The sequence below is a fragment of the Chryseolinea sp. T2 genome, from assembly GCF_037203685.1.
GTDB lineage: Bacteria > Bacteroidota > Bacteroidia > Cytophagales > Cyclobacteriaceae > Chryseolinea.
In genome coordinates this window covers 115,343-576,715 of sequence record NZ_JBBCAU010000001.1, presented here as the reverse complement: position 1 = coordinate 576,715, position 461,373 = coordinate 115,343, and the positions used below count along the sequence as shown (strand labels likewise).

The 461,373-nt window shown below is 47.0% G+C and carries 401 protein-coding genes, 4 tRNA genes and 1 riboswitch (2 of these 406 only partly in view); of the genes, 233 read left to right on the top strand and 172 right to left on the bottom strand.

Features of this window, described 5'->3' with window-relative positions:
- A protein-coding gene (locus tag WBG78_RS02495; protein ID WP_337324781.1) for an exonuclease domain-containing protein crosses the window boundary here: on the bottom strand, positions 1–1,101 show its 5' portion. Its footprint begins 276 nt before the window's first position; only the first 1,101 of its 1,377 coding nucleotides appear in the window; the start codon lies at positions 1,099–1,101; the stop codon falls past the left edge of the window.
- Between the two features lie 63 nt (positions 1,102–1,164).
- Here WBG78_RS02495 and WBG78_RS02490 point away from each other — a divergent pair, with 63 nt between their 5' ends.
- Positions 1,165–1,503 carry a phage holin family protein gene (locus WBG78_RS02490; protein ID WP_337324780.1) on the top strand — a complete coding sequence of 113 codons (339 nt, stop codon included), beginning with the start codon at positions 1,165–1,167 and terminating at the stop codon, positions 1,501–1,503.
- A 91-nt stretch (positions 1,504–1,594) separates the two neighbouring features.
- On the opposite strand, the gene WBG78_RS02485 is transcribed toward WBG78_RS02490, so the two are convergent.
- The 5 genes from WBG78_RS02485 to WBG78_RS02465 all read right to left on the bottom strand — a co-directional run bounded on the left by WBG78_RS02485 (position 1,595) and on the right by WBG78_RS02465 (position 4,687).
- Positions 1,595–2,011, bottom strand: a complete 417-nt coding sequence (locus WBG78_RS02485) for a response regulator (protein ID WP_337324779.1) — start codon at positions 2,009–2,011, stop codon at positions 1,595–1,597.
- Positions 2,012–2,229: 218 nt separating this feature from the next.
- On the bottom strand, positions 2,230–2,889 hold the full coding sequence (locus tag WBG78_RS02480; RefSeq protein WP_337324778.1) for a response regulator transcription factor: 660 nt from the start codon (positions 2,887–2,889) through the stop codon (positions 2,230–2,232).
- Entirely contained in the window at positions 2,886–3,668 is a 783-nt protein-coding gene (locus WBG78_RS02475; protein WP_337324777.1) for a sensor histidine kinase, read from the bottom strand. Before WBG78_RS02475 ends, WBG78_RS02480 begins: the two co-directional genes overlap by 4 nt.
- A complete protein-coding gene (locus WBG78_RS02470) occupies positions 3,614–4,282 on the bottom strand; it encodes a hypothetical protein (RefSeq protein WP_337324776.1) in 669 nt (222 codons plus the stop codon). The genes WBG78_RS02475 and WBG78_RS02470 overlap by 55 nt, the downstream gene beginning before the upstream one ends.
- A 48-nt stretch (positions 4,283–4,330) precedes the next feature.
- Positions 4,331–4,687, bottom strand: coding sequence for a hypothetical protein (locus WBG78_RS02465; RefSeq protein WP_337324775.1), 357 nt, complete (start codon positions 4,685–4,687; stop codon positions 4,331–4,333).
- 149 nt (positions 4,688–4,836) lie between these two features.
- Here WBG78_RS02465 and WBG78_RS02460 point away from each other — a divergent pair, with 149 nt between their 5' ends.
- Positions 4,837–5,295, top strand: a complete 459-nt coding sequence (locus WBG78_RS02460) for a GNAT family N-acetyltransferase (RefSeq protein ID WP_337324774.1) — start codon at positions 4,837–4,839, stop codon at positions 5,293–5,295.
- 15 nt (positions 5,296–5,310) lie between these two features.
- Here WBG78_RS02460 and WBG78_RS02455 read toward each other — a convergent pair whose 3' ends face one another.
- Positions 5,311–5,892 (bottom strand): RidA family protein, encoded by a 582-nt coding sequence (locus tag WBG78_RS02455; protein WP_337324773.1) that lies wholly within the window; start codon positions 5,890–5,892, stop codon positions 5,311–5,313.
- Positions 5,893–6,017: 125 nt separating this feature from the next.
- Between WBG78_RS02455 and WBG78_RS02450 the strand changes: the two genes are divergently transcribed.
- On the top strand, positions 6,018–6,632 hold the full coding sequence (locus tag WBG78_RS02450) for a DNA-3-methyladenine glycosylase I (protein WP_337324772.1): 615 nt from the start codon (positions 6,018–6,020) through the stop codon (positions 6,630–6,632).
- Positions 6,633–6,647: 15 nt separating this feature from the next.
- Here WBG78_RS02450 and WBG78_RS02445 read toward each other — a convergent pair whose 3' ends face one another.
- On the bottom strand, positions 6,648–7,235 hold the full coding sequence (locus WBG78_RS02445) for a hypothetical protein (RefSeq protein ID WP_337324771.1): 588 nt from the start codon (positions 7,233–7,235) through the stop codon (positions 6,648–6,650).
- A gap of 159 nt (positions 7,236–7,394) precedes the next feature.
- Between WBG78_RS02445 and prfA the strand changes: the two genes are divergently transcribed.
- From prfA to WBG78_RS02430, 3 genes are all read left to right on the top strand, one after another.
- Positions 7,395–8,468, top strand: coding sequence for a peptide chain release factor 1 (gene prfA, locus WBG78_RS02440; protein ID WP_337324770.1), 1,074 nt, complete (start codon positions 7,395–7,397; stop codon positions 8,466–8,468).
- A 55-nt stretch (positions 8,469–8,523) separates the two neighbouring features.
- The gene (locus tag WBG78_RS02435) at positions 8,524–9,102 is read left to right on the top strand and encodes a LemA family protein (RefSeq protein WP_337324769.1); all 579 of its coding nucleotides are present in this window, start codon (positions 8,524–8,526) and stop codon (positions 9,100–9,102) included.
- A 251-nt stretch (positions 9,103–9,353) separates the two neighbouring features.
- Positions 9,354–10,127 carry an NUDIX hydrolase gene (locus WBG78_RS02430; RefSeq protein WP_337324768.1) on the top strand — a complete coding sequence of 258 codons (774 nt, stop codon included), beginning with the start codon at positions 9,354–9,356 and terminating at the stop codon, positions 10,125–10,127.
- A gap of 117 nt (positions 10,128–10,244) precedes the next feature.
- Here the strand turns inward: WBG78_RS02430 and infB are convergent, their stop codons facing one another.
- The 6 genes from infB to WBG78_RS02400 form a co-directional block, all read right to left on the bottom strand.
- Positions 10,245–13,037 carry a translation initiation factor IF-2 gene (infB, locus tag WBG78_RS02425; protein WP_337324767.1) on the bottom strand — a complete coding sequence of 931 codons (2,793 nt, stop codon included), beginning with the start codon at positions 13,035–13,037 and terminating at the stop codon, positions 10,245–10,247.
- Positions 13,038–13,180: 143 nt separating this feature from the next.
- On the bottom strand, positions 13,181–14,425 hold the full coding sequence (nusA, locus tag WBG78_RS02420; RefSeq protein ID WP_337324766.1) for a transcription termination factor NusA: 1,245 nt from the start codon (positions 14,423–14,425) through the stop codon (positions 13,181–13,183).
- Between the two features lie 7 nt (positions 14,426–14,432).
- On the bottom strand, positions 14,433–14,894 hold the full coding sequence (gene rimP / locus WBG78_RS02415; protein WP_337324765.1) for a ribosome maturation factor RimP: 462 nt from the start codon (positions 14,892–14,894) through the stop codon (positions 14,433–14,435).
- A gap of 216 nt (positions 14,895–15,110) precedes the next feature.
- Positions 15,111–16,169 carry a dTDP-glucose 4,6-dehydratase gene (rfbB, locus tag WBG78_RS02410; RefSeq protein ID WP_337324764.1) on the bottom strand — a complete coding sequence of 353 codons (1,059 nt, stop codon included), beginning with the start codon at positions 16,167–16,169 and terminating at the stop codon, positions 15,111–15,113.
- A gap of 165 nt (positions 16,170–16,334) precedes the next feature.
- Positions 16,335–17,324: a UDP-glucuronic acid decarboxylase family protein gene (locus tag WBG78_RS02405; RefSeq protein ID WP_337324763.1), complete on the bottom strand. Its 990-nt coding sequence runs from the start codon at positions 17,322–17,324 to the stop codon at positions 16,335–16,337.
- Positions 17,321–18,631, bottom strand: coding sequence for a UDP-glucose dehydrogenase family protein (locus WBG78_RS02400; RefSeq protein WP_337324762.1), 1,311 nt, complete (start codon positions 18,629–18,631; stop codon positions 17,321–17,323). Before WBG78_RS02400 ends, WBG78_RS02405 begins: the two co-directional genes overlap by 4 nt.
- 146 nt (positions 18,632–18,777) lie before the next feature.
- Between WBG78_RS02400 and WBG78_RS02395 the strand changes: the two genes are divergently transcribed.
- The 7 genes from WBG78_RS02395 (at position 18,778) to WBG78_RS02365 (ending at position 26,741) form a co-directional block, all read left to right on the top strand.
- On the top strand, positions 18,778–19,938 hold the full coding sequence (locus WBG78_RS02395) for an acyl-CoA dehydrogenase family protein (RefSeq protein ID WP_443092759.1): 1,161 nt from the start codon (positions 18,778–18,780) through the stop codon (positions 19,936–19,938).
- Positions 19,939–19,990: 52 nt separating this feature from the next.
- Positions 19,991–20,188, top strand: a complete 198-nt coding sequence (rpsU, locus tag WBG78_RS02390; RefSeq protein WP_337324761.1) for a 30S ribosomal protein S21 — start codon at positions 19,991–19,993, stop codon at positions 20,186–20,188.
- A 146-nt stretch (positions 20,189–20,334) separates the two neighbouring features.
- Positions 20,335–21,207 (top strand): tyrosine-type recombinase/integrase, encoded by an 873-nt coding sequence (locus tag WBG78_RS02385; RefSeq protein WP_337324760.1) that lies wholly within the window; start codon positions 20,335–20,337, stop codon positions 21,205–21,207.
- Between the two features lie 83 nt (positions 21,208–21,290).
- A complete protein-coding gene (hpf, locus tag WBG78_RS02380; protein WP_337324759.1) occupies positions 21,291–21,581 on the top strand; it encodes a ribosome hibernation-promoting factor, HPF/YfiA family in 291 nt (96 codons plus the stop codon).
- A 395-nt stretch (positions 21,582–21,976) separates the two neighbouring features.
- On the top strand, positions 21,977–22,663 hold the full coding sequence (locus WBG78_RS02375; protein WP_337324758.1) for a polysaccharide biosynthesis/export family protein: 687 nt from the start codon (positions 21,977–21,979) through the stop codon (positions 22,661–22,663).
- Between the two features lie 60 nt (positions 22,664–22,723).
- Positions 22,724–25,063 (top strand): GumC family protein, encoded by a 2,340-nt coding sequence (locus WBG78_RS02370; protein ID WP_337324757.1) that lies wholly within the window; start codon positions 22,724–22,726, stop codon positions 25,061–25,063.
- Positions 25,064–25,181: 118 nt separating this feature from the next.
- A complete protein-coding gene (locus tag WBG78_RS02365) occupies positions 25,182–26,741 on the top strand; it encodes a lipopolysaccharide biosynthesis protein (RefSeq protein WP_337324756.1) in 1,560 nt (519 codons plus the stop codon).
- A 102-nt stretch (positions 26,742–26,843) separates the two neighbouring features.
- Here the strand turns inward: WBG78_RS02365 and WBG78_RS02360 are convergent, their stop codons facing one another.
- A complete protein-coding gene (locus WBG78_RS02360) occupies positions 26,844–30,512 on the bottom strand; it encodes an Ig-like domain-containing protein (RefSeq protein WP_337324755.1) in 3,669 nt (1,222 codons plus the stop codon).
- 561 nt (positions 30,513–31,073) lie between these two features.
- Here WBG78_RS02360 and WBG78_RS02355 point away from each other — a divergent pair.
- Positions 31,074–32,732 carry a hypothetical protein gene (locus tag WBG78_RS02355; protein ID WP_337324754.1) on the top strand — a complete coding sequence of 553 codons (1,659 nt, stop codon included), beginning with the start codon at positions 31,074–31,076 and terminating at the stop codon, positions 32,730–32,732.
- Positions 32,733–32,783: 51 nt separating this feature from the next.
- Here WBG78_RS02355 and WBG78_RS02350 read toward each other — a convergent pair whose 3' ends face one another.
- Positions 32,784–33,869, bottom strand: a complete 1,086-nt coding sequence (locus tag WBG78_RS02350) for a glycosyltransferase family 4 protein (RefSeq protein WP_337324753.1) — start codon at positions 33,867–33,869, stop codon at positions 32,784–32,786.
- A 200-nt stretch (positions 33,870–34,069) separates the two neighbouring features.
- The gene (locus WBG78_RS02345) at positions 34,070–34,243 is read right to left on the bottom strand and encodes a hypothetical protein (protein ID WP_337324752.1); all 174 of its coding nucleotides are present in this window, start codon (positions 34,241–34,243) and stop codon (positions 34,070–34,072) included.
- A gap of 289 nt (positions 34,244–34,532) precedes the next feature.
- On the opposite strand from WBG78_RS02345, the gene WBG78_RS02340 reads away from it, so the two are divergent.
- The 4 genes from WBG78_RS02340 to WBG78_RS02325 all read left to right on the top strand — a co-directional run bounded on the left by WBG78_RS02340 (position 34,533) and on the right by WBG78_RS02325 (position 38,530).
- The gene (locus tag WBG78_RS02340) at positions 34,533–35,519 is read left to right on the top strand and encodes a glycosyltransferase family 2 protein (RefSeq protein WP_337324751.1); all 987 of its coding nucleotides are present in this window, start codon (positions 34,533–34,535) and stop codon (positions 35,517–35,519) included.
- Between the two features lie 136 nt (positions 35,520–35,655).
- On the top strand, positions 35,656–36,828 hold the full coding sequence (locus WBG78_RS02335; protein ID WP_337324750.1) for a glycosyltransferase: 1,173 nt from the start codon (positions 35,656–35,658) through the stop codon (positions 36,826–36,828).
- Between the two features lie 15 nt (positions 36,829–36,843).
- Complete coding sequence (locus WBG78_RS02330) at positions 36,844–37,395, top strand: WcaF family extracellular polysaccharide biosynthesis acetyltransferase (RefSeq protein ID WP_337324749.1); 552 nt, start codon at positions 36,844–36,846, stop codon at positions 37,393–37,395.
- A gap of 64 nt (positions 37,396–37,459) precedes the next feature.
- Positions 37,460–38,530 carry a glycosyltransferase family 4 protein gene (locus WBG78_RS02325; protein WP_337324748.1) on the top strand — a complete coding sequence of 357 codons (1,071 nt, stop codon included), beginning with the start codon at positions 37,460–37,462 and terminating at the stop codon, positions 38,528–38,530.
- A gap of 14 nt (positions 38,531–38,544) precedes the next feature.
- Here WBG78_RS02325 and WBG78_RS02320 read toward each other — a convergent pair whose 3' ends face one another.
- The 3 genes from WBG78_RS02320 to WBG78_RS02310 all read right to left on the bottom strand — a co-directional run bounded on the left by WBG78_RS02320 (position 38,545) and on the right by WBG78_RS02310 (position 41,616).
- Positions 38,545–39,756 carry a 4-hydroxy-3-methylbut-2-enyl diphosphate reductase gene (locus WBG78_RS02320; RefSeq protein ID WP_337325282.1) on the bottom strand — a complete coding sequence of 404 codons (1,212 nt, stop codon included), beginning with the start codon at positions 39,754–39,756 and terminating at the stop codon, positions 38,545–38,547.
- 185 nt (positions 39,757–39,941) lie between these two features.
- Positions 39,942–40,115 (bottom strand): hypothetical protein, encoded by a 174-nt coding sequence (locus WBG78_RS02315; RefSeq protein WP_337324747.1) that lies wholly within the window; start codon positions 40,113–40,115, stop codon positions 39,942–39,944.
- A 16-nt stretch (positions 40,116–40,131) separates the two neighbouring features.
- Positions 40,132–41,616: a Do family serine endopeptidase gene (locus WBG78_RS02310; protein WP_337324746.1), complete on the bottom strand. Its 1,485-nt coding sequence runs from the start codon at positions 41,614–41,616 to the stop codon at positions 40,132–40,134.
- Between the two features lie 314 nt (positions 41,617–41,930).
- Here WBG78_RS02310 and WBG78_RS02305 point away from each other — a divergent pair, with 314 nt between their 5' ends.
- Positions 41,931–43,118 carry a class I SAM-dependent rRNA methyltransferase gene (locus tag WBG78_RS02305; protein WP_337324745.1) on the top strand — a complete coding sequence of 396 codons (1,188 nt, stop codon included), beginning with the start codon at positions 41,931–41,933 and terminating at the stop codon, positions 43,116–43,118.
- Between the two features lie 11 nt (positions 43,119–43,129).
- On the opposite strand, the gene WBG78_RS02300 is transcribed toward WBG78_RS02305, so the two are convergent.
- The 3 genes from WBG78_RS02300 to WBG78_RS02290 form a co-directional block, all read right to left on the bottom strand.
- Positions 43,130–44,299 carry a glycosyltransferase gene (locus WBG78_RS02300; RefSeq protein WP_337324744.1) on the bottom strand — a complete coding sequence of 390 codons (1,170 nt, stop codon included), beginning with the start codon at positions 44,297–44,299 and terminating at the stop codon, positions 43,130–43,132.
- Positions 44,300–44,432: 133 nt separating this feature from the next.
- Positions 44,433–45,887 carry an amidohydrolase gene (locus WBG78_RS02295; RefSeq protein ID WP_337324743.1) on the bottom strand — a complete coding sequence of 485 codons (1,455 nt, stop codon included), beginning with the start codon at positions 45,885–45,887 and terminating at the stop codon, positions 44,433–44,435.
- A 101-nt stretch (positions 45,888–45,988) separates the two neighbouring features.
- Positions 45,989–46,993 (bottom strand): DUF3500 domain-containing protein, encoded by a 1,005-nt coding sequence (locus WBG78_RS02290; RefSeq protein WP_337324742.1) that lies wholly within the window; start codon positions 46,991–46,993, stop codon positions 45,989–45,991.
- 241 nt (positions 46,994–47,234) lie between these two features.
- Between WBG78_RS02290 and WBG78_RS02285 the strand changes: the two genes are divergently transcribed.
- The 3 genes from WBG78_RS02285 to WBG78_RS02275 are packed head-to-tail and all read left to right on the top strand — an operon-like array spanning position 47,235 to position 52,618.
- On the top strand, positions 47,235–47,744 hold the full coding sequence (locus tag WBG78_RS02285) for a hypothetical protein (protein WP_337324741.1): 510 nt from the start codon (positions 47,235–47,237) through the stop codon (positions 47,742–47,744).
- Between the two features lie 6 nt (positions 47,745–47,750).
- A complete protein-coding gene (locus WBG78_RS02280) occupies positions 47,751–48,800 on the top strand; it encodes a hypothetical protein (RefSeq protein WP_337324740.1) in 1,050 nt (349 codons plus the stop codon).
- The gene (locus tag WBG78_RS02275; protein WP_337324739.1) at positions 48,797–52,618 is read left to right on the top strand and encodes a hydantoinase B/oxoprolinase family protein; all 3,822 of its coding nucleotides are present in this window, start codon (positions 48,797–48,799) and stop codon (positions 52,616–52,618) included. Before WBG78_RS02280 ends, WBG78_RS02275 begins: the two co-directional genes overlap by 4 nt.
- Positions 52,619–52,702: 84 nt before the next feature.
- Here the strand turns inward: WBG78_RS02275 and WBG78_RS02270 are convergent, their stop codons facing one another.
- Entirely contained in the window at positions 52,703–53,695 is a 993-nt protein-coding gene (locus WBG78_RS02270; protein ID WP_337324738.1) for an aspartate-semialdehyde dehydrogenase, read from the bottom strand.
- Positions 53,696–53,744: 49 nt separating this feature from the next.
- On the opposite strand from WBG78_RS02270, the gene WBG78_RS02265 reads away from it, so the two are divergent.
- The 4 genes from WBG78_RS02265 (at position 53,745) to WBG78_RS02250 (ending at position 58,995) form a co-directional block, all read left to right on the top strand.
- Positions 53,745–55,493, top strand: a complete 1,749-nt coding sequence (locus tag WBG78_RS02265; protein WP_337324737.1) for a lamin tail domain-containing protein — start codon at positions 53,745–53,747, stop codon at positions 55,491–55,493.
- A gap of 594 nt (positions 55,494–56,087) precedes the next feature.
- Complete coding sequence (locus tag WBG78_RS02260) at positions 56,088–56,504, top strand: TraR/DksA family transcriptional regulator (protein ID WP_337325281.1); 417 nt, start codon at positions 56,088–56,090, stop codon at positions 56,502–56,504.
- Between the two features lie 66 nt (positions 56,505–56,570).
- On the top strand, positions 56,571–57,482 hold the full coding sequence (scpB, locus tag WBG78_RS02255; protein ID WP_337324736.1) for an SMC-Scp complex subunit ScpB: 912 nt from the start codon (positions 56,571–56,573) through the stop codon (positions 57,480–57,482).
- Positions 57,469–58,995, top strand: coding sequence for a pseudouridine synthase (locus WBG78_RS02250; protein WP_337324735.1), 1,527 nt, complete (start codon positions 57,469–57,471; stop codon positions 58,993–58,995). Before scpB ends, WBG78_RS02250 begins: the two co-directional genes overlap by 14 nt.
- A gap of 72 nt (positions 58,996–59,067) precedes the next feature.
- Here the strand turns inward: WBG78_RS02250 and WBG78_RS02245 are convergent, their stop codons facing one another.
- A complete protein-coding gene (locus WBG78_RS02245) occupies positions 59,068–60,450 on the bottom strand; it encodes a sensor histidine kinase (protein ID WP_337324734.1) in 1,383 nt (460 codons plus the stop codon).
- Between the two features lie 108 nt (positions 60,451–60,558).
- Positions 60,559–60,631, bottom strand: a tRNA-Phe gene (locus WBG78_RS02240).
- Positions 60,632–60,736: 105 nt separating this feature from the next.
- On the opposite strand from WBG78_RS02240, the gene WBG78_RS02235 reads away from it, so the two are divergent.
- Genes WBG78_RS02235 through WBG78_RS02220 form a run of 4 tightly spaced genes read left to right on the top strand, consistent with a single transcriptional unit; the run spans position 60,737 to position 65,392 of the window.
- Positions 60,737–62,038, top strand: a complete 1,302-nt coding sequence (locus WBG78_RS02235; protein WP_337324733.1) for a (Fe-S)-binding protein — start codon at positions 60,737–60,739, stop codon at positions 62,036–62,038.
- A gap of 3 nt (positions 62,039–62,041) precedes the next feature.
- Positions 62,042–62,833 carry a (Fe-S)-binding protein gene (locus WBG78_RS02230; protein ID WP_337324732.1) on the top strand — a complete coding sequence of 264 codons (792 nt, stop codon included), beginning with the start codon at positions 62,042–62,044 and terminating at the stop codon, positions 62,831–62,833.
- A gap of 23 nt (positions 62,834–62,856) precedes the next feature.
- Positions 62,857–63,360 carry a helix-turn-helix domain-containing protein gene (locus tag WBG78_RS02225; RefSeq protein ID WP_337324731.1) on the top strand — a complete coding sequence of 168 codons (504 nt, stop codon included), beginning with the start codon at positions 62,857–62,859 and terminating at the stop codon, positions 63,358–63,360.
- A gap of 34 nt (positions 63,361–63,394) precedes the next feature.
- On the top strand, positions 63,395–65,392 hold the full coding sequence (locus tag WBG78_RS02220) for an OmpA family protein (protein WP_337324730.1): 1,998 nt from the start codon (positions 63,395–63,397) through the stop codon (positions 65,390–65,392).
- A gap of 559 nt (positions 65,393–65,951) precedes the next feature.
- Here the strand turns inward: WBG78_RS02220 and WBG78_RS02215 are convergent.
- Entirely contained in the window at positions 65,952–66,728 is a 777-nt protein-coding gene (locus tag WBG78_RS02215; RefSeq protein WP_337324729.1) for an acyl-CoA desaturase, read from the bottom strand.
- A gap of 107 nt (positions 66,729–66,835) precedes the next feature.
- Positions 66,836–67,432 (bottom strand): sigma-70 family RNA polymerase sigma factor, encoded by a 597-nt coding sequence (locus WBG78_RS02210; RefSeq protein ID WP_337324728.1) that lies wholly within the window; start codon positions 67,430–67,432, stop codon positions 66,836–66,838.
- A 244-nt stretch (positions 67,433–67,676) separates the two neighbouring features.
- Between WBG78_RS02210 and WBG78_RS02205 the strand changes: the two genes are divergently transcribed.
- A complete protein-coding gene (locus WBG78_RS02205) occupies positions 67,677–68,636 on the top strand; it encodes an acyl-CoA desaturase (RefSeq protein WP_337324727.1) in 960 nt (319 codons plus the stop codon).
- A 43-nt stretch (positions 68,637–68,679) separates the two neighbouring features.
- Positions 68,680–69,960, top strand: a complete 1,281-nt coding sequence (locus WBG78_RS02200; RefSeq protein ID WP_337324726.1) for a DEAD/DEAH box helicase — start codon at positions 68,680–68,682, stop codon at positions 69,958–69,960.
- Here the strand turns inward: WBG78_RS02200 and mutS are convergent, their stop codons facing one another.
- Complete coding sequence (gene mutS, locus WBG78_RS02195) at positions 69,961–72,567, bottom strand: DNA mismatch repair protein MutS (protein WP_337324725.1); 2,607 nt, start codon at positions 72,565–72,567, stop codon at positions 69,961–69,963.
- A 93-nt stretch (positions 72,568–72,660) separates the two neighbouring features.
- Entirely contained in the window at positions 72,661–73,347 is a 687-nt protein-coding gene (locus WBG78_RS02190; protein WP_337324724.1) for a class I SAM-dependent methyltransferase, read from the bottom strand.
- 88 nt (positions 73,348–73,435) lie between these two features.
- On the opposite strand from WBG78_RS02190, the gene WBG78_RS02185 reads away from it, so the two are divergent.
- Both WBG78_RS02185 and WBG78_RS02180 read left to right on the top strand, forming a co-directional pair.
- Positions 73,436–73,975 carry an RNA methyltransferase gene (locus WBG78_RS02185; RefSeq protein ID WP_337324723.1) on the top strand — a complete coding sequence of 180 codons (540 nt, stop codon included), beginning with the start codon at positions 73,436–73,438 and terminating at the stop codon, positions 73,973–73,975.
- 59 nt (positions 73,976–74,034) lie between these two features.
- Positions 74,035–75,207 (top strand): AIR synthase related protein, encoded by a 1,173-nt coding sequence (locus WBG78_RS02180; RefSeq protein WP_337325280.1) that lies wholly within the window; start codon positions 74,035–74,037, stop codon positions 75,205–75,207.
- Positions 75,208–75,438: 231 nt separating this feature from the next.
- Here WBG78_RS02180 and WBG78_RS02175 read toward each other — a convergent pair whose 3' ends face one another.
- The 4 genes from WBG78_RS02175 to WBG78_RS02160 all read right to left on the bottom strand — a co-directional run bounded on the left by WBG78_RS02175 (position 75,439) and on the right by WBG78_RS02160 (position 80,758).
- Complete coding sequence (locus WBG78_RS02175) at positions 75,439–76,575, bottom strand: acyl-CoA dehydrogenase (RefSeq protein WP_337324722.1); 1,137 nt, start codon at positions 76,573–76,575, stop codon at positions 75,439–75,441.
- Positions 76,576–76,663: 88 nt separating this feature from the next.
- The gene (locus WBG78_RS02170) at positions 76,664–77,221 is read right to left on the bottom strand and encodes an RNA 2'-phosphotransferase (protein WP_337324721.1); all 558 of its coding nucleotides are present in this window, start codon (positions 77,219–77,221) and stop codon (positions 76,664–76,666) included.
- Between the two features lie 95 nt (positions 77,222–77,316).
- Positions 77,317–78,018: a zinc metallopeptidase gene (locus WBG78_RS02165; protein WP_337324720.1), complete on the bottom strand. Its 702-nt coding sequence runs from the start codon at positions 78,016–78,018 to the stop codon at positions 77,317–77,319.
- 379 nt (positions 78,019–78,397) lie between these two features.
- Positions 78,398–80,758, bottom strand: coding sequence for a TonB-dependent receptor (locus tag WBG78_RS02160; protein WP_337324719.1), 2,361 nt, complete (start codon positions 80,756–80,758; stop codon positions 78,398–78,400).
- Positions 80,759–80,807: 49 nt separating this feature from the next.
- Positions 80,808–80,904, bottom strand: a riboswitch (TPP riboswitch).
- A gap of 136 nt (positions 80,905–81,040) precedes the next feature.
- Here WBG78_RS02160 and WBG78_RS02155 point away from each other — a divergent pair.
- The 3 genes from WBG78_RS02155 to frr are packed head-to-tail and all read left to right on the top strand — an operon-like array spanning position 81,041 to position 82,866.
- Entirely contained in the window at positions 81,041–81,538 is a 498-nt protein-coding gene (locus tag WBG78_RS02155; protein WP_337324718.1) for a biotin/lipoyl-containing protein, read from the top strand.
- Between the two features lie 29 nt (positions 81,539–81,567).
- The gene (gene pyrH, locus WBG78_RS02150) at positions 81,568–82,275 is read left to right on the top strand and encodes a UMP kinase (protein ID WP_337324717.1); all 708 of its coding nucleotides are present in this window, start codon (positions 81,568–81,570) and stop codon (positions 82,273–82,275) included.
- A gap of 36 nt (positions 82,276–82,311) precedes the next feature.
- Positions 82,312–82,866 carry a ribosome recycling factor gene (gene frr, locus WBG78_RS02145; protein ID WP_337324716.1) on the top strand — a complete coding sequence of 185 codons (555 nt, stop codon included), beginning with the start codon at positions 82,312–82,314 and terminating at the stop codon, positions 82,864–82,866.
- A 46-nt stretch (positions 82,867–82,912) separates the two neighbouring features.
- On the opposite strand, the gene WBG78_RS02140 is transcribed toward frr, so the two are convergent.
- The gene (locus tag WBG78_RS02140) at positions 82,913–83,356 is read right to left on the bottom strand and encodes a pyridoxamine 5'-phosphate oxidase family protein (protein ID WP_337324715.1); all 444 of its coding nucleotides are present in this window, start codon (positions 83,354–83,356) and stop codon (positions 82,913–82,915) included.
- Positions 83,357–83,507: 151 nt separating this feature from the next.
- Between WBG78_RS02140 and WBG78_RS02135 the strand changes: the two genes are divergently transcribed.
- Positions 83,508–84,152 (top strand): TVP38/TMEM64 family protein, encoded by a 645-nt coding sequence (locus tag WBG78_RS02135; protein ID WP_337324714.1) that lies wholly within the window; start codon positions 83,508–83,510, stop codon positions 84,150–84,152.
- A 387-nt stretch (positions 84,153–84,539) separates the two neighbouring features.
- Here WBG78_RS02135 and WBG78_RS02130 read toward each other — a convergent pair whose 3' ends face one another.
- From WBG78_RS02130 to WBG78_RS02115, 4 genes are read right to left on the bottom strand one after another with little or no spacing between them, the layout of a single operon-like run.
- Positions 84,540–86,093, bottom strand: coding sequence for an Rne/Rng family ribonuclease (locus WBG78_RS02130; RefSeq protein WP_337324713.1), 1,554 nt, complete (start codon positions 86,091–86,093; stop codon positions 84,540–84,542).
- Between the two features lie 5 nt (positions 86,094–86,098).
- The gene (locus tag WBG78_RS02125) at positions 86,099–86,293 is read right to left on the bottom strand and encodes a hypothetical protein (protein ID WP_337325285.1); all 195 of its coding nucleotides are present in this window, start codon (positions 86,291–86,293) and stop codon (positions 86,099–86,101) included.
- 24 nt (positions 86,294–86,317) lie between these two features.
- Complete coding sequence (locus WBG78_RS02120; RefSeq protein WP_337324712.1) at positions 86,318–87,133, bottom strand: tetratricopeptide repeat protein; 816 nt, start codon at positions 87,131–87,133, stop codon at positions 86,318–86,320.
- A gap of 53 nt (positions 87,134–87,186) precedes the next feature.
- Positions 87,187–87,498, bottom strand: a complete 312-nt coding sequence (locus WBG78_RS02115; RefSeq protein WP_337324711.1) for an HU family DNA-binding protein — start codon at positions 87,496–87,498, stop codon at positions 87,187–87,189.
- 99 nt (positions 87,499–87,597) lie between these two features.
- Here WBG78_RS02115 and mutY point away from each other — a divergent pair, with 99 nt between their 5' ends.
- The 6 genes from mutY (at position 87,598) to WBG78_RS02085 (ending at position 94,220) form a co-directional block, all read left to right on the top strand.
- Positions 87,598–88,659 carry an A/G-specific adenine glycosylase gene (gene mutY, locus WBG78_RS02110; protein WP_337324710.1) on the top strand — a complete coding sequence of 354 codons (1,062 nt, stop codon included), beginning with the start codon at positions 87,598–87,600 and terminating at the stop codon, positions 88,657–88,659.
- A 69-nt stretch (positions 88,660–88,728) separates the two neighbouring features.
- Positions 88,729–89,187, top strand: coding sequence for a single-stranded DNA-binding protein (locus WBG78_RS02105; RefSeq protein WP_337324709.1), 459 nt, complete (start codon positions 88,729–88,731; stop codon positions 89,185–89,187).
- A gap of 21 nt (positions 89,188–89,208) precedes the next feature.
- Positions 89,209–90,504 carry a transporter associated domain-containing protein gene (locus WBG78_RS02100; RefSeq protein ID WP_337324708.1) on the top strand — a complete coding sequence of 432 codons (1,296 nt, stop codon included), beginning with the start codon at positions 89,209–89,211 and terminating at the stop codon, positions 90,502–90,504.
- Positions 90,491–91,105, top strand: a complete 615-nt coding sequence (gene gldD / locus WBG78_RS02095) for a gliding motility lipoprotein GldD (protein ID WP_337324707.1) — start codon at positions 90,491–90,493, stop codon at positions 91,103–91,105. The genes WBG78_RS02100 and gldD overlap by 14 nt, the downstream gene beginning before the upstream one ends.
- A gap of 189 nt (positions 91,106–91,294) precedes the next feature.
- Positions 91,295–92,650, top strand: a complete 1,356-nt coding sequence (locus WBG78_RS02090; RefSeq protein WP_337324706.1) for a dipeptidase — start codon at positions 91,295–91,297, stop codon at positions 92,648–92,650.
- Positions 92,651–93,167: 517 nt separating this feature from the next.
- Positions 93,168–94,220 carry a PA0069 family radical SAM protein gene (locus tag WBG78_RS02085; RefSeq protein ID WP_337324705.1) on the top strand — a complete coding sequence of 351 codons (1,053 nt, stop codon included), beginning with the start codon at positions 93,168–93,170 and terminating at the stop codon, positions 94,218–94,220.
- A gap of 59 nt (positions 94,221–94,279) precedes the next feature.
- Here the strand turns inward: WBG78_RS02085 and WBG78_RS02080 are convergent, their stop codons facing one another.
- Positions 94,280–96,637 carry an ABC transporter permease gene (locus WBG78_RS02080; protein ID WP_337324704.1) on the bottom strand — a complete coding sequence of 786 codons (2,358 nt, stop codon included), beginning with the start codon at positions 96,635–96,637 and terminating at the stop codon, positions 94,280–94,282.
- A gap of 255 nt (positions 96,638–96,892) precedes the next feature.
- On the opposite strand from WBG78_RS02080, the gene WBG78_RS02075 reads away from it, so the two are divergent.
- Positions 96,893–97,756, top strand: coding sequence for a 1-aminocyclopropane-1-carboxylate deaminase/D-cysteine desulfhydrase (locus WBG78_RS02075; RefSeq protein WP_337324703.1), 864 nt, complete (start codon positions 96,893–96,895; stop codon positions 97,754–97,756).
- Between the two features lie 5 nt (positions 97,757–97,761).
- On the opposite strand, the gene WBG78_RS02070 is transcribed toward WBG78_RS02075, so the two are convergent.
- Positions 97,762–98,343: a 2'-5' RNA ligase family protein gene (locus WBG78_RS02070; protein WP_337324702.1), complete on the bottom strand. Its 582-nt coding sequence runs from the start codon at positions 98,341–98,343 to the stop codon at positions 97,762–97,764.
- A gap of 138 nt (positions 98,344–98,481) precedes the next feature.
- Between WBG78_RS02070 and fumC the strand changes: the two genes are divergently transcribed.
- The 6 genes from fumC to WBG78_RS02040 all read left to right on the top strand — a co-directional run bounded on the left by fumC (position 98,482) and on the right by WBG78_RS02040 (position 105,536).
- The gene (fumC, locus tag WBG78_RS02065) at positions 98,482–99,876 is read left to right on the top strand and encodes a class II fumarate hydratase (RefSeq protein WP_337324701.1); all 1,395 of its coding nucleotides are present in this window, start codon (positions 98,482–98,484) and stop codon (positions 99,874–99,876) included.
- A 59-nt stretch (positions 99,877–99,935) separates the two neighbouring features.
- Positions 99,936–100,571 (top strand): Ezrin/radixin/moesin family protein, encoded by a 636-nt coding sequence (locus WBG78_RS02060; RefSeq protein ID WP_337324700.1) that lies wholly within the window; start codon positions 99,936–99,938, stop codon positions 100,569–100,571.
- A 90-nt stretch (positions 100,572–100,661) separates the two neighbouring features.
- Positions 100,662–101,441: a hypothetical protein gene (locus WBG78_RS02055; RefSeq protein ID WP_337324699.1), complete on the top strand. Its 780-nt coding sequence runs from the start codon at positions 100,662–100,664 to the stop codon at positions 101,439–101,441.
- Between the two features lies 1 nt (position 101,442).
- Complete coding sequence (recJ, locus tag WBG78_RS02050; RefSeq protein ID WP_337324698.1) at positions 101,443–103,137, top strand: single-stranded-DNA-specific exonuclease RecJ; 1,695 nt, start codon at positions 101,443–101,445, stop codon at positions 103,135–103,137.
- A gap of 3 nt (positions 103,138–103,140) precedes the next feature.
- The gene (gene lptB, locus WBG78_RS02045; RefSeq protein ID WP_337324697.1) at positions 103,141–103,917 is read left to right on the top strand and encodes an LPS export ABC transporter ATP-binding protein; all 777 of its coding nucleotides are present in this window, start codon (positions 103,141–103,143) and stop codon (positions 103,915–103,917) included.
- A gap of 86 nt (positions 103,918–104,003) precedes the next feature.
- Entirely contained in the window at positions 104,004–105,536 is a 1,533-nt protein-coding gene (locus WBG78_RS02040) for a GH3 auxin-responsive promoter family protein (RefSeq protein WP_337324696.1), read from the top strand.
- 11 nt (positions 105,537–105,547) lie between these two features.
- On the opposite strand, the gene WBG78_RS02035 is transcribed toward WBG78_RS02040, so the two are convergent.
- From WBG78_RS02035 to radA, 3 genes are read right to left on the bottom strand one after another with little or no spacing between them, the layout of a single operon-like run.
- On the bottom strand, positions 105,548–106,468 hold the full coding sequence (locus tag WBG78_RS02035) for a DUF6263 family protein (protein WP_337324695.1): 921 nt from the start codon (positions 106,466–106,468) through the stop codon (positions 105,548–105,550).
- Positions 106,469–106,494: 26 nt separating this feature from the next.
- Positions 106,495–107,103 carry a DUF2179 domain-containing protein gene (locus tag WBG78_RS02030; protein ID WP_337324694.1) on the bottom strand — a complete coding sequence of 203 codons (609 nt, stop codon included), beginning with the start codon at positions 107,101–107,103 and terminating at the stop codon, positions 106,495–106,497.
- A gap of 30 nt (positions 107,104–107,133) precedes the next feature.
- Positions 107,134–108,507: a DNA repair protein RadA gene (radA, locus tag WBG78_RS02025; RefSeq protein ID WP_337324693.1), complete on the bottom strand. Its 1,374-nt coding sequence runs from the start codon at positions 108,505–108,507 to the stop codon at positions 107,134–107,136.
- Between the two features lie 107 nt (positions 108,508–108,614).
- On the opposite strand from radA, the gene WBG78_RS02020 reads away from it, so the two are divergent.
- Both WBG78_RS02020 and WBG78_RS02015 read left to right on the top strand, forming a co-directional pair.
- Positions 108,615–110,612 carry a DUF3857 domain-containing protein gene (locus WBG78_RS02020; RefSeq protein WP_337324692.1) on the top strand — a complete coding sequence of 666 codons (1,998 nt, stop codon included), beginning with the start codon at positions 108,615–108,617 and terminating at the stop codon, positions 110,610–110,612.
- A 5-nt stretch (positions 110,613–110,617) separates the two neighbouring features.
- On the top strand, positions 110,618–112,522 hold the full coding sequence (locus tag WBG78_RS02015; protein WP_337324691.1) for a DUF3857 domain-containing transglutaminase family protein: 1,905 nt from the start codon (positions 110,618–110,620) through the stop codon (positions 112,520–112,522).
- 98 nt (positions 112,523–112,620) lie between these two features.
- Here the strand turns inward: WBG78_RS02015 and WBG78_RS02010 are convergent, their stop codons facing one another.
- Positions 112,621–113,424: an SDR family oxidoreductase gene (locus WBG78_RS02010; protein WP_337324690.1), complete on the bottom strand. Its 804-nt coding sequence runs from the start codon at positions 113,422–113,424 to the stop codon at positions 112,621–112,623.
- A gap of 192 nt (positions 113,425–113,616) precedes the next feature.
- On the opposite strand from WBG78_RS02010, the gene WBG78_RS02005 reads away from it, so the two are divergent.
- Together WBG78_RS02005 and WBG78_RS02000 are read left to right on the top strand one after the other, a co-directional pair.
- Complete coding sequence (locus tag WBG78_RS02005; protein ID WP_337324689.1) at positions 113,617–114,489, top strand: lysophospholipid acyltransferase family protein; 873 nt, start codon at positions 113,617–113,619, stop codon at positions 114,487–114,489.
- Between the two features lie 128 nt (positions 114,490–114,617).
- A complete protein-coding gene (locus WBG78_RS02000) occupies positions 114,618–115,532 on the top strand; it encodes a TolB family protein (protein ID WP_337324688.1) in 915 nt (304 codons plus the stop codon).
- Between the two features lie 91 nt (positions 115,533–115,623).
- Here the strand turns inward: WBG78_RS02000 and WBG78_RS01995 are convergent, their stop codons facing one another.
- The 3 genes from WBG78_RS01995 to rbfA form a co-directional block, all read right to left on the bottom strand.
- Entirely contained in the window at positions 115,624–118,566 is a 2,943-nt protein-coding gene (locus WBG78_RS01995) for a DEAD/DEAH box helicase (protein ID WP_337324687.1), read from the bottom strand.
- Positions 118,567–118,664: 98 nt separating this feature from the next.
- Positions 118,665–119,888, bottom strand: a complete 1,224-nt coding sequence (locus WBG78_RS01990) for an ABC transporter permease (RefSeq protein WP_337324686.1) — start codon at positions 119,886–119,888, stop codon at positions 118,665–118,667.
- Positions 119,889–119,928: 40 nt separating this feature from the next.
- Positions 119,929–120,309, bottom strand: a complete 381-nt coding sequence (rbfA, locus tag WBG78_RS01985; protein ID WP_337324685.1) for a 30S ribosome-binding factor RbfA — start codon at positions 120,307–120,309, stop codon at positions 119,929–119,931.
- Positions 120,310–120,384: 75 nt separating this feature from the next.
- Here rbfA and WBG78_RS01980 point away from each other — a divergent pair, with 75 nt between their 5' ends.
- On the top strand, positions 120,385–121,779 hold the full coding sequence (locus WBG78_RS01980) for a hypothetical protein (RefSeq protein WP_337324684.1): 1,395 nt from the start codon (positions 120,385–120,387) through the stop codon (positions 121,777–121,779).
- A 58-nt stretch (positions 121,780–121,837) separates the two neighbouring features.
- Here the strand turns inward: WBG78_RS01980 and rpiB are convergent, their stop codons facing one another.
- The 7 genes from rpiB to WBG78_RS01945 form a co-directional block, all read right to left on the bottom strand.
- Entirely contained in the window at positions 121,838–122,266 is a 429-nt protein-coding gene (rpiB, locus tag WBG78_RS01975) for a ribose 5-phosphate isomerase B (protein WP_337324683.1), read from the bottom strand.
- A 67-nt stretch (positions 122,267–122,333) separates the two neighbouring features.
- Positions 122,334–123,215 (bottom strand): twin-arginine translocase subunit TatC, encoded by an 882-nt coding sequence (gene tatC / locus WBG78_RS01970; protein WP_337324682.1) that lies wholly within the window; start codon positions 123,213–123,215, stop codon positions 122,334–122,336.
- A 39-nt stretch (positions 123,216–123,254) separates the two neighbouring features.
- Complete coding sequence (gene glyA / locus WBG78_RS01965) at positions 123,255–124,529, bottom strand: serine hydroxymethyltransferase (protein WP_337324681.1); 1,275 nt, start codon at positions 124,527–124,529, stop codon at positions 123,255–123,257.
- 216 nt (positions 124,530–124,745) lie between these two features.
- Positions 124,746–125,705 carry a TPM domain-containing protein gene (locus WBG78_RS01960; RefSeq protein ID WP_337324680.1) on the bottom strand — a complete coding sequence of 320 codons (960 nt, stop codon included), beginning with the start codon at positions 125,703–125,705 and terminating at the stop codon, positions 124,746–124,748.
- A 56-nt stretch (positions 125,706–125,761) separates the two neighbouring features.
- The gene (locus tag WBG78_RS01955; protein WP_337324679.1) at positions 125,762–126,487 is read right to left on the bottom strand and encodes a TPM domain-containing protein; all 726 of its coding nucleotides are present in this window, start codon (positions 126,485–126,487) and stop codon (positions 125,762–125,764) included.
- Positions 126,488–126,531: 44 nt separating this feature from the next.
- The gene (locus WBG78_RS01950) at positions 126,532–127,194 is read right to left on the bottom strand and encodes a TPM domain-containing protein (RefSeq protein WP_337324678.1); all 663 of its coding nucleotides are present in this window, start codon (positions 127,192–127,194) and stop codon (positions 126,532–126,534) included.
- A gap of 89 nt (positions 127,195–127,283) precedes the next feature.
- Positions 127,284–128,000 carry a pyridoxine 5'-phosphate synthase gene (locus WBG78_RS01945; RefSeq protein ID WP_337324677.1) on the bottom strand — a complete coding sequence of 239 codons (717 nt, stop codon included), beginning with the start codon at positions 127,998–128,000 and terminating at the stop codon, positions 127,284–127,286.
- Positions 128,001–128,075: 75 nt separating this feature from the next.
- Between WBG78_RS01945 and WBG78_RS01940 the strand changes: the two genes are divergently transcribed.
- From WBG78_RS01940 to WBG78_RS01880, 13 genes are all read left to right on the top strand, one after another.
- Positions 128,076–128,528, top strand: coding sequence for a GatB/YqeY domain-containing protein (locus WBG78_RS01940; protein ID WP_337324676.1), 453 nt, complete (start codon positions 128,076–128,078; stop codon positions 128,526–128,528).
- Positions 128,525–129,022: a CvpA family protein gene (locus WBG78_RS01935; RefSeq protein WP_337324675.1), complete on the top strand. Its 498-nt coding sequence runs from the start codon at positions 128,525–128,527 to the stop codon at positions 129,020–129,022. The genes WBG78_RS01940 and WBG78_RS01935 overlap by 4 nt, the downstream gene beginning before the upstream one ends.
- 64 nt (positions 129,023–129,086) lie before the next feature.
- The gene (locus WBG78_RS01930; RefSeq protein WP_337324674.1) at positions 129,087–129,836 is read left to right on the top strand and encodes an alpha/beta fold hydrolase; all 750 of its coding nucleotides are present in this window, start codon (positions 129,087–129,089) and stop codon (positions 129,834–129,836) included.
- Between the two features lie 62 nt (positions 129,837–129,898).
- A complete protein-coding gene (locus tag WBG78_RS01925) occupies positions 129,899–130,564 on the top strand; it encodes a CBS domain-containing protein (RefSeq protein ID WP_337324673.1) in 666 nt (221 codons plus the stop codon).
- 27 nt (positions 130,565–130,591) lie between these two features.
- Positions 130,592–130,984, top strand: a complete 393-nt coding sequence (locus tag WBG78_RS01920) for an energy transducer TonB (protein WP_337324672.1) — start codon at positions 130,592–130,594, stop codon at positions 130,982–130,984.
- A gap of 181 nt (positions 130,985–131,165) precedes the next feature.
- Positions 131,166–132,038: an NAD kinase gene (locus tag WBG78_RS01915; RefSeq protein ID WP_337324671.1), complete on the top strand. Its 873-nt coding sequence runs from the start codon at positions 131,166–131,168 to the stop codon at positions 132,036–132,038.
- 45 nt (positions 132,039–132,083) lie between these two features.
- Positions 132,084–133,139, top strand: a complete 1,056-nt coding sequence (locus WBG78_RS01910) for a DUF6089 family protein (protein ID WP_337324670.1) — start codon at positions 132,084–132,086, stop codon at positions 133,137–133,139.
- A complete protein-coding gene (gene porG, locus WBG78_RS01905) occupies positions 133,139–133,828 on the top strand; it encodes a type IX secretion system protein PorG (protein ID WP_337324669.1) in 690 nt (229 codons plus the stop codon). The genes WBG78_RS01910 and porG overlap by 1 nt, the downstream gene beginning before the upstream one ends.
- 184 nt (positions 133,829–134,012) lie before the next feature.
- Entirely contained in the window at positions 134,013–134,765 is a 753-nt protein-coding gene (locus tag WBG78_RS01900; RefSeq protein WP_337324668.1) for an isoprenyl transferase, read from the top strand.
- Entirely contained in the window at positions 134,766–137,453 is a 2,688-nt protein-coding gene (locus WBG78_RS01895) for a BamA/OMP85 family outer membrane protein (RefSeq protein ID WP_337324667.1), read from the top strand. It begins immediately after the preceding gene.
- A 2-nt stretch (positions 137,454–137,455) separates the two neighbouring features.
- Positions 137,456–137,992, top strand: coding sequence for an OmpH family outer membrane protein (locus WBG78_RS01890; RefSeq protein WP_337324666.1), 537 nt, complete (start codon positions 137,456–137,458; stop codon positions 137,990–137,992).
- 10 nt (positions 137,993–138,002) lie between these two features.
- Positions 138,003–138,563: an OmpH family outer membrane protein gene (locus WBG78_RS01885; RefSeq protein ID WP_337324665.1), complete on the top strand. Its 561-nt coding sequence runs from the start codon at positions 138,003–138,005 to the stop codon at positions 138,561–138,563.
- Between the two features lie 135 nt (positions 138,564–138,698).
- Positions 138,699–139,601, top strand: coding sequence for a S66 peptidase family protein (locus tag WBG78_RS01880; protein ID WP_337324664.1), 903 nt, complete (start codon positions 138,699–138,701; stop codon positions 139,599–139,601).
- Between the two features lie 84 nt (positions 139,602–139,685).
- On the opposite strand, the gene WBG78_RS01875 is transcribed toward WBG78_RS01880, so the two are convergent.
- The gene (locus WBG78_RS01875) at positions 139,686–140,903 is read right to left on the bottom strand and encodes an NAD(P)/FAD-dependent oxidoreductase (protein WP_337324663.1); all 1,218 of its coding nucleotides are present in this window, start codon (positions 140,901–140,903) and stop codon (positions 139,686–139,688) included.
- Positions 140,904–140,944: 41 nt separating this feature from the next.
- Here WBG78_RS01875 and WBG78_RS01870 point away from each other — a divergent pair, with 41 nt between their 5' ends.
- Both WBG78_RS01870 and WBG78_RS01865 read left to right on the top strand, forming a co-directional pair.
- Positions 140,945–141,616 carry a lipid-A-disaccharide synthase N-terminal domain-containing protein gene (locus WBG78_RS01870; RefSeq protein WP_337324662.1) on the top strand — a complete coding sequence of 224 codons (672 nt, stop codon included), beginning with the start codon at positions 140,945–140,947 and terminating at the stop codon, positions 141,614–141,616.
- Positions 141,613–142,821: a THUMP-like domain-containing protein gene (locus WBG78_RS01865; protein WP_337324661.1), complete on the top strand. Its 1,209-nt coding sequence runs from the start codon at positions 141,613–141,615 to the stop codon at positions 142,819–142,821. Before WBG78_RS01870 ends, WBG78_RS01865 begins: the two co-directional genes overlap by 4 nt.
- A gap of 44 nt (positions 142,822–142,865) precedes the next feature.
- Here WBG78_RS01865 and WBG78_RS01860 read toward each other — a convergent pair whose 3' ends face one another.
- Both WBG78_RS01860 and WBG78_RS01855 read right to left on the bottom strand, forming a co-directional pair.
- Positions 142,866–143,372 carry a peroxiredoxin family protein gene (locus WBG78_RS01860; RefSeq protein WP_337324660.1) on the bottom strand — a complete coding sequence of 169 codons (507 nt, stop codon included), beginning with the start codon at positions 143,370–143,372 and terminating at the stop codon, positions 142,866–142,868.
- On the bottom strand, positions 143,369–143,557 hold the full coding sequence (locus WBG78_RS01855; RefSeq protein ID WP_337324659.1) for a hypothetical protein: 189 nt from the start codon (positions 143,555–143,557) through the stop codon (positions 143,369–143,371). Before WBG78_RS01855 ends, WBG78_RS01860 begins: the two co-directional genes overlap by 4 nt.
- A 170-nt stretch (positions 143,558–143,727) precedes the next feature.
- Here WBG78_RS01855 and mfd point away from each other — a divergent pair, with 170 nt between their 5' ends.
- Positions 143,728–147,105 carry a transcription-repair coupling factor gene (gene mfd, locus WBG78_RS01850; protein WP_337324658.1) on the top strand — a complete coding sequence of 1,126 codons (3,378 nt, stop codon included), beginning with the start codon at positions 143,728–143,730 and terminating at the stop codon, positions 147,103–147,105.
- Here the strand turns inward: mfd and WBG78_RS01845 are convergent.
- Entirely contained in the window at positions 147,063–147,317 is a 255-nt protein-coding gene (locus tag WBG78_RS01845; protein ID WP_337324657.1) for a hypothetical protein, read from the bottom strand. The two genes, mfd and WBG78_RS01845, sit on opposite strands and share 43 nt — an antisense overlap.
- Positions 147,318–147,607: 290 nt before the next feature.
- Between WBG78_RS01845 and gldJ the strand changes: the two genes are divergently transcribed.
- Both gldJ and WBG78_RS01835 read left to right on the top strand, forming a co-directional pair.
- Positions 147,608–148,840: a gliding motility lipoprotein GldJ gene (gene gldJ / locus WBG78_RS01840; protein ID WP_337324656.1), complete on the top strand. Its 1,233-nt coding sequence runs from the start codon at positions 147,608–147,610 to the stop codon at positions 148,838–148,840.
- A gap of 114 nt (positions 148,841–148,954) precedes the next feature.
- A complete protein-coding gene (locus tag WBG78_RS01835; protein ID WP_337324655.1) occupies positions 148,955–149,233 on the top strand; it encodes a hypothetical protein in 279 nt (92 codons plus the stop codon).
- A gap of 1 nt (position 149,234) precedes the next feature.
- Here the strand turns inward: WBG78_RS01835 and WBG78_RS01830 are convergent, their stop codons facing one another.
- The gene (locus WBG78_RS01830; protein WP_337324654.1) at positions 149,235–149,810 is read right to left on the bottom strand and encodes a ComF family protein; all 576 of its coding nucleotides are present in this window, start codon (positions 149,808–149,810) and stop codon (positions 149,235–149,237) included.
- 317 nt (positions 149,811–150,127) lie between these two features.
- On the opposite strand from WBG78_RS01830, the gene WBG78_RS01825 reads away from it, so the two are divergent.
- From WBG78_RS01825 to WBG78_RS01785, 9 genes are all read left to right on the top strand, one after another.
- Positions 150,128–150,469: a carboxymuconolactone decarboxylase family protein gene (locus tag WBG78_RS01825; protein WP_337324653.1), complete on the top strand. Its 342-nt coding sequence runs from the start codon at positions 150,128–150,130 to the stop codon at positions 150,467–150,469.
- Positions 150,462–150,839: a hypothetical protein gene (locus WBG78_RS01820; protein ID WP_337324652.1), complete on the top strand. Its 378-nt coding sequence runs from the start codon at positions 150,462–150,464 to the stop codon at positions 150,837–150,839. Before WBG78_RS01825 ends, WBG78_RS01820 begins: the two co-directional genes overlap by 8 nt.
- Positions 150,840–150,974: 135 nt before the next feature.
- Positions 150,975–154,457, top strand: coding sequence for a DUF4175 family protein (locus tag WBG78_RS01815; RefSeq protein ID WP_337324651.1), 3,483 nt, complete (start codon positions 150,975–150,977; stop codon positions 154,455–154,457).
- Positions 154,458–154,484: 27 nt separating this feature from the next.
- Entirely contained in the window at positions 154,485–154,889 is a 405-nt protein-coding gene (locus tag WBG78_RS01810) for an ATP-binding protein (RefSeq protein WP_337324650.1), read from the top strand.
- Between the two features lie 6 nt (positions 154,890–154,895).
- Positions 154,896–155,315: an rRNA maturation RNase YbeY gene (gene ybeY / locus WBG78_RS01805; protein WP_337324649.1), complete on the top strand. Its 420-nt coding sequence runs from the start codon at positions 154,896–154,898 to the stop codon at positions 155,313–155,315.
- A 1,020-nt stretch (positions 155,316–156,335) separates the two neighbouring features.
- Positions 156,336–158,198: a tRNA uridine-5-carboxymethylaminomethyl(34) synthesis enzyme MnmG gene (mnmG, locus tag WBG78_RS01800; RefSeq protein WP_337324648.1), complete on the top strand. Its 1,863-nt coding sequence runs from the start codon at positions 156,336–156,338 to the stop codon at positions 158,196–158,198.
- Entirely contained in the window at positions 158,195–159,082 is an 888-nt protein-coding gene (locus WBG78_RS01795) for a class I SAM-dependent methyltransferase (protein ID WP_337324647.1), read from the top strand. Before mnmG ends, WBG78_RS01795 begins: the two co-directional genes overlap by 4 nt.
- Complete coding sequence (locus WBG78_RS01790) at positions 159,079–160,806, top strand: Ig-like domain-containing protein (protein WP_337324646.1); 1,728 nt, start codon at positions 159,079–159,081, stop codon at positions 160,804–160,806. The genes WBG78_RS01795 and WBG78_RS01790 overlap by 4 nt, the downstream gene beginning before the upstream one ends.
- 256 nt (positions 160,807–161,062) lie before the next feature.
- Entirely contained in the window at positions 161,063–162,973 is a 1,911-nt protein-coding gene (locus tag WBG78_RS01785) for a tetratricopeptide repeat protein (RefSeq protein WP_337324645.1), read from the top strand.
- Between the two features lie 39 nt (positions 162,974–163,012).
- Here the strand turns inward: WBG78_RS01785 and WBG78_RS01780 are convergent, their stop codons facing one another.
- Positions 163,013–165,472 (bottom strand): ABC transporter permease, encoded by a 2,460-nt coding sequence (locus tag WBG78_RS01780; RefSeq protein ID WP_337324644.1) that lies wholly within the window; start codon positions 165,470–165,472, stop codon positions 163,013–163,015.
- Between the two features lie 104 nt (positions 165,473–165,576).
- Complete coding sequence (locus WBG78_RS01775; RefSeq protein ID WP_337324643.1) at positions 165,577–167,754, bottom strand: DUF5916 domain-containing protein; 2,178 nt, start codon at positions 167,752–167,754, stop codon at positions 165,577–165,579.
- Positions 167,755–167,906: 152 nt separating this feature from the next.
- On the opposite strand from WBG78_RS01775, the gene WBG78_RS01770 reads away from it, so the two are divergent.
- The 5 genes from WBG78_RS01770 (at position 167,907) to WBG78_RS01750 (ending at position 174,304) form a co-directional block, all read left to right on the top strand.
- On the top strand, positions 167,907–168,368 hold the full coding sequence (locus WBG78_RS01770) for a MarR family winged helix-turn-helix transcriptional regulator (protein ID WP_337324642.1): 462 nt from the start codon (positions 167,907–167,909) through the stop codon (positions 168,366–168,368).
- A 35-nt stretch (positions 168,369–168,403) separates the two neighbouring features.
- On the top strand, positions 168,404–170,803 hold the full coding sequence (locus tag WBG78_RS01765) for a 3-hydroxyacyl-CoA dehydrogenase/enoyl-CoA hydratase family protein (protein WP_337324641.1): 2,400 nt from the start codon (positions 168,404–168,406) through the stop codon (positions 170,801–170,803).
- Positions 170,804–170,807: 4 nt separating this feature from the next.
- The gene (locus WBG78_RS01760; protein WP_337324640.1) at positions 170,808–171,980 is read left to right on the top strand and encodes a thiolase family protein; all 1,173 of its coding nucleotides are present in this window, start codon (positions 170,808–170,810) and stop codon (positions 171,978–171,980) included.
- Between the two features lie 106 nt (positions 171,981–172,086).
- Positions 172,087–173,889 carry an acyl-CoA dehydrogenase family protein gene (locus WBG78_RS01755; protein ID WP_337324639.1) on the top strand — a complete coding sequence of 601 codons (1,803 nt, stop codon included), beginning with the start codon at positions 172,087–172,089 and terminating at the stop codon, positions 173,887–173,889.
- Between the two features lie 145 nt (positions 173,890–174,034).
- Positions 174,035–174,304: a hypothetical protein gene (locus WBG78_RS01750; protein ID WP_337324638.1), complete on the top strand. Its 270-nt coding sequence runs from the start codon at positions 174,035–174,037 to the stop codon at positions 174,302–174,304.
- Between the two features lie 86 nt (positions 174,305–174,390).
- Here WBG78_RS01750 and WBG78_RS01745 read toward each other — a convergent pair whose 3' ends face one another.
- The 3 genes from WBG78_RS01745 to WBG78_RS01735 form a co-directional block, all read right to left on the bottom strand.
- The gene (locus WBG78_RS01745; RefSeq protein ID WP_337324637.1) at positions 174,391–174,774 is read right to left on the bottom strand and encodes a hypothetical protein; all 384 of its coding nucleotides are present in this window, start codon (positions 174,772–174,774) and stop codon (positions 174,391–174,393) included.
- A 228-nt stretch (positions 174,775–175,002) separates the two neighbouring features.
- Positions 175,003–175,614, bottom strand: a complete 612-nt coding sequence (locus tag WBG78_RS01740) for a thioredoxin family protein (protein WP_337324636.1) — start codon at positions 175,612–175,614, stop codon at positions 175,003–175,005.
- Positions 175,615–175,626: 12 nt separating this feature from the next.
- Positions 175,627–176,100, bottom strand: a complete 474-nt coding sequence (locus WBG78_RS01735) for a TlpA disulfide reductase family protein (RefSeq protein ID WP_337324635.1) — start codon at positions 176,098–176,100, stop codon at positions 175,627–175,629.
- A 361-nt stretch (positions 176,101–176,461) separates the two neighbouring features.
- Between WBG78_RS01735 and WBG78_RS01730 the strand changes: the two genes are divergently transcribed.
- Positions 176,462–177,412: an NAD(P)H-dependent flavin oxidoreductase gene (locus tag WBG78_RS01730; protein ID WP_337324634.1), complete on the top strand. Its 951-nt coding sequence runs from the start codon at positions 176,462–176,464 to the stop codon at positions 177,410–177,412.
- Here the strand turns inward: WBG78_RS01730 and WBG78_RS01725 are convergent.
- A complete protein-coding gene (locus WBG78_RS01725; RefSeq protein ID WP_337324633.1) occupies positions 177,409–177,681 on the bottom strand; it encodes a hypothetical protein in 273 nt (90 codons plus the stop codon). The two genes, WBG78_RS01730 and WBG78_RS01725, sit on opposite strands and share 4 nt — an antisense overlap.
- A gap of 137 nt (positions 177,682–177,818) precedes the next feature.
- Here WBG78_RS01725 and recG point away from each other — a divergent pair, with 137 nt between their 5' ends.
- The 6 genes from recG to hutF all read left to right on the top strand — a co-directional run bounded on the left by recG (position 177,819) and on the right by hutF (position 185,275).
- Complete coding sequence (recG, locus tag WBG78_RS01720; protein WP_337324632.1) at positions 177,819–179,912, top strand: ATP-dependent DNA helicase RecG; 2,094 nt, start codon at positions 177,819–177,821, stop codon at positions 179,910–179,912.
- Positions 179,913–179,937: 25 nt separating this feature from the next.
- Positions 179,938–180,456 carry a DinB family protein gene (locus tag WBG78_RS01715; RefSeq protein ID WP_337324631.1) on the top strand — a complete coding sequence of 173 codons (519 nt, stop codon included), beginning with the start codon at positions 179,938–179,940 and terminating at the stop codon, positions 180,454–180,456.
- Positions 180,453–181,736, top strand: coding sequence for a D-alanyl-D-alanine carboxypeptidase/D-alanyl-D-alanine-endopeptidase (locus WBG78_RS01710; protein ID WP_337324630.1), 1,284 nt, complete (start codon positions 180,453–180,455; stop codon positions 181,734–181,736). Before WBG78_RS01715 ends, WBG78_RS01710 begins: the two co-directional genes overlap by 4 nt.
- A complete protein-coding gene (locus WBG78_RS01705) occupies positions 181,723–182,988 on the top strand; it encodes a glycoside hydrolase family 3 protein (RefSeq protein ID WP_337324629.1) in 1,266 nt (421 codons plus the stop codon). Before WBG78_RS01710 ends, WBG78_RS01705 begins: the two co-directional genes overlap by 14 nt.
- A 46-nt stretch (positions 182,989–183,034) precedes the next feature.
- Positions 183,035–183,835, top strand: a complete 801-nt coding sequence (locus WBG78_RS01700) for an N-formylglutamate amidohydrolase (protein WP_337324628.1) — start codon at positions 183,035–183,037, stop codon at positions 183,833–183,835.
- Between the two features lie 66 nt (positions 183,836–183,901).
- The gene (gene hutF, locus WBG78_RS01695; RefSeq protein WP_337324627.1) at positions 183,902–185,275 is read left to right on the top strand and encodes a formimidoylglutamate deiminase; all 1,374 of its coding nucleotides are present in this window, start codon (positions 183,902–183,904) and stop codon (positions 185,273–185,275) included.
- 49 nt (positions 185,276–185,324) lie between these two features.
- Here the strand turns inward: hutF and WBG78_RS01690 are convergent, their stop codons facing one another.
- The 3 genes from WBG78_RS01690 to WBG78_RS01680 all read right to left on the bottom strand — a co-directional run bounded on the left by WBG78_RS01690 (position 185,325) and on the right by WBG78_RS01680 (position 190,451).
- Positions 185,325–187,682: a prolyl oligopeptidase family serine peptidase gene (locus WBG78_RS01690; RefSeq protein WP_337324626.1), complete on the bottom strand. Its 2,358-nt coding sequence runs from the start codon at positions 187,680–187,682 to the stop codon at positions 185,325–185,327.
- An 88-nt stretch (positions 187,683–187,770) separates the two neighbouring features.
- Positions 187,771–189,084, bottom strand: coding sequence for an amidohydrolase (locus WBG78_RS01685; protein ID WP_337325279.1), 1,314 nt, complete (start codon positions 189,082–189,084; stop codon positions 187,771–187,773).
- A gap of 65 nt (positions 189,085–189,149) precedes the next feature.
- Complete coding sequence (locus WBG78_RS01680) at positions 189,150–190,451, bottom strand: amidohydrolase (protein ID WP_337324625.1); 1,302 nt, start codon at positions 190,449–190,451, stop codon at positions 189,150–189,152.
- Positions 190,452–190,515: 64 nt separating this feature from the next.
- On the opposite strand from WBG78_RS01680, the gene WBG78_RS01675 reads away from it, so the two are divergent.
- A complete protein-coding gene (locus WBG78_RS01675; protein WP_337324624.1) occupies positions 190,516–190,836 on the top strand; it encodes a Rieske (2Fe-2S) protein in 321 nt (106 codons plus the stop codon).
- A 36-nt stretch (positions 190,837–190,872) separates the two neighbouring features.
- Positions 190,873–191,868 carry a hypothetical protein gene (locus WBG78_RS01670; RefSeq protein ID WP_337324623.1) on the top strand — a complete coding sequence of 332 codons (996 nt, stop codon included), beginning with the start codon at positions 190,873–190,875 and terminating at the stop codon, positions 191,866–191,868.
- Between the two features lie 108 nt (positions 191,869–191,976).
- Here the strand turns inward: WBG78_RS01670 and WBG78_RS01665 are convergent, their stop codons facing one another.
- From WBG78_RS01665 to WBG78_RS01620, 10 genes are all read right to left on the bottom strand, one after another.
- Entirely contained in the window at positions 191,977–193,332 is a 1,356-nt protein-coding gene (locus tag WBG78_RS01665) for an acyl-CoA dehydrogenase family protein (RefSeq protein ID WP_337324622.1), read from the bottom strand.
- 62 nt (positions 193,333–193,394) lie between these two features.
- On the bottom strand, positions 193,395–195,254 hold the full coding sequence (locus tag WBG78_RS01660) for a M1 family metallopeptidase (RefSeq protein WP_337324621.1): 1,860 nt from the start codon (positions 195,252–195,254) through the stop codon (positions 193,395–193,397).
- Between the two features lie 460 nt (positions 195,255–195,714).
- Complete coding sequence (locus tag WBG78_RS01655) at positions 195,715–196,530, bottom strand: J domain-containing protein (protein ID WP_337324620.1); 816 nt, start codon at positions 196,528–196,530, stop codon at positions 195,715–195,717.
- Positions 196,531–196,589: 59 nt separating this feature from the next.
- Entirely contained in the window at positions 196,590–197,246 is a 657-nt protein-coding gene (locus WBG78_RS01650; RefSeq protein WP_337324619.1) for a hypothetical protein, read from the bottom strand.
- Positions 197,243–197,566 carry a T9SS type A sorting domain-containing protein gene (locus WBG78_RS01645; RefSeq protein ID WP_337324618.1) on the bottom strand — a complete coding sequence of 108 codons (324 nt, stop codon included), beginning with the start codon at positions 197,564–197,566 and terminating at the stop codon, positions 197,243–197,245. Before WBG78_RS01645 ends, WBG78_RS01650 begins: the two co-directional genes overlap by 4 nt.
- 89 nt (positions 197,567–197,655) lie before the next feature.
- Positions 197,656–198,417, bottom strand: coding sequence for a geranylgeranylglyceryl/heptaprenylglyceryl phosphate synthase (locus WBG78_RS01640; protein ID WP_337324617.1), 762 nt, complete (start codon positions 198,415–198,417; stop codon positions 197,656–197,658).
- On the bottom strand, positions 198,404–198,820 hold the full coding sequence (locus WBG78_RS01635; RefSeq protein ID WP_337324616.1) for a hypothetical protein: 417 nt from the start codon (positions 198,818–198,820) through the stop codon (positions 198,404–198,406). Before WBG78_RS01635 ends, WBG78_RS01640 begins: the two co-directional genes overlap by 14 nt.
- Before the next feature lie 2 nt (positions 198,821–198,822).
- Entirely contained in the window at positions 198,823–199,182 is a 360-nt protein-coding gene (locus WBG78_RS01630) for a phage holin family protein (RefSeq protein WP_337324615.1), read from the bottom strand.
- Positions 199,183–199,232: 50 nt separating this feature from the next.
- Positions 199,233–200,831 (bottom strand): Na/Pi symporter, encoded by a 1,599-nt coding sequence (locus WBG78_RS01625; RefSeq protein WP_337324614.1) that lies wholly within the window; start codon positions 200,829–200,831, stop codon positions 199,233–199,235.
- 150 nt (positions 200,832–200,981) lie between these two features.
- Complete coding sequence (locus tag WBG78_RS01620) at positions 200,982–201,650, bottom strand: 3-hydroxyacyl-CoA dehydrogenase family protein (protein WP_337324613.1); 669 nt, start codon at positions 201,648–201,650, stop codon at positions 200,982–200,984.
- 70 nt (positions 201,651–201,720) lie between these two features.
- Between WBG78_RS01620 and WBG78_RS01615 the strand changes: the two genes are divergently transcribed.
- The 4 genes from WBG78_RS01615 to WBG78_RS01600 all read left to right on the top strand — a co-directional run bounded on the left by WBG78_RS01615 (position 201,721) and on the right by WBG78_RS01600 (position 203,067).
- The gene (locus WBG78_RS01615) at positions 201,721–202,104 is read left to right on the top strand and encodes a RidA family protein (RefSeq protein WP_337324612.1); all 384 of its coding nucleotides are present in this window, start codon (positions 201,721–201,723) and stop codon (positions 202,102–202,104) included.
- A 220-nt stretch (positions 202,105–202,324) separates the two neighbouring features.
- A tRNA-Gly gene (locus tag WBG78_RS01610) sits at positions 202,325–202,397 on the top strand.
- A gap of 184 nt (positions 202,398–202,581) precedes the next feature.
- Positions 202,582–202,974 carry a four helix bundle protein gene (locus WBG78_RS01605; RefSeq protein ID WP_337324611.1) on the top strand — a complete coding sequence of 131 codons (393 nt, stop codon included), beginning with the start codon at positions 202,582–202,584 and terminating at the stop codon, positions 202,972–202,974.
- Positions 202,975–202,978: 4 nt separating this feature from the next.
- Positions 202,979–203,067: transfer RNA gene (locus WBG78_RS01600), tRNA-Leu, on the top strand.
- Between the two features lie 60 nt (positions 203,068–203,127).
- On the opposite strand, the gene WBG78_RS01595 is transcribed toward WBG78_RS01600, so the two are convergent.
- The gene (locus WBG78_RS01595) at positions 203,128–203,826 is read right to left on the bottom strand and encodes a Bax inhibitor-1/YccA family protein (RefSeq protein WP_337324610.1); all 699 of its coding nucleotides are present in this window, start codon (positions 203,824–203,826) and stop codon (positions 203,128–203,130) included.
- Between the two features lie 254 nt (positions 203,827–204,080).
- On the opposite strand from WBG78_RS01595, the gene WBG78_RS01590 reads away from it, so the two are divergent.
- From WBG78_RS01590 to WBG78_RS01580, 3 genes are all read left to right on the top strand, one after another.
- A complete protein-coding gene (locus WBG78_RS01590) occupies positions 204,081–204,443 on the top strand; it encodes a PadR family transcriptional regulator (RefSeq protein ID WP_337324609.1) in 363 nt (120 codons plus the stop codon).
- A gap of 86 nt (positions 204,444–204,529) precedes the next feature.
- The gene (locus WBG78_RS01585; protein WP_337324608.1) at positions 204,530–207,235 is read left to right on the top strand and encodes an ABC transporter permease; all 2,706 of its coding nucleotides are present in this window, start codon (positions 204,530–204,532) and stop codon (positions 207,233–207,235) included.
- A gap of 67 nt (positions 207,236–207,302) precedes the next feature.
- A complete protein-coding gene (locus tag WBG78_RS01580; RefSeq protein ID WP_337324607.1) occupies positions 207,303–207,791 on the top strand; it encodes a GNAT family N-acetyltransferase in 489 nt (162 codons plus the stop codon).
- Between the two features lie 111 nt (positions 207,792–207,902).
- On the opposite strand, the gene WBG78_RS01575 is transcribed toward WBG78_RS01580, so the two are convergent.
- Positions 207,903–208,220, bottom strand: a complete 318-nt coding sequence (locus WBG78_RS01575) for a DUF4286 family protein (RefSeq protein WP_337324606.1) — start codon at positions 208,218–208,220, stop codon at positions 207,903–207,905.
- Positions 208,221–208,343: 123 nt separating this feature from the next.
- Here WBG78_RS01575 and WBG78_RS01570 point away from each other — a divergent pair, with 123 nt between their 5' ends.
- The 3 genes from WBG78_RS01570 (at position 208,344) to WBG78_RS01560 (ending at position 210,523) form a co-directional block, all read left to right on the top strand.
- The gene (locus WBG78_RS01570) at positions 208,344–209,060 is read left to right on the top strand and encodes a hypothetical protein (RefSeq protein ID WP_337324605.1); all 717 of its coding nucleotides are present in this window, start codon (positions 208,344–208,346) and stop codon (positions 209,058–209,060) included.
- A 123-nt stretch (positions 209,061–209,183) separates the two neighbouring features.
- A complete protein-coding gene (locus tag WBG78_RS01565) occupies positions 209,184–209,873 on the top strand; it encodes a hypothetical protein (RefSeq protein ID WP_337324604.1) in 690 nt (229 codons plus the stop codon).
- On the top strand, positions 209,870–210,523 hold the full coding sequence (locus WBG78_RS01560) for a hypothetical protein (protein WP_337324603.1): 654 nt from the start codon (positions 209,870–209,872) through the stop codon (positions 210,521–210,523). The genes WBG78_RS01565 and WBG78_RS01560 overlap by 4 nt, the downstream gene beginning before the upstream one ends.
- Before the next feature lie 120 nt (positions 210,524–210,643).
- Here the strand turns inward: WBG78_RS01560 and trhA are convergent, their stop codons facing one another.
- Positions 210,644–211,342: a PAQR family membrane homeostasis protein TrhA gene (gene trhA / locus WBG78_RS01555; protein ID WP_337324602.1), complete on the bottom strand. Its 699-nt coding sequence runs from the start codon at positions 211,340–211,342 to the stop codon at positions 210,644–210,646.
- A 92-nt stretch (positions 211,343–211,434) separates the two neighbouring features.
- On the opposite strand from trhA, the gene WBG78_RS01550 reads away from it, so the two are divergent.
- Positions 211,435–211,848, top strand: coding sequence for a hypothetical protein (locus WBG78_RS01550; protein WP_337324601.1), 414 nt, complete (start codon positions 211,435–211,437; stop codon positions 211,846–211,848).
- A gap of 38 nt (positions 211,849–211,886) precedes the next feature.
- On the opposite strand, the gene WBG78_RS01545 is transcribed toward WBG78_RS01550, so the two are convergent.
- The 4 genes from WBG78_RS01545 to gltX form a co-directional block, all read right to left on the bottom strand.
- Positions 211,887–213,104 (bottom strand): NAD(P)-dependent oxidoreductase, encoded by a 1,218-nt coding sequence (locus WBG78_RS01545; RefSeq protein WP_337324600.1) that lies wholly within the window; start codon positions 213,102–213,104, stop codon positions 211,887–211,889.
- A 3-nt stretch (positions 213,105–213,107) separates the two neighbouring features.
- Positions 213,108–213,881: a TIGR00266 family protein gene (locus tag WBG78_RS01540; protein WP_337324599.1), complete on the bottom strand. Its 774-nt coding sequence runs from the start codon at positions 213,879–213,881 to the stop codon at positions 213,108–213,110.
- Positions 213,882–214,386: 505 nt separating this feature from the next.
- Positions 214,387–214,611 (bottom strand): hypothetical protein, encoded by a 225-nt coding sequence (locus WBG78_RS01535; protein WP_337324598.1) that lies wholly within the window; start codon positions 214,609–214,611, stop codon positions 214,387–214,389.
- A gap of 38 nt (positions 214,612–214,649) precedes the next feature.
- The gene (gene gltX / locus WBG78_RS01530; RefSeq protein WP_337324597.1) at positions 214,650–216,185 is read right to left on the bottom strand and encodes a glutamate--tRNA ligase; all 1,536 of its coding nucleotides are present in this window, start codon (positions 216,183–216,185) and stop codon (positions 214,650–214,652) included.
- 108 nt (positions 216,186–216,293) lie between these two features.
- Here gltX and WBG78_RS01525 point away from each other — a divergent pair, with 108 nt between their 5' ends.
- The gene (locus tag WBG78_RS01525) at positions 216,294–217,277 is read left to right on the top strand and encodes a YpdA family putative bacillithiol disulfide reductase (RefSeq protein WP_337324596.1); all 984 of its coding nucleotides are present in this window, start codon (positions 216,294–216,296) and stop codon (positions 217,275–217,277) included.
- A gap of 175 nt (positions 217,278–217,452) precedes the next feature.
- Here WBG78_RS01525 and WBG78_RS01520 read toward each other — a convergent pair whose 3' ends face one another.
- The 4 genes from WBG78_RS01520 to WBG78_RS01505 all read right to left on the bottom strand — a co-directional run bounded on the left by WBG78_RS01520 (position 217,453) and on the right by WBG78_RS01505 (position 222,903).
- Positions 217,453–218,343 (bottom strand): fructosamine kinase family protein, encoded by an 891-nt coding sequence (locus tag WBG78_RS01520; RefSeq protein WP_337324595.1) that lies wholly within the window; start codon positions 218,341–218,343, stop codon positions 217,453–217,455.
- Between the two features lie 7 nt (positions 218,344–218,350).
- Entirely contained in the window at positions 218,351–220,426 is a 2,076-nt protein-coding gene (locus tag WBG78_RS01515) for a TonB-dependent receptor family protein (protein WP_337324594.1), read from the bottom strand.
- Between the two features lie 318 nt (positions 220,427–220,744).
- Entirely contained in the window at positions 220,745–222,001 is a 1,257-nt protein-coding gene (gene metK / locus WBG78_RS01510; RefSeq protein WP_337324593.1) for a methionine adenosyltransferase, read from the bottom strand.
- 191 nt (positions 222,002–222,192) lie between these two features.
- Positions 222,193–222,903, bottom strand: a complete 711-nt coding sequence (locus WBG78_RS01505; protein ID WP_337324592.1) for an SAM-dependent methyltransferase — start codon at positions 222,901–222,903, stop codon at positions 222,193–222,195.
- A 41-nt stretch (positions 222,904–222,944) separates the two neighbouring features.
- Here WBG78_RS01505 and WBG78_RS01500 point away from each other — a divergent pair, with 41 nt between their 5' ends.
- From WBG78_RS01500 to WBG78_RS01490, 3 genes are all read left to right on the top strand, one after another.
- Complete coding sequence (locus WBG78_RS01500) at positions 222,945–223,157, top strand: DUF2905 domain-containing protein (RefSeq protein WP_337324591.1); 213 nt, start codon at positions 222,945–222,947, stop codon at positions 223,155–223,157.
- Between the two features lie 14 nt (positions 223,158–223,171).
- Positions 223,172–224,098, top strand: coding sequence for a DMT family transporter (locus WBG78_RS01495; protein ID WP_337324590.1), 927 nt, complete (start codon positions 223,172–223,174; stop codon positions 224,096–224,098).
- A 185-nt stretch (positions 224,099–224,283) separates the two neighbouring features.
- A complete protein-coding gene (locus WBG78_RS01490; RefSeq protein ID WP_337324589.1) occupies positions 224,284–224,937 on the top strand; it encodes a YciI family protein in 654 nt (217 codons plus the stop codon).
- A gap of 57 nt (positions 224,938–224,994) precedes the next feature.
- On the opposite strand, the gene WBG78_RS01485 is transcribed toward WBG78_RS01490, so the two are convergent.
- The 3 genes from WBG78_RS01485 to WBG78_RS01475 are packed head-to-tail and all read right to left on the bottom strand — an operon-like array spanning position 224,995 to position 227,147.
- A complete protein-coding gene (locus WBG78_RS01485; RefSeq protein ID WP_337324588.1) occupies positions 224,995–225,594 on the bottom strand; it encodes a hypothetical protein in 600 nt (199 codons plus the stop codon).
- Positions 225,595–225,647: 53 nt separating this feature from the next.
- The gene (locus WBG78_RS01480) at positions 225,648–226,280 is read right to left on the bottom strand and encodes a deoxynucleoside kinase (RefSeq protein WP_337324587.1); all 633 of its coding nucleotides are present in this window, start codon (positions 226,278–226,280) and stop codon (positions 225,648–225,650) included.
- A gap of 3 nt (positions 226,281–226,283) precedes the next feature.
- Complete coding sequence (locus WBG78_RS01475; RefSeq protein ID WP_337324586.1) at positions 226,284–227,147, bottom strand: TolB family protein; 864 nt, start codon at positions 227,145–227,147, stop codon at positions 226,284–226,286.
- 120 nt (positions 227,148–227,267) lie between these two features.
- Between WBG78_RS01475 and WBG78_RS01470 the strand changes: the two genes are divergently transcribed.
- On the top strand, positions 227,268–228,536 hold the full coding sequence (locus tag WBG78_RS01470; RefSeq protein WP_337324585.1) for a metal-dependent hydrolase family protein: 1,269 nt from the start codon (positions 227,268–227,270) through the stop codon (positions 228,534–228,536).
- Here WBG78_RS01470 and corA read toward each other — a convergent pair.
- The 4 genes from corA to WBG78_RS01450 form a co-directional block, all read right to left on the bottom strand.
- Positions 228,533–229,486 (bottom strand): magnesium/cobalt transporter CorA, encoded by a 954-nt coding sequence (gene corA, locus WBG78_RS01465; protein WP_337324584.1) that lies wholly within the window; start codon positions 229,484–229,486, stop codon positions 228,533–228,535. The two genes, WBG78_RS01470 and corA, sit on opposite strands and share 4 nt — an antisense overlap.
- A 108-nt stretch (positions 229,487–229,594) precedes the next feature.
- On the bottom strand, positions 229,595–230,140 hold the full coding sequence (locus WBG78_RS01460) for a hypothetical protein (protein ID WP_337324583.1): 546 nt from the start codon (positions 230,138–230,140) through the stop codon (positions 229,595–229,597).
- Positions 230,141–230,261: 121 nt separating this feature from the next.
- Positions 230,262–230,966, bottom strand: a complete 705-nt coding sequence (locus tag WBG78_RS01455; protein ID WP_337324582.1) for a methyltransferase domain-containing protein — start codon at positions 230,964–230,966, stop codon at positions 230,262–230,264.
- A 2-nt stretch (positions 230,967–230,968) separates the two neighbouring features.
- A complete protein-coding gene (locus WBG78_RS01450; RefSeq protein WP_337324581.1) occupies positions 230,969–232,072 on the bottom strand; it encodes a type III polyketide synthase in 1,104 nt (367 codons plus the stop codon).
- Positions 232,073–232,142: 70 nt separating this feature from the next.
- On the opposite strand from WBG78_RS01450, the gene WBG78_RS01445 reads away from it, so the two are divergent.
- On the top strand, positions 232,143–233,039 hold the full coding sequence (locus WBG78_RS01445; RefSeq protein ID WP_337324580.1) for a UbiA family prenyltransferase: 897 nt from the start codon (positions 232,143–232,145) through the stop codon (positions 233,037–233,039).
- Positions 233,040–233,107: 68 nt separating this feature from the next.
- Here the strand turns inward: WBG78_RS01445 and WBG78_RS01440 are convergent, their stop codons facing one another.
- A complete protein-coding gene (locus WBG78_RS01440; protein WP_337324579.1) occupies positions 233,108–234,379 on the bottom strand; it encodes an MFS transporter in 1,272 nt (423 codons plus the stop codon).
- A gap of 218 nt (positions 234,380–234,597) precedes the next feature.
- A complete protein-coding gene (locus WBG78_RS01435; protein ID WP_337324578.1) occupies positions 234,598–235,707 on the bottom strand; it encodes an NAD(P)/FAD-dependent oxidoreductase in 1,110 nt (369 codons plus the stop codon).
- Between the two features lie 149 nt (positions 235,708–235,856).
- On the opposite strand from WBG78_RS01435, the gene WBG78_RS01430 reads away from it, so the two are divergent.
- A complete protein-coding gene (locus tag WBG78_RS01430) occupies positions 235,857–236,330 on the top strand; it encodes a hypothetical protein (RefSeq protein ID WP_337324577.1) in 474 nt (157 codons plus the stop codon).
- Here WBG78_RS01430 and WBG78_RS01425 read toward each other — a convergent pair.
- Positions 236,323–237,555 carry an aspartyl protease family protein gene (locus WBG78_RS01425; RefSeq protein WP_337324576.1) on the bottom strand — a complete coding sequence of 411 codons (1,233 nt, stop codon included), beginning with the start codon at positions 237,553–237,555 and terminating at the stop codon, positions 236,323–236,325. The genes WBG78_RS01430 and WBG78_RS01425 overlap by 8 nt on opposite strands.
- A 56-nt stretch (positions 237,556–237,611) precedes the next feature.
- The gene (locus WBG78_RS01420) at positions 237,612–238,151 is read right to left on the bottom strand and encodes a TIGR00730 family Rossman fold protein (RefSeq protein ID WP_337324575.1); all 540 of its coding nucleotides are present in this window, start codon (positions 238,149–238,151) and stop codon (positions 237,612–237,614) included.
- A gap of 263 nt (positions 238,152–238,414) precedes the next feature.
- On the opposite strand from WBG78_RS01420, the gene WBG78_RS01415 reads away from it, so the two are divergent.
- The gene (locus tag WBG78_RS01415) at positions 238,415–238,975 is read left to right on the top strand and encodes a DUF2911 domain-containing protein (RefSeq protein WP_337324574.1); all 561 of its coding nucleotides are present in this window, start codon (positions 238,415–238,417) and stop codon (positions 238,973–238,975) included.
- Between the two features lie 84 nt (positions 238,976–239,059).
- Here the strand turns inward: WBG78_RS01415 and WBG78_RS01410 are convergent, their stop codons facing one another.
- On the bottom strand, positions 239,060–240,658 hold the full coding sequence (locus WBG78_RS01410; protein ID WP_337324573.1) for a hypothetical protein: 1,599 nt from the start codon (positions 240,656–240,658) through the stop codon (positions 239,060–239,062).
- 285 nt (positions 240,659–240,943) lie between these two features.
- Between WBG78_RS01410 and WBG78_RS01405 the strand changes: the two genes are divergently transcribed.
- Complete coding sequence (locus WBG78_RS01405) at positions 240,944–241,684, top strand: 1-(5-phosphoribosyl)-5-[(5-phosphoribosylamino)methylideneamino]imidazole-4-carboxamide isomerase (RefSeq protein WP_337324572.1); 741 nt, start codon at positions 240,944–240,946, stop codon at positions 241,682–241,684.
- A 195-nt stretch (positions 241,685–241,879) separates the two neighbouring features.
- Here WBG78_RS01405 and WBG78_RS01400 read toward each other — a convergent pair whose 3' ends face one another.
- Positions 241,880–242,242, bottom strand: a complete 363-nt coding sequence (locus tag WBG78_RS01400) for a hypothetical protein (RefSeq protein ID WP_337324571.1) — start codon at positions 242,240–242,242, stop codon at positions 241,880–241,882.
- Positions 242,243–242,394: 152 nt separating this feature from the next.
- On the opposite strand from WBG78_RS01400, the gene WBG78_RS01395 reads away from it, so the two are divergent.
- Both WBG78_RS01395 and WBG78_RS01390 read left to right on the top strand, forming a co-directional pair.
- Complete coding sequence (locus tag WBG78_RS01395) at positions 242,395–242,742, top strand: tRNA-binding protein (protein WP_337324570.1); 348 nt, start codon at positions 242,395–242,397, stop codon at positions 242,740–242,742.
- Positions 242,742–245,174: a bifunctional UDP-N-acetylmuramoyl-tripeptide:D-alanyl-D-alanine ligase/alanine racemase gene (locus WBG78_RS01390; RefSeq protein ID WP_337324569.1), complete on the top strand. Its 2,433-nt coding sequence runs from the start codon at positions 242,742–242,744 to the stop codon at positions 245,172–245,174. Before WBG78_RS01395 ends, WBG78_RS01390 begins: the two co-directional genes overlap by 1 nt.
- Here WBG78_RS01390 and WBG78_RS01385 read toward each other — a convergent pair.
- Positions 245,171–245,413 (bottom strand): hypothetical protein, encoded by a 243-nt coding sequence (locus WBG78_RS01385; RefSeq protein ID WP_337324568.1) that lies wholly within the window; start codon positions 245,411–245,413, stop codon positions 245,171–245,173. The two genes, WBG78_RS01390 and WBG78_RS01385, sit on opposite strands and share 4 nt — an antisense overlap.
- A gap of 237 nt (positions 245,414–245,650) precedes the next feature.
- Between WBG78_RS01385 and WBG78_RS01380 the strand changes: the two genes are divergently transcribed.
- From WBG78_RS01380 to WBG78_RS01350, 7 genes are all read left to right on the top strand, one after another.
- Entirely contained in the window at positions 245,651–245,875 is a 225-nt protein-coding gene (locus WBG78_RS01380) for a FeoA family protein (RefSeq protein WP_337324567.1), read from the top strand.
- 16 nt (positions 245,876–245,891) lie between these two features.
- On the top strand, positions 245,892–248,015 hold the full coding sequence (feoB, locus tag WBG78_RS01375; protein ID WP_337324566.1) for a ferrous iron transport protein B: 2,124 nt from the start codon (positions 245,892–245,894) through the stop codon (positions 248,013–248,015).
- Positions 248,016–248,058: 43 nt separating this feature from the next.
- Positions 248,059–248,439, top strand: coding sequence for a hypothetical protein (locus tag WBG78_RS01370; RefSeq protein WP_337324565.1), 381 nt, complete (start codon positions 248,059–248,061; stop codon positions 248,437–248,439).
- Positions 248,439–250,346, top strand: a complete 1,908-nt coding sequence (locus tag WBG78_RS01365) for a peptidylprolyl isomerase (RefSeq protein ID WP_337324564.1) — start codon at positions 248,439–248,441, stop codon at positions 250,344–250,346. The genes WBG78_RS01370 and WBG78_RS01365 overlap by 1 nt, the downstream gene beginning before the upstream one ends.
- Before the next feature lie 48 nt (positions 250,347–250,394).
- Positions 250,395–251,534: a 5-(carboxyamino)imidazole ribonucleotide synthase gene (locus tag WBG78_RS01360; RefSeq protein WP_337324563.1), complete on the top strand. Its 1,140-nt coding sequence runs from the start codon at positions 250,395–250,397 to the stop codon at positions 251,532–251,534.
- Positions 251,534–252,046 (top strand): 5-(carboxyamino)imidazole ribonucleotide mutase, encoded by a 513-nt coding sequence (gene purE, locus WBG78_RS01355; RefSeq protein ID WP_337324562.1) that lies wholly within the window; start codon positions 251,534–251,536, stop codon positions 252,044–252,046. Before WBG78_RS01360 ends, purE begins: the two co-directional genes overlap by 1 nt.
- 75 nt (positions 252,047–252,121) lie before the next feature.
- Positions 252,122–253,387, top strand: a complete 1,266-nt coding sequence (locus WBG78_RS01350; protein ID WP_337324561.1) for a tellurite resistance TerB family protein — start codon at positions 252,122–252,124, stop codon at positions 253,385–253,387.
- A 33-nt stretch (positions 253,388–253,420) separates the two neighbouring features.
- Here the strand turns inward: WBG78_RS01350 and WBG78_RS01345 are convergent, their stop codons facing one another.
- From WBG78_RS01345 to gpmI, 5 genes are all read right to left on the bottom strand, one after another.
- Positions 253,421–254,392: a TerC/Alx family metal homeostasis membrane protein gene (locus tag WBG78_RS01345; protein WP_337324560.1), complete on the bottom strand. Its 972-nt coding sequence runs from the start codon at positions 254,390–254,392 to the stop codon at positions 253,421–253,423.
- Positions 254,393–254,557: 165 nt separating this feature from the next.
- A complete protein-coding gene (locus WBG78_RS01340) occupies positions 254,558–254,980 on the bottom strand; it encodes a Fur family transcriptional regulator (protein ID WP_337324559.1) in 423 nt (140 codons plus the stop codon).
- A 24-nt stretch (positions 254,981–255,004) separates the two neighbouring features.
- Complete coding sequence (locus tag WBG78_RS01335) at positions 255,005–256,852, bottom strand: ABC transporter ATP-binding protein (protein WP_337324558.1); 1,848 nt, start codon at positions 256,850–256,852, stop codon at positions 255,005–255,007.
- Positions 256,853–256,858: 6 nt separating this feature from the next.
- Positions 256,859–257,500 (bottom strand): hypothetical protein, encoded by a 642-nt coding sequence (locus tag WBG78_RS01330; protein ID WP_337324557.1) that lies wholly within the window; start codon positions 257,498–257,500, stop codon positions 256,859–256,861.
- Entirely contained in the window at positions 257,481–259,007 is a 1,527-nt protein-coding gene (gene gpmI, locus WBG78_RS01325; RefSeq protein WP_337324556.1) for a 2,3-bisphosphoglycerate-independent phosphoglycerate mutase, read from the bottom strand. Before gpmI ends, WBG78_RS01330 begins: the two co-directional genes overlap by 20 nt.
- Positions 259,008–259,196: 189 nt before the next feature.
- Here gpmI and WBG78_RS01320 point away from each other — a divergent pair, with 189 nt between their 5' ends.
- From WBG78_RS01320 to WBG78_RS01295, 6 genes are all read left to right on the top strand, one after another.
- Entirely contained in the window at positions 259,197–259,592 is a 396-nt protein-coding gene (locus WBG78_RS01320) for a DUF4783 domain-containing protein (protein ID WP_337324555.1), read from the top strand.
- A 90-nt stretch (positions 259,593–259,682) separates the two neighbouring features.
- On the top strand, positions 259,683–260,540 hold the full coding sequence (nadC, locus tag WBG78_RS01315; protein WP_337324554.1) for a carboxylating nicotinate-nucleotide diphosphorylase: 858 nt from the start codon (positions 259,683–259,685) through the stop codon (positions 260,538–260,540).
- 26 nt (positions 260,541–260,566) lie between these two features.
- Positions 260,567–261,049, top strand: a complete 483-nt coding sequence (locus tag WBG78_RS01310; protein WP_337324553.1) for a YcxB family protein — start codon at positions 260,567–260,569, stop codon at positions 261,047–261,049.
- A gap of 111 nt (positions 261,050–261,160) precedes the next feature.
- Entirely contained in the window at positions 261,161–261,643 is a 483-nt protein-coding gene (locus tag WBG78_RS01305; RefSeq protein ID WP_337324552.1) for a regulatory protein RecX, read from the top strand.
- Positions 261,644–261,757: 114 nt separating this feature from the next.
- Positions 261,758–261,919, top strand: a complete 162-nt coding sequence (locus tag WBG78_RS01300) for a hypothetical protein (protein ID WP_337324551.1) — start codon at positions 261,758–261,760, stop codon at positions 261,917–261,919.
- Between the two features lie 6 nt (positions 261,920–261,925).
- Positions 261,926–262,669: a hypothetical protein gene (locus WBG78_RS01295; RefSeq protein WP_337324550.1), complete on the top strand. Its 744-nt coding sequence runs from the start codon at positions 261,926–261,928 to the stop codon at positions 262,667–262,669.
- Here the strand turns inward: WBG78_RS01295 and WBG78_RS01290 are convergent, their stop codons facing one another.
- Positions 262,670–265,207 (bottom strand): M14 metallopeptidase family protein, encoded by a 2,538-nt coding sequence (locus WBG78_RS01290; RefSeq protein ID WP_337324549.1) that lies wholly within the window; start codon positions 265,205–265,207, stop codon positions 262,670–262,672.
- A gap of 162 nt (positions 265,208–265,369) precedes the next feature.
- Here WBG78_RS01290 and WBG78_RS01285 point away from each other — a divergent pair, with 162 nt between their 5' ends.
- Entirely contained in the window at positions 265,370–265,624 is a 255-nt protein-coding gene (locus WBG78_RS01285) for a hypothetical protein (protein ID WP_337324548.1), read from the top strand.
- 33 nt (positions 265,625–265,657) lie between these two features.
- Here the strand turns inward: WBG78_RS01285 and WBG78_RS01280 are convergent, their stop codons facing one another.
- Positions 265,658–266,767 (bottom strand): tetratricopeptide repeat protein, encoded by a 1,110-nt coding sequence (locus WBG78_RS01280; protein ID WP_337324547.1) that lies wholly within the window; start codon positions 266,765–266,767, stop codon positions 265,658–265,660.
- A gap of 203 nt (positions 266,768–266,970) precedes the next feature.
- On the opposite strand from WBG78_RS01280, the gene WBG78_RS01275 reads away from it, so the two are divergent.
- The 5 genes from WBG78_RS01275 to WBG78_RS01255 all read left to right on the top strand — a co-directional run bounded on the left by WBG78_RS01275 (position 266,971) and on the right by WBG78_RS01255 (position 272,600).
- A complete protein-coding gene (locus WBG78_RS01275) occupies positions 266,971–268,077 on the top strand; it encodes an amidohydrolase family protein (protein WP_337324546.1) in 1,107 nt (368 codons plus the stop codon).
- 98 nt (positions 268,078–268,175) lie between these two features.
- Entirely contained in the window at positions 268,176–270,539 is a 2,364-nt protein-coding gene (locus tag WBG78_RS01270) for an ABC transporter permease (RefSeq protein ID WP_337324545.1), read from the top strand.
- Positions 270,540–270,589: 50 nt separating this feature from the next.
- Positions 270,590–271,177: a nitroreductase family protein gene (locus tag WBG78_RS01265; protein ID WP_337324544.1), complete on the top strand. Its 588-nt coding sequence runs from the start codon at positions 270,590–270,592 to the stop codon at positions 271,175–271,177.
- 128 nt (positions 271,178–271,305) lie between these two features.
- Positions 271,306–271,842 carry a hypothetical protein gene (locus WBG78_RS01260; protein ID WP_337324543.1) on the top strand — a complete coding sequence of 179 codons (537 nt, stop codon included), beginning with the start codon at positions 271,306–271,308 and terminating at the stop codon, positions 271,840–271,842.
- A gap of 65 nt (positions 271,843–271,907) precedes the next feature.
- A complete protein-coding gene (locus tag WBG78_RS01255; protein ID WP_337324542.1) occupies positions 271,908–272,600 on the top strand; it encodes a PrsW family intramembrane metalloprotease in 693 nt (230 codons plus the stop codon).
- An 82-nt stretch (positions 272,601–272,682) separates the two neighbouring features.
- On the opposite strand, the gene WBG78_RS01250 is transcribed toward WBG78_RS01255, so the two are convergent.
- On the bottom strand, positions 272,683–275,055 hold the full coding sequence (locus WBG78_RS01250; protein ID WP_337324541.1) for a GAF domain-containing protein: 2,373 nt from the start codon (positions 275,053–275,055) through the stop codon (positions 272,683–272,685).
- A gap of 201 nt (positions 275,056–275,256) precedes the next feature.
- Here WBG78_RS01250 and WBG78_RS01245 point away from each other — a divergent pair, with 201 nt between their 5' ends.
- The gene (locus tag WBG78_RS01245; protein ID WP_337324540.1) at positions 275,257–276,057 is read left to right on the top strand and encodes a hypothetical protein; all 801 of its coding nucleotides are present in this window, start codon (positions 275,257–275,259) and stop codon (positions 276,055–276,057) included.
- Between the two features lie 18 nt (positions 276,058–276,075).
- Here WBG78_RS01245 and WBG78_RS01240 read toward each other — a convergent pair whose 3' ends face one another.
- Both WBG78_RS01240 and WBG78_RS01235 read right to left on the bottom strand, forming a co-directional pair.
- The gene (locus tag WBG78_RS01240) at positions 276,076–277,650 is read right to left on the bottom strand and encodes a CHASE3 domain-containing protein (protein WP_337324539.1); all 1,575 of its coding nucleotides are present in this window, start codon (positions 277,648–277,650) and stop codon (positions 276,076–276,078) included.
- 246 nt (positions 277,651–277,896) lie between these two features.
- Positions 277,897–279,630 (bottom strand): alpha/beta hydrolase-fold protein, encoded by a 1,734-nt coding sequence (locus tag WBG78_RS01235; RefSeq protein ID WP_337324538.1) that lies wholly within the window; start codon positions 279,628–279,630, stop codon positions 277,897–277,899.
- 94 nt (positions 279,631–279,724) lie between these two features.
- Between WBG78_RS01235 and WBG78_RS01230 the strand changes: the two genes are divergently transcribed.
- The gene (locus WBG78_RS01230) at positions 279,725–280,684 is read left to right on the top strand and encodes a hypothetical protein (RefSeq protein WP_337324537.1); all 960 of its coding nucleotides are present in this window, start codon (positions 279,725–279,727) and stop codon (positions 280,682–280,684) included.
- Between the two features lie 155 nt (positions 280,685–280,839).
- On the opposite strand, the gene WBG78_RS01225 is transcribed toward WBG78_RS01230, so the two are convergent.
- From WBG78_RS01225 to WBG78_RS01215, 3 genes are read right to left on the bottom strand one after another with little or no spacing between them, the layout of a single operon-like run.
- Entirely contained in the window at positions 280,840–282,183 is a 1,344-nt protein-coding gene (locus WBG78_RS01225; RefSeq protein WP_337324536.1) for an MATE family efflux transporter, read from the bottom strand.
- A gap of 59 nt (positions 282,184–282,242) precedes the next feature.
- Positions 282,243–282,653 (bottom strand): DUF6691 family protein, encoded by a 411-nt coding sequence (locus WBG78_RS01220; protein ID WP_337324535.1) that lies wholly within the window; start codon positions 282,651–282,653, stop codon positions 282,243–282,245.
- Complete coding sequence (locus WBG78_RS01215) at positions 282,650–283,195, bottom strand: YeeE/YedE family protein (protein ID WP_337325278.1); 546 nt, start codon at positions 283,193–283,195, stop codon at positions 282,650–282,652. The genes WBG78_RS01220 and WBG78_RS01215 overlap by 4 nt, the downstream gene beginning before the upstream one ends.
- Before the next feature lie 113 nt (positions 283,196–283,308).
- Here WBG78_RS01215 and proC point away from each other — a divergent pair, with 113 nt between their 5' ends.
- The 5 genes from proC (at position 283,309) to WBG78_RS01190 (ending at position 289,575) form a co-directional block, all read left to right on the top strand.
- On the top strand, positions 283,309–284,106 hold the full coding sequence (gene proC, locus WBG78_RS01210; protein WP_337324534.1) for a pyrroline-5-carboxylate reductase: 798 nt from the start codon (positions 283,309–283,311) through the stop codon (positions 284,104–284,106).
- A 39-nt stretch (positions 284,107–284,145) separates the two neighbouring features.
- Positions 284,146–285,459 (top strand): sensor histidine kinase, encoded by a 1,314-nt coding sequence (locus tag WBG78_RS01205; RefSeq protein WP_337324533.1) that lies wholly within the window; start codon positions 284,146–284,148, stop codon positions 285,457–285,459.
- 165 nt (positions 285,460–285,624) lie between these two features.
- Entirely contained in the window at positions 285,625–285,993 is a 369-nt protein-coding gene (locus WBG78_RS01200) for a response regulator (RefSeq protein WP_337324532.1), read from the top strand.
- 177 nt (positions 285,994–286,170) lie between these two features.
- Positions 286,171–287,436 (top strand): replication-associated recombination protein A, encoded by a 1,266-nt coding sequence (locus WBG78_RS01195; protein WP_337325277.1) that lies wholly within the window; start codon positions 286,171–286,173, stop codon positions 287,434–287,436.
- Between the two features lie 54 nt (positions 287,437–287,490).
- Positions 287,491–289,575 carry a VWA domain-containing protein gene (locus tag WBG78_RS01190; protein ID WP_337324531.1) on the top strand — a complete coding sequence of 695 codons (2,085 nt, stop codon included), beginning with the start codon at positions 287,491–287,493 and terminating at the stop codon, positions 289,573–289,575.
- 145 nt (positions 289,576–289,720) lie between these two features.
- On the opposite strand, the gene WBG78_RS01185 is transcribed toward WBG78_RS01190, so the two are convergent.
- From WBG78_RS01185 to WBG78_RS01170, 4 genes are all read right to left on the bottom strand, one after another.
- Entirely contained in the window at positions 289,721–289,891 is a 171-nt protein-coding gene (locus tag WBG78_RS01185; RefSeq protein WP_337324530.1) for a hypothetical protein, read from the bottom strand.
- Between the two features lie 133 nt (positions 289,892–290,024).
- The gene (locus WBG78_RS01180; protein ID WP_337324529.1) at positions 290,025–292,565 is read right to left on the bottom strand and encodes an ATP-dependent Clp protease ATP-binding subunit; all 2,541 of its coding nucleotides are present in this window, start codon (positions 292,563–292,565) and stop codon (positions 290,025–290,027) included.
- A gap of 100 nt (positions 292,566–292,665) precedes the next feature.
- Complete coding sequence (locus WBG78_RS01175) at positions 292,666–293,304, bottom strand: WbqC family protein (RefSeq protein ID WP_337324528.1); 639 nt, start codon at positions 293,302–293,304, stop codon at positions 292,666–292,668.
- Positions 293,305–293,307: 3 nt separating this feature from the next.
- On the bottom strand, positions 293,308–293,937 hold the full coding sequence (locus WBG78_RS01170) for an L-threonylcarbamoyladenylate synthase (RefSeq protein ID WP_337324527.1): 630 nt from the start codon (positions 293,935–293,937) through the stop codon (positions 293,308–293,310).
- An 80-nt stretch (positions 293,938–294,017) separates the two neighbouring features.
- On the opposite strand from WBG78_RS01170, the gene mltG reads away from it, so the two are divergent.
- The 3 genes from mltG to WBG78_RS01155 are packed head-to-tail and all read left to right on the top strand — an operon-like array spanning position 294,018 to position 296,480.
- Positions 294,018–295,076 carry an endolytic transglycosylase MltG gene (gene mltG, locus WBG78_RS01165; protein ID WP_337324526.1) on the top strand — a complete coding sequence of 353 codons (1,059 nt, stop codon included), beginning with the start codon at positions 294,018–294,020 and terminating at the stop codon, positions 295,074–295,076.
- A 1-nt stretch (position 295,077) separates the two neighbouring features.
- Positions 295,078–295,485: an acyl-CoA thioesterase gene (locus tag WBG78_RS01160; protein ID WP_337324525.1), complete on the top strand. Its 408-nt coding sequence runs from the start codon at positions 295,078–295,080 to the stop codon at positions 295,483–295,485.
- Positions 295,482–296,480 (top strand): YihY/virulence factor BrkB family protein, encoded by a 999-nt coding sequence (locus tag WBG78_RS01155; protein WP_337324524.1) that lies wholly within the window; start codon positions 295,482–295,484, stop codon positions 296,478–296,480. The genes WBG78_RS01160 and WBG78_RS01155 overlap by 4 nt, the downstream gene beginning before the upstream one ends.
- 33 nt (positions 296,481–296,513) lie before the next feature.
- On the opposite strand, the gene WBG78_RS01150 is transcribed toward WBG78_RS01155, so the two are convergent.
- Positions 296,514–296,987 (bottom strand): LEA type 2 family protein, encoded by a 474-nt coding sequence (locus tag WBG78_RS01150; protein ID WP_337324523.1) that lies wholly within the window; start codon positions 296,985–296,987, stop codon positions 296,514–296,516.
- Positions 296,988–297,036: 49 nt separating this feature from the next.
- Between WBG78_RS01150 and WBG78_RS01145 the strand changes: the two genes are divergently transcribed.
- The 3 genes from WBG78_RS01145 (at position 297,037) to WBG78_RS01135 (ending at position 299,224) form a co-directional block, all read left to right on the top strand.
- Positions 297,037–297,648, top strand: a complete 612-nt coding sequence (locus tag WBG78_RS01145) for a 2OG-Fe(II) oxygenase (protein ID WP_337324522.1) — start codon at positions 297,037–297,039, stop codon at positions 297,646–297,648.
- A 71-nt stretch (positions 297,649–297,719) separates the two neighbouring features.
- Positions 297,720–298,190 (top strand): DinB family protein, encoded by a 471-nt coding sequence (locus tag WBG78_RS01140; RefSeq protein WP_337324521.1) that lies wholly within the window; start codon positions 297,720–297,722, stop codon positions 298,188–298,190.
- 221 nt (positions 298,191–298,411) lie between these two features.
- Positions 298,412–299,224, top strand: coding sequence for a hypothetical protein (locus WBG78_RS01135; protein WP_337324520.1), 813 nt, complete (start codon positions 298,412–298,414; stop codon positions 299,222–299,224).
- A 128-nt stretch (positions 299,225–299,352) separates the two neighbouring features.
- Here WBG78_RS01135 and WBG78_RS01130 read toward each other — a convergent pair whose 3' ends face one another.
- A complete protein-coding gene (locus WBG78_RS01130; RefSeq protein ID WP_337324519.1) occupies positions 299,353–300,942 on the bottom strand; it encodes a M20/M25/M40 family metallo-hydrolase in 1,590 nt (529 codons plus the stop codon).
- Between the two features lie 199 nt (positions 300,943–301,141).
- Between WBG78_RS01130 and polA the strand changes: the two genes are divergently transcribed.
- Positions 301,142–303,868, top strand: coding sequence for a DNA polymerase I (gene polA / locus WBG78_RS01125; RefSeq protein WP_337324518.1), 2,727 nt, complete (start codon positions 301,142–301,144; stop codon positions 303,866–303,868).
- A 413-nt stretch (positions 303,869–304,281) separates the two neighbouring features.
- Here the strand turns inward: polA and WBG78_RS01120 are convergent, their stop codons facing one another.
- Both WBG78_RS01120 and WBG78_RS01115 read right to left on the bottom strand, forming a co-directional pair.
- Positions 304,282–304,632: a YraN family protein gene (locus tag WBG78_RS01120; protein ID WP_337324517.1), complete on the bottom strand. Its 351-nt coding sequence runs from the start codon at positions 304,630–304,632 to the stop codon at positions 304,282–304,284.
- 13 nt (positions 304,633–304,645) lie between these two features.
- On the bottom strand, positions 304,646–304,888 hold the full coding sequence (locus WBG78_RS01115; protein WP_337324516.1) for a hypothetical protein: 243 nt from the start codon (positions 304,886–304,888) through the stop codon (positions 304,646–304,648).
- 293 nt (positions 304,889–305,181) lie between these two features.
- Here WBG78_RS01115 and lipB point away from each other — a divergent pair, with 293 nt between their 5' ends.
- From lipB to WBG78_RS01085, 6 genes are all read left to right on the top strand, one after another.
- A complete protein-coding gene (lipB, locus tag WBG78_RS01110; protein WP_337324515.1) occupies positions 305,182–305,919 on the top strand; it encodes a lipoyl(octanoyl) transferase LipB in 738 nt (245 codons plus the stop codon).
- 56 nt (positions 305,920–305,975) lie between these two features.
- Positions 305,976–306,419 carry a hypothetical protein gene (locus WBG78_RS01105; RefSeq protein ID WP_337324514.1) on the top strand — a complete coding sequence of 148 codons (444 nt, stop codon included), beginning with the start codon at positions 305,976–305,978 and terminating at the stop codon, positions 306,417–306,419.
- A 30-nt stretch (positions 306,420–306,449) separates the two neighbouring features.
- Positions 306,450–307,199, top strand: coding sequence for a 3'-5' exonuclease (locus tag WBG78_RS01100; RefSeq protein ID WP_337324513.1), 750 nt, complete (start codon positions 306,450–306,452; stop codon positions 307,197–307,199).
- A 198-nt stretch (positions 307,200–307,397) separates the two neighbouring features.
- Positions 307,398–309,590, top strand: coding sequence for a ribonuclease R (rnr, locus tag WBG78_RS01095; RefSeq protein ID WP_337324512.1), 2,193 nt, complete (start codon positions 307,398–307,400; stop codon positions 309,588–309,590).
- Positions 309,584–310,561 (top strand): polyprenyl synthetase family protein, encoded by a 978-nt coding sequence (locus tag WBG78_RS01090; protein ID WP_337324511.1) that lies wholly within the window; start codon positions 309,584–309,586, stop codon positions 310,559–310,561. The genes rnr and WBG78_RS01090 overlap by 7 nt, the downstream gene beginning before the upstream one ends.
- Before the next feature lie 125 nt (positions 310,562–310,686).
- Positions 310,687–311,202 (top strand): hypothetical protein, encoded by a 516-nt coding sequence (locus WBG78_RS01085; protein ID WP_337324510.1) that lies wholly within the window; start codon positions 310,687–310,689, stop codon positions 311,200–311,202.
- Positions 311,203–311,295: 93 nt separating this feature from the next.
- Here WBG78_RS01085 and uvrA read toward each other — a convergent pair whose 3' ends face one another.
- Both uvrA and WBG78_RS01075 read right to left on the bottom strand, forming a co-directional pair.
- Positions 311,296–314,136, bottom strand: a complete 2,841-nt coding sequence (gene uvrA, locus WBG78_RS01080; protein ID WP_337324509.1) for an excinuclease ABC subunit UvrA — start codon at positions 314,134–314,136, stop codon at positions 311,296–311,298.
- Between the two features lie 138 nt (positions 314,137–314,274).
- A complete protein-coding gene (locus WBG78_RS01075; protein WP_337324508.1) occupies positions 314,275–314,658 on the bottom strand; it encodes a hypothetical protein in 384 nt (127 codons plus the stop codon).
- A 199-nt stretch (positions 314,659–314,857) separates the two neighbouring features.
- Here WBG78_RS01075 and WBG78_RS01070 point away from each other — a divergent pair, with 199 nt between their 5' ends.
- The gene (locus WBG78_RS01070; protein ID WP_337324507.1) at positions 314,858–315,508 is read left to right on the top strand and encodes an RNA polymerase sigma factor; all 651 of its coding nucleotides are present in this window, start codon (positions 314,858–314,860) and stop codon (positions 315,506–315,508) included.
- A gap of 446 nt (positions 315,509–315,954) precedes the next feature.
- On the opposite strand, the gene WBG78_RS01065 is transcribed toward WBG78_RS01070, so the two are convergent.
- From WBG78_RS01065 to WBG78_RS01055, 3 genes are all read right to left on the bottom strand, one after another.
- Positions 315,955–316,545, bottom strand: coding sequence for a 3-keto-disaccharide hydrolase (locus tag WBG78_RS01065; protein ID WP_337324506.1), 591 nt, complete (start codon positions 316,543–316,545; stop codon positions 315,955–315,957).
- A gap of 182 nt (positions 316,546–316,727) precedes the next feature.
- Positions 316,728–317,654 (bottom strand): bestrophin family protein, encoded by a 927-nt coding sequence (locus WBG78_RS01060; protein WP_337324505.1) that lies wholly within the window; start codon positions 317,652–317,654, stop codon positions 316,728–316,730.
- Between the two features lie 283 nt (positions 317,655–317,937).
- Entirely contained in the window at positions 317,938–319,518 is a 1,581-nt protein-coding gene (locus tag WBG78_RS01055; protein ID WP_337324504.1) for an ABC-F family ATP-binding cassette domain-containing protein, read from the bottom strand.
- Between the two features lie 363 nt (positions 319,519–319,881).
- Here WBG78_RS01055 and WBG78_RS01050 point away from each other — a divergent pair, with 363 nt between their 5' ends.
- Positions 319,882–321,735 (top strand): alkaline phosphatase, encoded by a 1,854-nt coding sequence (locus tag WBG78_RS01050; RefSeq protein WP_337324503.1) that lies wholly within the window; start codon positions 319,882–319,884, stop codon positions 321,733–321,735.
- A gap of 117 nt (positions 321,736–321,852) precedes the next feature.
- Here the strand turns inward: WBG78_RS01050 and WBG78_RS01045 are convergent, their stop codons facing one another.
- Positions 321,853–322,296, bottom strand: a complete 444-nt coding sequence (locus WBG78_RS01045; protein WP_337324502.1) for a DMT family transporter — start codon at positions 322,294–322,296, stop codon at positions 321,853–321,855.
- Positions 322,297–322,404: 108 nt separating this feature from the next.
- The gene (locus tag WBG78_RS01040) at positions 322,405–322,998 is read right to left on the bottom strand and encodes a putative glycolipid-binding domain-containing protein (protein WP_337324501.1); all 594 of its coding nucleotides are present in this window, start codon (positions 322,996–322,998) and stop codon (positions 322,405–322,407) included.
- A gap of 123 nt (positions 322,999–323,121) precedes the next feature.
- Between WBG78_RS01040 and WBG78_RS01035 the strand changes: the two genes are divergently transcribed.
- Complete coding sequence (locus WBG78_RS01035; RefSeq protein ID WP_337324500.1) at positions 323,122–324,348, top strand: glycosyltransferase family 4 protein; 1,227 nt, start codon at positions 323,122–323,124, stop codon at positions 324,346–324,348.
- Here WBG78_RS01035 and WBG78_RS01030 read toward each other — a convergent pair.
- From WBG78_RS01030 to WBG78_RS01005, 6 genes are all read right to left on the bottom strand, one after another.
- Complete coding sequence (locus tag WBG78_RS01030) at positions 324,345–325,535, bottom strand: Gfo/Idh/MocA family protein (RefSeq protein ID WP_337324499.1); 1,191 nt, start codon at positions 325,533–325,535, stop codon at positions 324,345–324,347. The genes WBG78_RS01035 and WBG78_RS01030 overlap by 4 nt on opposite strands.
- A 50-nt stretch (positions 325,536–325,585) precedes the next feature.
- Positions 325,586–326,785 carry a nucleoside permease gene (locus WBG78_RS01025; RefSeq protein ID WP_337324498.1) on the bottom strand — a complete coding sequence of 400 codons (1,200 nt, stop codon included), beginning with the start codon at positions 326,783–326,785 and terminating at the stop codon, positions 325,586–325,588.
- Between the two features lie 201 nt (positions 326,786–326,986).
- Positions 326,987–327,880, bottom strand: coding sequence for a 50S ribosomal protein L11 methyltransferase (prmA, locus tag WBG78_RS01020; protein ID WP_337324497.1), 894 nt, complete (start codon positions 327,878–327,880; stop codon positions 326,987–326,989).
- Between the two features lie 182 nt (positions 327,881–328,062).
- The gene (gene tpiA / locus WBG78_RS01015; RefSeq protein ID WP_337324496.1) at positions 328,063–328,824 is read right to left on the bottom strand and encodes a triose-phosphate isomerase; all 762 of its coding nucleotides are present in this window, start codon (positions 328,822–328,824) and stop codon (positions 328,063–328,065) included.
- A 78-nt stretch (positions 328,825–328,902) separates the two neighbouring features.
- Positions 328,903–329,922, bottom strand: a complete 1,020-nt coding sequence (gene gldB / locus WBG78_RS01010; protein WP_337324495.1) for a gliding motility lipoprotein GldB — start codon at positions 329,920–329,922, stop codon at positions 328,903–328,905.
- Positions 329,923–329,957: 35 nt separating this feature from the next.
- Entirely contained in the window at positions 329,958–330,458 is a 501-nt protein-coding gene (locus tag WBG78_RS01005) for a DUF6702 family protein (protein WP_337324494.1), read from the bottom strand.
- Between the two features lie 242 nt (positions 330,459–330,700).
- On the opposite strand from WBG78_RS01005, the gene WBG78_RS01000 reads away from it, so the two are divergent.
- The 3 genes from WBG78_RS01000 to WBG78_RS00990 all read left to right on the top strand — a co-directional run bounded on the left by WBG78_RS01000 (position 330,701) and on the right by WBG78_RS00990 (position 335,963).
- Positions 330,701–331,297 (top strand): HupE/UreJ family protein, encoded by a 597-nt coding sequence (locus WBG78_RS01000; protein WP_337324493.1) that lies wholly within the window; start codon positions 330,701–330,703, stop codon positions 331,295–331,297.
- Positions 331,298–331,441: 144 nt separating this feature from the next.
- Entirely contained in the window at positions 331,442–333,661 is a 2,220-nt protein-coding gene (locus tag WBG78_RS00995) for a M1 family metallopeptidase (RefSeq protein WP_337324492.1), read from the top strand.
- A 76-nt stretch (positions 333,662–333,737) separates the two neighbouring features.
- Positions 333,738–335,963: a M1 family metallopeptidase gene (locus WBG78_RS00990; protein ID WP_337324491.1), complete on the top strand. Its 2,226-nt coding sequence runs from the start codon at positions 333,738–333,740 to the stop codon at positions 335,961–335,963.
- Positions 335,964–336,369: 406 nt separating this feature from the next.
- On the opposite strand, the gene WBG78_RS00985 is transcribed toward WBG78_RS00990, so the two are convergent.
- The 4 genes from WBG78_RS00985 to WBG78_RS00970 all read right to left on the bottom strand — a co-directional run bounded on the left by WBG78_RS00985 (position 336,370) and on the right by WBG78_RS00970 (position 341,339).
- A complete protein-coding gene (locus WBG78_RS00985; RefSeq protein WP_443092762.1) occupies positions 336,370–337,362 on the bottom strand; it encodes a pyridoxal-phosphate dependent enzyme in 993 nt (330 codons plus the stop codon).
- A gap of 83 nt (positions 337,363–337,445) precedes the next feature.
- Positions 337,446–338,270 (bottom strand): toxin-antitoxin system YwqK family antitoxin, encoded by an 825-nt coding sequence (locus WBG78_RS00980; RefSeq protein ID WP_337324490.1) that lies wholly within the window; start codon positions 338,268–338,270, stop codon positions 337,446–337,448.
- A gap of 99 nt (positions 338,271–338,369) precedes the next feature.
- The gene (gene htpG, locus WBG78_RS00975) at positions 338,370–340,271 is read right to left on the bottom strand and encodes a molecular chaperone HtpG (RefSeq protein ID WP_337324489.1); all 1,902 of its coding nucleotides are present in this window, start codon (positions 340,269–340,271) and stop codon (positions 338,370–338,372) included.
- A 588-nt stretch (positions 340,272–340,859) separates the two neighbouring features.
- Positions 340,860–341,339: a DUF4293 domain-containing protein gene (locus tag WBG78_RS00970; RefSeq protein ID WP_337324488.1), complete on the bottom strand. Its 480-nt coding sequence runs from the start codon at positions 341,337–341,339 to the stop codon at positions 340,860–340,862.
- Positions 341,340–341,377: 38 nt separating this feature from the next.
- Between WBG78_RS00970 and truA the strand changes: the two genes are divergently transcribed.
- From truA to WBG78_RS00950, 4 genes are all read left to right on the top strand, one after another.
- Positions 341,378–342,136, top strand: a complete 759-nt coding sequence (gene truA / locus WBG78_RS00965; RefSeq protein ID WP_337324487.1) for a tRNA pseudouridine(38-40) synthase TruA — start codon at positions 341,378–341,380, stop codon at positions 342,134–342,136.
- Between the two features lie 60 nt (positions 342,137–342,196).
- A complete protein-coding gene (locus WBG78_RS00960) occupies positions 342,197–343,969 on the top strand; it encodes an ABC transporter ATP-binding protein (RefSeq protein WP_337324486.1) in 1,773 nt (590 codons plus the stop codon).
- A 171-nt stretch (positions 343,970–344,140) separates the two neighbouring features.
- Positions 344,141–344,782, top strand: coding sequence for a hypothetical protein (locus WBG78_RS00955; protein WP_337324485.1), 642 nt, complete (start codon positions 344,141–344,143; stop codon positions 344,780–344,782).
- A gap of 165 nt (positions 344,783–344,947) precedes the next feature.
- Positions 344,948–345,535, top strand: a complete 588-nt coding sequence (locus tag WBG78_RS00950) for a hypothetical protein (RefSeq protein WP_337324484.1) — start codon at positions 344,948–344,950, stop codon at positions 345,533–345,535.
- A gap of 34 nt (positions 345,536–345,569) precedes the next feature.
- On the opposite strand, the gene WBG78_RS00945 is transcribed toward WBG78_RS00950, so the two are convergent.
- Complete coding sequence (locus tag WBG78_RS00945; protein WP_337324483.1) at positions 345,570–347,438, bottom strand: ABC transporter ATP-binding protein; 1,869 nt, start codon at positions 347,436–347,438, stop codon at positions 345,570–345,572.
- Positions 347,439–347,745: 307 nt separating this feature from the next.
- Between WBG78_RS00945 and nusB the strand changes: the two genes are divergently transcribed.
- From nusB to WBG78_RS00900, 9 genes are all read left to right on the top strand, one after another.
- Positions 347,746–348,885 carry a transcription antitermination factor NusB gene (gene nusB / locus WBG78_RS00940; protein ID WP_337324482.1) on the top strand — a complete coding sequence of 380 codons (1,140 nt, stop codon included), beginning with the start codon at positions 347,746–347,748 and terminating at the stop codon, positions 348,883–348,885.
- A 79-nt stretch (positions 348,886–348,964) separates the two neighbouring features.
- Positions 348,965–349,273, top strand: coding sequence for a YtxH domain-containing protein (locus WBG78_RS00935; protein ID WP_337324481.1), 309 nt, complete (start codon positions 348,965–348,967; stop codon positions 349,271–349,273).
- A gap of 30 nt (positions 349,274–349,303) precedes the next feature.
- Positions 349,304–349,834 (top strand): DUF1573 domain-containing protein, encoded by a 531-nt coding sequence (locus tag WBG78_RS00930; protein ID WP_337324480.1) that lies wholly within the window; start codon positions 349,304–349,306, stop codon positions 349,832–349,834.
- A gap of 103 nt (positions 349,835–349,937) precedes the next feature.
- Entirely contained in the window at positions 349,938–350,240 is a 303-nt protein-coding gene (gene yajC, locus WBG78_RS00925; RefSeq protein WP_337324479.1) for a preprotein translocase subunit YajC, read from the top strand.
- Between the two features lie 134 nt (positions 350,241–350,374).
- Positions 350,375–351,232 carry a hypothetical protein gene (locus WBG78_RS00920; protein ID WP_337324478.1) on the top strand — a complete coding sequence of 286 codons (858 nt, stop codon included), beginning with the start codon at positions 350,375–350,377 and terminating at the stop codon, positions 351,230–351,232.
- Positions 351,233–351,838, top strand: a complete 606-nt coding sequence (gene coaE, locus WBG78_RS00915; RefSeq protein ID WP_337324477.1) for a dephospho-CoA kinase — start codon at positions 351,233–351,235, stop codon at positions 351,836–351,838.
- Positions 351,839–351,921: 83 nt separating this feature from the next.
- Positions 351,922–352,944: an efflux RND transporter periplasmic adaptor subunit gene (locus tag WBG78_RS00910; RefSeq protein ID WP_337324476.1), complete on the top strand. Its 1,023-nt coding sequence runs from the start codon at positions 351,922–351,924 to the stop codon at positions 352,942–352,944.
- 22 nt (positions 352,945–352,966) lie between these two features.
- The gene (locus WBG78_RS00905) at positions 352,967–356,071 is read left to right on the top strand and encodes an efflux RND transporter permease subunit (RefSeq protein ID WP_337324475.1); all 3,105 of its coding nucleotides are present in this window, start codon (positions 352,967–352,969) and stop codon (positions 356,069–356,071) included.
- Positions 356,061–357,389 (top strand): TolC family protein, encoded by a 1,329-nt coding sequence (locus WBG78_RS00900; RefSeq protein ID WP_337324474.1) that lies wholly within the window; start codon positions 356,061–356,063, stop codon positions 357,387–357,389. The genes WBG78_RS00905 and WBG78_RS00900 overlap by 11 nt, the downstream gene beginning before the upstream one ends.
- A 1-nt stretch (position 357,390) precedes the next feature.
- Here the strand turns inward: WBG78_RS00900 and WBG78_RS00895 are convergent, their stop codons facing one another.
- Entirely contained in the window at positions 357,391–359,814 is a 2,424-nt protein-coding gene (locus tag WBG78_RS00895; RefSeq protein ID WP_337324473.1) for an ABC transporter permease, read from the bottom strand.
- A gap of 6 nt (positions 359,815–359,820) precedes the next feature.
- Positions 359,821–360,171 carry a DUF6249 domain-containing protein gene (locus WBG78_RS00890; protein ID WP_337324472.1) on the bottom strand — a complete coding sequence of 117 codons (351 nt, stop codon included), beginning with the start codon at positions 360,169–360,171 and terminating at the stop codon, positions 359,821–359,823.
- A gap of 196 nt (positions 360,172–360,367) precedes the next feature.
- Here WBG78_RS00890 and WBG78_RS00885 point away from each other — a divergent pair, with 196 nt between their 5' ends.
- The 3 genes from WBG78_RS00885 (at position 360,368) to WBG78_RS00875 (ending at position 363,567) form a co-directional block, all read left to right on the top strand.
- The gene (locus tag WBG78_RS00885) at positions 360,368–360,910 is read left to right on the top strand and encodes an RNA polymerase sigma factor (protein ID WP_337324471.1); all 543 of its coding nucleotides are present in this window, start codon (positions 360,368–360,370) and stop codon (positions 360,908–360,910) included.
- A gap of 89 nt (positions 360,911–360,999) precedes the next feature.
- Positions 361,000–361,392, top strand: a complete 393-nt coding sequence (locus WBG78_RS00880; RefSeq protein WP_337324470.1) for a hypothetical protein — start codon at positions 361,000–361,002, stop codon at positions 361,390–361,392.
- A gap of 54 nt (positions 361,393–361,446) precedes the next feature.
- The gene (locus WBG78_RS00875; RefSeq protein ID WP_337324469.1) at positions 361,447–363,567 is read left to right on the top strand and encodes an alpha-amylase family protein; all 2,121 of its coding nucleotides are present in this window, start codon (positions 361,447–361,449) and stop codon (positions 363,565–363,567) included.
- Positions 363,568–363,796: 229 nt separating this feature from the next.
- On the opposite strand, the gene WBG78_RS00870 is transcribed toward WBG78_RS00875, so the two are convergent.
- A complete protein-coding gene (locus WBG78_RS00870) occupies positions 363,797–364,222 on the bottom strand; it encodes a hypothetical protein (RefSeq protein ID WP_337324468.1) in 426 nt (141 codons plus the stop codon).
- Between the two features lie 396 nt (positions 364,223–364,618).
- Here WBG78_RS00870 and WBG78_RS00865 point away from each other — a divergent pair, with 396 nt between their 5' ends.
- The 3 genes from WBG78_RS00865 (at position 364,619) to WBG78_RS00855 (ending at position 368,313) form a co-directional block, all read left to right on the top strand.
- Entirely contained in the window at positions 364,619–366,310 is a 1,692-nt protein-coding gene (locus WBG78_RS00865; protein ID WP_337324467.1) for a polysaccharide biosynthesis tyrosine autokinase, read from the top strand.
- Positions 366,311–366,351: 41 nt separating this feature from the next.
- The gene (locus tag WBG78_RS00860; protein WP_337324466.1) at positions 366,352–367,425 is read left to right on the top strand and encodes an AI-2E family transporter; all 1,074 of its coding nucleotides are present in this window, start codon (positions 366,352–366,354) and stop codon (positions 367,423–367,425) included.
- 78 nt (positions 367,426–367,503) lie between these two features.
- Positions 367,504–368,313, top strand: coding sequence for a S1 family peptidase (locus WBG78_RS00855; RefSeq protein ID WP_337324465.1), 810 nt, complete (start codon positions 367,504–367,506; stop codon positions 368,311–368,313).
- Positions 368,314–368,368: 55 nt separating this feature from the next.
- Here WBG78_RS00855 and WBG78_RS00850 read toward each other — a convergent pair whose 3' ends face one another.
- On the bottom strand, positions 368,369–370,723 hold the full coding sequence (locus WBG78_RS00850) for an outer membrane protein assembly factor BamB family protein (RefSeq protein ID WP_337324464.1): 2,355 nt from the start codon (positions 370,721–370,723) through the stop codon (positions 368,369–368,371).
- Positions 370,724–370,855: 132 nt separating this feature from the next.
- The gene (locus tag WBG78_RS00845) at positions 370,856–371,329 is read right to left on the bottom strand and encodes a hypothetical protein (protein ID WP_337324463.1); all 474 of its coding nucleotides are present in this window, start codon (positions 371,327–371,329) and stop codon (positions 370,856–370,858) included.
- A 606-nt stretch (positions 371,330–371,935) separates the two neighbouring features.
- Between WBG78_RS00845 and WBG78_RS00840 the strand changes: the two genes are divergently transcribed.
- The 3 genes from WBG78_RS00840 (at position 371,936) to WBG78_RS00830 (ending at position 376,229) form a co-directional block, all read left to right on the top strand.
- Entirely contained in the window at positions 371,936–373,270 is a 1,335-nt protein-coding gene (locus tag WBG78_RS00840; RefSeq protein ID WP_337324462.1) for an efflux RND transporter periplasmic adaptor subunit, read from the top strand.
- The gene (locus WBG78_RS00835) at positions 373,270–374,637 is read left to right on the top strand and encodes an ABC transporter permease (protein WP_337324461.1); all 1,368 of its coding nucleotides are present in this window, start codon (positions 373,270–373,272) and stop codon (positions 374,635–374,637) included. The genes WBG78_RS00840 and WBG78_RS00835 overlap by 1 nt, the downstream gene beginning before the upstream one ends.
- A gap of 131 nt (positions 374,638–374,768) precedes the next feature.
- Entirely contained in the window at positions 374,769–376,229 is a 1,461-nt protein-coding gene (locus tag WBG78_RS00830) for a TolC family protein (RefSeq protein WP_337324460.1), read from the top strand.
- Between the two features lie 21 nt (positions 376,230–376,250).
- On the opposite strand, the gene WBG78_RS00825 is transcribed toward WBG78_RS00830, so the two are convergent.
- Entirely contained in the window at positions 376,251–377,618 is a 1,368-nt protein-coding gene (locus WBG78_RS00825; protein ID WP_337324459.1) for a serine hydrolase, read from the bottom strand.
- A 239-nt stretch (positions 377,619–377,857) separates the two neighbouring features.
- On the opposite strand from WBG78_RS00825, the gene WBG78_RS00820 reads away from it, so the two are divergent.
- The 5 genes from WBG78_RS00820 to WBG78_RS00800 all read left to right on the top strand — a co-directional run bounded on the left by WBG78_RS00820 (position 377,858) and on the right by WBG78_RS00800 (position 387,042).
- Positions 377,858–378,190, top strand: coding sequence for a PadR family transcriptional regulator (locus WBG78_RS00820; protein ID WP_337324458.1), 333 nt, complete (start codon positions 377,858–377,860; stop codon positions 378,188–378,190).
- Complete coding sequence (locus WBG78_RS00815) at positions 378,187–380,865, top strand: ABC transporter permease (RefSeq protein WP_337324457.1); 2,679 nt, start codon at positions 378,187–378,189, stop codon at positions 380,863–380,865. The genes WBG78_RS00820 and WBG78_RS00815 overlap by 4 nt, the downstream gene beginning before the upstream one ends.
- A 137-nt stretch (positions 380,866–381,002) precedes the next feature.
- The gene (locus tag WBG78_RS00810) at positions 381,003–384,206 is read left to right on the top strand and encodes a DUF1553 domain-containing protein (RefSeq protein WP_337325275.1); all 3,204 of its coding nucleotides are present in this window, start codon (positions 381,003–381,005) and stop codon (positions 384,204–384,206) included.
- 5 nt (positions 384,207–384,211) lie between these two features.
- Complete coding sequence (locus WBG78_RS00805; RefSeq protein WP_337324456.1) at positions 384,212–385,726, top strand: DUF1501 domain-containing protein; 1,515 nt, start codon at positions 384,212–384,214, stop codon at positions 385,724–385,726.
- Positions 385,727–385,734: 8 nt separating this feature from the next.
- A complete protein-coding gene (locus tag WBG78_RS00800) occupies positions 385,735–387,042 on the top strand; it encodes a DUF2231 domain-containing protein (protein ID WP_337324455.1) in 1,308 nt (435 codons plus the stop codon).
- A gap of 75 nt (positions 387,043–387,117) precedes the next feature.
- On the opposite strand, the gene WBG78_RS00795 is transcribed toward WBG78_RS00800, so the two are convergent.
- Complete coding sequence (locus tag WBG78_RS00795) at positions 387,118–388,242, bottom strand: cellulase family glycosylhydrolase (protein ID WP_337324454.1); 1,125 nt, start codon at positions 388,240–388,242, stop codon at positions 387,118–387,120.
- Positions 388,243–388,562: 320 nt separating this feature from the next.
- On the opposite strand from WBG78_RS00795, the gene WBG78_RS00790 reads away from it, so the two are divergent.
- Both WBG78_RS00790 and WBG78_RS00785 read left to right on the top strand, forming a co-directional pair.
- Positions 388,563–388,943 carry a VOC family protein gene (locus tag WBG78_RS00790; RefSeq protein WP_337324453.1) on the top strand — a complete coding sequence of 127 codons (381 nt, stop codon included), beginning with the start codon at positions 388,563–388,565 and terminating at the stop codon, positions 388,941–388,943.
- 168 nt (positions 388,944–389,111) lie between these two features.
- Positions 389,112–389,184 (top strand) — tRNA-Met (locus WBG78_RS00785).
- Between the two features lie 83 nt (positions 389,185–389,267).
- Here WBG78_RS00785 and WBG78_RS00780 read toward each other — a convergent pair.
- A complete protein-coding gene (locus tag WBG78_RS00780) occupies positions 389,268–392,561 on the bottom strand; it encodes a T9SS type A sorting domain-containing protein (RefSeq protein ID WP_337324452.1) in 3,294 nt (1,097 codons plus the stop codon).
- A 393-nt stretch (positions 392,562–392,954) separates the two neighbouring features.
- Here WBG78_RS00780 and WBG78_RS00775 point away from each other — a divergent pair, with 393 nt between their 5' ends.
- Together WBG78_RS00775 and WBG78_RS00770 are read left to right on the top strand one after the other, a co-directional pair.
- The gene (locus WBG78_RS00775; protein WP_337324451.1) at positions 392,955–394,184 is read left to right on the top strand and encodes a hypothetical protein; all 1,230 of its coding nucleotides are present in this window, start codon (positions 392,955–392,957) and stop codon (positions 394,182–394,184) included.
- A 238-nt stretch (positions 394,185–394,422) separates the two neighbouring features.
- Entirely contained in the window at positions 394,423–395,145 is a 723-nt protein-coding gene (locus WBG78_RS00770; protein WP_337324450.1) for a hypothetical protein, read from the top strand.
- A gap of 22 nt (positions 395,146–395,167) precedes the next feature.
- Here the strand turns inward: WBG78_RS00770 and WBG78_RS00765 are convergent, their stop codons facing one another.
- The 3 genes from WBG78_RS00765 to WBG78_RS00755 all read right to left on the bottom strand — a co-directional run bounded on the left by WBG78_RS00765 (position 395,168) and on the right by WBG78_RS00755 (position 399,778).
- Positions 395,168–397,522 carry an ABC transporter permease gene (locus WBG78_RS00765; protein WP_337324449.1) on the bottom strand — a complete coding sequence of 785 codons (2,355 nt, stop codon included), beginning with the start codon at positions 397,520–397,522 and terminating at the stop codon, positions 395,168–395,170.
- Between the two features lie 49 nt (positions 397,523–397,571).
- Positions 397,572–398,462, bottom strand: coding sequence for a class A beta-lactamase (gene bla, locus WBG78_RS00760; protein WP_337324448.1), 891 nt, complete (start codon positions 398,460–398,462; stop codon positions 397,572–397,574).
- Between the two features lie 152 nt (positions 398,463–398,614).
- Positions 398,615–399,778, bottom strand: a complete 1,164-nt coding sequence (locus WBG78_RS00755; RefSeq protein WP_337325274.1) for a glycosyltransferase — start codon at positions 399,776–399,778, stop codon at positions 398,615–398,617.
- Positions 399,779–400,237: 459 nt separating this feature from the next.
- On the opposite strand from WBG78_RS00755, the gene era reads away from it, so the two are divergent.
- From era to WBG78_RS00735, 4 genes are all read left to right on the top strand, one after another.
- Complete coding sequence (gene era / locus WBG78_RS00750) at positions 400,238–401,125, top strand: GTPase Era (RefSeq protein WP_337324447.1); 888 nt, start codon at positions 400,238–400,240, stop codon at positions 401,123–401,125.
- A 7-nt stretch (positions 401,126–401,132) separates the two neighbouring features.
- Positions 401,133–402,440: a ribosome biogenesis GTPase Der gene (der, locus tag WBG78_RS00745; protein ID WP_337324446.1), complete on the top strand. Its 1,308-nt coding sequence runs from the start codon at positions 401,133–401,135 to the stop codon at positions 402,438–402,440.
- A 74-nt stretch (positions 402,441–402,514) separates the two neighbouring features.
- A complete protein-coding gene (locus WBG78_RS00740; RefSeq protein ID WP_337324445.1) occupies positions 402,515–402,697 on the top strand; it encodes a hypothetical protein in 183 nt (60 codons plus the stop codon).
- A 118-nt stretch (positions 402,698–402,815) separates the two neighbouring features.
- Positions 402,816–403,436 carry a transcription elongation protein SprT gene (locus tag WBG78_RS00735; protein WP_337324444.1) on the top strand — a complete coding sequence of 207 codons (621 nt, stop codon included), beginning with the start codon at positions 402,816–402,818 and terminating at the stop codon, positions 403,434–403,436.
- Here WBG78_RS00735 and WBG78_RS00730 read toward each other — a convergent pair.
- The 5 genes from WBG78_RS00730 to WBG78_RS00710 all read right to left on the bottom strand — a co-directional run bounded on the left by WBG78_RS00730 (position 403,418) and on the right by WBG78_RS00710 (position 406,681).
- A complete protein-coding gene (locus WBG78_RS00730; RefSeq protein ID WP_337324443.1) occupies positions 403,418–403,984 on the bottom strand; it encodes a hypothetical protein in 567 nt (188 codons plus the stop codon). The genes WBG78_RS00735 and WBG78_RS00730 overlap by 19 nt on opposite strands.
- Positions 403,971–404,783: an N-acetylmuramic acid 6-phosphate etherase gene (gene murQ / locus WBG78_RS00725; RefSeq protein ID WP_337324442.1), complete on the bottom strand. Its 813-nt coding sequence runs from the start codon at positions 404,781–404,783 to the stop codon at positions 403,971–403,973. The genes WBG78_RS00730 and murQ overlap by 14 nt, the downstream gene beginning before the upstream one ends.
- Positions 404,780–405,625 carry an N-acetylglucosamine kinase gene (locus tag WBG78_RS00720; protein WP_337324441.1) on the bottom strand — a complete coding sequence of 282 codons (846 nt, stop codon included), beginning with the start codon at positions 405,623–405,625 and terminating at the stop codon, positions 404,780–404,782. Before WBG78_RS00720 ends, murQ begins: the two co-directional genes overlap by 4 nt.
- Positions 405,626–405,722: 97 nt before the next feature.
- Positions 405,723–405,968: a cytochrome b5 domain-containing protein gene (locus WBG78_RS00715; RefSeq protein ID WP_337324440.1), complete on the bottom strand. Its 246-nt coding sequence runs from the start codon at positions 405,966–405,968 to the stop codon at positions 405,723–405,725.
- A complete protein-coding gene (locus tag WBG78_RS00710; protein WP_337324439.1) occupies positions 405,965–406,681 on the bottom strand; it encodes an RDD family protein in 717 nt (238 codons plus the stop codon). Before WBG78_RS00710 ends, WBG78_RS00715 begins: the two co-directional genes overlap by 4 nt.
- Before the next feature lie 43 nt (positions 406,682–406,724).
- Between WBG78_RS00710 and WBG78_RS00705 the strand changes: the two genes are divergently transcribed.
- The 8 genes from WBG78_RS00705 to WBG78_RS00670 all read left to right on the top strand — a co-directional run bounded on the left by WBG78_RS00705 (position 406,725) and on the right by WBG78_RS00670 (position 417,288).
- The gene (locus WBG78_RS00705) at positions 406,725–407,327 is read left to right on the top strand and encodes a hypothetical protein (protein ID WP_337324438.1); all 603 of its coding nucleotides are present in this window, start codon (positions 406,725–406,727) and stop codon (positions 407,325–407,327) included.
- A gap of 5 nt (positions 407,328–407,332) precedes the next feature.
- The gene (locus tag WBG78_RS00700) at positions 407,333–408,313 is read left to right on the top strand and encodes a stage II sporulation protein M (RefSeq protein WP_337324437.1); all 981 of its coding nucleotides are present in this window, start codon (positions 407,333–407,335) and stop codon (positions 408,311–408,313) included.
- The gene (locus WBG78_RS00695) at positions 408,273–409,256 is read left to right on the top strand and encodes a hypothetical protein (RefSeq protein WP_337324436.1); all 984 of its coding nucleotides are present in this window, start codon (positions 408,273–408,275) and stop codon (positions 409,254–409,256) included. The genes WBG78_RS00700 and WBG78_RS00695 overlap by 41 nt, the downstream gene beginning before the upstream one ends.
- A gap of 10 nt (positions 409,257–409,266) precedes the next feature.
- Positions 409,267–410,058, top strand: coding sequence for a hypothetical protein (locus tag WBG78_RS00690; RefSeq protein WP_337324435.1), 792 nt, complete (start codon positions 409,267–409,269; stop codon positions 410,056–410,058).
- 70 nt (positions 410,059–410,128) lie between these two features.
- Positions 410,129–411,226 carry a DUF4350 domain-containing protein gene (locus tag WBG78_RS00685; RefSeq protein WP_337324434.1) on the top strand — a complete coding sequence of 366 codons (1,098 nt, stop codon included), beginning with the start codon at positions 410,129–410,131 and terminating at the stop codon, positions 411,224–411,226.
- 13 nt (positions 411,227–411,239) lie between these two features.
- Complete coding sequence (locus tag WBG78_RS00680; RefSeq protein WP_337324433.1) at positions 411,240–412,217, top strand: AAA family ATPase; 978 nt, start codon at positions 411,240–411,242, stop codon at positions 412,215–412,217.
- A gap of 75 nt (positions 412,218–412,292) precedes the next feature.
- Positions 412,293–413,624 carry a DUF58 domain-containing protein gene (locus tag WBG78_RS00675; RefSeq protein WP_337324432.1) on the top strand — a complete coding sequence of 444 codons (1,332 nt, stop codon included), beginning with the start codon at positions 412,293–412,295 and terminating at the stop codon, positions 413,622–413,624.
- 277 nt (positions 413,625–413,901) lie between these two features.
- A complete protein-coding gene (locus WBG78_RS00670; protein WP_337324431.1) occupies positions 413,902–417,288 on the top strand; it encodes a S8 family serine peptidase in 3,387 nt (1,128 codons plus the stop codon).
- Positions 417,289–417,403: 115 nt separating this feature from the next.
- Here WBG78_RS00670 and WBG78_RS00665 read toward each other — a convergent pair whose 3' ends face one another.
- Positions 417,404–419,098, bottom strand: a complete 1,695-nt coding sequence (locus WBG78_RS00665) for a GMC family oxidoreductase (protein WP_337324430.1) — start codon at positions 419,096–419,098, stop codon at positions 417,404–417,406.
- Positions 419,099–419,347: 249 nt separating this feature from the next.
- Between WBG78_RS00665 and carB the strand changes: the two genes are divergently transcribed.
- The 7 genes from carB (at position 419,348) to WBG78_RS00630 (ending at position 430,169) form a co-directional block, all read left to right on the top strand.
- Positions 419,348–422,164 carry a carbamoyl-phosphate synthase large subunit gene (gene carB, locus WBG78_RS00660; protein WP_337324429.1) on the top strand — a complete coding sequence of 939 codons (2,817 nt, stop codon included), beginning with the start codon at positions 419,348–419,350 and terminating at the stop codon, positions 422,162–422,164.
- 61 nt (positions 422,165–422,225) lie between these two features.
- Complete coding sequence (locus tag WBG78_RS00655; protein ID WP_337324428.1) at positions 422,226–423,401, top strand: glycosyltransferase family 61 protein; 1,176 nt, start codon at positions 422,226–422,228, stop codon at positions 423,399–423,401.
- 195 nt (positions 423,402–423,596) lie between these two features.
- Complete coding sequence (locus tag WBG78_RS00650) at positions 423,597–424,772, top strand: glycosyltransferase family 61 protein (protein WP_337324427.1); 1,176 nt, start codon at positions 423,597–423,599, stop codon at positions 424,770–424,772.
- 216 nt (positions 424,773–424,988) lie between these two features.
- Positions 424,989–425,189 (top strand): hypothetical protein, encoded by a 201-nt coding sequence (locus WBG78_RS00645; protein ID WP_337324426.1) that lies wholly within the window; start codon positions 424,989–424,991, stop codon positions 425,187–425,189.
- Between the two features lie 96 nt (positions 425,190–425,285).
- The gene (dapF, locus tag WBG78_RS00640) at positions 425,286–426,080 is read left to right on the top strand and encodes a diaminopimelate epimerase (RefSeq protein ID WP_337324425.1); all 795 of its coding nucleotides are present in this window, start codon (positions 425,286–425,288) and stop codon (positions 426,078–426,080) included.
- A 178-nt stretch (positions 426,081–426,258) separates the two neighbouring features.
- Positions 426,259–429,630 carry a preprotein translocase subunit SecA gene (gene secA / locus WBG78_RS00635; RefSeq protein WP_337324424.1) on the top strand — a complete coding sequence of 1,124 codons (3,372 nt, stop codon included), beginning with the start codon at positions 426,259–426,261 and terminating at the stop codon, positions 429,628–429,630.
- 2 nt (positions 429,631–429,632) lie between these two features.
- On the top strand, positions 429,633–430,169 hold the full coding sequence (locus tag WBG78_RS00630) for an SPOR domain-containing protein (protein ID WP_337324423.1): 537 nt from the start codon (positions 429,633–429,635) through the stop codon (positions 430,167–430,169).
- A gap of 14 nt (positions 430,170–430,183) precedes the next feature.
- On the opposite strand, the gene WBG78_RS00625 is transcribed toward WBG78_RS00630, so the two are convergent.
- Positions 430,184–431,383 (bottom strand): hypothetical protein, encoded by a 1,200-nt coding sequence (locus WBG78_RS00625; RefSeq protein ID WP_337324422.1) that lies wholly within the window; start codon positions 431,381–431,383, stop codon positions 430,184–430,186.
- A 123-nt stretch (positions 431,384–431,506) separates the two neighbouring features.
- Between WBG78_RS00625 and WBG78_RS00620 the strand changes: the two genes are divergently transcribed.
- Both WBG78_RS00620 and WBG78_RS00615 read left to right on the top strand, forming a co-directional pair.
- Positions 431,507–432,466, top strand: a complete 960-nt coding sequence (locus tag WBG78_RS00620) for a hypothetical protein (RefSeq protein WP_337324421.1) — start codon at positions 431,507–431,509, stop codon at positions 432,464–432,466.
- Positions 432,467–432,597: 131 nt separating this feature from the next.
- Entirely contained in the window at positions 432,598–433,926 is a 1,329-nt protein-coding gene (locus tag WBG78_RS00615; RefSeq protein ID WP_337324420.1) for a polysaccharide deacetylase family protein, read from the top strand.
- 88 nt (positions 433,927–434,014) lie between these two features.
- Here WBG78_RS00615 and WBG78_RS00610 read toward each other — a convergent pair whose 3' ends face one another.
- Positions 434,015–434,782, bottom strand: coding sequence for a nuclear transport factor 2 family protein (locus tag WBG78_RS00610; RefSeq protein WP_337324419.1), 768 nt, complete (start codon positions 434,780–434,782; stop codon positions 434,015–434,017).
- A 36-nt stretch (positions 434,783–434,818) separates the two neighbouring features.
- Positions 434,819–435,157: a DUF6249 domain-containing protein gene (locus WBG78_RS00605; protein WP_337324418.1), complete on the bottom strand. Its 339-nt coding sequence runs from the start codon at positions 435,155–435,157 to the stop codon at positions 434,819–434,821.
- 136 nt (positions 435,158–435,293) lie between these two features.
- On the opposite strand from WBG78_RS00605, the gene WBG78_RS00600 reads away from it, so the two are divergent.
- Both WBG78_RS00600 and WBG78_RS00595 read left to right on the top strand, forming a co-directional pair.
- Complete coding sequence (locus tag WBG78_RS00600; RefSeq protein ID WP_337324417.1) at positions 435,294–435,851, top strand: RNA polymerase sigma factor; 558 nt, start codon at positions 435,294–435,296, stop codon at positions 435,849–435,851.
- An 11-nt stretch (positions 435,852–435,862) separates the two neighbouring features.
- Positions 435,863–436,357 (top strand): hypothetical protein, encoded by a 495-nt coding sequence (locus WBG78_RS00595; RefSeq protein WP_337324416.1) that lies wholly within the window; start codon positions 435,863–435,865, stop codon positions 436,355–436,357.
- 731 nt (positions 436,358–437,088) lie between these two features.
- On the opposite strand, the gene WBG78_RS00590 is transcribed toward WBG78_RS00595, so the two are convergent.
- From WBG78_RS00590 to WBG78_RS00580, 3 genes are read right to left on the bottom strand one after another with little or no spacing between them, the layout of a single operon-like run.
- A complete protein-coding gene (locus WBG78_RS00590) occupies positions 437,089–439,020 on the bottom strand; it encodes a DUF7133 domain-containing protein (RefSeq protein ID WP_337324415.1) in 1,932 nt (643 codons plus the stop codon).
- A gap of 28 nt (positions 439,021–439,048) precedes the next feature.
- Positions 439,049–439,261 (bottom strand): hypothetical protein, encoded by a 213-nt coding sequence (locus WBG78_RS00585; protein ID WP_337324414.1) that lies wholly within the window; start codon positions 439,259–439,261, stop codon positions 439,049–439,051.
- Positions 439,262–439,309: 48 nt separating this feature from the next.
- Positions 439,310–440,971, bottom strand: coding sequence for a family 16 glycoside hydrolase (locus WBG78_RS00580; RefSeq protein WP_337324413.1), 1,662 nt, complete (start codon positions 440,969–440,971; stop codon positions 439,310–439,312).
- A gap of 202 nt (positions 440,972–441,173) precedes the next feature.
- Here WBG78_RS00580 and WBG78_RS00575 point away from each other — a divergent pair, with 202 nt between their 5' ends.
- Together WBG78_RS00575 and WBG78_RS00570 are read left to right on the top strand one after the other, a co-directional pair.
- Positions 441,174–442,367, top strand: a complete 1,194-nt coding sequence (locus WBG78_RS00575; protein ID WP_337324412.1) for a M20 metallopeptidase family protein — start codon at positions 441,174–441,176, stop codon at positions 442,365–442,367.
- Positions 442,368–442,512: 145 nt separating this feature from the next.
- Positions 442,513–443,220 carry a hypothetical protein gene (locus WBG78_RS00570; RefSeq protein ID WP_337324411.1) on the top strand — a complete coding sequence of 236 codons (708 nt, stop codon included), beginning with the start codon at positions 442,513–442,515 and terminating at the stop codon, positions 443,218–443,220.
- Between the two features lie 128 nt (positions 443,221–443,348).
- On the opposite strand, the gene WBG78_RS00565 is transcribed toward WBG78_RS00570, so the two are convergent.
- The 5 genes from WBG78_RS00565 to WBG78_RS00545 form a co-directional block, all read right to left on the bottom strand.
- Entirely contained in the window at positions 443,349–444,158 is an 810-nt protein-coding gene (locus WBG78_RS00565) for a mechanosensitive ion channel family protein (RefSeq protein WP_337324410.1), read from the bottom strand.
- Between the two features lie 109 nt (positions 444,159–444,267).
- Positions 444,268–445,077, bottom strand: a complete 810-nt coding sequence (locus tag WBG78_RS00560) for a hypothetical protein (protein ID WP_337324409.1) — start codon at positions 445,075–445,077, stop codon at positions 444,268–444,270.
- Between the two features lie 122 nt (positions 445,078–445,199).
- Positions 445,200–447,035: a glutamine--fructose-6-phosphate transaminase (isomerizing) gene (glmS, locus tag WBG78_RS00555; RefSeq protein WP_337324408.1), complete on the bottom strand. Its 1,836-nt coding sequence runs from the start codon at positions 447,033–447,035 to the stop codon at positions 445,200–445,202.
- 27 nt (positions 447,036–447,062) lie between these two features.
- Positions 447,063–448,391: a DUF4270 family protein gene (locus tag WBG78_RS00550; RefSeq protein WP_443092758.1), complete on the bottom strand. Its 1,329-nt coding sequence runs from the start codon at positions 448,389–448,391 to the stop codon at positions 447,063–447,065.
- A 142-nt stretch (positions 448,392–448,533) separates the two neighbouring features.
- Complete coding sequence (locus tag WBG78_RS00545) at positions 448,534–449,337, bottom strand: glycogen/starch synthase (protein ID WP_337324406.1); 804 nt, start codon at positions 449,335–449,337, stop codon at positions 448,534–448,536.
- A 120-nt stretch (positions 449,338–449,457) separates the two neighbouring features.
- On the opposite strand from WBG78_RS00545, the gene panC reads away from it, so the two are divergent.
- From panC to WBG78_RS00510, 7 genes are all read left to right on the top strand, one after another.
- Positions 449,458–450,303 (top strand): pantoate--beta-alanine ligase, encoded by an 846-nt coding sequence (panC, locus tag WBG78_RS00540; protein ID WP_337324405.1) that lies wholly within the window; start codon positions 449,458–449,460, stop codon positions 450,301–450,303.
- A gap of 55 nt (positions 450,304–450,358) precedes the next feature.
- The gene (gene panD, locus WBG78_RS00535; protein WP_337324404.1) at positions 450,359–450,706 is read left to right on the top strand and encodes an aspartate 1-decarboxylase; all 348 of its coding nucleotides are present in this window, start codon (positions 450,359–450,361) and stop codon (positions 450,704–450,706) included.
- Between the two features lie 23 nt (positions 450,707–450,729).
- Complete coding sequence (locus tag WBG78_RS00530) at positions 450,730–451,740, top strand: lysylphosphatidylglycerol synthase transmembrane domain-containing protein (RefSeq protein WP_337324403.1); 1,011 nt, start codon at positions 450,730–450,732, stop codon at positions 451,738–451,740.
- A gap of 119 nt (positions 451,741–451,859) precedes the next feature.
- On the top strand, positions 451,860–452,702 hold the full coding sequence (locus tag WBG78_RS00525) for a hypothetical protein (protein WP_337324402.1): 843 nt from the start codon (positions 451,860–451,862) through the stop codon (positions 452,700–452,702).
- A gap of 137 nt (positions 452,703–452,839) precedes the next feature.
- Positions 452,840–453,697, top strand: coding sequence for a geranylgeranylglycerol-phosphate geranylgeranyltransferase (locus tag WBG78_RS00520; protein WP_337324401.1), 858 nt, complete (start codon positions 452,840–452,842; stop codon positions 453,695–453,697).
- A gap of 40 nt (positions 453,698–453,737) precedes the next feature.
- Entirely contained in the window at positions 453,738–454,307 is a 570-nt protein-coding gene (gene purN, locus WBG78_RS00515) for a phosphoribosylglycinamide formyltransferase (protein WP_337324400.1), read from the top strand.
- A 164-nt stretch (positions 454,308–454,471) separates the two neighbouring features.
- Positions 454,472–455,674 carry an acyltransferase family protein gene (locus WBG78_RS00510; protein WP_337324399.1) on the top strand — a complete coding sequence of 401 codons (1,203 nt, stop codon included), beginning with the start codon at positions 454,472–454,474 and terminating at the stop codon, positions 455,672–455,674.
- Here the strand turns inward: WBG78_RS00510 and WBG78_RS00505 are convergent.
- The gene (locus WBG78_RS00505) at positions 455,655–457,274 is read right to left on the bottom strand and encodes a S41 family peptidase (protein WP_337324398.1); all 1,620 of its coding nucleotides are present in this window, start codon (positions 457,272–457,274) and stop codon (positions 455,655–455,657) included. The genes WBG78_RS00510 and WBG78_RS00505 overlap by 20 nt on opposite strands.
- Positions 457,275–457,513: 239 nt before the next feature.
- Here WBG78_RS00505 and WBG78_RS00500 point away from each other — a divergent pair, with 239 nt between their 5' ends.
- The 6 genes from WBG78_RS00500 to WBG78_RS00475 form a co-directional block, all read left to right on the top strand.
- Positions 457,514–458,269, top strand: a complete 756-nt coding sequence (locus WBG78_RS00500) for an iron-sulfur cluster repair di-iron protein (protein ID WP_337324397.1) — start codon at positions 457,514–457,516, stop codon at positions 458,267–458,269.
- A 129-nt stretch (positions 458,270–458,398) separates the two neighbouring features.
- The gene (locus WBG78_RS00495; protein WP_337324396.1) at positions 458,399–458,914 is read left to right on the top strand and encodes a dihydrofolate reductase family protein; all 516 of its coding nucleotides are present in this window, start codon (positions 458,399–458,401) and stop codon (positions 458,912–458,914) included.
- A gap of 21 nt (positions 458,915–458,935) precedes the next feature.
- Positions 458,936–459,364, top strand: a complete 429-nt coding sequence (ruvX, locus tag WBG78_RS00490; RefSeq protein WP_337324395.1) for a Holliday junction resolvase RuvX — start codon at positions 458,936–458,938, stop codon at positions 459,362–459,364.
- 38 nt (positions 459,365–459,402) lie between these two features.
- Complete coding sequence (def, locus tag WBG78_RS00485; RefSeq protein ID WP_337324394.1) at positions 459,403–459,957, top strand: peptide deformylase; 555 nt, start codon at positions 459,403–459,405, stop codon at positions 459,955–459,957.
- Positions 459,958–459,982: 25 nt separating this feature from the next.
- A complete protein-coding gene (locus WBG78_RS00480) occupies positions 459,983–461,122 on the top strand; it encodes a methionine aminotransferase (protein ID WP_337324393.1) in 1,140 nt (379 codons plus the stop codon).
- 74 nt (positions 461,123–461,196) lie between these two features.
- A protein-coding gene (locus WBG78_RS00475) for an amidohydrolase (RefSeq protein WP_337324392.1) crosses the window boundary here: on the top strand, positions 461,197–461,373 show its start. Its footprint extends 651 nt past the window's final position; only the first 177 of its 828 coding nucleotides appear in the window; it begins with the start codon at positions 461,197–461,199; the stop codon falls past the right edge of the window.

Below are 461,373 nucleotides of genomic sequence, written 5' to 3'. Positions count from 1 at the left end.
GTTATATTCCTCAACATGCTCCACGCCCATACAGGCACCGTGGCAACCGCCGGATTGATAATCGAAGCACAAGCCCTTCGCGATCTGAAGTCCGCATAACTTGGGACATAGTTCATGCGCCCGGACTTTCTCCCACAGGAAATTCCAGGCTTCGCCTTTGGTACTGAATCGAATCAAAGGTTTTGATCCACGCGCGACGGTATTAACAGAAAAGCGCAGATATCCGTTACGATCTTCGTAATCGAATATCCCCCACTCCTCGACACGAAACTTCTGGGCCTGATTGTACTTGGGCCACAGTCGTCGGATCTCCTGTGCTTCGAGAATGAGTGCAATGAGTTCGTTGCCGGTGAGTTCGAAGGTGACGTGATGTATTTCGTTTCTGATCTTGGACCGGCTCCATTCGCGCGCTTCACCCGTGAAGTGACCTGCGATGCGTTTCTTGATATTGATGGCTTTGCCGACGTAAATCACATTGCCACGGTCGTTGAGGAAATAATAGACGCCGGGCAATGCAGGTAGCCGATCGAACTCTTCCTTAGCCAGGTTGGGCGGCAGGACGGTTTCGCCAGAATTACGTTTGAGTGATTTGAGAATGTATCCGTCGTGGTCCCGTCTGAGAAGCTGATCAAATATTTTCGCGGTAGCTGCCGCATCGCCACCTGCGCGATGGCGGTTTGTGATTTGAATGCCGAGGCTTTCGGCAAGACTGCCCAGACTATAGGAACGCAAACCCGGAATGATCTTTCTGCTGAGGCGCACCGTGCAGAGCTTCTTTGACTGAAGGTTCATTCCAACCTGTTCAAATTCCTTTTTCAGGAAGGCATAGTCAAAGTGAGCGTTGTGGGCTACAAAGACTTTTCCCTGGAGGCGCTTTAAAATTTCATCGGCGATCTCTTCGAATGCAGGTGCATGAAACACCATTTCGGTGGTGATGCCGGTAAGGCCCGTAATGAACTGCGGAATGTTTCTGCCCGGATTTACCAGTGTGTGATAGGCATCGGTGATCTGGAGTCCATCGTGGTGATAGATTGCCACCTCGGTGATCCGATGCTTTTCAGCGTAGCCTCCCGTCGTCTCAATGTCCACAATGGCGTACATGGCCGTAAGTTAGAATTTGACATTTGATCCTAAAAACAGAAATTGATTCAAATTTCTGTTGACATGATTCTACGATTTCTTTTGTCAGGTCTGGCGGTATTGCTGACCGGCTACCTTCTTCCTGGCGTTTATGTGGAGCATTTTGGATACGCGTTGCTTGTAGCGATCGTGCTTTCCATTGTAAACGTACTTGTGAAGCCGATTCTGGTGATCTTCACTATACCTATTACGATTCTTACGCTCGGCTTGTTTCTTTTGGTGATCAATGCGCTCATGATCATGCTGGTAGATGCGTTGACTCCGGGCTTTCGGGTTGATGGCTTCTGGTGGGCGCTGGCGTTCAGTCTTATCCTTTCATTGATCAACGGGATCTTTGGCGGGCTTGTGGACGAGAAAAAATAACACCGCCCCGGTATTGGCGAGGCGGTGCTGTGATTAAGCCAACTATTGATTGACCGGATATCCGGAACGGGCTATCCGATTCATTCAAGTCTTAGTAGTAGAGAGAGCGAACCGGCGTAGAAAGCGGTTCCCATACCTGATCGGGTTTGCTGGCCACTTTGTTCATCACAATTGGAGCCAGTTCCGAACTAATGGAACTCTCGTCGAGTACTGCCAAAGCGCCTAATGCTCTGCAGAGGTGCAGCATAGGTTCATTAGCATCATTTGCCAGAAAGATTACAGGGGTCTCCCTATTGATAGAATTGGTCCTGAGGGACCTTATCATCTCAAAGCCTGTGACCACAGGCAGGTCAGTGCCGCAGATTATCAGATCGAAATGTTCGATTCGCGAGGTTAGGAGCCCATCCAAACCAGACTCAGTATGAAGCACAACGGGGTTGACACTGCAAAGCACCGACCTTATTGCCTCAACGGTTTGTTTTCGCCTGTGAGCCACAAGTATTTTCATCTTCTTTGATGGCGGTGGTGTTGAAGACGACTTGTTTATCGTCTACGGGCGTTAAGATCGGATAATTGCGAGACTGTGAAAGTGCATAAAGATGGAAAGGTTGTTAGCACAACGATTGAAAACACGGATTCTGAGGAAAAATCCCACAGTGTGCGCCAACGGAAGTTTAGACACTTATTAAAAAATAGTACAATTATACTATGCGGGTTTTTGAGCAACTACGAAACTATGCCGGCCTCATAGGCAAACTTGACGAGCCCTACGATGTTGTTTACCCCTACTTTATCCATGATGTTAACACGATGATTGCGCACCGTGTTTTCACTAAGAAACAGTCGTTGCCCGATTTCCTTCATAGTCATTTCCTGACAGATGAGAAGCAGTATTTCCTTTTCTCTTTCGGTTAGCTCTCCTTGCTGAAATAACGGTTTATTACGAGGTAGTTTTTCTCTATCTCTCACGTTCTTCCTCAAAACACTTGCAACGAGATCGTTGTGATAAAAGTCCTTCTCGATTACGGAGTACAATGCTTTTTCGAGTTCTTCCGGTTCGACGTTCTTAAGCAGGAAGGCATGCACGCCCATCTCCATCATATGGAGAATGAACTTGTTGCTATCATGCATGGTGAGAATGATCAGTTTAACGTCGGGATACTTTGCAATCAAATGTTCACATGTTGCAGATCCATCCATAATGGGCATTTCGAGATCTACAATTACTACATCCGGAGTTTCGGATTTGACAAGGTTGATCAGCTCTCTGCCATTTTCAGCATCCTTCACTACAGCCACGCGATCGAATGTCTGCAGCAAGGTGACCATGGCCTTTCTGAAAAGTGTGTGATCGTCGGCGATATAAACTTTGTAGCCACTCTTCATAAAGGCGCAGTTAGTATAATACGCGTTCCGTGGCTGTTGAATTGGGTGTATTCCATTTTAGCACCCAGGAGGTGTACGCGATTCTCGATGTTGAACAGACCCAGCCCGCGGCCGGGTGTATGTTTCAGTGATTCCGGATCGAAGCCGATGCCGTTGTCTTCTACTTTAAGTACCAATTGGTCTGTAATGTCTAAATGCATTTGAATAGCTGTGGCTCTTGCATGTTTCACAGCGTTCGTTACTAACTCCTGGGCTATGCGAAATATCATTAGCTGTCTGCCCGGTAATATGTTGTCGACTTCGCCGTGGGCGTGAAAGTTCACCGGCAGCAGCGAGGTTGTATGTACCTGGTCGCAAAGTTCACGCAAGGCATGTACCAATCCAAATCGTTCAAGTGTGGAAGGCATCAGCTCACGGCTGATAGCGCGCACCGAGCCGATGGTGTCGTCGAGCATTTTCTTCTGCGGCTCAAAGGCGAGGGGATCGGGAAGCTGGCGGCTCATGGTGGTAATGCCCATCCGAATGGCTGAGAGCATTCCGCCGATGCTGTCGTGCAGATCGGCGGCTACTCTCTTTCGCTCGAGTTCCTGCGATTCGAGCACGGCTTCCATTACTTTGGTTTGATGTTCCAGTTCAACACGTTGCCGGTTTACCTGCTCCTGGAGCATCTTTTTCTGATAGAATATCATGAAAGAGATAATGGCAACAGTCAGAAATACCATTCCTACCGTGCCGATGGCAACGAGGAGTGCGACCTGATATTCCGGAGATCCTGCCATAATCCCACGATGATAAGGATAAACTGTGCAATCCTCAAAACATTACCAATAGACCAGTATAACAGCAGCGAATCACGAAAGACTTCAACGACATAGGCAGCAAAGATGAATAGCGAACCTCCAAAGCAGGTAAGGTATCCTGCGTTGAACCAGAACATCGGCAGCTTATCCAGTCGCTGCACGGGCAAATCTGCCAGCAGGTAGTAATAGAACAGTACACAATGAATCATGATGAACACTCCACCGAAGACCATCGTATTGCTATTGAAATTTGCCCCCTGTCCATACAGGAAGTTCCAGGCAGCAAATGCACAGAACAAAACGGAGCTGGCAACAGTGACTTTTCGATAACGACCATTCCAGGCGAAATCGAACATCAGCAGGTTCAGAAGTATCATCGGCATGATGTACATGTTCTGAGGAATGTTGATTGGCGGACCGGAAACGCCGCTGATAATGATGTACAGTGCCACGGCAGTTGATAGCAGGAAATTAAGACCCTGTATTTTAATCTCCGGGCTTCGTTGTGGGAATTTGTAAAGGCAGAGGAGCAGCGCAACAGCGGTCAATATTGACGCCACGTAATTAATCCTGGAATATAACTCGAGAGTCACTTTTCAATTGTTTTTTTATTGCCAACGGTTGATATAGGCGCAGGTTAATTATTTCGCGCAGTATGGAGGGCACGGAGTACCAACGTCATAAGCTCCTGCGTCGCTGTCGTTAAGAGCTGTAGTTGACGTTTTGTCCCAAAGGAGAGTACCGTCTTCGGTGGTGGGCACCAATATCAGGTTTACAACTTCTTTCTTTACAATGTCGCTGTACTTCACACCAAGAAAGATGGTGATACCGGCGCTTTTGCCAACGAGCAATTTTGCTACTACATCTTTACCAAAGAAGATTGCCTTGGTATCGGTCTCTTTGTCTTTACGGTAGAGGGCATCATACTTGTCGATCCAGCCTTTAGCGTCTTCTTTGGATACACCTGTTCCGGATTTGGGGTTAAATTCATTTGGCATAACTATATGGGGGTTTAGTTTTCCTGGTAATCTATTAATTTTTTCTCAACCGTTCGGTCAGTATGGGTTGTGCAATGAGGGTGTTGGCTTTCGAAACTCGTCCGGCGAGACTATTTTAAGGCTCCGATTTAACACGGTAACAAAAAGGCATGTCTATACTAATACAGAAAGCGAACCACGAGCATCTGCACGTACTTGTCGAAATGCAGCAACGATTGGCAAGTGAAACGGAGCACGTGTACCTCCCCACAGAAACCGTAACCAAAGGAATGACCGCCTTGTTTGATGATCCGGGGAAGGGGGAATATTATGTAGCCAGCGACGGGAAGGAGGCCGTTGGATGTTTTTTGATCACCTACGAATGGAGCGACTGGCGCAACGGAATGGTTTGGTGGCTTCAATCAGTTTACGTGCACGAGTCGGCGAGGAAGTCCGGAGTATTCAAGAAGATGTTTGAATACGTTATGACTGCCATCGAACAAAATCCGGGCATTATTGGTCTGCGGCTTTACGTGGACAAGACAAATGAACGGGCTATGAAAGTGTATGAAGCCATGGGTATGGATGGCTCGCACTATACGGTTTATGAGAAGATGAAGGTTCTCTAAAAACGAGTGGAGGGCCTACTCGACCTCCACGACCATTTCTATTTCGACTGCCTGGTTAAATGGCAATGAGCCTGCGCCCATGGCAGCCCGTGCGTGCTTTCCTATCTTCTCACCGAATACTGCGACCATCAAATCGGAGCATCCGTTGATTACTTTAGGTTGATCACCGAATTCGGGAGGGCAATTCACCCAGCCGTTTACTTTGACAATTCGCTTGACTCGGTTCAGGTCGCCTAACTCGATCTTCATTGTCGCCAGGAGTCCTTCGGCCGTAAGTTTTGCAGCGGCATAACCTTGTTCTATTGTAAGATCAGCGCCCACCTTACCTATCGTTCTGCTTCCATCGGAGTGGTCCGGCCCATGGCCTGAAAGGAAGAGCAGATTGCCGACGCGTACCGCCTTAACGTAGTTGGCTACAGGTTTGGACGGTGTCGGAAGTTGTATACCAAGGTCTTTTAACTTCTTATCATAATCTACTTTTTGTGCTGAGCACGAAAATGCGAGTAACAAGTATACTACAGATACGTAGACTGTTCTGTTGTGCAATTTAGCAGTGTGTTGATAGCAGGCAGTGGGCATGGATGATATGGTGTTCATGTCAAAATCTTGTCAGGTTAATTGTCCGCGTAATTGAATAACAGCGTGGTTTTAATTCGATAGTTTTATTGCGCTGACGACTCAAACAAATTCCGCACAACAAGATAAACAAAGACATCATCGATATGGCAACAAAAGCTGGAGGTAAGGAAAAAATCAGGTGCTCCTGGTGTCTGAAGTTCGACGAATACATTGACTATCATGATAAAGAATGGGGGGTTCCTGTTCACGATGACCAGGTGCATTTCGAGTTTCTGATACTCGAGGGGGCTCAGGCGGGCCTTAGCTGGTCGACGATCTTGAAGAAGCGGGAGGGCTATCGAAAAGCGTTTGCCGGCTTCGACGCGAAGAAGGTATCGCGTTTTACTGAAGAGCGCGTCGAAAAGATCTTGCAGGACCCAGGCATTGTCAGAAATCGACTTAAGGTTAATGCCGCGGTAAATAATGCGAAAAGGTTTCTTGAGGTGCAGAAGGAGTTTGGGTCATTCGATAAGTATATCTGGAGTTTTGTTGGGGGTAAACCGAAGGTGAACGCGTGGAAGGAGCTTGGAAATGTTCCGCCGACGTCAGCAGAATCTGATGCATTGAGTAAGGACTTAATTAAAAGGGGATTTAAGTTTGTGGGTAGCACGGTTATCTATGCCCATATGCAGGCATGCGGTCTGATTAACGATCATCTTGTGGATTGCTGGAGGTATGAAGCAGTGAATGGTTCCAAAAAGCGTGTAGCCAAAGCGTGATGTCTTACGGTTTGGTTATTTTTTGCTGAGGCCACGAACGATTTCGCGTTTTGCCAGGTAGATGTTCCATACGCCATTAACGTTCACTGATCCGTCGGGCATCGACGTAACGATGGGATGAGAATACAGGAGGGTATCATAGTCCTGGAGGCTGGTTGCTGCACCTGACCTAAGCTTTTGAATGTTGTCCTGAGTAGCGCCAGTAACGGACCCTACGATGTAGGCCTGAATGATCTGGTTTTCGACTTCGAGCGCATCGCCCTTTCCAGGGGTGATATATCTGACTTTGACTTTTTTATCGTGGGCAATTTGCTTTTGCGCACTGGCGTCGAAGTTTGATTTCTCCAATGTCTCGAAAACGCGCCGGCCTTCGTCCATGCCGGCCGTTACAATCTCTGCGTCGGAGACCTGAGCGATTTTTGTGTCATCAATTCCCTGACGGAGCTTCTTTCGCTGCTCATCCGAGAGTGATGATCCTCCACAGGAGGCGATGAGGAGGAGCAAAATTAACGGTGCTATACCCCTGAGGGGTGTCAGTATCCTGAGACTGCCGGCAAGGCGAGTAGAAAGCTTTGATGAAAATCCGATATACCCCCGGCGCATGCGTAATCTCGTTTTTGTAGTTAATACTGATGTCAAAATTCGGACGCATCTGATCCAATTCCAAGTGAAAGTGAGTTGATCGCTGTTGGTTTTTCGGTCATTGTTGCAGATATCGGCTCTGGCATCTTTTTAGTTACCTTTGCCGCCTGAACAAGGGTTATGCTTGAAAAACTGGAAGAACTGAAACTACGCTTCGAAGAGGTGGGTCTATTGCTGGCTCAGCCGGACACGATGAAGGACATGAAGAAGTTCTCACAACTCAGTAAGGAATACCGGGATCTTGAAAAGATCGTCGTTAAATACAAGGAACTGAAAGACAGCACCAACCACCTTCAACAGGCTAAGGAGGTGCTCCAAAAGGAGAAGGACGAAGAGTTGCGTGAGCTGGCGAAGCTGGAAATCGATGAGCTTGGCCCACGCATAGAAAAAGTTGAGGCCGACATAAAGGAACTGTTGATTCCAAAGGATCCGAACGATGACAAGAACGTGATGCTTGAAATCAGGGCCGGCACTGGCGGTGACGAGGCTGCCATTTTTGCAGGAGACCTTTGGCGCATGTATCAGCGTTTCTGCGAGCGCCGGGGGTTAAAAATGTCAGTTCTGGATGTTACTGAGGGAACTGCCGGCGGCTATAAGGAAGTGATATGTAGTGTAACGGGAGAGGCCGTATACGGATTGCTGAAGTTTGAGTCGGGTGTGCACCGGGTGCAGCGGGTACCTGCTACGGAGCAGATGGGGCGTGTTCACACGTCGGCGGCATCTGTGGTGGTAATGCCGGAAGTGGAAGATGTTTCAATCGAAATCAACCCGGCCGATCTCGAGTATCAGACGGCGCGATCGAGCGGTGCGGGTGGCCAGAACGTTAACAAGGTTGAAACGAAAGTTCAGCTTACGCACAAGCCATCGGGTATCGTGATCACCTGCCAGATCGAAAGGTCGCAGCATGCAAACCGTGAACGTGCACTTCAAATGTTGAAGACGAAGCTTTACGAAATCGAGTTGGAGAAGCAGCAAAGTGAGATTGGAGCGACCCGGAAATCGATCGTACGAACCGGCGACCGGTCGGAAAAAATAAGGACTTACAATTATCCGCAGAGCAGGGTAACTGATCATCGTATTGGTTTTACTCAACACAATTTGCCTGCCGTCATGAACGGCGACCTTGATGCATTCGTCGAACAATTGCGACTTGCCGATAGTGCTGAGCGCATGATGGAGAATGCAACTGAATGACTTTTCTAAAAGAATCGAAGTGTTTTATTTATAAATTAGGAACAAAAGACAAATTATGAGCAAAGGACTTGTCACCATTCTTATCATCGTAGGCGTGGTTGTAGTTTCTGTTTTCGCATTTATTTCGTGGGGTGGCAGCAAATATGATAGTGCAGTCGCCGAGCAGGAGAAAGTGAATGAGCAATGGGGCGCTGTTCAGGCGGCGTATCAGCGCAGAGCTGACCTCGTGCCCAATCTTGTGGCCACAGTAAAAGGTGCCGCAGAAAATGAGAAGGAGATCCTTGTGAAAGTAACACAGGCTCGCGCTGGTATAGTAAATGCCAAGACCCCAGAGGATCTTGAACTGGCCGGCCGGGAAATTAATACGGCGATCAACCTCGCTTTTGAGGCTTATCCTCAGATCCGGTCAACAGAAAATTTCCAGGATCTTCAGTCACAACTGGAGGGAACTGAAAACCGCATCAATGTTGCGCGTGATCGTTACAATGAGGCTGTTAGAACATATAACACCTATGTGAGAGGTTTCTTCACCCGAATTGCATTGAACTGGTTCGGAGGAGGTGAAGACTTTAGCGTGAGAAAAAGCTTCTCTGCGGCCGAGGGTTCTGATAAGGCGCCTGAGGTTAAATTCTAAAATCCGCTCTCTGCTTGCTTGAGTGGGGCCACGCATGTCGCGTGGCTTTTTTTGTTTATGAGGAGGCGCATATCCGCAGCGTTGCCATCCGCATCTTCACTTCTTAATTGCTGACTCAGCAATGAGTCGTCAGTAGTAAAATGAATTCATCAATCGTGCGACCTTGAGCGAGACCGGTGTGCGATCAATTCGACATCGGTGCAACAACACGCGGTAAAGTCCAAACCGCGCTTTAGTTGTTATATTGCGCAATGGCAAAGAAGGCAGTTTCGCTCAGCGAGCGCGAATTAATGGAGAAGGGTCACTTGTACTATCTGCGACACCTGTCCATAGACAACGTGATATTCGGATTTCACGACAATGAGTTGAAGGTCCTTTTGTTGCAATGGAAGGAAAGTGGCCGTTGGTGTTTGCCGGGTGGTTTCATCCTACATGATGAATCAGTTGAGGACGCTGCTATACGAATTCTACAGTCGCGAACGGGATTACGAGACATCTACCTGAATCAGTTTCATACTTTTGGCGATCCTCAACGCGATCGTGGCAATCACGGTATTCAGCAACCTAAATGGATGAAAACCAAAAGCTGGTTTATGGAGCGGTTCATTACCATTGGCTATTGGGCTCTTGTTGACTTCTCCCAGGTGGTACCGAAGCCGGATGAGTTCTCTTCAAACTGTACCTGGTGGGACGTAGAGAAAGTACCGGAACTTATACTAGATCACAATGCTATTCTCACCAGGGCACTTCAATCACTTCGAAGTAATTTGAATGAATACCCGGTAGGCAAGGATCTGCTGCCGCAGAAATTCACGATGCCAGAGCTTCAGCGGCTGTATGAGACGATTCTTGGAAAGCCGCTTGACCGCAGGAATTTTCAAAAGAAGATCTTGTCAATGGATCTGGTTGATCGGCTTGCTGAGAGAAAGACAGGAGGAGCCCATAAGGCTCCCTATCTTTATAGATTTAATCAGCGCAAATATGAGCGCGCAATGAAACAAGGTTTGAAGTTCGGTCTTGATTAGAACCTGTGATGTTAACTCCCGACCAATTCCGCCCGGGAGTTTTCACGTAATGTAAAGGCTTCAATCTACCGGTCACACTGCGTGACCACGCAATCAATCCAAATGGTGCCAGATTGATTATAGCGTGCGCTTCACTTCGCGCTGTTCGTAGCTTTCAATTACGTCGCCTACCTGCATGTCGTTGAATCCATCGATACCAATACCGCAGTCGAATCCGCTCTTCACTTCGCTCGCATCGTCTTTATGACGCTTCAGTGAGCCAAGCTTACCGGCGTAAACAACGATACCATCGCGGATCAGGCGGATAGGATTACTTCTCTTGACAGACCCATCGGTTATCATACAGCCAGCGATTGTTCCTACCTTAGAAATTTTGAACACTTCGCGAACTTCGGCATTACCCACGATGACTTCTTCAGTTTCAGGTGCGAGCATACCTTCCATAGCGGCGCGCACATCGTTGATAGCATCGTAGATTATTGAATAGAGACGGATTTCGATTTCTTCGTTCTCTGCAACTTTCCGCGCAGCGGCAGATGGTCGCACCTGGAAGCCGAGGATGATCGCATCGGATGCCGACGCCAACAACACGTCGGATTCTGAAATCTGTCCAACGCCTTTGTGAATGATTGCCACCTGAATCTCCTGTGTAGACTGTTTCAGGAGCGAGTCGGTCAAAGCTTCAACCGAACCATCCACGTCGCCTTTCACGATAACGTTAAGTTGCTTGAAGTTACCGATCGCCAGACGACGTCCGATTTCATCAAGCGTAATGTGCTTCTTCGTGCGGATGCTCTGCTCGCGCATGATCTGACCACGCTTCGTTGCAATTTCGCGCGCTTCGCGATCGGTATCCAGTACCATTACTTTTTCACCTGCCTGTGCAGCGCCATCAAGGCCAAGCACAACGACAGGGGTAGACGGTCCTGCATCAGATACACGTTTGCCGGTATCGTCGAACATCGCTTTTACGCGACCATAGTTGGCACCTGCCAGCATGATATCACCAACGTGAAGGGTACCGGTTTGTACCATGATCGTTGAAACATATCCGCGACCTTTGTCAAGTGAAGCTTCGATTACAGAACCCACCGCATTGCGGTTTGGATTCGCGCGAAGGTTCAACAATTCTGCTTCGAGCAGTACCTTCTCGAGGAGCTCGTCAATACCTTTTCCGGTCTTGGCAGAGATCTCAGAGCTTTGATATTTACCACCCCATTCTTCAACGAGGATGTTGTTCTTTGAAAGCGACTCACGAATCTTATCCGGATTCGCTGATGGTTTATCAATCTTGTTGATAGCGATAACGATCGGTACACCGGCAACCTGTGCGTGGTTGATAGCTTCCTTCGTTTGTGGCATCACATCATCGTCGGCTGCGACCACGATAATCGCGATGTCGGTAAGTTTAGCACCACGTGCACGCATCGCAGTAAATGCTTCGTGACCTGGTGTATCGAGGAACGCAATCTTATGACCGCTCTTGGTAGTAACATCGTAAGCACCGATGTGCTGAGTGATACCGCCGGCCTCTGACGCTGTCACCTTTGTATTGCGGATATAGTCAAGCAAAGAGGTCTTACCGTGGTCAACGTGACCCATGATCGTTACGATCGGGGCACGCGGCTGCAGATCTTCTTCTGCATCCACTTCTTCCTCCATTTCGAGTTCGTCTTCTGCAGACGTGAACTGAACTGCATAGCCAAACTCATCGGCGATGACCGTGATGGCTTCTGCATCGAGGCGCTGGTTGATCGAAACGAACATACCCAAACTCAAGCAGGTAGAGATGACATCGTTGACCGACACGTTCATCATTGACGAGAGGTCGTTTGCCGAAATGAACTCGGTAACCTTAAGTGTCTTTGATGCTTCCTGATCCTGAAGCATCTGCTGCTCCTGGGCATCGAAATTTGCCTGACGTTTTTCGCGACGATACTTGGCGCCTGAAGTTTTTTTGTTACCGCTTCCGGAGAGCTTCGCGAGTGTAGCTTTGATCTGATCCTGAATTTCCTTTTCGGTAGGTTCAGCCTTTTGAATGCGTGGTGGCGGCGGGCCATGTGGTCCGCGACCGCGTTGCTGCTGGCCTCCGCCGTGCATTGGACGGCGTGGATCGTTCTGCGGCGGCGCCTGACCTCCACCCTGAGGCTGGTCGGTTGCAATGCGCTTGCGCGGACGTTTTGCTTTCGCATCCTTTTGTGTATCTGAAGATGCTACCGGAGCATCCTTCTTCTTTTCCGGAAGTTGAATCCGGTCCAGTACTTTCAATCCCTGCAGTTTGTCTGCTCTGCCTTTGATGAGCTCCTGCTCAGGCTTTTCTTCCACAACCGGAGGCTTGGCTACAACCACAGGAGTAGGAGGTGGTACTACAACTTCTGGCTTCTTCTCAACTACCTTTTCTTCCTTCGGTGGTGGAGGCGCCACTACTACTACTGGCGGCGGCTCTGGCGCTTTTACCTCGACAACCTTCTCCTCTTCCTTAACAACCGGCTTTTTCTCTAATTCTATTTTACCGAGAACCTTGATACCTTCCAGCTTTGCTTTTTCAACTTCAACCTTCTGTGGCTTGGGCTCTTCTTTCGCCTTGAGATCTTTCGATCCAAGGTTCTTGATCATTATGCTGCTCTCTTCTTCTTCCACCCGCTTCTTTACAGGGCTTTCTTTTTCTTTTTCGACCTGTGTGGCATCAATGTGCTTAACGCCGATTGACAATCCGGAAGCTTCGAGTTTTTCGGTGGCAGAAGAGGCAAATTCTTTGGACAATAAGGCAACTTGCTCAGGCGTAAGCTTAGCATTGGGGTTATTCTCTACCTCAAATCCCTTCTTTGACAGAAAGTCGAGAATCGTATTGTGACCTACGTTCAACTTCCTTGCTGCCTGACTCAACCTTATCAATTTTTCCTCTGCCATGCTCAAATATAATAATAGTCGTTCGTCTTTAGTCCTTGGTATTTAGTATTTGACCCGGGAACGATTGCTCCAAGATCTTAAAGTCCAAGCCCTTAACTGCTCGAGTCAGGACCCAGGACTAGGACTCAATACTCAGGACTATTTTATTCAAATTCCTTCTTCAGAATTGTAAGAACTCCATCAACGGTTTCTTCTTCAAGATCCGTGCGTCTTACTAATTCTTCCTTCGATAATGCCAATACGCTCTTGGCGGTATCGAGGCCGATGCGGTTCAGTTCGTCGATTACCCATCCTTCGATTTCGTCGCCAAACTCGTTGAGATCCACATCCTCCTCCGACTGACCTTCTGCCAATTCGCGGAACACATCAATTTCATAACCCACCAATCTGCTGGCCAGTTTGATGTTCAAGCCACCCTTACCGATTGCCAGTGAAACCTGATCGGGTTTCAGATACACCGAAACACGTCCGTTGTCTTTGTCAATTTTGATGGAGACGATCTTGGCAGGACTCAACGCACGTTGAATGAAAAGCTCAAGGTTCTCCGTAAAGTTGATCACATCGATGTTCTCGTTTTGCAGTTCACGTACGATCGCGTGGATGCGTGAACCCTTCATACCTACGCAGGCACCTACCGGATCGATGCGATCGTCGTAAGATTCTACGGCAACTTTGGCACGCTCACCAGGCTCGCGAACGACCTTCTTGATGGTGATCAGTCCGTCGTAAACTTCGGGTACTTCCTGTTCGAACAAACGCTCGAGGAATACGGGAGAGGTACGCGAAAGAATGATCTTTGGATTGCCATTGACCATGTCCACTTTGTGTACAATAGCCCGCACGTTTTCTCCCTTACGATAGCGATCTTTAGGGATCTGTTCGCTGCGTGGTATAGCCACCTCGTTGCCTTCTGCGTCGGTGAGCAATACTTCTCTGCTCAGTACCTGATAGACTTCGCCGGCAATAATTTCACCAACGAGGTCTTTATATTTCTGGAAGAGGATATCCTTTTCCAGGTCTTTCACTTTTTGAATTAATGTCTGCCGCGCTGTAGTCACAGCGCGTCTGCCGAAATCGTCGATGAATATCTGTTCAGATACTTCTTCACCCACTTCAAAGTCAGGCTCGATCTTGTGTGCATCGGACAAGCTTATCTTGTCGAAATCCCAAATGTCTTCAGAATCGTCATCGACAATTTCCCGGAAGCGATATATTTCAAGGTCACCTTTGTCGGCGTTGACGATGATGTCGAACTTCTCATCAGAGCCGAACCTTTTCTTGATCATGTTGCGAAATACATCCTCGAGGATTCTGATCATCGTCGGGCGATCGATGTTCTTTTGTTTCGCGAATTCAGCGAACGATGAAATTAATTCATGTGCATCCATTGGTACTCTATTTGAAACTTACTAACACAAATGATTTTTCGATATCTGAAAACTTAATGTCTATAACCTTTACTTCTTTCTTCTTGCCCGAACCCGTTGCCTGCTCGAGTGTGATTCCATCGCCCGAAACATTTACGAGCTTTCCTTCAATCGATTGATCGCGAAGCACAACTTTCAATGTTCTGCCCACGTGCTTTCCGTATTGCCGGTCAAATTTCAGGGGATAATCAACCCCCGGCGTCGAGACTTCCAGCACGTAACTATCGTTGAGTCCTGGAAGCCGGTCCAACTCTTCAGACATTGCCCGACTCAAATCAGCGCAATGGTCGATAGTGATTCCCTGGTCTCCATCAACAAAAACGAGAACTTTGTGCTTGCCGCGAAGTGAAACCACGACATCAACCACGAAGTGGCCAGGATCCGCGAGCTTGCTTTCTGCGATTTTTACTATCTCATCTCTGATTTCCATACGGAAATACGCTAAAACAAAGAGGGGACTAAACTGTCCCCTCATTTTAAATTTCCAAGAAACTTCGCAAAAGTAAAGCTTTTTTATTTCAAAGCAATAGGGCAAGCCTCATCTTGAAGGGACAGTCGCGACAGTCAGGCGTTCCGCGAAATCAGCAACAGAAAATTAATAAAGTTTGTTCAAATATCCCGCTAACAGGCGTCGACTCAATGGGTCTCAGCGGTTCTGATACATGCCTGTATAATACTTCATGTACTCTCCGGAAGTGACATTGTTGAGCCACTGGCGATTAGCCAGGTACCAATCCACTGTCTTTTCGAGGCCTTCTTCAAAGGTGACGCTTGGGCGCCATCCTGTTTCCGCAATTAGTTTCGAAGCATCGATAGCATACCGAAGGTCGTGGCCGGGCCTGTCCTTCACATAAGTGATCAGATTTGCGCTTGTTCCTTCCTCGCGGCCCAGTTTCTTGTCCATGAGATAACACAGGAACTTTACAAGGTCGATGTTCTTCCACTCGTTGTTACCGCCGATATTATATACCTCACCATCTTTCCCTTTGTGAAAGATCTCATCGATAGCACGGGCGTGGTCGACAACAAACAACCAATCCCGGATGTTTTCTCCTTTCCCATAAACCGGAAGCGGTTTGTTGTTGATGATGTTATTAATCATCAAAGGAATGAGCTTTTCCGGGAAATGGTATGGTCCATAATTATTAGAGCACCTGCTGATTCTTACCGGCAATTTGTAACTGTTGCCAAATGCCTTCACGAAGTGATCGCTTCCTGCCTTCGACGCCGAGTAAGGAGACATCGGATCGATATGGGTTTCTTCTGTAAAGAAGGATCCGTTTTCGGCTGAGCCGTAAACTTCGTCAGTAGAGATGTGATAAAATAACTTTCCCTGGAAGTCGTTGTTCCAAATCGTTTGGGCGACGTTCAACAAATGAAGTGTGCCGATGATGTTGGTAGTTGCAAATTCCGCCGGGTTGTGAAGTGATCGGTCCACATGAGACTCCGCGGCGAGGTGGATGACACCATCGATCGAGTATTTTTTGAAAACGCTGGCTAAAAATTCGACATCAAGGATATCGCCTTTTTCGAAGTGATAGTTTGGTTTTGAGTCAACATCCTTGAGGTTCTCAAGGTTGCCGGCATAAGTCAACTTGTCCAGGTTGACTATTGTGTAATCCGGGTACTTGTTAACGAATAAGCGGACAACGTGGGATCCTATGAATCCTGCACCACCGGTTATAAGCAGACTTCGTCTTGACATTCTGTTTTTTGTGTGATCGGGGGCAAACTTACACAATTATTGTCATCGCCCCCGATCCACAGAAAACATCCTGTAGTATGTAGTAGTAATTCCGGCTGCCTGCAATGGGGTCCGTTTGGGTTAAAGAGGCATACTATGACCCGTAACGGCGCCCGATGCTATGCTCTAGCGCTTGTACTTTTCGAAATCCTTGTGTTCGCGCTGGTACAACAACTCAGTAGGCAAGGATTTAAAGTACTCATAAGTTCTCTTCAAACCTTCGCTGCGGGAGATCTTGGGCTCCCAGCCCAGGATCTGCCGGGCCTTTGTGATGTCCGGCTGACGTTGCTTTGGATCGTCCTTCGGCAGAGGTTGATAGATAACCTTTTGTTTTGTCCCGGTGAGTTTTACGATCTCTTCTGCAAAGTCTCTGATAGTAATCTCATTCGGGTTACCAATGTTCATCGGAAGTGTATAGTCCGACATCAGTAAGCGGAAGATGCCCTCTACTTCATCATCGACATAACAGAAAGAACGGGTTTGAGAACCGTCGCCAAATACTGTCAGGTCTTCACCTCGCAAAGCCTGTCCGATGAAAGCTGGAAGTACTCTTCCGTCGTTCAATCGCATGCGGGGACCATAGGTATTGAATATCCGGATTATGCGTGTATCCAGGCCGTGATAAGTATGGTAGGCCATGGTTATTGCTTCCTGAAAACGCTTTGCTTCGTCGTATACACCACGAGGTCCAACCGCATTCACGTTGCCGTAATATTCTTCGACCTGAGGGTGCACCAAGGGATCGCCATAGATTTCAGACGTTGAGGCAACGAGGATCCTTGCCTTTTTTGCTCTGGCCAATCCTAACAGGTTGTGTGTACCCAGCGAACTTACCTTAAGTGTTTGAATAGGAATCTTAAGGTAGTCTATTGGACTTGCCGGTGAAGCAAAATGCAGAATGTAATGCAATTCGCCGGGGATGTGCACGTAAGTAGAAACATCCTGGTGATAGAATTCAAAATCAGGATGTTTGAATAGATGCTCGATGTTACGAAGGTCACCAGTTATCAGGTTGTCCATCGCAATTACGTGGAATCCCTCGCCGATAAAACGGTCACAAAGATGAGACCCCAGAAATCCGGCGCCGCCGGTGATCAATATGCGTTTCTTACTCATTGAATTGCCTCCCTTCCGATGCTGTGATATACAAATCCAAGTTCTTTCATGATATTAAGGTCATATAGGTTTCTGCCGTCGAAAATAACTTTGCTCTTTACGATCGAGGACAATTTCTCAAAGTCAGGTGTTCTGAACTCTGGCCACTCCGTTGCAATGAATATTGCATCAGCATCCTGAGCGGCATCGTAAGGGTTATCGAAGTATTGAATTTTGTCCTTGAGGATCCTCTTAACGTTTGGCATTGCCTCAGGGTCATGTGCCTTGATCGTAACGCCTTCGTTCAGCAATTCTTCTATGTTATAAAGCGCTGGAGCTTCGCGAATGTCGTCCGTATGAGGTTTGAAAGACAATCCCCAGAAGGCGATTGTTTTACCTTTAAGATCGCCGTTGAAGAACGCTTTGATCTTCGGCAGCAACCGAAGCTTTTGCGTTTGGTTTACTTCCATTACGGCATTGAGGATTTTGAAATCGTACTTCACGTCGAGTGACGATTTGGCGAGAGCCTGTACGTCTTTCGGGAAACAACTTCCGCCATATCCGATACCAGGAAAGAGGAAGCGTTTTCCGATGCGGCTGTCCGTGCCAACACCTTTCCTGACTGCATCAACATCAGCACCTACCAGTTCGCAGAGGTTGGCTATTTCATTCATAAACGAAATCTTGGTAGCCAGGAATGAGTTGGCGGCGTACTTAGTCAGTTCGGCAGAGCGCTCGTCCATGAATATAAGAGGATTGCCCTGTCTGAGGAACGGACCGTATAGCGTTTCCATTACGTGCTTTGCCTTGGGAGATGTTGTACCCAGGACGACACGATCAGGCTTCATGAAGTCTTCTACGGCTACGCCTTCGCGGAGGAATTCAGGATTAGAAACGACATCAAATTCGACCTTTGCGTTTTTGGCAATGCGTTCCCTTACCTTGTCGGCAGTCCCTACTGGCACGGTACTCTTGTCAATAATCACAGTATATGCATTGAGCAAAGGTCCAAGGTCGTCAGCAACCTTAAGGATATATTTCAGGTCGGCAGATCCGTCCTCACCGGGAGGGGTTGGTAAAGCCAGGAAGATGATTTTTGCATCTTTGATTCCTTCCTGAAGGTCGGTAGTAAAGTGAAGGCGGTTTTGTTTGATGTTTCTTTCAAAAAGAACCTCAAGGCCTGGTTCATAGATCGTGATGACGCCACTTTGAAGCTTTTTGACCTTTTCTTTATCGATATCAATACAGGTTACAGTATTTCCAGTTTCAGCAAAACAGGTCCCTGTTACCAGACCCACATATCCCGTTCCGACTACAGCTATTTTCATGATGCTAGTTTTTCGAGGGGCAAAATAACGGTACTTACGGTTTAATCTTAATGATGAATATTCTGAATTCGCAAAAGTTTAGTCATGCGCTGCTATTGCGCCTAACATCTGTTTGTTAGTTCCCGTATGAAGGGTAACTTTGGGGCATGACAAATGAATCAATGCCTCTAAAGATCGCAGAAAGTGAGAATGTGTTGTTAATCCGGAGCATGGTTCGGCAGTTTTGCGAGCGTGAGATCGTTCCCGACATGATGAAATGGGATGAAACACAGGAGTTTCCGGCTGAAGTTTTTAAAAAGCTGGGGGGCCTTGGTCTCATGGGGGTTCTGGTTCCCGAGCAATATGGCGGTTCTGGCTTCGGCTATGCTGAGTATATAACGGCGATAGTAGAGATTTCGAAGACTGATGGGTCTATTGGTCTTTCACTTGCCGCCCATAATTCGTTGTGTACCAACCATATTCTGCTGTTTGGGAGTGAAGAGCAAAAGCGCAACTACCTTCCGAGGCTTGCCAGCGGAGAGTGGCTGGGGGCGTGGGGCCTGACAGAATCAAATACCGGATCTGACTCGGGGAACATGCGTACGACGGCGGTACGTGATGGCTCATACTATATATTAAACGGAGCCAAGAATTTCATTACCCATGGCCGGTCGGGGGATGTTGCCGTGGTTTTGGCCAGGACAGGGCCTGTTGGTGTTTCAGGCAACATTTCTGCCTTCATAGTTGATCGTGGAACACCTGGTTTCACGGCCGGAAAGAAGGAGAATAAGCTTGGTATGAGGGCGTCGGAGACTGCAGAGATTATCTTCAATGAGTGTCGTATTCCTGAAAGTCAGTTGATAGGGAAAGAGGGAGATGGGTTTAAGCAGGCCATGAAAGTCCTAGACGGAGGCCGGATTTCGATTGCTTCGCTTGCCCTTGGGATAGCGACAGGAGCCTATGAGGCAGCCCTGAAGTATTCCAAAGAGCGGCACCAATTCAATCAACCAATATCCAGTTTCCAGGGGATATCCTTTAAGCTGGCGGACATGGCTACCAAGATAGAAGCCGCCCGCCTTCTTACGTATCGTGCTGGTGATCTGAAGGATAGAGGATGTGAGGTGACACGCGAATCTGCAATGGCAAAGCTGTTTGCCTCTGAAACTGCTGTTGAGGTTGCCAACGACGGGGTGCAGATTTTTGGAGGTTACGGATACACGAAGGACTTTCCGGCGGAGAAGTATTATAGGGACGCCAAGCTTTGCACTATCGGTGAAGGTACGTCCGAGATCCAGAAGCTGGTAATTTCGAGGTCAATTTTAAAGTAGGTTGTTGTCGGCTAATACTTTTTCTCTATATTTGCAGCCCTAAGTTTAAAATATGCTCATAGTAAACGTTAAGGAAAACGAATCTATCGATAAGGCCCTGAAGCGCTTTAAGAAGAAGTTTGAGAAGACAGGTGTGTTGAAGGAATTGCGTTCGCGTACGTCTTTTACGAAGCCTTCAGTTGCTCGCAGAGCTGAGATCATTCGCGCCGCTTATCGCGAGCGCATGCGCATGGCGGAGACCAAAGTATAGCGTTCATAAGATAATCTATACGGCTTTTGTTGACAACTTAAACAGTTATCAACAAACGGCAGTCATTTTATCAACATGTCCCCTTTTGATTTTTCAAGAGGGGACTTTTTTTTATATTAGGCGTTGATCACAGGTATTCGACGCGTATGACGGAGACATTTTTTAAGTACCTGCAATTCGAAAAACGGCTCAGCAGGAACACTCTTTCCGCCTATAGAAACGATATTGTTCAATTTGCGACGTTTCTTAGCACCTCATTTGAAGAAAGTGACCCCGGGCGGGCAACTTATCCCATGATCCGTTCGTGGATAATCAGCCTTACCGAGGAGGGCATCCAGCCTGTGTCCATCAATCGAAAAATTGCCACACTGCGTGCTTTCTACAAGTTCCTGATGATACAGGGGTCAATAACTGTTGATCCTTCATTTAAGATTACTGTGCTGAAGACCTCAAAACGCCTTCCCTCCTTTATCAGGGAGCAGGAGGTTGATGCAATGTTTAGTGCACCATTCCCCGACGATTTTGAGGGCACCCGCGACCGGCTTATACTCGAACTGTTTTATGGTACAGGAATGCGCCTGTCGGAACTTCTTGGACTTACCGATTCAGCTTTCAACCTGGCTGACAGGAACGTAAAAGTTCTAGGCAAGCGCTCCAAAGAGCGAGTCATTCCATTTGGAAAATCGTTGGTGGCAATGATTCAGGAATATTTAGCCAGGAGAAGAGAGATCATCGAAACGAACGAAGGGCCATTTTTCGTTACGTCATCAGGCGAGTCATGTTATCCGATGATGGTTTACCGCATAGTGAAGAGGCATATGCTCAGTACGACTTCAGAACGAAAAAGCCCGCACATACTGCGACACACCTATGCCACGCATTTGCTGGACAGGGGGGCGGAAATAAGCGCTGTAAAGGATCTTTTAGGACACAGCAGCCTGGCTGCAACGCAGGTATACACGCACAATTCCATTGACAAAATAAAGAGAGTATTTAACCAGGCGCACCCCAAGGCATAAGCCAGGTTATCAACAAGTAACGGCAACGGCCTCCGGTTAATGGCCGACAGTTTTTTTATTTCATCACATAAATCTTTTGACGTATGAAGGTGCAAGTTCATTCCATCCATTTCGATGCTGACATCAAGCTCATCAATTTTATCCAGAAGAAGCTAGACAAATTGGAGACGTTTTATGATCGAATGGTGGACGGAGAGGTTTTTCTAAGGCTCAACAACGAAGGCAAGGAAAACAAGACGGTCGAAATTAAGCTCCGGGTTCCAGGCAACAACCTGTTTGCTGTGGAAAAAGCACGATCATTTGAAGAGGCAACGGACCTTGCGACCGACGCGTTAAGGGCGCAGCTCACCAAGTTCAAGGACAAAGCAGCATAATATTCAATCAAAAAACACCACAGAAAGGGGGCCGAAAGGCCCTATTTTCATTGAAATCGTTAACTATCAGCCCATCCGGGTACCGATGATAATAATCACAGCCCTGCTAGACTGTTGTCATTTGGTGGTCCAGCCGGCCCGGGTAATTTTAGTCTCCCATTTAGGATGGCTTAACAAATTGATTTACATATCCCGCAGCGCGCGATGATTAAATAAATATTTCACATTAATATTGGAGTACTCTCGGCGACTTTCGCCCTAATCTCCGGACTTTCAAAATCAAACTCTGTCACATGTATCTATTTAGGAATCTATGCAGGTCAGTTTTCTCGTTGATGGTAGTCATCTGCCTGTTATCAGCTTGCAGTAAAAGGAACCTGGTTTACTTCAGCGACATGTCAAATTCTGACGCTGGTGTACCGATTAAAAACTACGCCTCGCCAAAAATTCAACCCGACGACATTCTTGCGATTACGGTGTCGAGTTTGAGTGCGGAATCGAACGTTATTTATAACAATGTGCTCTTGCCCGCCAACGGCAACGTGGGAACACTGGCAGAGAAGATTAACGAGGGGTACCTGGTGGACAAGAATGGCTTCATCAATTTTCCTGTAATCGGAAAAGTTGCTTTAGCCGGCCTGACTAAAGAAGAGGCTATTGAAAAGATGACTGACCTTATTAAGACGCAGGTCAAGAATCCCATAGTTAATGTGCGCTTCATCAATTTTAAGGTCACGGTAATCGGAGAAGTTACAAAGCCCGCGACATTTGTTGTGGAGACGGAAAAGATCAACGTGCTTGAAGCGCTGGGGCTTGCGGGTGATATGACCGAGTTTGGCCGCAGAGAGAACGTATTGATCATTCGTGAAAAAGATGGGATACGGACTTCAGCAAGGTTGAATCTCAACAATAAAGCTGTGCTCACGTCGCCATTCTATTATTTACAGCAAAACGATATCGTATACGTGGAACCCGACAACAAAGTTAAAACAGCCCAAACTGCTCCAGGCAATAGACTTATTGGAATCTGGAGTGCTTTGATAACAACGGCTGGATTTGTTCTCATCACTATTTACAACTAGGACCAGACAACTAGGCATAGAATCATAAACGACTAACACCAAACAACTAAACAAAGCGTCATGAGTCTGAGAGAAAAGTTAGGAACGGAAGAGAACGTAGACCTTCGTCAGATTATATCCAGGTACGGCAAGTACTGGTATGTATTTGTTTTGAGTCTCGTTGTGTGCGTTGGGTTGGCATTTGGCTACCTCTATCAGGCCACGCCTCAATACAAGATATCGAGTTCAATTCTATTGAAGAATGAGGAAGCAGACGCCGCTGCGCTTGGTAACGGTAATCAGTCACTTGGTGAAATCAACTTCTTCAGTACCAAACAGCGTATTGATAACGAAATTGAGGTACTGCGTGCAAACAGTCTTATGCATCGTGTCTTCAATGATTTGGGATTGAATGCGACGTACTATATAAATGGCAGGTTTAAGAAGAAGGAAATATACGGAAGCGAATTGCCCATAAGGTTAAGCATTACTAAGCTTCACCCGACGGCTTATGGAAAGGTGATCACCGTTACCCGCAAAACCTCAACAACGTTTGAGCTAAGCGACGACGAAGGCGATGTGAGCAGCCACAAGTTTGGTGAAGAAGTGAGTAAGCCATATGGTATCTTCACTGTGATTGCTGCAGCTGGAACACGGTCGTCAGAGCCAATCGACATTTTATTTCACGACATTAATAAACTAGCTAACAGTTACAATGAGGTCCTCAAGGTTGAAGCAATCAACAAGAAGGCAAGTGTAATTACGATCAGTCTGATTGAATCAGTTCCTCAAAAAGGAAAGGATATCATCAACAAACTGCTTGAACTTTATCGTGAGGAGGCGTTGGAAGACCGTAATCTTGTGGCTAAAACGACAATTTCATTTATTGATGATCGTTTAAAGTTCCTCACTTCAGAGATAACAGACGTAGAGAAAAATGTTGAACAGTTCAAGCAGGCAAATGAGGTAACAGATGTCGCTTCAAATGCTGGTCAATATCTCACAGAGGCGTCCGAATCCAATCGTCAACTTTCGGAGATTGGAATTCAGATAGACGTTTTGGAGTCAATTGAAAACTACATTAACAATAAGTCAGGCAAATTGGAAATGGTGCCGAGCAATCTCAGCATCGAAGATCCAACACTTGCTCAGTTGATTACAAAGTTCAATGAACTGCAGTTAGAGCGTGAGCGTATGCTGAGGACGACACTTCCCGGCAACCCGCTTGTTCAGGATTTGAACGAGCAGTTAGGCAGCCTGCAGCTGAATATTCTCGAAAACCTTCACAACATCAAGAGTGGATTGCTGATTACCCAAAAGAGATTGCAAAGCAATTCCGGCAGGTACCGTTCGCAAATACAGAAGGTTCCATCGATAGAAAGAAATCTTCTTGAGATCAGCAGACAACAAGGTATCAAAGGAAATCTGTACCTCTATTTGTTGCAGAAGCGCGAAGAGTCAGCGCTGGCACTTGAAGTTACTGTTCCAAAGACGCGCACGCTGGATCCTGCCATAGAGCTTGACAGGCCTGTTAGTCCGAAGCCGGCACTGGTTTACTTAATGGCTATCGTACTTGGAATTGGAATTCCTTTCTCTGGAATTTACGTAAAGGGAATGTTGAATGACAAGATTGAAACAAAACGCGATGTTCGTCAACTTACCGAAACTCCTATCCTCGGAGAAATTTCACATAACAATTCAGGCCGCAGCCTAATTGTAACAGAAGATACTGGTAGCTCAATTGCCGAGCTGTTCCGATTGATCAGATCGAATCTCCAGTTTGCTACGGCTGGAAAAGAGAATAAGGTGGTCATGATTACTTCGAGCGCCAGCGGTGAGGGCAAGACATTCTTCAGTATCAACCTCGCGGCAAGTCTTACGCTGGTAGGAAAGAAAGTTGCGTTGCTTGAACTTGATCTCAGGATGCCAAGTCTTTCAAAACAACTGGGACGTGCGCCAGGCATGGGTATCTCCGATTACCTGGTGGGCGCGAAGAAGATTTCAATTGAAGACATTATCCGGCCGCATAATACTGTACCTGGGTTATATATCGCCAGCGCAGGATCGTTGCCTCCTAATCCAGCTGAATTGATGACATCTCCTAACCTGGCCTATCTGATAAATTCTCTTAAGGCGAGCTTTGATTACGTCATCATTGACACAGCACCTGTGGGCAAGGTTGCAGATGCTTTCAGTCTTGGACCGCTGATTGATTCGACGATCTATATTATCAGATCGAACTATACGACAAAAGCGAGCACAGAGATTATAGACGATATCTACACGAACAACAAGCTTGCCCACCCGATGATCGTCGTGAACGATACTCAGGAGAATTCTAAGCAATCGTACGGCTACGGATATAGCTATGGATCACAAAAGAAGAAGAAGAAAGACGCGAAGGAATTCAGTATTTCTTAATCTTCAATAACTACTTACAGGGAAAGACAATTTCAGACTGCAATGGTGTTGCGACTTTGGATGGTCGTGGGGTCGCAGGATTATTTCACATGAACTTTTTAACCGTACGTATTGACCAATGTCGACCGCTGGCCGATTGATCTCAGGAACCGCTGCCGCCTGGACGAGGATCATCATAACGATGATCTTTCAGGTGGTACTGGTTCCGATCTATCTTACTTACTGGAGTCCTGAAATTTATGGGGTTTGGATAGCGATCCAGTCTCTGATTATTATGCTGACGCTGCTTGACCTGGGTCATCACACCTACGTCGGATACGAGCTGCTGCGATTAGCAAGGATTGATATGGTAACCTTTTGCCGCTACCTTTGGTCAGCCCTTCTTATCGGTCTTTTTGTTGCTGCATTTGAATTGCTGCTCATACAAATCCTGATTCAATTTGCATTTGTACCGTTCCTTATTGGAGAATCGAACAGTATTAATTCTTCACTGATTTCTGATGCCAATAAGGTTCTGTTTCTCGTCGGCGTCAATTGGGTTGGTACGTCTGCATTTACCGGTTTTTTCGTGCGGTCTCTTGAGGCGTTTGGTCAGTATGCACGACTTGCCTGGTGGGGTGTACTTCACCTGATATTTTCACAGTCTTTGCCAGCAATCGCAGTAATACTTGGAGCAGATTTTCTTCAGGCGGGTGCTATCTATGCAATAGGCTCGATTATTTTCTACGTGCCTATCTATTATGATATGTTCAGGCTGATGAAGCGTGAACGGATTGCGTTCATCAAGCCTTCGTGGAAAGTAGGTTTGACAAACTTTGCAAAGTCAACGGCAATAACCGGAAAGATCATTCTGGAGAATCTGCGGCAACAAGGTGTCCGTCTGGTTCTGGCGCCGGTTGCCGGAGCTGTTGGACTGGCGGCTTTCTCCACTATGAGAACGGGTGCGAATGTTGCTTTGCAGGGATTAAATTCGATTACAAATCCTCTTATGCCAGATCTCATGCGCTTTCTGCATGAGCGCGACCAGGTTCGAATTGAGGCTGGTTTTAGCACCATCTGGATTGTCGTTGTCGGTCTGATATCTCCTGGAGTGATTGTCTTGCAGGCGATGATTGCGCCCTTGTTTGAGTTATGGACGCATGGCAGGATACAGTTTGATCCGCTTCTGTTTGCATTCCTCTCATTGTCGGTGCTCATTTTTGCCATCGCTCAACCGGCAATTGCCGTGGTGACGGGTAACAATTTGATGAGACCGCAGCTTGTAATGTCTTGTTTATCCGCTGTTATCGTCGTGGGCCTGGTTGTAGGCCTGGTTCCAATATTCGGATTGCCAGGAGCGGGACTGGCTATTGTGGCTTCTGAGACCGCAGCTGTTGTTGGATATGTTATTATAGCCAGAACATGGCTCGTGAGTAAAGAATTGCGCTGGCCGGCACGCTCGTTCAACAAGGCCACGATTTCTATAATAGTCTCGGCTGCGACCATGATCGCCATCGCGTTATTCCCCAAGTTTACCTATTTGCTCGCTTTCATTGGCATTATGCTCTGCATGGGAAACTTCTACTCGTATTACAAATCGTTACCTCCGGACGTGAGGACAAGATTCAGACAGGTGGTCTTTAATCTTATCAGGAAAGGAAAAGGAATGTTGTCCACTGTGACCGGGAGAAAAAAATAAGAGATAGGTCTTGTGAACCTATCTCTTATTTTTCAGAAGCCCGCGTTGCGCTTAATGATTCTCGTGACGCATTAAGTAAACTCGGTTAGATCGTGACATTTGCTATCGAACAATTCTTACTGCGCCTTTAAGAACCGCACCATTGGTTAGCTGGGCGATGTAGTAGTAATCTCCATCCTGCAGTGAACGTCCGTCTGTTGAGTTGCCGCTCCACGAATTTGCGTATGACGGCGCTTCATATACTTTCTGGCCTGAGCGGTTATAGACCTGCAGTGCAGCGTTTGTGTAGGCTGGGTTTTCAGCCCATGCCCAAACGTCACCCGTTCCATCGTTGTTCGGTGAAAAATATCTGGGTATTCCAGCCTGAAGATCAGTTGCAGCAATGTCAGGTGTTTCCGCTGCGTTCACCGTGACGGTGACAGGAGCTGATGTTGCTGTTGCACCCTTTGCGTCTGATGCCACTGCTGTCAGTACGTAGGTTCCTGATGCAGCTCCGGTCCAGCTGTAAGTGTATGGTGCATCGAGGTCCTCGCCAAGCTTGGTATCTCCTTCAAAGAACTCAACCTTGCTGATTGAACCACTGCTTATCTCAGCACTTGCAGTGATGTTTATAGCCGCGCCTATCGCACTGGTCGAATTATTTGACGGTGATGTTATAGAAACCGTCAGTCCTACGGGAGATTCAACGACAACGGAGACACCCGATGATGTTGTGCTCTTGTTGGAACTGTCAGTTGCCTTTGCTGTCAGAACGTGTGTGCCTGCAGACGGGCTAGCCCACGTGAAGGCGTAAGGGCTTGTCGTATCCTCGCCTAATTTCACACTACCTGCAAAGAACTCAACCTTTGAGACAGTACCACTTACAGCTGCGGCTGTTGCCGTTATATCTATGCTCGCTCCCGAAGCAAAAGATGCATTGTTAGCAGGCGAAGTAATCGCTACAGTTGGTCCGTTGGCAGCAGCTACCGTGACAGTTACCTGCGCGGAAGTCGTGACTTTGTTGGAATTGTCGGTGGCTTTTGCCGTTAGAACATGTGTTCCGGCTGCCGGGCTTGCCCAGGTGAAGGCGTAGGGGCTTGTTGTATCCTCGCCAAGTTTAGTAGCACCGTCAAAAAATTCAACTTTTGAAACTGTTCCACTAGTGGCTGCGGCTGTTGCTGTTATGCTTATGCTCGATCCGAAAGTGAAAGATGCATTGTTAGCAGGTGAAGTTATTGAAACAGTTGGTCCGCCTGCGGGTGCAACTACGGTGATCGTTACCGCTGTTGAAGTGGTGACATTGTTTGAATTGTCAGTAGCTTTAACCGTAAGAACGTGTGTGCCTGCTGACGGGCTTGCCCAATTGAAAGTGTAAGGGCTTGAAATATCCTCACCGAGTTTAGTAGCACCGTCAAAAAATTCAACTTTCGTTACTGTGCCGTCTGTATCTGTAGCTGTGGCTGTAATGTTTATTGCAGTTCCGGCTTGAGATTGCGAATTGGCCAGCGGTGACGTCAGTGTAATAGTTGGTTTTGCGTTGGCTGCAGCAGTCACTGTAATTGTTATTGGAGCTGATGTTGTAGTAGCAGCTGCATTGTCTGTTGCTTTTGCAGTGAGCGTGTGTGTTCCCGCAGTCGCGCCATTCCATGCAAACGAGTAAGGGCTTGTAGTATCTTCGCCAAGTTTGGTTGTGCCATCAAAGAACTCCACCTTAGTTACAGAACCATTGTCTGAAGCGTTGGCCGTGATATTAATCGTTGTGCCGGGAGCAACTGAAGTATTATTTGTCGGAGCGGTAATAGCGACTGTAGGCGGCGTGTTTGGCGTAACAGAGACTGATACCGGCTTATAACCTGGAACCCACTCGGTCCCGCCGAATTCATAAGCTCCGATATCGGGAGCTCCGACACTGCCATCTGTAATTCCATTGATCGTCGTACCAGCGTTAATGGCTGGAGAACCAGCGTTCAACCTGAAAACAAGACCTGAATTGCCGCTGCCCACAAAGTTCGGAGATACACCGGAAAGAAGGGCGTTCGCCACGTTACCAGGGCTGGCTCCCCAATTGATCAGGATGCCCATCCGATAGATATTGTTTCGCTGAACATCGTGGGGAGAGGTATCATATGTTGCATATGAGAAGGCCGTACCCTTGTTGACAGATGCGAAAGTGTTGTTATATACGAGAGTTCCCGTTGCAGTTCTTCCCTCGTAGGTAATGTCGTTGTAAAAATCAGCGCCATCGTCCATTCCATTCCAAAAAACGTTATGATCAAGCGTCACCGGACCTGCAGCCTGATCCAGGTAAACTCCATTCACCTGAATACCTGCCTGCTTTCCTGTTCCCATCTCATCATATCCACCATCATTGTGGAACCAGTTGTGATGTATACGGGTACCTGTCATATCAAGGCCGCGTGAACTATAAATACATCCACCGTCAACGTTCAGCATGTTGAAATAGCTGAAGTCATTGTAGGCGATTTCTATATTCAAGTTGCTTGCTGAGTTTTCCGGAGTGAATTCAATTGCCCCGCGTCCGGACTTCGTGAACGTGTTGTTAAGGATCTTAATATTGCCAGCGCCCCAGATTGGTTTGATAAATCCGGAATACTGACCAGTATACGAACCGTTGTAGAAGTAGTTATTTTCTATTGTGGTATTGCTTCCGGCCCATATACCCATGCCGGCCATGTGCCTGAACTCACTGTTTCTTACAACGCTTCCAGAACCAAGTAACTTCAATCCTGTTTGAACAGCGCTGTCATGGTAGCCATCGGCGCCACCTTTGGTTTCCAATACCGAGTGGTTAGTATACTTAGCTTTGATGTTGTCAATGATAGTGTTAACCGATGCAGCATTAGTTGTCACAGGTTCGCAGGCGAAAAACTGTAAACCTTTGATAGTAATGTTTGATTTGTTTTTAAGGTCGAAGCCCCAGTTACGTTGCTTAAATTCAACATTAGTGGGCGTGCCACCTCCTGCCTGATATAAATACAAAGTGTTAGATGCATCATCCCAGTACCACTCTCTTTCGGCGGTCAACAGATTGAGTTTACCGAACACGCGGTAGAATCTGCTGAATTGAATATCGGCATCCGTAGTATTGAAATTGATAGTCGTGCCGCTGTGGCTGTTAATGGTTCGCGTGTATGAAAGGAACCAACCGTTCACCCATACGTAAGCTCCATTAAGGTCGCCCAAAGTACTGAGTGCCGCGTCGTTGATAGAGTTTTGTGTGAATGAATTTGTTTTGTTTTTACCGCGACTGGTTTCGCGCTCGATCAATCCGTCAGGCGATGATACCTTGGGCCACTGGGCAAGGAATTGCATCTCACCATTTTGAAATATTTGCTGAGCCAGCATTTCCGAATTGTTGTAGTCAAATTTTTCATTGTTAAACCCGGTCATGAACTCATCGAAAAGTGGTTCACCTAAGTCAAACGTTGTTTTATAAATATTACCTGAGTGTACGCTCCATGAAGAAGTGACAGGATCTGCACCGCTGATGATTACTGTTGCGCCTGATTCTGCCTGATATGTGATTGGGCTTCCAGCCGCACCCGAATTTGCCGGGGTGATGGTTTCACGATAAGTGCCTGATCTTACATTCACCACATCGCCTGCTTTCGCTACTGAAGCCGCTTTTTGAATGGTTGCGAACGGCTGCGAAGCTGTTCCGGGATTACTATCTGATGCGCCTGCGCCACCGACATAATAGTCAACGGCAAATAGCACATTGGACCAGCTGAACAAAACAATGGAGAATACTAACCTCATCACTAACCTCATCACAATACAATTTAGGGTTTAACTAAGTTTTTAACCTGGAAAGCATTTATGGGACTAACTACGTCGCCTGATCAACAGATTTCTGAAGAATCTGAATGCTCTTCCGCTGAATACGTACCGTATTGGGAACAAATATCACTCACTTCCCCCCTTTTGGGAAGCGAAGATCGATGAGATACCGGTAACCACCTAATTTCAGTTTTTTTTGCCGACGCGCAGCATTTACGCCGGTGCCCTGTGAGGATTTAAAATTCCAGCGATAAAAAGGGAGCTTTCAGCGAACGCTTTGATGGGTACCAGTAGTATTTTTGTGAGGTAGTATTTTTTATATCCACGCTGGGGCTAGATTCCAAACGATTGAACCTACTGCGTTGTTGCTGTGAGCAATATCACCTTTTTCAAAGATATCGATCATTTCCTGTTTTGGGTTGATTTAGGCAACTTTGGACAAATGAAACCTGCCTGTCAGGGCCGGCGTCTCTTTTTTGATGAACCGTGTTTCGAGTATCTTGCTATGTTGGTAGCGCGTTGAAATCGGCTCTTAACTAATTTCCTTTAGCCATGGAACCAAATAGAATTGAGGTTAAGACCACACTGACGGAGGAAGCGAACAGTCAATATTTTATTGGCCGGGTTCGCCAGGGATCCTGGATCGTGTACTTCATTCTGGCAGCAATTCAGACGATCTTTTTCCCCGAGGTTACGAACCTGGCTATCGTCGTTTTTATCGGCCTGGGCTGGCTATTGTATTCTACAGCTTTCATGCGCCCAAATCTGATGCGCACTTACTTGTTTTCGTCGTTCATCATTTTCGGGTACGCTTCCACTTCCTTTTTGTTTCCGCTGTTGTTCACAACTCTCGAAGGTAAACCTGTAGTATTTAACCTTGAATATCCCGAACATGTATTTCTGCATGCTCTCGCGGGGATGGCAGTGCTTTTAGTCGCGCATGCCATTTACAGATTTCTAATGAGGAGTACGTCCGATCGATCCGTTTCTGTCATGAAAGTGCTGGGCTTCTACACCCCGCCAACCGATATGCAGTTGTGGATTATGGGATTCGTTGGATTGGTTTCAATGTACTACGTGTACTTTATGAACCCGGATTTGGGACGAGATCCTACAGGTCAGCCGCTCGATAAATTGGTCCAGTCACTGTCGACATTTACATACGCACCATACGTTATAATATGCGGAGCCTTATACGGCCGTAAGTCCAAGACTATCGGTTCAAACCTTATACCGCTGGGAGTATTCACGCTCGTTTTATTTGCTTTAGCAATCGGACGAAATAGTACTGGTGCTTTCATGTTTGGGTTTACGACGATTGCATTTGCTTATCTCGTTGCTTGCTTCATAGGAGTGTTCAAGCCAAAGTTTTTTACGCTGCGGAATGTTATTATCGGAGCTCTGGGCCTGTGGTTGCTTGTTGGTCCATTGGCTGACCTTAGAACAGCGATGGTTATCGTGCGCGGCGAAAGGACAGAAATTTCGGCCGAGACTCTTTTACTGAGGACGCTCGAAGCATATGATGATAAGGAGGCAATCCGTGAAAGGCGTATTAATGACCTCGGCGCAGAACTAATAGATCCCGATTGGGACGAACTATATGTGGATAACGTGTTTGCCAACCGTTTTTCTAACGTAAAGTTTGCAGATTTGAGTTTGGAACGTGCTGACATGCTGGGAGAATACGATCCAGATATGCTCGACTTTGCATATGCCTATCTTATTGGATCGGTGCCAGATCCAGTTATCAAATTTTTCGGGTTTGATATTGACAAAGAGTTGGCCTATTCCAATTCACACGGAGATATGATCTATCTGGCTTCCGGAGGTCAGGGAACAGGTGGTGGTTTCAGGGTTGGCCATTTCGCTGGCTTGGGAATGGCGACATTTGGATGGTGGTATCTCGGGCTACTTGGTGCAGGCATGATCATCGTCTTTTATCTTGTCGATAAGTTTCAGGAACAGAAGAAGACATTGACAAATGATGAATCAGCGTCGGAACATCACTCAACAAGATTCAGTTTCTGCGGACTGCTTGCGCTCACAACGTTTTTTCAGTTTCTGCAGCTGGAGAGTGTAACCCAGATCGGTTCGTTCCTGATTCGGGGATGGCTTCAAATGGCCCTTTTATACGTGGTTATTTTCCACTTATCGCGAGTAGTTAGTGGCGTGCCTTTTAAGCGATTGAAATGGAGTTCAGCGCCAAACTAACCGAACAAGGATAGTTGTTAAGCTTCAAATGCCGAATGTTGGCTCATGCAGTTACTGCCCTGCCAACTTGTTTACCTCTGTGGCAAACAGTTCGCCATAGCGATCCCAGCCGCTAATACTTTTGACACGTTCCATGCCGGCTTCGGACATCCTTCGCTGAAGATCAGCATCATCAGCAAGGTTTTGCAAAGCGTCAGTAATCGCCTGCGACGATCTGATATCTATGATGAAGCCTTGCTTTCCATGTTCAAAAAGATCAGATGCACCGGTGTTTGTGCTGGCTATCACGGGACAGCCACACGCAAGTGCCTCGCCCATTACCATTGCTAATCCTTCTTCAACACTGGGCAATACGAATGCGTTTGCTTCGCTATATTTTTTTGACAAGAGAGTGTTCGGAACAGTACCAAGAAAGTTAACTCCTGTGAGGTCTTGTTTCTTAACCAGTTCAGCAATCTCAGCGCTTAACTGTCCGATTACATTAAATTCCTTATTTGGATGTTTGAATTTTTGAAAGGCTTCAAGGGCATACATGAAACCCTTTCTAAGAATGACTTGTCCCACCCACAAAACCGTAAACTTATTTGGATCAGGATTCGCCACCTTCTTAAACCTGTGGAGGTTCGCGCCATAGGGAATTTTTAAAATCTTTCGTTCATCAACTCCCATTTTGATGAAGCTAGATTTCGTAAATTCAGAAGGCATGCTGACTTTGTCTGCTGTAGCATATTCTTCCTCTTCACGAGCAATAGCTCTGTCATCCATTTTAAAATCATAGCCCCAGCGCTTGTGCTCCTCAACGAGTATATCACGCTGAAATCTTATATGACTATTTGGACGATCACAAATATATTTTCCTCCGAGCTGTTGAATCCTTTTTCCGGAGACCAGTCCGGAATTGGCCAGAGCTATCAATACTTCCGGGGAGTCGAGTGAAGAGGCAACATGCTTATCTAAAGCTTCACAACTGGCTTGGGCCCACGCAGAATCCAGCCACGGCCAACTAGTGAGAGCAAACTTGCCTCTTGCCACCATGTAGGGAACCTGGAGCCAGGGAAACGTTTTGATCTTATCAAAAGGAATGCCTTCTTCATCTTTGAGCTTAAACTTCGGATATCCAGTCCAGATGCTCTTCAACAATTTTCTTTTTTCGAATTGTCGGGCTAAGTGAAAATGATGAAACCTCCCGACGCATGTCTGTACAACCTGCATTTAAACTCAATTTTCATAAAAGTAATGATTCCTTGTAAATCGGGGAGCCTTTTAGAATCCGTTTTTTTACATGCCTTTTCGAATGATTCATTACTGAGTACTGAGAACATAAAGTGTTACCGATCTCAGAATTTCTCCCAAACCGATACACTCACATCTAATATATCTTTGATGGCCACAACCCGAAGAAATAGAGAATAAGGTTGTGCATCGTTATTGATCAGAACCTGCAATCTCCGATCGAAATCGACAGGTACAAACGGTTGCTTTGTACGTGATTCAAGGCTGGTGAGTTTCACTCTGGATCGATTGAAATCGGCCCAGCACACCTTATTTGCTACTATCTGAGCAATAAGTACTTGTAATGAGAAATATCACAACATTCAAAAATATTGATCATTGGCCACGGATGCGGGGTTTGGCTACTTTTGATAGTAGAAATTACCAAAATTCAACCTCATTCGAAGGCAAATGATAACAGCTGGAACCTATGTTCTCGCCGGCGGCCTTCAGAAAAGAACAGATTGGGTATGTTCGGTTTGCTTGGGAGCGGATCAAGTTTATCGTAGTCAAAGTATATAAATAGTTATGCAAACAAAGAAGCCTGCCATTTCAGTACTAACTCCTGTTTGGAACGGTATGCCATATGTAAAAGAGGCAGTCGATTCAGTCTTGAGTCAGGATTTCGAAGATTGGGAACTGGTTATCAGCGACAATGGATCAACCGATGGCACTCGTGAATATTTGGATTCTCTGAAGGATCCTCGTATCCGTGTATATAAACAAGAGAAGAACCTCGGCATTGACGGTAATCTCAACTTTCTGTATACGACTCCTAAATCAGATATTGCGTATTGTCTTTGTGCAGACGATTACTTCAATCCGGGTGCGCTTCGCGCGGTTGTTGAAGAATGGTCCAAAAGTACAGATGATGTTGCCTACATTGTTTTTAACTGGAAGGATATACTTCAACTTAGCGTCAAAGGTCAGTACATTTATGACCTGTTACCGCGTAAGGTTGCTCCCTCTCTTTCGCAACTGGCGTTTTTTCTCTTCGGAAATTTCCCTGGTAATCTCTCAAACATATCCACGCGTGTGAAAGATGTGTTGGATAGCGGAGGATTCGACGAAAATTATAAGATGGCAGGGGATTTTGAAATCTGGGCACGAATAGCCAGAACACGTTCAGTTGTACTCAGTGACTTCCAGGCAACCTATGTACGGCGCCATGAAAACACTGCGACCAATTACATGAACAAGCAGGGCACCTTGTTCAGGGAGCAAACAACAATTTACGAGAAATTAATTGATCAGCTGTCTGGTAATTATGACCGCAGCCATCTTGTAGATTACTTCAATATCGATCTTTGCTCTTACCATTTCCGCCAATCTATTCGCAACCTACTTTACAACGGAAAGCCACAATATTTGTGGTCGTATATATCGGCTGAATCGCGAGTGTTTTGGCCTAAATGGAAGCGTATCGTCGTGTCATTCCCTTATGCCTTTAATGAAAAGGGGAGGATGAGCCTTCTGGTTAAAATGGCCGGCAAAATGATAGTCGCAAACAAATGAGGACAAGTCGTAAGTAATTTTTCATCTTACCAGATTCGTAAGTGGTACCGTTTTTGGACGGCTGGAATTGAAAGCTGTCACCACTGACTCGTTTTCAATTCGATTTATCTGACCGAACGATAAGAGCGCACTAACTATGCAGTTGATATTTCTTGCCCATCCCGAATACCTTGGCAACAAAAGCATGATTCGTTTTGCCAGGCTGCTTGCTGAGGGTATGGCAAGACGCGGTCATCAAGTTGAAACCTGGACGCCAAAGTCTAAGCTGGCAAAATTAAGCACACATCCATTCATTCAGAAATGGCTTAGTTATGTGGATCACTACATCTTGTTTTCGGGCGAATTGAAGCGACGTGTTCGCAGGCAGCCCGCTGACACGCTCTTCGTTTTAACCGATCAGTCTCTTGGCCTGTGGGTCAAGCCAATTGCGTCTAGAGCACACGTTATACACTGCCACGATTTTCTTGCGCTGAAATCGGCACTTGGTGAGATCCCTGAGAATCCGATAAACTGGAGCGGCAGAAAATATCAGACAATGATCCGAAAGGGATTTTCACGCGGTAAGTATTTTATTTCAGTTTCATTAAAGACTAAAGAAGAACTGGATGAACTCGTGCTCCAGCAACCTGAGATTTCAGAAGTTGTTTACAACGGGCTTCATCAAAAATTCGCGCAGCTTGATACCAGAACTGCCCGTACATCTTTTGGCAAGGAGGCAGGGATCGATCTTACACGTGGTTATATTCTGCATGTTGGAGGGAATGCCTGGTATAAGAACAGGCTTGGTGTGATCATGATTTACGATGCATGGAGAAGAATGACTGCTAACCCATTACCATTGTTGCTGGTCGGAGCTGAGCTTACAACAGAGTTACAATCGAGAGTTGACAAGTCACAATATCGACCTGACATTTATTGCCTCACGAACATCAACGATGATCAAATAATTTTGGCGTATGCGGGGGCGTCGTTGTTTTTGTTTCCTTCACTGGGTGAAGGTTTCGGATGGCCCATTGCCGAAGCAATGGCTTCTGGAACAATAGTGATTACGACGGGAGAAGCACCGATGAGCGAAGTGGCAGGCGATGCAGCATACCTTATTCCAAGGCAACCACTTGAAGCAACTGCTTCAGAACGATGGGCAGAGAAATCAGCAGTGATCGTCGAGGAAGTCGTTACATTATCTCCCCAGGCAAGGTCAGAGGCAATCTCGCGCGGGATTGTCAATGCACGAAGATTTGAGACCGAGGGTTCTCTGGATCGGATTGAAGCGATCTATAAGCGAGTAGTTAGGATCCCCGTGAAATGATTAGACACTCCCATTATGATAACTACCGATCTTTCTAAGTTCAGCACTGGCGAATACAGGGCCGGTTCGAAGGTAAAAGTTCTGCTGTGGTATTTCGTGAACTACTTCATCTTTAACAGTTCACTGCCCTGGCCATACGGGTTCAAACGAGGGCTACTTAAGCTCTTTGGCGCGCGTGTAGGTGAAGGCCTTGTTATAAAAACGCGTGTGAGAATTAAGAACCCATGGAGGCTTGTTATTGGAAAGCATTGCTGGATCGGAGAGGATGTTTGGATCGATAACCTCGAGGATGTCACCATCGGCGACCATGTGAGCATTTCACAGGGCGCGATGCTTCTTACCGGAAACCACGACTACACGTATAGCGATTTCCGCTATCGTCTCGGGAAGATAGTTTTAGAGAATGGTACCTGGGTCGGCGCAAGATCAGTGGTTTGTCCAGGTGTGACGTGCAAATCGCATGCGATTCTCACGGTGAATTCTGTGGCTGCCAAAGACCTCGAACCGTGGAAAATATATACCGGTAACCCGGCCACTTTTCAAAGAGATCGCAAGATGAAAGGATGAAGCACAGCATGGATTTCCAGGTGCTTCAACATGATTGATTGATTATCGTACGAGAGATATCGCTATGAAAATTGTATTTGACTCGCTTGTTTTTGCCCTCCATAAATTTGGTGGTGTCACCACTTACTGGAATGAATTTATCCGTCGCTTTAAGCAGGATCATTCCGACTTAACTATTCTGACTGTTCCTGCCGGTAAGTACTTGAATGATGAATTCATCCAGATACATAGTGGTGGCATAAAGCTACTACCTGAAAAGAACTGGCCCCTGCAGTTATTGAGAAACACCTCGGCACCAGTCGCAGGTTTAACAGCGAAGTTCATATTTCATTCGACGTACCTTAGGACATCCAGTAACAAGAATGCAATTAACGTAGTTACGATTCACGACTTTACACACCAGTTCTTTGTCAAGGGACTGAAACAGCTGTTAAATTATCGTCAAAAGAAAGACGCTATTAAGAACGCCCATGGAATAGTCTGCATTAGCCAGAATACGTTAAAAGATCTGTATCGCTTTTTTCCTGAGGCCAAAGAAAAGCTTGTTACTGTAATCTACAATGGATGCAGCGACACTTACACTAGTGATGTTCAAACTCCTCCTGTTGTTAAGACTCCGGAGCCTTACTTGTTATTTGTAGGGGCAAGAGGCAACTACAAAAATTTTCAGTTTGTTGTAAACGTCTTACGGAAATCAAGCTATCATCTTGTTGTTGCCGGATCCAAATTCACGGAAGAAGAAACAAAAATGATGTCAGAGTTTGGTGAAAGAGTAACCTTGTTAAACGACTTGAGCGATGAAAAATTGAGGTCGCTCTATCAGCATGCTCATGCGTTTATATATCCCTCTTTGTACGAAGGTTTCGGGATTCCACTTCTTGAGGCCATGCATTGCGGATGTCCCGTGATCGCATTTAATAACTCGTGTATCCCTGAGATTATGCAAGACAGTCCGTTGCTGCTTGAAAATGATAACCTTGGAGGGGCATTGGATGTGTTAACCAAGCTTGAAACAACAAAGTATCGGGAGGATGTTATTGCAAGCCAACGGGCGAACGCAAAACGATTTTCCTGGGATAAGGCGCACCATGAGATGAAGGAGTTCTATCAGCGGTGTATGGATCGCACAGCTTAAAAGATCTCCTAAAGTTATTCAGACTCAAACGCAGCCATAACAGACTGGACATTGTGTGATTCTGGAAAATACTCCAGGATCTTTAGCATAACCTGGTCAACGACAGTATCCGGACAAGAGGCACCGCTCGTCAATATGACTTTCACGGGATTGTGTCTGGGAAGATATCCATGCGACTCCTTTAACTTTTTCGTGGTATAGTCGAAGTGTTGAATAACGTCCTTAGATAGGATCGAAGCGGCTGAATTAATGAAATACGTTGGGAACTTCTTTTCACAAAGCTCGACTATATGCGAGGTGTTTGAACTATTGTATCCACCGACAACAATGGCAATATCAGCGTCCGTTTTGAGCAATTCGTAAGTAGAGTCCTGGTTATCGTTTGTTGCGTAACAAAGGGTATCGCGGGTGTCAGCAATATGGAATGCAGCATTCTCCAGACCGTATCGTGTAACCAACTGTGATCTGATGTAATCCGCGATGGCCTGAGTTTCTGTTGCCAGCATCGTGGTTTGGTTTACCACGCCAACACGATTCAAATGAACAGCCGGATCAAAGCCGGGTGTAAACCTGCCTTTGAAATCCTCCAGAAAGTCCTCGCCACTACGTTCACCACGAATGTAAGAGCCCAGGAGTTCTGCCTCCTTCATATCCCTGATTACCATAGCGTGACCTCCCTGAGCACTATGTGAAAATGTGGCGCGGGTCTCTTCGTGACGCGGCTTTCCATGAATAACGGTCGTGTAACCGCCTTGAGCCAACTTCTCGGATCTATTCCAAACCTTCTCGACAAAGGGGCAGGTTGTATTGTATTTTTCAACTGCGATCCCGCGATCTGAAAGCAGATTCTCGATTTCAACAGTGGTACCAAAGGCCGGCACAATAACCACGTCGTCCTGACGGAGTTGATCCCAGGGAATAAACTGCGTGCCATCAGTGTCCATAATAAACCTAATGCCTCTGTCTTCAAGGTCACGATTCACCTCCTGATTGTGGATCATTTGGCTAAGAAGGAAAACGCGTCGTTCGGAATTTTCTTCAAGTGCGCGATAACTGATTTCGATGGCGTTTTCGACACCATAGCAAAAGCCGAAATGTCTGGCGATGTAGAATTTTACTGGCCCGAAATCGAGAGTGGCAGGGGAAAAATCGCGTTTACGTAAGTCGCGCTTCCTGCGTACCTCCTTCACCTTACCCGTAATGGATGAGCGATAGTAGGCGGGTATGTCAAATTTTTTGATGGCAGTATCCTATTAGACTAACAGCAAAGTTAGCGCTTTCAATGGCAGCGACAAGGAGGTCGCCGGCCGGAAGGTCTTTCATCAGTTCAAAGTGAATCGTTATCGGGAGAAAAATGCTCGCTCCCGATAACGACTACTAAAGCAGATCCCGTCCCTAAGTGGACGATATCTTATGCTGCTTTCGAAAGTTTGTCTTCTTTGACAGTGTTGATCCGAACTTCTTTTGATTCGAGATCAAACCATTGCACTTCAACAAAATTGTTCTTGATGTACTTCAACACTTCCATCACCTTTCCATCGATCTTGCTGCGAACACGTTCGCCCTTTCTAAACAGTCTCCTCATAAATATTTTAACACTGTTACTTTCTAAATGCGTAGTTAAACTCACGCGGAAAATCTTCGTATGTGCCCGAAAGAATCACCAGGTCGCCCGCCTTCTTCTTTGTAATCACATCCGTAAATTCCTTAACGGAATGGATGGGTTGATCGTTGACCTTAGTTACAATGAATCCTTCGCGCATCTCTGTATACTTCGAAACCTTTCCTGCACCCAACGATTTTACTTTTACACCGCTGCTCAGTTCGAGTCTCTTCAATACTTTGGCATCGAGTTCTTCCATCTGAACGCCCAGGGCAGCTACAGCATCCGGTTCTTCGCGAGAAACCGTTGTTGTCTTGCCATCTCTGTTCTTGAGTACTACCGGGATATCGATGACATTACCTTTGCGGTTAACGACCATTGTTACTTTATCTCCCGGACGGTGACGACCAATATACTCAATAAGAGCCGTACTTGATTTAATTGGAGTCTCGTCGATACGAACGACAACGTCTCCTTCCTTCATGCCCGACTCTTTGGCAGAGCTCTTCTCAGCAAAGCCTGTAACAAAAGCGCCTTCGTTGATAGACAGATCCTTTTCTTTGGCCAGGTAGCTGTCAATACTCTGCACTGTTACTCCAAGCCATCCGCGTTGAACAGTTCCGAATTTAATAAGATCCTCGACGATTTTACTCACAATATTCGACGGGACAGCAAATCCGTAGCCAGAATATGAGCCTGTGGGGCTGGCTATTGCTGTATTGATGCCGAGTAATCCACCATTCAGATCTACAAGGGCACCACCGCTGTTACCCGGATTAATTGCGGCATCGGTTTGAATAAATGACTCAATAGCAGTGCTTCCTTCGCCATTGTTGCGTCTCAGAATATTGATATTTCTTCCCTTAGCGCTGATGATCCCTGCCGTTACAGTCGACGTCAGGTTGTAGGGATTGCCGACGGCAAGCACCCATTCGCCAACCTTAGCTTTGTCGGAATCAACAAACGAAAGGTGGGGAAGCCCCTCCTGGTTTACCTTAATCAGGGCGAGGTCTGTATCCGGATCTGTGCCAACCACCTCGGCCTTAATGGTACGATTGTCATACAGCGTTACTTCTATCAGATCAGCATCCTGCACGACGTGATTGTTTGTTACAATGTATCCTGCCTCATTGACGATGACACCGGATCCAGAACTTTGCGTTGGACCGCGTTGTGTTCTGGGTCCAAAGAATTCGCGGAACGGATCTTCACTGGATTCTTCACCACCACCACGTGTTGCGCCGCCTTGTTGCGTTGATCTGATGAAAACAACTCCTGGCATTACCTGCTCTGCAGCTGCTGTGAAATCAAGTGGTATAGCTTTGCCATTCTCGTCAACCTTATAAGCCACTTTTGATGTGGGTACCGTGGCTGAGTAATCCAGTTTGGCTGGCGACTTCTCATTCACGAACCATTGATACGATGCCACTGTGCACACACTTCCAAGGACAGCAGCGAGAAAAAGAGAACCGAATCTTTTCATACTTCTTAATAATCTATTGTCTTAAAAAAATCTTTGTTATCAGGAACATCACCAGGGAGTGACAATCAAAAATCAGGCAAACACTGAATGCCCGCTATTTTGTCAGTTTGGCCTGTCCTAGCCTTCTAACTGTCAACACCTTGCCAACAATCGTATCATAAATACGAAAGTTTTCGGATTTGAGTTCAGGCTTGGCCCGACAAATGCTCAATAATTTTCAAATTATACATGAACGGGAGAAAAACTATTCTCCGGGTGGCTGCTGACTATTTTTAAATACTTTTGCCTCCCTGCAGAGTATCTGCGGTATTACAATGACTGTTTCCGGAAACATCACACTCAAGAAGGGAAAGGAGATCTCAATGGAGCGGCGGCATCCCTGGGTGTTCTCGGGTGCCATTCACCATATGGATCCAGGCATAAGCGACGGTAGCTGGGTCCGAGTCCTGGATGCCAAAGGCAACGTGCTGGCTATGGGCCATTATCAGCATGGCAGCATTGCCGTACGTATACTTTCCTTTGGAAAGAGTCCGTTGGAGGAAAGCTTTTGGGAGCAGCGTCTGTTTGAGGCTCTGGCGGTACGTTCAGCCGTAAACGTGCGACGGCCTGATACCAACTGCTTCAGACTTATCCACGGCGAGGGTGACGGTCTTCCTGGATTGATTATAGACTACTACGACGGCGTGGCAGTGGTGCAGGCACATTCAGTAGGGATGCACCTTGATCGGGAGCGGATCGCGGCAGCGCTGGACAAGGTATTTGACGATTCTCTTCGGGCAATATATTATAAAAGTCATTCAACGCTGCCCGGTCGCATCGACAATGCTTCGGCTACCGGATATCTCAAGGGCATGGGAGGAGTGCCACACATCGTAGTGGAGAATGGATGCAAGTTTTACGTTGACTGGGAGGAAGGTCAAAAGACCGGCTTCTTCCTCGATCAACGAGATAACCGTTCCCTTTTGATGAACTATGTGAATGGCAAAAGGGTGTTGAATACATTCTGCTACACTGGTGGCTTTTCGATTTATGCCATCAATGGCGGCGCATCATTGGTGCATTCCGTTGACGTTTCCGAGCGCGCAATAGGCACCGCCCGAAACAACATTGCGTTGAATCACTTCGATGTACATCACCACGCTTGTTTCGCATCTGATACTTTCGAATTCATGAAGAACAGGAAAGACGAGTACGATGTTATCGTTCTCGATCCGCCTGCATTTGCCAAACATCGCGATGCGCGTCATCAGGCCGTGAAGGGTTACCAGCGTCTCAACGCTGACGCGATGCGCGTTATACGTCCTGGTGGAATTCTATTTACTTTTTCGTGCTCACAGGTAGTCGACAAGAAACTATTTTATGACACCGTTGTATCGGCTGGCATCACTGCTGGTCGTCAAATCAAAGTACTTCATCACCTCACGCAAGGGGCGGATCATCCGGTGTCACTATTTCACCCGGAAGGCGAGTATCTTAAGGGACTCGTGCTGTATGTAGAGTAAGGAAACGCTATCTAGAATGCGTTTATGAACGCATCGGATGTTTGCTTAACAGAATAAGTCTCAAGTCCGGCAAGAGCCCAGTCGTAATTGCGTTCAAATTTTGCAAGCGACACTACTGCGTCCGCGAGCGCTTTTGGATCACCATCCTTAAACACTCTGAATTGCTTCCAGTTCCCAAAGTCAGCAGAGCTACCCACTGAATCACTGGCAATAACGCCTGCTCCGCTTTGCATTGCTTCATTTGTCACCAGTCCCCAGGTCTCTCCCATTTTTCTTGAGGGGAGTACCATTAGATCCATTGCCAGGTAATGGCCGGCAAGCTGCGACTGATTGACGAACCCACTGAAAAAAGCTTTTGACCCATACTTACGTTCAGCCTCCACTGTTAACGCGCGCAGGTCTTTCTCCAGTTCACCGCTGCCCATAAAATACAGGTGAATCCGGGAGCGCAATTCCGCAGGAAGATATTCCTGCATCTCATATAAAATCTTTGGGTTCTTCTTCTCGATCAATTTTCCCGAAAAGCCTATAACAAAGGCGTTCTCTGCAATGCCGGCCTTCTCTCGCTGAGTCTTTCTCAGTGACGACTTTTCCTCTTTGCTCAATTCAGCAAAGCGATCTACTGTGAAGTACCTTGCAGGGGTTAGCTTACTTTCAGGAACGCCGTGGTTGAGGTAATGCTGCTTATTTAATTCACCAATGTAGAATATCTTGTCGATCCCCTTGTAAAGCGTGGTGTAGAGCAAAGACCGAACGATGCTTTTTGCCTTTGAACGGGGGAAGCAATGATCCTGTGTTTCGCATCTCAGCCATAACGGAATGCCCATACGCTTCGCATTCATATAAACAACTGCATCATAGCGATAGTTAAAACCACCGAGCAGTATGGCATCGGGCTTGTGCAGTTCGATTTGTTCCCTTACGCCTTCGCCGGTGAGTGTACCCCAACCTGCAAGAGGTGTTCCTTTTTCACAATTTAATACGGTGTGTTCATAGCCGGCCATCATCGGAACGTCCCATGAAAATGCAATCCCAAATTCCTTGTCCACCCTTCCCCGCACGGAACAATCCGACGCATACACTACGTGTACTGAACCTGGCATATCGACTGACATTTGCTGCCAGATCGGCACTCTATATTGAACCGGATGTGTATCAAACACAAGAAGCTTATGCCCCATATAATGAATTTTGAAGCAGCAAGTTAAGTGGGTCTTTTAACTTGCAAAATGATCAGAATCATCACAGGCGGCTGATAAAAGTTTTGTGATGAATTGCGGGTATATAGAAAGCCCGAAAACAATCGTGTGAAGCCTATTTCTTGCCCGGCAGTGGCGGCGGACCATCCGGTATATAGGCCTTGTGTATGTGGCCGTTGCGCCTCTTCTCGAACTCGTCGCGAATGTTATTTCTCAATTGCTCGTTTTCGAATAGGTCAACCATAGTTGTTCCTAACGCTTTGCCGGCATATAACATTCCCTTGTGGCCAATAGACATTCCTCCACAGGCGACCACTGCCCACGAATGCCATGGTGCTTTAATAGGGGCGGTTGTTACATTAATTGTGATTTCAGGTACAATCCAGCTGATATCACCTACATCAGTTGAGCCTCCCTCGGGGTCATCTTTGGTTTTTTGAAGCGGATGAACGGATCCATCGAGTCCGGTTTGATCAACTTCACTCACCTCCTGTATCTTTTTAGCGAAGGCTATCTCTTCTGGCGTGTACGTAATAGGACCAAGCGCTTCAATGTTTTTCTGAAGTGCTTCAGCTCCATGTTGATTAATGAGAATTTCATAATCGCCGGATTGGACTCTTACACTGCTTTCGACGCCTGCCATCAGGCCTGCACCTTTAGCTATTTCTTTTACGCGCGTAAATACAGATTCAACGCCTGATCGCTTAGAGTCACGGACCCACATCCATATCGCAGCATGTTCGGGAACAACGTTTGGTACATCACCGCCATCTTTGATCACATAGTGCATGCGCACACTAGGCTGAACATGCTCTCTCAACATGTTCACGCCATCAAGAAACAGCTCTACACCATCAAGAGCACTGCGGCCATTCCATGGATCGGCAGCGGCATGTGCAGCTTTGCCTTTAAACTCAACTACAAAATCCACCATTGCCTGAGAGCTTTGGATGTTTGCCGCAATCTCTTCCGCCGGATGCCAGTCAAGGCACACATCGAGGTCTTTGAACAGGCCCTCACGAGCCATATAGATCTTCCCTCCAACAGCTTCTTCTGCCGGTGTTCCATAAAATCTTACTGTGCCTTTGAGTTTGCCGGAAGCCAATAACTCTTTTATTGATACAGCAGCAGCAAGACTGCCGACTCCAAAGAGATTGTGTCCGCAGCCATGGCCGGCACCACCAATCTGAAGGGGTTCCTTTACTGGTTGTGCTTTTTGCGAAATACCCGGAAGTGCATCGTACTCTCCCATTATTCCAATGATCGGTTTGCCGTTGCCGTATTCTGCTATGAAGGCAGTTGGCATCGAGGCCACTCCGCGACGAACAGCGAAGCCCTGTGCCTCGGCGTAGTCAGCAAGTGCCTGTGCAGACTTTGTTTCGCGAAGGGCCGTCTCGGCATTTGCCCATATTTCATCGCTGATCCTGATCAGATCCGCAGATCGTTTATCGATTGAAGAGATCACCGCGGCCTTGTTGGCGTTGACTTTTTTAGACTGCGCACTGGCATCAATAGCAGCAGTAAACAACAGCAACATGCTGCTGATGAAAGCAAGTTTGTAAGTATGCATAGAATGGTGAACCACCTGTCCGGTGTCGTAAATGGGAATGATACGAAACAATATAGTTGTTATCGCGAAAAGAACATCGTCTCGTCTACAAATTCAGCCGGTCATTTAGGGTTGTGTTCCTTTTGATAGTGCTCTTTTAAAATATCGTCGGCAAAGTCATTTGTGAGATCGCGAACGACAGAGTGGACGTGATTCGCATTGTTTTGAGTATTGTCGAGTTCGATTAACAACATTGGTCCCTGAATACGATAGTAATAGGCTGCTCCTTCCTTAGTGCTTCCGGCCCACGCGAATGACAGGTTATCAACTCCGGCCTTTTGAATCTTCGCCATCAGTTTCTTTGAAAATCCAAGGGTATAATTGTTTACATAAACGTCGAGCAATGTCAACAACATCTTTTGTTGTTTATCACTTAGTTCGCGGTATGAGATGCCGGCGGGAGTTACAGGCTCCGCCTTCCTTGAATTAAATGAAACGATGTCAGGAAGTGCCTGTTCTGCAATCATGGCCTTCTTTAATTGATCCGGATCGAGAGCGTTTATCAGATCAAATCCGCGATTACTTTCTTCCGATAAAATTTGTTTTCCGCGCTCCGGACCGTTTTTTACGATGGCAGGGTTTGAACCAAAAAACGAGGGCGTGGAAGATTCAAGCCGATCATTTATGGTTGTAAAATTCAGAGCAACATGATGTCCCTCGAAACGCCAGGCCCAGACGCCGCTTGCCCCAGGCTGACCAAAGACGGTTACATAGTAGTTTAGAGGATCACGATAACGATCATCACTGTTTCGTCCCTCGACTTCCCTCAGTATGTTTTCATGATCGACGATGCTCGTTGCTTTTCTGTAGCCTTGCTCACTCAGACTAACCTTCAGCAACCCGAACACTGCTGTCCGCTGGTCGGCGCTGAGATCACGCAATGAAACACCATTTCTCGAGCGGGGGACGAAATGCCAGTTGAATCGCTCCGCATCATCGAATTTATACTGAGCCTTTTCCCTTAGGGCCGGTGATAAGTGTTGAACAAATTGCCCAGTTCTGTTGGTAATATCGGCTTGCTGACCAAAGGCCGAGCCTGTAATGAATAACAAAATCCATGGCTTCATATAATGGTATGCTATTTGGATAAAGATAGCAATTTGAATTCTGGCCATCCGAATTCTTAGTTACATATTATACTATAAGCAGTACATTCTTCGCACGATGGTAATCCAAATTCGTTTGTAGTTCGTATATACACAATGATGCCCGACGGCCACAGGGACTTGGTGCACAGGAATGTTTTGGATTTATGAGTTTTTAATTGTGGTCGCTTTTCGTTTAACTTCGAAAAATTTTGTTGCCCACATGGAGCTTACCCTGGCCTGTACAAACATACTAAAGCAGCTTACCGACTTACTGCGAGTGATGCGCGATGAGGATTTCACGCGTCCTGCGACGACGTTGAGTAATTCAACCGTTGGTCAGCACGTTCGGCATACGCTCGAATTCTTTCTATGCCTTGAAAAGGGAATTGAAGGAGGAGTTGTCAACTATGACAAGCGTTTACACGACAGGCTTATTGAAAACGATAAGCTCGTTGCTCTGTCAACTATAGAACGTATCAGAAGGGTCGTGGAAAGTATGTGTGAGAAACCCCTCCTGCTGGAGGTCGGGTACGATGTAGCCAACGACAATTTCGTGACAGTCGAAACAACCGCGATGCGCGAATTGGTTTACAATATCGAACATGCAGTCCATCATATGGCGATCATTAAGATCGGTGTTCGTGAAATTGCAAATTATCTTGAGCTGCCAGCCGATTTTGGTATCGCTGCATCCACCATCCGCTATCAGGAATCCGTGTCTTCACATTGACGTTCGATGTCGAATTCATTGCGCGATAAGGTCTTGAGAAGCAATTTCTTCATCAAGCTGAGAAGTTGGGAGTATTGGCCATTCGGGATTGTTCAGTTTCCAGTCTTTATCTATTTCGCATGGTTGTCGCTTCGTGCGAGGTCATTGGTGTTCTTCTCAGCCTCTAATCCGGGCATAACGATGGGGGGCATGTTTGGGGAATCCAAATATGATGTCCTGCAAAAGGTTCCAGCGCAGTATATACCCGTAACCATACTGGTAAACTTGCCGGCATCTGTCGAAACCATACTCAACGACATGGCAGATCGACACTTGAAATTCCCGGTTATCGTTAAACCCGACATCGGCGAGCGTGGATTCATGGTTAAGAAAATTGAAAGCGAGGATGACATGATAAAATATCTTGGCCATCAGCAATTCAACTTTCTCATTCAGGAATATGTTGATCTTCCTCTTGAATTCGGGATATTCTATACGCGGTTTCCGAACTCGAAAAAGGGCCACGTTACCTCTGTGGTAATGAAAGAAATGCTGGCTATTACCGGCGACGGATCCAGTACACTGAGGCAACTTATTCTGAACCTCGACCGCGCCAAGCTTCAATGGGATTCGCTAAGCACTGCCTTTCGTGAAAGCCTTGATTTGGTTGTTCCCCAAGGCCAACGTATCGAACTTGTATCGATTGGCAATCATTGCCTGGGCACCAAGTTTCTCGATGGCACTCACCTGATGAATTCAAAGCTCGACCATGCGTTTGATGTGATCAGCCAGCAAATTCCTGAATTCTATTTCGGCCGGTTTGATCTTCGGTGCGCAAGTATTGCAGACCTGTACACCGGGCAGATAAAAATCATGGAACTCAACGGATGTGGTGCTGAGCCTGCACACATCTATCATCCCGGTTATTCATTGAGGAAAGCGTTCGGTGTGTTGTTCAGGCACTGGCACAACATTTTCGTGATTGCGCAGCAAAATGAACGGCGCGGGGTGTCTTATACGACGCTTAGGGAGGCCGTTGCGCACTATAAGCGCTTCAAAGAAGCTACCGCATCATGAGCGTAAATGCCTGGAGGATCTGGATCGATACTGGAGGTACTTTTACCGACTGCATTTCAACAGATCCATCCGGCAAGATCTTACGTCTTAAGGTACTAAGCAGCAGTTTGCTCAGGGTTCCCATCATCTCGGTGAATGCGACTGTCATCAGGATTCAACTGCCGCTATCGCTTCATCAAAACACGCTCAGGGGATACAAGGTGCGTATAGGAAAATCTGTTCGTTTAGTAACGTCCAGCGAAGCGGATGGGAATTTGATAAACGTTGATCGTCCTGTTACAGGGGCCAGCAATGTAACAACTCTGGATCTGTTCACCGAAGAGGAAGTGCCCGTATTTGCAGCGCGTTTGCTTACACAAACACCGATCGGTACTGCTTTTCCTGCACTGGAAATGAAGCTAGGTTCAACGCGCGGCACGAACGCCTTGCTGGAAAAGAAAGGCGCACGCACGGCGCTGCTCGTAACAAAAGGTTTTAAGGATTTGCTTGTAATCGGAAATCAGCAACGACCCGATCTCTTTAGTCTTTCAATCAAAAAGCCCGACAACGTATATCAGGTTGTTCTTGAAATCAACGAACGCATAACAGGCAAAGGAGAAGTACTTACACCACTGATTGAGGATTCTGTTTCTGAAATTGTGAAGAAATTGCGTCGGAACAGGGTTGAATCAGTAGCCGTTGCGTTGCTGAACAGCTATGCTAATCCTGTTCACGAATTATTGTTGGGACGATTGCTGGCCGCCGCGGGTTTCAATTACGTATCGCTTTCCCACGAGTTGTCGGGACAGCTCAAGATTCTCCCCCGGGCGCAAACTTCAGTGGTCAACGCCTATCTTGATCCTGTTGTTCGCCAGTATCTGAATCGCATCAGGAAAGAGTTGAATAGTGCCTCCATTAAAGTCATGTCCAGCGCAGGAGGTCTTCTGGAACTCGACAACTTTCAACCAAAGGACAGCCTATTGAGCGGACCCGCCGGAGGTGTCGTCGGTGCACTTGAAAAGGCCCGGTTGTCGGGGGAGAACAATATTATAACGTTCGACATGGGCGGCACCAGCACGGATGTTTCGCGATGTGCAAACAAACTGGACTACCAGTTCGAATGCGTGGTTGGTGGCCAGCGAATATTGTCGCCATCACTTGCTATTGAAACCATCGCCACTGGCGGTGGATCCATTTGTTCATTCGATGGATATCAGCTGCTTGTTGGTCCGCAAAGTGCGGGAGCAAATCCTGGCCCTGCCTGTTATGGCAAGGGAGGACCTTTAACCGTCACTGATATAAACCTGCTGCTGGCAAGAGTTTCAGCGGCTTACTTTGCTATTCCCATCGACGTCATTGCATCTGATAAAGCAGCTGATGCGTTGCACGCTAATATAATCTCTAAGGGGAAACGCATGAGCAAACGGGAAATGATGCTCTCGCTTATCGAGATCGCTAATGAGAAAATGGCCGAAGCCATTCGAAAAATATCGGTTCAAAAAGGTCATGATCCCGGCGAATACAGCCTGTTATGTTTTGGTGGCGCAGGGGGACAACACGCCTGCGCACTGGCCACGTTGCTTGAAATGAAAAAGATCATTGTTCCTTACGATGCAGGTTTGCTAAGTGCGTTTGGAATTGGCGCCGCCCGAATGGAGCACATGCGCGAAAAGCTCCTGATCACTCCCCTTGATAAAATTCTTCCGGAGCTTGAAGATCACTTTAGCTCGCTCGTTCGTGAAACTGATGGCTTGTTGCCCCAATCCAATCCGATCGAGATAGAGCGGTTGATTTTTCTCCGGTTGGGAGGACAGGAAACATCCTTGGAGGTAACGGTAACCGATCCTAAACTTATCGTCGGTCAATTCAAGAGGAGATACAAGGAGGTTTACGGACATTACCTGCCACATAGACCAATTGAAGTTGAATCTATCCGGGTATTAGTAAGGGAAGGCCGGCAAACCGGTCGACGTCAGGTTGGGCAACTTAAGCGGTACTCGCCGAAGGAATCGGAAAAGACTTCTTCGCGAAGCTTAAAAGGATCGCGGCAAGCCGTTTACATCTGGGAATCGCTTAAACCCGGAGCATACGTAAAAGGTCCTGCATTAGTCATAAGCCGAAATTCTACTACCTATGTTGAGAAAGATTGGTCGTTTGAGCTTGACAGGAACAACAATGGATTGCTCCTTCCATTGAAGGCTCAGAATAAGAGTGATCGAAAGGCGCATGTCGCAACCGCCGCGAATCTCACCTTGTTCACCAACCGGTTTACTTCACTCGTTGAAGACATGGGCAGTCTGCTACAGCGAAGTTCGTTTTCGGTAAACGTTAAGGAACGCCTTGACTTCTCGTGCGCTTTGCTGGATGCCGACGGATATCTCATTGTCAATGCGCCTCACATTCCTGTACACCTTGGAAGCCTGGGTGTATGTGTGAGGGAAGTGAAGAAAGTTGTTAGTATGCAGGAAGGCGACGTGATCATAACCAACCATCCCGCATTCGGCGGATCGCATCTTCCGGACATAACTTTGATTAAGCCCGTTTATTTCAAAGGTGCGCTTATAGGATACGTTGTAAACCGGGCCCATCATGCTGAGATTGGGGGAAAGAAGCCCGGATCAATGCCAGCAGATGCGAAAGTTCTTGAAGAAGAAGGGGTGATCATTCATCCTACCCATCTTGTTCGAAGAGGCGTGCCTCAATGGGGCAGCATTGAAAGACTTTTAAAAGATGCCCTTTACCCCTCGCGCTCCCCTGATGAGAACCTCGCGGATTTGAACGGTGGACTTGCCGCATTGATGCTCGGTGCTTCCGGACTGGAGCAGTTGTGTCGCAATCACACGCGTGGGCAGGTTACACGTTATATGCGTGAGATCAGATTGCATGCCGCCTCGCTAATGCATAGGAAAATTTTGCTACTCAGGTCACGGTATCAGTCCACTGAATTCCTCGACGATGGAAGTAAACTTCAAGTGTCGATCAGTAAACGCAATGGCACATTGCTCATTGATTTTACCGGAACCGGCAAAGTTCATCCGGGAAACCTCAACGCAACGGTAGCTATAGTTAACAGCGTAGTTCTCTATGTTCTCCGCTTGCTGGTCGGCGAGGTGATGCCACTTAATGAAGGTCTGTTCGAGCATGTAAGGCTTCTGATACCAATGGGAATGTTAAACCCTGACTTTTCAACTGGACTGAATAGATCACCCATTACTAAGTCACGTAAGCCAAACGCTGTTCAACATAGCGATCACCAACAGCGCACCATTCGTACGAATGAAGGACCCGCTGTTGTTGGTGGCAATACCGAAGTCAGTCAGCGTCTAACCGATACATTATTAAAAGCCTTTGGTCTTGTTGCCTGCAGTCAGGGTACCATGAACAATCTCTTGTTTGGTAACGAGCGATTCGGTTATTATGAAACCATCTGTGGTGGTGCTGGTGCCACCAGCTATGCCGATGGTGCAGACGCTGTTCATACACACATGACCAACACGCGGATCACTGATCCTGAAATTCTTGAATTAAAGTATCCCGTGCGACTCGAAGAATTCAGCGTACGCAAAAACTCCGGAGGCAAAGGGAAACGGAAAGGTGGCAATGGTGTAAAACGAGTATTCCTCTTCAACGATGCGCTTGAGGTAAACATATTGTCGCAGCATAGAAATGAAGTGCCATATGGTGTTGCTGGCGGACATGCTGGAAGTCCAGGAAGGCAACAGCTCGTAAGCAATGGTGAGGTGAGAAGACTAAAAGGCACAACAGGATTCTCCGTGAAACCGGGAGACAAGCTCATCATCGAGACTCCGGGCGGCGGTGGCTGGGGCAAGCCCGGATAAGTTTTTCAAAAACAAAAGAGGCCACCTCTTCAGGCAGCCTCTTTATTATGATTTCGTCGCATTGGCGACGATGTTCAGTTCAGATTAGTACACCAGACTTTTCTCCATCATGAACTCGGCGATCTGAACAGCGTTGGTTGCAGCTCCCTTGCGCAGGTTGTCGGCAACGATCCAAAGATTCAGTGTGTTCGGCTGTGACTCATCGCGACGGATACGACCTACGAATACTTCATCGCGGTTATGCGATGTGATAGGCATAGGGTATACGTTGTTCTTAGGATCATCCTGTACAATCACACCAGGTGTAGTGGAAAGGATCGAGCGAACTTCGCTGAGGTTGAAATCCTCTTCGAATTCAACGTTCACTGCTTCAGAGTGACCACCAATTGCCGGTATACGAACCGTTGTAGAGGTAACGCCGATCTTGTTATCGCTAAGGATCTTTCGTGTTTCATTCACCATCTTCATTTCCTCCTTGGTGTAACCATTGTCAAGGAAAGAGTCGATATGAGGCAATGCGTTCATATCGATCTGGTGAGGATAAACCTTAGGTCCATTTACGCCTTTGCGCTCGTCCATCATTTGCTGAACGGCATCTTTGCCAGTACCAGTTACGGACTGATAGGTAGAAACAACGATACGCTTCAGTTTGTATTTTACATGGAGTGGAGCAAGCACCAACACCATCTGGATTGTCGAACAGTTAGGGTTAGCGATGATACGGTCATCGATGGAAAGCTGATGTCCATTGATTTCAGGAACGATCAACTTCTTCGTAGGGTCCATTCTCCATGCTGACGAGTTGTCGATAACGATCGTACCAGCTTCAGCATACTTCGGTGCCCACTCAAGTGAGGTTCCACCGCCAGCTGAGAAAATAGCAATGTCAGCTCCCAGCTTAGCGCCTTCTTCAATCCCCTTTACCGTGTACTCCTTACCCTTGAACTTCATTTTTTGTCCAACAGACTTTGGCGATGCGATAAGATAAAGCTCATCAAAAGGAAAGCTCCTTTCCTCTAAAACTTTCAGGATTTCCTGGCCCACTAAACCAGTGGCGCCTACTACTGCTAATTTCATTTTTGGTTAATTTTAAGGGCTACAAAAATAATATAATCCCGTTGTGCTTATGAAAAATACCCCACAATTAATTGGGGTTAGTGCATTGCTCACGTTTGCTGTTTCAGTAATGCCAACCCAACAAATGTTCGCTCACCTGTATTTGGTGACCTGTGAGTCATCAACAAGTTATGCTTTCGACTACTCCTGGAAAACAATCATCATTACAGAGATCATGGCCGACCCATCACCTCCTCAGGGATTACCCGAGGTTGAATATGTCGAACTGTTTAATCGCGCTGCTGTTTCCGTGTCCCTGGAAGGATGGAAACTTTCGGATGCTTCCAGCACAGTTGTTCTAAATGCTATAACGTTAGATCCAGGACAATATGTTGCTATCGCATCAAAACCAATAGCAGTTGCCACAAACATGATGATTGTTTCAGGTTTGCCGTCGCTGAACAATGCTGGCGATTCGCTGATGCTGACCGACGCCGGTAACAATGTCATAGATGTCGTTAACTATTCGGACGACTGGTACCGCGATGAACAACGTAGTAAGGGTGGATGGTCGCTCGAACTAATTGACGTAAACAACACGTGTGAGCTTGCCGGCAACTGGACCGTCGCTGACGATTCAATGGGTGGAACGCCGGGCAAAGAAAATTCTGTGATGGCATCCAACCCTGATGTAACCGGGCCACTGTTGGCATCCGTCGACATAGTTGACGAACGGAATCTGCGAATCAATTTCAATGAAAGGCTTTCCCAGGCGACACTTCAGTCCACGAAATGGGCAATCATACCTTCTGTAGAGCTTACAAAGCTCACATTCATCGACAGCTCGCGTATGGCGATAGCGCTGGTGCTGGACCAACCTTTGCAGGGTGGCCAGTTGTATTCTCTCACAATGGGACAGGTTTACGATTGTGCCGGCAATCCATTACAGCCGGGTGGCAAAACTACTTTTGCACTCCCTGAAGCAGCTGCCTCAGGCGATGTTGTGATCAATGAAATTCTGTTTAACCCACGTCCTGATGGGGTTGATTTTGTAGAGCTTTTCAATGCGTCCGGAAAGTATATCAGCCTTAACGGATGGGCTATTGGCTCAGTGAATGACGATGGCTATTCAGAACGTGCAATCATCAATGCCATCGTTACATTGCATCCGAAGCAGTACATGGCTTTTACGGCTGATGCATCGGTTTTGGAAGCACAATATCTGTGTGCTGATTCCAGCATCACGCAACTCAAACTTCCATCTTACGCCGATGAAAAAGGGATCGTCTATATTTCCAATGAAGTCGATTCGACGATAGATCTCTTCGAATACAACGCTGCGATGCACAACGCATTTGTCAATGATTCAGAGGGCATATCATTGGAACGCATATCAAGCAGTGCCCCTTCAAACGACGGATCGAACTGGACTTCTGCGAGTTCATCTGCGGGATTTGCCACACCTGGCTCTGGAAACAGCGCCGAGCGCCGGGAGCGGACAACAGAGAAGGCCGTTACTGTGGCGCCTTCGGTGTTTACGCCGATAACCGGTCAGCCTAACTTCGCAGAAATTTCCTATCAGTTTGAGCAACCAGGATGTGTTGCAACGGTAAACATATACGACAGCAGAGGGATGATTGTGCGTCACATTGCTGATAACATATTGTTGTCCACAGAAGGCAAGTTGCGGTGGGACGGAGACAAGGACAATGGATCGAAAGCTCTATCGGGCTATTATGTGGTATGGTTTCAGGTTTATGCTGACGATGGGACGTCGAGGTTGTTTCGGGAGGCTGTTGCAATCTCATCCCGGTATTGATTCCCAGATTTAAGTGTCTAAACCGCGATAAGAACGGTTGTCGAAGCGCCTGCGAGCATCAAATGGCACGGGTTAAATCGCCGATTTTTTATCGGCGGGAATTTATTGACTAATATTTTTTGTTTTCGTGCATGACCGCATAATTTTGCGCATCTTTTACCAAACGGAGAATTTCTTATGGCTAAGAACAAGAAGGTAGTATCGAAGGCAACGAAGAAGGCGCCTGCAAAGGTTAAGCCTGCACCAAAGAAAAAGGTTGCCACAAAGGCCAAGAGTGCTCCGGCAAAGAAGGCAGCGCCCAAAAAGGTAGTTAAGCCTGCCGCTAAGAAGCCTGTTGTCGCCAAGAAAGCCGCTGCTCCAAAGAAAGTTCTGACCCCTAAGAAAGTTGAGAAGCCAGTTGAAAAACCGATCGAAAAGGCGGTTGTAGCTCCGAAAGTTGAAAAGGTAGAACCCCAGATTGAGAAGGCCGCTCCGGTGGTGAAGAAAGAGAAAGAAAAAGTTGAAAAGCCGGTGACGGTAAAACCAGCAGCGCCTGCGCCAAGCAAGCCTGCGCCTCCACAATTAACCATTTTCCCTGTGCCAAATCAGAGACCTATTGCCCATAAATCAGCAAAACCTGTTTCTTCTGGTGATGAAAGAACGAGGTATTCTGAAGACGAGTTAAACGAGTTTGCCGCGCTTATCCACAAGAAACTGGACAAAGCGAAAGACGAGTACAAGATTCTGAAGGAAACCCTGAATCGCAACAACGACGAGGGTACAGATGCCACATCAGGTGGAAATACTAAAGTATTGGAAGACGGAGCAGAAACTGCTGAAAAGGAGAACCTCAGTCAGCTTGCTGCCCGCCAGCAGAAATATATTATGAACCTCGAAAATGCCCTTATCCGCATCAAAAACGGAACTTATGGCATTTGTTCGGTCACTGGCAAATTGATCCCTAAGGAGCGTCTGATTGCCGTGCCACACACAACGCAATCTATCGAAGCGAAGATGATGCAGCAAGACTAAGCGTCTGCTCCCCCATTTTCTTATAACTTTGCATTTTAGTTTACCACTACAACTAAACTGTTTCGTTTGGACTTCTTACAAAATCACATTGAGGCGTTGATCTTTTGCAGCCCTACTCCGATTCGGATTGCTGAGATAAAATCGTGCCTTTCAGAAATGTTCAACGCCGAAGTTCCTGAAGAGGACATTCTCGGTGCTTTGCAACGCCTTGAAGAAAAATTTCAGGCTGAAGAATTTTCTTTTCAACTATACAAAGCAGCTGGCGGCTATCAGTTTTTGACGAAGCCTGCTTATCAGACCAGCATCGGCATCATGCTGAAGCAGCAATCCAAAAAGCGTCTCTCTACGAGCGCAATGGAAACGCTGTCGATCATTGCATACAAGCAACCGATCTCCAAAACAGAGATTGAGAACATACGAGGCGTGAACTGCGACTATGCCGTTCAAAAATTGCTTGACAAGAGCCTGATTGAAATAACTGGCAAGGCCGATACCATTGGGCGCCCGATGCTTTACGGGACAACTCCAAAATTCATGGAGTACTTTGGTATCAACGACCTTAGTGAACTTCCTGTTCCTAAAGAGGCAACTGCCGAAATCAACACCATCGGACAAAACGCGGAGTCGCCAGAGCTCGAATTTGCAGCTGATGAAGTCGTCGTGGAGACAGAGGGCAACGAGGTTGTAAATGCAGTTGATGCTTTGGAATCTATTGAGGCTTCAGAAAGCATTGAAGGGACTGAGCCCGAACTGGCGATTGAGTCTGCCGAAGGCATTGAAACTACGGAGGCAATTGAAAACGTTGAGTCAACGGAAGCAATTACCGAAAATGATATCACCAATGAGCAGGATTCATCCTCTGAAACAGAAGAGGATATAGAATATACTGCTACTGCGGAAGAAGGCGACGGTGAGCCTGATAACGAATCACCTGACCAACCGGAAGAACCGGAAAAACAAACAGATGCCCAGGCCTAATTCATCAGGACCGCGCCGTTCAGGAGGTAAACGCCAGGGCGCACGTTCAGGAGATCGTACACGTGAAAATCGCAGCGATTCTTCGGGACCTCGTCGTTCACCAAAGAAAACTTCACGTCCTGATTCAGACCAGGGACGCGGATCACGTGGCGACAGCAAAGGATTCGGTCGTCCAAAGTCAGCGTCAAAAGGCGAAAGAGATACTCCTCCTAAACGCTCATATCAAAAGGGCAGTTCGTTCGGGAAACGTGCTCCGCGTGCCGAAGGAGAAGGAGACAAGCCGAGAAAGTTTGGAAAGCCAGGCTTCGGTTCATCCGATCGTCCAAACAGGTCATTCGGAAAGCGTCCACCTCGAGCAGAGGGGAAAGACCAGGGGGGTGAACAACCACGCAAATTTGGTCGTCCAAAATTCGGCTTCTCTAAGCCTTCATTTCAGAAAGACAAACCATTCGGAAAGCGTCCTCCACGTGCAGAAGGCGAAGATCAGGGCGGCGAGCAGCCACGCAAATTTGGTCGTTCAAGATCCGACTCTGCCAAGCCTTCATTTAAGACCGACGACTCTTTCCAGAAGCGTTCTCCACGTTCTAAGACCGGAGACGGAGATACCGATAAGCCTCGTAAGTTCGATCGTTCGAAGTTTGACAATGATGAACCGCGTCGCGAAAGAAGCAGATCTTTTGGCAAGAACGATCACGGCCATCAGGCCGAGGGTAACAGGCCATTCAAGAAGTTTGATCGTGGTAACGTAAAGCGCGGAGGTCAGTCTATAAGACAGGAGCCAGAAATGCCAGCACAGGAATCAGGTGGTCCTGTCAGATTAAATAAATTCATTGCCAACAGCGGCGTTTGTTCCAGACGGGAAGCGGATGAACTAATCACGATGGGTCTCATCTCCGTAAATGGAAAAGTAGTGACGACCCTTGGTCATAAGGTTAATCCTGGTGATGAAGTACGCCACGAGAACAAGGTGCTTCGCGCTGAGAAGCCAGTATACATTCTCATGAACAAACCCAAAGGATTTCTCACGACGACTTCAGACCCTGAGGAAAGAAGCACGGTGATGCATATCGTGGCGAACGTCATCAAGGAAAGAATTTATCCTGTTGGCAGACTGGATAGGAACACAACGGGCCTGCTGGTGCTCACTAACGATGGAGATCTTGCCGAGAAGCTGATGCACCCTTCTCATAATGTTAAGAAGATATATCGCGTTGAGCTCGATCGCCCCCTCACCAGGGCCGATGCGCAGAAGATCATAGATGGTGTTCAGCTGGAAGAAGGACGGGCAATTGTTGATGACCTCGCTTATGTGGACGAAGGCAAGAATGTAGTAGGTCTTGAGATTCACATTGGCTGGAACCGCGTTGTTCGCCGGATCTTCGAATCACTCGAATACCAGGTTGTGAAACTCGATCGCACCATGTACGCCGGCCTGACCAAAAGGGATCTTCCCCGCGGCGAATGGCGCTTCCTTACCCGTGAAGAAGTTGTGTTGCTGAAACATTACAAGTGAGAGGATGAAAGCATTCTAAATTAACGAAGCCCCGTCAAGGGGCTTTTTTAATTCTCAAGTCCATTTGTCGGGCTACGCGTTTTCCAGCACCACTTTAAAAGTGCTTCCCTTCCCAAGCTCCGACTCAACCGTAATGATCCCATTGATTTTGGTCAGTGCTTCTTCAACAATGTACAGACCCAGTCCTGTTCCGTCCGTCGTGGGCGACGCACGATAAAACATGTCAAAGATCTTTGGAATGTTCTCTTTTGCTATACCCTGTCCGTTGTCTTCAATTGCAATCTCGACATCACCCCTGTTGCGCTTGAACGTAACCTTGATATATGGATTAGGCTGATTGAGATTGTGATACTTTACAGCGTTCGACATCAGATTGTTAAGGATGATCTTGATCTGATTATAATCAGACTTGAACTTATCACTCGGTCCTTCCTGATAGTCGAGTTGTATTGCCGATACTCCTTTGTTGAAGCGAATGTCGGCGATCGTCTCGTCCAGCAATTTTGAAAAATCAAGCTGTTCGAATTTCAAATCGACTTTCTTGCTGCGCGAAAGACTGAGGATATCGCTGATGATGAGGTCGAGTTTTCGAATGCGCTCTTCGATCATATTCATGAACGAACGTGCTTTCTCTTCCTGCAGCTCAATCTTTCCGAGATATGTTAGGCCGAGGATGGACGCAATAGGAGTACGAAGATCGTGGGAGGTGCTTGAAAGGAAACTGTCGAGCTCCTTGTTTTCGCGGTTAAGATTCTCGCGTTCGTCTTCGAGAAACCACATTACCATGCTCATGCCCATCAGCGACACCAGTAACAGGTCGACGGATCCAAAGAGTTCAAGCCCCGAGACTTCAGTGCCCAGTAATTTTAGCAGTCGCAGCGTGAAGTCGTACAGCTGATAGATGCTGAAAGAAATGAGTGAGCTTGAAAGCAGTTGCTGACCAAATCCCTTGGTGAACTTTTTGTTCGTCCACACCACCATTCCAGCCACCAGAAAACCAATTCCGGTAATAACGGCACGGCTACCGAAACTCACCAGATACCTCGAGAAAGGTCCTGCCTGTCCAAAGACAATTACAGATAATATGGCAAACAAGAGTGTTACGGTGAAGATGATTCGGAACTTTTTGCGGGAGAATGCCTTATCATAAATGAGCTCGTATGTCCCGCGAAGGATCATGATAATTTGAAGAAAGCAAGCAACCTGCGCTGCAATTCCAAACGAATCGCGCAGGAAGCCCTGCTGCTCAATCAGAAAGATCTGGACGACGCCTGATGTGAGTGCATAAACGGCGTACGCCAGCCAGCTCAGGGCCCAGGTGATGAGAAACCGACGCCGGTAAAGCGCTCCAAAATGCCGAAAGATGAAAACGAAGATGAGCCCTAACGTGATTTCAGACAGATACACATAGAACAAACGGGTCGTTGCTTCGGGAGGAAGATTAAAGATGCCCATTCGTCTGTCGTTATTTCACCGGTAAAGTTAGAAGCAGCAAAGTCTAAATTACGAGAAATTCGTGGCGCTCAAAAAACAAAAAACCCCGTTGTTAGCGGGGCTTTGAGGTGGTGACGGAGGGAATTGAACCCCCGACACAAGGATTTTCAGTCCTTTGCTCTACCAACTGAGCTACGTCACCGGAAATGAGGCCACAAAAGTATGTATTTTTAGGTACCACGCAAAAAAGCCCGACTATTTCTTAACCACCCGAAATACCGCTTTATTAGTACTTTTAGATCAAGGTATGATTCAACAAATCGCTTTCATAGGGGTCCTTGCCGGTACTATTTACCTGGTGTGGAAACGGGTAGCCTTTATAAGGAGGAATATTAACCTGGGTAAATCAAAGGAAGTGGTTTCTTCACCCGACAGGGTCCGCAACATGGTGCTGGTGGCTTTCGGCCAACAGAAGATGTTCAAGCGACCGATTCCTGCCCTACTTCACCTTTTCATATACGTGGGCTTCCTGGTAATTAACCTGGAAGTGCTTGAATTTCTGATAGATGGCGTTGCCGGAACGCACAGAATCTTCGCTGACATTCCTTTCTATGGAATCCTCATGAATCTGTTCGAATTTCTTGCTGTAGCGGTGCTTGTTTCCTGTCTTATCATGCTTTTCCGTCGCAATGTTTTAAAGGTGAGGAGATTGAACATGACTGAACTCAACGGGTGGCCCAGGCTTGATGCCAACGTGATCCTCATCACCGAGGTGGCCCTCATGTGCGCCATCCTGCTGATGAATGCTTCTGATCAGCTGTTGCAGGAGGTCTCACCGCACTATGCCAAAACCGGAACTCTGTTTTTCAGTTCCTTCGTGATGTCCATTCTCAAAGGGCAATCGATACCTGGGTTAACAATTATTGAAAGGGCAGCCTGGTGGTTTCACATTATTGGCATCCTTGCGTTCGCGGTTTACATCACCTATTCCAAGCACCTCCACATTGCCCTGGCGTTCCCGAATACCTACTTCGCCAACGTAGCTCCCAAAGGCGAAATGCAAAACATGCCTGTCGTCACCAACGAAGTAAAGATCATGCTGGGGCTAAGTGCTGCGGACAGCGCGCCGGCAGCTACTCCCGGCAGGTTTGGAGCAAAGGATGTCAATGATCTCACCTGGAATAATCTGCTCGGTGCCTATTCGTGTACCGAATGTGGTCGCTGCACAGCTGAGTGCCCTGCTAATCTTACCGGGAAGAAATTATCGCCCCGAAAGATCATGATGGACACTCGTGATCGCATGGAAGAGGTTGGAAAGAGCCTTGATAGCGGGGGAGCTGGTCTTGCCGATGGTAAGTCGCTGCTCGATAACTACATCACCCGTGAAGAAATCAACGCCTGTACCAGCTGCAATGCCTGCGTCGAAGCTTGCCCTGTGATGATCAATCCTCTTGAGATCATACTTGAACTGCGTCGTTACGTTGCCATGGAAGAATCAGGTGCGCCAGCATCATGGAACTCAATGTTTCAAAATATTGAGACCAGCTTTGCCCCCTGGAAGTTTTCACCTGGCGATCGTTTCAATTGGGCTAATGAACTGAAAAAATAGTGTATGGATACCGTTGTAACAATGGCAGAATGGGAATCAAAGGGAGAGCTTCCTGAGATTCTGTTCTGGGTTGGATGTGCAGGTTCGTTTGATGAGCGATATAAAAGAGTGACGCGTGCTTTCGTCACCATTCTGCAGACAACAAAGACCAGCTTTGGTGTGTTGGGTCCGGAGGAAACGTGTACAGGTGATCCTGCGCGCCGGGCAGGAAACGAGTTCCTGTTTCAGATGCAGGCAATGTCCAACATTCAGACACTGGACCGCTACAAGGTTAAGAAGATCGTTACTGCGTGTCCTCATTGTTTCAATACACTGAAGAATGAGTACCCCGCTCTGGGTGGTGCCTACGAGGTCATACATCATTCTACTTTTCTGCAGCAGCTCATCAACGACGGAAAAATCAAGGTCACCGAAGGTGGAGTGTTCAAGGGTAAGAAGATCACTTATCACGACTCCTGCTATCTTGGAAGGGCAAACAACGTATATGAAGCACCTCGTGCCGTTCTGGAGGCACTGGATGCCGACCTGGTCGAAATGAAACGCTGCCGCACTACAGGCTTATGTTGTGGTGCTGGCGGTGCGCAGATGTTCAAAGAGCCGGAAAAGGGTAAGAAGGACATCAATGTGGAGCGTAGTGATGAGGCGTTGGCTACCGGCGCAACTACAGTAGCAGTCGCTTGCCCGTTCTGCATGACGATGATGAGTGATGGCGTGAAAGCGAGGGAAAAGGAAGCAGAGGTTTCGGTAAAAGATCTCTCAGAACTTATTGCCGAAGCACAGGGTTTAAAGTTTTAAAGAGTTCTTAAATACAAGGGATTATGCTAGTTGATTTCGCGTCGTTGAAACCCCATTCAAGAGTCTGGATCTACCATTCAAAAAGAAAATTCACTCCAGACGAAAAGGAGATAATTTACGAGTCGCTGTCGTCGTTTACCAATGACTGGTCGGCTCATGGCGTACCCCTGGTCTCTTCATTCGACATCAAACTTGATTCTTTCATTATACTCGCTGTTGACGAAGAAGCGCATGGAGCAAGTGGTTGCTCGATTGATGGTTCTACCCGGGCTATGAAAGCGCTGGAGGAAAGGTTGGGACTGCCGTTGTTCGATCGTGCGCAAGCCTCATTCGTACGCGGCAACGAACTGTTCACCTTTCCGGTTAGCAAACTCAGGGAGGCGGCATCGACTGGTGAATGGAATTCCGAAACGCTTTGCGTGAATACGCTGGTGGCAACGAAGGGAGAATTGGAATCTGGTTTCGTGATACCTGCAGGAGCAACATGGCTTAAACGTTATTTACCGGCAGCACCTATAACCGGTTAAAAGGAATTTGTAGATTTATCAAAAGTTTGTCCGAATGATGAGGCTGATATTTTTTACTGGTGTTGTCTTACTGTGCGTCACCTCCTGCAGCACCGAAAAGAAAGCGTTGAAGGCTTTCAAATATGGCAAGTATCAAACCTCCATTGATTTATACGCAAAGGTCCTGAAGGGCAGCCCTAACAATGCCCGTGCTAATTATTTCGTCGGCGAGTCTTACAGACTTTCAAACCGCATGAAAGAGGCAGAAGCTTATTATGCGAAGGGTACCAATGCGAAAGGCATCGACAAGGATACAGCACAGTTCTATTACGCTCAGGCGCTGAAGGCAAATGCCAAGTATGCTGAGGCCAAGAAGGTGCTGGAGGCGATTGAAAAGAATCCAGAAAACGAGAAGTTCAAGAATCGGGTTGATGCTGAAGTGAAGGCAATCGACCAGCTTGCCGCTATTAATGAAAAGCCTAGCTATCACCGTGTAAAGAACCTGGAGACACTTAACACTGCCTCATCAGAATATTCACCTGTGTTCCTGAATAACGAGTTATACTTTACCAGCTCTCGCGGTAAGGACAAACTCTATGAGGCTACTGGCACTCCGTTCACCGATATCTTTAAAGTATCGAGCCGCGGTGCAAATGTTGACCTTGCAACGGTCGCGCCACTGCCCGGAGGAATCAACTCTGCAAGCATCAATGATGGATGCATTACATTTTCGCCGGACGGTAAGACAATGGTGTTCTCAAAATGTAATTCCGGCAAGAAAAAAGGTGGTTCTGATTGCGACCTATATCTGTCCCGTTACAGAAACAACGCATGGACAGAACCGGTGATGGTTAACATTAATCAACCGGAAACATGGGAATCTACTCCTGCTTTCAGTGCCGACGGACGGACATTGTATTTTGCTTCTAACCGTAAAGGCGGATACGGAGGAACAGACATTTATTCAGCGCAGATGGACACCCGCGGTCGTTTCTCGCGCGTAAAGAACCTCGGTCCCGATATCAACACACCTGGTAACGAAAACTTCCCTTATGTTGCCGACGATGGAAAGCTCTACTTCTCTTCTGATGAGCATCCCGGCTATGGCGGACTCGATCTGTTCGTGGTTAAGCGGTCAAATGGAAGAACGCTGGTCGAAAATCTTGGCCAGCCGATGAACTCGGTCGGCGATGACTTTGGAATATTCCTCTTCAGACCTGACAGAGGCTTCTTCACTTCAAATCGTGAGGGGGGCAAAGGCGACGATGACATTTATACGTTCATCAATGAAGATCCGAATCTGAAAGTGGTGAATTACTACCTGCAGGGTATTACTTACACGAAGGATAAGGAAGACAAGATGCAAATCCTTCCGAATGCGAAAGTGAGTTTGCTCGATGAGCGGGGAGAATTGATGCAGGACTTTGTAACCGGAAATGACGGCAAGTTCCTGTTCCGCGTTTATGAGAATGAGAACTACAACATGGTAGGTGAATCTGATGGATACCTTGTGAAGCGTCAGTTGTATACTACGCGCGGGCGATCAGTTGATCCTGCGACGCTGAAGGATCTCGTTACCAATGTTACGTTCGATACGCTGCTCGTACTTGACAAGATTGAGCTGAACAAGATCTTCGTACTTGACAACATTTACTACAACTATAACAAAGCCGACATTCGGGAGGACGCTGCCAAGGAACTGGACAAACTGGTCCAACTGCTGGCCGACAACCCGGAGATCAGAATTGAGCTGGGTTCACATACTGACAGCGTCGATGATAACGCTTACAACATGAACCTCTCACAGCGCCGCGCTGAATCGGCCGTCAAATATATTGTTCAACACGGCATCGCCCCCGACCGCCTTGTCGCGAAGGGATATGGCGAAGAGCATCCTATTGCCCGTAACACCAATCCTGACGGAACCGACAACCCTGTTGGTCGTCAGAAGAACCGCCGCACGGAGTTCAAGATCCTGGAGGTAGGTGTAGTGCCCAAGAAGCTTGAGACCGACGAGGTCTTCGATGAGGACAAGTACTTCAAAGAGAATTAGCGATGGCCAGGGGGTGAGTGCGTCAATTGCATTCAACTGCTGTCAAGTGCCGTTTAGTAATCCTTATTTAGGTTTTGGTTAGGCTCGTGTCAGGCTTTTATACTGTTTTGTGGCCGCTTCGCTTAGGCTAGGCGTCCGTTAGGCGTACGCTTCAGTTTGGCTTTGCTTAGGCTTTCATTAGGCTCTGGTTAGGCTTTGGTTAGGATCTCATTAGACTCTGCTTAGGCTTCCATCAGGCTTGGTTGGACTTTGCCTATGCTTCCGACCTCCCCTGTGCGCAGTTCCTCACTCTCACACTGTTCCTCACTCTGACTCAGTTCCTCACTCTGACTCCCGAGCCCGCCCTGCTGCTCATTTCAGGGATGGCTAAGTCGCGAATGAAGAAGGGTGAGGAACAGTGTGAGAGTGAGGAACTGAGTCAGAGTGAGGAACAGTGTGAGAGTGAAGAACAGCGACACCCCCTTTATAACGAAAGAGAGGCTGAACATCTCTGCCCAGCCTCTCTTCCCCGCGACGAGCCGAGGCCCGTCAAATTATTGCCTTAAAATAATCCGGTGTCTTACGCAGCGCGCTGCTTCTGAATGTCGTCTATAGTCATTTGCTTGTGCTTGGCGATCTGGATTATTCCCAGTCTGTTCAGCACTCTAATAACCTGATAAGTTGGATCGATCTCGTGCCAGCGGATACCGCCGAAGTTTGGGCGGTTGCCGAACTTGTGGTGATTGTTATGATAGCTCTCGCCCATCATCAGGAAGTCGAATGGAAGGAAGTTCATTGAAGTATCCTTGACCTCGAAATTCCTGTATCCGTACTTGTGAGCAAACCAGTTGATGATAGCACCGTGGATCGGGCTCATCAGGAAGTGGACCGGCAAAAGGAGCCACAACCACCAGTATTGAGCGTACACAGCGTATATCGTAATATAGATGCCTGCCCAGAAGATTCTCGACGGCCATGAGCGCGCGAATTTGTCGAATGCTTCCCATTGGGGAACGCCTTCGGTGAAGCGACTATCAGGTATGAGTTTGCGGTTAGCGATATCGGAATAGATGGTCTTCGTCTTCCACATCATGTTCCAGATGGTCTCATCATATTTTGGCGAGTGTGGATCGTCTTCCGTATCGGCGAAAGCGTGGTGCATGCGGTGCATGACGCCATAGCCATAGGGGCTCAGGTAGTTTGAGCCTTCGAAGATCCAGGTGAGTACGAAGAATACTTTCTCCCAGAATTTATTCATCGTAAATGCCTTATGCGAAGCGTAGCGATGAAGAAAGAATGTCTGGAAGAATAGCGACAGATACCAGTGCGCTACAAAGAAGATAAGAATTACTGCCATGAAGGTTGTTAAGTTTAGTGGGTCCTCACCGAGGGGTCAGCCAGAACCGAATTATTTCTGTAAGACCGGAATGTGATTGACTTGTGACAAAAAATAGAAAAAAAATTTCACCTTTCTCCAACTGAGATGGCAACCTCTTGTTTCAGGCCCGAAATGAGGTCGGTGATGTGCCCGAGGTCGCAGGCCTTTTTGAAGTTGGCTCTGAAGTTGGACGTGTCGGGCATTTCAAAATGGATCTTCGACGTCTCTTCGCTGAGCTTCTTCTTGGCGCGACACAATAGCTGCCGGCAATGTTCTTTCTTCTTATCGAACGTTTCCTGCAGCGTATCGTAATCAAAATCAAAAACCTCTTTTAACACGAAAATCGCACGTTCCAGGGGCTCAAGCTTTGCCTGCAGCGTTTTCAGCGCTTTTTGCAAGTCGATGTCCAGGTCGAGATGTGCGAGATTCGATTCTTTGAAAAGCTTGAGGGCTTCGGCAAGGTTGTGCTGTCCGAGAAGCTCTTCCTTTTTGTTCTTCAGCGTTTCAATGTGCTTGAGGCAATTATTCCGAACCGCAGAGATGAGATACGCCTTGGTGTTCTCGATCTTCTTCGGACCGGCAGAGAGCCATTTCAATGCTGTCTCCTGCACGATATCCTGAGCATCAGCTTTGCAGCGAACCATGTTAAAGGCAATTGCCTCCAACATCGGTTGATAGCGCATAAAGTGTTGTTCAGGACTCATAAGGACTACAAAGATACGCCCTGAAAATGAGAACTGTAACCTCAGTTTACAAAGTTTCGGCAGTTTTACTTACATGCCATTTTCCACAACCGATCAGTCGTTCGCAGAGATAGTTTTAAACAGCACTATAACGTTCAGGATGAAAGCATTACCTTTGCGTTTGTCTTTAGAAATTAGTTGCCCGTTCGCCGCACTACTTTCCACATTTTTTGGTTTACGAATTATGACAAAAATTGACCTCACTCCAGAAGTCCGGAGGAAACCTGTACTGGTCCAGGAGATTGCTTTTGCAGCTATTCACCTGGCGCCGCTTGGGGCTCTTTACACAGGAGCGACAATGTTCGATTGGATCGTTTGCGCGGTTCTTTACTTCTCCCGCATGTTTTGGGTAACGGGGGGCTATCACCGCTATTTTGCTCATAAGTCATATAAAACATCGCGTTGGTTCCAGTTCGTGATTGCCTTTATGTCACAAACGACTGCACAGAAAGGAGCACTCTGGTGGGCTGCCCATCACCGCCATCACCATCGTCACAGCGACACGCCCGCAGATCCACATTCGATGAAGATTTACGGATTCTGGTATTCTCACATTGGCTGGATCGTTGGTCCTGACTTCAAAGAGACCGACTACAAAGTGATTGGTGACTACGCCAAGTATCCGGAGCTCGTATGGCTTAACAAACATTACCTCGTACCTCCAACAATCCTGGCCTTTGTGGTTATGGCATTGGGCGGTATCGTGAATGGCAATGGAATTACTGACATGTTCACAACGGCTGGATTCTCATCCTTATTCGTTGGATTCTTTTTGAGCACGATAATACTTTATCATGCTACGTTTTCCATCAACTCAATCATGCACAAGGTCGGGTCGCAGCGCTACGAGTCTAACGACGAGTCGCGTAACAGCATCTGGCTTGCGCTGGTAACAATGGGTGAGGGCTGGCATAATAACCACCACTACTATGAAGTGGCGGCACGTCAGGGCTTCTTCTGGTGGGAGATCGACATCACTTATTATATATTGAAAAGTTTTGCAGCTGTTGGCTTAATATGGGATCTGAAAGGAGTTCCAAAACACATTCTGCATTCGAAGAACAAACAGGAAGCTGCTCAACTGCGGAAGAAGTACGAAGCAGAAAAGCAACCTGAAAAACAGTTGGAATCGGAACATGCTTAGCAGCGGTTCTGAAAATGGAAGTTCGGTTTGTAAATCTTAGTCCTTGACATTCGCTGATTTTAATTTTGATGAAAAACTCCTGGATGGTCTTACCTCCATGGGTTTCAATACTCCCACCCCCATTCAACAGCAGGCGATTCCTGTTGTCCTTGAGAACAAGGATCTGATCGCCTGCGCGCAAACTGGTACCGGGAAGACTGGCGCTTACCTGCTTCCGATCATGGACAAGATAGTTCGTGCTGAAAAGCGACATCTCAATACTTTGATTATAGCTCCTACACGCGAGCTGGCTCAACAGATCGATCAGCAGATTGAAGGCATTGGGTACTTCCTCGGGGTAAGTTCAATACCAGTTTACGGTGGTGGGGACGGAGCCACATGGGATCAGCAACGCAAGGCAATGGAAGAAGGCGCTGACATCGTCATCGCTACACCCGGACGACTTATCGCATTGCTGGCAACGGGCAAGATTGTGCTGGATCATCTTGAGCATCTTGTTTTGGACGAAGCCGATCGCATGCTCGACATGGGCTTTTACGACGACATCGTAAAGATCATCACCTATCTTCCCAAGGAGCGTCAGACGGTGTTGTTCTCAGCAACGATGCCACCGAAGATCAGAACGCTGGCAAATAAGATTCTCAGGAATCCGACCGAGATAAATATCGCAATTGCAAAACCTGCTGACGGAATTCTTCAACAGGCTTATGTCGTATTCGATGCGCAGAAGCCGGCGTTGATTAAGCACGTGCTAAAGAGCACCGAATGGAGCAGTGCCATCATTTTTGCATCCACAAAGGAGACTGTTAAGAAGCTCGATCAGGCTTTTCAACGTGCAGGAATGCCCGCTAAAGCATTTCATTCTGATCTCGACCAACCGGAACGCGAGTCGATCCTTCGCGAGTTCAAGAACAAGCAGGTGAACATGCTGATCGGCACCGATGTACTATCCAGAGGTATCGATGTGGAAGGAATAAGCCTGGTAATCAACTTCGATGTCCCTCCGGACCCTGAAGACTATGTACACCGCGTGGGACGGACAGCACGAGCCGACACAACGGGTACAGCGATTACATTTATTAACGAGCGCGATCAGAATCGTTTCTACAGCATTGAAAGCCTTATCGGAAATGAGGTAGCCAAGTTGCCGCTTCCGCAGGCAATAGGCGAAGGTCCTGCGTACCAGCCACGCGTAAAGAAGAACCACAACGGGCACAACGGTAGCAATGGCTCACCTCGTAAGAAGCCCAAATTCTTTCGTCGCGGTAAAGGAGGTAACGGCGGTAAAGGTGGCGGTAAGGGACCCGGCGCTCCTAAGAAGTAATCACTTCTTCTTCATCACTGATAATACTTCATTCAACTTGAGCAATGCTTCGACAGGACTCATCGTGTTGATGTCGACGGTGCCCAGTATATTCTGAATTTCACTAAAGCGAGGATCCGGTGCGAACAAACTTAGCTGTTGTATCGGCGGAGGCAAGTCTTTCAGAGGTGCGGCCTGATTCTTATGCTTGTCTTTCTCGAGAAAGTGCAATATCTCATTGGCGCGCAGCACAACTCTATTCGGCATGCCCGCCAGCTGTGCAACGTGAATTCCAAAGCTGTGTTCACTACCGCCTTCCTTCAGCTTTCGCATGAAGATTATCTTATCGCCAACTTCCTTCACGGATACATTGAAGTTCCTCACACGGACCAGATCTTCTTCAAGCTGATTCAATTCGTGATAGTGAGTGGCAAATAATGTTTTTGCTTTAAAGTCTTTGTGATTGTGAAGGTATTCAACGATTGCCCAGGCGATTGATACCCCGTCGTATGTACTTGTTCCGCGTCCGATCTCATCCATGAGAATGAGGCTGCGATCACTGAGGTTGTTGAGGATGCTGGCCGTCTCCGTCATTTCAACCATGAATGTTGATTCACCTTTTGAAAGGTTATCTGCCGCACCCACGCGAGTAAAGACCTTATCAACGATACCGAGCGTGGCGGCGTCGGCAGGAACATAGCTGCCGATCTGTGCCATCAAAACAATAAGTGCTGTCTGTCGAAGCAAGGCCGATTTACCCGCCATGTTCGGACCGGTAATGATCAGCAGTTGTTGCTTTTCGCTGTCGAGGAAAATATCATTCGGAACATACGACTCGCCCGTACGCAGTTTTCTTTCAATAACGGGATGCCTGCCTGCCTTGATGTCCAGCGTGAGGGACTCATCAACAAAGGGTTTCACGTAACGATTGATCTTAGCTGCCTGTGCAAAGCTGAAAAGGCAGTCCAACTGGGCAACTACACGCGCATTCTGTTGTATCTGGGCAATATATCCCGCTGCCATTGTTACCAGAGCATTGAATATTCTCTGTTCAATAACAACAAGCTTATCTTCAGCATGAAGGATCTTCTCTTCGTACGTCTTCAGTTCCTCGGTGATATAGCGCTCGGCATTCACCAATGTCTGTTTACGGATCCAATCAGATGGAACCTTGTCTTTATTGGCGTTGCTTACTTCGAGGTAATAACCGAATACTTTGTTGTAAGAGATCTTCAGAGAATTGATGCCCGTGCGCGTCACCTCCCGCTTTTGTATCTGCAGAAGGTAATCTTTCCCCGAGAAAGCTATCTGCTGAAGTTCATCCAGTTCGCTATCGACACCTGGCTTGATCACGCCTCCCTGGTGCGAAGCAATTGGAGCATCGTCGCGTACTTCAAGCGATATCTTGTTCGCCAGGTATTCACAACCGTCAAGTTGGTCACCGAGCTTTTGAAGCACTGGCGCCGCATGCTGTGCCAGTTGCTGCCTGATTGGTTCGATGCAACGCAATGCGCGCATCAACTGCAACAACTCCCGCGGATTAATCCTATTGACAGCCACCTTCGATATCAAACGCTCCAGATCACCAATTTGAGCAAGTGAGGTCTTCAGCTGTTCATGAAGTCCCGCGTCTGATAAAATCGTTTCAACTGTGTTCAACCTTTCATCGATCAACGTCTTCTCCTTGAGTGGAAGGATCATCCACTTCCTGAGCAATCGTCCGCCCATTGGAGTAAGTGTATGATCAAGGATCTCGATAAGTGGAGTACCACCATCCTGTTGGGCACCTACCAGTTCCAGATTTCTGATGGTAAATTTATCGAGCCACACGAACCTGTCCTGATCGAGTCGCGAGATCGTTGTTATATGCGACGTATCTCTATGTTCGGTCTCGTCGAGGTAATGAAGAATGGCACCTGCGGCGATGATTGCTTCACCCATGCCTTCGATACCGAATCCTTTCAGCGAGGCAGTCTTGAACTGATTAATCAGCTTTTCGTGACCGAAGTCAAAACCGAATACCCATTCGTCGAGACAGAATGTATTGTATTCGCTTGAGAACAGCGCTTCGAAATGAGTGCGTGATTGTCGGTTGAAAATGATCTCTGCCGGAGCAAAACTCTGGATCGTTTTGAGGACGTAACGCTCGTCTCCCTGCGTTGCGTAAAACTCTCCGGTTGATATGTCGAGGAAGGCAGCTCCGTAAATATTCTTTGTTGCAAATACGGCAGCAAGGAAATTGTTCTGCTTTGTGTTTAAGACATTGTCGTTGTACGATAGCCCTGGCGTTACAAGCTCCGTTACACCTCTCTTTACTATTCCCTTGACAGTTTTTGGATCCTCCAACTGATCGCAGATCGCCACGCGATGTCCGGCGCGAACAAGCTTTGGCAGGTATGAGTCGAGGGAATGATGTGGAAAGCCAGCGAGTTCAATTTCTGAAGACGAACCAGCACCGCGTTTGGTGAGAACGATGTCGAGTACTTTGCTGGCTGTAACAGCGTCTTGTCCGAAAGTCTCGTAAAAATCGCCGACTCTGAATAACAACAGCGCACCGGGGTGCTTCGCTTTGATGGCATTGTATTGCTTCATCAAAGGGGTTTCTGTTGCTGTGGTTGCCGTTGACATAGCCGGCAATTTATGATTTCACCCGAAGAATTCTTGCCTCTTTAAATGATTTAGGCTTAAAATCCTGACTGTCCTTTTGTACGGTTATTCTAACTATTTCTTTTCAGCTACCAACATCCACATAACATCGCCCTTAATCGTGGTGCGATCAGCGAATGGGTCCTGTTTTTTCACAATGGTGAATCCGGCAATGGTGAGGTCTTCCTCTACGAACTTCATGGAAATCTCGTGTTTCGTCGCCTGTTCTGATCGGCTCAGGTCGCGTCGCGATTCTGCAATGGGTTCGCAAATCACCAGACGTCCGCCTTTCTTCAACGCAGCTTTAATATGGATCAGGATCTTCTTATAATCACTCATCTCATGGTAAGTATCGAGGATGATGACGCCATCCAGTTGGTCCGTTGGCAACTTCGGATCGTCGTATTCACCCTTTACAGTCGTGACATTTGTGATGCCTCGTTCCGCAAGATGTTTATTCAACAGTTCAAGCTTGGGAGCATCTACGTCGACGGCATACACACGCCCTGATGGTTTAACGACATCGGCCAGTTTTACTGTCATATACCCCTCATGGCATCCGATGTCGGCAACTGTGCTGCCGCTTTTGAGACGTAATTGTTTGATCAGTTCAGGCGCCCGTTGCCATTCGTCGCGTTCTTTCCAGGCACTTTCACGATAGATATTCGTCCATTGGTCCTGTCCGTTTGTCAATTGCGTACTCATCACAATGACCAGGAACATGAATGAAATGATTCGGAATACTTTACGGGCTTCTGACATCACCACAATTTAAGAATTCATGATTATACAGATGGCAGGTTGAGGGTAGTGCGTTGTCTATGCTACGAAAAACGCTCTATTTTGCGTCATGAAAAAGTTGTCGCTAGAGGAGCTTGACCGTATCAGCGCTGCCGAATACCAGGAGGCACCAAAAACTCCGTTCTGCATCGTACTCGACAACATCAGAAGTCTTCACAACGTAGGTTCTGCCTTTCGCACTGCCGATGCCTTCCGACTTGAGAAGATCTTTCTAACCGGAATTACGGGCACGCCTCCGCATCGGGAAATTGAAAAAACTGCCCTCGGCGCGACCACTTCGGTACCCTGGGAGTTTGTAGAAAAGCCTGAAGACGCCGTTGCACGGCTCAAGGCCGAAGGCTACACGATCATTGTTGTGGAACAAACCACTGAAAGCGTGGCCCTTAATTGGTTTGTCCCAAAAGCTGACGCCCGATACTGCCTGGTGTTTGGAAACGAGGTGCATGGCGTAAGCGAACCCGTTGTTGGCCTCTGCGACATGGCTTTGGAGATTCCTCAATCGGGTACGAAACACTCGCTGAACATCTCTGTTTGCCTGGGGATTGTGGTCTGGGATCTTCATCAGAAACGCGGGACGCTCAATCCTTAATCAGCCGCTTTACGCATAGCAGTTTAATTTGCACTTTTGCGCTACCAATGAGCTCGACAGTGAAAGACAGATATTCTCAACGCGGCGTTTCAGCATCGAAAGAAGATGTGCATCAGGCAATTTCCAAACTCGATAAGGGTTTGTTTCCAAAAGCCTTTTGCAAGATTGTTCCCGACTTTCTCGCCGGTGACGACGAGTGGTGTACGGTGATGCATGCCGATGGTGCAGGAACGAAATCATCATTGGCGTACCTGTATTGGAAAGAAACCGGCGACCTGTCGGTGTGGAAGGGTATCGCACAGGATGCTATTGTGATGAACATCGATGATCTGTTGTGTGTAGGTGCGACAGGTAACATTTTGTTGTCATCAACTATCGGCCGAAATAAACATCTTATTCCAGGCGAAGTAGTATCGGCAATTATTAATGGTACTGAAGAGGTGCTCGCGATGCTTCGTGATCATGGACTCAACCTTATCAGTACGGGCGGCGAAACTGCTGATGTCGGCGATCTCGTAAGAACGATCATTGTTGACAGCACTGTTACCACAAGAATGCGAAGATCAGACGTAATTGATAACGCCAGAATTCAGGAAGGTGATGTGATCATTGGCCTTGCGTCGTATGGCCAGTCCGTTTACGAAGACTCTTATAATGGTGGTATGGGCAGCAATGGATTAACATCTGCCCGTCACGACGTGTTTCACAAGGATTACAGCAGCAAGTATTCGGAGTCGTTTGATCCGGCCGTAGACAGATCACTTGTTTATAGTGGGAAGTATCACCTGACCGATACAGTTGAGGGATCACCAGTGGATGTTGGAAAGCTCGTGTTGTCTCCAACGAGGACTTATGCTCCTATCGTTATTAAAGTGCTGGAATCACTGCGGAAAGAAATTCACGGAATTGTTCATTGCAGTGGCGGCGCACAAACGAAGGTGCTTCACTTTCTGAATGAAGGGCTGCACGTGGTGAAAGATGACCTCTTCGATGTCCCTGTGCTTTTCAGACTAATACAGGAAGAAAGCAAAACAGACTGGAAGGAAATGTATAAAGTTTTCAACATGGGCCATCGGATGGAATTTTATGTTGCTGCCTCTCATGCACAAACTATAATAGACATCTCAAAGAGCTTTGGCGTCGATGCCCGAAAGATTGGCTACGTTGAACGTTCGAAAGAAAAAAGCAGTGTCACGATAAAGAGTGAAAACGGAACTTTCAGCTATCCCTGAATATCCTGCTCGTCGCTTCGAAAATATCAATGCTCTGAAGCCGATCGATCCTTCTCATAAGGAGTTCTGAGTCTTTAGTCTTGAGTCCTTAGTTTGGTCATTAGTTGGAGAGTATTGAGCAAGCTGCGTAGCCTGTCATAGCTATTAATACTCTTCTGCTGCTAACCAAACTCAGGAAAGCCGCCCATGTGGCGGCTCCTAAATTGTCAATTATCAATTATAAATTGTCAATTACTTCAGGATCGATCTCGAAATAACCATCTTCTGAATCTCTGTCGTTCCCTCATAGATCTGCGTAATCTTCGCATCTCTCATGAGTCGCTCAACATGATATTCCTTGACGTATCCGTATCCACCGTGAATCTGTACAGCTTCTGTTGTAACATCCTGTGCTACCTGTGAGGCGAACAGTTTTGCCATTGCTGCGGCACGAACGAAATCCTCTCCCTGATCTTTAAGCCATGCCGCCTGGTGTACGAGCAGTCGCGCAGCATCAATTTGTGTTGCCATGTCTGCGAGCTTAAATTGTATTGCCTGATGTTCGGACAACGCCTTTCCAAATGCCTTGCGCTCCTTCGAGTATTTCAGAGCAAGCTCATATGCACCTGCAGCAATTCCAAGTGCCTGGGAAGCGATTCCAATTCTTCCGCCGTTTAATGTTGTCATGGCGAATTGAAAACCGAATCCGTCCTCACCAATACGATTTTGCTTTGGAACTTTCACGTCGCTGAACATAAGCGAGTGGGTGTCCGATCCGCGAATACCCATCTTATCTTCCTTCTTTCCAACGGTAAATCCTTGCATTCCTTTCTCGACGATCAGAGCGTTGATACCTTTGTGTTTTTTCGACGCATCCGTTTGGGCGATGACGATGTATACACTTGCAGTGTTGCCGTTCGTGATCCAGTTCTTTGTGCCATTGAGAAGATAGTGGTCGCCCATATCTATTGCCGTAGTGCGCTGACTGGTTGCATCCGATCCGGCTTCGGGTTCTGATAAACAGAAAGCGCCTATGCCATGCGTTGCGAGCGGCTTGAGATACTTTTCCTTTTGCCCGGGTGATCCGAACTTTTCAAGCCCCCAGCAAACCAGCGAGTTATTAACAGACATACAGACCGACGCCGAGGCATCTACTTTGGAAATCTCCTCCATTGCCAACACATAGGAGATTGTGTCCATGCCTCCACCATTGTAGGCAGGGTCAACCATCATTCCGAGAAATCCCAACTCGCCCATCTTCCTGATTTGCTCTACGGGAAATCGTTGATGTGTATCGCGCTCGATCACGCCTGGCAACAGCTCAGTTTGGGCAAATTCCCGTGCCGCGTCACGAACGGCAAGTTGTTCTTCGGTAAGTTGAAAGTTCATATCCGAAATTTATTGGATTCGATGTAATCACAAGGCAGGCCGGGCGAAAATCATCACCTTAATACCGTCAATCGTAGCTGAAATTTCTTCAAGGATTCGAGCTCGTGACAATATAATCCGGCGGAACGCTGTCTGTGAGCCAGACTCCATTGTCTGATCGGCAAAAGGCAAATCCGTCGAGCACCATTCGTGCCGCATCTATTTCGAGGACAACAGGTTTGCCGTGGCGTTGGCCCACCTTGACCGCTGTATCTTTCTCCGAGCTGAGATGAACGTGATGGCGTTCGCGCTTCACGAGGCCCGTGGCAAATATTGAATCCAGGTTTTTAAGGGCCGTACCGTGGTAGAGGAACTGTGGAGGAGACGCTGCAGCATATCCAAGTTCAACATCGACTGAGTGTCCCTGATTTGCACGGATCGACTCGAAAGAATCATTGAAGGCGAATCGTTTCTTCGCATTCGTGTCGACGATGTGTTTTAACGTATCGAAGTTGAACGCTTTTTCAGACTGCTGTATTTTGTCAATGAGGATCTTTACGTCTGTCCAGCCATGTTCATCGAGGGAGATGCCAATGGCTTCAGGCTGGTGACGAAGTACGAGACTCAGCAATTTAGAGAGTCGTGTGGTTTCCTTCTCTGAAATCATTAGCTAACTGGGACTACGTAATGAACGAATAAAGGCAAGATAAAAAAGAAGGCCCGCAATCTCTTGCAGGCCTTCTGGTATTCAATTGCAGATGCTTAATCCCGTCTTCCGAGAAACAGCATCACATAATAAGCTAACATAGTGATCGCACCTATTGCGGCAACAACATAGGTCATGGCTGCCCACTTAAGAGCGTCTTTTGCCATATCGTGTTCCTGTTTGTTCACAATGCCGCGGGCTTCGATCCAAACCAGTGCCCGACGACTAGCATCGAACTCAACAGGAAGTGTGATCAAAGCGAACAGTGCGAATACAGCATAACATACAATGATCACCAAAAGAGCAGTGTCCACTGTAAACAATCCGCGTATGGTGAAAGCACCAAACATCATCGCCAGGAATACGATGTTAATCACCTTCGCACTGATGTTCTGAATGGGAACCAAAGCCGATCTGAGTTCAAGCATGCTGTATGCCTTTGCGTGCTGAACTGCGTGACCGCATTCGTGCGCAGCAACCGCCGTAGCGGCCGCGTTGCGACCATAGTAAACGTCGTGGCTCAGATTAACGGTTTTGTTTGCCGGATTATAGTGGTCTGAAAGCTGACCTTCAACTGACATGACTTCTACATCATGAATACCATTATCCGCAAGCATGAGCCTTGCAACGTCTGCACCTGTCAAATCCTTCGTGAGATGTATTTGTGAATAACGCTGGAACTTGCCTTTCAGACGCGAACTCACGATCCATCCAATAAGCATAAACACTCCAGTAATCACCAATCCTCCAATACCCATAGTACTTTTAAGTGTTTTAACTAGTGTCCAAATATGCAAGCTTTGATCCAAAAATGAAAGGACTGCCAAAACGGCATCAAACCGTCATTTTCGCTGATTGGAACCGTTTTGAACGATTTCTAGCCCATTCAAATAGCGACTAACCTCGACTGGCTCATCTCTGGTCAAAGACTAGTCTCAGGCGCCTGCCAAGTCACTATAACCTCACTATAACCTCACTGTAAGGTCACTGTAAAGGTTTAGTAATCAAAACTTGCGTGCCATCGCAACTCACAGTTCGCTACAGGATTGATGAATCCAAACACTGCCCGGTGAAATAACAACCTATCCCACAAACATTTTTCCTATGTATAACATTCTGTCGGAACAAACTTTCTCGTCAGAGCCTGAGCGTCACCATTCCGAGAAAGTTGATTCCCGCCTGGGGATAGAAATAGGGAACGCCGTCGTATCCATATCCATTCGAAGCATATTCAACATCGAACACGTTGTTGATCAGCAATCCAAATTCGAGTTGCCCGAGCGCCTTTCCCGAAAGTCGATATGACAACCTGATGTCGTTGATGAAGTAGGGATCGAGCGCCACTTTGCTGTTGTCGGTATTGTCGAGATATTGCTTACCGACATACTTGCTGAGTAGCGACGCTTCGAATGCCGGAATGGGAGACCATGCCAGCTGACTACCAACAATCCATGAGGGAGACATTATGATAGTTGTGTTTCTCACGACATTGTTTCCATTAACATCGGTGAAAGCATAGTCCTGGTTCTTGTTGACACTCCAGGTTGCATTGGCATTAATTGTCACCTGTTTTGAGATCCTGCCCATGCCCGATACTTCAATGCCTGTTCTGTAGCTACGGCCGATGTTTGCGCGGATAGGACTACCGACATCGTTGATCTGTCCGGTAAGCACAAGTTGATTGTGATAATTCATGAGATAGTAGTTGGCCTGCAGCGCGTAGTTCGTGCCCTGCTTCTTCCATCCTGCTTCAAGGTTGCCAAGACGTTCGGATTCCGGTTTCTCATCGCCGTCGAGATAGTCAGACCGGTTCGGTTCTCTGTGCGCGATGGCATAGGAGGCATAGAGCGCGCTGCTCTCATTCAGCGTGTAAGTAAGGCCACCCTTTGGATTAAAGAACGAGAAGTGGTCGTCGATGCTATATTCGCTTTGATCGTCTTCGATACCTCCCGCTGTATAGTCAACACCGCGATATTGCAGGTCGAGAAAAGTAGACAGCTTTGGAGTAACCTTATAAGTCCATTTAGCATAGATGTTGAAGTCTGATTTCTCCGACGAGCCGTCGTAGTATACATGCCGGATGTCAGCGTCAGTAGCGATCTCTGCCCAGATGATTTCACCGAAGTGACGCGCTCTATCGTAGCGGCTATACGCGCCACCTATCGTTATGTCCATGTCATCGAGATCCTGGTTGAGCGAGAACGTACCACCATAGTAGTGGTTATCGAGCCATCGCCGAACAATAGCGTCCGTCGATGTGATCGTCTCGTTGCCTATTGTTACGTCGGGCAAGCCCAGATCAGCAAATGATTCATCCTGCTTGTATTGCTCGAAAAAGCCGCGACCGTATGTATAATGGAGGGAGACGTTTGCGCTCCAGTTGTTGTTTAACTGTTGAGCTATGTGTAATTGGTAATGGTCCTGGCGATAATCATCGATCTCGTTGTCGTAGTATCGCGAAATGTTTCCTTCATCATCGTAGATCGCGCCAGAATAGTTGAAGCGACGATCGATGGCCATCGTCTCAGAGTCCACACCATTCCACGCCTGATATGTTTGTTCATGACCACCAAAGGTTATTGCCTTCACGATGGTTTTATCACCGTAATATCCACCGCTGACATAATAGGAGTTAAGATCGGATGTGGCCCTCTCTATATATCCATCGGATTTGATGTTTGATATTCTGGCATCAAATGCCCAGCGATTGTTGAGCAGGCCTGTTCCCGCCTTAAATGTGTAACGCTGAGAGCGAAAAGATCCCGCTGATGCCGTTGCTTCAGCATAGGGTTTGGCTGCAAGAGCATCGGTTTGAACACTAACGGTCGCGCCAAACGCACCAGCGCCGTTTGTTGAAGTTCCAACGCCACGCTGGATCTGCAGGCTTTGAACGGATGAGGCAAGATCGGGCGTGTTCACCCAAAATACACCCTGCGATTCACTGTCATTAAGCGCGATCCCATTTATTGTTACGTTGATGCGGGTTGCGTCGCTGCCTCTGATGCGGAGTCCGGTGTATCCGATTCCTGCTCCCGCATCTGAAGTTGTAACGACAGATGGAGTCCAGTTGAGGATCATTGGGAGGTCCTGACCATAGTTTTGCTTTTGTACCGTCTGCTTGCTGACGTTGGTGAATGTAGTCGGCACTTTGTCATTTGCGCGAGTTGCATAAATAACAACTTCGTCAGTTAGTACAGGCGATTCTTCCAGATCGAAGTTCTGGTTTTGATCTCCCTGAACGTTAACCTTGAGATCGATTGTGGTGAAACCAAGAAACCGTGCACTCAAAGTGTACTCACCGCTTGCAAGTTTTGCAAACTGGTAGTTGCCGAATTCATCGGCAACGACGTGACGACCGAGCTCCTTGATTTCAAGCGTTGCGCCAGGCAGCGACTGATGGTTGTCGGCTCGCTTTACCTGACCATAGATCGAGTACAACTGCGAGTACGCGACCGCTGACCACAGCAGCGCTGCGGTCGTGAGAAATGATTTGAACATTGAAAATAAAATTGGTTAAACCTGCAGCGCACAGGGGAATGCACCCGCGTGTTTTTAACCTTGCCTTCCCTTCGGCCGCATTACCGGCATCAGGTTCATTGGGTATAATCTCAGCCCGTTATTTTAAGGCACCCCTTGTCTTTTGGACGGTACAAAGGTTACGTCAGGATCTGAGAGTCACAAACTTTTCGGCGCATTTCTTAGCTTCAGCGACGAAAAGTTGGAGAACTGTCATTTTGGTCAGCCTTCACTTTCAATGGATTTTATGCATTTTTACATAATATGCTTTCAGCAAAAATCAACGGGCATCAATCGCTCGAAATAGACGTAACATCGTCGTCTATAGCCATAAATGGCAAAACGGTTCCTGTTGACATAGCTCCGCTTGGGCCAGACAGGTTTCATATCATCCGGGATAACAAGAGTTACAATGCGGAAATACTCGATGTCAATAAGCAGACGAAGACGGTAACGATCAGGATAAACGGCGCTACACATTCAGTACAATTAAAAGACAAGTTCGATTTGCTGTTGGAAAAGTTGGGTATGACCAACGGAAGCAGTGGACGTCTGAACAATATCAAAGCACCAATGCCTGGCCTTATCATAGACCTGCGTGTGGGTGCCGGTCAGACGATTCAGCAGGGTGACTCTTTGTTGATTCTTGAGGCCATGAAAATGGAAAATATCATCAAGGCGTCGGGAGAAGGAACCGTAAAACGGGTGTTGGTGAAAAAGGGTGATTCAGTCGAAAAGGGTCAGGTTCTGATCGAGTTTTAATATATTGCGGCGGTTTTATTGAACACTGAATGAAATATAAACGCATCCTCCTCAAACTCAGCGGTGAAGCGCTTCAGGGACGTCAGAAGAACACCAACATCGATACCAATATCCTTGAACAGTATTGTGATGAGATCAAGGCATTACGGGAACAGGGCGTAGAAATCGCCATCGTAATCGGAGGCGGAAATATATTCAGAGGCGGGCAGGCTGAAGCGCTTGGGATCGATCGGGTTCAGGGCGACTACATGGGCATGCTGGCAACGGTGATTAATGCCATGGCCTTGCAAAGCGCACTTGAGCGTCACGGCATGTATACACGCTTAATGGCGGGTATAAAGATGGAACAGGTGTGTGAACCATTCATCCGTCGCAGGGCGATTCGCCATCTGGAAAAAGGTCGGATTGTGATATTCGGTGCCGGCATTGGTAATCCTTATTTCACGACGGATTCAACAGCAAGCCTTCGCGCGATTGAAGTGCAGGCAGACGTTGTTCTTAAAGGAACGCGTGTTGATGGCGTTTATACCAAAGATCCGGAGAAGTACCCTGATGCCGTTAAGTACAATACCCTTTCGTTCCAGGAAGCGTATGAAAAGAATCTGAACATCATGGACATGACGGCATTCACATTGTGCATGGAAAACAAGCTGCCGATCATCGTGTTCGACATGAATCAAAAAGGAAACTTGCTGAAAATTGCAAAGGGTGAAAATGCCGGAACGCTGATCAGTTAACGAAAAGCCTATACGCACACCAGAAATATTTTTTCAATGGAAGAAATTGAATTGTACCTCGAAGAAGCGAAAGACCTGATGACGAAAGCGGTAACGCACGTTGGTTCAGAGCTTACCAAGATCCGTGCAGGAAAAGCTAATCCTGCGATGCTCGATGGTATTGTTGTGTCTTACTATGGAGCGACAACTCCGCTCAATCAGGTGTCGTCGCTTACAACTCCAGATGCACGTACGATTTTCATCAAACCGTGGGAAAAAGGTATGATCGTGGAGATTGAAAAATCAATCCGCGACGCAAACCTCGGCCTCAATCCGCAAAACGACGGGCAACAGGTAATCATCAACGTTCCGATGCTTACTGAAGAACGTCGTAAGCAACTGGTTAAACAGGTTGGCCAGGAATGCGAACATGGCAAGGTGAGCATACGTACCGTACGAAAAGAAACGAACGAACAACTCAAGAAAATTAAGGGCGCATCGGAAGATGATGTCAAGAATGCAGAGGAAGAGGTTCAGACGATGACAAATGATTTCATCGCCAGGATCGATGCTTTGATGAAGAAGAAAGAGGTTGAGATCATGACCGTGTAGGTCCTGTTCAACCAACCTAATATTTCATTAGGTTGCTGGCGCTTCGTTATACTGGTACTTCATAATATTCCAGCGCCCACTCGAGCATGAATCTTACGCGTGCTGGGTTTACTTTATACACAATCAATTGTGGATTGTCGATCGAGCCGAGGTAATGCTGCAGTAAACGATTAGCATTCCATATTTCCTCAAGAATTTTTCTATCACTCACAACTTCTGCTTTACCGGTGATGCGCACCTGGTTGTGATCTTCATCGAGGTAGCAGAGTTCAACTTTTGGATTGATCTCTATCTCAGCAGTCTTTCCGTAGCTTTTCAGATTGGCAACGTAAATAACAAAGCCATCAGTACGCACGGGAGATACAGGCCGCACCCTGGGTTGGTCGCCATCCATAGTTGAAAGCATTGGAAAACGAACTTTCTTAACTATCTCACCGGCTAACTTAGGAACGTCTGCGGGATCAATTGTACGTGGTGCTGGTTTGCTCATCGCTTTAAGTACGGAGAATCATCCGTTCTCCATCAGAAAGATAATTCTACTTTCAAAGTTCTCCAATGCTTCCTGATCAGGTAATTGACGCAAACGGCTTGTGCATTGGTCCATACCTCGATATATTGAGATAAGTTTATTTTTCGGCCAAATGCGGTTGCTTCTTCTCTTTCTCGTACTGGCTTCTCTTGTGCTGATATCCTTTTTCATCTGGGGCGACGGAATTACTAATATCTTTTCTCAGGAGGGTGCCATCAATTGGCTGCATACCTATGGTGAATGGTCATGGGCAGCAGCGATAGTGTTGTTACTGGCAGATCTGGTATTACCTGTACCCGGTACACTGGTGATGGCCGCATTGGGTTACATCTATGGTGTTCTGATCGGGGGATTGATTGCTGCTGCCGGGTCGTTCCTATCAGGCTCTGTGGGTTATTGGCTTTGTCGTCTTATTGGTGAGAGGGCGGCAGTTCGATTGCTCGGACAAAAGGATTTCGAGCGAGGCAGGAAGCTATCAAGTGGAATTGGCGGATGGATCGTTGCCCTATCGCGATGGCTACCCGTCTTTCCTGAAGTGATCGCATGCATGGCGGGTCTTACGCGCATGCCTCCGTTATATTTTCATGCCGCTTTATTATCAGGATCACTTCCCCTTGGATTTGCATACGCATACATTGGTTACACGGGCATTAATCACCCCTGGTTGGCTATCGCTTTGAGCGCTGGGCTTCCGCCCTTGATATGGTTTGTGGTGAGCAGGATCTTTAGCTCCAGATTCAAAGGAACCGCTTCATGAGATGATAAGTGAACAATCAGGTACGAGTTGATATGACAGTGGGCCGGTTCGGTCCATTTGTTTTTTCGCCAGTGTCACAAAACAGGTGGATGAGTAATAGAAGTCAGCTATTTCAGAACATACCATGTTAAAAAGTGTGGCGGGTATAGAGAAGTATAGAGAAGTATAGAGCAGGTATAGAAAAGTATAGAGCGGATATAGAGAAAGTATAGAGCAGCTATAGAAGCACTATAGAAGATCTATAGAGAAAGTCCAGCACGGTTTAACACGTGTCTGATGCACAGTTATCGAACGTAAAACAGCGTTTAGACATGCAACGCCGCCATCCAGAAAACAAAGGGGCCCAAAAAAAGGGCCCCTCCAAAATTATCAATTGTAAATTATCAATTAGGTCAACTGTATTTCCTCTCCCTCACGATTCAGGAACTTGTATTCCATTATCGCCATCGACGTGTCTTTAACAATGTTGACCCAACGCCGGTAGTTAAAGTACCAGCGCAGGCGTCGTGATATGAGGCCGTGCGTGAAGTACGCGTGAAGGTAGGGGTGAACTGCAAGCACGAGGTCTTTCTCGTTTTGTTTCACCAGCAAATGTTCAATGTTCTTTTCGATCAGGTCTGATACCAGGATAGAAGCTGTGATCTTACCCGTGCCGTTGCAGGTAGGACATACTTCTTTGGTGGCGATGTTCATCTGAGGACGAACACGTTCACGTGTGATCTGCATCAACCCGAACTTGGACAACGGCAACACGGTAGACTTCGCTTTGTCTTCCGCCATTGCGTCCCGCATTATCTTGTAGATGGTCTTTTTGTTTTCGGGATTTTTCATGTCGATAAAATCGATCACGATGATTCCTCCCATATCGCGCAGGCGTAGCTGACGGGCAATTTCGCGTGCGGCTTCTGAGTTCACGGATAATGCTGTTGTTTCCTGGTTCTCTTCACGGTTTGACTTGTTGCCGCTGTTCACGTCGATGACGTGAAGGGCTTCAGTATGTTCGATGATCAGGTAACCTCCGGCGCGCAGGCTAACAGTTTGGCCAAACGCAGATTTAATCTGCCGTTCGATGCCATAGTGTTCAAATATCTTAGCCTTCCCGTTGTAAAGTTTTACTATCTTTTCTTTGTCGGGAGCTATGGTATGGATGTATGTCTTTACATCCTCAAATATCTTTTTGTCGTCGATATGGATATTATCAAACGACTCGTTCAGCATGTCGCGCAGCAGCGACGATGTCTTGTCCAGTTCGCCAATGATCTTCTCATTCGGATTGATTGAAACAAATCGTGACATGCCGTCCTCCCAGGTCTTAACCATGGAGCGCAGGTCGCGATCTAATTCAGCAACCTCCTTGCCCTCGGCAACGGTGCGAATGATCACACCGAAGTTTTCGGGTTTGATAGATTGAATAAGACGCAGCAGTCGCTTGCGTTCGTCGCTGCTGGTAATTTTTTTGGAAACCGAAACGGCGTTAGAGAACGGAACCAGTACGAGGTACCGTCCTGCAAGTGATAACTCACACGATAGTCGTGGGCCCTTAGTAGAGATAGGCTCTTTGACAATTTGCACTGGAATAACCTGACCCTTTGACAACTGTTGGGTTATCTTCCCATGTTTGTCAATGTCAGGTTCCAGTTTAAACTTGTCCAACTTGGTACCGTTGTACTTCTTTCCGCGAACGAGCTTCGTAAACTTTTGAAGCGAGCTGAATTGCGGACCTAAGTCAAGGTAATGTAGGAAGGCATCCTTATCGTAACCAACGTCAATGAATGCGGCGTTCAATCCCTGAACAACCTTTTTGACGGTGCCCAGATATATATCGCCTACGGTAAATTTGCTTTCTTCCTCTTCGTTGTGAAATTCTACAAGCGTTTTGTCTTTGAGAAGGGCTATACGACATCCGTCCTGAGTGGCACTAATAATTAGTTCATTACTCAAAACCTTTAGTTATTAAAGTAAAAAGATGTGTACAGTAAAAAGCAAAGCAGTATGGCAACTACTTCGACTACTTCTTCTTGTGCCTGTTCTTGCGAAGTCTCTTCTTGCGCTTGTGGGTCGCCATTTTGTGCTTCTTTCTCTTTTTTCCGCTTGGCATATGTAATCTTAAATTTTTTTGCTCCGATGACGGTTGAGGTCATGTTTGATTGGAGCGGTTCAACAAATTATTTTAAGTCCTGCAGATACGAATCCACTGTTGCCTGAACAGCCGGGTCCTTATCCATGTTTTTTACTTTGACGAATTCTTCTCTTGCCTTCACCTTCTCGCCGGTATTCATCAATGCGATACCGAGAAGCAGATGTCCCTGCGTATGGTTAGGGTTAACTTTGAGAAGGTCATTCAATCGTTCAACAGCGCGTTCGTACTGGCCGGATTGTATGGACAACATGCCCATATTAAACAGAGCCGGTTCGTGACGCGGATTTTCAGCTATTACTTCCCGAAGCATAGCAATACCCTGCATGGGACTGCCTGATCCGAGATAAGTCATTGCTTTGTTTGTCTTTACATCCAGATCATGCGGATTGGCTGCCAACACCTTGTCGTAACTTTCTCTTGCCTTCTCCGCGAACGACTGCTGACGTGCCTGATCAACCGCGAAAGAATATGCCTGATAGTACTGGTCTCCGGCCTGCTTCCAGCTTTCTGTTGTGTTAAAGAACTTCGCTGCTACTTCAGCAAACCATGCGGAACTATCGTATTTTCCGGCAGTTACGTACAGTTTTGCCAAAGAGTCGGCAAAGATAGCATTTTTTTCATTTGATGCTGACGCCAGGAACTGACGTCTGAAATCAGAGATCTTAAGCTGAACGGCGCGAGGTACCGCTGCGTGGTTTTCATCAGGCGACGGAGCCGCAGATGAATCGGATGCAGTGGTGCGCAATGGCGCATCGTTTTCAACAACTACCTTGGGCAAAAGAAACAGCAACCAAATGATCGCGGCGCTGCCTATTATGAGGAAAATTCTGGTCCTGAGCATATCAATTAGGTAGTAAAATCATGCCACCAACAATGCCCGGGACGACAGAAACCTTAAGCTGATTTTTCCTGCAATTGCTTAACCTTATCACTATTCTTGATCTTGTTTACGAAGATCTTCGCAGGCTTGAAGCTAGGTACGAAGTGTTCATCTATCACGAGCGCGGTGTTTCTGGAAATGTTACGCGCAATTTTTTTCTTCCGCTTCTTGTTGATGAAGCTTCCAAACCCGCGGATATAGATGTTATTTCCGTTCGACATTGAACTTTTCACTACACTGAAGAATGCTTCTACCGATGCTGTAACATCAGCCTTGTCTACACCTGTCTTTTCAGCGATTTCGTTAATAATGTCTGCCTTTGTCACAGTGTTATATTTTAGAGTCGAAAATTTTTCGGGAGGGCAAATTTAAATGCTACCCCCAGATTTAAAAATGAATATTGAAAAAATCTGATAATCAGATAGATGGACAAACGATATTTCTCCAATAAACTCGCCAAATGGTATGAAACGAATAAACGGCAGCTGCCCTGGCGGGAAACTTCGGATCCATACCGCATCTGGCTGTCGGAGGTTATCCTTCAACAAACGCGGGTTGTACAGGGTCTGCCGTACTATCTGAGGTTCGTGGAGCGGTTTGCGGATGTGGGGAAGCTGGCCGCCGCCTCCGAGCAGGAGGTGTTGCGCCTCTGGCAGGGTTTAGGGTACTACAGCCGCGCCAGAAATCTTCATAGATGCGCCAAAGAGGTTGTTCAAAATTATGGTTCCAGATTTCCGGAAACCTTTTCTGAGCTTCGGAAGCTAAGGGGCATTGGTGACTACACTGCTGCCGCCATCGCCTCAATCTCGTTCGGGCAGCCAGTTGCCGTGGTGGATGGCAATGTATATAGAGTGCTGTCGCGGGTATTTGGATTGGACCAAGATATTGCTTCCCCATCAGGAAAACTGTTATTCTCACAGCTGGCAAACGAATTGATCCCGATTGATCAGCCGGCAATCCATAACCAGGCGGTTATGGAGTTTGGCGCGCTGCATTGCACACCCCGAAATCCAAAATGCGACACATGCATTTTTGCAACCGAGTGTTTCGCTGCCACCCGTGGTCTTCAGTCATCACTTCCGGTTAAGTCGAAATTGAAGCGAACCAGAAACCGATACTTTTACTATGCTGTGGTCAGGAAAGGTTCATCGCTGCTAATGGGCCAGCGATCCGAAAAGGACATCTGGCAGGGGCTTTATGATTTCGCTCTGATAGAAACACCAAAGCGATTGGGTGAGGCGAACATTATCGCCGCTGTCAATAGTCGGTTCGACATGAATATTGAACCGGAAGAAGTGACCATTTCGCAACTCTATAAGCATATCCTGACACACCAGCGCATATTTTCCAGATTTATTGTATTCGACGCGAAGAGCAGCTTTGGTGTCTCAGAGGGATCACTTAAATTTTATTCGCCAAAGAAAATTGCTGCATTACCAAAGCCGGCGTTAATCAGCCGTTTTCTAGACGACTACAACATTCTTTAGATTGTTGTAACTTTAACCTTTTCCGGGCGATTTGAAAGGTCGTCCACAACCACTAAACATTTCAAAGTTATGTCAGGAGTAAACAAAGTCATTCTCGTGGGTCGTTTGGGAAAAGACCCTGAAGTGAGAAATCTCGACAACGGAGCTGCTGTTGCCAACTTTACATTGGCAACCTCAGAAAGCTATAAAGACAAGACCACTGGTGAAAAGAAAGAAATAACTGAATGGCACAATGTTGTGCTATGGAGGGGACTCGCAGAAATTTCACAGCGTTATCTCCACAAAGGAGACATGGTTTACATTGAAGGAAAGCTCCGTACCCGTTCATGGGAGAAGGAAGGCGTAACGCGATATACTACTGAAATTGTTGCTGATAATATGACCATGCTGTCTTCGAAGGGTTCCGGAGGCGGACAGTCGGGTGGTTCTTACGCTCCTGCCAACTCCTATGCGCCTGCAGAAGCAGGCAGTTCAGACAATTACAGAGCGTCGAGTCCTGTTGATTCCAGTGACGATCTGCCGTTCTGATTTTTCACCAAATGCTGATTTGTGGACGATCCTCCGGGTGACTTTCTAATTGTGCCGCTTGCCAGCATGTTTGCTGCATTCGGTTCGGTGTTTGCCCTGGTGATTGCGGCAATGGTATTAGCTGCTGCGCTAGCGGCAGCGCGTACTGCTTTATATTTCGCAGGTCTTGCCGGTAGAGAACATATCGCATGGACCTCTACTGGAGTGAATGTTCGCGTCAGGGCGGAGCGTCTGCTAAATGATTCGCGACTGCTGACGGTTGCCATCCATTTTTATCATACCATTACGAGGGTACTTGCGGTCGTCGGGCTGAGTGCATTGACACTAATTGCCGGGAACAGGAATGTATTTTTTGGTGTGATCGTGCCTGCCGTGATCACCATTGTTTTAAGCGAGGCATTTGCACGATTATTCGCGAGAAAATATCCCGTGAAGACGTTGTCTATGTTATATCCGCTGATCGCGCTGGTAAACAAAACGATGTTGCCAACGGTACGGCTGCTTGACGGATTTAATGTTAAGTGGCACGCGACCTTTGGCAATCGAAGAACTGCAGAAGAAGCGCTGGCCCAGGTAATCGAGCTGGCAGCCGCTGCAGAGTCCGAGTCTGAAAAGGAAGTTGTAAAAGGAATTGTCAACTTCGGTGTGCTGCGAGTCCGCGACGTTATGCGACATCGCGACACAATAGGTTGTATCAGCACGAGCTCAAATTTTGATGAAGTCATTGCTACTGTCAATGCCTGCGGGTACTCGAGGATACCGGTGTTCAAGGGGACTATAGATCAAATCGAGGGAGTGCTCTACATTAAAGATCTGCTGCCTTTTTTTGAACATGGCAAAGCCTTTCCATGGGTAAATATCATAAGGCCCGGATACTTCGTTTCGGCGAATAGAAAGATCGAGGCACTGCTGAAGGATTTCCAGGAGAAACGTGTGCACATTGCAATAGTGCGTGACGAACAGGGAAAGACTGTTGGCCTTATTACGCTGGAGGACCTGATTGAGCTTGTTATCCGCGAAATCAATGAGGAAACAGACCAGGTAGAACGTCGGGGCTACGAGCGAATCGACAATCAGACCTTCGTATTCAATGGCAAAACTCCTGTTCGCGAGGTATTCAGATTGATGGATATTGAGCACCCAATGCTTCGCGAGCCAACGGAATTTGAATCTCTGGAAGATTTCATCGTTGAAATCAACGACGAGCTGCCGGAAGCAGGAGAGGAACTTAGCTATGATCAGTTTACCTTTGTAGTTGAGGCTGTAGAAAACAAAAGAATTAAAAGAGTCAGGGTAAATGTTCATGCGCAGGCATAAGAATGTTCTTTCAATCGCTCGTATCGTTACGACGTTCAGTCTTTTAGTCTTTATCGGTCTGCTCACGGCCGGATGCCAGCGCGAGCATCTGCCTAAGCCGCTTGGATATAATCGTCTGTTGCTCCCGGCTCATGACTACCTGCCATTGCCAGATACGTTCCCGTATAAGTTCGAATATTCGAAGCATGCCCGATTATTAAGAGACACATCGCGAATCAGCGAACGCTACTGGGTAGAGATCTATTACCCGCAGTTGAAATCAAACATTCACATCACCTATAAAAGTATTAAGAGCGAAAAAGTATTGCGTGAGTTTCTGGATGACTCCTATACGCTTACCGCAAAGCATCAGATTAAGGCCTATGCGATAAATGAGGTTATCAGCAAGACTCCCAGCGGGAAGACGGCAGTCATTGCTGAACTCGAGGGAGAGGTGCCAAGTCAGTTTCAATTCACAATCACGGATTCTTCAAAGAACTTCATGCGTGGTGCGTTGTATTTTAATACTCAGGTAGCGAATGATTCACTGGCGCCAGCCATTGAATTCATGAAGCGTGATATGATGCAGATCATCAACACGCTTGAATGGAAGAAGATCTGAAAACCCAGGCCGATAAGTTTGAAGGAAAGAAGATTCTGAATTGAGTGTAAGCTACCATTATATTTGCCGTAGATAGCGGAGGATACTTCGACTGCATTACGGAGCTGAAAGACACAGCATAACATGTAGGTGACAGATATCGCGATCGTTCGAACGTATTAAGACTGAAGCTCAAGAATCAAACATATTATGATCAAAGAATACATCACCACCAATAATAAGCGCTTCCTGGATGAGCTGTTTGACTGGCTGAGGATTCCATCTATCAGTGCTGACAGCAAGTACAAGCCAGATGTGCGACGCGCAGCAGAGTACCTGCACAATAAGTTACGTGAGGCCGGTGTGGATAAGGTGGAAATCTGCGAGACGAAGGGACATCCTATTGTTTATGGTGAAAAGATAATCGATCCGGGAAAACCGACTGTGCTGGTATATGGACACTACGATGTTCAGCCACCCGATCCGTTAGCACTGTGGACAACGCCTCCGTTTGAACCTCAGGTGCGCGATGAAAAGATCTTTGCCCGTGGCTCGTGCGACGACAAGGGCCAGGTTTATATGCATGTGAAGGCATTTGAGATCATGAGCAAACTCAACCTTCTTACCTGCAATGTAAAGTTCATGGTTGAAGGCGAAGAAGAAGTCGGCTCTGATAATCTTGCGGAATTCGTAAAAGCCAACAAGCAAAAGCTGAAGGCTGATGTCATTCTCATCTCTGACACAGCCCTTATTTCACTGGAACATCCTTCGATAACGACTGGTCTACGCGGCCTTAGTTATATGGAGGTGGAAGTAACAGGACCGAACCGCGATCTTCATTCAGGGGTATATGGCGGAGCAGTTGCCAATCCTGTTAACGTGCTATGTGAAATGATTGCCTCGCTGCATGACGCTGATGGACGAGTTACTATTCCTGGCTTCTACGACAAAGTAGCTTCGTTGTCGGCGGCAGAACGCACTGCTTTAAACGCTGCGCCGTTCGACTTGAACGATTACAAGCGTGATCTTGACATTGCCGAGATAAAAGGAGAGAAGGGATTCACTACACTGGAACGCACGGGTGTTCGACCTACACTGGACGTAAACGGAATCTGGGGTGGATACATTGGGGAAGGAGCAAAGACAGTATTGCCATCGAAGGCATCGGCAAAGATTTCTATGCGTCTGGTACCTAATCAGATTAGCTCTGAAATAACGAAGTTGTTCACTGATCATATCAAATCAATTGCCCCGTCCACGGTAAAAGTAAAGGTAACGCCTCATCACGGAGGTGAGCCGGCCGTTACATCAACTGATTCACAGCCATTCCGGGCGGCAGCTGCCGCATTTCGCGATGTGTTTGGAAAAGAACCTATTCCAACCAGAGATGGCGGAAGCATTCCAATCGTCGCACTTTTTAAAAAGGAACTTGGCCTTGATACCGTACTAATGGGCTTTGGCTTTGACAGCGATGCAATCCATTCTCCCAATGAGCATTTCGGAGTTAAGAACTTTAATCTGGGAATTGAGACGATAGTTGCATTCTACAAGCACTTCTCCAGGTAAAGACCATGAGTGCTTTCCAGGTTATCTTGCAACTCTTCAACTAAGACCATCAGTTCAAGAACCTGATACAACCGGTGATACCATGGTGTAGTTGCGTTCAGCCGACGATCTCCGGAGTAAAAAACTTGTGCATGAACTCCAGGAGCAGAAGCCGGATCTCGTCATGATGAGCCTTGAGATGGCCGGTTACAGGCCACCTAAAGGCCAGCCAGAGGCCACACAGAGGCCGGAAAGCTTAAGCAACGACCCTGTTCGACCAGCATAACTGCGACTAACTGTAACGAAGCGCAACGAACTCGAAAGTGCGTTTTGCCGATGTTTTATGTTTGCATCGGCAGCAGCTGAAGCTCGGAATAATTGCACCGAATTTATGAGGAGCCTGTTGGCGAGGATTTGTTATAGCAGCCTCGGATTCTATCGCGTCATCTTTGGCAGAAAAGATGTAAAGACTGAGGGTGAAGCGTTTTAATTTCTTCACTAATATACTTAGTTTAGCAACTAACATAATTAGCGTCGTATGGAGGAGGAGTATTTTAAGGGTCGGGGGGCGCAGATCAAGACGCCAAACAAATTTTTGAAAGCGCAGTATGTCGCTGAGCACGTCGAGGGTCTGGATGAGCCGATGTTCTCAGCTCCTCATACGCAGGTGTTCTATGAGCAGGCTAAAAAGGTTGTCAACAAGGTAACGAGCCCCGATCTGAGCATGATGTATTCGATCAATCCATATCAGGGTTGTGAGCATGGATGCATTTATTGCTACGCGCGGAATACTCATGAATACTGGGGCTTCAATGCCGGACTGGATTTCGAATCTAAGATTATCGTAAAGCAGAATGCTGCCGATCTCGTCGAGAAATTCATCATGCATCCAGATTGGTCTCCCACTCCACTTAGCGTGAGCGGGAACACAGACTGCTATCAGCCCCTGGAACGAAAGCTTGAGATCACCAGAAGTATCCTGAAGGTTCTTGGGAAGTATAGGCATCCCGTTGGAATGATAACAAAGAACTCTCTTGTAACGCGCGACATTGATATTCTGAGTGATCTGGCCACCGACAACCTCGTTCATGTTTACGTTTCTATAACCACGTTGAACGAAGACCTCCGCAGGGTAATGGAGCCAAGAACTGCCAGCGGAATTAAAAGACTCCAAACGCTGGAGCAACTTGCAAAAGCCGGTGTGCCGGTTGGCATCATGTGCGCTCCAATTATACCAGGTCTAAATCAACATGAGATCCCAGCCATCATTAAAGCAGCTGCTGATCACGGCGCGCTAACGGCGGGAATGACGATTGTAAGATTGAACGGGTCGATCGGGAACATCTTTGAAGATTGGCTGCGAAAGAATTTTCCAGACCGCTTTGAAAAAGTCTGGAACCAGATCTGTGAAATGCACGGTGGTAATGTTAACGATTCACAGTTTGGAAGAAGGATGAGTGGCGAGGGCGTATTTGCCGATGCAGTTCATAAACTCTTCAAAACTTCTAAACGAAGGTTTTTTGGAGACAAATCAATGCCAGCCTATAACCTCACGAAATTCAGGAAGAACGGAAATCTCAGCCTTTTCTAAGATTTGATTTTGCGAGGACGTGCATACCGTTTTGACGCGGATTGTAAGAGTATTTGGGACTATTCGTCCCGGAGACATTTTGTAGGACTAACTCTGGCCGCCCGGAAGGCCTGAGTTCCAACGGTCAGCCATGCAATGACCAGCGCTGACAATCCGGAAACCAGGAAAAACCACCAATGAATTCCTATTCGAAAGGCGAATCCTTCGAGCCACCAGGCGGAAAGAACATATGCGGCCGGTAGTGCGAAGACGTTTGCCACTAAAACAATTTTGGTGAACTCGGAGGACAGCAGGTAAATGATTCCAAATTCACTTGAGCCAAGAACCTTGCGGATACCTATTTCCTTTAATCTTCTTTCGGCTGTGAAGGCCGCCAGACCAAACAGACCAAGACATGATATCAGGATTGCAAGTCCGGCAAAATATTTAGAAAGCGTTGCAACGCGTTGCTCAGCGACATACTGTGATTGATAGTTTTCGTCGAGGAACTGGTATTCGAAAACAAAGCCGGGCGCAAACTTCTCGTACACCTTTTTTATCTCTGCGATGGCGCTTTGTTCTTTCCCCCTTTCGAGTTTTGCAAGAATCATCCTTGTGTTCTCAGGTTCCAGTCGTAGAAATACAGGTTTGAAACCTTCATGCAATGATTCATAATTAAAGTCTTTCGATATACCGATGATCTCATGTTGCTGTCCCCATATTGAAACCGTTTTTCCGATTGGGTTTTTCAATCCCATGAATTTAATTGCTGCCTCACTGAAAATGACTCTGGCCGTATCGGGAAAAAAGCTCTTCGAATAAGCCCTGCCTTCCGCCATTTCTATTCCAAGCATTTCGATCGTACCGTAGTTAACGCGAACTACTTCGAATTCAGTCTTGTCCTGCGGATCCTTGCCATCCCAGAAGACCCCCGACGTTCCACTATTGTGTCCGCTCATGGTGTGTCCGTGGCTCGAAGCGCTCACAACGCCTGGTATACTCTTTAACTCGTTTAAGAACGTATCAAGATTGGTCCACGCGCTGCCTTCACGCGGCAATGAAATGACATTTTCACGGTCGTAACCGAGACCTTTAGACTGAAGGTATTCAATCTGTTTATATACGACGATCACACACACTATGAATGTTACCGACAACGCAAACTGAAAAACAACAAGACCTTTGCGAGCCCACAATTCACCAAAAGACGTAGTAAACCTTCCCTTCAATACCGTCGCGGGACTGAATGACGAGAGATATAATGCAGGATAACTGCCAGCCATGATTCCGGTAATTGATAATCCCAGAAGTGCTGCAAGTGTGAGATTCAAATTAAAACTCAACTCCAGACTCTTCCCTGTAATCTCATTGAACAGAGGAAGTATTAAGTCAGTTAGCAGGATTGCTATTACGAGCGAGGCGAAGCTCATGAAAAGTGATTCGCCAAGATATTGCAAGATGAGCGCCTTACGGTTTGCGCCTATCGCTTTCTTAATTCCAACTTCTTTTATTCTCCGTGAGGCCTTGGCCGTCGAAAGGTTCATGAAGTTGATGCACGCAATAACCAGAATAAACACAGCGATGATCGAGAACAGTTTTACGTACGTAATGCGACCACCAACCAGTACGCCATTTTCATACTGCCCATAGAGGTAATACTCATTATACTTCTTGAGAAACATTGTTCGATGTGTCACTTCGCCGTTGGTTCTTCGTTTCACATGATCTGAGATCTTTTTTTCGAAAGCGGTAACATTCACTCCAGGCTTCAGCATGATCGCGGTAATGCATGAAGTATTACCGTTGGATTGGAGCCATGTCCGTTTCTCGAGAATAAATTCCCAGGTGCCAACAAAATCAAACCGGTCGGAAGAGTTGAATCCCACATCTTTAAACACTCCGGATACTATTAAGTCGGACTGCTGATCAACCCGAATTGTCTTCCCAATGCTTTGCTCAGGAGACTCGAAGAACTTTTTTGACAGTGATTCGCTGATTACAACACTATTCTTTTCGGCCAGTACCTGATTGGGATCACCATATAACAATCCGTAGGAAAACATGTTAAAGAACTTTTTGCTGGCATAAAGGCCGGGGCTTTTGAGAACTTTTTCACCCACAGAAAGCGTCTGAGAACCGATCCAGGTTTCAGATAATGAATATTCAATCTCCGGGTACTGTGCTGTCATTTCTTCGGCCAGTGGCCCAGACGTTGCAGGCGATGTCCAAATGCCATCTGCTTTCACGCGATGTTCCATAATCCTGTAAAGACGATCTCCATTCACGTGAAATTGATCCATTTGCAGTTCATCACTAACCCACAAATAGATCAGCAACACGCAGGTCAATCCGGTTGACAGACCAACCAGATTAATGAAGAACACGCTCTTAAAGCGTTTGAAATTGCGAAATATGAGAAGGACGATGTGTCGGATCATTTATTAGGATTTGGAATGCTCGCCAGCAAATGTTGGCTACCAGGCACGTCATCATCCATGATCAATGCCAAAACAAAAGACTTCTTTTTCATTCGGAATTGGCCATTTTCCGTGATGGTACAACGGTATATGCCCATTTACAGAAAACACACTGTTCATTTATGGGCATTAAAAGGTCTATTCCTTTGCATATAGATAACAAAAGTTAAAACGTCTTACTTACTTTGAAACGCACACTAACCTATTCCGCAACCCTTGACAGAGCTCAGCTACCATGATACTCCAATAGTACCAATAGGTGACAAGATCGCAGCCGCGGCCGGCGTTTCACTCCAAGTAAAGCGTGAAGACCTGAATCACCCTTACGTGTCGGGTAACAAATGGTGGAAATTGAAACTCAACATAGCCCGGGCTTTGGAAGAGGGGCATGATTCAGTGCTTACGTTCGGCGGTGCACACTCAAACCATATCTATGCAACAGCAGCCGCAGCCAGGTCAATGTCATTAAAGTGTATTGGAGTCATTCGCGGGGAAGAGCCGGCGATTCTCAGTTCCACACTGTCTTTTGCGCGCAAGGCTGGTATGAAGCTTGAATTTGTTTCGCGGGCAGACTACAAAGAGAAGAACAGCGACGCTTTTTTTGTACGACTGAGAGAGGCCTACGGAAAATTCTATTTGATCCCCGAGGGGGGAAGTAATGAATTGGGTGTAGCAGGAGTAGCTGAATTCAGTGCACTGCTTCCTAATGAGTTCGACTACATCTGTTGCCCCATAGGTACCGGTGCGACCATGGCAGGATTGATACGAGGTTCAGCGGGACGCGGCTTCGTAGTAGGGTTTCCTGTTTTAAAAGGCGGAGACTCCTGGCGACATGAAGTGGCGCAATTTGAGCCTGGCTTTAACAATTGGGATATCATTTCAGATTATCATTTTGGTGGATATGGTAAATCGAACGATGAGCTGGAAAAGTTTATGAAGGCGTTTACACTGGCGCATAACGTACCTGTTGAACATGTATATTCAGGCAAAATGTTTTACGGCATATTGGATATGATTTGTAAGGGCTACTTCAAAAAGGAATCACGCATTCTTGCCATTCATACCGGTGGAATCCGTTGATTCAGCTAACCGAATGTGGTGCCTGACTTAGCGTTCGATTTCAGTGGAAATTGGTGGTAGCTGTTCCATTTAGTGCCGTCATGCTTTAGCAAATGATATTCGCGAGCATGAAATGTGTGTTCAAATCGCTCACTCTTAATATTATTCCAAAGCGCATGAAACATGTCCTTTTTTAGGTCTCTGAAAGCGAGTGTTATGTGGGGATGAAACGGCTTGTCCCTGTAATTGGCATTGAACAGATTAAGGTTTGTCTTGCAATGGCGAAATAATTGAAGTTGCAGGTCGCGAAGTGGTTGGTTATCGACAACATCTATAAATACAACCCGAGGGGGAAAGCTATTAAATCCATTGAGGCTTATTGTGAGGACTTCGCTCATGAAAGAAAAGTCGCGCAGTTTGGCCATCAGCTTTTCCTCCTTTGCCTCGTTCCATTCAAATGGCATATGTAACGTGATATGTGGAGGAGAGCGCATTGCTCCTTTGGTATGGTAATCGACTGCTATTTTTTCCTTCAACGCAGTGATCTCTTCATACAAAGGCTCCGGTGGAACTATCGCAATGAAGTATTTTTGTTCCCCTGTAGCCATTCAATTGGCAATTTACATCGACGGACAGCACAGTCAGCGCTATATCGCTACGGAAATTTCGGCAGTTGATTCGAGCCAGAGCTCTGCAATTATGCTATTTGTTCTAATTTTGACGCCCATAAGAACAATTTCAACGCAATGAGCTACAGAATTGAAAAAGATACCATGGGCGAGGTGAAGGTTCCGTCCGACAAGTACTGGGGTGCGCAAACTGAGCGTTCCAGGAATAACTTTCGCATAGGCCCTGAAGGCAGTATGCCAAAAGAAATCGTATACGCGTTCGCATATCTTAAGAAGGCAGCGGCTGAAGCCAATTTTGATTTGGGTGTTCTAACTGCCGATAAGAAAGATCTGATCAGCAAAGCATGTGATGAGATCCTCGCTGGAAAACTTGAAGGTGAGTTTCCTTTGGTGATCTGGCAGACCGGCTCAGGCACTCAAAGCAACATGAACGTGAACGAAGTCATTGCTTATCGTGCTCACGTTCTCAATGGCGGAAAGCTTGAGGATGAAAAGAAGGTGCTTCACCCGAATGACGACGTTAACAAATCGCAATCTTCAAACGACACGTTCCCAACAGCTATGCACATAGCGGCATACAAGCTGGTGTCCGAGAACACTCTCGAAGGATTGAAAAAACTCAGGACGACTTTAGACAGTAAATCGAAGTCGTTCAAGAATATTGTAAAGACCGGGAGAACGCACTTCATGGATGCTACCCCTCTCACTCTTGGTCAGGAGTTCTCTGGCTATGTTCAGCAAATCGATAACAGCATCCGTGCCATCAAGAATGCTCTTGAGGTGGTACGTGAACTTGCTCTTGGTGGCACAGCTGTTGGAACCGGACTCAATACTCCTAAGGGATATGATGTGCTGGTTGCCCAAAAGATCGCCGCACTTACTGGTTATCCTTTTATAACTGCCCCGAACAAATTTGAAGCGCTTGCTGCCCATGATGCAATGGTTGAATTGAGCGGTGCTTTGAAGCGCGCGGCCGTTTCCCTGATGAAGATTGCCAACGATGTTCGTATGCTTAGCTCGGGACCTCGCTCAGGAATAGGTGAGATTATTATCCCTGATAACGAACCTGGTTCGTCTATCATGCCTGGTAAAGTTAACCCTACTCAGCCAGAGGCAATGACCATGGTTTGTGCCCAGGTGATTGGCAACGATGTGGCTGTCTCGATTGGAGGAAGCACCGGACATTTTGAGCTAAATGTTTTCAAGCCGGTTATTGCAGCTAACGTGTTGCAAAGTGCAAGGCTTATCGGTGATGCCTGCGTTTCTTTCAACGACAAATGTGCTGAAGGCATTACGCCTAACGAGGCCGTTATCAAGCAGCATCTTGAGAATTCACTGATGCTTGTGACCGCGCTGAACACACACATTGGTTATGAGAACGCGGCGAAAATTGCCAAGAAGGCTCACAAGGAAAACAAGACGCTGCGTGAGGCTGCCGTTGAGTTGGGATTGCTCACATCAGCTCAGTTTGATGAGTGGGTAAGACCTGAGAAAATGGTTGGCAGCCTGTAACAAATAATTTGATTAACAAAATATTTGTACATTAGAGGTAATTTTTTAACCAACCTAGAATGAAACGAGGTATATTTTTATTTTTCTGCCTTACGTTGATGATCGCATCGACGGAATCTTTTGCCCAGCTTTCCAAGAAGGAAAAGAAAGAATGGAAGAAAAAGGCCAAAGAGTTCAAGAAGAACCCGGCGAGTCTGAAACAGTTGACTGAAGACAAGCAAGTTGCTGACAACACAGTAACCACACAGACGACTACCATTTCTCAACTTAACTCCACCATTAGTCAGAAGGACGCCAAGATCGCGCAGCTTGAAGACGAGCTGGCACAACTTAGAAGTCAGTTGGCATCAGCAAAGGCCGAACTGGAGCAGCTGAAGGCGGCACCCGTTAATTCGATGGATTTTTCCAAAGGTGTGGTATTCAAGGTTCAGATCGGGGCATTTAAGAATAAGAACCTCGCGAAATATTTTGATAACAACCCTAACTTCGGCGGCGAAGCCCGGGACAAGGAACCTCAAAAATTGACAATCGGTATATTCAGAGATTATTGGGAAGCTGATACTTTTAAGAAATATATGCGTGAAATGGGCGTTAAAGATGCCTGGATTGTGCCTTACCGTGATGGTCAACGAGTTGAAATTAAAGACGTTTTGGAAGGCGTTGTGGGTGACAAGCCAACAGAGAGCGCGAATTAATTCCCTAACAATATCTTGTGAGGAAAGCAGTGCTGTAAGGCATTGCTTTCTTTGTTTATGGCCGTAACCCAAAATCATTATTTTTGTCTCATGTGGCGAAAAGTGACTTTCTTCTTGTTGCTTGCTGGTTGTGCCCATGCGCAAGTCAGAGTATCTAAGCTTGTCATCAAGGCGAAGGAAACTTATGTTCTCGAGAATTCTGATATCCTTGTTGCAGATACATTGATCATGATGGATTCGTCACGACTCGTAATGAACAAACTGAAGCCCGAAAACTACCTTCGGGTGAGAGTTGCCCGCTTTGGAAAGGATTGTGTGATCGATGCCAAAGGAGTGAACGGGCAGCCGGGTAGAAATGGCGGCAACGGTGCGACGCCGACGGGACCCTGCATGAACGGAAGTCCCGGGAAAACCGGCACCAGAGGACTTGACGGAACAAAGGCAATAAAGCTATTTGTGTACCTCGACCGGGTAACGATACGGGGACAACTTACCATTGATGTTTCGGGTGGGGACGGAGGTCGCGGCGGTCACGGTGGTGCCGGAGGTGGTGGCAGCTCCGGGACCATGCACTGCAATGGTGGCAATGGTGCAAACGGAGGTATGGCCGGACCTGGGGGTAACGGTGGGGATGGTGGAACGCTGGAGATTGTTGTTCCGAAACCTCAGGTGTTCAAGGATCTGATCCTTTCAAAGAAGATTGTTGCAAAAGTAACCGGTGGAGCTGCCGGCCCATCAGGACGTGGCGGCTACCATGGTGGAGCAGGCCTGGGTCCAAATAAGAAAAATGGAAAGGACGGCGAACCTGGTCCTTACAATAAGCCCGGTACATCCGGCGAGCAGGGAGCATTGGTAATCAAGGGAAGCTGATATGATCAAGCGCTGGTCGATCAAGCAGATGCCTGCGGAAGAGCAGGTCGCAGGGTTGTCGAAATCCATTAACGTGAATCGATACCTGGCATCAATACTTGTGCAGCGTGGCATCACAGATTTTGAGACAGCCAGAAGCTTCTTCCGGCCATCACTCGAGTCACTTCATAGTCCATTCGAGATGAAAGGAATGAATGACGCCGTAGAACGGCTGCAAAGCGCTATCGAGTTAAATGAAAAGCTACTGATCTTTGGTGACTATGATGTTGATGGCACCACAGCCGTGGCACTTGTCTCCAGCTATCTAAGAAGGTTTTATTCATGTGAAGTCTATATTCCCGATCGCAATGTCGAAGGCTATGGGATCTCAAAGGCGGGAATAGATTGGGCAGCAGACAACCATTGCACTTTGATTATTGCTCTCGACTGCGGAATAAAATCAGCGTCGTTGGTTGAGTATGCGAAGTCAAAGGGGATTGATTTTATCATCTGCGATCATCACCTGCCAGATCATGATATACCCGAAGCTATAGCGGTACTTGATCCTAAACAGGAAGATTGTCCTTATCCTTACAAGGAGCTTAGCGGATGTGGCATTGGCTTCAAGTTCATGCAGGCATATGCTCAGCGGTATCGCGATCCCTCTGAAGTTCTGGACTTTCTTGATCTCGTTGCTGTCAGCATCGCGTCAGACATAGTTCCTCTCACGGGCGAAAATAGAGTGCTTGCTTACTATGGTCTTCGGAAACTGAATACCAACCCGGTGCCTGGGCTAAAGGCACTGAAAGATATCGCGGACCTTCGCACAGAGCTCGACGTAACGGGAATTGTTTTTAGCCTGGGTCCCCGCATTAACGCGGCAGGAAGAATCGCCCATGGCAGTGCGGCCGTGAGCCTTCTAAATGCACATACCGAAGAGGAGGCAAACAACCTGGCTACGACACTCAATCTTCGAAACGAAGAACGAAAGGAATACGATCACAGCATTACCGGCGAAGCGATCGCCATGATAGAAGGCAGCGAATCGCTCAGGTCAGCAAAATCGACCGTTCTATTCAAGAACACCTGGCACAAGGGAGTAATTGGCATAGTTGCTGCTCGTTGTGTGGAAAAGTATTACAGGCCTACCGTGATCCTTACCGAGTCAAATAACAAGATTACCGGATCAGCCCGGAGCGTGAATGGCTTTGACCTGTACAACGCAATTCTGGAGTGCAGCGATCTTTTGGAGAAATTTGGTGGCCATAAATATGCTGCCGGATTAACCCTTGACATCAGCAATCTCGAGTTGTTCCAGCAGAAATTTGAACAGGTGGTCTCTTCTACCATCACTGAAGAAATGCTGACGCCTCTTGTGGAGATGGATGTGTCGATACCTTTCGACATCATCACTCCGAAGTTCATGTCCATATTGAAACAGATGTCGCCATTTGGGCCCGAGAATGCCAAGCCTGTATTTGAGGCAAGCAATGTATACGTCTTTAATTCGCTCTCATCGTTCAAAGACAGACACATCAAATTTCTGGCGGGCCAGGACAACAGCAACAATGTTTTTCAAGCAGTAGGGTTTGACCTGGGGCAGCACTATGAGAAGCTGGCTGAGGCCGATCGCTTCCGAATGGCTTTCACGTTGGAGGAAAATGTTTACAATGGTGTGACGACGATTCAGTTGAGAATAAAAGATATTAAATTTTGATGCATGATTTTACGAGCAGAACATCTCGTTAAAAGATATAAGACGCGCACGGTAGTAAATGATGTGTCTGTAAAGGTAAGTCAGGGGGAGATCGTGGGTTTGCTGGGACCGAACGGCGCTGGTAAGACCACATCATTCTATATGATCGTTGGTCTGATTAAACCAAATGAGGGGAAGATCTTTATGGATGACGATGAGATCACTCCGCTTCCTCTATATCAAAGAGCGCGTCGCGGTATCGGATACCTCGCACAGGAGGCCTCAGTTTTCAGAAAGCTCACCGTTGAAGAAAATATTCTCTCCGTAATGGAGATGCACAACACCACAAAGCAGCAGCGCAAGGATAAGATGGATGAATTGATTAATGAATTCAGCCTTCATAAAGTGAGAAAAAACTATGGCATGTCGTTGTCGGGAGGTGAAAGACGACGCACAGAAATCGCGCGCGCACTGGCGGTTGATCCAAAGTTTGTATTGCTTGATGAGCCGTTCGCAGGTGTTGATCCAATCGCAGTAGAAGAAATTCAATCCATTATCGCAAGGCTCAGGAGCAAAAACATTGGTATCCTTATTACAGATCACAACGTTGATGAAACGCTTTCCATTACGGATCGCGCTTACCTGATGGTAGATGGAAAACTTTTCAAGGATGGTACCGCCGAGGAGCTGGCAAGCGATCCTCAGGTTAGAAAGGTATATCTCGGACAGAATTTCGAATTGCGACGATCCAAGATTGTCACGCGTGGCGACAACTGGAAAGGTCCGTCAGAAGCAATCTGATCTTCGGTTAAAATCGTTGGTTTGACACAGACATTGCTTTGTCACATCCGGGACTTTGCTACTTTTGAAATATTCATTGGTATAACATGGGAATCATAAACTCTATTCTGACCTGGGTAATGCAAAAGCGCATTCATCAGATTGAGCTTTTCATGAAATATCCCAATGAGGTGCAGGATGAACTGTTCCGCAAACTTATTGTCACTGCGAAGTCAACTGAATTTGGCCTTAACTATGACTTTGCAAGCATTACCTCGTACGATCAATATAAAGAACGAGTGCCGGTTCAGACTTATGAGAAAATCTATCCGCACATAGAGCGCATGATGCGCGGGGAACAGAATATTCTTTGGCCGTCGGAAATAAAATGGTTTTCCAAGTCTTCTGGCACTACCAATGCACGCAGCAAATTTATTCCTGTCTCACAGGAAGCCCTGGAAGATTGCCATTTCAAAGGCGGGAAAGACTTGCTTTCCATCTATTTAAATAGCTGTCCTGACTCCAGGCTTTTCGATGGAAAGGGTGTTGCTGTTGGTGGCAGTCATCAGATCAATGAGCTTGATCCAACAGCGTCATCATATTATGGTGATGTATCCGCTGTGATCATGCAGAATCTTCCACCATGGGCCCAGTTCATCAGAACCCCGCGGCTCGAAACGGCCCTCATGGACAATTGGGAAGAGAAACTGGAGAAGCTTGCCAGAGAAACTGCCAGAGAAAATGTCACCAATATCGCGGGTGTGCCTACGTGGACTATACTATTGATCCAGAAGATCGTAGAGTTAGAAAACAAAAGGAACATCCTGGAAGTATGGCCTAATCTCGAAGTCTTTTTTCACGGCGCAGTTTCGTTTGCTCCATATCGGGCAGTATTTCAATCTTTGATTCCCTCAGACAAGATGTTGTATTGGGAAACCTACAATGCCAGTGAGGGTTTCTTTGGAATTCAGGATCAGAAGAACTCTGATGAGTTGTTGCTCATGCTCGATTATGGCATCTTCTATGAGTTCATTCCGACAGAAGACATTGCTTCAGACAACCCGCGCACTGTGTGCCTTCGGGATGTGGAGCTTGACCGAAACTATGCGATGGTGATTACCACCAACTCTGGACTTTGGCGATACAACATCGGCGACACTATTAAGTTCACGTCAAAACTTCCTTATCGCATTAAGATCTCAGGGCGTACGAAGCATTTTATCAACGCATTTGGTGAGGAGGTGATCGTGGAAAATGCTGAGATGGCTATCACAAAAGCGTGCGACCATACCGGGGCAGTGATTGATAACTTTACCGCAGGACCAGTCTATTTTGATGAAGGGAGGAAGGGCAGTCACGAATGGGTTATCGAATTTAAAACTCCACCTGGCGACCTGCACGAGTTTACTCACATCCTTGACAGTACGTTACGGGAAATCAATTCTGACTACGATGCAAAACGCTCTCACAATCTTGCACTTATCGCTCCACGCGTGCATTGTGTTGAAGAGGGCACCTTCTATCGATGGATGAAAAAAAGAGGAAAGCTGGGAGGACAAAACAAAGTACCACGGCTTTCCAATTCACGTGAGTACATCGAGGACATTCTGAAAATGGTCCAGGAGACCCAGACCACCTGAGGCCATTGGTTTCACTTCTGTGCAAAGGTATAGTCCGTATGAGTTTCGATGGTGATGGGCACCTCCACGTCCATTGGCAGGAGGCCTCCGGCGAGCAGGAGTATAGTGCCTGAAAGTTTTGCGTCTACCACAACCTTTTCAGGAAGTCCCGAGCGCGTTGCTGTTGTTGCGTTTACTTTCTGGTCACCACCGAGGTTTACCTTTGCTTTCATGTCGCCCGGCAACGTGACTACTTTGTCCTTATCAGTTGTTCTAAATACGCCATTTCCCTTTACAACGGCATGGCTGGACGTTGCATTGTCAAGCGACCAACTCACGTCCGCAACTACGGGAAAGTCTGCAGGAATACCATTTTGTGAATTCCAGGTGTCGCCAGGTTGAACGGACTTCGTGGCATAAGGTACAAAGGCCTGACCAAGTCCATTCCTAAATGACGATTCATTGATCATCTGCCCGATCGACGCCTTTACCTTCTCTTTTTCTTCGTCCGACACATCAACATTGTCGATGCCTGCCCAGAGATTTTCTACATTTTCTACTTTCTCAACCGTACCGGTCTTTGAGATGGTTACGAAGAACGCCCTGTTCATCATTGCGCGAATGATCTTATTTGAAGGTTCGCTTACATCACCGTCGCTGTCGACCTTAGTTTCATTGAGGAAGTTTTTCATGTGACTCTTCAGGTGCGTCATTTTGGCCTCCATCCGGATCTGATTGTTTGCCACAGAAACGACGCGCATCTCAATTGTTCCATCGTATGTGTTGTTTCCCGTCTGGTCCATGCCCATGATCCTCTGAATTATCTTCTGATCCGTCTTTTGCTTCAGCTCGAACCGATCGCCCACTTTCATATTGTAAGTAAGGGTAATAGCCTTTCCAACTGGAATGCTCAGATGCAAAGCAATAATCAGGGAGACAACAGAGTTGAGCATAGGCGAAAGTATCTTTAAATGGAGTGTTATTGTCTTATAACGCTTCGAAGCCACGTTGTGATACTCCAGCGTGAAGTTTCTTCCGATAATGTACCAACTTCCGTTGCCCGGTTAACTTTCTCGACTGTATAGAATGCAGTGGGCAGAATGTCTTTCAGTTTATAAAGCATTAGTTCCAACCGTTCCCGTTCAAGCACAGTGAAGACGAGGTTCTCGGGGCCGTCGGGTCCCTGAGCATCCACTTTGGTATAACGGAACTGATTGGCGTTCAGGTATTGGATCAGTTGAGAAACGTCTTTGCGGGTAATAATTCGCACGATGACTTTGCCATAGGCTATGCGCTCTTCGATGATCATACCTACAAAAATCCCAGAGGCAAATCCAGCCGGGTAGGCGACATAGCAGATCCAGTTATCGAGATGCTCAAAGATCTGCCGGATTGCCATCAGCCAAATGAATGATTCAAAGAATCCAAGAAGGGTAGCCGTTACACGCCTGCCTCCTAAAACGTAGATGATTCTTATGGTATTGATTGATACATCACCAATACGGGCGATGAAAATGAGAAGCGGCAACAGAACATAGCTGAATATCTCAGGTGAAATGCCGAGCGTTTCAATGAAGAATTTATCCATCTTTTCGAACTATGATTGAATCGGCATAAGTTATCCAAAAAGATCACTAAAGACATCTGCAAGTCGTGCAAAAGGTTTTACGACAAGCTTTGAACGTTTCACATCCAGACCCTTTTGATTGAACTTGGAAATATAGATCTCTTCGAATCCCAGTTTTTCGGCCTCGCTGATACGTTGCTCGATCTTGTTTACTGCTCTCAGTTCGCCACCAAGACCCACTTCGGCTGCAAAGCAAACTTTATCTGAAACCGGAATTTCTTCCATCGAAGAAACAATGGATATGCACACTGCAAGATCGATTGCCGGATCCTCAACCTTTATACCGCCGGCCATGTTCAGAAACACATCCTGCGTTCCCATTCTGAATCCGCATCTCTTTTCCAGCACTGCCAGTAGCATGTTCAGTCTTTTTTGGTCAAACCCTGTTGGAGTGCGTTGAGGCGTGCCGTAAGAAGCAGGACTGACCAGTGATTGTATCTCTATTAACAGAGGTCTGTTACCCTCAATGGTTGCACCGATCGTGGCGCCACTAAGTTTGCCTTCCTTTTGTGAAATAAGGATTTCAGAAGGGTTGCTTACTTCGCGAAGACCAGTTCCTAACATCTCGTAGATTCCGATCTCTGATGTTGAGCCAAATCTGTTCTTTGTAGTTCTGAGTATCCGATAAGCCAGATGGCGATCGCCTTCAAACTGCAACACAGTGTCGACCATGTGTTCGAGCACCTTGGGACCTGCCAGCATTCCGTCTTTGGTGATGTGGCCGATAAGAAAAACGGGCGTGTTTGTTTCCTTGCCGAACTTCATCAGTTCTGCAGCACATTGCCTGACCTGGCCAATGCTCCCTGCAGCCGAATCGAGCTGGGCGGAATACAGTGTTTGAATAGAATCAATAATAAGAACATCAGGATCTAACGTTTCGACCGCTGCGAAGATGCTCTTGGTGTTGGTTTCAGTAAGAATATAAAACTGTGAACCGTCGCGCCCTATTCGCTGGGCGCGCATCTTGATTTGCTGCTCGCTCTCCTCTCCCGACACATAAAGCACCCGTTGCGACTGCAGATGAAGGCCAACCTGCAGCATGAGTGTTGACTTCCCAATCCCTGGTTCTCCACCAATTAAAACCAATGATCCTGGAACAATACCTCCTCCGAGTACGCGATCCAACTCTTCGTCGCCTGTGGCAATTCTGATGTCTTCGGTCGTCTCAACTTCCTGTAATGTTTTCGGTCTGGATTTTCGGGCCTTGCCTCCATCCTGCCGCCAGTCTGTTTTATCTCCTTCTACCTTCGCAACAATCTCTTCTGCGAATGTATTCCATGATCCGCATGACGGACACTTGCCTAACCACTTAGCGGATTCATATCCGCATGATTGACAAAAAAATGTACTTTTACCCTTAGCCAAAATCGTTGAAATCAGATAGTAAAGGTTACGCTTCCAGAGCTAACCGTATTTAGTCCCAAAGTTGTAAACAATTATCAGTACACGTTCCCCCAAATCCAAGCCGTTAAATGAAGATTTTACTTACAATCTTATGCATTGTCATAAGCTGTCACTCGTTTGCTCAAAAAGACCCTATTAAGTTTGGCGATATCCCAATGGAGGATATCAAGATGGTTCAATATGAATTGGACTCGTCCGCATCAGCAGTCGTACTTGCCGATTACGGCCAATCGGCACTGAAGTACAATCAAAGCACCGGGTTCGTCCTTCAGTTTGAACGAAATCTGCGAATCAAGGTGCTTTCTAAGGAAGGCCTTGATTGGGCTACGATTTCAATCCCTCTCTATCATGACGGAAGTGATGATGAACAGATCACACAGTTAAAGGCATCGACCTACAATCTTGAGAATGGCAAGATTGTGGAAACAAAGATGAAAAGCGATGCCACCTTCAAAGAGGTCGTGAACGAGAACCTCATTAATACCAAGTTCACTTTACCCAACGTGCGTCAGGGTTCTGTCATTGATATCATGTATAAAGTAACGTCGGACTTTGTATTCAACTTTCAGGACTGGGACTTCCAGCGTACCATTCCAACAAGGTGGAGCGAGTATCGCACGATTGTGCCCGAATATTATTATTACGAAAAATATCTTCAGGGGTATGTCAGGATGGATATCGTCGAGAACACCTCGCAAGCGGCCACGTTAACTTTTGCCAACACCAACAGGAATTCATCCCAATCCGGCATTGATCAACTTACTTTCGTCGAACAAAAGGACCGATGGGTTGCCAAGAATGTCCCGGCATTCAAACCCGAGCCGTATATGACAACCTATAGAGATTACGTTTCGCGGATGAACTTTGAGTTGTCGTACCAGAAATTTCCCAACCAACCTATGAAGAAGTACATGGGAACCTGGGGGGATATCAACAAACTGTATTACGAGAGCAGCCATTTTGGCAATGAAATTACCGCGAATGGCTTCCTGAAAAGGATTGTGGAAGAGATTACCGCAGGTAAGACAACGCCTGAAGCGAAGATCAACGCCATCGATAACTACGTGAAGAACAACGTTGAATGGAATGAGCGCTCACTGAAGTATACTGACAAGTCACTGAAGTCAGTTCTGGAAGAAAAGAAAGGTTCGTCAGCAGAAATAAACCTTCTCCTCGCTTCTATGATTGAGAAGGCCGGGCTCGAAGTATACGGTGTATTGATAAGTACCCGGGACCATGGATTTGTCAGGGAGACGACACCAGTATCCTCGCAGTTCAATTATGTAGTTTGCATGGTTCGTCTTGGCGACAAAAGTATACTTCTTGATGCGACTGACCCTTTTCTCGCCACCGGCGTATTGCCGGAACGTTGTCTTAATGGCAAAGGTTTGGTTATTTCAAAAACAGCCCATAGCTGGATATCGCTCACACCGACGGCAAAATCGCGCAACGTTTATAATGCCGACGTGGCCATCAATAACGAAGGTGAGTTGACGGGCAAGTTGAAGCTCGATCGTTCAGGATACTTTGCGTCGACCTCGCGAAAGAGTTATGTTACCAAAGGGGAAACAGAGTACATAAAGAATTTTGCATCACGCCATTCATGGAGTTTGGAAAAAAGTGAGTTCGTGAATGCTAAAGAAGTGTCGGAGAATTTTAAGGAGCTTCACGAAATCAAAATCACCGATCATGTTGCGGGCGGAACAGACATCATCTATTTGAATCCCTTCCTCGCAATGCAGGAGAAGGAGAATCCGTTCAAGAGTCCAACGCGTTTGTATCCCGTTGACTTTGGCAGCCCGGTTGAAAACCTTTATATGTGTAAATTCACAATCCCCGATGGTTTTGATGTGGATGAAATGCCAAAACCCCTCATTTTAAAGTTAGGACAGAATTCAGGGAAGTATACGTATAACATTACGCGATCGGGAAATGTTTTTAATCTCCTTAGTCAACTTTCCATCAATAATAGTTTGTTCACCCAGGACGAATATGCAGACCTTAGAGAATTCTATGATGTAGTAGTGGCCAAGCAGGCTGAGCAAATTGTTCTAAAGAAAAAATAATTGTGATGAAAGCCTTTCTTTGCGGAGCACTGATCTCGATTGCTGTTTCTCTTCAGGCGGCCGATATAAAATATCCCGTAGCAGAAATACCCGATGCCCTTAAGAAAAACGTTGGTGCGGTCGTTCGGCATGATGACCGTTCCATCACAATTGCCAATCAACGAAGTCTGGTTTTTTATGGTCATTGCGCGACAACAATCCTTAGTGGCGCAGGAAACGAACACGCTTCAATTGTTGTAGGATACGACAAACTCACCAAGATTTCCAACCTTCGGGCAGCTGTTTACGATGCCTCGGGGAAATTAATCAAGAAGGTAAAGGCCAGTGACTTTAATGACGCAAGTAGCTTTGAAGGTCTGTACAGTGATGATCGCGTGAAATACATCGATCTTTCACAGGGTACTTTTCCCTACACTGTCGAATACGAATATGAGATCGTCTACAAATTTCTTTTCTTCATTCCCGGCATGGAATTCATCCCGGATGAAAACACGTCTGTACAGACAGCGTCGTACACGGTCGCCTATGCGAATGGAGTCAAACCGAGATTCTACTCTCATCTAATCTCTCAGAATCCGGTTGAGTCCACATTAACAAACGGTCTCGCGCAGCTTTCCTGGAAGATGAATGATCTCATGCCACCAGTCAAAGAATCATATGGGCCGGTATACAATGAGCTGACACCATACATACTGGCATCGCCTTCAAATTTTGAGTACGAAGGTTATGTGGGTTCGATGGAAACCTGGAATGGGTTCGGCAAGTGGACCGCCTCGCTGCTTGCTGATCGAAACAACTTGCCGGAATACACAAAAGCTAAGGCAAGGGAGCTCACTGCGAAAGCAACTACTATAGAGGAGAAGACGCGCATTCTTTATTCATATATGCAAAACAGGACGCGCTACGTTAGTGTTCAACTTGGCATTGGAGGCTTTCAGCCATTCGATGCCGCGACTGTTGATAAGGTTGGCTATGGTGATTGTAAGGCATTGTCCAATTATATGATATCGTTACTGGAGGCAGTTGGAGTAAAGTCTCACTATGTAAAGATCTATGGTGGCACAAATCCTCCACCCGTTAAACTTGATTTTCCAAGTCAGCAGTTTAATCACGTTGTTGTAGCGGTACCCAACGGGAAAGATACCGTCTGGCTTGAATGCACGAGTCAGACCAATCCGTTTGGATATTCAGGAACGTTCACAGGGAACCGAAAAGCTATCCTGGTAACCGACGACGGCGCGAAGGTTGCCCAGACACCACGGTATGATGAAAAGGTAAACACGCAAGTGAGGCACGCGAATGTTCAGGTGCAGGACAACGGTAACGCTACTGCAAAAGTTTCAACAACATATAATGGTCTTCAATATGAAAATGGAGGCCTTGACAACGTTATGGAGATGGAGTCGGACGATAGGAAGAAGTGGGTTCAGAAATACACGCAGATACCATCGTTCGAAGTACAGCAATTCTCTATGACGAATAATAAAGATCGACTACCGAGCGCCAAGGTCGATATTGATCTTACGTTGAATCGTTTCGCCAGCGTTACCGGAAAGCGCATGTTTGTTACGGCTAATCTTATGAATCGTTTTACCTCTGTACCTGAGAAGCTGACTGAACGTAAGAATCGCGTGTTTTTGCGTACCTCATATACCGACATCGATACTGTCGAATACACGCTATCTGAAAGTTTATATCCCGAATTCGTGCCTGACCCAATCAAGCATAAATCAAGATTTGGCGAATACGAAGCTTCTGTTCACCTGAGTGCGGGTAAGGTCATCTATGTTCGAAAGTTTATTCTTCGCGAGGGAGAATTTCCGGCGGAGAGCTATTCCGAACTGGTAGAATTTTTCAGAAGCGTTAGTCGTGCCGACAATATGAAGTTGGTATTTCTTAGCAAAACCTAAATCATCTTTGAAAAGCCCGCAAGGCGAAAGCAAATTAACCGATACAACGTTTGGGGTGAGCGTCGATGGGCTGCGCCTGGTTTGACAAGATAATGAATCTAAAAGGGTGAGTTTGCTTCCTTAGACATGATGTTGAACACGACTCTGTCGACAAGGCCGGGCAGCCATTTGTTCATAAACACGGTAAGCTTTCCCTGCGTGGTTAGTATAAGAGTGCGCTTGCGTTTTACCGTGGCCGCATAGATATAATGAGCACATGCTTCCGCGCTCATCATATGATTTTCTTCCCGCGGTGATTGTCCTTGTGTCGCACCGTTTTTGGTAAGTGCTGCGACCCGGATATTCGTTGATGTAAATCCAGGACATGCCGTTAAAACATGAGTGCCTTTTGGCGCGAGTTCAAGCCGGAGGGCTTCCAGGAATCCGTTAAGGGCAAACTTAGAAGCTGAATAACCGGTTCGTCCGGGGAGACCGCGAAATCCGGCCACAGAAGAAACTCCAATGATGGAGCCTTTATTCCGAATGATCTCCGGCATGCAATACTTGGTCGCGTAAACCATGCCCCAGAAATTCGTGTCCATCACTCTTCGAACAACATCAAGGTCGGCCTCTTCGAAAAGGGCACGCATACTTATGCCAGCGTTGTTGATGAGAATGTCTATTGTTCCAAACTTCTCAATAGCCAGTTCAGCCATACGACGGTTGTCGTCTTCAACGCCAACATCTCCCCGAAAAGGAATTACTTCAACACCCTTGGCCGACAATTCGTTAGCTGCCTTTTCAAGATTATAGCCATTCCTGCCCGTGATCATCACGCGGGCACCGCGCAGGCCGAATTCTGCAGCGAGCGCCTTTCCAATACCCGAAGAGCCTCCCGTGATAATTACTACTTTACCCCTCATTGATCTGCTGGTTAAACAAGAAGTATCATTCAGTTACTCCTCAGCAATAATCAGACTAATGTCTGTTGCCCCGTACAAAGTTCCTGAACACCTCCGGCCCATCCGGAATTTTTGAGAAGGGCCTGTCTGTTGTACACTGCGGCCTCAAAAATAACAATACTTGCTTAACTTGGCTGCATTTTAGGCATCGATATGATCCTCGTCCGACTGCTGTCAAAATTGCCACTTTGGATTCTTTACCTCGTTTCCGACTTCCTTTTCGGGTTGAGCTTTTACGTTGTCCGTTACCGGCGACGGTTGGTTTGGAAGAACCTCAAAAATGCTTTCCCCGAAAAGTCGGATCATGAACTCAGGACCATTGAGCGTCAGTTTTATAAAAACCTTTGCGACTATGGCGTGGAAATGCTCAAGCTTGTCACTATAAGTCGTGAAGAACTTGACCGCCGGGTTACATTTAAGAATCCCGAAAAAGCCAATCACTATCTTGAACAGGGTCTGTCTACGTTGAATCTTGCTGCTCACACTTTTAACTGGGAATGGATGCTGACAGCTGGCTCATTCAAACTGAAAGGCGCCATGGATTTTGTATACCAGCCTGTTCATAGCAAGTTCTTCAATGATCTTTCACTTTTGTCGCGTACCCGATTCGGAGCTCATCCTATTCGCCGCGACTCGGTGGCGAGAGAAATCGTCAAGCGAAAAGCAATTGTCAGAAATGTAGCCATCGTCGGTGACCAGTATCCGGGATATAATCACGATAAGAAGTTTCCTATAGTATTTATGAATCAGGAAACGGTGTTCTTCTATGGCTCGGTTCAACTTGCAGTACTCACTCAATATCCGGTGTTCTATTACAGCATGCGCAAGGTACGCCGCGGATATTATGAGGTATCAATCATTGAGCTGGGTGTTCCTCCTTATCAATCTAACGATCAGCAAATCATTAAGCGATATGTTGAGGCGCTGGAGGAACTCATTCGCGAGCGGCCTTCCGAATGGCTATGGTCTCACGACAGGTGGAAGACGCGTCACCTTGATCATCAGGAATCCATCATCAAAGCTTGATCAACTGAATGGGCTGGAGTCAGCTGGCAAATGCACCAATAGCCATCCGGTTGACAATAAATACCCCCACCCAGGGCTTTTTACAGAAATGCTCCGATGGTAGTTTCACTAGTCTTAACTTCCATTGTATGTTAAAGTATATTCTGATTCTGACAATCCTCGTTTTATACTCCGCAGTACAAGCCCAAACTCCCGTGCTATTCATGAACGGGCTCGTGAGTACTAATCTTAATGAACGGGATATGGCAATCTCGCCGGATGGAAATGAAATGTACTACACCATTCAATCGAGCCATGGCATTTTGTCGACTATTGTGCGCCGAAAGAAACTTGCAAACGGATGGTCTGATCCTGAAGTGGCGCCATTCTCAGGCCTATTCAATGATCTCGAACCTGCATTTAGTCCTGACGGAAAAAAGCTTTTCTTTTGTTCCAATCGACCGCTTTCAGGTAACAAAACAAAAGATTACGACATCTGGGTAACAGAGCGGACTACGAGTGGATGGTCGGAACCGATGAACATTGGTCCTTCCATCAATACCACGGCAAATGAATTTTATCCGTCAGTAGCTCTCAATGGAAATTTGTATTTCACGGCAGAAAGAGAAGGGGCGATTGGCAACGAAGACATCTTCATAAGTACTTTCGCAAACGGAAAATACAATACTCCTCATCCACTGGACACTGCTGTGAATTCAAAACTTTGGGAGTTTAACGCCTTCGTCGCTCCGGATGAATCATACATCATCTTTACTTCCTACGGGAGAAACGATGACGCTGGAGGCGGCGACTTATATATAAGCGTTCGACAAAACAAGAAGTGGCTACCCGCAAGAAATCTCAAGTCCGTCAACTCAAATACGATTGACTATTGCCCGTTTGTATTCGACAATACATTGTACTTCACCAGCGGAAAGCACAATGTAACTACTACAAGGGATCAGCAAATGGACTACCGTTCGCTTATGAAATGGTATGAGCAATCTACTAATGGCGGTGAGAACATTTACTCCGTGAGCTTTCTCCCACTGCTTAAAGAGTAATGTATTGTTGTGAAAACCCGTCTGTACAAATGAACTCAGGCAAGGTCACGTGATCACTAGCAACGCATTAATCAAGATTTTAATCTGATCGTTACAACAGCATCTGCTCGATGTCATCCCTGGTAAGTTGCTTCATAAAGCTTTCTTCCGTGGTGATGAGCTCTGTGGTTAACTTCAGTTTACGCTGCTGCAGTGTGAGTATCTTTTCCTCCACGCTATTCCGAGTGATGAACTTGTAAGTGAATACTTTTTTCTTTTGACCAATGCGGTGTGCCCGGTCAACAGCTTGCGCCTCAACCGCAGGATTCCACCAGGGATCAAGGATAAAGACATAGTCTGCTTCTGTAAGGTTAAGACCCAAACCACCTGCCTTGATGGATATAAGAAATACTTTCAGTGTATTGTCGCGGTTGAATCGGTCGACCTGTTCTTTACGGTCTGTGCTTGATCCATCCAGGTAAGCATAGTCGATCTTATTCGTCTTCAGATACTGACGAACCAGTTCAAGGTGCTTAACGTATTGACTGAACACCAATACCTTGTGACCTTCAGCTATGGCGTTCTCGAGCATGTGGGTGATATCTTCCATCTTACCGGAATCACCTGTATAGCCTTGCTCAACCATTCGCGGATGGTTTGCCAGTTGTCTCAATTTCGTCAAACCCTCAAGGATCATGAACCGGCTGTTGCCGAGTCCCTCCTGTTCAATGAGCTTGAATATCTTCTCCCTGTAATGTGTCTTAACCTCTTCGTAACGACGCTCCTGTTCAGGTGTCATGGAACTGTATTGAATGTTCTCGACCTTTTCGGGAAGTTCAGTGGCCACCTGTGATTTATGACGGCGCAGTATAAATGGTTTTATGACGGCGTGCAGTTTGCGTGAACGTGTCTCATCGTTCTTCTTCTCAATAGGATTCTGGAATTCATTTCTGAAATACGTCTGAGATCCCAGTATGCCTGGATTGATGAACGACATCTGTGACCAAAGGTCCATTGTCGTGTTTTCAATCGGAGTACCTGTCAATACAAGTTTATGTCGTGATTTCAATTCACGAACTGCCTTGGCAATGTTTGAGGTCGGGTTCTTAATAACCTGCGACTCATCGAGAATTACATAGTTAAAGTAGAACTGATTCAACAACTCAATATCAAGGCGTGTGATGCCGTAAGAAGTGAGGATCAGATCGTACTTCTCGAATCGCTTTACGTCTTTGTTACGAAGCGTGCCTGTGTAATTCAGGATTTTAAGGTCAGGAACAAACTTGCTTGCCTCCATCTCCCAATTGTATATGAGTGACGTTGGCATAACGAGCAGTGATGTTCCAGACCCAGCTTCCTTTTCAGCCTGCATCGTGGTGAGTGTCTGCACCGTTTTACCGAGACCCATGTCGTCGGCAAGGCATCCTCCCAATCGATACTCATTCAGGAACCGAAGCCAATTGTAACCAGCCTTCTGATAAGGACGAAGTTCACCCTTAAATCCTGCCGGCAACGGATAATTCTTAATACCGCTGAACGAATTCAGTGAACGGAGTTTTTCACTGAGATGCACCTTCGCGAGATTACCCTCTTCCAGCTCCTTTACAAGGTTGAGATGGTGCTTCCGGAGTACTGGCTTTTCATTATCACCGTCTGTTTCACTGAGCGCAAACAGGTCAGAATACTTTGTAAGCCATGCTTCAGGGATAATGGCGATTTCGCCATTGGGCAACTTAAATTCTACTTTGCGGCGAAGGATGAGCTTTCTTAGCTCTTTAAAAGGTATCTCAAATTCGCCGAACTTGATGCGGGCATGGATATCGAACCAGTCAATATTCTCCTTGACTTCGACTTCGATTACTGCCTTACCAACAAAGTATTTCTTGTCACGGCTTTCTGGTTGACTAACCTCAAAACCGAGGTTTAGCAAGTTCACGCGATTTTCGTTCAGCCAGGAGAACGCCTCCGACTTCGGTATGGCAACCCGAAATCCTTTCATCGGTAAACCAAGCTTCTGCAGTGTGTGAAGAAAGTTCTTTTCTTCATCGTTCCGTCGCGTGACACGATGAAAAATGTAACCGTCTCCCTGCTTGTCCAACGTTACGCTTACTGGCCCGATGTTATCACCTCTGAAACGGTGCTTACCGTATCGAAATGACAAGTCAAAGACAATTTTACCAGCCTCGTCTGCACCATCATCCTGAGGCTGATGATCGTCGAATAGTGATGCCGTTGTAGATGACTGTGCCGTATGAAGTTCAGATAATGTCAGCACGGGATGTGGATCGTATGTGCTCTTGTTTATCTCGAACCCGCTTGCTTCTACATCGTCGAAGGTGGCGATGAGTGGAGCGACGAATTTATTATAGTATGTCTCCTCAACGTTTCGCGGGATGACAACAAACTTCTTCGTGAAGAAGGGAATTAGTTTTTTTCCGTCAACGTGCTTTTCGAAACCGTATAGCTTGCCATTCAAAACCATCCATGCTGGATTCTTACAGATAAGATATGCAGAGGCGTTAGGCAATTCTATCTTCTTTCCCTGATAGGTGATGGTGGGATAGTAATTGGTATGGTCATGCGTGCGCATGAAATGGAATTGTATCGTTGCCCGCTTGTCGAGGACTTCGATTTTTCGCCATGTTGGCTCGCCGTCGTTTCCCATTTCAAACAGCACCTTACCCTTCATCTTTTCAAGGATTTTGGAACGGCGCTTTTCCATGTAGTCCTCAATCTGTTCCTGAACGATCTCGCTTCCCTTCACCTTGTCGTAGATCTTGGTGAAGAATTCTTCGGGCTTCATGAACTTGACTGAAAACTTCTTCACAATCGCTTCCTGTGACATCGAATCCATTAACTCGATTAATTCGAAGTCGCGATCATCCAGTCCTTTAGAAAATTCGCGTGCGTTTTTTGAAGAAATATTTTGGTGCTGGTAGGTAAGCTTTCCTTTGTCGTCCAGGTGAACTATATACGACTCAAATACAAACCCCAGATATTCGTGCTGGTACAGCGAATAAATGATCTGAAATGGTTGTGAAGCGGAGACTTTCATCCAGATACCAGTCGTTTGATGAAAACGGAATCTGAAAATTAAGCATAAATAAGCTGATTTGGTCCCTTTTTCCAAAAAAATGGTACACAAAACTTACATCAAAGGTGCTGCACGGAAGCAAACCGAGCTGCAATCGTCGCAGGTCTCGACGAGACTAAAATGGTTACAACTGTCATTACAACGAACACATAGGCAAAATCTGCAAACCTCATTTTGACAGGATAGCCGTCAACGATCGCGCTTTGCATGCCCATGCTCACCAGGCCAAACTTCTGTTGAAGGAATACTATCAGCGCTCCGGCAGCTAGTCCGCTCAGGGTCCCGATCGCCGCGATCAGCATTCCCTCCGTCAGAAAGATCCTTTTCAGCAGGCTTCCATCCGCCCCAAGGGCTGAAAGCAGTGTAATATCCCTTTTCTTATCAAGGGCGAGCATCATAAGGCTGAAGTATATGTTTATAGAACCGATCAACAGCAATAGTATTGCGGCAATAGAGGCGAACAGTTTCTCCAGCTTGATAACCCGGTAAACGTCTTCATGCTGTTCCTCAGAATTCAGGATTTTGAATGACTCACCCAGAGACTGTTGCAGCGCAGTTTCCACGGAGGCGACATTTGCCGCAGGGTGAAGCTTGAGTTCAAGAGAAGTCCTGCGGTCCGAATAGTTGAATAGCTCCTGGGCAAACGACAGGGGAACGATCACATAATTTTCATCAAAGTTTTGCACGATCATGAAAACGCCCCCCGGATAGATATTCCGTTGAGTATACAACTTCGAAGCATCCACGGTACCTGATTTGGCACGAACATAGAACAATTGAAGTGGGTAAAAGTCCTGGTCGAGGGCAATTGACAATGTGCTTTTGACACCGTAACCCACCAGGGCACGGGGCGTCTTACCTCGTTTCAGTGCCAGCTCGCCCTCAACGACACTGCTTTTTGGAATTCGGTTCTGCTCAATGAAATTGTCACTAACACCTTTAACAGTGACTACCTGGTCCGCGTTGTTGTAGCGGGCATAAGCAAAGTCTTCGATTACCTCTGTGATCAGATCAACTCCCTCAACCGCCTTAATCTTCTTTAGCAGTGCTGAATTAACCACGAATGACTTTCCCTTTGCGGCCTCGATTTTAATCTCAGGATCGAAAGAGTTGTTTACAGAATGCAGCAGATCGCCCAATCCATTAAAAATAGACAGCACGATAATAATAGCTGCTGAAATCAAGGCCACTGCCACCACCGAGATAATGGAAATGATATTGATGAAATTCTTTTTTCGTCGGGAGAAGAGATACCGCCGGGCAATGAATAGTGACAGGTTCACGTTTAACGGAGGTTACAGCTTGAATGAGTAATGGAAACGCTCACTTCTCGGGCGGAATGTTGAGATTTTTGATGAGTTCATCCATACGCGAGGCGTTCTCTTCAACTTCGTCGCGATAAAATATGAGCTCGGGAACGATCCGGACCTGTTTGCCAATCTTATCCCCAAGGGCACGGCGCAATTCGCTTTTATGCCGGTTTATGTTGTCGAGTACTTTTTCCTTTTCCTTAGCCAACAACATGCTGATGTACACCTTAGCTACGCTCAGGTCCGCATTAACCTTGACGTCGGCTATCGTTATGAATGCATTCTCCAATATTCCACGCTTGTCGCGTTGGAAAATCTCGCTCAGTTCCTTTTGAATGAGCCTCCCGTACTTCTGCTGCCTCGTCGATCCACTCATGAGACAAATATGACTCATGTATCAACAATTAGCAATCAACCATTGGCAATTATAAAAACCTCCTCTATTTTGTGATTTTTAAGCTCATTTTACTTGTTACAGTATTTTCGAATAAACGATCCGTACCGATTGCTGGGTTTACTGGTGATCTTTCTCATTATATCGTTGCCATTTTTCATCGATACGCCAGAGCTTACTTACCCCGAGCTTAAGGCCTTTGTCATCGGTGAAAAGTTGCATGAAGGGTCCTCCCTTTATACATCAATAGTTGATTCATCCGGGCCGCTGGCGGGCTGGGTCAATGCACTGCTTGATGTCGTCTTCGGCCGTTCTATACTGGCACGTCACATCATCAGCTTTGTGCTGATTTTTTTCCAGGCGGCATATATTGGAATTGTATTCTCGAATCAAAAGGCATTTGCTGAACAGACGTACATTCCATCACTGATATACGTCGTCGCCTTTTGTTTTTCGTACGACACGCTTTCACTCACACCAGAACTCATGGGTGCAGGCGCCCTGTTACCTGCTCTCAGCAGTCTTTTCAAAGAAATAGAATTTCGGGAACAGCGTTCAGAATCCATCTTCGGTCTTGGCTTATACATTAGTATCGCTTCCCTGTTCTCATTTTCGTATAGTGTACTTCTGATCGGATCTTTCATTACGCTCGCGGTGTTTACGAGAAGCAACTTCCGTAAATATCTGTTACTCATCGTTGGTTTTGCGTTGCCTCACCTGCTACTACTGGCCATCTATTATTTGAAGGATGGACTATCTGCTGTCTGGCAATTCTATTACGTTGCAAACTTGACAGTGCACTCTGTGCGTTACATTTCCACAGGCGGATTGTGGACGTTGGTCACGTTGCCCCTGATATATCTTGTTGTGTCCATTGTGCTGATGAATCGTGAAGCACGGCTCTCGAAGTATCAGACTCAGCTGGTACAGGCAATGTTCTTCTGGACGCTGTTTGCTTTAATACAGGTATATGTATCACGAGACTTCCGACCGCAGAATTTTGTAAGCGTTATACCCGGACTTTGCTTCTTCGTCACGCACTTCCTGTTGATTATGCCGAAAAGAAAATTCGCTGAGATCGCAATATGGGTGTTCCTCGGAGGTACGGTTTTGATCGCCAACCTGGCCCGATACGGAGCTTTTGGAAGTGTGAATTACCGGGAGCTGATTGTTCGCAAGGATGATTCACCATATACCGGCAAACGGCTTCTGGTTTTAGACGAGGGGTGGGAGATATATTCGAAGAACAGGTTGGCGACGCCGTTCCTGGACTGGACCTTGAGTCGTTCGATATTTACTCAGCCGGAATATTACGAGAACGTGATCCTGGTGTCGAACGGATTCAAGAATGATCCACCTGAAGTCATCCGCGACAAGCACAATATGCTTCAGCCTTACCTGGAACGACTTCCTGAATTGAAAAAGCAATACAAACGGCAGGGTGACTACTACGTGCTGACCAAACAGTAAGAAACGCCTCACCCTCAATATTCATATTGACGGCGGACTTATAAGAGCAATCAAAAGATTAACAAGCAATTTTGCCCACACGGCGTGCGTGTCTTCCGCCTTCAAAGGCAGTAGTAAGGAAGAGATCAACAATAGTTCTTGCATCTGCTTCGCTGATGAAGCGTGCAGGGATGCATACTACATTCGCATCGTTGTGTGCACGTGCCAGTGAGGCAAGTTCCGGAGTCCAGCAGATCGCAGCGCGGATACCTGCATGTTTGTTTGCCGTAATGGCCACACCGTTGGCACTACCACAAACCAGCACACCAAACTTCGCCTCCGCGGATTCTACTGAGTTAGCAACCGGGTGGGCGAAGTCGGCATAGTCCGATGATTCATCAGAGTAAGCTCCAAAATCCTTTACCTCGTTGCCCTGTGCCTCCAATGCTTTACGCAGCATTTCCTTATAGTGGAATCCTGCGTGATCGCTGCCGATGGCTATTTTCATCTTTGTGTTTTTACGGTTGTCGTTTGATGTTCCCGCACCGTTGATTGGTGCCCTGAACATTAAAGCGTTAGTCCTGGGTTATGTCTGTGGGGTGGACGCTTGACTGCTGCTCACGCAATAATTCTTCGGCCTCCTCCTTTGCTTTCCGCTTAGCCACACCTGACGAAATCAGAATACTGATCTCAAACAGCAGATACAGTGGTATGGTAATCAGCATCTGGCTCAATGGGTCCGGAGGCGTAACGATAGCTGCGACTATCAGAATAATAATAATCGAGTGCTTGCGGTATTTGCGCAGGAACTCTGGTGATACGATGCCGATCTTAGTAAGGAAGTAAATGACTACTGGCAATTGAAAGAGCAGACCCGATCCGAACACGAGAAGCACAACGGTCGAGACATACGACGTGATGTCAAATTCATTCACAACCATGTCGCTGATGCTGTAGTTCGCCAGGAAGTACACCATCCAGGGAGCGATAACATAAAATCCAAAAGATATCCCCAGGAAAAACAGCACCGACACTGCGGCAACAGCACCCCTTGAATATTTGCGCTCATTGCGTTGGAGCCCCGGTTTCACGAACCTCCATATCTCCCAGCATACATAGGGAAATGCGACGACTAGCCCAATAATAAACGAGGCCATAATGTGCATCGTGAACTGGCCGGTCATGTTTCTGCTCTGAACCTTGAACGGTATGTCCGTGATGCACAGGCCTTCCTGATTCAACAGGTCGGCTAATCTGCACAGCGCTTTGAAGGTTGGGAATTCGGGACGTGCCGGCGCAAAGATGATGTTTTCAAATATCCATTTGGCACTTAGGAAGGCGCCAATAGTAAATACGCAAATAGCAATCAGCGAACGGATCAGATGCCAGCGCAATTCCTCGAGGTGGTCGAGGAAACTCATCTCCTTCTCTTCATTCAACTCTTGATCCAATGGCATGCTCTTTCTTATTTAGTCGGTGATTGCTCACCATGTTTATTATGCTTCGTACAGCGGGAACTTCGTCATCAAACGATTTACCTTCTTGCGTACGCTCTTCAAATGCTTCTCATCATCGGTCTTCTGAAGTGCCTCGTCGATAAGTTCAACAATCTTAACAACATCCTTCTCTTTCAATCCGCGAGTGGTTATTGCCGGCGTTCCGATACGCATACCAGATGTTACCATTGGCGATTGTGTGTCGAAGGGAACCATGTTCTTGTTAATCGTAATATCTGCCTGGATAAGCGCTTCTTCCGCCTTCTTGCCTGTAAGATTTTTTGAACGAAGGTCGATCAGCATCAGGTGATTGTCTGTGCCTCCTGAGATGATCTTGTAACCGAGGTCTACGAATGCCTGTGCCATAGCCTTGGCGTTGCGAGCAACCTGAACGATATAGTCCATGTACTCATCTGAAAGCGCTTCTTTAAAGCTTACTGCCTTTGCGGCGATAACGTGTTCCAGTGGTCCACCTTGTGTTCCCGGGAATACGCCTGAGTCGAGAACTGACGTGATCTTTCTCAGTTCACCTTTAGGTGTCTTGAGACCCCAGGGGTTGTCGAAGTTCTTACCCACCAGAATCATGCCTCCTCTAGGACCGCGAAGAGTCTTGTGTGTAGTGGTTGTAACGATATGGCAATGTTCCATCGGATCAGCCAGAAGACCACGTGCGATCAGTCCGGCAGGGTGAGAAATGTCGGCCATAAGCAATGCACCCACGCTGTCAGCAGCTTCACGCAGCTTCTTGTAGTCCCAATCGCGGCTGTAGGCAGAAGCACCGCATATGATCAATTTCGGTTTCTCTCGTTGTGCTGTCTCAATAACTTTATCGAAGTCGATAAGGCCCGTGGCTTCCTCTACACCATAGAATGTTGGCTGATAAAGTTTGCCTGAAAAATTTACGGGTGAACCGTGAGTAAGGTGGCCGCCGTGCGACAGGTCAAAGCCAAGAATTTTATCACCCGGCTTAAGACAAGCAAGCATTACTGCGGCGTTTGCTTGTGCGCCCGAATGCGGCTGAACATTTGCCCATTCCGCGCCAAACAATTCTTTCGCGCGATCAATTGCCAGTTGTTCAACTTCGTCGACAACTTCGCAACCGCCATAATAGCGTTTGCCTGGCAGCCCTTCCGCATACTTGTTTGTAAGCACTGAGCCTTGCGCTTTCATCACCTGTGGTGAGGTGAAGTTCTCGGAAGCAATAAGTTCGATTCCTTCCTCCTGACGTTGCCGTTCCTTTTCGATCAATTCGAAGATAGCCTTGTCGCGTTTCATGTTTGCAGATGGGTATTTAAAAGAAGGGTCAAAAATAAGGTTGTCGGCCGACATCGCAAATATTTGTTTTCCCTGTATTCTGAACGGCCGTTTTCAGATGCGCCCGCAGGCAAAAGCATGTACGAGGTTCTGGCTAATTAAAGATTTTGATGCCCAGGGAACATTAAAGTCACTTTGCAGGACGCTATTTTTTTCTGGTTGGGATCGGCCAAAGGGCTACCATGAACCGCTGCTGCCACCGCCGCCAAAGGATCCACCGCCCCCAGAAAATCCACCACCACCACTGCTTCCGCCTCCACCTGATCCGCTTGACCAGCCTCCCCAGCCCGATCCACCAGACCATCGGCCACCCCGCGATTTTCCAGAACTTGACAGCTTTTTCGTAAGGCGCCCTCCCCAGGCTGTTTTTGGCAGAAGAAACTTTAACAATGGAAAAACGATGAGATAAGTGATTAGGATTGCAAGTCCGCCGCCCGTTCCAACGATCATCATTGGAAACAAGGCGTAAAAGGGAATCAGAAAGGCGTAAAGAAACCACCCTGCGCATCCTGGTGCTAGTATACCGATGACGGTAAAAATACCCAGCACAACGAAGAGAAAAAGTCCTATAAGAACCTTCTCCTTCAGGGTGAAGTCCGCATTGCCGTCGGCGTCTGCATCAGCGGCTGTGTACTCGCCGCCAATTGCTGAAATCATAGCATTGATACCGGCGGTTATGCCGTCATCATAGTTACTCTGTCTGAAGGGTGGAGCGATCTCATTTCTGATAATTCGACTGCACACAGCGTCAGTCAATGGGCCTTCAAGACCCTGACCTACCTCTATACGCATCTTGCGATCGTTCAACGCAATCAGTAGCAAAGCGCCGTTGTCTTTGTCTGATTGGCCCAGCCTCCACGCCTCGGCTACACGCAATGAATATTGCTCCAAAACATCACCATCCAGTGAAGGTATGATGAGTACAGCTATTTGATTTGATGTTGAATCTTCATAGACGTCAAGCTGGTGTTCCAGGCGATCGATCGCCTCAGTAGACAACACATGAGATTCGTCATGAACATGCAGTCCCCACAATTCCGGAACGGCGCGCTGAGCGTAAGCAGCAGATACGCCGGCAACTAAGACCAAACACAACAGGTACCGAACCCGCATTTGGGTAGCTTTTATTGATTTCATCGGAGTAGGTCTTTAATCACTTAATCATCTTTGATTGAAACACGAGTCACGGAGTTTTACCAGGAATCGCTTGAGCCGCCGCCTCCAAAACTACCGCCCCCTCCAAAGTCGCCGCCACCGCCTCCCCAGGAGCCGCCACTGTCTCCGCCTCTGCCAAAGCCGCCCATAGGGCCCATCCATCCTCCTGTTGACCAATAGCCACCGCCACGTCGGCCGCGTCCTCCATTATTCCTGCTTATCGCTATAAGAATAATGATGATGATAACGATAGTTGAAACCGGGATACCACGGCCTTTCCTTTTCTGCTGAACGGGTTGATCGTTGACATATTCGCCGTGTATCGTTTTTATTATCGCTGCAACTCCTGCTATTACTCCTCCCTCGTAGTCGCCATTCCTAAAACGAGGAACTATTTCATTCCTGTTTATGCGACTCGACATGGCATCGGTCAGAACACCCTCCAGTCCCTGTCCCACTTCAATCCTTACCTGTCTTTCCTTTATTACAACGAGCAACAAAACTCCGTTGTCGTTCTTCTCAGTACCGAGACGCCACGCGGTGGCTACACGTATTGAATAGTCCTCAATTGGTTCGCCCTGAAGAGAAGGAATAATTAGCACCGCGATCTGATTGCTGGTTGAATCGCGGTCTGCTTTTAGCAGCGATTCAAGCTGTGTACGTGTTCCCTGCGAAAGAATGTTCGCCTCATCGTGGACCCAATATCCACCATTTTCCGGAATAGCGAGTTGAGCAAGGGCTGCCGTATGGATTAATGCAGCCATTATAAGTAAGAGGTAAAAGTATGTTTTGAAACGCAATCGCCTCATCACTGTAGTCTGAGGTCATCGCGAAGTTCGTTTGTATCGTCTTCGCTTTTTGTAAAACCTTTTTCAAATAGGATTGAGCCGCATCGGGCGACAGCCTTCTCAAGGCCATTAACTACATCCCCTTGTCTGATATTGCCAATGAGATCTGATACGATTTCATCCCAACGGGATTTATCTACAACCTTGCTGATGCCCGTGTCTGCCATGACAATAACTTCGTGTTCAAAAAACGAAATGAAGATCATGATACCAGTGCGTTGACGGGTGTTGAAAACTTCCTCTTCGAGAAACGCATTCTCTGCGCGCTGTCGGGCGGCAGTGTCAAGATTCGTCCGACCTGCAAGCAGTCGTTTTAACGGATCTGAATAGCTTGTTGCCAGGCCCCCGGCGAATCCTGCCGCGGCGACGATGAGAAAAATGAATACCGGATCATAAAATAGTGCATTGCTCGAGGTCGAGAATACGTATCGGTCAAAAACGATCATGGTAAGAAAGGCAAAGCTGGCAGCGAGAATTGCTCCCTTATAGTTTGCACTTGTGTAACGACCACTACGCTCGACCATGACAGGCACGATCTCTCCCGATATGTTGCCTTCGGCTTTGGCAACGGCGTCCTTGATCCGTTGCAGGTCAGGCTCACTGAACATTTCGCGAATCTTCATGTATGATGTTGGTTAATGCTGGTGACCAAATGTGGTACCGTTTAGCGTCTTAAGATAGTGAGGCGATTATTAAAAACCCTTGTTGACCCTTAGCGCTTGCACGCGCGAAGGTATAGTTGAATAGTATTTTCAAGTCCAAGATAAAGGGCATCGCTTATTAGTGCGTGGCCAATCGACACCTCATCGAGATGTGGAAGTTGAGTTACCAGGTAATTGAGGTTATTCAGGTCGAGGTCGTGCCCTGCATTTACGCCTAAGCCCGCGCCGTGAGCAATACGTGCACTTTCAATATAGGGCTTAACAGCGACCGTCTTATCAACATTGAATTCGTGAGCGTATGGCTCTGTATACAATTCGATTCTGTCGGCTCCACAAGCCGCCGCTCCTTCAACCATACGCGGAACAGGGTCGACAAAAATTGAAACACGCACGTTTGACGCCTTCAATTCTTTTACGATGTCCCTTAGTAGTGACGCGTGCCTGAGAGTATCCCATCCTGCATTCGAAGTGATCGCATCAGGCGCATCAGGCACAAGTGTTGCCTGCGCCGGACGTACTTCGGCAACAAGCTTCATATAACGCGGGTCAGGATAACCCTCGATGTTAAACTCCGTCTTGACTACTTTCTTAAGTGCGAGAACATCCGAATAACGAATATGTCGTTCGTCTGGTCTTGGGTGAACGGTAATTCCTTGCGCACCGAATCGTTCACAATCTATTGCCGCTTTTACGACATCGGGATTATTTCCACCCCTTGCGTTTCGGAGTGTGGCAATTTTATTAATATTGACGCTCAGTCTGGTCATAATTGAGATTGTAAAACAACGTAATAAACTCAATAACCTAAGAATTCGTTTCGTAAAATATTATTGAAGGAAAGTATGAGTCTTAAACAGCAGATCGACGCCGACATCAAGAAGGCGATGCTTGCCAAGAACAAGGAAGAGTTGGAAGCATTGAGGAGCATCAAGTCGCTTATCCTGCTTGCTGAAACAGATAAGGGAGCGAGCGAAGAGATTTCCGCCGACAAGGAAAACAAATTGCTCGTAAAGGCAGCCAAACAACGAAAGGAATCCGCCGATATCTTCACGCAACAAAGCAGACAGGATCTGGCCGACAAAGAGTTGTTTCAGCTAAATGTAATTAACCGGTATTTGCCAAAACAGATGTCGCAGGACGAGTTGGAGTCTACGTTAAAGAATATCATTGAACAAACGGGTGCCAAAGGACCTTCCGACCTCGGTAAGGTCATGGGGATTGCAACCAAATCGCTTGCTGGTCAAGCCGATGGCAAAGTGATTTCTGAGACGGTAAAAAGACTGCTTGGCGCTTGAAAGCTATTGATTTTATCATCTTGATCATCGTCCTGTTGGGGGCCGTTCAGGGGTTCAGGTCGGGTTTTATAGTTGAATTGTTTTCACTTCTAGGTGTGTTTCTTGGTGTGCTCGGTGGCTTTAAGCTGATGGGCCTTGCAATGGTCATGCTGAACAATCGATTCAACATTGACGAAAAGGTTCTGCCCTACGCCGCCTTTGCCGTTGTTTTTCTGGTGATTGTCATAGTCGTAGGCTTGCTTGGTAAGATGATCAAGGAGTCTGTCCGACAAACACTATTGGGTGGGGCGGATCAGATCGCTGGCGCCATACTGGGCGTCGTGCGGTCGGCATTTATGTTGAGCATTATGATATGGATCGCCGACGCTTTGCACTTTAAAGCGCTTGAACAATGGTCGGAAGGCTCAACTTTTTATCCAATTTTTGCCAGTTTTGCACCCAAAGTCACTGATTGGGTGGGCGACCTGATTCCATTCTTCAGGGACGTGCTGTAAGCGAACAGCACCTTATTTTTTTTCTGATCAATTTTTTATTTACTTATCCGAATTAATTCTCAGCATGGCTTTATCAGTTAAGGAAGAGAATGGTTACAAATACGTAGAGGAGGGGCAAGGGCCTATACTGTTGCTATTGCACGGACTTTTTGGCGCCCTGAGTAACTGGGAAGCGGTAGTAGGAGGCTTTTCTGATCGCTATCGTGTGGTGATTCCAATGCTTCCTATTTATGAAATGCCGATCCGCGAGGCGGGCCTAGAAGGCTTGAGCCGATTCCTGAAAGAGTTTGTTGACTTCAAAGGCCTGGACAACATGATCCTTATTGGGAATAGCCTCGGGGGTCACGTTGGTTTGCTGTACACGCTAAATAATCAGGAGAAAGTCAAAAAGCTGATTCTGACCGGAAGTTCCGGCCTGTTTGAAGACTCAATGGGTGGCTCCTATCCCAAGAGGGGAAACTATGACTATATCAGAGAACGGGTTGCCTATACTTTTTATGATCCCAAAGTCGCTACAAAAGACCTGATCGACGAAGTTTTCGATATTACTAATAGTATTCCCAAGTGCCTGCGGATTGTTGCGATTGCCAAATCGGCTCAACGAAACAATCTGGCCGACGAGATCCCAAATATTAAAGTACCGACACTTTTGGTATGGGGTTTGAATGATACCATCACACCACCACTGGTCGCACACGAATTCAATAGATTGATTCCCAATTCGGAGTTACGGTTTATAGATAAGTGTTGTCATGCTCCAATGATGGAGCATCCGGAAAAATTTAACGAGATCGTTAGCGAATTTTTGGGGTAACCTTACCGTTATCTCATCCAGTAGGCCGTTTCATTACGTATATTAGGCTGGCTTTAATTACCATGATTGCAGAAGATCTGATTAATCACATGATCCCTCCGCTGAAAGCATCGGACGATGCACACAAGGCGATCGTGTGGATGGAAGAATTTCGTTGCAATTTCATGCCCGTTGTCGATGACGGAAAACTTCTTGGATTTATATCAGAAGAGATCATCCTGGAGACAAACGAAGTCGACCGTCCTGTTCGCGACTTCAACCTGGTTGGACAGAATTGCTACGTTCATCTCGACACTCACTTCTACGATATTTTGAAAGTCGCCGCTGAGAACAAACTCCAGGTGGTTGCTGTTCTGAATGAAGAACAAATTTATTGTGGTCTTATCACGGTTCAGGATACTTTAACAAGTTTTGCGCAGACAGCTGCAGTTCAGTTGCCGGGTGGAATACTTGTTTTGTCTATGACCCACGTTGATTATTCGTTGTCAGAAATTAGCCGACTCATTGAAGAAAATCACGCAAAGGTACTAAGCAGCATCGTGAAGGAGGATCCTCTGGATCCTTCCAAGCTAAGGCTGACTTTGAAGATTAACCAGATCGATCTGCATCGTATCGTTGCAACACTGGAAAGATTTGGTTATCGGGTCATTGGGCGATATCAGGAAACGAAGCCCACAGGAGATGGCAAAGAGCGTATTGACATGCTTTTACGTTATCTCGACATTTAATCGATCTACGTATTATTTTGTTTCTTCATGAAACCGCAGGGTGGATCAAGTTCCACAATGCGCTATGTACAATCCAATAGCACAATAGCATTGACGGAAGATTCTATCTATATACGGGTGGACGAACAAGCGCAGTTTCCTGGCGGCATGGAAGGCCTGATCCAGTTTCTCGGCAAGAATGTCAAATACCCGGCGGCGGCTCGAAAGGCCAGAGCTGAAGGCACTGTGTTTCTTGCTTTCGTGGTCTACAAGGATGGCAGTGTAGGCGACGCTTCAGTTATTAAAGGAGTATCGCCCGAACTGGACGGTGAGGCATTGAGGATAGTTCGCCTTTTTCCTGCCTGGATTCCGGGAACTGTTAAGGGCAACGCTGTTAGTTCCAGATTTGTGCTTCCCATCAAATACAAGCTTGGTATTTGACGCAGGGAATATCATTAGCTTCTCAGTGTGATGTTTCTTTTCAACCGACGGACATCGCGTCCTTCTTCTAACTCCTTCTGAATTTAGTTGATCTATTTGAATGGCGACCTTTGTCCATTTCGGAGGCGTTCCTATCTTTATTTCGAGTTGTTTACTTGCTACTAAACTTAAACCGCGACTAATGAAAATTGCCGTGCACGGGAAAGAGTTCAATCGCGTATCGGCACCGTTCATCGCTCGCATTTTTGAAATCTTCTCCGCATCGAAAGCTGACGTTCTGGTCTCAGCAAAGTTTAGCCTGTATCTCAAGAAAGCTAAGATCCAAAACCGATTCAAAACTTATCAGAGCAGTAAGGAACTATCGCGCGTGCAGCTGTTTATCAGTATTGGCGGAGACGGTACGCTGCTTGAGTCAATCACTCACATTGGTAAACTGGAAATACCGGTGTTAGGGATTAACACCGGCAGGCTTGGTTTCCTTGCCAACATCAGCAAGGAAGAAACAGAACATGCGCTTAGAAGTGTACTCGATGGTGCCTACAGTTTGGACACCCGTGCGTTGTTGAAACTTGCTACCAACAAAAGCATCTTTGGTTCGCTCAACTTTGCCCTCAATGATTTTACGGTTGTAAAAAAGGATTCTTCGTCAATGATCACTATTCACACATATGTGGATGGTGAGTTTCTAAATTCGTATTGGGCGGATGGTCTCATCATTTCCACCCCAACTGGTTCTACCGGGTATTCTCTCAGTTGCGGAGGTCCCTTAATATTTCCACGGTCTCAGAATTTCGTAATTACGCCTGTTAGCCCCCATAATTTGACGGTGCGACCGATTGTGGTGCCTGAAACTGCTCATATCACTGTAAAGGTCGAGGGCAGGAGTCGCAAGTACTTGGTTTCACTCGATTCCAGGATGGCCTCAGTAGATTCTTCGATAGAACTACAAATTAGCAAGGCAGATTTCAACGTCCATTTAGTGCAACTTGAAGTAAATAACTACTTCAAAACGCTGAGGCAAAAGCTCAACTGGGGACTTGACGCCAGGAATTGATTTTTTGTTAACTTTGTACTCTGCACATCTTGACTTTTTTTAAGGATGAGGAGATTTTTTCAGGTAGTCGTCGCAGTCCTTTTTGTTTCACTGGTTTTTGATGCGGAGGCTCAGGTCAACCGCAGGACGATCAAAAAGAATAACCACAAAATGGCCACATACCGGGGCCGAAAGTCCTGGTTTGGCAAAGAGAAGCGCTATGATATGCTTGGAATCGGCATTAGCGCGCTGAACTATTACGGTGACCTTTCACCCAAGCCGGGAATCTTCAGCACTGACATCACATTTACAAAACCTGCCATAGCTTTATCTTATTCTCATCGTTTCGGTCCTCGATACGCAATTTCCGCATCATTCATGTACGGAGCGTTAAAAGGCTCGGACAAGGAATCCGCTGACCCTGGTGATGCAGAAAACGGCACATACCGATATACCCGTAACCTCTCGTTCCGAAATAGAATTAAGGAACTGTCCGTTGTTGCCAGTATCGACTTGTTCGACAACTCTATGACGTACATCAGCCGAGTGGACTGGACACCTTACGTTTTTGCTGGTGCATCTGTTTTCATGCACAATCCACAGGCCCAGGCGCCGGCAACGGATCTGAATGGCAATCCCCTTCCGGAAGCTGGTCAATGGATCGACCTCAGGGATTTAGGTACCGAGGGTCAGCACTCTCAGCTGCTCGAAACTGACGTTAATTATGGCATCAAACCTTATAAAAACATTCAGTTGGCTATACCAATGGGCATTGGAGCTCGTTTTAAGCTGAACGAAGTAATGGATTTATCAGTTGAATGGGGCTTTAGATATCTATTCACTGATTATATTGATGATGTGAGTCGACACTACGTCGATCTGGGCGTATTCGGAGGCAATGAACTTGCTAAAGCAATGTCTTATCGCTCAAACGAAGTAGCTACGCCGACTTACACTTATGTGGGCCGCGACGGTAAAAGCTACTCTGTTGTGCCTGGATATGGAAGTGAGTTTAAAGACAACAACCGCGGTAGCAAGAACGACAGGGACATATTCATGGTGACTACCTTTAAGCTCACCTATGTACTTGGTAAGTCTATGCATCGTGCTAAATTCAGATAATGTCGAAACTGTTGCGCACATTCTTTACAGCATTATCCATTGCACTCCTGTTTGCAGAGAATGTCACAGCTCAAAGTTCTGAAGTCGGTTTTGGCCTGGGTACATTCAACTATACCGGCGACCTGGTTCAGTTTTATAACTTCAAATACTCCAAGCCTGCCGCTACGGTTTTCTATCGCTCAAACCTGAGCAACGTGGTCAGTCTCAGGGCCGCCATCACCGCCGGTTTGATCGGGGCAAGTGAAGTCCCTACTGACGCTTTTGCTACCCAACGAAACGCTTCTTTCAAGCATTTTCTCTTTGAGGCATCGACAGTGGCCGAGTATCACTTCCTGAACTGGCGTGATTCGAAGCGATTTGTAAGATTCACACCTTATCTTTTTGGCGGCGTTGCCCTTTTTGGTTTTTCGGGTGATGTCGATCGCAGCCAGGCGTATAGTACGGTCCAGATGGCCATTCCCTTTGGTGGAGGCGTTAAATACGTGCTAAATCCGAAGTGGTACCTGTCGTTGGAGTTTGGTATGCGAAAAACATTCTTCGACTATCTTGATAATGTTTCCGGAGGTGACTTCCGAAACAAGAATTATCAGTATGGCAACGACAGCAACAACGACCACTACTACTTTTTGGGATTCAGCATTACCCGCACGTTCTATACTATCCCCTGCCCAACCAATCCATACAGGTAGTATTGAGTCCTGAGTATTTAGTCCTTAGTTAAAATTCAAGTAAACAAGAGCCTTACGGTGAGGCTAACCTGAAAGGGCTGGCCAGGACCTACTGGGTCAATTTGAAAGGAACTTTATAAATACTCAAGACTAAGGACTCAGGACTAAGTACTTACGACTGATTTTTTACTACTTTTGCACCCTTGTGGCTTTTACAAAGGAACATATAGATCCAAACAAGTTACCGCAGCACATCGCGGTGATCATGGATGGTAATGGGCGCTGGGCAAAGAAGAAAGGCGCGCTACGGATATTTGGTCACCGCAATGCAGTGGATGCTGTACGCGAAGTGACCGAAGGCTGCGGTGAACTCGGCATTAAATACCTGACGCTCTATGCGTTTTCTACAGAAAACTGGAGCCGGCCGAAAGCTGAAGTTGATGGTCTGATGGAGTTGCTCGTCAATACCCTGAAACAGGAGATCAAGCGATTGAACGAGAATGGGGTAAAGCTTAAGACGATCGGAGACATTACCCAGCTGCCTAAAAACTGCCAGGAAAATCTTAGCTGGGCGATTGACAAAACAAAGGATAATAAGGGGCTGACCCTCATTTTAGCCCTTAGCTACAGTGGCAGGTGGGAAATCACCGAAGCTGTACGTGAGATTGCGAATAAGGTCAAGGCGGGAAATCTACAACCCGATGCGATAAATGAGCAGACCATAGAAAACTATTTGAAGACTTCGGGCATCCCAGATCCGGAGCTCCTTATCCGCACCAGTGGCGAATTGCGTGTCAGCAATTTTCTGCTGTGGCAGATAGCGTATACGGAGCTCTTCATTACGCCAACGCTGTGGCCTGACTTCAGAAAAGAAACGCTATACGAAGCAATCTTGTCCTATCAGCAACGAGAACGACGATTTGGAAAAACAAGTGAACAATTGAATCCGGTGAGTTGAATGAAACGCGTCTTATTAATTGCTATTCTCTTTTTCGTTGTTGGTGAGACCTGGGCTCAGTTCAGAAAAAACCGTGGTGACAGACCTTCTGCCGCTCCTTCTGAAAGCACTTTAAACTATAATAACCCGATTGAATATACGATCGGGGGTATTGAAGTGACCGGTTTGAATGTGCTGGACAAGAACGCCATGATATCAATCTCCGGCTTGAAGGTCGGGGATAAAATCAAAATACCGGGCGACGGCATCACTGACGCAATCCGCAAAATCTGGAAGTACGGGCTTGTTGGTGATATCTCCATCAATGTCGACAGGATAGAAGGCAATAACGTATTCCTCAGCATTGCCCTTGCAGAGAGACCCCGCCTCACCGGCTTCTATTTTACTGGTATCGGTAAAGGTCAGGAAAGCGGTCTTAAGGACGATCTAAAGCTTATTCGCGGTAAAATCGTGACTGATGCCATGATCCGTAACACCGAATCCGCAGTGAAAAAATATTTCGTCAAGAAGGGCTATCTCAATACAGAAGTGAAGATCCTTCAACAGAAGGACACACTGAACCGGGATGGAATTCGTTTAAAGATAGCCGTAAATCCGAAGTCCAAAGTTAAGATCAACAACATCTCGTTTGTGGGTAATGACGCTATTCCTGATTCGAAGTTGAAGAGCAAAATGAAGAAGACGCACGAGCGTGCCCGACTCTCAATACACAGGACGATCCTCAATCACGTTTTCCATATCAATCCGGCAACTTATTTTGATACAAGCGTTGTGGCCGGAAAGAAAGAGTTGCTTGAATTCGTACACGACAACTTCAAGCCTAATGTCTTTGCGAGCTCCAAGTTCATCCGCGCAGATTACGAAGAAGACAAAAAGAAAGTCCTCGCATTCTACAACACCCAGGGGTACCGTGATGCCGAGATTGTATCCGATACTATTGTCAATCATGATGAGAAATCTATTGACATCAACTTCGTGGTCTCTGAAGGTCCGAAGTATTACTTCAGAAACATCTTTTGGACCGGTAACTACATCTACACCGACAAACAACTGGCGGCCGTACTAGGTATCAACAAGGGGGACGTTTACAACAAAGAGGCCATTTCCAAAAAGCTGCAGTTCAATCCGAAAGGAATGGACATCAGTGGTCTTTATATGGATGATGGTTATTTGTTCTTCAGAATCAATGACGTTGAGGTTGCTGTTGCCGGTGACTCAATTGATGTGGAGATGCGAATATTCGAAGGCGAGCAGGCAACAATCAATGAGGTTACCATCGCTGGTAACGAGCGCACCAGCGATCACGTGATCCGTCGCGAACTGAGTACCATTCCCGGACAGAAATTCCGTCGCTCTGATATTATCAGAACACAACAACGTCTGGGTCAGTTGGGCTTCTTCAACCCTGCGACTATTGGTCAGCAACTCACACCTAATCAACAAAAAGGAACTGTTGATATTGAATGGCAGGTAGAAGAACAATCCAATGACCAGGTTGAATTGTCTGGTGGTTGGGGTGGTTATTATGGATTCGTGGGAACGTTGGGTCTTACATTCAATAACTTCTCTATCAAAAACATTCCTCACCTGAAGAACTGGAAACCGCTGCCAACAGGTGATGGCCAGAAACTGTCGTTGCGTGTGCAGGCCAACGGTCGCTCATTCCAGAGCTATAGTTTCTCATTCACTGAACCATGGCTTGGCGGTCGCAAGCCGCACTCCTTCAGCGTAAGTTATGTGCGTTCGATGTCCCGCTATGCAGGTCAGGGCGCTTCAAGTTACAACGATTTGAATTCGATGCTTCGCGCGGATAACTTCTCCATCGGCCTTGGTCGTATGCTCGAGTGGCCTGATAACTACTTCACGCTGACCAACTCCCTGGGTTTCGCGGTATATACGCTGCAGAATATCGACTACGGAATTGGATGTACAGACTGTTCTTCAAACGCGATCACGTTCAACACCACAATATCGCGTAACAGCATCGATAATCAGATGTACCCTTCTCAGGGCTCTACCATTTCGCTTAGCCTTGCTTTGACTCCTCCATACTCCGCATTTAATGGAATGGATTATTCAACAGCGACAGCAGCCGAGAAGAACAAATGGCAGGAATATCACAAGTGGATGTTCGATGCACGCTACTACCTGCCTTTGGATAGCAAGAAGAAGCTTGTGCTGGAAGCGAAGGTTCACTTCGGTTTCATCGGAGCATACAATAAGGAGAAAACAGGTATCGGTCCATTTGAGCGTTTTGTGCTAGGTGGTAGTGGTCTTGCTGGTGGATTCAACTCCTTCGTTCTTGGAAAAGAAATCATTGGATTGCGCGGATATCAGGACAATCAGATCACTCCTCCAAAGTATCAGACCGGCAACAGCACTCAGCAGCTTGGAGGTATAGTTTATGAAAAGATGGGTATTGAGTTGCGTTATCCTGTAACGACTGGAAACGCAGCGACCATTTACGGTTTGATCTTTACTGAGGCAGGAAATAACTGGGGCGACTATGCTGATTTCAATCCATTCAGCATGTACAAGGCGGCCGGCGTTGGTGCCAGGATTTTCATGCCGGCATTTGGTTTGATTGGTTTGAACTGGGCCTACGGATTTGATCCCGTACCGCTCGGTAGTGGCAGGGACGTTAGTGGATCGCAATTCCACTTTACTATTGGTCAGCAAATCAGATAATTATGCGGCCTTATATTATTACAGTTTTTTTTCTCATTTTCGGCCTGAATTTTGTCCACGCACAGCGGTTCGGGTACATCGACACGGATTTTATCCTTGGGAAGATGCCGGAATACAAAAAGGCGCAGGATGAGATAAATCAGCTTTCCGAGGCTTGGGAGAAGGAGATAAAGGAGAGTCAAAAGAAAATTGACGGAATGTATAGCGCCCTTCAGGCCGAACAGGTCCTGCTCACAGAAGCGATGAGGAAGGAGCGTACGGAAGCAATCCAAAAAAAGGAAACAGAGCTGAAAGACTATCAGAAAAAAGTGTTCGGTTTCAACGGACTCTTCTTTCTGAAAAAACAGGAATTAATTAAACCCATACAGGATAAGGTGTGGGACGCGGTGGAGAAGGTTTGCAAGGAAAACAACCTCGCAATAATGTTCGACAAATCCGCGGAACTCGTTATGATCTATACGGACCCCCGGCATGATTATACGGACTTTGTACTTGATCAATTGGGTTACGGAGACCCTAACGATAAGATAAAAAACTAAAACAACTGTAATGAGAAAATTTGTTCTACTTCTGGCGTTGGGAATTGGGGCTTTGACAACTTACGCACAAACAGCAGCCCCAAAAATCGGCTATGCAGACGTTGATTACATCTTTAGCCAAATGCCAGAGTCAAAGGCAATTGATGCCGAATTGAAATCAACCCAGGCCCAGCTCAAAAACCAGATAGATACCAAGTATCAGGAGTTCCAGAAAAAGGTTCAGGATTACCAGGCCAATCTGAACACCATGCTTGAAGCTGTGCGTCAAAACACTGAACGCGAATTGCAGCAAATGCAACAAAACCTTGAAAAGCTTCAGACTGATGCTCAGACAACAATTGAAACCAAGCGCGCTCAGCTGATGGATCCTGTTTACAAAAAAGTAGGCAAGGGCATCGAAGACGTAGCTAAAGAAAATGGCTTCACATTTGTCTTCAGCCAGCAGATCGGTGGTTTGGATGTAATCCTGTACGGTGACGAAAAAATGGATGTTTCCGACCTCGTATTGAAGAAGCTCGGCGTAACACCTAAGCCAGCTACAGCAACTGCTCCGGCGCAGCCTAAGAAATAATAAGCTCATAGCTTAATAAACTAAACCCCTTCTGGCGCAGAAGGGGTTTTTCTTTTTTAGTACGTTACGTAGAATTAGCATCAGCTGCATTAGTGAATCCTGAAGACCTCGATGATCTCACCATTTAAATCAAAGATGATCACACCAGCACTACTCAAACCCGGAGACAAGGTCGCTATAGTAGCACCCGCGAAAAAACTGAGTCCGGCAGAATTGGATGCCGCTGTCGGGGTTATAAGATCATGGGGGTTGACTGTTTCCACAGGCCAGTATGTTCACACGGAAGATCACAGCTATCTCTCTGCCACAGACGAAAGGAGACTTGCCGATATTCAGGAAGCTATCAACGATGAAGAAATACGCGCAATCTTTTGCGTGCGTGGCGGATATGGAAGCACTCGCATCATCGACCAGATCGACTTTACAAATCTTCGGGATTCACCAAAGTGGCTGGTTGGCTTCAGCGACATCACAGCCGTATTACTGGCTGCCTACAATTTCGGAGTGCGTTGTATTCATGGGACCATGCCCGTTCAGTTTGGAAAAGATAACTGGAAGCCTTCTGTGGAAAATCTCAGGAAAACCCTGTTCGAAGGAGCGATGGAAATGACCTCACCGCCTCACCCAGCGAACAGACCCGGAAGCGGCGAAGGCATTCTTATCGGTGGAAACCTGTCAATCATTGCGGACTCACTTGCAACTTCTTCAGAGATCAACACACGTGGTAGCATTCTGCTTCTTGAAGAGATCGACGAAGATCTTTATCGGCTTGACCGAATGCTAACTCATTTGAAACGAACCGGGAAGTTTGATAATCTGGCAGGACTTGCAATCGGACATATGAGTGACCTTCGCGATACATCTAATTATAAGGAAGGGTTCGAGAGCATGATAAGGGATAAAATTCTGAACACCAGCTACCCCGTTGGATGGGGACTTCCTTTTGGTCACGAGAATTATAACCAGGCCTGGGTGGTGGGTCAGCCTACGAAAATCATGGTCGATGCCAAAGGGACTACATTATCACCAACGACATAAATACTGCAGTACATCCCGCACGCATCATAGCTAAGAAAATTCCGAGCCAGGGAAATAATCGGACTGCGCTCGCCAGGTAATGAATCACGCATCTGCAATACTTCTCGCGGCAAGGTAAGCGGTCGTCCATGCTGCCTGAAAATTGAATCCTCCCGTCTCGCCATCGATGTTAAGTACCTCACCTGCGAAATACAAACCTGGCACCTTCTTGCTTTCAAGTGTGGTTGAATCTATTTCATTTAATTCCACCCCCCCACAAGTGACAAATTCCTCCTTGAACGTAGTCTTACCAGATACATGCATTACCGTATTGACGAGATGCTCTGTTAGCTTATTCAACTCCCTGTTGGAGACTTCGCCCCACACACGAGAGACTTCAATGTCCGAAAGTTCACACAACCTTACCCATAGACGCTGCGGGATGCTGAACATAGGATGACCATGAATCTTTTGCTTTGACCGGGATATTTTCGCCTCGGTAAATGTCTCCCGACATTTACCATCCGACTCACCTGTCCAATTGATACGAACGTCAAAGACGTAGCGCTGCTCATGCAAATAGGTCGCTGCCCATGCCGACAATTTGATGACGGCTGGTCCGCTAAGGCCCCAGTGAGTGATGAGTATCGGACCACGCTCGGCAAACTTTGTAGAAGCTATTTTTACTTCCCCCGCCGGCACTGCAATACCCATTAGGTCTTGAAACCGCCGCTCTTTATCGTTGAATGTAAACAGCGAAGGTATTGGCGGTACAACGGTGTGACCAAGCGCACGTATCCAGTTATAGGGCTCAGTGTTGTTGTGCCCTCCTATGGCTATAAGCAGATGTTTCGATTGCCATGATCTACCATCAGCTGACGCTATCGTGAAAACAGTGCCCCTCACAACGCTGATGATCGCCGCGCCACGTTGAATATCAATGTTGAGTCGCGTTGCCTCGGTTAAAAAGCAATCGATGATAGTTTGCGAGTCATCCGTCACGGGGAACATTCTTCCATCTCCTTCGGTCTTCAATTCTATGCCTCGCGATTTGAACCATTGAACTACATCGTCAGCATGGTACTCTTTAAAAGATTGCTTCAGCATTTTCTCGCCACGGGGATAATGCCGTGCAAGTTCAAACGGGTTATGACAGGCATGCGTCACGTTGCATCTGCCTCCTCCGGACACCTTAACTTTTGTCAACAGTTTCTGCGTCTTCTCAAGGACTGCAATTCGAAGTCCTGGGCGCGTTGCAGCAGCCTGAATGGCCCCAAAGAATCCGGCAGCTCCGCCACCAATCACAATCAGATCAAATTGCATGGTGTCAAAATAAAAGAAACCTTCTCACAAATAGCCGTATTTTGCAGCATTTTCAAATGGAGTTGCTCATACCAAAATGGAACTGGATCTACTTAGTCGGCTTCGGGGGCCAAAGTTTGTTCGGTGTGAGAATACTCGTTCAATGGTTTTACTCTGAACGTGAAGGCAGACCGGTATCCCCTGTCTTGTACTGGCAGGTTAGTCTCATTGCATCCTTTATTGTGCTTGTGTATGGAGTACTCAGAAAGGATCCAATCATCATCCTGGGTCAGATTTTATCCTACTACATATACATTCGGAATCTGCAACTAAAACAAAGGTGGACATCCATCATAGCACCAATACGATACTTCCTGTTGATTTTGCCAATGGTGTTCCTTGGCATTGTACTTTTTTCAGTACACAATCTGATTGGTGATCTGTATCAAAATGTTGAACCGATGAAACCAATCTTCATCATCGGCGCCATAGGGCAATTGATGTTAAACCTGCGCTTTATTTATCAATGGTACTATTCTGAACGACGAAAGATTTCTATACTTCCACTGGGCTTCTGGATCATTAGTCTTTCTGCGTCAGTCCTCGTGGTGATTTATGGTCTGAACCGTAGAGATCCAGTGTTGATTATATCACAGGGTCTTGGCATGGTTGCTTACGTTCGAAACATCTGGTTCTATTCGAAACGAGGATTATTAGCGACAGATAAGTCATGATCGATCCAGCTGCGTTGTCGCCTGAAGTAAGACAATTCGTTATGGCGAACGAGCATGCCGATGTCCCTTCACTTCTGTTAAAGTACAAATCAATCGACAACGTTCCCATCTCAGCTATTGCAGATCAGATTATTGGTAGACGGAAAGCGAAGTCAAAATTGCCGACATACTACAGTAACGAAGACATACTGTATCCCCCGGTTCTCAATCTCGAACAGACTTCTTCAGAAAAAACGGCACAGTTTAAAGCCAGTCTGATCCGCTCATATTTGTCATCAGAAATTTTCCCACCAGACACTTTGGTGGATCTTACCGGGGGCTTTGGAATTGATTCATTTGCCTTCTCCAAGTTCTTCAAAAGCGTTGTTCATGTTGAACCAGATGAAAGGTTGCAACGACTCGCCCAGCATAATCATTTGCTACTGGGTTCTGATAACATTGTGTACGCGACTCATACTGCCGAAGAGTTTCTTAAAACTATGGTTGACGTGTCAGCTGTATATATAGATCCATCCCGTCGCAGCGGTTCCCGAAAGGTTTATAGCCTTCACGATTGTCAACCGGACATTACCGAATTGCAGGACCAAATACTCCGGCATTCACGCATACTGATGACAAAGGCATCACCGATGCTTGATATTCAACTGGCACTCGGCGAACTACGACAGGTGAAGAAGGTCTTCGTTGTCGCCGTGGATAACGAGGTACGTGAGCTTTTGTTTATTGCCGAATGTGGTTTTTCAGGAGAAGCAAGGGTCGTCGCCATTAACGAGTCTGATGGCTCACTTTCCTCGCTGGAGTTTTCCATCTCAGAGGAGCAATTTGCAGTAGCTACAGTCTCCGATGTGATGGATTATTTATATGAGCCCAATGCAGCACTGTTGAAAGCGGGTGCATTCAAACTTCCATCGGTGCGATACAATCTGAACAAGCTCCATGTCAATACTCACTTGTATACCGGCGACACTTTGAAGGAAAGTTTTCCAGGCAGGATCTTTCGTGTAGTCTCTACGTTGAAGGCCGACAGCCGAAAGTTACACGATCACTTTCCGGAGGGAAAAGCCAATATCATCACTCGGAACTATCCCTCAACACCTGAGGCACTAAAGAAGAAACTGAAGCTGGGTGACGGTGGTGATCGCTACCTTTTAGCGTTTACATCTACGAAAGGTCCGGAGCTGGCAGCGGTCGAAAGGTTAAAATAAGCTTCAGCTTTTCGCTTAAGACTGCGTTAAGCAACTTCCCGAAATTACTTCGTCGCCGCGATGATTCTTTCGATTGGCGTTTCGCCGTTAAATCCTTTCACCAGTTTATGATCTTCCGAATAAACATATATCGATGGGGCTGAGATCGGCCCGTAATTGTTGAGAACATTTAATGCCGGCGTAAATGCAAAGTGAACATTGGGACGACCACTTAATTTATACGTATCGGCAAACGCCTTGATTTCTTCCATCGGACCGGATGTTATAAAGTACAATGTTGTACCTCCAAAGGCGTCCAGGTTCCGCTCAAACTCCTGAGCTTCGCGCTGGCAGTGATCACAATCAGGTTGAAAGAATATCAATGCGTTTTTGCCTGTCAGGTCTTTGACATTTACCTGGGTGTTGTCGAGCAGGGTGATAATGAAAGATGGCTGTTCATTGATTGCTCCTCCAGGAGCATCCAATGCTGATTCTGCTCCAGTTTCCTTTTTGGAGCACGACTGCACAACAAGCATTGTCAATACGACGAGCGAAAGAACGAACTTATTCATGTGTAAATTTTCAGCAGCCAATATACGAAGTAACCGATGGCCGCGCCGCCTCCATATAACTTAATCACATCCAGGCGCGTTTGAGTAGCACGCCACCAGAGCATCAGCCACGGCTTATACAATCCACCGAGCATCAGGCACGCCATAATGATGCTAAATACCCACATCGTTTGCATCAGTCTCATCGTGACGTCGTCGTATTAGTTGATTTTAATTATGATCCGAGTGAACTCAGAGAAAGCAATTTGACGTTTGAAGTTACGCAGAAATAACCTTTTAAGGCTGGTTTGCGTATGACAGGGGCATTATCTTTGCAACCTTGTTGTGTTGCACACATCAATAACAGATACTCGAATTGAGGGCGCTTGATTTTCTTAGCATTTACAAGGCAGATGGTTTCATCCACACCGTTGCTGCAGGGATCAAAGCGTCTAAGCGTGAAACGATTCACCTCAAAGGCCTGGCGGGGAGCCTCGACGCTATAGTAATGGCAGCGGCGTTCCGGCTACATCCTCAGGATTATGTCGTTGTGCTACACGACAAAGACGAGGCCGGATATTTTCAGAACGATTTACAAACACTGCTGGGCAGGGAAGTGCTCATTTTCCCAATGTCTTACAAACGTCCCTATGAGTTTGATGAGGTTGACAATGCCAACATTCTCATGCGGACGGAGGTGCTGAACCGCTTGGCCAGCAAGAACAGCGCAGATATCATCGTTACATATCCGGAGGCTCTTGCCGACAAGGTGATCAACAAACGATCGCTGTCGACCAACACGTTCCCCATAAGCTTAGGCGACAAGCTCGACGTAGCTTTCCTCGAAGAGTTTCTTCATTCATACGATTTCGATAAAACTGACTTCGTTTACGAGGCGGGTCAATTTGCCATACGCGGAGGTATCATTGACATATTTTCATTTGCCTATGACCTCCCTTATCGCATTGAGCTTTTTGGCGACGATGTGGATAGCATCCGGACATTCGATCCGGGTTCACAGCTGTCAGTTGATACCCTTGACAAGGTGAACATCCTCCCCAACCTTCAGACAAAACTGGTTCAGGAGGAAAGGCAATCCTTCTTTGAGTTCATATCAAAGGACACGCGCGTCTGGATAAAAGATTACGAACTGACTGCCGAGGTGATCCAGAAAAGTTTCGACAAAGTTGAAGCGACTTTCAATAAGATCATTTCGAACAGGGGGGCTCACGTTGTGTCGAGCCCGTCGGCCTTGTTTGATGATCGCGAAGCCTTCGAAAGGCAAATGGACAACTTCGCCTGCGTGTTATTTGGCTCGCGCTTTAGCAAAGCGGCAAAACAACAGTTCGAATTCAAATCATCCTCTCAAACATCGTTCAATAAGAACTTTGAATTGCTGGCGCAGGATCTTTACGAGCACGAGCTGCAGGGATACAGCAATTTCATTACGGCTGATGTCCCCCGACAGATTGAAAGATTAAAAGGCATCTTCGAAGAGATAAATGCACAGTTGCATTTTCAACCCCTCGAATTCACGCTGCGCCAGGGATTTGTTGATGGACTACAGAAGCTTCTTTGCTATACCGACCATCAGATTTTCGAACGTTATCACCGCTATCGTTCGAAGGAAAAATACTCAAAGTCAAAGGCACTTACTCTTCGCGAGCTGCAGACACTTCAACCTGGTGACTTCGTCACGCATATCGATTATGGCATTGCCAAGTTCGCCGGTCTTGAAAAGAAAGACGTAAATGGTCATGAGCAGGAAGCGATCCGACTCGTTTTTCGCGATGACGATTTGCTGTATGTCAGCATCCACTCCCTGCACAAGATTTCCAAGTACTCGGGTAAGGACGGGGCATTGCCTGTCATAAGTAAGCTTGGTACTCAGGAGTGGGAAAATAAGAAATCAAAAGCTAAGAAGCGGGTTAAGGATATTGCGAAGGAGCTTATTTCGCTGTACGCGAAAAGAAAATCTTCGCCCGGCTATGCGTATCAACCAGATGGATTCCTGCAGGCAGAACTTGAATCTTCATTCATGTATGAGGATACAGCTGACCAGGCCAGGGCAACCGAAGATGTGAAGCGCGACATGCAGCAGCCTCACCCGATGGACAGACTTGTATGCGGTGATGTAGGATTCGGAAAAACCGAGGTGGCAATACGTGCTGCTTTTAAGGCGGCCACAGAGGGAAAACAGGTTGCTGTTTTAGTACCTACAACCATCCTGGCCATGCAACATCATCGTACGTTTGCCGAACGCCTTTCTCAATTTCCCGTAAAGATTGAACACGTTTCGCGGTTCAAAACGGAGAAGGAGATCAAGGAGATCGTCAAGGAAGTTGGCGAAGGCAAGATCAACATTCTCATTGGCACGCATCGTATCGTGAGCCAGGATGTGAAGTTCAAAGAACTCGGCTTGCTCATCATTGACGAGGAACAGAAGTTCGGCGTCAAGGTGAAAGATCGTCTGAAGGAAATGCGTGTAAATGTTGATGTGCTTACGCTAACAGCTACACCCATACCCCGCACGTTGCACTTCTCATTGATGGGGGCGCGTGACCTTAGTATCATATCAACACCACCGCCGAACCGGCAGCCCGTAACCACTGAGCTGCATGCGTATAACGAAGAGATTATACGCGATGCCGTAAGTCACGAATTGCGTCGCGGCGGCCAGGTATTTTTCGTTCACAATCGCGTGAGCGATATCGTTGAAATTGCCAATGTGATTTACCGGCTTGTTCCTGATTCCCGCATCGGCATTGCCCATGGACAGATGGAAGGCGACAAGCTTGAAAAGGCCATGGCGAAATTTATTGATGGTGAGTACGACGTACTCGTATCCACAAACATCATCGAATCGGGCCTTGACATTCCGAACGCCAATACGATCATCATTAACCAGGCGCATATGTTTGGTTTATCTGACCTTCATCAGATGCGTGGACGGGTGGGGCGTTCAAACAAAAAGGCATTTTGTTTTCTGTTAACTCCACCGGTTTCCGTGCTTACTGCTGATTCACGTAAGAGGCTTGCAGCGCTCGAAGAATTCTCCGAGCTAGGCGACGGCTTCAAAGTGGCAATGCGCGACCTCGATATCCGGGGCGCTGGAAACCTTCTTGGCGGCGAACAAAGCGGCTTCATTACGGATTTAGGATTCGATACTTATCATAAAATTCTCGACGATGCCATCCAGGAGCTGAAGGAAACAGACTTCAAAGAATTGTTTTCTTCCGAGCTTGCTGAAAAGGCAAAACTCATCGTTCAGGATTGCGTCATAGAAACGGATTTGGAGATCCTGATTCCGGATCGTTATGTAAATAACATCAGTGAACGTTTGCAGCTGTATTCGCGGTTGGACAACATTAAGAACGAAGACGAACTTCAGTTATTTGCAAACGAGGTGAAGGATCGATTCGGTCCGCTACCTCCTGCAACGGAAGAGCTGGTGAACACAGTACGATTGCGCTGGTTGGGTGAAAGGCTGGGCTTCGAAAGACTCAGCATCAAGAGTGAAAAGATGCGGGCCTACTTCATCAGCAGTAACGATAACTATTTCAAGTCAGACGTTTTTGGTCAGATCTTGTCGTTTGTTCAGAAACATCCGAAGCAGTGCAAGATCAAGGATTCGGCAGGCAAGGCGATGCTGCTTATCGAAAACATCAAGACGGTTGATTCGGCAATTGCGTTCTTGCAGCAAATGGCAGGTCAGGCTACTACTAAGTCGGCGAGCGAGATTTTGTCGAGGTAAGGATTGAGGCCGATGGTCTTCTCAAAGGCAGTGATCATAAGAACCTTCTTGAATTCGGGAGAATAGAAGACTTCGATGAAGAAACCGTCGGTGAAGTACAGGAAAACCTTACAATCAGCAAGGTTACGCTGAGCGAGGTAGTTTCCGTTAAAAGTGATCACGTCGCATTTTTTGTCGAAGGGCATGATCCGGAAATCTTGTAAAGTCATCATAGGAGGTGGCGTTTTTTGACTGGCATGTCAAAATTCTGTGCCACTGGTCCACGATTGTGAATTTGAGGTCTGAAGGGGGTTTCGGCCCAAAAGTCTTCCCAAAACTGGAGGGTGTGTTTCCCAGTTCAGTAAGGCAAGTGAAAAGTGTATCAAAAGCAATAAGAATCTCCCAAAAGTCGTTCAAAGAAGGTAAGATCACTTTATCCGCTGATTCTCCTTTAAACTTGCATCAAGTTGGAAAACATGGCCTTAAGCGTTTAATTAGCATATTGTTTAAACTCAAAACCAAAATGAAGTATTCTTTCAGGGTTCTAATGTATGTGATAGGCGGTTCCGTCATACTGTCGTCCTGCTCCTTGTTTGGTGGAAAAAATAGGAAGCCAAACGCGTCAAACCCGGGACAGGTCAGCACAGCCACGGGATTGGCCTACAATGACGAAGACCAGGGTGGATTCATGGTGAATCCTTACGAAGGTCAGCCCGACGCACCAAACATGGTGTTTATTGAAGGTGGCCGCGCTGTAATGGGCTCGTTCGAGGAAGATGTTATGTCTTACCGCGATAACATCGAAAGAACCGTGTCCGTGGCTTCATTTTACATGGACGAAACTGAAATCGCCAACGTACACTGGCTGGAATACATGCACTACCTGGCGAAGGACTCTTCACAGGAAGTATATCAGGCTGCTCTCCCTGACACAACTGTTTGGGTTGGTAAGCTCGCCTTCAACGATCCTTATGTAGAGCACTACTTGAGATATCCTGGCTTCCGTTATTTCCCTGTTGTGGGAGTTACCTGGAATCAGGCCAGCAAGTTTGCTGTGTGGAGAACCCGCGCTGTAAACATCAAACTGGCAGAAGATGCTGGTGAAGAATATGCAGAAAGCGATGGCCGTATTCCTTTGGAATCTGGTATCGTAGTTCCGGCTTATCGCCTCCCAACAGAAGCAGAATGGGAATACGCAGCACAGGCCCTTATCGGAACACAGTGGCTCGAAGAACTTCAAACTCACCAGCGTATTTATCCTTGGGACGGCCACGCAGTTCGTAACCCTTACGGAAAGCAGATGGGTTATATGCTTGCTAACTTCAAGCGCGGTCGTGGTGACTATGCCGGTATCGCAGGTCGTCTGAACGATGGAGCACTTATCACCTCTTATATATATGAGTATCCTCCGAACGACTACGGTCTGTACAACATGGCCGGTAACGTAAGCGAGTGGGTACAGGATATTTATCGCCCGATGTCATTCCAGGATTTCGACGATCTGAACCCAATCCGTCGCGATGGTTTCCTCGACCCTGCTTCTGGAACAAACTCTGGCTACAACAGCGATCATGAAAAGAACCCTGAATCTTTCACTTCATTGATCACTGACCGTGCAAGAGTTTACAAAGGCGGTTCATGGAAAGACGTTGCATACTGGATGTCACCTGGTACAAGAAGATACCTCGATCAGGATTCAGCAACTGCAACTATCGGTTTCCGTTGCGCAATGATCCGCGCCGGTTCTAACTACTAAGAATACTTTACTTCATATAAAAGAGCTCCAGACCCGGAGCTCTTTTTTTTGTCTTTAATGGTTCCCTGTACAGGGTAAATCGTCATTAATGCCTAGAACGATTGCATTGAAGATATGAACAGAAGCAGAGTAAGAACAATTGCAATATCCATCGCCTTAGTTTACGTGCTGGTATCCTATCAGGTGCTCCACGACAGCGTCATATCTGTAAACGAGAATAGCATCTTCCACACTCATAGCGGGGTCTTTATGCCTGGATATGCACTGGGCATGTTGCTCGGACTCCTCGGAGGAACAGGCTGGGTCCTGGTTGGACAGGCAATAACATTCGCCGGCTTATATGTTGTTCTCGACGGTATCCTGAAGACACTTCCATATAAGAAAGAGCAGTAGTTCACGCCTCAGCAATGCATGCCACACTGATGTCGCGGGGTCCGGCCGACAACAGCGCCTGAACGCATGCCTCCAACGTTGAGCCTGTAGTAATCACATCGTCCACCAGCAGGATGCTCCTGTCCTTCACTATTTCGGGCAGGGCTATTCTAAAGGCGTTTGCAATATTCTCCCAACGCGTAACCCGTGATTTCTTGGTTTGTGTTTCCGTCTTGTGCATCCGAACCAGCGCCTCATCTGCTTGTGGTATCATCAATTCTTTGGACAACCCCTCTCCAAACTTTGCGGCCTGATTGTAACCCCTTTTACGCAGCCGGGAAGTGTGCAATGGGACAGGCACAACCAGGTCAAAGTTGTATATCCCGACTGTGCGAAGCTTGTCCCCATATGCAACTCCCAGCCTGACCCCTATTTCTGGTTGATTCTTATATTTCAGCTGATGCAACAGATGTTGAATTCTTCCATTCTTGGTGAAGTGGTAGCACGCCATCCCATAGCGAAGCGGCATCCTGTAAGAAAGCCTGTGCAGCAACGCGTTCTGTTCACGACAGTGATAGTCCGTTTCTGGCAACTCCAACAAACAGCTTGTGCAGAGTGTGTCCTCTCCTTTTAGAAGACTTTCACTACAAGCCAAACAAGGCCTGGGAAAGAAGAGAGAAACGAAGTCACTCAAAATTTCACGTCGTCGCGAATCCGCCATGGGAATTATATTTGTACCCGCCGATGTTCCACATGAAATCGCCGTTACAAGTAGTCACTAGACAGGTTACTTCCGCAGCGATTCAATAAGTCATTGACCAAGGGCAGATCAACGACCGAAATTAATGACTACAGTATCTGGTTCTTCGGAAACGTACTTCTATTAACCTGACAAAAAACGACCAAGAAAACATTATGGGTCTACCTGAAGATTTCAATGCATATCGCTCTAAAATGAATGAGAAGATCATGGCCTCAGATAGCCTGATCATCAAACGCATTTTCAATCTCGACACCAATGCTTACCAGGAAGGCAGCCTCGACCTTCGTACTAAGGAGATGATCGGACTTACCTGTTCCCTCGTCCTCCGCTGTGATGATTGTGTTAAATATCATTTGGGAAAATGCAAGGAAGTCGGGTTTACGACTGAAGAAGTTAATGAAGCAATGGGCGTGGCGACCCTCATTGGTGGCACTATAGTTATCCCTCATCTCAGGAGGGCATTTGAGTATTGGGAATCTTTGCAAAATGTTTAAGCGCGACCTGGATTTCGATCGCACCTGGGCTGCCCTGTTAAATAGCCTGGAGCAGATCATTGGAAAAAAGCCCAAAGATCTGAATGCAGTTTTGTTCCTGATTGGCGTTCAGGAATTAGGCAAGGGCCAAAAAGTGTTCAGCAAGGAAGAGAAGCAGGATCTCATGCACATTGGAATCTGTAAAGTCCTTAGTCTTTCCGGATACTATTCGCTTGAGGGGTCAGATGCCGATGGCTGGCCGCATTGGAAGATGGAGAAAAAACTTCCTAACGTCACTCTAGCCGAACAGGAACGCCTCCTGAAGATGCACGTCATTGAGTATTTCGAACGCGAGTACGACTGGTTGGCACCTGATCAAACGGCAGGATAGCTTAGCGTCCCGCTGCTGACGGGATGTAATGATTTCTCCATCGCCAGGTTATTTTGTCGGGTAACTAATAGCCCTTATCTTTAGTTACTCAACCTTGTTGTTCGTGTTTCGTTTTTCCAAGTAAAGGGACTGGTTATGGGAGCTGGAGTAGAACACATTCAGGAAAAAATCAGGGCGTTCAGAAAGAAGTATTACATCAATATCTTTCTGAAGGGTTTTCTGTTGTCGCTTTCCATTCTCGTATCGTACTTCATCCTGGCTGCTGTACTTGAATACAACCTATGGCTCGGTCCGTGGGTACGGTTTCTCATCTTCTTTACGTTCTTTGGCATTGCCGCCTATTGTTTGTTTCGGTTTCTCATGGAACCCATGGGCTACTGGTTGGCCCGCCGAGGACTATCGGAAGAACAAAGCGCAAAGGTTATTGGTCAATACGTTCCAGGCGTTAAGGACCGCTTGCTCAATCTCATTCAACTCAATTCCAACAGAAAGGATTCCGCTCTGGCCTATGCGAGCATTGAACAAAAGTCAATGGAGTTTGAGTCGGTGTCCTTTGACCGTTTCATCGATCTTAGTCAAAACCGCCGGTATCTGAAATATCTTTTAGTGCCCGTGCTGGTGATCGTTGCCATTCTCGTGATCAATCATGGCATACTCACACAAAGTACTTCGCGGATAATGCACTTCACTCAGCAGTATTCACCTGAGGCGCCATTTAAATTCATCGTAGACCAGGAAAGCCTGAACGCTTTTTACAACGAGAACCTTGTCCTGAAAGTGCGTCTCGATGGAGATGCTCTTCCTGCCGATGCTTATCTCGTAAAAGATGACCGCCGGTTCAAACTCGATGGGGGAACGGGTGGCGAATTCACCTATACTCTGGACAACATTCGAGAGTCTTTTGCATTTCAGATTGAAGCGGCTGGATTTTATTCGGATGCCTTTGAAGTAACAGTTGCCAACCGGCCCGAGCTGAACAAATTCAACGTTGAATTGAACTTCCCTGCTTATCTGCATCGAAAAAGCGAAGCCCTGACAAATGCCGGCAATTTGGAAATTCCCGAGGGAACCAGGGTACGTTGGAAGCTCTCGACATTGAACGCAAGCAAAGCGCATATTCAGTTTTCGGGTGAGGAAAGCCCCGTGGATTTTCAACGCGTCGATGAACAGGGGTTCTCTATTGAAAAGGTGGTTAAGTCACCGGCCAGTTACGAGATCCAGCTCGAGAACAACAAGAGTCGTAATAAAGAGCGCATTGCATACTTCATTAACGTTATCAAAGACGAATACCCGAAGATTGAACTGAACAATTTCAAGGATTCAGTTTTGTTCAAGACGGTTGTGTTGAGCGGCATGCTCAGCGACGATTATGGAATCAACAAACTCGCACTTCATTATTCGGTAAAGGATGAAAACCGAAAGGAGATTCTTGAGCGCACTCAGTACATTGGAGTTAATAAGGAACAACCTCAGCAAAGTTTCTTCCATCCCTGGAAGCTGGATTCACTAAAGCTAAGTCCCGGAAGCACGCTTGAATATTATCTGCAGGTGTGGGACAACGATGGCGTAAATGGCAGCAAGTCAACGAAGACTTCGACGTATAGCTTTGCCGTTCCAACTGAAGATCATTTGGTTGCCGAGATCAATAGTTCACAAACAAAAGCGCAGCAAAAAATTGATCAAAGTGTAGGAAAGGCAAATAAGCTTCAGCAGCAGGTTGAACAGGCCAATCAAAAGTTAAAGGGAAAGCAGAGCCTCGATTGGCAGGATAAAAAGATGCTGGAAGACATCATCGATCAAAAACAAAATCTTGATAAGATGGTGAATGAGCTGAAAGATCAGAACCAATTGCTCGAACAACAGAAGGACGCATTCACGGATCAGAACGAGCGAATCAAAGAAAAAGCAGAGCAGATTCAAAAGTTGATGAATGAATTGCTCGATGATGAAACCAAGAAGTTGTTTGAGGAATTACAAAAGTTGCTGAAGGAGAACACCGATGTTTCACAGATCCAAAAAATCCTCGATAAACTAAATCAGAATACAGCAAATCTTGAAAAAGAACTCGAGCGAACCCTTGAGTTGTTCAAGCAGCTTCAATACGATTATAAGCTTGATCAGACAATTCAAAATCTTAAGGAACAGTTAAAAGAGCAGGAAGCTCTGCTTGAAGAGACAAAGGCTCGCGAACAGGAAGAGGCAGATCAGTCAAAGTCGGACAAGAAAGGCTCCAAGGCCGACAAGAAGAAGGACGCCAAAGGCGAAAAGAGCGAGAAGGGCAAGAGTGACAAGGAAAAGAATTCAGACGAGAATAAGGAAGAAGGTAAGGATCAGAACGGAAAGGAAAATCCAGGGGACCAAGACCAGAATGGTGAGCAAAGTCAGACCAAAGAAGAGAATGAAAAGCTCGCTCAGGAGCAGCAGAAACTGAAGGAAGACTTCTCGAAAACCATGGAAGAGCTGAAGGAACTTGAAAAGTTGGGTGAGGAGCTCGATAAGAATGATGATGAAATTCCGTCAGAAGAGGATTCGAAAGAAGTGCAGGATGAGCAGGAGCAGAGCAAGGAAATGTTAAAGCAGAACAGCCCTTCAAAATCCAAGGCGCCGCAGCAGAAGGCAATCCAGAAGATGCAACAGATGAAGGAGAAAATGGAAGGTGCTCAGAGTGCTATGTCGATGGAAATTGATATGGAGAATCTGGAGTCACTGAGGCAGATACTTCACGGACTTGTAAAGTTATCGTTCGACCAGGAAGCCATCATGAAGAATTTTAGTGAACTCAGCCAGAATGATCCAGCCTTCAATGGAATAGCTCAGCGGCAGTTAAAGTTAAAAGACGATGCTAATGTATTGGAAGACAGTTTGTTAGCTCTTGGTAAGCGCGATCCTTTCATGGGGTCTGTCGTGACTAAAGAGATTGGAGACTTAAATGATCATCTCGATAAAGTGATTGAGGCGAATAAGGAGCGTCGTCGGCCTCAGGCGTCAGGGGAGATGCAGATGACAATGACTTCCATTAACAATCTTGCACTGATGCTGGACGACCATTTCGACATGATGATGGAGATGATGGCGAACGCTCAACCGTCGATGGGAAAATCGAAAAAGAAGGGTAAGAACCAGAGTCTCAGCCAGATGCAGCAACAGTTGAATCAGCGTATTCAGGATCTGAAGGGCAGTGGCAAGTCGGGCAGGGAATTGTCTGAGGAGTTGGCAGAGATGGCGGCTGAACAGGAGAGGATAAGAAGAGCGCTGCAGGAGATGCAGGAAAAGATGAAGGAAGGGGGAAAAATGCCGGGTGGTGATTTGCCTGGTAAGATGGAGCAGACTGAAATGGATCTGGTGAACAAACAATTAACGGAGCAGATGATGCAACGGCAGCAGGATATTGTGACGAGATTACTGGAAGCAGAGAAGTCGGCGCGTGAGCAGGATATGGATGATGAGAGAAAAGGTGAGACAGCCAAGGACTATGACAAGGAAATACCGAAGGCGTTTGAGGAATATTTGCGACTCAAGGAAAAAGAAGTAGAATTGCTGAAAACTGTACCGCCAAAGCTTTACCCGTACTACAAGAAAGAGGTTAGTGAATACTTCAAAAGGACGGGTGATCAATAGGTATTAACTAGTGGGAAAAAACAGGGCATGAACACTATTAGCATCCAGGTTCCGTCGATAACGGAGAACATCAGAATGATTGAAAGCTTTATTGACAATGCCAAAGAGCGTTTTCACCTGGATGATGATATGTATGGCAATATTATGATTGCCGTGACCGAGGCGGTAAACAATGCCATTAAACACGGCAACTCTAACGACAAGTCAAAAAACGTGTTCCTTAGCCTGTCGCTGGACGAGAGTATGCTTCGGTTTGTAATAAAGGATGAGGGAAATGGATTCAACTTTGAGAATCTTCCTGATCCGACTGCGCCAGAGAACATTGAAAAGCTCGGAGGTCGTGGCATCTTTCTGATGAAGCACCTTTCTGATGAGGTCGATTTCAAAGACAATGGCCGTGTTGTTGAGCTAAGTTTCTACATGAATTCCTGATACTGAATGCCGGGTAGCATTCAATTCTTCAACAAGGGGACAACGTTCAAGCTCCCGAGCCCCAGAAAAACATCAAACTGGATCCATAAGATTGCTCAAACTGAGGGCTACGGGATTGGCGAGCTGAATTACATTTTCTGCAGCGATAAATTTTTGCTGGGTATCAACCAGCAATACCTCGATCACGACACTTTCACGGATATCATAACCTTCGACTTGAGTGAAGGCGACTTTATTGAAGGCGAGATCTACATCAGTATTCCGCGTGTGCGGGAGAACAGCCGCATCCAAAAGGTGTCGTTCCATGATGAGCTTGACCGGGTGATTATCCATGGATTGCTTCATCTGCTGGGCTATTCGGATAAGGGCCCCAGAAAAAAGGCACTGATGCGAAAAAAGGAAGACGCGTGCCTAGCCTTGCGGTAGAGCGACAAGTCCTTCGTTTGCCTAAGTCTTTCAAGGTCCAGGTAAGCTCGCGACCAGTGAAACTATCGATCTCTGCCCGTGCGCGAATCAACTTCGAATCTGTTCCTTCACTTTTAAGAATTGTGGGATCGGAATCACAACTGCACGATTGACAACCCCGCCACGTTTTCCCTGAAGTCACCCAAATATGAAACCCCGATTCCCTGTTGCTTGGTTTAACCAATATTGGTTAGTTGACCAATCAGGAGCCACACACAGAAAGGCGCTACAATAGACAATAGCTAGGAGCGCTGAACCAGGCTTTTGGGTTAGATACAGACGTTGCCCTCGAAGACTCAATTATAGTTGTGATTGGACATGGCCGGCCTATCTAGGACCGGTTTAGGCTTTGACAACCTGGTCAAACTTTCCCATGGCCTTCGCGAGCTTTCAGATTGTAAAGGCAAGGGAAGGCAGGGAAGCCAGGGCAACCTTGCATATCCAGTCAAATCGGCTTTATATCGGCTTTGCATCGACTATGCATCGACTATGCATCGGATAAGATCCTAAGCCCGTCAAGCTTGATTTGACTGGCAGGACTCATCTGGCATCTCAAATCAATCGCATTTGTCTCATATAGACCTGGTCAACTTGAGGCTTCCTACCAGACACGCATTTTGGTTGTTTCGTAGTCGGGTGCCTAGTTGGCGATGTTCCCGCGTTGAGCTGTATCTTGGCGCCGAGCGAAGAAATTGCTCTCAGGTTGTAAGAACCCAGCCACCTTCCCGGGGATCTTTTCCTATTGTTTGCTGTTGTACCACCCACGGTCGTTCCTCACACGGGCTCGAAACGCCTTTGTGCGCAAAAGATATTCGGCTTATATATCTTTGTGGAAGTGAAGGACTGGGCGAGGTTCCACGTGGAACAAGTCACTATCCGGCAAATGCCGGATGTTGCGGTTCGCAATTGTGGAAATGTTGAAAGAATTGTGGGTAAGTCAGGTCAGAAAAGCGTTCCACGTGGAACATAAAGAGAAACTACATGTTTAAGGAGTACGATGTCATAGTTGTTGGTGCCGGACATGCCGGTTGCGAGGCGGCGGCGGCCGCAGCCAAGATGGGCTCATCGGTGCTGCTCGTAACTATGAACATGAATACCATCGCCCAAATGTCCTGCAATCCTGCAATGGGTGGAGTGGCAAAGGGTCAGATCGTTCGGGAGATTGACGCATTAGGAGGAATGTCTGGAATTGTCTCAGACAAATCCATGATCCAGTTCCGGATGCTAAACATGTCAAAGGGTCCTGCGATGTGGAGCCCAAGAACTCAGAACGACCGAATGCGCTTCTCGGAAGAATGGAGACAAGCCCTCGAACAAACTAAGAACCTGGACTTCTGGCAGGAAATGGTTTCCGGCCTCTTGGTCAAGGATCGGAGTGTAGTCGGAGTCCGCACAAGTCTCGGCATCGAAATACTCGCAAAGGCAATCGTTCTAACAAACGGCACATTTCTAAACGGGAAGATCCACATTGGCGAAAAACAATTCGGTGGTGGACGAACTGCCGAAAAAGCAGCGACAGGTCTAACAGAACAATTGGTGCAACTCGGCTTCGAAGCAGGCCGCATGAAAACGGGGACACCTCCCCGCATAGACGGACGCAGCCTCGACTACACAAAAATGGAAGAACAACCGGGAGACGAAAATCCTGGCAAATTCTCATACACCGACACAAAACCGCTTACAACTCAAAGAAGCTGTTGGATCACATATACCAACGACGACGTACATGGCGAGCTGAAAAAAGGATTTGATAAGTCGCCCATGTTCCAAGGAAGAATCAAAGGCCTGGGCCCACGATACTGTCCATCTATTGAAGACAAGATCAACCGATTCGCAGAACGGGAACGACACCAAATATTTGTAGAACCCGAGGGCTGGAATACGATCGAGATCTACGTAAACGGATTCTCGACATCACTCCCGGAAGACATCCAATTTCAGGCACTAAGAAAAATACCGGGCTTCGAAAACGCCAGAATGTTCAGGCCGGGCTACGCCATTGAATACGACTTCTTTCCACCAACTCAGTTGAAAACAACATTAGAGACACAACTAGTTGATAATCTGTACTTTGCAGGGCAAATCAATGGCACAACCGGCTATGAGGAAGCAGCCTGTCAGGGGCTCATGGCCGGAATTAACGCCCATAATAAGGTACACGAAAAGGATCCCATCATCCTCAAAAGATCAGAAGCCTATATCGGTGTACTCATAGACGACCTCGTCAACAAGGGCACACAGGAACCTTATAGAATGTTCACTTCCCGCGCGGAATACAGAATTCTGCTCCGCCAGGACAACGCCGATATCCGCCTCACAGAAATCGGTCACAAAATCGGACTAGCCGACGATGTCCGGTATTCGACGATGATAGAAAGAAAGCACCAAACCGCGACCGCCATCACAGAACTAAATAAAATTCGTGTTACCGCTGACGAAGTTAATACCGGACTAGCCGCCCTCGAAACATCACCCATAACAGAGAAGACTTCGCTCTCCCAATTATTAAAGAGACCACAAATCAACATACACGACCTCATCTCCCTCAACTCAGGTATCAAAGACACCTTCAGCAAATACACAACCGAAGTATTGCAGCAGGCAGAAGTAAACATTAAGTACGAAAGTTACATTGCTCGAGAACAGGAACTCGTAGAAAAACTTGGCAGCCTCGAAAACTACAAGATACGCCCCGACTTCAACTACGATCTCGTAAAAGCATTGTCATCAGAATCTCGAGAGAAACTTAAAAAGATCCGACCAGAAACTGTCGGCCAGGCATCGCGTATCAGCGGCGTATCACCAGCCGACGTTTCTGTTCTCACAATCTATATGGGGAAATGACACAACAGCTCACTTGCCCAATCTGCCACGCCAACTCATTTACACCCTTTCTCAAAGTAAAGGACCACACTGTTTCACAGGAAACATTTGAAGTACTCAAATGCAACAAATGCTCGTTTCTCCTAACGCATCCTATACCCGCAGATCTCGGAAAATATTACGAATCGGTCAATTACATCTCACACTCAAATCAAACCACCACTATCACAGACGCACTTTATAAGATCGCCCGTGGCATAACGCTCAAATGGAAAACAAACCTCATCACCGAATACAATAGTCTTCCAACAAAGACACTCCTCGACTACGGGTGCGGAACAGGTGCCTTCCTCACACATGCAAAAAAATACGGATGGGATATTAATGGAGTAGAGCCGGCACATCAGCCGAGGGAAATCGCAACTAGCTCTACGAAAGTAAAAATCACACCCTCGATTCAAGAGCTTCCTTCAAAACAATATAGCGTCATCACCTTGTGGCATGTAATCGAACATGTCCATCAACTCCATGAAACATTGAATGAGCTCACCTCAAGACTCGAGAACAATGGCACAATATTTATTGCTGTACCAAACCATAGCTCAAAAGACGCGCAGAAATATCGTGAACACTGGGCTGCCTATGATACACCCCGCCACCTATGGCACTTCTCAAAATCAACCATGTTAGATCTCCTGAAACAACACGGACTAACGCCTTACAAAATCGTACCCATGAAACTTGACGCTCTCTATGTAAGCATCCTCAGCGAACAATACAAAGCCTCCAGGAAATCAGCTGGAGTGCGCGAGCTCATTCGCGGCATCATTTCGGGCCTCCAATCAAATCTTGCCGCTATCCGTAATAAGGAATACTCAAGCCTCATCTACATCGCACGGAAATGAAACCCGTTCACTATCTACACCTCACAATTATCGTTGCTACTTTCTTCGCCCTCTCCTGTGCGAGACAAACTTCACCCACTGGCGGACCCAAGGATTCCATACCCCCAACACTTGTACGGACCATACCCGACGACCAGCAAATCAATTTCAAGGGAAAACAAATAGAAGCAACGTTCGATGAAAACGTCCAACTCAACAATCCCAAAGACCAGATTATCATTACACCCGGCGTTGGTAAAGAATTTCAAGCCACCGTCAAGAAAAGTACTGTAGTAATCACTCTCACCAATCCGTTACAGGCCAACACAACATATACAGTTAACCTCCGCGATGCCGTTCAGGATATCACGGAAAAGAATCCCGCTCAAAATGTTCACATCGCCTTCAGTACAGGCACGTACATTGACTCATTGCACCTGATGGGCAATGCCTATGACATCCTCATGGGCAAACCTGGAAAAGACGCAACGGTAGCACTGTATGAACAAGATACTTTCAACATATTCCGACATAAACCAGCATACTTCACAAAGGCAGATGCAAACGGCGACTTCCACATCGACAACTTAAAACCTGGCAACTATCACGTCTACGCCTGGATCGATAACAATAAAAATCTCATTGTAGACAGCAAATCAGAAGAGTACGGATTCATACCGGAAGTAATCAAACCACAAGACTCGATTGGCGCGTTGCAAATACCCATGGTGCATCTGGACGCACGACCACTCAAACTCACGAGCGCAAGACCCAATCAGACTTACTTCAATATCAAGACATCAAAGAGCACTGACCAATACACTGTACACTCCAACGAGCATGATATCTACTCCTCATACGGTGCCGACCGTGAAAACATCCAGATCTATAACACCATGCACCTGCAGGCAGATGACAGCATCTCCCTCCACTTCATGGCCAAAGACAGCCTTCTCCAATCCATCGATACAACACTCTACCTGAAATTCTCACAGCGCGCTATCAAGCCACAACCCTTCACATTAAAGCTTGATCAATTCTCAGTAAGCGCCGTGACCGGACAAATCAATGGACAAATAACGTTTAATAAACCTGTTCTCCGGATGAACTTCGACAGCATCTTCTACCGGATAGACAGTGCACAAACAATTCCAATTGCTCCACAAGACATTACGTTCGATAGTACTCACACAACAGCAACCATTCACAAGCCAATAGCCAAAGCACTTCTTCTCCCAAAACCAGCATCAGCAACCACGGCTACGAAGACAACTCCCACTCCACGAACACAACCATCTACTAAAAACTCCAAAGAGTCCAATGCCCCCAAGAAGCACGTATTAAACAACAATGAGTTTTACATAGCGGCTGGGACATTTATCAGTGCCGAACAAGACACCAGCAAAAGCAACTCCCTGGGTATCAAACCAACTACTATGGAAACCACAGGGGTCATTATCATCCAAATAAAAACAACGCAGAGCCCACTACTTGTTCAGCTATTATCAAAAGACAAAGTCATAGCACAACAACCAGGCAAAGCCAAAACAATGTTCCAGGACCTCCAACCCGGAGACTATACACTACGCGTTATAGTTGATGAAGACTCTAACAACCGATGGACACCAGGCAACATACTTCGCAAACAGCCACCCGAACCAGTCCACTACTACATCTCAGAGGACGGAAAACAGACAATCACACTCAAAGCAAACTGGGAGCGAGAACTGTTGATAACCTTCTAAAAGCTGTTCACAACTTGAGCATACCTGTTTGCGCAAACATCAAACTTGCAATCGCAAACGAAAATCATATTCTCTCTGTTTACAACCTAGAGCCTGTCAACAACGGCTATGGCTAACTTACTGCACATCAGAACTATCAACAGTTGAAAACGATGTTGAAAACACTGTAACTATTTGAATAATAAGGAAATGAAGATTCGTAAAATCTACATATATTCCACATGAAAGAGGCGTACCAGGCAATCCACATATCCACATGGCTAACTATATTAATAAATATATATATATAGTAAAAATAATAAGCGGACGCACGCTGAGCATAACCGTCGGATTACTGCTCTTTGTCTTCGCTGGCTTTCAAGCTAATGCGCAATCTCAGGAACAAATCCAGCTCGCTAATGAATACGCCTTAAAGGGCGATAAAAAAAAGGCGCTCGAATTATACAGAGAGGTGGCGCGCGATGTGGATGACGTCAGCCTTTTTTATAATAACTATATCAACCTGCTAATCGACATGCAGCTCGGAGACGAGGCCCAGGCCTTTCTCAAAAAACTTTCCAAGAGGGATCCACAAAACATTCAATATAAGCTCGATCTCGGTCTCGTATACATGCGATCGGGCGACATGGGCAAAGCAGACAAGCATTTTAAAGAACTCATTGCAGAGAACAAGAACAACGTCCAGCGGGTCAAGGTAATTTCCGACTACTTCCTTTCCCATACCCTGCCGGATTACGGGATCCTTGCGTTGACAGAAAGCCGTCAGGCGATGGCAAATCCCTACTTGTTCTGTCTGGACCTTGCGATGCTGTACAGAATAAAAGGCAACCAGGACAAAATGGTCCAGGAATACCTGAGTTATGTCACCCAGAGCTCCGCAAATATTCAATACGTCAAAAATGTCCTCCAGGCCCTTCTCACTAAGCCCGACGAGCTTGAAAGCCTCGAACGACTTCTTTACGATAAAGTGCAGCAGTATCCTGACGTGGAAGTGTATGCCGACCTGCTGATCTGGGTGACGATGCAGCAAAAGAATTTCTATGCATCATTTATCCAGGCACGGGCTTACGACAAAAGGTATAAACGCGAGGGCGAAAAATGCATGGAAGTAGCGCGGGTAGCACTCGACAACGACGATTACGACAACGCCACAAAAATCTACCGGTACCTGATCAAGGAGTATCCGAACTCTCAAAATTATCTGCTGGCCCGACTTGGACTTATCCGCACGCGCGAGGAAAGAGTCAAAAAAACGTTCCCGGTAAAAACGGACTCTGTCCGGATGCTTATTAACGACTACCGAACTTTCATCAAGCAATATCCGGACAATCTGAACTCTCTCGAGGCGGCGAAGAGCGAAGCAATGTTATACGCAACGTATCTGGATCAAAAAGATTCTGCCATTCATTTGTTGAATCGTTTGATTGCAAATCCGAAAGCGTCACAATTTCTGAAAGCGAAGGCGAAGTTGGAGTTGGGTGACATCTATATGCTGAAAGGCGAGCCCTGGGAATCAACGTTATTATATAGCCAGGTGGAAAAAACGCAAAAAGAAAATGTCGTCGGATATGACGCTAAACTTCGGAACGCTAAACTTTCTTATTACAAAGGGGACTTTCGGCTGGCGCAGGAGCATCTCGATATTCTCAAACAGGCAACTACAAGAGAAATCGCTAACGACGCATTGGAGCTAGGCATGCGAATAAAGGAAAATATCGCATTCGATTCTACCGGAGCGGCGTTAAAAGATTATGCCTCAGTTGAACTGTTACTCTATCAAAACAAAACGGATGAAGCTCTGGCGCGAATCGAAAAATTGAAAACCGGCGTATCTGATTCTGGTCAAACCATCTCTAATCGAACGATTCTCGATGACGTCTATTGGCTTGAGGCAAACATCCGAATGCAACGAGGCGAGTTCGATAAGTCATTATCCCTGCTACAAAAAATCATCACCGAGTATGGCGAAGATATTCTTGCCGATGATGCTTACTTCCTCCAGGGAGAAATCTATGAACGCCAACTCCACAATCGCGAAAAGGCAATGGAGATTTACCGCGAATTTTTAACGAAGTACGCTGGAAGTGTTTATGCCGCAGAGGCACGTAAAAGATACCGACAACTCAGAGGAGATTTTAATCCAACGCCACCGGCACAGCCTCAATAAACTCGAGCATCACCACTCACTATTCTCAAGGATCACCACTCACTCACTCTTGAGCGCTTTCGCCGGACTTGCTGATGCCGCGCGTATCGACTGAAAGCTCATCGTTAGCCATGCGATAGTCAGAGATACGAGCCCAGCCAACACATAAACGGATACTCCGATCTCCACCTTATATGTATATCCTTCGAGCCATTTCTGAACCCCGAACCATGCCGCCGGCGCCGCGATAACAAAGGCAATGATGATCAGCTTACCAAACTCCGTCGACAACAAAACGACAATACTTCCCACTGAGGCGCCCAATACTTTTCGAATACCAATTTCTTTCGTGCGCTGCTCGGCAGTAAATGAAGTAAGTGCAAATAAACCGAGGCAGGCAATGACAATTGCAAGAGCGGCAAAGATCACGAATGTTCGACCAAGTCGCTGCTCTCCCGAGTACATGTGTCCAAAATCTTCATCAAGGAAACTGTATTGAAAGGGTTGATCGGATGCAATGTTCTTCCAAACATGTTCAAGATCTGAGATAACCTGCTTTGTGTCTTTCGCATCAAATCGAAAAGCAATCAATCCCGTACTTCTTTGAAGGAAGAAGGCGAGAGGCGTAATGTTCTGCTTCAACGATTCAAAATGGAAATCTTCAACGACACCAATTACCTCAAAAGTCTTTAGTGAATTTGGATCTGGCGTACCGTCATGATTGGTTTCGCCAAAAGTTGCTATTCTTTTTCCAAGCGGATCACTGCCCAGGTCAAACTTCTGCGCCGCAGATTGATTGATGACAATCGCGCCCGAGTCAGAGGGAAATTCTTCCGAAAAGAACCGGCCTTGCAGAACAGTCATGCCGAAAGTTTTCAGGTAATCATGGTCCACGCGCCAGGTTTGCATGCCAACAAGATTCTCTTGAGTTGGCTGCTTGCCTTCCGGCCAATAAGTATTGTCCGACCGGTTCGAACCAGTCACAGGAAGAAACCCGGAAAGTGTTGCCGAAGTAATGTAATTCAATTTTCTTCCTTCGTCCATGAACGACTTAATGCGATCACCTAACGCATAGGCGTCTTTGATAATGATCACCTGGTCTTTTTGAAATCCAATCTTCTTTTCCTGTATATAATTAAGTTGTCTTTGTACAGTGAGCGTCGCGATCACCAGTAATATTGAAATCGTAAACTGAAACACAACGAGACTGCTGCGTATCAAACCACTTTTCATTCCCGCAGCCATTTTCCCTTTTAACACATCAACGGGTTTGAATGCCGACAAAAACATCGATGGATATATTCCAGATAAAAATCCAACCACAAGAGCACCTGCAAAAAGCAGAATATAGAAAATCGGTCTGTCAAATGGAATTGAAAGCGACTTTTGAGATAGGTCGTTGAACAACGGTAAGGCTAGATAGGCCAGCGCAACAGCAATAGAAAATCCTCCGATACAAACCAATATTGATTCTGTGAGGAACTGACGAACCAAATGTGCCCGCATCGAACCCATCACTTTGCGAACACCAACTTCTTTGGCCCGATTCGCAGAGCGCGCAGTGGAGAGGTTCATAAAATTGATGCACGCGATGATAAGGATAAAGAGCGCAACCGCGGTGAAGAGATAGACGTAAGTGATGTCACCGTTCGGAGCGAGTTCAGCCGTCCTGTCAGAGTGGAGATGTATATCAGTTAACGGCATCAACGTGTATTCGAGAATATTTCCAGATGCTTTAAATTTCTCCAGAGTAAAGTCGCTGCCCAGAACGCTCACCAGCTGCGGGCCGAAGTGCTTTGCAACAAATTGAGGGAACTTCGCCTGCAGACCATCGGCGCTGCTACCGGGCCTGAGCAAGACATATGTATTGAAATTGTTGCTTAGGAAATTTGTTTCCCTTGATTCCGCCCATCCGGTCATGGATATAAGAATGTCAAACTTGAAATGACCATTGTCAGGCATGTCGCGATAAACGGCAGTCACTTTGCAAAGCTCTTTGTTGTCAAGGATCAGCGTCTGACCGATCGGATTGCCGCTTGGAAAATACTTCCTAGCTATAGACTGACTTATCGCCACACTGTTGTGATTATTAAGGGCGGTGTTTGGATCCCCCTCGATAATCGGTGTAGAGAACACTTTGAAATAAGTGCTGTCGGCATATACAACATCATCTTCTTTGATGTTCGTATCGGTCTCTTTTGCCTTCACCAGAAATGAGCCCTGATCACGAAAGCGAACATAAGTCTCGATTTCCGGAAAATCTGTCGCGAGGGCTTCGCCGAATGGAGCCGATGCAACAGCCAACCGATAATGATTTACTCCGAACTTAATCTCACCATTAACACGATAAATTCTCGAGGCCTTATCGTGATATTTATCATAACCTAATTCGTAGGCAACAAACAAAACGATCACAAGGCAGGAGGCGATGCCAATTGCGAGACCGAAGATGTTGATGAATGTATAGAAGCGCTGCTTCAGCAGATTGCGAAGCGCAATGGTGAGATAATTTCGAAACATGGCCGGCGGGTTTGTTCTGATATGACGCCAGTACGCCTCTTCACGTTGCATTAAAAACGAGACTTTCTTTGCGTAGGAGAATTTTGAATTCGTCGGTGCGGCAATTAGATGTTCCACCAGTAGGTGAACTTCAGCACGATCGAACGATTCTTCACCCCGAAACTCTCAGGAAGGTAGTTGTCGGTGTAAACAATGAACAGATCGGATGCAGGCTTGTACCTCCATTGAAATCTCGTGTTCAGATTCACATTGTTTTGCTGTTCGTTGTATTGGGCGAACGCTGTGAAGAAAAGTTTGTTGGTCATCGTGACGTCCAGCCGGGGTCCGACTAACCAGAAAGTGTTTCGACCCCACGGCTCAGGCAATACAATGTCATTGTAGCTGACGCCAACATTCAAACTGAGGAACGGCTGCAGACGATATCCGAGTTCGCCGGATAAATTAAGACGAGTGCCGTCGGCATAGTATCCACCATACCGCGTCGACACAAGATACGTGAACACGCTCTGAGGCTTTGACGTGAAGTCGAAGCCAAATGAATTCCAGTGATGTTCGGACCCGGTGGCCAGCGTATCCTTACCACTATTCGTTGGATCGAACGGCCGCAATAACTTCACATAATCATTAGCAACCCACGGAGTGAAAACCGCCTGAGTGCGTAACGTTACACCATACGAAAGGACGGTCGTATTGTCCGTATGATTGAAGTCGGTGTCGAAGAAGTATGATGTCTGAAGTTTTGGACCATGACTGAGAACCTTCTTTCCTTTTGAAAAGAATAGATATCCAACCAGTGGACTCACGCGTATATAATTTACGCGCGGAACATATCCGACCTCGGCATTGTAATTTGTCCCCACATATTCATGCTGCCAGGATACCGTCAATCGCCGGGTAGCATATTGAAGATTGGCAGCATGCGTAACGTCCTTATCCGACACATCCGGGCTGAAAGATTTTAATACAATCGCCTTTCCAGTCCATAAATTATTCGACGACGCTAAGTTGTATTCAAGTCCAATGTTTCTGTTGTATTGTGAATAGGTGGGCACCTCCGGATCTTCTGTCGGCGTATAATTAAGCGACTGCTTATTGATGAATATCACTCCCACGTTAGATCGTGCAAACACTTTTCGTTGAAGCGCCAACACTGCAAAATTCTGTCTCGGCAAATAATCTTCTTCTACTTTTCCAGTTTGGATATCCATCGCGCCGATGCGCCAGTTCTTATCGAGCTTTCCGCTTATACGCGCGCCGAACTCTATCGGCGTCCCGAGTCCGATGCGACGCGAGAAGAATGGTCTGATGGTAGCATAACCGAAGTTCGCAAACAAGTCTCCGTTCTCAAGAAAGAATTGACGACGCTCGGGAAAGAAGAGTTCGTAACGATCGAGGTTTGTAACCTGCCGGTCCACATCCACCTGCGAGAAATCGGGATTAACAGTAAGGTCGAGATTGATAGACGATGTGATCGCGACCTTCGCGTCTACACCAATTTCTTTCTTGTATGTAGTTGGCTTTTCGTTTTCATAATCTTTGGACGCCCCACCCAATACGTATGGAATAATGGAAACATTCGCTCCTGGATCCGGCGGAGGCTGGTCCCATACAAGTACACCACTATATGCAAGCGAGGCTGTTGGAAACTGTCTTGGTACTGGTGCCCAGCTCGACTTTTCCGTCGTCCGGAGATCCAAACGGCTGAAGTTTATACCCCATCGGGTAATGCCTTTCTTATATCGAATCGACTTGAAGGGAATTGCGGCCTCGAAAACCCACTTCTCCTGGTCGTAACTCACCGATGACGTCCACTTGTTATCCCAACTCAAGTCGACCTTACCGCCTTCGTACATCGTGCCGTCCCACTGAGCACCCGCGGCATTAGCTCCAAATGAGAAACCATTGGTCTGATCATCGAATGGATCCATGAACAGAAGGAAGTTGTCGTTCTTTCCGAAAGTAAAATCACGCCTTAACGACTCAACGAAATACCGGTTACCCTGAGCGGGAAGGTAGCAGACAGCCATCAGATATAGATGGTGGGCGTCGTAGGTCATCCGCACATCGGTGCGCACGCGGGCATTGCTGGTGTCCATCGGCAGCACCATATAAAAGTTAGTGGCCACCTCGGCATCAAGCCAGGCCTGTTCATCCATAACGCCATCGATGAGAAGAGGTGATGAAGCCTGCTTCATATGAAGCTGATACTTCTCGTTGATTTTTTGCGCCATGCCAGACAGACAACACAGTACCAGCAGCAAGGCAGGGGGAAAACCTTTCATTAAGGACAAGTTTCGGCAAACATTTACTGAAAATCGCGGGAATTCGGATGAGAGGCTTTTAATCTTTCCTGGCCCTGGACAGGTAGTTTAAGTTTTCGTTAAATAGTATGCATGCATAATACTTTTTTGCTACATTGGCTGTCCTGTAACGTATGCGGAAGGAAGAGACGGTCGATCATTGTATTAAAACTGCGTGGCATGCAATCTCGCGAATGTACAACCAGCAGGCGTGGAAACACGACCTCACGACGGCAATTGGTTTTGTGCTGCTGAACATCCATTCGGACCATGGAACGCCAGCAACCAAGATCGCGCCGCTCATGGGCATGGAAGCCCGAAGTCTCACCCGCACCCTAAAGACCATGGAGGAAAAGGGCTTGATAAGCCGTGTGCCGGACGCCGTAGATAAAAGATCGGTTCGCATCTTCCTCACAGAGCTGGGTAAGCAGAAGAAGGAGGTTTCGCGTGAAACGGTTCTCAACTTCAACAACCGCGTTCGCGACCAGATCGCCCCGCAAAAACTGAAGACGTTCTTCAGCGTAATGAATGAAATCAACACTCTTGCCCTCCAGGGTTTAACTGAAGGCGAGGATGTTGAAAGTACCATATATTAACCATCGATGGCGCCTCGCGCCACAAACAGAGTAAAATGAAACGATCGATTCGCAAGGTTGCTGTTCTGGGCTCGGGCGTAATGGGCTCGGCGATTGCCTGTCACTTCGCCAACATTGGTTGTCAGGTTCTGCTTCTTGACATTGCTCCCGGAGAGCTCACTCCTGAAGAGCAGGCCAAGGGACTTACACTCGACTCCAAGGTTGTCAAAAATCGGGTGGTTCAATCATCATTTGATCGCTCCATTAAATCCAGTCCCGGTCCCATCTACAGCAAGCGCTTTTTGAATCGCATAGCGCTGGGCAACTTCACCGACGATATGGCAAAAATTAAAGATTACGATTGGACCATTGAGGTGGTCGTCGAAAATCTTGACATCAAAAAGAAAGTCTATGAAGAGGTTGAAAAGTACCGTCGCCCCGGTACGTTGATTACTTCCAATACGTCAGGCATCCCTATTCACCTGATGGCCGAAGGCAGAAGTGATGATTTCAAAAAGAACTTCTGCGGCACGCACTTCTTCAATCCTCCAAGGTATCTCAAGCTGCTGGAGATAATTCCGACCCCGCACACCAGCCCGGACGTTGTGGACTTCCTCATGTACTACGGCGACCTCTTCCTGGGCAAGACCACGGTACTTTGTAAAGACACGCCAGCGTTCATTGCAAACCGCGTTGGCGTTTTCTCAATTATGAAAGTATTGGAGGTCATGAAGAAACACGACCTCAACATCGACGAAGTTGATAAGCTGACAGGTCCCGTGATAGGCCGTCCGAAGTCAGCGACATTCCGTACTTCCGACATCGTTGGACTCGACACGATGATCAAAGTGTCGACCAATCTTTATCAGGCTCTTCCTAACGATGAAAGCCGCGACACCTTCAAACTTCCGGAGGTCGCCCTTCAAATGGAGAAGAACAAATGGCTTGGTGACAAAACAGGCCAGGGCTTCTATAAGAAAGTGAAGGGGCCCAAACGAGAATCGGAAATTTTAACGCTCGACCTGAATACGCTTGAATACAAAGAGAAAGCAAAAGCAAAGTTTAGCACACTTGAGACTACTAAGACCATTGATAATCTTCGCGAGAGATTTAAAGTCCTATTAGCGGGGAAAGACAAAGCAGGAGCATTCTACCGCGATTCATTCTATTCGTTATTTCAATACGCATCGAATCGCATCCCGGAAATTGCCGACGAACTCTATAAAATTGATGATGCTATCTGCGCTGGTTTTGGTTGGGAACTCGGCCCCTTCGAAACATGGGACGCCTTAGGCGTTGAGAAGACAATCAAAGAAATGGAAGCAGCTGGTAGCAAGCCGGCGCAGTGGGTTTACGATATGATTGCTGGCGGCAAGAAGAGCTTTTACTCCGTGGCCGATGGTGCCAAACTCTATTATGACATTCCATCAAAATCCTATAAGCCAGTTCCTGGTAAAGAGTCTTTCATCATTCTGGAGAACCTGAAGGACAAGATTGTGTGGAAGAACGCGGAATCGCTGGTAACAGATCTGGGAGATGGAATCGTGAACTTTGCGTGGCACAGCAAGAGTTATACACTAGGAAGTTCCGTCATCGAAGGACTCAACAAAGCAATAGAGATCGCTGAAAAAGATTATAAGGGATTGGTGATCGGACATCAGGGAGCCGACTTCTCGCTCGGCGCAAATCTCGGATTGGTGTTCATGTATGCTATCGAACAGGATTACGATGAGATCGAATTCATGGTGCGACAGTTTCAGCAATCGGTCATGCGCATCAGATACTCATCGGTGCCGGTGGTCGTGTGTCCTCAGGGCAGAACTCTCGGCGGCGGTTGTGAAATGACACTTCATGCCGACATCGCTCAGGCTGCAGCTGAAACCTATATCGGACTTGTTGAAGTGGGTGTCGGCCTCATCCCAGGCGGTGGTGGAACGAAAGAGTTTACCAAACGCGTGAGCGAAAGTCTGGAAGAAGGAGATGTTGAATTGAATGCACTTCAGAATGCGTTCATGAATATCGCTACAGCAAAAGTTGCTCTCTCAGCAGAAGACGCCCGCGACATGGGAATCCTTAGAAGCAAAGATCGCATCAGCGTAAATAAGGATCGCCAGCTGCTCGACGCAAAAGCTGCTGCCCTGGAACTGTATGATGCTGGTTACACGATGCCCGTGCCATCAAAGAACATAAAAGTACAGGGACGCTCGGGACTTGCATTGTTCCATGCCGGAGTATTCGGTATGCGAATGGGTAACTATATATCCGACCACGACAAAAAGATCGCCCTCAAGATTGCAAACGTCATGTGCGGAGGTGATCTGACTTCACCACAGGAAGTAAGTGAACAGTACCTATTGGATCTGGAGCGTGAGGCTTTTGTATCGCTCACAGGTGAAAAGAAAACACTGGAACGTATTCAGTCTATTTTAACAGGCGGAAAGCCATTAAGAAATTAAGTATATGGATGCATATGTTGTAGCTGCAAAGCGAACTGCCAACACGCGCGCGAAGAAAGGTGGATTGCGTTTCACCCGTCCCGATGATTTCGCGACGGACTTGATCAAGGCCCTTGTTCAATCCGTACCTGGATTGGAAAACAAAATGGTGGACGATCTGATAGTTGGAAATGCCGTTCAGGAGGCGGAACAAGGCATGCAGATGGGACGCATGATCGCACTCACGGCCCTCGGCATTGACAACGCTGGGATGGTAATCAATCGATACTGCGGATCAGGAGTCGAAGCGATTCATATAGCCTCGGCAAAGATTCAGGCCGGCATGGCTGACTGTATCATAGCCGGTGGGGCAGAGTCAATGTCGTTGGTTCCAGTGATGGGATGGAAGACGGCACTCAATTATACAATAGCAAAAGATCACCCTACCTATTATACAAGTATGGGTCTTACCGCTGAAGAGATTGCAAAGCAGTACAAGGTCACCCGCGAAGACCAGGACAAGTTTGCATTTGAATCTCATCAGAAGGCATTAAAGGCACAGGCAGAAGGAAAGTTCAAAGATGAAATTCATCCAATAAAAACAGAAGAAGTCTTTGTCGATGAGTCTGGAAAACGGAAGACAAAAGAAGCTGTGGTTGATACCGACGAAGGCCCACGTGCCGATACATCAATGGATGCATTGGCAAAGCTGAAGCCAGTATTTGCTCTCGGCGGATCCGTTACTGCCGGAAACTCTTCACCAACTAATGATGGTGCTGCGTTCGCCGTGGTGATGTCCGAAAGGCTTATCAAGCAACTCAACCTTAAGCCGATTGCAAGAATGGTGAGCTATTCTGTTGCAGGTGTCGATCCGCGTATCATGGGTATAGGTCCGGTGGCTGCTGTTCCAAAAGCATTGAAGATCGCTGGCCTGAAAATGCAGGACCTGGATCTCATCGAGTTGAACGAAGCCTTTGCCGCGCAGTCATTGGCAGTCGTTCGCGAACTGGGAATTGACCCAACGAAATTGAATGTCAACGGCGGGGCTATTGCGCTCGGTCACCCGCTGGGAAGTTCTGGTGCGCGCCTCTCACTCACCCTCTTAAATGAATTGAAGAGACGTAATCAGAAATATGGACTTGTAACAGCCTGCGTTGGTGGTGGACAAGGCGTCGCCGGCATTTATGAGATGGTGTAACCATTTCAACGGTGATGTAGCAATTCGTTTTAAAGACTCCTGACAACAAATAGAATTAAGTAAAACGCATGTCTCCATGCGACACCGATAATTAAAAGATTTCATTATGGCAGCAACATCAACATCGCGCGATCGCGCAATCAAAGGAGGAGAATTTCTCATTCGGGAAACACCGGCAGCAGACGTGTTCATTCCGGAGGATTTTAATGAGGAGCAGCGCATGATCGAACAGCAGTGCAATGACTTCCTGCAAAAGGAAATCCTTGGACGCCTCGATGAAATCGATTCAATGAAAGATCCAAAGCTGATGCCGTCTCTGCTTGACAAGGCCGGCGAGCTGGGCCTCCTCGGCACATCCGTGCCTGCTGAATACGGAGGCTTCGGCATGGACTTCAACACAACAATGCTCGTGGCAGAGGTAATTGGCGGCGGTCATTCAATAGCCGTAGCGTTGTCTGCGCACACAGGTATCGGAACGCTACCTATCGTATATTATGGAAACGACGATCAAAAGAAAAAGTACCTTCCGAAACTCGCCACCGGCGAATACAAAGCTGCATACTGCCTGACAGAGCCAGATTCAGGTTCAGATGCAAACTCTGGAAAAACAAAAGCCGCACTTACGCCGGATGGTAAACACTACCTGATCAATGGCCAGAAGATGTGGATCACTAATGGAGGATTCGCGGATATCTTCATCGTGTTTGCCAAGATCGATGCAGACAAGAATCTCACCGCATTTATTGTCGAGAAAGGATTTGGTGGAATCACCATGAATGAAGAGGAACACAAGATGGGTATCAAGGGTTCTTCTACGCGTCAGATCTTCTTCAACGATTGTAAGGTGCCGGTTGAAAACATGCTCTCAGAAAGAGAGAATGGTTTTAAGATCGCGGTAAACATCCTCAACATAGGCCGTATCAAACTTGGAGTGGCTGCGATTGGTGGTTCCAAACGTACACTCAGTCTTGCGACAAACTATGCTAAGGAGAGAAAGCAATTCAGTACAGCTATTGCAAACTTCGGAGCTATCAAACATAAGCTTGCTGAAATGACGGTGAGAATATTCGCCAGCGAGTCCGCATGCTATCGCGCAGGTCAGAATATCGACGATGCATATACGGCGCTCGTTGCAGAGGGAATGGATGCTTCAAAAGCAAAACTGAAGTCACTCGAAGAGTTTGCTATAGAATGCGCTATTCTGAAAGTCCACGGCTCGGAAGTTCTCGATTTTGTAGTTGATGAAGGCGTGCAGATTTATGGTGGTATGGGATTCTCCGCCGAAGGTCCAATGGATCGCGCATATCGCGATGCCCGTATCAATCGGATCTTCGAAGGCACCAACGAAATAAACCGCATTCTCACCATCGACATGTTGATAAAGCGTGCGATGAAGGGATCCATCGACCTGATGACGCCAGCAATGGCTGTTCAGAAGGAGCTCATGGCAATTCCGGATTTTGGCGCCAGCGACGAAGGCCTGTTTGCCGCCGAAAAGAAAGCGTTGAGAAATCTCAAGAAAGCAGGACTCATGGTAGCAGGTGCTGCCGTCCAGAAATTCATGATGAAGCTTGGCGAAGAGCAGGAAGTGCTGATGAATCTTGCAGACATGCTTATCGAGGGTTATGTAGCCGAATCGGCTTTGCTAAGGGTGGAGAAGCTGATCGGACAACGCGGCGAAGCCGCTTGTGAAATTGAAAAGGAGATAGCCATAGTCTATCTTCATCACGCTGTCGACAAAGCGGCGGCTTGTGGGCGAGAGGCGATCAATGCCTTCGCAACCGGCGACGAACTTCGCCTGATGTTGCTTGGCCTTAAAAGATTCACCAAGATAGATCCGTATAATCTGAAACAAGCCAGACGCAAGATCGCCGACACAGTGATTGCCAAAGGTGGTTATCCGTTTTAAGCGCTGTACATTATTGCAAAAATGGCTGTTCACTATTCAACAGTGAACAGCTTCACCATCGTACAAAAGGGCATTTCTGCACTAATTTCGAGGATGTAATCGACTCGCACGCTTTTTGAAATACTATTTTCAAAAGCATTCTACTATGCAGTCACGAAGCACAACAACAGCAATATTGCTGATCATTCTGATGGTACTCGCCTTTCCTATGATCATAGGTATCATTGGAGGTGTCTTTGGAATTATTGCAGGTGTACTAGGTGCCGTGTTTGGAGCCGTCTTTGGAATCCTGGGTGGACTATTCGGTTGGATGTTCCATTGGCACTGGCCCTTTCACTTCTTCCATTGGAACGCCTTCACCATAATCGTCATCGCACTTATTGTAGTGTTGGTAGCGAAGTCAAGAAGGATCTAGCGCTTTACCATTAGCTATAAACAACGGAGGCTGCCCAATGTGTGCAGCCTCTGTCTTTATGCAAAACACCATTCTTCACTTTTTACTCAGGCGATAGGGTGTCGGTTATATAAGTTCGGATACAGATAGTACTTTGAATAAACCGGATACCTCTTGATTTCTCTCAGCTCAGGCCACGTGCGGTTGACGAACACAATCTTATATTGAAATTCGAAACCCTTATCTACCCGTACGTCCTTCTTAACGACATACCAGTTTTGGTTCCACGGGTTTAGCACTTTTACTTCCAGGTGAAACAAGCCCGGCGTGCTACGCGTTCGCACGTAGTGCCCTGACTGTTTGCTGATAAGTTTTCCGTTAACATAAACTCGCATCGTTGTACTCTTGTCTGTGAGTACTGCAATTCCAGAATCGTAGGCCATAGCAGCCGAACTGCCGGCCAGCAACATCATCAACAAAAAGGCTCTCATGGCGGGAAGTGTTTGACCTCATATAAACAACTTCAATGCCATCGTTTGCTGTGTCGCGAAAATTTTTCGTTCGAGGTTTAGGAAACAAAAAACCCGGCTTAACGTTGAGCCGGGTTTTCCAGTATCACTCCTAATTTGACCTGTAATCAGCTTTCGCTGACCGGCGACGCTCGGTATATCCGGTTTCGTCGATAACGGATCACGTCGCGAACCCGATCACAAAATCGATTAGCTGTTCTTCCATTTTATTCCGCAGCCGATAGCCTTCGTTTTGCTGGTAGTTACTTCCTTATTTGCAAGGAGCTCATTTACAGCGTCCTCCACATACTTTTTAGTAGCAGCACTGCCGTCACGCGAGTTGTTATCAATCGTTCCTATATAGACAACCTTGAAGTTGCCACCCTCATTGCGCAGTACAAAAACATGGGGGGTATTAGTTGCTCCGAATGTCCTGGCAACCTTTTGTGTTTCATCAACCAGATAAGGGAAATCATAGCGCTTTTCCTTTGCCTGCGTCACCATAGCCTGGAAGGAATCACCGGGCGAAATCTCCGGATTATTGGCGTTGATGGTAATTACGGGGTATCCCTTTGACGCATAGTTCTTGTTGAGCTGTACGATCCGATCATTATAAGCCTGCGAATACGGACAGGTATTACAGTCGAATATGACAATTACCCCCTTCGACGATTTATAATCTGAAAGTGATATCATTTTTCCGTCGACATTTTTCAATGTGAAGTCTGAAACAGCATCTCCAACCTGATAAGCTGGACCAACCATAGCTGACAACAGCACCACAGCGCCGAACAGCGAGAGAATGATAGTCTTATTTTTCATTGTGGGTAAGATTTAGTTTGATGATTTTACCTCTTTTATGAACGCTTCAAGTTCACCCTCCTCCAACTCTCCGTCGACAAATTTTCTTTGGCCCGTCGTGGTATTGATAAAGAGCGTGCCCGGAATAGCTCCTCCCCATGACGGATCAACCTTATCTATCCAGGAGTTGTAGTCTATCTCATCGAGAAGCAGAACCGTCGAAGTGATCTTATTCTTTTTTATAAACGCATTAACCTTGTACAACTTGTCTGCATAATCCAAATTGATCAGCGTGATCTCCACTTCAGGATCTCTCTTTTCCTCAAGCTTCTGGAAGTACGGAAGTTCATGAACACAAGGAGCGCACCATGTCGCCCAAAAATTTATGACCTGAATCTTTTCGGACTTAGTTGTGATGATCCTCTCCAGCCGATTAAACTTAATCACCTTAGCTTCCTGTGCCAGCGCACTCGTACATAGGAGTAGTAAAAACAGGACTCGTAACATTTGATGAAGTTCGTTAGTTTTTCAACAAAAATCGTGAACGATGGCCGGACAAAACCAATCAGCGCGCCTGCCGTCTGTCGACAAAGGCATTATATTTCAAACACTTATGAACCTATAAAAAACGCATCAAAAAGATTTCCACAAATTTTGCCACTTGTCCACATTACCTTGGTGTTATCAGTTAACCTTCAGTAAATCAGCGCGTTAAGGCAAAAAATATCAATCAACTGTTTGTGGACAACTCAGAGGGGCTAAAATCTTGCGAGGTAAGTGTGATCTGAATATAATTTTCAGAGTTTCAGAATGCTAGAAAAAACTTGCACTTTTTGCCAAATAAGTTGCAGACAAAAGATTCTAATAAATGAAAGCAGACACCCACCGAATTACTTCACTTTTTCAAATCAGTTATCCAATTATCCAGGCCGGAATGGTCTGGTGTAGTGGATGGAAGTTGGCGTCAGCTGTGAGCAATGCAGGTGGTCTCGGAATTATCGGGTCAGGATCTATGTCGCCCGATCTGCTTCGTGAGCATATCATTAAATGCAAGTCGGCTACTACAAAACCATTTGCCGTAAACCTGCCGCTCCTCTATTCCGGAATCGACAAGTTGATCGACGTTGTCGTTGGGGAAGGCGTTAGGATAGTCTTTACATCGGCCGGCAATCCTGCTACCTGGACATCTCACCTGAAGTCAAAAGGCATTTCTGTTGTTCACGTTGTCTCCAGCTCCAAGTTTGCCCGCAAAGCAGAAGCCAGCGGAGTAGATGCAGTGGTAGCCGAAGGCTTTGAAGCCGGTGGACACAATGGTCGGGAAGAAACTACAACGTTCGTCCTCGTTCCCCTCGTAAAGGCCTCTGTAAATATTCCTGTTATTGCCGCGGGTGGCATAGGAAGTGGAAGTGCTATGCTCGCCGCCGAAGCACTGGGAGCCGACGGCTTTCAAATAGGAAGTTTGTTTGCTGCCAGCCAGGAATCATCGTCACATGAGAACTTCAAGGAGCGAATTACGAATTCTGAAGAAGGTGATACGGTTCTAACTCTTAAACAACTTACGCCGGTGAGGTTGATAAGGAATGCCTTTTATCAGCGCGTTGCAGAGGCAGAACTTAGGGGCGCCTCTAAGGATGAGCTCGCTACTTTACTCGGAAAGCGCAGATCAAAACTAGGTATCTTCGACGGCGACCTTGACGAAGGTGAACTGGAGATCGGACAGATTGCGGCAGCCATTAAAGCGATAAAGCCAGCAAAGCAAATCGTTGAAGAGCTGTGGCAGGAATACAGAACTGCTAAAGAGAGATTAGCGTCAGTCTAGATTGACGACCCTGGCGCAAGCGGCACTAATTCAGCTTCAGACTGTGCTGTTTCAGACCTCTCATTCGCGCCAACCGGCCTGTAAACGCTTTCGAACCACCATTCGTAGTCTTTAAACTGAAGGCAGTTGCCAATGATTTTACCGTCGACGAGTATCTTGATGAATAATTCTTTATTGATAGTGCCAAGCAACCGTTCGCGTTGCTCGACTGGTAAGGTGCTGACTTGCACGTATTGAATGCCCTTGTAAACAGATGAACTTACCTTCATATCTCCCGGCCTCGTTTGAAAAGCACGTGACAGAACGTCAACCGCTGTTCGTACTGTAAAGGTAACGTAGAAAATTTGCGAATGAACATGTATCCGTTTTTTAATTTTGGTTTTTATATGCGTGAACAATACTGTCAATGACCGGCTTTTTTGAGACATCCGTCGAATTTCTTAAGGGAGTTGGTCCACAACGTGCAGCATTGCTCAATAAGCAATTGAACATTGTCACGTTTGCAGACCTGCTGCAGCATTATCCTTATCGCTATGAGGATCGATCAAAGTTCTATAACATCAAAGACATCGATGAATCATATCAATACGTTCAGGTCAAAGGCATAATCAAACGAAAAGAACTGAATGGTGCTGGCTTCAAGAAACGCCTCGTTGCATACATGAACGATGGAACTGGTGAGATTGAACTCGTCTGGTTTCAGGGCATCAACTGGGTAAATGAGAAGATCAAATCAGGAATCGAATACGTTGCATTTGGTAAACCGAATAGATTCGGTAGCAAGTTCAGCATTGCCCATCCGGAACTCGATCCGGTAATGAACGATGCACCGCCTAAATTCTTCCTGCAACCAGTCTATTCTCTTACTGAAAAACTACGCACAGGAAGTTTCGACAACAAAGCGCTCTCTCGTGTAATGCGCACGTTGGTGGACTTGTCTATTAGTAAGGTGCGCGAAACACTTCCAGTTGGATTGATGAACTCAATGCACCTGATCTCCAAGAAAGAAGCACTGGTTAACATTCACTTTCCACAAAGCAATGAGTGGCTTGAAAAAGCAAAGCACAGACTGAAGTTCGAGGAATTGTTTTACATACAGCTGCGCCTGCTTAAGATGAAATTCGTGCGACAGACTGTATCACCAGGCATGGTTCTTCACAATGTCTCACTCCTGACCACCTTCTACAATGAGCATCTTCCTTTCCCTCTCACAGATGCTCAAAAGAAAGTGATCAGAGAAATTTATACCGACCTGAAATCAGGGAAGCAAATGAATCGGCTTCTTCAGGGTGATGTCGGCAGCGGAAAAACGATCGTTGGCTTTATCTGCATGCTGATCGCTATTGGAAGTGATACACAATGTGCATTGATGGCGCCCACCGAGATTCTCGCTCAGCAGCACTTCATCAACCTCCAGCGCTATGCGCAGAGGATGAATATCACCATAGCTCTTCTTACAGGTTCAACGAAGAAGTCGGAACGCACCATCATACACGACACCCTGAAAACAGGGGTATTGAAAATACTTATTGGCACACATGCGTTGCTGGAAGAAGAAGTTCAATTCAACAATCTTGGGTTGTCAGTTATTGATGAACAGCATCGCTTTGGAGTCGCTCAGCGATCAAGGCTATGGCAGAAGAACAAATCAATTCCACCACATGTTCTGGTAATGACGGCCACGCCCATACCCCGCACGTTGGCTATGACACTATATGGAGACCTGGATGTTTCAGTAATTGATCAACTGCCCGCTGGACGAAAACCCATCAAAACAGTTCATCAGTTTGATTCACACCGACTGCAGGTCTTTGAATTCCTTAGAACTCAAATCGCTCTGGGTCGCCAGGTCTATGTCGTTTATCCGCTTATTGAAGAATCAGAAAAACTGGACCTTAAACACCTCATGGATGGATATGAAAGCGTCTCGCGTGCCTTTCCGGAGATGCCGATAAGTATACTTCATGGAAAAATGAAGTCCGACGCCAAAGATTATGAGATGGCCCGCTTCAAGAAAGGTGAGACGAAGATTATGGTGGCAACGACCGTGATCGAAGTGGGTGTCGATGTGCCCAATGCTTCCGTGATGGTGATCGAAAATGCAGAGCGTTTTGGATTATCTCAATTGCATCAGCTCCGGGGTCGCGTCGGCAGAGGAGCCGACCAATCCTATTGCATTTTGATGACAGACTACAAACTTGGTGCAGATTCAAAAACACGCATCAATACCATGGTTAGAACCAACAATGGTTTCGAAATAGCCGAAGCGGATCTTACACTTCGGGGACCGGGTGACCTGATGGGAACACAACAAAGCGGCGTGCTCGACCTGATGATCGCCGACCTCGGTCAGGATGGCGAGCTATTGAAAACAGCGCGTTCCAAGGCAACCGAACTTATTGAATCCGACCCCGACCTCTTGAGCCCGGAGAATAGTGTGATTCGTGTTCAGGTGGAATCCATGAAGAAGTCAGTGGTTAACTGGAGCAAGATCAGCTAGTGAAGTTTTCTCCCTATTTTTGAATATGATACAACCCGACCTCACTACAGTACCCCCGTTCTATCAGGGTTATGTAAATCTGGTTAAGAACAAGGACCTGTTTGACAACCTCGAACAGTCAGCCAGGATCACCCAACAATTGCTCAGCACCATATCCGAAAGCAGGGGTACCTATGCCTATGCCCCCGGCAAATGGACGATAAAGGAAGTGCTGTGTCACATGATCGACACAGAGAGGATCTTTGCCTATCGTGCCATGCGCTTTGCAAGAAACGACAAGACGCCTTTGCCAGGCTTCGAAGAGAACGACTACGCACCAGAGGCCAATGCGCCTAACAGGACCGTTGTCGACATAGCGGCCGAAATGGGAAGGCTAAGGCAAACTACAATTGATCTCTATAGAAGCTTTTCTACGGAAATGCTTCAACGAACCGGTACAGCGAACAATTCAGCGATGTCCGTTTTGAACTTGGGCTTCGTCATCTCAGGACACGAAACCCATCACCGTAATGTGCTGAGCGAACGCTACGGAGTTAAGTCATGAGTCGTTGGATTGTTTACGTGGCGGTAGGAGTTGCTATGTCGTCCTGCTCGCCGATTTCGCAGCGCGCTCTGACCAGGGAGTTCAGAGAAACGGAGAAGCTATTTCACGATCATACTGGCTTTGCGCTGTATGATGTTTCCAACAATAAGTCTGTCTTCGAATACAACAGCGACAGCTACTTCACGCCTGCCTCCAACACAAAGATATTTACATTCTATAGTTCTCTTAAACTATTGGGCGACTCAATTCCTGCTTTCAAATACCTGGAGCGTAACGACTCGTTAATACTATGGGGAACGGGTGATCCATCCTTCCTGAACCGAAATGTTTATTCTCCGACAAGTGCCTTTAGCTTCCTACAGTCCAGCCATTCAAAATTGTTCCTCTCGACGTCCACGTTTCAAACAACAGCATTCGGCAGCGGATGGGCTTGGGATGATTACAATGACTACTATTCTGCTGAGCGCTCAGCCTTTCCTGTCTATGGCAATACAATCCTGGTACAATCCAACGGAGCAAATGTTTCCGTCTCGCCAAAGTACTTTAGTCAATTCGTTTCCTACGTAGATGATGAATCCCAGGGTGTTGTTCGTAATGTGGATAGCAACATCTTAACGGTACACAGACCGATCAGTCAAAGATTGAAAAAGGAGATACCTGCTCGTGTTACGCCTGACCTGACTGCTAAGTTACTTTCTGATACTTTGGGACTGCCCGCTAGCACAATCGCAGCACCTCCAAAGCGGGAAGCCAAAATATTCTACAACACACCAGCAGACAGTGTTTACAAGGTGATGATGCAGGAAAGTGACAACTTCATTGCAGAACAATTGCTTTTGGTTTGTGCCGCTACTCTTGGCGATACACTGAAACCCGAGGTCACCATCGAACATATGAAGAAAAACTATTTCACCGACTTCCCTGACGAGCCAGCTTGGGTTGATGGCTCGGGTCTGTCGAGGTATAATCTCTTCACGCCTCGCACCATTGTTGCGTTATGGAAAAAGATTTATGCCGAGGTACCGCGTGAAAGACTGTTCCAGTTGCTGGCCATCGGAGGAAAAGCAGGAACGATAAAGAACTATTATAAGGCACCACAGCCGTATATCTTTGGAAAGACAGGGTCCCTCAGCAATAATCATTGTCTTAGCGGATACCTCGTCACTCGAAGCGGCAAGACTCTGATATTCTCCTTTATGAACAGTAACTTTACTACTTCGACGGCCGAAGTCCGTAAGAACATGCAACGAATCCTGAATCTCATTTATGAAAAGTACTAGTATGCGGCTGCTTGCACTGGCAGCAATTTTTTCGCTGGGAGGAATGAACTCCACTGTACAGGCGCAAAAGCTGGACAGCCTGGGCATTAAGATCGGTCAGATGCTACTGATAGGCTTTCCCGGACCGTCGGTTGACGCTGCTGTGCTGCAGGAAATTCGCGATGGCAAAATTGGCTCGATTATTCTTTTTGAAAAGAACATTCCGCCGCAGAACTCTTTCATTGCATTGAAGAAGATCATCTGGACATATCAGCATGCAGCACCCCAAACGTTGCTGGTAGGCATCGACCAGGAAGGTGGCCGCGTAAACCGGTTGAAAGACAAGTACGGCTTTCCCCGTTCCATTACCGCGAGGGCTATGGGCCAGGCTAAGACCCTTGATTCTGTACGCTTCTATGGTGAGTCAACCGCAGCGACGTTAGCAGGACTCGGCTTCAATATAAACTTCGCGCCTGTTGTCGATCTCGCCTCAAATCCCGACAACCCAATCATCGCCAAACATGGTCGCGCATTCTCTGCGAACGAAGACAGCGTGGCGCTTCTTGCCAGGGAATTTATCAAAGCTCATCGTAAATACAATGTATTGACATCATTGAAGCACTTTCCAGGTCACGGCAGCTCGAAAGATGATACTCACCTCGGCATCGCCGACGTTACCAACACCTGGGAGCAACGAGAGTTGAAGCCATATCAACTATTGATTGATTCTGGCTATGCAGATGCCATCATGACTTCTCATATAGTAAATCGCCAGCTCGATAAAGCGGGAAATCCCGGTACATTGTCCACCGATATACTCAGCGGTATTCTTCGTCAACGCCTGCACTTCGATGGCGTTGTATTCACAGACGACATGCAAATGCAGGCAATCACAAAACACTATGGATTAAAGGATGCTATCCGCATGGCCATCATCGGCGGCGTGGATATCATGACGTTCTCCAACAACCTGCCAGATCGCGAGAACCGCATCGTCGATATTGCACATGATCTGATTCGAAAGATGGTTGCCAGCGGCGAAATCAGCGAGGCGAGAATCGATCAAAGCTACCGTCGCATCATGACCATGAAGAAACGCCTGACAGCTCCCGGCGATTTGACAGCTATGAAAAAGGAGCTAGCTATGAAGGAAATAGAGTTGGAGAAAGCTCAAAGCGAAGTAGTGTCATTAACCGCTCAGCTGTCGCAAAAGGCAACACCGCCGCCGGCAACAGAAGAGCCGTCCAAAAAGAAAAAACGCAAGAAAAAGTGATCTGAAAACCTGGATACACCAGGCGCAATCACAAACCATCTCACGAATGGAAAGCTTTCGGGTTATAACGCCAACATTCACGCGCGTTCCTGTTCTGGTAAGCGTGCCGCACTGCGGTATCGCATTTCCCGACGAGCTTGTCAATGAATTCGATAGCGACCTGATCAACAGCCCTGACGACACCGATTGGTTCGTCGATCGCCTTTATGATTTCGCGCCTTCGCTGGGGATGACAATGATTACTGCTGTGTATAGCAGATGGGTCATTGATCTGAATCGTGACCCTACTGATAAACCTCTGTATAGCGATGGGCGGATAATCACAGGGTTGTGTCCCGTAACTGACTTCACGGGACGACCTCTCTACAAGGACGCCCGGAAGAAAGTCGACGATGACGAAATCATCAGACGACGTAAAATGTATTATGCTCCCTACCATGATCAGCTCAAACTTCTTCTTTCCGAATTGAAATCAAACTTTGGCAAAGTTCTGCTCTGGGATTGTCATTCTATCCGACAATATGTAAAGACGATTTACAACGATAAGTTTCCCGATCTGATTTTAGGCGATGCAGATGGTGCATCTGCCGGCAGTGGACTCATCGAACTGGCATATGACAATCTCAGGAACTCAAATTATTCTGTGAGCCACAACTTTCCTTTTAAAGGCGGGTACATTACGCGTGCTTATGGGACACCTGATGTCAATCAGCACGCACTGCAGCTGGAGATGGCAAAGGTCAATTACATGGACGATGCAGAGATTGATTACGATGATTCACGTGCAAACAAAATGAGAGCATTGTTGAGCTTCACACTGAAGTCGCTGGCCGAAGAGTTGAAATAGGATGGTAAGTTCCGGCGGCTTGTCGCGCAATTCCGACGGCATCAATAGACTAACATAGTATTACATATGCGACACTACAAATTCAGCGGACTACGACTCGCAGAACGATGGATTGCACCCGCCTACGTTGGTGTTGACGAACAAGGTCTCATTCAATACCTGTCATCAGATTCACCGGATGCTACTGGCGCCAAACCCGACATCGAAGTAGTGGACGGTTACGCACTACCCGGTTTCCGCAATGCTCATTCTCATGCATTCCAGTATGCCATGGCCGGCAAAGCAGAAAGACATGCTCCTGGAGCAAGCGATGATTTCTGGACCTGGAGGGAAGCCATGTATGGATGCGCGCTCGCCATGCGTCCGGATGCCATGGAAGCCATTGCCACCATGCTGTACGCCGAAATGCTACGCAATGGCTACACGCACGTTGTCGAGTTTCACTACCTGCATCACGATGAACGGGGAAGGCACTATGCTCACCTTGCTGAAATGGGTGAACGACTGGTCGCTGCCGCTGCCGCAACAGGAATAAAGATTACTCTCGTACCCGTTTGGTATCAGCTCGGAGATTTTGGAACACCGCCGTTTCCCCGACAGCGGCGCTTCATCTGCGAATCAAGAGATCATTATTTCAAATTGCTGGATGCAACGAGGAACTTCGTTAAACATAATGCCAATGCGCGACTGGGATTCGGCGTGCATTCACTGCGCGCCGTCGAAGCCGCCGAAGTTATCGCAACCTTCAATGAGGGACCAAAAGATCTTCCATTCCATCTGCACGTTTCGGAACAACTCAAGGAGGTTGAAACTTCTTTGATGTTTCAGCACGCCCGGCCTGTCGAATGGTTACTTGAACATCTGCCCGTAGATTCAAGGTTCCATCTTGTGCACTGCACTCACCTCACAGATATGGAGGTAAATAAACTCGCCCGTTCAGGCGCTCATGTCGTGCTCTGTCCCGGAACAGAAGGCAATCTTGGTGACGGCATCTTTCGCCTCAGCGACTTCGCGAGGGCAGGAGGAAAATGGTCGATTGGCACGGACAGTCAAATCAGTTTAAATCCCCTTGAAGACCTCCGTTGGCTTGATTACGTTCAACGTCTCATCACCCACCGCCGTAATACCTTCGACGATGGCGCGCAAAATCTGATTCACACAGTTTGGCATTCCGGCAATCGCGCACTCGCCAATGTCGTACAAAGTGACTACTTCAATATCGGTCAACCGCTCGACGCCGTAGTGTATGATGCATCGGCTCCCTTGATTTCAGCTGGGCACGCCAACCAGCGCCTATCATCTATTCTTTACACCTCCGATTCATCAGCCGTTCTGGGTACCATAGTCAATGGCAAATGGGTCGTGGAAAACGGAAAGGCGCTCAATACCGACAAAATCCGCTACGACTACGAGAAGGCTATGCGCAGCATGGTTTGGTAAGTAACCCTCGTTCAATACATCTTGACGGACCTCAAGATTCAAGACCGATCTACTTCAATGGAGCTGCTTTCAGGTTTGTCTCAAAGAGCTTAAGAATACGCTTATACTCGTCGGTCCAGCTGCTGGGCTCTACAAAAGCATGGTCTTCCATTGGATAGGCAGCAAGCTCCCAGTTGTCCTTGCCCAATTCTATCAAACGTTGAGTCAGACGTACGGCATCCTGAAAGTGCACATTCACATCGACCATCCCGTGACAAATTAAAAGCGCCCCTTTAAGTCCTTCTGCATGATAAATGGGTGAGCTTTTCGCGTATGATAAACTATCCAGGTAAGGAGTATTTAGAATAGCCCCCGTGTAGGGATGATTGTAATGCGCCCAGTCCGTTACCGGCCTTAACGCTGCTCCTGCGGCGAACACATCGGGCGCTGTAAACATAGCCATCAGCGTTATGAATCCACCATATGACCCACCATAAACTCCAACGCGTTTAGGGTCTACGTTGTACTTTGATACCAACAGCGCGGCACCATCAAGATTATCAGTCAGATCTTTTCCACCCATAAATCGATAGATGCCTGTGCGCCAGTCTCTGCCGTATCCGGCACTTGCGCGATAATCAATATCAAGTACTGTGTAACCAAGGTCCGTCAATAGATTGTGAAACATGTATTCACGAAAGTAGGAGCTCCACCACTTGTGAGCATTCTGCAGATAGCCAGCTCCATGAACAAACACTACGCCAGCACCGTTTGGATTTGCTGGCTTATAGAGTCGCGCATAAACTTTGGCCTTGTCGCGCGCCTCGAACGTAACCACCTCCGGATCGCGCCATGGATATGATTTGAATTCTGTCGTCAACGAATTGGTGATCTGGACAGGTTTGGCGTTAGGCTTGTTCTCCAGCACCTGCAATTCCCACGGCTTGTTACTATAGGAATAACGCAACGCTATGAACTTCTCATCGGGCGAAAGCTCAAACTCGTAAGCACCAGACATTGGAGTGAGCCGAGTCCTCCCACTGCCTTCAACTGATAACCTGTAAAGTTGCTTCTCTCCTGGATTAGACTCATTGGTTATCACATAAAACTGCTGCCGCGCCCTGTTCAATACTACTTTTTGTATCTCGAAATTGCCGGACGTCAACTGACGCTGTTCCTTAGTCTCGACGTTTATCGTGTATAAATGAGCATATCCGGTTTCCTCTGAAATAAACCAAAGCCGTTTGTTGTCGCCAAGCCAGCCCATGTTGTCATTTCCAAAGAAGTCGCTAACAGGACTATCGACCCAGGCATCATCATGTTCACGATGTATCAGCGACAGTTTCCTCGTCGCCGGATCAAGTTCCATAAGCCATGAATCTTTAAAGTCAAGCGCAGAGACAGAAAGAACACAATGCTTTCCATCAGGCGACCACTCGACTGATGATACCTCTGCATCACGCTGCTTCAGCTTCTTGCGCTTTGCGGCGGGATAGTCATTAGCATAAGACAATGAATCGGAGATACCAGGAATGTCGCTTAGCTTGATCAGATACGTCGTGTCACCGGCAATGTCGTAGAGATAAAAATCACCTGGACTAGGAGCGACTCCAACCTTAGTACGCGCCGATATATCTTCCGTAAAGCCAGACGCAGTCACGTAGTTAGGAACTATAGTTGTCTTCGAGGAGGTCTTCTTCGACAATCTGTACGTAACATATTTCTGATCGGGACTTAATCGTGTCAACTCAACGCTCTTTTCATCGACATAAATCTCCTTTGGATGTTTAGGTATTTCCTTCTTTAACTGTTTCTTCCGTTGTTCAGATTTCGCATTGCGTTCATTCAACACCTTGAAATACATTAGCTGGTCCGCCTTAAGCCACGACTCCTGGTCCGACGTGCTCTTGCCTGGTTTGCTTCCTGTTTTAAAATCTGTAAGCTGAACAAATGTGCCGCTCGCGATCGTCCACCGGTAAAGATTCATGCCTGACGAAAAAATGACCGACTTATCATCGCCCGAAAACTGAGGCCCAAACTCATTACCCGTGGTGTTCGTAACCTGAATAGTCTTATTCCCTACAAGGTCAACCATGAAAATGTCACCATTCTTTTCGTACACAGCTCTGGTGAAGTTGCTGTTGTATTGAACCACACGCGATGTTGACGAGGATCGCTCAGCTGCTGTCGCCTTTCTTATGGATTTTGAACTTACACCGTATGTGTAAAGCGAATCAGAAAGTGCGGCTTCCGGATTCCAATTGAAATAAAGTGTCTTGCTGTCAGGTGACCAATAAGGTGATGTTGGCGCAACCCCAATCCATTTCGGATCGCGCATGATTTTTTCAACAGTCAACTTTTCAAGCACCTGGGCCTGAACACCTGCGGAAACGAAAGTGAGAATTGCAATAAAACGGGAAACGGTCATGAGTGAGAATGAAAATTAAACTAAGCAGTTCTGGAATGTAAGCAGGCTGACGTTCAAAACATGGGTTGCCTGCCAACGGAAAACCTGACTACTTTTTCGGAACATTATTCAGATACATGTAGTCAACAGTTACGTTGAGCATCGCCTTCAAGCCGATGAGCATACCGCTTTCATCGATCATAAAATCGGGCGTATGATGCGCGGGTACCTTGGAAGGATCCTGATCCTTTGGCATCGCACCCACAAAGAAAAACAATCCAGGTACCGCCTGTTCAAAGAATCCAAAGTCTTCGGAACCTGTTACCGCATTGATCTGCATTACATTGTCTTTGCCAGCAGCCTTCTGAAGACTCGGCACCATCTTCTCAGTAACATTCACGTCGTTGTAAGTTACCGGCGTTTTGTTTTCAATGGTCACCTCTGCTGTCGCACCCGCGCTCTCAGCGATCTTCGTGGCCGTGAGTTTTATCTTTTCATGAATGATCTTTTGCATATCCATATCAAGCGTACGGATCGTGCCGGCCATAGTGACCTCTTCCGGAATGATGTTCTCCCGAACCCCACCCTGTATTCTTCCTACAGTAATAACGGCCGCCTCTTTCGTCAACTCCGTCTGACGACTCACGATCGTCTGGAGACCAGTGATGATTTGCGCACTAACCACTATCGGATCAATGCCCATCCACGGCGCCGCTCCATGCGACTGACGACCCTTGACTTTAATTGTGAACCAGTCAGATGCCGCCATCATGCCGGCAGGCTTATAAGAGATCGTTCCGAGCTTTGATATTGATTGAATGTGCATCCCAAAAATGACATCGACTTTCGGATTGTCCAGCACGCCTTCCTTTACCATAAGGCCGGCTCCACCTTCCTCACCTTTCGGTGGTCCTTCTTCTGCAGGCTGGAAGATAAACTTAACAGTTCCTTTCAGATCAGCCTTGTTCTTCGCCAGTATCTCAGCAACTGCCATCAATATGGCAACGTGAGTATCGTGTCCACAGGCATGCATAACTCCTGTTTCCTGATCGTTAAAAACAGTCTTTACTTTTGACGCAAACGGAAGACTATTGCGCTCGGTAACAGGAAGTGCATCCATATCCGCACGCAAAGCAATCACGGGTCCCGGCTTGCCCGTTTTCAGCAGACCAACAACACCCGTTTTTGCAACTCCGGTTTGAATCTCAATGCCAAGCGACTTGAGATGCTCAGCAACTTTTGCGGCAGTGTTCACCTCGCGATTCGAAAGTTCAGGATGCTCATGAAAGTATCGCCTCCATTCAATAACGCGCACTTCAATCGCATTCGCCTGCTGGTCCAGTTTCGCCTGAACCTTTGCGTTCATCTGTGCATGTAGCCCACCAGTGATAAGTGATAACCCAACGCAAAGCAATTTTCTCATCTTCATAGCTCTTAGTTAATCGACGTGTTTATATATCACAGAACCTTCTGAACAACAATGCCAAGCTACTTCTTTTTCGATTCCATATAATCGATTGCCAGCGTACTAAGCGCCTTAACACCTGTGATCAATACCTTTTCGTTGATCATAAAATCAGGCGTGTGATGAACAGGAGGCTTTTCAGGCTTTCCCTCAGGATATACCCCGAGAAAAAAGAAGAAGCCCGGCACCTTTTGCTGAAAGAAGGAAAAGTCTTCAGCCATAGTTACTGCGGGAGTGATACGAACATTGGCAGCACCTGCGGCACGTGTTAGTGATGGTCCTGCCCATGCAGCAAGCTCCGCATTGTTTACAACTGCAGGATACGTTTTGTGGATGACAACGTCCGCACTTCCACCACCGCTTTCAGCAACTTTCATTGCTGTGCGTTCAATGCGTTGATGCATCTCCAGTTGCATAGTTGAATCAAATGTGCGAATCGTTCCCTCCATCACCGCAGTTTCAGGAATGATATTGCTTCTTATGCCGGCATGCATTGTGCCGATCGTCAGAACAGCACCCGCCCGCGTAAGATCCAACTGCCGGCTGACAATTGTTTGTAGCGAGCTTACAATTTGTCCCGACAACACAATTGGATCAACACCATCCCAGGGTGACGCGCCGTGAGCCCCTCTGCCTTTCACGGTAATAGTCAAGCCATCAACCGCAGCCATGAAGCTCCCTGATTTGTAATTTATCTGACCCGCTGGTACGAGCGCCTGAACGTGCAATCCAAAAATCGCATCAACTTTCGGGTTTTCGAGCACGCCCTCTTTAATCATCAACCGTGCTCCACCTTCTTCGCCCGACGGCGCCCCTTCTTCGGCTGGCTGAAAGATAAACTTAACTGTGCCATTTAATGAGGCTTTCATATTAGAAAGCACCTGAGCAACACCGAGGAGGATCGCCATATGTGCATCATGACCACACGCATGCATTACTCCGGTTTCACGTCCCGAGAATGTTGTAGTTACTTTTGATGCAAATGGCAATGCGTTCCGTTCCGTAATTGGAAGTGCATCAATGTCCGACCGTAGCGCAACGACAGGTCCCGGCTTTCCTCCTTTAAGCAGGGCCACCACACCAGTTTTCGCTACAGGATATTGAACCTGAAGTCCGAATGACTTCAGGATCTCGGCGATGCGGGCGCCGGTGTTTATTTCGCGATTTGATAATTCAGGATGCTCATGAAACCATCGCCGCCATTCAATCACGCGCGCTTCGACCTGAGCGGCCTGCTGATCAATCCTCGACTGAAGGGCACCCTGAGATTGTGCAAACGTTGCAAAGGTTGCCATCACCATCACGATGGTTGGAGATAATTTCATAGGTTTAGGCCAGGTTCAAAAAAACAAGATATAGATTAAGTCGTACGCCGCAAACCCGAATTGAATGGAGTGGTTGAAAATATTTGGAAGTGAAGAAGAAGCCCGACAACGCATCAGAGAACATAAACCTCAGCTCATTGCCGTGCGCAATAAAAGAATCTGCCTGGTCATGCACGACAATCAATTCTATGCTATCCAGGACTCTTGTTCACATCAGGGAGAGTCCCTTAGCAAAGGAAAAGTGAACGGCCTCGGAGAGATCGTCTGCCCATGGCACTATTATCGCTTTGAAGTCGCTACCGGCAGACCAATGGATTCTTCCTGTCCCGATCTCGCTACTTATCCATTAAAGCTCACCGACGAAGGTCTTTTTATTGGGGTGTGAAAATAGATTATTGTTAATTTCGTTTTGTATTTCATCATGACTGTACGCATAATCGGATTGATCCTCGCTGTTATCTCCTGCACATTGGCGAATGCACAATTTGTAACTGAGGAAACGCAATGGGTAGATCAACTTGAACTCACCGGAGGCCTGCCTGAAAAGTTGTTAAGTACGCGCACGGCCGTGTTCTACGATTACGCCCTTTCAGCAAAAGAGTTGAATGACCTTCAGGACTACTTCCAGCGAACAGGTATCGATGCCGTAGTATACTTTGAACTCGATATGCTCGTCGGAGGCAAAGATGTGACGCGAGCGTTTGCTGACTATCTGGTGAAAAGAGAAGTAGCTAATCTTTTCTTCGTAGAAAAGAATGACGCTGACTATCGCATAACCTGCACACTCTTCAATGGAAAAGAATCTGTCGTCGACAAATCACAAAAAGCCTGGTCAATCAGAAATCCGATATTTCTCGAGTTGGTGAAGAATGTTTATCGCCAGGCATCTTCACTGCAGCGAAATAACCTTTTAATAAATCCCGAACCCGAAACCGGTTTGTCCGTCAATCCGATTTCCGGTAAGCGAAATGAGTTCTACGCGATCGATGCTAAAGTCGATCCATTGGCTGTACCAATGACAGGAGATCCTGCTGTAGATGCTGAACTCGAAAAGATCTTTGCCGAAAACTATTCTCTCAAATATAAACTGACTCCCGCAGGCACCAGTGAAAAGGATCTGCGCAAGCAAGGACTGTTGTATGTTATCTGCGTCGTACGAACACGCAACGCAGTGGCTAAGGAACTGTTGGGCTATGAGACTAAAGGAACAGAAACGGAGTTCACTTCCACATCCTTTCCCGACGCCTTACCTCAGGCTAAAAATATTCCCGCAAACACGACGGTCTATAAGTTTTACTTCAAACACATAGACTCACAAAACACCTTCCTCGGAACCAAGTGGGACGCAGACGAAACCTGGCAGCAAGCCTTACTCAACCAACTGCGTGGAATGAAAGCCGAGCTGAGACTGAATTAATTAAGAATTAAGAGTTAAGAATCATGAATTAGCGACCAGCCTGATGGCTGCGACACGACCGTAGGTCGTGGTAGCTAATTCTTAACTCTTAATTCTTAACTCTTAATTTTATACGAACGCACTCTGCCCCGTAATCGCCCTCCCCACTATGAGCGTGTTAATCTCCTTTGTTCCCTCATAACTATAGATGGCTTCTGCATCGGCAACGAACCTCGCAATGTCGTGCTCAATAAGAATGCCGTTACCACCGAATAACTCACGCGCATGACTAACAATGTCTCTGGTACGCAACGTGCAGAATACTTTTGCAAGCGAGGCCTGTTCATCAGTTAGCTTACCGGCGTCCTGCAATTGAGAGAGTCTGCATACCATGGTTTGCATAGCCGTAAGGTTGCTTAGCATCATCACCAGTAAGTCCTGTACCATCTGGAAGCTGCTGATTGTACGACCAAACTGTTTGCGTTCGTTGGTATAGCGCAGTGCACTTTCATAGGCACCGCGCGCGCAGCCGACAGCCTGCCATGCAACGCCTGCTCTCGTCATTCGAAGTACCTGAGCCGTATCCTTGAATGAGTTGGCGGCCTGAAGCCTGCTCGATTCAGGAACCTCGCAGTTCGTTAATGTGATCAACGCATTCTGAACAATGCGTAACGCCATCTTCCCTTTAATCTTTTCAGCCTTGAATCCTGCAAAGTGCTTTTCTACAATGAAGCCTTTTACATTTCCATCATCAAGGTCACGAGCCCAGATGATAACCAGGTCAGCGAATGTTGCGTTGCCAATCCACTTCTTCTGACCATTAAGTATCCACGTGTCACCATTGCGCTTGCAGGTACAGGTAAGTCCGCCGGCCACACCCGATCCGACTTCCGGTTCCGTCAATCCGAATGCGCCGATCTTTTCCATTCGTTGCATCGACGGAAGCCACTGCTGCTTCTGTTCCTCTGATCCGCAGTGGTAGATCGATCCCATGGCGAGGCCACTCTGCACACCAAAGAACGTTGACATGGAACAATCAATGCGAGCCATCTCCATGGCGATGAAACCCTCAAGTAAAGAAGACTTTCCCGGGCAACCGTATCCCTGATAAGTAAGCCCGCAGATGTTAAGTTTTGCAAACTCCGGAATCACTTCAAATGGAAATTCGTCTTTGAGCCAGTAGGTATTCACTATGGGCTTGATGGTCGTCTCCATAAATGCGCGCACCTTGAGCTGGATCTCGCGCTCCTCAGGAGTAAGTATCTGAAACAGATCGTAAAAGTCACCATCCACGGGTGGGAACTCGTGCTTTCGCTTTCCTCCTTCCATGAACTTGATGAGCTTCTGAAGATCTTCGTCTTTCATACTGCTCACGAGGCCTACCATTTTATTGAGGTCTACTTTGGCAGCAAGCTTTCCGATCTTTTCAAGGTCAAGACTCTGTGCTACCGCAAGAGTGGATTTCAGTTTTTTAAAGAGCGACATGAGCGTGGGTTAAATGGTCAATGCAATTAAGGAGCGATCCTTTTAAGGTTTGAATTGGAATGTTAGCGCACAGTAGCATCAAATGTGCTGGTCGCGACGTAATGATAGTTGGGACGCGCTTTGCTATAAATGGCTATGGCGCGTTCACGTCCTTCAGGCGTCTTCATCAACGCATTGTAAAGCGGACTCAGGAATTTTCGTCTTCCCGTGTTGATAAGGAACTGCTCGAGTTTCCCATACGCCGGGGTGTAATCGTTCTTAATTGCGATCACCAGCCATGCCGTTAGAATCTCAGCATTTCCCGACGCGGTGAGTTTTCCAAACTTGTCTAACGCCTTCAGCTGCTCCACAGTTAACTTCTCTGGAAGGTTCTTGATAAAGTGTAGCCATTCCTGGGTGCCCCATTGAACCTTGGAAGGAAGGGTGCGACCGTCATTCTTATACGCGGCAAGGGCCGCGTCGATCGATCCAAACTTTGTCGCTACAGGTACCGGGCAATCTGCCGGAAGACCGGTTGTGAAAATCCAGGAGTTGAATAACGTATCGGGCAGGGTTGTAGCATGCTTCGTAGAATAGTATTCCTTGATCGTGCTCATGAAGGAATCGGTATTCATCGACTGAAAACTGTGGCCCGAAAAGTAGTCTCTCAAAAATGCATCGAACTTATCGCGGCCATATTTCTCCTCTATGCTGCGAAGAAAGAAGTAACCCTTATTGTATGCAATATCGGTCACCGCGTCATCTGGGTTCCGGCCTTTAAGATCAAGTTTGAGACGTGTGTCATCGACATGATTGGATGACGTAAGATCAGTGATTGTTTCTTTAAGGTCCTGCAAAGCCAACAGCGCATGCATCTCTGCATCATCGCGGCTATACAAAGCTTCGATAATGCGATGTTCGAAATAAACGGTGAATCCTTCATTAAGCCAGAAATCGTTCCAGGTACCATTGGTGACCAGGTTACCGGACCAGCTATGCGCAAGTTCATGCGCAATGACCGAAGTAAGCGATCGGTCACCGGCCAGCAGGGTGGGCGTTGCGAATGTAAGGCGTGGGTTCTCCATGCCTCCAAAGGGAAAGCTTGGCGGAAGAACAATAACATCGTAACGGTCCCAGGCGTACTTTCCATACAGTGCCTCAGCACCCGAGATCATCTTCTCAAGATCTGCAAATTCCCAGGCCGCTGCTTCAACCACACTCGGTTCAGCATAAACCCCACTTCTCGCGCTCACAGACTTGAAAGCTATATCTCCAACTGACAACGCGAGGAGGTAAGACGGAATAGGCTGCCGCATCTCAAAGTTGTAAGTGCCGTTGTCATTCCGCTGCTGCGGATTCGATGCGCTCATCAGGGCAAGCAATTCTTTGGGCACATGAACTTCGGCATCGTAGGTAAAGCGGATGGCAGGAGAGTCCTGGCAGGGTACCCAGCTTCGCGCAAGAATAGCCTGCGATTGTGTAAATAAAAACGGATGCTTCTTTCCTGCCGTCTGTTCAGGAGATAACCATTGCAGAGCTTCCGCTCCGGGAGTAGTCTGATATTCAATGATTACCTTCTTCGTGTCTTTCGAGATAAGAACAGCCAGTGCCTGACCAAGCAGCGAATCTCTTTGCGCTAACCGAAACTCCAGCGGCGTACCACTATCTGAAGTTACTTTCTTTATTTCAAGGCCTTTCGAATCGAAGATGATGAGATCTGCATCTGACTTGTGTTCTATGTCCCAGCTAGCAACGGCCCGAATGACTTTGCCATTAAAATCAACAGTCGCATTCCAGCTTAAGTGTTTCACTCGCGCATCATCTGGAATGGAAAATGAATGCGGGTCCGCAGGCGGTGGTAATTCGGTTTGTTCCTTTTTCACGTCAGTGCATTGATTGAAGAGCAGTACGAGAATAATAAGTGACCAGCTGAGTTTAGCCATAGTCAGTTTAATTGTTCCACTAAAATAGGGAACCTGTATCAAATGATCCTCTTTGCAGACGTATTGATTTGACAGACGGCCTTCGATCACAACGGCACACTCATCGATTTCAGGAGACCTGCATTTATATCAGGAGTTACGAACGTAAACCTGTTTTGAAATCACTCCCTCTTGCTGCCATCACCTTCCGCAGGTTCGCGGCGTGCAGTCGCGTTTACCCTCACGGGTCGCTAATATTCTGGTTGTATCCTATTTTGTTTCGCTCGTAATCATTGCTGCTGCACTTTATCTAAATCGGGAAATTGTCCTTTGGGTTGCCATGGCAGCAGCCACCTTAAGTCAGCTGGTGTTAACAGGAATAGCTCTGACGTCCGGCGGAAACAGAGGGAAGTAGATTCCTGGCTACGGATACAGCTTTGTGTGATCTGAAAGCAGCCTGTACTACGCATACGGCATTGCGCTACGAATACACAATTTTCATCAGAAGGATAAATGCTATGAACAAATGAAGAAGGCAGAATGGATAGCGATTAGCGCTGTATTCGTTCTTAACAATATAGATCATAGATATGACAAGTATTATGTAAGGCATTGCAAAGAAGAAATGTGCATAAGGTGACGCAGGTGCGTTCCATGCTTTTGAATACTCCTCGTGTTTGATGCCGACCTGTTTGAGTGATTGCAGGATAGGAGTGACTTCAATAAAGATCGGTTCTTCCCCGGCACGCAGGCTATAAATCTGATACATTTCGCGAGGAACCTCGACATAATAACTTGCCGTTCTTATGAAAGACTCTGTTGACGTACCCCGCACAATTTTTTCGTAGCCGGCGATGGGCATATCATACCTGACATTTGGGGGGAGAAAGAAGTCCAGAATGACAATCAATGCAAACAATGCCGATGGGAACGAAGAAAGCCATCCCAGTTTATAAATGCTTTTCTCGAACCGGATGCGCGCCTCCTTTTTCGCTTTTGCTTCCCTGAATTTTCTTGCTTTGTAATTCCGTTTATATACCTCCGTCGGATCCTCCGGTGTTGCATATTCAGGTGTGGCCGTCTGCTGACTATAAGTAGGCGTTTGTTGGTTATGATTTAGCGACCAGTGATTACTCGTTATAAGGTCGTATGCCTGATTGATCAATGCAGTCATCTGAGCTGCATCCGGACTTGAATTAATATCGGGGTGATACTTCTTCACAAGCTTTCTATAGGCAGCTCTGATTGTCTCGGAAGAATCGTTTCTGCTTACACCCAATATCTGATACGGATCCATCAGTGAATTTACGATACTACAGTTGGGCTATCAAAGCGCGAAGGTCGCCCTGAACCGTCCTAACGAATGCGGTACCCCACTTCTATAAACAGCGCACTGTAAGTGTCCTTTTCGTATTCCGCTATTGAAGACTTTAACCTGTTAATGAGTGCATGCTGATAGCGCAGATTAATTAATACTCTTTTGATTGGCACCGATAACTCAAGCGGGATCAAAGGTACAAAAGGGCGATAGTAGGAATTTCGAACCACCTCATTGTCAATGAACTTTTCCGGTAGCCTGCTGTACGAATACACCAGCCCGTCAAATCCAACTCCGGTTCCGATGGAAAGGCTTTTGCCAATCTTATAATGAATAGCCCCCGTCACATTAGTAACAACGTCAACGCCTTTGCATACTGCCCCCCCGATGGGTAGGCCAGTTACGTCATTGAACAACATGACTTCATCCCAATATGCCCTCCTTGACGTATTGATTTGTGCACGCCAAAAGATGTGATTCCTGACATCCTGCTCTATCATGAATCCAAGGCCAAAGCCACCGACCAGCAACTTTGGATCTGCATCGCCATCGTAAGCTAAAATAGGATAGATCTGCTTGCCAGAATTTCGTGGCAGGTAATAATTCGCATTCGCGGTCACAAGCATCCGCAGCGGGTTTTGTGCGCCTGCGTAAGTCGAAACTATACACAAGGCAACGATCAACAGCCTCATCATAACTTGACAAATTCTCTAACAATCGTTTCGCTCGCGTTGATGAAAACAACATGGTACACTCCCGATGGATGATTGCTAAGGTTAACGTTAATATGCTCGGGTCCGCTCACTTTAGTGCGTAGTACGTAATCGCCATTGCTGTCAATTACTTCGAGAGATGTCTCACCGGAATGTCCAGGGACTAAATTGACGTACTCGGTAACCGGATTGGGGTAGATGTAAACATTGAACCAGTTTTGCACCTCAACATCCGGCTCGGTATTACAGCCCACCAGGACAAATAAAGCTGCCAACAGGCTTTGGAGTTTTATAGATTTCATTGTAACGGTTTTGAATACTTGCAACATCTCCCTTACCGACGCAACCAGCCAGTGTCAGCGGTGACGCCTGATGACTTCAACGGATTTCTTTAAGTCTTTCCAACCTTGTGGTTCCACTCATAGATCTTGTCGGCGATCTCGGTAAGCAATTTTGGATTCTTCTCCAGCGCATTTCCAACGATGATCATATCCGCACCGGCTTCCAGGGCCGTGATCGCCTTCTGACTGGTATTGATTCCGCCACCGACCATCAGGGGCACCGTTATGGCCTTTCTTACCGTGGCAATCATGCGCGCGCTGATTTCCCTTTCCGCACCGCTGCCGGCGTCAATATATATGGAGCGCAAGCCAAGCATCTCACCAGCCATAGCAGTGCAGGCCGCGAGGGAATATTTATCGTCCGGAATCGGCGTGGTGTTGCTGATGTAAGCAACGCTCGTTGTTCTTCCCGAATTGATAAGAATGTAGCCGGTAGGAATAACTTCTAACCTGGTGTTTCGAATGATCGGCGCCGCAATTACATGTTGCCCGATCAGCAGCTCTGGGTTACGACCTGAGATTAATGACAAAAACAAAAGCGCATCTGCCGTTGGCTCGATCTGCATCGAGTTGCCCGGAAACAACACAACAGGTATGGTAACATTTTCCTTTATCGTCTTTACTACGTTGGCAAGATTGGTAGTCGTTATAAGACTACCGCCAACAAAGAAGTAATCAATGCAATTCTCGTTCGCAAGATTGATAAGCTGACGCAGTTTCGCCGGATCCTCAACTTTGTCGGGATCGACGAGCACAGCTATGGACTTCTTTCCCGACCGGGAGGCGGCCGTGAGTGCGTTAAGGACGCTCATCTTCTGCGTTCGCTTGCTTATTCGCCGGACCCTGCAGGTATTCAGCCAGTTTCTCCTTAGCTAAACCCAACAGGAATACAGTTGCCTGACTTGCCAATGCCGTTCCGATCTGCGAAACGATTCCAGGTGAATGATCTTCTTCCACTTCGGGTTCCGCTTTCGCCATGGCCGGAAGTACAGTAACTGCTTTGGTACGTACCTTCTTTGTCTTGCGTGACTTGCCCGTAAACTGCCGCACAATAAAATATGAAGCAGCAAGGGTACCACCAATGATGAGCGCATTGGTAAGTATGGTTTCTGTCCTTGAAGAGAGCAAACGCACTTCGTTCTCCAAATCTTCCCGATGCTTGGCCGATCGCTTCAACAAATCCATCTTGATATCGTCCGAATTTTCGAGTTCCATATTTATTTCTTCTTCTTCTTTCGCTTCATGATTTCCTCCAGCTTGCCTTCAACCTTTTCAGATATCTGCGTACGGAATGCCAGGATAACGACGCCAATGAGCAAATAGAACCCACCGACAATGGCAAACCCACCGAAGTTTCCAAGACGTTCACCAATCTTGTACGAAATAGCCATGCTAAACAGCAGTACGAATAAGGTGAGCACAGAAGAAATCACTATGAACACCAGCGCGCGCGATAATACGCGCGAAATTTCTTCCTGCACCTCGACCTTCATCAGCTCGATGCGGGTTTCGACAAATCCTGTGAGATGTTCAATCAGGCTGTCGAGCTTTAAGAATTTGAGGATCGTATCTTTCAACACCGTTATCGTTCAACGCAATATAGATATTCGCCGGGAATTTAACTGCGTTACTCCCTCTCGATACCAACCAACTGCTCGCGAAGGAGCATCCCTTCCGGTCCACTGATTTCCTGAAGCAATATAACCTTCTCCCGTGCCGTCATCATCACTCTGTGCACTCGCGATTGCGCATACTGCCGATGATACACATACACTGAATCAAAAGTCTGGCCTGCAGCCGAATAACGCCGCTCAATCTTTTCAATGCACGACCTGTACTTCCCGTTTTCGTCTTCCCCATCCCAGCAAAAACCGGGTCGCGTAAACTGAAACATTTGCTTGCCTACAAAGAGGGCCGCATTCCGACCCGATACTGGATATATCAACGCCGGTTCAATGTCTGCCCCATGCTCCATGCCCGGATAGTACGACCACTCACCCGAAGACGTCCGCGTGTTAATGCGACTCACCAGTGTAAACGATTCGTCATGTCCACCTCCATCCGTACGACGATAGGTGAGCGTCAGCGTTTCAACAGCATCTTGATTGAAGTAGATCAGCGAAAAGGGCAGAAAGAAAAATGCGACAAGAAGATATACGAAACCAGCAAGACGATATTTCAGCGTGAGCTTACCAAGACGTTCAGCCAGTTCAAGTGGAAGCTTACGCAGCACCGGGATCGGCATGAATAACAACACACCTATAAAATTGAAAAGGAAGTGTACAATAGCGATGCTGACAGCCGCCGATGTATTGGTCTGTAACAGGGCAGCAATGAAAGCCGTGATGGTAGTTCCGACGTTCGCCCCCATGATAAACGGAGCGGCCTGCTTGAGGCTCACAATCTTATTCGCCACAATGGGCACTACTACTGAGGTAGTGATCGAACTTGATCTTATCGCTGCCGTCGTAAGTAGCCCCCATGAGAATGATTTAAACGGACTCTTGAAAAAGAAACGACTAAACGCCTCCGGACTTTTCGCCTTAAGCAGATCAGATATCAGCCTGCGGAATATAAGGATCGACGCGAACAGCAATACAATTGCAACAACGACAAGAAGAAACGGACTGTTAAGTACACCGAGCAGCCAGTTGGTTAAAAACGAAAATCCTGACCAGCTGTGCGTGCTGGTTTCTTCCGCCGGCGCCTTACCTGTTGAAAACAAATGGGTGATCCACAGCGACACGGTTGAAAGAAATCCATAGTAGTATTCAAGAGGAAACAAGACAATCGCCGTCAGCAGATTGAAGAAGTAGTGATAGGTGCCAGCGGACACCGCCCTTCGAAACTCTTTCTTCTTACTGATGAAGCCCAGCGATACTATAGCGGCTGTAATGGTAGTACCAATGTTCGCCCCCATAATGATCGGGATAGCGCTTTCAAGTGTAAGCGCTCCGGAGGCAACCAGTGCCACTACCAGCGATGTTGTGGTTGAGCTGCTTTGCAACATTGCCGTTATCACAAGACCAATAAAGAGTCCTGTAAACGGATTCGACGTCGCCAGCAGGATAGTTTCAGACACATTGCGCTTAAGGTGCTGAAGCGCCGACGTCATCAAATCCAGAGCAAACAGAAACAGAACGAAAGCCAAAACGATATAGGCAATCGTCCTTACATTATTCCACGGAGATGGCTCTGGCGTTATGGTCTCTTGCTGTGGTTCCAAATTGAATATTCCGCGAAAATAGGATTATTCAGTGCGAAGCGTTGATATTAACAATAACTTAATTCACTTCGGTGCAGGTGGGCAAAATTTTTTAGTCCAGCATTCAAGCACGACACCAGACTAACAACCTCAGGCGAACTTGTTCCTCACTCAGGACGAGATATTCAGGTACTCATTCTTGAGCAACGGACAAATCTTATATCGCTCGTCACGGGTATCATCATAGAGGGCCTCTATCAATTCATAAACGTGTCTGATACCAATACGCTGAGCCCATTCAAATGGCCCATATGGATAATTTGTTCCAAGTTTCATGGCCAGGTCAATATCAGTCCGTGTTGCCGTGCCTTCCTGTGCCGCATAATAAGCTTCATTGATAATCATGCAAACAATACGCGGCGTTACCAGACCGACACGGTCCTCGACTACCTGATACGCCGTCTTCAGCTGGTCACAAAGATTGTGAAGCAGCGTCAGGTCCTCAGCCCGATGAACAGAAACTTCCAGTACCTCGCGATTAAATAGGGTAGGCATACCGTTAAAGCCAAAGATCCTGCTGCTCGCCTGTTGGCCCGCCAGGTGAACAAGTTCACCCAGACTAATCTTGCATGTGTTAATAAAGACTGTAGCAGGATGATCAAAATAGATCTCGAACTGATGTGGCTCTTCGTCAATGATAAAGTCGAACACAACCTCGTTGCTGAGCAAATACTTTTCTGCATCGCGATGTTCGTTCACCCACGAGTATTCGTGCTTGTCTCCGAACTTCTGCCTCAGTTCCTGCAGATTGATTTGATCGCCGATAACTAAAATATTCATCTGCCGCCTTTAATAATTGAACGATGATTACTTTTGGTTGCTGCTAAATTAGTTTTTAAACCCTACAATCATGTCAAAATCTGTCGTTTATTCCGAGCATGCACCCGAACCCATTGGCCCATACAGCCAGGCAATTCAGTCGGGCAACATGCTGTTTGTTAGTGGCCAGATTGCGCTATCGCGATCAACCGGTGCCATGATCACTACCAATATCGAAGAAGAAACGAAGCAGGTGATGGCCAACGTGAAGGCAGTCCTCGCCGCCGCAGGAATGGACTTTTCCAACGTTGTGAAGACATCAATATTCCTGAAGGACATGAACAACTTCCCCACCGTAAATCAGATTTACGGAACGTTCTTCCAGAGCACGCCCCCCGCCCGTGAAACCGTCGAAGTGAGCCGCCTGCCGAAGGACGCCAACGTGGAGATTTCCTGCATCGCCGTCAAGTCGTAAATTAACGATGCACCTCGTGGTTATCGTAACTCGGCTACCTCTGGCGACTTCCACTTGCTAAAAAGACCTTTCCCGTTCGTACCATGCGGTGTATGACGCTGCTCTCGAACCAGGGAGCTGCACATAAGCACCACACTGTCAATGCAATACACTATTTATTCTGCATATTTGGAAAATCAGTAATCAAGACTAAATTTGCACTCCCAAGTTAAAGGGACCCGCGGGAGTAGCTCAGTTGGTAGAGCACGACCTTGCCAAGGTCGGGGTCGCGAGTTCGAGTCTCGTTTCCCGCTCAGATTCATTTGGAGATTTATTGATTGGGTGATTTGGAGATTTTGAATACCGGCGAAGCCGGGATTTGATTTCTGCAAATCACTCAATGCTTTAGGGGTATTGGATTCAAACCTGAACGTATTTCGTCAGGTTTTGTGGTCTTTGAAATGTTGATTGAGTAAGGTCGGACAATTACGTTCGTGCATGAGCTCAGACGAATTGAAAGAACGATGCAAAGCCTTTGGCCTGGCGGTGATCACAATGTTCAAGATGTTCCCAAAGGCATCTGAGGCACAGATTTTAGGGAAGCAACTGCTCCGTTCGGCGATATCAGTTGCAGCTAACTATCGAGCTGCATGCAGAGCACGCTCCAGGGAGGAGTTCTTGTCCAAATTGTCAATTGTCGTCGAAGAAGCTGATGAAACCGTCTTGTGGCTTGAATTGATTAATGACTCGAATACTTTCAAAGTAGATCCGAGTCTCATAGAGGAATCAAAACAACTTCTCTACATTATGTCGTCAGATCGCAAAACCACAAAAACCAACCTCCAAAGAACCAAAATCTCCAAATCAATAAATCAACAAATCTCCAAATGAATCTGCCCGGGTGGTGAAATTGGTAGACACGCAGGACTTAAAATCCTGTGGATAGTAATATCTGTGCGGGTTCGACTCCCGCCCCGGGCACCAGCCATTTGTCGATTTGGTGATATGTTGATTTGTTGATTTAATGCCGGCGCTTTCGCGCCTCTACTTTCTGCGGCCGAAAATTCGAAGAAGCTTCAGGAACAGGTTGATGAAATCCAGGTACAGTGTCAGTGCGCCCATCACCGCCGCCTTACTTTCTTCCTCGCTGTCAACACCACCAACGCCTGCCGTCTCCTTTATCTTCTGCGTATCGTAAGCGGTAAGACCCACAAATATCAGAACACCCACATAAGTCGTTATCCAGTACAGAGTAGAACTCTGCATGAAAATGTTGGCGATCGATGCAATGATCAATCCAATCAATCCCATAAACAGAATGTTGCCCCACTTCGTTAGATCGGCCTTTGTCGTATAGCCGTAGATGCTCATCACAGCAAATGTTCCCGCAGTTATAAAGAAGGTCGAGGCTATCGATCCCGTTGTATAAATCAAAAAGATGAACGACATCGTAACACCATTAAGAACAGCATACAGCAAAAACACCAGGGCAGCCGTTGACGCACTCATGTTTCTCACCCAGATGGCGAGATAGCCAACGAGCACCAGCTCGAGGATGATCAAACCATAGAAGATAACCTTGCTACCGAAAACAAACTCCAGCATCGCTTTCGAAGAAACGACGAGCAGTGATACAAATCCGGTAACCATAAGGGCGAGGGCCATCCAGCCGTAAACTTTTACCATGAATCGCTGAATGGCGAGCGAGCGCTGAGCATCGTGAGAGAAGTCCAATTGGTTCATACAGAAAACGTTTTAATTAACTAAAAATACGCAATCCGGTGAGTTGGTAACCGCCACTCGCCGATTCCCGGGAACGCCCTTCCCCGGGCCCTCAATGCCTCCGTGCTCGCAACAACAAAACAAATCGGGTCCGCCTTGGTATCCGAATGAGAGCTCATTCGAACTTAATGCATCGGCCCTGTAACGGCTTATTGCAAAAAAGCGTCTAAATACATAACTTTCCTATGCATTTGAGTTTTATGCAACCGCAAGCCATGGCAACCGAAACCAACGACCAGCATTCATCCGAGCTCCTGAAGGGCACTCTTCAGATCATCATTCTCAAACTTCTGTCTGACAACAACAGCATGTACGGGTATGAAATCACGCAGCGCGTTAGAGAACTCTCTGACGACACCATCGTGCTGACAGAAGGATCGCTCTACCCAACGCTCCACAGGCTTGAGGCCGAAGGTTTGTTGAAAACAGAAACTGTTCAAATGGGAAAACGAATTCGCAAGTACTATAGCCTCACGCGTCAGGGAAAGAAATCAGCAACAACAAAGGTCGACGAGTTCGCTTCGTTTGTCCGAACGATGAGTCAGGTGCTCAACATCAAAGTGGCATCGGCAACATGAAAGTCATCAATCACGAAGGAGAAGATGATACCGTACCAATTGCAATATATTAAACAGACTGGCAGCGGCCCATACCATCGATGAGTATGATCACCGATGAACATATCGCCTACATCAGCCGGGATCTGCACTACCGCGGCATCGTGGAGGAACACATCCAGCACGAAATGCTCGATCATCTGTGCGAACAGGTAGACGCAAACATGACGAAAGGACAGCGCTTCATCGATGCCTACGAAGCCGCTCTCATCTCACTGGGCTATTCCGAAGGCCTCTTGAAAACCCAATCGCTGATCATCAAATCAGAACATTCAAATTCCCTCACCATGCTGCACAACTATGTAACTGTAGCGCTGCGAAATCTCAGCAGACAAAAGATCTATACGCTCATCAACGTCTTTGGTCTCGCCGTCGGACTTGCTGCCTGCCTTGTAATCGGACTCTATATAGTTCAGGAATTTCAGTTCGATAGTCATCACGAATACGCCGACCGGATCTATCGCATCGACGCACATGCAAAAATTGGTGTCAATGAATTTGACATGACCTATCGCAGCGCTGTGGAGGCAAAAGACCTGCAGGAAACTTTTGAGGAGATTGAAGCCACCGTGCGCTTCAGGCAGATGGGTAGCTATCTCGTTAAGACTGCCGAAGGAAACGACAACGTAAAAGAATCAAATGTCATCTGGAGCGAAGGCACATTCTTTAAAGTCTTTTCGGTTCCTGTGCTCGAAGGAAACGCTGCTACCGCCCTGTCACAACCCCATGGTGTTGCCATCAGCAAACGAATGGCTGATAAATATTATTCCGGCAAAAGCGCCGTAGGGCAACCAATCATTCTCGACAACGCCAGGTATGGAATTGTATCAGCTGTATTTGAAGACATGCCAGCGACTTCTCATTTTCACTTCGACATAATAATTGCCTTCAATGGCGATTGGCCAATAGCGAGAGAAGCGGCGAGCACTGACTATCTCACAGAGAACTTCATCACTTACATTCTGCTGAAGCCCGGCGCAGATGCCAGAGCTCTCGGAGAGAAGCTACCGAGGTTTATCAAACAACACGTCGGCGACGCACTTGCCCGTGCCATGGGTGGCGATTTCTCCTTCGACAAGTTTCTGGAACAGGGCAATCGATATAGCATTACACTTCGTCCGTTGCGCGACATCCATCTTCATTCAAATCTCAAAGGCGAGTTCGAACCAAATGGAAGCATCAGCTATGTTTACGTAATTGCCGCAGTCGGTATCGTTATCCTATTAATTGCCTGTATTAATTTTGTAAACCTGAGCACAGCACGTGCGAATACGCGCGCCAGGGAGGTGGGCATAAGAAAGGCAATGGGCTCTCTGCGTATTCATCTTATCCGTCAGTTTCTAACGGAGTCGCTACTGGTATCAAGCGCAGGCTTTCTGATCGCTCTCATCATGGCGTGGCTTTTCCTTCCCTGGTTCAACCACCTCGCTCAACGTGATTTGAACATTCCCTGGGCAAGTGCCACGTTTATCGTCATCATTTTGATGTCGACAATCAGCGTCGGCGTTGTAGCAGGACTTTATCCTGCCTTCGTACTCTCGGCATTTAACCCGGCGAAGGTGCTAAAAGGTGAACGAATCCGCACCTCAGGAATCAGTGCTTTCCGAAATGCGCTGGTTGTCGGCCAGCTTGGCTTGACTGTATTGTTTACCGTCGTTACACTGGCGATCATGCAGCAGCTCCGGTTCATGCAGCATAAAAATCTCGGATACGAAAAAGATCACGTGATCATCATTCACGACACCTATGCACTTCGTCCCAACAATGTAAATCCATTCAAGAATGAGGTCCTGAACCTCCAGGGCGTTAGCACTGGCACAGTATCAGGATACGTTCCGGTAGAAATTGAAAACGCCGGACGAAACAATAACACTTTCTGGGAGGAGGGAAAGGAACCAACAGGTGAGAACCTTGTCACCTTTCAGCGATGGAGCGGCGATCACGATTATATCAAAACCTTCGGAATGAAGTTGTTGGCAGGTCGTGATTTCTCGAAAGACATCAAAACGGATGACCAGGCCGTCATCATCAACGAATCCGCCGCGCGTCAATTTGGAATGAAGGATCCGGTCGGGCAGCGCATTGTTAAGTTCGACGTCGGCACTCAAGGGCAGGAGCAGCAACAAAAGTGGACCATCATCGGAGTCATCAGCGACTTTCACTTTACGACAATGAAGGAAGCGATTCTTCCACTGGGAATCTTCCTCGGCAACACTGACGGAAGTGTCAGCTTCAGATACAAAACAGACAACCCAAAAGAATTAATTGCTCAGATGGAGAACGTATGGAAGCGGCTGGCACCCAATCAACCATTCAATTATTCGTTCATGGAGAATGACTTTGCGAACATGTATCAGGCCGAAGAAAGGTTAGTAAAGATCTTCACATTGTTTTCGGCAATGGCAATCATCATTGCCTGTCTCGGTCTGTTTGCATTGGCATCATTCGTGGCACAGCAGCGCACCAGGGAAATCGGGATCCGCAAGGCACTAGGTGCAACGGTAGAAAGTATACTCCTGCTGCTCTTAAAAGACTTTGGTAAGTTGGTGCTGGTTGCATTCATTGTATTCAGCCCCGTCGCGTACTTCGCGGTGAGCAGCTGGCTTTCATCCTATGCTTACAATCCAGGCATAGGGCCATCGTTGTATGTGATACCGGCAATAATTATATCGACGATCGCCGCGGCAGCTGTGCTCGTTCAAAGTATCCGGGCGGCAACTGCTAATCCCGTAGCGTCGCTGCGTAATGAGTGACGATAATGTATATAAATTTTGATAAGAAGTCGTTACATTTTTTCGAAATTGCCGCGAAAGAAACGGCATGTCGAAAGCAGCAATAAGGGAAGGACGTAAATCCGATCTCCCTCGGGTATTCGAGCTCGTGAAAGAACTGGCAACCTTTGAAAAGGCGCCTCACGAAGTAACGAACACAATCGCCATGATGGAGGAGGATGGCTTCGGCCCTCGTCCGGTTTATGGATTCTTCGTTGCCGAAAATGAATCAGGCATCGTCGGCCTTTCATTATTCTACTGGCGTTATTCAACGTGGAAAGGCAAACGCCTTTATCTGGAAGACATCATTGTCACAGAAAACGTCCGTGGCCAGGGTATCGGCAAAATGCTATTCGACCGCACCATGCAGCATTGCCTTGATCAAAAGTGTACTGGAATGATGTGGCAGGTACTCGACTGGAATGAACCGGCAATAAACTTTTATAAGAAGTACGGCTCAAAACTCGATGGCGAATGGATCAATTGCCACCTCGACGACAATCAAATAGTCGACTACTTCAAAAACAAGAAAGATTGAGCGTGCCCAAACTCACCTCCAAATCCGTCCTATTTGGTATAAAGTAATTGCTTACACTGAGCACAGAAGGTCCACAATTCTTAATTCTTAACTCTTAATTCTTAATTTTCTCTACACCTGTTCCAGCAGTGTCATAAACGCCACATGCTTATTATGATAACGTGTTCTGTGCTCATCAATAAGTGCCGGGTACTTTTCAAAGTATGAGGTTACATCGTTGAGCGTGTTCGCGAAGTACTGAACACAGTAGGATACTGACTCTTCGTTCTCGTCGTGCAGAACCTTATAAAGTTTGTAGTCCACGAACAATTGAGTGCGCATTACTTTCGGAATGTATTCCGCCTTCATCCAACGCAGCCATTCGTGCTCGATGTCTTTGTCGACACCTACCGTTATGTTGTAAAGAAACATAGCTGCAAAGGTGCACATAATTTGCCCCTGGTCTACTACGTTTCGGCCATTTGCACGTCCTAAAAGAAATTATTTTTCCGCTCGCGCTTTTGTAACTTTCTACAACAATTCACACATTGGATATAACAAGACCCCACTGTTATGAGAATCAGGATCCTCTCCCTGACGCTGGCAGCAAGTGCCTTCGTCACCCTTACAACATCTGCACAAACATTGTTGGTAGAAAAGCGTCCCGTTAAGACTGAAGAGTCGTCGGAAGTTGAGTCCTGGACAGCAAAGTTTGATCAGGATCAAAGCTATTGCCAGGATGTTTATGGCGACTTTATCAAAGAACTGGTGAAAACAAAAGTGGAGAAGCGCGGTAAGAACGTTCTCGTTGCCGTGAAGACGCAGTTCCCCGAACTGTCGTCACTCCGGATTGATCAGCGAGCCATCTTTACCCCCGAGTCGGCGGGTACATCAGTGTCATTTACTTTTAGCCCTGGATATGATGTTCACTTTACTTCAGAAACTTATAAGGACGAATTTGCCAAGGCGGAAGCATTTGTGAAGAATTACGTCCAGTATCACTATAAGAAGTACTACAACACTCTGATCACAACGCTGCAAGGTAAGATGAAGGGCCTTCAGAGTGACATCGAGTCGAACGGCAAGAAGATGGATAAGAATAACAAGGCAATAACTGCCAACATCGCCGATGGAGAGACGGAAAAAACAAAGACTAAAAACGACAAGATGAACAAAGAGAACGATCAGCTTGCCGCAGAGACAGACACGAAACGGAAAGAATTGGCGGACATTGAGGACCAGCTTGCCAAAGCAAACGATAGCCTTCACAAAGTGCTGCAATTCAAGTAATGGCTTTTCACTGATAAGCACCTGTCCGCTCCCGCAAAAGAGAACATGTTGAAGAGATCAAAGCGTTGATTACAAACTTAAGTTGTTGGGGATCTATGTTCGCTACCATTAGCCATTTCGCACATGCGTTCCCGCGGTAAGATGCTTCCGAAGGATTTTTGGTATCGGCGCATGTCCAATAGCGACGTGCTGAACCCGGTTGACCGGATCTCCGGAATACTTTATGGCCTTATCATAGTGCTGTCGTTTACCGGTACCGTTAGTGTGTTCACGGCGAAACAGGAGATCAAACAATTGCTATGGGCAGCGTTGGGTTGCAACATCGCCTGGGGTATCGTCGACGCTACTATGTTCCTGATGGACACATTGATCAATCGCGGACATATCCGCTCAATCATTAGTCGTGTGAAGGCTTCGAGCGATGAAGACGCCACAAGAAACATGCTGGCTGAAGAACTAGATCCCCTGGTGATTCATGTGCTGCATAATGACGAAGTCGATCGCATTGTTAAAAGACTTAGGGAGTTACCCTCTCTATCCTCGAACTCACTTTTGATATGGCCCGATGTCGTTAAGGCGTTGAAAATTTTCCTCCTGGTATTCATCGGCACCCTACCCGTAGCGTTGCCTTTCGCCTTTTTCAATGATGTGTCTGTTGCCATGCGGGTATCGAATGCCATCGCGATTGTGTTGCTGTTTATCGGCGGATACTTCGTTGCCGGGTATGCCGGATTCCGACGCATCATTACCGCATTCACCTATGTTGCGATCGGAGTACTGCTTGTGTTCATCACCATAGCGCTCGGCGGATGAAAAGGGCATCTTTGACAAAAGCTAAGTCGAAAATCGCTGCGTTTCTATGCTGCATTTGCGTCGCCGCGACAGCTCAATATAAAACAGACAATTCAGCACCTGAGTCTTCGTCAGATTGGAGTATCGTTCCCACCCTCAATTTCTACTTCATCCCCGATGACTTCTTTATCCTCCCAACCATCACCGCCGACAAAAACAAACTGCATCTCGAAGCCCGTTACAACTATGAAGATCGCGAGACCTTTTCGGTCTGGGCAGGCTATAACTTTGAAGGAGGCAGCAAACTTACCTACACGATCACGCCTATGGCCGGCGGCGTGTTTGGTCTTTCAAACGGACTTGCTCCAGGGCTGAGATTTGAATTGAATTATAGCCGCCTGACATTGGCCAGCGAAAGTGAGTACTTTTTCGACCTCGATGAAAAGCAAAACAACTTCTACTATAACTGGAGTGATCTCAGCTATTCGATTACAGATTGGCTTTGGTCAGGCGTGAGCGTGCAGCGTACGCGCGCATACTCCACATCGCTTGATCTCCAGTATGGATTGCTTATAGGCGGAGGTTATAAACGTTGGGAACTGAATACATACGTCTACAACATCGGCAACGTAGAGACATTTTTGATGGTATCGATTTCGGCGGAATTTTGATCGCAGTTTGTGACTTGATTCGCAGATACCTCACATGCTTAACCACGCATGTATTAAGTCACGCAGACGACGTTGATAACTTGCTTGCTATTGATAGTCAACACCTGAAAATTTACTTTCCTATTGAGGAGGCAACAGAGTAAGCACCGAAAAGAAGTGAAACACGCTGCCCCCAATAACAAACAAATGCCAGATCGAATGACTGTATTTCATTCTCTCCAGGAGAAAGAAAATCACACCTATTGAATAGGCAGCACCTCCAAGGAGCAGCCATGTAAATCCGATCGAAGACATCCCGTCATACACGGGCTTGATGAAAATCACAACTGCCCATCCCATGATTAAGTAGAGAATGGTAGAGAGGACTTCAGCACGGCCGGTATGAATGGCCTTGAATACAATTCCCAGCACAGCGCAACCCCACATCGTTCCGAATACACTCCAGCCGATCCATCCGTTGAGCAAAGTCAGGCAAAACGGAGTATATGTGCCAGCTATAAGAAGGTATATCGACATATGATCAAACTTCCGGAACGTGCGCTTCACACCCGGATGGACGAATGAATGATACAAAGTTGAAGCAGCATATAGGATCACCATCGACGATCCGAATATAGTAAAGCTCGTTACATGCCACGCGTTGCCATGTATGGCAGCCTGTACTACTAACAATACAAGTCCGGCAATAGCCAACGCAGTGCCTATGCCATGGCTAACGGCATTGGCGATCTCCTCTCCGTTTACTGATCTCTTATTTGAACTAAGTGCTTCTGTAACACTAACCTGATCGGCTGTGTTCGGTAACCTTTCCGCCTCCATGATCTTAACCTTCCGGGTGTTTAACCCGATAACAACGAAATCTAGGACGATTTTATTGAGAATCCACGCAAGTTTTGTTACCTTCCTTACGTATGCATCAAGTGACCCGAATCATATTGTCACTTTTGTTGGCTGTTAGCAGCGTTTTGCCTGCACTTGCTCAAATAAAAGCATCCAGGAAAACGGTCGCGCTGGAGTTCGCGGAACCGGAACCACTTCAGGTCGGGTGGCGCCGCTTCCTGCCTGGCCTGACTCCCGATGCCGATCGAATCACCAAACCATCTGTTCCATACCTGGCGCTGCCGGTGAACACCACGGCGTTGCTGGGCGAATTCTACTGGATGGGATCAACAACACGTCAGTCGTATAACGACGGCAAAATCGGACGAACTTATTACTGGGACGCGCAGGGAAACCTACGTGGGTCCATGCTTTTTATAGATATCGCAGGTAAGGGCAAACGGGGAATTAAACTCGCCTTCAGCAGGCACCGTTCGGTGTTCTGATTCATCAAGATTCTCATCACCTCAGAGCAAAGCTGACCTTACTCCTCACCGCGAACGTAGTTATCAAGATACCGGAAGCGTGGCATCAGCGCTCCCTTTTGAGCAATAGTGCCGCGCTCAATGATCGTATCGGGATCTTCACCAAACAACGGTTTCAATATGCGATCGATGAGGTCGCGCCCGAATTCTTCAGACGCACTGCGTGGAAGCTCACACGGAAGATTATCTATCGCCATTACCGTAATGTAAGCGTCGTTCGAAAACCCCGGATGCGTTTGCCCGGTAGCAGGATCAAAATCATATACGGGATCAGCAATACTTGTTGCCCGAACAGTGCTCGGCACAGAGCCATTGATGTCGCAAGTGATGTCAGCAATAACCTTGATCCTGAAACTAGGATCCTGCATCGCCTCGCGGGTAAAAAGTACGGGTGCACCAGGATTCCAGAATGCCCCGGCCATCAGCACATCAGCTACCCGCGTGAATTCGTAAAAGCGGCTCTTGTAACGGTCGGGATACTGGTGAAATTCTCCGCGGTTAAAAGGTCCTCCCTCTGTCCGGTCGTGATAGTCGCTGCTGTGAAGCTGCACATACACGGGTTCATTGAATTGCCGGTGTAGAAAATCAAACGGACTCACCTTCCGGATGCCCGCAGTATCTAGCGTTTCCATAGCACCTTTACCTACTCTCCCGGAGCCGGTTAGAATGATCTTAATAGAAGGCAGCGCCACCTTGCGCAGCTCAAGCTTAAGATCGTTCACATCAAAACACTCATGTGCCCGCTTCAATTGGAATTTACCATAGCGTCGGCCGTAAGTCCACAAACCGTTATACGCCCCCACGATACCCGCGTATCGTCCAAAGGCAACGAGACGATTGTCCTGATTATCTTTTAAAGCCTCATAGTCGATCAACCGGATCTGCTTCCCCAGCACGGATTGCAGCAGACCGCGGTTGTAAGGTTGCTTCTTGATAGTGTGCGAAAAGAAAAGGTAGGTCTTACCCGACAGCAGATTGGCAACGGGCACTTCTTTGATTCCCATCAACACGTCGCACTGCGATATGTCCTCAACGACCCCAACACCAACGGCCGCGTACTCGTCGTCAGAAAAGCAGCGTATGCTGCTCGACTGACAATAAACTTTTACCCAGGGGAACCGTTGCATCAGTTCCTGTACCTGAAGTGGTGTAAATGGTACGCGCTTGTCGGGCGGGACCTTGCCCTCACGAATCAGCCCCAGCTTAATTGAATCCATCCATTAGCTCTCAAACAGACCACCGAGCAAAGAACTTGCTTCCTTACCGGAATTACGTCCATAAGGTGCCAGCGCCTGAACCAGTTTTCGAATCGGCATTGATTGCAACCATACTCTACCGGTACCCCTAAGCGTAGCCAGAAATATCCCTTCACCACCGAACACCATCGAACGAAGTCCGCCGGCCATCTGCACATCAAAATCTATTTGCGACTCAAAAGCCACAACGCACCCGGTATCCACGCGAAGCGTTTCATTGTTGAGCGTGCGCTCTATTACTGTTCCGCCAGCGTGAACGAAAACTTTTCCATCGCCCTGAAGCTTCTGCAAGATGAAACCTTCGCCACCCACAAGGCCTGAGCCGAGCTTACGATTAAAAGCAATCGACAACTTTGTTCCATATGCCGCGCATAGAAAACCATCCTTCTGTACAATGATTTCATTCCCCGGCAGCTCCGACAACTGGATCGGTATAACAGTACCAGGATATGGCGCGGAAAATCCAGCCTTAGCTTTGCGCGAGCCACGGTTTGTGAAGTGCGTCATGAAAAGGGATTCGCCGGTCAGCATTCGCGAACCAGCCGACAATAACTTATCAAACAGACCCTGGTTCGGATTGGAGCCATCGCCCATCTTGGTCTCGAACTGAATGCCATCCTCCATAAACAACATCGCCCCCGCTTCGGCGATAACGGTCTCTTGTGGATCGAGCTCAACTTCAACGATCTGGATACTCTCTCCTTTAATCTGATAGTCAATTTCGTGCGATCTGTTCATGGATATTTTTGGTTAAAGATAGGAATGCTAACGTATGTGGCCCGCTACATGTTGTCAATAAAGCTGGATCCCGCCTCTTACGATCAGGTAAGGTTTTTCTCGAAGACTGGATTAGAACAAGTTGCCTTTTGGCTTCAACAATTATGGAAGGAAGTGAGGATGATATAGGCCGCCGCTACCCGGCATCTACTTGTAGTCGCCAAGTCCGGTTCGTACACACACTATCCAAAGTTTGTTCAACGTTTGTCCGAACCCTCTGACCAAAAAATGTGAAATTGAAGAGGAAAACGGGTTGCGGAGCTCAAATATTCAGAAATCAGGCTAAAAAACGGCTTTTGGATTTCTTCGGCATAACGGCCGGCAATCTGTAACCCGCTGAAAATCAATCGAAAGTACTTTTTGAAAGTATACCAAGCCCGCGACGTACCCTTGCCCTACAAGGGCATCTCTGATCCCTTAAGATACGAAAAACGGGCAGCAGATGGTTGAAGAAGATGTTTGAAAGCTACTTCCCCTTTTTGGGCTTATCACCCTTCTTCATATCCTCGTAATCATCGCGCTCCGCCAGCTTCTTATCATCCACATTCTTGTCGAGGAACTCATTCAGCTTTTCGATATCCATGTTCGCCTTGATCTCTCCGAACTGATCAATCGTAATATCAAGTCCCTGCAATTCCTTGTGAACCTTTGGTTGGGGCTTCGTTTCGGACTTCTTATTCTTCTTGCTCATAGCGATTATTTCTCCGATCCATTGCCATTAGAACTTCGTCAGGCAACCTTCAGCTTTAGATGCTCAATGGCATAAGCAATGCGGGCCGCCACTTCTTCCTTGCCGATCACTTCCATGATCACCATTAAGTCAGGTCCTCCGCCCATGCCCGTAATTGACAGGCGCACCGCCTGAAGAATCTTGCCGGTACCTATGCCAAGCTCCTGAGTAACGCGCTCCAGTGTTGCCTTAAACATATTGGCATCAGGCGATTCTAATGTCAACACCGACTCGCGAAACTTTACCAATACCTTCACAGCGTCCTCGTTCCACTTCTTCGAAGCGACCGATTCATCGAACGTAGTTGGAGCATAGAAGAAGAACTTGCCCTGTTCCCAAAAGTCTTTCGGAAACACAACGCGTTCTTTCATCACACCAACAATCTTAAGAGCTTTTTCTCTGTCGCACTTTATTCCCTCCTGGGTAAGCGATGCCATCAGATACGCAGCGAGGTCATCATTAGATCTTCCCCTAAGATATTGCTGATTGAACCACTGTGCTTTATGTATATCAAATTTTGTTCCGGCCTTACCGATCCGCTCCACGCTGAATGCATCAATGAGCTCCTGCATAGTGAACAACTCCTGCGTAGTGCCCGGATTCCATCCCAGGAACGCCAGGAAGTTCACCAGTGCGTCTGGCAGATAGCCTGCTTCGCGGAAACCCATCGCTTTTTCTCCCGTGTTTGGATCAACCCAATCAAGAGGGAATATAGGAAAGCCCATCTGATCCGCATCGCGCTTGCTCAGCTTACCATCTCCCGTGGGCTTCAATAGCAGAGGAAGGTGCGCAAACTGCGGCATGTCTTCCTCCCAACCGAGAAACTTATACAACAGAACGTGTAGCGGTGCCGATGGAAGCCACTCCTCTCCGCGGATCACGTGCGAGATCTTCATGAGATAATCGTCAACAACGTTCGCGAGGTGATAGGTAGGCATACCGTCGCTTTTCATCAACACCTTGTCATCAATCTGCGACGAATGAACCATTACCCATCCACGAATAAGATCGTTCAGCCTTATCTCTTCCTTTCGCGGAACCTTCAATCGGATCACGTGAGGAACGCCATCATTTAGAAGTGCTTTAACTTCGCCTTCGGTAAGCGTCAGAGAATTTCTCATCTGCATGCGCGAGATACTATTGTATTGTGGTAACGCAGCGCCCGCATTCTTCAAACGTTCGCGCATTGCCTCCAGTTCTTCTTCTGTATCGAATGCGTAATAGGCATGCCCGTCAGCAACTAGCTTCTCTGCATATTGCTTATACATCGGCTTGCGCTCCGACTGTCTGTAGGGAGCATGTGGTCCACCCACACCTTGTCCTTCATCGATTTCGATTCCAACCCACTTCAACGCCTGTACGATGTACTCTTCGGCACCCGGCACGTAACGGTTCTGGTCCGTATCTTCTATACGAAGCAACATCTTTCCACCGTGTTTGCGCGCCAGCAGATAATTATAAAGCGCAGTGCGAACACCACCAATGTGGAGCGCGCCTGTGGGGCTGGGTGCAAATCTTACCCGAACTTCTCTCATCCTCAAATTCCTATTTTGGACTGCAAAGGTAAAGTGAATTTTGAAGAACCATCCTAATTAGTTCTATTTTTGAGAGTACTGAAGGCGTACACAACGGGTTGAAACTGAATGGAAAGCAAATTGGACTATGATGTAATCATCGTGGGTGGTGGCCCTATCGGGCTCGCTTGCGGAATCGAAGCGCGCAAGGCCGGACTTCGCTATGTCATTCTTGAAAAAGGATGCCTGGTGAATTCGCTTTATCATTATCCCCTTAACATGACCTTCTTTTCAACTTCAGAACGCCTGGAGATTGGAAACGTACCATTCATTTCCCACGGCCCGAAACCAAATCGTGTTGAGTCGCTCGAATACTACCGACGCGTATGTCAGTCGTGGGAACTCAACGTGCGTCTCTACGAGAAAGTAGAAGCAATCCGCCATCACAGCGGCAAACACGAAGTGATCACACCAAAAGGAAGCTACGTTGCAACTAACGTCATCCTTGCTCTTGGTTTTTATGATCTGCCGTATCTTTTAAATGTACCAGGCGAAGGACTTCCCAAAGTACTTCACTATTACGATGAACCTCATCCTTACTTTAAACAACGTGTCGTTGTGGTAGGCGCATCAAATTCCGCTGTCGATGTAGCCCTGGAAACATTTCGCAAAGGGGCCGAAGTTACGATGGTCGTTCGCGACGAAGCGATCGGTGAAAGCGTGAAATACTGGGTACGACCTGATATCGAAAACAGAATTAAGGAATCATCCATCAAAGCTTACTTCAATTCACGCGTAACGAAGATCACCGATACAACGGTTGAAATCGTAACTCCGAATGGTCCTTTGATTCTGGATAACGACTTCGTTCTGGCAATGACGGGATACCAACCACCCTTCGAATTTCTTACTGAATGCGGAATAACTTTTCATGATGACGCCTTTCACACTCCGGTTTACGATGAAGAAAACATGGAGACCAATGTCCCTGGAATATTTCTCGCGGGCGTTGTATGCGGAGGACTAAAGACGAACAAGTGGTTCATTGAGAACTCACGCATTCATGCGAAGCAGATTGTGGATCATCTGTCGATGGTTAAGCAAACGCGGTGAGATAATCCTTAGTCCTGAATCCTTAGTCCTGAATCCTTAGTCCTGAGTCCTTAGTCTTGAGTCCTTAGTCTTGAGTCCTTAGTTTGGTTATTAGCAGAAGAGTATCAATAGCTGTGGCAGGTTAAGCGTCTCACTTCAATACTCTCCAACTACTAACCAAACTCAGGACTAACGACTAACGACTCAGGACTACTTCCAACGTCGACTGAATCGGCGCAACGTACGTTGCTCCGAAAAGTAACAGGTGCACAAGCAATGGATACAGGTTATAGATTTCAAATCGTTCGGCCGAGCCGGGCAGCAACGGATATTCCTCGTTGTATGCAGCGTAAAAAGACCTGTCGAAGTCACCAAAGAGTTTTGTCATCGCCAGGTCCACTTCGCGATGGCCGTAATAAACGGCAGGGTCGATCAGGCACGGTGCGCCTAATGTATTAACGATAACGTTACCCTGCCACAGATCGCCATGGACCAACGATGCAGGTTCTTCCGGCAAAAGTCCATCAAATCTTTTAAACAGCAGCTCAAACCTTTCATTCCACCTCGATGGTGCGAGGCCCTTTCGAATGGCCAGATCGAGAAGCGGTTTCAGGCGACGGTTCTGAAAGAACTCGCGCCACGAGGAAAGAGGTTCATTGGATTGTGGAATCGATCCGATATAGTTGTTGTGATCAAGTCCATAATGTGAATGCTGCGAGCGGTGCAGTTTAGCCAGCTGCCTTCCCAGCGTTTCCCAATAGTCACCTCGTTGTGATTCTGCTGCTATATTTTCGAGTAACAGATATTGATACTTCCCTGTGTGGCCGGTTGACACAACTTCGGGAACGTGTATGGCGCGCGTTGCACGCAGGAGCTGCAAGCCCCTGGCCTCGCTTTCGAACATTCCGTTAAGCCGAGATGCTTCATTCCACTTCAGGAAGAAGTCGCCATTTGTGGTATGAATCGTTCCTCCATGATTGATGCATCCGCCATGGGCTGCCGTGAAGCTGGTTATCGCACCTGGCGCCGCGCGACTGACAATTGTCGTTATTGCTTCGGAGATCTCTATGGGAATAAGATGCTCCATTCAAGTTCTACTTCCGTAATGTCGGCCGAAGGGTAATACCAGCATAGTAATTTCGGGGCGGTGCAGCATTGTAGTACCTTCCGCCTATAGCGTTGAGGTCGTTACCAAGGCTGTACTTTTTATCGAGCGCGTTATCAATGCCTGTGAATACTTCAAACGGAAGATGCTTGCCAAACGAACCTTTAAATCCAATGCGCCCTCCGACGAGAACATATTCGTCGGCATAGTCGGTGTTGGCGTCATTCAAAGGAATCGCATCAACGTAAGACACGGTTGCATTGGCATAAAAACGCCAGATGGTTGCATCCAGCCCCAGCGTTGCCACGGTAGGCGCAACACCGGTAAGGCGATTGCCTGAGTAATTCACTCCATCCTGCACGTACTCGGTAAACCGGAAGTGACTGTAAGCATAGCTCACCCACGCATTGAATTGCGAGAACGTCCTGCCTTTTCTTGTCTCATTCCAGTTCAGACGTGCTTCGATACCCCGCTGGTCGGTCTTGCCGGCGTTAACAAAATACTCTGCACCGTCGTCAGCACGTTGAATGACGATCGTTTCATCCAGCTTAAAGATGAAGAAGGCCGCATCAAATGATAAATGATTAAGTAGTGAACCACGCAGACCCGCCTCATAATTCAAACCATGCTCCGGATTCAACAGATTGTTATAGGCGCCGGTGGAAGGGCGAACTTCTGCCAGCGACGGAGGACTAAACCCACTGCTTACACTTCCATAAACAGAAAGATCATCACCGAACTTCTTAAGCAAAGCCACACGCGGCGACAGCTGAGGCGTAAAACTCCGATGTTGATCGATCTCCGGCGAAACCGACTTGGCAAGAAAGTCATAAGTGAGCTTGTTGTAGCTTAGCCCAAGCGTTAGGAAGAACTCGGAGGGCAGTTCAAGGTCAGCCTGGCTAAACAGCAATAGCTGCTTTGATCTGAGTTCATCATCCGACTGTAAAACACCAGCTGAACCACCATCATTCGTCGAGATCTTTACCGGCGAGAAAAAGTACTGATACTCAACACCCATCGTGATCTTGCCCTTGACCCTCCCGGGAAGTGCATACTGTGTCTGGTGACGTACACCTACGTTGGTCTCGTCACGCGATTCATAGTTTCTGATGGTTGGATTGTCGAAGGCAGTTAACGAACCATATAAACCCGTGGTAGATGTCCATTGAGAATCCCAGTCGATATCGTGTGTCACTCCAACGTAACCCGTCTTGTTTCTGACACCGGCATTGGCCTGAACGGCGCCGGGTTGAGCGGGAGGTGTCGTTTTTGGCGGCCGCGCTTGCTGAGGATTTTCATCGTATTGTGCCTTTGTCAAACCCCCAGGCGTACCGTAGTAAAGGTCCGTATAGAAAACCGATGCCGAAAGCGTGTTGCGTTCACCAAGACGGGTGCTGACATCCGCGTTGAGTGCATCACGTCGCATGCTTGTTTGTTCGCGATACCCGTCAGACTCATGATGTACAAATCGAAGCGTCAGTTTTCCCTTTTCATTTCCATCTTCCAGTTGCAAACGATAACGTTGATTTCCATAGGTACCAAAAACTCCTGATGCAACAAGCGAAGGTTGAACAGGTGCCGCATTTCTTAGAAGGAGAACGCCGCCTGTGCCTGCACCATATAAACTACCACCTGGACCTTTAATTACTTCCGCCGAAGTAAGAGCATCAAAATCAAAGAGGTTGAGATAAGTGTTTCCTCCACCATCAGTGAGCGGCAACCCGTTCCAGTACACCTTCACGTTTCGAACCCCAAAAGGTGACCTGAGCAGACTACCCCGAACCGAAAACCGATAGCTCCCGGGAGAACGCTCTTCCATCCGCACGCCGGGTATCGTATTCATAACCGGCACAAGCGAGTTGTTGCCGAAGCGCTCGAGATCTGTTTTGCGCACGATGCCAACGGCAGCCGGTACTTCATTGAGTGGCCGGTCATACGCATATCCACGAACCACGATCTCGTCAAGAACTTTGGTACTGTCAGCAACTTTTAGTGTGTCCTGACTAAATGCCGAAATGGACAATAACGTTAGGCCAGCTACGGCGTAAATGCTTTTGAAGCGCATGGGTTGTCAATAAGGATGAAAAGATAGCCAACGATTCTGACTTGTAAGCATCTCAGGTTATGATCGGCTCCAGACAACCGGGATCGCCCCACTGATGCTATCCATTGGTACCGTCAGTGTAACTAACAAGGCTGAATGTTGCTGCTAAATGAAGCTGAATGCTGGTCTAAATGAGTCTGGATACTACTAAAAGAGATTGAAAGCTGCTGTAAAAGAAGATTGAAAGTTGCTGCTAAAGGAGACTAAATATGCTAAATAAAAAAGCCCCCGATAAGGGGGCTCCAAAATTATCAATTGTCAATTATAAATTATCAATTCTCATCCGAGCTTGAAAGCCTTCTTCACCTGTGGCACAAAATCCAACTGCTCCCATGGAAACAAGGTAACCTTCACCTTCTTCTCGCTCTTCTTACCGGCATTGAATACCTTCTCCACAGTCTTAGGCTCGCGACCCATGTGGCCATAAGCTGCCGTTTCCGCATAGATAGGAGTGCGAAGCTTAAAGCGCTGCTCAATGAAGTAAGGGCGCATATCAAAGATCTTGGCAATCTTGCTGGAGATCTCTCCATCGCTAAGATTCACTTTCGCTGTGCCATATGTGTTAACATAAAGTCCTACAGGCCGAGCTACGCCAATGGCATAAGCAACCTGAACGAGAACCTCATCACAAACACCTGCAGCAACCAGGTTCTTCGCAATGTGACGCGTAGCATAGGCTGCCGAACGGTCTACTTTGGAAGGATCTTTTCCTGAGAAAGCACCACCACCGTGAGCTCCTTTACCACCGTAGGTATCAACGATGATCTTACGACCAGTGAGGCCTGTGTCACCGTGGGGACCGCCAATTACAAACTTACCAGTAGGGTTTACGTGGTAAATTATATCTTCACCGAAGAGATTCTGAACACGCTTCGGAAGTTTCTTCTTGATACGGGGAACAACTATGTTGATAACGTCCTCCTTGATGCGCGCAAGCATCTTGGCATCCTTATCGAAGTCGTCGTGCTGCGTAGAGATTACGATGGTATCGATACGAACAGGCTTGTTATCGTCAGAGTATTCTATAGTAACCTGCGACTTGGCATCTGGACGAAGATAAGTCATCACTTTTCCCTCGCGACGGATAGCCGCCATCTCGCGCAACAACAAATGCGCAATCTCGAGAGGCAGTGGCATGTAGCTGTCAGTTTCGTTTGTAGCGTAGCCGAACATCATACCCTGGTCACCAGCGCCCTGATCTTCCTTCTTGCGACGCTCTACACCCTGATTGATATCAGGAGACTGCTCATGGATCGCTGATACGATACCACAAGAGTTCGCTTCGAACATGTATTCACTCTTGGTATAACCAATCTTGCGGATCACCTCGCGAGCAATGTCCTGTACATCAAGATATGCCTCAGATTTGACCTCGCCTGCAAGCACTACCTGGCCTGTCGTAACGAGCGTTTCACACGCAACTTTCGAATTAGGGTCATAGGCAAGAAAGTAATCGATCAAAGCATCAGATATTTGGTCAGCTACTTTGTCGGGATGTCCTTCAGATACAGACTCTGAGGTGAATAGATAAGGCATAAAGTGTTATATTTTTTTGATTTATTACTTGAGGACCTGCAAAAATAAAAGGTGGACTTGAAAAAACCACAATTTAAATACATTATACAAGCATGAGGTGCATAATAATCTTAAGATGTCATCTATAGACTGCTCTTTTTTCACTCGATTGTGCGCGATATCCAAAATGGCAGACCTCCGGGTGCATTTAATCACGTCGAAAGCAATGAAAACACAGCCGGAACTTTACCTAATTTCCTTGGCTGCGATTTCCACTTCGCTACCGTTGAAGTCAAGATGAATTCGTTTGCTGACGTTAAGTCAGAAGACACACTCAACAACGTACCACCCTGTAATACCTGCACAAGAGCGGCCAGCGTCGCATCCGTTCGATACGGTGTTTCTATAAAAATCTGAGTTTGATTCAGCTTCCTCGACTCCTTTTCCAGTTCCCGAACAACTTTAGAAAATTCGTGTTTGTCAATAGGAAGGTAGCCATGAAAAGCAAAACGCTGACCATTCAATCCCGAACCCATTAACGCAAGCAAAAGTGACGACGGTCCAACGAGAGGCATCACGCGTATGCCGTGATCGTGTGCAAACTTTACCGCCAATGATCCCGGATCCGCAATACCGGGACATCCTGCTTCTGAAATGATTCCAATATCATTACCCTCAAATACAGGCGCCAGCAATGAATGCAAAGTGTTAGGATCGGTGTCCTTGTTAAGGATCTCGAACTGCAATGCTTCAATGGAGGGAAATAACTTCAGGCTGCTAAAGTATCGTCTTGCCGTACGGACATCTTCAGCAAGAAAGTGTTTGATCCCAGAAAGAGCCGAAAGTACATGTGCCGGGATCACCTGCTCCTGAGTGCCGTCAGCAATAACGTTTGGGATTAAATATACCTTTCCATTACTCATTACACGGGCGATTCTCCTGAATTATGGATTAACTTTGGCGCATGGGCAAGTTGTTGATAATAGTGGGAATTATTTGCATCGTCGTCGGAGTTTTCATGACGTATGGACCCAAAATGCCGTTCCTGGGTAAATTGCCAGGTGACATTTCGGTAGAAAAGGAAAACTTTAAATTCTACTTCCCGATAACATCAAGCATAATAGTAAGCATCCTCATTTCTCTTCTGATGCTGTTGATTAATCGTTTTAAGAACTAGTCGCTTTAATCTAAATGGAGCTTGCCACCAATGTTAATGAGAAACGAAGATCACAATTCGTTGGAGGGATAATTATCGGCGTACTGGGATCAATATGCTTTTCAACGAAGGCAATATTTGTAAAGCTTGCCTATCGCGAAGCACCTGTCGATGCCATCACGCTGCTCGCCCTTCGCATGTTGATTTCATTGCCCTTCTTCGTCATATCAGCAATCTATAGTTCTTCAAAAGGCGACAACAAACGCTTCTCAAACCGACAGTGGCTTTACGTTGCCGGTGTGGGGTGCCTCGGTTACTATGTCAGCAGCTATCTCGACTTTCAGGGATTGAAGTTTATTTCTGCAGGTATCGAACGATTGGTATTGTTCATATATCCAACGATCGTACTGCTGATCTCTGCGCTGTATCTTCGTAAACGCGTCACCCGGATCCAATGGCTGGCAGTTGCCGCGACATACGCGGGCCTGCTGCTGGCCTTCTACGGCGAAGCACGTTTCCAGGCTGTTGATTCGGGATTTGTGATTGGCAGTGCCCTCATCTTCGGTTGCGCCATAACCTACGCGCTCTATATTGTATTCAGCGGACAATTGATTCCATCCATTGGCCCTGCTAAGTTTAATAGTTATGCAATGACCTTCGCTGCGGCAGCCGTATTGCTTCACTTCTTCATCTCCTCGTCAGGCAACCTTTTCGGGCAAACACCGATGGTATATGTTTATAGCGCTCTGATGGCGATCGTAAGCACAGTCATTCCATCTTATCTTGTTGCAGAGTCGATACGGAGAATCGGGTCCGGAAACACAGCAATTGTTGCCAGCATAGGACCGGTATCGACGATCATTCAGGCGTACTTTTTTCTCCAGGAGCCTATCCATCTTACGCAAATTCTGGGAACGATGCTCATCATAGGTGGCGTACTGCTGATCGGTCAGAACAAGTAACCTGCACCTGGCTGAAACTGACCGCGACATCCGGTAAGGTTCGACATTGGCGATCTCAGATTCGAAAGCACTTGACGATCGTTGGCGACTGGGACAGCTTTTAAGCCGTTTCAATCAATGGGTATATCATGGTATTCTGATCACACGAACTTTTGTGATAATTTGGAAGACACAATTCCATTCGCATGTTTCGATGCCTTGCCATTTGCCTTCTGTACTTGTTGCTTAATGCACCATTACTTGCCCAGAACAACGGATTCACGTTTATACTCTTGAACAAGAAGACCAATGCAGCGCAGCTATCAAAAGAAGAATCTGATAAGTTAATGCAGGGCCACATGGCGAACATTAACCGGTTGGCGCAGGAGAAGAAACTTGTTTCAGCGGGACCATTTGATGGTGGAGGCGGTATGTTCATCTTCAACACTTCTTCCGTTCAAACTGCAACTGAATGGCTAGGCACTGACCCGGCAGTAAAGGCAAACAGATGGGATGTTGAAATCTATCCGTATAGTCCCCGCGTTGGATCAGTCTGTCTCGTACAGGAGCCATATCAAATGGTGACCTACTCGTTCGTAAGGTTCAAAGTCGATATTACCAAGTCTACTGTAAACAGCGCCGGCATCTTCTTTTCACACGACGAGTATCTTAAAGAACTGAAGGGCAAACTAAATGTAATCGCCGAGGGAACATTCGGCGACCGCGACGGGGGAGTCCTCATTCTGAAGGATGAACCGTCGGTGCAATTGCTGGAAGCAGATCCTGGTGTTCAGCAGGGAATGCTCGAGCTCGACCTTCGAAAACTCTGGATCGCGAAAGGTGCATTCTGTGAGAATTGATCAGGTTTCGGGCCGTTGAAACCCTGGTGAATCTCCGCAAACAATCGCGGATATCATCTAAACCACTTTCGCTCTGCTGAAAGCTACGCCGGTAAGTCCTGCCTTTTCTATTGCCTGTTTTACGGAGGTTGCTATATAAACGGCAGGAGGAATTCGCCAATTGTCTCCAAACGATGGCTTATTGAAAACTTTGTAGTTCCGTATTTTCTTTTGAGCGAATACTGGTTTGATAATGTGATCGGTCCCTTTCACAAACGTTGTCTCTTCTATATTCAATACATCAAGCGGTTTGTCAAAACGCAGTACGTTATAGGTCACTACTTCACCAGCGTGCCCTATCCCGCATGTGAGCCAGTCTATTGATTCCTCTCCGGACAATTGACTATCGATAACCTTCCGCATTTTTGATGACATGAGCAACCAAGTAAATTCGTTGGGCATGTAATCTGTCCAGATGTTGCCGATGTCCGAGAAATCATCGCTATGAACCAGCCTGTCGTTCTTCAGGTGTCCGGCTCTCAATGTTAGATCGAAAGGCACAGCAATCGCATCTTTCAGATCCGGAATTAGTTCGAAGCTGAGTTTATCGATGCCAAGAGCATAAGCAATGGCTGCCGGAAGTGAATCCTCTCCTGTGAATAAGTAATATTCATCCATTCTAACTATCAGTAAAAGCTAACAGGTCATGCATCGATACCTTATGTTGTGGATTAACCAAACAAACTGTTCACTTCCAGATCAATTCTCCCCACAATACTCGAGAAGTCATCTGTGTTACCCACAAAATCAATCTTGTTAACATCAATCACCAGCAACTTCCCAAGCTTATAACTACTGATCCATTCTTCATAACGGGCATTAAGGCTCATCAGGTAGTCGATGCGAATGGCATACTCAAAGTCACGACCTCGCTTCTCAATCTGTGAAACAAGTTTTGGAATGTCGGCCTTAAGATAGATCAGGAGATCAGGAGGCTGAACAAACTGCATCATCGACTCGAAGATATCCTTATAACTTTCATAGTCACGTTCCGACATAAAACCATTCTGCCGGAGGTTTGCCGCAAAGATGTAAGCATCTTCATAAATCGTTCTGTCCTGAATAGTCGGGCGCCGGGTTTCACGGATCTGATTTACTTGCTTGAAGCGACTGTTCAGGAAAAATATCTGCAAGTGAAACGACCACTTGCTCATATCCTGATAAAAGTCCCTGAGATACGGATTGTGTTCTACCGATTCAAACAATGCAGTCCATCCGTAATGCTTCGACAATTTCTCAGCTAATGTAGTTTTACCCGAACCTATATTTCCACAAATCGCTATGTGCTGTAACTGATTACTCATTTCTCACTCTTCTATTACCAAAGCCAACTTCGTGCCGTCTGCGCTTACTGCTAATCGCGAAACGCTCTTCAAAAAGACGGGTGACGAAATGGATATTTCCTTCCATGTAGTCTTGCCAGGACGCATTGCCAATAACGTCTTTCCGTCGCTGATTATTATGTGGCCATTCGGAGTCCAGGCAACATCTTCTCTGCCGCGCAACGCATCACCTATTAACGATATGTTGCCTTGCCGATCTATACGATTGATTGTCCAATGATCATCGTTCGTTTTTTGAATAAAGCTTACGGCATCGGAACCGGGTATCCTATGCAGCGAGCGACCAATGTTGGTTGCGCGTACGGTATCCTTCTTTGAAACAAGATCATATTGACGAAGTGTGATTGGCTCACCCAGAACAAACATAAACAGCGTTTGATTATCTACCCACGCATGGTAGCCGACTGTTAAATGATTCAGGATTACAACAGCATCGCCACCATCAATAGGATACTTACCCAGGTCTTGTGCTCCATTGTCCCGTTGAATGATGCACGACACGTACTTTTTGTCTGGCGTTACCGTTGGCGAGTATTCACGTTCCGGGGTTTGTCTGAGGTACGAAGTCTGCCTGGTGTTAAGGTCATAAACTTTGATGTCCGTGTGCCCATTTTCATCAGCTGAGGCGTAATACAATAAACTCTTTTCCGGATGGAAGAAGGGTTGATTGTCGTAAGCCCCAGGATGTCGTGTGATGTTTGAACCGTTGGTAGCGGTAATGTTATCACCAGAGATCTTTAAGTCAAATAACATAATTTCCGTCGATGGCTGGGCAGACACCTGAGCAACCTGAATGACCAGCAGAATAGACAGTAGAAATTGTTTCATTACTTTATTAAAGTGCATGGAAGAATTCATAATCTTTATAGTATCGCGAGACAACGGAAATCCTGTCAAGCCCAAAGCACGAGGCATGTCGCGGCAAAGAACGTCACCTTTTAATTGAATATGAAATCCCTCCGGAATAAATTGATGTGGCTACTGATGTTATCCGTGACATCTCTCACGGCCTGGTCACAGCAAGTACTTGCCATTCGTGCGGCCCGCGTGTTTGACGGACAGGAAATTCATACCAATTGGACGGTGGTGGTTGAAGGCGATCACATTGTATTCGCGGGCCCGTCAACAGATGCTAAAGAAGCTCGCAACGCGATAGTTAAGGAATATCCAAATGGAACATTGATTCCCGGAATGATCGAAGGTCACGCCCATTTGCTGCTACATCCTTACAACGAAACGCCCTGGGATGAACAGGTAATGAAAGAGTCGGATGCGCTGCGTGTAGCGCGGGCAACGGTGCATGCGCGTAAATCACTGGAGGCCGGGTTCACTACGGTACGCGACCTGGGCTCTGAAGGTGCCGGATATGCCGATGTGGGTTTAAAGAATGCAATTGATCAGGGCATAATTCCAGGCCCGCGCCTATTGGTTGCCGGTCGTGCTATCGTTGCCACGGGAAGCTATGGTCCGAAGGGTTTCGATACAGACTTCGACGTAATGCTTGGCGCGGAGGCTGCCGATGGCAATGACCTTATTAAAGTTACACGGGATCAGATCGGCAAGGGAGCTGACATTGTAAAGATCTACGCCGACTACCGATGGGGACGCAACGATACGGCTATGCCGACGTTTTCGACTGAGGAAATTAAACTTGCCGTTGAAACAGCGCGTAGCAGTGGCCGTCCCGTTGTGGCTCATGCCGTCACCGCCGATGCGATGACGAGGGCAGTAAATGCCGGAGTCGAAACCATCGAACATGGCGACTTTGGAGATGACGCGGTTTTTGCCCTAATGAAATCCCGAGGCGTTGCTCTTTGTCCTACACTCGCAGCAGGCGATGCGATAAGCCGGTATAAGGGATGGAAGCCAGGCATGCCCGAACCCGAGCGCATCCGCACAAAACGCGAAAGTTTCCGAAGAGCTCTGGCCAGCGGTGTTACAATATGTGCAGGGGGAGATGTCGGCGTATTTGCCCACGGTGAAAACGCCCGCGAATTGGAATTGATGGTCGAATATGGCATGAAACCCATCGATGTCCTTCGCTCGGTTACGTCAACAAACGCACGCGTGTTTCACCTGGATGATCAGGTTGGAACAATAGCTGTAAAGAAACTCGCCGACCTCGTTGTTGTTGAGGGTGATCCGTCTCAAAACATTGCTCAATTGAGAAAGGTTGTTGCTGTATTCAAGAGTGGGATGGAGGTAGCTAAGAACTAAAGCCACTTCTTGCGTTTGAAATACCACAGAAATGCCATTGATGAAAGCACCATCAGCAGAATCGCGAACGGATAACCGCCCAGCCACTTCAACTCGGGCATATGAGCGAAATTCATTCCATAGATACTCGCGATGAGCGTCGGAGGCATGAACACAACAGTCACAACGGTGAAAATCTTGATAACGGTGTTCTGCTCAATATTAACGAGACCGAGGAAGGTATTCTGCAAGTACTCAAGACGCTCCGAGCTGAACTGAGAATGCTGCAAAAGTGATGCAATATCCTTTAGAATGATTTTCAAACGTTCATTCTCAATCTTGTTGAACTCCGGTATCCTGATAAGTGAACTAACCACCCGTTGTTTTTCTGTGATCGTCTCGTGAAGCAGCATCACGTTCTCCTGCAGCTGCGTGATCTCGAGAAGAAGATCTTCCTTAAGGCTGCGTCGCGCGATTAGCTCCTTACTGATACCATTTAGCCTCCGGTTGCCAGCCTCTATAAGATCGGCATCGCCATCAATCCGCGTTTCAAGTATGGTAAGAAATACGTGCAGCCCATGCTCAGGCTTTTCAAGCGAACTACTCGACTTCAGGCGACGAACAGTCTCAGCAAAAATCTTCAGATCACCTAGCCGGTACGTGAAAAGAATGTTCTCTTTCAGGATGAAGGTCATGCTCTGCACCGATAGCTCACCCTCGCTCAATACAAAACCAAGGTTTATTTCGACGGTCTCATCAGTCTCGAGGAATCGCGAACTGCTCTCAATCTCCTGAAGTTCCTGCGAGGTAAAGAACTCAATCTTGTACGTCTTCTCTATGAATTCTTTCTCCTCAGTAGTGGGAGATTGCAAGTCGATCCAGATGAGATTCTCCAGCTCAGCAATCTCCTTGAATGTAGGATTCTTGAACTGGTTAATCCTTCCTCTTGTGATGGTGTAAGCGCGGATCATGTATTGCTTGTGGATGCAATTTAACGGCAATAATGAAATGATCGCTATAGAATGAAAAAGACCTGCCAGGATTTCCCCGACAGGTCTGATTCTCCCGTAAACTAATCTTTAATTTCCTTCAGCGTCAGCCTCGTCAGCCTTCTTTATTTCTTCATCAAGAATCTTCTCAATCAAATCACGCTGGCGTTCGTCAATTGTGTTATCAACCTTCGCCTGTTTCTTCATGAAGCGAAACATAGCATTCTTTTTTATTTCATACGCAATGAAGACAGAGTATTCCTTCGATTTATCGTTATAATACTTTTTCTCTCCGATCTTCCGCAGATCGGCCATGTTCGTGTTCATCACCTGGCGAACAAGACTTTGAAACTTGTCGGCCACATCGGCGCCCTTCTCGTTCTCAGCCTGACCAAGGTATTGATCGGCAACCTGCTTCATGGTTGTGTTCACCTGACCACCGAGCAGCGCTTTCGCTTCAATGTCTGCCTTGCCACGCGCAATGTTGTCCTGTGAACTAACACCCTTTCCGGTTCCTCTAAAGAACCGGTTGTTCGATTCGTAGGCATTACCTTGAAAAGGTTCTTTAACCTTCTTACCGAGAACAGACACACATCCAAGCAATACAAGGAGGGGAAGTATTCGAAGTAGTCTCATACCTTAGTCTCTGGGGTGACCAGGCCAAAAGTAATAAAAATTGTGCCAGCCTTTCGAAATTATGTGCCAAAATGAGCCTGTCGCAAAATATTCTTTAGCGATGTCGCAATCAATCCAAAGCTCAGGAAGTAAAAACGCAAATCTGCCATCGAAATGCCCATCTCCATCGGAGACTGTACTGTGTACAGCCCGCACGAATAAGAATATTTTCCAACTCACTCCTTTTGAATGCCCTTCGCACAGACAATGGTGCATCGAACTTCACCATGTCGGATTTTGAAAACATCTGAGTAAGCACCTTTATGGAATAGTAAGCAAGTGGATGCCGATGTATGTCATTAATAATGAAGCCAATCCTGCACTGATTGCGCAGCCGCGAAAAGAATGAGATCAGCTCCTCATCAGTGAAATGGTGATAAAATAAGGTGCCAATAACAATGTCATAATGAAGTCCTTCGAACTCTTTCGACAAAATGTTAATGGCCTTTAGCTTAACCGTGGGGTCATTCAGATTTTTTCGCGCCGCTTCAATAATATAAGGGTTGGCATCAATACCTGTAAGCGAAGCTCCGATCTTCCGCCGGCGCGACCAGCGTTGAATGTGTCGAAGCATATCTCCACGCCCACATCCCAGGTCAGCGATGTCGAGATCTTTACCGGGCCTGCCTTCTACCAGCCGGCCCAAAGCCTGAAGCGTAACATCATTGCCGCCCAGCCATGTGTTAATGACTTCAAGCTCCTTTAGCGTTTGATCCATCATGCTGCCCGCATATTGCAGATCATCCATGATCTCTGACTCAGTGGATCGCTTCGCGAAAGTGGGCATGGTCAGGCGACTTCCACGTGAAATAACATGCTTTCTAATGTAAGACCGGGACCAAAAGCGAAACTCAACACGGTTTCGTCTTTGTCATCTTTTGATAGCTTTTCCATTACCCGACCGAGCACAAATAGAACTGTCGGTGAAGACATGTTGCCGAAGTTTCTGAGCACATAATAGGCTTCCTCATTTAATTCAGGACTTATACCCAACTCCTGCTCAATGCTTTCGAGGATTTTCTTACCTCCAGGATGAATAGCAAAGAAGCGAATGTCGCCAATCTCTTTACCGCTGTTTTCAAGGACGGAACTTACCAACGATGAAATGCCTCCCTTGATAAGTGAAGGCACATAAGTTGACAGGCGCATTTGAAATCCAAGATCTCCGATCGCCCAGGCCATGTCATCATCGTCGGCTTCGACTAACGCACTTCGAAAAGCGGCTGGCTTGAGACTTATGCCTGACGGAGTTTTGCCCTGAACGATTACAGCCGCCGATCCATCTGAAAAGAGTGCATTCGATATAAGGTTATCATCAGAGGCATTCTTTTGAAAATGAAGACTGCATAACTCTGTGCACACAACCAATACAACAGCGTCATTATTCTGAGCGCAAAAAGCATCGGCAACTTTTAATGCATTAAAAGCAGCATAACATCCCATGAAGTTGATTCCCGTCCGTTGAACACTCGTCGGGAGGCCAAGACGACGCACTAACTCAATATCCAACCCTGGCGCATAAAGGCCGGTGCATGATACATTAATGACATGCGTAATTGATCCCAGATCAAAGTCAGGGAGCTTTGTCAACATATTCTTTACAGCAGCCACGCTAAGGTCAAGCGCGTGTTGCTGAAATAGATTCAAGCGCTTTGATGTACTGGGAAATGGTTCGAAGTCGGGCGTGTTAGGAAAAAACTGAAAATTGTTCTGACGACCGTAATCTTCAATAACAGAATGCCGAAAGTCTATTCCACTTGCATGAAATATTGTCCTGAGTTTTCTGCTTTCCTGATCGTTCAGCTGCATTGCCCTGATCATAAAGTCGGCTATCTCACTTTGTCTGAACCGATGTGGAGGATTGGCATAGCCAATCGCAGTAACATAACTCATGCATTTCAATATATTTTAAAAAACTATAATTTGGATAGCCGTGTTCCTTCACGGCATAAAATTATTTATCATGTTCTCCATTTCATCCTGGCTTCACCTTAGAATACCGTTCTCATATTTCCTGTTGCCAGTCTGCCTGTTTGCACTGGCGATATCACCAAACCCCACAAATAGTGCCGTTCTGTGGACTTTTCTGGTTATACATATCTTTTTGTATCCTGCCAGCAATGGGTATAACAGTTATTTTGATAAGGACGAAAAAAGCATTGGTGGATTGAAAAACCCTCCACCGGTAAACAAGGGGCTCTATTATCTGTCCCTTCTGTTTGATGCAGCTGCCCTGATACTAGGGACGATAATGATCAACTTTACGTTTGCTGTCATGCTATTTATTTATGGGCTGGCATCGAAAGCATACAGCCACCCTGCCGTCCGTTTGAAAAAATATCCCGTTGCAGGCTGGCTCGTCGCCGGCTTTTTTCAGGGCTTCTTTACGTTGTTGATGAGCTATGTCGGCATCAACAAGTACGAACTGGAGAATCTGTTCCAGCCTGAAATATTATATGCAGGAGCTCTTAGTAGTTTAATGCTTTGGGGCAGCTATCCCATGACGCAGATTTATCAGCATGAGGAAGATGGCGAGCGCGGCGATGAGACCTTAAGCAGAATGCTGGGAATAAAAGGAACGTTCTATTTTGTTGGCATCGTATTTACTGCGGTCACTGCCGCATTTGTCTGGTACTTTTTTGAATACATGGGAGCAGAATGGGCACTTGCTTATGCAGGCGCGATGGCTCCGGTAGTTCTGTATTTCAGCTATTGGTTTCTGCTTGTGTACAAAAAGGAATCGGCCGCAGATTATTCACACACGATGTGGTTAAATTTCATCTCAGCGACATGCCTGAATTTGTTCTTCCTGTCGTTGTTTGTAATCAGGTCGAGCTACTATAACCTGCTCTTTGATTAAAAGCTGAACAGCACAGCTGCACGTGTTGTAAAGAGTGCGATCAAAGATTGAGGCACTCTTTTAATGAGTTATGCAACGGCCGGTTCCTGTGTCGCCGCCTTCTGTGTCTTTGCCTTTACCTGCTTATCAATAAAGTACATCATAATAATGGTGATCAATATAGCAGCATCAACAGTGTAACCCAGCAGATCATATCGTTCAAGATGACCCGATGTTGTTTGCACAACAATCAATCCGGCTAATATGGAGGCGAACCCTCCTGATATCTGCTGCACAGAAGAATTGATGCTCATGAATGAGCCACGATCCTTTGCCTCTGGTATTGCTGTCATCAGCGCTGATGCAGAAATCATCCGCGACGATATCCCAACAAACAGAAACACATTTAGTAAGATGATGATATGGAGTGGAGTGACACCCAGGTTACAATAGATGGCAACCATCACCATCGAAAGAAGTGAACCCATTACAAAGATCCGGTACTTGCCAATGGCATCACTGTACTTTCCAACCAACGGTCCGGCTATCATAGAGCAGATACCGGTGATCATATACAACATGGGAAGGTCTTCTTTTACATCTATGCCGAGGTTGTAAACACCGAATGTGCTTCCAAACGGCATCAGCATGAATCCGCCAGTGGCCAGCAATGTAGTTGCAGCAAATGCCTTGAGGTAGTTGGGATTCGAAATAGTATGAGCCAAATGCAGAAATGCACCTTTATCACTTCGCAGTTGCAGATGACTTGTGACCGGCTTGAAATAAACGACGATCGCCACGCCAATAAGTACACACATTGCTGCGATCATCCAAAATGGCGCATGCCAACCCATTAGTCCCGCGAGATATAATCCTATCGGAAGACCTAATACCTGGCTCGATGCAAATGCCATTTGAACAAAACCCATCACCCGACCACGCACCTCCATCTTAAACAGGTCCGTAATGATGGCAAAGCTTATACTTCCTATTACGCCGCCGAATAACCCTGTAATGATCCGGGCCATTAACATAAACTCATAAGTGTCGGCCATTGCACAGAGCGCTGTCCCTAAGGTGAAGCCGACATAAAAGAAGAGTAATAATTTCTTTCGATCGAACTTGTCGGCAAATCCCGCGGTCAAAAGGCCGGCAGCTCCTGCACTAAAGGCGTATGCAGACACCACCCAACCGAATTGTTTTGTGGTGATGTGTAATTCGTCGAGGAGGTAGGGGCCCAGTGGCGATAACACCATAAAGTCCAGCACTATTGTGAACTGGAGTATGGCAAGGATGGCAATTACGAACACCTGATAACGGGTGAATACCTTCGGTTTTGGTTCGGTAGATTGTTCTTTCATAGGTTTACAACTCTTGGCCTGCACGACGGGAAGGCTTTCACCCTGCTGCTCGCTCCTGGCATCTGTTAAATGAATAATGATATTAATGATCCCGCATTCCTGCGCGATGGGTTATTGAATTCTCAGTACCAGGTACTAAAACAACTCCTGACCAGCTACTCAGGACTAAATACTCAGGACTGCTTACTCTTCTGTGGGTTCAAATAAGATATCAAGCTCTAGAATGGTCGACCGTGGGTATTTCTAATTATCGACCTTGCCAGAGGAGGAATGCTCATCACCAATGATACGGCAATTCGTGAAGTAAGTTCCCTTCCAAACAATTTTTGTATCTGACGTCCCCGCCATAATCTTGAGGAAAACTCGTCATTCCATTGCTTCCGGTACCTGCTCTCCATCTCTTCACGCCTTATCTCACCACGAACAAATGGTATCGCCTCACGGGTTAATATCCGGGCCGACTGTATTGCCATAGCCATCCCATTTCCACAAAGCGGCGCGATCATGCCTGCCGCATCTCCTGCCATGAGCACGTGACCATCGACCGGCGACTTCGTCTCAAACGAAACTTCGTTTATTACTTCCGGTTTATCAAACAGGAATTCAGATTCGTTAAAAATTGTTTTCAGCAAAGGATTTCGCCACAGCACATTCTTCTCCATCTCTCCAATGCTTCTGTACCGCTTTACATTCGACACATGAGTCAGATAACAGAGCGTTGACTTACCTCCTTCGATGTTGCTGATGCCACAATACCCGCCTGGAAAATTGTGAAGGGCAATCAATTCATTTGGATGCTCGGTACGCACATGGTATTTGACGCCTACATATGGCGAACGCCGGCGCAAAAAAGATCGGTTCATCACCCTATCCATGCGCGATCGCTTTCCAAATGATCCTATCACCAGGTCCGTCTTCCATTCATCATGATCAGTCTTAACCCGAAACGCCCCTTGCTCAAAATCGACTGACGTAACTTCGGTATTAAGACAGAACTCCACGTTATGGCTAAGCGCACGCTCGTACAAGAAATTGTCGTACGTGTAGCGGCTGATGCCAAACCCGCCAAGGTCCAATGGCATGATCTTACTGTCCCCATCAATGGTCGAAAGCTGGAACTCTTTTATTGCAGGAGGATTATAAGATTCCGGAAATAAATTCCTGCTGTTCAAATATGGAACAACCTCATTGGAAATATATTCTCCGCAAACGCGATGAAATGGATAGGCCTTTCGTTCGACCAGGATGGCATGAATTCCTGCATGCGCTAATTCAATCGCGGCAATCAGCCCCGCAAGTCCTCCACCAATGATAGTAACCCTTTTCAAAGAATATTTTTTCAGGAATATTTTATCCAGGAATGAGAAAGATATTCAAAAAAAGGGGCGGCAGGCAGGTTCCGAAAAGATTTCCGGTTGGAACAGATCTTGCGGGGCAACCTTTTTCGTTAATATCCTGTATATACTACGTTGGCTTTATGGAAACAAGAATTGACACTGTGAGACGCGGAGACACAATGAACGTGCTCCTCGTGGGTAATAATCCCATTGAATTGAGCGGCGTGCTCGAAAAACTCAGGCAGGTACGCGGTCAGCGAATCGCAACCGAGATCGCTTTTGATGTAAAAAGCATTCTTCAAAGACTCCTGCGCTTCCAGCCAAATTTCATTCTCATCGACGACAACATCGGCAGGAGCGAATTGCTTGAAACTGTAAATGCCCTGTCTGCAAATCGCACTACCAAAGATATCCCGATTACTGTTTTAAAGAATTCGAACTATAGCGAATCGCTGGGTTCCGCAAGCATCCTCGACTATCTGTTGAAACAGAACCTCTCGCCCGATGATCTCTATAAGACGTTGAAGAACACGCTTCGATTCCGCACAACACAACGGTATCTCTATCAGGCGTATCAAAAACGTCGCGGACAATTGCTGCAGGCGATCAGATAGGATCCCGCAGCTCGAAATCCATCTTTAGCCTTTCACCATTCCGGCTTAACTCAACACGTACGCGTTTGCCTGGCTTACTGTTCAGCAGACCATTCATCATGTTGAGATCCAGACTCTGTGCCGGTATTCCATTCAGCGTAAGTATGATATCGCCAGGAAGTATACCGCTCGCCTTAGAGGGAGATTTGTCACGTACCTCCATTACTTCGAACGTAGTCAGTTGCGAGCCCTTTGCTTTTAACGTGATACCACTGAGATTATAATAGAAGTTCTTTTTGTACGCCGAATTCTTCTTTAGGTACACCCGCTCCGAAGGAAAGTTGAAGACTACGACAAAGCGGCTCAGGATCTCACCACCAATGGCCCCGTTCCTGAAAACATTACCTACCTTGATACTATCAGAGTAACTATTGGGATCTGGAAAATTCGCGATTGCCTTTTCAAGCTTGAAGTTCCCGACGCTGATCGATTCAATACGTCCAACCTTCCCGACAATTTCACCGCCGAGACCACGGCCTATAAGACTGCTCACTGCATTAGCAGGAACCTGTATGTTTGAATCGGATGAAGGCTCAAGCATCAATCCATGACTTGCACCTGAATCCATCAGTAATTTAGCCTTCAGCGTCTTCCCGTTCTGAAACACAACCGTGGCATTTACATAAGGCTTCGTGTCTTCAATCGTAATGGGGATCGATTGGTACTTCCTGCTCTTGTGAAATTTTTCAGGCAGCATCAGAGTAAGCATCCTCTTCTCATAGTCGATTTGAATGATGAATCTGCTGAAGAGTTCATAGCCCAGAATTCCATGGACGTCGGTACCGAGATAATTTCTCAGCTCCAGATAATCCTGTCCGAGCACAAGCATGGCGTGACCTCTGCCGGAAACCCCAGGCAACTCAAGAGAGACGTTGTTGGTTACATAAGCATCAACAAGATTCACCCCTCCGGGGCCGGAGATGGTATACTTTCTAGAATAAGGCAGATTGAGGATGTCAGTGAAAGTCTTCTGTGTCAATATGGTCGTCCGAACGCCCGTATCAAGAATGAACTTGAGAGGAAGAGCGTCATTCAGAACGACAGGGACAACAACCAGGTTGTTGTGTATCTCAATGGGTATATGAACTTTCTTTTTTCCGCCGGCAAGCTGAAAGCCCAGGTTCTGCCCTCGTAGACCAGCGAACGACAAAACAGCAAGGAACAAAATCAGAATAGACCTGATCATAAATCGGAGCCCGATGGTCGAATATAGAATAAATTTGATACAGACTTTGCGCGAAGTCAGACGAGTGAGCTAAATCTACCCACGAGTTCTGCAGGAGATTTTTCTACCACCAATAATTCCAGATTGCCCAACTTCAGAAATCCCTCTTCAACCATTTTACGCATTTGATCGAGAAGTGGACTAAAAAAATCCTTCACATTCAAAATTCCAATGGGCTGTGTAACCAGACCGAGCTGACGCCAGGTGAGTATCTCTGCAAGTTCATCCAGTGTGCCCCATCCTCCAGGCAGCGCGACAAACGCATTCGACAATTCAGCCATGCGCTGTTTACGCAGGTGCATCGTGTCAACAACCTCCAGTGTCGTCAGCCCCAGGTGGGCTACTTCCCTGCGCATCAGAAAATCCGGGATAACCCCTATCACTTTTCCGCCATGTTCTAAAACGGCATCGGCAACTATTCCCATCAAGCCAACGTTACCTCCACCATAGACCAAAGTGTGTCCCTCTTTGGCCATTTGGATGCCAAATGCCTTCGCAGCCTCCGCATAAATGGGGTCATTTCCGGATGCCGAGCCGCAAAAAACACAGATGTTCATGAATTGGCGCGCCTCAAGAGGCGGTCAGAACTTGTTGTCGTGCTTGTTCTTGCTAACCTTGTTATTTGGAAATATCCAGGGTGATACGATTGCAAGAATAAAAAGTGCGATCACGACGTAAAATGGCCACCAGTCTAAATTCATAACTCAATAGTTTATGAAGGGGTAAAAATAGCCCGAATGGAGCTATTTTTTGGAACATTGCGTCAAAATTTATTTAGTTTAAAATCCTTTGAACGAGGAGCCCGTTCAAGCCACTAGTCATGAAGAGGTTTTTGATAATTACCGGAGTCGCCGTAGCCGCATTGATAGTTCTGGCTGGAGTGACGAAATTTTTGGTTAACAAGCACGAGAAGTCGTTTAGCCCCGAAGACAACATCTCTTTTAAGCAGGATAACCTCAGTATTCACGTATTCTACAACCGCCCCTTCAAGAAAGGAAGGGAGATTTTCGGTAGTCTCGTGCCCTACGGCGAGGTCTGGCGTACGGGTGCCAACGAAGCAACCACCTTCGAAACCAATCAGGACCTGCTGATCGAAGGCAGAACCCTGCGGAAAGGTAAATACACGATTTGGACCATTCCCAATACCGAAACCTGGACCGTCATCTTCAACTCCGAATATGGCCAGTGGGGCATCGGTCCCGATGGCAATGCAAATCGCGACCCTAACCGCGACGTCCTCTCAATCGAAGTACACTCTGTTCAAAGCGAACGCGAATTCGAGGAATTCACCATCTCATTCGAAAAGGTCGGAGAAGACCTCGAAATGGTGCTTATCTGGGATAAAACACTGGTTGCTATTCCTATCAGCTTCAAGAAATAACCAATCGGCGGTTATGTAGTCGGCCACCGCGCCTGCTTATTAATCAGATAGTTCATTCAGCCAATGGACCCCCCGTAACAAGTGTTACGGACGTTTAGCAACCGCTTTCACCAAAAATTTCTTCTCCCCTGGAGTCGATGCTGGCAAAGCCGCAGTCTTATATGTGAATCGCTGCGCATCTCCACCCTGACTTGTAATGAACGTCATGATCTGCTGCGCAATAGCAGGGGTTCGGTCATTGTGATATACCGTCCGGAACTTCAAACTGTCCTGTGGAGCAACGGTTGAATCACCCGTCACACTTTGAAGCTTAATGGTATCCATGCGAACCTCCGTGAGATCCGGGTTGGTGCGTACGGAATCTTCTGCATAACCAGTCATCGAAACCTGGATCTCAAAGCTCAACTGAGCATTGGCTTTCGAAACCCTGACGAGCCGTTTAAGTTCATCCGAAGCAGCGACATCCAGTGTACCACCGGTGCCCGCTCGTAAACTGACCATATCCAATGGAATTTCGTCATCTGCAACGGGCTGCCTAAGCGTAATATTTACGCGCTCGCGTTGAGCGATCTTATCGCTGGTTGTGAGATCAAATGCTTTCGAGAAAAATGTCCAGTTGCTTTGCTCGGGATCCACATCAAACTCATACACACTACCTTCAGGAATGTAGAACAGGTAACTTCCATCAGCTGCAGGCCGTCCTCTGTAAATCCGCTTGTTTGAAGTTCGGTCAACTACAGAAATGTAAGAAGGAACTATTCCATTTGATGGATCTTTAACAAATCCCTCCACCTTCATAACACTCTTCGGTTTGATGCTAGCAGGGAGAAGAAATTCAACAAGCTCATTGTTGTTGCGGGAACCGGGAACATCACGAAGCAGGTAGCGACCCAAAGCGGCCACACTAACAAACTGATCGTCGCGCGAAGTGTTAGTGAAGTCTAAAGCCACAGGCGCACTCCATGTTCCATTGACCAGCTTGCTCACATATAGATCCATGCCACCTTTGTTTCCCGGCATCTTATCCGACGAAAAGATGAGCGTTTCATTGTCAGCCATAATGCGCGGTGTCTGTGAGTTTCCGGTATTAATAGAGGCCGGCAACTCAATAGGCTCCTCCCATTGACCGTTACCCTTCTTTTTCGATGAGAAAAGCTTGCATCCGCTTGCAGACTTCTGATCCATCTTGTCGCAGCGCATAAAATAAATGGCGGATTCGTCCGTGGTGAATGACGGACATCCCTCGTTCGACTTCGAATTGATAGGCATCAGAAAATTCTGTGCCTCGCCCCACGTCGAGCCTTTCAACTCTGAATACATAATGTCGTAACCACCAATTACCGGGGCCTTCGCCGCTGAGAAATACATTTTCTTTCCGCCGGCATTAAGTGCAAAGCCAGGAAGATAGATGAGCCGGTGACTGAGATGCTTGGGCAGCGGAACAGGTTGTACCCAATCCGTTTCCCGGGAAGTATAAGAAACGATCAGCGAGCCATCCTCTCCATCATTCGAGATGAATAGTAACGCATTGCCATCGAAAGAAATAAAAGGGGCGTATAAACTGAACGATGGGTGGTTAATAATACCTGGAAGTTTGCGCGACTGAACCTGTGCATCGGAAAAGAAGGATACTGACAGCGCCAACAGTACGAGCGCAAAGGAGCGCAACCTGCGATTGTTCATAGCTCTAAAATATGTAAATGTACTGCAATCCGCCTATCCGGATACGACCAACTACTTTCCGTTCCTGCGATTGACTTTCAAACGTCGGTAGATCATAGCTATTGCCTTCGTTAACAGCCCTTTCCAGGCAGCTCTATTAAATCCACCGCCAGTTCTATCTCCGCATAAATCATTAGTGAAGTCTGCAACTCTGGCCAGGGGAAACAACGCGCAGATTTTGGATATGACCGACACATTTTTGAATGCGGAATTGTAATTTTATATCTTGGAAAGCGCTCCATACTCATGATACAAGTTATCCCATCAATTGCTATTCGCCGAGGTAAGGTCGTTAAAATGCGAAAGGGCGACCCTGCAAGTGAAAAGGCCTATGATGAAAATCCACTCGATCTTGCCAAGCGCTTTCAAGACCACGGCATTGAGGTAATCCATCTCGTAGATCTTGATGGCGCAGAACGCGGGAGCCCCACTAACTGGCATGTACTTGAAGCAATTTCAGGGTACACAGATCTTAAAGTTGACTTCACCGGCGGCATTTCAAGCGATGGCGATATCAGCAAAGCATACGAATATGGCGCGGATTATATCACCGCGGCAAGCGTCGCAGTGACTGATCCGGAGCTGTTTGCCTCCTGGATTATTTCCTATGGTCGCGAGAAAATGACACTTGGTGCCGATGTTGTCGATCGCAAGACAAAAGAGCTTCTCTATAGAGGTTGGCGGACTAAATCAAAAGTGACGCTGTTTGACCACCTCGAATATTTCTTTTCACGAGGCCTTAAGTATGTTAAGTCTACTGACGTATCGCGCGATGGCGTGATGGAAGGTCCGGCATTTGATTTTTATCAGGAAATAATCGAAGCCTTTCCAGAGATGTGCGTACTGGCCAGCGGAGGAGTTCGTGGCATGGATGACATCAAGAGACTGAACGACATGGGCGTGTTCGCCGTAATCTTTGGTAAGGCTTATTACGAAGGCATTCTCGACCTGAAGGACGTCGAATCATTCCTGGTCAACAAGGGTTAGATTCTTTTCTGTCTGATGTACACGTAACGCGCGGCATAGGCGCACGATTCGCTTTTGTACATATTAAATTGACGATGTTGCTGGAGCCAGGCAATTACATTGACTTGTGTTGGTGACAACACTGAGGGGAGCAAAGAAATACCGGGAAGTAGTCTTTGAAGCAGTCTTTAAGGAATGATGTAAAGCTAACCGCCACTAATCCACAACGTCCTGCATCTTATACTTTTCGAAGATGTAGTAAAGGAAGTTAAACGAAAGTATAGAATCGTCTTCCTGTGATGCTGGCTTAGCCGTCGGCTTAGGGGCGTCAGCCTTCACCGTTTTGGCAGGTTTGACTATAGAAGAATCGCGTGAGGAAACAGCAACATGAATCTTGTTGTTAACCATCGGATCACCCTCGCCGCCATAAATAACCCGTTCACGGGCATGCTCCGATTCGGAATCGACAGTTTCTACAGCTGGGTAACTTGCATCCTGGGCTCGAGCTGACTGAACAACGACGCACATCAGCATGGCGAAAAAAATCGTGAGAAGAAGTAGTTGACCTTTGATCTTCATGATTCGATTTGCGTGTTCAGCCGCCCCCGAATTCTTCGGGTTCTGAAAAGTACAAAATATTAATGGTTCCACCAGCCCGACCGCCTGTGTAATGTTCGGCAATGTGCCTTTTCTGCCCAATTTTGACGAATTTGCTTTCAAAAACTGACGAAATGACGTTTGCACCCACCATAAATTGGGCCGATTTCGAGAAGGTAGATCTTCGCGCTGGTACAATAATTAAAGCCGAGCCTTTTCCGGAAGCCCGCAAGCCAGCATACAAAATCTGGCTTGACATCGGACCCGACCTAGGTATCCGAAAATCAAGCGCCCAGATAACTCACCATTATCAAATTCATGAGTTAATTGGACGACAGGTGATCTGCGTTATAAATTTCCCACCAAAGCAGGTGGCCAACTTCATTTCGGAAGTTCTGGTAACAGGATTCGCCGATGAAAATGGTGCCATAGTATTATCCGGTATCGACAAGAAAGTGCCGAACGGCGCACGATTGATATAATGATCAGGTTCTCAGAACTTCCTCAACTCCTCAACGGTAAACTACTTCAGTTTTCAGAAGAAGTAGCCATTGAGACGATAAGCATCGATAGCCGCAAGACAGGCACGGCCAGTGATACATTATTTATCGCAATAGCCGGGGAACGTCACAACGGTCACGACTACCTGCAGCCACTCTACGACGCTGGACTAAGAAACTTTATTGTCGAGCGGAATGTCCCCACCGAGGCATTTCCAAGTGCAAATGTCCTGCTCGTTAGTTCCTCCGTTACTGCATTGCAGCGATTGGCGGAAGTGCATCGGCATCAGTTTACCATTCCAGTTATCGGCATTACAGGAAGCAATGGCAAAACAATCATCAAGGAGTGGCTGGGACAGATGCTTTCGCCCGATTACGTAGTAGTAAAAAATCCTGGTAGTTATAACAGCCAGGTAGGCGTGCCGTTGTCGGTGTGGCTGATGAAACCCTATCACCAGATCGGCATCTTCGAAGCCGGAATTTCAAAGCCCGGCGAAATGAAAAAGCTGGCGCAAATCATAGATCCCACTATCGGGATATTTTCAAATATAGGATCAGCGCACGACGAGGGATTCGCCAACCGGAACGAAAAGATCTCGGAAAAACTCAAGCTTTTTTCTCAGGCCAGGGTGCTCATCTATTGCCGTGATCATGAAGAACTCCATGAACTGATCGCGCATACTCCACTTGCAACTTTCACCTGGGGTGCTGATCCAAACTCAGACGTCCACATCTTGTACAATACGAATGGCGTAGAGGTGGCCTACAAAGGCTCATCAATAACCATTAACACTTCAGACCTTGACAAAGCTTCAATCGAGAACACGCTTCATTGCATAGCCACTCTGTTGTGGCTCGACTATGACATCGCCAGGATTCAAAAACGGCTCACGGGCTTGCGGGTGGTTCCTATGCGCCTCGAACTGAAGGAAGGCATCAACAACTGTCAGATTATTGATGATACTTACAACAACGACCTGGGAAGTCTTGAAATAGGTCTGCAGTTTCTTTCCAGTCTTCAGCAAAAGCGAAAGCGAAGAGCCATCCTTTCTGACATTCAGGAATCAGGGCTTGATGAAAAGAACCTGGCCAGCTCAATCGGGGAGATCGTTCGACGATACAACATCCACAACCTTGTTTGTATTGGACCTGCATTGCTTCGTCATCGCGAAAGCTTCCCTGAAGGCACACTTTTCTTTAACGAGACGAAAGACTTCCTTAACCAATTTGACTTCTCTTCACTCGATAATGAAGTGGTCCTTGTAAAGGGTGCCCGGAAGTTTGCTTTTGAACGCATCGTTGCCCGTCTTCAACGCAAAGTTCATGGAACCGTAGTCGAGATAGACTTCGGTGCACTTGTGCATAATCTTAATTACTTCAAATCATTGCTAAGTCCAACGACGAAAGTGATGGTAATGGTAAAAGCGTTTGCCTATGGAAGCGGCAGCACTGAGATCGCCAATCTGCTCCAGTATCACCAGGCCGATTATCTTGGCGTTGCTTATGCAGACGAGGGAATCGACCTTCGGAAGAACAACATCACTTTACCCATAATGGTGATGAATCCGTCCGAAGAGAGTTTCGATGCAATGCTCAAGTTTAATCTCGAGCCGGAGGTTTACACTATTCGAATACTGCGTTCGCTCGCTGCTTATCTGAACGGAGCAAGCTGCAAGGTGCATGTGAAGATCGACACGGGAATGAGACGTCTTGGCTTCAGCCCCGACGAGGTGCCCGAACTCCTTGAGGTGTTGGAAGCCCATCGTAATATTCGCGTGGCATCGATATTCAGTCATCTCGCTGGTGCAGATGAAGAAATACACGACGCTTTTTCACAACAACAGTTCGACACTTTTGTGGAAGCATCAACAAGGATCATAACGCGGATCGGATATCAACCCCTTCGGCACATCCTTAATACGTCGGGAATACTTCGCCTTTCGCGCTTTCAACTCGACATGGTGCGCTTAGGCATCGGGTTGTACGGAGTGGATCCGACAGCAGAACAGCATGGATTAAAGACAGTCGTGACACTGAAGACAATCATCTCCCAGATCAAGCATGTGCATAAGGGCGAAACGGTAGGCTACGGCAGAAGAGGAATTACCGATCGCGACATAACGACCGGAACCATTGCCATTGGCTATGCCGACGGATACAGTCGCGCGTTTAGCCGGGGAGTTGGAAAGGTTTTAGTCAATGGCCAGCTGGCACCTGTCATTGGAAATGTTTGTATGGATATGACGATGATCGATCTCTCAGGAATTGAAGCTGGTGAAGGCGATGAAGTCATCATTTTCGGTAAAGACCTTCCCGTTCAGGACCTCGCGGACAGCATCAAAAGTATTCCTTACGAAATCCTCACGAGCACTAGCGAGCGCGTACGCCGTGTGTTCGTCACCGACACGATCTAACCACAGCCCAGGTTCTTTTTCAGATTTCGGTTTGGCAGACCACCGAAGTCAAACGGCTTTGAATCATCATCAGAACTTTGGTCGGTTGTCGTTTTTGCATCGTTTTCTTTTTCAGAACCTGATGATTGCTTTTGCTGCTCGTCAACCTTCCCGTCCTCTGAGCCAGAACCGTTTTTCGTCATATTAGCCCCAACCGTGCCAGCATCTCCGTTGGTTTTTATTTCCTCGCGATTCGCCATAGTCAATCATACTTTTAGAGACATCAAAGAATGACATTGTCACTTTGCAAAACAAGATATCTGAAAAGCACGTTCCAGCATTCGTTTGAAAGGTCCGGGATAACGACATAATATGACGATACCCTCCACCACTCTTCACAAACACCGTCCGCAACGGCCAAAACTGCCATAAATCATTGCACACGACTCTAAGCCCATCTATATTTGCCTTGTTTAAAATTAATCTAAATAGTATCCATGTCTCAAACTGTGGCGCAGATGCGCCCGGGCGAAATTGCGGTGATTTCTGGCTTTTCTGACGATGAATTGTCTGTAAAGCTCATGGAAATGGGATGCCTTCCAGGCGGCTCTATACGCTTTAATTTTGCCGCGCCTTTCGGCGATCCGGTATGCGTTAGCGTGGCAGGATATGATCTTTCACTTCGACTCGAGGAGGCCGCATCCATCTCGATCCTGAACTAACGACCCAACCCACGTAATGACATCAACCCGGCGGTCCAGAATTGTACTTGTAGGAAATCCAAACTCCGGGAAGTCCTCGCTATTCAATTTCCTCACGGGACTCAACCAGAAAATCGGAAACTTCCCCGGCGTCACAGTTGACAAACGCGCCGGTTCAACTTCACTTCCCGATGGTACTGTCGCCGAAGTGGTCGATCTTCCAGGTATCTACAGCATTTATCCCCGCAGCCTCGACGAAAGAATTGTTGCTGAGGTATTGCTCGATCATCATTCGCCCGCAGCACCAGATAAGGTTGTTATCATCGTTGATGGCTCCAATCTTAAACGCGGCCTACTCCTGGCAACACAGGTGATTGATCTCGGAGTACCAGCCATCGTTGCTATGAACATGATGGACCTGGCCTCAAAGGCGGGCATCAGCTACGACTTCAAAAAACTATCTGAACGACTGGGCGTTCCGGTATTAGGAATCAATGCGCGCAAGGGTATCGGACTGGAGGACCTTAAGAAACAACTCATATCCAAAAACGGCGCAGCTCCAATCAAACAGGTCTTTGCCATGCCCCAGGAGGCAGTAGCTCCGGTGGCAGAACTAAGAGGACAGCTTGGGGTCGACAACGACTATGAAGCTTATCAGTTTCTGGAGCAACCAAACTCGCTGACATTTCTCAGCAACGAGCGATCAGGAGCAGTAGAAGTTATTCGAAAGCGCCATGGATTCTTTCCGGGTAAATTTCAAGGTGCCGAGACGATCAATCGCTATTCATATATCCAGCAATTGCTTGATGAGGTGGTCATAAAACCATCGAATGAAAGCTGGAGAGACCGTTCGAGAATGCTCGATAGGATCCTCCTTCATAAGGTGTGGGGATATGTTATCTTCTTCGGTATACTGCTCCTCATCTTTCAATCGATATTTGCCTGGGCCACGGTGTTACAGGATTTCATCGATGCCACGTTTGCCGAGATCAGCAGCTGGCTGGGAAACAATCTGCCTGCGGGCACGCTAACAGATCTTTTGTCCGAAGGAATCATTCCGGGCATTGGTGGCATCGTCATCTTCGTTCCCCAGATCGCCATCCTTTTTGCATTCATTTCGATGCTCGAGGAATCGGGCTATATGGCCCGTGTGGTGTTTCTCATGGATAAGATCATGCGAAAATTTGGTCTCAATGGGAAAAGTGTAGTACCCCTAATTTCGGGCGTCGCATGTGCTATCCCTGCCGTCATGGCGACGAGAACCATCGACAATTGGAAAGAACGCATTACGACAATACTCGTCACGCCGCTGATGAGTTGCTCCGCCCGATTGCCCGTATTCACCATTCTTATCGCACTGGTAGTGCCGGAGAAAACAGTACTGGGCGTATTCAACCTGCAAGGTCTCGCGCTAATGGGACTCTACCTATTGGGTTTTGGCGCAGCGCTGATATCCGCTTTAGTCGTGAGCTGGCTTATCCGCGTTAAGGAGCGCAGCTATCTGATCATGGAGTTGCCCATGTACCGCGTTCCAAAATGGTCAAATGTAGGGTACACAATTGTAGAAAAGACCAGGACTTTTGTTTGGGAAGCTGGCAAGGTCATCCTCGCCATCTCCATCGTTCTATGGGTGCTTGCAAGCTATGGACCAGGGGATGAGATGGCCCGCGCCGAAGAAGCAGTATTAGATCAGAATGCCAATGCAAGACTAACGGAACAAGGCCTGGCCGACAGAGTCGAGGCGTACAAACTTGAACACTCGTATGCCGGCATAATCGGAAAGAGCATTGAACCGCTCATCAAACCTTTAGGCTATGACTGGAAGATAGGAATCGCCCTGATAACCTCGTTCGCAGCACGGGAAGTTTTCGTTGGTACAATTGCCACGATTTATAGCATTGGAAGCGTTGACGAGGACGATTCCGGCACCATTAAGGAACGCCTTCGCGAAGAAGTTAATCCCGAGACCGGTGGCCCCCGCTTTACCCCGGCCGTTGGCTTCTCACTCCTCGTGTTTTATACGTTTGCAATGCAATGTATGAGCACATTGGCGGTCGTATATCGTGAGACAAAAGGTTGGAAATGGCCCATGATCCAGCTGGGCTACATGACAACGCTGGCCTACCTGTCCGCCCTGTTTGTTTATCAAATAATGTCGTAAGGCCGAGCATTTTATCTGTACCTTTGCAGAAATGGCTGCAACTATGGAGAAACACTATCACCTTGGGCTGCTGTGCTTTGTTCACCTGCTGATAAAAGCTGATGGAGTAACAGATCAGACCGAGCTCGAAGCCCTTGAGAAAATAAAGGAAGCCGAGCACATTCCTTCAGACATGGTTGCTGAATTCGAACGATGGGTTGCAGACAAAGCGGAACCTGAAATCTATCGTTACGGCCTGAGTCAGTTGCGGGAATGCACCGAAACGGAAAAGCTCCGTGTCTTTGCCATTCTTTATAAACTTTCAGAAATTGACGGCAGAGTCCACACGCAAGAATTGAGGATGTTGCTTTACTCTGTGAAAACCGCAGGCGTTGCCTTTAACGAAGTGGTCGATTTTGCCAGATCACAGCCTCGTATGTTTTGATGTACAAAGTGAACCCTCGTTGTTCCTTACTCTTATTTTCGCTCGCTTTATTTCTCGGTTGCTCCAGTAACCCGACTGAATCACATATCAACAGATATGACGATTCGACTTATGTCCGCATCGGAGACTTTCAGGATCGACGACTAGCTGACAGCCTGATTGTATTCCTGAGGCACAGTAATCATTCATACCGACAGCAGGCCCTCATAGCATTGGGATCAGTTCAGGACTCCACAGTTGTAGACGAAATTGGATCTTTATTAAGTGACTCCAACGATTCAATAAGAATGGCGGCTGCGTTTGCTCTCGGCCAGATCCGAAGTAAAAGCAGCGCTGCATTATTACGAGAGGCACTCGATACTGAAAAAGATCCACGCCTGGTTGCCAGGTTGTTTGAATCATACGGTAGGGCTACTTCAAAATGGGACCTTTGGGAGATACCCAAGGACACAGTTGCCGCAGCTGGATTCGCCTGGGGATTATTCAGAACATCCGGCGACAGTTTATTGAATCCACTTGCAGCGAAATTGCTAAGCAGTCCATCTACCACGGTAAGGTTAGGCGCTGCGTTTTACTTTGCCCGCAAAGCTCCCAAACCCAATCCGGCTGGAGCAGCTTTGATAACGCTGGCGCGATCCGACAAAAACGAAGTAGTGCGCATGGCCGCTACGTTGGCGCTCAAAAAGATAAACACAGAAAAAGTCTTTCAAACGCTCAGAGAGCTCATAACTAAAGATCAGTCATATCGCGTGCGGGTTAACGCCGCAGCGTCCCTTCTTACATTCTCTACTTCCGCAAGACCAATTCTGGTCACTGCTCTCAAAGACCAGAATGTAAATGTGGCCGTTAAGGCAGCGGAGGTAATCAGCAGCCTTAATGCAGATTACTCTACATGGCAAGAAACCGTAACGCTGGCACGGGCGGCCACAAACTATCGCGTGAAAGCACTGCTATATCAATATGCAGTAATATGCAATGAAAAGGATCAGAACCTGTATAAAGAGATAAGGTCATTATACTCAATAGCCGCTGACCCTTATGCCAAAGCCGCCCTTCTCGCAGCAATGGGAAAAACACTGATGTCATTTTCCTTTGTCCTTGATGAGTTGAAAAAGGCTGACACCGCAGTGGTGAGAACAGCTGCTGCCTTAGCGCTTGTTGACTTGAATTACAACAAGCTGTTTCTTCCTTCTCTCAACCCGGATTTCGCAAACGCCTACCGTGACGCCATTCTTCTTAAAGATGTCGCCGTTACCAGCGTGATATGTGGCACGTTGTCCGATCCGGAACTCAACTATAAGTCAGTCGTAAAGGACTGGAGCTTTCTGTACGATGTGAAGAAAAGTCTTAAACTTCCGGAAGACAATGAAACGCTGCAAAGCGTTGAACGCGCCATCGCGTATTTCGAAGACAAAGAATTCACACCACCACGCAATGATTTCAATCACCCCATCAACTGGCAACTTGTTCGATCCATTAAGCAGGACCAACTCGCAGTCATAGCTACAACAAAAGGGGTAATTACTATTCAGTTGTTCGTGAATGAGGCACCAGGATCAGTAGCAAATTTCATTCAGCTTGTGAAAGACAAAGACTACAACGATAAGTTCTTTCACCGCGTAGTTCCAAACTTCGTTGCTCAGGGAGGATGTCCCAGGGGAGATGGATTTGGAAGCGAAAACTATTCAATTCGATCCGAGTTCTCATTGCGCCGCTACAAAACCGGAAGTGTGGGCCTGGCATCTTCCGGGAAGGATACGGAATCCGTTCAATGGTTCATCACGCATTCGCCCACTCCTCATCTCGATGGCGCCTATACAATCTTCGCCGAGGTCGTCGATGGCATGGATATCGTACATCAGCTCGAGGTTGGGGACAAAATCTTGAATATTGAGTTGCCGCAGTAGATATTGCAGGCAACATCACGCTATCTTCGCAGGCAAATAATAGCAATATTGAGTACCACTTATCAATCCACCAACAAGGTCGGCATTCTCGGAGGCGGACAACTGGGCAGAATGCTCATCCAATCTGGTATTGATTTTAACGTTCCTTTCAAGGTACTGGATCCAGACAAACATGCACCTTGCTCTTCAATTGCTGAATTCGTTCATGGAAAACTTAAAGACCTCGATACGGTCCTGGATTTCGGTAAGGATTGTGACGTGATCACTATCGAAATAGAACACGTAAATACCGAAGCCCTAAAGACACTTGAATCGCAGGGTAAGCGCGTATATCCGCAACCTTCCGTCATCGAACTCATTCAGGATAAGCGAAAACAAAAACAATTTTATTCAGCTTCAGGAATACCGACTGCACCCTTTACTCTTGTTGATAATCTGGAGGATGTAAAACGTAAAGTCACCACTTTCCCAATTGTAAACAAGCTTGGCAAAGAAGGATACGACGGCCGCGGAGTACAGATACTTCGTTCATCCGCCGACTTGCAAAAGGCATTTGATGCACCAGGTCTTCTCGAGGAACTCATAGACTTCGATAAGGAAATTGCTGTAATCGTTGCACGAACCAGTAGCGGAGAGATAAAGAGTTTTCCCGCGGTTGAGATGGTATTTCATCCCGAGCAAAACCTCGTTGAATATTTGTTTTCACCCGCTCAGATTAGTGATCATGTTCGGAACGAGGCGGAGCGCATAGCCCATACGGTAATTCAGAAACTCAACATGGTCGGACTATTGGCCGTGGAAATGTTTGTAACAAAAACCGGCGAAGTACTGGTGAATGAAATCGCGCCACGGCCTCATAACAGTGGACATCAGACAATCGAGGCCAATGTTACTTCTCAATATGAGCAGCACCTCCGTGCAATATTGGGGCTGCCGTTAGGTGACACGTCCATAACGCGACCAAGTGCCATGGTGAATTTGTTGGGCGAACCAGGACATGAAGGGATAGCCAGGTATGAAGGATTTGCCGATGTGCTTGCATTGTCCGGCGTACATGTTCATTTGTATGGTAAGCAACTCACAAAGCCATTCCGGAAGATGGGCCACGTCACAATTGCCGATCCTGATCCAATCGAACTTAAACGTAAAGTACAGCTAGTAAAGAATACCCTTAAAGTAGTATCCTGATGAGCAAACCAGTTATCGGTATCATAATGGGCAGCCAGTCTGATCTTCGAATTATGAAAGAGGCCGCTGAAATCCTCGAAGAACTTAAGATAGCCCACGAAGTGACGGTGGTGTCCGCACATCGAACACCAAATCGCCTTGTTGATTATGCCACAACGGCCCGAACGAAGGGATTGAAAGCCGTCATTGCAGGTGCCGGCGGCGCAGCCCATCTTCCGGGAATGATTGCCTCTTTAACATCGCTTCCGGTGATCGGCGTTCCTATTAAGTCGTCGAACTCAATTGATGGATGGGATTCTGTTTTGTCTATACTACAAATGCCCGCAGGGGTGCCCGTTGCCACTGTAGCTCTAGACGGCGCACGCAATGCCGGAATATTGGCCGCCCAGATCCTGGGCTCTTCTGACAAGGCCATCGCCAGGCGTCTCGATGCATTTAAGAAGTCACTTCAGCAGAAAGTCGAAAGCGTAGCCCGCAAGATGGAGAGCACAGGCTGGCGCGATTTAGTCTAGATCATTGCCAATTGCCACTCGTGGCACCGCAAATTGAATGAAAAGCTGTAAATTTCATTCATTAAAATCCGACCTATGAAGACAGGGACCAAAGGTTGGCTTAAAGATTATTTGTCCGTCCGTCGGGAGCGGGCCATGAACGATTTCCTGGAATCGCGAAAACGCGCGTCCCACCCTGAACATTCCCTTTATCGCGTCATTCAGCCAACGGGTCTCATGTACGGCCTTTCCGTCAGTGATGAGGAACTGCTCAATCATCCGGAGGAACAAAAGGACCGGCTTAAGATCCTCTTGGCCGAAAGTCTTATCAGCAGCTCTATAGTTTCGTACGATAAGCCGATCACAACCGATTCGGATCTTGAAGAACTCGTTCGCATCACGCTGGAAAAGATCGCCACGTTCTACAACAACATCTTTCCCGAAGTAGCTACCTCTACCAAAACCCTGCTCGGCAGAAAGAAGTCACCCTATGAAGTTGCCGAACAGCTCATCGACAGGCGCATAGAATACACAACGAAGTTTGCGAATAACTTCTGGTCATTTTTCTTTCACAATAGCCTTCTCTTTCTGGATGTTTTCATTTTCGGGCAGTGGATTCATACCAACGCTGATCGCATTGTCGCCGACTTCTTTCGATATGAAAGAGACGAACTGAGATTCTCCGTCGTGAAAGTCATTGCTGCTGCTGCACATGCCAATCGCGAAATCTCTTTCGAAGAACGCAGGTTCTATGATCTTTTTATTGAAAGCGCAGAATTATCATCAGAGCGCCGAAAGGAAACGCTGAAGATCTTTGAAGAAGGATTTGCTGTCGAAGACATCAACCTACCTACTGAGCATTCGTGGATACTCAAAAAATTCTTTCTTGAAATCTCCATACTGACCATCTGGGCTGATAAAAAAGTCGAACAGGAGGAGCTCGATTTTCTTAAACGCTTTTGTCATTATCTCCAGCTTTCAGATGAAGATCTTGAAAGCAGCATGATCGCCATCGAGGGATTTATTCTCGATCACTGGAGCGCACTCGACCGCCTTCAGGACAAACGCGAATTCGGCCATGTCAGCGACCAATTTATACACCGGGTATCACGAATGGCAGAAAAGAACAAGTCGAGGCTGTCTAAATACCTTAACGAGAATGAGGAATTAAGCAGGCTTGCCAAGAAAGCACGAGGGCAGGAGCTGTCTGATGATGAAAAAGATCAGCTGCGCAATTCGTTAATCACTATGCTTCGATCCCTTCCATCTTTTTCGGTTATCCCCTTACCCCAGGCGTTTCTTTCCTTGCCTGTGTTGCTTAAGATACTTCCCCGCAACCTGTTTGTGGAAGGCATAAGGTAGTGGTGCAGGCTAATTAATAGAGGTTCCGTTTCCCTATTCTTCGTCAGCGGGCTTGCGCGGCACGATCACCGAGAATACGATTGATAGAGTGAGCGTGGCAATAATAACGGAGAACGAAGTATAGACACCCACACTGATTTCAAAGATCTCAAGAAGCATCTTGGCGCCGATGAAGAAGAGGATGATCGACAACCCCTTTTGTAGCAGATAGAATTTGTCGATGATGCCCGCCAGCAGGAAGAACATCGCCCGCAATCCCATTACGGCAAAAATGTTTGAAGTATAAACCAGGAATTCGTTTTGAGTGATCGCGAAAGCTGCGGGAATGGAATCAACAGCAAAAAGCAAGTCTGTCGTTTCAATCAATATGATGACGAGAAACAATGGCGTAAACATGAGTTTGCCGTTTTCACGAACCATGAATGCTGCTCCACGGTCACCATCAGTGAAAGGCAAATAGCGGCGGCTAAGCTTTAGGATCGGATTCTTCTCCGGCTCAATAGTCTGATCACCATCTTCAAAATAGATCCTGATGCCTGAATAGATCAGCAATACACCAAAGATGTACAGCACTACGTGAAAATGATGGATGATTATTGCCCCGACGAAGATGAAAACTCCTCTGAATACGATGGCACCAAAGATCCCCCAGAACAATGTCTTGTGGTAATATTCCTCCTTAACCTTGAAGTATTTCAGAATAAGGAGGATGACAAATATGTTATCGACCGATAGGGCGTATTCGGTGAGATAAGCAGAGAAGTACTCAACAGCATGGTCGGCACCATCGTACTTATATATGAAGAAGCCAAAGAGCGTAGATATAAGTACCCAGAAAATTGACTGATAAAGAGCAGACTTGGTTGTTACCCTGTGCGCCGTTCTGTGGAAAATGCCGAGATCCAGGACCAGAAAGAGGAGGATGATCACGGCAAAAACGCCGAAAAGAATCATCTCCCGTTCATTCATGTTCTTGAAAAGGGATATAACTAGTATGTCGACCACGGAACTCAAGGTGCTGTTTTGGATTAGGGATTAACTAAAGAGGTTAAAAAAGGCACTTTGTTGTGTCGGGTGGTCTTGTCAACTTTCAAATATATATAAATCCGGCATTTCATAGGTTCGATTTATCCTACTGGCGGTAAAAATGAAACCCGACAAAATGAATATTTATTCGTCGCATCGCGTGCAGATACCCTGTATAAGAACATTTACCTCCTGAGCATGATATCCGTCGGGTAACTTGATGACCGGCACATTGATTTCCAGGCAATTTGTCTGTCCGCAACGAAGACACTTAAAATGCACGTGATCATGGTGGTGTACCGGCGCCTGGCAGGCCTCATTGCACAACGCATATTTCAAGCTGCCCTCATCATCCAGTACTTTGTGGATAAGTCCGCGATCGAGAAAGGTTTTTAGTGTACGATATACAGTTACACGGTCCAGATGGTTGTGGACCTCCTTTTCGATGTCGCCCTGAGAAAGCGCGTAATTCTTAATAAGAAAGAGTTCGAGAATGTCCTGCCGGTTGGGCGTTGATCTCAACTTGAAGTTTCTAAGAAGCGTCTCGGACCGGGTGTGATCAATCATGATCGCAAAAAGATTGCGTCCAGTTTATGTCAGTTGGAGCTTGAGCAAGTTACTATAAATACCATTGTCCACTTGCGTGAGCTCGGCATGTGAGCCCATTTCGGCGAGTCGCCCTTCCTGAATCACAAAGATTCGATCCACTTTCTTAATGGTACTCAGGCGATGAGCAATGATGATGCTTGTTCTTCCTTCCATAAGTTTCTCTAGCGCCTGCTGAACAAGTACTTCAGAGTGGACGTCTAGCGAACTCGTTGCTTCATCGAGAATCAGAACTGCAGGATCTTTAAGGATGGCTCGCGCTATGGCTATGCGCTGCCGCTGCCCGCCAGATAACTTCACACCTCTTTCTCCAACCAGAGTGTCAAACTTATCAGGGAAGGTTTCAATAAACTCTAGGGCATTTGCCTGACGTGCAGCCTCCTGAACTTCTTCCAACGTCGCCCCCGGCTTTGCGTAGGCAATATTGTCCCGGATGCTTCCTCCAAAGAGGATCACTTCCTGAGGTACAATACCAACATTGCGCCTATAACCAGCCAGGTTAATATCAGCTATAGCAATGTCGTCAGCATAAATTCCACCGCTGTCGGGTTCATAAAACCGCATGAGCAAGTTGATGATCGTTGACTTGCCCGAACCACTGCGCCCTACAAGCGCTACCTTTTCCCCTGGAGCGATGGAGAAATCAAGTTCTTTCAGAACCTCAACGTCTTTTCTCGTGGGATAAGAAAAGCTGACCTTTCGAAAATCAATTTTACCATTGACCCTGAACGCAGGTTTAAACGAGGTGGGCTTTACCACTCCTTTATTCAGGACACTGCCATTAGCGGAAAGCACCGCTTCATCAAACTCAGTGGGCTCATTCAAAATTTCGCGAAGCCTTTCTGACGCGCCGATCGCCCGTTGTAGTTGCGTATAATTATCGCCCAGTCCGGCAATTGAAGCACCTATAAAAGAGGTGTAGAAAACAAATGAAAACAATTCACCAACAGTAATGGAATGCGATGCAACTAATGACGCACCATACCACCCCACAGCAACAATGCCGCCGAACAGTGCGAATATGATAAACGAAATGAACAACCCCCTGAAGCGCGCCGTTTTAATCGAGACATTCACGACCTCTTCAAGTGCCTTGCCATAACGATTTGTTTCGAATTCTTCATTCGTAAAGGCTTTGACAACTGTAATTGACTGCAGCGATTCTTCAACGACTACATTAGCCTCCGCCAGTTTGTCCTGCGACTTTCGCGACATTTTCCGAATGAACTTTCCAAATACTAATGCAATCAACACCAGTACCGGAAAGGTTAACAGCATGAATCCGGTAAGTCTTGGGGCGAGTACAAGTATGATGGCCGATCCGAATATTAATGTTGCAAACTGCCTGAGTAATTCGGCAAGAGTCAAACCGAATGTTTCTGCAAGAGTACCTACGTCGGAAGTAATACGGCTCATCAGTTCGCCAATTCGATGGTTGTCGAAAAATGTAAGAGACAACCGCACAAGCTTTTCGTACACAGCCTTCCGTAAGTCGGCCAGTGACCTTTCCGTTACAAGGGCGAACGTATATACACGGGTAAACGAAAAGATACCCTGCAGAAACAAAACACCGATCAACGCGAGGGCTACTTGTGCAATAGAATTAAAGTAAGGCACAGGAACGCCATTGGCAACATCAAGCAGCTCGCCTGCGAGATATGGAAAAGCAAGCATGGTGCCGCTCGAAAATAGCAGAGCGATCAATCCAAATATAAACCAACCCTTATATGGAAGGGCAAATCGAAAAATCGCCATCATCTGAGAGATGGTTTCCCGATTCACAGGCCGCTTCTCCTCTTCCCTTAATCCCTCCCTAATGTTTCGTTTTGCCATCTTTAATCAATTTCCAATAGTCACACGCCCTTTAATATCATAGCGGACGGTATCGTCCATAAACATCTTTTGTCCACCCGAAATAGAATAGGAAGTCATAACAGGTAGGCCATTAACATTATCAAACTCCATGGACAGCAAACGGCTTGTCCTGTATAATCCGTTTGTTTCAGAATACGCTGCCTCGATCTTTCGGATCTTCGAAGGCTTTTCGTAGTAGTAGAGATTTACGTACGGAACAGGTAGATCGGCGGCAGTGCTGATTGACCGGATGCGCAGGTTGCTGCGCTTATCTTTCGACTCTTCAATCTTATACTGTTCGCGATTTACCGGCTTATTAATAGACTCCATCACCGTAAATATCTCAAGCTCGCGTAACCAGGTGACGGTGTCATTCGGAACTGTTGAAATCTCTTCAGTGCTCCCACCGAGTACAACCTGTTTATCAAGCGTAGCATGCATTCTTGTAAGCTGATTTGCCTGTGCATGCAGGAGGCTGTCAACGGCAAACATTCCCTGACCCTTCTTTGAAGGAGGAGTGCACATCGTCAAAAGCAGAACCAGGCACAGCGAAAAAAAGCGTGCTATGCCAGAAAGCGGGTAGCCCTTCCGATATCTACCGGTATCCTTATTTCTCAACCAGTACATTTCCGGTCATCTGCGAAGGCACGGGTATACCCATTAGCGTAAGAATGGTCGGAGCGAGGTCGCCAAGCTTGCCATCCTTTATCTTTCCCTTGTAATTGTCATCTACTAAAATACAGGGCACAAGATTAGTAGTGTGTGCCGTATTCGGAGACCCGTCCTCGTTTCGCATGAGCTCAGCATTTCCGTGATCAGCGATGATGATGGTAGCGTATCCATTCTTGAGCGCTGCACCAACAACGGCCTGCGCACACGCATCAACGGTTTCACATGCCTTCACTGCTGCTTCAAATACTCCGGTATGCCCCACCATGTCGGGATTCGCAAAGTTGAGACAGATGAAATCCGGCTCTTTCTTGTTCAGTTCAACGATTATCTTGTCCTTGATCTCATTGGCACTCATCTCGGGAGCAAGATCATAAGTCGCCACTTTAGGCGACGGGCAAAGAATTCTCGTCTCTCCCGGGAAGGGTTCTTCGCGGCCTCCGGAGAAGAAGAAAGTCACGTGAGGATACTTTTCAGTCTCCGCTATTCGGATTTGCTTCTTGCCCGCATCTGAGACAACTTCTCCCAGCGTCTTGTCAAGGTTGTCTTTGGTGAAGATAACTTTTACGCCGGCAAACGACTCGTCGTATATGGTGAGCGTTATATAATAGAGCGAAAGCTTCTTCATATCATGGTCGGGGAAGTCCTGCTGTGTGAGTACCTGCGTTATCTCACGACCACGGTCCGTTCTGAAATTGAAGCAGAGGACAACGTCACCTTCACCTATGGTGGCGAGCGGCTGACCCGACGCATTGGTAATGACAATTGGCTTGATAAACTCGTCAGTTACATTACTGTCGTAGGCGGCCTGAACGGCGCCCAGAGGGTCCGTTGTTTTCTGGCCTACTCCTTTTACCAGCAGATCATATGCAAGTTTCACACGCTCCCATCGCTTATCGCGGTCCATTGAGTAATAGCGACCAATAACACTGGCAAGTTTGCCAGTAGTTTTCGACATGTGTTGCGTGAGGTCTTTGAGAAATCCCAGTCCACTTTTGGGATCCGTGTCACGACCGTCAGTAAATGCGTGCACGAAAAGATTTGAAACCTGCTTGCTGTGAGCTATTGTCAAAAGGCCCTTCAGATGTTCAATGTGCGAATGCACGCCACCATCGGACACCAGACCAATTAAATGTACGTTCTTATTATTCTTTTTCGCATAAGCGAACGCATCCAGCAGAACAGGATTACTGTCAAGTTCCTTATCCTCAATTGCCTTGTTGATGCGAACCAGATCCTGGTACACAACCCGCCCGGCACCTATGTTCATATGTCCCACCTCTGAGTTACCCATCTGACCATCCGGCAATCCAACGGCTAAACCCGATGCCTGGAGTTTACTATTGGTATATTTTGGGTATAATGAGTTAATGAATGGAGTCTTCGCTTGGTCTACGGCGGAAACTGCTTTGTTTTTTGCGATACCCCAGCCGTCTAGGATCATCAGAAGCACTTTTTTATTCATGGCCACAGAGAATTGGTAGTGGATAAAGATTTTATGTTCGAATCAGGCCGCAAATATAGTTGATTGCATGATTGAATGGTTTTGCAACAAGATTGCAGCAAACGATTGCAGGATCCCGGATGTGAATTATTCGCTATCTTGCGACAGTGGCATAATTTTCGCCGATGTTTACTTACCTCATCCATGAAAATGAACAAGTACCTATTAGCAACCGTTTGGGCTGCTACTTTCTTGGCAACAACTATTTCATTTGCGCAGGGCGACGTAATCGCCCAGGTCAAGGAAACAATTAAGGCTGGTAGCGCAAAAGAACTGTCGCGATACCTGAATCAAACCGTTGATGTCACCCTCGAAGACGGAGCGCAATCATATAGCAAAGCACAGGCTGAATTTGTCTTCCGCGATTTCTTCAAACAGCACCCTCCCGTCGAGTTCAATATCATCCACCAGGGTACCTCTAAAGGTGGTCAAACATTCGGTATCGGCCAGTATAAGACCGATTCAGAGACCTATCGGGTATATATGAAGGTTAAAACTGTTGATAACCAGCAACTTGTACACGAAATCTCATTTGCAAAAGAGTAGGCGGCTCAGGCTTCCCTGACAAAGGGTATCAAGGAAATTTTATTAACTACCTAAACAGGTTGCCCGGCAAATCAGCATACTTTTGCACCCGTGCGACCTGATTACATTACCACGGATTATCTCGATAGCTTCGTCAGATCGGCATTTGCCGAGGACCTGGGTTCCGGAGATCACTCCAGCCTCGCCGCTGTTTCACAAGACGCAAAATCTCGTGCCCGTCTCCTTGTTAAGGACCATGGCATACTCGCAGGTATCGAACTGGCTCAACATGTCTATAAAAAATTCGATCCTACCCTTCAGGTAAACATTCTGAAGTGCGACAGCGATGAAATAGCCGAAGGCGACATAGCATTCACCGTAGAAGGCTCGTCACGGTCTATCCTCGCGACTGAACGCCTCGTGCTCAACTGCATGCAAAGAATGAGCGGCATTGCTACGCGTGCTCATACTCTCGTACAACTTATTCAGGGCACTAACGCGAAACTCCTGGATACCAGAAAGACCACTCCAAATTTTCGCCTGCTCGAAAAATGGGCCGTCCTTATTGGCGGTGCCTTTAATCACCGCATTGGTCTCTTCGATATGATCATGCTAAAAGATAATCATATCGACATGGCAGGAGGCATACGCAATGCCATCATACGCACAAACGACTATCTTCGCGCCGGAAACCTTAAGCTGCGGATCGAAGTTGAGACAAGAAACCTTGCCGAAGTGAAAGAAGTGCTCGAGGTGGGCGGAGTCGATATAATCATGCTCGATAATATGAGTCCTGCCGACATGCGTGAAGCCGTTGCGCTGGTCGATGGGCAATATAAAACCGAGGCCAGTGGAAATATTAACGAGACGACTATACGCGCAGTGGCCGAAACAGGAGTGGACTTTATTTCGGTCGGAGCCCTTACGCACTCTGTCAGAAGTCTGGATCTAAGTCTTAAGGCATTCTAATTTGAATTAGCGAATTATCACATTCTATGATCGTAAAAACGAAAAATTACAAGCTGGAAAAGAAGGTATACATCAATCTGGCATTGAAGAGCATTCTGAAGAAGCAGGGCTGGATGGCATTGCTGGGAGCCGTTGTTCTTTGCCTCGGCTACTTCATTCCGGGAGCCAATTCAATTTGGTGGTTCATTGGCGCAGTAATAGGCGTTGGCTTGTACGTACTCTTCTGGTGGATACAATTCTACGGCGTAACTCAGCTGGAGCAGGGCCAGGCACTTTTTGAAAAGTTCTCTTACGAAATCAGCAGCCAGCAGATACTCATGAAAAAGAACCCACGCGAAGGCATGCCGCTCAAATGGGATCAGATAGAAAAGGCAGAAGTCGGCCCCGACTACTTCGCGCTCTTCGTTAACAAAGCACAGATCATCTATTGGCCCTATAAAATCTTCAATACAGATAACGAGCGGAAGTTTGTCGCAAGCGTTATGAAGAACAAGGGATTGGTGAAGTGATCATTAAGCCCGACAAGCTTGGTGAGTAACGTGCAGTTCAGGTTTGCGTTCATTTTGACTTGCCTCAATGGTCCTGAACGACGGACATCCGTTGATTCACACTGATAAACTATGGAGCGCGCACGAAAAAGATTTTCACCCGAAGAAGCCAAACCGAAGCTATTCGCCTATTGCGCATACCAGGAGCGCTCGCATCAGGAAGTGCGAAGAAAGCTTGACTCACTGGGTGTTTACGGCACCCCTGCGGAGGAAATAATTGCAGAGCTAATCACGGCGGGATACCTTAACGAAGAGAGGTTTGCAAAAGCCTTCGCAGGAGGAAAGTTCCGGATAAAGGGATGGGGAAGAGTGCGCATCCAACGCGAACTCGAAACACACGGCATTACCAACAACTGTATCCGTTCCGGAATGAAGGAGATCGACGACGAGGATTATCGTAAGGCACTGGAAAAACTCATCCGCAAGAAAGCGGCATCGCTTTCCAACGATTCCCCTATTGTGCGGCGGGATAAAGCAGGCCGTTATGCCATCGGAAAAGGCTACGAGTCAGACCTGGTGTGGAGGGTCGTTAACGAAGTTCTCACCGACGATTAGCATCAAGGCTCTTCCCATCAGCCCAGATGTCATCTTTTTTTGGTATTTTGCGTTAAGTAAGATATAGGAACTATCACTTTGAAGATCAGTTATTAAATTAAAGAGATGGACCAGATGAAATCACGGCTCGAAAACAAAGTGAACTGGGTTTCCGGCAAGGCGACCAAGAGTCGCGAACTGGTCTACAAGCTCATCGATATCAACAAAGAGATCGATAGCAATGGTAAGACCTTCCGCGTTGGTGATAAGGTCTATTTTGTAAGAGAGCTTGGTTAACAACACGTGGCGTTAGCGCTTTCAACCCTTTCCCTGTTCCTGTTCTTTCTGCCTGGCATCGCCTTCAAGCGGGCATATCTTTCATCCGTTTTTTCAAGAAAAGTAAAATTCTCAGGACTTGTTGATGAGGTGTTCTGGGCCGTGTTTCCTTCGATCATTATGCACTTCGTTGCATTCGGAGTCCTGTCGTTAGCAGCGGTAATTTTCAACTTTGAATTCAATGCCGATCAATTGTTCAGCGTTTTGATCGGTAATACAAATGATCAATCGAGCGTTGCAGGCTTCCTATACTATTGTGTTTCTGTTATCGGCGTTGCTTACGTTGCTGGTCATGTTTCCAGGCGCGTGGTTCGTATACTAAAACTCGACCGGCGTTTCAGACTATTCCGCTTCTCCAACGATTGGCATTATCTGTTAAGCGGCGAGTTTCTCGATTTCCCCGAAGTACCGGACCATCCCGAAGAAGTGAGCTTCAAACTCGTGAACGTGTTGACGCAGTCAGGTGGAGAAACGATGATCTATATCGGAGAACTTATTCACTTCACTCTCTCAGACGAAGGCGGACTTGATACTATAGTTCTGAAAGATGCCAAACGCAGATTCCTTAAAGATGACCTCGTCGAAAACAGATACTACGAAATTCCAGGCCGATACATCACCATCCCCTACAAAACAATTCTGAACATCAACATTCGCTACTTCTACCTGGAAGAAATAACCGGTGTTGCAGATAGTGATGACCTGCTGTAATTACTTTTGGCCAACCATAAACACTGCATTGGCAAAAAGCATCTTCCCGTTTTCCCAGAATTCTCTGAACAGCGGATTGTCAATCAAATAAATTACGTTGCCCTGGCCTTTTTGCTCTACCCCTATCGTGAGGCTGTTCTCGAGTCGCGGGTTGATGCGCGCTCCCGCAAAGCCCTGGACCGGTTTCGCTTTCCCCTTTATCACTCCAACATTCCATCCATATTCAAGATAGCCAAAGCGAAGTTCGTTGGTCTTCAATGAGTAATAGGTATTGCCGAGACCAAACGACAACGGATGGGTTGGATCAAGAGATACTTTATATATCGCACCCGATATCGCTTCTGAAACCTGACGTCGTTCGATGTCGCCATACGAATTCAGAATTCCTTTTTCACGGGTGTCGGTTTCTTTCTTTTCGGCATCCGCCTTTTCGGTATCCTTCAAATAGTTTTTTAAAGCAAAGTTCTTCTTTTCAGCAAAGGCATTTATTGCATTGGCAATCACAATCAAACGACCTCCGCCATTAATCCACGTCGAAAGTTGCTCTAGTGCCGCCTCGTCGAAAAGTCGATAGTTCCCCTCGGGCACAACGAGAACGTCAAAGGGCTTCAGATCCACTGTCTTGAAATAGTCAGTACCGATCTGCGTAATAGGATAGTGAACCTGCTGCTCAAAGAAATGCCATACTTCTCCCGCCGACAAAGAATAGGCCTGCTCACCAATGAGAACTGCCACCTTCGGAGCTTTGAGATACTTCACCTCCGACGATCCAAAATCATAACCTTTGTCAACGAAGCCGGTCATTGTCGTATTGATCTTCCGCCCTGCTTCGTTGGCCAGACGTTTCACAAGTCCATCAAAGTCGTCAAGGTTCTCATTGTTCCTGCGAGTTACGATAAGTGTTCCCGCTTCATAAGACACACCTCCGACGATAAACGGTTTTGCTGCTGTCCGAACTTTCACATTTGCTTTAAGCAGCGCGCCAAGAAACTCTACGTCTTTTAAAGATTGATAGGCAAACAGGTAGGCATAAGGCTTTACAGCGACCTGCCCGTTATCCACTACTTTGGGAGCAAAAGGTTTTGCAGGATTAATCCGTTCAGTCAACGCGTAGGCTTTAAGGTTATAAGCATACATGAGATTCCATGCGGTGATATCGTACGTTAAAGAGTCCGATAGTTTTGACTGCGGCTCGAATACGGTTGTAATGAATCTCGACTTGGGCTGATAGATGTTTACCACCAGGTCTTCCGTTGTAACATTTACGTTTCCGGTAATCTGTGTCTGATAGTCAAACCCGCGACTTGATTTTCCCGCCTGCGGATAACCAAAGCGAATGGAATGCGACTCCATCCACTTTGCCAGACTTGCCAGCTTGTCGGGATTGTTGTCACCTTTGATTATGTACGTTTTGTAAGTTGCAGCAGGAGAGTTGAGATTTTCTTTGAAGTACTTTTCATACTCGTCGATCACACGGGTCGCATTCAGAGCGGTGATCTCAATTGTCGATAATCCTGTTGTGTGATGATGAGTAAGTCTGTCCTTTAATGTGAGCGGATCACCTTCCTCAGTCGTAATGCTTAATCCGGCGTAACCACTTCCGGCTTGTTCATAAGTCATACCAATAGCACCACTGTACGTGGGATATGTATCACCATAACTTGGGTAGTAAAGATCGAATACCTCTTTCGTGAAGTAAAGCCAACCTTGCTCATCGAAGTATTTGGCGTTATTCCTTCCAATCATCTTTTGAAACTCGCGCTGCCAGTTTGAGATTACGTCGTGATAAGGTTCAGCGGCAGGAGCGAAGTAGTACGGATTGTTTGGAGCCTGCTCGTGAAAATCGACATGCACCTGCGGCATCCATTGGTTATACACTTTCAGACGTTGCTGTGATTCAACCTGCGTCTGCCATGCCCAGTCTCGGTTGAGGTCAAACATGTAGTGATTTGAACGACCACCAGGCCACGGCTCACGATGTTCTTTTGCAGTGCCCGAACTGTTCGGAACAACATTTCCAAATTGATTATAGAAGTTGGCATATCGGTCACGGCCGTCCGGATTGATGCATGGATCCATAATGACAACTACGTCCTTCAACCATGCCTGCGTTTTAGTATTGGACGGATTTGCAAGCTCATACAACGTGAGCATAGACGCCTCCAGAGAACTCGCTTCATTTCCATGCACGTTATAACTTAACCAGACAACAGGTTTCTTGTCGGCAGTGGGAGTGCCTTCGCTCAATCCGGCACGGCGCAGATTATTCAGTCTGATCTCCTCGCGGTTGTTAAAATTTTCTGGCGATGAAATGATCGTGTAAATCAAAGGTCGGCCTTCGTACGTTTGGCCGTATTGAACAACCTCCACATTTGGAAGAGCGTCCGCTACATAGCGGAAATACTCTACGACGCGATGATGACGTGTAAATTTATCCCCCAGCTTATAGCCGAGAAATTTCTCCGGACTTTGAAGCTCCTGGGCAAATACCTGAACGGCGGAAATAAGAATGAAAATCGAAAAGAGAGTGCGGCGCATAGCGGCTTAGGTGTTTGCGCGTAAGATGATGAAAAGTAGTCGGAGTTGCCAGCAATTAGCGCGACGCGTTTGATTTAACCTGAACAACGGTACCTCCACAGGCGGTACATATCACTCAAATTGCCTATCTTAGACTAACACTCCAACCATTAAATAAGTACTATGGAAAACCAAACACAGGCGCAGGTCATGTCCACTAAAGATTGGATGATCACGCTATTGATCTCATTTCTCCCATTAGTTGGCTTCGTTATGCTCTTTGTATGGGCATTTGGTTCCAACGAAAATCCGAACAAAGCGAACTGGGCAAAAGCCGCGCTTATCTGGGCCGCTATTTGGTGTGTGCTGGTATTTGTGTTGTGGGGTTCGATAATGGCCGCATTCCTCGCCGGAGGATCCCGCGGTTTCGACGCTTAGCTATCAGAGCGGTAGCGCGTTCACGCGCGCTACCTACTTGCAGCTCTTTTTGATCGCCGCTCTCGCATCAGCAGAGCCAAGTTCTTCAGCATGCTTCAGGTCGAGACAGGCGTCGTAGTTATTGTTCATCTGCAGTTTTACCAACGCGCGCTGGTAGTAAGTCTCTCCATCACCAGGATACAATTCAATCGATGACGTATAGTCCTCAACAGCTCCGGCGAGATCACCTTTCTCCGTTCTGCTCAATGCTCTATTATCAAAGTAAACGGGGTTCGTTTCATCAAGCGATATCGCCTTGGTATAGTCAGCAATTGCGCCTTCGTGATCATTGAGCTTGTACTTGGTTACGCCTCTCAGGTTAAGGGTTTCCGGCTCATCGGGATTTAGTTCTATGGCCTTGTTGTAGTCATCCAACGCCTCCTTGAAGTTCTCCTTTTCTCCCTTTGCCAAAGCCCTGTTCTCGTAAGTCTGCGCATTCTTGGGATCGAGCTTGATGGACTCGTTATAATCAGCAATGGCAGGATCCATGTTACCCGTATTGTAATAGGCAACACCGCGATATAAATACAAATCAGGATCCTTTGCATCAAGCTGAATCGCCTTGGTGTAATCATCGATGGCGCTGATGAACTCTCCAAGCTCGGCCTTTGTTACGCCGCGATTAAAATACTTGTCGGCATCTGGAGGGCCCAACTCCAAAGCCTTCGAAAAATCAAAGTATGCGCCCTGAAAGTCTTCTACATTATATTTCGCAAGTCCCCGGTTGGTATACGCCGCCGTATACTTCGCATTAAACCGGATCGCCTTGTCGAAGTCGGCCAGCGCTCCTTCGTCGTCGCCGAGGGCCATCTTCGATTCGCCACGATAGTTAAGTGCTTCCGATAATGTTGAATCAGCCTCAAGCGCAGAATTGAAGTCTCCGATTGCTCCGTAAAAGTCTGTCAAACCAGCCTTTGCCTGTCCCCGAAGGATGAATGCTGACTTGTTTTTGGGATTTGCCTGAATGATCGCAGTGAGGGCAGCTTTTGCTCCGGCAAAATCACCCGCCTCAAGTTTCTTTTTAGCAGCGTCAAGCTGAACATCCTGAGCACTGACGCAAACCGCCATCAGAACGAGCAGAAAAAATAATGGACCTCTTTTCATGTTATAACAGGCCGGCGTTACCAAACGAAGTCACTACGCCAAACCTTGTTGCAAGGTAGGAATAAAATGAAGCTTCGGGCAAGATTCGACCGACAGGCTAACCGCTACACCTTCAAACAATCTAAACACTGTTTAACCCGCCTGGAAAAAATATCTATTAGATTGTTTCATTCACTGTATCTTAAAGCACATTTTGTCTAGGTATGAGATTACTTCTTTTGGCCACTGTTGCCTCCCTTATGGTTCATACTGCCTGCGCGCAGGAAAAACCATTGGATATGAAAATGGACTTCGAAGAGTATGATCCCCCGTCTTCGCTCGTCGTTCCCGAGCATAAGCTGACGCGGGCAAAGTTTCCTTTCATCGATGTGCATAACCATCAATGGAGCATGGCACAGGCTGATCTCGCCAACCTCATCAAAGACATGGATAAGCTCAACATGGCTGTGATGGTGAACCTCAGTGGCCGTGGTCGGGGCAGCGGTGAACAACTCAACAATTCGCTGGAAAGTATTAAGCAGAATTATCCGAAGCGCTTTATCGTATTTACCAATATCGAGTTTGGCGCTATCGATGATCCTCAATGGACCGAGCGCACCGTCAAACAACTTGAAGAAGACGTTAAGCGCGGAGCTAATGGATTAAAGATCTACAAGAACCTCGGCATGAGCGCCAAAGATTCAAAGGGCAATCGTATTCATGTAGACGATCCACGTATCGATGCCGTGTGGGACAAATGCGGAGAGCTCGGCATCCCGGTGCTCATTCACTCAGCCGATCCAAAACAATTCTGGGAGCCCATCGATAACAAGAACGAACGCTGGCTTGAATTGAAACTTCATCCCGGCAGAAGGCACGACGACGATCCGGTGAAGTGGGAAACAATTATAGAAGAGCAACATAACATGTTCCGTAAGCATCCTAAGACAAAGTTCATCAATGCTCACCTTGGATGGTACGGAAGTGATCTGGCTAAGCTTGGAAAACTCCTCGACGAACTCCCCAACATGTATACTGAAATTGGAGCTGTGATCGCAGAACTCGGCCGTCAGCCGCGCGCAGCAAAAGCATTCCTTACAAAATATCAGGATCGCGTCATGTTTGGAAAAGACTCGTGGGTTGTAGATGAGTATTCAACATATTTCCGGGTGCTGGAGACCGCCGATGAATACTTCCCATACCACAAGCGTTATCATGCCTTCTGGCGAATGTATGGCCTGGAACTGCCCGATGATGTTTTAAAGAAGATATATTATAAGAATGCATTAAAGGTTATCCCGCACATTGACGCGAGCCAGTTCCCGAAATAGACATTCTAAAACTTTAATGATGAAAAGCCGTCCGTAACCGGACGGCTTTTTTGTTTTTTGTGGAGAGCCGGCGTAAATTTTTACAACAATCCGATGCTATGCTAAAACATAATCTACTCGCCATCTTTCGTGGACTACGTCGCTCCAAAACCACACTCGTCATCAACCTCCTGGGGCTCTCGTGTAGCCTTACAGTTGCACTGCTCATCTATCTATGGGCGAACGACGAACTCATGCATGACAAAGTTTACACGGATCATGAGCGTATCTACCAGGTACTGGAGAATAAGTTAGAAGGAGGCGCCACGAACACCACGTCAAATACTCCTGAATTTCTGGCAGCAGCTCTGCTGGATGAGATGCCGGAAATAGACCTGGCGTCAGTCGCAACGCCCGCTAATTTCTTCCCTGCATTTACGATTTCCGATAGTAAGCATCATGTGAAGGCCAATGGCAAATTTGCCGATCCGGACTTCATCCAGATTTTCGGATTCCCGCTGCTTGAAGGGTCCGCGCACGAGGTGTTAAAAGAGCGAAACGCGATCGTGATTACGGAATCATTGGCGAGAAAGGTTTTTGGTCATAGCCCGGCCGTTGGCAAGATTCTGGAATGGGATGTTATGGGGACGAAACGCAGTGTCACCGTGACCGGCGTACTTAAAGATCATCCTTCAAACATCTCGGAGCCGTTCGATTTTCTGACAACGTTCGATTCCTTCAGAGAGATTATGGGCATGCAAAATAGCGTAAGGAATTGGGACAACACTGCTCCTTTTGCAACGTATCTGAAGATCGGCGGCGAAACCAACGTCGACAACCTCAATAAGAAGGTGCAGGCACTGCTTGCCTCAAAAACAAAGAATTCGCCAAATCGGACCTTCTTCCTGAATGCATACGCCGACAAATATCTGCACGGCCGTTTTGAAAATGGAGTACAAAACGGTGGAAGGATTAGCTATGTGATCTCATTCATCGGCATTGCTTTCTTTATTCTTTTAATTGCCTGTATCAATTTCACTAACCTTGCCACCGCGAAGGCGATGACCCGGGCGAAGTCTTCGGGCATCAGGAAAGTTATCGGAGCTCGTAAGATCAATTTGATGAGCTTGCATTTCCTGGAAGCAATGCTGATCACATTCATCTCAATCATCATAGGTTTGGTATTCGTACAGCTTCTTCTTCCGCAATTCAATATTATCGCTGAAAAGCAACTGAAACTGGTATTTGATCAGAGACTCGTGCTCGGCATTGTAATAATCTTCATTGTTACTTCTGTCATGGCGGGAGCCTATCCGGCATTTCACCTTTCAGGCTTCAACCCCGTTCGCGTGCTCAAAGGACAATTCAGCACCTCAAGGAGCGGGTTGTATGCGAAAAAGGGCCTTGTTGTTTTTCAATTTGTGATGACAATGGCATTTATTCTTGGTGTCGTAATCGTACATAAACAAATTCAGTTCATATCAACAAAAGACCTCGGCTACAATAAAGAGCATGTTATCCATTTTGAAGCGGATGGATTAGTGTCTCAAAAGGTGGAGTCGTTCCTCTCCGAGGTAAGAAATATACCAGGTGTAGTTTCTGCATCAGGAATGCTTGCGAGCATGTTGAGCGGCGACGGAGTGTCAGGTAGTGCTGACGCGGCAACCTGGGAAGGCAAAGTCGTACCATGGACAAACCTGACCGTTAATCATGACTTGCTGGAGTTACTTGATATTAAACTCCTGCAAGGCCGTTCGTTTTCCAGAAACTTCAACGATAATGACAAGATCATTTTGAACAAATCAGCAGTAGACGCACTGGGCATGTCAGATCCAATCGGAAAAGTAATAGGAGGAAAGGAAATCATTGGCGTTGTCAGAAACTTTCACTTTCAATCAATGCATGAAGAAGTAAAACCATTGTCGTTTCGTCTTGAGCCCGGAGCAACAACCACGATCATGATCAGGTATGAGGCGAATGATGAGCAAAAAACCATCGACCGCATCAAGACTTTCTATTCGACATTCAATCCTGGATATACATTCACCTATAGTCATCTTGAGGATGATGTTCAGGCGCAGCATGCGGCCGAAAACAAGGTCAGCATCATGTCCCGTTATGCAGCGCTGCTGGCCATTGTAATTTCCTGCCTTGGATTGTTTGGACTGGTTTCATTTACAACAGCTACACGTAGCAAAGAGATCAGCATTCGAAAAATACTTGGTTCGGATGAACTCGGCATAGTTATGTTGCTCTCCGGCGACTTTATCAAAACAGTTTTGATAGCCGTCATCATTGCGACTCCTGTTAGCTATCTGATCGCTCAGAACTGGCTGAACTCCTTCGCTTATAAAATTGAGCTGAAGTATTCGTACCTGTTCATTGCCGCCGTCACCACCATTATAATTGCAATGCTCACGGTATCAGTGCAGGCCATGAAATCTGCTGTAGCAAACCCCGCTGCGAACCTGAAATCCGAATAGCGGCGTTACATTTGATCAACGCGGTGTTACATTTGATCAAAAAAGTAGACATGACAGTGGATCCAGAATTGATCAATAAACTTATCGCCGACAGAAGGTCAGTATTTCAAGGGCAGTATACAGGTGAGAAAGTAGACGATAGAATCGTCCGGCAAATGCTGGAAAATGCCAACTGGGCGCCTACACATAAACTCACGGAACCGTGGAGGTTCGTCGTATTCACGGGTGATGGTATAAATAAACTGGCGGAGTTTCAATCATCGTTATACAAAGAGGTATCAACGGCCAAAGGCACATATAAGGAAGACGTGTTTTTAAAGCTCCTTGAAAAGCCCGCGTTGTCTTCACACATCATCTCGGTTGGAATGGCCCGCGATCCAAAAAAATCCTTGCCCGAGGTTGAAGAAATCGGTGCTGTTTTCTGTGCTGTAGAGAACATATACCTCACCGCAAGTGCCTATGGGGTCGGATGTTATCTCAGCACCGGTGGCGTAACTTTTTACGAAGAAGCAAAGCCGTTTTTTGGACTCGGCACAGATGACAAATTGCTCGGTTTTATACATCTGGGTATGCCAAAAGGCCCCGTCCCAGCAGGAAAACGCAGGTCCATCGAGGAAAAGGTAAAGTGGGTGTCTTAACACCAACTGCATCATTATTGCTGTTTATCCCCCAGTTCATCCGGTTAACTCTTAATATGTGCGCATCCCGCATGTTAAGGAGCGTCGCGCATGAATTTTGTTACCTTGATCGATAAATCAACAAACGAATGAAAACCTTATTGCTGGTATTGTTGGCGAGCGTCGCGATAACATCGAATGCTCAGGTGGTTGGAAAAATGTTTCCTTCAATGGAGGCAGAAACAGTTGAAGATAAGAAGGTGATCCTTCCTGATGCTGCGAAAGGCAAATTCACTTTAGTTGGTCTCGCGTATTCCAAAAAATCCGAAGATGAATTGAACTCGTGGTTTCAACCTGTATTCGAGAAATTTATCCAGAAGACGAGTGGCGTGCTTGCGGGCTTCAGCTACGACGTAAACGTTTACTTCGTTCCGATGTTTACGGGTGTCAACGCTGCCGCTACTGGTACGGCCAAGAGAAAAGCCATAAAGAACATCGATCCGCAGCTTCTTCCTTACGTGTTGTTTTATCGCGGTGAACTTAAGCCGTACAAGGAAGCCCTGGATTTTGAAAAGAAAGACATTCCTTACTTCTTCGTCCTTGACGAAACTGGTAAAATAGTCTTCGCCACTTCCGGCAAATACACGCCTGCAAAAATGTCGCAGGTGGAGGATGTTATCGAGTAGCTGAATCGTGATACAAAGTTCAACATGAATGGCGGATACGTGCTATCTTAAAGCGATTTTTGGGTATGCACGTATTCGCCCTGTTGTCACTTGCTTTCGCTCCTGGAATCGCCATAGCCCTATACGTCTACCTGCACGACCGGCATGAGCGTGAACCGCTTTGGCTGCTTACACTAAGCTTTGCCTATGGAGCGTTCAGCACATTATTAACACTGGTTTTCAGAGCGCCGGTTTCGCTGCTCATCGACTACCTCGGCAATGTAGGTGTTCGCGATTTTGTCGGCGCGTATTTTAAAATTGCGCTCATCGAAGAGTTCAGCAAATTCATCCTGCTACGCTTTGTGCTTTACTACAATCGTAACTTCAATGAATCCTTCGATGGGATCGTTTATGCCATCATGGTAGGCATGGGATTCGCCACAGCTGAAAATCTCGTTTACGTTTATCAGTACGGGTTACCTACAGGTGTTGTGCGCATGTTCACCGCTGTTCCTGCCCACGCAGTTTTCGCCGTGTTGATGGGATATTTCCTTGGCAAGGCAAAGTTCACACACCGTCACACCATGACGTATAGCGTCCTCGCTCTGTTTTCAGCAGCACTTTTCCACGGGTCTTACGATTATTTCTGGTTCATATCGTTTATCCCTGGTATCTGGATCGGCGCTCTTGTCTCACTGATACTCACTTTTGTCCTCGGACGAAAAGCAATGCGGATGCATGATCAGTCTCGCGTGTTCATTGATAATGAGAATAAATAGTCCGTTATTCTGTAACGAGCGCCAATGAAAAAGGCGATGCACCTGCACCGCCTCTTCGTAGTTTATTCTGTTTAAGCGTTTGTCAATTAATACGCAACGCCTCTTCAATATCCTTCATCAGGTTCACATGCTCTTCTGCGTCAACGTTCGGTGACTTGGCAATCTGAATACGCAGCGCACGAAGACCACTCACACCCGGCAATTCTTCAAGCTCAACATCTTCTACAGTAGGCAGAATTAACTTGCGACCAGCGAGATATTGGAAGTAGCGCTTATACTCGTCAGCAACCTTGGAAGTGTAATACACAATAGCAATCTTTCCGGGTTGTGTTAGCCTTTCTCCGGTGCTCTTGATGTTCGCCTTATCAATGCGCTTCTTCACAATCTCATAACGGATGTCATAGGCGCCATCAACATCAAACCGCTTCTCATCCGGACGGAACCTTACCGAAATGGGCTGATCATGAACAAGAATCAACTGCGTGATATCAAGCGCATTTTTCAACTTCGGCTTCAGCCCATCCATCCGATGATCAATCTCTATCATCGTCATCAGCTGCCACAAATGAAAGTTCTTCAGATAGAAGGCATCAAACTTCTTCTCCCTTACCAGCGAATTCCCTACGTATAAAGTGAACTCAACACCATCCGTCCTGAACTTTTCAAAATAGTGCGGAAACATTTCCTGTGCTCTTTCTTCTGCTTCATCAAGATAAGAACCGATCATATTGTTGATCGCCGCGAGACTTTCTTCAAAGGTCTTTCGGCGTTGGTATACTACACCGTAAATCGGATCAAGCTTCGCCTGATAATCCGTAATGTGTTGCGTCAGCGCGGGCTCTGCCTGAAAGTGATCAAGCAACGGCGCGATCTCGAACTTCAAAAACTCCAGCACGTTATTCTCATCGCCGGAAGCAAGTCCGCGACCAAGTTTTCGCATCTGCTCATCTCCCTTCGAAATTACCTCTTCTACAACGGGCAGTTTCTTTATCGCGTGAATCTTCAAAAGCAGCTCTTTTGCCAATCTCAGATTCTCAAGCAAATCTTGTTGTATCGCGTTATTGCGCTCCGCTGATGAATTCCGAACATCAGACAATCCAAACAACGGATACACATCTTTAAAAACAATTTCCTCAAGCATGGCCTTCTCATCCAGCCTGCGACGGTTCATAAGGCTCACGCCAGCTTCCAAAAAGCGCCAGGTGACACTAGGATGAATAGCTGTACACTCTTCCTGTATAAGAGCCCGCACTTCAGTGTACATCTCTTCTTTCACTCTCTTAACAGCGGCCGAAAACATCGGTAACACCTGTTCAACACGATATGAATTCGTGGGATTGATTGCGCCCGGAGTCTCCGCTGCAAGCTCAAGGATACCAATCGTTCCGCTCTCATCTACAAGCGGAGCCAGCAGTATGTTTTTTATCCCACTTTCAATCAGCGCCTGTTCCACTTTTGCGGGATGCTGATACTCTGTAAGATCCTCGATGTTGATGGTTCTCTTGTCCACCCAGCTCCGCTCATAAAGAGATCCGCCATAGTCGTTACAAAGGATGCAGTTGCCACCACCCTCAGCAACGCTTTTCCAGTTCTGCCCATCGTTGCCACTCAGCACGAGATTGTTTCCTGGATCCAGAAATCCAAGCCCAAGCTTTAATCCCGGCACTTCAAACAAAGAGCGAAGCTTGTGTTGAATGCTGGCAAATGTCTCCTTGCGGATAACAGCATTCTTTTCAAGAAGATCATACTTGATAGATGAAAGCATCTCCTGTTCAGTAACATCTATCAGATGCACTACCATGAAACCGTGGAACTCGTAGTCCTCCGGCCTGATATATTGCATCCAGAGATCAAGATCATAAACCTTTTCCAGAAGGAAGTTTACGACATGCTTTTCTATCGGCTTGGGTTCGTTGCGGGTGATAATCTCACAGAACCGTCCGTTAATCACAACTTTGAAAACTTTGTCGAGACCCGTCTTCTTATCATGTATAGTAAAGAGAATCGGCTTCTCGAAATTCATTTGTACACCATAGACCTTTTGCAGGATCATGATGCACGCTTTTGCAGTCTTCCCCAACTCCATGTGGTTGTCGGGAAAGTTTGTAGTGACAGTCTCGTCGAAGAATGCAGTGTTGAGCGTTGATACAAATCCGGGTGTAGCAAGGAAAGGATCGAATTGAAAGGCGGGCATGGCCGCTAACCGGTCCGTGTCGCGTGCTGCCTTTGGAATGATGGCACCCATTAAATATTGTACCAGGTCGCGATGTTTCTCAATCACCGACATATCGGTAATAGGCTCCCGAAGTTCTGGCGCATTGTTAAGTCGCTCCCGAAGTTCCGAAGCGCCCACAACAACCTCTCCTTTTTCAATCGCCTCTTCCCAATACCTGATCAGCGGTCGCAGACTGAGCACCGACCTGAATGGAAATTTCGTGGTAGAGCTCACTTTCATAGTCTGGTGGTTAGTAGTAGTTAGTGTCTATAACGATTTATTGAAATTTTGAGTTTCTTTTCTTAGAGACGCAAGTGGTGTAAATTTAGTGTCACAATTCATTGAACTCAATGTAAAAGCTACCTCTTTGTGGTTTCATTGAGGTAACCATGACGGCCACAAGGCGTTTCTAATACTGAATTCCTGAAATGACGACCCAACATGAGTTCAGCAGATCCCGCGGCGTTTCCAACTTTATGGAAAGAGAATGTGTCTATGGATGACAGAAATCGAAGTATGAAGATGTGCGGAAAGCTTGGAATTGTTGCGATGCTTTTGGTTGGTTTAATGAGCTGTGAGCTGGGCGCGGATGAGGGTGGTATTCTGGTTTTCACGCACAGCTTCGATTTCAGTAAAGAGCAGGGAGACTGGATAGTCGACTTCAGCGATTTCCCGGCCACTAACACCGATTCAATCGATTACGAGCTGAAGACTGCGTATACGGATAGGCCAGATAACCTTGGGGCTAATTTGAAATCCATCATGATCTCCGGCAACAATCATAGCGACGACCTCTTCATGTTCATGAAGAGACGGATCACCGGACTCTCACCCAATACGGATTACGCAATCGTGTTTGAAGTGGAACTGGCCTCCAATGCGCCTAAAGGATCTGTGGGAATCGGGGGCTCACCCGGAGAAAGCGTCTTCTTAAAAGCAGGAGCCATCGGAATGGAGCCTAAAGCGGTAATCGACGATAGTCAGCATGTTCTGAATGTCGATAAGGGCAATCAGGCCAGCTCGGGCGAGTCAGTTGTTACCCTGGGAGACATCGCTGTGGCCCCCTACACCGACCGTTATGCGCTGATCACACGCACAAACTCAGGAAGTCAGTCGCCGTTTATCGCAAGGGCAAACAGTAAAGGTGAACTTTGGTTGATTGTTGGAACAGATTCCGGTTTCGAAGGAGTTACCACGGTCTATTATACGCGCGTGAACGTTATCTTCAGTACGGCCAACTAGCCCATCGTATTGGGAAGGCTAACCGTGCGCAACGGCGCCGTTCCTTGAGTACTCTGATTCTTTTCGTTTCATTTCCTCGTTCGTGGCAGCAAGTTCTTCCATGTTCTGACGCATCTCCTCTTCCTGAGCATGCAACTGCTCCGTTTGCTCCTGCATCTGCGTAAGTAACGTTTTCATCTTCTGCGTCGATCTTACAGACGACAATGCTGCTGCCATATATTCCGTAGCCTTGAAAAGGAAATTGCGTTGATGCTCCGCCCATTCCGTGAAGCCTGCAATCTCCACTACACCTTCCGATTGCTCATTGTATTGCATAGGCACAACAAGCAGACACGATGGTGTCGCTTCGCCCAGACCTGATGTTATGTGAGTATATCCATTTGGAATCGCCTTCAGCATCGTGGGGGTCTTCTCCATGAACGCCTGGCCTACTATTCCCTGCCCGAGCTCAATTCGCTTCTCCACAAACTTCTTCTTGTCAAAGGCATAGCAGGCAGTCAACAGAAGGAATTGTCTGTCGTCTTCCTCCTGCAACAGGAACACAGCACCCTGCTGAGCATTCATGTATTTGCTGATGAATCGTATCGACTGCTCACTAAGTGAAGCCGCATCATCCTGATAATTGCGTATAATCTCTGTGAATTTTGCAAGACCTTCAGTCACCCAGATCCGGTTCTGATCTTCTTCCTTGATTCTGCGCATCTGATCACGCATATCTATAAGCGTACCCGATAAACTCTCTTTATTGAGCTTCGTGGTCTCAGCATTCATTCCTTGCCATTCGGCATCAAACTCACCTTTCGTGATCTTCTTGATGAACGAAGCAGCCTGTTTTAGATTTTCGATCGAGCTTGTCATGATCAAAGAATGATCTTCTGCAAGCTTGGTCCCCGGATCGAATACGTATTTGCGATTGTTAGTCTCCAATCCGAGCAACAGCCCTTGCGTTGCGCGGGTCTCTTTGCGTATCCTGTAAAACACAATGTACAGTGATGGTGCACCCACAAGAATAAGAACAAGAACAATCCAGGTGTTACCATTAACAGCCGATTGATAACGTGCCCTGGCAACCGACTTGACATTGTTCTCATATTCAAACAGCTCAGTCGTAAACGCAGAGTAGGCCTTCCAAAGAGCTAAGCCACGATCTTCCTCGAGCAGCGAAGTAAACTTTACCATACCGCCATCTACGTCTACCAGTGCGATCATCTGACGACACAGCGAGATGTAGTCGTTGTTCAGCACAACATACTTATCTAGCTTGTCCGTAGCAAGCCCCTGGCGCTGCATCACAGTTCTTATTGAATCAATATAAGTGGAATTGACCTTTGCGGCCTGTTTGAAAGGATCTTTCAAACCTTCTTTGTGTGTAAGCGCATAACCGCGTACACCAAGGTCCATCAAATTAATTCCATTCCATAATTCCTTGGCATTGCGCAGCACGACATCTGCCTCGGCAATACGGGAATTGGTTTGTTTCATAACTACCTGATTACGGAAGGCGAAAACGGCTGTCAGCACGATAATGAACGACAGCAACAGGATAAATGCATAGACGGCATTCCCCCGAATCGAAGAAAAAAATTGGCTCATACGATGTTACTTAAGGAGGGCTGGGTACATGTAAAATACCGAAAAAAGCCACGAGTATTCTTTTTGTAATCGTTTGTATGCATTTAGCACCGACGAATGGTGGTTGCGATCCAACCTTTTCAATGTATAGTGTGTCAATAGGAGTTGAGTCCCCCTTATGAAAAGGAAAATACTCCTGATAGCCGGTATTATCGTCGCGATTTTCGCGCTGCTGTATACAAGCGTATTCGGAGTGGCCTTACTGCATTAGTAACGCCAGCTCTTCAGATCTGCGCCTTTAGGTGCACTTTCGGATATGCGTTTCAGAATTTTTGGCAGATACATCGTATTGTAACGAAGCCTCGAGATGTAGTTGGGATTCAGATGATCACCGTTCCAGCAGTGTTCAGCACGGTCGCCATAATCCACTTCTCCGTTATAAAACGGATTACTCGTCTTCTTCAGAAAGTCCTCCATTAAATACACGGCGTTATTCAGGTAATAATTGTCCATATCGCCACAATAGATATGGAGTTTGCCCGCAACTTTAGGCCCAAGCGTTTTCCAGTCACGTTCCAGTATGTAACGCAGGTCGTAGTTTTCTTTCCAATACCGGGCAACGGTTGAATCAATGTCGCCTGTCATCTTGTCAAATATGCGCTTCGGATATCCGTCATCACCCTGCGGCGAAAACACTGCTTCCCAGATGTCCCACTGCCCTCCGGACCTCGATTTTGTTCCAAGCACCAATTCCAAATGGTTGCTTTCTTCCATGGTGATGTGCAGCTGACCTAACCAGTTTCGTTGCGCAGGCCTCGCCATCTTTCGAAATGGTGACTCATACCAGTAAGCATTTTTGTCTTTATAGATGTTGACAAGACTATAAGCCCTGAAGTCTATCGGATCCGGACATGCTGCAAAGCACCCATTGAATTCATCTGGATAAAACAACTGTACGGCTAGAGCTTCCCATCCGCCAGTTGATCCGCCGTAAGTGAATCGTGACCAACCTTCTCCTATTCCCCGAAACTTTTTCTCAATCTCAGGAAGCAATTCCTTCATAATCGCATCGCCGTATGGACCAACGTTAGCCGAATTAACTGCATACGAATCATCATAGTACGGATTGGCATGTTGTATCTCTATGATAAGAAAACGCGGAAAGTCTTTACCGGTCCATTGTTTGTAGAAGTTATAGGCTTCCTGCTGCTGCAGCTTGTTATAACCATATATCCCAAAACGATCTGAATAATCGGTCGTATCCATCTTTGGATCAGGTGGTGTCTCACTGAATCCTCCGAAATCGCTGGGGAAGTGACCATGGAATATCATCACCGGATACTTTGCTTCCGGATGCTCATCGAAGCCTTCCGGCACAAGCACATGAGCGCCGAGATACATGGGGCGCCCCCAAAATTCACTAAGCAACTTACTTTCGATGCGAATGTGCTTAACGTACCGGGTATCGGCCGGCTCAGGTAATGAAGCAACCTTTTGGTCCATGGTCACCTCATGAGTTGCATTGCTGCCAGGATCAAAGGATATTTTGACTGGCTTGCTGTAAAAGTTTCCCGGTTTGCTTGCCCATTGTTGACCTTCTCCCTTATCTGGCGGAAGCTTTACTTCCTGACCAGTCTTGAGATGAAAAGTTTCGTACCGATTGAGGAGTGCTTGCACATAGTAGTCGCCGGGAGGAACATCGGCAAAAGAACGTTTTGGAAATCCGAACGCTGAATTATCAACAATCATCCTGTCTCCTGGCTTCACGCCTTCAACGTCAACTCCAAATACTAGCTGTGTTTCCAAACTCCCCGTGACCTGGAACCTGGGTTCCGAGCGGTTATTGTTGGCGAGCATCAAAAGCAACCGGCCGTCCTCCGCCTGCTCCGACATTTCTTTTGTGAAGGTGATAACAAACGTTGGAGCACTGCTGCCAGGTTCCTTTTCACATTGGATGATGAACACGCAGGCGACGAACAGGAGAAGCGTTGATTTTTTCATTTCAGGTTTAGTCGAACCTAATCTAACATGAAATTTATTGATGTTCAATCTATCCAGGCACAGACATTGTACATTCATCCCAAAATCTACCAGCATGATGAGGACATTTCTTTTATACTGCAATTTCGCGCTACTGTTACTGATGTCATCTTGCAGCGGCAATAACAACAGCATCACTGAGGATGGGTCATCCATCAAAACAGACGAGGTAAAAGCGCAGAAAGAGACAGACAGTCTGGGCCACTTTTCGAAAGGCAAAGAGCTGGGATTGTTAAAAAGCAAAAAACTGGAGGAGGTGTCCGGCCTGGCAGCAAGTGTCGCGAACCCTGGCATGCTCTGGACGCACAACGATAGTGGTAACGCGGCCGAAGTATATTTGATAGATCAGAACACTAGCATAAAAATGACCTGTGTGCTGCAAGGAGCAAACAACCGCGACTGGGAAGATATTGCCATTGGACCGGGCCCTGAACCTGGCAAGCAGTATATCTACGTTGGAGACATCGGTGATAACCTGGCCACCCACCTGCATAAATTCATCTATCGCTTTGAAGAGCCAGTCTACAGCGCAGATGCGGAAAAGAAAAAGACGATCATCACAAAGGTTGATAAGATTTCATTCTCCCTATCAGATGAACGACGTGATTCTGAGGCTTTCTTCATCGATCCAAAAACGCGCGATATCTATGTTATTTCCAAATGGAAGAGTCCGGTTGATTTATATCAGCTGAAGTACACAGAATCGAAGGGCTATCCCGACGTTGCCCAACATATCGGCACATTACCAATCTCAACGGTTGTGGCATCCGACTTTAGTCGCGATGGTACCGAACTGCTGGTAAAAACTTACAGCAAGGTATTCTATTTTAAAAGATCCGGCGACATGACTGTACAATCAATGCTTAAGCAGCGCAAGGTGGAGTTACCTTATAAACAGGAACCTCAGGGCGAGGCCATAGCCTGGTCCACCGATGGAAAAGGATATTATACATTGAGTGAACAACAAAAGAACGAAGATGTGCACCTGCTGTATTATGAACGTGAATCTAATTGACGCATCGGCGTCCAGGTTCTTTCTCACAATCCTTCATAATTCTGCGTACTCTGCACATTCGCTAAGACGAAGCAATTCGCGCATATTGAAATGAGAAAGAGAACAAGTTTGAATTCCGATCTGACGATAACATGCTGAAGAAAGTCATCGATGCTTCAAATAACCTTATTCCGCCACTTTCCGGATTTCATGTAAAGATATGCCATCGAGAACATACTGATCCAGTACACCCACTCCGACATCCATCCTACCGTCACCGAAAGCCTGTAATGCTCCAGTACTGTGTACACATAGATTGAATAGATAACGACCGTGATAAACTCTATTGTAAGATTGATCACTGTGTTGCCTGTTCCCGTTACGGCATTCAGCCATACCGTTGAAAACGACATCATAATCAACGCGACCGAAACAACTCGCACAATTGGTATGGCTTCAGCAATAAACTCATCCCCCTGACTATACATCGAGAAAAACCATTCGGGCCACAGGTTCAACGCAACGCAAAGGATAATACTCAAAGTAATACTTACCCTGATGATCCGGTGAATCAATGGAATCACTTCTTCCTGTCGCCCCTGGCCAATGATGTTACTAACCATGGAGTTCGTCGTCGATGCAAACGCCCACGAGAACACACCGAATATTCCAAAGATGTTTCGCATCGTATTTGAAACGGCCAGTGCCCTCGATCCATGATGCTCAACCAGAATGTAAAAGAACTCCCAGCTCACGATACTGATACAGTATTGCAGGATCAATGGCGATGATTGTACAAGTATCAACCTGATCTGATCACCGCTTACAGGCGTCCGGTCTTCCTGGAAGAATCCAAATGCGCGGTGTAAGCCACGTAAATGAATTACCGCATAGATTACCAGCAACCCGGTGCCTTCAGCAATGATCGAAGCATACGCCGCACCATTGAACCCCAATTGTGGGAATCCAAAGTGACCATAGATCAGAGTATAATCCAGAAATATGTTAGTCAGGGCTTCCGCCAACGTACCCCATACAAGCAATCGCGTCTGGTTCGTACCCACCAACAAGGCGTTGCGCATAACATAGAGGTAAAGCAGTGGCAATCCCCATATGCGTATCAGGAGGAAGTCTATACATTGACGGGCAATGACCTGATCATGTATCACCGTACGCAAAACATAAGGTGCGAGGATGTACGTGACGGCAATGCCGATAACAGCGATCCCCAACGCAACCCAGATACCATTGACAAACAACTTTCCTATTTCCTTAGGCAGGTTCTGACCAGCACGTCTGGAGATTAAGGCCTGCATGCCATTGTTCAGACCGTTCCCTATGACAGCGAAAATCAGATAGTAAACTCCGGTTATTCCCGCGCTCGCAAGCTCAGTCTCACCCAGCCCTCCAAGAAAAATGTTGTTAGTAATGAAATTGATCTGAGGCACAAGCAATGCCAGGGAGATTGGCAATGCCATCCCCAGTATCTGTTTGTAGCCAGTGTCAAGTCTTAAATCCATACCTGGTGAACATCCCAACGGATAGGGCAAGCGCAGGTTGCCCTTTTTCAAAATAGCAATCAATGCGGCAGATAAGGATCAACCTTTGCGAATACCCATGTGCCTGCCAGGGCCGAAACAAACGTCACTATTGTCACACTGTAACCTGCTCCAATTAGGGCGTAAAGCGGGCCAGGACATGCGCCCGTAAGTGCCCATCCAAATCCGAATATCAAGCCTCCGAGAATTATCCCTTTGTGATACTTCTTCTTTGGAATAATCACCGTCTCTCCGTCCAATGTTTTCAATCCGAACTTCCTTATGATCCAGATGCCAAGTGCACCAACAGGAACGGCTGTCATAAATATGCCATACATGTGAAACGACTGGAAGTAGAACATCTCCTGAATGCGATACCATGAAACGGCTTCACCTTTCGTCAGCGCCAGGCCAAAAGCAATACCGAAAATAAGATAGAGTATATTTCTCATAGCGCGAGTACATATGGAAGAACATAGTGAGACACGATGATGCCGCCAACAAAAAAGCAGATCGTTGCAATCAGGGAAGGCCACTGCAGCGAAGCCAGTCCCATAATGCCATGGCCCGATGTACAACCCTGCGCATATCGCGTTCCGAAACCAATGAGGAAACCTCCTACTACAATCACGATGAATCCCCTGAGAGTTGTAAGCGAATGCCAGTTGAACAAATCCGCTGGGATTAATTCCTTGTCATAAGAAAGGCTTGTAAACGTGTTCATAACATCGCCTGATAGCGCAACACCTTCCGGATTCTTAAACACATAGCCACCTAGGAAACCACCAATCAAAATGCCACCGGCAAAGAAGAGATTCCATTTCTCCTTCTTCCAGTCGTATTGAAGAAATGGAATGCCCGCAGGCACACAAGCAGCACAAACCTGCCGAAGCGTTGATGAGATGCCGAGCTTCTTATTTCCCGCAAGCAAAAGTGCCGGTACTGCCAGACCTATGATCACTCCGGCAACATACCAGGGCCAGGGTTTATACATTAATTCCACTGTCGTTCTTTTTAAGGCTTGAAAGATAAAGTTAATTTTTATTACGTCTTTTGTCGGGTGATACAACAGGTCCCCCACCTGAAGCATTTATAACCATAAAGACCATGACATCAACCAGGATCGCCATACTCGGAGGAGGAAATTTGGGAGCAGCAATTGCCGAAGGACTTATCAAAAGCAGGTTCATTGCACCAGAACAATTAATCGTCACGCGCCGAAATGTTGCAGCGTTGTCGTCGCTTGAACAACAAGGTGTTCGTGTTACAAGCGATAACCGACAGGCTGTACGCGATAGCGATGTCGTTATTGTGGCTCTCAAACCGTACAACGTCCGGGAGGTGCTTGTAGGTCTTGCCGATCTGTTTGAAGCACGAAAGCACTTAATAATCAGCGTCGTAACGGGCGTTTTCCTTAAGGACCTGCTGGGTATCGTTAGCAATGGCGTTCCCATTTTCCGTGCAATGCCCAACACTGCCATCGCTATCCAGGAGTCTGTTACCTGCCTGTGCCATGCCGGCGGGACTGATGAACAGGTAAAGCTCGTGACTTCACTCTTTGATCAACTGGGTATTACGGTTGCTATCGATGAGAAACTGATGGATGCAGCAACGGTACTGGGTGCCTGCGGAATTGCCTATGCACTTCGGTTTATTCGCGCCTCGACGCAGGGCGGGATTGAGATCGGCTTCGATGCCAAAACGGCAAATCTCATTGCCGCTCAGACCGTAAAAGGAGCTGCGGAACTATTGCTGAAGCTCGGAAGACATCCCGAGGAGGAGATCGACAAAGTGACCACTCCCAAGGGCTGCACTATTGCCGGCTTGAACGAGATGGAACATCAGGGTTTCAGCTCTTCACTTATAAAAGGCGTGATAACCTCGTACGAAAAGATCGGCAAATAGTCGAATTGACTATCTTGAGACAGGTTACACCCTGTTGCGATGAGAGGCTTAAGGGAATATTTCATTGGAGCGAATCTTCGTTCCGAACCTGACGTACTTCGCCGGGCCAGCATTGTACTGGTCTATAACATCATGCTGGTCTCGATGTCTACGATGGTGGTCTTTTTCTTCGTATACATTTTCGAAGGCCACTACAGACAGCTCATTAAGACCTTCATTGTAATGAGCCTGTTCGCCAGCGCCCTGTTTTATTTTAAAGCCAGGGGATCGATCGCTATTGTTTGTAATATCCTGTTGCTCATTTCCTGGTCGAATAACATAATCAACATCTATCTATTCGGTGAGTTTAACTTCTTCATCGCACTGCTCAGCTGCGCGAATATCCTCTTTGCCTTCCATACGCTCGGCAACCGGCCAGGTCTCATCTATGCTGCTGCCCATTTCATCCCAATACTCGTACACGAAATGGGAAAGTATTTCGGATGGAACATTTACAACCCAACTCCCCGCCAACTTCCCTTCACCGAAGAATTGACTGCCCTTGTACTGGTCTTCTTCGTAATAGTATATCTGATCTACCATTACCATCAGGCCTACGAACTGGCGAAAGCCGGCCTTCACCAAACCGTTAAGGACCTTCGGGTGGCGAAAGACATGGCGGAGGAAATGAATCGTCTGAAAACAAACTTCCTCTCCAATATGTCACACGAGATCAGAACACCGATCAATGGCATTCTTGGTTTGAGTCAGGTTATCGATATGGAGACCGACAGCACGGACATCAAATCATATGTTAAACTTCAACAACAAAGCGGACAGCGTTTGTTGAATACCATTACCAGCATTCTTGACCTCTCAAGGCTGGAGGCGAAACACAGCCAATTGTCGCTGAAGCAAATTGATGTTTCAAAACTTACACTCGAGTGCATACATTCACTCGGATTGCTCGCGCGTCAAAAAGAACTCACGTTTACGTATCATCCCGCAGACGAACCGTTGCTTTGTCTCGCCGACGAGACCATGCTCTATCAGGTGATCAACAACATAGTCGGTAACGCTATTAAGTTCACCGAAAAGGGCAGCGTTGAAGTTTCCACTTCGTCCCTGAGCAACGTAAGCGCCGTCATCTCCGTTCGTGACACAGGCATCGGAATCTCCGATGAGTTTCTTCCGCGGATCTTCAATTCTTTCGAGCAGGAAAGTTCAGGACGAAGCAGAAGTCACGAAGGATCGGGTCTCGGACTGTCTATATCAAAAAAATATATTGAATTGCTCGGAGGAGAGATCACCATTCAATCAGAGAAGGACAAAGGAAGTACGTTCGAAATCGTCCTGCCATTACATCAACCTTAACATTCGGTTCACTATCCGAACCGTTGAAGAGGTACTTTTCTGTCTGCAGACCATTAATTGCATTTGCCAGTCCTTTTCTTGTCATGCAATTGTTGTGTGACTATTATTGTATAACCTGACCTGTGCGCTCGGGCGTGAATAATCGAACGAATAGAGATAATGACGATGAAAAATATCCTCTACGTTGAAGACGATGCAATCAATGCTCTGGTGATGACCAAGCTGCTCAAGAGCGTGTTCAATGTTGCCCACGTTTTTGACGGAGAAACCTGCATGCACCATGTCGAAGAAAAGCCGTTCGATGCCATATTGATGGACATTAATCTCGGGAAGGGCAAGATGGATGGCGTTCAAACGCTGCACAAACTGAGAGCAATTCCCCGCCTCAATGCCATGCCGGTCATCGCCGTAACTTCCTACGCACTTCCGGAAGACCGCGAGCGATTCCTTCAGGAAGGTTTCGACGCGTACATGTCGAAACCGGTCGACCGCGCGGAATTGATAGCGCTCCTCGCAAGAGTCCTTAGTCTTTAGAATTTAGTCCTGAGTATTTAGTCCTGAGTCCTGAGTGGGTCTTCAGTATTTATAGTATTGGAGTTAACGCTTAAGAACTCAAGTACTTTACAACTAAGGACAACTAAGGACTAAAGACTCAGGACTCAGGACTAAATACTTTTCCTTAATTTAACCTCTTCAAACGAGGGGTATATGATGTTGGAATCGACTCTGCCATTGGCAGAACGAATGCGGCCAACGCGGCTGGACGAACTAGTGGGGCAGGAACACCTCACAGGACCTAACGGCGTTATCCGGAAGGCCATTCAGTATGGTAACATACCCTCTATGATTTTGTGGGGACCTCCCGGTGTGGGAAAGACTACCATAGCCAACATCATTGCCAACGAAGCCAACAAACCCTTCTATATCTTAACTGCCATCAATGCTGGTGTTAAGGACATTCGCGATGTGATCGACAAAGCCAGAGCTGGTGCACGCGCTATCCTCTTCATTGATGAAATTCATCGATTCAATAAGGGCCAGCAGGATGCGCTACTCGGAGCAGTCGAGAAGGGAATCATCACATTAATAGGTGCAACCACCGAAAACCCTTCGTTCGAAGTCAATGCCGCTTTGCTAAGCCGGAGTCAGGTATATGTTCTGAAAGCATTGGGTGAGCCGGAGCTTTTGAAACTCGTGAATCATGCATTGACTCATGATAACGAACTAAAGAAAAGAAACATTCAGGTAAAAGAGCACACCGCTCTTTTCAACATACCGGGTGGTGATGGACGCAAACTGCTAAATCTGGTTGAACTCATTGCCAATGCCGTGAATGGCGACATTGAAATTACAGATAAGCTGGTGATGGAGGTCGCGCAAAAGCATATCGCTATCTATGATAAAAGCGGAGAACAGCATTACGATATCATCTCGGCATTCATCAAATCGATCCGGGGCAGCGATCCAAATGCCGCAGTCTATTACCTGGCCCGAATGATAGAAGGAGGGGAGGATGTCAAATTTATAGCGCGTCGGATGGTGATCCTTGCCTCTGAGGACATCGGCAACGCTAACCCTACTGCCTTGGTCATGGCAACAACTACGTTTCAGGCAGTTACCATGATTGGCTATCCCGAAGCGCGCATCATCCTCTCCCAATGCGCGGTATATCTGGCGACCTCTCCGAAAAGTAATGCCAGCTACATGGCAATAGAAGGTGCCCTTCAGGCCGTTAATACTTCTGGCGACCTCCCGGTTCCTTTGGCAATCCGGAACGCGCCTACCAAACTCATGAAAAACCTCAACTACGGCAAAGACTACCAGTACGCACACAGTCACGAAGGAAACTTTGCGAACATGGAATTCCTCCCTGATGCCCTGAAAGGCACAAAATTCTATGATCCCGGTCAGAATGCGCGGGAGGAGGAACTGCGAAAATTCCTCCGGTCACGCTGGAAAGACAAGTACGGATATTGAGTCTCGCGTATGACGAACATTTCATAAATTACTTCCAACAAAAACCAGTGGCGTTTGAATCAGCAGCGGATCATATTTGACTCCCCCTCAGGATATATCATCCTCTGTGTGGTGATTGCAGCGGGTATCGCTTATCTGCTATATCGCGGGTCCCATCCATGGAGCGACATGTGGAATAAAATACTGCTCGCCGCACGATTCATTTTGCTATTCTTCCTAACCTTCCTCCTGCTCGGACCGATCGTTAAACAAATCACTAACATCTTTGAAAAACCGGTGTTTGTGCTGATGTACGATAACTCGGCCTCTATACGGCAGACAACAGATACCACTACGCGCGTTCAGCTGGAGCAGAAGATCAACGGTCTTTCTGAAACACTCACCGAGGCGGGCTATGATGTTAAGATCTCCGACCTGCAGGGCGCAGCAGTTACTCAGCCGCAATTCAGAGGTTCATATTCTGATCTCGGGGGCGCCCTCAAAAGAATCTCAAGCCAGTACGAAAGCAGCCAGATCGGTGGAGTGCTGCTGGCTTCCGATGGAATCTACAATGAAGGCGTATCACCACTATACAATGTTTACAACTATCCGGTATACACGCTCGGCGTCGGCGACACTACTCAACATCCTGACATTCTTATCCGCGACGTGGCCTATAATAAGATCGTTTATCAGGGAAACAAGTTTCCTGTCCGCGTCGAAGTATTGACCAGAAACCTTGCTGAAGTTCCCGTCAACGTATCCCTTATGCGCCGCGGTAAAGTGCTGGCACAACAAACAAAGAATGCCGCCGGCGATGCACTCTTGTCTTTCGATTTCCAACCACTTGCAGACGAGCAGGGAATGCAGAAGCTCGACATCAAAGTCGACGTAAAGCCGGATGAAGTGAACGTACAGAACAACAAGGCATCTGTGTTTGTTGAGGTCGTGGAGGGAAAGAAAAAGATCCTTGTCGTCGCTTCTTCGCCTCACCCCGACATCAAAGCGCTCCGGGAAGTGGTCGACAAGAATCCAAACTACGAATTCCTGCTGCACATTCCAGGTGTTGAAACGCTCACACCTCAGCAACTCGACCCCCAGCAAATTGACCTCGCTGTCTTTCACCAGGCGCCCGATACAAAAGGTAAAACGCGCGATCTGTTTCGGCAATTTGCCATTAGCAAGACGCCACTGTTTCTGATTGTCGGCTCTCAAACAGATCTCTCTCAGGTGGCGAAACAAAACATGCCCGTCGCCTTCGAGTCAGCCCCACGCGACTACGACGAAGTAATACCGGGTACTAATCCCGGCTTTTCGCAGTTCAGCATCTCCAGCGAATCCAACGCAATCATTCCAAACTATCCTCCGGTGTCCGTTCCCTTTGGGAAAATCAGAACACCAGGATCGGCCACGCCGGTTTTGTTTCAAAAGGTAGGCGCCGTATTAACAGAGAAGCCGCTCTTATACATCGACGATCAGGACCATCGTAAAATCGCCGTTATGCTGGGCGAAGGACTGTGGCGATGGAAACTAAACGAATACGACCGCTTCGAAAACTCCTCGGCCTTCGACGAAGTGTTCAGCAAGTTGATTCAGTATCTAAGCACCGGCGAAGACAAAAGGAAATTCAGATGCTATCCCGTAAAGCAGGAGTTTTCGGATACAGAGCCCGTTGTATTTGAAAGTCAGGTTTACAACGACATCTTCGAACCTGTATATGGAAATGTCATCAACATTGAACTAACCAGCGATACAGGTAAAAAGAGCCGCTACAACTACACCACGAGTGCTGGCAATACCCGTTATCAGATCGGAGGACTATCGGAAGGCGTATACCGCTATGCAGCAACCACAAAACTGGCCGGAAAGGATGAACGTGTAACCGGTGAGTTCGCTGTAATCGCTCGTCAGGCCGAACTGCAGAATCTCACTGCTGACTTCGACCTGCTTAAGAAAATCTCTTCCAATACCGGCGGACAATTCTATCCTCTATCGAAAGCCGACGAGCTGAAAACATCCCTTCAAACAAAGAAGGCGAAGAGCGTCATTCATTCAGAAGAATCGTATAGCTCCCTCGTTAATCTCAAGTGGGTGTTTTTCCTGCTGCTTGCCCTGGTAAGCCTGGAATGGTTCGCCCGAAAATTCTTCGGCAGCTATTGATGCATTTAGGAATTATTGTATTAGATCCCGGAGGGATCTTCTCTCTGTAGCACAAAAGCGATCGTTCAACAATCCGTGCGATCTGAAATTCGTTCAACGAAACACACACGCTCATCGCACGAAACGCACGCACGAATTTATAAGCTTAGGGAGATTCATTCTCCTGCGCTTCATTCGCTTCAATCTTATTCGCTGGATCATCTGCTGTCCTCGTATCTCCATGATAGAAATTATGCATCCCCAACATATAAGCGACAATGAGCGACCAGAGTTGCTTCTTTACCCACAGGAAGACCGATAGCAGACAACGTTTCATTCGGCGTAATTGGTAATTGAGGCTGTCAATCGGCAGGCCACAATTTTCTAACGTGTCAGTATGTCAGCTTGCTAAAAACAAAAACCCCGCCTTTTGAGCGGGGTTTCCAAACAGAACTAAACTAACTATCTTCTTAATCCTTTTTCTCCTTAGATGAGGTTTTTGCCTTCTTAACCTTCAGGGTAAGCGCATCACCTTTGCCATCGTACTCTGCAAGGATCGTAGCACCTTCCTCTACTTCGCCCTTCAGAATTTCTTCGGCGACGGGATCTTCCAGGTATTTCTGGATGGCCCGGTTCAAAGGACGTGCTCCGAATTGCTGATCGTATCCCTTTTCTGCGAGGAAGTCTTTCGCCTTATCCGTCAGCTCTACAGTGTAGCCTAACTGGATGATACGATCGAACAGCTTGCGCAGTGTGATGTCGATGATCTTGTGAATGTGCTCGCGCTGCAGTGAGTTGAACACGATCAGATCATCCAATCGGTTCAGAAATTCAGGGCTGAATGCACGCTTCAACGCATTCTGAATAGTGGTCTTCATGTGCTCCTCATCAGACTCGCGCTTAGCCGCCGATGCGAAACCAATTCCAGATCCGAAATCCTTCAGGTCACGCACGCCTATGTTCGAGGTCATAATGATGATCGTGTTACGGAAGTCAACGCGACGACCGAGACCATCAGTCAGGATACCATCATCCAACACCTGGAGCAGAATATTGAACACATCCGGGTGAGCCTTCTCGATTTCATCCAGCAACACCACAGAGTAAGGCTTACGTCTCACCTTCTCAGTGAGCTGTCCGCCTTCTTCGTATCCAACGTAGCCTGGAGGCGCTCCCACGAGACGAGACACAGAGAACTTCTCCATGTATTCACTCATGTCGATACGCACCAGTGCGTCATCCTTGTCAAACAGGTAGTTCGCGAGAACTTTGGCAAGTTCAGTCTTACCAACACCTGTAGGTCCTAGGAATATGAATGAACCAATAGGCTTCTTAGGATCCTTCAGACCAACCCGCGTACGCTGTATTGCCTTAGTAAGTTTCTTGATCGCCTCTTCCTGTCCGATAACTCTGCCGTTAAGCTCCTCAGCCATGTTAAGGAGCTTATTGCTTTCCTTCTGAGCGATTCGGTTCGTAGGAATGCCCGTCATCATACCAACTACATCAGCAACGTTCTCTTCGTTAACTGTGTACTTCTCTGTACGAGTCTTCTCTTCCCACTTTACCTTAGCGATCTCGAGCTGTTCGATCAGTTTCTTTTCACGATCGCGGAGTTGTGCAGCCTCCTCATACTTCTGGCTCTTCACAACGCGATTCTTTTCCTTCTTCACCTCTTCGATCGCTTCCTCGAACTTCACGATATCCTCTGGAACGTGAATGTTGTTGATGTGAACGCGGGCTCCGGCTTCATCGAGAACATCGATAGCCTTGTCTGGAAGGTACCGGTCGCTGATGTAGCGGTCTGATAACTTCACGCAGGCTTCGATCGCTTCCTTCGTATAGATCACATGGTGGTGATCTTCGTATTTCTCCTTGATGTTCTCAAGGATCTGAATTGTTTCTTCAGGAGTAGTTGAATCAACCATTACCATCTGGAAGCGACGTGCCAGGGCGCCGTCCTTCTCGATGTACTGGCGATACTCGTCAAGCGTGGTTGCACCAATGCATTGGATCTCTCCGCGGGCAAGGGCAGGCTTGAACATGTTGGATGCGTCTAGCGATCCCGATGCGCCACCAGCACCAACAATGGTGTGGAGCTCATCGATAAAGAGAATCACATCCTGCGACTTCTCGAGTTCATTCATTACCGCTTTCATTCTCTCCTCGAACTGTCCGCGGTACTTGGTACCGGCAACAAGTGAAGCGAGGTCAAGCGTAACCACGCGTTTGCCAAAGAGCACACGTGATACCTTCTTTTGAATGATGCGCAGTGCAAGACCTTCGGCAATTGCCGTCTTACCCACACCGGGCTCACCAATAAGAATCGGATTATTTTTCTTGCGTCGCGACAGGATCTGAGCTACACGCTCAATCTCCTTTTCACGACCAACGATGGGATCGAGTTTGTTGTCTTCGGCAAGACGGGTAAGGTCACGTCCAAAGTTGTCAAGCACTGGTGTGCGCGACTTCTCTGTGCCCTTCTTCTCTTTGCCTGATGCCCCGGAGCTTCCAGCACCGAAGATCTTCGAAGAATCGTCATCCTGATCGTCGGTATCCTGCGACGCCATAGGGCCTTCGTTTTGATATTCGAGCATCTCTTTTACGGTCTCGTAATTAACGTCAAACTTATTCAGGATCTGCGTGCCAAGGTTGTCCTGGTCGCGCAATATTGAGAGCAACAGGTGCTCCGTACCTATGAGCTGTGCCTTGAAGATCTTTGCTTCGAGATACGTTATCTTCAACACCTTCTCAGACGCCTTGGTCAATGGTATATTGGCCAGGTTCTTTATCTGATGTGTAGCTGTTCCCTTAGATATCTTTTCAATTTCGTTTCGAAGTTCATCCAGCGGTACGCCAAGTTTCTTCAATACACCAACGGCCACGCCTTCACCTTCACGGACCATACCTAATACCAGGTGTTCCGTTCCGATGTAATCGTGTCCAAGGCGCAACGCTTCCTCCCGACTAAGTGAGATAACTTCCTTGACCCGATTGGAAAATTTAGCTTCCATAAGAAGTTTTAAATGATGGTTAATGTAAATGTAAAGTTTTTTTCCCCTTCAACACTATTGAAATCTGAAGATTTAGCAGGAGTAAAACGTGTCTGGCGTATTATTTGTTCATTTCAGCCGACCATGAATTTTTAACAATTCTGGCGGCACCTGGCCCCACGCAAAAAATCAGATCAATAATACTTCCATTCTCTACAAACGAACTGCCAAATACCTGAGCATATGGTACAGGTGTAAAAATTCCGTTCACGGATGAAGGATTCTTGACGTCAATGGCATTTCGCAGGTCCAAAACACCGTTTTCAGCGACCTTCGAATATGACGCCGTCTCTTCGATGGTTGTCCCAAGTCGCAAAGCTTTAAGACACATTGACAGCAATTGCATATTCAAATCATACAAAAACGCCGGTTTTGAATAAAGTATCCGTTGCAGATCGTCCGCGTAATACTCGAAATACGGCGCCTTGCCATACGCAGATTGCATCGATCGCCAGTGATTGTTAACCCACTTCTGACTATAGTCAATCCTCATCTCCGCTATCATCGTCTTACCTGACCCGTGAACGACCGGGACCGTCAGCGACCTCTGGCCCGATGCATCTACAATCTGACATCGGTTGCGATATGATTGCTTAACATAATGCTCATGCCGCTCTATTGCTAACGTCTTCGCCCCACTCACAGCCGAAAAAAAAGCAACCGACGGCAGATACTGCGTCTCAACCAGGACCTTGTCCATTCATCATTCTATTTGTGATACGTCGCCAAGCCCTCTTCTTAGTACAACAAGTTCACTACCCGTACAGTCGATCACACTCGAGGGAACATTTCCTCCCGCACCACCGTCTATGACCAGGTCAACCTGATGTTTGAAATCTTCATAGATCTCTTCGGGATTAGTCGTGTACTCAAGTATAACATCATCATTCTTTATTGACGACGTAATCAAAGGATTACCTAACTGCCGAACGATCACTCGCGGAATTTCGTGATCCGGGATGCGGATGCCAACAGTCTTTTTGTTCACATCAAGGATCTTGGGAACCCGCGCCGACGACTCCAGAATAAAAGTATATGGCCCGGGCAATAGTTTCTTCAGCATCTTGAACACCGGTGTGTCAATTCGCCGTACGTATTCCGAAATATGACTTAGGTCGTTGCAAATGAACGAAAGGTCCAGTTTTTGAGGTTTGATGTCCAGAATATTACATAACCGCTGAACAGCCTTACGGTTCATGAGGTCGCAACCCACTCCGTAAATGGTGTCCGTCGGGTAAACCACGATCGCTCCTTCAGCCAATAACTTAACGACGTGAGCAATTTTGCGCGGTTCGGGATTCAGTGGATGAATTTTTAAAAATTCTGCCGGCATGCCGAAAGGTAATAATAGCTGGGCGGAACGCGCTCGTTAAACTAAACTGCTTTGACTATTTTAGCGTTCTACTCTTACATATGAAGTCGTATAAACGCCTGATATTGTTCCTGTTGGTCTCGATGCTCGGGATTTCGTTCTCCTTTTATGCATTCCAGATGGTGTACACACCAAATCTGCAGGTAGGCAAGGAAGCACGTATCCTTTTGATACCGGAAGGAGCAACATTCAAAGACCTTCAGAAGGAGTTACACGAAGGCAATTATGTTCAGGATCTGGTATCATTCAGTTTCCTTGCGAAACTGATGGGTTACAATGATCACATCAAACCTGGACGCTACGTCATCGAACAGGACATGAACAACATCCAGGCAATTCGCCTGCTGAGGTCCGGTAAACAGGATCCTGTAAACATCACATTTAATAATGTCCGACTCATCTCTGATCTGTCTGAAAAGATAACTCGCAACCTGAGCATGCCGCCCGCCGAATTCGAAGCCGCGCTAATCAAGTTTGCCATGAGCAATTCCGATGGCTTCACGAAAGACAACGTGATGGCTATGTTCATTCCAAATACTTACGAAGTATTTTACAACGTATCCCCTGATGCTCTGGTCGGGAAGATGCACGACGAATACAAGAAATTCTGGAACGCCGAAAGAACTGCCGAAGCTAAGAAGATCGGATTCACACCTCTCGAAGTTTCCGTTCTCGCTTCCGTAGTCCAGGCCGAATCCATTCGCCCCGATGAAGCACCCATAATTGCCGGACTCTATATTAATCGACTGCGCAAAGGAATTCCTCTGCAGGCAGACCCTACGTTGGTTTTTGCCGTCGGTGATTTCAGTCTCAAGCGGGTACTCAATGAACACAAAGCCATCGACTCGCCCTACAATACATATAAGTATGCCGGCCTGCCACCAGGTCCAATCAATCTTCCCGAAATACGATCGATTGACGCCGTGTTAAACTATTCCCCCAGCGACTACATATATATGTGTGCAAAAGAAGACTTCTCCGGCCGTCATAACTTTACCGCCGACTATCAGGTACACATGAACAATGCCATTCGCTATCAGCGGGCATTGACCATTGAACAGCGCAAAGGCGCCGCATTGAGACGCCAAGCCGGAAACTGACATGTATCAATCAGAAACACGCGTTCGCGTTCGCTACGGTGAAACAGATCAGATGGGATACGTGTACTATGGCATGTATGCCATGTATTATGAAGTCGGACGCGTGGAAAGTCTTCGACAGCTCGGCCTGACGTACCGGTCAATTGAAGAGATGGGTGTCATGATGCCCGTACTCGAAAACAAGTCGAGATATCTTGCGCCTGCGTTGTACGACGAGAACCTGCGTATTGTCACTACGTTGCGGGAGATGCCGAAGGTCAGGATCCGCTTCGAATACGAGATATACAACGAAGCTGGATCATTGCTCAACACGGGTGAAACATTGCTGGCGTTTGTGAACAAGGCGACGGGCCGACCCTGCCGACCCCCCGAAGTAATGACTTCTATATTGGAGCCGTTTTTTAAATGAAGTTCAAGCACAGAAGACTCGTATTCCAGTACAACCCGGGGATCAGACTGATTTCCTGGATGAAACGCATTCGCTTCTCTAACAATGAGAACGTCTCGCTGTACCGGATTGTGAAGATCTTCTTTCAGAACCTTAACGAAGATGAAATCCTGGATCGCGCAAATGGCGTGGCGTTCAACTTCATTCTCGCCATCTTCCCGACGATAATCGTGGTGTTTACCCTTGTGCCCTACATCACAACATTCTTCCCGGAGCTGAACACCGAGACGATCATGGAATTCATCGGCGATGCAATTCCGAAGAGCATGTACGAGGCAATGCGAACGATCATTGAAGAAATCCTCGAACGCAAGCAGGGAGGCCTGTTATCATTTGGTCTTATCTTCGCTTTGTATTTGTCGACGAACGGAATGATGGCGTTGATGCGGGCATTCAATGCCTGCTATCGAACCATAGACAGTCGCGGAGCCTTAAAAACAAGACTCATTGCCACAGCTCTTACACTCACAATGGCTGTCGCTTTGTTCCTTGCCGTCGTTCTGCTGATCGTCGGACAACTCACACTCGAATACATACTGGAACACCTTCCGGAATACAGCTGGCTCGACATCGATTCATTCACAATCTATCTGCTGTTTGCGTCCCGCTTCCTGGCAATATTCCTCGCCTTCTTTCTCTCCATCTCCTGCATCTACTACTTCGGCCCAGCCATTCACTACAACTGGAGATTCTTTTCCATGGGCTCGATCACGGCAACACTGCTGTGCCTCGCAGTGATGTATGGCTTCTCTTTCTACATCACAAACTTCGGTACGTATAACAAGGTATATGGCTCGATAGGAGCGCTCATTGCATTGATGATCTTAATTCAGCTGATCACCATTGTCTTGCTGATCGGATACGAGGTCAACATCAGTATTCACGATGCCATTCGCAAGCAGGCCCTCTGGAACTCGCGTATGCACCGCCTGCGCCGCACGGCACCAAATGCCTGAACCGGAAGGCTGACTTCTTCTTATGCTGAATGCCTAAAAGCGAACTCTGACTTCGTCTTTGTAGTTGATGGGAACACTGAAGGGCACGCCCTTGTAAGATAACTTTAACTTTCCTTCGTAACGCACTTCGAACTTCTTGCCTCCCAATACACCGAGAAGCGTGTCCATGAATCCTAACTCTTTAATATTGAGCTTCACTTCCAACGGTACCGTGAACTCTCCTTTCGCTGGAATTTTTGTGTGAAGCCTTTGATCAACGTGCGCTGCTTTTTTTCCATTCACATAAATCACCACATCGATCTTTTTCAATTTACCATGCATATCGTTTGGATTGAAAAAGACCGCATTGGCCCTTAGCATAGGATCAGTGTTGGCATCAACCACCACATCGCGAATATCCCTGAGAACAATGCGCTCCTTGGGCTTTTCACATGCGGAAAGCACAACACCAAAAACGGCAATCAACACAACCAAACCAATGTTCAGAGATCTCAATCTATTCATCATCTTATAACAGTCGTGGTAAGTATAGACATTCTATTTCTAAATTTGTTACATGGAACAGCACTTTGAGGCGATTGCCGACGGACTCGCGGATCGTGGGTTTGCAATCGTGAACCACTTCCTTACCCCCGCGGAAGTATCGGCCATTCTTCAGCTGGATTCTTTCACAAATCATGCCGCCTCCTTCAGGAAGGCCGCCATTGGAAAGAACCAGGAGAAGCAGATAAACGAAGCGGTCAGGGGTGACTATATACAATGGATCGATAAAAAAACGGCCTCACCGGAATTATTGGTCTATCTAGACAGGCTTCACGAACTGGCCTTATCCCTCAACCGAAGCCTGTTCCTGAGTTTGAAGGATGCCGAAATTCACATGACTGTGTATCCGACAGGAACCTTCTATAAACGTCACCTCGATCAGTTCCGTAAAGACGATCACAGGATCTTGTCTGTTATCTGCTACCTCAACGAAAACTGGACGGAGAACGACGGCGGGCAGCTAAGATTATACCTCGAAAAAGAAACTCTTGACGTGCAGCCCACAGCCGGTACGTTGGTTTGTTTTCGAAGCGATCAGCTTGAACATGAAGTACTTCCCGCGCGCCGGGAACGTTTGAGCCTTACCGGTTGGATGCTTGACCGATACGCCGACCTCACAGGGTGATTTATTGCCCTCCAGTGCGCTCACTTAATGAAAAGCGTGTAACTTCGGCCCCGATTTTATCCATCGTCTGCATGAAAAGGTATTTCCTCAAGCTGTATCAGTACAACGCCTGGTGTAATAAACGCGTATTGAAAGCGCTCACAACTCAGCAGGTCCACGATGAGAAAATACTCACTCTCGTAGGCCACATCGTTGCTGCACAATATCTCTGGCTATACCGGATAAAAGGATTACCGCCAGCACAGGTAAAGTTGTGGGGCGAATATTCGCTTGACCAATTGATTCGCATGGCCGAAGAAATCGGTGCCGAGTGGCTTGAGTTCATTGAAAAAACCGATGACTTCAACCGCGAGCTTACTTATCATAACTATACCGGCGATCCATATATAAATAACGTCGAGATGATCATGATTCACCTCGTCAATCACTCCAGCTACCATCGTGGCCAGATCGCTATGCAGCTTCGTCAAAAGGGATTCGAACCTGTAAATACAGATTTCATCACCTACGACCGCGTAATTACCGGCCAGCTCAGCGAGTAACCTCTATTGTCTTACTGATATTCCGTTGTCTTACTGATATTCCGTACCGCATGGCGTTGAACTGCACGACGGATAGACACGTCCATTTTTGTTTCCACATTCCTTGCTACAAGCGCGTTCAACGTCGAACTTTTTAGTTACTCAGCTGGCAACTCTTTTGTGATTCGTGCCGTCTTGGTCCAGACCCAGGTATTATCAGTTAAAGAACTGGGGTCTCCCATATGAAAAAATACTTGATTCGCTTGTCGGTGCTTGGAGTCATCGCGGCAATGATTCTTAATGCTTGTTCCAGCGACGATCCGGAGTCCGTAGACTGCAGCACATTGGCCGTTTCTATTCCCGATACCGGGAAGAAAAATCCAACCGACTGTGCTTCGACTGACGGCGGCATTACAGCATCAGCAACCGGAGGAAAAGAACAGTATCAATATTCCCTCAATGGCGGATCATTTCAGTCCAATCCAGAATTTGTGAATCTCAGTGCCGGCGAGTATACCGTAACCGTTAGAGATGCTAACAATTGTGAAGTTTCCTCTACCGCAGTTACACTCGCCGTGGCTGGCGTCACCGTCAACTTCACGGCCACATCCACCATTAGCGGATGTAAAGGCGGACAAGGCACTATTACTATAACTGCTACAGGAGGCTCCGGAAATTTCAGCTATCGCATAGGAAGCGGAAGCTTTGTAACGACAAATGTGTTTGACGCTCAAACTGCCGGAGAAAAATCAGTTACCGTAAAAGACAATGGAGATAACTGCACGATTACAAAAAGCGTTCGGGTGCTGACAGGTACAAGCTACAACGATGACATCAAGCCAATCATCGAAACATCATGCGCCGTCTCAGGCTGCCACGTTTCTGGTGGGGCTGCCCCCTTCGCACTTACAACCGTTAAGAGCGTTCAGGATCATGCAAGCTCAATCAAAACAGTAACGGCCAACGGCTCAATGCCCAAAGGAGGCCCTCCTCTTTCACAGGCAGAGAAAGATAAAATAGCTTGCTGGGTTGATGATGGAGCACCAAACAATTAATTAAGAATTAGGAGTTAAGAATTATGAATTAGCAGTCGGCTGAACGCCGGCGAGTTCACGACCGCAGGTCGTGCCCATCAACCTGCCCGCCAGGGTAGCTAATTCATAATTCTTAATATTCTTAATTCTTAATTCTTCCTCGGAAGTTTCGCCTCCCTGTTTGCCGCCTGCCACGCGAAGAACGCCGTGATCACCGCGTTCTGCTTAAGGTCTGCTTCAATCACCTTATCAAACACATCCATCGACGTATGGTGTGTCCTCGATGAATATTCAATGGGGTCCTGAATGAATTGGAAGCCAGGCAAACCAATTGCATCGAATGCCTGATGGTCAGTACCAGTCGTGTTTGAGTAAGTGATTGTTGATGCACCCATATCTGCAAATGGCTTCAGCCACTCGCGGAAAATAGAACGAACATTATCATTTTGCTGCAGATAGATGCCGCGGTACTTGCCCGTTCCGTTGTCCATATTAAAGTATGCTGCAAATTTTTCGGCTGCTGGTTTTAACTGAATGGAATCATAGGGCGCCGACTTATCAAGACGTTCACCAAGGGTTCGCTTGACATAGTTGCGCGAGCCGATGAGCCCCTGCTCTTCTCCACCCCAGAGTCCGATACGGATCGTTCTGCGGGGAGCAGTGCCAAGCGCTTTCAATATTCTCATGGTTTCAATCATCACAGCAGAGCCTGATGCATTGTCAGTCGCGCCGGTTCCAGCATGCCAGGAATCAAGATGTGCACCGATCATTACCACTTCGTCTTTCAAATCAGTTCCGGGTATTTCGGCAATTACGTTGAAGCCCTTTTCAACAGGAGTGAATTCTGTTTCAAGTGTAAGCTCGAGCTTCACAGGTAAACCCCTTTGTATCTGGCGGACCATTCGGTTGTAGTGCTCGTCAGCAACAACAACCTGCGGAAGTATTGTTGGTGCGCTTCCACTTTGTGCTCTGATTCTCTTATCGAAGGGTATGCCCGCGGGCTGAGGTATTGTGGCCGCAGCAACAAGTACAGTTCCATCTTCAAGTCGAATCGCGGGACTTGGTTCGAGAACGGCAATGGCACCTTCCGCTTCAACGAATTTCCATTTTGCATAGGTGAGCTGCTGATTGCCCATCATCGCATTCAATCTGCGCATGTCGAACGGAGGTTCAAATCCGGCGTTTGCCATAGCAAGAAGCGTTGAATCGTTGAACCTTGTCGCATCAGGTTTGAAACCTGGATGCACTGCAACGGGAGCACCGAACAACACGATCTTTCCTTTGAGCTGACCTTTGTACTTTGCCAGATCAGCCTCTGATTTTACATCAAGAAAAACCGCGTCTGCTTTTATAGCTCCTTTCACACCAGGACTCCATGCCTTGGGATAAGCGGTAACCGGAAAGTAAACAGGCCCCAGGTTCTGCAGGCTGAACTTTTTCAAAAACCAGCCTCTTCCAAAATCTTCATCCCATGTGTCGTAGTGAACGTTCGAAAGTCCAAAGCCTTCAAGCTTTTGCTTTGCATAGGCTGCCGCATTCTTATATCCTGGTGAATTAGTGAGTCGCGGACCGTGAACGTCAGTAAGATAACCGATGATGTCCAGTACCTGCGAGCGATCCAAACCCTCCGCCTTTATCTTGCGGAGAATTACAGTGTCAATCTTTTCCGTAGTCTGACCATAACTGATGCCCGTTATGCACAGGGCAAGTGCAATCCAAAAAATGAATAGTCTTCTCATATCAATAAGTATAGGTGGGGAAAGATAATTAAGAATTAAGAATTAAGAATGAAGAATTACCTGGCGGGCTTGCGCCCTCTTCTCGTGAAAGCAGGTCGTGTACCTTTATTCGAGCAGCATGTTTACCTGTAGCCTCAAGCCTGCACTCCCATTCTTAATTCTTAATTCTTAATTCTTAATTTAATTTCTACTTTGCACCATGAGCAAACCAGACAAAAAGCTCTTCCTTTTAGATGCTTACGCGCTGATTTATCGCGCGCACTTCGCTTTTACCAAAACCCCGCGGATAAATTCCAAAGGTATCAATACATCTGTGCCATTTGGGTTCACCAACACGCTGCTGGAAGTTTTGCAAAAGCAACGACCCACGCACATAGCCGTTGCGTTTGATACGCTTGCAAAAACTTTCCGCGATGAAATATTTAAGGAGTACAAAGCCACGCGGCAGGAAACACCGGAAGACATCCGCTACGGAATTCCTATTTGTAAAGACATCATTCGCGGGTTCAATATTCCCATTCTCGAAATGGATGGATACGAAGCCGACGACATCATTGGAACTATCGCATCGCAGGCCTGCAAGAATGGTTTCGAAGTGTTCATGATGACGCCCGACAAAGACTTCGGACAGCTTGTAAACGAATGCGTCTTCCTATATAAGCCTGCCTACATGGGCAACGCTGTCGATGTGTTGGGGCCGAAAGAAGTATGCGAGAAGTGGGACATCGAAAACGTCGATCAAGTTGTCGACATGCTGGGACTTCAGGGCGACACGTCCGATAATATTCCTGGCATTCCGGGTTTTGGTCCTAAGACAGCGGCGGCATTGCTGAAACAGTATGGCAGTGTCGAAAACATTGTGGCCAACGCTGCGGCCTTGAAGGGAAAGCAGAAAGAGCTTGTTACTCAATACGGAGAGCAGGCAATACTATCAAAGAAGCTTGCACGCATCATCACCGATGTTCCTATTGCTTTTGATGAAGAACAACTGAAGTACACGGGACCAAACGCAGATGTGCTGAAGCCAATCTTCAACGAGTTGGAGTTCAAGGCGATCTCGGCACGCGCATTTGGAGAAGTGGCACCGGTGAATGAAGTAGTGCGCGCTCCTCAGCAGGCTCAGCTGTCGATGTTCGGCGACCCCCAGGTACCGGCGGCAGGTGATGGCACTCAGCGTTCATACTCCGCTTCTGCCGTTCAATATACGACGCTGCAGAATGCAGCACAGGTGGCCTCACTTGCCGAGAAGCTTAAAGACCAGACTGTATTTGCTATTGAGTCAATTACAGATGAGGTGGCCAACTTTGATTTTAAACTGACAGGACTTGCCTTCTCCTGCCGGGCAGACGAAGCATTTTATGTTGAACTGCCCGATGCTCAGTCGGCAAGAGAACTACTGCAGCCCCTTAAGTCTGTACTGGAGAACGAAAAGATTGAAAAGACAGGTCACAATATCAAGGCTGCCCTTCTGGCCCTGCTGAAGTTTGAAATTACAGTAGCCGGACCGTTATTCGATCCAATGCTGGCACATTACCTGATCGAACCCGAGGCCTCTCACGACCTTGCCGTGCTGAGCAGCATGTACCTCAACTATACTCTGGCGGCGGGTGGCGTACCCATTGCAATTCGCATGTGCGAGAGAGCCGACGTCGTGATACAGCTGAGAAAAACATTGCAAACAGAGCTCGAGTTGCGTCGCCACGTGAAGTTAATGAGCGATACGGAAATGCCTTTAGTTTCCGTCCTCGCCGCTATGGAGTATGAAGGGGTCAAGATCGACACAAGTGCTCTCACCATCCTTTCTGACGAACTCAGGAAGGAAACCGAACGCGTGCAGCGGGATATCTACGAACTGGCAGGCACCGAGTTTAACATTGGTTCCCCTAAACAACTTGGCGAAGTATTGTTCGACAGGCTCCAGCTCATGGAGAAACCTAAAAAGACACGCACTGGTCAGTATGCCACGGGTGAAGACATCCTCAGTACACTGGCGCCTAAACATGATATAGCGAAAAAGATCCTGGACTACCGCGAGTTCGATAAACTCAGATCAACATATGTCGACGCGCTTCCAAAGATGATCAGCCGCACAGACGGACGCGTGCACACCGATTATCGCCAGGCACTGGCAGTAACGGGAAGGCTAAGCTCAAACAATCCGAACCTTCAGAACATACCGATTCGCACCGCCAAGGGAAGGCAGATCCGCATGGCATTCGTTCCCCGTCCGGATTATCTGCTCATGTCGGCCGATTACTCACAGATCGAGTTGCGTATAGCCGCATCGTTTGCCAACGACACAACGATGATCGATGCATTCCGAAACAAACGCGACATCCACACAACAACGGCAGCAAAAGTTTTCAAGGTAGACCTCGACAAAGTAACTCCCGACATGCGGAGAAAAGCGAAGGAAGTTAACTTCGGTATTCTTTATGGAAGCACTGCCTTTGGCCTGGCCCAAAATCTCGGCATCTCCCGCTCCGAAGCTGCAGAGATCATTCAATCGTACTTCACCGAGTTCGCCGCCATCAAGCGTTACATGGATGACGCCATCAACACCGCGCGTGAGAAAGAGTTCGTAGAAACACTTTTGGGTCGTCGCCGCTATCTTCGCGACATCAACTCACGTAACATGACTACGCGTGGCTTCGCCGAGCGAAACGCCATCAACGCCCCGATCCAGGGAAGCGCCGCGGACATTATCAAGATAGCTATGGTGAACATCCACCGCTGGTTTGCAAAGGAAAAATTGAAGTCACGAATGATCATGCAGGTGCACGATGAACTCGTTTTCGACATTCACAAGGACGAACTCGACATCGTAAAACCCAACGTGATCAAACTCATGAAGCACGCCGTGAACCTGGAAGTCCCTATGGAGGTCGAAGTGGGTGTTGGCAAGAATTGGCTGGAGGCGCATTGACACAATAGTTAACTGAGCGCTAACGCGTCTTGTCTTTTCATCGGCTCATGCAAATGCGTCATCGTGCTGTCACTTGTACATCGTGATGGCTCAAAGCTATCAAAATTATTCACTGCTGCCGCTCGCTGGAGGCAACCATTAAGCTACCTGGCCGCACCCCTATGGCTAATCAGTTAATTTTCCTGCAAATTGAGCTAAAAAACGACTTTGTTACCATAAAAACATTGAAATAAGCCTAAAAAACGCCATTTGACACTTCAAAGGGTGCGAATACAGGGCTTTTTGGAAGCGGTCATCGACCAGCTTCTGAGTTCAGAAGGCTGCGTAGCAAGGCACTTGCGACCCTTATTCGGTCGCCACTGGCATTGGATTGATAATCCCAGATAACATTAAAAGTAACCCGCCCCCAAACTTTAATTTATGGCATCCTCAAAGTGAATAACTTCCGTGTACTCACCGATAGCAACAGAGATAATATCAAACCGGATATGACCTTGCCAGTTCGTCGTAAATATGAACTCCTCAGCCGCCTGCATGATTCGTTTTGATTGCTCAGTTAAAACAAACTCCTCTGGCGTCCCATACTCCAGATTTGATCTTGTCTTCACTTCTATAAACAATAACCAGTCGCCACGCATAGCAATGATGTCTATCTCGTATCGGCGACACTTAAAGTTCCGCCGCAGAATTTCATATCCGTTCCGCTCCAAAAAGTCTACAGCGAGGTCTTCTCCCCTGGTTCCAGTGTTATTGTGCTCACCCATACCGAACCAACTTTCATCGCCAGTTCACTTCGGCCCCCATATACTCTACTCCCCCGGGCGTTATAGTATAAACCAGAACGTCAAAGAATGGATGTGTGTTAAGACACCCCGCCTTCACCAGACCATCGAGGATCTTCCCCAGCACCTCCACCTCAGAATGAAAATTATCATCCGTCAGCTTCGCCTCGATCTGATAATAATTCAGTTCACCACCTCTCTTATAGATGTACCTCAATATTTCGGATTCAATGCTCATAATAACTCTGGTTTGGATTTAACATTATTTCAAACGCGCGATCTTGTTGCATCAAATGAAACTATAAATCCACCGACCGATCGTATTCCGGGAGTACGGAAATCCGAACCATCTTCTGTCAACAAATCCTGAACCCACCGATCTGAAGTAGGGGCTAGTTTTTTGCCCAGGGAACTAACTCCGCCTCACGTTTGTTGCTTTGTCAGTATGTATGTCACAGGAAAATGAAGATCTTTGTGATAATACAGAACGCATCGCCCTCGGAATCAGAGCGATGACAGATATTTTTTAAATTGAATCACGTCCAGAACAAGACCGCCCGCTTTCACGACCTGGGTAACATAGCATACAGCGACGCCTGGGATTATCAGACTTCCCTTTTCGAAAAAACGTTAGAGATAAAAACGCGCAATAGAAATCTTGCGCCCGAAGAACAACAGTTAACAGATAACCATCTGTTGTTTTGCGAACATCCTCACGTCTATACCTTGGGCAAATCGGGTAAAGAGTCAAACCTTTTGTTGAAAGACGACGAGCTCTCTGCAATCCAGGCAACCTATTACCACATCAATCGGGGAGGCGACATCACCTATCACGGCCCCGGACAAATTGTTGGCTATCCTATATTCGACCTCGACAACTTCTTCACCGACATTCACAAATACATGCGTGCACTGGAGGAGATCATCATTAGAACAGTCGACGCATATGGTGTGAAAGCCGGCCGCATCAAAGGTCTTACCGGCGTGTGGGTCGACCATGAAAATGAACGCACCACGCGCAAGATTTGCGCCTTTGGCGTTCGTGCAAGCCGCTGGGTTACGATGCATGGCTTCGCTCTCAACGTAAACACGGACCTGTCGTACTTCGGTCATATCATTCCTTGTGGCATCGTCGACAAGGCTGTAACTTCCTTGCAGCGGGAAACCGGCAAAGTCATTCCGATGGAAGATGTTTCGACTATATTGAGACGCAATTTCGAAGATGTCTTCGGACTGGAGTTGGTAACTTCGGAACGCAGTTTGATCTGAGCGATGAAAAGCCAGCCATTCGAGGCGGGAGTAGTTCAACTGAAAGCTTCGACACATTGCATCGATCAATCAGAACTTATAAAGAGGAACTGGCAATGATTCGCGATATCAATATTCCCGAAGTGAAGAATGTGACACTAGCTGTCGCAAGAAACAAATATCTTGGTCAGGAAGACGAGTGGAAGGTTTACCTGATCAATAACAACGACCATCCTCTGGAGAATACGCTGGTATCAAGCAAGGGCTATGGTGAAAAGAACGGAGAGACTCAGCGTACGTCGATACTGAGGCATTTTCTGGAGACCATTCCGCCGATGAGCACGACGCTGATTGAACCCATAGATCCAGCCGTATTTCACTTGAACAATGAATACTGGCTGAGCTATTATGTGGGAACCCAGATATTCGATAAACGATTCGTGTTTGTTCCGGATTCCATTTGTGAAAAGAACATTTCGTTTATCAGGGAGCTGGAGCTGGAGGGTGTGCTGCACTCGTAGTTTGTAGTAGAAGTTAAAAAGATGAGGACAATGCAACATAGCATTGGCCCGACAAGAAGTATCATGATTCAGGATTTGCGCGACATATTATTTCTCGACATCGAAACGGTTGCCTGCGAAGCGGAGTTCGACAACCTTAGCGAGCGTCTTAAAGTGCAATGGTCGCGAAAGGCAAACTTCCTGAGACGTAACGACAATTCAACAGATGAGGCTCTCTTCAAAGACCGCGCAGGGATTCACGCTGAGTTTGGAAAGATCATCTGCATTGCCGTAGCCCGGTTTGTTGATTCAGAATCTGGCGAACCGGTGCTGAGAACAAAAGTATACGCCGGCCACAACGAGAAGGAACTTTTGATCACCTTCAAGAACATGGTCGAGAAACTCGATCCGAACTCACTCAAGCTGTGCGCGCATAATGGCAAGGAATTCGACTTTCCTTATCTATGCAGACGCATGCTGATTAATGATATCAGTCTTCCCGCCGCACTGAATATTGCCGGCCGAAAGCCCTGGGACATACCACACCTCGACACGATGGAGATGTGGAAATTCGGTGACTTCAAGCACTATACATCACTCGACCTGTTGGCAGCCATCTTTAATATACCAACGAGCAAAACCGACATTGATGGAAGTCAGGTTAATGCAGTGTATTATGATTCGGGCGACCTGGACCGGATCAAGGAATATTGCCAGCGCGATGTCATAGTACTTGCCAAACTGTTTCTGAAGCTAAAGGTCATCCGTTTGAATTCGGAACTGACAGTCCTCATGGCCTGACATCAATTATCAGCACTGATTTAGCTAACTTCGCAACAAGGTTGATAGTATCGAATGCTGGTTCGTTCCTTCAGCTCCGGAACGTCTGCATTTGGTTACAGGTGAACGTACGCAACGGCACGTTTAAACGCCGGGGCAGGGCAAACAGGCTCTGCTGATTAAGGAAGCATCTTATGATGCTTCACAGAATATTTTATTATGAGTAAAAAAAGAAAAGAATTAAAGAATAAGAAGCCAGCGAACCGGAGACCTGATTTCCAGGCATCCATACTGGCATTGCTGGATGGAGGGAACGGAAAAGCCTATTCATTCAAACAGGTAGTGCAGAAGATAGGTCTGAAGAAAAAGGACGATATCAAAGTTGCCGGGCAGGTATTGGATACGTTGTACGATGAAGGACGCATATCACAAACAAGCAGCGGAAGCTATAGAAGCACACGCGGTGAACAGGAATTAACGGGCGTTGTTGACCACGTAAGTTCACGATTCGCCTACGTGCGCATTGGCCAGGACCGCCCCGATATCTATGTAAAGGGTAACGATCTCGGATCTGCAGTAGACGGCGACACCGTAAGTCTCAAACTCCTTCCTGGCCGCCATGGCGAGCACGAAGAGGGACGCGTTACAAAAGTGCTTAAGCGTAACCGCGAGCGTTTTGTAGGTAAGGTAGAGGTGTCAAAGAACTTTGCCTTTGTTGTTCCGGATTTCAGAAAGATGCACACAGACTTCTTTGTGTATCCCGAAAATATCAACAATGCGAAGACGGGTGATAAAGTTGTAATCGAAGTCACCTCATGGGCAACACCTGATAAAAAGCCCGAAGCTAAGATCGTAGAAGTACTGGGTAAAGCAGGGGAGAATGAAGCGGAGATTCACTCGATCATGGCTGAGTTCGATCTGCCCTTCAGATTCCCTGAAGACGTTGCTGCAGCATCTGCAAAGATTCCCGAAGGAATAACTGAAGAGGAGATCGGTCGCCGTCGCGACTTCAGAACAACGACAACTTTTACAATCGACCCTGAAGACGCTAAAGATTTTGATGATGCTATATCATTCAAGAGACTTGAAAACGGAAACTACGAGATCGGCGTTCACATCGCAGACGTAACGCACTATGTGTTGCCTAACACGCCGGTCGAACGTGAAGCCTATGATCGTGCGACTTCAGTTTATCTCGTCGACCGCACTATTCCAATGCTGCCTGAAAGATTGTCGAATGAACTGTGCTCGCTTCGCCCCAATGAAGACAAGCTCACATTCGCTGCTGTGTTTGAACTTGACGAGCATGCTAAGATAAAGAACGAGTGGTTCGGAAGAACGATCATTCACTCCGTGAAGCGCTTTACCTACGAGGAAGCACAGGTCGTGATCGAATCCGGGGAAGGTATTCTTGCCGAAGAGCTCCGTATCCTGAATGACATAGCGAAGAAATTCCGAAAGGAACGGTTCAGAAAAGGTGCCGTGAACTTCGAAACAACGGAAGTAAAATTCAAACTCGATGCACAGGGTAAACCACTGGCCGTTATTCCCAAAGTTCGAAAGGATGCTCACAAGCTGATTGAGGAATACATGCTGTTGGCGAATAAGCAGGTCGCAACGTTCGTCTATAACATCAGGAAAGGAAAAGAGAAGAATACATTCGTCTATCGTACACACGACTTTCCCGATCCTGAAAAAGTAAAAGACTTTTCTGTGTTCGCAAAGCAGTTTGGTCATAAGATGAATGTGGATGAAAACTCTATTTCCAGTTCACTGAATAAGCTGATGACAGAAATAGAAGGCAAGCCTGAACAGAACATCCTGGAACAGCTGGCCATTCGAACCATGGCCAAGGCGAAATACACCACCGATGCCAAAGGTCACTTCGGTCTTGCTTTCGATCATTATTCACACTTCACATCACCGATACGTCGCTATCCCGACATGATGGTGCATCGCCTCCTTCAACATTACCTCGACAATGGGAATCCGGTAAGCAAAGCCGAATATGAGGAGAAGTCAGTGCATTCATCTGAACGTGAAAAGCGCGCAGCTGATGCTGAACGGGCTTCAATCAAATACAAGCAGGTCGAATTCATGGCCTCAGCTGAGAAAAGGGCTTATGAAGGCCTCATCTCCGGAGTTACTGAATGGGGCATCTACGTGGAGATAGTAGAGACAAAATGTGAAGGTATGGTCAGGCTGGCAGACATGACCGACGACTTCTACGAGTTTGATGAAAAGAACTATCGCATCACAGGCCGGAAAACACGGAAGATCTATACGCTGGGAGACAGAGTGCAGGTTCGTGTGAAGAAGACAGACATCGATAAGCGTATCATCGACCTTGTCTTTGCGCAGGATCAAAGAGGTCGCGAACTTGAAGAACAAAACGAGGCTGATTCATGGTAAACGCGACCGCGCAGTACTATCAATGGATTGAACGCGAGATCGCGAAAGGCAAGTACGGCAAATCACCCGAATCACTATACGAACCTATCCGCTACATCATGGGCATCGGAGGCAAACGACTCCGACCCATGTTAACACTCTATGGCTATTCGTTGTTCAAAGACAATGTAAAAGACATTGTAAAGTATGCCGTTGCCGTCGAAGCATTTCACAACTTCACCCTCATGCACGACGACATTATGGACAAGGCACCCCTTCGTCGTGGTCAGCCAACCGTGCATAAGAAATGGAATGTGAACACGGCCATCCTCAGCGGCGACGTAATGCTCGTGAAAGTATATGACATGTTTCTTTCACTCGATCCATTGCTGTTGCCTAAAGTATTGTCAGCGTTCAATCGGTGTGCCTCTGAAGTGTGCGAAGGTCAGCAGTGGGACATGGAATTCGAACAGAAGCAAAAGGTAAGTGAAGCAGACTATATCAACATGATCCGCCTGAAGACATCCGTGCTGATCGGCTTCAGTCTCGAGCTCGGCGGCATTCTGGCAGGCGCAAGTGAATCCGACTGTCGCGCCCTGCGTACATTTGGTACGAACATCGGTATTGGCTTTCAACTGCAGGACGATTACCTGGATGCCTATGCGGATCCATTGAAGTTTGGAAAGCAGGTCGGTGGTGATATTATTGCTAATAAGAAGACGTTTCTTTTGATCAAAGCACTCGAGAAAGCAACTGGAAAAAATAAGAGGGAGCTCTCAGAGTGGCTTACTGCCAGCCGCTTCCGGAAGGAGGAAAAGGTAAATGCAGTAAAGACCATTTTCGACCGGCTGGGCATTGCTATCCTTACAGAACGTAAGACGAATCAATACTTCAAAAAGGGTTTCGGCGACCTGGACAGGTTGAGTTGTGATCAGACTAAGACGCAGGAGCTCCGGGCTTTTGCTGAAAAACTGATCTCGCGGCAGACATAGAATTTAGCTTGCGCCTGACGTTTTGCTGAGAAACTCGGGATCATCGTGGCCAGAATTCTCCTGTATCTTTCAACCAATTCGGGCGTTATGGTGTCTAAGTAATACCGTTGTAACCAACCAAACCTATGCGGCAAAAAATTGTCAAGCTAACCCTGCTCACGATTTTCATAACCATCTTCTCTTCCTGCGAGGAGAAACTCTGCGGCTGCACAGTTGTAGATGCCGATGTCAATCTCATCGTTACGGATAGTGAGAACAGAAATCTTCTCGATCCATCTACCCCAGAACATTTCAAGGAAGACGATATCAGGATCTATTTTTTGCGCAACGGCCAGCGCGAAGAAGCATATGCGGCAAACCTGGATGCTCCTCGATATTTCCGGATCGATCAATCGGGACCCAACGGAGAGTACATGATGCGACTATTCCCGGATCTTGAAACTCACAACAGCGACATCACCACGACGATCATTAGATGGAATGGATCGGATGAAGACACTGTGGCTTGTGAAATACGCAACACCGATAACTCTACCATCATTACCAGGGTGTGGTACAACGATGACCTGGGATATGATCAAAATGATCAGCGCCTGTCCCGCTATAAGCGGGGGCCGAGGTTAATCAATGTCCGGAAGTAATTGGATTTTCAGAGTGTGCGGTTGTTAATCATGATATCGCACAGTTCCGCTAACGTAGCCAGTGACCGGTGTGTTGGGAGCCATCTAAATGATTTACACCTTCAACTTCGCCTTTAAAAACTCCGCCGTATATCCCTTTCCCTTTTTCACCATCTCCTCAGGAGTCCCCTCAAACATTATCGTTCCGCCTTTCTTCTCGCCGCCTTCCGGACCGAGATCAATAATCCAATCGGCTGATTTCACCACTTCGAGATTGTGCTCGATCACGATAACACTGTGCCCACCATCAACAAGCGCGTTCATCGCCTTCAACAGTTTCGATATATCATGAAAGTGCAATCCCGTTGTCGGTTCATCAAAGATGAAAAGGATGTGACCATCAGGTGAATTCTTTCCAAGGAACGATGCCAGCTTAACGCGTTGTGCCTCTCCACCACTCAATGAATTCGATGATTGACCGAGCTTCACATAACCCAATCCAACATCCTGAAGCGGAAGGATCTTGTCATAGATCGATTTCTTTTCGCGGAAGAATTCCAGGCTTTGTTCCACCGTCATGTCGAGGATGTCGGCGATGTTCTTTCCGTCCAGTTCCACCTCGAGTATTTCCTGCTTGAATCGCTTGCCATTACAGCTCTCGCACTTCAGGTAGATGTCGGCCATGAACTGCATCTCGACTTTGATCTCGCCTTCGCCCTGACACGTCTCACAGCGCCCACCCTCTACGTTGAATGAAAAGTGTGACGGCTTATAGGCACGTTGCTTCGACAACGGCAGCTCCGAAAACACCTGACGAATCGTGTCGTATGCTTTAACATAACTCACGGGATTCGAGCGTGATGATTTTCCTATGGGATTCTGATCAACAAATTCAACCTGAGTCACCCGCGCGAAGTCGCCATCCATGCGATCATATTTGCCCGGAGTCTCAGATACTGATCCGCTTAGCCTTCCCACGGCAGGATACAATATCTTCTTGATCAGCGTTGACTTACCCGAACCGCTCACACCGGTTACAACGGTAAGGATACCGAGCGGAAACTTAACGGACAGATTTTTCAGGTTGTTTTCCCTTGCGCCCAGAATGGCAATGCTATCCTTCCATCGTCTGCGTGTTTTTGGAATTACAATCTTCTCACGACCGCTGAGGTAATCCGTTGTGTGCGAATGAATTTTGCCCGTGATGTCATCGACAGATCCCTGAAACACCAGTTCACCTCCATGACTACCGGCGTCGGGACCGATATCAATGATCTGATCGGCGGCACGCATGATCTCTTCTTCGTGCTCAACTACAATAACCGTATTGCCCAGGTCCCTCAGGGACTTTAACACAGTCACCATCCGGTCCGTATCTTTTGGATGCAAACCAATACTAGGTTCATCCAGCACATACATTGACCCAACAAGAGCACTGCCCAGTGAAGTGGCCAGCTTGATCCTCTGATATTCACCGCCGGATAGGCTCGCCGTTAGTCGGTTGAGCGTAAGATATCCCAATCCTACTTTCACCATGTAATCCAATCGCGACCTGATCTCAGTAATAATCCGATCCGATACCTTCCGATCAAAGTCGGGAAGATTAATATCATTGAAGAACGTCACCACATCTTCAATAGGCATCAGTACGATATCGGCGATGCTTACTCCATCGATCTTTACGTATTGTGCGTCTTTACGCAGACGCGTGCCCCGGCAATCAGGACACGTGGTTCTGCCCCTGTATCGCGACAGCAACACGCGATATTGAATCTTGTACGTCTTCGATTCCAGATACTTGAAGAAAGCATGAATGCCTTCGAAATAACTATTGCCATTCCAAAGCAGCTCCTGCTGCTGCTGCGTCAGCTCCATGTAAGGGCGGTGAATGGGAAAATCGAATTTGATCCCATTCTTCACCAGCGGCTTCAGCCACTCGCCCATCGTTTCGCTACGCCAGGGCGCGATGGCACCTTCGTAAACAGAAAGTGACTTATCAGGAATGACCAGGTCCTCGTCAATGCCCAGTACCTTTCCAAATCCTTCACACGTCTGGCAGGCGCCCACCGGATTGTTGAAGCTGAAGAAGTTTATCGAAGGCTCGGTAAATGTGATGCCGTCCAGCTCAAAGCGGTCTGAAAAGTGCATCGGCTTATGCCCTTCAGCATAGATCTTGCAATCGCCTTCTCCTTCGAAGAATGCAGTCTGCACGGAATCCGCTAGTCTGAAGTTCGTATCATCATCTGTTGGATTGGTGGCTGCGCGATCAATCAGTATTTCGACACTTCCATCGATCTTCGGCGCCTTCTTCTTTTTCTCGCCTTCGGCACCGATCAGTTCTTCAATGAACTTCATTTCTCCGTTGATAAGCACGCGGGCGAAACCTTTGCTCAGGAGGAGGTTCAATTCATCAATGAGTTTTCTGCCTTTTCGAACGTGCAACGGACAGGCTACCATTACGCGTGTCTGCTCCGGCAGTTGATTTATGGCATCAACAACCGAAGTCACGGTGTCGCGCTTCACTTCTTTTCCGCTTACGGGCGAATACGTCTTCCCTACGCGTGCAAATAGAAGCTTTAGGTAGTCGTAGATCTCTGTTGTAGTCCCCACCGTCGAGCGCGGATTGCGCGTATTGACTTTCTGTTCGATGGCAATGGCCGGACTTACACCCCTTATGTAGTCCACCTCCGGTTTTTCCATGCGTCCCAGGAACTGCCTCGCATAGGAGCTAAGGCTCTCCACGTACATCCGTTGCCCCTCGGCAAACAGCGTATCGAAAGCAAGCGATGATTTCCCCGAACCCGAAAGACCGGTAATCACCACCAGCTTATTACGCGGGATGGCGACGCTAAGATTCTTCAAGTTGTTTACGCGTGCGCGCTTGATAATGATGAACTCCCTGGCACTCAGGTTGTCTAATTCTGTATCGCTAAATGGTAATATGCCTTTCGTCACGTGTTAGATGTCTTTTCCCACAATTCAATCGTGGATTGTTGCCTCAATGTTAATATGCTCAAATCCGGGAACAGTCCGAAAAACAAAAAAACACCATCCGGGCAGATGGTGTTCAGATTTCTTAAGAATTATGATTGACTAATTGTCAAAATCAGGATCGTAGCTCTGTTCGCGGCCTTTTCTGCCACCACCTTCATCGTCGTAGTCGCTGCTTTCCTCTTCTTCGTCGCCGCCGCCGCTATCGCCGCCACTTTCGAAATTGTCGCCAGGTTCGAAGCCTTCTTCGCCTTTTTCGAACTCTCCACCCTCGCCCTTAGAATCAACGTCGTACTCACCTTCGCTGTTCTTGGTTACCGGAACCTTTACCAAATAGGTCGCATCGTCGGTTTCCAACGGAAACACAAAAATTGGCTCACGCTTTGCGTTAGTAATTCGGGTGATGCTGCTCTCGTACCCGTTTGGGTATTGAGTATGAACAAGTTCAAGCAAATCCTCCGAAAGATTCTCTAGGCTCTTTATCACTTTTTTCTTGCTGACTGCCATACAATGTTTGAAACTGCGTATTTGAAGCAAATAGGGAAAGAAATACTTTGTGAGGCAAGAATTTCCGACAAAATTTTTTGCCTTTGATTAAGGAATTTCTATCTTTTCAAAACCAATTTGTTCAACTAACCCCAACAATATCGAGAGAGACATCTACGTTACCTAAATGTGAGACAGAATGATTGACAGAAGATTAAGTGACAGCGAACTAGTGTCACTGTATCAGACCGGTAACCAAGAAGCTTTCGAGATGCTCTTACACCGACACAAGTCCAGGATCTATACGGCTATTTACCTGATCGTAAAAGATAGGTATACAGCTGAAGACTTGTTGCAAGAGACGTTTATCAAGGCAATCAACACCATTCGTAGCGGCCGCTATAACGAAGAGGGTAAGTTTTTGCCATGGATAAGCCGCATTGCCCATAATCTGGCAATCGATAATTTCAGAAAGAATAAGCGTTACCCAGAAGTCGTGCTTGAAGACGGAAGCAGGGTATTTGATTCCATGCAGTTTGCTGTCGAGTCATCAGAGGACAAACAGGTGTTCAAAGACACCCGTTCAAGACTGAGAGACTTGATTAAAGAACTACCTGTTGAACAAAAACAGGTATTAATCATGCGGCATTACCTGCAGATGAGTTTTCAGGAGATCGCGGAGCGTACGGGAGTGAGCATTAATACAGCATTGGGACGGATGCGTTATGCGCTTATCAACCTGCGTAAACGGATGATGAAAAACAGAGCCTATGATAAGAACATTTACAGAGACGGACTTGATCAGGTATTTGTACCGAGAGACCTCGGAGAAGGAGACGAAGGAGATTGATAATGCCTTGATTTGTGACAGCGAACTGCAAGCCTTGTATGCAGAATTGTGTGCCATGAAACGTAACATGGATGCGGCTCAGGTTGAGCCATCAGCAAAAGCTGTTCTCAATATCTTGAGCTATTCACAAAACATGATGGAAAGCCAGGCCCCAAAGGCCTAGGTTCTCAGTACTCAAAATTACATTCCTGTCGAAACAGTAAGAGCCCGCACATGGCGGGCTCCTGCTGATTTCTTGCCTGCGGTTGCCACTCCCTTGCGACCCGCTGACTAATCTTTATTGTAGAGAAGTTTCAAATACCTTCAGTTACCTGATAGCGGTCTGAATTTCTGCGCCCTATCAAATCGCAATCGGCTTGATCATAGCTTCAATCCGAAAATTCGTCCAGCAGCTTGCTGCTGGCCACAGACTCTCCAAATCCCCCAATCCCCAATTCTCCAAATGTCTACAGTTCCTTGATCTCCACTTTTTTCCAACGCACTTTCACTCCACCACCATCGTGTATCTGCAATGCTATCTTGCCAGTTGCAGCTCCTATCTTCTCATCATCAAGCGTAACCATCTGAGTGCCATTTAACCAGGTAGTCACTTTGTTGCCCTCCATACGGACTTTCATCGTATTCCAATCGCCCTCTTTCAGCAACTGCTCCTTTTCCGTTTCAGGCTTTATCAACCAGCCACGGCCATAAGACTCATAGATGCCGCCCGTGCTGTGATTCAGGGGAGCAACTTCCGCCTGCCAGCCCGCGATCTTGGTTCCTTCAATAGAGCAATGGAAGAACACACCGCTGTTTCCATTCGATTCCTGCTTAAACTCTACAGTAAGTTCAAAGTTCTTGAACGTCTTGTCGGACACCAGATAGCCATATTGCTTGTCGGGGCCGCTTTCGCAAATCAGTTCGCCCTTTTCAACATACCACTTTTCTGTACCTGCAACAGTCCAGCCCTTCAGGTCCTTACCGTTAAATAATTTCTTCTGCGCGAATGAGGCCGTAGCCACAATCGAAAGCAACACTACTGTCAGTGTTAATCTCATAACTTCTATGGTTTTGTACCAAGCTACAAATCCGCGGGGTATTCAGAAATTTTGAACGGGAATAGCGGGTTGGTTTCAGGATGGCCGGCGGGCAGGTGCACTTGTGGCCATGCAGAATGCCTTCGCCTCCGCATGGCACTTAAGCGCATGACGTGCTGTAACCAACACGCCAGCATCAACAATTATAAAACGTAATAATACTTTTCATCAACCTCGACCTTACTTGCATTGGAGGCATAATCAAGTCGCTCGTCGATCATCTCGTTCAGGTCGTATTCGATGTTCCGCGCGATGGTTGTCATTGGCGTATCGGTCGGTTTGTTTTCGAAAGGATCCTGCAGGTGAATGGCCATCTTTTCGATGAACAGGAAACACGCGGAAATAAGAATTATCACAGGCACTAATATTCCTCCCAAATGTTCTGTCAGGCCAAATGGCAACATCAGGATGAACAGATACAATGCAAAGTGAATGTACAGGCTGTAAGTAGTCGGGAACACTGTGTTCTTGATACGCTCGCACTTGCCCATCGCGTCACAAAGACGAGTTAATGTCTTGTCGATTTCTACCTGCTGATATGCGTTTATCCATCCCTGGTCGAAAGCATGTTTCAGATCGCGTGCGTGAAGCTGCAGTAAGGTGTTTGGAATGTGTCGTCGATGTCGCACCAGCTCAGCCTCAGACCGGTTAAGGTACCCATCACTCTGTGACAACGCGTCCTGCCGGCGAAGCATGCGGCCGAGACTGTGCGTCCAATAGATCTGCCGTTGTGTGAAGCGTTCAATGAACTCACGCACATCAATGGAAACGTCCGGATCGGAAATAAAGGACTGTGCCTGGCGGATGAGTGTTCTCGAATCGTTTACAATCGATCCCCAGATAATGCGGGCTTCCCACCAGCGATCATATGCCTGGTTCGATCTGAACGCCAGAAGCAATGATATCACAGTACCGATTATAGCCGGAATTGCCAGTGGTATCGTTATATGATGAAGGTTCAGATCCTGATGCCAGAGTCCGAATGCAGCCGCATAAGCACCGATCACTATAAGATCAAATTTGATCTTACCCAGGATGTAGGTCCACGGAATATTCTTCTTTAGGAGCATATCACAGTTTTGTTAAAAATCATTGTCACATTTAAAAAGCGTACTACAGTGTTTGCACTGTTTCTGATGCACGATAGCAGGATAGGATGATCTCATCTTTTTCTATCAATCGTGGTTTAGTAGTTACAAAGTTCGTGCAGCAAGGGCCATAGAGGCATTAGAATGCCATTAGAATTGACATTAGAAATTGCTAATACGCAACCGCATCCGTTGGAAAGTATATTCCCTGGAACGGGCAATTCCGGATTGGCGTCAAATTAACCGGGCCGGCAATAGTCTCGCGCTATAAAATGATCTCTCGTTCAATCTTTATGGAACGAAGAAAATGCTCATCGTGAGAGATGACCACGATAGTTCCCTGATATGAGTTAATGGCCGATGTAAGGATCTCTGCACTTTGTATGTCGAGATTGTTCGTTGGTTCGTCAAGAACAATCATGTCAGGCGCGTGGTGTGATATATGGAGACAGCACAATGTGAGACGCATCCTTTCGCCACCGCTTAGCGCACCACACTTTCGCAGCCAGGTCTCTTTTGGAAACAGGAATCTGTTCAGCCGGATGTTCACTTCGTGCTCTTCAAGGTTTTGTTTGTTGAATGCCTGCGCCTGCGCTACTACCACCATTTCGTTATCTATGAGCGAATACTCCTGGTCAATGTACAGCGCCTCAAATGGTGATCGTTTCACAATGCCACCATCTGGCAGAAGCTGGCCCAGGATGATTTTCATGAGTGTTGTCTTTCCCGATCCGTTACTCCCTTTTATAGCAATGCGTTCGCCGCTATGGATTTGAAGACTGATACCTGTGCTCCAGATCAGTTCGTCGTATTTGAAGTTAAGATCCTTTGCTTCGAATAGAAGTTTCCCTGTGTGCAGATCAGCATTGTCCAGATTCAGCTTCATCGCGCCTACGTCGGGAACGCTTCCGCGGAGAGATGACAACTCCTTGGCTATGCGCTGGATCTTTGTCGCGTGAACGTCTTTTATTTTGGAGGTACTCCTCTCGGCTGCATTCTTTAGCGCGTGCTGAAGAATGGTGGGCAGCCCCGCCTTTTCCTGCTTGCCCCTTCCACGGCTATTGAGCTTCTGTTGCCGTTGAACAGTTTCCCTTTCCTTCTCCCTGGCTTTGCGTAGCATCTTTTCCTTGCTCTGTACGTCATGAACAAGCGCATTTTGCTCTATCTCGTATTGTTCGCGATAGAAATCGTAGTTGCCGCCGTACAAGGTTGCGCCGTTGCGTGAGAGTTCAATAATGGGATTCACCAGATTCAGCAATACGCGATCATGACTGGTGATCAGCATCGTCTTCGATGCCTTTGAAATGAAGTCATATAGCAATCTCCGTCCGTCCTGATCCAGATGATTGGTCGGCTCATCTAACAGTACAAGTTTCGGATCGTTGATCTTTAAACCTGCAAGAAATACTTTGGTGCGTTGGCCGCCACTCAAATGAGCAAGGCGCACCTCAGGGCTTATCTTTCCCAGTTGCCAGTAGTCGAGAGCTTCGTAAATTCGATCTTCCAGGTTCCAGTCATCACCAACGGTAATAAAGTCGGCTTCACTGGCGTTACCGTCTAGAATGTTCTTCAGCGCCGTAAGCCTCGCATCGACACGCAACGCTTGCCCTATGGTAAGGTGATCGGATTGCCCTGCAAGCTGTGGTATGTAGTAAGGACGCTCCTGAGCAGCAACAGTCCCTTGTGCGTGTATTTCGCCCGTTATAATTCTGAATAGTGTAGACTTGCCAATGCCGTTGTTCCCTATCAGGGCAGCCTTGTCAAGGTTACTTAAAGAGAAAGTAATATGTGAAAAGAGATGCTTCCCATCGGGAAGCGTATAGGATACGCCGTTCAATGTTAACATAAATCATTTTTTGAAAGATGGAGAATGGACGGAAACGAGTTCCGAACACGTTTTAGGCTATTTCAAAAAAGGATTTCTGCTACATGCGGGATTTTTGGATGCACAAAGATAACTAAAATAACCGGTTCCTCTTTATGTGGATAGCCCATCCATAAAGTCAATCAAAATGTTTCAGGCCTTGTTACAGGGTGATACTGACTATATCCTCAGTTTGGGTAAGAAGGAATCCGGCTATCGTGGTGTTATTGTATTAGCAATCCGATCACACAAAAGACGTAATTTGACGATTACTTAACGTGAACTGAAGTGTCTTTTGAAGTTGGCTTTATTTATTTACCACCGATTTATACCGATCCATCACCTATGCGCTTTCATCTTACTGCCCTGATACTTCTGATAAGTTCAACGGCCTTTTGTCAAACCCCCTCGCAGTCTGCACAACCTGTACGCCCGTATGGTACCGGGTCTGTCTTTAGTCACAACGACTACCTCCAGCCCGTTCCATTTTATATGGCATACCTGGCAGGAGTTGGCTACGTGGAAGCGGATGTTTTCCTCCAAAGCAAGAAACTTCTTGTCGCTCATACGAAGGAAGAAATCTCAGAAGCAAATAGCCTGGAGGAACTGTATGTTCGTCCGTTGCAGGCCGTCATTAGACGGAACCGGGGATTTGTTTTCGCAGACACGTCGAAAACTCTCACCTTCATGATCGACTTAAAGTCTGATGCACAATCGACGCTGCCAGCCCTGGTGGCGCTTCTGAAGAACTATAAGGAACTTACAACAGCGAAGTCTCTCCGAATAACAATCAGTGGCAGCATGCCCACGCCGGACAAATGGAAACAGTACCCATCATACATCTACTTTGATGGACGCCCCAACATAACCTATTCCAATGAACAGTTGCTGCGCGTTCCTCTCATCAGCGACAGCTTTACAAACTATTCAGATTGGAAGGGGAATACAGAAATGAGTGAAGATCAACTGTCGAAAATAGCTGCCGTTCGCGACGCAGTACACGCAAAGAATAAGCCCCTTCGTCTGTGGGGTATCCCTGATGGCCCCAACGCCTGGGCTACCTCAATGAAACTCGGCATTGATATTATCAACACCGATCATCCACAGGATGCCGTCAAGTATGTCAGTCGATACGGTAAGGACAATTTTGAACTGGCCGGCAAACAGGCAACCTATCAGCCCACTAAAAAGTTCTCAACTACCGCAGTTCCGAAGAACATCATCCTGCTCATCGGCGATGGTACCGGCCTGGCGCAGATCTATTCTGGCTACACCGCTAATCATGGCTCATTGAATGTTTTCAATATGGGTACCGTTGGATTGTCAATCACCAAATCATCAAACGGCTACATCACCGACTCAGCAGCGGGTGCAACTGCGTTCTCTACAGGAAGGAAGACCAACAACAGATTCATCGGAGTTGACTCAGTAGGCACGCGATTGCCAACTGTAGCCGAGCATCTGAAGCAAAAGGGTTATCACATCTCTATCGCCTCCTGCGGCGACATTACGGATGCGACACCAGCTTCTTTCTATGCACATCAGCGCGATCGTGGAATGAGCGAGCCCATCGCACTGGATTTCATGTCAACGAACTTCGACGTTCTCATCGGCGCCGGAGCAAAATCATTTGTTGAGCGTACCGACAAGCGTAACCTTTTCGATGAACTCCAACGTAAAGGCTATACTGTTTCCGGTCAACTCTCCACGTTGCCAGCTGTTGACAACACACGTTTCGTTATAATCGACGACGCTGCCGGATTGCGCAAAAGCAATGGTCGCGGCAATTTCCTCACCGACAGCTTTAAGAAGGCCAGCGCCATGAGCGTAAAGAGCAAGCAACCGTTCTTCATGATGTTTGAAGGAGCCCAGGTAGACTGGGGTGGACATTCAAATGACCTTCCTTACCTCGCCACAGAATTTCTCGACTTCGATGCGCTCGTCGGCGAAGCGGTAAGGTTTGCTGATCAGGACGGACAAACACTTGTGATCGTTACCGCCGACCACGAAACGGGTGGCCTTTCACTTGTCGGTGGCGACATCGCCTCGGGAAGCGTTCGAAGCAACTTCAGCACCGGCGGACATACCGCGATACCGGTGCCGGTGTTTGCCTTCGGCCCGGGAGCACATCTCTTCACAGGCGTTTATCAGAACACCCAGATCTATTCGAAGATCATGCAGCTGGTGGGCGGCAAGTAAACCAATTAACCAATCAACTTATCGCCAATGGCGAGTACGACCGTAGGTAGCGACAGCGAATTCTTAATTCTTAATTATTCTTAATTCTTAATTTCCTGACCTGGCCACCACACAGCATTAGTACTTCCTTATGATGACAACGCCTGCAATAACAAGGGCGATGCCCAATAACTTCATGTAATTGATGGGAGTGGGATGTGCTACAAGCACATTGAAGTGCTCGAGCATTATAGATACAAGCATTTGCCCCGCAACGACAAGTCCAAACGTTAAACCCGGCCCCAGCTTTGGGAACAGCAGAACTATGGCGGTCACATAAAACGCACCTAGTAGCCCGCCGAGCCACAAATAGCCTGGCGCTTCACGGAGACCGGGTATAGAAGCTGTTTGTCGCGTTAAGAGAATATAAATGATCAGCCCAACAGTCCCGACGATGAAGGAGATAGTTGCTGCGTAAGCGGAATTTTGTGCGGCAATTCCAAGGCGTGCATTAAGTCCGGCTTGTATCGGAAGAACTGCACCAGATAACAAAGCGATGATGACCCAAATCAGCTTATCCATAGTTTGTGTTGACAATGGCGTTAAGCTACGAAATTTGCCAGCATCATTATGCAGCTAATCGAGTAGGTGACATTCGTATCCTCAGTTAGTAACACCGTTATCTACATGCTATAAGATTATCGATCGAAAGTCATAGTTCGATCTGATCGCCGCCTCGCGTTTAAATAGCTGAGGATAGTCTACCACTAAGCCATCGTCATCAACTGTTATCGTGGCTTCGAAGTCGTTTGGAATATTCTCATAGTGATATGAGGTATCCGATATCATTGTATAACGCTGGCGTACGGAATGAATCCTGTTGGAAAGCAGATCACAATAGATAACCTGTATCACTGCCGTCTCCTTTTGGCCGAGGCGCAGTCTCCTGATCGGCAGTGTATTCGTAAATGGCGTTACAGGAATATCGACATCTATGCATCCATTGAACTCAGCCCGCTCCCGGCCGTTGTATTTCCATGTGCCTGAGGCATCCTTCAAAAGCTCATGGCGGACAAGTTGATCATTATGCTGGACATCTATTCGAAGTGAGGTTGTATGACCCCTGGCATCAGTTGACAAAGAATAGTGCACATAGTAGAGTTTATGCTCATAGCGGCCAACAATCGTTGACTGGACCTTTAACACCAGGCCCTCTATATCCACTAAGCAATTCTCGAGTGAATAATATTCGCGTCCCGACCAAAGAAGATTGAGCTGTTTCATTTGTTCCTCCGTCCTTACGTTAACCTAACTTCCGATGCAAGCACAACATTAATGCCATGTAGAAACTCTTGAATGGCCACGCAGGTATTCACACTTGATGATTAATCTGCTTTCTTTGCACCTGTGAAGATACTCATCATCCATCAGCACTTCAGACTTCCGTCGCAGGGTGGGGCCATAAGGTCTTACTATCTGGCGCGGGCGCTGGTTGAGCATGGCATCGATGTGGAGGTGATCACGGCACATGCTGGTAAAAAACAGGAACACCAAAACGTGGATGGCATCAGTATCCATTATCTTCCAGTCGACTACGAAAACAGCTTCGGATTCCGTAAACGAAGTCAGGCCTTCATAAGCTTTGCGTGGCGCGCCGCTGCGCTTGCGGCTCGTTTGCCCGGCATTGATCTTTGCTATGCTATATCCGTACCGTTGACAACCGGCCTCAGTGCCATGTGGTTAAAAGCCACAGAGCGCCTGAACTACCTGTTCGAGGTCGGTGACCTTTGGCCGGACGCACCTATCGAGTTGGGATTTGTTGAGAATGGTGTCTTTAAAGCAGCGCTGTTAAAACTGGAATCGATTACGTACTCCAAAGCGGCAGGCATCGTGGCGCTGTCAGATCCCATCAGGAAGGCTGTTCAAAGAAAGTCACCGGGAAGTCAGGTGTACGTGATTCCCAATATGGCGGATACAGAGTACTTTGGTACATCCGCAGATGGAACCGCTTTCAGAACCCGACACGGCGTCGCGGGTAAGTTTGTAGTGTCGTATATCGGTGCCGTTGGATTCGCCAACGGCCTGGATCATTATATCGAGTGCGCCAGGGCTGCATCACAGGCAAAACTGAATGTTCACTTCTTCATTTGTGGCGACGGCGCATTGCTTCCTCAGCATCAAGCAAACGTAAAACGACTGGATCTTCAGAACCTCACGTTTCTTCCCTTCTCAGATCGTGCAGGTGTAAAGGAACTCATGGATGCCAGCGATGCCATCTTCGTATCCTACAAGCCATATCGTATACTTGAAACAGGATCCCCTAACAAGTACTTTGATGGATTGGCCGCCGGCAAACTTATCGTTGTGAACTTTGAAGGTTGGATACGCGAGGAGATAGAAGGTGAAAGATGCGGTATCTATGTTGACCGCCAACGGCCAGATGCATTTGTTAGCGTGATCACTCCATTTCTGAACGATCGCGCACTGCTTAAGCAATATCAGATTGCGTCGCGCGACCTCGCACTACGCAAGTACTCAAGGATACAGTTAGGAGCACAGTTTGCTGATGTGATAAAGCGGACTGTAAATGCTTGCCAAAACGCCGGACGATCATTTAGATCACCGAAACACTAATTATCCACTCTCTCAAAGATCTTCCCGGTCTTTTTGTTTTTAAGGATGAGCTTCTTTGCACCATAGTGCGTCACTTCCTCCTTCACAAGATAATGCTCTGCATCATATTCTGTGAGATGCTGATGTTTCGTAAGCCCGCTCTTTCCACGCCAAACATCAAGCACGACGGGTTCCCATAGCTTCGATTTCGCCGACTTATACGCCGCATCCAGTACAGCGTTCACAACATATCCATCATAAAAAGTCTCACGGGGCGCGGCACCTTTTTCCATCGAGTTGAACATGTCCATGAACATGTGATTGTATCCAAGTTCGTTCAACTCATCGCCTACTGGAAAAAGCCAGCCTGAATTGCTTTCTGCCTTTTCTGCAATGTAGTCTCCGCCCTTGCCGGTGGTAAACATTTCGAAACCGGTACGGAGGAAGTTGTTGACCCAAATCGTCCCCTCTGTTCCCATAACCTCGTCGCGAAGATCAAGGCCTCCACGAAACGTCCAGCTCACTTCGAATTGTGCCATCGCTCCGTTTTCATATTTGATCAATGCGATTGCGTGATCTTCTGCATCTATTGGCTTCACCTGGGTATCCGCCCAGCACATTACTTCAACGGGTTTAATGTCCTTTCCAATGTAGCTCCTCGTGATCTCAACGCAGTGACAACCCAAATCAAGAATACATCCGCCACCGGCCTGTTCAATATCCCAGAACCAATCGGAGTGAGGACCAGGATGTGTCTCCCGCGACTTCGCCCACAGGATACGTCCAAGTCCACCTTGCTGAACTGTCGACAACGCCTTTATGAACTTTGGCGCATAAACAAGGTCTTCGAGATAGCCATTGAATATCCCGGCCTTTTCAACTGCATCGAGCATACGTCGTGCTTCTGCCGCGTTTCGCCCCAATGGCTTTGTAGTGATCACCGCCTTCTTGTGTTTGCAGCAAAGCAGCACAGCTTCTTCATGAAGATTGTTTGGCAAAGCAATACAAACGACCTCTACTTCCGGCCGCGCGATCGCTTCTTCCATTTGAGTAGTAGCAAATGCTACCTTATAATCCGCAGCAAACTTCTGTGCACTCTCAGACCGCCGCGAGTAAATGGTGACGATCTTGTCTTTGCTTCTATACCCCTGAAGTGAGTCGGCATAAAAGCGTCCGATGAAGCCGGACCCGAGCATTGCTATATTCATGGTCGTGAGATTTAATAAGCTAAATAATATTCATCGAAGGCATGACAGCCCTAGGCAGCTTGCTTAATGTCCCGCTTTTCCTTAAAAAACAACAGGAAGTAAACCAATACGCCTACCGCTACGAACGCCGGAACCCACCAGATACTGGTCCAGTTCTTTACTCCATCAACCGTATAGCGATCAATCACCGAACCGGAAAACTTCGTACCGAAGTACATGCCTAGCCCGTACGTTGCAAACGTAAACAGGCCCTGTGCGGCGTTCTTGATTTTTTCACCCGCCTTCTTTTCAGTGTACATGTATCCAGTCACGAAGAAGAAGTCGTAGCATATTCCATGAAGGACGATGCCGGCATAAAGCATCCACATGTTGTCACCTACATTGCCATAGGCAAAGCATACATAGCGAAGCAACCATGCCGTCATACCAAGAATAAGCATGTTCTTTACTCCAATCCTGTTGAAAAGGAACGGTATGGCGAGAATGAACAACCCCTCTGATACTTGTCCAAGTGTCATCTTGCCGGCAGCGTCCTGCAGACCGACTTCATTCAAAAACAGGTTAGCACCGGAGTAATAGAACGACAATGGTATGCAAACCAACACTGCAGCAATAAAGAAAATCAAATACGGTTTGTCCTTAAACAATACAAATGCGCTGGCACCCAGCGCACCGGACGCACTCGTATCCGCTGCTTTTCCCTTAGGAGGAGTATTAGGCAAAATAAACGAAACGACACCCAGCAATATTGAAGCACCTGCCGCCAGCTGAAAAGTCGATGGTGTCTTTTCGATACCAGTAGCACTGATGATTACACCCGCCAAAATCCATCCCACCGTTCCAAACACACGTATCCATGGAAACTGTTTTCCCGGATCGGTCATCTGAGCGAAGGCAATACTGTTCGTCAACGCAATAGTTGGCATGTACAACAACGAATAAACAAGAATCACCCAATAGAAACCCGAGTTTGAGTCAACCTGCGTAGCCAGATAAAGCAGCACACCGCCAATGATGTGAAACACTCCAAGAATATTCTGCGCTGCGAAAAAACGATCCGCCACCATGCCAATGAAGAACGGGGATATCATCGTTGCCAGTGCCAGTGCGCTGTAAGCATCACCGATATCAGTACCGGTCGACTTCAAAAACTCCGACATGTAAGTTGCCATGGTAACATACCATGCACCCCAGATGAAGTACTCCAGCAACATCATAAAGGACAGCCTGGCGAATACGGACGATTTCATGCGATAAGGATTTAAGTTGAGAAATATACACGTCCGCTATCGGTAAACGAAAGCCACCTGCATAAAAGAAGGATCGAAATCCTCTTCGCAGCAGGTCAACGTGTTACCGCTCAGCAAAGGCGAAGATGACTTGATAATTAACTGTGCACAGGCACGGCTGACGGAAGGCAGCATCGGGCACATGTCACCCGGCATCGCGTATCAGGATCGCGTCAAAAGAAGTGAGGCCCACTTCTCTCTTTCTCCTCTGGAAGTTTCTTTCAAACCAAAAGGTGCTGCTACAGCAAGCAAATCGGGAATATCTTCTGTGTAAAAACCGCTGAGCAGAAGTTCGCTGCCCTTCCCAAGATACTTAGCATAAAGAGGAATCTCGTCCAGCAGCACGTTCTTGTTGATATTGGCAAGGATGATGTCGAATGTACCGTCGAACGAGAGGTCAGCCAGCTTGCCCAGGTAGTGCCTGATGTTCGTGCAGTGATTGAGCTCAATGTTGTCGAAACTGTTGGTAACGCTCCATTCGTCAATGTCAAAGGCATCTACTTCGCGTGCACCAAGCTTCGACGCCATGATGGAAAGAATGGCTGTTCCACATCCGGCGTCCATCACACGTCTGCCACGATGGTTCATTTTCATCTGCGCGCTGATCATCAAATGCGTTGTCTGATGATGGCCCGTTCCGAACGACATCTTGGGAGTGATGATCAGATCATACTCATATTGTTTGTCCGGTTGATGGAACTCCGCGCGAATGATGCACCGATCATCAACAACGATGGGCTCATAACTTTTCTCCCACTGCTCGTTCCAGTTCTGCTTTTCGATCCGGTCAAATGAGTACGACAGCTCCGTCTGACTTGCATACTTTGAGAGTATGGCCTCAACAGCGTCGCGATCATAGGCGTCGCCCTCAGTGTATGCCTCGAATCCATCGTCGTTCTCCATGAACGAATCGAATCCCGCCTCCGACATTTCGGCAATCAACAACTCGTTGAACTCAGGTTGACAAACGACTTTCAGGCAGCTGTAGTACATTGTATTTTCAATACTTGCATTAGGATCCCGTAGGGATCCCAGATCATTAGAGAACGCATTCATCGCATTTAGATCCCATCGGGATCTCAGATTATTAACAACGACGCATTCGGTCATAGCAGCGTGCGACGCACGGGACATTTCTAATGCACCCACTTACATCGCACGCAAAGCAGACATTTAATTTAAAAAGAACGTAATAATCCCGAGATCGCTCTCAAACGCCCTCTGCCGTCAGTTGTATCTTATATCGACTTAACGATCTCCGTAAAATCACGCGACTTCAAAGACGCACCACCAACCAATCCGCCATCTACATCCGGACACGCGAAAAGCTCCTTCGCATTCGCCGCAGTAACACTTCCACCATAAAGTATCGTGATCTCATCTGCAACGGCCTGGCTATACTTAGACGCAAGGTGCTTGCGGATAACAGCGTGCATGTCCTGCGCCTGTTGCGCCGACGCGGTCTTGCCCGTTCCGATTGCCCATACTGGTTCGTAGGCAATCACAAGCTTTTGCAACTGTGCTGCGCTCAAATGAAACAATGCCTCTTCAACCTGACGCTTTACAAGATCTTCATGACCGTTGCTTTCGCGAACCTCGAGCGGTTCGCCGCAGCAGAAGATCGGAGTCAGTCCATGCTTCTGCGCAATGTCAATCTTCTTGGCAAGAAGCTGACCATCCTCACCAAAATACTGACGACGCTCGCTGTGACCCAATATCACACTCTTAACTCCAACAGACGTAAGCATTGATGCAGATACTTCTCCTGTGTATGCACCTGATTCATGCTGGCTGCAGTTCTGCGCCGCTACCGAAATGCGTGTACCCGTACCGATAAGCTTGGTGAGTTGTGCCAGGTAGGGAAACGGCACGCATAAAATCACTTCCACATTGCCCTTCACTTCATCGGCTACCATTCCCTTTACTTCCGTCGCCAGGATATTGGCTTCTTCAAGGGTCTTATTCATTTTCCAGTTGCCGGCTACAATTTTCTTACGCATAGTGTGGTGATGTTGATGGTTTAACTATTAAGTGTTTTTTAAAATGGCTTTAAAGATAAAGAGGATTTTTCAATTCAATCAGTGCGACGGTCGGTAAGCTGATTCTTTGAACAGGCGCTGCGCCTGCCCTTCCTTCATTAAGTCCGGAAGAGAAACATCGGGATGATGATCAGCATACTTATTCACGATCTGCCAACCCACCCATTGACCTATTCGCCCGGGGCACTTCTCGCCAACCTGAATCGTGTTCGGTCGTTCCCCGAGATAGTCCTGCTTCACTTTATGATTTGTCGAATACAGGATCTGGCTGTCAACAAACCGCTTCCAGATAAGATCTTCATTACTTCTCGAGCCCTTGATCTCTTCGGGCGTATACCAGATCAGTACGCTGTCAGGAACACAGGGAAGCATACGCTTGGCGAAGTAAAAAGACTTGCCGTAGGCAACCATGTCGGCCAGTACGGTCTTGTCGCTCAGCTCGCTTTGATTGAAGCGCGGACTGATACCATAGATCAGCATGCATGAAGGTACAATGTCATCCGGATCATACTTGCGCAGCAGGTAATCGTAAACGCGTGGACGATATTTTGCTCCTCTTCCGAGGAAAAAATCAAGTCCGACAATAATCAACGAGTCTGAAACGTAGAGATCGGTATCGAGCCCCGACACGATGGTTTGAATCCGTGGCGGAGTGATGTCTGGATAGTAGTGCTTGAGATTCGTAAATGCCTGCTGAAATTCTGCTTTGAGCCCTTCAACATCTCCGAATACCCTGCGCGTTTCCGCATTCAAAGTGTCAAAGTGCGGGTTGTTGAACTTATGATACAACTCATTGATAAACGTCGAATCATCAGGATACTCCGCACGTCGGAAAACCTCGTCCCGAACGATCGGATATCTCGTAAGAAAACTGACCAGCTTCTTTTTCGAGGGAATACGCAGCAACGAATCCTGCAGCTGCTGAAACTTCATTTCGATCTTTATCCCGCTAACGTCGGGCTGTACTGCGCACTTCTCTTTCTCTTCACCACAACTGTAAAGAAGGGAGGCTAACAAAACAATGGAACAAGTGACGCAAAAGTTAAAGGACTGCTTCATAACCTGGGACAGGCGAAAAAATGGCATTGTAATAACTATTCAGACTCAAAGTTAATGATGTCGCTCGGTTTTGAGCGAGTGAGACGCAGACTGCGAACCGTTTCTCCACGCGTAACGTGCACCAGGTTCGATTGATCGTCGTAGGCTTCGGTGATAATTGAGTTTTGAACCTGTATCGCCTTCCACTTCTTCACTTTGTCAACTTCTACATAGAAGATAAACGCCTCGTGATCCCTTTCATGACCCAGGTATTTAATGACCTGCGTCTTACCATCCAGGGAGACCGAGAACCTCGTCTTCAGATACGTCTGCATGAGCTCATCGAGCGACTGTCCTTTCGGTTCCAGCACGTCCAGCTCCGGCTGGCGGAAGCTTTGCCTCATCGTGGTCTCCAGGTCATCTATGAACACGCGCATCATGATCTCGAGCCTCTTCTCCTTCTCGTCCATTTCGATTTCAGTCACCGACACGTGCATGGGATGCAGCCACGCTGCGAAATGCATGGGAAGAGCGATCAGAAAGGCGTAGAATGTCATCGCAAAAAAATAAGGTGTAAAGATTGAATATTAATGCCGAATCCGAAAATGGTCGTTGCGGGTAACACCGTCTGGCACAGCCATTAGTGTAATCTTTCGAAGGAAAACCTGACAATTTTCGCTCCCAGAACGCGAAAACCTGTCCCTGTTAACAGAAACTCGTTTGCGGACAAAATGGGTGATGGAGAGATGACACAAAAAGCAGTAATATTGCCGGTTGTTTCAAAGGGTTTTGACGAGTTATGTCCGATTTTAGCCTGTACTTTGGCCTTGGGAAAGATCATATACTGGATTATGCAAACGGTTACGATCACATTCTTTTTGTTGTCGCGCTCTGTGCGTTGTACGTCAGCCACGACTGGAAAAGGGTACTCATTCTCGTAACCGCATTCACCATCGGGCATTCGATAACGCTGGCTCTTTCAACATTTAAGATCGTGAACGTGCGATCGGAACTGGTCGAGTTCCTCATCCCGGTCACCATTTTCATAACGGCCGTTTCAAACCTGTTTAAGAACGAAAACAACATTGGAACGAAGCCCATGCAGGCAAACTACTTCTATGCCCTGTTCTTCGGATTGATCCACGGACTTGGCTTTTCGAATTACCTGCGTGCCATTCTGGGTAGAGACAAAACGATCATCACCCAACTCTTTGCTTTCAACGTAGGACTTGAATTCGGACAACTCGTAATTGTATTGCTCTTCATGTCGGTATGCTTCATATTGGTCGATTTGTTTGGTGTGGACAGAAGGGACTGGAAGATGGTGATCTCGTCGGCGATTGCAGGGATGGCGCTCATCCTCATGAAGGAAACAGCGTTCTGGTTAGACAAGTGAGCCTCGCGGTGAATGCTTGCTTAACTATTGCCGGTAAGGTGATGGGCGACAATGGACTTGATGCGATTCGACTGAAGAGGAATCGTATCTTTTGAACAAAGGAATAACTCAATAAGAATAACTCATTCATTAACCTAAATTCATATGAAGCGTTTCTTGATTACGCTGCTATCGGCAGGCGCCATCACCGCCTACGCACAGCAGCCGCAATGGCAGGGCAAGTTTGAGCAGCTTGGTCAGACATTGCCGACACCCAACGAGTACCGGACGGGTTCGGGTGCTCCCGGTGTAAAGTACTGGCAGCAAAAGGCCGACTACGCGATCGACATCGAACTGAACGATCAGAACCAGAGTATCACTGGAAAAGAAACGATCACCTATCACAACAACTCCCCCGACGTACTGAAATATCTCTGGCTTCAACTGGATCAGAATATTCTTTCGAAGGACAATACCCTGTCATCTACCGATATCGGAGCGTTGGTTGACTCCGCAGCAGCTAAGACCTATGCGGCACGCGTATCCGACTTCAAAGGTGGCTTCAATGTGAAAAGCGTTACAACAACTTCAGGGGCACCGTTGCAGCACACCATCAACAACACGATGATGCGCGTTGATCTTCCTCAGCCTCTTAAGCCAGGCGAGAAGTATGCGTTCAACATCGAATGGTCATTCAACATCGTTGACCGCAGCGTTTTCGGTCAGCGTAGCGGCCTCGAATTTTTCCCTGAAGACGGAAACTATATTTACACCATCGCGCAGTTCTTCCCACGCATGTGCGTATACGACGACTACGAAGGATGGCAGAATAAGCAATTCCTCGGAAGAAGCGAGTTCACGCTTCCTTTCGGTGATTATAAAGTGCGTATTACTGTTCCTGCCGACCACATGGTTGGTGCTACAGGTTCTTTGAAGAACCCTAATGACGTGTTGTCTAAGACGGAGATCGATCGCTTCAACTCAGCAAAGACATCGTACGATAAACCTGTGATCATCGTAACCCAGGCGGAGGCAACTCAAAAGGAAAAGACGAAAGCAACTCAGAAGAAGACCTGGGAGTTTCAGGCCGACAATGTTCGCGACTTCGCATTCTGCTCATCACGCAAGTTCATCTGGGACGCTCAGGCAGTGAAGATCGGAGATAAGACTCCGCTGGCGATGTCTTATTATCCTAAAGAGGGAAATCCTCTCTGGGAAAAGGAATCTACTAAAGCAGTAAAGAACACCATTGAAGTTTATTCGAAGTACACTATCGACTATCCTTATCCGGTTGCCATCTCTGTTCACACAGCAAGCATCGGCATGGAGTATCCGATGATCTGCTTCAACTTTGGAAGACCAAACAAGGATGGCAGCTACAGCGCCACAACGCGTCAGGGAATGATCGGTGTGATCGTTCACGAAGTAGGTCACAACTTCTTCCCCATGATCATCAACAGCGACGAACGTCAGACTACGTGGATGGATGAGGGTATCGATACGTTTGTTCAATTGATGACGGAACTGGAACGCTATCCCGACATTCAGTGGTCACGCGGAACACCTGCGGGCCTAGCTCCTTATCTGAAGGGCGACAAGTACAAGCAACGTCCTTTGATGACCAACGGTGACCAGGTAATCGAATTTGGAAACGAGCAATATGCAAAGGCGGCAACAGGGTTGTACATGCTTCGTCAGACCATCATGGGTCCTGAGCTGTTTGATAAAGCCTTCAAGGAATACGCTACGCGCTGGGCCTTCAAACATCCGAAGCCTGCCGACTTCTTCCGTACCATGGAGGATGCTTCGGCTGTAGACCTCGACTGGTTCTGGAAGGGGTGGTTCTACACAACTGATGATTGTGATCAGTCAATCGATCAGGTACGCTGGTTCCAGACCCGCAAGACAGAAACAGATCCTGAGAAGAAGAATCTCAATGTTAAGAAGGGCGACCTGAATGCAAGCGCTAACGAGAAGAAATTTGATGACTTCAGCGGCGGCCCGCAGCCCTTCAGCCTTATTTCAACTGATCCCCGCCTCAACGGCGAGTTCAACAGCCGCGTGGATGATAAAGCAATCATGCAGAAGCTGGACAACAAGAACATCTACGAAGTCACGCTCAGCAACAAAGGTGGCCTGGTGATGCCCGTAATCATCCAGTGGACTTACAAGGACGGATCTAAAGAGATCGAAAGAATTCCTGCTGAAGTATGGCGTGTGAACGAACAGAAGATCTCTAAGGTCTTCATTAAGGATAAAGAGGTTGTTGACATTACCCTCGATCCGCTCAGTGAAATCACAGACGTTAATACGCAGAACAACGTATTCCCTAAGCGCGCTGACGCAGGTACGAAGTTTGACGACTTTAAGAAGAAAAGTAAGTAACACATCGCTGGTGCTATCGCATGAACCAGGAGATTACTTGTTCAGTGGCGATCGATCGGATAAATGAATTAGACAGATGAAATACTCTTTCAAATGGCTGACTTTGCTGCTTACCGCAACAGCCTCTACCGTATACGCACAGCAGTGGAAGGGAAAGTTCGAGCAACTGGACGAGTTGCTGCCCACGCCGAATAGTTACCGGACCGGATCCGGTGCGCCCGGTGAAAACTACTGGCAGCAACGGGCCGACTATGTGATCAGCGCCGAACTGGACGACGCGACTCAGACACTTACCGGTTCAGAGACGATTACCTATTATAATAACTCACCCGACGCCCTCACGTTTCTGTGGTTGCAACTGGATCAGAATCTGTTTGCCAACAACAGCATGACGAACGTAACACGCACCGGGACGGTCCGGGATTCGGTCCCTGCGAGCTTCTTTAAGAACGCGGCGGGAGTTAGCCTTCCCGATAACAAAGGTTATCAGATAAAGTCGGTGAAAGATGCATCGGGAAAGAACCTTCCCTATGTTATCAATAATACGATGATGCGCATCGACCTCCCGGCGTCACTCAAGACAGGAGAGAAGGTAAGCTTTTCGGTTGCATGGACCTTTCACGAAACGGACCGTCAGACCTACGACGGCCGCGGCGGGTTTGAGTATTTTCCGGAAGATGGAAACTACGTTTATACATTTGCTCAATGGTTCCCCCGCATGTGCGTGTACGACGATTACGAGGGCTGGCAAAACAAACAATTCCTCGGACAGGGAGAGTTTGCCCTCGTGTTCGGTAACTATAACGTGAAGCTTACCGTGCCCGCCGATCATATCGTAGGGGCTACTGGCACGATTCAGAATCCGAAGGACGTGCTCACGAAAGAACAGCTGGAAAGATTTGAGCGCGCAAAGAAGACGTACGATGCTCCCGTGCTTATCGTTACTCCTGAGGAGGCTGCGAAAAAGGAAAAGACCAAGTCAACTAAAAAGGCAACATGGTCATTCGCAGCAGAGAATGTTCGCGACTTTGCCTTTGCCACTTCCCGTAAATTCATCTGGGATGCGCAGGCAGTGAAAGTCGGAAGCAAAACACCACTCGCTCAATCACTGTATCCAAAAGAGGGCAATCCGCTTTGGCAAAAAGAATCCACGAAAGCGATACGCAACGCACTGGAGCTTTACTCATCAAGAACATTCGAGTATCCTTATCCCGTGGCATACTCTGTTCATTCTGCTGCACAGGGAATGGAGTATCCAATGATTTGTTTTAACGGCGGGCGTCCCAACAAAGACGGATCGTTCTCCAAGCAAACACTTACGGGAATGGTTTCGGTGATCGTTCACGAAGTAGGACACAATTTCTTTCCCATGATCGTAAACTCCGACGAACGTCAATGGTCGTGGATGGATGAAGGATTAAATACCTTCCTCGAGAAGGAAACAATTCGCGAGCGTTATCCTGAACTCTTTGGAACCCACGGTACCCCTAAGGGCATTGCACCTTTTATGCGCGGCGACAAGAGTCAGCAGCGACCAATCATGACAATGTCTGATAACATTCGTCGCACAGAGTTCGGACCAAACGCCTATTCAAAACCTTCTGCGGCATTAACAGTGCTTCGTGAAACAGTAATGGGTCCCGAACAATTCGATCAGGCATTCAGAGAATATTCGCAGCGATGGGCCTTTAAACATCCCAAACCTGCCGACTTCTTCCGTTCAATGGAAGATGCTTCCGGAACTGATCTCGATTGGTTCTGGCGCGGATGGTTTTATACCACCGACAACGTCGATGTTGACCTCGCTGCGGTGAAGTGGTATAAGTTGAACAATACAAAGTCAGATCCGGAGAAGAAAGGTGTGAAAGCAAAGCAGGGTGATCTTGCAGCATCCACTCAATCCTCAAAAGATGACTTCTCAGGAGGTCCTCAGATGTTTACCATTAACAACACACCTGAGAAACTGAATGCAGAGTTCCGCAGCACGGAAGATGATAATGCAATACGGGCAAAGCTCGACGGCAAGAACATCTACGAGCTGAAGTTCAGAAACGTTGGCGGCCTGATAACACCCCTGGTAATTCAATGGACGTACTCCGATGGCACCACGGAAGTTGAACGTATTCCTGCAGAGGTATGGCGCATGAATGAAACAGAGATCACAAAGGTGTTCATCAAAGATAAACAGGTGACAAACATCGTTCTCGACCCCAACTTCGAACTTGCAGACACGGAGATCAGTAACAACGTATTCCCTAAGCGCAAGGGAGTGTCGAAGTTCGATCAGTTCAGGGCGAAATAGAGAGCAATTGATAATTTACAATTGAAAATTGAGAATTAAGGAGCGGCCTGCCGGCCGCTTTTTTAATGATTTAAATCCCGTAGGGATTTCAGATTAATGGCAAGGGATTTCAGATTAATGGCAAGGGATTTTCTGGATTTAAATCCCATAGGGATTTCAGATTAATAGCAAACGATTCGGAATGTTATCTCGGCGTGTCGACGATGAATTTTCAAAGAAATGCGCACTTCATCCGACACGCAACGCAGGCAAACAAATTTCGATCGTTCATTTCGTACGATGAACATCCGCATTCAATTGAACGCTTGCGGACCGCACGAGCGGAATTAATCATCTCATCCTGCTATTGACTACTTAACAGGATCGGAATACATCCTTCCGATAAAGAATACATCTGAAACGGGACCTAAACGCCCTTAAACATCAACTTAAACGCGCGCTCTAAATCCACATTCCCGCCAGAGAATATAATCCCAACGCGTTTTCCTTTGAGCTTCTCCTTCGCCTTCAATGCCGCCGCCAATGGCACAACACCCGAGGGCTCAACAATAACTTTCAGCCGCTCCCACACCAGTCGCATCGCAGCAACAATTTCATCATCACTCACGGTAACAACTTCCTTCACCCGCTGACGAATTATTGGAAACGTCTTATCTCCTAACGAAGTGAGCAATCCATCGGCGATCGAATTGGATTGAGAGGGCTCAATCTTGCCGGTCTGCATCGAACGAAATGCATCATCTGCGCCTTCGGGTTCTGCAGCAATAACAGTTGTTTCTGGTGAGAAGTATTCAACAGCAAGAGAAACACCACTTAACAATCCACCGCCACCAACGGGCGCGATGATCACATCGAGCTTTCCAACTTCTTCCATCAGTTCCTTGGCCGCCGTTGCTTGTCCGGCTATGACCGCGTAGTTATTAAACGGATGAATTTCGGTGGCCCCTGTTTTACTGATAACATCAGCAAGAGTCGATTCGCGCGCGGTGAGTGTAGGCTCGCACTCAAAGATCTCACCATCGAATCCACGTACTCCGCGCTTCTTTACTTCGGGAGACGTTCGCGGCATAACAATGTATGACTTCGTGTTCATGATCTTTGCGGCCCGCGCGAGCGCCTGAGCATGATTGCCACTCGAATGAGTCGCGACGCCTTTCGATAAGTCGTCGGGTGAAAGCGTGAGCACTGCATTCATCGCACCTCTTGCCTTAAAAGCCCCTATCTTCTGAAGGTTTTCGCACTTGAAGAACACTTGAGCTCCAATCATTTCATCAATGCCCTGTGAGGTCATCACTGCAGTTTGATGAATGTACGGCTTGATTCTGCGATGCGCAGCTTCGATCTCTTCCCTGGTAGGTACTGTGCGATTGTTCGACGCTGTGGATTTAACAGCGGAGATATTTTCTGATTGTTCCTGTTTGCTGGCCACGTCTTTGAGATTCTTTGACAACCGACCAAACTAGCAAACTTTGATGCCTTACCCTACTTTGTCGACATCTTATTATTCCGGTAGATCTCTTTCCCCTTCTCGTTCCACTCGACCTTCACGTAGGGTTTGTTCTCCTCATCGAATGCTTCCTTGGGATATGAGATGATCTTTTTACGGTTTCCGTTAGCGTAATATTCAGTCCAGTCACCGACGCGATGATCCCACTGATATTCACCTAGTACAGCGACCTTGCCGTTCTCATGGAAGTAGTAATAGTATCCTTCCTTCTCACCGTATTCAATGGGTGTCATTTCCTTCATCTTCTTTCGCTGACCTGGATCGTAGTATGATACAAGTGATTCCTTTGGCCAGCCCTGGTAGTAACGTTCTTTGTCTTTCAGCGTGCTGTCGCGTGCGTATTCCATCCAGCGGCCATGTTTGGTCCCCTTGTAGAAAATGCCCTTCGCCATCACCACCTGCCCCTGACGACGTTCATAGGGTCCGTGCAGCAACACGCCCTTCTTTGGATCAAATGTGCTGGTCTTTCTGATCTCGTGACGAGTGAAATCGTACCAGTAGATGTCGCGAACAAAAGTTTCCGGCAGCTTGGGTTCCTTCAGATAGTAGAACAGCTCAAAGGTTACGCGATCGCCTTCGCCTCTCTTCGTGAAGCCTTTCTTCGTCTTCAGCCCATAGTAGACACGCTTCTTAACTTTCTTCTTCTTGGTGTTGACAGGGTCCGCTTCCTGCTCAAAATTAAGATTGACGGGAGTATCAATTGTAAAGCGTTGCTCCTGGGGCGAAGGTTCTTCCTGAGCTCTTGCCGTAATGGCAAGCGAACAGGAGAGCAAAAAAATCACGAGTACCCGGTTTCGCATGATGCTATTCTAACGTCTTGAATGCGTTGTTATTGCAAAAATAAAAAACCCCTCCCGGATTGTAAACAGGAGGGGTTCGTATCCCGTCGGATGGCCGGATCAGGAGACGAGGTCTACGCTGCGTTTGATGAAATTCGTCAAATCAGCACCCGTCAGTAAATTCTGTGACAACAGACCGAGGTCGTACGCCTGCTTGGCAAGCTTCGATTTCTGGTCGTCGTTTTCGGCCTTCAATATCTTTTGAATAACGCCATGGTTCGCATTCACGGAGACGTTGTAGTTGTCAGGCATCGAACCCATGAAAGCGTATTGTCCGCCACCAAGTTTGGCCATGTCTTTCATGCGGCGCATGAACTCACTCATCGTCACCACAACAGGCATGTCTGATGGCGACAGTGATTCAACTGCGATCGTCATGTTCTTGTTCGAGATCGCCTTTTCAAAGATCTCCTTGATTGCGTTCTTTTCATCTTCGGTCAAAACGCTGTCAAGCTTTTCATCCTTGTCGATGAGCTTGTCAGTAGTTTCGCTATCCACACGTTTGATCTGAACTTTCTCCAGCTTTTGCTCAAGCGTGTTGATGAAGTGGCTGTCCAGCACACCATCCAGTTGCAATACGTCATAACCCTTGGCCTGGGCGTTCTGTATGTAGCTGTCCTGCTTGCCAGGATCAGATGTATACACATAAACAACCGTGCCTTCTTTGTCCGTCTGAGAAGGGCTTACCTTGTCTTTGTATTCTGAGAATGTGGCGTACTCCTTGTTTGTGTTCTTGAGGAGAGCAAAATCTTTAGCGCGGTCGTAAAACTTCTCGTCGCTGATCATGCCGTACTTCACGAAAATGTTGATATCATCCCACTTCTTCTCGAAGTCCTTGCGGTCTTTCTTGTAAATGTCGCTGAGCTTGTCAGCAACTTTCTTCGTGATATGCTGACTGATCTTCTTCACATTAGCATCGCTTTGCAGGTAACTGCGCGATACGTTCAGAGGAATATCCGGTGAATCAAGTACCCCATGAAGCATCATGAGGAAGTCAGGCACAACGTCCTTCACTTCGTCGGTGATGAACACCTGGCGAGAATACAGTTGAATCTTATTCTTCTGCATCTCAAAGTCGTTCTTCACTTTCGGGAAGTATAGCACCCCCGTTAGATTGAACGGATAATCTACATTGAGATGGATCCAGAACAACGGATCTTCCGAGAACGGATACAGCTCTTTGTAAAATGCAATGTAGTCTTCGTCCTTAAGATCAGAAGGTGATTTAGTCCAGAGAGGAGCAGTGTTGTTGATGATGCGGGCAACCTGTACCGTTTTGTATTGGGGTTTGCCTTCGCTGTCGGTGCCGTCTTCTACGCTTTCATCCTTGGTGCCGAATTGAATCTCAACAGGAAGGAACTTGCAGTACTTCTCGAGGATGCCTTTCAATTTCCATTCGTCAAGGAATTCTTCTGAATCACTGTTGACGTGAAGGATAACATCCGTTCCGCGGGCCTCTTTCGTTGCAGAGAAGAGTTCGAATTCTGTCGAACCATCACAGATCCAGCGAGCTGCTTCATTTTCAGCCGCTTTATAGGACCTCGAGATGATTTCCACCTGATCAGCCACCATGAAAGCCGAGTAGAAGCCAAGTCCGAACTTACCGATGATGTCTTTCGCATCGGTCTTGTCCTTGAACTTTTCAACAAACTCGGTAGCGCCGGAGAAAGCGATCTGGTTGATATATTTTTTGATCTCTTCACCTGTCATACCGATACCCTTATCGCTGACGGTGATGGTCTTCTTTTCCTTATCGAAAGAAACCTGGATGCGGAGGTCGTCTGTCTGACCGGTGGCCTCGCCGAGAGCAGCCAGCTTCTTCAGTTTCTGAGTAGCGTCGACAGCGTTGCTGACGAGCTCCCTCAGGAATATCTCATGATCGGAATAGAGGAACTTCTTAATGATCGGAAAGATGTTCTCGGTGTGTATCGAGATCGTGCCTTTTTCCTGGACTTCTGCCATATCGTTAGTTTTTGCTGGTTGTAAAATGATTAATGGGGAAGAGACGCGCTATTCCCCGTGCGCATCGGAGTTTTCAAATGTCGTTCCATTGAGGACTGGACTGACATCATGTCAGAATAGAATCCTCTTTTCTTCCTGATCAGCCTATTGGTTTCGGATCGAATGCGGGGGTGTAGATGCATGTCATCGGCTCATAAATAGCGTACCTTGGTGACGCAGTACTCCAGGGAAGTAGCCTGGATGCAGAGCGGACGTAGGCTGACTAGACTCCCCGGAGGCACACATAGTGGTTTATACACAATTTGTCCAATGTCTGTCCAAAATTTGTCCAGACCCTTGACTTAAAAAACGGGAAATTGAAGCGGAAAACGGGTTGTGTGGTCTAAATAACCCAAAATTGGCCTGAAAAATGGGTTTTGCTGTTTAACAACGATTCAGTCAAAATTATAACTCGCTGAATATCAACACCATTGTAATCAAGGAAAAGCGTACAGGCAATCCGAAATAATCGGACCGTTTGGGGATTATCTTAGATGCTAAAATACGAAAAATGCAGAAGAAAGTTAGAGCTAAATTTCGGGATTGGGGCTAACGCAGTCGGTTGGAATCGCGGACAAGCTTTTCATCTTTCCTGATGAACCGGTTCGCCAGGAGGTTGCAGAGAACAGCCACTCCAGGGAGCCACATCCCGAGTCCAAAGCTTCCTGAACCTGCATCGGTAGTCTTGATCAGGTCGTTTGAAAAATAGAAGGATGCCAGGATAACGCCGACAAGGAAGAATGAGTTAAGGGCACCAATTTTCATCTGGGCCAGGCGGTTATTATACTTCAGGATACCCATGATGGCAAGCGTAATGGCAGCCACACAAAGCATGGCAGTGACCGAGTAGGGCATGTACACGTAAACGGCACCTTCACTGCTTGCTCCTTTCAGACCCGTTGCGCGATAGAATGAGGTCAATACTGTCGTATCACCGTTTACATCAACCGACCAGATGGGAAACACCAGCGAAGCCAGCAGAGAGATAACAGCTACCGCCAGAAATACAGTTTGGACCCTTTGCCACATAATACGCTTGCTTTAACTTGGCGGCAAAGTAAAGAATATTGCGTTACTTTTTTGAGATCGCCTACAATGGCCGGAACTATGCTGGATGGCAAAGTCAGGCGAATGCCACCAGTGTGCAGGCGGTCGTCGAGAATGCGCTGTCTCACCTGGCCAAAGAAACCGTAAAGATATACGGCAGCGGCCGCACCGACACCGGTGTGCATTGTGAACAGCAATTCTTTCATTGTGACCTGGAGAAGACATTCGAGATCGAAACGCTGCTTTTTAAGCTCAACTCTTTCCTGCCCCGAGACATTGTGATCAAAGGCATCCGACCTGTTAAGCCCGAAGCTAGCGCACGTTTCGATGCCCTCGAGCGTTCATACCAGTATCGCATAACAAAGGAGAAAAATCCGTTCCTGGAAGGCCTCGCATGGCACTCATTTAAGGCCGTCGACGTTCCAACCATGAACAAGGCGGCTGCGTTATTAGTCGGGGAACACGATTTTGAGTGCTTCAGCAAAGTGCATACGGATGTAAATCATTTCCTTTGCACGATTAAGAAGGCACACTGGCAGGAGAAGGATGGCATGATGCTGTTTGATATTACCGCTAATCGTTTTCTCAGAGGCATGGTAAGGTCGGTCGTAGGTACCTTGCTCGACGTGGGTAGCGGCAAGACAACGATAAAAGACTTTCAGTCAATTATTGACAGCCGCGACCGGAAGAAGGCGGGGGCTAACGTGCCACCACATGGTTTGTATCTCACAAGGATAAAGTATCCTGCGGCGATTTTTATCAAAGATGATTCAGAGTAAGGTCAGTTGAGCTTACAAACTCGAGGTATAACAAGACAACGAAACAGAGCCCAATAACTCGTGGAGAAGGAAAAAGTAAGTAGCGGCAATATCATCGACTGGTCTGTACTCAGACGGCTCATGCATTTCGTTTCCCCGTATCGCGGGCGGTTCATGACCGTTGTAGTCCTCACCATTGTGTTGGGAATACTTACTCCCACGCGTCCGTACATGGTTCAATACACCCTCGACAATGACGTTGCACGGGGTGACTATGCAGGCATGGTTAAAATGATGATCGCGTTACTCGTGATCCTTATAATACACTCGGTTGCTCAATACGCGCACACCTATCTGTCGGGTTGGTTGGGTCAGCAGGTGATTCGCGACATCCGTTCGAAGCTTTATGAACATATTGTAAGTCTGCGGCTGAAGTTCTTCGATAAGACTCCGATCGGGCGCCTGGTTACGCGCACCATTTCGGATGTGGAAACGCTTGCCGATGTATTCAGCGAAGGACTCGCGGCCATGGTGGGCGACCTCCTTCAGATTATTTTCATCCTCGCTTTCATGTTCTATCAGGACTGGCGGCTGGCGTTGCTCAGCCTGTCAACGATACCCCTATTGCTTGTCAGTACCTATATATTTAAAGAGAAGATCAAAGTTGCCTTCAACGACGTACGCAATGCAGTTGCTAACCTGAACACCTTCGTACAGGAACACATTACGGGCATGAACATCGTTCAGATCTTTGGCAGCGAGGCCCGCGAGTTCGAAAAGTTCAAAGAGATTAACGGCGAGCACAAGCACGCCAACCTTCGTTCTGTGCTCTATTACTCTATTTATTATCCTGTCGCCGAGATCATTGCCGCCGCGGGCATAGGTTTGCTGGTGTGGTATGGAGCGAAAGGGATCATTAACTACGAGACTACACACCTCACGATCGGTAAGCTCATTGCCTTCATCATGTACATTCAGATGTTCTTCCGTCCAATACGCATGATCGCAGACCGGTACAACACTTTGCAAATGGGTATTGTGAGCTCGTCGCGCATCATGAACCTTCTCGATTCCACAGAAGACGTTCAGCAAAACGGCGACGTTAAGCCTGCCTTGATTCACGGCTCTGTTCGGTTCGACCATGTGTGGTTCGCTTACAACGAGAGCAACTATGTTCTCAAAGACATCAACCTGGACATCAAAACAGGTGAGACAATTGCCCTCGTCGGAGCAACGGGTGCCGGCAAGTCTTCTATCATCAATCTGCTGAACAGGTTCTACGAGATCAACCGTGGAACAATCAGCGTTGATGGAATTGACATTAAAGAGTACGACCTTGGCACGCTTCGCCGTAACATAGGCGTCGTACTTCAGGACGTCTTTCTTTTCTCGGACACGATATATAACAACGTCACCCTTGGCAACAAGGAACTCACGGAAGAGATGGTGTGGAGGGCAGCAGATCTGGTTGGCGCGAGAAAGTTCATCGAGCGTCTGCCCGATAAGTTGAACTACAACGTTATGGAGCGCGGTGCAACGTTGAGCGTGGGTCAGCGACAGTTGATCTCGTTCATTCGGGCCATGGTTTATGATCCGCGTATACTCATTCTTGATGAGGCAACCTCATCCGTTGATTCCGAAACAGAGGAGATGATTCAAAATGCCATTGCCCAGATGATGAGTGGACGCACGGCCATCGTGATAGCCCACCGGTTGTCTACCATCCAGAAGGCCGACAAAATCATCGTTATGGATCATGGAGAAATCAAGGAAATCGGCCGCCATGAGGAGCTTCTCGGCCGGGATGGCTATTACAGTCAGCTGCATCGCATGCAGTACAAAGAGTTTGTTTAAAGCTTTAAAGCCATAAAGGGCGGGTCGGCGTCCGAAACTCCTTGCACTGGGGCCGGTGGGCTATCTTTGTTTTGAATGGTCCTACGCCACTTTTTTATCGTTGTCATTTTTTGCTGTCTCAGCGCTTCCGCCCTGGCCCAGAAAGCACGCATTTACAACTCTGGCAAGAGTATGTATACACAAAAACGCTTTCAGCCACCTCCAAAAGTAAAGGGAAATAAAGCCAAGACTGTTTGTCCCATCTTTGAAGAAAGCAAATATCCTTATCAGGGTTTTGGTATCAAGCTGGGCGATCCTTTTGCGCTTACTTATAAGTTCTATGCCAATGAACACTTCGCAGTTGCCATTGATGTGGGTAAGGCATCAAGCGGTCTGTACAACAGCTATTTTAAAGAGAAGTTCTACGAATACATCGTCACTGATACATTCTCAACTGCCGAAGCCAGCATCGAGTATTACACACATAAGGTCACTTCCGATATTGTAGCAGAAGGAAAGATACTTTACTCAATTGATGTACAAAAGATCGCCCCCGGCCTGCAGATTTATGTCGGCGCTGGTTGGGAGTTCAAGAACACCAAGATTCAATACGACTATACTTACAGTGAGCGTAACGATGGCAACCCCGATGCATTCGGGCGATTCGATCGTGTACGCACAACGATGGGGCCACAGGCAGTAGTTGGTATTGAATATTCACACTTCTCTATTCCAATATCTGCCTTCATGGAATTGGAATACTTCTCCGATGTCATGGCCGATCCAGGCTGGACTCGCCTCGAAGGTGGCGCGGGTTTGAGATATATCTTTTGATTTGCAGATCATTTTGATTACTATGAGATCCACGTGGTAATCCATTGCGCATAGTCATCAATTCATTTACGCGATCGGGTCCGAACCATTGTCCCCAAAAAACGAACATTCATAATTAATCGTCGCAGGAGACGCCTTATATTGCACGCGTAAATCTTGACATTTATGAATGGAAAAGTGTTGATCGCTGCAATTCTCGTGGCGTGTGTTGCATACAATGCAAGTGCCCAGGACAGATCGCTGGGACTACGGTTGGGTTATCCGCTAGGGATAACTTTCAAGAGTTATATTCAAAGCAATCATGCTGTAGAATTCCTGCTCGGAACTCAGCCGGGGAACTGGAGTTCAAATTACTACAAGAAGTCATTCCACAAGTTCAACGACTTCGAGAACGATACCTATCTGTCGCATCACGTTCGCAGCACGTTGTATCTGCAGGGGCGATATCTGTTTCAATACAACATTCCGGTCTCTGGCATGGAAGGTATGCTTGACTGGTACTGGGGCGCCGGTGCAATGATTAAGTTTGCCAGCGTTCAGTATCAGTACCACACTAACGAACCTCCGAAGACTCCGTATTATCAAACAGTAACCGACGTTGATTTCGGGCCTGAATTCATGGGAGGTATGGAATACACTTTTGAGGATGTACCCATCACACTATTTGGCGAAGTCAGCGTTTTGATTGAACTCGTTAATCGTCCGTTCGTATTCAGGGGATTTGCCGGAGTAGGCGGACGTCTGCGATTCTGACAATAGCGGACGTTTATTTTGGTGGCCAGTCTGTCTATGATTCTGATGTAGGCAACACTTCCGGATTGGCCTCGCCAGACAACGACTCGTCGTCCTGGCCATCAGGGCTACCGTTGGAATTTTCTGAATCATCCACCTGCGACTGCTTTTCATACAGGTCGCGGTAGAATCCATTCTGCTCAATAAGCGACTCATGCGTGCCCGATTCAACAACAACACCGTCGAGCAGTACAATGATCTTGTTTGCAAGCTTTGCCGACGACACACGGTGCGATATGATGATCGTCGTCCTGCCGAGCATGATCCGCTTAAGCGCATTAAGAATGTTGTTCTCAGTGCGTGTATCAACCGCCGACAGTGCATCATCGAGCATGAGGATCTTTGGTTCCCGTACAATAGCCCGCGCGATAGACACGCGTTGCTTCTGACCACCCGAAAGGGTAATCCCACGTTCACCGACACGTGTTGAGAACCCCATCTGAAAGCCCATGATGTTTTCATAGACATCCGCGTCACGCGCCGCCTGCATCACCGATTGCTCGTTCGCGTTCTTAAGTCCGAATGCGATGTTATTAAAGATTGTGTCACTGAACAGAAACACATCCTGGGGAACGTACCCTATCTGACTGCGAAGGCTGTGGAGGTTATAATCAGAGATCGGAACATCATCGACGAGAATCTCACCATCACGGGCATCATAAAGCCGCGATACCAATGCCGAGATAGTGCTTTTCCCGGAGCCCGTCGCGCCAATGATCGCCATCGATTCACCGGGATTAATAACGAAGGATATGTTCTTCAGTGCTTTGATACCGGTGTCGGGATAAGTAAACGTTACGTTCTTAAACTCTACCTTGCCGGCAATCTCCCGATCTATGTCACGATCGGAAATGATGTTGGTTTTCGTCTTGAGGAATTCGTTGATGCGCTTCTGAGATGCCTCAGCACGTTGAACAAGACTGGTGGTCCATCCCAATTGGGCGACCGGCCATGTCAGTAAGTTAACATAGATCACAAACTCAGCAATGTTGCCAAGTGTGAGATTGCCATTGATGACTTCAGTGCTGCCGGCGTATACAGTTAAGATAGTGCTGAGCCCGATCAGTCCCATGATCAATGGATAAAACAGCGCCTGCACCTTTGTCAGCTTCAGCGACTGGCGACGGTAGATGTCGGCTTCCACATTGAATTTTGAAATCGACTCCTCTTCACGATTGAATGACTTGAGCACGCGGATTCCACTAAAGGCCTCCTGCACAAAAGTTGACAATCGCGACTGACTCTTCTGAATCAATTCAGAACGTTTTTCAACTGTATTGTTAACAAGAAAGATACTTAGGGATAACAATGGCAACGGACTCAGCGCATACCACGTCAGCCGCTCATGTATGCTGAACATGATTGGTATAAGCGTGAGGAACAACGTGGCCAGAGTAATGCCATACATGATGGCGGGGCCAAGGTACATCCGCACGCGGCCAACATCTTCGGCGATCCTGTTCATCAGGTCCCCCGTGTTGTTGCGGCGATAGAAACTTAGTGGCAGCGTCTGGTAATGTTCGAAGATTTCATTCTTTAAATCGTATTCGACCAATCGCGACATGACGATGAGCGTCTGCCGCACGAAGTAAAGAAACAGGCCCCGCAGAAATGCCATGAGCAATATCAGGGCAGCATACATGACAATGCCGAAGGCAAATACTTTGAAGAATTCCTTCTGCGCCCCGACCCCCTGCAACGTTTGATAGACCCGAAGGTTGTCGGCAACCAGGTCGATAGCATAACGCACCAGCTGTGCAGGTACGATCTGGAAATAATTCGATATGATGATGAATATTGTCCCCAGGATAAGGTGCCACTTGTACTTCAGCAGATACTTATTCAGGTACTTGAGTTCTTTCATCTTGTTCTAAAACCTCTTATCCAACTGATACTCTAGCACATAAATGCCGCAACTCAACAGGCAGAATGATAGCACCGATGGAATGTCTATGCTTGGTTATCACCTTGGGTATTTTATCAGTTGGTGGATATTTCATTCCGGCAGATCAGCAATTTAAAACGCAAACGAATTGACAAGGGTTTCTGTTCGGCCAATCAACCGTTTAACAAATTCCGTCGCAATTTGTGCGTATTGCTGATTTTCAAAAATCAAACCTACTATAATTTATCTATTTTTGTGCCCTGCAAAAAAACCGCCGTTCTTTACCATGCTTAACAGAAGAAGCCTCCGAATTAAAGTAATGCAAAGCCTCTTCGCCCTGCAGCAATGCAAGGATGCAAACTACGAGCTCTGTTTTGAACAGATTAATGAGGCGTTTTTACCCGACCTCAACTCGATGGAAGCCCAGGACAAGACGTTGCTGGCTGCCAACAAGAAAGAGGCCTCCAAGCTGTTCGAAACTGCATTTGCCAAAGGAGAAACCAGCGTTTCCCATGAGAATAAGACCATTGATAAAGTGGTCAACCAATGCTTCAAGTTTTACATTGCCCAATCAAAAAAGGATACAGACTTCTTTCGCAAGAACCTTGTTAGCGAGGTAGAGAAGATCTATGCTCATTACATCAGCGTCCTTTCGATTATTCCTGCCTTCAATCACGTTGCTGCATCCGATAAGAAAGTAAGCCATAAGAATTTTGTTAATAATGCCTGGATCAAGGCATTGAGCGACAGTCCTGCACTTCGGAAGGAGGCGCTCAAGTTCGGAAAGACCTGGGAAGACAAGAATGACCGTATTAAAGGATGGTTTCGCGATGTAATCCGCCAGGATAACGAGTATCTGAATTACCTCGATAAAAAGGAGCCTTCAACTGATGACCAGCGGAAATTCATCGGCCACCTCTTCAGAAAGGTCGTGCTGGGGAAAACTATCATCAATGAGTACTTCGAAGAGGAAGTGTTGCGCTGGGCGGAGGACAAGGATATTGTTAAAGGCCTCGTCGAGAAAACTGTAAAGACTTTTGATCCCTCAGAACCAACACCTCTTGTGCTTCACACGTTGTCGCTGAACTGGGACGACGATAAGGATTTTATTGAACGGTTGTACGACAAGGCGGCAGACCTCGATCCGAAGTTTAAGGAACTGGTGGCCAGCAATACGCGCAACTGGGAAGTGGATCGTCTGCCTCTTACCGATAGAATGATTCTGGAGATGGCAATTGCCGAATTGCTAACGTTTCCGAACATCCCTGTGAAAGTCACCATCAACGAATACATCGAGTTGGCAAAGAATTACAGCACGCCAAAAAGTCGTCAGTTCATCAACGGTATCCTTGATGTAATTGCCAAGGAATTGAAGGATTCCGGAGAAATCAAGAAGAGCGGCAGGGGTTTGATCGACAATAAATGACGATACAGCGGAATCGCACTTGTTAAAAATTGTTAAAATCTTGAATTTGCGTCATAACGCTAACTAATTTTGATGATCTATGAGCAAGAAGAGCGGAAACACATTGCTGATCTTTCTGTTTGGAGCAGCCACAGGCGCAATCCTTGGAATATTATACGCTCCAGACAAAGGCACGGCTACACGTGAGAAGCTGTCATATCAGCTCGACAAGTACCGGAACATGCTTCAGGAATTGATCAACGACTTTGTAAGTGGGAAAGAAACTCCCTTAACCTCGGAGGCGAAGAGCCAGGGCCAGAAGGTTGTTGATGAGGCCAAGAACAAGGCCGAGCGATTGCTTGAAGATGTAGATGAGTTACTGGAACAGATTCGTGGGAAAAAGAGTTAAGAGATCGTCAAACTGAAAGTATTATTAAACATGAAGCGTAATTTTTTAAAATCAATGTTGATGCTTGTGATCGTTGCAGCAGCAGCCACAGCATGCAAAGACAAGGACGCAGAAAAGAAGATAGCTGCTCTTGAGGCGCGACTCAATGACCTTGAGGGTAAAAAGGCTGCTCAACCTGCAATAACACCTGCTGCACCGGCACCTGAAACCAAACCTGAGGGTCCTATTCCGACGTTTGAATTCCAGACTACTGAGCACGACTTTGGAACTATCAATGAAGGTGATGTGGTAGAGTATCAATACGCCTTCAAGAACACCGGCAATGCGCCACTCATTATCCAGAACGCACAAGGTTCATGTGGTTGCACGGTTCCTGATTGGACCAAAGAGCCTATTCCCGTTGGCGGAACAGGATTCGTAAAAGCTAAATTCGACAGCAGCGGCAAGCCTAACATTCAAAACAAGACGGTGACCGTTACGGCAAATACATGGCCGAAGCAGACTGTCCTCCGATTCAAGGCGATGGTAACACCTAAGTCTGTTTCCAACCCTACAAAATAGTACCAGTTAATAGATTTAATAAATTCGCGCATCCCAATCTGTCGAAAAACGGGTTGGGATGTTTGTTTTAATTCAGATACCTTTGACGCCTTAATTGAACAATATGCACCCAATATTAGCTCAGGCTCAGCCAGGCAACTCTTACATGCCATTCTTCATTCTGGCATTCGCCGTGATCTTCTATTTCTTTATGATCAGGCCTCAACAGAAGAAACAGAAGGATGCTAAGAAGTTTATCGAGGAGTTAAAGAAGGGCGACTACGTCGTCACTATAGGTGGTGCACACGGTTATATTGGCGAGATGGAAGGCGATACCTTCATCCTCGAGGTTGAAAAAGGAGGCCGCATCCGATTCAACAAGAGTGCAATTTCAGCCGAAGCCACTAAGGCGGCGGCCAAGAAATAGCCAGTCCGGCACTGTAGTTGCCCACGGTAATTTGCTGATATTGCACCGTGGGGATTATCAATTCCATATTTAATTTACTTCGCTTCCATCAACGGAATTGGAAAGCCGTGGTGCTGTGCTTTATCACAGCATCAGTGTTTTGGTGTTTCAATGCGCTTAACAAGCGCTATACGACGACACTGAGTTTCCCCGTACAGTTTGAATTTGATCGCGAACGGTTCATTCCGGTTCGTCCTCTGCCCTCGCTGGTAAGGATCAACGTTACGGGTATTGGCTGGAATCTGCTTCGCCGCAGTGCAGGCGTGCGCGTTGCTCCCCTCGTCATTTCGCTGGAAAGACCTGCTGAAGTGAAGAAGATTGTGGGAAGCACTTTGCCGGCTCTTCTTTCAGCGCAACTCGGTGGATTCGATATTAACTTTATTCTTACAGACACCCTTCATCTCAGTGTTGAGCGAAAGGGAAGTCGACTATTGCGCCTGGAGCCCGACATGGCCGACATGCTGTTCAGACAAGGGTACGCACTTACAAGTCCCGTTGTATTGTCACCCGACACCGTTCGTTTGAAAGGACCATTGAGTTTACTGAGGTCTCTGCCCAATCCTTTATCAGTCAAGATTCCTCAAAGAAACATAGATGATGATTTTCAGGAGCCGGTGCGCCTGGCGTTTTTGAATGATGAGCTCATCTACAGAAATCCTGAGACCATAAACATCAGCTTTCGCGTAGACAAGATGGTTGAGATCAGCGATTCAGCAACTCTTGCAGTGATCCATGCGCCACGAAATTCGTGGCCGTTCATTGAGCGTCAGAAATTGCCCTGTAAAATTGCTGTCCCGGAACGTTCGCTCGACAGTCTGAAGATGGATTCCGTACGGGCTGTACTCGACCTCACGGGCTTCAAGCGTGGCACGAAGAAAATCATGCCTAAGGTGGTAGGCCTTCCCGCATATTCCCGGGTGCTGTCAATTGATTCTGTAACCATCAAATTCTAGGTGATCAAAACCCTTCAAATTGGCATAACAGGAGGCATCGGCTCCGGCAAAAGCCTGGTTTGCAAAATACTGGCATGCCTCGGCGCCCCCGTCTATGATGCAGACAGCCACGCGAAAAATTTAATGACCACCGATGGAATACTGATAAGTAACATCAAGAAAGAATTCGGAGAATTGTCCTATAATACCGATGGTAGCCTTAATCGGAAGTACCTGAGTGCGACAGTGTTTAACGATGCTGATAAGCTAGAGAAGTTGAATAGCCTGGTACATCCACGAGTGGCTCACGATTACGCCAGATGGCTGAGTGAACATTCAAACCATCCCTATGTTGTAAAAGAGGCTGCCCTACTGTATGAGGCGGGCTCTTACAAGCAACTGGACCGGATCGTCGTCGTAACGGCACCCGATGAGCTGAGGATCGAAAGAGTTGTGAAGCGTGATCCACATCGTTCTAAGGAACAGATCAGGGCAATCATCGGTCAACAAATGCCGCAAGAGGAAAAAATGAAACGCGCAGACTTCGTAGTCGTTAATGACGAGACCACCCTTCTGATTCCACAGATACTTGGATTGCACGCCGCGTTTCTCTCTATGCCGCGATAATCCGGAAACCTGTTCGAATCTCGTATTGTTACTTAAGTTATTCAGATCTCACTATGCTGCCATCTGTCAGAATTTTTGTCATCATGATTGTTATGCTTGGCGCGGTGTCATGCTCTAAGAAAAATGAGCAGGCCCCCACGGCCCGGCGTCAGCAAGGACCGTTGGTTGTAGATGGCTATGTTGTCAGAAAAACTTCCATCAGCGAAAACATCGAAGTACCCGGATCATTGCTGCCCTTCGAAGAGACTCAAATCAGAGCTGAAGTCGGAGGACGCGTGGTACAATTGAATATCCAGGAGGGCGCCAACGTTGCTAAGGGAACGCTGCTTCTCAAACTGTTTGATCAGGATCTGCAGGCACAGTTGAAGAAGTTTCAGGTACAGTTGGAGATCCGTGAAAAGACCCAGGAACGCAGTGCAGAACTTTTGAAGATCAATGGTATCAGCCAGCAGGACTACGACCTCAGCGAACTCGATGTTGAAAACCTTAAAGCGGATATTGAAGGTACCAAGATTGCAATCTCCAAAACTGAAGTTCGGGCACCTTATGCAGGTACGCTTGGTCTCCGCAATGTGAGCCTTGGTTCTTACATCTCACCAACGGACATCGTAACTACTTTACGCCAGGTCGACAATCTTAAGCTCGAGTTCTCGGTGCCTGAGAAATATGCGAAGGAAATTGTTAAGGGATATCAGATCACATTCCGCGTCGACGGTGGAGAGCGCGATCACGTTGCAAAAGTTATTGCAACTGAGAATGGTGTAGATCAGAATACGCGAACGCTCCGTGTGCGTGCAGTGGTAAACGCTACACACCGCGAACTCGTTCCTGGCGTTTTCGCCAAAGTGAACCTTCGCCTTGGCAATGATGATAACGCTTTGCTCGTTCCTTCACAAGCCATCATCCCTGCTGCGCGAAACAAGCAAGTGATCCTTTTCAAAGGTGACAGTGCTGCCTACACCGTTGTGGAAACCGGCATTCGCGACTCAGCGTTCGTCCAGGTAACCAAAGGACTCAAAGAAGGTGACACGGTTGTCACTACCGGCCTCATGGCGATACGGCCAAACGCCAAAATCAAAATTGCCCGCCTCACGGCAGAGCGATAGGTTAAACTTAAAATTCTGAATTATGAACATTTCAGAGATAAGCCTTAAGCGACCGGTGCTTGCCATCGTCATGAACATATTGCTCATACTGTTCGGTGCGGTCGGCTTTACATTTTTGGGTGTTCGCGATTATCCTGCGATCGATCCTCCCAACGTAAGTGTGCGCACGAACTATTCTGGTGCTAATGCCGATATCATTGAATCTCAGATCACGGAACCACTGGAGAAATCAATTAACGGTATCGCCGGTATAAAGAACATAACATCATCGTCGAGTGTAGGTTCAAGCAACATCAACATCGAATTTGAACTCGGCATTGACTTGGAGACCGCGACCAACGACGTACGCGATAAAGTATCGCAGGCCACCCGTCAACTTCCTCAGGACCTTACAGCCCCTCCCGTAGTATCTAAGGCAGATGCAAATTCGGATGCGATTATCGCGATGACGGTTCAAAGCAAGACACGTAATTCACTGCAGTTAACAGAATATGCAAACAACGTTCTTGTGGAACGTCTTCAGACCATCCCAGGAGTCAGTAGCATACAGGTTTGGGGTGAGAAACGATATGCCATGCGCATCTGGCTTGATCCATCAAAGCTCAGTGCATATGGACTCACCGCACTCGACGTACAAATTGCATTGAACAAGGAGAACGTAGAGCTTCCTTCCGGCAAGATTGCAGGTGATGCTACGGAACTTACCGTTCGCACCTTTGGCCGTCTCTACACTGAAGAAAGTTTCAATAACGTAATTGTTCGTTCACTTCCCGGCGGCGACATTCGGGTCAGAGACATTGGGGAAGCTGTACTTGGCCCTGAAAACGAAGAGTCTGTTCTTCGCGAAAGCAACATTCCCATGGTTGGCCTTGGACTCGTTCCTCTCCCTGGTTCAAATTATGTGGAAATCGCTGATGAGTACTACAAACGCATCGATCAAATTAAAAAAGACATGCCTGACGACATCACCATGGAGGTGATGACAGATCAAACAGTTTTTATTCGTCGTTCCATCGAGGAAGTTGAAGAGACACTGATCATTTCTATCCTCCTGGTTGTTGCTGTGATCTACCTTTTCTTCCGCGATGCTATTATAGCGTTTCGTCCGCTGATCGATATCCCCGTATCGTTAACGGCTACCTTCTTCGTCATGTACCTGTGCGGCTTCTCCATCAACGTACTTACAATGTTGGGTATCGTACTGGCAACCGGCCTCGTTGTTGACGACGGTATTGTGGTGACAGAAAACATTTATAAGAAACTAGAACAGGGGATGAATAAACACAGCGCCGCGCTCGAGGGTTCAAAAGAGATTTTCTTTGCAGTTATATCGACTTCCATTACCCTGGCCGTTGTGTTCCTTCCAATACTCTTCCTGCAGGGATTTACAGGCCGATTGTTTAGGGAATTCGGCATTGTTGTCGCAGGAGCCGTATTGATTTCATGCTTTGTTTCATTGACTCTTACCCCAGTGTTGAGTGTGAAGATGACCCGCAGTCATCACGAGCATTCATGGTTTTATCGCAAGACAGAGCCGTTCTTCCGCGGTATGGAGGAGGGCTATCAGCGCTGGCTGACTGGTTTCATGAAAGTGCGATGGGTTTCTATCATGGTGATCGTAGTTTGTTTGGGCAGCGCATATATGATCTTCTCCAACATTCAGTCAGAGCTTGCACCGATGGAAGACCGCAATCAGTTCTTTATGCAGTTGAGTGCGGCAGAAGGCACGTCATATGACTACATGGACAACTATGTTCAGAGTCTTGTTAAGTTTGTTCAGGATTCTGTCCCTGAATACAAATCAGCACTTTCGGTAACGGCCCCTGGATTTTCCGGTTCGGGATCTGTGAACAACGCCTTTATCCGCGTTACCCTCTCGGAGCCCAACGAGCGAGTTCGAAGTCAGCAGGAGATTGTTGATTATGTGGGCAAGAACCTTTCACATTATCCTCAGGGTCGCGCGTTTGCCATTCAACCACAAACCATCCAGGTGGGCCGTCGTGGAGGTGGACTTCCTGTTCAATTCGTAATTCAGAACAACAACTTTGAGAAGCTGAAGGAAGTGCTTCCTAAGTTTCAGGAAGCTGTAAATACCAACCCTACATTCCAGGGCGTCGACATCGATTTGAAGTTCAACAAACCTGAGCTTAACGTTCAGATTAACCGGCTCAAGGCCGCACAGCTTGGCGTAAGCGTTCAGGACATAGCCCAGACGTTGCAGCTTGCCTATAGCAATTTGCGCTTTGGTTACTTCACTCGTGAAGGAAAGCAATATCAGGTAATGGGCCAGGTGAAGCGTATTAACCGCGACGATCCGGACGATTTGAAGAACCTTTATGTTCGCACCGCGTCAGGACAGCTGGTATCGATCGATAACCTGGTTACCGTAGAAGAAACGACCACGCCGCCTTCTCTCTATCACTTTAACCGCTTTAAATCTGCAACAGTTAGCGCTGGTCTGGCCCCTGGCAAGACAATCGGAGATGGCATTAAAGCAATGGACGAGATAAAGGCGAAGTTGCTGGATGACACCTTTACGACGTCGTTGTCAGGAACTTCACGCGATTATTCGGAAAGCGCAAGCAATACTTCGTTTGCTTTTATTCTGGCCTTGGTTCTTATCTATCTCATTCTTGCGGCTCAGTTCGAAAGCTTTATAGATCCATTCACGATCATGTTCACTGTGCCACTCGCTATTGCAGGCGCTTTTATTGCATTGGCCCTGTTTGGCCAAACGTTCAATATCTTCTCGCAGATAGGTATGATCATGCTGATAGGTCTCGTTACCAAGAACGGTATCCTTATTGTTGAATTCGCCAACCAAAAGCGCGATGAAGGATTATCGAAGTTCGAGGCGGCCATCGAAGCATCACGCCTTCGCCTGCGTCCTATCCTTATGACAAGTCTTACTATGGCGTTGGGTTCACTGCCTCTTGCACTTTCAATAGGAGCAGCATCCACCAGCCGTCAGCCGTTGGGTATTGTGATCGTAGGTGGTGTGATGTTCTCATTGATCCTGACACTATTTGTTATTCCTGCGATGTACACGTACCTGTCGCGTAAACGCAAGCCTGCAATTGAACAGCAGGCCGTGCCCAAACAACCTGAACTGGTTTATGAAGCGTAGTCTAATCGTTAGTATTCTTGCAATATTCTGTATCTCGACATCAGTCAAAGCACAGACGACAGTAGTTTCGTTGGAGGAGGTTATAGCGCTGGCAATTGAGCAGAACTATGACGTCCGCGTAGCCAGCACGTTGTCGCACAGCGCCCAGGTCGATGACAAGTTTTCTGTCGGCGCCTTCTTTCCGGTGATAAATGCCACGGGTTCAAGAACCTGGAACGTAAACAATCAGCGGCAGATCCTTCGTAACGACAGCCTGGTTGAACGTAATGGCGTACGCACAAACAACATAGCCGCTGCCCTGCAAGCCAACTGGCTTGTATTTGACGGCGGTAGAATGTTCGCTACCCGTGAGCGACTCGACCAGCTCGCACAACAGGGCGTCATCAACGTGAAGGACCAAATGGTTCAAACCATATCACAGGTGGTGCTCAACTATTTCAATATCGTAAGGCAGAAGCAGCAACTCACAGCAATCAGAGAACTGGTAGTGCTGGGCGAGGAACGTGTACGCCTGGCGGATAGGAGACTGGCAGTAGGAACAGGTGCAAAGCCGGAACTTCTTCAGGCGAAAGTCGATCTGAATGCGCAACGGACAGCCGCCATTACACAGGAGACAACCATCGCCCAGCTTAAAGATCAGCTGAGCGGACTGGTGAATAAACGTCTCCCGGTTGTGTACGACGTTGCTGATACGATAATAATCGATTTGGACATCTCACAGGAGGATGTACAATCCAAGACAGAGACAAGCAACTACACTTTGCAGTCGTTCAAGAAGGGAGTTGATATAGCCAGTTTATCTGTAAGGGAACGAAGGGGCGAGACGTATCCCTTCATCAGTCTGATAGGCGCATATAATTTTTCCAGAACAGAAAACGAAGTTGTTATTAACAACTTTACTCCCTTGTTCAACAGGAACAGTGGATTCAACTATGGTTTGACGGCTTCGTTTCCCATAATGAATGGCTTCCTTAACCGTCGTAACATTGCACAGGCGCGAATCAATCTGGATCGCTCAAAGTTGCTTTATGAGCAGACGAAAATCAACATCGATGTCGCGATACGCAACGCCTACGTGGCGTACGAAAACGCCAAGAAGGTGTTGCTCATTGAGGAAGAGACTATCGGGTTGGCAAAGGAGAACATCTACATTGCTCTTGAAAGCTTTAAGCGCAGTGCAAACACATTTATTGAAGTTCGCACCGCGCAGCAAAGTCTTGCTGATGCCTATAACCGTTTGATCAACGCGCGGTATGTAGCCAAAGTTGCTGAGACCGAGTTACTAAGATTGAGCGGACAGCTGCTTCAGGAGAAGTAGTTTACTCATTCCTTAGATTATCAACGGGATTCATAAACGCTGCGCGAATGGTTTGTGATCCAATTGTGATCAGCCCGAGCACTAACAGCAAACTGCTCGAAAGAACAATTACGCGGACATCTACGGTCGTCCTGTACGCCAGCATCTGAAGCCATTGATTGTTCAGCAGCCAGGCCAGCGGCGTACCAATTAGTAATGACAGCATAATCAGCTTCATAAAATTCCCCGACAGCAGCCGGATAATTTGCGCGTCACTGGACCCTAGCACTTTTCGTATCGATATTTCTTTAGTTCTGATTTCAGTAGAATAGGTTGCCATCCCCATCAGTCCCATACAGGAGATGAACACAGCAAGTGCAGCAATGGCGCTAACAACGCGCACCAGGTCACCGAGAGTAGTTTCGTAAAATACTTCCATCTTTTCATTCATGGTGCCCGCATCCATCTTGAAATCGGGATGTGCGGCTTTCCAGGCGGCCGAGATCGAATTCATCGCTGCACTCTTATCACCCGAGTATTTTACGTGTACGAGATCAAAGTTTTCGGGACGATACAGCAGGGCCATAGGACTGATGTTCATTAGCAGTATCTGATGATTATAGTTTTTCAATACGCCAATTATTGTCTTCCTGGTTGAGTCCTCCTGAAACATGATTTGCTGACCAAGGGCTTCTGATGCCGATGCATAGTGAAGCGGTTTCAGTGCTTCCTCGTTGATGACTATCTTATCGGAATTTGATTTAGGATTAGTTGCATCAAAGTATCGACCAACAACCAGTGGCAGCGAGAGATTATCCGCATAGCCCTCATCGACGCTGAAGTACAGGAGCGTCACCCAATCCTTTCCGGTTGCCTCATTGGAGAATCCACTTCCACGACTTTCACCCGTAGCCGGCAGGTGAGAAGCGGCTGCAATACTTTCAATGTTTGAATATTGTGACAGTGCGCTCTTGAAGGGGTCATAGGCAGCGCCATTGAGACGCACCACAATGTTATTGTCGTGATTGAAACCATGATCCTTTCCAAGGAAAAGATCCAGCTGGTTATGCAGGACAATTACAGTAAGGATGAATATCAGCGACAGGGCAAATTGAGCCACGATTATCCCTTTACGCAAGGTGAGTCGTGAGAACAGTCGTACATCATGAAGTTTCTTTAACACCTTCACTGGCTGGAATCCCGACAACATCATTGCCGGTACAATGCCTGCGATCAGGCCAACCGTTATGGCAAAGATCAAACACGCCAGATATACTGCACCATTAGCTTCCATGTCCCAATGAAAGAGACGGGCAAAGTTCAATTGCAGGAGAAAGGGCTTGATCATCCATACGCCTAGCAAACCTATAAGCAATGCAAAGAGCGACACGATTACCGACTCCGAAAGAAATTGAAGTACAATGTTTCTGCGGCTTGCTCCATTGACTTTTCGAACGCCGATCTCTCTTGCGCGGCTTAGAGCCCTTGCAATGGATAGGTTCGTAAAATTAAAGCACGATGTCAGCATTATAATCACTGCAAGTCCCGAAAGAAATCCTACGATGATCCAGGGCATGCTCGGACCAATGGGATTGTTGATGAATGCACCTGGCGTAATTTCGAAAAGTGGTTGCAGCTGAAACTTCGCCCGGTATTGCTCTGGATCCTTATTGATAGCAATCCGTTTTTCGTAAATGCGATTGAGATGTTCCGTTATGTTCTGAACCGGTTCACTTTCATCAGTCATTATGTATGTCCATCCTTCCCAGTAGTTAAACCAGTTATCGAGTTCGTTGGCCCCACGACCTGCGGCCTGCATGCTCTTAACGGTAGCCATACTTGCAAGACCATCAAACACGATGTGCGACTTACGATTTGTCTTTTTCAATATCCCGGTTACTTTGTAGAGGTCCTTATCAACTTTCAGCGTAAGCCCCACAGGATTTTCCTCTTCAAACATCCGATCGGCCGCCTCGCGCGTAAGCACTACTGTGAAAGGTTCTTTTAGAGCTGTTGATGCATCGCCTTCTTCAAGTTCATATTGAAAGAACTGCAATACCTCAGGATCCGCATAGTAGCCGGAAACCGGAATGTTAATATCGCGACCTTCAATTTCCATCCAATGATTACCGAAGCCGCGTTTTAATCTCACAGCATTGCTCACGCCGGTGTAGTTGTTCATCAACTCATCGCGGAGTGCTAATGGCGTTGTAGCATTGTCCATTCCACCAGTTGGTGTTCCCGCCGACGTAACGGGGCGGCTGGTGACACGATAGATGCTTTTGCCATTCGTATTGAACCGGTCATACATGAGTTGATCAGCAACGAGCATGATCACTGCCATACAAACCGCCATGCTCACCGAAAGGCCCAGAATGTTGATCGCAGAAAAGAACCTGTGGCGGCGGATATTGCGTATAGCCACCAGAATATAATTGAACAACATGGCGGGCTATTTTTGGAGGTGCTGCTTTACAATGAAATAATAAACGAGGAAGCCGACGGACAATGATACCGACAGTATGCCAAATGGCAGAGTGGAATCCATGTCGACGGACATATAGTCAATAAGAATAAGGCCGATGCCTCCCGACAGCGCCAGTAACCCCCACTTCAGCGGGCTATATTGATTGGCGGCAGCGGTATGCTTCTTGAAGATCGCCTGGGTATCTTCGTTGACGAACCCTTTCTCTATCATCTTTTTCTTAAGGACGTAGTCGGTAAATACTTTTGTGAAGAAGTAGATGGTGAGTCCGAAACTTCCGATGATCGATATGGGCATTAAAACTTCCGTGAATCGCATAATACTTTATTTGATGTGTGTGAAATTTTTCTGTTTGGCCGTATGACACAACTACAGGCGCGGGTGTTTCAAAAGTTTTAAAAAACTTTTAAAGAAAGGCGACGTACGGACCTCCGGCGCGGGGTTGAGATATCCGGAACAATTTTCTTTCACTTTGTTGAAACATCTGCCAACTTAAGGGTGTCTAACGCTACTCATGGTTGACGACAGGGCCCTGGTGCGCAGAATTCAGGATGGGGATATGCATGCTTTAAGGGTACTTATCCGGCAGCATGAACGGCTGGTCCAGCACATGGTGGGTCGGGTCGTAGCCAATGAGGTGGAGCGCGAGGAACTTTGCCAGGATGTGTTTCTGAAAGTGTATAACAGTCTTGGAACGTTTGCCTTTCAATCAAAGTTATCGACCTGGATTGCCACGATTGCTTACCGGCATGCACTGAATCATTTGCGGGGAAAGAGAAGTGCGATGCTGGAATTGCCAACGGATGATTCGACCGCGGTGTTCGTTGAGACGCAAACGCCGGAGACGGCCATGAGCGAAAGTGATCTGAACGATCACGTAAAGAAGTTGATTGAGCGACTGCCTTTACAATATAAGATGATCATCAACCTCTATCATATTGAAGAGATGTCGTATGCGGAGATTGGAACGATCATGGAATTGCCGGAGGGTACGGTAAAAAGCTATTTGTTTCGGGCGCGCGCAATGTTGAAGGAGTATGTGAAGAAGTATATTTGAAACAAGGTCACAGGGCCTCATTGCCGGGCGGAACCCGAGGCAAATAGATGAAGTGAACAGAATAACGGTCGAACATTAAAGTAATGCTGATGGATACAATCCCGGATGATGAACTGCAAAGAATGGCGGAGGAAAGTTCGGCTTCATCCAATGACCGTGACTTCATAGCTTATCAAACGGTACTCCGCATTCTAAGTGAGAAACCTGTAGTCAGGAAGTCGGGAATTGAAGACGCTGTAATAGCAAAGATTACGCTGTCCAGGAAACGGAGTGCATTTAGAGAGCATGCGTGGCTGATAGCTGGAGTCGTGTTCCTTATCCTGGGAGGTGTGATTGCCGTGGCCATTTCCGGCTTTACGGTTGCTCTTTCCGGCTGGCAGCGAAACATAATGATGCTTGGCCTATGTGGCGGCCTGGTCATCATAGCTCTCAACGCACTCGAACGTAAACTTCTGAATCGCCACACTGCCGACCATCATTGACGTCGTTTGGCACGAAGCAAAATCGTTATAAATTATTGCTTCGACGCTATCCTGATGAGATTCTCATTTCTTTGTATCGTACTAATAGCTTTCGCATCCTGCCGTGAGCAAAAGAACAACTTGCTTCGGACAGGACCGGTGAACTGGCCCGATTCGATCGCCTGGTGGAAGGCGAATAATCTTCGCGTCATCCAGACGAACCTTCCCGCTTATGAAGCGACCTTAAATCCCGACTCGCTCGTTGATGACCTGAAGGATTATTCTGCCAATGTCCTGATCATAAATGCAGGTGGTATCATGGCCTTTTATCCAACGGAACTTGAGGACCACTATGTTAATCCATATATGCAACCAGCAATGCTGGGAGATGTCGTCAGGAAATGTCATGAGGCAGGGATAAAAGTTATTGTACGCTTTGATTTCAGTCGCGCTCACCGCTCAATCTTTGAGAAACATCCCGACTGGTTCTACATTTCTCCTGATGGCGAACGCATCATCAACGACGACATGTATGTGGTGTCGATCAATGCTCCTTATGAACAGAATGTAATGTTCAAAATTGTAGAGGAAGTGATCGACAAATATCCAGTCGACGGTATTTTCATTAACATGCCCGGATATCAGGTACGCAATCCTTATGTTGGAAAGTATCATGGCATCGACCAGAATGTGTATGACAGGGAACGCTTCCAAAAGTTTAGCGGCCTTAAGCTTCCGGTTAAGGAAGATTTCTCCGACCCGATCTTTAAACGCTACGTTGAGTTTAAAGAATTCACAACCGAGGAACTGATGCATCGACTCCATGATGTTGTAAAGAAGAAGAACCCTCAGATCGCGATATGTACCTACTCAGAAAAATATGTCGATATAGTTCGTCACGAGTCACAAACGAACTCGTTACCCTACTGGCCTTATAACGCCTCCGACAACGTCAACAATACGCTTACTTCCTTTCCTCATCATATCGTTAGCAACGCGAGCATCCAGCAGATATCATTTCAATCGCGATACAATGCTGTTGAGCCGGCCGAAGTGAGAATCAGACTCTACGAGAATATCGCGAATGGTTCGGGACTCGATATGAGCATGATGGGCGACTTCAGAAACTACGAGGACGAGCGTAATTATGATGTGCTACGGCAGGTCTATGCACACCACATGAAGTTCGAGCAATATTATGGCAGGTACCGCTCGACAGCGCAAGTCGCCGTTGTTTCGCCGGGATCGTGGCCTTCCGGTGAGTCTGCACAGGAGTACAGAGGAATCCAGCTGATGTTAAAAGAGTCGCATATCCAGCACGACCTTATAGAAGATACTCAATTGCCGATATTGGGTGATGCACTTCAAAGGTACAAAGTGCTTATACTTCCGGATATCCTGCGGCTCGATTCTGCGGCAATCGCTACACTCGAGTCGTTGCAACGAAAGGGCACTCACCTGATCGCAACAAACCGCACGTTTTCAGACAACGGCGATGCTTTGTTCAGAATATTTGGAGCAAAAGCCATTGAAGTTGATCACGATGGCGCAGGATTTTATGTATCACCCGAAAGGAATAATGCCTTCAAGAGACTTCGCGGTCAGAAACTCATCTCATGGAAGTTCAATCTCGGGCTGTACTCTTTCCCTGAGGCCGACACATTATTGCCGATTTACACGCCGGGCAGACCTGGTCCGCCGGAGATTATTGGTGGACATGCCCGCACAAAGCATCACCTATTGGGCCTGAAGAAGAACGGATCTGCAAGTGCAGTGTTGATCCCTGCAAACCTCGGCCGGTTGTACTACGTACTCGGGTATCAGCAATACAAGAATATCTTGCTTGATGTGATCGACGTCTTGGACGTAAGCATTTCAAGTTCGATAATCACGAATGCGCCGTCCCGTGTGGAAGTGATAACACAGGAGTTCACCACGAACATACCGCAGCACCTGCAGTGGTCGGATTCTGATGGTGTGATTGTCCACCTTGTTAATCTGACAGGCTACAGCAATACCTATTTTGAGCCGCTTACCGTTGAGGACATTTCGTTTCGACTCAGAACTGATTTTAAGCCGTCATCAATCCGAACGATGACTACTGATAGGCCGATCGAATTCACCTGGTCCGATGGCACGCTGCAATTCACCGTCCCCCGATTAACGGACTATGAGGCGGTAATAGTAATGCGATAGATCTTGGCGTTGTTTCCGCGCGGCAACATTATTGTACTGTTTGTAAGGCAAGGCCGTTGGGGCAAGCTTCTGTCGCTGACATTGGTTTGCAGCCTTGCCCGGTCGGGGAGTTTGTTTCCCGATTACGTTGCGTTATTGTGGAAAATTGGCACACCAGCACAGCGTTGTGCAATAGCCACTGCGTTGCACCGGCAAGTGGAATTTAGCTTCCAGCGGATGGTTCCGACACTTACTTGTCGATTGGCTCGAGCGGAGCTTTCGCGATTGGAAGTGAGATCTTCTTGCCAGAGTTGTCTCCGTTTTCATCCTTCAAAATTTCTCCTTCATTGACGTGATCTATCTTTACACGGGCAACATCACCGTCAAATGAGAGTTTGAAAGTGCGCGTGGCGCACATCCCTTTCCTCACGTACTTCTCTTTCTCGTCAGTAATACTATAGGCCTTTTGTGCGATTCGCTTGTTGTCTTTTCCATAGAAACTGACATAAGCAACTACCTTTTCGTAGGTTTTGTCGGGCACCATCTGGAACACGAATCGCTTGTGACCCGATTGCATTTGCGCATACATGCCAGTCGTTGTTTGGGCAACTGACGATGCACCCATTGAAATCATTACCAGGACGAGGAGTACGTACAGAATTGTAACTTTTTTCATGGCATCAATGTTTAAAGTAGTACACCCATATTATAACATTGACAACTACCAGCGAAGCTCCCCTCGACAGTCGCCGGTCATCCTCCATATTCGGACAGCTATACCGTTCAATGTCCACCTGCGGAACGTTGACTTGGCAAGAAAAGTGTAGAAAAATTCAACAAACAAGACTTCGGATAGTAGAGCAGTTATTGATAAGCCTTAAAGACGGCGGCAGTTTGAACTTAAATAGACTTTGCTTGAATTGTCAAGCACGTATTTTACTAACTTTAGTTGAGGGATATCGGACCCGCATAGCGTAAGTGTCTTAGCCCCGGCTGAACGGTTGCCGTTGTTGTATGACTTTTGGTGTCAGGTATGTCTGGTCTGCATAAAAGTGAGACTCGTTAACCAAGGATGAAAAGCAAGAACGCACATAGAGCCAGCTTTTTGCATCGGGTGCTTTTCCGGTACTTCCCGTATTGGCCGCTGTTTGCGTCGTTAACTCTACTGGCACTATTTGGCGCGTGGTCCTATTTGTATATCACTGATCCTGTCTATGAGATTAGGGCGAAGCTTCTTCTGAGTGAGCGAAATATTTCGGCCACAGCTCAGCATCAGATTTCAAAGGATACAATTTCAAAATCTCTTGATGAACGGGCCAAACTGGAGGTCCTGACCTCGCGTTCGCTTGTCGAGGATATTATTCGTGAACTTAATTTAACGTCACAGGTATACGATGAAGGACTGTTGCGTGACCGGCCTGCATTTGCATCTGCGCCCATCGTTGTGCAGGTCCGAAATGTGGACCGGATAAAAACACATAAGCAGGTACCGCTCGGTTACCAGGCGCGTGAGCAGACTGTACTGTTTGACGGAAAGCAATACAGACTCGATTCCTGGATCCGTTCGTATTACGGCGAGATTCGGTTTGTGAAGAATACACTTTCACACGAGTCGCGATCCGGAGATTTTTATGTTTCCTTTCAGGACTTCCGTGAAGTTACAGATGATCTGATCGACCAACTTAAAATTCTGCGTGAAGAAGATAATACTGGGGTGGTATCAATCGTCTATCGCGACACTGATCAATATCGTGGCGAGTCAATTTTGGAGGCGCTAATCAAAACGTATCAAGAGGAAGTTCATGACGTCCGCGTACTTGATCGTGCTCAGTCATCCGTAGATCCCGTTGCGCCACAACCATCAATAGCTTATGCAAGTGCTGTAGCGTTGGCATTATTGCTGTCTGTTGGCTGGGTCACATGGAAGGAACAGCTGGGCAGCACCATACTATTCCGAACCGAAATTGAAGACGTGACAAGCATTCCAATAGCTGCGGAGATATCCGATTCTCAGATGAAGGATTATGTCGTTGTCGACAACTTCAGAAAACCTCAGCTCACAGACCAGTTTATGCAGATGCGTGCAGCCATTCAGTTGTATGGCACGCACGGGAAGAGTGTCGTAATGGTGACTTCATCCAATGCGGGCGAAGGGAAGACTTTTGTCAGTGCCAATTTTGCCATTAGTATAACCGCCTCAGACAAGAAGGTATTGTTGCTTGATCTGGACTTCAGAAATCCAAGGTTATCTTCACTATATAACATTGCAACCACGGCTGGCGCAGCCGATGTCCTGCTCGGCGCGGCGTCATTGCAGGAAACAATACGACCTACCGCAGTTCACAACCTTTATCTCCTTTCGGCCGGCAAGAGACGTGAAAATGCAACGACTATATTGATGGATTCCGACTTGAGTGGGTTGCTGCAGAAACTTCGTTCTACATTTGACTTCATCGTCATTGATACGCCGCCCGTCAATCCTGTTATTGATGGTTATGTGATCTCACCGTTTTGTGATGTCACTTTGTTTGTCATGCGTCACGGGAACACTCCTAAAACAGCGCTTGAGCCGTTCCGATTAAATGGGAAAGTGACGACGTTAAAGAACCTCAATATCGTTTTTAATGGCGTTCGGCCTCGTGGTATGATCAGGAGTCTGTATCCTTACGGATATGGAAGTGCCTATGAGTATGGCGAAGAACGCACACGCAAGCGCTCCCGCTGGTTCGGCTTCCTGTTCAATTTTTCCAGCAGAAGTTTATAGGCCGTTGTTTTTGCCTATCTTCAGAGTAAACAAACACCTTCATGCAGACGGAGCATCGCCTATTTGCCCCAACAATCTTTTTATTATTTGCAACACTATTGGTAATGGCCATGCTGGCCGGCGGCCAACTATTGATTCCATTTGTGTGGGCATTTCTCTTCTCTTACGTGATGATGCCGTTTGCAATCTTGTTGGAGAAGAAAGTTTCCCGTTCGGTAGCCGCGATCATTGCAACACTTGTATTTGTTATCGTGAGCGGCCTCGTGCTGTTTTTCCTCATTTATGAGGCAATCCGGATTATGAGGAATGAACCTGTTTTATTTGAGAAGATCCGCTCGGCTGTGGATCAGTTACAGATGCATTTTGAAAGCATCATGGGAGTTAAACTTGTCGACACAGCAAATGCTCACAATACGGAAGGGCTACGCGGCATCGTCAATTGGTTCGCCAAGCAAATTGTCGGTATAGGCGAGAATGTGGTTACGCTGACACTAATTCCGATGTATTTGTTTTTTATACTGAACTACCGCGGGCTGCTGACTGCCTTTGTGGAAAAGAGATACAGCGGCGAAAGAAAGAGAGATATGGAATTGTTTTTTACCCGCGCCGAATTCTCTATTCAAAACTATTTGCTTGGTACCCTTATCCTTACCGGTGTTTCAACGGTGATGAGTTTTCTTATCCTGTTTGCGTTTGGAATTAATTATGCCTTCTTCTTTGCCGTATTCATCGCGCTGCTAAATCTTATTCCGTATATAGGCAATCTGACCGCGTTTGTTGTCGTATTAATGTTTGTGTGGATCACTAAAGATACAGGCTCAGCGGTGCTGTTTGTCGGATTGTCGCTTTGGTTGTCAAATATTATACAGGAGAATTTTCTGCGTCCTAAACTTATCGGTGATAAAATGGAGATGAACGCCATGATGGTATTCACGGCAGTTGTGGTAGGTGGAATGATCTGGGGATTCTCGGGAATGGTCTTGTTCATTCCATTACTCGGCATACTTCAAGCGTTACTAAACAGCAGTCCCGAATGGCGGCCCTACGCTGTCTTCTTTGAGGCAGGCGGCAAGAAGACTATCGAGGAGATTAAGGATCACGAAGAGACAACGTAGCACCAGGCGTGTAAACTTTCCTGCGGTGCATTGCTTCATTGAATCGAAATTCTAATTGTTCATTTCGTGAGCCGAATAATGAAACGACTTTCAATTATTGCCCTCGGAATTAATATTATCTGTGCATTGCTGACGTCCTGTACCTCACCAGAGCGATCACCTGAAGATACCAGCAACAGCGATCTGTACGGGACCAACTTCAAGATGGGCTTCAGCAAGAGTTCGGGCCCGCTGCTGAATACTTTCTTTACTTTTAAACTGCACGATACGATACCTCCAATGCTGCTCACAGCGCATCACGTTGTGGCAGTGAAGGGAAGAGGCGATGAATTTTATCGATGGAATGAACTAACCGGTAAACTCTCTCATGCATGGCTTTGGAGTATTCATGATGATAGATTGCAAACCGGACTTGGCGACAACATTCCGGTTCCGAATGCAATGACCATGCAGATTGATTTGGCAGCTTATCAGTTACCGGACGACCAGCGGGAGTTGCCTTACCTTCGGCCGTCGGAAACTGCAGCCAATGTGGGTGACTCAGTTATTCTTTTTTCAAAATTGAAAGTACGGGATCATTATTCATTGCTTACACCCGGCATAATCATCTACGCCACTGACAGCCTGATCATATATGAATTGCAATGTGATACGTTGATTCAAATGGCCGGCACGAGCGGCTCTCCAGTATTGGATTTGAAGCATCGTGTTGTATCAAATAGCTTCGGAGCGTTTAGTATTCCTGACAGTACATTAATTGAAACACAGCTTGCACCGATGTTTCCGTTGATCAGAAAGCTTCGCGTACGTCAGGGGAAAACTTATGGTATCGGTGTGCCCATCCAGTTAATTTCACAAAGTCTGTACAAAGCGCTAGGCGATAAGTAAAGCAATTCGATTGAAGTTACATTTTCGATAAGTCGCGAAAGCCGCCGGCATCACCTCAAAGTGATAATGCAATGAGTTCTCCGGCGTGGTCATCAGCACCTACAGCAATTATGATGTATTGTTTCCCGTTCACCGAATACGTCATCGGTATGCCTGCCTGATTTGCCGGTAGTTCAAGCGTTGAAATGATCTCCCCGGTTGTCTTATCGTATGCATGGAATTTGTTTCCGCCACCGCCATCAGTGCCGTACAGCCCCGAGCCTTCGCCTGCAAAGAGCAATGTCTTTGTGAGCAGCATGCCGACACGATCCGGTGTTCCGGTCCGCGGAATGTTCACTCCTTTCAGTGCAGGCAGATCCTTTATCCACTGTGGCGTATCGGCATTTGCGACCATCCATTTATGATCGCCTGTATTGAGGTCGATCGCAGTAATTCTTCCATACGGAGGTTTAACCAGTGGCAATCCATATGGGCCGATGTTCGCCGCACCCATTATAGCAATGTACTCCATGTCGGATGGAGCAGCGGATTTTCTCAAGACCATTGGCCTTAACACCGTGCTGGACGAAACATAAAGCACTCCCGTTTCCGGATCGAGAACACCGCCCTGCCAGTTTGCGCCACCGACCGCGTCGGGGAGGATCAATGTGCCCAGAGTTTTCGTTGAATCCTCCACAGCTACTGGCGTATAGATCGGACCCTTTGAATAATGTGAAGCGATCCTTAATGCTTCCTTCTTTATTTGTGGCGTGTAGTCGACTACGATATCGTCTGAGTAACCTTGCCGGTCAAATGGCGCCGGGCGTGTAGGGATGGGTTGCGTGGGGGAAGTCCATTCACTTTCGACACTGCTTTTCGGAACCGGCCGTTCTTCGATTGGCCATACTGGTTCACCGGTAACGCGATCAAAAACAAAAGCGAAGGCTTGCTTGGTGACCTGAACTACTGCCTTAATTGCTTTCTCTCCCACTTTAATATCAGCTAGAATTGGTGGCGCAGCCAAATCGTAATCCCAAATGTCATGATGTACCAATTGATAATGCCAGACCTTCTTTCCGGTTTTAACATCTACGCACACAAGACTTTGAGAAAACAAGTTATTGCCTGGGCGACTGCCGCCAAAGAAATCTCCAGTTGCTGCTTCTATCGGGAGATAAACATAGCCCAACGACGGATCGGCCGTAAGCGGCGCCCACGCACCTGTATTGCCGGTATACTTCCAGCTATCCTGCTTCCATGTCTCGTTGCCTTCCTCGCCTTGCTGCGGAATGGTGTGGAAAGTCCAAAGGTGTTTTCGCGTCGAGGCGTCGAAGCCCATAATGTCGCCCCGTACCTGACTTTTAGACTTGGGAGCGAGGCCCACGGGAAAGCACGAACCAACTACGATAACGTCGTTTACTATGATCGGCGGCGAAGTTGAACCGATCGTAGCGTCAGCGTTATATCCAAGAGTTTTCTTAAGATCGATAATGCCCTGGCTACCGAAATCCTCAACAGGTTGCCCCGACCTGGCATCCAGAGCTACAAGCTGAAAGCCCGGAGTGATGAAGACGACGCGATCAGTTTTCGTTCGCGGTGCAGTCCAATACGCAACGCCTCTTCCGGAATTCTGACGCGGCACATAGGGCAGCCGTTCTTTCTCATCCAATCTGAACATCCACAATGTTTCACCAGTCACACAGTCAATGGCAGCTACCGATCTGCTGCGTCCCGCAGTCGTGAACAAAACACCATTCGCCATGATCGGCGTCGACTTGAAATAATACTCGGGTCGCGGTCCGAAGTTATCCGTCTTCCATCGCCATACAACTTTGAGATCCTTCACATTGCTTTTGTTGATCTGATCCAGCGGCGAATAGTTCGTACTCGCATAATCACTGCGATGCTGTCGCCAGTCTCCCTCAATAGATTGAATACCGGAAGTAGCCGGAATAAGCTGTGCCCGGTCCTTCGGTTCAAATACCGGCAACCCGATGGCCATTGATCTGGAACTATCGTGATTGTCTAGCCCGGAAATCGTTCTTGCAGAATAGCCATTGGCATCCAGAATGTAGGCAAGCAGAGATGCATAAGATTTTTCACTTAAACTGTTTGGACTGCTCTTCGGCATTGTTGTTCGCGTGAGTTCAAACAAGGAGTCCAAATGTTTGTCTTTCCATTTATCAACGAAGACCTCGCCAATCAATGAAGGACCTCCCTCAGTTCCGCGAAGATCTTTTCCATGACATGATTCACAACTGCCCGCATAAATGAACGCGCCGGATTGCACGGTGCGACTAACAGTATATTGTATGGTTGGGTCGATCGCAGGTTCGGCTATGCCTTCAGTGGAATCTTTGCTGGGACCATTGCACGAGGAAGAAAAGAAAATAACAAGCAACGCGAGGGAAGTGGTGACAATCTTGGCCATGATTTGCTAAGATAAACAAATGATGAGTCGATTGTGGCAATTAGAAAGAGCCGGAAAAAATATCCTTAATCAGTAAGGAAACCGGAACTCTTTCCTTCATTCAAAAAAGTTGACTTTGAATCGGTACCCCGATTAGTTTCTTTTAGCAGTGTATCGTATAGTGACGTATTCTTCTCCAATGTCATAACGAAGCCTCCAGCCACTTAAGGAGGTAATGGCATTGAACTGTATGGTTGAGTCGGGTAAGGACTCCGGACCGAACACCATTGTTGTACCCCGGTCGATCGTACTCCATGTTCCGGCATACTGATAATTCTGGACGCATCGTGACACCCAGGTGTATTGCCCTTTGTATCCTGGACAGTCGGAACAATCAATCCGACCTATCAAAAGGTTGCCAGATATCAACTCGTTAAGGTCATTCGAAAAATCGCCTATGTTATTTGCACAATCTTCAACCGGGTGCTCGGTTTTATCCGATCCTAAAGTATAAGCAACAGGGACATACTCCGCTTCAAACGGGACTTGCGCGTATTCTTTCTCCTCATCTGAACACGAAAGAGCAATAGCACAGGTAATACAAAGAGGAAGGAAATGTTTCATCATGGCCAACAATGGTTTATTTGATAGCGAACAGATAACGGCGATGTCACTAAATATATTGCTCCTGATCCGAGGACACGACACAGCAAGTGGGAATCTAAGGTTAAAGAGCAGGAAAGAGCGTTAAAACCAGGTTGTCCTGAATCCGTGCGTTTCGTTTTACTACAATAGGTGTTCAGAAACGGATAGTACAACGATACTATTTGCTCCGGGGCAGATCGTAAGGACCTCGGCTGCTGAGATTGGCCCAGTCAACCGATCGTCCAGAACTTCGACCGCGTGTTAAATAAGTTATCATTTTACATCTTCTTTACATCCGGCGGGGAATAAAGGCTTAGCTTTAAAAACTATTGGCAGTTTGTCATCATCTTCATACGATTGGTAAAGAATTTGCGTTAACGCAGTGAAGGATGTAACCTGCTTCTTAAATTAAGGTATTACATTCCAGCGCGATTAGGCTGGTGTTGATTGATCAAAACTACCGTTGTGAAGGCATCAGGCCGATATGTGCAGGGGCAACGAAGGGCGTACAGGTAGTTAAGGATAGCAGATATTGATAAAAAACAGGACCAACCCGAATGTGTCCTGCCCCAAATAATGTTGAAGGTTATGAAAAAGAAATCCCTCATAGGAGCCGGTGTGCTCGTCACACTGCTATTGGTATTCTTTCTGGTGCGGCAGAAAGCAAGTTCCGGCACCAACGAAATCGTAATGCCCGTAAAGCGCGGCAACTTCAAGGTCGAAATCGAAACGACCGGAGAACTGGAGGCAAAGAACTCAGTGAAGATTCTTGGCCCGACACGCCTTCGGGAATTTGAAATCTGGCAGGTCGTCATTCAGAACATTGTTGATGAAGGAACCGTTGTGAAAAAGGGTGACTGGGTAGCATCGCTGGATCCGTCAACATTTCAAACCAAATACAGCGCCAAACAGATAGAGCTGGAGAAAGAGAATGCAAAGTTCATTCAGACGCAGCTGGATACAACGCTCGTGCTCCGCGAAGCACGTGATCAACTGGTCAATCTCAAATATGCCGTCGAAGAGAAACGGATTGTGCTTGAGCAATCAAAGTACGAACCGCCGGCAACGATCAAACAGGCACAGATTGATGTAGAGAAGGCCAATCGCGAATACGAACAGGCCCGTGAAAACTACAAGATCAAACAACGGCAGAACTCTGAAAAGATGCGCGAGCAATCTGCTGTTTTCCGGAAAGTGCAGGATGAGTTCAATAACATGACCACCGTGATGGCAGCGTTTACAATCAACGCTCCGGAGCCTGGAATGGTTATTTATACAAAAGGATGGGACGGCAAGCCAATCAAGGCCGGCTCACAGATCAACATGTGGGATCCAACCGTAGCAACATTGCCTGATCTCACCAAGATGATGTCGAAGACCTATGTGAATGAGGTGGATGTACGTAAGGTGCAGGCTGGGCAGAAGGTTCAACTTGGACTGGATGCATACCCCGACAAAAAGCTCACCGGAGTAGTTGCCCGCGTAGCGAACGTTGGAGAACAACGACCTAACTCCGACTCCAAGGTTTTTGAAGTTGCAGTCGAGATCGATGGAACAGATGCAACACTGAGACCATCAATGACCACAAGCAACAAGATCATCGCTAAGTCTGTAGACGACGCGCTTTACGTTCCGCTTGAATCGCTGCACAATCATGCCGACTCTGTTACATACGTATACAAAAGGAATGGCATGAAGGCCTCCAAGCAGGAGGTAGTTCTTGGCGATGCCAACAACAATGACATCATCGTTGTCACAGGATTGGCCGAAAACGATGAGGTCTATCTTTCTGTTCCGCCGGGAATGGAAGATGCAACCATATCGCTGTTAAAGGAGATGGATGGCAAGCGCAAGAAGAAGACAGATGAGGCACAGCCTGCACCAGCACAAAATACTCCCACGGCAAGCTTATCAAATAACTGATGGCTTACATTTCACCACGGGTACTGGCCAACTTTTCAATTGCTGTTGACGCCGTCGTAGCAAACAAAGTGCGCTCTCTGCTTACTGCTCTTGGAATCATCTTTGGAGTAGCGGCAGTAATTGCCATGCTGGCCATTGGGAATGGCGCGCAACGCGAGATCCTCGATCAGATCAAACTGGTTGGAGTAAATAATATCGTCATCAAACCAATCGTCGAGCAAAAGGAAGAAAAGCTTGAGGAGGACGTTGGAAAGAAGGACAAGAAAAAATTCTCTCCGGGACTTACGATTCACGATGTGCGCAGCATCGAAGATATCATTCCGGGAATACAAAGCATTAGCCCTGAAATCATTCTGGATACTTATGTAATTCGCGGAGGCACACGAAGGTCAGCAAAGCTGGTCGGTGTTGAATCGTCATATTTCGATCTCTATAATTTTGAAATTGGCGACGGCCTTCCGTTTAGTGCCGAGCAGCAGCGCCTGGGGTCCGGCGTTTGTGTGATTGGGCATGCTATCAAAACAAGATTCTTTTCGGTGGAGGATCCCATTGGTAAAAACATCAAGGTCGGCCCGCATTGGCTTACCATCGTTGGGGTTTTGAATGAACGTCTGGTGTCATCCTCCAGCATTAGTAAACTGGGCATCCGTGATTTTAACATGGACATTTATGTGCCGTTGCGTACCATGCTCATTCGCTATCGCGATCGCGACAGGATTACGGGTGAACAACTTCGGTTGGCCACGATGCGGAGTCAGGGGATGATCTTTGACAATAATAATGTTTCGCCTGAACAGGAGGCTGAACGCAAAAACTATCATCAGCTTGATCGCCTCGTTATTCAGGTCGCATCTACTGAAATGCTTACAACCACTGCGGAGATTGTTTCGCGGTTGCTTGAGCGCAAGCATTACGGGGTCATCGATTATGAGATAGAAATCCCTGAGTTACTGCTGAAGCAGCAGCAGCGTACCAACGACATTTTCAACTATGTGCTCGGCGCGATTGCAGGAATCTCTTTACTGGTAGGTGGTATTGGTATCATGAACATTATGCTGGCGTCAGTACTGGAGCGGATCAAAGAGATAGGATTGCGTTTGTCGATAGGGGCGAAGAAGTCTGACGTTGTGCAGCAGTTTTTGTTTGAAGCCATTATGATCAGCATCAGCGGCGGAGTGCTTGGAGTCTTGCTGGGCGTCACGCTGGCATTCCTGGTTTCACATTTTGGCAATATTCCAACGATCATCACGCTGCCATCGATACTGCTGTCATTTGGAGTGGCCGCCACCGTTGGACTTATTTTCGGAATTGCCCCCGCACGACGCGCTGCAAGTCAGGATCCGATTACCTCGTTACGGTATGAATAACATTGTCGTTCCGATCCCGGTTCTGGCAACAGAGTGAAGCCAGGTTAACTCCCAAACGCCTGAACCTGCAGACTATAGGAGAACTCAATGATTTTAAATCATAGAATAACTATTGAATAAACGTTTATCCCATGAAAAGGACGTTGCTGATTTTTCTGGTTGCGCTTAGCCTGAGAGTTGGAGCACAGAATACATTCACCATCCAGGACGTAATTGCCCGATCACAGGCGCAGTCTGTGTATGCCAAATACGTTGAAACAAACCGGGAGGTGAGCTACTGGAATTACAGGACATTCAGGAGTAACTACAACCCGCAAATACGGTTATCCAGCAGTACGAACGCCGGAGCGCTGTATAATAACAGTTACAGTCCGATTCGTCAACCGGACGGATCGATTCAATATCTGCAGGTCAACCAGTTAAATCCAGGAATCAATATTGGCCTGGAACAACCCATCGGCTGGACAGGTGGCACGATATCACTGAATTCTACATATAGTTATTTCAGAGATATTAAAGAGAGTTATCAGCAATGGAATGGCCAGGTGTTTAGTGTAAGGCTCTCTCAGCCGATTTTCGCATTCAACCGTCTGAAGTGGGACAAGCGCATTGAACCTATCAAATACGAGGAGTCGAAGCGCGAGTATGCGGAACAAATGCAGGGTGTTGCATCGCAGGCCGTCGATCAGTTCTTTGAGGTACTTAAGGCGCAGGTCAATCTTGAGATAGCCCAATACAACCTCGCCAACAACGATACGATATACAAGATCGAGAACGGGCGATATAACATTGGTACAACATCGCAGGATAAGTTGCTCCAGGTCGAACTACAGTTACTCCGTTCAAGGCAGGATGTGGCGCAGGCAAAGCTCGATCTGCAGGGATCTTCGTTGCGCCTTCGTTCCTACATTGGTTTGCAAAGCGAAGAAGCATTTCAGCTAGTCATGCCTCAGGAAACGCCGAATGTAGTCGTGAGCGAGGAACTGGCTTTGCAACATGCGAGGGAAACACGATCGGACTATATCGCTTTCGAACGCAGGAAGAGCGAAGCAAATGCAGAAGTGGCGAGAGCACGCGGATCGCGTTACGCCGTAAGTTTGGATGGCGGATTTGGTCTCAATAGCGTAGGCGGAGAGTTCAACGAATTATACAACGAGCAGGCACGACAACAATACGTTGCATTTACGTTCAGCATCCCCGTTGTGGATTGGGGACGGAGAAAGGCCACAATGGGAACGGCCGATGCTCAAAAGCGCCTGACAGATTTCGATGTTGAGAGGCAGCAAATAACATTTGATCAGGAAGTAGTTACCCAGGTACGTTTGTTTGAAACCCTGAAACTGAAAATCGAGATTACGAGGAAAGCAGACCAGGTGGCGTTCGAACGTTACAACGTTGCCCAAAACCGTTATCTCATTGGCAAAATAGACATCACCAATTTGTCGATTGCCTTAAATGAAAAGGACGACGCACGTCGCAGCTACGTTGACGCATTGAAGTCGTTCTGGATGGAGTATTTCCGATTGAGGCAACTCACTTTGTACGACTATGTAGAACAAAAGTATCTCTACAATCCGATGGCCGAACAGTAAGTGTCTTTGGTGATATATACCCTATTCCTTCATTCTCTTGCCGTTCACCTGCTGACCATTTTGGAACAACGTGACGCTTTCAATCTCTCCTTTTGAATTCTTGTTGAAGGTGAGCTGTGCTTGTACAACTTTATAGAAGAAAACGTTTTCAGACTTGGCAAATACTGGGAACTTTGGTTGGGCCGTTGCCTGCACGTTGAGTTGATTGCCCTCCAGCGTCACAGTTAGGACGAAGTCTTTCATCAGCTCATACTTGCCAACATAAGTCTCAAGAATCTTCGTGCTTACTTCGACCTCCTCAATCTTTGGAGGATCCGGGTCGACAAGTGGAGCCTTCGGATTTAAAAGATGCATGCCGATGTCATCAATGCTTACAACAGAATTTGTCATTACTACTGCGCCTTTGCTACCGTTCTTAATGAATCCCGCGAAAGTGCGATAGCCTCCAGTCCCCCCGTTGTGCCAAACGATCTCGCCTGCATCAGATTTGGTAATGTGCCATCCCAATCCAACCAAAGGGTTAGCATCGTTACCTCTGGTATTCTTGTGAGTCAACTCCATGGCCGGATAAAGTTCGCTTTTAGTTATGCCCATGTTCGCTCGGACATATGTAATCATGTCGACCGTTGTCGAGCGAATTCCTCCGGCCCCCGCCAGACTAATAATGTCCCAGTTGGATACAGGCTTCTCGTCCTGATGGCCTATGGCCAGATTCTTCGTCATATTGGGCGTTAAGGAAATCGCCGTGTTCTCCATACCTAACGGTCTTGCGATGACATCCGTCATAAAATCTTCATAGCTCTTTCCATTCCTTGTAGAGAGCACAAGTCCCAGGAGCCCGGCGGCATAGTTGGAGTACTCATATTGCGTGTTAACATCACGGGTTAACTGATAGCTATTCAGAAATTCGTAGACCATCTTTTCAGAATAGTCGGCGAATGGATTTGCAGGATTCGCAGAGGGAAAGTTGTCTGGCATTCTTGGTAGTGAGGAGGTGTGGTTGCTCAGATTAACCAGTCTGATCACCGTGCCATTCCTGGTTGGAGCGGTCACACCAGGAGGGAGGTAGTTCTGTACTGGATCATTCAGCTTCGCCTGTCCCTTGACGGCCATGTTTGCCAGTAGTATTGCTGTGAACGTCTTGGATATTGAACCGATCTCATAAACAGAGTACTCGTTTACAGGCTCTTTGGTTTCTACAGATTTTACTCCGTATGAATAATAATATGTGCTATCACCATCAATGTAGCCAACGACAATTGAAGGCGTGATGCCTTTGTCGACTCTCACTATAATGTTGCTTTTTACGTCCTGTGGAATTGATGGTTGTCCGTTGCAGCCGCCCAACAATACGACTACCAAACATACGGAGGCAAGAAATTTCGGCATGAGGAGATCTGTTTAAAGTAACAACGGCAGTACAGTACAATATGCATTTTTTTCAATGGTATCTCAACATCAGCAATGACTGCGCAGCCGTTATTGATGGCCTTAGCCTGCAAAAAATAAAGGTATTCGGCGAAAAGGGATTTTGCTTAATGAAGCCCGTGGAAGCGATTTCTTAATTAACTCATATTTTGTATGTATTTAAGTTTTATTATACATACATTTAAATAATTAATGACCGTATGAAGGGTACGAACCTTGGAGAATTTGAAGAACTAGTGCTGCTGACCATAGCTGCGCTGATGGAGGAAGCCTATAGTGTTGCAGTATGTGACGAGCTTTCGAGTCACACTAAAAGAACTGTTCAGCTTGGCGTTGTACACGCCGTGCTTAATCGCCTCGAGGAGAAGGGTCTCGTAAAAAGCCGGCTGGGAGAGGCAACAGCTACCCGCGGCGGAAAACGCAAGAGATATTACAAGCTCACAAGCGCGGGAAAGGCCGGACTCGTCCGCGCCAAGACGATGCGCGATCAACTTTGGGACAGAATTCCTTCACTAGAATGGAAGAAAGCATGAGATCGCGCAAGCCAGGAAATAGCGATCACCGGCCACCAGGCTGGGCGCAACGATTCATAGAATGGTATTGCAAACCTCAGCTCGCTGAAGATCTTATTGGTGATCTGAATGAATACTTTGAACGCAATCTTAAAAATAAAGGTCCGCTGCGGGCGAAGCTCATTTACATCATTGATGCAGTCAAATTTTTCAGACCCTATACTGTCCGGGCACCAAAACTTTTAAACCTCTTATTCAACTGGATCATGATCGGAAGCTACGTGAAGACATCAGTGCGCAATGTGACGCGCAATAAACTGTTCTCAACCATCAACATAGTCGGACTTGCCATCAGCATGTCCGTTGGCCTGTTGCTTATAGCTTTCGAACACGACATGCTGTCGTACGATAGATTCAATGAGAAGGGAAAGCGGATATATCGCATTACGTCGAACGCTAAATATAAGTCGGGGCACCGGGAGAAATTTGCAACAACGTCACTGAAAGCCGGCGAACTGATAAGGGAAAGAGTGTCGGGCCTTGAAGAGACGGTAAATGTCAGAGGAGAATTCGCCGGCGACGCAAAGGTTGCTGACCTTGTCGTTCCATTGACGGGTCTCTATGCCGATCCTTCTATGCTTCGGATATTCACGTTGCCCATGTTGAGTGGTGATGCTGCGACTGCGCTTAGCAGACCTTACTCTATCGTGCTTACAGAAACGTCTGCGAAGAAACTCTTCGGTTCAGATGATGCCATCGGAAAGTCCATTCATATAGACACTCTCGATTACGAGGTCACAGGCATTCTGAAAGACGTACCCTTCTTTTCCCATATTCAATTCGAGTCACTTGTCTCTTACAGTTCAATAGAGTCCCGGATCGAAAAGGATCCTGGTCTCACCAAATGGTCAACCGTCTGGCAGAGAAACTACATCTATTTGCTGCTGCCCGAAGGTTCGAATAAAATGGACATCCAGAAGCAGCTCGACGGGATTTGTGCAGCAGAAAACATGCATGATGTTGAAGCTGAGATCCAACTCTCACTCCTTCCGTTGTACGACATCGTTTTGGGCGAAGAACTAGGTCACTCCATAGGTCCGGTAATGCCGGGCATTGTTATCTGGATCATTGGCGGATTAGCACTGATCGTCATTCTGTCGGCATGTTTTAACTATACAAATCTCTCGATAGCCAGGTCAATGCGCCGCTTCAAGGAAATCGGATTAAGAAAGGTAATTGGAGCGAGAAGAAGTCAGGTGCGATTGCAATTCCTTTCCGAGGCGGTGATTGTATCTTTCGTTGCCCTCCTGTTTTCATTTGTACTTTTTATAATACTTCGCCCTCAGTTCATAGGTATTGCTCCTGAGTTACTAAAAATGGTGCGGCTGGAAATAACACTGCCAATGGCTCTGACTTTTGTCGTCTTTGCCATGAGTGTAGGTATTGTAGCCGGATTCCTGCCTGCTTTGTTCTTTGCTAAAGTCAATGTGATTAATGCGTTGAGAGATGCATCGTCCGTAAAGATATTCAGGGGATTAAGTTTCAGACGCGTGCTTGTAGTCGTTCAGTATACGTTCACTTTGATCTTTATCACGAGCACAATCATCGGTTACATACAGTATAGGAAGATTCTCGCGTTCGATCTTGGTTTCAACACCGCGAACATTCTCAATATCGAACTGGAGGGCAACAAACCAGACGAGTTGATCAGTAAGCTGAAGGCGATTCCGGAAGTTGTTGGCATATCGCAATCGAAGATCATCACCAGTGTTGGTAATGCATGGGGTGGTTTTGTCAAATTCAAAGATTCACGTGATTCGTCGCTGGTGTTTAACAATATCGTCGATGAGAACTATATCCCTGTGCACGGCTATAGCCTCGTTGCCGGTCAGAATTTTATAACAAGACCGGTGACTGAGGAGGCGACAAGCGAAGTTATTGTAAACGAGAAAATGCTGAGGTTGCTTAACATCGCCAATGGCGATCCTCAAAGGGCAGTAGGCGAGGAAATCTTCATGAACAATCATCTGCTTAATAAGAAGTTTACAATTGTAGGCGTGATCAAAGACTTTCATTATGGAAAGCTCGACGAAGCGATTAAGCCGGTGGTATTTACATATCTGACACCTGATGCCTACATCAGACAAGACAGGAGAGACGGCGTTGTAAACGTTCGTATCGAAACTAAAGATCCGGTTGAAACGCTCGCCAGGATTCAGAGTGCCTGGAAGAGTATTGACCCGGTACATCCTTTCAACGCTGAATTCTATGATGATGCGATTGAAGACGCATATAGCGAGCTTTCCGCCATGATAAAGGTGATCGGATTCTTATCGTTCGTGGCTATCTCAATTGCATCGTTGGGACTATTTGGTATGGTTGTTTTCACCACAGAGACACGACTGAAAGAAATGAGCATTCGTAAAGTATTGGGTGCATCTTCCAGCGACCTTGTAATGATCCTGAGCCGGGGATTCATGGTTATGCTGGCGATAGCGGCGGTGATCGCACTTCCGGTAACCTGGTTGTTCTTCCAGACCATGGTGCTCACTCGTTTTCCTTATCACGATCCGATTGGAACCTGGGAGTTGTTTGGAGGTTTGCTGGCAGTTTTGACAATAGCAATCATCATGATCGGTTCACAGGCAATAGGAGCAGCCCATAGAAACCCGTCCGACGTATTGAAGTGCGAGTGACGTCCCGATTGCCGCGTGAAAAACAATTATTGTGAATGGCCTAATAAATCTGTTCATTAGATGGTTACGGACAGGTTTTAAACCATAAGGCCATGGCAGTGCACACGCGGTCTCTGAAACGCGCGAAATACCTCAATATGCATCGCATCTTCTTTGCGATGTTTATATTTACTGTATTAAGTGCGTGTTCCGTCTCCCTGCCTGATGATGTTGCGGAGGCCTATCAGGCACTACCGGAGGACCTTGACTATAATCTGCATGTCAAACCGGTTCTCAGCGATAAATGCTTTGTGTGTCATGGCCCCGACAAAGCAAAACAGAAAGCAGGCCTTCGGTTAGACATCCGCGATAATGCCATAGGCGAATTGGATGAATCGCCTGGAAAGTTTGCCATAGATCCAGGCAATACTCAGGGAAGTGAACTGGTGCATCGCATCCTTAGCGATGACCCGGACTATCTAATGCCCTCGCCTGAGTCGCACCTTACACTAAGCGCAAGAGAGAAAGCAATACTTGTAAAATGGATTGACCAAGGGGCAGAATATAAACCGCATTGGGCTTTTGTAAAACCAACTCTGCCGAAAGTTCCTAAGACCCAATACGAGTCGAAAGTTATTAATGAAATTGATCGGTTCATATTTCACCGGTTGGAGACCGAAGGACTCACTCCCTCCAACGAAGCTAACCGCGAGCTGCTGTTACGACGTGTGTCACTCGATCTAACCGGGCTCCCGCCAACACTTGAAGAGATCGGTAATTTCTTAAATGATAAGTCTGCCGATGCCTATGAAAAGCAGGTTGACAGACTTTTGAACAGTGAGCAGTTCGGAGAAAAGATGGCGGTCGACTGGCTGGATCTGGCGCGTTTTGCAGATTCGCATGGCTATACCGTTGACAGGCTCCGCGATATGTCACCATATCGCGACTGGGTGATTCAGGCGTTCAACAAGAACTATCCTTATAACAAGTTCATTCAATGGCAACTGGCTGGAGATATGATGCCGAATCCTACCAAAGAAATGAAGTTGGCCACAGCATTCAATCGCAACCATGCACAGAACATGGAGGGTGGTATCATCGATGAAGAGTTTCAAACGGAGTATGTCGTTGACCGTACGAACACCTTTGGTGAAGCTTTCATGGGTTTGTCAGTGGGCTGCGCACGATGTCACGATCACAAGTATGATCCGATCTCACAAAAGAATTATTACGAACTGTTTAGTTTCTTCAACAATGTTCCTGAGGCGGGACAAATCTCATGGGATGATGCCATGCCTGGCCCAACCTTGCTGTTGCCTACCGAGCGGCAGGAGAAGATCATTGCATTTCTAAGCAAAGAGGTTGATGAGAAGGAGAGCAAGCTGCACGAATCGGAAAGACAGGCAGACGCAGCATTCGAAACGTGGTATCAAAGCAATCCCCTGCACAGAATGTCAGACGGGAAGTTGCCGAACTCCGGTCTGGTTGGATACTACACTTTTGACAACGGGTCTCTGCGTAACGCAATGGATACTCGCCAATCCGGTGTGGTGCGACTAGGCAGTGGGCCGGAGTCCCCGGTATTCGAATCACGTGGCAATGGTAAAGCACTCCACCTCAATGGAGACGCATGGCTGGATCTAAGCCCGGTCGGCCTCTTCAGAAAAGGCGACGCCTTCAGCATTGGTCTCTTTGTATACATCCCGAAGGAGTTGAAAGAGGGCGTGATCTTTCACAAGTCTACAATGGAGCGACACTTCAACTACCGCGGTTATGATTTGTATCTGAAAGACAACAAGCTTCGCCTCAGCATGTCGCATGTGGCGCCGGCGAATGCAATTCGGAAATACACCATTGAGAATATTCCACGAGACACGTGGGTGCACCTGATGATGACATATGATGGCTCGTCGCGTGCAATGGGTCTGCGACTTTATCAAAATGGTGTGGAAGCGCCTATGGAGACCGTTGCAGACAATCTTACCAAGGATATCCTGTTGTATCAGGGGCAGCCTGGTTTGCAGATTGGCGCCTGGGATCGAGGATGGGGAATCAAAGATGCCAGAGTAGATGACATTACAGTTTACAATCGCGAAGTGACTCCCCTTGAAGTAAGGATCATTGCTGGAAAAGAATCGTGGTCGGAAACTGCCAGTAAGATTATGAGGAATGATAGTAAGTTGTTCGAAGAGCTGAAAGTATACTATCGGTCTGCTGTAAATAAGGAAGTTGCTGCTTCGCTCCAGGAGCTAAGAGCCGTCCGTAATGCCCGGGCAGATTCCGTAGAGTCAATAAAGGAAGTGATGATCATGGAAGAGATGGCCAGGCCGCGAAAGTCTCACGTGCTGTTGCGCGGTAATTACGATGCATTTGGGGAAGAGGTTGTCGGCAACACGCCCGCTTCTATATTGCCTTTTCCAGGTGATCTTCCTAAGAACAGGCTCGGACTTTCGGAGTGGTTGATTCGCGATGATCATCCGTTGACGGCACGAGTTGCCGTGAATCGCTTTTGGCAGAATTACTTTGGAGCCGGAATCGTAAAGACAATGGAGGATTTTGGAAACCAGGGAGAACTGCCAAGTCATGCGGAGCTGTTGGATTGGCTGGCAATAACTTTCCGTGACAGCGGGTGGGATGTAAAAAAACTGCAGAAGCTCATTGTGATGTCGGCGACTTACCGGCGGGACTCACGTGCTTCTCAGGAATCCAGGACTAAGGATCCCGAGAACAGACTTTTGTCACATGGTCCGGCTAATCGATTGTCGGCGGAAATGATGAGAGACAATGCACTCGCTGCCTGCGGCCTGCTGAAAAAGGAGATCGGCGGAAAGAGCGTGAAGCCTTATCAGCCTGAAGGACTTTGGGAAATTAATAATACACGTTATGTCCCGGATACAGGGCAGGCGTTGTATCGAAGAAGTTTGTATGTCATAGTTAAACGAACTGTGCCTCATCCGACGATGGCAACATTCGATGCGCCCAGTCGAAGCTATTGTGTGGTGCGTAGACAAAAAACCAATACGCCACTCCAGTCACTTGTAACGCTGAACGATCCAACCTTCGTTGAAGCGGCTCGTGTTTTGGGAGAACAAATGACAACAGACAGCAATGCACGTGAAGGCGTAGTAAATGCGTATCGCCGACTTACCGGTCGAACTCCAGATTCGAAGGAAGTTGATTTATTGCTGGAACTTCAACAGGTGGAATACAAGAAGTTCCGCGATCATCCTGAAAAGGCAAAAGGATGGCTGACCACCGGACAGTACTCTGTCGATCGGAAGCTGGACACATCGCTGGTTGCGGCAAATACCGTAGTTGCCAGCGCCATCATGAACTCGGATGCAACACTAACCAAAAGATGATGTCTATGGGACATTCACATCACGATGAGGAATTCAGATTGAATACGCCTGAGGCTTCGTTTCTGAATCGGAAACTTGACCGGCGGAATTTTCTAATGAAGACATCGCTTGGTCTCGGAGCATTAGCAACGGGGAGTCTATTGGGCATGGACGCATTGCGGGCAAGCACGTCGAAATCCGGACCGGAGGATGCGTCCTCGCAGGAAGCGATACTGGCAGCAATTCCGCACATTGCTCCCCGGGCCAAAAGAGTTGTGTACCTGTTTATGGCAGGTGGACCATCGCAGTTTGAAACATTTGATTACAAACCTGCACTATTTAATCTCGCAGGACAGAATCTTCCCGAATCAGTCCGGAAGGGTCAACGTCTTACAGGCATGAGTGCAAGTCAGGCGGCGTTGCCCATGGTTCCATCAATCTATAAGTTTAACCAACACGGCAAGAATCAAACCTGGGTAAGTGAACTGTTACCTCATACAGCGAAGGTGGTCGATGATCTTTGTATCGTGAAGTCGCTTTATTCCGAGGCTATCAATCATGATCCTGCGATTACTTTTTTTCAAACAGGAAACCAACTCGCAGGAAGGCCGAGCATCGGATCATGGGTGAGCTATGGTCTGGGATCTGACAACTTAAACCTTCCGTCGTTTATCGTTTTGGTCTCAAAGAATGCGCCGCAGGATCAACCGTTATATGCGCGACTGTGGGGCAACGGCTTTTTGCCAACGCGACATCAGGGTGTGCAGTTCCGGTCTGGAAAGGATCCTGTTTTGTTTCTTAATAATCCTGATGGTTACGACGGAAGTGATCGCAAGGAAATGCTTGACTACCTCGGCAAGCTGAATCGCCTGCAGAATGAAGCTTTTGGCGATCCGGAAATCGATAACCGAATTGCTCAATATGAAATGGCTTTCAGGATGCAGACGTCAGTGCCAGGAGTTATTGATCTTTCGAATGAATCAGAGGAGGTATTTGACCTTTATGGACCAGGGAGTCGGGATGCAGGAACTTATGCAGCCAATTGTATCCTCGCGCGAAAGCTCCTCGAAAAGGATGTAAAGTTTGTGCAGCTATACCATCAGGGTTGGGACCAGCATGGCGGACTCCCTAAAAATATTGCGAGGCAATGTAAAGATACAGATCAGGCAACGGCTGCCCTGGTGGTTGATTTGAAGCGTCGTGGACTGTTGGAAGATACGTTGGTCATCTGGGGAGGAGAATTTGGCCGGACAGTATACTCCCAGGGAAAGCTTACTGCAACCGACTATGGTCGCGATCATCATCCTAGATGTTTTACCATGTGGATGGCAGGAGCTGGCGTAAAGGCAGGTATATCTTATGGAGAAACCGACGACTTCAGCTACAACATCACTAAAGATCCTGTTCATGTTCACGATTTCCAGGCGACGCTCATGCATCTGCTCGGTATTGACCATGAACGTCTCACTTATAAATTTCAGGGCCGTAGGTTCCGGCTCACAGACGTGCATGGAAAAGTGGTAAATGCATTATTATCGTAGGCATTCCGATGGAGGTAATCAGATTTCTGGGGCGATTACATCCGATGGTGGTTCACCTGCCAATTGGATTCCTGCTTATCGCAGCCGCATTTGATGTAATCAGCTATCATGCAAAGTATCGTTATCTTAAAGATGCGGTAGGCACTGCGTTGTTAGCGGGCTTTCTGTTTGCTGCAATAGCATGTGTGCTCGGTTATCTGTTATCTCTCAGCGGATCGTATGATGAGGACATTCTTGAAAACCATAGAAACGCCGGTATTATACTGGCCATTACATCGGGAGTGTGGTGGGCAGCTTCTTCTACGCTGTTTACGGGTATCGTTAAAGCAGGCCGCCGGTTTACAACGGCCTTCGGACTTCTGGTCGTTACGGTAATGCTGTACGCCGGGCATCAGGGTGGCAGCCTCACGCACGGCAGTGACTATCTTTCATTTCAGGAAACAGATAAAATCAAACGACCAAAACCACTCACTGCAGCTGACGCACTTGTCTTTGAAGACGTGGTGTTTCCCATTCTCGAACGAAAGTGTGAAGGTTGTCACAGGAAAGGCAAGCGAAAAGGAGAGTTGATTGTAAGTACCTACGCCGACCTGATGAAGGGAGGAAAAGATGGAGTCGTCGTTGTAGCAGGCAACCTTGCTAATAGCGAGCTGTACCGACGGATTACATTGGATCCCGACCACAAGGACTTCATGCCCACAGACGGAAAGAAACCTTTGACGAAAGAAGAAACAACCATGATCACATGGTGGATCGAAAAAGCGCAAGCGTCTAATGAGTTAAAAATCGCTGCGGTTGAAGGACATCAGGAATTGTTACCCATAGTTAATGCAATCATTGGATTGGAAGGTAGCGGGCTAAACGATGCAACAGTCATCAATGCAAAGCTACCGAATCCCGATATTCCCTCTACTACGGACGAGGCTGCCATTGATAACCTTCGAAAGCATGGTGTAATGGTGCGCGCTATGCTCCATTCGCCAGTGATGCTTGATGTTATTTTGCCCAGCGGTACCGTTATGAAGGAAGTCGAAAGCGATCTTCACGCAATTGCACGAAATATAGTATGGCTGAATCTCTCAGGGAATAATCTGGAGACAAAAGATCTCGTCGCAGTAAAAGAGATGAGTAACCTGGAGAAGCTACGTTTGGAACGCAATTCCGTTGGAGACGATCTAATTGAAATTGTGAAAGATCTAAAACACCTGGAAGCGCTGAACATCAACGACACAAAAGTAACGGATGCAGGCTACTCGAAATTGAAAGAGCTGCCTTCAATAAAGCGTATCTACCGATGGTCGTCGGGTGCGAAATAGCATTTCACTGTCCGTTTCGCGCAACCAATTTTTAATCGTACTCACAGGCGGACGCTGTTCACAAATAGTCAGCGACTATTTCGCTCCCGTCAATTTCTTGATCACCGCTACTTCTTCCTTCTTGTATGGTTTGCCGTCTTTGCGGAAAATGTCATGAAACCATACCGGAGGCTCTTTGCCATCTGGACGAGGATCGCTCCAGGCAAAGATAGTGTTCGTCTTACCGGCAACGAGTCCCCAGTTGTAGGCGGCTATGTTTTCCTCCTTCAGCATGGGCATTATGTTATCGAAACGACTATCCTTTGTTCGCGCCATATATTCTGTACAAATAAGCGGACGTCCGTAAGAACGCAGACTGTCGATCCAATGTTTATGCTGCTTCGGATCGGCATAGTTGTGATACGTGATCACATCAGAATTATCCAATTGATAATGGCCCAGGTCGACGAGGTCCTGCTTCCAGACACCTACGGACAAAGGTTGGGATGGATTGACCTCGCGTCCCCATTGAAATACCTTTTGCAATAGAGGCATCGACTTGTTGCCATAGTTTGAGTTACCCGGCTCATTATAGAGATCCCATAATACGATTCGTTTATCATCGCGGAAGTGATTCATTACATCCTTCACGTACTTCTCCAATGACACAGTCAATGTTGAATCTTCATGAATCTTGTCACCGGGATCCCGCACCCAGCCTGAATTGTGAATGCCAGGCTTTGGATCAGGCTGCTTGCCTCGCTGATACGTCGGGTTCCAGCAATCATCGAAAAAAACAAACAACGTTGAGATGTGATGCTTATCAGCAATGTCGAGGTACGTTCCTACTCGTTGCTTGAATCCTTCCGGATCGATCTCCCATGCGAGATGATGAAGATATACGCGCATTGAATTAAGGCCTATGTTCTCCGCCCAACCCAGCTCTCGGTTAATAGTTGCTGAATCAAATGTTTCGGCCTGCCACATCTCCAACTGATTGATTGCTGTGCTGGGTATAAAGTCAGATCCGCGCAGCCATCCCCATTGCTTGTACCATTCGTTAGCCTGTTCCTTTGTCCATATATCACGTGTCTTTGGGGCTTCCACCACGGGCGCCTCGACCGTTTCCGCAGGCTTTGCCTCCTTTTTACATCCACTCAGGGAAAGTGTAGCGATGAGTACTATGGTTAGTAGTCGACTCAGATCATTCAATTGTTTCATGCTGAATTATACACTGTTTATTGAACAAAAGAAAGATTCACATTGAATACATCCGAAGCGGATTCTTAAATGTCGTCTGCAGTGAATTTCCTTCACGAGAGAATGGCATTCCAAGACATCAGTGTTTCGATAGTGATGAACGATAGTTATATTACATGTATTGTTTATCGCCACAGCTGTTCCTGGACTTTTCTGTTCCGAATCGACCTTTAAAGAAAGCCTGTAGCTGTGTTGAATAGTTGTTGCACACCAACGCTCCTCAGTAATGGCGATGGCTTTGATGGTGATGTTTGTTTTCTATTGACGAACTTAAGAAGTCTATGAGTAATCGACCGACATATGCAAATGGGAAAATTTGTTACCTGGAAATACCTGCCACAGACGTCGCTCATTCGGCAAACTTTTATAGCGCCTGTTTTGGCTGGAGCATACGCGCTGACTACGGAGGCAATACAACCTTCGATGACAGTGTAAATCAGGTAAGTGGAATGTGGGTAACTGGGGTCTCGCCGATGACTGAGCCAGGAATCACTATTTCCATTATGGTTGCGGATGCAGAGGCAACAAGTAATCTCATTGTTTCGAATGGTGGTAGGATTCTAAAAAAGATGGCAATGGACCGTGGGGAAATTATTATACACTTTCAAGATCCTGCCGGAAATTTTATGGGACTATATCAGGGCAATGAGTTGAAAGAGTGACCCAGGGATTAGCTTTAGTTTGTTTGATAATATGCTGATAAGCAATCGTTTGCCATGTGCTTTCTCCCGGATGGTTCGAACGATTTGGTTTTTAATACCCGTTAACATACTTTTGCCAACCTCAAACAAAAGGAACCAATACCGGTGATATTTGTTATGGGATCATATCGCGGGGTGGAGCAGTTGGTAGCTCGTTGGGCTCATAACCCAAAGGTCACAGGTTCGAGTCCTGTCCCCGCTACTAAAAAGAAAAGGCAGCCCATTGGTTGCTTTTTTTGTGTCCAATTTCAAGTACAAATTCCAAACGAGAACCAATTTCGTCTGCTAATAGTCTTTAATGATTTTCTTGTAAGACACTCCCTGCTCTGTTACAATGCGAACAATGTAAACTCCCGCTGGATAGCCAGCTAACGAGTAATTGACTGTTTCATTTCGGCCGAGGTCGTATGAACGTATAGCGCTGCCGCTGACATCTGTAATCGTGATAGACACAGTCCCAATATCGCCGGTTTCAATTCGCAGTGTTTCCCTGACCGGATTGGGAAAGAGCGAAACTCCGTCGCCGGGAGACTCAACTCCCATGATGATAACAGCGGCCTCATCGCTAAATGTACTCATGCAACCGTCGACAGAGACAGTAAGTTTATACGCGCCGTCCTCTGAAGGCTCGAACGTTTGACTTGTTTCAGTAGCGAGAGCTGATTCCTCTTTATACCATTGATTTCCTGAACTTGCATTTGATGTAAGCACGGGTTCGCCAATTTCTAGACCAGTTATTGAAATGGTAGGTTTGGCGGGCAGGATGCATAAGGTCAGCGAGCTTTCTGCCGAATTGAACACGTCATCTCCATACTGTTGGATAGAGATTTTTACTGTGCCCGCTTTAACAATCGTCGCTGTATTGTTTTGGATCGCAAGTTCGCTTTCGCTGGTTATTGTTACAGGCAATGCAGATGACGAAGACGCTTCGATTTTAAACGGTGCATCTCCAAGTGTCTTGTTGGCAACAGGAGTAACTATCAGCTGCTGATCGAACTTTGTGAATTCAGCTTTGAAGAGTTCAACACTATAGTCTGGATGCGGTGCGACAAAGTAAAGTACGTTCTCCAACGAAATCATCTCCAGGGGCTCAAGTTCAGATACCCGGGATGTGCTGGAAAAAGTACCATTCGTGCGCCAGAGTTCATCATTTGCTTCAAAATACACGACGCCATTCTTTAGCGCGGTAAACTTGGATGGATAAGAGCTCTCGTCGCCATTGAGAATATCAATAACAATGGTGCCATCCGATGTGCCATCACTTATCCAAAGCTCATTTCCGTGCACATCATCGTCGGCACTAAAGTAAAGCCTGCTTCCAACAGCAGTCATGTTGGTTGGGAAACGTAGCCTATCGTGTGCGGGTAAAATGTCTTTGACCATTACCGTGCCAGCCTCAGTACCATCCGTCTTCCACAATGCCCATCCGTTGGTGTCATCGAACGCAGTGAACAGGACCAGGTTACCCAGAGATATCAGGTCTTTAGCGTCCGAACCAGCCTCACCTGGCACCAAATCAATCAACAGGTGTGTTCCTGCCGCTGTTCCATCGGTGATCCATATTTCCCTCCCCGAATCACTTGTTGTAGCGCTGAAAAGTACTTTATCATTGAGAACGGTAAAATCCGCTGGCTTCGAATCGGCTACGCCGGAATTGATGTCTTTTAGCAATTGGGTTCCTGCAGCTGTGCCATCGGTGACCCACAGCTCAGATCCGCTTCCGGCATCTATGCCATCAAAAATAAGTTTCGAACCCATAACAATACCTTTGCCCGAAACTCCATTGTTGGCGCCTGAATAAATGTCTTTTAAAAGGTGCGTACCACCATCTGTTCCATCAGTGACCCAGAACTCATATCCATAATTCGTCGGGCTGCTGTAATCCAAAAGAGCAAAGATCAATTCACTGCCAAGTGTATAATTCGGTCCGCCCGTAGAAATGCCGAATAATTCATTGCTAAGGTCCTTCACAATTGTAACGGATGGAGATGTGCCGTTTGTCTTATACATTTTTCGCTGACTCAGATAAATCAGATCGTTATCTGTCCTGCCCAAATAATACAATCCTCCGTCTTCGAAATCGTATTTCATTAACGTACCAAGTTCAGTACCATCAGTCGTGTAAAGATCTGGCCCGGAACCAGACGGTGTACCCTCTATCGATGAAGCAAGAAAGTGCAATTTATTATCACTCACTACAAGGCTCGCTCGTTCGACAAAGGCATTACCTGTAGACTTCGGATGAGTAAGCATTAATGTGCCCGCCTCAGTACCATCCGTACTCCAGATTTGGCTTCCATTTGTGACGTCATTGGCTACGAAGTAAAGGCGGTTGTTAAAATTTACCCAGGATCGTGGTGCCGAATTAGCAACGCCGGGATTGATGTCTTTTAAGAGTGTAATGTTCTGGCGAGTATCGTCAGAAATACCAATCTCTGTGCCGACAGTCGAGTTATAATATTGCAGAATCAGTTTACCATCTAAAATCGGAATCTGATCAAATCCTAAGATATCGCCAGAAGCACCACCCATGTTAATTGTTTCTACAGATGTACCATCGTATTTCAGTAACCGACTGGAATTCGTAGAGGACTCAAACCCTAGCCCGTAAAAATCTCCATCAACAACAACAGAAGCATTGACTGATCCGCCCGCTATCATTGATGTCCCAGCATCCGTTCCATCCGTTACCCACGTACTACCCCCGGAAGTGAATATTACATTGTCACCATACTTTATCAACGATTGGACATAAGAGGCGCCGAAGTCTTTGACTTTAATTGTTCCCCCACTTGTTCCATCGCTCAACCACAGTGCTTGAGTAAAGGTGGTTTGATCAACGGCGCCGAAAAGAATCTTGTCCCCGAAATTTGTCGGGTCATTAACCCACCCATTCTCAAGTAGTTTTTCGGTTGTATTCCCCGCGATATTGAATGCCCACAATTCAAAGTTGTTTTGACCTTCACGAAAAATTTCAAAGAAGATATGAGTATCCGAAAATCCGGTTGCATAAGGAAATGAATGGCCCGTAAAGCCTACCGTAGTTACTAACGTCGTTCCGCTGGGCGAACCATCGCTTTTCCAGATTTCCATTTGATTGTCTGAATCATGATCTGCGAGGAAATACATGTCGGTGCCCCATAGCCCAAGTATATCGGCTGCACGGCCGGTACCGGGTGTAACATCCTTCACCAGCCTCGTGCCATTCTCCGTACCATCAGAAACCCAAAGCTCACGTCCGCTTAATGCGTCTTCTCCCATGAAAAAGACACGTCCAGTTCCGTTGCAAAACAATGGTCCGCGGACACCGTCACCAAAACCTTTGTAAATGTCTTTAACAAGGACGGTCCCGCTTTCAGTCCCATCTGTTCGCCACAGTTCACCTCCCTTTTCCGTGTTTCTCGAAAAGAAAAGTTTGTCTCCACAATTGCAGAAAATATCGTTGTAGACATTTATGGCTGTGAATTGTGCCGGATGCGAATTGATGTCTTTTACCAATGAGACTTGACCGATCAATGACGATGTGCTCAATAATAGAAAGTTCAGAAGTCCGGCAACTTTTGGTAGAATTCTTTTCATAGGCTGGCGTTCTAGAGTGTAATGAGTAAGTATAACGTGGGTAGGTGTGGGCCCTATTTTTCCAGAGACGTAACTGGTTATTTCGGTGAAGCTTACAACTGTATTTACGCTAACTGGGTTGAAATTCTGAATCCGCCACGAAGAGGTCGGGCGAATTTAAAATACTGATAATCAAAAGCGTAACCGACATCTATCTTGGTTCAAAGCTGGCAGTGGGAGGAACACCAGAATGAATTCGAAAGGTAATACGGAATCACTATCCAACAAAAGACTTTAATCTGGCGAAGTAATGACGATGATATGCATAATATGCTACCAAATGCTTGCCTGAACAGTTGAATTTAAGATACTTGCAAGTTCGAATTTTACCCTAATTCACTTTACGTTGTTCCGATGATTCGTTTCAGCCTTCTTATCGCACTGTGCCTCATTTCGCCCTTGTTGATTGCTCAATCTGATTTTCAGAAAGGATACTTTATTGACATCAACGGGAACCGCCAGGACGGTTATGTTAGTGTCAGGTCATGGTCCGACAACCCGCGGGCATTTGCTTTTAGAACTGAGCCAGCATCATCAAATCAGACCGTGTCGGTTAGTTCCGCAACGGAGGTCGGCGCAGGTGCGTCCAAATACGTGCGATTCATTGGGAGGGTTGATAGTTCCTCTAGCAAGACGCGGAAAATGAGCAATTTCAAAGAACCCGAATGGGTTCACGATAGCCTTTTCGTAAGGGTGCTCGTGGATGGCAATGCCGATTTGTTTTATTGCGAGCGTGCAGGCGAAGAGAGATTCTTCTACCGGGTAGATGACGGCCCCATTACCCAACTTGTGTTCAAACTTTATGAGAAGGAATCTACGAGAAACGAACCAAGACAGGTAGCCAAGAATCGTGAATATCTGGGTCAACTCCGGGAAGGTGTAAATTGTCTGCAATACTCTTTTGAAAAGATGAAGTCGGTGCGATACGAGATTGCTGTGCTGACCAATTATTTCACAGAACAAAATGAATGCTCCGGTGGCAATCAGTATACAGCAAAAGATGAAGTCTCAAGGAGAATGATAAGCGTAAGGGCGACTCCGGGTTTTAATATTGCTCAGATGGATAGCTATACGATGAAACAGGGACTATATGAAAGCTATGAGCAGAAGTTGTGCTATCGGATGGGTGCAGAGTTTGAATTTACATTACCGTTTCACCGTAAGAAATGGGCGCTGTGGCTTGAGCCTGCCTTTCAGGCATACAAGGCAAACGGGACGGATAGCGCTGCGAGGTCAATAACCTATACATCTTTTGAGGTGGCCTTGGGTGCCCGCCACTACTTTTACCTCGGTAAGCGCTCCAATATTTTTCTGAACGCTGCCGGTGTCTTTGATGTGCCAATTGAAAGCACCGGTGGATGGGAAGGTCGCAATAATACTCCCAGTAATTCTGACAAGACGTTCAATTTTGCAGCGGGCGTAGGCGCGACGTACGGGCGGTTCTCTATTGAAGCCCGATACTATACGACGCGGAAAATGAACGGAACTGCCGGAGTACTGCTGCCTAATGGAGATACCGGGCTATTCAAGGTGCAAAACGAATTTCAGAAAGTATCGGTTATCATTGGCTATAGGGTCTTTTGATTTTCCCCGTCCACATCTCCGCCATGGTCATGGTGGACACAGATTCGTGTGTAGCCCCCGTTCCACAATTGAAGTCATTCTTTAACGGCTGCTTTTATTTAGAGCATAACCCATCCGTTGGCCTCTTCGGCGGACATTAATTCTATAAATTTTTCCTTTATTCATCCGGATCGTCCGATCGTCCGCAGTGATCGTCTTAATTAGCACGGCTAAGCTATATTCGTAAAAGTTAACCTCTATGCGTCGAATAATTGTTTTAGTCCTGCTAGTGGGATTTGCCGTTTTGTTTCAAATGTGTGATGATGAAAGTCCATGTGGAACGTACCGTCTTACAAAAAAGGGCGATGTGCAAAATAGTGAGGGTGGAGATGCGATATTCAGTTATAACGCTGACGGATCGCTCCAGAATGTGTCGGGTGAATTTCAGTCCGATGACAACTTCTTTTATGACGCAGGCGGTCGATTAATTCGGACAGAGGCGAACAGCCAGGCCAGGCCAAGAATAATTTTGTTATTTGATTATGATGCGAAAGGACGAGTGATTGCAATGCATCAGGACGCGCCTTTTGTTGATTCAACAGCTTTTGAATACGACGATACCGATAGAATGACCAAGGCAATCTTTTACAGGAGTAGGTCAGAAATACTTTACTATTATGTAATCGAGTATCCAAATGCGAGCACAGTGAAAAATTCCGTTTACCTCCGCGATCAGAACACAAAAGAATTTGTTCTTGGATATACCGATACATATACGATGGATGATCATCCAAGGCCACACCCGCAAGTTTACTACCTCTATCGCTTTCCAATAGAACAGGCCTTCCTTGCCAACAACCCGTTATCGATTCAAACCACGTACGGCGGTGGGAGAGTCATCACCAAATCATACACCTATAATGCCGGTGGGTATCCGGTTTCGGAAGACGATAAGTTTACTTATGAGTATAGATGTGATTGATTGCTGCCGCAGATTAGTCCGGCTACTCACTTCTAAGCCCCGAAACGGGATTAGCACTCGCCACCCGGAAGGTTTGTAGCAGTAGGATTAAAATCGTCACAGACAATATCGACGCCGCAGTTACAGGAATAATCCACCACGGAACAGCTATTCGATATGGAAACCTGTATAAGTAGCTGTCCATTGTTAACCAGGCAAGGGGAGAAGCAACCAATAACGCCAGCAGCGCGGCCCGCACAAAGTAATTCGATAGCATTATCAATACGGATCTTAAAGTCGCACCAAGTATTTTTCTGATAGCAATTTCCTTCTTCCGTTGTTCAGCTGTGTACGCGGCCAAACCAACTATACCAAGGCACGTTAAAAAAACTGCCAGTGATGCAAACACTCGTGCAAGTGAACCAACCGCATTGATGTTTTTGTAATTGTATTTCCAGCTATCGCTTAAAATCCACCATTCTGGATGATTCAGTGGATCCAACTTCCTGAACACTTCTTCCACAACCTTGATTGATCCCATGGTATTGTCTTGGGAAGCGAGACGAATAGTGAGATGATTGCTGCCATCGCCAAGCATGCCGATGTAGCAAGGCCTTATCTGGTCAAAGGGCGAGCCCTTGACGATGTCCTGAAAGATACCGATGATGGTAAGGTCGCCGTCTTTAGTTTTGATACGCTCTCCGATGGGATCACGAAATCCCATTATCCTGGCTGCAGTCTCGTTAATAAGCACCGACGCTGTATCCGACTTCAGCAACGGTAGGAAGTCACGACCAGCAATGAGCTTCAGGCGCATGGTCGACACAAAATCAGCATCAGTAGAGACGCGACTGAACAGGACCTTTCCGGTTGTCTTCTTGTTATCCCAATCCACGTAATCGGTAAAGTAATCGACCTCTACACCTTCATTCGATTTGGTTACATTCTCAACAACGCCGGTTTTTAACAACTCATCCTTAATGACATTGTACCTTTCTTCCATCTGATCATTCACGGCGAACACAATCAGATTATTCTGATCATATCCAAGATTCCTTTTCAAACCATGTTCGATCTGTTGATAAATCACCAGTACGCCAATGACCAGAAAAATAGCAACTCCGAATTGTAACGTGACGAGCACCTTTCTGGGCAAAGACGTTTTAACACCTGAACTCTTTACGCCACGAAGCACATCAATGGGTTTCTGCATCGAGAAAAAGAATGCCGGATAGAATCCAGAAAGAAAAGCCGTTATAGCAAATACTGACAACACAATAAACCAAAATTCCCATGTGCCTAAGTCCAGGGCCACGCGTGCCCCAACTAACGTGTTGTACCAGGGAAGGGCAAGCTCAAAGGCAACAAGCGCGATCACCAGGGCAATCAATGTTGAAATCATTGACTCAGTCATAAATTGACGGACAAGCTGTGCCCGAACCGAACCAATTGCTTTGCGTATACCTACTTCGCGTGCACGTCGCTCCGATCGGGCCGTGGAGAGATTGATATAATTAATACAGGCGATCAAAAGGACAATCACCGCGATTCCAGAGAACAGTTTTACATACCATATCCTTCCGCCTGCCTCTACGCCATTCTCAAATTCGTTGTATAAATGCTGGCGATCGAGGGGATACAAAAAAGGAGTCGGATGAGTACCATCATCAAAGTGACGCGTGATCATTCCTCTCATGTGTTCACTTACCTCCATGGCACGCGAAGGATCACGAAGGCGCATATACATAGTAGGATAAAACGAATCCCATTTGTCATTATCCTCCGTCAGCCATTTTTGATCATACGATGTCGGTACCAACGCCATGAACCAAAAACTCGAATTGTGAGGAACGTCTTTGAAAATCCCCGTAACTTTTAATTCCGCCACGTTGTCGTAAACAATGAACTGACCAATGGGATCGACATCACCGAAAAATTCACGAGCGGTGGATTCGTTGATCATGATCGAGTATGGGTCGTCAAGTGAATTGAATTCACCTTTAACAAGCGGAATGTTGAACATCTCAAGAAACTCGTGCGACACAGCAAGCACCTCTTTATATGCCTTTTTGTCTTTGTACCTCAGGCTATGGCCATAGCAATTCGATGTGAAGCAAACGTCCTTAATGCGGGAGTCGGAATTTTGAAGCTCGGAATAGAGCGGCAATGGGCTGTTACTCTCGGTACTGATCGAACCATCGTGATCGAAATTGATCTTCACCTGATAGATCTCTCTATAGTTCGCAATAAAATGATTATAGGAATATTCATACTGGACCCAGGCAAGAATCAACAAGGTTGTCGTAATGCCGATAGAAAGTCCAGCAATGTTAATAGCTGCGAAAAGATTATCGCGCCGCATTGAACGAAACGCAACTTTAACGTTGTGAAAAATCATTGCATGCATATTTGGAATTTGTTTCGAAGAAATTCCTGGTCGACTCCGACTATTTACCCTTTGCACCAAAGTGATCAAAAGCAGCCTTCGCGATACTTGCAATTACTTCTTCTGCCTCCGGAATCTCCTCGTGAGTGTTAGTAATATATACAGCAATCGCCAGATGTTCACCGTTTGGAAGTTCAATGATTCCCACATCGTTCACCGCTGATACCCTTCTATCTTTAGTGATGTTTCCAGTGCCGGTGCGATTTGCGACAACGGTGCCATCGGGCAACATGCCCCGCAGTCGCTTCGGACCCGTTTTTGTAATCACCATTAAGTTCCATAATTCCTTTCGGCTTTTCTCAGATAGTATATCTGAAGTATAAAACTTCGACAACAAGTGTACCATCACCTGAGGCGTTGTCCAGTTTTGATATTGAAGCTGATCGTTGCCATGCATCTCACGTTCAGTGTTTCGTATGGCCATGTCTTTGATACCCTTGCTGTTCATCAGCAGATCAACACGCTTCGGACCACCCACCAATTTGAACAGAATATCACAAGCTACATTGTCGCTCCATTCAATCATATACTTCAATACCTCACCAACAGTAAGATTGATGTTGCCGTCAGGATGTTCTTTCATCAAAGGGCTGTGCGTCTGAAAATATTCATCTTTCGATATGAACACCTTCTGATCTAGACTCAACTTACCGTTGTCGACATCAGTCATCACCTGAAGGGCAAGCTGAAACTTGTAGGTGCTCTGCATAGGGAACGGGTGTGCACCGTGATAAGAAAGCGTGTCACCACGTTCAATCAGACGCATGGCGACACCAACATCTCCGGAAATTGATTCTGCGATATCGCCGATCTGGTTGCGCAGGGATTTTTGTGCGGTCGCATTAAGACCGATGAAGAGTACGATGCACAGAAGACTTAATCTTATTGACATAGCGCTGCTTGTTGTTGGCGCGCCGAAAGATTTAAAGCGCCAGCATTAACAGCGTCAATTTAAATGAATAATAGCACAAATTGCAGCACGGCAAGGGGCTGGCACTTTGGAAATGTACTATCCTTCGAACAAGAGAGAGGTGAGGCAACCTTCTATTTCTGGCGATGCTCGTCAACGATCTTGTAATAGATTTCTTCAATCTTATCAAGAGCTTCGTCAGTGTCGAATCTTCTGGCGTTATTAAGGCCGGCCTCAATGGCCGCGGCCCGCTCTGTTTCATTGAAACTTACGATTCGCTCAACAAGCAATCCGGCATCTTTCGCCCACTCCAGATTCTTGCCATTGTTCGGGCGTCGTGGAATGTAAAATCCTGCATCACCAGCAACTTCAGTCATGGGGGCCTCGTCGGTGGTGACCACCAGACAGCCAGACGCCATCGCTTCAGCTACGGGCCATCCAAATCCTTCGGCCTTTGAAGGGAAAAGGAATACGGTTGCTCCTGAGTAAGCCTTGTTAACAAGTTGATTGTTGGCGTTTGAAATAAAATGGATGTCATCCTTGTAAGGGGAGGCTTCATACGTCTCCCGCACTGCTGTTGAAGGTTTGAGTCCTATAAGCAACAGAGGAAGTCGGATGGAGGAAATTCTTCTCCAGGCATTGTAAATTTCTATTACTCCAATTCGGTTCTTATACCACTGGTTTCCACCAACGTGCAACAGGTATCCGCCCGACAGGTCTAGCCCAAACTGTTTGCTCAGCGTGGCGCGTGATTCTTGTGAATCATAACGCTCAAAGCGTGTATACAATCCGTTGTAAACAAGTTCGCAAATACGCGGAGGCGAGGGCAGGAATTTTAAAAGATTCCGTCGTGTGCATTCGGATCCTGAAATGAAGTTCACTCCGGACGAATAGCCGTTTCGGATCATCTTTTGATATTGCCTTCCGCTCCACTTGATTTTCTGTTCTTCTATCTGCCCAAGTGCCGCTTGCTGGGCCATAAAGTCGTGACAGTGGATCACATGTGGCAAATTCGAAGCAAGGGGAACCCAGGGACCGAGCGAGTTGTCGGTAAACACAAAAAGAGTGTTGTCAGGAAGCAACTTCATCTCCTTTTTTACTTCCGCGGGGAATATCAAATACTGGTCAATATAGCCAAGCCATTTTTTGAGCTTTTCCGGCGAGGGTAATGAATGAAATATTGGCTTTGGCGTAAGCGTCATAACCCGGTGGCCACGCTTCCTCATTCCTTCCAACAGCATTCCATGAAATCGTGGCATGCTAACGTGTCCAACAAAATCGGGGTGGGCCAGGAACACTATGTTCAAGACTGGTCGTTGAATAATCATAGACGCAGTGCTACTTGCCTGATTTCCTAGTTTTTCAGCAATCATTGCTTTTACGGGGGTTGCTCACTTTTAAAACCTAACACTATGCGGCGTCGCCAAACCTGGAATTCCTGGTGCAGCCTTGCCACAATTATCGGTGGTGCTTAACACGGGGCGCATAAAACGCACCTGTTAAAGCATTCCTTCAAATTGTTGATCTCTATTATCTTCTACTTGGTAACCGGGGTTTTTACAACAAATTCATTCCCATTTTGAAAATGGAGAATAAGTTGAAAATCAGTACATTACAGATGCAATTGTCACATTAAACCATGTGGGTGGGGGCGTCAGTGACTATATAAAAATAGTACAAAACAGGCGCGGTCGCAAACGATCTCGATCATTGAGTCCAGAGACTTTAAGCACCCATTTTTCTATTTTTGCACGCAAATGGAGAAAAAGCCCTTTAAATCAGGTTTTGTAAGCATCGTGGGTCGGCCCAATGTCGGGAAGTCAACCCTTATGAATCGCCTTATGGGGGAGAAGCTCTCTATTATAACACCCAAAGCCCAGACGACCCGGCACCGTATCATGGGAATCCTCACCGGCGAAGATTACCAGATCGTCTATTCAGACACCCCCGGCATCCTTGAACCAAAGTACTCACTTCACGAAGCGATGATGAGCTACGTGAAAGTATCGTTGGATGATGCCGACCTCATTCTGCTCGTGGTCACTCCCGATGAGAAATTTGACGAGGAACTATACAAACGCTTCGTTCATCACCATACACCGGTCTTGTTAATCATCAACAAAATTGATTCGGTGAAAGCAGCTGTTGTCGACGAGCGGGTTCAGTATTGGCGTGAGAAATTGCCGAACCTGAAAGAGGTACTATGCGTGTCGGCAGTGAAAGGGACCAATACCGACACCGTTATGCCTAAGCTGATCGAAATGATCCCTGAGCATCCTCCATACTTTCCGGAGGATGAATACACGGATCGTACCGAACGCTTCTTCGCTTCTGAAATTCTACGCGAGAAGATCTTTCTTAACTATGAAGAAGAAGTGCCGTATAGCACCGAGGTTGCAATCGAATCTTTTAAGGAGGCTGAAGATATCATTCGCATAAGCGCCACAATATACATTGAGCGGGATTCACAGAAGGGTATCATCATTGGGAAGGGCGGCTCCGCCATTAAAAAGGTTGGAATGGACGCGCGTAAAGACATGGAATCCTTTTTCAGGAAGAAGGTCTTCCTCGAAACACACGTAAAAGTTGCCGATAACTGGAGAAAACAGTCTGCCCGCCTAAGGCAGTTCGGCTATACCGAATAATAAAGAAATGGCCAACATTGTAGCAATTGTAGGAAGACCCAACGTGGGTAAATCAACGTTCTTTAATCGCCTCACGGAAAAGCGTGAAGCGATCATGGACAACATGCCTGGCGTAACACGCGACAGACACTATGGGTATGCCGAATGGTGTGGCAAATACTTTACGGTTATCGATACAGGTGGTTATGTAACAGGATCAGAAGACAAATTCGAATCTCAGATACGAAAGCAGGTAAAACTTGCCATCGACGAAGCATCTGCCGTGATCTTTATGGTTGACACGAAAGATGGTCTTACCGGATTTGATAAAGAATTTGCAAACGTATTACGCACAAGCAAGAAGCCAATCTTCGTAGCAGCCAACAAGTCAGATACACCGGAGAAGAGTATGATGGCTGCCGAGTTCTATGAGTTGAGCCTTGGCGAGATTTATCCGATATCAGCGGAGAACGGAGGTGGCACGGGTGAGCTTCTTGATGAACTCATAAAAACGTTCCCCACAGATGGCGTTGAAGATCCGGATGCCGGCATCCCAAAGATCGCTATCCTCGGGCGGCCTAACGTTGGAAAGTCATCACTTCTGAATGCGTTGCTGGGTACTGAGCGTACCATCGTAACGGACGAAGCAGGTACTACTCGCGATGCCATTCATTCTCACTATAACTTATACGGCAAGAACTTTATTCTTATCGATACCGCTGGTGTCAGAAAGAAGTCGAAAGTTAAAGAAGACATAGAATTTTATTCGGTACTCCGTTCCCTTCGTGCGCTTGAGGAAAGCGACGTCTGCATTGTAGTGGTTGACGCAGAACGCGGCATCGAAGCTCAGGAAGTAAACCTGATAAACCTGGCAAACCGTCAGGGTAAGGGTATGCTGATCATGGTTAACAAGTGGGACCTTATCCCAAAGGATACCAAGACAGCCGACAAGTATAAGAAAGAGATCATGGAGAAGCTGGCGCCGATAGATTACCTGCCCATCATCTTTGCTTCCGCTCTTGAAAAGCAACGTATCTTCCAGGTAGTAGAGAAGGCTGTGGAAGTCTTTAACAACAAGACTAAGAAGATTCCAACGGCCAAGCTAAACGACACAATCTTACCGGAAATCGAACGTCAGCCGCCACCGTCGATGAAAGGCAAACTGATCAACATAAAATACATTACCCAGGTAAATGCGCGATTTCCATCGTTTGTTTTCTTCTGTAATTTGCCACAGTACATTCAACCATCTTACGAACGATTTTTGGAAAACAAACTGCGTCACTATTTCGATTTCGAAGGCGTTCCACTTCGATTAATCTTTCGTAAAAAATAATTTTCTTACACCGCAATAATTGGCGTGCGGATTAATACTTATATTTGCGGTGAATTTTTTAAATCCTGTAAACTATGAAAAAATTGATCGCACTCGTAGCTGTAGCTGGTTTTGCTTTTGCTTTCGCAGCATGTGGCAAGAAGGCTGAAACTGCAGAAACAAACGTTGATTCTGCTGCTCAAGTGACTGAAGAAGTTGTTGCTGTTGATTCAGCTGCTTCTGACTCTGTTGCTGCTGATACAACAGCTGCTCACTAAGTCGAACAGAACTTCGAAACAAACGAAGGCTTTAGGAAACTAAAGCCTTTTTTTTTGATGTTACCACACGAATGCCATGGCAGGCTAACAACCCATGGACTTAACACCTCGCTAAGGAATGACATCAGAACGCGTTACAAGCATCCTGCAATCGCATGTTCCAGCCCCTGCGTTGGGCTACTGCGTCGAACTGTGGAAAGCAAGTCCCTTCGAACTGAAGATTACACGCGCGCGTCAAACCAAAGTCGGAGACTTTACCAGCCGGAATACAAAGGCTCATCCCCGAATCACACTCAACAATGATCTGAATCCTTACCTTTTCCTAATGACGTATGTGCATGAGGTTGCGCACCTGCGTGTCTACATTACCCACGGCTCACGGGTCGATCCTCACGGCCTTCAATGGCGCACTACTTTTACCGACCTGATGATCCCGTTGTTATGGGAGGAGATCTTCCCCGAAACTCTGCTTCACGAATTGCGTCGTCATATGATCAATCCCAAGGCAAGTTCGTATGCCGACCCACAGCTAACTGAAGTGTTTAGAAGGTTTGATAAGAATCCGGCTGTCACCCTTGATAAGGTACCGGAAGGAAGCATTTTCAAACTTCAGGGTCGATGGTTTAAGAAGGGAAAACTTCGGCGTACACGTGTGCTTTGTCGCGAGCTGCAATCAAAACGTGACTACCTGGTACCAGTGGATGCCGTGGTTACCGATGTTCAGTTAAGTCTTCTCTGAATTAGCGTGCTCACCAGGTCACAGAAATTCTGAGGGCGTAGCGTACGCCACTGATCGATCTGCAGCGTTCCACCCATATTGATGTATTGATCAATGTGATATTTCCTGAACTCATCCTGAACGAACTGCGGAAAAGAAACAGCGGCAATCCATCCATCGCCAACCTCTTCAAACCATTCTTCATAGTATGAATCGTCTGAACCATGATAGTTCAGAATATTCTCGCCAATAAGGATGAACTTGTTGAGATCCTCGGCCATCATCACCTCAAGGATGTTTCTTTTAAGTGTCATGATGTCGTTGTTGATTGCGTCATTCCATTCGCCAATGAATTCGATCACCGCGAAACCTGTATGGTAGTCGGCATAAAGGATCTTCATGTATAGCGTCTCCGAACCAAAGCCGTCCCAGGCAGGATCGATGTAGTAGCCATAAATGGTCTCGGAGTATACGTCGTGATTATATTGCTTTCCGAAGAACGGAGAGCGATCGTCTGCTGAGGAATCGTAGTACTTTAACCAGTTATAATACGGTTCAATGTTGTGCATGCTTCCAGGCGTCGATGGCCTTTCTCACAGAACCGTGTTGCTTGAGTAGTTCCTCCGCTGTTGAGGTCGGGATACCCGTCTCTTCTACGATCATGCGCACTCCCCGCTCTACAAGCTTGTAGTTGGTGAGCTGCATGTCGACCATTTTGTTCCCCACTACGTGTCCTAATTTGATCATGACCGTGGTAGAGATCATGTTCAATACAAGCTTTTGTGCTGTGCCGGCCTTCATCCGCGTACTGCCAGTCACAAATTCCGGGCCCACTACCACTTCGACAGGAAACTCTACCTCGCGTGCCAATGCTGAACCAGCATTACATACAATGCAGCCAGTGGCGATACCGTTGACCCGTGCAGTCCTGACACCGCCAATCACGTATGGAGTTCGTCCGGATGCAGCGATGCCGATCAGTACGTCGTTCGAATTGATCTGATATTCCTGAAGGTCAAGCCACGCCTGCTTTTCGTCGTCCTCTGCAAACTCTGCAGCCTTTCGAATCGCCTTGTCACCACCAGCCATGATTCCCACTACCCGTCCGTGCGGTACCCCGTACGTTGGAGGAATTTCAGAAGCATCAACTATTCCCAATCGACCGCTGGTGCCGGCACCGATATAAAAGAGGCGACCACCCGTGGCCATCCGTGAAACGATAGCGTTTACAAGCGGCTCAATACGATCAATGCACCTGGCGATGGTAAGCGGTACAGACTGATCTTCACGATTAATATTGTGAAGCAGCTCCTGAACGCTCATGCGTTCGAGGTTCTGATAGTTCGAGCTGGACTCTGTGGTGCTCAATTGATGTCCTTTTTATGATAGAGCGTGAGACCGGCAATCGGTCCCTCAAGTATGTTCTTTACCGTAATACCTTTATCATTCGCTACCTGGCGAAGTACATCGCTGAAGTAAAATGAAATGGATCCTGTGAAGTGAACCTTCAGATTCTTGTAGTTATCATACTTCATCACATTGTTCTCGTAGAACTCTGCGAAGCTGTTATAGATCAACTGATAGCAATAAGGTTCTTTCAAATGTTGAAAGATGAACTTTGTGAAACTTGCCAGAAAGGCGCTCGGCCGTTCCTGCTGATAAACTTTTTCAAGGAACTCTTCTCTCGAAAGGGGATAGCGTTCGCGGAACTGATTGCGCAGGTTTTCAGGCATCACTTCCCGCAGATAGTCAACCAGAAACTTCCGACCAATGTTGGCACCGGATCCTTCATCGGCCAGTATCCAGCCCAGGTTAGCAACATTGCCAGTGATCTTGCTACCATCGTACAGACATGAGTTTGAACCTGTACCCATAATGCAGGCAATGCCAGGTTCATGTCCGCACAGCGCACGCGCCGCTGCCAGAAGGTCCCAGCCAATCTCTATGTGCGCTCCAGGAAAGAATTCCAGAAATGCACTCTTGATCGTTAACTGGTTCTTTACAGAAGATACCCCTGCACCATAGAAGAAGATTTTGTTCACCTCTTCATTGATCTTGGGCAAGAGCAACTCTTGCACTGACTTTTTAAGATCGTCGATTGGTTGGTAATAAGGATTAAAGCCGGGTGCATTGGCCTGGTTCACCGCACCGCTGTTATCGATTAGTCTCCAATCTGTTTTGGAGCCCCCACTGTCGGCAATAAGGATCATGTTTGAATGAACGAAATTCTAGTGAAGATATGGTCACACTTCAAGCCGCAAAGCTAAAAGAAAAACCGTTAAAGCATACGTTCGAAATGATTCGTTTTTAGGTCTTTTTAAGGCGGCCGATAGCCTTAAACTTATCAAACACATTGGCATTGTGCGGAGCGTCCTTCAATTCGTCCGTCAAATCCTGTCCGGCCCAATGTTCATAGTGTTTGCCATCTCGCCAAAGGCGTGAACGCGTGACGTCATATATTATGCCATCGAGTGCGACCCAAATCTCAGGCTTGTCTTGCCCGTTGCGTAAAGCAAGATGTGCGCGTGTGTACTCTGGCAATTCACCACTCATACCCTTCCTGCCATCACAATGCTATAATCCTTCACAATGGTGTTCAGGAAATCAACAGCACCCAGATCCGATTGAATACCCAGGCGGGACTTGATTTTATCCGTCAACGCCAGAACGGGCTCATCGTTATCGTGCTGACGCATTACCTCAAGCGCACGATGAATTATTTCAATATCGCGGTCGCTGAGATCTGCAACCTGTGCAAAAGTTGGTGTGTGTGTTTCTTCCGGTGTGATGAAAATGTCACTACCCGAGATCTCCTGTTGTAAACCGCCCTTAACTACGGAAGTGTTGGCAACCATATCGCCAACACGTTGGCCTCGTCCTCCCATTGCAATGCATACAACGGCGATCACGCCTGACATTATATAAAAATCCACAAGGGCAAATATCCAACGGAGGAGGTAGCTGCCGACCGTTGCCGGCGTACCGTCCAGCTTAATCACCTGAATGTTCATCACACGTTTTCCAGGTGTTTGTCCATTCATAGTGATCTCAAACGCCAAACTATAGAACAACCAGGGAATGCCAAGGAGAATAATCCATACCCAAATATTGTTGACGTCAGCCTGTACAAAGAAGGCAAACAAAGCGACAGTATATAGGATCAGAATAACGCGGTCAATCAAATAAGCAAGTATGCGATCGCCAATACTAGCAAGCGCATAATCTATATATACATTTTGGGTCGTGCGTACTCGTATGGTTTGCATCCACCTCGGATTTTATGCAAATTTCAAATTAAAGCAATTAAGAATGAATTTCCCCCGATCGCTTGTTGCTTCAACCGGCGGTTTGCTCATTGCCGGCACAGGTGGCAAACAATCCTGTTTCTCGGGTGGGCGATGGCGGAGAGGCGCCAAAGAATTCGCCCGGAAATTCGTTTTGGCCGACACGATGGACTTTACCGTCATCAATTTAACCGAATATATCAGTAAGCCGCTGACCGACGAATCTGTACTTTCAGCATCAACGGCTAAAAGCCAATTCGATTCGGCAATTGGAAAGCTCTCATTAACCTGCGACGCTAAAAACGGTCAATGGAGCCAAAAAGACCTTGAAAACTGCGATTCGTTCGTCACGGAGGCACGTCTTAACAGGCGATCATTGAAGGAGATTTACTGCCAGTTTTGCGAAGTCCCGAAACATCGGCCAAACACACTGAAAAGCGTGAGGCGGTTCGCCGAAAACGGAGTGGTAGAAAGGGACGACGTTGGTATAATGGTGGATATTTATCGTAGCTCAACTCCCATGCGGTCAGCACAAACTGTTAATATGATCTGTTCCGAACACATATTCGGGGTGGCGCTTGTCAGTCTCGCCGGGTCAGCGAAAAGGAACAGCAGGGGAGGACGGTGATCGTTATGAAAGAGACAACATTTGTAAAACAGAACAAGGCCCGTTGGGAGGAGTTTGAAAAGGTTGTGAACAGGAAACAGGTTGGAACGCCTGATCGTCTCGCGGAATTGTTCATTCAGGTTACCGATGATCTTTCATATGCTCGAACGCAGTACCCCGAGAGCCGTACAACAAAATACCTTAATACCCTTGCCGGAAAAGTCAGGCTGGAGATCTACAAAAACAAGAAAGAGAATAACCGTCGATTCGTAACCTTCTGGACCGAGGAGGTTCCCGATGTTATGTTCGCCGCCCGCAAAGTGTTGGTGTATGCATTCATCATCTTTTTTGTAACGGTGGCAATAGGCGGCGTATCGGCATATTACGACGACACTTTCGTGCGATTAATTTTGGGCGATGCCTATGTAAACATGACACTCGAAAACATCAGGAAAGGAAACCCTACTGATGTCTATTCGGGCGAATCGCCCTTGATGATGTTCGTGATGATCGCGTGGAATAATATCTTTGTGTCTTTCAGAGTGTTTGTTTACGGACTCTTCGCATCGATCGGAACTGGAATTTACCTGGGTTATAACGGCGTTATGGTAGGTGCCTTCACTACCTTTTTCGGCAAAGAGCAACAATTCTCCCAGGCATTTCCCGTCATCATGTTGCACGGAACCATTGAACTTACTTCAATTGTAATCGCTGGTGCCGCTGGTTTTCGCATGGGTAACAGCCTTCTGTTCCCTGGTACTTACTCGAGACTTGTATCGTTTCGAAAAGGTGCGATGGACGGCCTCAAGATTGTGATGGGGCTGGTTCCGTTTTTCATCCTTGCAGCATTTATTGAGTCCTTTATAACACGTTATGCATTTATGCACTGGGCACTGAAAACTCTGATTATCGGAGCTTCAGCATTTTTGATGACCTTCTATTTCATTTTTTATCCTATTCGACGCCATGCAAAACTTTCAACCGATCGAGTATCACCTGACGCGTGACTTTAGTCGCAAGATGAACGCGACTTTCGAGTTCATCAAACAGAATTGGAAGTCACTGGGAAAGGCATCACTTATGATCGCCGGACCTCCCGTACTCATAGCAAGCCTTATCATGGGTTCGTTCTTCGGCGACATCTTCACGCTCGGAACAATGGAGAGCAATCCGGAAAGATCAATCGAGCTATTCAGCTCTCCGACGTTCTGGCTGCAATTTATCCTCGCCATGATCCTTGTCTTGTTAAGCAGCGTAATGTCGATAGCCACCATCAATAACTACATACTGCTCTACGAGGAACTTAAAACAAATGACATACCTGCAGCTCTCGTATGGGAGCGTGTTCGAAAAACGATTTGGACTTATCTGGGTACAACCATTTACTTCTTTTTCACCTTCGCGATTTTCTGTTTTGTCCTCATGATGATAATCATTCCCTTTGCAACCGGTTCACCGGTTGTAGCGGTCCTGGGCGTATGGCTATTCATGTTTCTTCTTTTTTATCTCATCGTCAGTGTGTCGCTTACTTTCTTCGTCAGGGCCTACGAAGGCCTCGGCTTTTTTGACGCACTTGGGCGATCCTTCAAACTTGTGAGAGGAAAGTGGTGGAGTACGTTCGGGTTGATCTTCATATTGTATTTCATCATGATGATCATCTCCTACATACCCATATTCCCGCTGTATATCATCATGGGAGTAACGGCGATGCACAATATATCGACCGATCCTACCGCCAACCCATTTGAAAGTGAAAGCCTGTCGACCGTGACTATGGCGCTAATGGCTATTTACTATATGGTTCAGCTTCTTCTCTCAGCGCTGCCCAACATTGGTATAGCATTCCAGTACTTCAACCTGGTTGAAATGAAGGAAGCAAAGGGACTCATGTCGAGTATTGATTCATTTGGAGAATCAACGGCCCCCACACCTACCGACGAAACATACTAACCCGAGCGGCATGCGTCTCCTTACGCTGATGATGGTTTTGCTTTCCTGCAGCGCTTTTGCGCAAACTCAGGACTCTGTTCTGATGCAGGACTCTATCATTATTGCGCAAGACTCGGGTTCTGTGATTCAGGACTCTACCATTATTTCGGCCTTCACGTATAAATCGGCCAGCAACGCTCCCGCAGATACGACGGCCGTTGATGCAAGGATCTTTGATGCGCAGAAATTGAGGGAGCTGAAGGATAACCCCGACCTGCAATATGGAGTCGAAGCAACAGTAGGTGAGTCGTTATGGCAACGCTTCCTTCGGTGGCTTGTTGAATTAATTGAAATGCTGTTTAGTACAGCAACGGAAACCAATTGGGGCAGATTCCTCCTCTACGCATTGCTTCTCGTTGCAGTGGTCGTGATCGTCTTGATGATCCTTAAAGTGAACGCCTTCCAGGTTTTCTACGGTGATTCAGCATCGCAGATTTCACATCGGACACTTGAGGAGAATATTCACGAAATGGACTTCGATAAGCTCATCCAGGAAGCGCTCGCACAACAGGACTACCGACTGGGCGTGAGGTTGCTGTTCCTGTATGCGTTAAAGATGCTATCAGATAAGAATCATATTCATTGGGAGCAGGGCAAGACGAATGCCGACTATGTTAATGAACTCACGACTGAAAATATTAAAAAAGGTTTCAGTGATCTGAACTATTATTTCGAATACGCCTGGTATGGACATTTCCAGGTGACGGATAGCGTGTATGCACGCGTGAAACAAACCTTTGACGAATGGCGTCGCAGCCTGTAAAATGACACGCGATTGGAAATACATATTGTATATCTCCCTGGCAATCGGGGCCTTTGTCCTCCTCAGGCTTATGAGCCCGAAGCAATACAACTGGACAGTTACGTTTTCACCTGACGATAAAAATCCTTTTGGTGGATATGCTTTTAACGAACTACTGCAGTCGCATACAGGCCCCATTAGGCATTCGTACAAAACATTGTATGAACTCAGAGACTCGGTGAAAGCCGGATCCTCTCTCCTGATAATTGCGGAAGCCTTCAGCCCCGGCGATGAAGATGCTATCGCTCTCCTTGACCACGTTTATAAAGGAGGAGCTGCATTCATATCGACCAAACACTTGGGAGGAAAATTTGCCGATACCCTGAAGTTAAATCTTCGAAGCGGAGACATTTTCACGGGCAGTGACTCAAGCAGTTTACATATAGTATCAGCGCAGCTTGATACTTTAACAACGTATCATTTCCAGAAAGGAGCAATTGAGAATCAGGTCTACAACTTCGACACCACGCGAACGTTGGTCGTGGCCGTAAATGAAGAACACCGCCCCGTCACCATTCGAATGAAATGGGGCAAGGGTGATCTCCTCATAAACTCCACGCCATTGATGTTCACAAATATGTGCTTGCTTGCGGGAGATAATAACAAGTTGGTTTCAACACAGCTCTCTTACCTCCCCGGGAATGAGCTGACATGGACTGAATTCTATCAACTTGGGCGCAGAGAAGTGTCTACACCATTGCGTTTCATATTACAGAACGAACCGCTCGCATGGGCTTACTACATATCCATTCTATGCCTTCTGGGCTTCATGCTGTTTGAGATAAAGCGAAGGCAGCGCATCATTCCCGTCATACGCCCGCTTGCAAATACAACTCTGGAGTTTGTTGCAACGATAGGTGACTTGTATTATCAGAACGGCGATCACAAGAATATCGCCGGGAAGAAGGTAACATTCTTTCTCGAATACGTCCGGACAAAGTATTCACTCAGCACCAATCAGCTCGATGAAGCTTTCGCTGCCGCGTTGGCAAAGAAGTCAGGACGTGATGAGAAAAGTATCACAGCTTTGCTTTGGGTGATTAATGAAGTCAAGGCCAGACCCGTCATGACATCGCATCACCTGATTGAGCTGAACTCAAAGCTGGAAGCATTTTATAACAATAGCTAAACAAACAACAACAGTGGAAGAAAGTATTTTCCGGAATCGCGTCGACCTTAGCATAGTTAATGAGCGAATAAATACTATCCGTGCCGAGGTGGCGAAAGTCATCGTTGGTCAGCACGATATGGTCGATCTCCTCATCACTGCCATGCTGGCAGACGGACACGTATTGATCGAAGGCGTTCCGGGTGTAGCCAAGACGTTGACGGCAAAATTATTGTCACGGGTTGTTTCCGTAAAGTTCAACCGAATCCAGTTCACTCCGGATCTGATGCCCTCAGACGTGCTTGGCACTTCGGTGTTCAATATGAAGCAATCTGAATTTCAGTTTAAGGCCGGTCCGATATTTTCAAACATCGTGCTTATCGATGAGATCAACCGCGCTCCTGCTAAAACTCAATCCGCGTTGTTTGAAGCGATGGAAGAAAGACAGGTCACCATCGATGGCACCACGTATCAGCTGGACGCGCCATACATAGTTGTGGCTACTCAGAATCCCGTCGAGCACGAAGGCACGTATCGCCTTCCGGAAGCTCAACTCGATCGCTTCCTGTTCAAGATAGTCGTTCACTATCCAACGCTGGAACAAGAAGTCGAGATCGTGGCGGGACATCACCAGCGAAAAGGTGTAAAGCCTACACATGAAGTTAATCCAGTGCTCACAGCCGCCGACATTGTAGCATACAGGGCCATCGTTCAGGAAATTCATGTCGAGCCAAATCTGTTAAGGTACGTAGCTCAGCTCGTGCACGAGACTCGCTCAAGTTCGGCGTTGTTCCTTGGCGCATCGCCACGGGCATCCATTGCTTTGCTCAACGCAGCAAAAGCATATGCCTGCATCCATGGTCGCGACTTTGTAACACCGGAAGATATCAAAACCATAGCGCTGCCTGTGCTGAGGCACCGTGTTGCTCTTACACCCGATAAAGAAATGGAGGGAGTCACTACAGATGATGTAGTGAAGCAGATCATCGATAAGATTGAAGTTCCGCGTTAACCTACTGTTTTAGTCTGGCGCCAATCAGATGTATGAACGTAAATTGAGCATGTATCACTTTAGCAACGATATCCAATGAAACTGATCAGGACTTTATACCTGAGCAAGCGGCTGTTTCAAATGGCTGGCGTTGTGGTCTTTGTGTTCATTGTGACCTTTGTGCTTGATTTGCCTGTTCTCATTCCAAAAATACTATTCATTGCATGGCTGGCAGTTGCTCTTACTGATCTGATTCTTCTGTATCGGACCCGCGTCGGACTTCGGGGAAGCAGACGGGTGCCTGAACGATTGTCCAATGGCGACGATAACGATATAAGAATTGCGCTTGATAATTTTTATCCTTTCAAAGCTGCTCTTGAGATCATTGACGAAGTGCCTCATCAGTTTCAGCGACGCGACCTGTCATTTAATCTCTCAATCAACTCAGGTGATTCGAAGGTTCTTGTTTATAGTCTGAGGCCAGTCAAAAGAGGAGAGTACTCATTTGGCTCCGTCAATGTATTTGTAGAATCCCCCATCAGCTTTTTCAAAAGGCGCTTCAGGTTTTCTGAAGATGTCGTCGTGCCGGTGTACCCTTCGTTCATTCAAATGCGGAAGTATGAACTTATGGCCATTTCAAACCGGCTAACGGAGGTTGGCATTAAGCGCATTCGCCGCATCGGTCAGAATATGGAATTCGAGCTGATCAAGGAGTACGTAAGCGGTGATGATTTTAGAACCGTTAACTGGAGGGCTACTGCAAGGAAGAATTCACTAATGGTAAATCACTACCAGGACGAACGGTCTCAGCAGGTATATAGCCTTATTGATAAGGGCCGCGTTATGGAGATGCCATTCAATGGACTAAGCCTGCTGGACTACGCAATCAATGCAAGTCTCGTAATCTCGAACATCGCCATCAAAAAGTCGGACAAGGCAGGGTTGATAACTTTCCAGCACAAGGTGAATGCCACGGTTCCCGCAGGCAAGCAAAGCCGGCAAATGGCAACAATATTGGAAGTGCTGTACAATCAAAAGACAGCATACAAGGAAACGGACTATGCTTCGCTGTTCTCTCATATTCGCAGAAAGATCACTCAGCGCAGCCTGTTATTGCTGTTCACCAACTTTGAATCGCTCTACAGCCTGCAACGTCAATTGCCTTATTTGAAGCGTCTCGCGGATCAGCATCTTTTGGTTGTGATCTTTTTTGAGAATACTGAATTGGAGGAAGTGATCCGGTCGTCAGCCGAAAGTGTGCAGCAAATATATCATAAGGCGATTGCAGAGAAGCTGAGCACTGATAAGAAAATGATCGTAAAAGAACTTACTCGTCACGGTATACAAGCAGTGCTCACACCACCTGAGCTACTTACGGTAAATACGATCAACAAATATCTCGAGCTAAAGGCAAGGGGAATGATTTGATCCATCGAAAACGCATAGTGAAATGGAACACGCAGGGGAAATGAAATACCGGATGGAGGCAAATGTACTAATGACTATTGACAGGAGAGCTTTGAGAAGAGTTTGCAAACAGTGCAGATCTTTACTGCGCGTGTTTTCTTTAACATTGTGCCTGATTGCTTTGGCCACAATACTTAAAGCTCAATCAAAACAGTCCTCGGCAACCTCGGGTAATACTTCTCATGAGGGATACCTCACGAATGCAGTGTGGACGAAATTAAAACCCGGACACGGTGGAATGTTGACGTCTGCAAGGGGCAGAGTTGCTTCGCTGCCGGATGTTTCCTCTGTGCACGCTCTTGTTCCCGGTGCGAATCGTCCATCTGGCCGTCGGGGTCCCATGAGTCAGACCATTGATATCACCCTATATCATTTATTGACACTCGAAACAGGTCGATCAATTGAAAATGCTATTCAATCATTGTTAGCAACCGGATACTTCGAAGTAGTAGAGCCAATCCCTGCCAACAGGCCATTGCTGACTCCTGATGATCCATCGTTTGCCGCTCAATCGTATCTCAATGTCATCAAGGCAACAGAAGCATGGGACCTGGTGCAAAACGAAGAGCAATTAATTATTGGCATTATTGATACTGGTGGTGATCTCAGCCATCCCGAACTCGCAGGTAAACTTTACATTGATCCACTTGAACCTGTAGATGGTGTCGACAATGATGGTGACGGATACATAGACAACAATCGCGGCTGGGACTTTTCGGGTGACATTGCAGCACAGGTTGGTTCACCAGGTTTCGTTGGAGATAATAATCCATCAGTGCCCAAAGCAGGGCTGTTTGGACACGGTACCATGGTGGCAGGTTGTGCTGCGGCAGCAACTAACAACGGAGTGGGTATTGCTTCTGTCGGAAAAGGTGCGAGAGTGCTTTTCACGAAACACTATTCCGACGATCAGGACGCGAATGCCTCGAGCTATTCATCAAATACCTATCTGGGAGTACTTTACGCGGCAACACACGGAGCGCGAATCATTAACTGTTCCTGGGGAAGCTACAACCCAAGCACTATTGCACAAGATATTATTAATTATGTAACGCTCGACCTCGGATGCCTTGTGATTGCAGCTGCAGGCAACAGCAACGTGGAAGCGCCGATTTATCCGGCATCGTACGATAACGTACTATCAGTGGGTTCCACTACCGTTAATGACGAACGCACCTTTTTTTCCAACTATGGGCGTACTCTGGATCTCGTCGCTCCAGGGGAAGATATCTATACAACACAGTACAAAGACACGTACGTATATGAGTCGGGAACTTCACTGTCTGCGCCAATCGTCTCAGGCGCCGCTGCCTTAGTTTGGTCTCAACATATGGACTATACGCCGCATCAGGTGGCAGAGCAGCTGCGTGTTTCATCCGATGCATCGATCTATGCGTCCAATCCCAATTACTTTCACAAGCTGGGTCACGGCCGCCTCGACGTTTTGGCTGCCCTAACCAGGCACAGCCCTTCCGTTCGGATCAGCAATCAGAAATTTGTCGATGTAAATAACCAGACACCAGCGCCGGGAGAAACTGCGCTACTATACATGGACTTTACAAACTACCTGGAATCCACAAGTCCGTCATTAACTGCAACGATCACAACGTCATCACCCTATGCAAACATTCTGCAGGGTAGCTTCACAGTTGGGACCTTAACCACTGGAGCTACACGTAGAAATAACAGTGCGCCATTTCGTATCGAATTATTGCCGGGTTTGCCAATGGATGAAGTGGTGGAGATCCTGGTAACAATAACCGACGATAACTATGAGGACCATGAGCTTCTGAATTTTTCAATCCCATCTTATTTGGAGATCCGTGAAAACAACATCATTACCTCGCTTTCTCCTAACGGCAGAATTGGTTACGGCGATGCAGGAACGCAAAGCAATGGCGTAGGCTTCTTATACAATGAGGAGCGGTTGTTGTTTGAGATGGGACTTATCGTTGGAACTTCAGCCACTGACCTTCAAAGTAACGTGCGGGGTATCGGCGGCGGATATGATGATGATTTCGCGCAGCACAGTTCCATGAAGAAGGATACACCTGGAAAACGTTCCTATTCTGAAATTTCGGGAAGTGTGACAAGCGACGACCTTCTCATTAAATATCAAAGTCTTGTTTGGAGCGAGCAGCCCGATCGGAACTTTATCATTTTGGAATACAAGGTAACGAACCAAACGAACGCTGCAATGCAAGACCTGTATTTCGGGCTGTTTGCTGACTGGGATATTGCTGATCAGGGGGCGCATGATCGTGCCGGCTGGGATGCAGATTCACGTTTAGGCTATGTGTTTCCTGTCACTGGCCTGCAATTACCACGCGCTGGCATCCAGGTATTGACAGGTCAGCCACAATACCGTGCCCTCGACAATGATCCAACTCTGCCAGGGAATCCATTTGGTCTTTACGATGGATTCACCGACGACGAAAAATTTACATCTGTATCCACAGGTGTGTCTAGAGCAGATGCCGGTTCAGCAGCAAATGGAGGAGATGTTAGTCATACCGTTGGCTCCGGACCGTATTCAATTGCACAGGGCGAAACAATTACAATTGCTTTTGCCCTGCATGCTGCCATGACACAGGACGAATTAATTGAGTCAGCCGGACGTGCCGATACTGTCTATAATCTGATGTTAAAGGCTCCGGTCCCGACCATCGATATCACGAAGGCATGTGAAGGTTCCCCTGCTCTGTTAAAACCTGAAGGCGCGGGCAATTACTTACTATATAAGGACCTTATCGGCGGCCAACCAATAGCGGAAGGAACAACACTTACAATTGGCCCCATTTCCCGCGACACAATCTTCTACATCGCAAATGGCGATCATAAGTATGAGAGTCTTCGCGTACCGGCAACGGTGGAGGTCGTAACTCCTCCCACAATAACAGCTCTTGGTGAAACAGCCTTTTGTGAAGGAGGAAGTGTTGTACTTGATGCAGGCGAGGGCGATGACTATGACTGGAGTTCAGGCGAATCCTCAAAGACAATTACCGTTAGCACGCCCGGAAGTTACACAGTGCAGGTCAAGCGGGAAGGATTCTTTTGCGCTTCAACTAATAGCCAGACCGTTAACACATATGAATTGCCTGACGCTTCGTTCACGACAAATCCCGATGCACCTGTCGCCGGAGAAGTGACGACATTTACGGCCCTTGAGACAAATGCTACATCATGGGCGTGGAAAGTAAAAGACGGCGGCACCGGACAAGGAAAAGAATTCAGCTATACTTTTCCTGATGAGGGATCGTATACAGTGGGTCTGACAGTAACGAATGAAAATCAATGTGTGAGCCAGTCTGAAGTCGAGGTCGGTCTCATCACGGGCATTGAAAGCACTCTGTCAGGCATTTCGATCTATCCGAATCCTGTCGTCGACGATCGCTTGCTAATTGCTATGCCTTCAGGAGCAGACGTAACGTTTGAGATCCTGGATATTGCCGGACACAAATTGATCTCCATGCAAGCCGAAGGTCAGGGCAAGCCTTCCACACAAGAGCACTTGCCGGACAACATCTCAACAGTGAACACATCGTGGCTTCGCAACGGTCAGTATATGCTACGGATCAGCAGTGGGACAACAGTGTCGACCCATAGGTTCGTGGTATTCAGGTAACGCTTGCAAGGAACAGCGTGAGAGTGTGTTTTCGTCGCTCTCACAATGTTCCTCACTCTGGCCATGCGTGGGTTCAGATCTCTTTTTCAGAACTAAACAGCGTGTCTGGCTGACGTCAAATGTTTTGCTTCTTCATTTCATTTACCGCATACTCACATGCGCGTGCAGTGAGCGCCATGTATGTGAGTGATGGATTGACGCAGTTGGATGAAACCATCGCCGATCCATCGGTAATGAAAACGTTTTTGACTTCGTGCATCTGGTTAAACGAATTTAACACCGATGTTTTCCTGTCCCTTCCCATTCGGGCCGTGCCCATTTCGTGATTTGCGTTTCCTGGGAAAGACATGTCACGATAGGTACGAACGTTTTTATAACCAAGGTCCTCGAGCATCTCGCCCATCGCGCTCTCCATGTCGATGCTCATCGCCTTCTCATTTTCCTTGAACTCTGCATCTACAGTTACCGTATTGCGGCCCCATTTGTCCTTTTTGTCAGTATTCAGCGTGACACGGTTATCTGCATAAGGTAGACATTCACCAAAACCGCCCATGCCGATACCCCACGGCCCTGGTGTTTGAACAGCCTCCTTCAAATCAGCGCCTATAGTATCCGTTGTAACATGACTGTTCCAACCCGCACGCGATGCACCACCCTGGTATCCGAAACCTCTCACGTAATCTTTGCGCTTTTCTGATAGGTTGCGGAAACGCGGCAGATAGAGACCATTTGGCCTTCGTCCGAAGTAGTACTCACCTTCAAACCCCTCAACAGTAGCATTCGCTCCCGCCTGTTTGTGATGATCCATGAGATTGCGACCCACCTGGTCACTGTCGTTGCCAAGACCATTCGGAAATCTTGACGACCGCGAATTCAGCAGCAGGAACGCCGTTGACACTGTCGACGCATTGAGAAAAATAAGCTTTGAATAAAAGCGCATCACTTCGTTAGATTCGGCATCAACGATCTCTACGCCCGTGGCACGCTTTTGTGCTTCATCGTACAACACCTCATTTACAAGCGAATGTGTTCTAAGTGTGAGGTTGCCGGTAGCAAAAGCCGCAGGCAGTGTACTGGCATTTGTGCTGAAGTATCCACCATACGGACAACCACGATGACACAAATTCCTGCTCTGACAAATGCCCCGACCCTCAACCGGTGCTGTCAGGTTGGCAGAGCGCCCAATCGTAACCCTGCGATCCGGAAATTTCGACTCGAGACGCTTCTTAAAGTCACGCTCCACACAGTTCATGTCCATCGGAGGCTGGAACACGCTATCGGGGAGATGGGGAATATTTTCCGCCTGCCCGCTTACACCAATAAACTTCTCGACATAGGCGTACCATGGCTCTATATCTTTATATCGGATGGGCCAATCCACACCGTGGCCATCCCTTGCATTGGCTTCAAAATCAAGGTCACTCCAGCGATAGCATTGTCGTGCCCATAGTAAAGACCTCCCGCCGACCACGTCGCCCCTGATCCAATCGAATCGCTTGGCTTCTGTATAAGGGTTCTCGAGGTCATTAATATAGAAGTGCTTATTGTCCTCGCGGATGCTATAGTGCCTGGTTTGAATCCAGCATTTTTCGCGTTCCTCAGGAGTCAGGCGCCCTCTATGGGGGAAATCCCAGGGATCAAGTGTGGAGGTAGGATAATTGGGATGCTGCATCGGCGCCCCACGCTCAAGCATGAGCACCTTCAATCCTCGTTCGCACAATTCTTTTGCGGCCCAACCGCCGCTGATTCCCGAACCCACCACGATGGCATCGTAGGTGTTTTCAGCTGTTGCCCTGATATTAAGATTCATATATAACTGTGTGAAATCTACCAACGCCCCAATCCGCAACTAATTTCTTACCATTTGGAAGACTTGACATTCCGGCTTTTCGGTCTGCAGCTAAGAAATACATTTTCTTAAACATGTGAAAACAGTTCGCTGCAAACGGTACTTGTGCTCGCCTTGTATTTTTTTGGAATTAATATTCCCATTTGTGCGGCGAATCCGGTCCGTGTTTTATTTTTGCGCAATTTTGTTCATCCCATTCCTGTTTAAACAATGCCAAGAGATAGAAGCATTCGTTCCATACTCATTATTGGAAGCGGTCCAATCATCATCGGTCAAGCTTGTGAATTTGATTACGCAGGTTCGCAGGCCTCCAGATCTTTGAGGGAAGAAGGAATTGAAGTCGTGCTGATCAATTCAAATCCCGCGACAATCATGACCGACAAGGTGACAGCAGATCATGTGTATCTGAAGCCGCTCACCAAAAAGTCCATCAGGGAAATTCTTGAAAAGCATCACATCGATGCAGTGCTGCCAACAATGGGTGGCCAGACGGCGTTGAACCTCTGCATTGATTGCGAAAAGGCCGGCATCTGGCAACATTTCGGAGTTCGCATTATTGGTGTCGATATCAAAGCGATCGAGACAACCGAAGATCGCGAGAAGTTCCGCCTGAAGATGCTGGAACTCGGCGTCGGGGTTTGTAAGGGAGGCACTGCCACATCGTTCCTTCAGGGCAAAGAAATAGCGCAGGAGATTGGCTTCCCACTCGTAATCAGACCGTCGTATACACTCGGTGGAACCGGCGGTGCTTTTGTTAACAATCCGGACGACTACGATGATGCCCTTAATAATGGCCTTCATGCTTCGCCTATACACGAAGTGCTCGTCGAACAAAGCATCATGGGCTGGAAGGAGTATGAGCTTGAACTGCTTCGAGATGCCATAGGCAACGTAATCATCATCTGTTCCATCGAGAACTTCGATCCGATGGGCATTCACACCGGAGACTCAATCACAGTCGCTCCTGCCATGACTCTTCCTGATACTGTGTATCAGAACATGCGCAACCTGGCGATCAAAATGATGAACGGCATCGGCAAATTCGCCGGCGGATGTAACGTTCAGTTTTCGCTGAACCCTGATAACGATAACGACATCATCGGAATTGAAATCAATCCGCGCGTGTCACGCTCTTCGGCTCTTGCATCTAAAGCAACTGGTTATCCAATTGCCAAGATCGCTGCGAAGCTAGCCATCGGTTATAACCTGGATGAATTAAAGAACGCAATTACAGGGTCGACTTCAGCATACTTCGAACCGGCAATTGACTATGTAATTGTTAAGGTTCCACGCTGGAACTTCGACAAGTTCCACGGTGCAAACAGACAGCTCGGCCTTCAAATGAAATCTGTCGGTGAAGCGATGGGTATCGGAAGAAACTTCCAGGAGGCATTGCAAAAAGCTTGTCAGTCGCTCGAGATCAGAAGAAATGGTCTTGGCGCTGATGGCAAAGAATTGAAAAAGCAAGACGAGATCCTCTACAGCCTGGAGCACCCAAGCTGGAACCGGATCTTCCACATATACGATGCGTTGAAGCTCGGTATTCCTATGAAGACCGTGCAGAAGCTCACTAAAATCGATCGCTGGTTCCTCAAACAAATCGAGGAACTTATAGAACTGGAGAAAGAAATCAGCAAGCATGAGATACACGATATCCCTGCTTCGCTTATGAAGAAGGCCAAAGAAAAGGGATATGCCGACCGGCAGATCGCCCACCTTCTCGATTGCTATGAGAGCGATGTGCACAAGAAGCGCGTTGATATGGGCATCAACCGTGTTTATAAGCTGGTTGACACCTGCTCAGCAGAATTCGAAGCCAGAACTCCTTATTACTATTCAACATTCGATTCAGAAAATGAGTCAGTTGCTTCGAACAGAAAGAAGGTAGTTGTTCTTGGCTCTGGCCCTAACCGCATCGGACAAGGTATCGAGTTCGACTACTCCTGCGTACACGGTGTACTCGCAGCAAAAGAGTGTGGCTACGAAACTATCATGATCAACTGCAATCCTGAGACTGTGTCAACGGACTTCGATATTGCAGACAAACTTTACTTCGAACCGGTGTTCTGGGAACACATCTACGATATCATTCAGCATGAGAAACCAGTAGGTGTGATCGTTCAGCTTGGTGGGCAGACCGCCCTAAAGCTTGCCGAAAAGCTGCACAAGTATGGCATCAAGATTATTGGTACTTCCTTCGACGCACTCGATCTCGCTGAAGATCGCGGCCGGTTCTCGACACTTCTGAAAGAACTCGCGATTCCTTATCCTGAATTCGGCGTCGCTGAAAACGCAGATGAGGCAATCGAGGTATCAAAAACAATAGGCTTCCCGTTGCTCGTCCGCCCTTCATACGTTTTGGGAGGTCAGAGTATGAAGATTGTTATTAATGAAACAGAACTCGAGCATCACATCCTCGACATCTGGAAACACCTTCCTGAAAACAAAGTTCTCCTCGATCACTTCCTCGATGGAGCAATAGAAGCCGAAGCCGATGCGATCTGCGACGGAAAGGATGTATACATCATCGGTATCATGCAGCACATCGAGCCCGCAGGTATTCACTCTGGAGACTCATATGCTGTGTTGCCTCCATATAACCTCGGCGACTTCGTCATCAAACAAATTGAACACTATACTCACAAGATCGCGCTCGCCCTTCAAACTGTAGGTCTTATCAACATCCAGTTTGCGATAAAAGGAGATACTGTCTACATCATCGAAGCAAACCCGCGTGCATCACGTACGGTGCCTTTCATTTGTAAGGCATATGATGAACCTTATGTCAACTACGCCACGAAAGTGATGCTGGGAGAGAAGAAGGTAAAAGACTTTACCTTCAATCCGACAAAGAAGGGATACGCGATAAAAGAGCCGGTGTTCTCATTCCATAAGTTCCCTGATGTAAACAAGGAACTTGGACCTGAAATGAAGTCCACTGGTGAAGCGATCTACTTCATCGACGACCTTATGGATGACTATTTCATGAAGATCTATTCAGAGAGGAACCTATATCTGAGCAGATAGCCAGTTTATAGTCAAGGCTGTAGCTTGTTCCTGTTGTGTGTAACTCTGTTCGGTGCTATTTATGATTGAAAGAATAAAGAGACGGCTGAAGTCTGAACTTCGGCTGTTTTTTCAGGCAAACATCCGGTTTAATCAAAAGTACAAACCGAAAGGAATTGTTCATGTTCAGCGTACGAGCGATGAGCGTACGATGTACTTTGAATTGAATCCTCCGCATTCATCCGAATTGACGTTAAGCCCGGAGTTTATTGCGAGCTGCTCACCGTATATAAAGCCGGTCATGAAAATCCAGACACCGGGAGACTTTGTGTCCGGACTAAGAAACGGTCGCATGTACTGCACCAATGTTTCTCACTTCACCACAATTACCGAGGATGGTTACGCGGTTGAAGAATTAAGTTTTCAATGGGGTGACGAACGTATCGATGAGACGAAAGAAAATGAGATCTTCAAAACAAAGGGCTTTGTAAAACCTAAAGTTTACAAAGGCAAAGTCTTCAGTCTGATGTCAGGTGGCGGAGCTAAGTATTTCCTTTATCACTGGATGCTTGAGACTGTTCCTAAGATGCACCTGTTTCAGCAGTCAGGAGAAATGGATAAGGACAGTTATTTTATAGTTCCCAATCAGCGAATGCAGTATCAAAGGGAATTTCTGAATCACTTTGGTATAGATGAAAAGCATATCATTGACGAAGAGAAGATCCATCACATACAGGCAGATTGGCTGTATGTCAGCTCTCACGTCAAGTACTATGATCACCATCCGGCATGGTCGGTCGACTTCCTCTATCGGACTATCGTACTGAATCCGATCAAAGAACCTAAAAAACGGATCTACATCTCAAGAGGTGACGCAAAGAATAAGAGGCCAGTCGGGAACGAGGCTGAATTGGAGAAGATGCTACTGAGACTTGGCTTTGAAAGCGTCCAGCTTTCGCCAATGTCTATTTACGAAAAAGCTGCTGTTATTAACTCAGCAAGCATTTTAGTTGCTGTTCATGGTGGCGGCCTGGCCAATCTTGTCTACTGTGAACCGGGTACAAAGGTTCTTGAAATATTTCCCGACAAATATGTCTGTCATGCCTATCACGACATATCAAACAAACGAGCTTTACAGCATAACTATCTGCTGTTCCCTTCGATAGGCGAAGCAACGGATGCCCTGAACGGCCAAAATCTCGGATTGATAGTGGATGTTGATGTGGTGGAGTCCACGATACTGAGCATGCTCGGCTAATTCCCGCTCTACATTTTGCGTTTAGAAGGCTTACATTTTGAGGTCAGATGCCCTCAAAAATCGTAAAATCTAATGTTATGCAAGGACCGGTCCTTGTGGCAGTTACCCCGGCGCACCCCCAGCGCATATAGACATAGAAAGTGCCTGCCAGAAATGGCGGCGTTTTCTTATTTTACTCCCTAGTGCCCCCAACAGATGATTAAGAGAATTAAAAGAAGGTTGACGTCTGAACTCCGTCAATTTTTTCAGGCAAACATCCCGTTTAATAGGAAATACAAACCTAAAGGTACTGTTCACGTTCGCCGGTTGAACGATGAAAAGACGAAGTTTTTTGAGTTGAACCCTCCGTATAGTTCAGAACTAAAGCTGGATCCGGAATTCGTCGATAGCTGTTCGCCATACATAAAGCCTGTAATGAAAATACAGACGCATGGTGACTTTGTGTCGGGATTGAAAAATGGCCGCATGTATTGCGCTAATGGTTCTCACTTTGCAACTATTTCAGAAGAGGGATACGTTATTGAAGAACTTAGCTTCCAGTGGGGAAACGAACGTATCGATGAAGCAAAAGATAACGAGATCTTTAAAACGAAAGGCTTTGTAAAGCCGAAGATGTACAAGGGCAAAGTCTTTAGTCTGATGTCGGGAGGTGGAGCCAAGTACTTTCTCTATCACTGGATGCTCGAGACCGTTCCCAAGATGTACCTCTTTCAGCAATCCGGGGAAATGGATAAGGACAGTTACTTTATCGTTCCCAATCAACGAATGCAATACCAAAAGCAGTTTCTGAACCACTTTGGTATTGATGATCATCATATTATCGACGAAGAAAACATTCATCACATCCAGGCCGACTGGCTATTTGTAAGCTCTCATATCAAGTTTTATGACCACCATTCGAAGTGGTCCTGCGACTTCCTTTATAGATCTATTGTACCGAACCCGATTAAAGAGCCGAAGAAGAGGATTTACATTTCGAGGGGTGATGCAAAGAACAAGCGTACTGTTATGAATGAGGCTGAATTGGAGAAGATGCTACAGAGCCATGGCTTTGAAATTGTCATGCTCTCGCCACTCTCCATATATGAAAAGGCAGCGGTATTCAATTCAGCAAGCATTTTGGTGGGCGTACATGGAGGCGGCCTTGCCAATCTTGTTTATTGTGAACCGGGCACAAAAGTTCTTGAGATATTTCCCGATGCCTACGTTCGCCATGCTTATTACGACATAGCTGATAAGCGGTCCCTTCAATATGAATATCTGTTGCTTCCCTCAATCGGAGCTGCTACAAATGCAATAGAGGGACAACATGTCGGATTGGATCTGGATGTAGACCTGGTCGAAAACAGGATTCTGAAGATGCTCGCCTGATAGAGAGGCCAGGGGCGGTCTACTTTTTTAAGTATCTTATTGATTTTCAGACTTGTAATTTACAAATGCCGGCCAGGAATAAGCCCCTGAATGAAGCTGAACCGGCCTGAAAGTCGCGGGTGCCGTCCCCCGGTCGAAATAATAAGTTGCCATTCTGCGTCTATACTTAGAAAGCCGTACCTTTGTTGTCCGGTTTTCGTTAAAACGTAAAACGCTATGCTCAAATTTCTTGTCATCTTCGGCCTATTCCTGTATGCCGTCTACAAGGTTGGAAGCCTATTTTTTCGTGCTGGCGCCGCGTCACAAGCACTAAAGGAACAGGAGCGACGCAACTTCCATGCTAATAATCCTCCAAAGGGTAAGAAAGGCCGCAACAACAAGGCTGGCGAATACATCGACTACGAAGAGGTAAAATAGAACTCCTTCCCATTTCACTTTGTTTAATAGGCGGTTCGATCGTAGGCCGACTCGTTTAGCTTCGGGCGTTCAAACTGCAACAAGACCTTCTGTTTCGTGAAAATTCACTTTTATAAGTATCAGGCAACCGGCAACGACTTTGTAGTGATTGATAACCGCGATGGAGTTGTCTCGCTTTCTGCCGATCAGATAAGCAGGATTTGTGATCGACGCTTTGGTGTCGGTGCCGATGGCGTCATGCTTATTGAAAATGATCCAAAGCTCAACTTCAACCTGAAATATTATAATAGTGACGGGTCCCAGAGCCTTTGCGGCAATGGCAGTCGCGCTGCTGTTAGCTTTGCCTCCCGTCTGGGCATGATCAACGGTAAGGCTACCTTCAACGCTTACGATGGTGGTCACATCGCAGAACTATTTCCGGAAGGAACAGTGAAGTTCAAACTGAATGATGTAAAGACCGTCTCACAACAGGGCGACGATCTCTTCATCAACACAGGATCTCCACATTACATCAAGTTTGTTTCCGACGTTAGGAACTACCCGGTTGTCGCTGAGGGAAGAAAGATTCGGTACTCGGAAGCGTATAAACCAGGGGGCACTAATGTGAACTTTGTTTCCCTTGATGCTGATAATACCATCTTTGTCCGCACTTATGAACGGGGTGTCGAAGACGAAACCCTTTCATGTGGTACGGGCGTGACAGCCGCTGCCCTGGCTGCCTCACTTCGTGGTTATAGCTCACCTGTTCGCATTAAAACCTTAGGTGGTGACCTCTCCGTGGACTTTGAAAAGGCCCCGACAAGCCAGCCTGACACACAATCAGACAGTTTCAAACAAATTTTCCTCTCCGGGCCTGCCAAAATGGTCTTCGAAGGTGATTTGGAACTGTAATTGTTGATCCTGATCCCGAAAAACAAACTAAATTTGACGCTCCTAAAGCCGGGCAGCGCCAGATCTGCGTGGCATTGGCGTCAGGTACCTTTTTTACCTGTCACGACCGAGGCTTAGGATCAACGATTATCGCCAGGAGCTGTGTCTTTTTGGCGGTATGGCTATTAATGGACAGACTATGCTAAAATTCATCGCCAAGATATTCGGCACCAAATCGGAGAAGGATATAAAGCGGATCATGCCGCTTGTAGAGGAAACAAAATCAGAAGGTGAAAAGTTAAAATCGCTATCGAACGACGCGCTTCGTGGCGAAACCTTCAAGATTATCGAGTTTATCAACCAGGAGTTGAAGTCCACCGACGATAAGATCGCCGCATTACACAAGCAGATCGCCGACAATCCGGAGCTGGAGATCAACGACAAAGAGGCCATTTTTACGGAGATCGATAAACTTGAGCTGGCACGAAACAAGGAGCTGGAAAAGGTATTGATAAAAGTGCTTCCCAAAGCATTTGCCATTGTTCGTGAAACGGCTTCCCGCTTCAAAGACAATGAGTCACTGGAAGTTACTGCACAGGACTTTGATCGTGTGCTCGCTGCAACTGCGCCAAATGTTACCCTTGATGGTGACAAGGCCCGTTGGGCCAACCGTTGGATGGCTGCAGGCAACATGATCACCTGGGACATGGTGCACTATGAGGTGCAGATCATCGGTGGTATTGTACTCCACGAGGGTAAAATTTCCGAGATGGCTACCGGTGAAGGAAAGACATTGGTGGCAACCTTCCCTGCATTCCTTAACGCCCTGGCTAAGCGCGGCGTACACATCGTTACCGTCAACTCTTACCTTGCTACCCGCGACAGCGAATGGATGGCTCCGATTTTCCAATTCCACGGACTTACCATCGACTGTATAGATAAACACGAACCAAACTCACCTCAGCGACGCAAGGCCTATCAGGCCGACATCACCTATGGTACAAACAACGAGTTTGGTTTCGACTACCTCCGCGACAACATGGCGCGCGAGCCACAGGAACTCGTTCAGCGTGCACATCATTATGCAATGGTCGATGAAGTTGACTCTGTACTCATTGACGAGGCACGTACTCCACTCATCATATCGGGACCTGTTCCCCGCGGAGACGAACACGAATTTTACGACCTGAAGCCACGTATCTTCAAACTGGTTGAAGCCCAGAAGAAGCTGGTAAACGAATACCTGAACAGCGCCCGTAAGCTTATCACCGAGGGCAACGAAAAAGAAGGAGGATTGGCTTTGTTCCGCGCACACCGCGCAATGCCGAAACACAAACCTCTGATCAAATACCTCAGCGAAACAGGTAACAAGGCGATCCTTCAGAAGACAGAGAACTATTATCTGGCAGACAACAAGCGCAACATGCCGGAGGCCGACAAGCCCCTGTACTTCATAATCGACGAAAAAGACAACAGCGTTGATCTCACCGAAAAGGGTATTGACCTCATCACAGGTCAGGGCGAAGATCCAAGATTCTTCATCCTTCCCGAAATCGGTACTGAGCTGAACAAGCTGGAGAAAGATACAGCGCTCGACGAAACCACCCGGTTCCATAAGAAAGAAGATATCATCCGTGACTATCAGGTGAAGTCACAACGCATTCACTCCGTAAGCCAGTTGCTGAAGGCGTATACACTCTTTGAAAAAGACGTTGAATACATCATCGTAGATGGCAAAGTAAAGATTGTCGACGAGCAAACTGGTCGCGTGATGGAAGGCCGGCGCTATTCTGATGGCCTGCACCAGGCGATCGAAGCGAAGGAAAACGTGAAGGTTGAAGATGCAACTCAGACGTATGCAACGATCACCCTTCAGAATTACTTCCGCATGTATCACAAGCTTGCCGGTATGACAGGTACTGCTGAAACGGAAGCTGGTGAATTGTGGGACATCTATAAACTGGATGTGGTTACAATTCCGACTAACCGTCCGGCCGTACGCAAAGACTACGATGATCTCGTATACAAAACGATGCGTGAGAAATTCAACGCAGCCATTGATGACATCGTAAAACTTACAGAAGCAGGACGCCCTGTTCTGGTGGGTACAACGTCTGTTGAAATATCAGAACTCGTAAGCCGCATGTTGTCCATGCGGAAGATCAAGCACCAGGTATTGAACGCGAAGCAGCACCAGCGCGAAGCTGAAATTGTGGCTGAAGCGGGTAAGCCAGGCACTGTAACGATAGCCACCAACATGGCCGGTCGCGGTACCGATATCAAGCTTACGCCGGAATCACGTGCTGCAGGTGGTCTTGCCATCATCGGTACAGAACGCCACGAGTCACGTCGCGTAGACCGACAGTTGCGCGGTCGTTCAGGTCGTCAGGGTGATCCGGGTACGTCGCAATTCTACGTATCCCTTGAAGATAACCTCATGCGCCTTTTCATGCCCGAACGCATTGCCCGTATCATGGACAAACTCGGTCTCAAGGAAGGCGAAGTAATTCAGCATTCGATGGTAACTAACTCCATCGAGCGCGCTCAGAAGAAAGTGGAGGAAAACAACTTCGGCATACGCAAGCGACTTCTCGAATACGACAACGTAATGAACTCGCAGCGCGAAGTGATTTACAAGCGTCGTAAGAATGCGTTGTTCGGTGAACGCCTCGAGCTCGACATTCTCACAATGTTATTCAACACTTGTGAAGACATGGTGATCAATGCAAAGAATGCCGCCGATTACGAAAGCCTCCGGCTCAATGCACTCGGTATCCTCGGTCTTGACTATGAGATCACGAAAGACGAGTTCGACCGCACGGACCAGAATAAGCTTACCGACGATCTGTATCATAAAGCACTTGAGCACTATCACAAGAAGAACCAGCTCATCGCAGAGAAATCACTTCCTGTTGTTACAGACATCTTCCGCGCACGCGGCGCCACGATCGAGAATATCATGGTTCCCTTCAGTGATGGCAAGAAACAAATCGGAGTGGCAGCAAATCTGCAAAAGGCATACGAGTCAAAGAACGCAGAGCTTGTAAAGTCGATGGAGAAGATGATTGCACTTGCGATCATCGACCAGATGTGGAAAGAGCACCTTCGCGAAATGGACGACTTAAAGCAAAGCGTTCAGAATGCCGTGTATGAACAGAAGGATCCACTGTTGATCTATAAGTTTGAAGGCTTTGAACTGTTCCAGCGCTTTATCGCAAAAGTGAATGAAGAGACCATCTCCTTCCTGATGAAGGCGGATATACCCGTTCAAAATTCTGATCAGGTACAGGAGGCACGTGCTCAGCGCGCACGTGTCAGACTGAGCGAGCAAAAGGAAGAAAGCAAGTCATTACTGAACCCGGGAGGCCAGCCTGAGGGCGGTGAGCGCGCGCCGCAGCAGCAGCCAAGCCGTCCTCCTCAGGAGAAGGTCATGCCCGCGAAATCCGAGAAAATTGCTAATCGCAACGATAAAGTAAATGTTCAATACACCGACGGAAAAGTACTTCGCGATGTGAAGTACAAGAAGGTGGAAGATGACATCCTCAACAATCGCTGCGTCATAATCGACTGAAAATGAAAAAGCTTTTTCGTGCACTGGTAGTATTCAGCAGCGCTGCATTGCTTGCAGCCTGTGCGTCAACAACCAAAACGTCGACGGTATCAAGTACGCCTCAGAAATACAATGAGGACCTTACTGTACTGCGTCCAAAGGCCACGTCATCAACAAATACGGGCACAGCCAACGGTACCACCACCACACCGGCAGATACGAAAAAGCCAACGACATACGTTGAGCCGAAATATGCAGTGAACAAGAAGCTTGATGGTGTCCTGGACAGTATCGACCGCATCAACGTTCAGCGCGCATTCGTTGATGGCTTTACGATTCAGGTTTATTCAGGATCAAGGAAGGAAGATGCCATGAAGGCAAAGCAGGAGCTATCTTCCTCACTGCCGGATCTTCAGTCTGAAGTATTGTATTCTCAACCGAACTTCCGCGTAAAGGTTGGCAAGTACTATTCACGCGTCGAAGCACAAAAGGATTATCTCGATGTTAAAAAGTTGTTTCCTACAGCGATCGTTATACCCGACAAGGTAGCGATCAACTAGGAAGCAACTTTCTATCAGTCTATTTCGGCTCCGAAGGAAACGATCCTCACGTTGTAATCCTGCTCCGGATTCACAACTCCGGTTGAATAGCGTTTGAAGTATTTCTGGTCCTCCTCCAAACCGGCATGATCATACATCATGATATTATAGGTCCTGAGTGAACTGTATGGAAACGCTCCTGCACCTTTCACCTTTGAAAAGTCGGGTAGCGTAAGTGTGCCATCACAGGCGCGGGCATAAATGGTAAGTGATGCCATGTTGCCCTCAAACGCAACGCGATAGTAATCGAATTTTCCGGCAGTCTGAATACTAAAGTTTGAAGGATCATCATCAACAACCTTTCCCGAAAATCCTATTGGTTCAAAAGCAAAATCAGGTTCGGTGCTCGTTTTCCTGTAGTAGAAGATTTGATCATTCTTGCTGTGGCTGAATTCAGTCAGGTATCTCGGAAAAACTGTCGAAGGGTAATACATGTCGGATTCGAATGGTGCAATGTCTTGCATGATTGCAAATCTGTCCATCATACTGCCATCAGCACTTAAGGACCCCGAAACATTGATACTTCCTTCATTTGGAAAGCCCTCGAGCGAAATTTGTTTCCTCAATGAGGGTGCGTTGATTTTGTCCTTGTCCAGGCGTACGGATCCTGACTCATCAACATTGATGAAGCCAAAATAGCCATTACCTCCTGATGTAATCTGCGCAAAGATCTTGTTGTTTCTATACTGCATGACCTTGTTGTCGGTAGTGACCGACTTGGCGAACGAGTAGCTACTTATATCAGAACTCACAGTTAAATTATCAAAGCCGGTAAAGCTGGGCAAAGAAAGGTTCGTTTCATTAAACGCAAACACATTACCCTGCGGGGCTATGCCCGAAAATTCGCTTCCCTTCCTGATCCCCAGGAAGCCAACGGCCTGGTAGCCTTTGCTGCCAATTCCAAGAAAGAAAAGATTTACCGTTTCGTCGCAGTCGGCAATGGGCCCCGTAATTTGGGTATCACTGCCAGAGTTCAAATCCGCAACGGCTAATATTCTCCCTCTTGAATCTGCGACTACGACTTGCGTCGGATATCCGCACGTTGCATAAATGTGATCAGCCTTTATTGTGATAAGTGTCTGCTCATCACCAATGAATTCAAGATCCTCCTGCTCCTGACAGGAAAAGATTGCAAGCACTATGAACGCGCAGAATAGGAGAGCGGGGATTTTCATAGCAATCAACGGGTTTGGTGGTATAATTTAAATTACACTTTTTCTGATTGAGTTCAAACTGTATTAGTTTCCTTATCTTGATAAGGTCTTTACCGGCGTCTGCCCATTAACCGTTGCAAGAAAATGAAGGCAAAAAACCTCGTTTCCATTATCTTCTGCTCTCTGCTACTGATCACCTGCGACGACAACGACCACGTTGACTACCCCGATCTGCATATGTACGTGCAGCGCTTTACCGACGAAGCCCGTGCCAGAGGATGGAACATTGACCACAATATTGTGGAGGCCGCCTACGTGAATTCAATTGATATTGATTCGCGTGACTATTGTGGCATCGGTTGGTATGACTACAAGGGTACAGGCAAGCGACGCATGGAAATATCACAGTCGTGTGGTTGGGCGACCAATTCAGAAGACGACAGGGATGTTCTGGTCTTTCATGAGTTGGGCCATGCCATTTTGAATCGTACTCACACCGATCTTGTGGATTGTGATGGTGCAGAAATATCGTTCATGAACTGGAAGGCGGTGCTCCCTCACTATAACTCCGGCGATGAGGAAACGAGGAAGTATTATATAGATGAACTCTTCGATCAGCTGGCGGCCAGGGACAAATGCATCTATTACGGTCAGGACTTTAAACAGGATCCCCGGTTTTATGAATACTTTGACACCGATCAGTCGTGGTTCTTTTACTCATCGAATAATCGCTACACAGGCCTTCGGACACAATCTCTTTTGATCAGCAGTACAGATAAGAATACAAGCGAAAGCGGTTATTGGCAGCGAACCTTCGAAGCGCCCCCTATTCCGAATTGTGCAGAAGTGACATTGCGCATGAAAATAAACTCCCCAGGTGGCCTAACCGGAAAAGGCGCCGCTATTGCCGTAAGAGCTTATGAGAATGAGATCAGGAACTCCGGCGCTATCACAAAGCAAACACAATTCTTCACCACAGAAGACAGCCCGGTAACAGGAGTGTTAAATGATCATGTTGAAGAGTTGGTAATCCCGTGCTTATCCATGAAGACCACTCACCTGGTTATCATCGCTGTTATGATGCCAGAACAACAGGAGAGGTAAGCTTCAACGATGTTCAATTGCTAGTCAAAGAGTAACGATCGGCACTCAGTCCTCAGAATTCGGGCATTCATATAAAAATGTAATCGCCTTAAGGGCGCTTTACATATTTTTCCGAAACATTATTCGTACCCATGAGACTCCCGGTAATCATTCCGCTTTGTGCACTTACAGTTCTAATTTCATGTTCAAAGCAAGACGAACATTTCGGACAAACGGAAATCACCAGATGGAAGGACAACAAGCCGGCAGCAATATCCATAACATACGACGATGCTTCTATCAACCAGTTCCGTCAGGCCTTGCCCATAATGGATACGCTTGGACTTAAAGGAACGTTCTTCATTAACACCGCCGACATTCCGGGATCGCAGTTCGCGCCTAAATTCACAGGTCGGCCCCTGGAGGAAATCATTAAAGAAACCGCGACATCAATTACAAACGCTCAGAATCTTTTCGAGCGCGCATCTGCGCTTCGTTTTCTCAACATTGAAAACGCTATCGGGACACACAACCAGGCTGGTGCATTGTACGAACAAAACAAACCCGAAGAGTCCTTTAAAGTTGTGGATGATGCATATGCACTGGCACGTAAGAAAAAGAACGCATCAACCGAGATCAGGCCCGTGCTACTGCAACCTCCCTTCATTACCTGGCCAGAGATAAAAGCCTTCGCTGCAAACGGACACGAATTTGGTAGTCATACTATTTCTCATCCCCGACTCGCCGTTCTCGACGAAAACAACATGCTGTATGAACTGGAAAAATGCAAAGAGGAGCTTCTGAATCAGCTTGGACCCGAGTCTACCTTTTCAGCCGAATGCCCTTTCGGAACCGAGAACGAACGCGTCATGGACTATGCGCTCAAAGTTCATCCTGCACTTCGTAACAGAATGCCCGAACCGTTCCTCGTTGAACTCAACCGTTTCACTTCTCATACACCTGGCGAGTATAAAAAGCAGAAGGAGTACATTCAATGGCAGCGTGGTCCTTTGAAAAGACATACTGTAGAGGAGATGAAGTCTTATGTGGACACCTTACTTCGCTATGACAATGTTTGGCTTGTCTTAACATTTCATGGCATTGACGGCGTGGGTTGGGAGGCAAAACCTCATCAGGAGCACAAAGCATACTTCTCCTACATCAAACAAAAGGAGGATAAACTTTGGGTTGCAACTTTCGGAGAGGTAACGAAGTACATGCGCGAGAGAATGAGCGGGTCAGCAAAGGTTGAGAAACTAAAGGACAAGATTTCGATCAACCTGACTCATACACTGGACAAGAATCAATACAATGTTCCGCTCACGTTGAAAACCTATGTGAATTCAGACTGGAAGAAAGCTCAGGTGAAACAGGGTGCCGAGACGGTCACCACGCCAACATTGGCTGATAGCGTTGGTACCTTCGTGATGTATCAGGCGCGCCCGAATGGTGAAACTATCGAAATCACAACGGCTGACTAACCGAGTCAATCTTACGCACTTGCTATCGTGCCCGATGCTTTCAACTCATCAGCCAGATCCCACAGAATGGATTTGTCTGAGGGATATATCACTTCGATCGCGAAGCCTCCTCAACAACGTCGCCGTTTTCGCGAACGATCATCTTATTGTCGACAAACTCGAATGTAAGGTCGCGATTGGTTTGAAAGAACAAATTCCTGCTCTCAGGATGAAGCTCATATGTCTTGTCTCCAATCTCTAATGCCAGTAAGCCGTTTGATTGAGTAACTGTACACCTGCCTGCATTTGGTGCCATGTAACTTCCGACGTGTTCGGCTAGTTCCTTCTTCGACAGTTTGACCTCCACCCGCTTGTTAACATAAGGTGCAGGACCATGGTCATAGCTTATTACTCTCGACATCTTCCATCCGGATTCTGTTAGAAGCCATAGATGAGTGAATCGCGCAAGCCCATCAAGCCGTGGCGACTTGCCCTTTTGAAGTATGTAAAATACATGCTGCCCTGATAGAATTGCGCCATATATTTTCCCATCACTCTGCATTGGAAAGTATTTAACAGTGCCCTCTACTGCTTCTCTTCGCAGACGGAAATTGTCGTCGCTGCATAAGTTCCTCTTAGTTGTAGTCACCAGTTCATCTATTCCTTTCATCTTGCCTCCTTTGTCATGATAGAACTCGATGTCGTCGGTGAAGTATTTGTTCATGGCATCAACCTCGCAGATGTTGTAAGTATTCCAGAACGCACTGTCGAGCGCACGCACCGCACGTTCTTCGTCTGTCATCTTTTGACCAAAGACCAGATTGGATAAAACAAAGCATAGGAGGGCAAGTCCTCCTTTGAGGATATTTAATTTCATAGCAGAGTCCTTTAGTTAGATAGTGAAGGGATGTAGTTAGCGCTTCAGTTTCTGTTCGATAAGAAAATTCGCGATGAGACTAATGCCGCCGAACAGGAAGACCATTGAGAAGTACGACACCACTCTGTCAAGGATGTCGTGATTGTAAAGCAGATTACCCATGAGCAGGCCCATAGCAATGCCGATACTGACCATTCCGGCTTTAAGTGTTTTGGTGTCCATTGCCTTTGACTTTCCAAATGCAGAGGGATCGATTCCTTTTTCCAACATAGACATACGTTCGCGATAGCGGGTGATGACAATGATATAAATGATTCCAAATGCCGTAGCAAAGGCTGCTATGGATACGAGAAAGTCCCGGGTTACGTCATGCATAAGTTTTGCGTTGCTGTTCGGCCATAAGAGCGAAAGCGCTTACTTTCGGATACACATTTTCTGAGATTTCTTTTTTTTTAAAATATCTGACCCCGGGCGTAACCGGCGGCCGGCAAGTTTGCTCTTACGTGAGTTTATGCGCGACCTGGACGAGCAGGAATACATTCGTAAAATTCGAAATGGTGACCACGCCGCGTATGCCGTGCTCGTGGATGCGTATAAGGTATTGGCCTATTCCATTGCATTGAAGGTTCTTGGCGACAAGGCGGAAGCCCAGGATGCAGCTCAGGAGGGCTTTATCAAGGCCTACCAGCAACTTCATCAGTTTGAGGGCAAGTCTCGGTTCTCGACGTGGCTGTACACCATAGTTTATAGAACAGCAATCGCCAGAAAAAAGGAGATGCGCATGAAGGCTGCACCACTCACCGATCACATGGTGGAGAATTTTGCCGGCGATCATGCAGTACCTCAACTCGCGCAGTTGCAGTCCGACGACATTCAACGATCGATGCGAATGGCAATTGATAGACTGCCGGAAGGTGAAGGCCTTCTCGTGATGTTGTATTACATCAACGAAAATTCAATTCGTGAGATTCAGCAGATCACCGGCCTGACAACTGCTAACATTAAGATAAAGCTGTTCAGAGCGCGCAAGAAACTGGAACGTGAGTTGCGCTTCTTACTGGACCATTAACAAAGCTCACCATGACTAACAAAAGAAAAGATAGTCTGCGTACTCTACTTCGACAGGTGGAACTACCCGCTCCCCCTGCCGAGTTTACCGCCGAGGTTATGCGTGAAATCAACCCATTGCCCGCTGAGACACCAATCGATCTTCATCTCAAAACGGTGCTTCAGGATGTCAGGCTCCCAGAGCCTTCTGTCGACTTCACCTATAAAGTGCAAAAGGAAATAAAGAGGCTCAGTCAGCCACAACCATCAAAACCTGTCATCACCTCACGCGTCTGGATAGCTATTGCTGTCTTTATGATTGTCTGCGTAGCAATGTCGATGAATTCATCCTCCGGTGTTCCTGCCGATGGGCCTATCTACTTTACAAAGCTTGCCGCTCAGGTGACGAAAATAACCACCTCTTTTCACGAGCCCTTGCTTTACACCGAAGTGATTATTGCCTCTGCAGCCTTGCTGCTAGGTTTAGAGCATATACTCCGCCGGTTGTCCCATTCGAGAAACGCGTAATATTTCATGTTGTCGAAGGAGCGACTTTAAGGGTGTTTATAGTTTTGCCATAACGTTTCCTCTTCACAAACATCCAGCACTCTGAATGAAGCGCTTCAGAGCAGTGGCGAATGGGTGGCACAAACTTGCAATTATTTGACGAGTCGCTTTTCTGTTAGTTGCAGTTGGCTACAGTTAGTTGTAGATCTTTGTTGAAAGCAGCAACTACAATGAGTTGGTTGCTTTCTGACCAGGCTTTGTAGCGGCTTTGGTTCTGCCCCGTAGCCGCTAGGCGGCCGCTGACTTTCGACTGGTCGGCTGGTAGACATCTTGTCGTCGTAGGCTTCGCGTAGGTTTGCTCCAGGCTTTCTGTTGGGTTTCTGTAGGCTTTCTCTTGGCGTGGTCTAAGCATTCTGTAGGCTTTCTGTAGGCTTTGTGTAAGCTTTACCGTTGGAAAGGGCGAGTAGGTGAGCGGCATTTATGCCGGTCATCCGCGAATGCAATGAAGCGGCTACCGGGTTTACCCGAATGGATGAAGCACGTGAGATCTGCAGCCTTAGATGGCGATCTTGCCAGTGTTTAACAGTTGAAGGGGGCGAGTGGGTGAGCGGCCTTATTTTACCTCAGATACAACAACGTTGTTTTCACCAGTAAATTTGCTGAGCGAGCACAAAGGCCCTGCCGCACACCTGGGTAAAATACAGTCGCGAACCCCACTCGCAACCGTCAACTGTTAAACACTGGCCCTCACGCTACGGCGCTGCAGCCCTCAAAGAGTTGATCCACCCAGCGATCTTCAGTGCTTCATCCTTCGGCACCTGTGGCATGGGTGCCATTGGCGTCTCATGTTCCGGCCAGTTCTTAGGCTCCGGATTGTAGATCAGCTGTACAATACGGTCGTTTGAATATTTGCGCTTAGCGATATCGTTGAACGCCGGGCCTACTTGTCTCTTACTGGTTTGATGGCATGCAGTACATGTGTTCTTCACCAGCAAAGGTTCGATCTCAGCATAAGTTGGCACTTTCGAAGCAATGGTTTTTGAAGCCGCTGCTTTTGCAGGCACAGCAGCAGTTGCAACTTTGACCGGCGTCTTGCGTTTGGTGCTGAGCTCAGTGGAAAGCAGTTTGTCACCATCAGGAATGTTGTTCAACGTGTAGTAAGCATTTGCATGCAGCACAGGCAGTCCCGACGTTGAGCGTATACCCGACACGTTGATTTCATGAAGATGGTACTGACGAAGATTGTCAACAACGACCCGCACCTTCATTCGATCGTCAGAGACTTTTACGCCCTTGATATTGAGGGGCTGGATATTAGTTGTCGGACTTCCGTATACGGGATGATACTTATAGATGTAGCTTCTTCCGGCATATGAGTCAACAAGCATAGCGGTGTTCTTGTCGACTGGCAGCGTAAACTCTATTTCAAAGCCATCGGGCATGGCTTTTACTGTCTTCATTTCCATTGGAGTTTCACCCGTCCAAAGCAATCTCTGCAGACCAGCGGTCATCGTTCCTGCTGAACCCCAGCCACGGTTAGTGAGGCCCGCATACATGGAGCCATCGTGACCCCAGTTCATGCGCAGAACGCCCGATTGAAAACCGGAGCGGAAGTCGAAAGCAACCCCTTGAAATTCACCCTTCACCTTTTCAAGAACAACACGCATGATCTTGCTTTGTCCCTGATCGCCGACAAAAACCTGTCCTGCAAAGGGCCCGAAGCTGCCATTCGTGTCGTCAGTTATGATTTCAGAGTTCGAAATGCCAAGCACGCCGTGAGGCAGCCACACAGCTGGAAGGCGCGTTTCCGGAAATGACTCCTTCATCTGATAAAAGAAGGCAGGATTCTTTTCGTCCTGAATGTTTTCGGGCTTAACGGCAGCACCTTCGCGTCTTACCTGACGCGGATCGACCTTAGCATACAGCTGTTCCGTTGTAAGTTTAACGGGCGAGTTCGGCAGATTTGTCCAACGGAGGCCAGCAGGGTGGCCGGTGAAGGATCCTTTTGTTACATGGAATATACCTCCCGATCCCTGCCAGTCACCCTGGTTGTCAGTATAAAACAGTTCGCCATCAATCATACCTAAACCGCAGGGAGAACGCATCCCGGTTGCCCAGGGCTCAAGTGTTCCATCGGGATGGATTTTCATCGTCCAGCCGCGATAAGGAACCCTGCTTTCACCACGCCACCATTCTTCATCACCGAACGCAACGTTCGCCGTCACAAAGAAGCTCCCGTCAGAGGCGATCTTCGGACCAAATGAATACTCATGATAATGACCTGAAAGTGGCCAGGCATAAACGGTTTCATATTGGTCTGCAATGTCGTCACCATTTGTGTCGGTGAGTTTTGTGAGCTCGCCGCGCTGAGCAGTGTAGAGCGAACCTTTATACCACGTCAATCCCAGCGCCTCATGAAGGCCGGAGGCGAACTTAGTGAACATCGCATTGCCTCCGTCCATGCTGGCATTCTCAACGATCCACACATCGCCACGGCGTGTAGCCAACGCGATGCGACCATCAGGCAATGTTGCCACCCCACCCACTTCAAGAAGAATACCTTCCGGGGTTCCTACAGAAATAATCTTGTAATAGTCGTCTTCCGTAGGTGTGTGCTGCGCAAAACTGCTCATCGATGTGAGCACAAGTCCTGCGATAGTCAAAAATCTATATAGCGATTGCATATTCTTTTCGGTTGCGTAAGTCGTTTGTTTACCAGAGAATTTCATACTTAACCTGTGCATCAACAGGAACTATTAGCTCCTTTCGACCATTCACTTCGCGCACTACAACTTTTGATGATTCAATACGAATAAAGTATTGCTTATCATCAATGGCATATAAACCGTTTTGCATTGCTGTGATTTCATGACCCTCGCCAAGCTTGTAGTACAGCCCGGCTTTGCTGCCACGATTCTTAATCATCACTTCATGTGTGAGCGCTTTACCTTCCCCGTCGGGATAGATTTTGTCTTAGACTTCAAGTCCCTGATAGTTGTATTTGAAAACCGGGCGTCCGTCTGCGCCAATAGAATATCCCTTACCAACGTGATTGTCTTTGTCCGTTAGCGCGTCGTTGTTGATCACGGGAAACGCATCTTTATCACTTGGAAGGAAAGCCAGCGGCTGATTCACAAAAAAGTACTGCACCGCGCCCCTTGGGATGGAGGAGCCATCACCCCGATCGTGCCACATTCTTGTCGCATCCACAAAAGGACCGTGCCATGCGCAGACGAGGTTGCCGTTCTTGTTATCATAGATGTAATTAACGCCGGTTGGATCACCTACACTGATTGTATGAGTGAGACGCTGCTTCCGGTCTCCTTTGAAATCAAGGAATGAACGCAGCAACCTTGGTTCACTCCCTACTTCAACAAATATCGGTGACGTTGGATTGTCGTCGGGAGGAAAGGAATTGAACGCATGCAGCGAATGCTCATAGGTAGTCTCACTTTCTACCGACAACCCAAGGCGCGGGGGCATCCACGACGCGTTCTTGTAGTTGATGATTTCAAAGGGGTAGGTGCCCTTCTTAAGTGTAATCTGTCCCCGGTCACGTTCATAACCATCGCGGCGCTGCATGTTAGTGACCTGCTCGTTGTTAATGACAAGTCTTCCACCACCCGTATAGGCCAGCGTGAAAGTATAGTTGCCATCTTCAGGTACATTGATCTTGCCGCTGTATTGAACGCCATACGCATCTTCATTGGTTAGTACCTCACAGGTAAGGGCAGGTATTGTTCCTGTGGTCGCAGGCGTAAGCGATGTAAAATCGGCGAACGCCTTGAAGTCGCCATACCAGGTTTTATACGTAATATCGCTCAGTGAGAAGTTCACTTCTTTCATTAGCCTGTATTTGATATTGCGGAGAGCAACGGGTCCATGGTCACCCTGGATCATCAGCGGTCCCATAGCAGTTTCATTGTTTTCCAATGGTCCCCCAGTCGGTAAGGGAACTTCAACATTATCGTGAATCTTCACGCCATTCAGCTCGACAGAAATGAAACGTGCGTTCGAAACCTTCTCTCCCTTTTCATTGAAGCGCGGTGCCCGAAACGAGATCCTGAACTTCTGCCAGAGGCCCGGAGCCTTGGCCGGGTTTGAAAGGGGAGCCTTGCCCATGTAAATCTTACCTTCCTCTTTTTCCCAGTTGCGATAAATGCCTCCGATATCAGAGAACGAAGGATTCTTCACCCCCCAGCTGTCCAATAGCTGCACTTCGTACCGTCCTTGCAGATAGACACCGGAATTGGATCCCTTCGGTAGCATTACCTCATATTCAAGTTCGATATCGCCGTGTTGAAATAGCGACACCAGATGATCCTTTTTGGTGCCATCGTTGAGATTCAGCAGAATGCCACTACCGGGCTTCGACGTCACAATGGGAGTCACTGTCGGACCAACCTCATCGCTCTTCTTACTCTTCTTTTTCGTTGTGGTTGCAGGCATGGGAGCATTTGCATGCTCGTGAATGTCGCGCGTTGGATCAATTGTTACATCGCCTACGATTTGCCAGTTGCCGGCCTGCGGCTTGAATGCCGAAAGATCAGTAAGAGGCACCGTAACGGATGATGGTTGCTGGCCGAATGCAAGCGTGCATGCTAGCGCCAGAGGCAGGAGCAGATGTCCTTTCATGGTTTATGGTGGTGTTTTTGTTTAATTGATAAACCCTTGCGTAAGCTTTATCAAAGGCTGCTAATATCCGGTGATCAACCTTCAATACCAAGCACAACTTGTCGTTTGAATAGCATCATCATCGATACAATGGTATGCGGTGCGTTGCGATCTTTTTAAAGTAGCCGGCAAATGGATATTTTTGACCTTTAATCCGAAATCAATGAGTTTGCTTGAACGTATAAAGACTTTATCTGCTACCAATAGCCGCGATACAATAGATGTGCGTCGTCATCTCCACGCAAATCCAGAGCTATCATATCAGGAAGTTAACACGGTGGCTTACGTCGCCGAAGTTCTGAAGGCATCAGGTATAACTAGTCTTATGCCGATGGCAACTACCGGGCTGGTGGCCGAGATTCAGGGAAGAAATCCTTCACGAAGAACTATTGCCTTGCGCGCAGACATGGATGCGCTCCCCATCACCGAAGCCAACGACGTTCCTTATAAGTCAAAGAATATTGGCGTAATGCATGCCTGCGGACACGACGTTCACACGTCTTCTCTTTTGGGTACCGCACGAATCCTCAATCAGATTCGCGATTCGTTCGATGGCACTGTCCGACTCATCTTTCAACCTGGTGAAGAAAAGAACCCTGGCGGCGCTTCTTATATGATTCGCGATGGCGCTCTGCAGAATCCTGTGCCTTCATCCATCCTCGGACAACACGTGTTTCCCTTATTGCCGGTTGGAAAGATCGGATTCCGTGAGGGCATGTACATGGCAAGTGCCGATGAAATCTATCTGAAAGTTATTGGTAAAGGCGGACACGGCGCAGCCCCCGACCTGTGCATCGATCCAATTGTCATCACTTCGCATATCATTGTTGCCATGCAGCAGATCATCAGTCGCAATGCCAATCCTCGCCAGCCAACGGTACTTACATTCGGAAACATCATCGGGCATGGCGCTACTAACATTATCCCCAATGAAGTGAATGTAGCGGGAACATTCAGAGCAATGAACGAAGAATGGCGCGAATCGGCATTGATAAAAATAAAGAAGCTTGCCGAGGGCATCGCCGAGGCAATGGGCGGACGATGCGAAGTAGACATCTCACGCGGCTATCCCTATCTCGAAAATAACCCTACCCTTACACGCAGAATAAAAAGTCACGCGGAAGCATACGTTGGAAAGGAAAACGTCGTTGACATTGACATATCACTCGGTGCTGAAGACTTTTCCTATTATTCACAAGTCGTGCCGGCATCCTTCTATCGCCTGGGCACAAGCAATGCGTCGAAAGGCATCACGTCGTATGTGCATACACCAACATTCGACATTGATGAAGATGCTCTTGCTATTGGACCCGGCCTGATGGCATGGATGGCAGTGCAGGAGTTGTCTGCATCATAAAAGCTTCAAGCCCGGGGAGACTTGACTTAGAGCTAATCCTATGTCGAATTCTGCTTCTTTCCTTCGGAAACAGAATTAACGTTTCATGATGCTCTGTATACCGTATATCATTGTACGGTGCGTTATCACAATTAAGAATCAATAGATGATGAAATCGTTGATCGCCCTGTTTTTCATGCTAACCTCAGCAATCTCAGTTATTGCTCAAAAAAGCTTTAGTATAAAGCTCTACCAGAATTCGGACTTTTTTGATTCTGAAATCAATGATTGGGATACCCGAACAACGACTACCGTTCACAACGCGAACTTTAACAGGTTCAGTGTCGCCGTGAGCTTGACTTCAAAAAAGAGGTTCACGCACGAGTTAGAGATCTTCATACCCGAGTTTTCAAAGTCACTTGGCGACCTGCAATATCCAATGGATTACAGTATTTCTAAAGGCTCAAGTATCGAGGGTAAGGCAGGTTCTTGGTCCCTTCGATATGAATTGAGTAAGGTTCTCACGAAGGCAAACAAGGGGCTACAGTTTAGCGCCGGAGCTGGAATAAATCCCTACCTCGTTCGCATAGAGTATTTTTCAAACAACCCACAAACCTATTACTCTTCATCCGACCTGTATGGTGCGGCGATTACCATTGTTCCCCGCGTCAGCTACAAACTTTTTCCTGCGTTTAGCCTTGAACTCAGTATGCCTTTCAAGGTATACGATCTGCGTGTAAATCAGCGTCGGATAGACAACCCTGCAATACCAATAGCTCAGCAGGAAACCAAGAGCTACAACAGCATCTTTTTTGAAAGCGTCTATACAATCAGGCTTGGTCTCAGCTATACCTTCGGAATTCATAAGAATTGACTTCACACTCAATTCCCCTGCCTGATACCTATCCACAACGACTCTCTGCCATCGGTCCACTGCCTCAACACCGACTACGCACTAAATTGACTCATGTCCCAAACTCAAGACTAAAGACTCAGGACTAACTACTTATTAATGATTACCCTTGCCGGCACCGGAGCAGTCACGCCATTCTTTTCAAACACCGTCTTTAGCTGCTCGTGCAACCCGAAGTACACGTCCCAATAGTTAGACGCAAGGGCAAATGGTCTGATAGCAAGTGTCACCATGCCATCACCAATCTTCTGAATGTTGACAGAGGGTGCGGGATCCTTCAATACCAATGGATGAGATAACATTAGATCTTCAGCAACTTTCTTAACTTTTTGAAAGTCATTGTCAGGTGCGACCGCCATGGTAATATCAACCCTCAGTGTGCCTTGTTTCGAATAGTTGATGATCGTTCCGTTTGAAACAGCACCGTTTGCTAGAATGACAGTCTTGTTCTCAGGTGTTAGCAGAATGGTATTGAAGATTTGAATTTCATTAACAACCCCAGTCTGTCCCTGAGATTCAATGAGGTCACCTACTTTGAACGGCTTAAACACAAGAATGAGAACACCCCCGGCAAAGTTTGCCAGCGAGCCCTGCAATGCCAAACCAACAGCAAGACCCATGGCTCCTATTACCGCTACGAACGATGTTGTTTGAATGCCGAGCATGCCGGCTACCGTAACGAGCAGCAACACCTTCAACCCTACTCCAATCATGCTTCCCAGGAACGACTGCAGTGAAATATCAAAGTGTCGCTTTCGCATTCCCTGAGTGATCATCTTCGTAATCCAGCTGACTATGTAGAGACCAACGATGAAAACGATGATAGCGCCCAGGATCTTTACGCCATAGGTCATCATCCAGGTCATAATGAGTTCGCGGTACTTGTCCAGAGTTTCCATAACAGAGGGGGTTTGTGATATACCCAAGCTAAGGAAAAAGATTCAAAATGAAGTGACCGGGTTATTAAGAAGCTGATGCAATAAGACACGAACGTGTCAATGAAGTGGATTACTTGCAGCTGTAACTGAAGGTTGCGTCCCCTGCGGTGAGTGGATTCCCCAATTGATTATAGGTAAAGTCGAAGGAAAATGTCCGACTCGAGCCGTCGCCGCTGTATTGCTTTGCCGATTTGCAGTTATGCAGCATGGTTTCCATATTCAGCTTTGTTCGGATGCTTTGCACGCCCGAAAGGGTTAGTGTGGCCTCAATTGAAAACGGCGCCGTTTTATTGGAAAAGATCTTGTCGTCAAATTCAAGGTATTCGAGTGAAAGCATCTCGGGCCCGGATTGGGTCTGGCTAAAGTAAATCTTTTTGGTGTTCCCTTCAGTATCGTACTCGTAACGGAAATAGGCGCCATTGCCATAGGTTGCCGTTACCATTTGACCCAGGTCGTTGTAACCAAACGTTATTACAACCTTGCTCGTTTCGATCTGAGTGGGCTTTTCGTTAATGGTGGTTTCCGTTTCAATCTTGCCAACGCTATTATAGGCGTAGAGCCGGTAGAAGTTATCGTCATTAATGCGGGTCACCAGACCATCCGCATTGTATTCGATCGTGCAGCCTCCTGTGTAACTTCCGTATTTGTAGTTTATAGCAGTGACTAGCCCGGCGTCATTTCGGACGTACGTGTAAGTCGAATAGCTGGTGGTGACACCTGAGAGAAGACATGAAGTTATCTGGGGAGTATTGGGAACATTTCCGGTCGGATTCCCGCCATTGTTACCACCGTTATTGGAGTTATTTGACGGTGATACATCGCCATCGCCACAACCGGAAATCAACAACAGGACAACAATTGATAAGCAGGCTAAACGCATATAAAGGCTTGATATAAATAGCAGTCAACGTTCATCCTTGATACCACTCCGTCTAAGATTGTAACCCGGCAGCTGGGGGTGGTTCAGGCACTACGCATCAGCACGGCTTCAGCCGTACTTTATTACTCCACTGTCACGCTCTTAGCCAGGTTTCTTGGCTGGTCCACGTTACAACCCCGCATCACTGCAATGTGATAGGAAAGAAGTTGTAATGGAATAACTGAAACCATTGGCATCAACGCTTCGTGAACTGCGGGTACCTCAATGACAAACTCTGCCATCGCAGGAATAATTTTGTCACCTTCCGTAACCACAGCAATTACCCGACCCTTGCGCGCCTTTACTTCCTGGATGTTCGAAACAATCTTTTCATATGAGCTATCGCGCGTGGCAATAAAGGCGACCGGCATTTCTTCGTCGATGAGTGCGATAGGACCGTGCTTCATTTCAGCGGCCGGATATCCTTCAGCATGTATGTACGAGATTTCCTTCAGCTTCAATGCGCCCTCCAGGGCAACCGGGAAATTGTATCCTCGTCCGAGATAAATGAAGTTCGGTGAGTCCTTAAAGATCGCGGAGATCTCTTTGATCTGATCATTTAACTTAAGGGCCTTTTCAACATGCCGTGGTATGTTTTCCAGCTCCGCCAGAAGTTCATGATACTTTTGATCGGTAATTGTGCCCTTTCGTTCAGCCAGTGAAAGCGCAATCATCGTGAGCACGGTAAGCTGAGCGGTGAATGCTTTTGTACTGGCCACACCAATTTCAGGGCCTGCGTGAGTGTATGCGCCGGCATCTGTAGCTCTGGCGATCGAAGATCCTACTACATTACAAACTCCAAATATTATGGCTCCCTTTGACTTTGCAAGCTCGATTGCTGCAAGCGTGTCGGCGGTTTCACCAGACTGCGATATGGCAATAACCACATCGCCTTCTCTAATGATCGGATTCCGATAGCGGAACTCGGACGCATACTCAACCTCAACGGGAATTCTGCAGAATTCTTCAAAGATGTATTCAGCAACGAGCCCGGCATGCCACGAGGTACCGCAGGCCACAATAAGGATACGGTCCGCGTTCACGAGCTTATTCAGATACTCTCTGAGGCCACCCAACACCAACTGACCCTTGCGTGCATTAAGACGCCCGCGCATACAATCGGCGATAGACTTTGGCTGTTCATAGATTTCCTTCAACATGAAATGTTCGAATCCGCCCTTCTCGATAGCCTCAAGCTCCAGGTCGATGGTTTGAACATAGGGTGTGAGAGGAAGGTTGGCTGTGTTTGTTACACTAAGCTTGCCATCCTTGATCAAAGCAATTTCATGGTCATTGAGATACACTACTTCATTAGTGTATTCAACAATAGGTGTGGCATCTGAGGCAAGAAAGTATTCACCCTTTCCAACGCCCACAACCAGTGGACTGCCTTTCCGTGCAGCGACAAGAGTATTCTTGTCATTTTTCGACATCACAACGATCGCATACGCACCAACCACCTGGCTGAGCGCAAGCCTCACTGCTTCTGCAAGAGAACATTCGTTCTTGCTTTTGATATCTTCTATGAAGTGAACGAGGACCTCTGTGTCGGTATCAGAAGCAAAGGTATGCCCCTTGCTGATCAGGTCCTGTTTCAGAGCACTGTAGTTCTCAATAATTCCATTGTGGATAATAGCAAGCTCACCATCGCCGGAATAATGAGGATGAGCGTTCCTGTCATTCGGTTCGCCATGCGTTGCCCAACGAGTGTGGCCCATTCCAATAGTACTTTGCAACGGCTTGCCCGCAAGGAATTGTTCAAGGTCCGAAACCTTGCCTTTCCTTTTGTAAACATTCAGATCGCCGTTTTGCAGTGCGATTCCGGCACTGTCATAACCACGATACTCGAGACGCTTCAGGCCTTTAATAACAACTTCATGCGCCTGGCGATTTCCAACGTAGGCTACAATTCCACACATAACGAGAGAGGGTTTGGTTAGGTGTACTTACTGGAGATCCAATGGTTTGGTGTATGAGATCCGGAGCTTAATTCCACTGCGCGGGAATATCGCACGGTTCAATGACTTCGCTCCACTCGTAAACGCTGGTTTTGTCGAAGCATCCGATCCTGGATACAAAAGAAAAGTTAACAGGCGCGTACGATCATCATTGCGTATCGTCATCTTTTGAATCAACAAGGTGAATACACCACTGTAGTTTCTCTTCGTTGATGAATACGCCAGTGTCGTGGCCTTATCGCCATGAATATAAAATACATTATCGTTGTCGATGAATGCAGCCGCGTTACTAAGGGCAACATCATAGGTGAGATATGGATAATAGCGCACCATGTCAATACTATCCTGATTGTTGTCAGCGCTATATCTCCTGAATCGATTGTTGTTAGGATTGAGAACCCTTAAGGCCAACGACGGCGGTGGAGGCAGCGATCCGGACTCAACATTCTCGACCACCAATTCCGCAGTGTTTATCATCAGGTTCGGAATGGTATCGATGTATTCGAAAAACTTGCTGAAGTCAACTTTAGTAAAGATGCCAGTACCAGACTGTATGTATCGAGTTTCAGAATTCTCAAAATAAGGCTGATGATATTCCTGGATCTGCGCAAGTTCAGTGGCAGAACGGTCTCCGGTGATCTGATTGAAACTGATTACACCGCTTAATCCCAGGTTAAGCGAGGTTGTATCGGTGGCCGTATGATAATGAAGCTGCAATTGGGAAGCTACGGCAGATGGATTAAAGCCCAAAGCCTTGTCGGAAGCCTCTGGCTTAATGATCAAACCCTTAAATACTTCTATGAAAGCGCTGTATTTTATAAACAGTGAATCCGCTGGTGTCGCATAGTCGCGCCACTTAACAGCAGCGCTAAACAATTCTCTGCCGAAGCCCTCGTTAAGGGGGATCTTAATAGTGATTACCGTATCGTAGTCCGTAGTACTCTTGGCAAATTCGTCGAAGTCCTCAGTATCAACAGTGAAGGATTTCTTGCCGAGCAACTCGCCACTTGTCACTCCAGTCTTGTTGAAGTAGTTCTTAATGTTTTCATACTTGATAACTTCTTCAAGCTTATATACAGACACTGACTGCGATGACTTTGCTGTCGACCCATAGTGGTATAAGTCGAATTGCAGTTGTAATGACACAGAGTCGTAAACCGCCGCGGCGGGAAGCTTGGTCGTGACAACAGGAAAATACTGCGTAACAGCGTTACTGCCAACGGTTCCAAAGCGATCATCCTGGTATGTTCCAACCAATAGTCTGTTCGGCTCCCCGTTATACGAAAAATTGGACGTACGCAATGAGTCCCTTAGCAAAACACTGCTTTCTAAGTTAATGTCGTAACTGTAGACCCGGAATTTTGTGTTTGGATTCGGATAACCTAAGATGGCGACGTCTTCGTGGCAGGATATAAAAAAAAATAGGGCAACCGACAAGAAAGTCAGTTGCCCAATACGGTTAACCCATAAGTTCATTATAGAGGTTGTAATACGATTCTGTTGAGTTCTCGTCATTGTCGAAGTTTTCGACCTTCTTTTCTTTGTTCTTCTTGAACAGCCCTTCGAGTTTCTTGTTTTCCCCAGCGACGATCACGGCATCAGAGAATTCCATGCCAAGCTTGATGAAGCCTTCAAAGTCAGCAGACTTGAGATTGCCAAGCATATTATCTTCAATGTCAATCATCTTGACCTTGTCCATAATATCGCCTTTGAATTTGTGAGAGAAAGAGTTGTTATAGATAGTGAAAACGGTCTTCGCATTCTTGAACAACGGGTCGTTCTTGTAAGTGGTCTTCAAATACAATGGAATGAAACTGGTGATCCAGTCATTGCAATGTACAACATCGGGAGCCCATCCGAGTTTGCGAACGGTTTCGATTACACCTTTACAGAAGAAGATAGCACGCTCGTCGTTGTCTTCGTAAAACTTGTTCTCCTTATCGTGGAAAACAGACTTACGATGAAAATAATCTTCGTTATCAATGAAATATACCTGCAGCTTAGCATTAGGTATAGACGCAACCTTAATGATCAAAGGCTTTTCCTCATCTCCAACCGCGATATTAATCCCCGACAGCCTGACAACTTCGTGTAACCTGTTCTTACGTTCATTAATTATTCCAAATCTTGGAACCAGGATTCGAATCTCCATCCCTCTTTCCTGCATTGCTTGAGGAAGTTTGCGCACAAAGTCCGCAACTTCGGAGGTTTGCAGAAACGGATTGATCTCGCTGGCTACATAAAGAACTCGAAGTTTTGACATATTGATTGAATTTTAAGTAGAAGGAAAATTGAAGCACAAAAGTACAAAAAATTACCCCCCTGATCAACTAAATTTCAGTTTTCCCTATATCTTTGCGACCCTTTGCCAAAATGACGTAAAATGAAGATTTTCAATGAGATAGGCCCACTTCGGACCTACCTGAAAGAAATTACCACCAATGGCAGAACTGTGGGTCTGGTGCCCACCATGGGGGCCCTTCACGAAGGCCACATTTCCCTGGTCGAGGCTTCCAAAAAGGCCAATGACATCACAATTTCCACCATTTACGTCAATCCAACTCAGTTCAACAACCCTTCGGATTTACAGAAGTATCCGCGCACTCTGGAGCAGGATGCCGCATTGCTTGAAAAAGTTTCCTGCGACGTCCTTTTTTGTCCTACAGATGCTGAAATGTACCCTGATAAGACCCTGATCAAATTTGATTTCGGACATCTTGACAAGGTGATGGAAGGCGAATTCAGGCCTGGGCACTTTAGTGGCGTTGCGCTCGTCGTCTCAAAGCTTTTCCACATTTGCGAACCTACCCGCGCGTACTTTGGCCAAAAAGACTGGCAGCAGCTCACAATAATCAAAAGGCTCGTAAATGAACTCAAGTTCAACATCGACATCGTTTGCATTCCGATAATGCGGGAAGCCGATGGCCTTGCTATGTCATCCCGCAACCGAAGACTGAACCCTGAATTGCGCAGCCAGGCGCCCATTATCAATCAATCATTAAGACTTGCTTCTGAACTTCTCCGAAAGGGCGAGGAGGTGGCTACTGTAAAAAAGGCAGTGAAAGAAGCCATTGAGTCTCAAACTGAACTCAAACTGGAATACGTAGAGGTGGCCGACCCGGTGAACCTCACACCGATGAACCGCGTTGATAAGAGCGCAGAGGCCATTATTTTTGTTGCTGCCTTTGCCGGCGAGGTAAGACTCATCGACAATATGTATTTGGAGTGACTTTTGATTATTAGGCTCCCAAACAAACCAGGGCTTTACGGCCCTCTCAAAGATTGTGAGAATAGAAGTATTGAAGTCAAAAATTCACCGTGCCCGCATCACGCAGGCCGAGCTTCACTATGTGGGTAGCATCACCATCGACGAAGATCTGATGGACGCTGCCAACATGATTGAAGGTGAAAAAGTGGCAGTTGTCAATGTTAATAATGGTGAACGTCTGGAAACATACGTGATCAAGGGTGAACGTGGATCAGGCATGGTTTGTCTCAACGGTCCGGCTGCGCGCAAGGCACAGGTTGGTGACATCGTTATCATTATATCTTATGCCTCTATGAAATTCAAGAAGGCAAAGGAATACAAACCTACTATTGTATTTCCTGCTGAGGATAATAAGCTACCTTAGCCCCTGAACATCACGAAATATTCGTGTCGGGACTACGCAACATCATTCAATATAGTTTGATCCTGGCGGCCACTGGTCTGCTCATTTGGTTCTCCCTGAGAGGCATCCAGGTTGAAGGCGATGGCAACAAATGGGACTACCTCGTCGCGGCATGGAAACACGCGGATAAGGGCTGGCTGCTGGCAATGGCGGCCATCATGATATTAAGTCACTGGCTTCGTGCCGTGAGGTGGCGAATACTTCTTCGACCTGTCGGCTTCCGGCCTGGAATCAGAGACAGTTTTCTTTCGGTGATGGTTGGATATCTGGTCAATCTCGCCATCCCCAGAGGAGGCGAAGTGTCACGCTGTTACAACCTCTATAAGCTGGAAAAAACGCCGGTGGAAATTTCATTCGGTACTGTTGTTGTTGAACGCATCGTCGACCTGATCTGTCTGCTGATGCTTATCTCTTTAGCCTTCATCTTTGAATCACAAAAACTCTTTGCTTTCGTTGCAACGTTACCAATAGGCGCAGGCGGAGGCGAATCGCGACTCATTGCTATTGCCATTGTCTTAGGCGTCATCTTGCTTATCTCAGGCACTCTTTACATCGCCTTTAAAAGAAGCCAACGCTTCAAAAATTTTATTAGCAAGACCTGGAACGGGTTCAAGGGCGGACTGACATCTGTTTTCCATCTTGAGAATAAGTGGCCGTTTATACTGTACTCACTGATGATCTGGGCCCTGTATTTTCTCATGAGTTACGCCGTGATTCGCGCGTTCCCATCTACATCAGAGCTCGGATTTCATGCAGTGCTGAGCTTGTTCGCCATTGGCGCAATCGCTATGGCAGTTCCATTGCCAGGAGGCGCCGGCTCCTACCATGTCCTGGTACCCCAGGGACTCTTCTTTCTATATGGCATTCCCAAAGCCGATGCCGTTGCGTTTACATTTATTTTTCACGGCTGGCAAACCGCTGTCCTCGTGGTGGTTGGAGCAATTTCCCTCATTATAACATCCGTCCTCATCAAAAAAGATTCGAGCGTCGGTTAAACCTTCGGCCGCGCCCTCCATCTAAGCTCTGTCTTTAACAAAACAAAAGATTGAAACGGCCCCCGGCCAGGGCCGGACGCAATCATCATTTCATTCGAGAGCATTAAACCTATTAACCAATGAAAATCAAATTTCTGAAATCAATTCTGACAGTCGCGGTTGTTTCATTCGCGATGGTGGCATGTGAACGCGATGAACGATTTTCACAAGGCAGCGATGAAGAAGAAGAGCAGGCTGTTGAGTCTGCATCCGTCAGCGACGACGCCAGTGACGATGTGCTGGAAGTAGTGGGCCAGGTCGAAACACAAATGGCCGCTTCCGGAGGACGAACCTATGCGAGCTGTGCTACAGTCACAAAGGACAAGGAAAATAAAATCATTACCATCGACTTCGGCGATGGATGTGTGGGTCCTTATGGACGTGAGAGAAGCGGAAAAATATTCGTTGCATACAGCGGTATCGTTGGCGACTCACTCAGCAATCGCATCATTACATTTGAAAACTTCTTTGTGAACCATAAGGGAGTGACCGGCACTGTCGAACTGCGCGACATAGAAATCAACGATGCTGGTAATCTGCAGTCCACGAAAAAACTCGTTGACTTAAAAATAACATTTCCTAACGGCGAATACGTCGTGTACAATGGCAGTCGGACACGCGAGCTGATCTCGGGCTATGCCGACAACGATCCATCGAACAATGTATACCGAATCACAGGTTCGATTTCGGGTCAGTCTACAACGGGGCGCTCGTTTACCCAGGAAATTACAACTCCCATTATTGCCAACTGGGCTTGCGCGGCGGAAGGTAATTTCGCTCGTGTCAGCGGTGTTGTCGAGATGACGAAGCTAAACGGATACGTTGCCCGGAAACGAATTGTTAACTATGGAGAAGGTGAATGCGACAACGTCATAACGATCACCACATTCAGACGCACATTTGAAGTTACAGTTGCTGATTGATGCTCCCCTGGAACCTTCAGTAAACGATTGATATTAATTTGAAGTCGGTAGTTGTGCTTTGTTGACGGGCCGTCTGAACAGGACGGCCCTCTTCATTTTCGGAACCTTGTTCGCTATTTTTGCGTGATTACACTGTCATGGCGGACCTGTTGTTTCGATCCGGAGGATTCATCGAGTCGATGTTAAAGCTCACACGCTTTGGAAATCTCGTCATGATCGCGTTTGCCCAATACTTTACCGCGGCCTTCCTTATCGACAAACAAACCGTCTTCGACCTTCGTCTGTTCTTGCTCTCACTATCAACCGTTGTAATTGCCGCAGCCGGTTATATTATTAACGACTATTACGATGTTAAAATCGATTATATCAATAAGCCCGATCGCGTAGTGATCGGTAAAAGTATTACCCGCCGCTTTGCCATCCTCTTCCATGTGCTGCTTTCGGTTTGTGGCATTGCATTGGGCGTTTATCTTTCCTGGCGTATAACCGCCCTGAATGTTGCTTCAGTGTTCTTGCTTTGGATATACTCAAACAGTCTGAAGCGTATGCCATTTATCGGCAATCTTACGGTCGCCTTGCTTACCGGCGCTGCAGTCTATAGTGCGGAGATGTTGTATCACTCAGGCAACGCATTGATAGTAGTGTTTGCCATCTTCGCCATGTTCATGACACTCATCCGGGAGATTATCAAGGACATCGAAGACCTCAAAGGAGACAATACATTCGGTTGCAAGACTCTTCCTATCGTTTGGGGTATACGCAGAACTAAAATTGTTCTCTATGCCATCGTGATCATATTTTCAATTACAGTAGTGCTGCTCAATTATCAGTTCCGTGCCCTGCCATTCCGATATCAAATCATCTTTCTCTTTCTACCGCTGCTTGTATTGATCTGGAAACTTATACGGGCCGACACAAGACTGGACTTCATTCACCTGAGCACCCTATGCAAGGTGATCATGCTCATGGGTATTGCCAGCATGGCATTTGTTTAACCTGATATTTCTTTGCTTTCTTTGTCCCCGATTTGATCCTATGAAGAATGCACGCATCGCTATTTTCGCGTCCGGCAACGGCAGTAATGCGGAAGAAATAATACGCTACTTTAAGCATCATCCTACAATCGACGTATCACTGTTGCTAAGCAACAACCCCGATGCCTATGCACTCCAACGTGCCGAAAACAATAACATTCCTTCTAAATCATTTGACAGGGCTACTTATAAAGAGACCACACTGCTGCTGGACTGGCTCTCAGAAGCTAATATCACCCATATCGTTTTAGCCGGATTCCTCTGGCTGATTCCCGATTACTTGCTCAAAAAGTATCCCGGACACATCATTAACATACATCCTGCACTGCTTCCAAAACATGGAGGCAAGGGGATGTATGGGATGCGGGTTCACGAGGCGGTTAAAACTGCAGGCGATACTGTTTCAGGTATAACGATACACCTTGTTGATGCCAATTACGACGAAGGAAAGGTAATTTTTCAGGCAACGTGCCAGATTGGGAATCAAGATACTCCTGAGCAGATTGCATCAAAAGTACACGCCCTTGAGTATCAACACTTTCCGAGAATAATAGAAAGTTGGATTTTATAGTAGTTATAACTGCTAAAAAAGTGTTAATTTAAATTACACAACGGGAGTCCCACACTCACTGTTTTAAGGTTACCGGACGCTATGACTAATAGTTAGTACGATAATCCTGGAGGCAAATCCCACATCGCCTCAAAGTTTGTCATTCACCTTAGCATTTGAAGAAGATGAAGTTGAAGTACATCGAAAGCTTTGACGGGCTGAGAGGCGTCGCTATAATCATGCTGATGGTATTCCATGGAAGCTACGGATACCTGAAAGGCGGAATACCAAGAGTGGATCTGTTCTTTGTAATGAGCGGGTTCCTGATAACCTATGTTCTATACTCGGAATACCAAAAAACCGGGAACATCTCATTTAGGAACTTCTATTTAAATCGCGCGTTGCGCATCATTCCTGCGCTTATAGTCTGCGTTGTACTTGCTAACCTGGTGTGGTCAGTATCGCCTGTTCCTGAACTGGCTGATAGAACAATTGCCTCGCTCGCTTCATTATTTTTCTTCGCTAACATGATGCCCGCGGCTTACCTCGGAAACATTCCACATCTATGGTCAGTGTCGGTAGAAGAACACTTTTATCTTATATGGCCTGCGCTGACTTTCTTCCTTATTTTCAAGCTTAAAGGCCGGGCACGAATCATATTCCTATTTGTCACTATCGTATTGCTCGAGGTCTTCCGCGTCGTCGCTTACCATCACAGTGATACCTGGCGATGGGGAATCTTTTGGATCTATCCTTACGCTTTTACACTATGTCGAATCGATTGCCTGTTCACAGGCGCTCTGATATTTTTTGCTTTCTATCGGGCCGAATTTAATTACGCTAACCTTAGACCACTGCGGTACGACAACTTTTATCTCGTTGTGTTAGCCTGCATCTTTGTCATTTCCGGGGTTGTGATAAACTTTGAAGATGGCTCCTGGCTGGGAGGTGGATTTGTGTTGACTAACATCGTTTGTGCCCTCATCGTAATCATCGTTCTAAGAAATCCTACCCATCCATTCCTGACTCATCGATGGCTGAAGTGGTTAGGTGTCAGATCATATGGAATTTTTCTCTATCATATGCCGATCTTCTATGGAATGGAATACTTCAGGTTGAAGCATGATTACGTGAACCTCGTAATTGTCACAATCATAAGGTTTGCTCTTTCGATTGGTTTCGCAGCACTATCGTACCAATACCTGGAATTGCCTTTCCTGAAACTTAAGAATCGTAGAAAGAAGGGGCAAGTGGTACCTCCAATTGGAAAGCCATTCGAACAAGTCGATTCCGGGAGTCTGATGCCCGGAAGTTTAATCCTGAGGCCAGGCTTTCAAACCAATCGGAGCGCAGCCAGACCTTCCAGTTTTACATCGCACGTCGATTGAGTTCCTGTACTCTGTCGAATAGTTTGATAGCATTGAGGAACACTTCGTTCGTCTCGTTTATGACAGGGAAGAAGCCGTCATTGCCCCAAAGCTTGCGGGCAATCTGAGCTTTAACATGAACCTGAAACAAGCTCTTCTTCTTGGCCAGCTCCCGTCTGTCAGCTCGCACCTTGTTGCGCTCACCAACACGGACCAGTTCAGCCAGCATTTGGTCTGTTACCTGAAACGTCTTGAAGAAATGCTCAAAGCCTTTGTTCACCAACTCCTCTTTGTGCGTTTCAGCATACCCGAAAGTGTACTCCTGAATTGACGTCGACGTGTACAGCTCGTTCAGATAATGGCTGTTCAGTGTCGTGTCGAGTGGCACAAAGTAATCAGGCATAATGCCTCCGCCTCCGTATACTGAGCGACCACTTGCCGTAGCATACTTCAATGAATCATTAAAGTGAATGCTGTCGGCATGGAAGAATTCACCGTGGTCGTACCGACTTACAATGTCACGGGAGTATTCATCTCCGTCTGTGTATGGCTTTTGGATAGAACGGCCCGAAGGTGTGTAGTAACGGGAAATTGTGAGCCTTAACTCTGATCCATCGGTTAAAGCAAAAGGCGATTGAACCAATCCTTTGCCAAAGCTCCGACGACCTACAATCAAAGCGCGATCGTTGTCCTGCAATGCCCCAGCCAGAATTTCAGATGCCGACGCGCTGCCTTCGTTCATCAAAACGATGAGATCGCCCTTCTCAAATTCACCCCGTGCAGTGGACGATGCGTCTGAATTATACTTTTTCTCCTTCCCGTTCGTGAACACAATCTTTTTTCCTGCCGACAGGAAATCATCAGCTATATCGATGGCCATGTTCATATATCCACCGGGATTTCCCTGCAGGTCAAGCACCAGCTTCTTCATGCCCTGTTCTTTCAGTTTTTTCAATGAGGCGTGAAACTCTTCAAATGTTGTCGCAGCAAAGCGGTTAACCTTGATGTATCCAATTTCACTGTCGACCATATAGGAGACATCCACTGAATACTGTGGGATCTTATCACGTACAATCTTGTAAGCGATTTCCTTATTACGTCGGAGAATGGTCACATTTACTTCCGTACCCTTTGGGCCCTTCAGCGCCTTCATTACATCAGGTGATGTAACACCGATACCAGCCAGAAGCTTTCCATCCACTTTTATGATCTTGTCGCCAGACTGGATTCCGAGTGCCTCCGAAGGCCCACCGCTCAGCGCTGAAACAACCACAATCGTGTCCTGGAAGATGTTGAACTCTACCCCTATGCCATCGAAATTTCCGCGGAGGTCTTCATTCGCCGCAATCCTGTCTGCCGCCGGAATGTATGCGGAGTGAGGGTCCAGCTTGTTCAACATGTGATGGATCGCATCGTCAACCAGGGCACCGGTATTCACGGTGTCGACATATTCATCCTGAATCTGGGTCAGAACTTCCCTGAATTTCTGCACATCCTGATTTACATCCGACGTGCCCCTCTTCACGTTAAGACTTGCCCCTACAAACACACCCGCCGCCAGGCCAAGACACAAAACCAAAGGGAGTCTTATCTGATATTTTGAATTATTCGGTTCGCTCATTAAAAGCAGTTTTTTGTCACTAACGAACTACAAAAGTAAATGTTGGCCGTCAAAGTCAATAACGAAGCCCGCCGGGCGTATGTTTTCCGGGCTGATCTAGCTCCAGACGGCAACCGATTACGGTTTTGTGCAACTCCTATGCCTTGCCAAAACTATGAAACTATGACAGGGAACAACCGGATTTCGACCCCAGAAATTCCCCAACGGCCTGGAAATTAGATTATATTTACAGACTGTTTATGAGCAAAACGACCCTGAAGGATACGCGCATTGCCGAACTCGTGGATCAGAACTATGTCCATGCGTACGTGCTGTATTATTTCGGGATCAAGTTTTACGAGCACTCAACCCTGACGCTTGAACAGGTCTGCCAGCAGCGCGGACTGAAAGTGGAACAGGTGATTCGCGAAATGGAGTCGCCGTCATACCTCAGAGAGGCGGACCTACCCCTGGTATCTTATCCAATCGACCTCATACTCGAATACCTGAAGCATTCTCACTTTTTGTTCATAAAACATAAGTTGCCTTACATCGCGCGCCTCGTAGAAAGCTTTAAGGCAAACCACCCTGATTACAACGCCGTTGAACGCGACCTCAAAATTGTATTTCCTCTGTTTGTCGAAGATTTCATCGAACACATCTATGAAGAGGAGGATACTTTATTCTCTTTCATTCAGGAGATGGAGCGTTCAGTGAAGCTGGGCTACGTTCCGACTAAACTCTACTATCTTCTGGAAAGGAATTCCGTGCACAAGTTTGCCATGGAGCACGAAGCGCACGACGATGAAATGGAGGGCATACGGAACATCACCCGCGACTATCGCCTCGAATTAACGGCGCCGCTACACGTCAAAGTTTTATATAACGAACTGAAGGCGCTGGAATCAAGTCTTATCACGCACGCCAGAATTGAAAACGAGATACTTTTTCCTAAAGCAATGGCACTTGAATCCAAAATCAAGGTCTCCTTTGCAGAGAAGATCAAGCTGAATTAACCAGCTACGTTGTCACAATACTGATTTAAGCTTGTTAGGAAAACACATTGCATATTATTGGAAAAATCAATGTCTACTTTCCGAACTTTAGATCGCCTTCGCCGTTAATCCAACACCACTGAATTTTGTATGAGAAAGGTAATTCTTAATCTTGCCGTTACCCTTGACGGATACATTGAAGGACCAAGAGGAGAGTACGATTGGTGTCTCACCGATAATGATTATGGGATGTCAGCCTTTCACGAACGTATTGATACCATACTTATGGGTTCAACATCGTTCAAGATGCTCATTGGTTTCGGCGCTCCTTATCCTCAGTACAAACTTGTTGTCGCCTCCGCCACACTCGATACTCATAACTTTTCAAACGTAACTGTAGTTAGGGATGACATCGCCGGATACGTTCGAAAAATGATTCATGAGCCAGGCAAGGATATTTGGCTCTGGGGGGGTGCAAAACTTTTTCATAGCCTCTTTGAACAAAAACTCGTGCACGAGCTTATGCTTTCCGTACATCCTGTGATGCTCGGCGGCGGCACATATCTGTATCCTCGCCTTAAGGATCGGAAAAATATTAAGCTGACAAATTCAATCACCTACCCTTCTGGTCTGGTTCAACTTTATTACAATGTCACCGGACGTTGAACCATTTCATAACTTGCAGCCATGGGAAGAATCTTAGCCGTAGACTATGGCACCAAGCGAACCGGACTCGCTGTTACAGACCCGCTACGCATAATAGCGACAGCCCTCGAAACCGTTAACACTGCTGACTTATTGACATACCTTACGAGTTATTTAGCAAAGGAAACTGTCGATGAATTCGTGGTTGGCATGCCGAAAACGCTCAAGAATGAAGACTCTCAAACCGCCCCCCTTGTAAGAGCATTTGTAGAAAAACTAAAGGTCGCGTTCCCGGGAAAACCCGTTCACCTGGCCGACGAGAGGTTCACATCCAGTCTCGCAAAACACTCTATGCTCCAGAGCGGCGCCAGCAAGAAGGACCGGCGCGATAAAGCCAACATCGACAAAATCAGCGCCGTTATCATTCTTCAATCATTTATGTCTGCGATGCCCCCTGGTAGGGGAATTTAGGCTTTTGGGGATGATCTAATAACATTACATTTGTGGCGATGATTTATCCGATTATCATGTACGGCGACCCGGTACTGCGTCAACGCGCAGCCGACATCCCCGTTGGCACAGACCTGACGCAGCTCATCGAGGACATGTATGAAACCATGCACAACGCCAGCGGTATTGGACTGGCTGCCCCACAGATCGGCAAGTCTATGCGCATTTTCATTGTCGATGGAACCATCATCGAAGATGAGCCAGCCATGGCTGACTTCCGGAAAGCGTTTATCAATCCCGAAATGCTGGATGAAACCGGCGAGTTTTGGGAATATGAAGAGGGCTGTCTGAGCATTCCCAACATCCGTGAGAAGGTTGAACGCAACGAGAAGCTTCGCATCCGCTACTACGACGAGGGCTGGAACCTGCACGAAGATGAATTCGATGGCATGAAGGCCCGCATCATTCAGCACGAATACGATCACCTCGAGGGAAAGATGTTTGTCGACTACCTTACCCCGCTGAAAAAACGTTTGTTGAAAGGAAAGCTCTCCGACATTTCAAAGGGTAAAGTCGATACCGAATATCGCATCGCGGCTCCTTTGAAGAAATAATGAACGAACGCCCGCGTCAACTCCCATGAGGATTGAATCGAAAATTCCAGACGTTGGCACTTCCATTTTCACAGTGATGTCCAAGATGGCGCTGGATCACAACGCCATCAATCTGTCACAGGGCTTTCCCGATTTCATGATCGACGATGCGATTATTCAATTGGTGCATCGGTATATGCGCGAGGGACACAATCAATACGCTCCCATGCCTGGCGCTCCCGTATTAAGGACCGTGATCGCCGAAGTTGTTCGAACTTCATTTAATCGTGCCGTGGATCCGGATACCGAGATTACGATAACCTCCGGAGCTACGGAATCGATCTTTTCTGTCATCTCGGCATTTATAGGCAGGGGCGATGAAGTAATCATGTTTGATCCTTCTTATGATTCGTACGATCCGTCCGTAAGACTGAATGGTGGTATCCCCATTCATATCAACATGACCGAATCGTTTGGTATCAATTGGGATGAAGTACGCGGCCGCATAACGAAGGCCACACGCATGATCATTATCAATACGCCGCATAACCCAAGCGGCTCAATTCTATCCGAATCGGACCTCCTCGAGCTTGAAAATATAGCTGAGCAATTCGACCTGCTGGTGCTTAGCGATGAAGTCTATGAACGCCTCATCTTCGACGGCGTCGCGCATCAAAGTGTGCTTCGTTTTCCGGTATTGGCTAGCCGCAGCTTCGCTGTCTTCTCTTTCGGAAAAACATTTCATGCCACAGGCTGGAAAATGGGCTATGTGGTTGCCCCGGCCCAACTCACAGCCGAAATCCGGCGTGCCCATCAATTTGTAGTCTTCAGCGTAAATACGCCCATTCAGCTCGCCATGGCAGATTACCTCCGTGAACCCGGTCATTACAGGGGACTGGGGAAGTTCTATCAGCAAAAACGTGACTTTTTTCTGAACGAGATCAAGGGATCAAGCTTTGAACCGATCCCTAGCCGCGGTTCATATTTTCAGCTGGTTTCTTACAGGACGATCTCCAGCGAGCCCGATGTCCAGATGGCGGAGCGTCTCACCAAAGAATTCAAGGTTGCATCAATTCCCATTTCTGTTTTTTATAAGGACAGCACGGACCGCAATATTCTCCGTTTCTGCTTTGCCAAGAAGGAGGAAACGCTTGCAGAAGCAGGCCGTATCCTCAGAGGACTCTAGCATATTCTTATTCCCAAATTTTTAGTAAGAGAATTGGCATCCAATGACTTTATTTGCGGGCTGAAGGTAGCCCTATGCAGGACTTGAAATTTAGTGTGATCCAGTCAGAACTTCATTGGGAGGATGCCGATGCGAATCTGGCTTCGTTCGAAGAGAAGATCTGGCAGCTTAACGGCTCGACCGATGTGATCGTACTACCTGAAATGTTCACCACGGGCTTCACTATGGCGGCTTCCAAGAATGCCGAGTTC

Bases quoted from the DNA above. Each gene is read 5' to 3' on its own strand.
- WBG78_RS02490 (WP_337324780.1), top strand. From the start codon at position 1,165: ATGATTCTACGATTTCTTTTGTCAGGTCTGGCGGTATTGCTGACCGGC.
- WBG78_RS02485 (WP_337324779.1), bottom strand. From the start codon at position 2,011: ATGAAAATACTTGTGGCTCACAGGCGAAAACAAACCGTTGAGGCAATA.
- WBG78_RS02480 (WP_337324778.1), bottom strand. From the start codon at position 2,889: ATGAAGAGTGGCTACAAAGTTTATATCGCCGACGATCACACACTTTTC.
- WBG78_RS02475 (WP_337324777.1), bottom strand. From the start codon at position 3,668: ATGGCAGGATCTCCGGAATATCAGGTCGCACTCCTCGTTGCCATCGGC.
- WBG78_RS02465 (WP_337324775.1), bottom strand. From the start codon at position 4,687: ATGCCAAATGAATTTAACCCCAAATCCGGAACAGGTGTATCCAAAGAA.
- WBG78_RS02460 (WP_337324774.1), top strand. From the start codon at position 4,837: ATGTCTATACTAATACAGAAAGCGAACCACGAGCATCTGCACGTACTT.
- WBG78_RS02455 (WP_337324773.1), bottom strand. From the start codon at position 5,892: ATGAACACCATATCATCCATGCCCACTGCCTGCTATCAACACACTGCT.
- WBG78_RS02450 (WP_337324772.1), top strand. From the start codon at position 6,018: ATGGCAACAAAAGCTGGAGGTAAGGAAAAAATCAGGTGCTCCTGGTGT.
- WBG78_RS02445 (WP_337324771.1), bottom strand. From the start codon at position 7,235: ATGCGCCGGGGGTATATCGGATTTTCATCAAAGCTTTCTACTCGCCTT.
- prfA (WP_337324770.1), top strand. From the start codon at position 7,395: ATGCTTGAAAAACTGGAAGAACTGAAACTACGCTTCGAAGAGGTGGGT.
- WBG78_RS02435 (WP_337324769.1), top strand. From the start codon at position 8,524: ATGAGCAAAGGACTTGTCACCATTCTTATCATCGTAGGCGTGGTTGTA.
- WBG78_RS02430 (WP_337324768.1), top strand. From the start codon at position 9,354: ATGGCAAAGAAGGCAGTTTCGCTCAGCGAGCGCGAATTAATGGAGAAG.
- infB (WP_337324767.1), bottom strand. From the start codon at position 13,037: ATGGCAGAGGAAAAATTGATAAGGTTGAGTCAGGCAGCAAGGAAGTTG.
- nusA (WP_337324766.1), bottom strand. From the start codon at position 14,425: ATGGATGCACATGAATTAATTTCATCGTTCGCTGAATTCGCGAAACAA.
- rimP (WP_337324765.1), bottom strand. From the start codon at position 14,894: ATGGAAATCAGAGATGAGATAGTAAAAATCGCAGAAAGCAAGCTCGCG.
- rfbB (WP_337324764.1), bottom strand. From the start codon at position 16,169: ATGTCAAGACGAAGTCTGCTTATAACCGGTGGTGCAGGATTCATAGGA.
- WBG78_RS02405 (WP_337324763.1), bottom strand. From the start codon at position 17,324: ATGAGTAAGAAACGCATATTGATCACCGGCGGCGCCGGATTTCTGGGG.
- WBG78_RS02400 (WP_337324762.1), bottom strand. From the start codon at position 18,631: ATGAAAATAGCTGTAGTCGGAACGGGATATGTGGGTCTGGTAACAGGG.
- WBG78_RS02395 (WP_443092759.1), top strand. From the start codon at position 18,778: ATGACAAATGAATCAATGCCTCTAAAGATCGCAGAAAGTGAGAATGTG.
- rpsU (WP_337324761.1), top strand. From the start codon at position 19,991: ATGCTCATAGTAAACGTTAAGGAAAACGAATCTATCGATAAGGCCCTG.
- WBG78_RS02385 (WP_337324760.1), top strand. From the start codon at position 20,335: ATGACGGAGACATTTTTTAAGTACCTGCAATTCGAAAAACGGCTCAGC.
- hpf (WP_337324759.1), top strand. From the start codon at position 21,291: ATGAAGGTGCAAGTTCATTCCATCCATTTCGATGCTGACATCAAGCTC.
- WBG78_RS02375 (WP_337324758.1), top strand. From the start codon at position 21,977: ATGTCAAATTCTGACGCTGGTGTACCGATTAAAAACTACGCCTCGCCA.
- WBG78_RS02370 (WP_337324757.1), top strand. From the start codon at position 22,724: ATGAGTCTGAGAGAAAAGTTAGGAACGGAAGAGAACGTAGACCTTCGT.
- WBG78_RS02365 (WP_337324756.1), top strand. From the start codon at position 25,182: ATGTCGACCGCTGGCCGATTGATCTCAGGAACCGCTGCCGCCTGGACG.
- WBG78_RS02360 (WP_337324755.1), bottom strand. From the start codon at position 30,512: ATGAGGTTAGTGATGAGGTTAGTATTCTCCATTGTTTTGTTCAGCTGG.
- WBG78_RS02355 (WP_337324754.1), top strand. From the start codon at position 31,074: ATGGAACCAAATAGAATTGAGGTTAAGACCACACTGACGGAGGAAGCG.
- WBG78_RS02340 (WP_337324751.1), top strand. From the start codon at position 34,533: ATGCAAACAAAGAAGCCTGCCATTTCAGTACTAACTCCTGTTTGGAAC.
- WBG78_RS02335 (WP_337324750.1), top strand. From the start codon at position 35,656: ATGCAGTTGATATTTCTTGCCCATCCCGAATACCTTGGCAACAAAAGC.
- WBG78_RS02330 (WP_337324749.1), top strand. From the start codon at position 36,844: ATGATAACTACCGATCTTTCTAAGTTCAGCACTGGCGAATACAGGGCC.
- WBG78_RS02325 (WP_337324748.1), top strand. From the start codon at position 37,460: ATGAAAATTGTATTTGACTCGCTTGTTTTTGCCCTCCATAAATTTGGT.
- WBG78_RS02315 (WP_337324747.1), bottom strand. From the start codon at position 40,115: ATGAGGAGACTGTTTAGAAAGGGCGAACGTGTTCGCAGCAAGATCGAT.
- WBG78_RS02310 (WP_337324746.1), bottom strand. From the start codon at position 41,616: ATGAAAAGATTCGGTTCTCTTTTTCTCGCTGCTGTCCTTGGAAGTGTG.
- WBG78_RS02305 (WP_337324745.1), top strand. From the start codon at position 41,931: ATGACTGTTTCCGGAAACATCACACTCAAGAAGGGAAAGGAGATCTCA.
- WBG78_RS02300 (WP_337324744.1), bottom strand. From the start codon at position 44,299: ATGGGGCATAAGCTTCTTGTGTTTGATACACATCCGGTTCAATATAGA.
- WBG78_RS02295 (WP_337324743.1), bottom strand. From the start codon at position 45,887: ATGCATACTTACAAACTTGCTTTCATCAGCAGCATGTTGCTGTTGTTT.
- WBG78_RS02290 (WP_337324742.1), bottom strand. From the start codon at position 46,993: ATGAAGCCATGGATTTTGTTATTCATTACAGGCTCGGCCTTTGGTCAG.
- WBG78_RS02285 (WP_337324741.1), top strand. From the start codon at position 47,235: ATGGAGCTTACCCTGGCCTGTACAAACATACTAAAGCAGCTTACCGAC.
- WBG78_RS02280 (WP_337324740.1), top strand. From the start codon at position 47,751: ATGTCGAATTCATTGCGCGATAAGGTCTTGAGAAGCAATTTCTTCATC.
- WBG78_RS02275 (WP_337324739.1), top strand. From the start codon at position 48,797: ATGAGCGTAAATGCCTGGAGGATCTGGATCGATACTGGAGGTACTTTT.
- WBG78_RS02270 (WP_337324738.1), bottom strand. From the start codon at position 53,695: ATGAAATTAGCAGTAGTAGGCGCCACTGGTTTAGTGGGCCAGGAAATC.
- WBG78_RS02265 (WP_337324737.1), top strand. From the start codon at position 53,745: ATGAAAAATACCCCACAATTAATTGGGGTTAGTGCATTGCTCACGTTT.
- WBG78_RS02250 (WP_337324735.1), top strand. From the start codon at position 57,469: ATGCCCAGGCCTAATTCATCAGGACCGCGCCGTTCAGGAGGTAAACGC.
- WBG78_RS02245 (WP_337324734.1), bottom strand. From the start codon at position 60,450: ATGGGCATCTTTAATCTTCCTCCCGAAGCAACGACCCGTTTGTTCTAT.
- WBG78_RS02235 (WP_337324733.1), top strand. From the start codon at position 60,737: ATGATTCAACAAATCGCTTTCATAGGGGTCCTTGCCGGTACTATTTAC.
- WBG78_RS02230 (WP_337324732.1), top strand. From the start codon at position 62,042: ATGGATACCGTTGTAACAATGGCAGAATGGGAATCAAAGGGAGAGCTT.
- WBG78_RS02225 (WP_337324731.1), top strand. From the start codon at position 62,857: ATGCTAGTTGATTTCGCGTCGTTGAAACCCCATTCAAGAGTCTGGATC.
- WBG78_RS02220 (WP_337324730.1), top strand. From the start codon at position 63,395: ATGATGAGGCTGATATTTTTTACTGGTGTTGTCTTACTGTGCGTCACC.
- WBG78_RS02215 (WP_337324729.1), bottom strand. From the start codon at position 66,728: ATGGCAGTAATTCTTATCTTCTTTGTAGCGCACTGGTATCTGTCGCTA.
- WBG78_RS02210 (WP_337324728.1), bottom strand. From the start codon at position 67,432: ATGCGCTATCAACCGATGTTGGAGGCAATTGCCTTTAACATGGTTCGC.
- WBG78_RS02205 (WP_337324727.1), top strand. From the start codon at position 67,677: ATGACAAAAATTGACCTCACTCCAGAAGTCCGGAGGAAACCTGTACTG.
- mutS (WP_337324725.1), bottom strand. From the start codon at position 72,567: ATGTCAACGGCAACCACAGCAACAGAAACCCCTTTGATGAAGCAATAC.
- WBG78_RS02190 (WP_337324724.1), bottom strand. From the start codon at position 73,347: ATGTCAGAAGCCCGTAAAGTATTCCGAATCATTTCATTCATGTTCCTG.
- WBG78_RS02185 (WP_337324723.1), top strand. From the start codon at position 73,436: ATGAAAAAGTTGTCGCTAGAGGAGCTTGACCGTATCAGCGCTGCCGAA.
- WBG78_RS02175 (WP_337324722.1), bottom strand. From the start codon at position 76,575: ATGAACTTTCAACTTACCGAAGAACAACTTGCCGTTCGTGACGCGGCA.
- WBG78_RS02170 (WP_337324721.1), bottom strand. From the start codon at position 77,221: ATGATTTCAGAGAAGGAAACCACACGACTCTCTAAATTGCTGAGTCTC.
- WBG78_RS02165 (WP_337324720.1), bottom strand. From the start codon at position 78,018: ATGGGTATTGGAGGATTGGTGATTACTGGAGTGTTTATGCTTATTGGA.
- WBG78_RS02160 (WP_337324719.1), bottom strand. From the start codon at position 80,758: ATGTTCAAATCATTTCTCACGACCGCAGCGCTGCTGTGGTCAGCGGTC.
- WBG78_RS02155 (WP_337324718.1), top strand. From the start codon at position 81,041: ATGCTTTCAGCAAAAATCAACGGGCATCAATCGCTCGAAATAGACGTA.
- pyrH (WP_337324717.1), top strand. From the start codon at position 81,568: ATGAAATATAAACGCATCCTCCTCAAACTCAGCGGTGAAGCGCTTCAG.
- frr (WP_337324716.1), top strand. From the start codon at position 82,312: ATGGAAGAAATTGAATTGTACCTCGAAGAAGCGAAAGACCTGATGACG.
- WBG78_RS02140 (WP_337324715.1), bottom strand. From the start codon at position 83,356: ATGAGCAAACCAGCACCACGTACAATTGATCCCGCAGACGTTCCTAAG.
- WBG78_RS02135 (WP_337324714.1), top strand. From the start codon at position 83,508: ATGCGGTTGCTTCTTCTCTTTCTCGTACTGGCTTCTCTTGTGCTGATA.
- WBG78_RS02125 (WP_337325285.1), bottom strand. From the start codon at position 86,293: ATGACCTCAACCGTCATCGGAGCAAAAAAATTTAAGATTACATATGCC.
- WBG78_RS02120 (WP_337324712.1), bottom strand. From the start codon at position 87,133: ATGCTCAGGACCAGAATTTTCCTCATAATAGGCAGCGCCGCGATCATT.
- mutY (WP_337324710.1), top strand. From the start codon at position 87,598: ATGGACAAACGATATTTCTCCAATAAACTCGCCAAATGGTATGAAACG.
- WBG78_RS02105 (WP_337324709.1), top strand. From the start codon at position 88,729: ATGTCAGGAGTAAACAAAGTCATTCTCGTGGGTCGTTTGGGAAAAGAC.
- gldD (WP_337324707.1), top strand. From the start codon at position 90,491: ATGCGCAGGCATAAGAATGTTCTTTCAATCGCTCGTATCGTTACGACG.
- WBG78_RS02090 (WP_337324706.1), top strand. From the start codon at position 91,295: ATGATCAAAGAATACATCACCACCAATAATAAGCGCTTCCTGGATGAG.
- WBG78_RS02085 (WP_337324705.1), top strand. From the start codon at position 93,168: ATGGAGGAGGAGTATTTTAAGGGTCGGGGGGCGCAGATCAAGACGCCA.
- WBG78_RS02080 (WP_337324704.1), bottom strand. From the start codon at position 96,637: ATGATCCGACACATCGTCCTTCTCATATTTCGCAATTTCAAACGCTTT.
- WBG78_RS02070 (WP_337324702.1), bottom strand. From the start codon at position 98,343: ATGGCTACAGGGGAACAAAAATACTTCATTGCGATAGTTCCACCGGAG.
- fumC (WP_337324701.1), top strand. From the start codon at position 98,482: ATGAGCTACAGAATTGAAAAAGATACCATGGGCGAGGTGAAGGTTCCG.
- WBG78_RS02060 (WP_337324700.1), top strand. From the start codon at position 99,936: ATGAAACGAGGTATATTTTTATTTTTCTGCCTTACGTTGATGATCGCA.
- WBG78_RS02055 (WP_337324699.1), top strand. From the start codon at position 100,662: ATGTGGCGAAAAGTGACTTTCTTCTTGTTGCTTGCTGGTTGTGCCCAT.
- recJ (WP_337324698.1), top strand. From the start codon at position 101,443: ATGATCAAGCGCTGGTCGATCAAGCAGATGCCTGCGGAAGAGCAGGTC.
- lptB (WP_337324697.1), top strand. From the start codon at position 103,141: ATGATTTTACGAGCAGAACATCTCGTTAAAAGATATAAGACGCGCACG.
- WBG78_RS02040 (WP_337324696.1), top strand. From the start codon at position 104,004: ATGGGAATCATAAACTCTATTCTGACCTGGGTAATGCAAAAGCGCATT.
- WBG78_RS02035 (WP_337324695.1), bottom strand. From the start codon at position 106,468: ATGCTCAACTCTGTTGTCTCCCTGATTATTGCTTTGCATCTGAGCATT.
- WBG78_RS02030 (WP_337324694.1), bottom strand. From the start codon at position 107,103: ATGGATAAATTCTTCATTGAAACGCTCGGCATTTCACCTGAGATATTC.
- WBG78_RS02020 (WP_337324692.1), top strand. From the start codon at position 108,615: ATGAAGATTTTACTTACAATCTTATGCATTGTCATAAGCTGTCACTCG.
- WBG78_RS02015 (WP_337324691.1), top strand. From the start codon at position 110,618: ATGAAAGCCTTTCTTTGCGGAGCACTGATCTCGATTGCTGTTTCTCTT.
- WBG78_RS02010 (WP_337324690.1), bottom strand. From the start codon at position 113,424: ATGAGGGGTAAAGTAGTAATTATCACGGGAGGCTCTTCGGGTATTGGA.
- WBG78_RS02005 (WP_337324689.1), top strand. From the start codon at position 113,617: ATGATCCTCGTCCGACTGCTGTCAAAATTGCCACTTTGGATTCTTTAC.
- WBG78_RS02000 (WP_337324688.1), top strand. From the start codon at position 114,618: ATGTTAAAGTATATTCTGATTCTGACAATCCTCGTTTTATACTCCGCA.
- WBG78_RS01995 (WP_337324687.1), bottom strand. From the start codon at position 118,566: ATGAAAGTCTCCGCTTCACAACCATTTCAGATCATTTATTCGCTGTAC.
- rbfA (WP_337324685.1), bottom strand. From the start codon at position 120,309: ATGAGTCATATTTGTCTCATGAGTGGATCGACGAGGCAGCAGAAGTAC.
- rpiB (WP_337324683.1), bottom strand. From the start codon at position 122,266: ATGAAAATAGCCATCGGCAGCGATCACGCAGGATTCCACTATAAGGAA.
- tatC (WP_337324682.1), bottom strand. From the start codon at position 123,215: ATGCCATTGGATCAAGAGTTGAATGAAGAGAAGGAGATGAGTTTCCTC.
- glyA (WP_337324681.1), bottom strand. From the start codon at position 124,529: ATGAAACGCGACAAGGCTATCTTCGAATTGATCGAAAAGGAACGGCAA.
- WBG78_RS01960 (WP_337324680.1), bottom strand. From the start codon at position 125,705: ATGAAATCAATAAAAGCTACCCAAATGCGGGTTCGGTACCTGTTGTGT.
- WBG78_RS01955 (WP_337324679.1), bottom strand. From the start codon at position 126,487: ATGGCTGCATTAATCCATACGGCAGCCCTTGCTCAACTCGCTATTCCG.
- WBG78_RS01950 (WP_337324678.1), bottom strand. From the start codon at position 127,194: ATGAAGATTCGCGAAATGTTCAGTGAGCCTGACCTGCAACGGATCAAG.
- WBG78_RS01945 (WP_337324677.1), bottom strand. From the start codon at position 128,000: ATGACCAGACTGAGCGTCAATATTAATAAAATTGCCACACTCCGAAAC.
- WBG78_RS01940 (WP_337324676.1), top strand. From the start codon at position 128,076: ATGAGTCTTAAACAGCAGATCGACGCCGACATCAAGAAGGCGATGCTT.
- WBG78_RS01930 (WP_337324674.1), top strand. From the start codon at position 129,087: ATGGCTTTATCAGTTAAGGAAGAGAATGGTTACAAATACGTAGAGGAG.
- WBG78_RS01925 (WP_337324673.1), top strand. From the start codon at position 129,899: ATGATTGCAGAAGATCTGATTAATCACATGATCCCTCCGCTGAAAGCA.
- WBG78_RS01920 (WP_337324672.1), top strand. From the start codon at position 130,592: ATGAAACCGCAGGGTGGATCAAGTTCCACAATGCGCTATGTACAATCC.
- WBG78_RS01915 (WP_337324671.1), top strand. From the start codon at position 131,166: ATGAAAATTGCCGTGCACGGGAAAGAGTTCAATCGCGTATCGGCACCG.
- WBG78_RS01910 (WP_337324670.1), top strand. From the start codon at position 132,084: ATGAGGAGATTTTTTCAGGTAGTCGTCGCAGTCCTTTTTGTTTCACTG.
- porG (WP_337324669.1), top strand. From the start codon at position 133,139: ATGTCGAAACTGTTGCGCACATTCTTTACAGCATTATCCATTGCACTC.
- WBG78_RS01895 (WP_337324667.1), top strand. From the start codon at position 134,766: ATGAAACGCGTCTTATTAATTGCTATTCTCTTTTTCGTTGTTGGTGAG.
- WBG78_RS01890 (WP_337324666.1), top strand. From the start codon at position 137,456: ATGCGGCCTTATATTATTACAGTTTTTTTTCTCATTTTCGGCCTGAAT.
- WBG78_RS01885 (WP_337324665.1), top strand. From the start codon at position 138,003: ATGAGAAAATTTGTTCTACTTCTGGCGTTGGGAATTGGGGCTTTGACA.
- WBG78_RS01880 (WP_337324664.1), top strand. From the start codon at position 138,699: ATGATCACACCAGCACTACTCAAACCCGGAGACAAGGTCGCTATAGTA.
- WBG78_RS01875 (WP_337324663.1), bottom strand. From the start codon at position 140,903: ATGCAATTTGATCTGATTGTGATTGGTGGCGGAGCTGCCGGATTCTTT.
- WBG78_RS01865 (WP_337324661.1), top strand. From the start codon at position 141,613: ATGATCGATCCAGCTGCGTTGTCGCCTGAAGTAAGACAATTCGTTATG.
- WBG78_RS01860 (WP_337324660.1), bottom strand. From the start codon at position 143,372: ATGAATAAGTTCGTTCTTTCGCTCGTCGTATTGACAATGCTTGTTGTG.
- WBG78_RS01855 (WP_337324659.1), bottom strand. From the start codon at position 143,557: ATGAGACTGATGCAAACGATGTGGGTATTTAGCATCATTATGGCGTGC.
- WBG78_RS01845 (WP_337324657.1), bottom strand. From the start codon at position 147,317: ATGATGACTTTACAAGATTTCCGGATCATGCCCTTCGACAAAAAATGC.
- gldJ (WP_337324656.1), top strand. From the start codon at position 147,608: ATGAAGTATTCTTTCAGGGTTCTAATGTATGTGATAGGCGGTTCCGTC.
- WBG78_RS01835 (WP_337324655.1), top strand. From the start codon at position 148,955: ATGAACAGAAGCAGAGTAAGAACAATTGCAATATCCATCGCCTTAGTT.
- WBG78_RS01825 (WP_337324653.1), top strand. From the start codon at position 150,128: ATGGGTCTACCTGAAGATTTCAATGCATATCGCTCTAAAATGAATGAG.
- WBG78_RS01820 (WP_337324652.1), top strand. From the start codon at position 150,462: ATGTTTAAGCGCGACCTGGATTTCGATCGCACCTGGGCTGCCCTGTTA.
- WBG78_RS01815 (WP_337324651.1), top strand. From the start codon at position 150,975: ATGGGAGCTGGAGTAGAACACATTCAGGAAAAAATCAGGGCGTTCAGA.
- WBG78_RS01810 (WP_337324650.1), top strand. From the start codon at position 154,485: ATGAACACTATTAGCATCCAGGTTCCGTCGATAACGGAGAACATCAGA.
- ybeY (WP_337324649.1), top strand. From the start codon at position 154,896: ATGCCGGGTAGCATTCAATTCTTCAACAAGGGGACAACGTTCAAGCTC.
- mnmG (WP_337324648.1), top strand. From the start codon at position 156,336: ATGTTTAAGGAGTACGATGTCATAGTTGTTGGTGCCGGACATGCCGGT.
- WBG78_RS01795 (WP_337324647.1), top strand. From the start codon at position 158,195: ATGACACAACAGCTCACTTGCCCAATCTGCCACGCCAACTCATTTACA.
- WBG78_RS01790 (WP_337324646.1), top strand. From the start codon at position 159,079: ATGAAACCCGTTCACTATCTACACCTCACAATTATCGTTGCTACTTTC.
- WBG78_RS01785 (WP_337324645.1), top strand. From the start codon at position 161,063: ATGGCTAACTATATTAATAAATATATATATATAGTAAAAATAATAAGC.
- WBG78_RS01780 (WP_337324644.1), bottom strand. From the start codon at position 165,472: ATGTTTCGAAATTATCTCACCATTGCGCTTCGCAATCTGCTGAAGCAG.
- WBG78_RS01775 (WP_337324643.1), bottom strand. From the start codon at position 167,754: ATGAAAGGTTTTCCCCCTGCCTTGCTGCTGGTACTGTGTTGTCTGTCT.
- WBG78_RS01770 (WP_337324642.1), top strand. From the start codon at position 167,907: ATGCGGAAGGAAGAGACGGTCGATCATTGTATTAAAACTGCGTGGCAT.
- WBG78_RS01765 (WP_337324641.1), top strand. From the start codon at position 168,404: ATGAAACGATCGATTCGCAAGGTTGCTGTTCTGGGCTCGGGCGTAATG.
- WBG78_RS01760 (WP_337324640.1), top strand. From the start codon at position 170,808: ATGGATGCATATGTTGTAGCTGCAAAGCGAACTGCCAACACGCGCGCG.
- WBG78_RS01755 (WP_337324639.1), top strand. From the start codon at position 172,087: ATGGCAGCAACATCAACATCGCGCGATCGCGCAATCAAAGGAGGAGAA.
- WBG78_RS01750 (WP_337324638.1), top strand. From the start codon at position 174,035: ATGCAGTCACGAAGCACAACAACAGCAATATTGCTGATCATTCTGATG.
- WBG78_RS01745 (WP_337324637.1), bottom strand. From the start codon at position 174,774: ATGAGAGCCTTTTTGTTGATGATGTTGCTGGCCGGCAGTTCGGCTGCT.
- WBG78_RS01740 (WP_337324636.1), bottom strand. From the start codon at position 175,614: ATGAAAAATAAGACTATCATTCTCTCGCTGTTCGGCGCTGTGGTGCTG.
- WBG78_RS01735 (WP_337324635.1), bottom strand. From the start codon at position 176,100: ATGTTACGAGTCCTGTTTTTACTACTCCTATGTACGAGTGCGCTGGCA.
- WBG78_RS01730 (WP_337324634.1), top strand. From the start codon at position 176,462: ATGAAAGCAGACACCCACCGAATTACTTCACTTTTTCAAATCAGTTAT.
- WBG78_RS01725 (WP_337324633.1), bottom strand. From the start codon at position 177,681: ATGAAGGTAAGTTCATCTGTTTACAAGGGCATTCAATACGTGCAAGTC.
- recG (WP_337324632.1), top strand. From the start codon at position 177,819: ATGACCGGCTTTTTTGAGACATCCGTCGAATTTCTTAAGGGAGTTGGT.
- WBG78_RS01715 (WP_337324631.1), top strand. From the start codon at position 179,938: ATGATACAACCCGACCTCACTACAGTACCCCCGTTCTATCAGGGTTAT.
- WBG78_RS01710 (WP_337324630.1), top strand. From the start codon at position 180,453: ATGAGTCGTTGGATTGTTTACGTGGCGGTAGGAGTTGCTATGTCGTCC.
- WBG78_RS01705 (WP_337324629.1), top strand. From the start codon at position 181,723: ATGAAAAGTACTAGTATGCGGCTGCTTGCACTGGCAGCAATTTTTTCG.
- WBG78_RS01700 (WP_337324628.1), top strand. From the start codon at position 183,035: ATGGAAAGCTTTCGGGTTATAACGCCAACATTCACGCGCGTTCCTGTT.
- hutF (WP_337324627.1), top strand. From the start codon at position 183,902: ATGCGACACTACAAATTCAGCGGACTACGACTCGCAGAACGATGGATT.
- WBG78_RS01690 (WP_337324626.1), bottom strand. From the start codon at position 187,682: ATGACCGTTTCCCGTTTTATTGCAATTCTCACTTTCGTTTCCGCAGGT.
- WBG78_RS01685 (WP_337325279.1), bottom strand. From the start codon at position 189,084: ATGAGAAAATTGCTTTGCGTTGGGTTATCACTTATCACTGGTGGGCTA.
- WBG78_RS01680 (WP_337324625.1), bottom strand. From the start codon at position 190,451: ATGAAATTATCTCCAACCATCGTGATGGTGATGGCAACCTTTGCAACG.
- WBG78_RS01675 (WP_337324624.1), top strand. From the start codon at position 190,516: ATGGAGTGGTTGAAAATATTTGGAAGTGAAGAAGAAGCCCGACAACGC.
- WBG78_RS01670 (WP_337324623.1), top strand. From the start codon at position 190,873: ATGACTGTACGCATAATCGGATTGATCCTCGCTGTTATCTCCTGCACA.
- WBG78_RS01665 (WP_337324622.1), bottom strand. From the start codon at position 193,332: ATGTCGCTCTTTAAAAAACTGAAATCCACTCTTGCGGTAGCACAGAGT.
- WBG78_RS01660 (WP_337324621.1), bottom strand. From the start codon at position 195,254: ATGGCTAAACTCAGCTGGTCACTTATTATTCTCGTACTGCTCTTCAAT.
- WBG78_RS01655 (WP_337324620.1), bottom strand. From the start codon at position 196,530: ATGGATCCGTATCAGATATTGGGTGTAAGCAGAAACGATTCTTCCGAG.
- WBG78_RS01650 (WP_337324619.1), bottom strand. From the start codon at position 197,246: ATGATGAGGCTGTTGATCGTTGCCTTGTGTATAGTTTCGACTTACGCA.
- WBG78_RS01645 (WP_337324618.1), bottom strand. From the start codon at position 197,566: ATGAAATCTATAAAACTCCAAAGCCTGTTGGCAGCTTTATTTGTCCTG.
- WBG78_RS01640 (WP_337324617.1), bottom strand. From the start codon at position 198,417: ATGAGCGTCCTTAACGCACTCACGGCCGCCTCCCGGTCGGGAAAGAAG.
- WBG78_RS01635 (WP_337324616.1), bottom strand. From the start codon at position 198,820: ATGGAACTCGAAAATTCGGACGATATCAAGATGGATTTGTTGAAGCGA.
- WBG78_RS01620 (WP_337324613.1), bottom strand. From the start codon at position 201,650: ATGAATATTTTAGTTATCGGCGATCAAATCAATCTGCAGGAACTGAGG.
- WBG78_RS01615 (WP_337324612.1), top strand. From the start codon at position 201,721: ATGTCAAAATCTGTCGTTTATTCCGAGCATGCACCCGAACCCATTGGC.
- WBG78_RS01605 (WP_337324611.1), top strand. From the start codon at position 202,582: ATGAGCTCAGACGAATTGAAAGAACGATGCAAAGCCTTTGGCCTGGCG.
- WBG78_RS01595 (WP_337324610.1), bottom strand. From the start codon at position 203,826: ATGAACCAATTGGACTTCTCTCACGATGCTCAGCGCTCGCTCGCCATT.
- WBG78_RS01590 (WP_337324609.1), top strand. From the start codon at position 204,081: ATGGCAACCGAAACCAACGACCAGCATTCATCCGAGCTCCTGAAGGGC.
- WBG78_RS01585 (WP_337324608.1), top strand. From the start codon at position 204,530: ATGATCACCGATGAACATATCGCCTACATCAGCCGGGATCTGCACTAC.
- WBG78_RS01580 (WP_337324607.1), top strand. From the start codon at position 207,303: ATGTCGAAAGCAGCAATAAGGGAAGGACGTAAATCCGATCTCCCTCGG.
- WBG78_RS01575 (WP_337324606.1), bottom strand. From the start codon at position 208,220: ATGTGCACCTTTGCAGCTATGTTTCTTTACAACATAACGGTAGGTGTC.
- WBG78_RS01570 (WP_337324605.1), top strand. From the start codon at position 208,344: ATGAGAATCAGGATCCTCTCCCTGACGCTGGCAGCAAGTGCCTTCGTC.
- WBG78_RS01565 (WP_337324604.1), top strand. From the start codon at position 209,184: ATGCGTTCCCGCGGTAAGATGCTTCCGAAGGATTTTTGGTATCGGCGC.
- WBG78_RS01560 (WP_337324603.1), top strand. From the start codon at position 209,870: ATGAAAAGGGCATCTTTGACAAAAGCTAAGTCGAAAATCGCTGCGTTT.
- trhA (WP_337324602.1), bottom strand. From the start codon at position 211,342: ATGGAGGCGGAAAGGTTACCGAACACAGCCGATCAGGTTAGTGTTACA.
- WBG78_RS01550 (WP_337324601.1), top strand. From the start codon at position 211,435: ATGCATCAAGTGACCCGAATCATATTGTCACTTTTGTTGGCTGTTAGC.
- WBG78_RS01545 (WP_337324600.1), bottom strand. From the start codon at position 213,104: ATGGATTCAATTAAGCTGGGGCTGATTCGTGAGGGCAAGGTCCCGCCC.
- WBG78_RS01540 (WP_337324599.1), bottom strand. From the start codon at position 213,881: ATGAACAGATCGCACGAAATTGACTATCAGATTAAAGGAGAGAGTATC.
- WBG78_RS01535 (WP_337324598.1), bottom strand. From the start codon at position 214,611: ATGAGCAAGAAGAATAAGAAGTCCGAAACGAAGCCCCAACCAAAGGTT.
- gltX (WP_337324597.1), bottom strand. From the start codon at position 216,185: ATGAGAGAAGTTCGGGTAAGATTTGCACCCAGCCCCACAGGCGCGCTC.
- WBG78_RS01525 (WP_337324596.1), top strand. From the start codon at position 216,294: ATGGAAAGCAAATTGGACTATGATGTAATCATCGTGGGTGGTGGCCCT.
- WBG78_RS01520 (WP_337324595.1), bottom strand. From the start codon at position 218,343: ATGGAGCATCTTATTCCCATAGAGATCTCCGAAGCAATAACGACAATT.
- WBG78_RS01515 (WP_337324594.1), bottom strand. From the start codon at position 220,426: ATGCGCTTCAAAAGCATTTACGCCGTAGCTGGCCTAACGTTATTGTCC.
- metK (WP_337324593.1), bottom strand. From the start codon at position 222,001: ATGCCTTATCTATTCACCTCAGAGTCTGTATCTGAAGGACATCCCGAC.
- WBG78_RS01505 (WP_337324592.1), bottom strand. From the start codon at position 222,903: ATGAGTAATGGAAAGGTATATTTAATCCCAAACGTTATTGCTGACGGC.
- WBG78_RS01500 (WP_337324591.1), top strand. From the start codon at position 222,945: ATGGGCAAGTTGTTGATAATAGTGGGAATTATTTGCATCGTCGTCGGA.
- WBG78_RS01495 (WP_337324590.1), top strand. From the start codon at position 223,172: ATGGAGCTTGCCACCAATGTTAATGAGAAACGAAGATCACAATTCGTT.
- WBG78_RS01490 (WP_337324589.1), top strand. From the start codon at position 224,284: ATGTTTCGATGCCTTGCCATTTGCCTTCTGTACTTGTTGCTTAATGCA.
- WBG78_RS01485 (WP_337324588.1), bottom strand. From the start codon at position 225,594: ATGGATGAATATTACTTATTCACAGGAGAGGATTCACTTCCGGCAGCC.
- WBG78_RS01480 (WP_337324587.1), bottom strand. From the start codon at position 226,280: ATGAGTAATCAGTTACAGCACATAGCGATTTGTGGAAATATAGGTTCG.
- WBG78_RS01475 (WP_337324586.1), bottom strand. From the start codon at position 227,147: ATGAAACAATTTCTACTGTCTATTCTGCTGGTCATTCAGGTTGCTCAG.
- WBG78_RS01470 (WP_337324585.1), top strand. From the start codon at position 227,268: ATGAAATCCCTCCGGAATAAATTGATGTGGCTACTGATGTTATCCGTG.
- corA (WP_337324584.1), bottom strand. From the start codon at position 229,486: ATGATCCGCGCTTACACCATCACAAGAGGAAGGATTAACCAGTTCAAG.
- WBG78_RS01460 (WP_337324583.1), bottom strand. From the start codon at position 230,140: ATGAGACTACTTCGAATACTTCCCCTCCTTGTATTGCTTGGATGTGTG.
- WBG78_RS01455 (WP_337324582.1), bottom strand. From the start codon at position 230,966: ATGCCCACTTTCGCGAAGCGATCCACTGAGTCAGAGATCATGGATGAT.
- WBG78_RS01450 (WP_337324581.1), bottom strand. From the start codon at position 232,072: ATGAGTTATGTTACTGCGATTGGCTATGCCAATCCTCCACATCGGTTC.
- WBG78_RS01445 (WP_337324580.1), top strand. From the start codon at position 232,143: ATGTTCTCCATTTCATCCTGGCTTCACCTTAGAATACCGTTCTCATAT.
- WBG78_RS01440 (WP_337324579.1), bottom strand. From the start codon at position 234,379: ATGAAAGAACAATCTACCGAACCAAAACCGAAGGTATTCACCCGTTAT.
- WBG78_RS01430 (WP_337324577.1), top strand. From the start codon at position 235,857: ATGGAAACAAGAATTGACACTGTGAGACGCGGAGACACAATGAACGTG.
- WBG78_RS01425 (WP_337324576.1), bottom strand. From the start codon at position 237,555: ATGATCAGGTCTATTCTGATTTTGTTCCTTGCTGTTTTGTCGTTCGCT.
- WBG78_RS01420 (WP_337324575.1), bottom strand. From the start codon at position 238,151: ATGAACATCTGTGTTTTTTGCGGCTCGGCATCCGGAAATGACCCCATT.
- WBG78_RS01415 (WP_337324574.1), top strand. From the start codon at position 238,415: ATGAAGAGGTTTTTGATAATTACCGGAGTCGCCGTAGCCGCATTGATA.
- WBG78_RS01410 (WP_337324573.1), bottom strand. From the start codon at position 240,658: ATGAACAATCGCAGGTTGCGCTCCTTTGCGCTCGTACTGTTGGCGCTG.
- WBG78_RS01405 (WP_337324572.1), top strand. From the start codon at position 240,944: ATGATACAAGTTATCCCATCAATTGCTATTCGCCGAGGTAAGGTCGTT.
- WBG78_RS01400 (WP_337324571.1), bottom strand. From the start codon at position 242,242: ATGAAGATCAAAGGTCAACTACTTCTTCTCACGATTTTTTTCGCCATG.
- WBG78_RS01395 (WP_337324570.1), top strand. From the start codon at position 242,395: ATGACGTTTGCACCCACCATAAATTGGGCCGATTTCGAGAAGGTAGAT.
- WBG78_RS01390 (WP_337324569.1), top strand. From the start codon at position 242,742: ATGATCAGGTTCTCAGAACTTCCTCAACTCCTCAACGGTAAACTACTT.
- WBG78_RS01385 (WP_337324568.1), bottom strand. From the start codon at position 245,413: ATGGCGAATCGCGAGGAAATAAAAACCAACGGAGATGCTGGCACGGTT.
- WBG78_RS01380 (WP_337324567.1), top strand. From the start codon at position 245,651: ATGTCTCAAACTGTGGCGCAGATGCGCCCGGGCGAAATTGCGGTGATT.
- feoB (WP_337324566.1), top strand. From the start codon at position 245,892: ATGACATCAACCCGGCGGTCCAGAATTGTACTTGTAGGAAATCCAAAC.
- WBG78_RS01370 (WP_337324565.1), top strand. From the start codon at position 248,059: ATGGAGAAACACTATCACCTTGGGCTGCTGTGCTTTGTTCACCTGCTG.
- WBG78_RS01365 (WP_337324564.1), top strand. From the start codon at position 248,439: ATGTACAAAGTGAACCCTCGTTGTTCCTTACTCTTATTTTCGCTCGCT.
- purE (WP_337324562.1), top strand. From the start codon at position 251,534: ATGAGCAAACCAGTTATCGGTATCATAATGGGCAGCCAGTCTGATCTT.
- WBG78_RS01350 (WP_337324561.1), top strand. From the start codon at position 252,122: ATGAAGACAGGGACCAAAGGTTGGCTTAAAGATTATTTGTCCGTCCGT.
- WBG78_RS01340 (WP_337324559.1), bottom strand. From the start codon at position 254,980: ATGATTGATCACACCCGGTCCGAGACGCTTCTTAGAAACTTCAAGTTG.
- WBG78_RS01335 (WP_337324558.1), bottom strand. From the start codon at position 256,852: ATGGCAAAACGAAACATTAGGGAGGGATTAAGGGAAGAGGAGAAGCGG.
- WBG78_RS01330 (WP_337324557.1), bottom strand. From the start codon at position 257,500: ATGTACTGGTTGAGAAATAAGGATACCGGTAGATATCGGAAGGGCTAC.
- gpmI (WP_337324556.1), bottom strand. From the start codon at position 259,007: ATGAATAAAAAAGTGCTTCTGATGATCCTAGACGGCTGGGGTATCGCA.
- WBG78_RS01320 (WP_337324555.1), top strand. From the start codon at position 259,197: ATGAACAAGTACCTATTAGCAACCGTTTGGGCTGCTACTTTCTTGGCA.
- WBG78_RS01310 (WP_337324553.1), top strand. From the start codon at position 260,567: ATGATCGTAAAAACGAAAAATTACAAGCTGGAAAAGAAGGTATACATC.
- WBG78_RS01305 (WP_337324552.1), top strand. From the start codon at position 261,161: ATGGAGCGCGCACGAAAAAGATTTTCACCCGAAGAAGCCAAACCGAAG.
- WBG78_RS01300 (WP_337324551.1), top strand. From the start codon at position 261,758: ATGAAATCACGGCTCGAAAACAAAGTGAACTGGGTTTCCGGCAAGGCG.
- WBG78_RS01290 (WP_337324549.1), bottom strand. From the start codon at position 265,207: ATGCGCCGCACTCTCTTTTCGATTTTCATTCTTATTTCCGCCGTTCAG.
- WBG78_RS01285 (WP_337324548.1), top strand. From the start codon at position 265,370: ATGGAAAACCAAACACAGGCGCAGGTCATGTCCACTAAAGATTGGATG.
- WBG78_RS01280 (WP_337324547.1), bottom strand. From the start codon at position 266,767: ATGAAAAGAGGTCCATTATTTTTTCTGCTCGTTCTGATGGCGGTTTGC.
- WBG78_RS01275 (WP_337324546.1), top strand. From the start codon at position 266,971: ATGAGATTACTTCTTTTGGCCACTGTTGCCTCCCTTATGGTTCATACT.
- WBG78_RS01270 (WP_337324545.1), top strand. From the start codon at position 268,176: ATGCTAAAACATAATCTACTCGCCATCTTTCGTGGACTACGTCGCTCC.
- WBG78_RS01265 (WP_337324544.1), top strand. From the start codon at position 270,590: ATGACAGTGGATCCAGAATTGATCAATAAACTTATCGCCGACAGAAGG.
- WBG78_RS01260 (WP_337324543.1), top strand. From the start codon at position 271,306: ATGAAAACCTTATTGCTGGTATTGTTGGCGAGCGTCGCGATAACATCG.
- WBG78_RS01255 (WP_337324542.1), top strand. From the start codon at position 271,908: ATGCACGTATTCGCCCTGTTGTCACTTGCTTTCGCTCCTGGAATCGCC.
- WBG78_RS01250 (WP_337324541.1), bottom strand. From the start codon at position 275,055: ATGAAAGTGAGCTCTACCACGAAATTTCCATTCAGGTCGGTGCTCAGT.
- WBG78_RS01245 (WP_337324540.1), top strand. From the start codon at position 275,257: ATGAGTTCAGCAGATCCCGCGGCGTTTCCAACTTTATGGAAAGAGAAT.
- WBG78_RS01240 (WP_337324539.1), bottom strand. From the start codon at position 277,650: ATGAGCCAATTTTTTTCTTCGATTCGGGGGAATGCCGTCTATGCATTT.
- WBG78_RS01235 (WP_337324538.1), bottom strand. From the start codon at position 279,630: ATGAAAAAATCAACGCTTCTCCTGTTCGTCGCCTGCGTGTTCATCATC.
- WBG78_RS01230 (WP_337324537.1), top strand. From the start codon at position 279,725: ATGATGAGGACATTTCTTTTATACTGCAATTTCGCGCTACTGTTACTG.
- WBG78_RS01225 (WP_337324536.1), bottom strand. From the start codon at position 282,183: ATGGATTTAAGACTTGACACTGGCTACAAACAGATACTGGGGATGGCA.
- WBG78_RS01220 (WP_337324535.1), bottom strand. From the start codon at position 282,653: ATGAGAAATATACTCTATCTTATTTTCGGTATTGCTTTTGGCCTGGCG.
- WBG78_RS01215 (WP_337325278.1), bottom strand. From the start codon at position 283,195: ATGTATAAACCCTGGCCCTGGTATGTTGCCGGAGTGATCATAGGTCTG.
- proC (WP_337324534.1), top strand. From the start codon at position 283,309: ATGACATCAACCAGGATCGCCATACTCGGAGGAGGAAATTTGGGAGCA.
- WBG78_RS01205 (WP_337324533.1), top strand. From the start codon at position 284,146: ATGAGAGGCTTAAGGGAATATTTCATTGGAGCGAATCTTCGTTCCGAA.
- WBG78_RS01200 (WP_337324532.1), top strand. From the start codon at position 285,625: ATGAAAAATATCCTCTACGTTGAAGACGATGCAATCAATGCTCTGGTG.
- WBG78_RS01195 (WP_337325277.1), top strand. From the start codon at position 286,171: ATGTTGGAATCGACTCTGCCATTGGCAGAACGAATGCGGCCAACGCGG.
- WBG78_RS01185 (WP_337324530.1), bottom strand. From the start codon at position 289,891: ATGAAACGTTGTCTGCTATCGGTCTTCCTGTGGGTAAAGAAGCAACTC.
- WBG78_RS01180 (WP_337324529.1), bottom strand. From the start codon at position 292,565: ATGGAAGCTAAATTTTCCAATCGGGTCAAGGAAGTTATCTCACTTAGT.
- WBG78_RS01175 (WP_337324528.1), bottom strand. From the start codon at position 293,304: ATGGACAAGGTCCTGGTTGAGACGCAGTATCTGCCGTCGGTTGCTTTT.
- WBG78_RS01170 (WP_337324527.1), bottom strand. From the start codon at position 293,937: ATGCCGGCAGAATTTTTAAAAATTCATCCACTGAATCCCGAACCGCGC.
- mltG (WP_337324526.1), top strand. From the start codon at position 294,018: ATGAAGTCGTATAAACGCCTGATATTGTTCCTGTTGGTCTCGATGCTC.
- WBG78_RS01160 (WP_337324525.1), top strand. From the start codon at position 295,078: ATGTATCAATCAGAAACACGCGTTCGCGTTCGCTACGGTGAAACAGAT.
- WBG78_RS01155 (WP_337324524.1), top strand. From the start codon at position 295,482: ATGAAGTTCAAGCACAGAAGACTCGTATTCCAGTACAACCCGGGGATC.
- WBG78_RS01150 (WP_337324523.1), bottom strand. From the start codon at position 296,987: ATGATGAATAGATTGAGATCTCTGAACATTGGTTTGGTTGTGTTGATT.
- WBG78_RS01145 (WP_337324522.1), top strand. From the start codon at position 297,037: ATGGAACAGCACTTTGAGGCGATTGCCGACGGACTCGCGGATCGTGGG.
- WBG78_RS01140 (WP_337324521.1), top strand. From the start codon at position 297,720: ATGAAAAGGTATTTCCTCAAGCTGTATCAGTACAACGCCTGGTGTAAT.
- WBG78_RS01135 (WP_337324520.1), top strand. From the start codon at position 298,412: ATGAAAAAATACTTGATTCGCTTGTCGGTGCTTGGAGTCATCGCGGCA.
- WBG78_RS01130 (WP_337324519.1), bottom strand. From the start codon at position 300,942: ATGAGAAGACTATTCATTTTTTGGATTGCACTTGCCCTGTGCATAACG.
- polA (WP_337324518.1), top strand. From the start codon at position 301,142: ATGAGCAAACCAGACAAAAAGCTCTTCCTTTTAGATGCTTACGCGCTG.
- WBG78_RS01120 (WP_337324517.1), bottom strand. From the start codon at position 304,632: ATGGGTGAGCACAATAACACTGGAACCAGGGGAGAAGACCTCGCTGTA.
- WBG78_RS01115 (WP_337324516.1), bottom strand. From the start codon at position 304,888: ATGAGCATTGAATCCGAAATATTGAGGTACATCTATAAGAGAGGTGGT.
- WBG78_RS01100 (WP_337324513.1), top strand. From the start codon at position 306,450: ATGCAACATAGCATTGGCCCGACAAGAAGTATCATGATTCAGGATTTG.
- rnr (WP_337324512.1), top strand. From the start codon at position 307,398: ATGAGTAAAAAAAGAAAAGAATTAAAGAATAAGAAGCCAGCGAACCGG.
- WBG78_RS01090 (WP_337324511.1), top strand. From the start codon at position 309,584: ATGGTAAACGCGACCGCGCAGTACTATCAATGGATTGAACGCGAGATC.
- WBG78_RS01085 (WP_337324510.1), top strand. From the start codon at position 310,687: ATGCGGCAAAAAATTGTCAAGCTAACCCTGCTCACGATTTTCATAACC.
- WBG78_RS01070 (WP_337324507.1), top strand. From the start codon at position 314,858: ATGATTGACAGAAGATTAAGTGACAGCGAACTAGTGTCACTGTATCAG.
- WBG78_RS01065 (WP_337324506.1), bottom strand. From the start codon at position 316,545: ATGAGATTAACACTGACAGTAGTGTTGCTTTCGATTGTGGCTACGGCC.
- WBG78_RS01060 (WP_337324505.1), bottom strand. From the start codon at position 317,654: ATGCTCCTAAAGAAGAATATTCCGTGGACCTACATCCTGGGTAAGATC.
- WBG78_RS01055 (WP_337324504.1), bottom strand. From the start codon at position 319,518: ATGTTAACATTGAACGGCGTATCCTATACGCTTCCCGATGGGAAGCAT.
- WBG78_RS01050 (WP_337324503.1), top strand. From the start codon at position 319,882: ATGCGCTTTCATCTTACTGCCCTGATACTTCTGATAAGTTCAACGGCC.
- WBG78_RS01045 (WP_337324502.1), bottom strand. From the start codon at position 322,296: ATGGATAAGCTGATTTGGGTCATCATCGCTTTGTTATCTGGTGCAGTT.
- WBG78_RS01040 (WP_337324501.1), bottom strand. From the start codon at position 322,998: ATGAAACAGCTCAATCTTCTTTGGTCGGGACGCGAATATTATTCACTC.
- WBG78_RS01030 (WP_337324499.1), bottom strand. From the start codon at position 325,535: ATGAATATAGCAATGCTCGGGTCCGGCTTCATCGGACGCTTTTATGCC.
- WBG78_RS01025 (WP_337324498.1), bottom strand. From the start codon at position 326,785: ATGAAATCGTCCGTATTCGCCAGGCTGTCCTTTATGATGTTGCTGGAG.
- prmA (WP_337324497.1), bottom strand. From the start codon at position 327,880: ATGAATGCGTTCTCTAATGATCTGGGATCCCTACGGGATCCTAATGCA.
- tpiA (WP_337324496.1), bottom strand. From the start codon at position 328,824: ATGCGTAAGAAAATTGTAGCCGGCAACTGGAAAATGAATAAGACCCTT.
- gldB (WP_337324495.1), bottom strand. From the start codon at position 329,922: ATGAAGCAGTCCTTTAACTTTTGCGTCACTTGTTCCATTGTTTTGTTA.
- WBG78_RS01005 (WP_337324494.1), bottom strand. From the start codon at position 330,458: ATGACATTCTACGCCTTTCTGATCGCTCTTCCCATGCATTTCGCAGCG.
- WBG78_RS01000 (WP_337324493.1), top strand. From the start codon at position 330,701: ATGTCCGATTTTAGCCTGTACTTTGGCCTTGGGAAAGATCATATACTG.
- WBG78_RS00995 (WP_337324492.1), top strand. From the start codon at position 331,442: ATGAAGCGTTTCTTGATTACGCTGCTATCGGCAGGCGCCATCACCGCC.
- WBG78_RS00990 (WP_337324491.1), top strand. From the start codon at position 333,738: ATGAAATACTCTTTCAAATGGCTGACTTTGCTGCTTACCGCAACAGCC.
- WBG78_RS00980 (WP_337324490.1), bottom strand. From the start codon at position 338,270: ATGCGAAACCGGGTACTCGTGATTTTTTTGCTCTCCTGTTCGCTTGCC.
- htpG (WP_337324489.1), bottom strand. From the start codon at position 340,271: ATGGCAGAAGTCCAGGAAAAAGGCACGATCTCGATACACACCGAGAAC.
- WBG78_RS00970 (WP_337324488.1), bottom strand. From the start codon at position 341,339: ATGTGGCAAAGGGTCCAAACTGTATTTCTGGCGGTAGCTGTTATCTCT.
- WBG78_RS00955 (WP_337324485.1), top strand. From the start codon at position 344,141: ATGTATACACAAAAACGCTTTCAGCCACCTCCAAAAGTAAAGGGAAAT.
- WBG78_RS00950 (WP_337324484.1), top strand. From the start codon at position 344,948: ATGAATGGAAAAGTGTTGATCGCTGCAATTCTCGTGGCGTGTGTTGCA.
- WBG78_RS00945 (WP_337324483.1), bottom strand. From the start codon at position 347,438: ATGAAAGAACTCAAGTACCTGAATAAGTATCTGCTGAAGTACAAGTGG.
- nusB (WP_337324482.1), top strand. From the start codon at position 347,746: ATGCTTAACAGAAGAAGCCTCCGAATTAAAGTAATGCAAAGCCTCTTC.
- WBG78_RS00935 (WP_337324481.1), top strand. From the start codon at position 348,965: ATGAGCAAGAAGAGCGGAAACACATTGCTGATCTTTCTGTTTGGAGCA.
- WBG78_RS00930 (WP_337324480.1), top strand. From the start codon at position 349,304: ATGAAGCGTAATTTTTTAAAATCAATGTTGATGCTTGTGATCGTTGCA.
- yajC (WP_337324479.1), top strand. From the start codon at position 349,938: ATGCACCCAATATTAGCTCAGGCTCAGCCAGGCAACTCTTACATGCCA.
- WBG78_RS00910 (WP_337324476.1), top strand. From the start codon at position 351,922: ATGATTGTTATGCTTGGCGCGGTGTCATGCTCTAAGAAAAATGAGCAG.
- WBG78_RS00905 (WP_337324475.1), top strand. From the start codon at position 352,967: ATGAACATTTCAGAGATAAGCCTTAAGCGACCGGTGCTTGCCATCGTC.
- WBG78_RS00900 (WP_337324474.1), top strand. From the start codon at position 356,061: ATGAAGCGTAGTCTAATCGTTAGTATTCTTGCAATATTCTGTATCTCG.
- WBG78_RS00895 (WP_337324473.1), bottom strand. From the start codon at position 359,814: ATGTTGTTCAATTATATTCTGGTGGCTATACGCAATATCCGCCGCCAC.
- WBG78_RS00890 (WP_337324472.1), bottom strand. From the start codon at position 360,171: ATGCGATTCACGGAAGTTTTAATGCCCATATCGATCATCGGAAGTTTC.
- WBG78_RS00885 (WP_337324471.1), top strand. From the start codon at position 360,368: ATGGTTGACGACAGGGCCCTGGTGCGCAGAATTCAGGATGGGGATATG.
- WBG78_RS00880 (WP_337324470.1), top strand. From the start codon at position 361,000: ATGGATACAATCCCGGATGATGAACTGCAAAGAATGGCGGAGGAAAGT.
- WBG78_RS00875 (WP_337324469.1), top strand. From the start codon at position 361,447: ATGAGATTCTCATTTCTTTGTATCGTACTAATAGCTTTCGCATCCTGC.
- WBG78_RS00870 (WP_337324468.1), bottom strand. From the start codon at position 364,222: ATGAAAAAAGTTACAATTCTGTACGTACTCCTCGTCCTGGTAATGATT.
- WBG78_RS00865 (WP_337324467.1), top strand. From the start codon at position 364,619: ATGAAAAGCAAGAACGCACATAGAGCCAGCTTTTTGCATCGGGTGCTT.
- WBG78_RS00860 (WP_337324466.1), top strand. From the start codon at position 366,352: ATGCAGACGGAGCATCGCCTATTTGCCCCAACAATCTTTTTATTATTT.
- WBG78_RS00855 (WP_337324465.1), top strand. From the start codon at position 367,504: ATGAAACGACTTTCAATTATTGCCCTCGGAATTAATATTATCTGTGCA.
- WBG78_RS00850 (WP_337324464.1), bottom strand. From the start codon at position 370,723: ATGGCCAAGATTGTCACCACTTCCCTCGCGTTGCTTGTTATTTTCTTT.
- WBG78_RS00845 (WP_337324463.1), bottom strand. From the start codon at position 371,329: ATGATGAAACATTTCCTTCCTCTTTGTATTACCTGTGCTATTGCTCTT.
- WBG78_RS00840 (WP_337324462.1), top strand. From the start codon at position 371,936: ATGAAAAAGAAATCCCTCATAGGAGCCGGTGTGCTCGTCACACTGCTA.
- WBG78_RS00835 (WP_337324461.1), top strand. From the start codon at position 373,270: ATGGCTTACATTTCACCACGGGTACTGGCCAACTTTTCAATTGCTGTT.
- WBG78_RS00830 (WP_337324460.1), top strand. From the start codon at position 374,769: ATGAAAAGGACGTTGCTGATTTTTCTGGTTGCGCTTAGCCTGAGAGTT.
- WBG78_RS00825 (WP_337324459.1), bottom strand. From the start codon at position 377,618: ATGCCGAAATTTCTTGCCTCCGTATGTTTGGTAGTCGTATTGTTGGGC.
- WBG78_RS00820 (WP_337324458.1), top strand. From the start codon at position 377,858: ATGAAGGGTACGAACCTTGGAGAATTTGAAGAACTAGTGCTGCTGACC.
- WBG78_RS00815 (WP_337324457.1), top strand. From the start codon at position 378,187: ATGAGATCGCGCAAGCCAGGAAATAGCGATCACCGGCCACCAGGCTGG.
- WBG78_RS00810 (WP_337325275.1), top strand. From the start codon at position 381,003: ATGCATCGCATCTTCTTTGCGATGTTTATATTTACTGTATTAAGTGCG.
- WBG78_RS00805 (WP_337324456.1), top strand. From the start codon at position 384,212: ATGGGACATTCACATCACGATGAGGAATTCAGATTGAATACGCCTGAG.
- WBG78_RS00800 (WP_337324455.1), top strand. From the start codon at position 385,735: ATGGAGGTAATCAGATTTCTGGGGCGATTACATCCGATGGTGGTTCAC.
- WBG78_RS00795 (WP_337324454.1), bottom strand. From the start codon at position 388,242: ATGAAACAATTGAATGATCTGAGTCGACTACTAACCATAGTACTCATC.
- WBG78_RS00790 (WP_337324453.1), top strand. From the start codon at position 388,563: ATGAGTAATCGACCGACATATGCAAATGGGAAAATTTGTTACCTGGAA.
- WBG78_RS00780 (WP_337324452.1), bottom strand. From the start codon at position 392,561: ATGAAAAGAATTCTACCAAAAGTTGCCGGACTTCTGAACTTTCTATTA.
- WBG78_RS00775 (WP_337324451.1), top strand. From the start codon at position 392,955: ATGATTCGTTTCAGCCTTCTTATCGCACTGTGCCTCATTTCGCCCTTG.
- WBG78_RS00770 (WP_337324450.1), top strand. From the start codon at position 394,423: ATGCGTCGAATAATTGTTTTAGTCCTGCTAGTGGGATTTGCCGTTTTG.
- WBG78_RS00765 (WP_337324449.1), bottom strand. From the start codon at position 397,522: ATGATTTTTCACAACGTTAAAGTTGCGTTTCGTTCAATGCGGCGCGAT.
- bla (WP_337324448.1), bottom strand. From the start codon at position 398,462: ATGTCAATAAGATTAAGTCTTCTGTGCATCGTACTCTTCATCGGTCTT.
- era (WP_337324447.1), top strand. From the start codon at position 400,238: ATGGAGAAAAAGCCCTTTAAATCAGGTTTTGTAAGCATCGTGGGTCGG.
- der (WP_337324446.1), top strand. From the start codon at position 401,133: ATGGCCAACATTGTAGCAATTGTAGGAAGACCCAACGTGGGTAAATCA.
- WBG78_RS00740 (WP_337324445.1), top strand. From the start codon at position 402,515: ATGAAAAAATTGATCGCACTCGTAGCTGTAGCTGGTTTTGCTTTTGCT.
- WBG78_RS00735 (WP_337324444.1), top strand. From the start codon at position 402,816: ATGACATCAGAACGCGTTACAAGCATCCTGCAATCGCATGTTCCAGCC.
- WBG78_RS00730 (WP_337324443.1), bottom strand. From the start codon at position 403,984: ATGCACAACATTGAACCGTATTATAACTGGTTAAAGTACTACGATTCC.
- WBG78_RS00720 (WP_337324441.1), bottom strand. From the start codon at position 405,625: ATGATCCTTATTGCCGACAGTGGGGGCTCCAAAACAGATTGGAGACTA.
- WBG78_RS00715 (WP_337324440.1), bottom strand. From the start codon at position 405,968: ATGAGTGGTGAATTGCCAGAGTACACACGCGCACATCTTGCTTTACGC.
- WBG78_RS00710 (WP_337324439.1), bottom strand. From the start codon at position 406,681: ATGCAAACCATACGAGTACGCACGACCCAAAATGTATATATAGATTAT.
- WBG78_RS00705 (WP_337324438.1), top strand. From the start codon at position 406,725: ATGAATTTCCCCCGATCGCTTGTTGCTTCAACCGGCGGTTTGCTCATT.
- WBG78_RS00700 (WP_337324437.1), top strand. From the start codon at position 407,333: ATGAAAGAGACAACATTTGTAAAACAGAACAAGGCCCGTTGGGAGGAG.
- WBG78_RS00695 (WP_337324436.1), top strand. From the start codon at position 408,273: ATGCAAAACTTTCAACCGATCGAGTATCACCTGACGCGTGACTTTAGT.
- WBG78_RS00690 (WP_337324435.1), top strand. From the start codon at position 409,267: ATGCGTCTCCTTACGCTGATGATGGTTTTGCTTTCCTGCAGCGCTTTT.
- WBG78_RS00685 (WP_337324434.1), top strand. From the start codon at position 410,129: ATGAGCCCGAAGCAATACAACTGGACAGTTACGTTTTCACCTGACGAT.
- WBG78_RS00675 (WP_337324432.1), top strand. From the start codon at position 412,293: ATGAAACTGATCAGGACTTTATACCTGAGCAAGCGGCTGTTTCAAATG.
- WBG78_RS00670 (WP_337324431.1), top strand. From the start codon at position 413,902: ATGTTGACGTCTGCAAGGGGCAGAGTTGCTTCGCTGCCGGATGTTTCC.
- WBG78_RS00665 (WP_337324430.1), bottom strand. From the start codon at position 419,098: ATGAATCTTAATATCAGGGCAACAGCTGAAAACACCTACGATGCCATC.
- carB (WP_337324429.1), top strand. From the start codon at position 419,348: ATGCCAAGAGATAGAAGCATTCGTTCCATACTCATTATTGGAAGCGGT.
- WBG78_RS00655 (WP_337324428.1), top strand. From the start codon at position 422,226: ATGATTGAAAGAATAAAGAGACGGCTGAAGTCTGAACTTCGGCTGTTT.
- WBG78_RS00650 (WP_337324427.1), top strand. From the start codon at position 423,597: ATGATTAAGAGAATTAAAAGAAGGTTGACGTCTGAACTCCGTCAATTT.
- WBG78_RS00645 (WP_337324426.1), top strand. From the start codon at position 424,989: ATGCTCAAATTTCTTGTCATCTTCGGCCTATTCCTGTATGCCGTCTAC.
- secA (WP_337324424.1), top strand. From the start codon at position 426,259: ATGCTAAAATTCATCGCCAAGATATTCGGCACCAAATCGGAGAAGGAT.
- WBG78_RS00630 (WP_337324423.1), top strand. From the start codon at position 429,633: ATGAAAAAGCTTTTTCGTGCACTGGTAGTATTCAGCAGCGCTGCATTG.
- WBG78_RS00625 (WP_337324422.1), bottom strand. From the start codon at position 431,383: ATGAAAATCCCCGCTCTCCTATTCTGCGCGTTCATAGTGCTTGCAATC.
- WBG78_RS00620 (WP_337324421.1), top strand. From the start codon at position 431,507: ATGAAGGCAAAAAACCTCGTTTCCATTATCTTCTGCTCTCTGCTACTG.
- WBG78_RS00615 (WP_337324420.1), top strand. From the start codon at position 432,598: ATGAGACTCCCGGTAATCATTCCGCTTTGTGCACTTACAGTTCTAATT.
- WBG78_RS00610 (WP_337324419.1), bottom strand. From the start codon at position 434,782: ATGAAATTAAATATCCTCAAAGGAGGACTTGCCCTCCTATGCTTTGTT.
- WBG78_RS00605 (WP_337324418.1), bottom strand. From the start codon at position 435,157: ATGCATGACGTAACCCGGGACTTTCTCGTATCCATAGCAGCCTTTGCT.
- WBG78_RS00600 (WP_337324417.1), top strand. From the start codon at position 435,294: ATGCGCGACCTGGACGAGCAGGAATACATTCGTAAAATTCGAAATGGT.
- WBG78_RS00595 (WP_337324416.1), top strand. From the start codon at position 435,863: ATGACTAACAAAAGAAAAGATAGTCTGCGTACTCTACTTCGACAGGTG.
- WBG78_RS00590 (WP_337324415.1), bottom strand. From the start codon at position 439,020: ATGCAATCGCTATATAGATTTTTGACTATCGCAGGACTTGTGCTCACA.
- WBG78_RS00585 (WP_337324414.1), bottom strand. From the start codon at position 439,261: ATGATTAAGAATCGTGGCAGCAAAGCCGGGCTGTACTACAAGCTTGGC.
- WBG78_RS00580 (WP_337324413.1), bottom strand. From the start codon at position 440,971: ATGAAAGGACATCTGCTCCTGCCTCTGGCGCTAGCATGCACGCTTGCA.
- WBG78_RS00575 (WP_337324412.1), top strand. From the start codon at position 441,174: ATGAGTTTGCTTGAACGTATAAAGACTTTATCTGCTACCAATAGCCGC.
- WBG78_RS00570 (WP_337324411.1), top strand. From the start codon at position 442,513: ATGATGAAATCGTTGATCGCCCTGTTTTTCATGCTAACCTCAGCAATC.
- WBG78_RS00565 (WP_337324410.1), bottom strand. From the start codon at position 444,158: ATGGAAACTCTGGACAAGTACCGCGAACTCATTATGACCTGGATGATG.
- WBG78_RS00560 (WP_337324409.1), bottom strand. From the start codon at position 445,077: ATGCGTTTAGCCTGCTTATCAATTGTTGTCCTGTTGTTGATTTCCGGT.
- glmS (WP_337324408.1), bottom strand. From the start codon at position 447,035: ATGTGTGGAATTGTAGCCTACGTTGGAAATCGCCAGGCGCATGAAGTT.
- WBG78_RS00545 (WP_337324406.1), bottom strand. From the start codon at position 449,337: ATGTCAAAACTTCGAGTTCTTTATGTAGCCAGCGAGATCAATCCGTTT.
- panC (WP_337324405.1), top strand. From the start codon at position 449,458: ATGAAGATTTTCAATGAGATAGGCCCACTTCGGACCTACCTGAAAGAA.
- WBG78_RS00525 (WP_337324402.1), top strand. From the start codon at position 451,860: ATGAAAATCAAATTTCTGAAATCAATTCTGACAGTCGCGGTTGTTTCA.
- WBG78_RS00520 (WP_337324401.1), top strand. From the start codon at position 452,840: ATGGCGGACCTGTTGTTTCGATCCGGAGGATTCATCGAGTCGATGTTA.
- purN (WP_337324400.1), top strand. From the start codon at position 453,738: ATGAAGAATGCACGCATCGCTATTTTCGCGTCCGGCAACGGCAGTAAT.
- WBG78_RS00510 (WP_337324399.1), top strand. From the start codon at position 454,472: ATGAAGTTGAAGTACATCGAAAGCTTTGACGGGCTGAGAGGCGTCGCT.
- WBG78_RS00505 (WP_337324398.1), bottom strand. From the start codon at position 457,274: ATGAGCGAACCGAATAATTCAAAATATCAGATAAGACTCCCTTTGGTT.
- WBG78_RS00500 (WP_337324397.1), top strand. From the start codon at position 457,514: ATGAGCAAAACGACCCTGAAGGATACGCGCATTGCCGAACTCGTGGAT.
- WBG78_RS00495 (WP_337324396.1), top strand. From the start codon at position 458,399: ATGAGAAAGGTAATTCTTAATCTTGCCGTTACCCTTGACGGATACATT.
- ruvX (WP_337324395.1), top strand. From the start codon at position 458,936: ATGGGAAGAATCTTAGCCGTAGACTATGGCACCAAGCGAACCGGACTC.
- def (WP_337324394.1), top strand. From the start codon at position 459,403: ATGATTTATCCGATTATCATGTACGGCGACCCGGTACTGCGTCAACGC.
- WBG78_RS00480 (WP_337324393.1), top strand. From the start codon at position 459,983: ATGAGGATTGAATCGAAAATTCCAGACGTTGGCACTTCCATTTTCACA.